Below are 451,490 nucleotides of genomic sequence, written 5' to 3'. Positions count from 1 at the left end.
ATGTCTACAGTGAGCCGCATCCCGTGATGGAGGAGCAGCGGCGCTGGCTGGCGGAGTACGAAGCGTCGTTCGGAGGTGACGTGTGAACGAGACGAAAAGCGAGCCCGAGCTGGAAGTCGAGCCCCGGGAGCCCGAGCTGGCCGACACGCAGGCCCTCGACCTCGGAGAGATCGTGGCGGGTGAGCCGGGCCCCTGGCCGAGTGGAGAGCATGTCGCCGGTCAGGAGGCCGCCGGCGTGGAGCGGGCGCCCGCGCTCGCCGAACCCGAACCGCGCGTCCAGTCGCTCCCGATGGTCAAGGCCCTGAACGCGGGCCTGCGCCAGGCTCTCGTCGCAGACCCCAAGGTCCTCATCCTGGGGGAGGACGTCGGTCCGCTGGGCGGCGTCTTCCGGGTGACGGAAGGACTGCAGAGCGAGTTCGGCGCGAGCCGCGTGGTCGACACGCCGCTGGCCGAGGCCGGTATCGTCGGCACGGCGATCGGGCTCGCGATGCGCGGCTACCGGCCGGTGGTCGAGATCCAGTTCAATGGTTTCGTGTTCCCCGGATTCGACCAGATCACGACGCAGCTGGCGAAGATGGCCAACCGGCACAGCGGCGCGGTCTCGATGCCGGTCGTCATACGCATCCCGCACGGTGGCCACATCGGCGCGGTCGAGCACCACCAGGAGGCCCCGGAGGCGTACTTCGCGCACACCGCCGGACTGCGGATCGTCGCGCCGTCGACGCCGCACGATGCGTACTGGATGATCCAGGAGGCTATCGCCTCCGACGATCCCGTGATCTTCTTCGAGCCCATGAGCCGGTATTGGCCGAAGGGCGAGGTCGACACGCTTGAGAACCCGTTGCCGCTGCACGCCAGCCGGATCGTTCGCAGCGGAACGGATGCGACGATCGTGGCGTGGGCGGGGATGGTGCCCGTCGCTCTGCGCGCGGCCGAGATCGCGGCCGAGGAGGGACGCAGCCTGGAGGTCGTGGATCTGCGCTCGCTCGCCCCGATCGACTACGCCCCGGTCCTCCGTTCGGTGCAGAAGACGGGCCGCCTGGTCGTCGCACAGGAGGCGCCGGGCATCGTGTCCGTCGGCTCTGAGGTCGCCGCGGTCGTCGGCGAAAAGGCTTTCTACTCGCTGGAGGCCCCGGTGCTCCGGGTCGCGGGGTTCGACACCCCCTTCCCGCCGGCCAAACTCGAAAGTCTCTACCTGCCGGATGCGGACCGTATTCTTGAGGTCGTCGACCGTTCGCTCGCTTATTGAGCCGAGCCCGCTGACCGAGCCCGCCAACTGAAAGAAGACGTAGATGCGCGAGTCCCAGTTCCTTCTGCCCGATGTGGGCGAAGGCCTGACCGAGGCGGAGATTGTCTCCTGGAAGGTCGCGCCCGGCGATTCGGTCGCCGTCAATCAGGTGATCGTCGAGATCGAGACGGCGAAATCGCTGGTGGAGCTGCCCTCGCCGTTCGAGGGGACGGTCGGCGAGCTGCTGGTGGTCGAGGGGCAGACCGTCGAGGTGGGGACGCCGATCTTCACCGTGAACGGAGGCGAAGCCGATCATGGTGTGACCGAGCCTGCCGGTGAGGCGGAGCAGGCCGCGGTGGACGCCGCCGCGAGCGTCACCCACGAGAGCGAGGAGCCGAAGGCGGGCGCCGTGATCGTCGGCTACGGCTCCGCGGGACATGGGACGAGCCGCCGCCGGGTCACGCATCCCGGGGCCGCCGCTCGTCCGGCCGCTTTCCCGCCGGCCGAGTCGGCTGCGGAGCCGGGGCGGGCTCCGTCCACGCCGGTCCCGCCGTCGGGTGGCGGGCCGGTCATCGCCAAGCCGCCGATCCGGAAGCTCGCCAAGGATCTTGGCGTCGATCTGAGCACGGTGACGGCGACGGGAGCCATCGGCGAGGTGACACGGGAGGATGTTCTGCGGGAGGGGACGCAGGCCAGCGTTTTCCGCAACATCCAGACCCCGGAGTGGCCGGATGACCGCGAGGAGCGCATTCTGGTCAAGGGTGTGCGCAAGGCGATCGCGAACGCGATGGTCACGAGCGCGTTCAGCGCCCCGCACGTCAGCGTTTTCGTGGATGTGGACGCGACCCGCACCATGGAGTTCGTCAAGCGCCTCAAGAGCGCGCCTGATTTCGTCGGTGTGAAGGTCTCCCCGCTGCTCATCATGGCGAAGGCGATCGTGTGGGCGGTGCGGCGCAACCCCACGGTCAACTCGACCTGGACGGACGAGGAGATCATCGTCCGCCACTATGTGAACCTCGGTATCGCTGCCGCCACTCCGCGCGGGCTCATCGTGCCCAACGTCAAGGAGGCTCAGGGAATGAGCCTGCTCGAACTGGCCGGGGCGCTCGAAGAGCTCACCCTCACGGCGCGCGAGGGCAAGACGCAGCCGGCGGATATGGCGAACGGCACGATCACGATCACGAACATCGGCGTGTTCGGGATGGACACGGGGACGCCCATCCTGAACCCGGGCGAGGTCGGCATCGTGGCGCTTGGGACGATCAAGCAGAAGCCGTGGGTGGTGGATGGCGAGGTGCGTCCCCGATTCGTCACGACGCTCGGCGGCTCGTTCGACCACCGAGTCGTGGACGGAGACGTCGCATCCCGGTTCCTCGCTGATGTCGCCTCGATCATCGAGGAGCCCGCGCTGCTCCTTGATTGATTTTGACAATCATTATCAACATGTATTACGGTCTTACCCGATAGACCGACCATCCCACCCCGCCCCGACTTAGACAGGTCCCGCTCATGAAGCGTCCCATCCTCGCGCTCGCCGCCGCCGTCCTCGCTCTCGCCGGCTGCTCCGCCGCATCCCCGGCCGAATCCACCTCCGAGGGGAAGGTGCGCATCGTCGCCAGCACGAATGTGTACGGTGACATCGCGGCCAAGATCGCCGGCAGCACCGTCGAGATCACCTCCCTCATGACCGACCCCGCGCAGGACCCGCACTCGTTCGAGGCGAGTGCGCAGAGCCAGCTCGCCGTGAGCAAAGCCGAAATCCTGATCGAAAACGGCGGTGGGTACGACGACTTCATGGAGAAACTGCGGAACGGGGCGAAGAACCATGACGTTGCGGTCCTGAACGTCGTCGACCTCTCCGGCAAGAAGCCCGTCGACGGCGAGCTCAACGAGCACGTCTGGTACGACTTCCCCACCATTGAGAAACTCTCCACCGCCCTGGTCTCGGCTCTGTCCAAGGCCGACCCGGGACAGAAGGCGACGTTCGAGAAGAACGCTGAGACGTTCCGCGGCACGGTGGCCGAGCTGGAAAACCGCACCGCCGAGCTCAAGGCGACGTATACGGGCCAAGGCGTAGCCATTACCGAGCCGGTTCCGCTCTACCTGCTTCAGGCGATGGGGCTGCAAAACAAGACACCCGAGAAGTTCAGCGAAGCGATCGAGGAGGGCAGCGATGTGTCGCCATTGGTGCTGCAGCAGACGCTCGACCTCTTCAGCGGGCGAAGCGTGAAACTCCTCGCCTACAATGAGCAGACCAGCGGACCCGAGACCGAGAGTGTGCTCGCCGCCGCGAAACAGGTCGGCATTCCCGTCGTTCCGGTGACCGAGACCCTCCCGAGCGGCAAGGACTACATCGGCTGGATGAAGGCGAACATCGACGCCATGGCGGCGGCACTCGCGAAGTGAGCGAACCGATCGAACGGATGCCCGCGCCTGCCGAACGGGAGACCGTTCTCCGTCTCCGTGGCGCCTCCCTCGGTTTCGGTGCGCGCACGCTCTGGAGCGGCCTCGACCTCGACATCCACGCGGGTGAGTTCGTCGCTGTGCTCGGCCCCAACGGCTCCGGGAAGACCAGCCTGCTGAAGACGATCCTGGGACAGCAGCGGCTGGACTCCGGGACAGTCGAGCTGGGTGGGCGCCCTGTGCGCAGCGGCGATCGGAGCATCGGCTACATTCACCAGCAGAAGCTCCTCCCCGCGGGCACGCCCATGCGTGCCCGCGACCTCGTCACGCTCGGCGTGAACGGGCACCGCTGGGGCCTCCCGATCCTCCGCCGCGCGGACCGTCGGCAAGGTGAGCGGCTCGTGGACGCCGTGGGAGCTCGCCGCTACGCGGACACGCCCGTGGGGTCGCTCTCGGGGGGCGAGCAGCAGCGGCTCCGCGTCGCGCAGGCGCTCGCCGCAGACCCGGCCTTGCTCCTCTGCGACGAACCGCTCCTCTCCCTCGACCTTCAGCACCAGCGCGGTGTCAGCGAGCTGATCGACCGACGGCGTCGCGAGCACGCCAGCGCTGTGGTGTTCGTCACGCACGACATCAACCCGGTGCTCGGGATGGTCGATCGCGTCCTCTACCTGGCCGACGGCCGGTTCCGCACGGGCACGCCCGACGAGGTGCTGCGCAGCGACGTGCTGACAGACCTCTACGAAACACCGGTGGACGTCGTCCGGAGCCGCGGGCGCATCGTGGTCGTCGGCATCCCGGACTCCCAGATCCACAGCCACCACGACCACGGCCGGACGCCGCATCCGGAGCCGGCCGCATGAACGATCTCTGGTCGCAGCTGTTCACTTTCACGAACTACGGCGAACTCCTGACGCTCGTGCAGAACTCGCTCATCGCCGGAGCCGTGCTGGGGATCGTCGGCGGGGTCATCGGCGTCTTCGTGATGCAGCGCGACATGGCGTTCGCGGTCCACGGCATCAGCGAGCTGTCGTTCGCCGGGGCGTCGGCGGCGCTGCTGTTCGGAGCGAACGTGGTCGTCGGGTCGCTCGGAGGCTCACTCATCGCCGCCGTGCTGATCGGGCTGCTGGGTGCGAAAGCGCGCGATCGGAACTCGATCATCGCGGTGCTGATGCCGTTCGGGCTGGGCCTTGGCATCCTCTTCCTGGCCTTGTACCCCGGCAGGAGCGCCAACAAATTCGGCCTGCTCACCGGGCAGATCGTGACCGTCGACGACCCGCAGCTCGGTTGGCTGCTCGGCATCGGTGCGGTCGTGCTGATCGGGCTGCTGCTGATGTGGCGCCCTCTGATGTTCGACAGCCTGGATCCGGACGTCGCCGCCGCCCGCGGCGTCCCGACCCGCTTCGTCGCCCTCGCGTTCATGGTTCTGCTCGGCCTCGCCGTGGCGGTCTCGGTGCAGATCGTGGGCGCTCTGCTCGTTCTGTCCCTCCTGGTCACACCGGCCGCAGCTGCGATGCGTGTCACCTCGTCGCCGCTCCTGGTGACGTTGCTCAGCGTGGGCTTCGCCCTCGTCGCCGTGGTCGGGGGCATCCTGCTCGCGCTCGGGAAGCCGCTTCCGATCAGTCCCTACATCACCACCATCTCGTTCGTCATCTATGCGGTTTGCCGGCTCATCGGCCTCCGCGGCTCACGGCGATTCGTGATCCGCGCCAGCTAGCCTGGACGCATGGTGAAGCGCAACACCTGGCAGCGGGAAGCCGTTCGCGAGGCCCTGTCCTCGACCGAGGGCTTCATCAGCGCGCAAGGACTCCATCTCCGCCTCCACGAGGCGGGCTCCCCCATCGGCCTCGCGACGGTCTATCGCGCGCTCGCGGATCTCGCCGCGGAGGGGGACGCCGACTCGCTGCAATCGCCGGAGGGTGAGAGCCTCTACCGGGCGTGTACGAGCGGCCACCACCACCACTTGATCTGTCGCAACTGCGGCCTGACCGTGGAGATCGAGGCGGACGAGGTCGAAGCGTGGGCCCGGTCCGCCGCGGCGGACCACGGATTCAGCCAGGTGCAGCACGTGGTGGATGTGTTCGGGCTGTGCGCGGGGTGCTCGGCGAAGGCGGATTTGGCCGCATCGTCCGCTGTGCCGTAACATAGACGTTTGGCTGAGCGGGCTCCTCCTGCTCAGACCGCTCACGAAACCCCACCACCTCGCGGATGTGGGAAGTCGTGTGCCGACAAGTGACCTTGGGTGGGGCCGTCCGGCCTCACGGTATTGGAGAAGAAAGCAATGGCAGCAGTGTGCCAGGTGACAGGAGCCACTCCTGGCTTCGGTCACAGCATCTCGCACTCGCACCGTCGCACCAAGCGCCGGTTCGACCCGAACATTCAGAAGAAGACGTACTACGTTCCGTCGCTTCGCCGTAACGTGACCCTGACCCTGAGCGCCAAGGGCATCAAGGTCATCGACGCCCGTGGCATCGAGGCCGTCGTCAAGGACCTTCTGGCCCGTGGGGAGAAGATCTAATGGCAAAGCAGCAGGACGTCCGTCCGATCATCAAGCTCCGTTCGACGGCGGGCACCGGGTACACCTACGTGACCCGTAAGAACCGTCGCAACAACCCTGACCGTCTCGTGCTCAAGAAGTACGACCCCGTCGTGCGCAAGCACGTCGACTTCCGAGAGGAGCGCTAAGAATGGCTAAGAAGTCCAAGATCGCCAAGAACGAGCAGCGCAAGGTTGTCGTCGAGCGCTACGCCGCCAAGCGTGCCGAGCTCAAGAAAGCTCTGGTCGACCCGAATGGGACCGACGAGTCCCGCGAGGCCGCCCGTCTCGGCCTGCAGAAGCTCCCGCGCGACGCTTCGCCGATTCGCGTCCGCAACCGCGACGCTGTGGATGGCCGTCCCCGCGGAAACCTCAGCAAGTTCGGCATCTCGCGTGTCCGCTTCCGCGACATGGCGCACCGCGGCGAGCTGCCAGGCATCACCAAGTCCAGCTGGTAAGCGAAAGCGACACCGGTTGAGGGGGCGTCTGGCTGCGGCCGGGCGCCCCCTTGGCCTCCCCGGAAGGCGAGCGTCCGGGGAACCCGTCGAAATCCGCGTGTTTCCGGGGGTGTCTGATACATTCGAGGCGGTCGACCGACCAAACGTTACTGGCCCGCGTGGCCGTTCCACAGAGAAGCTGTAAATCCAGCAATAAGGTCCGAGGAGGACACCCAATGGCTGACAACCTGAACAAGACCGAACTCGTCTCCGCCGTCGCTGCGGCATCTGGTCAGAGCCAGGCCACCGTCGCCGCCGTCGTCGACGCGTTCTTCGCGACGGTCGCGGACACCGTCAAGGGTGGCGGCAAGGTCACCATCCCGGGCTGGCTCGCCGCCGAGCGCACGCAGACCGCCGCGCGCACCGGCCGCAACCCGCAGACCGGCGAGGAGATCTCGATCCCGGCCGGCCACCGCGTCAAGCTGACGGCGGGCTCGAAGCTCAAGGCTGCCGTTAAGTAGCCTTCGCACGCTTGCCTCGGGGGCGGCGTCGCAGCTGCGGCGCCGCCCCCGAGGTGTCTGCGCGGGTCTCTGCGCAGGCCGGCGGCGCACCGTAGGGTGGCCATCCAGCCCGCTCGCCGTAGGGTGAGAGGGTGTCTTGTCTGCTCCGCCTGATCGGCCCCGCCGCGCTCCTCCTCGCCGCCCTCGCGGCTGTGGTGGCCGCTCTCGCGTTCGGCGGCGGCGCTGCCGCCCCGCTGCTGCTCGACCCGGGCGCCGTGGTCCGCTGGGGTCTGCCCCTCTCGACCCTCATAGTCAACCTCAGCCTGGCCGGGACGGTCGGCGCGCTCGTCCTCTGCTGCTTCGCGTTCAGCTCGGACAGAGACGAGTACGGGAAGGCGCTCGATGTCGCGGCGGGATGCGCCGCTGTCCTCACGGTCGCTGCGGCGGTGACCGGCCTGTTCACCTTCGTCAGCGTCTCCACCGTGCCGCGGTCGCTCAATCGGAGTTTCACCAACGGCCTCAGCTTGTTCATCACCAGCGTCTCCCTCGGCCAGGCCTGGCTCGGCATTACTCTCATCGCCGCCGCCACGGTCCTCTGTTTCGCGGTGCGCAACCAGACCGCGGTCGTCTTCGTCACCCTCCTGGCGATGGCTGCGGTGGTGCCGATGGCGCAGCAGGGCCACAGCGCCGAAGCGGCCGGCCACGACGCTGCGGTCACCTCCTTCGGCCTGCACGTTCTCTTCGCCACTGTCTGGCTCGGCGGGCTCGCGACGCTCATCGCGATCAAACAGACGCTCGATGGCGAACGGCTCCTCGCCGTGCTCGAGCGCTACTCCACGATCGCGCTCATCGCCTTCATCGTCGTGGCGGTCTCCGGTTATGTGAACGCCGAGCTGCGTGTCGGGACGCTCGCTGAGCTGACGACACCGTACGGCATCCTGGTGCTTGTCAAGGTCGCCGTTCTGGTCGCGCTCGGTCTGTTCGGCGTGACGCAGCGCCGCCTCCTCATCGACCGGTTGCGGCGCACCGGCAAGCGCGGAGCCTTCTGGTGGATCGTGAGCGCCGAACTCGCGTTCATGGGCGTCGCCTCCGGTGTCGCCGCGGCCCTCGCCCGTACGGTGACGCCGGTCCCTCAGACGCGGGCGTCGGCTCCGACGCCCGCCGAGATTCTGACCGGTGAGAGGCTTCCGTCCGAGCTGACCTTCGGCCGGCTCTTCACGAGCTGGAACGTCGATCTGCTCTGGGCGCTCGCCTGCGCCTTCGCCCTCTTCTTCTACCTCGCCGGGGTGTGGCGGCTGCGCAAGCGCGGCGATCGGTGGCCGGTCCACCGCACCATCCTGTGGACGTTCGGCATCGTGCTCCTCTTCTTCGTCACCAGCGGCGGCGTGAATGTCTACGAGAAATATATCTTCTTGGTGCATATGTCTGCCCACATGGTGCTGACGATGGCTGTGCCGCTCCTGCTCGTCCCCGGAGCCCCGGTGACCCTGGCCGTACGTGCCATCAAGAAGCGCACCGATGGTTCACGCGGTGGCCGCGAGTGGACACTGCTCGCTGTCCACTCCCGTTTCGCCGGCGTCATCGCCAACCCCCTTGTCGCGGCCGTTCTCTTCGCCGGGTCGCTCTGGGCGTTCTATTACACGCCGATCTTCCGCTGGGCGACCACCGACCACATCGGCCACGAGTGGATGATCGTCCACTTCCTCATCACCGGTTACCTCTTCGTGCAGTCTTTGATCGGCATCGACCCGGTCAAGTACCGGCTGCCGTATCCCTTCCGGTTGCTGCTGCTGCTCGCGACGATGGCCTTCCACGCCTTCTTCGGACTGTCGATCATGCAGATGAACGGGCTGCTGCTGGCCGACTGGTTCGGCGCGATGGGCCGCACCTGGGGCGCCGCCCCCCTGGCCGACCAGCAGACCGGTGGCGGGATCGCCTGGAGCATCGGTGAGATCCCGACGGTCATCCTCGCCATCGTCGTCGCCATCCAGTGGAGCCGTAGCGATGACCGCGAAACCAAGCGGCGCGATCGCAATGCCGATCGAACCGGCGAAGCAGAGCTGAAGGCGTACAACGAACGACTGGCTCGGCTGCACGGGGCGGCGCTAGAGGAGCCCCCTATCTCGCGACCACGATCCTCAGCGACCCGTCCGGCCGGATCGTGACGCTGGTCAGCGACACCGTCATCCGCTCGTCCGACTCGCGCTGCTGGACCGTTCCATCGAAGAGGGACTGCACGGTCACGGAGAGATGCACGACCCCGCCGCTCTGGTCTATCGTCCAGGCTGTAGCGCCGGGATGGAGACGGACTTCGGGATAGGCGACCATCCTCCAGGCTGGAGCGCCCTGGACCCGGTCGTCGATGTCGACACCGAACGGGCAGCCAGCCGGTTGCAGCACCCGTTGCCTCGCGCACTGATCCAGGAAGCTGTTCAGCTGTTTCTGCACGGCTGCCGCGAATCGGGGAGTGGGCTGCGCGTTGATGGTCGTCTCGACAACGCGACCGGGCACGCCGGTCACGACAGCGGGTGCGGCAGACGAGTACGCCGAGGTGTGACCGAAATCGTAGCGGGCCGGGGCCAGAACGAGATAGTCCGCCGAGAGGGTGAAGGCGTCGGGTGGCTGGCCGGGTGCGGCGGCGCGCGGGGAGAGCGTATGGCCGGCGATCGTGAAGCTGTCCGCGTGGGCGACGGCGATGCGGGCGACGGACAGCGGAGTGGTGGCGAACGACCAAGTGGGCAGGATGCCGAGCACCGATCCGGACGGCCGGACAGCGAAGGTCGCCGTCACCGGTCTGCCGTCCACCCGGGCCCGGGCGGCGACGTGGTGCTCGCCGGAGGCCAGCTTCCGATCGGAGACGATCGCGATGTCGGTCAGCTGTGGGAGGACATCGCTGCGGAGCAGTTCACGGGAGGCGTTCTCCGGGAGGCCGGCCTGTTTCAGCGCGTCCGGTGTCGGAGCCGCTCCCGGCATGGAGACGGCAGCGCGGACATCGTGGTCGGCGATCGCCTCCAGGTAGCTCGTCACGAAGCCGCTGGGTGAGTAGAACGTGCGCTGGACGGCGCCGAGTGCGTCGGCGAAAGCCAGCAGCAGGAGGAGACTGACGCCCGACCAGAGGAGCGCGGGGCGCATCCTGACGCTTGTGCCCTCCCCACCCATGAAGCCATCCTAGGGGTCTGTGGATAACGCGGCGCGGGCGCGGCGGGGGTTAGAGTGGTTCGGCAGGCGCGAGCGGAAGGGACTCGGATGGGCCGACTCTCGCTCTCCCCCGAACAGCAGGCCGTCTTCGAGCTCATTGAGCACACCCGCGAACACGTCTTCGTCACGGGCCGCGCTGGAACGGGCAAGTCCACGCTGCTCAACCACCTCTCCTGGAACACCGAGAAATCGATCGTCATCTCGGCGCCCACCGGGGTCGCCGCGCTGAACGTGGGTGGCCAGACCATCCACTCGCTGTTCCGGCTGCCGATCGGCGTCGTCGCCGATCACGACATCGAGCAGAGTGCCGATCTCCGGAAACTGCTCAACACGATCGACACCCTGATCGTCGACGAGGTCTCGATGGTCAACGCCGACCTGATGGACGCGGTGGATCGCAGCCTCCGCCAGGCCCGCCAGCGCACCGCCGAGCCGTTCGGCGGTGTTCAGGTGGTGCTGTTCGGCGATCCCTATCAGCTGGCCCCGGTGCCGGGAGACCGGGAGGAACGCGTGTACTTCCGTGACACCTACCGGTCGATGTGGTTCTTCGACGCGACGGTGTGGCGTGAGGCGGACTTGAAGATCGTGGAGCTGCTTCAGGTCCACCGCCAGCACGAGTCGGATTTCCGTTTCATGCTGAACGCTGTCCGTCACGGCCAGGTCACCAAGGAGATCGCCGACCGTCTCAACGAGACCGGCGCCCGCCCGGCTCCGAGCGAGGGTACCATCACCCTCGCGACGCGCAACGACACCGTCAACCGCATCAACGCACAGGCGCTTGAACGCCTGCCGGGGCGCGCGCTCACCGCTCAAGCGGACGTCAGCGGCGACTTCGGCGGACGCGCCTTCCCAGCCGATGACGTTCTTGAGCTGAAAGTCGGCGCTCAGGTCATGTTCCTGCGCAACGACGTCGGGCAGGGCGATGGCCCTCGCTGGGTCAACGGCACCATTGGAACGGTCACACGGATCGACTCGACTGTCTACGTGGACGTGGACGGCGACATCCACGAGGTGGAGCCTGCCCTCTGGGAAAAATACAAGTACACCTACTCCCCCGAGACGAAGACGTTGACGAAAGACGTCGTGGCGGAGTTCACGCAGTTCCCGCTGCGGCTGGCGTGGGCGGTCACCATCCACAAATCGCAGGGCAAGACCTACGATTCGGCGATTGTGGATCTGGGGACACGCGCTTTCACCCCCGGGCAGACCTACGTCGCGCTGAGCCGCATCACGACGCTCGAGGGGCTCTACCTGACCCGCTCGCTTCGTCCGAGCGACATCGCAGTGGACCCCGATGTCGAGCGCTTCATGCGGGACGCCCGCCCGGCTCGGGTCTCGGCGGCCGGCTGAGGCCTCGCTACCGGAGCCAGATGACGACGGTCAGGAGCGCGGCGAACAGAGCGGCGCTTCCGGAGGCGAGCAGGAGTGTCCGGCGTGTGATCGGATGCGCCGTCTTCGGGCGTTCGGTCGCCCGCTGAGGGGCGGGCGCGGCCCGGCCGCGGGAGATGGCTCCACCGGGCCCTGCCCGTGCGCTGTGGCCGATCCCCACCCGTCGGGCGCGCTGCTCGCGGGGTCGGCGAACCACGACACCGGCCTTGAGGGCTTCGTCAGGCGATCCCAGACCGACGGGGCGGCCGGGGGGCGGTCAGCCCCCGGCATCGCGAGGGGGAGGGAGCGCCTGAGGGGAGGAAGCGGCTGCTCGGCGAAGGTGGGGAAGCCGTCGGCTGTCGTGGTCGGCAGGTCGGCGAGACCCGCACGGGTCAGGCGGGCGGAGAGTTCGAACGCCTCCAGGCGATCGAGGTGGAGGGGCTCGGGGAGAATCGGGTTGCGGACGCCGGGTGCCTCTGGTTCGGGAAGGGCCTCTGGTTGGGGAAGGATCGGCGGGAAGGAGACGAGGTCGGCGGCGGGTTTGGCCGAGAACTCTGGAGTGACGCCGGGGAGGGGGGGCGAGGTCGAGTCGAACCAGGGGTTCAGGTCCGGAGAAGTCCGCTGCCGGTGCTGGGGCCGCGGGGCCGGGGCCGGCGAGGAGAGGCGCGCCGGTGTGAGGCTCGGGGGACCGATCGGACTGCGCCACCGGATCCGGGGCTGTGTCGAGCTGCGGGGAGGGGCCGGGATCGGCGATCGGGTGCAGCGTGGGTTCGGGTTCGCGGCTGGCAACGGGCTTGGGCGCGTCATCGGCTGCGGCCTCGGAGCGGGACCAGGGGGCGAAGCCGGCGCCGGGATCGTACGCCGGGGCGGGACCGGTGGGTGGGTCGATGTCCGCCGCGGGCTCGGTGGGCGGGGGCGGAGGGGCGTGGCTGGGCTCGGGATCGGGGATTGCGTGGGGTGGCGGGGCAGACGGGCCCGTCGCCGTCGGGCCGGGGCTGGTCTCCCTTTCGGCGACATCCATTGCGTCACCTCTGTTTGTGTCCTCCGCTGTGTGCGCAGCCTCGGTTTTCACGAATGTCGCCGCAGTGGTCGCCGTCTCGTCGAGCGCGACGGGGCGTTTCGCTCTGGTCGGCTTGCGCGTCGACGCATCCGGGACGGCGCGGGTGGCTCGGACGGGTGGGCGTCCTGGAGTCGAGGGGATCGGGCGTTCGGCGGACATGCGGCTCCTCGGAAGGCGGTGTCTCTCCCATAGTAGCCAGTGTGGAATCCGGTATCACTGATTTGATATCCTTTCCAAAATCAAAGGACGGTCGGCGGTGGCGTCCTTGAATCAGAACACCCGAAGGTATGATGTCTGAGCTCTGGGGCCTGGAGTTGCGCGCTCCGTGCATGGTCGCGATCGCGCGCGACCGATCCGCCGACGCAGCATTCCAGTTGCAGGATAGCGGATCGGGGATCATCCAGCTCGTCATCGGCGGGCAGGTCGCCGTGCGACTGGGGCTGGTGTCCGGTGCCGAGATCGATGTCCTGGACGCGTCGCTCGGGGAGACCGTATACGATGAGGTCGTTCGGCTCGCGCGCCTGCCGCAGCTGCCCGCGGAGAACGCGTTCGAGGCGGAGGGCTCCGGGGAGGATGCCGGCGAGCCCGTCGGCAAGGACCTTTTGGCGGTCGGCCCCACGGGTGACGGCTCTGCGGGCGATGGCCTCGCAGAGAAGGACGCCCACCCGGCCACCGCCGAGGATCTCGGCAGCGTCCGCCTCGCGGATCACGACGTCACGACCGGCGAGACCCGGATCGAGGGCGAGCCGAGCGGCGACGACAGCCAGGAGACCGGCAGCGCCGATCGGACCATCCCCGTCGGCATGCCTGCTCCCCTCGTCCCCGCGCCCCTCCCCCGCCCGATTTCGCAGCCACCGTCGTGAGTGCGCCGCTTCCCGTGCCCGGTGACCTCGACGCGACCATTGTGGGTGGCTGGTTCGCTGCGGCGCCCGCGTATCAGCCCCGCCGAACCGCCGTTCGCCCCGGCCTGCGCGGATCCGTGTCACCGACGCGACCGGTGCGGTCGAACACGAGCTCGCCGGTGTGACGTACGTCGGCCGGAACCCCTCGCTCCCGGCCGAAGCCGACGAGCGGCGGTCGTCGCTGGTCGCGGTCGGTTCCGGGACCGGGACGGTGGAGGAGACCCACGCGCAACTCACCGCGGGTGACGGGCTGGTGCTGGTCCGCGATCTCTGGTCCGCGGGCGGCACGATGGTCGAGCAGCCGAACGGGGCGGTGTTCCGGCTGAGTCCGGGTGAGCAGATCCCGGTGGCGCGCGGGGCTCGGATCCTGCTGGGCGACGGCGTCGTCCTCGAGACGGTGGGGTTGAGCCGTGGCATCCCGGCTGCCTCAGCCCGTGCCGGTGCTGGCGGGCTACACCGCTGTGCGGCCGATCGGGTCGGGGGGGTTTCGCGGATGTCTACCTCTACGAACAGGGGATGCCGCGGAGGGAGGTCGCGGTGAAGGTGCTGCTGACCGAAGTGTCGAGTGTCGACGTGCGGGAGATGTTCCTGTCGGAGGCGACGCTCATGGCACGGCTGTCGGCGCATCCATCGGCGCTCACGATCTACGAGGCGAGTGTCAGAGCGGCCGGCCGGCCGTACCTGGTGATGGAATACTGCCCCGGGTCTTACGGCCAGCGATTCCGGACGGAGCGGCTGCCCGTGCATGAGGTGCTGCAGGTCGCGGTGGCCGTGGGGAGTGTGCTCGAGACGACGCACCGCGGCGGGGTGTTGCACCGGGATGTGAAACCGGCGAACATTCTGATCACCGCCTACGGGAAGCCCGTGCTGGCCGGGGAGACGAGCGGGACAGTCGCCTCCGAGGTGTGGGCGTTCTGCGCTACGGTCTACAGCCTGCTGGCCGGCCGTTCGCCGTTCGAGCTTACCGGGCAGGCCAACACACGTGACGACGTGCAGCGCCGGGTCCTGGGCCGCCGGCCCGCGCCGCCGATCGGGCGGGAGGATGTGACTCCGGCGCTGGAGGAGCTGCTGGCGAGCGGGCTCAGCAAAGACCCGGCGCACCGGCCCGAGACGGTGCTGGATGTGCTGCGCGGCATCCAGCTGGCTGAGGCGGAGCTGGGCATGCGGCCCTCTGTGCTCGACATGCCGGCCGTCCGGGTGCTGGCGGCGGAGGACACGTCGGGCCTGCGGACGCGGCCCGACGGCTCGGCGGTGATGTTCGTGGCGACATCGGGGCGCACGGGGCGGCGCATCCGGCCGGTTCCCGGGGAGTCCACGGCGGCGGCGGGCGGCATCGGGCAGACGCCCCACGCGAATCCCGGCGCTCCCGGTGGCGCCCGGCGGCGATGGCTCGTTCCGGTCGTCGCGGCTATGTCGCTGGTCGTCATCGGCGCGCTCGTTGCGGTCGGGCTCAGCGTCGCCGCTCCGGCGGGCGGCGGCGTCATCCCGCAGGTTGGCTCGATTCGCGCGGACTCCGGAGAGGGAACCGTCACCTTTCGCTGGGACGACCCCGGACTGCTGGAGGGCGACAGCTATCTCGTCCGGGTGATCGGCCCGGGCGGTGCAGCGGAGGACATGCCGCAGAACGTCACAAGCTACACGGTCTCGACGGCGTCGGGGCGGGTCTGCGTGACGGTCACGGTGCTGCGGCGTCCTGGGCGGACAGCCGAGCGGATCGGCGTGCTCGGGATGAGGGGGGCGTGGACACGGGCCGTCAGCACCTGGTCGAACCGCCGCGGTGCGATGCGCGGTGCGATGCGCGGCGATGCGATGCGACGGCTCTCGCGGGCGATGCTCGGCGTGCTCGGCGGAATGCTCGTCGCCGGGCTCGTCGCCGGGCTCGTCGCCGGGCTCGTCGCCGTCACGGTGGTCTCGGAGGGCTACGCGCGCCAGCGACCGGAGCTGGACGACGGATCGGTGTGGGTGGCGAACGGTTCGCTCGGGATGGTCGGCCACGCCAACACGGAGATCGGCTCGCTGAGCGCGGCGGTCGTAGCGGGCGGGACGGGGGCCGACCTCATCCAGGACCCGGCGCGGCTGCTCGTCCACGACCGCGTGAACAACACCCTGCAAGTCGTGGACACGGCTCGCGCGGAGGTCACCGACACGGTTCCGCTGCCGAGCGGACTGCCGGAAGTGGTGGACGCGGGGAAACGGATCGCTGTGTACCTGCCCGCGAGTGGGGATGTGTGGAGCGTCGCCGAGTCCGCGGTGGCGTCGTTCCGGGCGAAGTCGACGCCCGCTTACGCCCTGGGGGCCGACGCCACGCTCGCCGCCGACGCGGACGGGAACTTCGCCGGGTATTCGGCGAAGAGCGGGCGTCTCACGACCGGTGCGTTCACCGCAGCGGCCAAGCCGGAGACGCGCGCCGTGCGATTCGGCGGCGGGACGGGTAAGACGGGGGCTGTCCAGGTCTCGCTCGTGGGCGGCCGGGCCGCGGTGTACGACGCCGCTTCGGGCGAACTGTGGCTGGACGGGCGCACGGTGCGGCTCGGGTCCCACATCCCGGAGCCGGCTTCCGCGCGGCTCGCCGCGCCCGTCATCGACAGCGGCCGGCTGCTGATCGCCCACTCGCAGGGGGTTCTCGCCGTCCACGCCGAGACCGGCGAGGTCACCGTCATCGGGCACGACCCGCGGGCGACGGGCACCGCTGCGCGGCCGTTGCAGGTGGACGGCTGCGATTACGCGGCCTGGTCGGGCGGTGTCGGGTACGAACTCTGCGGGTCGTCCCCTCGGGTCGTCGTGCTCGACGGGATGGCCGGCGCGGCTCCCGCGCTCCTCGCGAACGGACGCCGGGCGGTCGTCGGCGACGCCACGACCGGGCGGGCGTGGGCGATCCAGCGCGACGGGGCCCTCATCGACAACTGGGCGGACTTCACCACGGAGGACAGCGAGCGGCACCCGCGGCAGGACGCACTGGACACGCCTCCGGAGATCGACAGCGTCGCCGCTGCGCCCATCGCTCAGGATGACGAGTTCGGCGCGCGGGGGGCGCGTGACGCCGCTGCCGGTGCTGCTGAACGACACGGACCCGAATGGGGACCCGCTCGCGATCACGGCGGTGACGCCGCTGCCGGAGCTGTTCGGGCGCCTCGACATCGTGGAGAACGCGCAGAAACTGCAGCTGACGGCGACGCCGGAGGCGGCGGGGGCGCAGACCGTGCGCTACACGATCGACGACGGGAACGGAGCGACGGCCGAGGCGACCCTGACCATCACGATCGCGCCGCCTGGGCAGAACAGTCCGCCGGTCCAGGTGCGCACGAACCGGACGTCTGTCGCGAGCGGAGCCCTGGCCCGGATCGCCGTGCTCGACGACTGGGTGGACCCCGACGGCGACCCGATCTTCCTGGCCGACGCGCAGGCGTCTGCCCCCGGCCGCGTGTCCTTCACCCCGGCGGGCGAGGTCCAGTACACCGATGACGGGACACGGCCGGGACTCAGCACGGTGCCGCTGGCCGTGTCTGACGACACAGCGATGGGCAACGGCTCCCTCGCGGTCACGGCCGGCGCTCCGGGTACGGTGCCGATCATCGCCGGCTCGTTCACACTGACCGGGTTCGCCGGGCAGCCGGTCGCGGTCGCACCTCTGCAGAACGTGCGCGGTGGCACCGGGGAGCTCATGCTCGAGGGGGTGACCGAGTCAGGCGGCGGCTCGGTCACGATCACCCCGGACTATGCGGCGGGGACCTTCGTCGCGCGCGCCCCGGCAGCGGGCGACTACGAGCTGACCTACACCGCTGGCGACGGCGACCAGAACGCGAGCGGCCGGGTGCGGCTGCGGCTGCGGCTGAGCGAACCGCCGGGGACGACCCTGCCGCCGGTGACGCCGCCGGTGACCGTCTACGCTTCGCTGCGGCAGACGCAGCAGGTGGAAGCGCTGGCTGGGGACGTCGATCCGGCCGTCGGAGTTCTGGGGATCACCGGTGTGGACGGCGTCCCGGACGAGCTCGCGGTTGCCGTGCTGGACCAGAGCCGGCTCACCCTCACCCTCACCCGCCCGTTGACCGCCGGACCCGTGAGCTTCCTGTACACCGCGAGCAATGGGCGCTCGATCGCCCCCGGGACGATCACGGTCGTCCAGGTACCGGACCCGCTGCAGTTGCAGCCCCCGGTCGCGATGCCAGACGAAGCGACGGTGCGGGTGGGCGAGGTGGCGGACATCCCGGTGCTCGCGAACGACTCGCAACCGGACGGCAAACCGCTGATTCTCGGCTCGGAGCTGGTCGACAAGCTGCCGCCGGGAGCCGGCGTCCTTTTCCCTGCCGGTGACCGGCTGTGCTTTCTCGTCCCGCTCAAGCCGGGCACTTTCAAGGCCGCCTACTCGGTGACCACGACCGATGGGCAGACCGCGATCGGCCAGGTGACCATCACGGTCCGGGACGCAGCGGCGTCGGACAACCGGCCCCCCTTCCGCTGACCGTGACCGCCCACGCGAAGGCCGGAGAGCTGGTCCGCATCCCGATCCCGCTGACCGGCATCGACCCAGACGGCGACACGGTGACGCTCAGCGGCCAGACGGGCGCACCCCGACTCGGTGCGGTCTCCGGGGTCGGCGCCGACTCCATCGACTCCACGCCGGGGCCTTTCGCGGCGGGCACAGACGAGTTCCAGTACACGGTGGTGGATGCGCAGGCGACGGGGCTCGTGCGCGTCGGTGTCCTGCCGCCGACCGAAGCGGTGCAGCCGCCCGTTCCGGTGGACGACGCGGTCGCGGTCCGGCCGGGGTCGCCCCTGAAGGTCGATGTGACGCAGAACGTCAGCGACCCGCAGGGCGGCGCGCTGACGGTCATCGCCGCCGAGGGTGCGGACGGACTGGTGGCGGCGCACGGGAAGAAGACCATCGAGCTGACGGCCCCGGCGACGCCGGGCGCGGTGGCGGTGCTGTACACGGTCCGCAACCCGCGCGGCGGCACGGCCAGCGCGTGGCTGTATCTCGACGTGCGGGCGGACGCCCCGCTGGCGGCCCCGGTCGCCTCCGATGTCCGTGTGCCTCTCACGGCCGTGGACGGCAAGGAGACCGTCGCCGTGGACGCTCTCGGCTCGGTGACCTTCAGCGAGGGCGGGACCTCCGCGCTGACGCTGAGGGTGCCCGGCGGCTTCCCGACCGCGAGCGTGTCCGGGGACCGGCTGCGGGTGAAGGCGCGGCCGCTCAGCCAGGTCATCCCGTACACGGTCGCGCGCAAGGATGACCCGTCCGTCAGCGCGACGGCGTTCGTCTGGGTCCCGGGCTACGAAGACGCCGCCCCGGAGCGCCGGGCGGACGCGCCGCAGCTGACGACGACGAGCGGTGAGCCGCTGACGATCCGCATCGGTGACTATGTGGTCGCCACAGCCGGACGCAAAGCGCGGATCGTGGACGCGGCGAGCGTCACGGCGACGTATTCGGACGGACAGCCGCTGGTGGTGGATGAGACAACCCTCCGGTACACGCCGGCGAAGGAGTACTTCGGCCCGGCGTCCTGTTCGCCGCGGTGGCGCTGCTCTGGGCGACGCGCGGCATCGGCGCGCCGCGCGGTGGGCGGGCGCGGCCGAGACGGTTCCTGGCGGCGACCGCGGTCATCGCGGCGACGGCCGGGGCGGGCTCCGGGATCGCCGCAGTGCTGCCGGCCGCTGCGTCCCGGACTGTCATCCGGGACGCGGTGACACCGCCGTTCGACCCGCGAGCGGAGCTGAGCCCGCTCGTCGCTTACCGCAACAGTGTGCTGCCGCCCGGCGCTGAGACCGTGCTGCTGCGCGTCGGCGGGCTGCCGGAGGGTTCGCGGCTGCGGCTCGCCGTGCTGGACGACTACGACGGCCGGGTGTTCGCCGTGGGGACCCATCCGGCCTCCGGCGCGTACGAGCGCATCCCCCTCCGCGTGGTTCGTCTGGTTGCGTCCAAGGGCCGGCAGGCGCGCGTCGCGGTCACCGTCGAGGACTACCGCGGACCGTGGCTTCCCACGGCGGGCGCTGTCGAGTCGATCACGCTGGACGGGTTCTTATACAACAGCGCCGCGGGTGCGGGTGCGGTCGCCGGTGAGGTCGGGAAGGGGACGCGCTACACGATGCGGACCGTGATCGAGGGGATGTCCGAGGATGCGAGCATCGCCGCGGCCGTGCCTCCCGGGGCCGGGCCGGGCGTCTCCAGCGTCCCGCCCTTCCTGGCTGATGCGGTCAGCCGCCACGCCGGTGACGGCTCCCCGGGCGCGCGGCTTCTTGCGCTCACGACCTGGCTGCGCGCCGGTTACACGAGCCACGGCGGCGAGGTGGAGCCGCCGAGCCGCTCCGGTCACAGCCTCGCCCGGTTGTCCGAACTGGTCGGCACCGAGCCAATGGTCGGCGACGCCGAGCAGTACGCGCCCGCTCTCGCGCTGATGGCACGGCAGCTCGGATTCCCGTCGCGGGTGGTCGTCGGATACGAGCCGGCGAGCGACCGAGTGACCGGCGCGTATCTCACCGCGTGGGTCGAGGTGCGGACCGCGGACGGCCGCTGGCTGGCGATCGATCCCAACCCGCCCGAACGGGAGGCGCCGGATGAGGATCGCGAGAGCACCGAGGTGATCGCGCTGCCGGAGACGGTGCTGCCGCCGCCCCCGCCGCCGCGACCCGATGCCGTCTCCTCCACCGGCTCGGCTGGCGACGACAAGAAGCCGGAGCCCGAGCTTCCCGAGTGGCGGCGCGCCCTGAACGCTGTGCTAGGGGTCGCCGCTGTCGCCGGCCCCGCGTTGGCTGCGCTGCTCGCACCGCTCTGGCTGCCTGCGCTGCTGCGCGGAGTCCTCCGCGGGCGGCGGTGGCGGAAGGACCGGCGGGAACGCGTGCTCACCGGCGGCTGGTCTCAGGTGCGTGACCGGATCGCCGAACTCGGGGAATCCGTTCCACGCGCGGCGACGCGGCAGGAGCTCGCCGCGATTGCGCGGAGCGCCGAGGTCATGGCGCTCGCCGCGCAGGCCGACCGGGTGGCGTTCGACGCCTACGAGCCCACGCAAGCCGAGGTGGACGCCTATTGGGCCGGTGTGTACCGGGCGCGGTCTGGTCTGTTGCGTGCGCACGGGGTGCGAACTCGGGTTAGAGTCATGGTGTCTTGGCGTGGCATCCTGAGCGGTGTGAAGGGAAGACGGAGATGTCAGTGACATTCGTGATGGAGTTCAGCGACGGGCAGCGCGTGGAGTCCAGCGGGAGCGGAGTCGTGGGGCGCAACCCCGTGGTTCACACGCCCGGAACCGAGTTCGACGACCCCGCCTCCGTCGAACTCATCACGGTGGCCGACGATGCGAAGTCCGTCTCCCGTACGCACTTGGCGTTCGGCCGGTACGATGATGTCTTCTGGGTGATGGATCTCGGGTCGGCGAACGGGACGACTATCACCTACCCCGGCGAGGGGACGTTCGCGTGCGACCCGAACACCCGGCACGAGGTCGACCCAGGATCAATCGTGCGGTTCGGGAACTCGTCTTTCGTGCTCAGCCGGCGCTGACCGGCCCCGGGCCGGTCAGGCGGCCGCGGCCTTGGCGGCTGCCAGGTCGTCGAACAGCTCTGTGTTGAACCGGAAAGCGAGGCCGACCTCGGCGATCACGCGGTCGCGCTCCTCTTCGGTCCAGTCCACGGCGTCGAGCTGGGCCCGGTAGATGTCCTTGAACACTTTCGGCTTGGCGATCTCGGCGAAGAGGTAGAAACCGACCCCGTTGGTCTCGAAGCCGTACTGACGTTGCAGAAGCGTGCGGATGATCTGGCCGCCGGAGAGGTCGCCGAGGTAGCGCGTATAGTGGTGGGCGACGAAGCCGCCCGGCCAGCTGCTGCCGACGTCGCGGATGCGCGCGGTGTAGTGCAGTGTGCTCGGGAGCGGGTGGACGCGGTCCCTCCAGTCCTCACCGAGAAGGAACTCCAGGTCGGCTTCGATGGCCGGCAGGCGCGTGAGCTTCGGGGTGATGAACAGGGCGGCGATCGGGTCGCCCGCCATCCATCCGGCGGCCGTTTCCAGCGCGTCGTAGATGAACCAGTGCTGTGCGAGCAGGTGGATGTAGTCTTCCCGGCTGCCCTTACCGCTCATGAGGTCCTGCATGAAGCTCGCGCCTTCGCTCTCCTCGTGGACAGTCCGGGTGCGCTCGCGGAGTGCTTGGGAGAAAGGGATGGGTTCGGCCACGATGAGGTCTCCAGATCAACTGAGGTTAACCTTAGTTTGTCCCCTGGTCTTCGGTTCCGTCAACCATCAGTGATGGTGGACCATCACCGCTGCGATGCCGGCATTAGTGGCTCCAAGTGCCGGAATAGTGACGCCGCAGACAGCGCAGGCGCTGAGCAGGAGAGCGGCGAGGAAGCGGGGGGCTCCGCTGTGGGGTGCGGCAGGGCGCCGGCGGCGGAGCACGATGGCTGCCGTGGCGGCGACGGCGAGGCCCAGCAGCGAGGCAACGCCCATCGGCAGGAGCGGGAGCGTCAGCACTGTGCCGGAGGACGCCGTTGCGCCGATCGTGGCGAGTGTCGCCCACATCCCGATCGGCGCGAGGGCCAGCGCCGGGATGGCGCGCAGCAGCGGCGGCCGATCGGGCGCCAGCGTCGCCACCGCCCAGCCGAGTTCCGCCAGTGCGAAGGCCAGCAGCAGGGCGAGCATCGGAAGGGGTGCGCCGGGGGCCAGGGCCGCGTGCAGCAGCCCGGCCCCCAGCGCGGCCGCGGCGAGGAATGCCCGGGTCGCCGGAGCGTCGGGAAGGGATTCCGTCATCCTGCTCATGGGAGCGCCGTGGCCCGATCGGTCAGACGGTGGCCGAAGAGGAGCGCACGGTCCGCTCGGCGCCGAGACCGACACCGAGGAGCACGATCGCGCTCACGAGGTGCAGGAAGTGGTCGGGCGTGTTCAGGGCGAGGATGTTCGCCGCGGTGCCGACCAGGAAGAAGCCCACGATGCCCAGAAGCAGGTAGACGGCTCCGATGGTGACGTTGATGCCCCTGGCGGCGGTCGCATTCGCCAGGCCGGCGGTGAGCAGCGCAGCGCCGATCAGCAGGTGCGCGATGTTGTGAAGCGGGTTCACCTCGAAGATGCCGAGGATCAGCCCGCCCTGGGTCGCCACGAATCCGACGCCGCCCGTGAAGGCGAAGCCGAGCAGGCCGACCAGCAGGTAGACGGCGCCGAAGACGGTGGCGACGAGGCGATTCGGTGATGTGCGCATTGTTCGTTCCTCCTTGACGACGGCGGGCGGGCCACCCACCTCGATCAGGGATTCGACGCGGACCCGCCGATCGGATTGGCGCTTTCCGCAGCCGCCGCTTCCCTGCTGCGCAGCTGTGGATAACTCTGGGGACAACACGTGGAAGAATGCGGAAAAACTGTGGAGGATACGCGCGACCTGTGTATGACCGCAGAATTCTCAGCTTAGAGAAAAGTGCTTTGATCAGGTTATTTGCTCCACAGATGCGATTTTCGAAGCTGTGTGCGAAAACACAATCGTGTCATTCACACCGTTATCCGAGCTGTGGATGACGCCGCGCCCCGCCGCGCTCGCGAGGCGAGTCGCTGTGCTCAGAAGTGCGAACGGCGGCCTGAGGGCGCATCATTGCGTGCCGGGTCGATGTGGGGAGGATGCCTCGGACGCCGTGCTTGCCGCCCTCGAGCGATCTGCCTGTGGATAACCGTGTGGAAAAGATGGTCATGACCGGGGAAATCTCGTGGATAAACGCAAGACTTTCTGGGGATAACCGTCATTTTCGGAGCGAGAAAAAGCTTTTGACCAGCATTTTTGTTCTCCACACGCTGTGGAGAACAAAATGCATGGATGTGGAGAGAGTGCGCCCGATCATGCTGTGGATGAAACCCCGGTCGCTCGAGATGGTTCATGCGCGTTCATCATCTTGGCCCCGCCGCATCGCACCGGCATCCCAAGCGTCCGCGACGGTGGATGAGCAGGTGGAACCGGCCGTCCCTTCCTCGCTCCCGGCGTCAGGGCTGATTCAGACCCTGTTCACGCACATGTCATCCGGGAGAGCTGCCGCTGTTTCCCGGCGACCTCTACCCTTCAGCGTGTTCGGGCGAGCTGAAGCCCGTCACTCACAATCGAAAGGAAACACCATGCGATTATCGCGCAAATTCTCCCGCCTGCTCCTCGCGGGCATCACAACGATCACGCTCGTCGCCGGCACTGCCGGAGCTGCGCATGCCGACGAGTCTTACACGACATCCGGAGACTTCTCCTGGCAGTCGACATCCGTTAAACGACTTGCGAACTGCGCGGCCAGCGAGTGGTTCAACTCAGGCAAATCGGGTGGGCAGATCGCGGACTGCAACAATGCCGATTCGACTTCCTACTGGGACGGTGTCCATCTCGCCGGCGCTGACCATTTGGACATGCGCGGCGAACGCGTCGACTACCGTTCGGACCAGAGCTGCCCGGCCAAGCACGGCTTCCAGTATGTCAAATGTTATTACGTCGGGGGGAAGAGCCGGGGGAACATCGTCATGACCGTCAGCATCGTATCCTACGGGTACGGAGGACTCACGGCGAGGTTCAGCTGGTATTACCTCTGATCGTTACGCGGTCCCCTCGGCCGGAGAGCGCATTGTCCCCGGGGTGCTTCCGGGCTCGTCCGCGATCGCGAGGGCTCCCACGTCTTCGTCTCGTGGCGCGTGAGCGCGCCACGAGACGAAGGGCCGGCCCGGCCGAGGGTCGCTGGTGTGCGAGGCCTTCATCCGCACGATGATCGGGCGAGTGCGAACCGATCGGCGGCGGCCGAGGCCGCGTGGACGCTCTGGGCGGCCCGCTTGTGCGACGCTCGCGACGTTCCAAGCGAAGAAGCGCGCGCTCAGCTCGCCGGAGGCGGACGCCGTCTCCGGCCTTCCCAGACGGCCCGCCAGGGTTTATCGTCGCGCCATGCGACCTCAGACTCTTCTCGTCCTCGTTCTCCTCGCCGCCGCTTACATCCTCGGCGCTCGCGCGGGACGCGAGCGCTACGATCAGATCGCCAGCTCCGTCAGATCGTTCTGGAACGATCCGACTGTGAAGAAGGCTCGCAAAAAGGCGAAGCGTGAGGAGGAGAAGGCCCGCAAGCGCTTCGCCTGACTCCCGGGGCTCAGGGCTCCCGGGGGTCGCCCTCCGTGTAGTCGCCGCTGGGCGCGTCGGCGGGCTCTTCCCCGTCCGTGTACGACCCCTCGACATCCGAGCCGGGGGTGATGCCCTCCGTCTCGGTGTACTGGCCGTGGACGGTCCGCTTGTGCGGTCCTTCGCCGTTCGCCTCGGTGTAGCCGCCCTCGAGGTTCTTGCGGGCGGCGCCGGGCTGGTCATCGGGGGTGCTCATAGCAGGGAGCGTACGCCGGAGCGGGTCATGGGGCCAGGGGCACCATCGTGCTGCCCTCGGGCGAGAAGGTCCGCCGGGTGATACGCCCGAAGTTCCGCACCATGCTCCAACTGCTGGCGAACGACGGCGGGGACGTGCTGATCGCCTACGACCTCGACCGTGCGGTGCGTGACCCGCGCGACCTGGAGGATTTGATCGACTCCAAGGTGCTGCACGGGTAGGGGGTGAAGTCCGCCACGGGAAGCCTGCGCCTGGACACGGACAGCGATGTGGCGATGGCCCGGGTGTTGGTGGCGATGGCGAACAAGTCGTCTGCGGACACCGCCAGGCGGGTGGCGCGGGCGTCGAAGCAGCAGGCCATCGACGGGCGTTGGCATGGGGGCCGCGCCTCGTACGGGTACCGGACGGGCGACTCCACGCTGTATGTGGTGCCGGAGCGGGCGGCGTTGGTGCGTGAGGCGTCGGAGCGGGTGCGGGCTGGGGAGAGCGTGTACAGAATCGTCAACCGGTGGAACCAGGCGGGGTGGGTGACGATGCACGGGGTGCGGTGGAGCGAGAAGGCGTTGAAGCAGATTCTGCGGAACCCGGTCTTGAAGGGCGTACGAACGTACCGGCCGGTGTTGCCGGGTGGGTCGTGGGCGACGGCCCCCGAGGTGGTGGTGGAGGGGAACTGGACCCCGATCTTGGATGCCGATGCCTGGGACGAGACGGTCGCGGTGCTGGATGCACGGCGGGCGAGGAAGAATGGAGGGCGCACGTACTCGTCAAAGTGGGTGATGCCGTTCTCTGGACTGATCCGGTGCGGCAAGTGCGGGCACAAGATGCGCAAGCAGGGACCGAACTACATTTGTGGGCACCACACTCGGGGCGGGTGCGCCCGCTCGATCAACGCCGTCGCGATTCAGGCATTTATCGAGGATGCCGTGCTCGCCGCCTTCTCCGGGCCGACCTCACAGGCTCCCCCACCCGCACGCCCGGGCAAGAGGAGGTGACCGGGATGCGGGAGAGACTGGCGGCGGACCGGGCGGCACTGGAGCGGCTGGACGACGACCACTATGACGGGCTGATCGACCGGGCAACCTGGTCGAGGCAGCGGAACCGGATCATGGACCGACTGGTGGTGCTGCAACGCGAGTACGAGGACGCCATGCCGGTGCTGCCCATCGCATCCACAACGCCCTCGGCACTCTCCTCGCCCAGGTGCTCGTCCCGTCCGAACCCTAACCGAATCGTGCAGCAGCACCCCACCGCACGCACCATCTGACGCAACACCTGCCACGAGCACAGCGCCTGCACCGCCACCCCCGGCGGAGCGGGCGCTCGTGCTTTATCCGGGTCGGTGCGAAGCGCACTGCACGGAACGTGCATCATCTCCGCGCGCTTGCCCTGCCGTCGTGCGCTGAGCGGACGTTCGTGCCCCGGGGACGGCGAGGCATGTGGAATACGGAATAGTGCTCGCCGGTGCGTGTCATCTAGCGTTAGACCGATCAGTCCACTCGGTCAACGGGCACCGGCTCCCGAAACCACTGAGTGTGACGTGAATGCCGCGATGAAAGGTGACGAGTATGGGCATCGTCCAAGCGCAAGCCGCCACCCGGATGGTGAACGCATGACCCTCACCGGCGCCTCCACCGTCGAGGAACTCATCCCCGGTAACCCCGCCGCGATCGAGAACGTGGTCCAGAACATCGGCTCCGGTGTCGGACCAGCCCGGCAGATAGCCGGGGCGTGGAAGATGATGACCCTCCCCGGATGGGAAGGCCGCGGCGGCAACGCCTGGCGGGCCTTCACCCCGAAGAAGCCGGCCACACGGGCATGCTGCCGCCCGCGCTCAACCGTGTCGCCGCAACGATGCTCCGCTACCAGTCCGCGTTCCAGGCTGCACGGGCTGAGGCGCGGGCCGCGATCACCGACGCGAAGACCGCGTAGCAGGCCACCCAGGCGGCGAAGCAGGAACACCGGGACGCCACTCGGAAAGCCGCCACCGCCGACCCCGGCACGCCCGAAGCGACCGTCACCCCCTTCACCGACCCCGGTGGCACCGGGCTGGCAGACGCGCAAACCCGCCTCGACACCGCCCGGGCGACCCTTGCCCGGGTGGGAGACGAGGTCGCCGCAGAGATCCGTGCCGCGGCAGGCACCACCAGTGGTGTCACCCCGTCACTGAAGGGTAGCGGCGGCCCGAGCATTGTTCCCGTGGTCGGTATCCCACCCGGTGGGTTGCCGAAGCCGACCCCGGAGGTCTGGGAAGGTATCGGGGAGTTCCTGACCGGGTTCTTCGGCGAGGCCTGGGACACCGTCATCGGGTTGGGGCAGCTTCTTCCTATCGTGTGGGTCCCCCAGGTCGTCGAGGAACTGTTCACACCCGAAGGGTGGGAACGGCAAGCCCAGAAATGGGACGCGTTCATCAACAACCCCGGCGGGGTACTTGGTGACCAATGGGACCAGATCTGGAAGTCCCTCACCTACGCCGACCTCTGGAAAGACCACCCCGGACAAGCCTCCGGCAGAGCCACCTTCGCAGCCCTCACCCTCGCCCTCCCGTTCCTGAAACTCGGCAAAGTGGGGAAACTCGGCACCGTCGGCAAGCTCGGGAAAGCCGACGACATCCCGAAACTACGACCACTGCAACCCGGCGAGAAACTCCGCCTCGGAGAGACAGCACGAGTCACCAGCGACGGCGGACCAGGGCTATGGGAGAAATCCCCCACCCGCACCAAGGGCCAAGACTACCAAGAGTTCATCACCGGCATGGAACGCGGCACCGAATACAAAGTCAACGGGGTCGACTTCGACGGCTACGACAAAACCCGCAACGTCCTCCTCGACGCCAAAGACTGGCAGAAATACCCACCCCTCAACCAAACCTTCTGGCAGGAAGGAACCCTGGAGCAGATCGGGAATCAGATCAGGGCGGCGAATGGCATGCGGATCGAGTGGCACCTCTCCACACAGGCGGCGAAAGACGCCGTGGACAAGATGCTTGAGAAGCAGGGGTGGACGGGTGACATTACGACCGTGTACACCCCGTTTGGGTAGGATTGGATCACAATGAGCAACGTTCAGCCGTACTTCGGGGCGTTCTGGGGTGTGCGCGAGCAGACGTTCGGGCAGTTCATCGAACAAACCCGCGAGTTCCTGCAAGGGCTCCGGGCATTACACCCCGTTTTCGACACCCTCTATGTACTCGGGGACAAGGCGAACGCGGAGAAGCCTCTCGGCTCGAACCTGGAGCACCTTGAAGAACTCGCGTTTGAACGGGGCTGGGGCAAGAAGACTCCGAAAGACTGGTTCAGCAACCTCGATGAGCACGGCCGCCCGACAGCAGACTCGCTAGTCGATGTTGGGTGGGGGTTCGGTCTTGTGAACGAACCCGAAAGAGACCGGACAAACGACCACCTGCATCTGTCACTGCGCACGGGGAAAACCAGTCAGCGGCTGAACAACAGTGTCTTGCTGACATTGCATGATCCCGAGTCGCCGATTATCGCTCCCGACCTCTCGGAACGACTTTTCCACTATTTGATCGACTTCTGCCAGGCAGACCGGGGATTGCTCACCGACGAGAGCTACCGTGATGCGACACGGGACGAGGTTACCCGGGAGCAACTGGGCTGGTTGAACTTCCGGCGCGATCCCGGATTCGCCCGGTTCCTCCCCGCCAACGTCACCAGGCAGGCGTACGCTGGTGGTATTGAGTTCCGCATCGGCGAAGGCCGCGTACTCAACGCCAACGACAAAGCCGAGGTAGATGCGGGCCTCGCCATCCAAGCCGCGGTCCGCGCCGCGCATTAGACCACCACGACGCCACCCCGTGCCCGTCTCCTAGCGTCGCGGCTGGCGACGAGTTCGTTTGTGCGTAGTAGGATCATCCGCAACCAAGCAAACAGACGCAGGTACTTTTCCGGAACTACGGGACTTCGGTGGGCTTGTGCCATCGTCCTGCCCCTGGTGGCGACGGTCGTCTCCGTAGGCGCCTACCCGCGTCCGCTCCGTATCCACGCTGCCCCCGAGCGCTCCCGCGGCCAGCGTCCCGATTCCGGCGCCCAGCGCCGGGGAAGCGTCTGTCCGCGGTACGAGGAGGCCCGCGGCGAACAGAAGCATGCCCAGGTTGACGAGTACGGCGGCGATCCAGCCGAGGGCGGTGCGCAGCGCCGTCTTCATCGAGGCCCCGAGGCGGGGTTGGCCCCACGCTCTGCTGTCATCGTCGGTCACGTCCCGAACCTGCGTTCCGCCCGTTCCCGGGCAGCCTTCGCTCAGTTGAAGATCGCCCACTCCGAGCGGCTCAGTTGGGCTCTCTGCCCGCCGACCACGAGATACCAGCTGCTCTCGTCGCGATGCAGGTACTGGGCGAGGAGGGTGGAGTACTTCCACTTTCCGGACACCTGTGTCCATCTGATCAGGGAGATCATCTGGCCCTGCCGAAGGTAAGGAACGGCGACGAAGTCGTCGTTTTTCACGTGCTCTGGTCTGCGCAGTCGGCGCCCCGTCCGTGGAGTGCTCATGCTGAATACTAACCCAATTACACGCATTAGGTATGTATTGAAATTAAAGAGATTGCGTGCCAGGGGTCTTTGTTCGGTGCCAGCCTTGGAAACCGCACTGTTCGGCCGCCGCCGGACCGGCTCAGCGGGCTGCCGTCAGCGACGGTATCGGGGCGACCGTTCTCGTCCGCGCCGATTCGTACGCCGCGAGGATGATCCCGAGAACATCGATACCCTCCTTCTGCGTGTGCAGCGGGCGGGTGCCGTCGAGGACGCTGCGGGCGAAGTGGCCGAGCTCTTCGGCGAACGGGTTGACCGTTCCCAGTTCGAGGACGGTCGGCTCCGCATCGCCGTGCCGGCGGTAGCGGAGAGTGGTGCCGTCGCTCGTGAGGCTGCCGAGTTCGCCGACGGCCGAGAACTTCTCGGTGCCGTCGGCCGGCTGATACGCCCAGCTGGTGACCGCGGTGCCGATGACGCCGTTGTCGAACCGTACGAGAACGGTGGCCGAGTCCTCGCCTTCCATGAACGACAGCCGGTGGGTCGCGAGCATCGCGGTCGCCTCCACCGGCACCCCGCCCGCCAGGTGCAGCAGCAGATAGGTGGGGTGGTATCCGGTGTCGATCAGCTCGCCGCCGCCCGAGGTGGAGGCGTGGGCTCGCCAGTCCATGTTCGCCGGGTCGAAGTCGTTGTGGAAGGAGTCGGTGGTGCGCACCTCATACACCCGGCCGATCGTCCCGTCGTCGATCAGCTCTTTGGCCTTCGCAACGGCCGGCAGGAACAGCTGGTTGTGGGCGCACATGAGGGTGACACCGGCCTCCTCGACAGCGGCGGCGACCTCGACGGCCTCCTCCCGCGTCAGGCAGAGCGGCTTTTCGCACAGGATGTGCTTGCCGGCGCGGGCGGCGGCGACGATCGCATCCTTGTGCAGATGATGCGGCAGGCAGATGTCGACGGCGTCGATGTCTGCCTCCGCCAGCATCGTGGTGTAGTCGGCGTAGATCGCTGCTCCGGTGTCGCCCGCTCGGCTCTCGGCGCTCTCTCGCACCGGATCGGCGACCGCGGCGAAGGTGATGGAGCCGGGATTCGCGAGGTACCCTTCGAGGCGCGCTCTGGCGATGCCGCCGGCCCCGATCAGGCCGCTGCGAACAGTGGATGTGGTCATAGTGCTCTCCGAAGGAAGGGGTGAGGAACAGGGGATAAGAGACAGCGGGGGCGTTTATCAGGCGGTCGCCGGAACGAGCGCGACCGTGCGCCCGGTGCGGGCGGCCTCGTTCGCGGCGACGACGATGCGCGTGAGCGCGAGCGCGTGGTCCAGGTTGTCGTCGGCGCGTGTCCCGTCGTGGATGTGCTGCACCCACTGGCTGAACGCCCCGGGCGCGTTGCCGGCGGCGGGAGCTCCCGCCAGCCGTCGCCGGTGTTCAGCCGTAGGCTGCGGCCGTCTCCGTACGTCAGCGCTCCTCGCGTGCCGCGCAGCTCGATCGAGAAGTCGCCGGGGCCCTGCACGACGCTCGCCTCGAACACGCCCAGACGTCCGCCGGGGAACTCCGCGGTCACGACCGCGTTGTCCTCCACCTGCCGCACGGTGATGCTGCCGTACACGGCGGAGATCGCGGACGGCTCGGCCCGGTGGAACAACCGGGTCAGGTAGGCGGGGTGGCAGCCGAGATCGGTGAAGGCGCCGCCGATGGCCGCTTCCGGGTCGCCGAAGCGCTCTGGAAGCCAGCCCGCCACCCAGCCATCGTGCGCGAGGCGCACCCGGCTGTAGGTCGGCTCCCCGAGCGTCCCCTCGTCGAGTGTCCGTTCGATCGCGACGGTGTACGGATCGTAGAGCCGCGGCAGCGAGACCGCGAGAGCGAGGTGCGCGTCGTCGGCGGCGGCGATCCGCTCCGCTTCCTCCGATGTGGGAGCGAGGACTTTCTCGGTGAAGATGTGCTTGCCGGCGCGGATCGCGCGCAGCATCACCTCCCGGTGCTGGCCGGTCGCGGTGGTGACGGTGACGGCGTCGAGCCCGTCGCGGGCGAGCAGCTCGCCCAGGTCGGCGACGAACTCGACTCCGAACTGCGCGGCGGCGGCCAGGCCGCGTTGGTTGTCGTCGTCCCAGACGGCGACCAGAGTGGTGCCGGGATGCTCCTGCACGGCGCGCGCGTAGTCGCCCGCGTGGACATGCCAGAAACCGATCGCCGCGACAGCGAGTGGACGGTTCATGTTGATCGAGGCCTCCTTGCCTGGTGTTCGACGCGCGCGAACACGGACAGCCTAGCCACTTCGCGCCGCCGGGTACACGACTTCTGCCAAAATTCCCGCAGAAGTCGCCGCCGCGTTCTCGTCCGGGGTGCGCCATCGCGGCGCGGGGGAGGATTTTCTCACCCCCTTCGGCTAATATGTCATATTCGCCTCGTGACTGTTATGAAAGGGGATTCGATGAGAGCGTTCCTCCGCCTCGTCGCCGCACTGAGCGCCGACGACCTGGCCCGCATTGTCGAGCTCCAGCTCGCCGCCCAGCGCGGCGGTCGCCGTCAGCTTGAGAAAGCGGCCCGCGTCAAGGTCTCCCGGCTCGACGCCGAACACGACCGCGTCGCCACCATCGACGCGACCTTCCTCGACGCCGCCCGTGCGGTCGGCTACGTCGGGATGCGCCAGGTCGCGCAATCCGCCGTCCGCTGGGCGGGTCTCGCCGAGGTCTACCGCGAACAGCTCACGACCGAGGAGGCCGAGGCGCTCCAATCGGTGTTCGTCGCCGCCACGACCGCCCCGCGCGTCCCCGCCTGAGGCTACCCGCCGTGGCATCCACAACGCCCCCAAAGCCTCGTGCTTTCGGGGGCGTTTAGGGTGAAACCTTTCGCGTGTCAATCCCCCCGAGAGCGGAGGGGCAGCCGTGCTCTGCCTGAGGCACTATGGACAGTATGGGAAAACTCGTCTACGGCACGGGTCAGGAGTATGACCTGGATGACCGAGTGCTGAGCCACATCAAGCTCGCGGTCGTCGCCAAGCTTCGCCGCCACGAGAGCTTCCTGCTTAACTGGGATGTGCCGGTCGAGCAGGGCTCCGGGCGCGTGTCGCTCTGGATCAGCCGTGAAGTCCCGCTCTCTTTCCAGTTCACGGGCAGCCGTCCGCCGTCGATCAACCCGCAGTGGCTGGAAGCGCTCATGCACACCTCGCAGCACACGGGCGGCATGGTCGTGATGGCGGAAGACGACCTCAGCGTGTACCTGCCCGCCTGAGCGGGTGGTGACACCGTCTGACACGCAGGCGTTTGCAGGGCGGGCGCCGGCAACCTGCGCCCGCCCTGCACCGGTGGGTTATGCGCGTGGAGCTCTCGACGCCTTGATCGCGGCGAACCACTGGTTCGACGACGGTAGCCACATCAGGATGGCCGCCACGACCGCTGCGGCGACGAGGAGGAGTCCGAGGCCGAACGCCGAGCCGGCGTTGAGCAGCGAGAGAACGGTGAGGATCGTCAGGACGATGCGGGCGCCGTTGCCTCCGCGACGCATGAGGAACGCGAACAGCGTGAACAGGACAGTCGCGACGATCGTCGTGACGGCGAGTGTTGCGATGCCGATCGTCACGGCGGTGTCCGCGAGTTGATCGAGGTTCTGGCCCTGGAGGGAGGTGCCGCCCTGGCGCTGCAATTGGTCGAGGACCACCGCTCGGCTGCCCGCGGTGGCGATGATGCCGATGATGCCGACGACGATGCTCAGGGCGGCGGTCGCGATGTACAGCCAGAAAGACGCAGTGACGGTCGTCGGGGTGGCGGCCGGTCGCTCGGCCGGAGCGGCGGGTGTGCCGCCGTACGCGGGGAACGCGGCCGGTGCGGCCGGGAACGCGCCGCCGGGGGCGGCCGGCGGGACGGTGACATCGGATGCTGCGGGCGGTGCCGGAACGGTGGATTCGGTGGGCGCAGCCGGAACGGCGGGCTCCGCCGCCTGGAGGCGGTTCGGCTGGTCGTTGGCGGGCTGCTGCGGTGTGCGCTCGTCTTCTGGTGTGCTCATCTTTGGCAATTTACCGGGCATCCGGAGTGCCCGCCAGTCGGCCGGGGACGGCGAGACCCCGTATGTCAGCCGCGTTCTCGGGGCGGTGCCGGTTCAGGGGAGGGAGTCGAAGTCGAACCAGAAAGCGTCGTCGTCCCTGTCGCTGGCGTCGGGAGCGGCGTGCTGGGGGACGGCCGCCGTCTCGATCCGGACACGCGTATGGCCGGTCACGAAGACCTCGCTCGGCGGGCGGCTCGACTGCGTGATCGCCACGAACCCACCGGCGGCGCGGCTGGCCTCCACGATCCGGTTTTTGAGCCCCTCGACCGGCTCGGTATCGACGAAGGTGAACCTCAGATCGTCGATGTAAACATGGAACACCTGCATGTCCTCTCCCGGCCCCTCTCCTATTCCCCGTCGATAGTACGCGGCCACGAGGAGGCCGCCAGTGTGCTTCCGCCTCGCTCGTCTCACCACTCAGCCCTACGGTCATGTCCGCGCTTCGTCAAGGTCTCCGGGAGGGGGTTGCATTGGAGCCCGCGGAGTGTTCAGCTGGGATCTGAGCGACGCACCCCGAACTCTCAGCGCGCTGGCGCTGGTCTGCACTCTCAAACCGTCCCCGGCGGAGTCGAGCAGCCAGCTGTTCGCTAAACAGCTGCTCGATGCGCTGTCGGATCACGGGGTGACCGGCACCGCTGTGTGGATGGTGGACTACGACATCCGGCCCGGCGCCGAACTCGATCAGGGCGGCGGCGAGCGGCCGCACCGTCGCGAGCAGATCATTGCGTCCGACATCGTCGTGCTCGTCAGTCCGACGTGGATGGGGCGCCTCACATCCGTCGCGCAGCGGGTTCTCGAGCGGCTGGACGCCGAACGCTCCCAGACCGGCGGCGACGGTCGTTGTCGCCGCCGTGGGCCTCATCGTTCTGGTCACTCTCGTCGTACGTGCCGTGTGCGGCTGAAGCGGGCGCAGCCGGGACACGGCCGGGAACCTGAGCGGCGGCCGTGCGTGTCGCGACGACGAGCCAAGCGGCGATCAGGAACACGAGGAAGCCGGCTGCGAGAGCGGTGAGCGCGGGCGAACCGGTGACGATCGCGAGCCCGGCGGCGCCGGTAGCACAGGTGCCCACCGGGAAGGTGAACGACTACCAGGTCAGCGCGAACGGCATCCCCCGGCGAGCGGCGCTGAGGGTGATCGCCGCCGCGATCGCGAGCCACAGCAGCGCGAAGCCGAGGATCGGCGTGCCCACGAGCACCGCGGCCGAGCGCAGCGAGGGACGTCCGCTCTCGCGGGCCAGCAGGGTGAGCGCGGTCACCGACTGGCCGAGCGGTCCGAGCACGATCCACAGCGTGGGGACCATCGCCACCGCCCCGATTTTGTGGCGGGTGAGCCGCGTCCAGAGCTGGGCGACGATGAAGAACGATGCGAGGAGGCTCATGCCGAACATCCCCAGGCACGCGAGCAGCATCGTCTGCTGCCCGGCGCCATCGAGGTGGGGGAGCAGGAGGGCGCCGGTGGCGGCGGAGACCATCGGCGGGACGACGGGCATGAGCCAGCCTCCGAAAGCCGCATCGTCCGCCACCTCGATCCGGGTGAAGACGAGGTACGGAATGGCGGCGGCGGCGAACAGCCCGAGAGCGGTGCCTGCCGTCCAGAGCACCGCATCCACCGTGAGCGCAGCCCGGTCCCCGATGAGGTCGTGGCCGACCAGCAGCGCGCCGGCGCCCACGGTCAGCAGGGCCATCGGCGGCGCGCCGTAGAAGTGCGCCATGATCGGGTGACGGTGGTGACCGCGTGCCGTCTCGGGATGCCGCAGCCAGTGCAGGGCGGTCGCCGCGAGCAGGATGGCGGCGAGCAGCCAGAACGCGAGGGCTGCCGTGCGCATCCCGGGCAGCTGCTCCGGGAAGCCCGCCAGTGCGTTCGCGACGATCCCGGTGCCCATCACAGCGGCGAACCAGTTGGGGGTGACGGCCTCGAGGCGGAAACGGTTCATGCTCCCCAGACTGCGCCGGGGGAGAGGACCGGCGGTAGTCTCGGTTCGTGACAGGGACACAACCACAGCTTGGAACCGGCGTGGACATCGCGGCGCTCGGGATGCTGTGCGCTGTCGCCGAACGCGGCTCGCTGTCGGCCGCCGGGGCGGTGCTCGGGGTGACGCAGCAGGCGGTCTCCGCCCGCATGCGCCGTTTGGAGGACGCCCTCGGACTCGCGCTGCTGGAACGCTCGCCGGCCGGGACGCGGCTGACCGCGGCCGGTCAGGTCGTGGCCGGCTGGGCGGCGGAGGTGATGGCCGCCGCCGGCCGCCTCGTGGAAGGCGCAGCGGCGCTGCGCGGCGACGAGGCGGGTGCGGTGTCCGTCGCGGCGAGCCTCACCATCGCGGAGTACCTGCTTCCGCGCTGGCTGACGTGGCTGCGTTCCGCCGCGCCCGAGGCCCGGGTGGCGGTCGCCGCAGTCAACAGCGCGGCGGTGCTGGTCAGGGTCGCACGCGGTGAGTGTCCCCTCGGCTTCGTGGAGACGCCGGACTCCGCCCCCGGACTCCGCACCAGCCGCATCGCCCGCGACGAGCTGATCGTGGTCGTTGCACCGGGCCACCCCTGGGCGCGCGGAGCCGGGGCCGCCGCCGCAGCCCTCGCCGCCGTGCCGCTGGTCGCCCGGGAGCGGGGGTCCGGCACGCGCCTCGCCGCCGAGCGGGCACTCGCCGCTGCCGGGCTGCGCATGGCCGACCCCGTGGCCGAGCTGCCGACCACCGCCGGCATCCGCACCGCGGTCGCGTCCGGTCTCGCGCCGACGGTGCTCAGCATCCTGACCGTGCGCGACGACCTCGCCGCCGGACGGCTGGTGCGCGTGCCGCTGACGGATCTGCGCATCGTCCGCGAACTGCGCGCGGTGTGGCGGCCGGACACGGATCTCCCTGCGGCGCTCAGAACGCTTTTGCGGGTGGCCCGGGTGGACCGCTAGGCCGAAATCGGTTAGAGACCCGACGCCCGGCTGGGCCGTCGGCTCCCGCGTGTGCCTTCCCCGATCCGCTGCGCCCGGACGGCCGTCAGATCCTGATCCACCCGGCGGCCACCGCCACCACCGCCGTCACCGCCAGGAGCACGGCGGCCATGCACAGCACGGCTTCGAGCGGACGGAACACCCGCAGCCCACGCTCGCGGCGGGCGAGAGTGAAGAGCAGCGTCCCCGGCGCATAGATCACGAAAGTCGTGAGCAGATACTGCGGCCCGGCGGCCACGACGAGGAAGAGGGTGTAGACGGTCGCGATCGCGGCGACCGCCAGGTCGCGCCGGCTGCGCCCACCGGGATCGTCGCCGGCCGGTGTCTCAAGTTTCAGCGCGTATGCGGCGGTGAGCACGTAGGGGATGAGCGCGAGCGAACTGCACAGGCTCAGGGCGAACGTGAACGCATTCTCCGCGAACAGCGTCACCACCAGCAGCGTCTGCACCAGTAGACTCGTCAGCAGCATGGACGCGACCGGGACGTCTCGGGCGGAGGTGCGGGCGAGGAACCGGGGCGCATCCTCGTTGCGCGCCGCACTGAACAGCACCTCGGAGGCCATCAGCGTCCAGGAGAGGTACGCGCCGAGCACCGACACGATCAGACCGGCGCTGATGAAGGCGTACCCCCACGGCCCGACGACCGCGGCCAGCACGCTCGAGACCGACGGCTGCCTCATATCGCCGATCTCCGCGCGCGGGGCGACGCCGAACGAGAGGATGGTGATCATCGCGAACAGGCAGAGCACCCCGAGGAAGCCGATCAGCGTGGCCCGGCCGACATCCTTTCGCGAGCGGGCGTAGCGCGAGTAGACCGAGGCTCCCTCGACCCCGAGGAACACGAAGACCGTCAGCAGCAGCGTCTGCTGGATCTGGCCGCCGAGCGCGCCGAGGCCGGGTGCTTCGCCGCCCCAGAGGTTCTGCGCGAACGTCTGCCAGGAGAAGCCGACGGTCGCGACCAGGAAGAGGAAGACCACGAGCGGCAGGACTTTCGCGACGGCGACGATCGTGTTGATCCAGGCCGCTTGCGGGACGCCGCGGCGGATCAGGAAGGAGAACAGCCAGACGAGGCCGCTGGAGACGAGCACCGCGACCACGGTGTTCCCACCGCCGAACGCGGGGAAGAGCGCCCCGAGCGTGGACCCGATGAGGACGAGGTAGGTCACGTTGCCCGCGCATCCGCTCGCCCAGTAGCCGAACGCGGAGAAGAAGCCGACGTAGTCGCCGAACCCGGCCTTGGCGTAGGCGTAGATTCCGGAGTCGAGTTCGGGACGGCGGACGGCGAGGCGCTGAAACACCAAGACGAGCGTCAGCATCCCGGCGCCCGCCAGCGTCCACGCGACGGCCGCTCCGATCACACCCGTAGCGCCGGCGAAGGTGCCGGGCAGCGAGAAGACGCCCGCGCCGACCATCGAGCCGACGACCATCCCGGCCAGCACGAGCACGGGCAGTTTCCTGGTCTGTTGCACCGATCGATATTACATTTCTCCCAGGGCGTGACGAGCCGGGCTGCCTATGCTGTCCCGGTGCCCCTGTCTCGCCGAGCGCGTTCCTCCGCTGTCGTCGCCCTCGCTCTCTACGCGCTCTTCGTGGCGCTGGTCGCGTTCTGGCCGATCCCGGTGGACCGCCCGTTCCAGCGAACGCTGTTCCGGTTCCTCGGAACGCTCTCCCAGATCGGCATCCGCCCGATCGACGGGTACAACGCCCTTGAGAGTGTGAGCAACGTCCTCCTCTTCGCTCCGGCTGGGCTGCTCTGCGTCCTCATCTTCGGGCGGCGGCGCTGGTGGCTGGCCCCGCTCGCCGGTTTCGCCGCGAGCGCGCTCATCGAGGCCGGGCAGTTCGCTTTCCTGCCGGCTCGGTTCGCCTCGCCGATGGATGTGGCCGCGAACACCGCCGGGGCCCTGCTGGGGGCCGCGCTGGGGGTCGCCGTCTGTGTGCGGCGGGAGAAGCGGGGAGGGCTGGCCGTTGCTGGTTCGGCGGCTCGCCCCGGCCCGCTACCGTGATCTCATGACCGTCGACCCATTGTGATCGGGGCCGGTGTCGTCGGCGCGGCGACCGCGCGAGCGCTCGCCGAGGCCGGCTCTCGCGTTCTGCTGCTGGAGGCATTCGGCCGGGGACACGACCGCGGCTCCTCGCACGGCGCCACGCGGATCTTCCGCCACGGTTACGCCGAAGCCGACTACGTCGCGATGACCGTGGCCGCGCGAGACGGATGGCGGAAGCTGGAACGCGCGAGCGGACGCACCCTGCTCGACGCGACCGGCTCGACGGGGCGGAAGCGCACCGCCGGTGGCCAGGGCTGCGCTTCGAAGAGGACGTGCTCTTTCACGCTGACGGCGGCCGGCTGCGTGCCGACGCGGCGATCGAGGCACTGCTGGATGCGGCGGCTGCCGCGGGGGCCGAGCTGAGGTTCGGTGCGCCGGTCGCGGAGGTGCGGGCGTCGGGTGTCGGCGCGGTCTCCGTGCGCGTCGGCCACGACGTGCTGCGGGCGTCCCGTCTGGTTGTCGCGGCCGGTTCGTGGACGCCCAAGCTCGTCGGCGGCTGGCTCGCCGAGCGTGGTCGCCCGCTGCCGGAGGTGCGCGTGACGGAGGAGCAGACGGCGCATTTAGTACTGATCATGGTCTCGTCCTCGCTTCGTGCATCATTCCGGCCCGGCCGGCCGGGACGTCTACGGTCTGTTGACGCCTGGAGAGGGTGTGAAGGTCGGCGTCCACGGCAACGGTCCGGCCGTCGACCCGGACGCGCGCGACCGGCGGCCCGATCCGCTTCGGCTGGCCGCTCTGCGCGAGTACGTCGCGGAATGGGTGCCCGGTGCGGACCCGGACCGTCCCGCGGTCGTCAGCTGCCTCTACGACAACGCGCCGGACGATGCGTTCGTGCTCGACCGGGTCGGTCCGGTCACCGTCGCGACCGGATTCTCCGGGCACGGTTTCAAATTCGCGCCGGAGCTGGGCGGGACGCTCGCGCGGCTCGCCCTCGACGGCGCTCCGCCGCCCGAGCGGTTCCGGCTCCCGGCGGGCCGTTAGCCGTGGTCCTGCAAAGTGGGTCTGCTTCAGGGGCAGGTCAAACTGGAACCTATTCCGTGGGGCAGGTCATCTGATCTGGCTTGCCTGTGGGTGGCCTGGAAGGATGGCGTCATGCCGAAGTCGTATCCGAGCGAGTTACCCACGCCAAACGCGCCGACTACCCGCCCGGCCGCGGCTTCCTCGTCGAAAACGGACGCCTAACCGGCATCCACATCGGCACACCCGCGGCGGCAGAAAGGGGCAGGGGTCAGGCGCCTGCGGGTGGGTCCGCCGCCAGGGTGACCCGCTCGGCCAGGTAGGTGTGCGCGTCCACCGGCTCGCCCGCTGCGCTCCAGCGGACCGCAGCCGTCCGTCGCGGAGGTGTCCGCGTCCGGCCGCCGCGCGGAAGGCGCGCCGGGTCTCTGCGGAGACGGAGACGTACTGCGTGCGCCCCGGAGGCGTCGCGCGGATGAGCTGGCCCGTCGCGTGCAGTCCGGCGCCGGCGTCCAGCAGCAGCGCCCCGAGCCGCCACACCCGTCCGACCGGACGCAGCACCGCTTCGAGGGGGACGCCGAGCTTGCGCCGCCGTGGGACGTACACCGCGAGCGCTTCCTCCCGGGCGCCCGCCGCTGTCAGCGTGTGGACAGCGGTCACCAGCTCTGTGCGCAGAGCGGTCACCGCCTCCTCGCCGAGAGTGTCGTCCATGCTGCGAGCCTAGCTGTGCCGTGCCCGCGGGCGTCCCGCGGGTGCGAACCCCCGAAAGGGGTGTTACATGGGGGCATGAAGACCTTCACGCTGCCGAACACCGCGATCGACGCCTCGAACGTCATCCTCGGCCTCATGCGGATCAGCCCGCTCTCCGCCCAGGAGATCCGCGCGCTCGTCGGAGCCGACCGCGATGCCGGGATCACCGTCTTCGACCACGCCGACATCTACGGCGACGAGCGTCACGGTGCGCAGCGGCGCTTCGGCGACGCGGGGTCGATCCCCGCTGCCGAACGCGACCGGGTCGTCATCCAGTCCAAGGCGGGCATCCGGGACGGTTTCTTCGATTTCTCGCGCGAGCACATTCTGACGACTGTCGACGAGTCGCTCGCGGCCCTGAACACCGACTACCTCGACATCCTGCTGCTGCACCGGCCCGACACGCTCGTCGAGCCGGAGGAGGTCGAGGCGGCGTTCGACCGGCTTGAGGAGTCGGGCAAGGTGCGGGCGTTCGGCGTCTCCAACCACACGCCCGGCCAGGTGGAACTGCTGAAGCGCTGGGTGCGGCAGCCGCTGTTGGTGAACCAGGTGCAGCTGAGCCTCACGCACGCGCCGATCATCGCGCAGGGCGTCGCCGCCAACATGGCCGGCCTCGACCAGTCCGCCGACCGCGACAACGGCATCCTCGACTACGCCCGGCTGAACGACATCACGCTGCAAGCGTGGTCGCCGTTCCAGAAGGGCTTCTTCGACGGTGTCTTCCTGGGCGACCGTGAGCACTACGCCGAGCTGAACGACGCACTGGACGACCTGGCCGCCCGGTACGGCGTCACCCCGATCGGTGTCGCCGTCGCGTCGCCTGGATCACCCGTAACCCCGCCCGGATGCAGGTCGTGCTCGGCACCACCGACGCCGGACGTGTCGCCGAGTCGGCGGCCGGCTCCGACCTGCCGCTGACCCGGGAAGAGTGGTATCGCCTGTTCCGGGCCGCCGGTCACACCCTCTTCTAGGTGTGATGTCCAGGGGGGTTGTTTCGGCGATACGGTCGTGAGGAGTTGAGGGGCGAGGGCCTCCGGTTGTGAAGTGGAGCTGTTCAGTTCAACCGCTTCACGATCCAGGAGGCCTTCGTGTCCCACGTTAACGCTGCTCTCACACCGCGCGCTCGTCTGCGCCTTGCCAGGCTCATCGTCGAGGACCATTGGCTGGTCTCCGTCGCAGCGAAGATGTTTATGGTCTCGCCCGTTACCGCGCGGAAATGGGCGGCGAGGTTCCGCGCCGAAGGCACGGGAGGGATGACCGACCGGTCTAGCCGCCCACGATCGATGCCAACGCGGACGCCGTTGCCCGTGCTCAAGCGGATCGTGCGGGCGAGGTGGCGACGACGCCTGGGGCCGGTGCAGATCGCCGGCGAGCTTGGCCTTCCCGCCTCGACCGTCCACGCCGTCCTGGTGTGCTGCCGCATCAACCGGCTCTGCACCATTGATCGGGTCACGGGCGAGCCGATCCGTCGCTACGAGCACGACCACCCTGGATCGCTGATCCATGTCGACGTGACGAAGTTCGGCAACATCCCCGACGGCGGCGGCTGACGATTCGTCGGCCGCGTCCAGGGCGAACGCAACCGGGAAGCGACCGCCACCCGCACGAAGAGCAGGAACCACCGCTACGAGCCACGGTTGGGCACCGTGTTCGTCTACACGATCATCGACGACCACTCCCGCGTCGCCTACGCCGAGATCTGCTCCGACGAGAAGGCGGACACCGCGATCGGTGTCCTGCGGCGTGCTGTCGCCTGGTTCGCCGACCGGGATGTCAGCGTCGAACTCGTCCTCTCGGACAACGGCTCCGCCTACAAGTCCTACGCCTGGCGAGACGCCTGCACAGAGCTCGGGATCAGGGCGAAGAAGACCCGACCATACCGACCACAGACCAACGGGAAGATCGAACGCTTCCACCGCACACTCGCCGACGGCTGGGCCTACGCCCGGTTCTATGGTTCAGAGGCCGAACGACGAGAAGCACTCCCCGGCTGGCCCCACTTCTACAATCATCACCAGCACCACTCCGCCATCAGAGCCCCACCCATTAGCAGAATCGACAACAACCTCCCTGGACATCACACCTAGGGAGGGGCCGCTGGCGGAGCGGGCGTCAGCACCGGTCCGCAGCGCTCTGCATCGCCCCCGTCGCCGCCAGCACCCGTTCCAGCGACCCCCCGAGCCCCCACGTCTCACCGAATTCGGCCACCCGCGCCAGCCGCTCCCCTTCCGGCACCCGGATCTGCGCGCCGGTTTCGGGCAGCGCCAGGTCTCGCACGGCCTCCACCACGCGCGGCGGCCGTTTTCTCGCTGACGCTCGCGACCCCGGGAAGCCCGTCCGAAGCGTCGCCGCGCATGACCGCGAAGTCCGCGTACTGGCGGGGGAGGATGCCGTATTTCGCCTCGATCGCCGCCTCGGTCAGGACGTCGAGAGCGCTCATGCCGCGCGCGGTGTAGACGACGCGCACATCTGCCGCGTCGTCGATGAGCTGGAAGAGATAGCGGTCGCCGGTCACGACATCCACCGGACCGGTCGCGCGGGTCGCGAGGGTTCCGATCACATCGTCGGCATCGTCCTGTTCGGCGCCCGCGATGACGATGCCGAGAGTCGAGCACGTCGCGGATGATGGGGATCTGGACGGCCAGCGCCTCGGGTATCTCCTCCACATCCACCCCGCCCGAGACGGAGCGCGCGACCCGGTGCGCCTTGTAGCTCGGGATGAGCCCGACACGCCAGCTCGGCCGCCAGTCGTCGTCCCAGCAGGCGACCAGGAACTCGGGCCCGTACCCGGTGAGGAGCCGCGCGACGATGTCGAGGAACCCCCGGGCCGCGTTCACAGGAGTGCCGTTCGGTGCTCGCACGGTGCCGGGTACGCCGTAGAACGCGCGGAAATACAGGGAGGCGGAGTCCAGGAGCATCGTTCGACCGGTCACGTTCCGATAATGACAGGCCCGGCATGGCGGCTCTACGAGCGTGATCTGGCGGGTGGAGAGCCCGAAGACGATGCTTTCGCGGTTCCTCAGCCCGGATAAACCGATCGGCGGCTATGTCGGGCGCAGGTTCCGGCAGCTCACGGCTGGTGGAGGCGGGTTAGCGTGGGGGGGGGGGGGAGGAGGGGGAGATGACACTCCCGCCGCTGCTGGTCTCTGCCATCGCCCTCGTTCGCGATCGTCGCGTCCTCATGGTGACCGCCCGGAACCGGGATGTTTACTACCTGCCCGGCGGCAAGATCGAACCGGGCGAGACCGCGCCGGAGGCGGCTGCGCGCGAGGCGTCGGAAGAGGTGGCGCTGCGTCTGGACCCGGCAGCGCTGGCCGGGCTCTTCGAGGTGCGGACGCTCGTGCACGGCGAGCCGGAGGGTCGAGAGGTCCATATGACGGTGTTCCGGGCAGAGACGGAGGCGGAACCGGCTCCGGCGGGTGAGGCCGATTCGCTGCACTGGGTCACGAGCCGGGACGCGGACCGCTGCCCGCCGGCCGGCCGTGAGGTGCTCCGGCTGCTGGGCGAGGCCGGGGTCATCGACTAGGGTCGCGGACCCAGCACCATCGACCAGGCGGGCGGGAAGCCCCTCCTAGTCCTCCGACCGGGCCAGCATCCGGAACATCATGGTTCCGATCACGGTCTCCGCGACTTCCTCGATCGGCAGATCCGCCCGGAAGTCGCCGGCCTCCTGGGCCTCCCGCAGCCGGGTGTTGAAGAGCCGCGGGTCGGCCAGCGTTTCCCGCAGTCGCCGCCCGACCTCCTCGTTTTCGGTGGCGGCGGTGATGAGCGAGCGGAAGAGTCCCTGGCCTTCGGGGCTCTGCACCACGGCGAGCATGGTGCTGAGCCAGGTCTCTAGGTCGGTGCGCAGGTCGCCGCTGTTGGGCATGGCGAAGCGGTCCGGGAGTATCATACCTTTGAGGAGACAGTCTGCGATGAGTGCTGACTTGCCGGTCCACCAGCGGTAGACGGTCTGCTTGCCGACATCCCCCGGCCCGGGCGGCGATGCCCTCGATGCTGAGGTGGTCGTAGCCGCGTTCGGCGAAGAGGGCCGCTGTGGCGGCGAGGATGGCCACGCGGGCCGCCTCGCTGCGCGGCGTCCCACGTCGGGGCTCGGACACGTTCCCAGCCTATCGACAACTAACGAGACGGACCGTTGCGTATTATCGATCCGACCGCTCACGAAAGGACCCCCCGTGGCCGAACTGCTTTACCGCATCGGAACATTCGCGGCACAGCGCGCGTGGCGTGTAATCGTCGCCTGGATCCTGGTGCTCGGGATCGCGGCCGGTGGGTTCCTCATCGGCTTCAAGGGGCTCTCCACCGCCTTCGATGTGCCGGGGACGGCTTCGGGAGCGGTCGTCGACGAACTCACGAAGAAGCTTCCGGATTACGCGGGCGCGGCTGGCACGGTCGTCTTCCAGACTGAGGACGGCGAGGCGCTGGATGCCGGCCAGCGCGCCGCGATCAGCGGCCTCGTGGCGAGCGCCACTGGGCTCCGGGATGTGGCCAAGGTGGTCGACCCGTTCGCGGCCGAGGCCCAGCGCGCTGGCCAGCGGAAACAGCTGAGTGACGGCTCAGCGCAGCTGGACGCCGCTCAGCGGCAGCTCGACGCCGGGCGGACCCAGCTCGGTTCGGGCAAGGCGCAGGCGGCGGCGGCGCAGGCTCAGCTCGACGTCGCGCGCAAGCAGCTGGAGGCCGCCGGGAGGCCGACCGCCTCCCTCGACGCGCAGCAGGCTCAGCTCGACGCGGGCGCGGCCGAGCTCGCGGCCCAGCAGAAGAAGCTGGACGACGGCGCGGCCGAGCTCGCATCCCAGCGGACCGAACTGCATCGTGGTGCGGAGCTGATGACGCTCGCCGACGGCATCCGCGTCGTGTCGGCGGACGGCTCCACCGCGCTCGTCAACGTCGCTTTCACCGAGCCAATGCTCGAACTTCCCGAAGCGGCGAAGCAGGGCATCATGGACCACTTCGAGTCGAAGCGCATCGATGGAGTCACGGTCTCCTTCTCGACGGACATCGCGCAGGGCGTGCCGCAGATCGTCGGCGTCGGGGAGGCCGTCGGTGTCGTCTTCGCGTCGATCGTGCTCGTCGTCGTGCTCGGCTCGCTCGTCGCAGCCGCGCTTCCCCTGCTGACCGCGCTGTTCGGGGTCGGCGTCGCCGCGCTCGGATCGCTCGCGTTCTCGGGCGTCGTGGATATGGCATCCGTGACCCCTGTGCTCGCGATCATGCTCGGCCTCGCCGTCGGCATCGACTACTCCCTCTTCATCGTGAAACGGCACCGGCGCCAACTGCTTGAGGGAGCCGACCCAGTCGAGTCGGTGGGACTCACCAACGGCACCTCTGGCAACGCGGTCGTCTTCGCCGGGACCACGGTCGTGGTCGCGTTGTTCGCGCTCAATGTGACCGGCGTCCCGTTCCTCGGACTGATGGGAACGGTCGGGGCGGTCGCGGTCGTGCTCGCGGTTCTCATCGCGGTCACTCTGACGCCGGCGCTGCTCGGCCTGCTCGGGATGCGCATCCTCACCAAACGCGCCCGAGCCAAGGTCGGCACCGTCCACGTCGACGACACCAAGCCGATGTCCACGTGGCGAGCGGTCATCACCGTGGTGGCGAGCGTCGCCGGGCTGCTGATCATCGCCATCCCGGCCTTGTCGATGCGCGTCGGGCTGCTGGACGGGTCATCGGAGCCCGTCGGCTCGACCGCCTACAACGCGTTCCAGCAGACCGCGGCGTCCTTCGGAGATGGTGCGACCGGGCCGCTGCTGGTCACCGCTGATGTCCCGGCCGGTCTCGCCGACGAGAAGGTGGCGGCAACGCAGCTCACCATCGCGCGCACGCTGGCCGACCAGAGGGATGTGATGGCCGTCGCCCCGATCGCCGTCTCGGACGACCACCGGCTGATGGCGTTCCAGGTCGTCCCGGTCGAGGGGCCGAACAGTGTGTCCACCGAGAAGCTGGTGGGTGCGCTGCGCGAGCTGCCCCCGGTGGAGGGCGAAATTCAGCTCGGCGTCTCCGGCCAGACGGCGATCAACCTCGACATCTCCGCCAACCTCGCGGACGTTCTGCCGCTCTACCTGCTCGTCGTGGTGGGGCTGTCCCTGCTGATCATGGTGCTGGTGTTCCGGTCGCTGCTGGTGCCGCTCATCGCGACCGGCGGGTTCATCCTGTCGCTGTTCGCGACTTATGGGGCGGTCACGGCGCTGTTCCAGTGGGGCTGGGGCGCGGACGCGCTCGGCATCCACACCGGGCCCATCCTGAGCTTCCTGCCCGTCATCCTGGTCGGCATCCTGTTCGGGCTCGCGATGGACTACCAGCTCTTCCTCGGCTCGGGGATGCGCGAGGCGTATGCGCACGGAGCCCCCGCCCGACTGGCCGTAGCGAAGGGCTTCCGCGCCGGGCGGACCGTCGTGGCGGCCGCAGCGCTCATCATGATCTTGGTTTTCGGCGGTTTCATCTTCAGTGACTCGACCATGATCCGGCCCATCGGATTCGGGCTCGCTTTCGGTGTCCTGGTCGATGCCTTCGCGGTGCGGATGCTGCTCATGCCCGCATTGATGCACCTCCTCGGCCGCTCGGCCTGGTGGCTGCCGGGCTGGCTCGACCGTCTCCTCCCGAACGTCGATGTCGAGGGCGCTGCCCTCGAAAGCCACCACCACCGCTGATCCCGCTCGGTCCCCCGTGCTGTCCCGAGCGGGGCCCGCCGCGGCTTTCTCGGCTTCGGCGACCGGGCAGAGCGGCCAGGCCGCGGGCGCCGGGACAGCCTCTCCAAAATCACGTCCGTGATTTGATTAGCTCCCTCTAAGGAGCGGCTCGACAAGGAATGAGGTCGTCGGCCAGGCGATCGCGGAGCACAAGAAGGTGAGGGGCTTTGGTCTCTTTTGGAGCGCCCGCGATCATGCCATCATCGCCTCATGAAGGATTCTCATAGCAATGAGATCGCTGAGCCCGCATCCGCATACGGTCCTGGTCGCGCCCCCGCAGGCATCCCTTTGACCCTTCGACTCGGCGAACGCGAGTTCGCCTCACTGGTGCGAATCGCCCGCGCGCGAGAGACCACGGCGGCTGCCCTGGTCGAACAGCTCGTGCTGCACGCTCTGAGCCGTGCGGATGTTCCGCCCGCGGTGGACTCGCGCCCCGCGCGCAGACACACCACCTACGATCAGGCTGTGGCCGCTTTCCGCTCCGACACGAGCCCAGCCGCTGGCGCCTAGCGGACTTCCCCGCTCGTCCCCTGCCGGACCGGTGCGCGCCCCCGAGCACGCGCCGGGACCCGAATGACCCTCCGACGCACAGATCCCCGCCCAGGACACTCGCCCCCGCTCGCTTGCCGGGATCCTGTAGTGCGTGGTCTCCGCCCGCCCGCTAGTCTCGGGCCAAAGCGAACGTCGCGATGACAAGGGGACGACATGGGCAGTGGCAAATGGCTTTGGGCGGGAGCGATCGGGCTTGCCGCAGTCTCGCTCCTCGCCGGGTGCGCGGGGAGCCCGGGCAGCGCCGCACTGGCGGGGAGCTGGGGGTCGACTGCCGCGGGCAAGCCCCATCTCACCATCCAGGGCGACGGTTCGTTCTCCGGCTCCGATGGCTGCAACCGGCTGACGGGCAAGGGCTCGATCGACGGCGACTCGATCTCCTTCGGCCCGATCGTGAGCACACGGATGGCGTGCGAAGGGGTCGATGAGTGGTTCGACAAGGCCGCCAGAGGCACGGTCGCCGGGAACACCCTGACGGTCTACGACGACAAGGGCGTCACGATCGGGACCCTCGGCAGATCGGACTGACCGCAGTGTACGCCCGGCCCGGCTCAGGTCACCGGCAGTTTGCGCACCTTCGTCCGCCGTTTGCGCCGGTCCGGGATCATCGACCGCATCTCCTCCAGCTTCCCGAAGCAGAGCAGGCGATCGCTCGCTTCCAGCCTCACGCCGCTGCGAGGATTCGGGATCACCGTGCTGCCGCGGTGTAGCGTCAGCACGGTGATGTCCCGGTCCCAGAGGCCGGACTCTTTGATGGTCTTGCCCACCAGGTCTGCGTTCGTGTGAACGAGCAGCTCGGCCACGCCATAGCCGGTCGAGACGCTGAGGCGCTGCCGCACGTCGATCTCCGGGAAGGCGACTTGGTTGTCGATGAAGTCGATGATGGCGCCGGCCACATCCAGCCCGGTCGCGCGTTCGATGCCCTCCAGGCCCGGGGAGGAATTGGCCTACATGACGAGCGGGCCGTCGTTGCCCTCGAGCATGTCGACACCGGCGACGCGCAGGCCCATGATCTGCGCGGCCCGGACGGCCGTCTCCTCATACTCCGGCGTCAGCGTGACCTTCTCGACGGTGCCGCCGCGGTGGATGTTCGAGCGGAATTCGTCGCCGCACGCGACGCGGCACATGGCGGCCACCACTCGGTCGCCCACGACGAGCGCGCGGATGTCGCGGCCGCGGCTCTCCGAGATGAAGCTCTGGATGAGGACGTTCTGCTTCGTCGAGTGCAGTGTCTCGATGATCGACTCCGCGATCTTCGCTTCGGGCGCGAGGATGACGCCGATGCCCTGGGTCCCCTCCAGCAGCTTGATGACGACGGGCGCTCCGCCGACCCGCTCGATGGCCATGCGCACATCGGCGCGGCCGTTCACGAACGCGGTGGGCGGCATGCCGATGTTGTGGCGGGAGAGGATCTGGTTGGCGCGCAGTTTGTCGCGCGAGTTGGTGATGCCGTTCGCCGTGTTGGGCGTGTACACATCCATCTGCTCGAACTGGCGCACGACGGCGGTGCCGTAGTAGGTGATCGAGTTGCCGATGCGGGGCAGCACGGCGTCGTAGTCGGACAGCAGCCGGCCGCGGTAGTGCAGGTCGGGCTCGTCCTCGGAGAGATCGATCGCGAAACGCAGCGTTTTCAGCACCTTCGCCGTGTGCCCGCGAGCGCGTGCGGCCGCCCGCAGGCGCTGTGTCGAGTACGCCCGGGGGGGGGGCGCGCGAGAGGATGGCGAGTTTCATCAAGGTTCCTGCGGAGAGGGGTATCGGCGGCGACCCCCATCTAAACATCCCGGCGGCGTGGCCCGCTATCGCCGTTGATGGGCTCTTTCCTGTGCGCCGGGGCGACACCCCGGGGGGAGTGGACGAGGGGCGGATGATCCCACCCCGCACGCGCGCCTGCGACGCGACGCGATGGCTGGCGGAATCGTCCGGTCACCTTCTGGAGACCGATCGCCTGTCAAGATAGGGGCATGCCCGCTGAATCCCCCGGCAGCCCCGTTCCCGGCGTCACCGTCGCCGGCTGGCGCGAGTGGGCCGGCCTGGCTGGGCTCGGCATCCCGTGGATCAAGGTCAAGCTCGACACGGGGGCTCGCAGCTCCGCGCTGCACGCCTTCGACCTCGAAGAGCTACCCGGCGATCGGGTGCGCTTCACTGTGCATCCCTGGCAGGACTCGGAGGCGGACGCAGTGGGCGTCGAATGCGCCGTCCATGATCGCCGCATCGTGCGCAGTTCGTCCGGGCACGCCGAGGAGCGCGTCGTCGTGCTGCTCGAGCTGACGCTCGCGGGTCGCACGGTCGTCGCCGAGACGACGCTCAGCAATCGCGACCAGATGGGGTTCCGCATGCTGGTGGGCCGCGAGGCGCTCCGGCAGGGGTTCGTGGTCGATCCCGACCGGTCCTTCCTCGCCGGGCGCGCACCGCGGGAGGTCCGCCGGCGCAATCGCGGTCGGCCGTAGCGGCCGATCAGGCCCACCGGAGCCCAGAACGCGCCAGCCGCTGCCTCCCGCCCCCGCTGGATAGTCTCTTCCCTTGGTCGTGTCCGTCCCGGCCCGCGCACGACGCCCGTAGCAGGGCACCGATCGTATCCGCCTCGCCTGCCTGCTTGTCGTCCCGATATCGCTTCACGCCGGTCGGCGGCCACCCGCTCCAGTTCCCGCAGCCGCGTCGAGAGCGGCTCGTCGAGCAGGTCGCGGCCGTCGAGGTGGAGGATGTCGAAGAACCAGGGATGCAGCATCGCTTGCCCCGCTGTCTCGCTGCCGAACCGCGACATCGTCTCCTGAAACGGCCTCGGGGCTCCGTCCTCGTCCAGCGAGAGCGTTTCGCCGTCCAGGATGAGGTCGCGCGCGGGCATGCGCCGCACCGCCTCGACGACCTCGGGCACGCGGTGCGCGATGTCCGCGAGGCTGCGTGTGTACGCCCGGATATCGTCTCCGCGGCGGTGCGCCTGGATGCGCGCACCGCCGAGCTTGTGCTCGACCGAGTGCCGGGCCGGTCGTCGCGAGCGCCTCTGCGACGATCCGGTCCAGCAGCACGGAACCAGTGAACCCCTAAGGGGCGGTCGTGGCGACCCCACGGCCGAACGAGAAGGCCCGGGCGATCTGCGCGATCCCGAGCACGATCAGGCTGATCCCAGCGAGCAGGAACAGCACCACGATCCCCCAGAGCGGGCTGAACAGCAGCACGATCCCGGCGGCGATACTCAGGAGGCCGAAGAAGACGCCCCAGGCTCGCGAGCCCGGCGCGCCGATCTGGGCCAGGGCGACGGCGCCCTCCACGATCCACGCGATGCCAACCAGGATGCCCAGGAAAACTCCCAGGAACTCGGCCGTGGCCGCGATGTTCGCGAACGCGAGGATCGCGCCGATGATCAGCAGTGCGCCGAAGACGACGTCCAAGGCCCGCGCGCCGCTGCCGATGCTCTTGGCGAAGACGCCGACACCGAGGTAGGCGATGCCGGAGACCAGCAGCGAGATGGCCAGCACGATGGCCAGCCCTGCCGCCGCGGAGCGCGGCCAGAAGACGATGACGATGCCAGCGATCAGCGCAACGACGCCGCTGACGCCCAGCGAGATCCGGACGCTGTTGACGGCTGTCTTCGCCATTTCGTCGCTGTTGAGAGAGAACGAGGAGAAACCGGACGGTTGAGTGTTCGACATCGGTGGCCCTTCCCTGGGTGGATGATCGACGCTACCGCCGACGCCGCGGTACTGTCCAGGGTCCCGTTCCTCGGCGTGTCGCTGCTGAGAGCCCGGCCGCGGCTCCGGCCGCCGCTATTCGTGCCCGCGCTGTTCGTGCTGGCTGTGCTGCGGCGGCTCGAATTGGAATGTCGAGTGCTCGACGCTGATCTCGAAGTGCGTGGCGACGCACTCCTGCAGCTTGTGGAGCAGCGCCGGCAGCCGACCGTTCTCGAACGACTCCGGCTCCACGATGACATGCGCCGTGAGCACCGGCAGCCCTGTCGCGATCTGCATGGCGTGCAGATCGTGTACTTCCCGCACGTCCGGCACGTTCAGGATGTGGTCGCGCACCGAATCCAGGTCGAGCCCCGGCGGGGTCGATTCGAGGAGCACGTTCGTCGTCTCGCGCAGCAGCCTGAACGCGCGCGGCAGGATGAGCGCCCCGATCAGGAGCGCCGCCAGCGAGTCGGCGCCGCCCCACCCCGTGACCGCGATCAGCACGGCCGCCACGATCACCGCGACCGACCCGATCGCGTCGTTGAGCACTTCGAGGAAGGCGGCGCGCAGGTTGAAGTTCTCCCGGCGGCTGGAGGCGAGCACCAGCAGGGAGGCGGCATTCCCTACGAGTCCGATGACACCGAACACCAGCAGCTCTCCCGAGGGGACCTCTGGCGGCTCGAACAGCCGACGGATGCCCTCGACGATCACGAACGCCCCGACCGCGAGCAGCACCGCCGCCTGGGCGGTCGCCGCCAGCACCTCTGCGCGCCGGTAGCCCCAGGTGCGCTGGCTGGTCGCCGGGCGCGTGCTGAGGAAGGATGCGACGAGAGCCATCGTGAGTCCGCCGACGTCGGTCAGCATGTGGCCGGAGTCGACGAGCAGCGCGAGCGAGCCGGTGAGGAGCGTCCCCGCGATCTCCGCGATCAGGATGACCGCGGAGATGCTCAGAGCGATGCTGAGGAGGATGCGATGCCGCCGGGCTGCCTCGCCGAAAGCGGGTGCGGGGCCGCCGTGGTCGTGATCGTGCGCCATCCTGTCCCCTCTCTCCGGGCGATTTCACCGGTCCGACACGCCAGTCTACGAAACATCTCCGACCGCATTCTGGCCGCCCGATCGATCCCAGTGGTTCATCTGGGCGCATCTGGGACTACGGTTAATGTTGGTTAAGAGCGGCCGAGGTGGCGAAACACGCCGACCCGGACCCAAACCTGAGATGAGAGAAGAGACGATGGCTATCGGCACCGTGAAGTGGTTCAACGCAGAGAAGGGGTACGGCTTCATCGCTCCCGACGACGGCTCGGTCGACGTCTTCGCCCACTTCCGCGAAATTCAAACCCAGGGCTTCCGCACCCTTGAGGAGAACCAGAAGGTCGAGTACGAACTCACCCAGGGCCCCAAAGGGATGCAGGCTTCCAACATCCGGGCCGTCTGACAAGACGGTCTGGACTCCGCGAGGGTCGTTCAGCCGTTCAGCGGCTGAACGACCCTCGCGGCATGAGTGCGTCCGCCCGAGCGCCGTCTCTGGGCGTTCGAACGCGGCGAAATCATCGCCCGCGCGCTACGGGGAATCCTCGTGTCGGGGGAGGCCTCGGCTCCTCCTTGTCCTTGGCTGTAATTGGTAGGCATCATGCGGAAAGCGCTTGTCCCTATCGTCGTAGTCGTCGCTCTCGGCTTGGGCGGTTGCCAGTATCTGAGCGCTGAGGAATTCGACAAGTACGTTCGCAGCCATCTAGATCTTCTGACACAGAACGACCGCGAGAAGAATCCTGACCGGCCGTATCTCGAGTCGTCGACGTGACGGATGAGGTCTGTGGTCCGGTCACCGATTGAGTCCAAGCCGTGCGTAGCGAGTACATCACTTGGACGAAATTCGGTTCGGTCGAAGACGCTGCCCGCTACGCCAGAAAGCTCGGCAAGCAGGGTGTGCAGATCGGGTGGATCATCCCGTTTCGGCATCGTCGTCAGTGGTGGGCTTCGGGTTGCGCGGGAGGCTGTCGCTGTTCATGCCCCACCATCTCGTGCCCTCGTGGTCGTCTACCAGTGACTCGGTTGTCCGCCCGAGTGGTTCAGCTATTGCCTCGTAGAGTCCACGGCCGTTAGTGGCAGGGCTGTCGTTCGTGTAGTGCGGGGGCCAGGAGTATCCCACTCCCAGGCGACCGTTCGGCCAGAAGGGCGACTCGTACACGACGGCAATGGTGTCGTCTCCGTCAGCCCAAGCTGCGAGAACGTGATGGGGGTACCGTCGCTCGATCCTCGTCGCACGGCCTCCCAGAAGTCGGAAAGAATTCTTGACGTAGAATATTCGATTTCATCATTCTTCCCGCTAGCTGATGAGGTTTCTTCATGAGGGCTCATGGCTCCAGTATCTGATTCGAGGAGGAATCATGGCAAGGAAACCATCCAAGGCCCAGGAGTCCCTGTTCGCGCAGATGGAGGGCGAGGTCTTGCCGGGCTCGCGCTGTTTGCCTTCCCTCATCCCGGAGGAACTGGCTGCCGTCACCGCGCTCGACACAGGTGCGCGCGGCGGTCCCGTCCCGATTTGTGCGGCCGAGGTGGCCGAACCGTCGGCATCAATCTTTGGCCGGCAGGAGAGCGGCCGGTGGGGTGTCAGGCGCATGAGCGAGGGTGTAGACGGTGGGGAGCCGCGAACGTCGTCCCCGCCGTCAACCAGGTCGAACTGCATCCCTGCTTCCAGCGCGGAAGGCGCAGGTCGCGGACGCAGAGCACGGCATCGTGACCAGGCGTGGTCGCCCTGTGGCGGGGCCGGTAATGAGCCAGGTGTCGATGTTCGATGGGGAGTACGCTTCCGTCCTCATCCCAAGCAACCGCATCGAGGAGAGCACCCGTGACCCGTGCCGCTACGGCGCACCCGGCCGCTCTTGCGGCCACAGCATCGGCATGTGAGCACGAAATGAAAGGCGGGTCGCAGCTTTGCTGCGACCCGCCTTTCATTCGGTTAGAACCTAGTGGACGAAGGCTCTCTCACGACTCTGTGACCTCAGATATCTAACAACCAGAACTGTTGTCAGAATCGAGGTGGCGAGGAGGACGAAGAACTGCGTGTTCACCGCGACCCAGATGAGATTTTGGGCAGGCAGCAACTCGGCGCCATCCCATCCCGCCTGGTCAGTGCGATCGATCGTCGCGCCGTCAACCGTGTTCCACCACCAGGTGATGACAGCCGATGCGGTTGTGGCGATTACGGAAAGAATCCACACCGCGACTACTGACCTTTGACCAATCATGGGTTACATTGTGCCGCAACGGTAGCCGCGTATCCCACGTTGGGGCGGTTCTTGTCGAGATTCCAGCTGACTTTGTTTGGTGCCCGATAACGAACAATGTCCCAGTGACAGATGAATTGATAGTACATGCTGCCCGTGTTGGCCGACGGCGCTCACTTGACGACTTCCTCCCACATTGCCAGTCCCGCCATTGTCGGAGCACCCCATGCGCGGGCATACCAGGACGGTTAGACCTGGAGTGTATTCCCGCTCCAGGTGGTCTTGTCCACAAGGTTGATTCCAAGCCAAGGATCAGCGACGACAGGGAAGGCAGCGTTCTTGGTGAAGTCCACAAACTGAGTGAGCGTCGTGCCTGTGACCTCGTAGTGAGTGGGAATAGGAGGATCCGTTGGCGTCTTTCGCCCAAGGCGCTGCGATGTACAGAGTTGGCTTTCCGTCCGTCGTGGCGAGGTAGTCGGAGCCGTTTTCGGTCAGGTGGAGCGTCTGTTCGCTCTCTGCCGTCAGCTGATAATCGTAGCGTTTGGGTGCGTTCTCATTCGCGATAAGCGTGTTGATCTGGACACTCCCGTCCTTCTGGACAACAGGGACGGTGGAGGAGCCGTTGTTGTTGTCGTATGAAACGACGCCCGGTTTCTCCGCGACGGCATCATCAGCCTTTTCCGCGAAGGGCAACTCGATGGTGACGGCATCCGAATCTCCACTGATGGAGATACCGTCTGTTGCATCCACCGGAACGGTGAGATCCACTCCGGCAAGAGTCGCGTCGATGGCATTATTGTCTCCGGTGGCATCAACGGCCACAGAAGCCGCAGCCGCGACGGTTTCAGAAGTGGCCGCAGTAACAGCGCTCAGCGTGTCATCTGTGCTCGTGCTCGCCAGGGCAGGAATTGCTCCGGTGCAGGCGACGGTGAGCGCGAGGCTCATCCCGGCACCGACTATCCAGCGCGGTCGTGTCAACGATTCCCGAATACGTAAGGCACTAGACCCTACGTTATAAATTATAATGCTTGAAATAGGGGAAAATGTATAGAATTTGTGATGTGACACTTTAGCCGCAGGCGTAACGTCCGACTCTCGTGCCATGTGATGTCCGGCGAAAGCGAGGGCGGAGGCGGTCGGGTTCGATTCCATGAGGAAGAGCGTCTGGAGGGCGAGCCGTTCGATGGAGGTGAGGATGCCGATCGCGAACCCGGCCATGAGGATTGCTATCCCGGCCAGGCGGAGCCGGGTTTGGGTGGCGTTATCGAGCAGGTAGCGGCTCTGGCGTACGATATCGCCGCGGCCCGGCACGGTCTCCGCTCCGCCGTCGTCACCGCCACCGGCGACGATCCGTTCGGACGATACGCGCACCGGGAGCTGCGCCGGCTCGGCGTCGACGACCGGTTCGTCGCCACCGTCCCGTCGCTGAAGACGCCGGTCACGTTCTGTGAGATCTTCCCGCCGGACGACTTCCCGCTGTACTTCTACCGCGACCCCCTCGCCCCCGACCTGGCGATCACCGGCAAGCAGCTCGACCTCGACGCCATCGGCCGCGCGCATCTTCTGGACCACGATGACCGGCCTCTCCCGCGACCCGAGCCGCACCGCGCACCACGTCGCGTGGGCGGCGCGCGGCCGGCGGCCCCTCACCATCCTGGACCTCGACTACCGCCCGATGTTCTGGGCCTCGGGCGAGAACGCCTCCGCCGAGGTCGGCCGGGCGCTCGAACACGTCACGGTCGCGGTGGGCAACCGCGAGGAGTGCGAGATCGCCGTCGGGGAGAGCGACCCCCAGCGCGCGGCGGACGCTCTTCTCGACCGTGGCGTCGAGCTGGCGATCGTGAAGCAGGGACCGCGCGGCGTCCTCGCGAAGACCCGGGAGGAGACGGTCGAAGTGCCCCCTATCCGGTGGCTGTCGTCAACGGCCTCGGCGCCGGCGACGGTTTCGGCGGCGCGCTCTGCTCCGGCCTGCTTCAGGAGTGGCCGCTGGAGCGCGTGCTCCGTTTCGCCAACGTCGCGGGCGCGATCGTGGCCACCCGGCGCGAGTGTTCGACTGCGATGCCCACCACGGCCGAAGTCGACGGCATTCTCGAGGAGCTCGCGAATGTCCACAGCTGACCCGGTCGGCCGCCCGGAGCCGTTCATCGTCGCCGATGCGTTCGCCCGCCTCCGCGAGGTCCGCCAGAGCCGGCCGGACGGTGTCGCGGCGGCCCTCGCCGCGCGCACCCGCCGCCCGCTGGTGCGCGGAGATGGGTGCCTCTTCATCGTCGCGGCCGACCACCCCGCCCGCGGCGCTCTCGGCGTCCGCGGCGATCAGCTCGCGATGGCCGGCCGCTACGACCTGTTGCAGCGGCTCGCCCTCGTCTTGTCCCGTCCCGGTGTGGACGGCGTGCTCGGCACCCCCGACATCGTCGAAGACCTCGCCCTCCTCGGCGTCCTCGACGACAGAGTCGCCGTCGGCTCCATGAACCGCGGCGGTCTGCGCGGCTCGGTCTTCGAAATGGACGACCGTTTCACCGGCTACGACGTCGGCGGGATGGTGCGCGACGGTCTCAACGCTGCCAAACTCCTCGTGCGTGTGAACCTGGAGGACGCCGCCACCGTCCGCACCCTGGAGAAGACCGCCGACGCGGTGACCGCCGCCGCCCGCTCCGGCCTGCCGATCCTCCTCGAGCCCTTCCTGAGCTCTTGGCGGGAGGGCCGCGTCGTCAACGACCTCACTCCGGACGCCGTAATCGCCTCGGTCGCGATCGCCGCCGGCCTGGGCGCCTCCTCCGCCTACACCTGGCTCAAACTGCCCGTTGTTCCGGAGATGGAGCGCGTCATGGCGGCGACCACTCTGCCGACTCTGCTGCTCGGCGGCGACAGCGACGCTTCCCCCGGCGAGACGTTCGCCTCCTGGGAGGCGGCGCTCGCCCTCCCCGGGGTGCATGGCCTCGTCGTCGGCCGCACCCTGCTGTACCCCCAGGACGGGGATGTCGTCCAGGCGGTCGACGCCGCCGCCGCTCTCGTACACGGACGCTGAACCGAACCCCACGCCACGAAGGAAGACCATGACCACCATCACGCCCAGCGCCACGGCCACATCCCACGTGGCCGGTCTCCCGATCGTCCCGCACTGGATCGACGGGGCCGTCTCCCCCTCGCGCAGCGGCCGGACGGCGCCGGTGTTCGATCCGGCGCTCGGCGTCGAGACCAAGCGCGTCGCCCTGGCCGGCAGCGCCGATATCGAGGCCGCCATCGCATCGGCGAAGGCGGCGTTCCCGGCCTGGGCCGGTCTCTCCCTTGCCAAGCGCCAGGCTATCCTGTTCCGGTTCCGCGAAATCCTGGACGCCCGCAAGGGCGAGCTGGCGGAGATCATCACCTCCGAGCACGGCAAAGTGCTCTTCGACGCGCTCGGCGAGATCAGCCGCGGCCAGGAGGTCGTCGAGTTCGCCACCGGGCTGGCCCACCACCTGAAGGGCGAGTACTCCGAGCAGGTCTCCTCGGGCATCGACGTGTACTCGACCCGTCAGCCGCTCGGTGTGGTCGGCATAGTCTCGCCCTTCAACTTCCCGGCGATGGTTCCGGCGTGGTTCTTCCCGATCGCGATCGCGGCTGGCAACACCGTCATCCTGAAGCCGTCCGAGAAGAACCCGTCCGCGGCGATCTGGCTGGCCGGGCTGTGGAAGGAGGCCGGCCTGCCGGACGGCGTCTTCACCGTGCTCAACGGCGACAAGGAGGCGGTGGACGGCCTTCTCGTGCATCCCGACGTCGCGGCGGTCTCCTTCGTCGGCTCCACCCCCATCGCCCGGTATGTCTACGAGACGGGCACCGCGCACGGCAAGCGGGTTTAGGCGCTCGGCGGCGCGAAGAACCACATGCTGGTGCTGCCGGACGCCGACCTCGATCTCACCGCCGACGCGGCCGTCAACGCTGGTTTCGGTTCGGCGGGCGGGCGCTGCATGGCGATCTCGGTCGTCGTCGCGGTCGAGCCCGTCGCCGACGACCTCGTCGCCAAGATCCGGGAGCGCATCGCGGGCCTGCGCATCGGCGACGGCCGCCGCGGCTGCGATATGGGCCCGCTCGTCACCGGGCAGCACCGCGACCGGGTCGCCTCCTACATCGATATCGCCGCGCAGGACGGTGCGACCGTCGTGGTGGACGGCCGCGAGGTCGAGCCGGACGGCGATGCGAATGGCTTCTGGCTCGGCCCGACCCTGCTCGACCGGGTGCCCACCACCTCCCGCGCCTACACCGAGGAGATCTTCGGGCCGGTGCTCTCGGTCGTCCGCGTGCCCAGCTACGAGGCCGGTGTCGACCTCATCAACTCGGGCGCGTTCGGCAACGGGACCGCGATCTTCACGAACGACGGCGGGGCGGCCCGGCGCTTCCAGAGGGACGTCCAGGCTGGGATGATCGGCATCAATGTGCCCATCCCGGTCCCGGTCGCGACGTTCTCGTTCGGCGGCTGGAAGGACTCGCTGTTCGGCGACACCAAGGCGCACGGCGCCGAGGGCGTCAAGTTCTTCACCCAGCTGAAGGCGGTGACGAGCCGCTGGCTCGATCCCTCGCACGGCGGCATCAACCTGGGCTTCCCGGAGAACCGATGAGCGCGGCACACAACGAATGGTTCTTCCCGCGCGGCTCGCTGAGCGACAGCCGGTGGGAGTCGGCGGTGGACGACGGGATCGAGGGCTGGCAGCACACCGGTCTGCATGTCGCCGAGCTGGCCGGCGCTGCCGTCGAGCTGCCGGCCGGGGACATCGAGCGCATCGTCGTGCCGCTCGCCGGCTCCTTCACGGTGGACCATGAGGGACGCTCCACGCCGCTCGCCGGACGGTCGAGCGTTTTCGAGGGCCCGACCGACACGCTGTATGTCGGCGCGGGCGCGGCCATCGGCATTCGCGGCTCCGGCCGGGTCGCCGTGGCCTCCGCACCGACGAGCGTCCGCAAGCCCTCCGCCTATCTCGCCCGCGAGGAGGTGCTGGTCGAACTGCGCGGCGCGGGCCGGGACAGCCGTCAGGTACACAACTTCGGCACGCCAGCGGCACTGGACGCGGCCTCCCTGATCGTCTGCGAGGTCGTCACCCCGGCCGGCAACTGGTCGTCGCATCCCGCCCACAAACACGACGAATCCGTGCCCGGATAGGAGTCCCGGCTGGAGGAGATCTACTACTTCGAGGCCGCCCCGGCCCGCGGTCTGGCCGCCCCGCCCACCGCCGACGCCTTCGGCAGCTTCGCCACCTCCCCCTCGGCCGCGGGCGACATCGAGACCAATGCGCTCGTCCGCACTGGCGATATCGCGCTCGTGCCGTTCGGCTACCACGGTCCCGCCGCCGCCGCGCCCGAGTACGACCTCTACTATCTGAATGTCATGGCCGGGCCCGACGAGGAACGCGTATGGCTCATCACCGACAATCACCGCCAGGCCTGGCTGCGCGACACCTGGACCGGGCGGGACACCGACGCCCGCCTCCCCTATCTGCCGACCGCGCGAGGAGCCGCCCGATGACCACTCGCAGGATGACCGTCGGCCAGGCCGTCGTCGCATTCCTGGCCGCCCAGTGGACGGTGGACGGCGATCGCCGCGAGCGCACCGTCCCCGGAATGTTCGGGATCTTCGGCCACGGCAATGTCGCCGGCCTCGGTCAGGCGCTGGCGCAGTCGAACGCCCTGCGGCCCGAGCTGATGCCCTACTATCAGGCGCGCAACGAGCAGGCGATGGTTCACCAGGCGGTCGGCTTTGCCCGCATCCACCGCCGCCGTGCGACGCTGGCCGCCACCGCCTCCGTCGGGCCGGGCGCTGCGAATCTGATCACGGGCGCGGCCCTCGCGACGGCGAACCGCCTCCCCGCCCTGCTGCTGCCCTCCGACACCTTCGCCACCCGTGTCGCCGACCCGGTGCTGCAACAGCTGGAACAACACCACGACCCCGGCATGCAGGTCACCGACGCCTTCCGGCCCGTCTCCCGGTTCTTCGACCGCGTGCAGCGGCCCGAGCAGCTGTTCTCCATCCTGCTCGCGGCGATGCGCGTGCTCACCGACCCGGCGGAGACCGGCGCGGTCACCGTCGCTCTGCCGGAGGATGTGCAGGCCGAGGCGCTCGAGGTGCCGGAGGAGTTTCTGCAGCCGCGCGAGTGGCGCATCCGCCGGCCGGTTCCCGAGCGCTGGGCACTGGACGCTGCGGTCGCCGCCATCCGCTCCGCCGAGCGTCCCTTCATCGTCGCGGGGGGGGGGTGGTGTGCTCTACTCGGGCGCGGAGGACTCCCTGCGCGCGTTCGTCGAGCAGCCCGGCATCCCGGCCGGAACCACCCAGGCCGGAGGCGGTTCGCTCCACGGTGGTCACCCCTACTACCTTGGTGGCGTCGGAGCGACCGGCGCCACCGAGGCCAACCGCCTTGCTGCCACCGCCGATGTCGTGATCGGCGTCGGCACCCGCTACAGCGACTTCACGACCGCGAGCCGCACAGCGTTCCAGAATGCGGCCGTCATCTTCGTGAACATCAACATCGCCGCCGTCGACGCCTACAAGCACGGCACACAGCTTCCGGTCGTCGCGGATGCGCGGGAGACGCTCGACGCGCTCCGCGACGCGCTCACCGGCGTAACTGTCTCAGCCAGTTATGGTGAGCGCATCGCCGCTGAGAAGCGCGCGTGGGATGAGACTGTCGACGCGGCCCTCGCCCCGCCCGCCGCCGGCAGCGCCGCTCAGCCACGCCTCCTCGGCCAGCCGCAGATCATCGGCGCCGTGCAGCGGGCGAGCGCGCCCCGGGACGTCGTGGTCCAGGCCGCTGGCTCCCTCACCGGCGATCTGCACAAGCTCTGGCGCGTGCGGGACCCGCTCGGCTACCACGTCGAATACGCCTTCTCCTGCATGGGCTACGAGATCGCCGGTGGGATCGGCGTCAAACGCGGACTCGAAGCGCTCGGCGACGACCGCGACGTTATCGTCCTGGTCGGCGACGGCTCCTACCTGATGCTGCACACCGAACTCGTCACCGCCGTCGCGGAGGGCATCAAGATCGTCGTGGTGCTCATCCAGAACCACGGCTACGCCTCCATCGGCCACCTCTCCGAGACGGTCGGCTCCGAGCGCTACGGCACCCGCTACCGCTACCGCGACGCCGCCGAGCCCACCGTCGAGAGCGGCGGCCTCCTCCCGGTGGACCTCGCCGCCAACGACGGCATCGACGTCATCGAGGTCGCCCCCGGGGACGCCGCCGCCGAGCGGCTCCAGGAAGCGGTCGCCGCCGCGAAGGCCTCCGACCGCTCCACGCTCATCCACATCGACTCCGACCCGCTGGTCTACGCACCGGACGGCGAGGGCTGGTGGGATGTGCCGGTGGCCGAGGTCTCCGAGCTCGACAGCACCCGCCGCGCCCGCGACGAGTATGCCCAGCAGCGGAAGAGGCAGCGTCCGCTGCTGGGCTGAGGCCAGCCCCGCACCGCCCACCGATCCACCCCGCCCCCGCATCGCAGCACGAAGGACGACGATGACCGACACCGCCCCCGCCGGACTCCGCATCGGCACCGCCCCCGACTCCTGGGGCGTCTGGTTCCCCGACGACCCGAGTCAGACCCCGTGGCACCGCTTTCTCGACGAGGCGCAGCGCGCCGGCTACCACTGGATCGAACTCGGCCCCTACGGCTACCTGCCGCCCGACCCCCACCAGCTGGAAGACGAACTCGGCAAGCGCGACCTGCGGCTGAGCGGCGGCACCGTCTTCACCGGCTTCCACAGGGGGCCGGAGCAGTGGCAGCGCGCCTGGGACCAGGCCGTCAAGGTCGCCGTTCTCACCCACGCCCTCGGAGGCGAGCACATCGTCGTCATCCCCGACCTCTGGCGCTCCGGCGCCACCGGCGAAACCCTGGAGGCGCGCACCCTCACCGACGGGCAGTGGGAGGCGCTCGCCGCCGGGCACGACCGCCTCGGCCGGGCGCTGCTCGAGGAGTATGGCGTCCGTCAGCAGTTCCACTCGCACGCCGACTCGCATGTGGGTACCCGCCGCGAGGTGCTGCGCCTCCTCGACCAGACCGACCCGCGCTACCTCGCCCTGTGCCTCGACATCGGCCACTACGCCTACTACGGCGGCGACAGCGTCGCACTCATCCGGGAGCGGCCGGAGCGGATCGGCTACCTCCACCTCAAGCAGATCGACCCCGAACGGCGTTTCGAGGCGCTCAAGAACGATGTGCCCTTCGGCGATGCCGCGGGCGACGTCATGGTGGAGCCGCCCGCGGGCATCCCGGACTTCGCCCCAATCATCGAGGCCGTCGCCGCCCTCGACTCGGAGATCTTCGCCATCGTCGAACAGGACATGCCCGGCGTCGACATCGAGCTCCCCGAAGGGATCGCCACCCGCACCCACCAGCACATCCTCGGCTGCTCGCCGCTCACCCGCACCCGCTGACCGCCCTCACCCACCTCCCCCAACCGAAACGAGTCCACGACCATGACCACCACTCCGGATCTGCGCGTCGGCGTCGGCGGCGCCGGCCAGATGGGCGCCGATCACATCCAGCGCATCACCCGCGTCATCAGCGGTGCGACCGTCTCGGCGATCGTGGAGCCGGACGCCGGTCGAGCTGCGGCGGCGGCGGCCGCTCCCGGCTCCCGGGCTTTCGCCAGCCTCGACGACGCTCTCGACGCCTCCGCTCTCGAAGCCGTGGTCATCGCGACTCCCGGGCAATTCCACGAACTGGTGCTTGTGCCCGCGCTCGCCGCTGGGCTGCCCGTTCTGTGCGAGAAACCGCTGACGCCGGACAGCGCGGAGGCGCTGCGCGTCCTGGAGCTGGAGCAGACGCTCGACCGCCCGCACATCCAGCTCGGCTTCATGCGCCGCTTCGACGACGAGTACCGAGCCCTGCGCGAGCTGGTCGTCTCCGGCGACGCTGGCGAGCTGCTCTTCTTGCGCGGTGTTCACCGCAACCCTTCGGTGCCCGAGAGCTACACCCAGAGCATGCTGATCACCGACTCGGTGGTACACGAGTTCGACGTCATGCCGTGGCTGGCCGGTTCTCCGGTCGCCAGCGTCGAGGTGAAGTACCCGCGCCGGAACGACCGGGCGCCGGAGCGGCTGCGGGAACCCATCCTGGTGCTCATCGAACTGCGGAACGGTGTGCTGGTGGATGTCGAGATGAACGTCAGCGTCCGGTTCGGCTACCAGGTCGCCACCGAGGCCGTCTTCCAGACCGGCACCGCGCGCATCGGTCAGCCTGCGGGGCTTCAGCGCTGGTCGGACGCGAGGTTCTCCATCGCCGAGCACACCAGCTTCACGACCCGGTTTGCCCGCGCCTACGACGCGCAGGTGCAGGCGTGGGTGGATGCCGTGCGCGACGGCTCCCTCGTCGCCGGCCCGAACGCCTGGGACGGCTACCTCGTCGCCCTCGCCTGCGAGGCCGGCGTCCGCGCCCTCTCCGAGCCCGGCCCGATCGCCTTCGCGCCGGCGGAGCGCCCCGCTTTCTACGCCTAGGGTGTGCTCCCTGGGACACGGCCTGGTGGCGCGCCGAGGGTCACGATTCCTCTCAGAACGTCGGGGCCAACGAGTACGTGCTGCCCGTTTCGTTGAAGATCTGTTGTGCTCTGACGTAGAACATAGTGGTCGTCGTTCAGCCTGAGGATGAGACTCGCTGTGCAGGTGCTGCCATCGGAAATGTGCGCTATTTGAAATCGCGGAACTCCTCCAGTTGCACATCCGATCACTCAAAGATCGGACCCAAAAGGCTGCGATGGGTGGGCCGGCGAGGTTGTCGCGGCTACGGGATGTGTCCACACAAGGCCTGGACGAGTGCTTCTACGCTACATTTCTGTTGCAACATTTCACACTAAATTCTCACAAAGGGGAACCTATGAAACTCAGAACGAAAAGTACGGCCGAGATAGGTGGCTGTGCTGTCCTCGTAGCCGGGGGTGCGCTGCTGATCTCGTCGCTGCCGGCCGGGGCGGCGACGTTGGGTCGGGACAAGGTTGTGTCAGCGTGCACGTTCCTTGCCACCTCGACCAGTCCGATCACCGGGGCAGAATCATTCGCTGGATTCCAAGCGGACGAAACCGCGGCCGCGGCTGCGAGTTCTGACTGGAACGCTTTCGCCGCCCACGCCAATGACTACGTGAACCAGTACGTCGCTGTGCTCAAGAGCGACTGGACGATCGACGTCACACCGATGGGGAATGCGCAGCACGCTCTCGCCGAGGACTGCTCCAGCGTGGGGGTGACCCTCGATACGGACTAAGAACAACAGCCGCCGCAACTTCCGAAGCCGAGCCTTAGGAATCATTCTCTCCTTTGGGGTGCTGCTGGGGTTGGGGATGCCTCTCGTCGCATCCGAAGCCTCCTACGGCGATGCAGGCTGTGGTGCGGCCTGCACGAATGTGTCCTCCACGCCCTCCGTGCTCGCATCAGAGCTCATGTCAGCCTGCAGCGCAGGCAAGCTCACCGAAGCCACAATCATCACTGGAAGCATCTTCGGAAACGAGATCGGAAGAATCGCCGATGGGTCGATCACTGGGCATCCTGAATGCAACATCGATACCCGGGTTTTGCAAACTCTCGTGGTGGTCACGCGCACCTACTCCAAAGTCCAGCTCACCGACCTGAACCGTTGGTGCGCCAACGACGGTAGGTACATCTGCACCAATGCAACCCCAGCCCGTGGCATTGCCAGAAGCCCGTGATTGCGATCGACTTCGGTGCGATAAACGACGTGGCTCTCGACGGTGCGAACTCCGCATCGATAGGTCTGCTGCGCACACTTAACAGCTTCCTGCCGAGCAACATGCATGTCGGACAGAGCCAATGCCGATCCGGTACACTCCCGGGCACATACGGCCTATCCAACCTCAGCAGCGAATTCAGCGACGGCTGCCACCACGTTCACATCGACTTCAGCAGCGCACGCGGCACATTGAACATCTCATCGGCTGGTGCAGTTCCAACCACGCCTCCGGCGAAAACTTCCGTGAATGGCGTGACAACGGTCGCTCTACCAAACGATCGCACCGGCCTGTACACAATTCGAGCTGATGGCAATCTCTGGGGAACGGTACAGCCCTATGCGGGGGCAGCGTTCCCAGCATGGTCTGTCGTCGCGAACCAGATTGGCACTCTGGTGGGTAGGCCGGCTGTGGTTTGGGTGCCAGAAACGGGACTGCTCGCCGCGTATGCGCGGACGGACAGCAACACGATTGTGGGTTCCAGTCAGTCGGTGACGGGCGGCGCATTCAGCGCTTGGGGTCCGATCGCTACGGGCGGCGGGGACATCAACAGCGATCCTAAAGCGATCGTGAAGAACGGTGCCATAGCCCTCTATGCCACCACCGGTGCCGGGACCGTTGCGGGAACGAACCAAACCCACGTCACCGGCGGGTTCATCCCCTGGCAACCAATCGGTACAACACCCGTCAAGCTCCGTGGCCGACCTGACGTGGTCGTTACGTCCGACGGTCGTATCGCGGTCTACGCGCTTTCAAGCGACTACCGGATCTTCGGCGCAGCCCAGTCAGTGCCAACATCAGGTTTCTCGGATTGGGCACCGATGGGAACTGGCGGCAACGGTGTCGTTACCGAGCCTACGGTGACCATCACAAACGATCGCGTAAGCATATTCGCGGGCGTCACCAACGGTACGCTCGCCGGTGTCAGTCAGGCCGTCGCCGGCCAAGTCTTCGGGGCATGGGGCGCGACGATCGCTCTCGGCCAGACCGCGCCTGCAAGCTGGCAGCAGATCGGCGTGGGGATGAATAGCCTTGCCAGCGCCCTCACTGGGCGGATGACTACAACAGGGAAAGTCATCGTCCTATACGGCAACAACACCGTAGGCCAGGTCGCTGGCGTCGGACAAATAGCTGCAGGCTCCTCATTTGGGGGCTGGGGTATCTACGGATAACCTCTCCAGCGAACTGCGGTACCGGGAGGAAGAATCGCTCCCGGCACCGCAACACTCAAAAGCGGCGACTGCGGAGACCGTTTGGCGTGGGCCTCAGAAGCCATTGACAGCCCTCGGGGGCGGGGGCGACCACACAAAAATGCTTCCACTGCATCACAGCCGTACCTTCCTCCCCACCATCTCGTCGGCCGTGAGATCACTCCAAGAACCCCGTGAGACGCCGCAGGCGGCTCACGGGCTTGACTGCCCTGACACCGCTCACCCAACTCGGTCAGAGGCACAACAGTCAGGATCGAGTCGAAAGCTGTTCCCCGCCTCAGGAGTCTCCTGGCGCGCGCGGTGCCGGCGAACCGCCCGGTACGCCCCGGCCCGTGATGTGTTGAACAATGCCGCTATCTTGTTCGCCGTCATCTCACGCTGATCCACATCGCCGCATCCTGCTTAGACGTGAGCGACGCTCAGCGTCATCGTTCTGATGGGGGCGATGGTGTCTGCGCCAGTCGCGTTGTCGGCAGCGTGGTGAGCAGTGCTTCGCGTCAGCACGGAGCCGGGGACCACCGGGAATGATCGGCCCGGTCGAGTCGCTTCTTACAGCGCGCGGGAAGTCCGGGTCGCGGACGTACCGGATCTCGTCGAAGGCGAGTGGGTGACCGTGGCGGTGTTCTTCCGAGCCCGGTAGGCGCGAGCGAGGCAGACGTTCGAGCAGTATCGGGCGCGCGGCGACCGGCTGGCCGTCAGCGGTGTGCCGCACGAAGCACAGCACCGTTCCCAACGAGTACCCACTCCTCCAATATGAGCCTCGGAGAGAGTTGCGCACGTGGGTCATCGCTTGGTGGCCATCGTGTTTGTCGCGATGAGGCGGTGCCAATCTGCTGCGGTGCTGACGGCGACCCCGAGGAGGCGCGCCGCGACGATCGGCGGCACCTGGCTTATGATGTTGGCCGTGGATTCCTGGTGGGTTCTCGCGGGCGAGAGGCCGTGTTGGCGGAGGGTCGCGGCCAGGCTCGATGGGCTGAGCGGGCGCCCATGACGGTAGCCGGGGAACAACCACCCGCCCGTGCTGCGGTGAGCGAGGCCGGGGTTGGCGTGGAGCGCTCGAATCCACGGCCCTGCAGCTTGCGGAAGCTCAAGCCAGTCGCGGTCGAGGCGGACCCGAGGGACGCCTTCTGCGCTGAAGTTACGGAGCCGCAGGTTCGTCAGCCGGTGGGTGTGGATTCCGTAGACCGTGAGCAGGAGGATCGCGAGTTTGAGTCGGGGATCCAGGCTGTGATCGGTGAGCGCCCGGCGGAGAGCCGCTTCGTTCTCGGCGCCGAGGCTGCCTCCGATCCGGAACGCGAAACGCTCCTTGCTCGGCGGGGCAAGCCTCCGGTTGGTGCCCGATGCGGCGCACCATCGGACGAGACCACGGGTGCGGAATGCGTCAGCGGACGCAGTCGTCATCCACGCGTCGAGGTCGGACTGGGTGGCAGTCGCGACCGTCCGTGATTGCTGGTTGAGGAACGTGATGAAGTCCAGAACGATGCGGAGCTCGCGTTTGTCGTTGGCCGTCTGGGTGGCCGTCGTGTGCGAGCCGCGACGGCGGCGTTCTTGACTCCAGCGGATGAATACCGTGACGGCGAGCTGGTCGGCGCGGTGCGGCAGTTTGCGGAGCTGCCCGTGCGCCCATTGCTGTAGCTTCGCGGCGTTCTCGTCGCGGACCGGGAGAACACCGACGGCGACGAGGAGCGAACGGTTATGCGCGGTCGCCGCCGGTGTCCCAAGAGCGTCGAGGGCGTCGTGGGTGAGCGGCGGGAGCGTGATCGCCCGTTCGATCTTGGCCCAGGCGTCGCGGGACTTGATCGCCCGCAGGATTTATGACGGCGAGGCGGCCTGAAGGTGTGTGAGCAGTGGGAGCAGATCGGGGCGGCTCAGCTCCAGGTCGGAGCCGAACAGGCGCTCGATCGCGTCGGTTGCTCGGCACGGTTTGCAGAGCCCGTCTCTATTCGCATGGTCGAGGTGCCCGCATCGCACGCAGGGGCGTCGGGTCTGTGGGGTGCGGCGCCAGCAGTACTCGCAGTAGCGGACGTCGTGAACGATTCCGGCGACGATCCGGTCGGGGTGGGCGCATGTCGGCCGCGCTCGCGCCGGATGCGTGGTGGCGACACGATCGGTCACGGCCGGTAGACCCAGCGCAGCGAGTTCCTGATCGAGAGCGTCCAGTCGCTGCCGCGGCCCACGGTAGCGGTGGCCGACGGTGAGCTCGGCGAGGAGTTCCAGGCGGACGAGCATCGTTGGGGCGGCGACGACGATCGCCCGGCTCACACCGATGAGCGCCCTCGGGACCAAGTAGCCGAGCAGCGTCGAGAGCGTGGAGAGGATCTGGGGTCCGTGAACGCGAGGGCACTCGCTGCACAGGCTGAGGCGCCGGCGCCGCGAGCGGCCTGGCGTGCAGAGCACGCACGAGTCGTCCTAGTTCAGGCTCACGACTGGTCGGTCAAGTGTGCCCGCTGTGGTCGGAGGCCACGGGCGCGGATCGCGGTCGTGGCGGTGTCGGTCCCCGTCGCCGCCTCAGTCGCGCGGCGGGCGGCCCCGAGATTGACGGGAACAATGAGGTCGTCCGCAGTGCAGCAGAGGATGTCGGTGAGCGCGACTAGGACGTGCAGGTTCAGTCGTTCCGGTCGTTCGGACACCAGTCGATGCACTTGGCTCGGCGAGAGGTGGATGCCGCGGGCCTCCAACTCGGGCATCAGCTTGGTGGCGTGGAACAGGCCGGCGGCGGCCATCTGCTCGCGCAGCCGCCAGTCGTAGCCGATCGACTCGGTCATGGGGTCACCTCCAGGGTGTTCAGCTCAGGGATGTTCGTCAGCGCCGCCTGCAGCAGCCGGTTAGCGAAGTCCTCCGAGACGTGGGTGTAGATCGAGGTAGTGGACTGGTAGACGTGCCCGAGCTGCCGCTGGACGAACACTGGGTCGTGGCCGTCCTCGATCAGGTGGGTCGCGTACGAGTGCCGCAAGCAATGCGGCGTCAATCGGGAGTCGAGACCGAGCTCATCGCGGTAGCGGGCGAAGCGGTCGCCGATTGCGCGGACGCCGAGACGGCGGGACCGTTCGGAGAACCACATCGCGCTGCTCGTCCCGGTGCGCATGAGCGGCAGCATGTTCTCCAGGTAGTCCTGCAGCGCGGTCACCGCCCACGGCACCACCGACGCCACAGTGCGCAACTTCGGTGGCCCGCCGCGCGAGGACTTCCCGAACCGGACCCGCAGCATCCCGAGTTCCCCGAAGGCCGACACCTTCGGGTTCCGGAACAGGTCCACGGTATCGAGCATGATCGCCTCGTGAGAACGCAAGCCCCAGCCGTAGACGACCTTCAGCAGCGTCGCGTCCCGGTACGCGGCCGCCGCCCCTTTGCGCCCGGCCGCCAGCCGCGCTTCGACCTCCTCGTCGGCACGGTCGAATAGCCGCTGCAGCTCACCCCGGGTCAGCGGCCGTCGCCGCGGGTCGCCCTCGTTCTCCTGGACATGCGGACGGGTGTTCCAGTCGTGGCAGATCTGGATCGGGTGCGTGCCGAAACGGTCCTCGCACTCGCGCACCCAGCCGTAGTGCGGAGAGCAAATGAAGTCACAGAATCACCCGATCGCCAGCTGGTAATGCCGCATCGTCGATGCCGCGAGCCTATGCACCGAGACGAGATCCAGCATCCACTCGTCCAGCATCGCGGCCGACCACTCCCCCCGGCCACGACTGCGCGTGCTGCTGGAACCGGCGCACGACCCGGAGCCGATCAGCTGCCGTCTCCGGCTGCAATCGGCGACCACCGACCTGCTGCGCCGTCCAACCCTCAAGCATCGCCTCGAACACCGCGGCATCCTCTCGGAGGAACGCGACGACGTCGACCAAGTGCAGCGCGGACGCGCCATCCGGTATAGGTTCGCGCATCAAAGACTCCCATCTAACGCGACTAAATCGCATTAAACGCGACGGACCGGTTCAGGCGCAAGCCAAGAGAGGAGATCACTCCGTTACGGCGAACCTCTCGGCAGCCTTACTCGCTCAGGAGACTCGCATCTGGTGCTATTCCGCGGGTTTCATCGGGGAACTGCAGTTCGGTCCCGCCCACGATGGGGATGCTCTGACGCGCTTTCTCCACCGCCGACGCGGAGATCGGTCCACTCTCAGGGGCCGGATCGGCCGGGAACGGCGCTTTCGCGGCATCGTCCGAAACCGGAGGGGACGCGGGCTGGCCACCGAGCCGTCCGGGTTCGGGAGAACCGGTGGCTGCCGCCGGTCCCGCGATTGAGGCCGTCAAGATCGCTGTCAGAGCCACGGCACCGAAGGCTGACCAAGGATCCCGAATCGTTGAGGTGGCGGCTCTCTCTCGGTTGCGGCGTCGGATCCCGGTCGTCGCACTCGAGCAGCGCGGAGCGCCCCGCTCTCTACGCCTTGCCTGCATGGCCGGGGCCGGGCCCGCACTGTCCGTCGATCTATGACCGGGCTTCCCTGGGCAATCCAGGTACCTGAAGAGCCTTCCCCTGCGCGCTCGTGGGAGCGGCGCCGGGGAAGGCTCTTGTGGAACAGGCTGTCCGGATTAGACCGTGCGGCGGCGGCGGATCCGGAGGAACGCGATGCCACCGATCGCGGCAGCGGATGCGGCGCCAACTCCGATCGAGATGATCGGGAGCGGTGCCTCGTTGTAGGTCACTCCGTCGGAGGTGACGCCGTCAACCGTCTGAGTGATGGTGAGCGGCATCTTCGTGCCCGCGGGGATCGTGACCGACCAGGAGCCGCCGGCGTCCGGGGTCGCGGTTCCGACGATGTTGCCGTCGGCGTCGGTCACGGTGACCTCACCGGCAGGGTCGCCGGTGCCGGAGAGGACGTATGCGCCGTCCTCGTCGGGGCCGACCACCTGGAGGTCGCCGACGGACTCCGGCTTGACCGGCTCCGGCACGACGTCCGCGGTGAACGTGAACGACTGCGGGAGACGGAAGACGCCGCCCGTGTTGGTGGTCACGCTCACATCGACCGCACCCGCAGCGTGTGCGGGAGTGACGGCCGTCACGTTGGTGCCAGCGCGCGTGAACGACGCAGCCGGAGCGCCACCGAACGAGACACCCGTCACAGTCGGGGCCGTCGTGCGGACCTTCGAAAGGGTCGCGAAGTTATACGACGTGTAGGCGGCGCCGTCGGCGGCAATGCCGCCGATGACCCAAGCGCTGTTGTTCTCGACGAAAGAGGATCCGCTCTTGAACGTCACACCGGCGGCGGCGGCGACGACGCGCTGCCCGTTTCGCCCATACAGGTTTCCGTCCGAGCCGAGGAATCCGACTCCGCCGGCCGCGGTCGCGGGCGCCGGGACGTTGACCCGGGCGAAAGTGCCCTTGTCCCAGGAGGAGTACGCGGTTCCGTCCGCGGTGACTGCGCCGATGGCGTAGGCACCGTTGTTATTGATCGATGAATCGATGCTCCGGAACGTGACGCCGGCGGGGGCGGCGATACGGTTGCCGTTTCGCTCGTACACATTTCCGTCGGAGCCGAGGTAGACGACGCCACCCTCAGTCGTGGCGGGTGCGGGAACGTTCAGCCTGGTGAGGGTGCCCATGTCCCAAGAGGTGTAGGCGGATCCGTCCGTAGCGATCGCTCCGATAGCCCAGGTGCCCTGAGGGCTGATCGATGCGGAGATGCTCGTGAACTGCACACCTGCCGGTGCGTTGAGACGTGTTCCCTGGCGGCCGTAGACGTTGCCGTCTGACCCGAGGAATGCGATGCCGTCAGCGGTCTTCGCCGGGGTCGGCACGTCCACCCGGGTAAACGCGCCGCTGTTGACGGATGCGTAGGCGGATCCGTCTGTCGAGATGGCCCCGATCGTCCAGACTCCGTCGCGCTTGTCGGAGACGGCAGACACGTCGGTGAAGGTAACGCCGGCGGGGGCGGCGATGCGAGAACCGGCGCGGTTGTAGATGTTTCCATCGTCGCCCAGGAATACACCGCCGATCGCGTCCTTCGTGGAATGGACGTCACCGTTGAGCATGGGGATGTCGATGGTGGTGCTGGTGCAGCCGCTCACCGAACCCGAGTCCGGGGTGATGGTGCCGGTGGCAGCGTTGGCTGCGGTCCCACCGATGAGGGTGACGCTGAGGGCGATAATCGAGGCGGCGATCCCGAACCCTGCGCTGCGGCGCAGCTTCTGTTGCCTCCCGTCGTGAATTGTGATGTCTGTCCCGTCGTGAACCATTCCTGTTCTATGCCACGATCGGGGTATCGCGGACATATTCAGCGTGGCTTGAGCGTGTTTTCTCTTCACGACGAGCGTTGATTCTTCACCCGGGTTTTCCCCCAGAGAGCTCCGGATGATCGCCTCGCACCGCTAGTTGTGCATCAGAGGGAGGTTTATGACAGGGGTCTTGCGTCTTCTGTTTGAGTCGCTCGTCGACTTGGACCGGCAGCGTGGAGAGCGCATGATCGATGAACGGGATCGCGGTCTTCTGATCATGATGCGAGTGAGCGCGTACCATCCGCAGTCAGGTGCAGTCAGCGATCGCAGTGTATTGGCGGGCAGTAGCGTTTCTTTCGCCCGGTTTGGTCCAACGGCTGGATGAACGTCACATCGACCTCCAGCGTGTGCCCGGGGCGTTTCTTCTTGTAGCCTTTCACCCCGGGTCTCCTTGTGTTTGTGACGCTGCGAGGCTGGCAGCCGGAGAAGCTTCTCGATGACCGCGGCATCGGTCTTGTTCGGCTGGTGACGCGGAACGCTGGAGCGGTCCTTGAGACCTTCGACGCCTCCGTGTGCCGAAGCCCCGCTAACGTGTGTTTCGCCCGCCGCTCGAGCAACCGATTTGACAGCGAATCGGCCAGGTTGGCCTCGCTATCGATCGACCAGGGTGATCTCGAACGAGTAGAGATCCGGGCGGTAGCAGTGCTGTCCATATTCCACCGCCCGCCCGCCCGTGTCGAACGCCGTCCGCTCCATCGTCAGCACGGCCGCCGCCTTCTTCAGCTCCAGCAGCTCGCTCTCGCGTCCGGTCGCCTCTCGCGCCCCGATCCGCTGATTGGCGATCCGCATCGTGACGCCCCGCTCCCGAAGCACCTGGTAGAGCCCTCTCGTCTCCAGGTCCTCCCGTGCGATGTCGGCGAACTCCGTCGGCAGTGTGTTGTCGAGGATCGCGAGCGGCACCCCGTCCGCGAACCGCAGCCGCACCAGGTGCAACACCGGATCTCCCGCCCCGATCGTCAAGCGTTCGGCCTCATCGCCCGTCGCTCCCCGTACCTCTGTGGCGATCACCCGCGTCTCCGGCGTCTGCCCCGACCGCGACAAGTCCTCGTACAGGCTGGTCAGATCGACGCTGCGTGTGACTTTGCCATGCACGACCTGCGTCCCGATCCCCCGCCGCCGAACCAGCAATCCCTTGTCGACCAGCTCCTGAATCGCCCGCCGGACAGTCGGACGCGACAACCCCAGCCGATGGCCCAGCGCGATCTCGTTCTCCAGCCTCGCGCCCGGCGGCAGCACGTCCTCCCGAATCGCCTGCTCGAGCCGTGTGGTGAGCTGGTAGTACAGCGGGATGGGACTCGTCTTGTCCAGGTCGGCGAAGAGATCCCGCGGTAGCGGGTGCTCGGCCTGCATATGCATGAAGCCTCCGCGTGCGAGTTTGTCAGAACAACCATACACGGGGGAGGGCGTGGCTTGCGGAGGATGGGCTCGATAAGCAGCCGGCAAATGCTCCGACCGAACTTGCTCGCGAGATGCGAGCCGCTCCTGCCCCCTGGATTCGCCGGTCGGGGGCGGGAACGAGCCGGTCTTTTATGTGGAGCGAGTGACGGGAATCGAACCCGCTTTCGCCCTTTGATCGCCGCCAGTAATTGCGCGGAATTTCGCGGAACAAGCCCGCTTTGACTCCCGCTCAGAGTAGCTCGAAACCTACGCAGCATGTAGGCTGGACTACATCTAGGGCCGTCTGAGCTCGCCCGCCTGCACGCTGTACGACGATCCCCCTGAGCCGGAGCATGGGGGACTCTGTAAACGGGTGGGTGTTTTGTTGTTGTTACTTCCGCGGGTTTGCGGGCCTGTTTACCTCGTTTGGGGCTGGCTGAAACCGGTTGGTCTCGGGGTGTTTGTGGGCAGAGTGTGGGCAGGGTGGACCGGGGTACACGCGAGTGGGGGTACCCAGTAGTTCTTGTGTGTGCGATGCTGTGCAGTACACAAACCCGCTGCTCAGGAAAGGGCAATAGGCTTGCATCATGACGAACCTAGCGATGACCACACTTCGGGGGGTCGCGCATGGAGCGATCATCGGAGTGACGGGGAACACGAGCCGAGCGACAGCAATGCGGGAGAGCTTGCAGGCATTCCAGGCGCAGAAGTCGAACAGCCAGATGCAGGCGGCGAAGCGGAAGGGTCGCAAGGGCTCCAAATAGCCCTCTCTCACAAGGGTCCCCTTCCTTCACCGGCAACTCTCGCCGGTTACGACCAGCTTGTTCCGGGCACTGCTCAGCGGATGATCGAGCAGCAGCTATACAACGAGTCCGTGACGAGTGAGGCTATTCGACGTCTCACGAAGGCAGAGGCTTTCGGAGTTGTCACCGGTGCTGTTGGGGCGCAGCTCCTGACGATTGGTGGTCTGGTTGCGGCCGTGACGTTGATCGTTCTGGGCTATCCGGCCGCATCGATCGCTGGCATCATCCTTGCGATCCTGGGTGCCAGCACGCAGGTTGTTACCGCTTGGCGGAGTAATCGCCCGCCCGACGAGGACTAGCGCTCGCTGAGGAAGCCGTCCGCACGGGTGTAGCACAGCTGATCATCGAGCGAGATGAATCCCTCGAAAGCGCCGATGAGCGGAATAGGTTATTAGAGGTTCGGTTCCCTTTATTGGCAAGGAATTCATGGGTTTGGTCCCCACATTACTACCCACATAGCATCAGTGAAGCTCTCCCCGAGGTGGCAGCCTTGTCGGGTGTGGGCAGGAATGTGTGGGGTGTGTGGGTATGCCCGGTGGTGGTGTCCTCGTGTGAATGTGTTTTTCGCTGTTATAATATAATGGATATGAGCACACGGCTGGAGGTCTGGCCTGTCGCGTAGTTCCACGAACGCCGAGCAGAGCGGCAGCGGAACGACCTGCCAGCGAGCTCGTGATTTTTCGGCGCGACATTCGGGATGCAAAAGGCGTGCAGCAGTTCTTGTTCTGACCCCGACCCGCCGCCGTGTCACCCTGCCCGCGCGCCGGGCCTCGACACGGCGGATCTCCTCGACGCTGCCGAGGATGGCGCGGCAACCGCCAATGTCTTGCATCCCTGAGAGCGCAAGCGTCTGCTCCCGAGCGGTGAGTTTGTCGATGATCGTCGTGAATCGCTTGAGACGCTGCGAGACTTCAATCTGACAGCCTTCGGTCTTGATCATCGACCGCAGACCCATGTTGGCCTTGGCGAGTGGGACCTGATGAGCGGCCCGGAACGCCTCAACCACACGGAATGCGTGCTTCACCTGTGCTTCATCACCGAGTTCGCCGCGGAAGTACTTACGAATCACCGAGCCGGCCTTGTCAACCTGCGATTTCGAGATCACGATCTCATCCACAAGCCTCCTCTTGTCGATCCGAGATTACAACCTCGTCCGCACTGCACGCCGAAACGGCCCCGGCCTACCGCCGTGTGGGGTGGGTCGGGGTGGGGTGGCATCCAGCGCTATCCGGTAAATGTTGCGGAGTGTGAGTTGGGGTTGCCTGGGGTAGGTGGTTGTTTTGTCGGTGGTCGAATCGTTGTGGGTGGTAAGCGCCCGGGTTTCGGTGAAACACCGCAGATAGTACGCAACAGTCCCGATAATGCGTGCATTATATGCTGTAAGTAAGCATTAGTGGTGAAAAGAGCGGAGCGCCGACATGACAGAAATCAGCCCCACTGGCCGCGCAAAAGGCGGGGCCGCAAGAGCAGCCAAGATGACTCCCGAGGAGCGCAGCGAGGCGGCGTCCAGAGCTGCTTCCGCACGTTGGTCGGAACCGGAACCCAAGAAGGTTATCTCGGGCTCCTCTGATCGCCCGCTCATGATCGGTGACGTCGCCATCGAGTGCTACGTGCTTGAGGACGGGACACGGGTCCTCACCCAGAGCGCCGTTCTTACCGCGCTCGGACGCAGTCAGCGCGTGAACGTCAAACCCGGTGATGACGTGACGCTTCCACCTATCCTTCGAGCTGCCGCGCTTCGTCCGTACATTTCGGATTCTCTCACCCACGATGCACAACCTATTCGTTTCATCACCTCCGGTGGTCTCCGCGCGAACGGATACCGCGCCGAAGTACTTCCCCAGCTCTGTGAAGCGTGGCTGGCGGCCCGCGCAGACGGCGCCCTCGCTCCCAACCAAGCCGCAATCGCTCGTGCGGCCGAGATCATCGTCCGCGGATTGGCTCGCATCGGCATCATTGCCCTGGTCGATGAGGCGACCGGCTACCAGGACGTGCGTTCCCGGGACGCCCTCGCGAAAATACTTGAGGCCTATGTCGCTGACGAACTTCAGCCGTGGGTAAAGACCTTCGACGTTGACTTCTATAAAGAGATGTTCCGTCTCCGGGGGCTTCCGTTTGATCCCGACTCTGTCAGCAAACCCGGATACTTTGGCCATCTCACTAACAATGTCGTGTACAAGCGAGTAGCACCATGGGTGTTCGAGGAAATCAAGACTCAGCGCGCGAAGGATGAGAAAAAACGCAAGGCGAAGTTCCACCAACAGTTGACCCAGGAAGTTGGACATCCGAAGTTGCGGGAGCATATCGCTTCCGTCACGACGGTCATGAAGCTCAGCGACGACTGGGCGGACTTCGAGCAGAAACTCGATCGCGTGCATCCGATTGTAGATCCGAACCTTCCCGATCCGCTCTTCGACAACAACGGCAGCGGAATCTGACTGCCTACTTTCAGAGGAAGGGCAAATGACGAGAAAGCCCCGACCCACCCGTAAGGGGGTGGGTCGGGGCGGGTTTGTGGAGGGATCGGTGGTTAATCTGTTAGCAATATGTGGATAAGTTGTCGTTTATTGTGCAGACTTTCCACGTTTCCTTCGGTAGTTTTCCACGTTTCATTGTTTCATTCGGTAGTCTTACTTCCGCGACGGGCCGGTTACCGGAACGTTGCGATCCTAAGGCCCCGCGGCGAGCGGGGGTCTTAGTGTTTTAGGGCCACACCCACACGCGGTGCCATAATGGCATGACGATTTCCAGATGAACGCATTGACGCGATAATGCGTGCTTACGCTACGTGGGTACGCATACCGAGTAGTAAAGCGTAGCGCTGGTATGACCGAAGATCGTCTCATCGGACAAGGAAGGGCGGATCAGCCGGCGCGTCAAGAATGAGAGCCCGTCGAGCGAAGGTTGCTGCACGGAAAGTGCGCCGTAGCTTGTTGTCCGACCCCGAGCCAAACCTGTGACATGGTCCGTTCGGAGTGTTACGACAACTGGGTGTTGTCGCAACACTCCGAAGCTCATGTGTCATGAGGACGCAATTCTGCAGGCTCCGAACACTACCTAGAGAGCTGGCTATGCTGGAGCCACAGCATAAGCTTGTCCCCACTCCCACTGAGTGAAGAAAACCCCAGCAGGGAGATAATACATGGCATTTTCCGGGGCTGGGGGAGCGAAACGGCCCAATACTATGCCGTAGAAAGCGACGCCGTTCGGATTAGCGTTACCCGCGTTGGGATCGCTGAACACCGGACCTCCCGAATCTCCTGGAGGTGCAGTAGAACTCAGACTGCGCGCAGCCTTCCGATAGGGGCCGATATCAACCCCGGGAGGGAGCTGCTGGTATTTTTCCCAGAGACAGGTGAAATCCGTGGATATACCGCTCGTGCAGAACCAGTTCACATTATCCGGGACGTCATCCTGCCAAGTTTCGACAGGAACAGCCCCGAATTGACGTAGCCGTGGTTGGTAGGTTATGACCCGGCCGACAGCGCGGGGGGCGCTGTGATAAATCGGTAAGCAATGGAACCCGGAACGCTCATTATGGCAATGAAAAGTAGTATTAACAGTCGGCTTAACCTGAACCATCATCATGTCAGGGTAAGGAATCACAGGGTGAGGTGGCCTGCCAGGGCCAGGTGGCCTGCCAGGGCCAGGTGGCCTGCTAGGGTCAGGTGGCCCTGGTTTCCAGCTAACCCATCCAATATCTACGTTGTTGACCTTCACGCGGTCACCTACATTTCCGCAGTGACCCGCGGTCAACACATAGCGAGTATTCCGCTGGTACGCCGTGATGTTATTCCACAAACGGGTATTGACCATCACTAAACCTGCCGTACATTCTGTATTCCCGGGGAATTGTAGTTCGGTTCCCCCGACGATCATCGGGCCCGAACGGATGGGTTGGACCGCGGATGCGGGCCCTGTGGTGGCTACCCCCAGGCCGGCGACCAAAGCTAGTACGAGACCCGCGATCGATGCTCGGCGACGTAAAACACGCCAACGAAAACTAAACAAACTAAAAACCCTACCTTTCAACACGGAAACAAGTCCTCTAAAAAACACCGGAAAAAACTGTTTACCGGAAATAGTTCTCACGAAAACTTTCGGTCTACTCACCTTCTGGCATAACCTGCTCAAGGCTTGCCGTAACAGGGAAGGCCGTTGCACGTCGCACATTGATGGTTTCTATAAGGTCGCCTCCTTCGAGACGGAAAGAAGCCCCCACCTTTTCGCCGTGCGCGTCCACAGCCCAGGGAACAGCGAACCCTCCGACCGGATCATTCTGCCCGTCACTAACAACAGCTACGGAACCGTCCCGGCGGACAACAGGGCGAAGACCTTTCATCATCTCCAACGGGAACCGGTACTCCTTTACCGCACCTGGTGACGGTACCCGCATCAGAACCTGCAAAGCATTCTCGGTCGGAAAAACACTCAAAACCGTCCCCCCTACCTTTGTAGAACCCAAAGCATCCCCGGTGCCATGAAACAGTCGCCGGGAAACACCACCCGCATCGACAACCTCATTCGTCTGCTCGCCTGGCACGGTGAACGAAAAACCGCCATCATCTTCCAACGGCCCCTCCTCCGCAACCCGGGGAACCGGGCGGGTGCGAGAATCAACCACCGTCTTGGTATCACGCATCGGTGACCCCACGGCCGAGTCCACACGCGAAACCAGCACAACAGAAGACCCGGCAACCACCCCCGCCACAACCAAACCAGCCACCCCCGCCACAACCCGAACCCTCCGAGACTGTGAGAAAACACCCAAAATTTAAAACCTCCTCAATATTTACCCCTCGCACCATACGAGCGAGCATCCCCCCCACGCAGGCCCCCTCATGAGGGGGCCTGCATGTGTGGGGGCGGGGAAGAGGCTAACCCCATGAGCGGGCCTGCGGGGAGGCCTACCCCAAAAAATGGTGGAAACGGACGATGACCCTAAGTCTCAGTCAAAACCAGGGAGTCGGCCACGGCCGGCGAAGGTGATCGCGAACACGTTCCGTGTCGGCCTCCACCCCCAACCACCACCGAAAAGCACGACAAAAACCCGCCCCGCCCAACCTCTGTGAAGAGATGGGCGGGGCAGGGTGGCGATGTTGGGTGTTAGCCGGTTGTGGGTGGGACCGTTGTGGGGTTCTGTGTCGGGTTGGCGGGTGTGGTGGCGGGGGTTTGGGTGTTGGTTTTTTCATGGTGCCGAGGCCGATGGTTGTCAGCCACCGGTTGATGGTGGGGATGGCCATGATGCGGGTGAGAGCGGCGGCAATCCCGGTGATGGCGGCGGCGAGGCCGACCAGCCACAGGTAGACCTTCGAGGTGACGGGGAGGCCGAGGGCGTCGATGACCTGCGGGAGGATCACCGCGAAGGTCAGGAAGGCGGGGATCCCTGCCTGGATGATCGTGCGGAGGACCCGTTGGCCGGTGTGAATAATGTCCGGGATCTCGGCGGTGAGGTGCTTGCTCATGATTCTCCTTCGGGAAGGCGGGGGTGTTCGAGGCTGGTGAGGCGTTCGCTGAGGCGGTGCCCGGTGCGGGTTTGTTCTTGGTCGGCGGTGGTGCCCAACCGTGGCTCGTAGCGGTGGTTCCTGCTCTTCGTGCGGGTGGCGGTCGCTTCCCGGTTGCGTTCGCCCTGGACGCGGCCGACGAATCGTCAGCCGCCGCCGTCGGGGATGTTGCCGAACTTCGTCACGTCGACATGGATCAGCGATCCAGGGTGGTCGTGCTCGTAGCGACGGAGTGGCTGTTCGTCACTTGGTCTTTGACCTCGCGGGCGTCGGATGCGATGTGTCTCACGTCGCGGCGGGTGCGGGCGCCCAGCACGATCGAGATGACGATCGCGGCCATACCACCGGCCGCGGTCACGGCCGCGGCGATCAACGTGGCCCACCCGATGGGAATATCAGCCATAGCGTCCCCTCTCATGGGGTTCGGGACAGGGTTCTAGGCGGATGCGTGGGCGAATACGTCTTTGATCGCGGTCTCGCACGCGGCCTGGACTTGTTCAGGGGTGAGGGAGAGGCCACTGTTGGCCTGGATGCCGGCCAGTACGGCGGGGACGAGAAGGGCGGACACGGACTTCGCGAGGGCCACGGGGTCGCCGCCCTGTTGTGCGCGGAGGCGTGCGGTGCGGGATGCGAGGATGCCCCACACCGTCCCGTCGCCTTCCGCATGGACGGGCTCGACCAGGCCCGTGCGGGTCAGGGCCTGGAACTCGTCCGCGGTCAGCCAGTCGAGGGTCCCGTCCGGGTTCAACGTGCCGATCGCGCCGGAGGCATCACCCGTCTTGATCATCTGGATCCTCATGTCATCCTCCAAAAGGGTTGGGGTTGTGAAAGCCGTGATCAGCGACGTTTGGGCTTTGTTACGGTCGATGGGGGTAGAGGTGTACTGCCATACCGTCCAGGTGGGCCACCACCGGATGGGTGGTGGGGGCGGGTTGTAGGACGCGATCCACAAGGGCGCGCCGACGGCGACGACGGCGGACCAGTCCATGCCGTCCATGAGCGACTTGTTCAGATACACGCCCGGGACCACCCCGAGACGGGTCTTCACCTGGTTCAGGAAGGCGAGCGCCTGCGCCGGATCCCAGGCTGCCGTGTTCGTTGACGGTTCCGCCTCGACATCCAGCCACAGCGAATCCCCCACCTCATAGGCCAGGTTCGCAATAAAGAAGTCCGCACACACCACTGGGTCGAGGTTCCCGTTGAAGAAGTAATGCCCAACATGCTTCCCAGCTTCACGGGCGCCTGCGACCTGTGCCCGGTAGCAGGACCCCACGGTGAGTCCGATGTTGGCGCGGGAAGCGTTGATGATCACGAAATCCTCACCCGCAGGGGTGTAGTCACCCTGCATATAGGAGATATCAACACCCTCAAGCAGGGTCATGGTCGTATTTCCATGACTGTTATCAGCGCCCCCTGGTGGCGGGGGTGATCAATGATCAACATGGGGACCTTCCAATCCGGGTGTTCTTATTCATTCAGGATGATCGGGAGTACCTTTTGTGGTATGAGGAAGCAAGAGCTGGTTCTTGGTGGTGTCGCGATCGCTGTGGCGGCTGCGTTGTTCGGCACCGCGTCGTGGGCTGCTATCACCCGCACGGGCACCGTTCCGGCCCCCGTGACGGCTCTTGCTCCTGTCGCGGATGCGGGGAGGCCGAAGGCGCAATCCGCTCCCCCGGTCGCGGTCGCCCCGCAGGCTGCCGCCCCGCTGCCCGCCCCCAAAACGCCGGTCTCGAAAACGCCGGCCGGGCATGTTCATGCTCAGGCGGATGCTGACCCGGCCCCGGTGTCGTCATCCACACCCGAGCCGGTGCTTGATCCGGGGTATGAAGGGAGCCTCAGCCCGACTTCGTGGTTCCATTACGTGCCGGCGAACCCTGTCCCGATCATTCCCTCGTCGGTGACGCCGCCGAGGGAGCCGGGGTTCCAGATCTCGCTCGCGAATCCGAATGTGCCGTATGACCCGGTGACGAACCCGCACCCGGTCTATGTGTTCTACAAGGGCTGCGAGACCCGGACTGCGGTCTGCGATGTCTCTGAATTTTGGGGTGCAGCTGGGTATTGAGTTCGTCCAGGTGACGGGTTGATCGCGATCAGTATTGGAAGATGGCGAGGGCGTCGATGCTGAGGTAGTTGTCGGCGTTGGTGCCGGTGTTGTAGGCGTCGCCGCGCGCGGTGACGGTGAAGGTGTCCCCTGCGGTGACCGGTAGTTCGGCCCAGGTGCCGGCGCGGGCGCGTTGGGTTTGCTGGTCGGAGGGGACGAACACGTTAGGGCCGTCGGTTTGGGTGATCCCGAGTTCTGGGATGGTGATGGTGAGGTAGGAGAACGCGGAGACGTTCGCGGCTTTGTTGGAGCACACCACTGAGGGTGCTAGGGCGTGGATCCACACTTTCGTCGCGAACGGCGGCACCGTGATCGGCGCGCCGGCCGTGATCCAGGAGCGGGGGCCGGCCGTGGCTGTGCCGGTCCAGGAGAACCCCGAATAGTAATTCGCGGCCGTGCGGGTTTTGAGTTTTCCGAGGGGGACGCCGGAGAGTTGGTCGAGTCGGGCGTTGATGCGTTTGATCTCGCCGAGGATAGAGGCGTTGAACCCGGTCGGGTCGTCCACAGCCATCGGTCACACTCCTTGCATTGCCAGTTTCACTGTTGTTCATGCGTCATCGCCATCAGCGGCGACGCATCATGTCATGATGTAGCGTCCCGTTGATGAGTCGGGGACCCACATGTGGTTTCGAATGTTGACCGGGCGGCCATGGGTTGTAGATCCTTGCATGCTGAGTTTCACTGTTGTTGATGCGTCGCCGCTGATGGCGATGACGCGCATGGTGTAGCCGCCGGGTGGGGAGTCGGGGACCCAGATGTGTTCTCGAACGTTGACCGTGCAGAGCTGCCCTAGCGTGTAGGTGCCGGCCAGGGGCGGCCACGACCCGTCGACCTCGAGGCCGAACTGGATTATCGGGTTTTGGGCGAGCGCGAGATCCCCGGCGACAGCGTCGTCCAGTGTGCTCTGGACAGTTACGTCTTTGTAGTCTTTCTGCTGCTCCAGGTCGGGCCAGTCGGCGTTGACAAGGGTGTCGTCGCTTGCCGTGGACATGAGCGTGTCCATGTCGGAGCCGGCCCCGTTGCCCCACTGCCGGGTGGCCATTTGGGAGGCGTCTTCCAGGTGGGTGAGTTTCTTCACCGGTGATCCTGGCTGGGTGGCATCGAAGGCTACCGGGGACGGTGTGATCAGCAAGGGCTGTTCGGTGGTGCCGATGCGCATCAGCCAGTTGATCTGTGACCGGTTGCCGTCTGACCAGACCGGGGTGAAGTCGTGCTCGGGGCCGTTGATCAGACCGGAGAAGTCGATGAGCGCCGACCCGACTGTTTTCAGGTTGAACCCGTTGTACGTTTTCACATGGGTGGGGTCGGTGTCGGTTTCGATCGTCGGGTAGATGATCGGCAGTGTGTTTCCGACGACGAAGGTGAGCATGCTGACGCAAATTGACCCGAGCGACATGCCCGTCCACCGCTGCGATTGCGTCGCATACGGGGGGACCCAGTTGATGATTTTCCGCCGGTCGAGGATGCTGCGGAACCCGGCCGCGTTCAGCGTCACCGTTTGCCCGTCGAATGCGCGCGTGGTGATCGGGCCGGCGAACACTGGAACACCGATCGCATCGTGCGGGTTCTGCCATTCGATCACGAGGGTGGTCCGCCACGGGGTGGTGTTCAAGCGCGTCAAGTCCCGGCTCGCGGAGGTGAGCGCCCCAGGGGCGAGCTCGACCGTGGCCGTGTCATTACCGAGCAGTTCCCGCTTCCATGACGTGATGTTGCCGTCCAGCGGGGCCAGCATGTCCCCGGTGACGGTCTCACACAGGAAAATGGCGTACGACATCGAATCACCCCTTGCCGAGCCCGTAGACCCACAGCTGCCCGGTCATGTTCCCGCTTGGGTTCTGCGTCAGAACGAAGCCATCCTGCGACGCGGCGGTGAGGTACTTTCCCGAGATTTGAGCCGAGTACGGGTAGGAGGCGGCGGAAGCGGCGATGGTCACGTTCGCGGCCAGAGCGGGACCATAGAGAGTAACCTCGATGTCGGTCAACGCCTGCGTTCCCGCCTCGAGCTCGAAGGCTCCAAGGGTGCCATTGAAGGTGGTGACTGCGCGGCCTGTTCCGATGTCGTAGCCGCGCACCGCCTGATAGTTCGCGGCGGTAAAATCTGGTTTGCCTCCTGCGGCCATTGTGAGTGCCGTGTTCGACGCCGCCGACTTGCCCGTGTTCGCGATAATCACCTTGTAGTTAGTGAACTCTGACGTGAACACCCCGCTGATGACGAGCTTGGTGACACCCGAGTACGTGACGGCTCCGCGCGCGCTCACGCTCGCCGTTCCGCCCGTGGCGGCCACCGATGTCGGCGTAATGAGGGTGAGGCCCTGCTGCTGCGCCACGGCGGCCGACACCCAGCCGCCGCCGCTCCACACATAGTCGCCGTTGTTCGCGTTGTCGTTGTAGACGGTGGCGTGCTGACCAGCGGTCCCGGTCACCGTGCTCAGCAGGGCGTAGGTCGCAGCGATGATGTCAACGGGCGCGAATGTCGTTGGCGAGCGAAGGGTGAGTGTGCAGGCGGCGGCGCTGGCGGCGTTCGTCGGCACGGTGATGTCGGCGTAACGGAAATACCCGGCCGGGACCGCCGGGGCCCCACCGGGCGCCCCGGCGGTCCCGGTGATGAGGGAGAACGACGCGCGCGCGTCGGCGTCACCGTTCTCCGGGTTGTTCTGCTTCGCGACGATCAGGTCAATCCGGGAACCGGTCGCGGGTCCGGCGGCAAGGGTGAGCACGGTCTGGTCGATGGCGGAGACGAACGACGCCGCCGCGTTCGTCGGATCCGGCAATTGCAGCACAGCGGGCGCGATCGTGAACGCCATCGTCGACGCTGACTGGCTGACCGTCCCGCCCTGGACCAGTTGGGGGGTTGCACCGATGATGCCGGAGAGCGCCAGGCGGGCATCGATCGGTGCCGTGCCGGTGCCGCTGCTGGTGGGGGCGACGAACAGTCCACTGCGTGCGGTCACGAGGTTACCTCCAGAGGTCGGCGATGGTGATCGCCGCGACACCAGCCGCGGCGGAGAAGAAGACAGAACTGGTGGACGTGACCGCGGAGAACTGGCGCGAGCTCAGCCTGGTGGTCCGGTCGACACCACCGGTGAGGGTCGCGTAACCGGTTCTGTAGTCGATGGTCAACGTTTGGCCGGCGGCCACCGTGTCCGTGTAGGTGACCGTGTTCCCATCGATGACGATCGAGAACCCCGATACCGGACCAGTCACCACCACATACGGGAACGCGGGGGTGTTCCCCGCGTTCGTGAGCGTGCCCGCCGCCGATGAGAGGCCCGTCACACCGAAGTCGAGGACGGTGGACACCGCCTGGAAAAGCGGAAAAGACAGCCCGGACGAGGCCGCACCCGACGCCGCGAGTTGCAGGATGCGCGGCACCGACTGCCAGGCGGGGTCCGGGCACCGGAACTGCACCGCACCGCTGGCCGATCCGGCATACCATTCCAGGCCGAGAGGGAATGAGCGCTTGGCGACTTTCGCGGGGATGCCCTGCGCGACCATGCCGGGCAGTTTCACCCACAACGGCCCCGCCGTCGCCTGCGGCGAGAGCACGCCCCGCAGCGCCGACAATGCGTCCGTGAGGGTCACAGCCTGGGTGGCATGCGCGTTCATCGGCAGGGTCGGCGTCAGAACACCCGCGAAGTCCGGACCAGACCATGAACCATCCGCCCAGACACGCTGCTGGTCCATGGTCTTGATCGCGGCCATATCGAAGAAGTCACACCCCGGCGGAAGGTCATAAGCGGTGCCCGGCCCCATCAGGAAACCGTTGAACTCGACCTGATAATCGGCGAGGGTGTTCACCGGCCCAGTCAGGTAGCCCATCGCCACATCCACCCCAACTCGTTCGCGATCTCCGCCGGCGACTGATTCGCCTGCGCGATGAACGTGCCAATATGCATGCCGCCGGCGGACGGTTGGGTGCCATTCGGGAACACCTGCGCAGCAGTCGGGACGTACATAAGCTCGGGACCCTGCTCACCCACGACGGCGAGACCACCCTGCTGCACATATCCGCCGGTCGCGAGGTGCGGAAGGTGAACATCGGGGATCTTCCCGATATGGATACCGACCACCCCGGTGGCCGAGTTCACCGCACCGGTGATCCCGTTAATCAGGTGAATGACGTTGTTGATACCGCCGGCGATCCAATCGGCGATGCCATTCCACACATTCTTCACAATCCCGAGCGCACCGTTCCAAATACCCGACCAGACATCCCCGATCCACTTGCCGAAACCGGAGATGCTGCCGGTGATCCAGCCGATGAAGCCATTCCACACCGTCGAGATGAAACCGGTGACCTGGCTCCAATGGGTGGCAAGCAGAACAACAACCGCGATCAGGGCGACGATGCCGGCGATGATCCAGGTGACAGGGGATGCCCAGATGGCGGTGTTCGCGGCGACCTGCGCGATCGTATAGACGACGACGGCCGCGGTGATCAAACCGATGGCGATCAGGACCGCGTTCATGGCGCCGGGGGTCTTGTTCAACCAGTTGACGACTTTCACGCCGGCGTCGGTCACGTGTTCGAGCGCGGGCATAAGCCCCTGCCCGACCTTCTCCTGAATGTCTTTAAACCCGGCGGCGAGGATCTTCGCCTTCCCGGCGGCGGTGCCGCCCATCGTCTCGGCGGCGCCCTCGACCTTGCCTTTGAGCCCCTCAACGACCTCAGCATAGTTGCCCGCTTTGGTCCCTGTGTCCTTGAAGGCGATGCCGACCTGTGCGAGCGCCCGTCCTTTGCCCAGCAGCGCCTTGCCCAGCGATTCCGCGGCGGACACCGTGTCGGTTCCGGTCTTGGAGGCATAGTCCGCGACCAGCGGCGTCAACTCTTCAAGCTGTTTCCCCGTCACCCCATACATGGCCAATTTCGCCTGCGCCGTCGCGAGTTCGTTGTGATCGTATCCGGTCTTCTCCTGGATCGTGTCGTTGAGTTCCTGCAGCTTGTCGATCGACACGTCCGCGATCGCGGGGAACTTCTTGTACGCCTCCTGCAGCTCAGTCTGGCTCTTCTGCGCCTCCTCATACGCCTCCACCGACTTCGACGCGAAATCCGTCGCCGGCGGCCGCGCCAGCGAGGGCGAGGCCGCCGGCGACCTTCAACTTGTCGAGTTTGCCGTGGACACCCTCCAGCTTCGACTCGACCTTCTCCATCGCCTCGGAAACCTGCTCCTTACCGACGATGAGGAACTCAAGAACATTCGTCGACACGGTGTTCCCCTTATATGGTTTTCATGGCTTCTTCGCGGCGGTCGAGGTAGTCGCAGAGCGCGGTGAACTCGCCCATGCTGAGGAGATCGATCTCCCACGGTCGGATGTGCAGCACCTCAGCGAACCCGCCGAGATAGTGGGCGCGCTCGCGCTCTAACCCTCCGCCGCGGGCACCGTAGGGTTTTCCGGTGGCGTCCCGTCATCCTTTTCGAGGTCGATCTCAATGTCCGTGATGGCGCGGTCGTCGAAGTCGGAGAAAGCGACGCCCGGGTGGTGGCGTTTCCACGTCACCCAGATGATCGCCTGGACGGAGGTCAACGATTGTGACGTGATCGCCTCGCGGAACTCCTTGCCGGTGACTTTCTCGATCGCGCGCCCCTCAGCGAACGTGAGCTTGTCGAGGTCTACTTCGGTCTTCTCGCCATCAATGGTGACTTTCAGGATGTTGGCCATTTACTTTTCCCCAATCGTCTCGAGGTAGGCGGAAAGCCCACCCCACACCAGGGCTCTGATCCGGGGTGTCTCGGCTTGAACCGTTTCGGTGAAGAACCCGGGTGCGATCTGCTGCTCGTACCAGTAGTTCCGATTCCCGTACAGCGGGTGCCGCAGTCGGCCCCGGTCGATCGCTTCGAGGTCGTGGCCGCGTTTGCTGTCGCGGATGATGACCTGCTGCCGGTCGGTGCGGAAGTCGGTGATCAGGGCGGGCATGACGCCCGCCCATTTCGCCAGACCACCCTTCTGTGGGAGGCGTTCTCGGGCGGCGTCGCGGATCTTCCGCCGTGTCGGTTTGGTCGCGTTCGTCAACGCCTTCCGCAGCTCTTTCCGGACACCCCCCGGTGCGGGCTGTGCGCAGCTTGTCGACCTCCTTGCCGAAGTCACCGCGGAGCATGGCCACATCGAACACCCGGGGCATGAGCGCCTCCTACAGGGTGGTGTCGGCGGACTGGGTGAAGATCGTCGGCAGGTTGGCGCCGTCGAACAGGGCGGTGAATGGGAACGACCCGGACACCACATCTGGTCCTTGCAGCGTCGGCGTGTCCCCATCGAGGAAGCACTGCGGCAGTGTGATGCGGAACGTGTCGAAGTTGCCCGAGGCGCTGATCTGCAGCCCGTCTGCCTCAAGTACCAAGGAGAACGGCGCGTCGGACGCGAACCGGTCCGCCCAGATTGTCTTGTCGATGAAGTCCGCTTCGATGGTGCCGGTGATCTTTGTCATCGCGTTCAGCAGCGGTTGCGCCTTCAATCCCTGGCCGCCGAGGTAGTAGCGGGCGGCGTTCTGGGGGCGCTCGATCTTGATCGTGACCTTCTTCACACCGGACACGGCCGCCTCGGACCCGAACATACCGACCTTGACGCTGGTGTCGGTGCCGACGAACGGGCGCATCGCGGCGACGTACGACGCCGCGGCGAGGGTCTGGCTCTCGATGACATCTTGTGTGTCGAGAGTGAAGGTGGAGGTGACTTCTTTGCCGGGCTCGAACGTGAACGTGGCGTCGGTGACTTTCGCGCCGAGGAAGGTGTACGGGCGCACTATCCCGGTCGCATCGGGGATGCCCGCCTGCACGGTCAGGGATTTGTCCACCGTGTCCGCGAGGGCATGCGTCTGCGTGTACGCCGCAGTCGAGCCGACCTGAATCGGGGTGACGGTGGTTCCCATCAGTGCCTGCAGCAGCAATCCCATGCCCCGGTTGGTGACATCGAGGTCGAAGGTGCCCTTACCGCCGCGGGTGGTGACGACACGGCCCGCGCCGAGGTCCATCAACCGGCCAGCGCCCAGCCAGGACTGCCCGATCGTGTTCTTCACCTTCGTCATCTGCGCCTTCGAGATGGGAAGGAACCTCGTCGGCGGCGCAGCGGTGCCATAGCTGGTCTCCGTGGCGATACCTACTTGCCCAGCGAGTCCGGTTCCGGTGCTCATCATTTACCGCCCTTCTTCGCCACGGAGTCAGTCTCCCCGGCGGTCTCGCCACGGTCGACGATCTCCCACACCTCGTACTGCCCGTCGTATCCGTCGACCCGCTCATCGGGCACGTCGGCAACCTCGTCCACATCGATGACCCGGTTCAGCTCCGGCACATACCGAGGCTCGCCGGACACATTCCTCACCTGCCCCATGCTGGGCCTCCTTAGCTGATTCGGGACCTGACGGTCACATCGAACGGGAGGAACGCGATCGCGCCGTTCTCGTCCTGTAGTTGATGCAGGGACATACTGGTGACCCCTTGCACATAGAGCACCCCGCTCACGCCGTAGCTGGGATTGTCCTGGATCGCTGTGGTAACCGTGCCGAGCATGTTGAACACGCTGTCTCGTGCGGTCTTGGCAACGCCGTCACCGTTCCAGGACACGGCCACGCAATGCACGACGACCGTCTCGTCGCGGACCGCATGCCCCAGCCACGGCCACGACTGCTGCGATGTCGCCGATTCGGTGATCGAGTCGCCCTCCGGGTCAGCGACGCCGACGAGGACATAATCGGTGAGGGTGTTATCGGTGACCCCGGTCCCGTCGAACACATTCGAGTCCCCGAGCGCCGTCCCGAACGATGCGATCAACGCGTCGATGACGACGGGGATCGTTGAGGCAGTCATGCGATCCCCGGGGTCCGATAGGACGCGGCGATCTCCTCGACACGATGCGGCCACGCATACCCGAGCTGTGGGGACCACTGATCGTCGCCGCCCTGCCCAGGGCGCCGTCCCGCGCCACGGGTCGTCTCCCACAGGTGCTGCACCAGCAAAGTGACGGCCAGGGCAATGTCCTCCGGAATAGCCGTGTATCCGGCGGTGTAGGCAACATGCACGTTATTGATGCCAGGAGTGAACGGCATCGCTATGCCCGCGGCGCGGCGGGTGAGCTGTCCGATGGTGTTCTCGACCGAGTAACCCCACGCGGAGAGGTCACCGCCCGGCTGAAGAGTCTGCAGGTTTAGTGTGTACGTGACAGCGCCGATCACTTCCTCCACCCTCGTGATGGTCACGATGGGAGAGTTGCGGACGATGATGCGCGGGTTGCCGCCGTCATACCACTCGTCGAACGTTTGCGTATTGACCGGCCCGCACCGGTTCACCCACATCCGTGACGCCGCGGAGATCATGCTCTGCAGCATCTTGTCGTGGGTGTTGGTGACGATGTTCAGCTGCGCCTTCGCGTCGTCGAGCTGGATGATGTCAATCGCTGCCATGTCCACGCCTCCCTTATTCGTCTGCGTGCGGAGAAGTCAACGCTTCTCGACGCGGGTCTTGTCGGTTGCGCGTTCGGTCTTACGACCCTGAATGCGGCCGATCTCCTGGTCGACAAGCTTCACCTGTTCGGTGCGGCCCGCCCGATCCTCGTTGGCACGCTCATTGCGCAGCCCCTCCAGATAGGTTTCACGGTCGATATCTGCGCCCATGACTGTCTCCTTCGTATGTGAGCAGTGACTGGCCCCGGACGAGATGTACAGCCCGGGGCCAGGTGCTGCGGGGGTGATCAGAAGGTCGGGGTCACCAGGCCAGTGCCGGTGATCACGGCGATGGACTTCGGGTAGCGGTTCGGGATGAACGCGCTGTAGCCGAGCACACGGAACAGGATCGACGCCTGGTTCGCGTACGTGGCGTCGAACGACGCCGACTGCAGAGCGGACTCGAACAGCCACAGGTCATCGGAGCGCTGCACGATCACAGCATCCTGGTTGGTCCCGGAGCCCAGGTTGGTGGGGATGTTCGGGTCGACCTTCACCGGCAGGCCGGCGAGGGTGCCCGCATAGCCCTGGGCGGTGACGCCGCCCTGAACGGCGGGCTGGTTGAACGCCGGACCGTCCGGGACAACCAGGGGACGGTTCTGCGCGTCGAGCGCGTTCAGCACCCACGCCCACCGGCGCGGATGCATGTAGATCTCCGTGGCGGGGAGGAAACGGTTGGTATTGACCGCGTTGATCGCCTGAATGATCTGCGAGTAGAACTGGCCCGCACCCGCGAACGCCGGCGACGCCTGCGTATAGGTGATCACGTTCACACCAGGCAGACCGATGACGCCCTGCAGTTGACCGGACGCGCCGGAACCAGTGAGGGTCTGCACATCCAAACCGGAAGCGTATGCACGAGCCAGGTCACCGAGAACCACCCGGTCGAAGGGAATGCCGGACTGCTGCAGCAGCTGCAGGGACACGACCTGCTGACCGGCGATCGTGGTAATGCCGGACGAGACAGAACTCGTGGTGAGGTCGGTGGAAGCGACCGCGGTGTTCTGCGTCGCCTGCACCGCGACGGCGGCACCGGTGTTGACGGTCGGCAGGTTGATCGAGGATACGCCCGAGGGAAGCTCGTCGTGCTGCACACCATCCGCATACACACGGCCCGGACGCGCGAAAGCGACGAAATCCTCGATAAGCCATTCCGGCGGCGCGAACTGGCCGCCGGCGCCCGCCGAGGTCGACAGCGCCCGGGACTCCTGCGAGGCCGCGAGACGCTCACGCGCCTGCACGTCGCCGCGGGTCTGCGCGTTGAAGATGTCACGGAAGAACGACACACCAGTGTCGTCCCGGCGGTACACCGGGTTCGGCTCGCCGCCGACCACGACCGGCGCGAGGTGACGGGCACGGTCCTCACGCTCGGCCTGAGCACGCAGCTCGCCGACACGCTCCTCCAGGGTGTTGATCTCGGTGTTGTGCTCGCCGACGCGAGCCTCGACCTCGGGGGTGAACGTCTCCGCTGTGGCGGAGTCGAGGATGCCGTCGCGCTCCTGGATGAGAGACGCACGACGCTCCTCGAGCTGAGCGATGAGAGCACTCATCGTCAACTCCTCTCTGCCCACTAGGTGGGCTGTAAGGGGTGGTGTGTGCGCTGTCTGGTTCAGGTGGTGGCCCGGGTGGTGGCCCATGATCGGTGGGCTCCGGCGCGGACTCCGGCGTGACCGGCATGGCGCAAAACCCCCACGGTTTGCGGGGGTTGTCTTGGGGTGGTGAGTTAGTGGCGGGACGCGGCGCGAGCTCGCGCAAGCGCGAGACTGCGCTCCTGCGCCTCTGTGGCCTCCGGGTATACCTGCCCGGCTGATTCCTCACCGGCTCGCTCTTCGTCCGTGAGAACCGTGTCAGCGGCCTGGTCCGTGGCGTCTCCGTCGCGGAGACTCGCCGATGTTGCCGGGTTCGCCGGGTAGGTGACCACCGAAACGTCGAACAGGTGGCACTCGTTCACCTCGCGCTCGGTGTAGTCGGCGTTCCATGTCTGCCGGAGGGCAGAGAACGCGAACGACATCTCTGACAGGTCACCGCGACGCATCGCCGACGCCACCGTCTGCACCAGCGGCGACGCTGGGTCGAGGTTCGGCGCCTCCGACCACAGACCCGTCTGGCCACGCCCCTGAGGGTCGGCGAGCGGGTCGGTGATCTCGTGGAGGTTCAGCGTGCCGGAACGGGTGCGGGCGAGCGGGATGCCGTCGTGGTTCACGAGCAGGCGCACGTCTTCCGACTCCTGCAGGCTCTTGGCGAACGCGCCCCGCGCGATCGTCTCCATATATGAGCCCCACATGTCGTTCACCTCGTACGGCGAGTCCGTCACCGACGCATAGCCGACGAGGTTGATCGACCCGTCACCGTTGTCCCGGATCTCTGGATTCGTCAGCCGGAGGCGCATCTCGCGTGGCTTCGCGCCATAGTGGGCGCTGCGCTGCTCAATGAGACCCATGGGGTTCTCCATTCGTCGGAGGCTTCGTTTCCTCAGGCTTGTCGTCAGTGGCGGAGATCGTCGCTTTACCCGAACCGGGCTGGTCACCAACCTGAAGGGCGATACCCGCCGCCGTGGTCTTCACCGCCGGCAAGTACGGCTTGTCCCCCCACTCAACCGGGGGCGCGTCGTCGTCCGCGCGTACCTCGTTGATCGACGCGGATGCAGTGTTCAGCTTCTCCGCGTTGACCCGCCACTTCGCCTCAGGGTCCAGGCGCACCAGCTCGGAGGTGTCGAACCGGACGTGCTGCCGTTTCGGCATCAGCGGGAACATCGCCGACTCGATCCGGGTCAGCCACGGTTGCACCGAATACGTCAGGTAGTCCATCGCCCGCTGCGTCACGTTGGCGTACGTGATTGACGACCCAGGCGCACCGCCGCCGATGAGTTCGGCCGGCACACCGAAGATGCGGGCGATCTGCGAGATCCCGAACTGCTGCGTCGCAAGGAACTGCGACTCCTCCGGGGTGACCTGCACCGCCTGCCACTTCACCCCCGCACCGAGCACGGCCGGTTCGCGACCGTTCACCGCCGCCACCAGACGCGCCTTGATCTTCTGCGCGTTCTCCTCCGAAACGGGCTGATCCGTGGTGAGAATCGACGACGGGTGCGCGCCGTCCGTGAAGAATCCCTGCCCGAACGACTCCGCCGCCGTCACCGTGCCCAGTGTGCGGGCAGCGTATGCGATCGGTGACAGCCCCTTCGGGTTACCGGGCATCCGGAACGCGGGAATATGGAAAATGGTCGACGAATCGACGGTGACCCCATTCACCGTGTACGTCCACACACCGGTCGTGTCCTGTGACATCGACACCCGTTCAAGGTCGAGGATCTCGATCTGCACCGGATACCCGTACCGGTCGTGGGCGACGATCTGCCCATACCCGTTGCCGCGCAGCAGCATCGACACCATCAACTGGTACAGCCAGTCCTGCATGGTGTCACGTGCAGCCGGCCGCTGGATCAAAGGGGGGTCCGTGATCGGAACATGCACACCATTACGGACCGTGAAAGCATGCAACGGCATCATCGACACGGTCTCCGCGAGCAGACGCACACACGCCCACACCCCGGCGATCCGCATCGACTGGTCGGAGGTGGTGCCGCCGAACAGCGACACCCCCAGGAACGGTGAGACGGGCGGGACAGGGAACGGCGAATCACCGTTGGAACGCTTCTGGAACAGACTCATCCGCGCCTCCCCACAAGCCAGCCGATACCGATCAGGGTGATACCGCCGATGAAGACGCCGAGCACCGGGTCCACCAGCACCGCAGCGGTCACGACAAGCCCGGCACCGACCAGCTCAAGACACGTCGTGGCACGGTCACGCATGCGGGCTCCTCACCAGACGTTCAGCACAGGGTCACGGGACGTATCGGCGGCCCACACGGCGAGAGTCGCCGCATAGAGCGGGGTGATGTCACCGACCGAGCCAGAACGCACCCACATGAACGCCCGCTCGCCGAGGTTCTTCTTCCGGGCGCCGATCACCGCATTGGTGAGGTCATCCTGCACCAAGTGCGACAGTTGCTCATCAATCGCCAGATCGTAGAAGCGTCCGCACGCGGACACCACATCGCGGGCTGCGATCCGCTCCACCCGGACACCGGTAGCCTCCAGATCCGGCGCCAACGATTTTGCAGCGGACCCGGCGGCGATGTTCACCGCCAACCCGCCACGGTCCGCAGAGATCTGCGCCAACCGATCCTTGACCCAGCCCGTGCCCGTGCGGTGGTCGAGCACCCCGTCCCTCGAGGTGATCTCGATGTGGATGCGCCCATACTGGTTCACGCCGGCGACCACGATCGACGCCCAATCCCGCTCCGGCGAAACATCCAGGGCGAACGCGGCCCGGTCGATGGTCGAATCCTCCACAAGGAGGCTCCTCCACAGACCCTCACCGATGATCGAGTCACCGAGCGGCTCATCCCACCAGCCCAGACACTCCCGCATGAACTCATCCGGAGGCAACGCCATCCGCAGGTTCGCGATCGCCTGCATCTGCTCGGGGTCCTTCCGGGCCGAAATCGGGCACGCCTTCCGCCACAGCACCTTGTCATCCAGCGCGCACCCCGGCGTGCCCACCGCGTGGTTGCACACCTTTGACGCGCACTCCCGTTTCTGCGCCAGCCACTCGGCGTAACCCATCCTGTCAACCCCGCCACAGCCACGATCGCGCACACCGCGGAGAATGCCCGACTTCGCCAACCCCGCCGACGACGCATACACAACCTGAGGATCCGGGACCGAGATCAGAGTCGGCAACAGAGCGCCCATCATCGCCGCATCCAACGCGAACGCCTCATCGAGAATGACCTTCGAACCCGTCAGACCACGCCCACCACCCGACGTGCGCGCCTTAAACCGCAGCCTCGAGCCGTCCTTCATCTCGATCGACTCCGAACCCGCGGCCGTGCGGATCTTCCGCACACGCCGATCCAGATCCGGCGACGACGCGATCAACGCCTGCATGTCCCGGAACGCTTCCTGCGCCGTCCCGAACTCGTGAGCAGACCAGATCACCAACGGTTGCGGCATCACATACAGCCACCCCAACGCCGCCTGCTTCAGGAACCCCGTCTTCAGCTGCTGACGGGCCGCGATCACCGCCTGCTCGAACACCGCGGACCGATTCGGCTCCGCCACGTCGAGAGCGAACAGATCATCCAGGATCAACTGTTGCTCTGGGTACGGCGGGATACCCGCCAGCGCAGCAACCTCCCCGACCTCCGGGCCGAACGTCACCGACCAGTCAGGACGAGTATGGAAGTCAGGCTCCGCGAGCGGCACGTAACTTCTCATCCCGCCGCCGCCTCACCTCATCCATCCGATCCGCACGCTTCACACTGTTCAACGCAGCCTCATGCGCCAGCTGCCACTGCTTTGCCAGGGACGCGATCGCCGAGCCAGTCTCGAACTCATTGGTCAGCCGCTGCGCAAGCAGCATCGCCGCCTGGCCGAGGGGCGTGTGCAGCACTCCGGCGGCAGCGAGCTCGTCGCGCGCGGCCACGATGATGCCCGGCTCGGCGGGCGGAGCTTCGGGATTGTCAGCCTTCGGCGCCGGCACGGTGACCAGCGCCACGGGCGCGGGCGGTGCGTTGCCGGCCTTGCGAGCTCGGGTGGCCGCTGTACGACACCGCGTCGAACAATACCTCGCCGTCGAGCGCTTCCCCACGAACGGACGCCTGCACTGAGCGCACCTCAGCTCCATAGCGTGTCCTCCCGTAGCGCTACCCAGCACGTTGGGGATAAAAAAAGCACAGGTGCGTGGGTGGACAGACGCGACCTCTAAAAACGGCAAATCCTAGACTTCTGGCTGCCATACGGCATTGTTCCCGATTTTCCGTTTTATGAGATCGCGGCGGCGCGATTCTCGTTCTTGCTACCAGTTACGGCTCGCCTGGTTGGTGTGCCGCTGTGGCGTGCGGGCTCGGAGCTTCTGGACCTTCTTACCCGCCGCGCTGAGGTTGCAGTGTTCGTGGCTAGGCCCGAGATAGGCGAGCCCGTCATCGGTGTGATCGAGGTGCCACTCGTCCGTTGGCAGTATCGACCACCCACACCTAGCGCACGGGGGTTTGGTTCCGTTGCGGATTCTTTGGTCCCAGACACGGCGCGCTCTCTTATGGGCCGACCCATAATCATTCGCCATCGTCTCAACTCAAATCCGGAAGGATCCGTGAAATAGGAAGAATGTGAGAAAGCCCCCGTTTCCGGTGAGGGCTTTCCGGGGCTTGTGGCTTCCTGTCCGGTTTTGGGCGCACTTCTGGAAGGTATTCACATATTAACACAGGCGCGGTGGTCTCGTGTTGTCATCCGGCGTGTCGTTCCTCGATTTCGGTGATGAGTTCATAGACCGCGGCCGGCGTTTCCCATGTTGTGACGGGTTCGCAGGATCGGCAGATGGCGTTCTCGATGATGGGCCGGTTGTTCTCATCGACCCGGTATCGGAGTTCGAGAGGCCACATGCCGCCTTCATCGTCGTTGCGCCAGGAGCTTTGCCCACAGACGGGGCACGGGTAGGTGATGTTGCGCCGCCGCGGCGGATCCAGATGTGCGCGGATGAGGCGCGCCCATGCCCGGAGCTGGTTGACGTACCAGGACTCTGCTTGAGCAGCTGCGTTGAGGTATCGGAATCTCGGATACCAGCGCAGCAGGTTCAGTCTTGCGTCGCGAACGGTCTGGGTGTTGACGATGCGGCACCAGTCGGCGGTCTGGGCTGCGATCTTGCTGTACTCGTACGAGGCGGTCGAGTCGATCACGTTCCTGGTTGAATCGAGCGATGACGAACCGGCTGCGGTGTTCGAGGAGGGGAGAACGGCGTCACGGAACTGGTCGAGCAGCGGGGCATGCTCAACGGTGACAGTCTTGCGATCGATCACCTTCGCATGCTCATGCTCGACCCCCTCAGCGTCCTTCGTGGTCCACCGTTCGATGACATCCTGCAGATACTTCGTCCGCGTTGGCTTGGTGAGTGCTTCGACCGCTGCCAAGAGCGGGTCGGTGTCGGTCATGCGGGGGTTTCCTCGTCGGCTGTTCCGCGGAGCAGGTTGGACAGGTTCGGGCACTCCGCCGGGCCGCCGAACGGGATGTGCTTGACGAGGAGTCCGCAGGAACAGTGGTAGCTGTACTCGTTCGGGCGTTCTTGGGTGACGTATTGGATCCGGTGGGCGCGGACCTCTTCGAGAGCGTCGTGGCGGGCCTCGCGCACAGCCTCCTCGGCGTCGTGGCGGGCCTCCCAGGCGGCGGCGACTATCGAGTTCGCGAAATCCTCAGCCCCGGAGGTCAGGCACGCCGCCGGTGTCGGGTCACCGTCACGGCCCGCGCCGAGGATGCCGTACACGTCCCACAGCGCCTGCACGAGCGTGTCCCGCTGGGCGGTCAGAGCCTCAACGGCGGTCGGGGTGGTGGGGTTGGTCATGGGGTGTTCTCCTAGAAGGGGGTGTCGTCGGCCGGTGGAACGTTGTCCCAGGGATCGGGTGTGGGTGTGGCGGCCCAGCCGGGGTTTCCTGTGGCCTCGGGGGTGTGTTTGGGGCGTTGGATGATGGTGGCGAGGGTCGGGTTGGTCACGGTGAGGTTGATCCTGGACTTCCCGTTCGCTTCCCACGCCTTCAGTTCCACACTTGTGCCGGTGAGGGTGACGAGGCTGCCCTTGCGGACGGGGAGCCGATCACCGCGTCGGCGTACTCGTCCCAGAACGCCGCCGCCGCCCACACGGTGGGGCCGGCATCAACCCATTGCCCGGTCTCGTCGTCTCGCTTCCGCGGGGTGTGCGGGACGGTCACGTTCACCACCCGGTGACGTTCGGGATCACGCTCATCGTGAGCTCGTTGGCGATGAAACCCTCCACCGCGATAACCATCTTGCTCACGCCGCGTCTCCTTTCGTCTCGGCGGGCTTCTTCTGCGCCCGTCGTTTGTTCAGTTCCATCTCCAGTTCGCCGAGCCGCCCCGGGTCGGCGCCGAGCACCGCCATGACACCGTCGGCGATCAGGTCCCCCACGGTCACGCCGCGGTGCTCGGCGATGGTCGCCAACCTCCCCCACACCCAGGTTGGGATCGTGACTGGTACGGTCTTCTCGTTCACGCTGCGGCCTCCTCGGTGTCGATGAATTTCTGCCATTCGGCCCAGCCGGTTTGGATGCAGGTCAGGACGAGGCCGGTTGGGGATTTCACTGGTGGGGTGGCGCGTTCCAGGATTGTGGCGATGATCCGCATGACCACGGACGGTGAGGGGATGCGGCCGGTGGCTTTCCCGACCGCCAAACGCGCTTTGCTGAAATCGACGCCGAGAGCCGCGGCCTGCCGCACGCACAGGGCTTCGAGATCGGCCTCGTCCGTCCCCCGCGCACGGTTACTTTCCGGACTGGACGTCTGAAAGTCTTGGTAAAAGCTCTGACTCTGACTCTGACTCTGCTTTTTATTCGGTTTCGGTTCGCCACCCGACTCGCTATCCGACTTAGGTAGCGACTGGGGTGGCGGCTGGGGTGGCGAGTCAGTAACCGACTGGGTTTTGGGTGGGTTTTTCCGAGGACGACCCCCGAGCCTCCCGTTAGCAGCATTCCGCTCCTGACGTGCCTCCCGCTCCGCCCGTGTCTGCTGATGCTTTTCATAGTCGCGGATCACGTAATCCTCACCGATGATCATCAATGTCGGCCGCTCCGGATGATTCGACTCCAACTCCTTCAGCGCCCGCTGTTTCCACTTCGCCCGAGCGACCCGAACCGGTATACGTCCATCAAGGTCTTGCATCCGTGAATAACCGTTCATCTCAACGAACGCCCGAAACGCTGCGTCGGACAGCAGCATGATCTTCGGATGCTCCGCAAAATCGTTCGGGAACGTCATATAGAGGCGTGTATCTTTCGGCATCAAGTCCCTCCCTTCGTCGTGTATCCGCCGACCAGCCCGTGCCGGGTGGTCAGCTCTTCGGCCTGGTCTGCCCGCAGCAGGCACCTGGTGGTGCTGGTGAGGGTCCACCAGGTGCCGTCGGGGTATTGCACGGGGATGTTGGCGGCGTTCTCCAGGTCTTGGGTGGTGGTGTGGGATCGGCGGATTCTCAAACCCCGGCGTGCGCACTCGCGGGCGAATGGCGTGTCGGATTCTTTGAGCCCGTTGCAGACACCACACGCGGCCACGAGGTTGACCGGCACATCCAACCCGCGGCCACCGCCGATCCCACGCCCCACCCGGTGATCACACACCGTCCCCACCCACACGCACCCGAACGAGGCCAGCACACACCGGTGGTTGTCACGGTCGAGGACCGCCTTCCCCACCTTCGCGGGGATCATGCGGCGCCGTCCCAATCACCGAAGATGGTCTGTTGCAACGGTTTGGTGAGGCGTTGGGTGATCAATGGCAGGTAGTCGGCTTCGTGTTCGATCGCGACGCACCGGAATCCTTCCAGCAGTGCCGCCTCCACGGTGGTGCCGGACCCGGCGAACGGGTCCAGCACGATCCCGTCCGGCGGGGTGACCAGGCGCACCAGCCACCGCATCAAATCCAGGGGTTTCACCGTGGGATGCCGCACCCCGCCCGCGTTCGGGCGTTGCGAGGTGGGCGCTTTGGCCTGGTAGCGGAAGGTTGGGAAGAACCGGGACGCGCCACCCGTATCCCCGTAGGTGTCACCTGCGCTGATGTTTCTCTTGTCGGCCCCGTAGATGACGCCTCCTGGGCGCGGCGCCCGATTGGTGCGGGCCTTCATCAGTCCGGAGGTGAGGATGCCCGTCTGCTCGTCGAGCGCTTCGGCCTGTGATTCCTCCAGGATCACGTTCGTCGGCCACCGGCCCGCTTTCGCCTCCCTCCCGGCGGTGTGGACACGGGTGGCGTCGATGTTCAACGCCCCGGTGCCATGCGCGAGCACAGTGGCCGCGACCGTCCCGGACAGCGGTTTGCGGGCCACGACGACCGGCTCGAACGCCGGTTTCAAAGCCGTCCCCCAGCCCTCCCACTCACCGTGGAGGTTGCGCGATTTCGGGAACCCGGACCCGTACAGCCACGCGATCGAGTCCCGCATCTCAAACCCGGCATCCTCCACCCCGGACGCGAGCCGGTTCCAGGTGCGGGAACCACCGAACGCGAGCAGGTGACCGCCCGGCCTGAGGACGCGGAGGAACTCGGTCGCCCACGCGGCGCACCACTGCTGGAAAGTGTGTGGCGGGCGATACTCCGGCGAGGTGCGTGACACGCGCCCGAAAACGTTGTCCCGCCCCGCGTCCGAAGCGTTCAGTGAACGCCGGAACCCATCGGCGCCGTCCCACTGATTCCCCATGAACGACAGGTTGTAGGGCGGATCTGTCACCACCGCATCCACCGATGCCTTCGGGAGCACGCGGAGCACGTCGAGACAGTCCCCGTGCCAGAGCGTCACCAGGTCGTCTTGGTAGTACGGGGTTCTCATGCGGCACCGTCCCATCCGGTGAGGAGGTCGGGGATCGTGTCGGTCAGGGTCGCCTGGGTGTAGTCGGCGTCGGTGAGCATCGCGGCGATAGCGGCGGCTTTCGTCTTCGCTTCACCCGAGTAGCCTTCGGACTCCCACCACCAGCCGTTGATCAGCGACCCCTCACGCGCCCCGGCGATCTGCGCCTCACGGACGGTGCCAAGCAGCGAGAAGACGCCGCGGTCGTTCAAGGCGAGGCCCTCTGTAGTCTCGATGAGTTCCTGGATGTGGATCTCGTTGCCCGTGATGTCGACGAGGACGGGAACCGTCCCGGCCGGGTTGGTGTTGATGTTCATGCGGGTACCTGCTCGATGGTGAGGGTCATCCACGCACTCGGGTGGAGTCGGCGGTCCTCGACGAGGATGCGGCAGTGTTTGTCCATGAGGTGCGGGGTGTCATCGAGGGTCACTCCGGCGTCGACGAGGCCGTCGCAGAGTGCTTTGCAGAGCCGGAAAAGGTTGTCGGCATCCCGGCGTCGCCGGTCGAGGACGTGCCAGGTCAGGGTGACGGTGCAACAGCCGAGGTGGGGGAAGCGGGCAGCCTGCGTGGCCGCGAACTCCCGCCAGATCTTCGTGTGCTTCGCCACGGTACGCCAGTGCAGACGCAGGTTGAGGCTGAGCGGGTCCCGCGCGAGCGGGATGAGGATACTCGCCGTGAACACGGCATCGGTCCGCACCTGGTCGGGTGAGGCACCGTCCGGGGTGCCGAGGTAGTCGGGGCTCATGTTTCGTCTCCCGGCTGTGGGACGGACACGGGCTGTTCGGGGACGGCGACGGTTTCGGTGTCGCGGTCGTGCTGGATGTCGAGGTCGGGAACACCGTCGACTTTGCGGACGATTGCCTGGTCGGCGGACGCAGCGAGGGCGACGTTCAGCGACTCAACCGACTTGGGCAGGTACTTCTGGAGGACGCGGATGCCGGTCTTCTTGAACATCTCGCCCGCGTCGTCAGCCCACGGGGTGGACTCCCAGTATTTGGGGCGGTGTTTGGCGCGCATGGTCTCGGCGTCGATGTACACCCAGGAGGACTCGTTGTGCCCCTTGACCTTCGCGTAGGCGATGACGCCCTTGACCTCGCCGCGGTCGCTGTCAGCTCTGCGGAAGTCGTAGAACTCGCCCCGTTCGCTGTTGGCTCCGGTGACGAAGTAGTCGCCGGCGTGGATCAGGAACGCGGACACGCGGGAGTAGAGGCCGGTGTTCATGATGAGCTGCACGTAGCCGCCGTAGCCGACGATCGGGACGACGGTCAGGTTCCCCTTGACCGTGCGGGTGGTGAGGTGGAACTGGGCGAGCGGCCCACCCACCGGGAGCTTCAACTGCGCAGCCAGGAACAGGGCACCGAACAGGGAACGGGGGTCGGAGTGGCCGATCTTCGGGTTCTGCTTGATCGCGGTCAGGGCGTCCTGAGCGAACTTAGCCGCGTCCATCGACGCCCCCAACGCCCGCTGGAACTCCGGCTCATACTTGATCAGGTAGTCCTCAATCGTCGGGTTCTTCTTCACCGCCACGGCGGCGTGTGACAGGTCTGTTATTGCGTCTTCTCCTTCAGTCGGCGCAGGACCTTGAACGGTGCGCCCTGGGTTGTGTAGGCGGCAACAAGGTCCGGATGGTCATCCTCGAACGCGCGCTTGTTGAACGACGCACGCCCCTTCTGGGTCTTCCACGTCGCGACCGGGCGACCGTCATAGGTGAGGGTCTCCGCGCCGCCGACGAACTCGGCCAGCGCCACCTTCAGGGCGTCGCGTTCGGCCTCCTGCGCCTGAATGTCGCCGCCCAGGACCGTGATGCGCTCCAGCACCTCGAACGCAGCCTCAGGGAGTTCGAGGACGGTGCCCGGGTCGGTGGGGAACACCTCCGCGACTTCGGCGAGCGTCGTCGGCAGCGGCGACTGCCCGGTCTGCACGTGCTCCCAGAACTCGGTGACGGCCGGGAGCATGTGCTCGCGGATAAACCCGTCATCGCGCCTCTCCCAGAACAGGCGGAACTCCCGCCCACCAATCCACACCACCACCCCGGCGCGCTGCGTTCCAGCAACGAACATCTCCGCCTGCACCTGCACCCGAATGTCGGTCGGCACCCCCTCATCCCAGTGATGCCCCGCGTACTGATGCGCAGTCTTGAACTGCCATGTGAGGAATGGGTTCCGGCTGATGCGGTCGAAGGAAGCGTGCAGAATCGGGCACTGGGTCGAGCGGGCCATGAAACCCGGCTCGAGGCTCACCTGGGCCCGCGAGAACTCCTCGACCCACGCATGCATGATGGGTTCCGACCGGTGCCCGATGAACGCGAGCACCGGGTCGAAGGGAGCGTCCACACCGAGCTTGCTCTTGTAGACATCCAAGGCTGTGCTGAACCGCGACAGACCTATCACCGCGGCCACCTCGGAGGCTCCGATGCTGCGCCGTCGCTCTTCCAACCACTCGGGCGTGTCCGAGACGACATCGACACGCTCATACGCCGTCACGAGCCACCCTCCGGCATCCCATCCCCGCCGTCCCCGCGGACGAGGTTGTCGACATACCACCGGTCACCAAGACCACCACCACCAGCAGCAGCCACACTGTCGTCATGGCCGCCGGGTCGTGGCGGAAGGTCACGGCCGGTCAACCGTGGCCCATAGACAATGCCCACAACCGTCCGCATCACATCGTTCATCAGCCCACCCCGCGACCCCTGAACCAGTCCCACACCACGGCGGCACCCCACACCACAGCGATACCCCACACGATCGCATACGCGAACACGCTCATTCCGGTCCCCCTCCAACCTGCCCGCCGGCCGCGGTGACCTCGGACTCCTTCAACGGCGCGTCCCGGTAGAGGGCATCGCGGAGTCGGTACAGGTGATCGAGAAGGAGTGGGAGGGTGCCACAGGTGTCTGCCGCGAGATCAATGCTGATATCGGCATAACGGCGGGTTCGGGCGGCGTCATCGTCATACCCGCTGATCCTCTCAATCACATCCGCTAAGGAACGCAGATCAACAGCCACATCAGAGAACCAGCGCTGTACCGCGTCCCCGCCCGTGAAAAAGCTGTATCTGCCGTCATAGTCATTGGGGCTACTCATCGTCTTCCTTCCTCTCGTGTTCCCGTGTGGGTGTCATGCGCCCAGCAGGCGGCAGCGAACACGCCGATCGCGGTCACGGTGCCCAGTAGGTGCAGCAGGGTCAGGCCGGTCACCGCGGCGGTGAAAGCCAGGACCACGGCGGTGAGGAAAACACCGGTCAAGAACACGGTCCGCCGGTTCACAACCCACCCCCGCCGTCGCCGCGGATCTCGTTGACACACCCGTTCGGGCAGGTGAACCCATAGGTGACCGTGCAAGCCGACCACCCCCGTTCCACGCCCAGAACGGTCGCGGTGACCTCCCCATCGAAACCGCACCACCGACACGAGGCCACCATCACCACCGGGTCACACTCCGGCACCGCTACAGGGGCTCGCAGATCGATCACGGTTGGCCTCCCGAGAGGGCATCCCACGACCTCGTGCAAACACACTTATGGCACTCCTGGTGGCCTGCCGTGAGCCGGCAGTCGTGCGTCCGGCCCGGACCCTCCACGTCATGGGACGGGCACCGCAACTGCGGGTACCGCTCAATATCGGTCGCGCCAGCCATCAGCAGACCACCCCCAGCTCGTCTTCGTCGCCATTGACCGGTGTCGCACGATGGGCAGGCCGGGGACGAGGGGGTGCCCCCGGCCTGCTGGTTCCCCCACACGGGCGTCACCATCGACACCCGGCGGGAGCCTGTGCCCGTTCATGCGGTTACCGCCGTGAGCGCCCCAACATGGAGACGCTGCCGTAACCGGTCCACGCCTTTCACGGTGCCCCGCACCTGCGGGGCGTCGAGCACGAGGTCCCCGGTTGCGGGGTGGTGGTGGAACTGGGCCTTCTCCGCCAGGTAGCCTTTCTCCACCCGCTCCGCGTAGGCGCGCCACTTCCCATCCCCACCGCGATACACCCACCGGATTCCCTCCAACTGGGCGAACAAGCGTTGCGGGCCGGTGGGAATCCCCGCCCGGGACAGGATCTTCGCCGCATCCCCAACCGAGTAGTCACCCACCGCTGAGGCGATCGCATCCCACGCACCCGCACGCGGAACCAAACCCGCGTTCTCAACAATGAGCTGCTGGTTCGCCTTCTCCCGCACCAACAACGCCTCCAACGCCTCCACATAGTTCTGCGGGAGAGCGACATCGTCGGCCGGAACGACCGAGTAGGAACCCGTCCGACGGATCTGCGGGAGCACCTCATGCGTCACCCAGCGTTTGAACGCGCGAGCTTCGGTCTTCCGGCTTCGAAGAATCAGCGAGTACAGCCCTGGCTCGTTGACGAGGTAGTAGTTGCGGCGTTGTCCGTCGAGGCTGAGTTCAGTAGTACTGAACTCGTCTTCATCGAGCGAGCGGACAGCCTCGGTCGGGTTCGACAGGCCGAGGACGCTCAACACATCCCGGAGGATGAACCAGGGCTCACCGTCAACGAGGACGGTACGGACGTTCACCTCCTCGAAGGTGAACGGTATAATCTCCGTGGAACTCATTGTGATTCCTTCCTGAGACGCCCCGGGTGCCACCGGGGCGTCTCTTCGTTCAGTGCTGGTTGTTCCAGTCACAGCTGATGCCGTTACCATTGCTGGCGCAGTACACGTGGCGACCGTTCGGGAGTAGGACATCGTTGACGGAGATCCATCCACCGTCGGCTGCTGTTCGCGTGGTGTTCTTGCTGTTCACGATCGGACCGTTCGCACAGGCCGTGAGCGTGATGGCGCATGTGGCGATGACAAGCAGGTGCGCAATCTTGCGGGCCTTTCGTGGGGTGTTGCTCACGGGTCTCTCCTCTTGTTGATGAGATGGGTGGTGGCCTACCCTCGGGGCATGATGGATTGGCCTACGCTCGTTGTCAGCGGCATCGCGCTCGGGGTCTCGATCTGCGCGTTCTGGTACACGCGGAGGCAGGCCATAGCGCAAGAGCGTCCATTGCGGGCGGACTTTTGTCTCGACCTGCGCCCACCGCTCGCATACGGGGCTGACGGGCAGCATTCCGGATACGAATGGGTGGTGGAGAACTGTGGGAAGGGGGAGGCAACGAAGGTCATCGTGACCGGCTTTCCCGAACCCAAGGAAGAATTCTCCGTGCCGCCCGGCGGATGCGTCGTCCTATGTGGGCTCTCAGATAAGCCAGGGCTACGTACCCTGCCGGGCATAGGGGTAGCGTGGAGAGATAGGGGAAGCCGTTTTCGTCGGGTTCGCCGTATCCGCCCCGCGCGACTGAAAGATCCCTGGCTTGAGCTACAGGTATCCAACGCTCAATGAGTCGCCCCTTGTACTGCACATAAGCCGAATACAGTAAGCTCCCGACGCTGGACGCTACCGAAAGACACACAAACAGCCAAACAAGCATTTCAAACATAGGGCTTCGTTCCTTCCTGAACCGCCCCGGTGCCACCGGGGGGTGTTTCTTCTTTTTGGTAGGGGGTGTAGGTGGCTGACACGGCCCAGTGGGTCACTAACGTTGTCGCCGTGCTAACCGGTGTCAGCGGGGTCGTGATCGGCTCGATGGGCAATGTCAGCGCGAAGAATGCCCGCCACCTGGCCGAGAGAGCGAACAAGATTGCCGAGCACGCGAACAAACTCAGTGAGAATGCGCACACGCTCCACCAGCGGGAGCGTGCGCAGAAGAGCGAACAGGTTTCCATCAAGTGGGCCGTCGAGTGGGATTGCGAGTCGGCCCCTGCTTATCATCACCAATCACGGCGCAGACGCGCCGAACAATGTGACCGTCGTTGTCACGGGTGAGCACATCAGCAAGCGTGAATGGTGGGATGACGGACCCGTTGGCGGACAGCACCGGTCTGTCGCGCTCGATCAGGTGATCGAGAACCGCGCTAACGAGAGCCTTCAACCCATCCTCGTTTTCGGTATGGGCGGAGGTGATGCTGTTCGGGGTGACTATCACGCCAGCATTGACGTGTTCCTGCAGTGGCTCACCCCGCTCGGAAACCCAGGAGCCAAAACCTTCCAGCTCGAAGTCCGCTAAAGCGAACACGAAGGAGTCCCACCCGGGAGAAGCCGGGCCGTAGCTCGATACAGAGACCTGGGATGCCCGAGGGGTTCGGTTGACCATCACTTGGTCCCCCCCGAACGGTGACCAGTGGTTAACGAAGCCCTTCAAAGCAAGAAACACGATGCTCGCAACAGCAGCAGTAACAGCAAACGGCACCCAAAACGGGATCACGCGGCCGTCTCCGTCCGCGCGAAAACAGAGGGGGTGAACACAGACGGTGACACTCCGAGTACGTTCGCTATGTTCGCAAGATCGGTGAAAGTGAAGTCCTTTTGACCTTTCAGTCTCCGGTCGAGGGTTGAGTATGGGATGCCCGTCTTCTCTGACAGCCACCGCTTCGATCGATCAGCTCGACCAAGCTCAAATGTGACCGCAGAAGCCACCATTTGCCTCACCGTCTGTGTATTCATACGTAGACAATACCTCTCCATTTGAGGACATACAAGGGGAAAAATTACCTGTTTGACTACGTATCAGCCTCGATTAGCTGATACTCTTTCTCGCATGGAGACGCGATCAGCCCGTTTCAATGCGGCCGTGGGCAAGCAGCTTCGTGCCGAGATCGCAGCAGGTGGAAGCAACATCACCGACATGGCGCGCATGATCGGCATCGCCCGCAGTGCGCTCGACAACTACGTCACCGGCAAGCGCGCTATCCCCATCCCCATCGCCTACAAGGTCTGCGAGAGCCTCGGAATCGACCCTCACGTTGTGGTGGCGCGAGCCGAGGAGAGATTCGCGACCGAAACAAGACACACCGCCGCCCGCTGACACACCAAATGGGATGTAATTCATAACGCGCTCCTTCTGAACAACTCCCGGGTCTGCTTCAGAATCAAATGCTGAACCAAAACGATCGACCACAACCCGGCCGCGGCAACCACCACGAACACCGACAACACCCACCCAGTCACGCGGCCGTCTCCGTCCGCGCGTGCTCTCCCGTCGCACGCTCCGCGATCCGGAGTCCGTACTGGGCGGAATCGAGCAGATCATTCATCGTTATTCCCATGAAAACCGTGATCTTCGAAAGCTCAGCCATGTCGAAAGCTCGCTCGTGTCGGAGCCTCGAGTACACGGCGTTCCTCCCCATCCCGAGCACTGGGACAAGATCCACACCATCGAGGTCACGACGGGCTAACTCGGCTTTGACTGCCCGCGTAATCTGCTCTGTAATGTCCGGTTCCATGCGATGAGAGTACCTAGTTGGGGCCAATAATGCAACCTAGTTGGATACAAATTTTGTAATCTTCCCTCAGATGGGTACTATGTACCCGTGGTCAAGAGGGCAGTCGGCGAAGCTAACGATTTCAGCAGGAGAGTCGCAGAGGAGATCGATCGTGCTATCGGGATGGATTCGCGGACCGCATCCGCTATCTACGGTGCAGCAGGCATGTCTCGGAACTATTACTACAAACGTCTTCGCGGAGAGATGCCGTTCAATACAAACGACATCGGACAACTTGCGGACGTTCTCCACATGAACCCGTTCGAACTGATGCGTCGAGCTGCCTCAGCCCCTAGAGGCGACTTGGCACCACCGCCCACTGACACACCGAATGGGATGTAATCCATAACGCGCTTCTTTTCTTAGCCGGCCCAACAGGCCGGGGCGACTGATGTGAGGGGGGATGGAAAAGGACGGGGGTAGGTTAGGTAGAACGCCGACGAGAACGGGACTGATTCGACTGTGCCCACGGGTCCGGATCACGGAGAAAGGTTACGTCTACTTGTTCAGGGAAGAATCGCCATAGGCGACCGATCCTGAATGATGGAATCTCCTTTGTCTTCGCCATCCGAAGCACCTTGTCGACGGAGCAGTTGAGGTGCCGGGCTAGCTGCACGGGGGTGACGGCCTCTTCGGTATCCATCAAGCCACCGCTCGTGGTTCCAGCTCGGCGGATGCGATGAGCGTGAGCAGATCAATCCCGAAGTGTCGGCCGATCATGTCAAGCTCTGCAATGTCGAGCGGTTCCTCGCCGTTGATGCGGCGATAGACAGATGGTTTGCTGCGGCCGAGGACTGTGGTGAGCGAGGAGACCGAGATGCCGCGACGGGCGGCTTCGGCCTTCACTGCGGACCCCATCTTCTTCGCGGAGACGTTCTCAATTACGACCATAAGGCGAGTATGAACGTAATTACGAACTAACGCAACTCCTTTGCGTGATTTGTTCTTATTTGAGTACCATGGACACATGGGACGTACACCTATGGGGTCCGCGGGTGGCTCGGCTCGCCAAGTTGCCGACTATGTGCTTGCGCTGGTTCGAGAGCATGGGGGCGCGGCGGACGGACGTTGGCTCGCCTTTAATACATCAATGTCAAAGACATATGCCTACGAGCGGCTAAATGGTATTAAGCCGTTCAATATGAACGATCTAGATCAGGTGGCCTCTGCACTCGGAACTGAAACGTTAAGCCTGATGCGCCAAGCTTTGGTATCGGTTCCGTCTAAGGTAAAGCCCATCCGGAAGCGCAACGACGAGCTCACCCTCGATGACATCGAGGGTGAAGAGCGGCAGGCGGCGTTGAGCGACCCCGAAATGAATCATGACGAAGACTACTAGAGGGAGTAGGTGGGTGGCTCTTATGACCCGTTCAAACACGCGGAAGAGATGGGTATCGAGATCATCCACCGCCCCCTCAGAACGAAGAACGCCCTCTGGCTCCCCGACCGGAATCTGATAGTCGTCAAAGAGCGCATGAGGTCTGTGCATACACGATGTTCCATCGCCCACGAGCTGGGTCATGTGCATTATGGGCACGTGGATGATCGGCCGAAACATGAGGTACAGGCGGATCGCTTCGCAGCCGAGAACTTGATCGATTTCGCCGAGATACGAGACCATCTCGGTTGGATCGGGCATCCACAGCTACTCGCCGCCGAACTCGGGGTGACGCACCGACTGTTGCGCACTTACATAAACGTCCACCGTCTGGCCTCCTGAGTGCGAAAGAGCCACGCCTACGGCGGAGGCTCAGGCGCTCACGCGAGGAGCTCTAAGGATGCTGGTTCAATTCGTGGGAGAACACCAGACATAACGTCCGCCATGATGTTCGCCATTTGGTGGTGCGCGTCGGGTAGGAGATGCCCGTAGAGGTTCACGGTGGTTTGGATGTCCTCGTGCCCCAGCCGGGCTTGGACGTACGGCAGCGGGGCTCCGGCCGCAATCAGCCAGGAGGCATGGGTGTGCCGTAGATCATGGATGTTGGGGCGTTTCCCGATCGGTGTCAGACCAAGCGGCCCGCACTTCTCGGGATCGTTGGCGGCATTTATCGCCGCTACCCATATGCGTGACCGGAATGGACCATACCAGAGATGTGTGCCCGTCCGTTCAGACTGGAACACCAGCTGGTCGCCTGCTTGCGGTGAACCCAGCGCTTGAACGATTTCGGGCCACAGCGAGACGGTGCGCTTCGACTTCTGCGACTTCGGATGCTTGAGAACAGGCGCCCCACTCTCGGACTTCTTCCATGCTTTCTCGATACGCACAGTCGGCGGGTTCGAGGAGAAGGCGATATCACCCCACGTGATCGCTGTTGCTTCCCCCCCCATCGGGTTCCGGTGCCAGCGAGGAACAGGACGAGCGGTCTATATCGCGCCGGGATGGAGTGCTCAAGTACTGCGAACTCTTCACGCGAGAGGAATACACCCTCCCGCTTGAGTCCTTTGGACAGGCGGGTCTTGAACGCCGGGTTGTCACCGCGAAGCTTGTGCTCGACCGCAGCGGCTAACACCGCCGAGAGTAGCCCGTGATAGTTGCGGACGGTCTTCGCAGCGACCGTCTGTGTCCGGGAGCGTGTGGAGGGTTGGGACTCTTGCCATGCCACCCATCGGCCGACATCGGTTTTCTCGATCGCGTCGAGCGGGTAGTCGCCCAGGACTTGCAGGAAGGATCGCTCTGCGATGGATCGGTAGCCGGCTCGTGTCCCGGGCTCGATGCCGGTGAGAATTTCCGACTGTGGGTCGAGGTAACGTTCGGTCCATTCCCGCAGGGTCGGCATGTCGTGCGCTTTGGATGCTCGGGCGCGCAGAACCTGGCGTGCGGCTTGCCCTCCCACACGATCGACCAACTGCCCGAAGGAGCGGGCACCGTCTTCGTCGGGGAAGCTCTCTTGGCTCATTCGGCCGTTGATGCGGAACTGGACGCGCCAGACAATCGCACCGGACGGGTTGCGTTTGGGAAGGACGCTAGCCACGTTTCACCTCGAACATGTGTTCGATTTTATCGCGATCTAGGGACCATGAACGTGCGGGGAGAACGATGCCCATCGTGTGCCTCCAGAAGGCAGCTCAGGCGCAGTCTCCGGTGGCGATGTAGGCCTGATTGTAGGTATCTCTCGTTCTACAGCCCGTTTGGCCTTGTATTCATTGGAGCGAGTGACGGGAATCGAACCCGCGCTATCAGCTTGGGAAGCTGAAGTTCTACCATTGAACTACACTCGCGTGGCTAAATCACTGGGCTTCCAGCAGTTCTAGGTAACCAAAACCTACCAGATTCGCAGTTTATTGGCTGTGTACCCGCTGCCGCTGCGGTGTCGTGACGTCAGCTGCTCTAGCCTAGCAGTGAGGTTCGGAGGCACTGCGCGGATCGAGCATCGTCCCGGTCTTGCAGCACCGTTGCGGGGCTCGGGCTCTTTCGTTGCTGCTCGCGGGAGAGTCGCGATGTGGCATCAAGAAGCGTCGGCCACTCGGGCAAGGGTGCCCGCAAGGGTTCCCGTTAAAGCAGTTCTGGCCGGATCACGCTGACGACGAGAACGGAACGAATGTCTCCGAGATCGGGGTTGAAGCCCGAGCTGCGGCGGATTTCTTTGCGTGTTGCGTCAATGACCGAATCGGAGAGGAGCACCGCGGCAAGGGCGTTGGGAGACGTGGCCGTTTGGCGTTTCCAGAGGGCGTCGATCGTGTCTCGCTTCATCGCCGACCGATGCAAATGAAAGAGTTTCTCAACCTTCTTGGACGAAGGCTCTTCGCCGGGGAGATCGACCTCAAGCGCCAGGACCGTCGCCACCTGTTGTCCTGTTGCCGCGGTGATGTGGTAAACCTGCCAGATCTGCCCGTTGGTGAGGATCACCCACTGAAGACCTTCTTTGACCGCGTAAGTCTCTACCTGGCGCAGATGCCGCGCGCTGAGGCGCTGTGCGGCGCGTTTGACCTCGATGAAGGCGACGAGTTGTTTGTCGACGCGGACCCCGTAGTCTGCGAACTCGCCGCGGACGGCGAACTCTGTGGTCAAGTCCTCATACTTGTCATAGCCGAGTCCGTCACAGAGAAAGTTGGTGACCAACAGGCGCGTGTCTCCCTCATTCGCATCACGCGCGACGAGATCGCTGAGGGGGCGTTGAAGCGGCGTATCGCTGTGCGAATCGCTTCCTTCGCTTCGGACTCCCTTTTCGGAGTCGTTGCTTTGGGGCGGTCACTGAGACTTCGGACACGAAGGCTCCTTCTCTGATCAAATAAAGCCTTTGAAGCGATAGCAATCCTCATTACGATGAGCCGCGCGGTCTGGGTGATATCCATTGGGGGTGTGCCCACGTGCGCACGTCAGAGAGCCTCGTGCTTCAGCATCCGGTCGCGAGAGTCATCGGATTCCCTCTTGAGGGAGCTTGTCGTTTGGGCGCAGGGGGCTCGGCGGTGGTCAAGCGCGGAGGGAGCGCTCCGTTTCGCCCGGCTGAAATTTGTTTATTGCCGTCAAACCGTCACCCGGTAGGCTGTTTCCGTGCTTCTCTCCGACCGCGACATCAAGGCCGAACTGACCGCTGGGCGGCTCGGGCTGGAGCCGTTCGAGCAAGGGATGATTCAGCCGTCGAGCGTGGATGTACGCCTTGACCGCTTCTTCCGGTTGTTCGACAACCACAAGTATCCCTTCATCGACCCGGCGGAGGATCAGCCGGATTTGACGCGGTTCGTCGAGGTGGTGGCGGACCAGCCGTTCATCCTGCACCCGGGGGAGTTCGTGCTGGGGTCGACGTTCGAGCTGGTGAGCCTGCCGGACGATGTGGCGGCGCGGCTGGAGGGGAAGAGCTCGCTTGGGCGGCTCGGGCTGCTCACGCACTCGACCGCGGGCTTCATCGACCCCGGGTTCTCGGGTCATGTGACGCTGGAGCTGAGCAATGTCGCGACGCTGCCCATCAAACTGTGGCCGGGGATGAAGATCGGCCAGATGTGCTTCTTCCGGTTGTCGTCGGCGGCGGAGAAGCCGTACGGGTCGGCCGAGTACAGCTCGCGGTATCAGGGTCAGCGCGGGCCCACGGCGTCGCGGTCGTTCCTGAACTTCCACCGGACCGATGTGTCTGGCACGGAGGCCGGGCGATCGTCCAGCTGAACCGACTGAGAGGGGCTCCACTGCATGAGCGACGTCACTGGATCTGTTTTCGCACGAGCCCTCGTCGCAGCGGGTCCCACGGCCGATCGGCCGCAGCGCATCCACTTGTTCGGGCAGCTGGTGGGCACCTGGCGGGCCGAATTGCGCTCCTTCGACGCGAGCGCGGAGGAGTGGCGCGAGTCGGTCGCCGAGTGGGCGTTCGCTTACACACTCGGTGGTCGTGCCGTCCAGGACGTGCTGATCGCGCGCGACCCGGAGGACCCGGAACGGCTGGAGGGGCGCGGCTCCACGATGCGCGTCTACGACTCGACGCTCGGTGCGTGGCGGGTGAGCTGGTTCGGAGCGGCGGAGGGCGCCTTCTGCACGCTCGTGGCGACGCCCCATCGGCGTGACGGCATCCGGCAGGATGGCACGCAGACCGACGGGCGTCCCATCCGCTGGAACTTCTCGAACATCACCTCCGTTCTCGAACATCACCTCCGACTCGTTCGAGTGGGAGAGCTGGGTGTCTGATGACAGGGGCCGCACCTGGTGGCTCGAGCAGCACCTCGACGCGACGCGCACGGGATGATGCGGCCGTCGCGCAGAAAAGTGAGTGCGCGAGCGGATTGGCTTCACGGCAGACGATCCGCACAGTTATCCACAGTTCATTGCACAGGTGGAGAAATATGAGCAGCGCTCACAGCTGGCCCGAAGGTTGGTCGCCCGAGGCGGCGTAGAGAGCGGGCAGTTGTAGGGTGAGCCACGGGCTGAACGCCCACGGTGTCGCTGCGACCGAGCTGAGAAGCGCCCGCGGGTCTGCCCACTCCCACTCGGCGACCTCGTCGGCAGACGGTCGCAGCTCCCATGCGATGGTGGCGGTGTAGACCGGGCACATCTCGTGCTCGACCACGCCGGTGGCGTCCACGGCCCGGTAGCGGAAGTCTGGCAGGGCGAGGGCGAGAGCGAGAGCGTCGACGCTTGTCCCGAGTTCCTCGTGTGCCCGGCGGGCGATGGCCTCCTCGAGGGACTCGCCAAGGGCCGGGTGGCCGCAGAACGAGTTGGTCCAGACGCCCGGCCAGGTGGCCTTGCCGAGGGCGCGGCGGGTGACCAGGATGCGGCCGTCGCCGTCGAAGAGGTGGCAGGAGAACGCGAGGTGCAGCGGGGTGCTCTCGCTGTGGACCGTGGCTTTGTCCGCCGTGCCGATCGGGGCGCCGTCCTCGGCGAGCAGCACGACCTCTTCCCGGGGTGGCGTCATGGGTCCATCCTAGGTCGCCGTTCCGGCCGCGTCGGCTGGACGGCCGCACCCCGCTTCGCGCCCGTGCCCCGCCTCGTCGAACGGAGTGAGCGTCCAGGCCGCCGCGATGAGCGCGATGATGCGGAATGAGCACAGCGGAGGGTTTGCCGGCGCGGTGAGTGCGCGCCCGGCCGGGGAGAGGGCCGGGACTCACACCTCGATCGGCAGTGCGAACGTGCCGCCGCCGTCGCCGCGGATCTGGCGGTGGATGTCCTCCATCGTCACGTCCAGCTGGCTCGCCGTCCCGGCCGCTGCGGTGAGATCGTGGAGCAGACGCTCAGGCACATCCCCTTCGTACTTGTAGTAGATCTTGTGCTCGAGGCTCGCCCAGAAGTCCATCGCGACCGTCCGCAGCTGGATTTCGACGGGAACGAGCACGGGTCCGTCGCTGAGGAAGACCGGCACTTCGGCGATCACGTGCAGGCTCTTGTACCCGTTGGGCTTGGGGTTCGCGATATAGTCCTTCACCTGTAGCGCGCGCACATCCTCCTGTGCGGTCAGGAGCTGGAAGACCCGGTACACGTCCGAGACGAACGAGCAGACAATCCGGATGCCCGCGATGTCGGTGATGGCGTCCCGGATGGCCTCGAACGACGGCCCGCAGTTCTTCCGCACGACCTTCTGTTCGATGCTCTCCGCCGATTTCAGTCGGCTGGAGATGTGCTCGATCGGGTTGTAGTCGTGCAGTTCCGCGAATTCCTCGCGCAGGATTGACACTTTCGTGGAGATCTCGTCGATGCCGAACTTGTACGGCATGATGAACCGCGCGAAGTCATCCCGGAAAGCCTGCATCTCGATGAGTGTGGCCGGGTCGATGCTCTGCAGAGCCTCGATCGCGCGTGAGGACAGCAGCGGTGCGGGGTCGGTGTCCATGTGCTCACGGTATCGGCGGGTGTTGTGCGCCGGGTGTGAGTCGTCAGCCGCTGGAGAGGAGAGCCGCCCAGATGGTGTCGGCGGCGGCGTAGGCCGTCACGGGCTGTCCGAGCTCGGAGGCGACCTCTCGCACCACCGAGCGCCACTCGCCGAGCGGAACGGGCGTCTCCTTCGCGTGGACCTGCACCGGTCCCTCAGCGAGGCGGCGGGCGATCTCTTCTTTGAGAGCTCGGCGGTCCGCGGGATTCTCCATGTGATATATCTCACACGGTTGCGATGCGGCCGTCCAGTCCCCCTTCGGGCTGGGGCGACATCTCAGCACGCCGGTGCGAGGTGGATGCTCCCTCCGCCGAACGATGGAAGAGACGCCGCTCGCACAAAGTTGAGTCGATTGTGCTCAAGTTTAGGGCAGTCGCCTTGACATGCCCCGGCCGCGATGCGAAGCTTGAGTCGCTGAGGCTCAAGTCTTGGCCCCTGGCCTTCGGAACGAAACAGACAGACTCGCAACAATATCAAGGAGAGAAAAGCGCCTATGTCCCGTGCAGTAGGAATCGACCTCGGAACCACCAACTCCGTCGTATCGGTGCTCGAGGGCGGCGAGCCCACGGTCATCGCCAATGCGGAGGGCTTCCGCACGACCCCCTCGGTCGTCGCGTTCACCAAGGACGGCGAGGTGCTCGTCGGCGAGACTGCCAAGCGCCAGGCTGTCACCAATGTCGACCGCACCCTCTCATCCGTCAAGCGCCATATGGGGACCGACTGGAAGACTCAGGAGATCGACGGCAAGAAGTACACCGCGCAGGAGATCTCCGCGCGCATCCTGCAGAAGCTCAAGCGGGACGCCGAGCAGTACCTGGGCGACACCGTCACCGATGCCGTCATCACCGTTCCGGCGTACTTCAATGACGCCGAGCGCCAGGCCACCAAGGAGGCCGGAGAGATCGCGGGCCTCAACGTGCTGCGCATCATCAACGAGCCGACCGCAGCGGCCCTCGCCTACGGGCTCGACAAGGGCAAGGAGGACGAGCTCATCCTCGTCTTCGACCTCGGCGGTGGCACGTTCGACGTCTCCCTGCTCGAAGTGGGCAAAGACGACGACTTCTCCACCATCCAGGTCCGCGCGACCGCCGGCGACAACCGCCTCGGCGGCGACGACTGGGACCAGCGGATCGTGGAGTGGCTGATCAAGCGCTTCAAGGAGTCAACCGGTGTCGACGCCTCCACCGACAAGATCGCCAAGCAGCGCCTCAAGGAGGCGGCGGAGCAGGCCAAGAAGGAGCTGTCGTCGAGCATGTCGACCAGCATCCAGCTGCCCTATCTGTCGCTCACCGAGAACGGCCCGGCCAACCTCGACGAGACGCTCACCCGCGCGCAGTTCGAGCAGATGACCAGCGACCTTCTGGACCGCACCAAGAAGCCGTTCAAGGACGTCATCAAAGAAGCCGGTATCGAGGTCTCCGACATCGCCCACGTCGTCCTCGTCGGAGGCTCCACCCGCATGCCGGCCGTCTCCGAGCTGGTGAAGCAGGAGACCGGCGGCCAAGAGCCCAACAAGGGCGTTAACCCGGACGAGGTCGTCGCTGTCGGCGCCGCGTTGCAGGCCGGTGTGCTGAAAGGCGAGCGCAAAGACGTCCTCCTCATCGATGTCACCCCGCTGTCCCTCGGCATCGAGACCAAGGGCGGGATCATGACCAAGCTCATCGAGCGCAACACGGCCATCCCGACCAAGCGCAGTGAGACTTTCACCACGGCCGACGACAACCAGCCGTCGGTGGCGATCCAGGTCTTCCAGGGCGAGCGCGAGTTCACCCGCGACAACAAGCCGCTCGGCACCTTCGAGCTGACCGGCATCGCCCCGGCGCCCCGTGGCATCCCGCAGGTCGAGGTCACCTTCGACATCGACGCGAACGGCATCGTCCACGTGTCCGCCAAGGACAAAGGCACCGGCAAGGAGCAGTCGATGACGATCACCGGTGGGTCCAGCCTGCCCAAGGACGACATCGAGCGCATGGTGCGCGAGGCCGAGGAGCACGCCGCGGAGGACAAGAAGCGCCGCGAGTCCGCCGAGACTCGCAACCAGGCCGAGCAACTCGTGTACTCGATCGAGAAGCTGATCAAGGACAATGAGGAGAAGCTTCCCGAGGACATCAAGAACGAGGTCCAGGGTGACGTGGACGCGCTCAAGGCCGCTCTGGCGGGCGAGGACGACGAGGCCGTGAAGACCGCGTACGACAAGCTGAACGAGAGCCAGCAGAAGCTCGGTCAGGCCATCTACTCGGCGGCCCAGGCCGCTGAGGCCCCGGCCGCCGCCGCGGGCGAGGAGGCTTCCGCTCCGTCGTCCAGCACCGGCGAGGAGGACGTCATCGACGCCGAGGTCGTCGAAGACGAGGAGAAGAAGCAGCAATGAGCGACCAGAACCTCGGCCAGGGCTCCGACGAGCCCGAGCGCGAGGAGCCGATCGTCCGAGACAAGCGGCGGATCGACCCCGAGACTGGCAAGGTCCGGGAGCCGCAGGACCTCTCGCACGAGGAACTGGTGGACGTCGGCCCGGCCGGAGAGAGCCAGGGCGAGGAGATCCTCTCGGATGACGACCTCGACCTCCTCTCCGGTCAGACCACGGCCGACCAGCTCGCGGCCGACCAGCTCGCGGCCGACCAGCTCGCGGCCGAGCGGCTGGCGGACCTCCAGCGGGTCACCGCGGAGTACGCCAACTATCGCAAGCGGACGGAGTCGAACCGCGAGATCGAGCGCGAGCGTGCGATCGGGGATGCCGTCAAGGGCCTCATCCCCGTGCTCGACGACCTCGAGCGCGCCGACACCCACGGCGACCTCATCGAGGGCAGCGCGTTCGCGACCATCGCGGCCAAGCTGCGTGCGAGCGTCGAGCGGCTCGGCCTCCTCCCGTACGGTGAGAAGGGCGAGCCTTTCGATCCGCAGATCCACGAGGCGATCTTCCAGCAGCCCACCCCCGGCGTGACGGCCGACACCGTCGCCGATGTGGTGGAGACCGGCTACCGGCTGGGCTCCACCACCGTGCGGGTGGCCAAGGTGGTCGTCGCGGTTCCGGCCTGAGCGGCCGGGGACGAAACAGCGCGAGGAGCGGCGGGAGAGGCGTCCCGCCGCTCCTCGCGCGAAGCGACAGTCAGACTTCGACAGAGGAAACCACCGACGGAGAGGAGGCGCCGTGGCAAGCCAGGACTGGTTCGACAAGGACTTCTACAAGGTCCTTGGCGTCTCCAAGGACGTCAGCGACGCGGAGCTCAAGAAGACCTACCGCAAGCTCGCGCGCAAATACCACCCCGACTCGAATCCCGGCGACAGTGCCGCGGAGGCGAAGTTCAAGGAGATCAGCGAAGCGTACTCGGTGCTGAGTGACGCCGAGGAGCGCAAAGAGTACGACCAGGTCCGCGCGATGGGTTCGGGCGCGCGGTTCACCGCCCCGGGCAGCGGCGCCCCCGGCGGCGGCTTCGACGATGTGTTCGGTGGGATGTTCGGCGGCGGCCAGCAGCGCGGCCAGTACTACGCGGGCGGGGGCAACTTCGACGATGTGCTCGGCGGGCTCTTCGGCAACGGCCGTTTCGGCACTACGACCGGCGGCTATCGCGGCTACGGCGGTCCGGCCCGCGGCCGCGACATCACCGCCCACACCGCCATCGACTTCCTCACGGCCACCAAGGGCGAGACCATCAGCTTGCAGGCCGCCGATGGCAAACCCTTCAAAGTGAAGATCCCCGCCGGTGTCGCCGACGGGCAGAAGATCAAGCTGCGCGGCAAAGGCGAGCCCAGTCCGGACGGCGGCGAGGCCGGCGACATCGTCCTGACGGTGTCGGTGCGCAAGCACCCCGTCTTCGAGCGCGACGGCCTCAACCTTCGCGTGACCGTTCCGGTGACGTTCGCCGAAGCCGCGCTCGGCGCGACCATCGAGGTCCCGACCCTTGGCGGCGACCCGGTCAAGTTGCGTGTTGCCCCCGGCACACCGAGCGGCCGTGTCCTGCGCGTGAGAGGCCGCGGTGTGCAGACCGCGAAGGGGACCGGCGACCTGCTCGCCGTCGTCCAGATCGCGGTGCCCTCGCATCTGTCCGGAGAGGCCAAGGAGGCCCTTGAGGCGTTCGCCGAGAAACTCCTCGACGAGAATCCGCGAGAGGACCTCCTGGCCAAGGCGCGGAGCTGAGGAAGCGGCGGTGGACGAGAACACGCAGGTCTTCGTCATTTCGATCGCGGCCGAACTGGCCGGGATGCATCCGCAGACCCTCCGCCAGTACGACCGGCTCGGCCTTGTCAGCCCGAGCCGCACGGCCGGCAAGTCCCGGCGCTATTCCATGCGCGATGTCGAAAAGCTTCAGGAGATCGCCCGCCTAGGCTCCGAGGGTGTGAGCCTGGAAGGCATCCGGCGCATCCTCGGACTCGAAGACAGCGTCAATGCGCTCCGGGGCAGGGTGCGCGAGCTGGAGTCGGCGCTGGCCGATGAGCTTTTGAACCGGCCCGGCCGGCGGGTTTTCGCCGCCGGGTCGGAAGGAGAGGTCGTCTCGCTGCGCGCGGGGACACGGATGCGGCGCAGAACACAGCTGGTCGTCTGGCGGCCGCTGGAGCCGTAGCGGCTCGCTGGGACGATGACCACGGCCGGGTTCGAGCTGCTGCCGGGGGAGCGTCCCCTCGTCCCGGCGATGTTTCGGGGAGGCGGCGCTCACCGCGCGGATCGCGGACGAGACGCAGCACCGCGGTGTGCGCAGCGCGGCGTTCTGCCTTTCCTGCGGAGTCTGGCCTGTGCGGTGAGGCGGCGCCGGGTCCGGGTTCTTGACGACCGGGCCGCGAAGAAGATCAGCAGCTGTGCGCTTAGGAACACCGCCAGTGCGCTCAGGGAGGCGATCGTCGCCGTCCCGGTGACCGTGGCCGCCTGAGCCAGCCCGCACCCGGCGGGCGTTTCGATCGCCGTGCAGAGCATCCGATGCCCGGGCTGGACGGCTCCGGTCGTGAGCCAGTGCGGGATCAGCTGGTTGTAGGCGGTCTTGAGGCCGGGGCCGAGGGCAGCGGTGTGGGTTGACCCGGGTACGGCCCAGTAGGTGACCTTCCAGCTTGCGTGCTCGGTGGCGGTGGCGGTGGCCTCGACCTGGGGGCGGAAGTGGGTGTCGAGCTCTCCCGCGATGAAGATGCCGCGCATCGGCAGGGCGGAATAGTCGTACGCCGCGAGGATGTTCTTCGGCCAGGTCGCTTCGAAGGCGCTCTGGCTGCCGCCGAAGTACAGGTTCCGTGTGCGGTTGGGGGTGTGCTCGCTGTCGGGTCCGGAGATGGCGACGACGTTCGCCCAGGTCCCGGGGTGTTTCGCGCCGAGGGCGGCCGCGCACTCCCCGCCGTGCGAGTAGCCGGCGATCGTCCAGCCGTCCCGGTCCGGGTCGACCGGCAGATTCGCGCGGATCCAGGCGGGGACATCCTTCGCCAGGTAGGTGTCGACCTTGCCCGCGCTGGTGTCTGCGCACGGCGGGTTCTTGTCGATCGCGTCGAGCTGGTCGACCACGAGGACGAACGGTGCGTCGGAGAAGTGGTCGTCGCCGAGGCTGTGCAGTGCGTCCAGGGTGGCCCCGAGGACCGGCTTTCCCGGTTGTCCCATCATCATCTGGACCACGGGGCGGGTCGAGGAGGGGTCGCGGAGCCAGCCGGGCGGGACGAAGAGGTGGGCGTCCCGCGCCGGGAACCCGGAGGCGGCCGGGGGGGGGGATCCGGACGGTCAGCTGTGCGCCCTGGGTGAGCGTCGATTCCGTGATCGGGACAGCGCGGCCCCCGATCGTCGCCGTTTTCAGGGTTGGCAGGACGGTGACCACCGCAGCGATGACGGTCACCGCTGCGGTCGCGGCGGCGAGCACCGCGGCCAGGACACGCATGCCGCCGAGGGACTGCCAGGCATCGCCGAGCGCGAGGGAGAGCGCCAGAGCGCCGAGGGCGACCGCGAACCAGCCGGCCCCGCCGAGGTCCGACCGGGGGGCCAGCAGACACCAGGCGACGATCAGCAGGAGTCCGGCGATCTGCCCGATGAGCACGAAGCGCACGGTCGTTGCCGCGCGGAAGCGCCACGCTCGGCGGGCGAATCGGACGGCCGGGACGAGGGCGAGCAGCACGAGCGCGACGGCCAGCCAGGTGAGGGTTCCCACGAGGCTCACCCTAGACGCCGCGGTCCGCTTGACGGGCTAACGCTTTGTCGGCGAGTTCGGCTTCTCTGCCCTTCTTCGTCCCTCTGCGCGCGGCCCACGATCGCTGTGGCCGTGTTCGTGCGGGGCTTGCACCGCAACCGCCGGTCAGGGATTTCTCCCGGAACGACCGGCTCCCGGACGAAGCCACCAAGGTGGCGTTTTGATATGTAAGGTAGGATCCCGCTGTGACATTCGAGGCCTTCGACATAGATGCGCACCGGCGGGACCGATGGAAGCTGGTGCGCGACATCGCGCTCGTCGTCGTGATCGGGGTGCTCGCCGCCACCCTGGTCAAGTCGTATCTGGTGCGCAGCTTCTCGATTCCGTCGGCGTCGATGGAGGCGACGCTCCAGAAGGGGGAACGGGTGCTCGTGAACGAGCTGATTCCCGGAGCCGTCCCGCTTCAGCGCGGCGACATCGTGGTCTTCCAGGACCCGGGGGGCTGGTTGCAGCAGTCCGGACCGGACACCCGCCCGTGGCCTGTGCAGGACGCCCGCTGGGTCGGCGAACAGCTCGGCGTCGTGCCGGCCCGGCGACACCGTCTCGTGCTGCTCCGCGGACGGTCGCCTGCTTGTCAACGGTAAGCCGCTCGACGAGCCCTATCTGAAGCTGCCGCCGGGTGTGGCGGCGGCCTCTGGTGTCGTCTTCCAGGTGAGAGTGCCCCCGGACTCGCTCTGGGTCATGGGGGACAATCGCTACAATTCGCTCGATAGCCGTGCGCACCAGGAATCGGCGTCGCGAGGCTTCGTCTCGTACTCGGATGTCGCTGGGCGGGCGTTCGCGATCATCGGGCCGGTCTCGCGCCTGAGCTGGCTGGGCCGGTCCGGTTGACGGGGGCTGTGTTCCCGTACGAGCGTCTGCGGCGGTTCCCCGATGTGGAGGCGCCCACTCTGCTCGCGGCGGACGCCGCCGACCGGCTGCTCGCCGACACCGCCGGCGAAGCCGTGCTTCGGCCGGGTCTGGTTGTCATCGGCGACGCCTATGGAGCGCTCACCCTGGCGGCGGCCTCCCTCGGCGCCCGCGGCATCCGCGTCCAACAGGACCCGCTGACCGCTGAACGCGCTCTGGACCGGAACCCCGCGGAGCTGGGCCTCGCGGGGAGCTACGCGCACCACGCCCTCGACGCCTCCCGCGTCGCTGGCGCGCGGGTGGCGCTGCTGCGCTTGCCGCGGAGTCTGGACGCCCTCGACGAGATCGCCGCCCTGATAGCCGAGTACGCGCACCCCGCTGTCGCCGTCTACGCGGGCGGCATGCTCAAGAACATGACGCCCGCTATGAACACCGTCTTCGCGGAGGCGTTCGGCGAGGTCCGCGCTTCGCTCGCGCGGCAGAAGGCGCGCGTCCTCACTGTAGCGGAGCCGCATCCCGCCGCCGCGACCGCACTGGACCGCTGGCCGGAGCGCACCGTCGACCGGGAAACCGGTCTGTGGGTGTGCGCCCACGGCGCCGCTTTCGCGGGCGCGGGTGTGGACATCGGCACGCGCTTCCTGCTCTCGGTGCTGGATGCCGCCGTCCCCGCAGCTCGGACAGCGATCGACCTCGGCTGCGGGACCGGCGTGCTCGCCTCCTGGCTCGCCGTGCGACGGCCGGAACTGATCGTCGTGGCCTCCGACCAGTCCGCCGCCGCTGTCGCCTCCGCGCGGGCGCCCGCCGCGGCCAACGGCGTCGACGGGCGCGTCTCTGCGATCCGCGACGACGGCCTCGCCACTCGCGCGGAGGCGTCGGCCGACCTCATCGTGCTCAACCCGCCCTTCCACATCGGCGCTGCGGTCCACACGGGCATCGCGCATCGGCTGTTCGCGGACGCGGGGCGTGTGCTCGCCCCGGGAGGCGAGCTGTGGACGGTGTGGAACTCGCACCTGGGCTACCGGCCGGCGCTCGAGCGGGCGGTGGGGCGGACGCGGCAGGTTGCGCGGAACGCGAAGTTCACGGTGACCGCCTCGCGGAAGCGGGAGCCCGGCCCCGGGCTCCCGCACCAGCCGCCGACGCGAGCCGCTCAGGGCCCCGAGTAGACTGGGAGCCATGAGTTCGCGCGGAGCCCGGGTCGTCCGCGGCTTCGCCGCCGCCGGGGTCGCGACCCTCGTCGCCGCGCTGTTCCATATGGCTGGCGGCGGGCAGGCGCCGCGCGCGGTCGCCCTGACGCTCAGCCTCACGTTCTCCTCCTTCGCGTGCATCGCGCTCGCCGGCAAGCGGTTCGCGCTGTGGCGGCTCGGTCTTTCCGTGCCGCTCAGCCAGTTCCTCTTCCACGCGCTGTTCTCGCTCAGCCCGTCGGCGTCGTTCAGCGGAATGCCGGCGGGCGGCCACCTCCACGCCGGGACGCACCTGACGCTGCTCCCCGGAGCCGCGACCGGCCCCGCTCTCGTCGTGGAGGGCTGGGCGATGTGCCTTGCACACCTCGCAGCGGCTGCGCTGACGATCGCCGTCCTCCGGCACGGCGAGCACACCTTCTGGGCCGTCTGCGGGTTCGCCTCGTACCGGCTGCGCTGCTTCTTCGATCGCGTCGTGGGTCCGTGCCGCACCGCGGCGGGGACGAGCCGCGGGCTTGTGGACTCCGTGCCCCTCACGCTCCCGTCTCCCGGGACCGTGCTGGGAGGGATGCGCCGTCGCGGTCCGCCGCGGCGGGCTGTCCCGGTCGGCTGAGCCGCGCGTCCGTCCGGGAGACGTCATCCCTCTCTCCCGTGTCCCGGGCGCCTCAGCGTGCCCGCGGGAGGGCGTCAGCCATCCCAGATAAGGATAACAATTGCTGTGAAATCTACCCGTCTTCTCGTCTCCGCCGCCGGAGCCTCGGTCGCCGCGATCGGTCTCGCCCTCGCGGCGCCGCTCGCGGCCAGCGCCCACGTACACGTCGATCCCGATCGGGCCAGTGTCGGTAGCTACGCCACCCTCACCTTTAAAGTCCCCACCGAGTCGGCCACGGCTGGAACGGTCAAGCTGGAAGTGGATCTTCCGACGGCTACGCCATTCGGGTCCGTCTCATACCAGCCTGTCCCCGGCTGGACAGCCTCGGTCACCACGGAGAAGCTCGCCAAACCGGTCAAGACCGGCAAGAGCGTCATCACCGAAGCTCCGGTCAAAATCACCTGGACAGCCGATCCGGGTGTGCGGATCGAGCCGGGACAGTTCCAGGAGTTCACGATCTCCGCCGGTGCGATGCCGGACATCGGCAGTGTGGAGCTGCCGGCTCACCAGTACTACTCCGATGGCACCGTCGTGGACTGGGACCAGAAGACGCCCGCCTCGGGCCACGAGCCTGAGCGCCCGGCTCCGACCGTGTACATCTCCGAGGCTCCGCCCGCAGCCGACGACGACGCTGTCCCGAGTGTCGTGGCCGTCCCGGCCGCGTCCTCGGCGGGAGCCGGTTCGGTGGGCGGCAACGTTGTCGCGATCGGCCTCGCCCTCGGCGCGATCGCCCTCGTCGTCGCCGTGTTCGCCGCGGCTCGGCGCTCGATGGGTCCGCGGTCGTGACCGCGCGACGGGTCTGCGCGGCCGCGGGCGTCGTGGCGGCCGTCGCGATAGCGCTCGCGCCCGCTGCCACTGCAAGCGCCCACGACTATCTCGTGGAGAGCTCTCCTGCGGCGGGATCGGTTCAGGCCCAGGCGCTCCCGGATGTGAGCCTCACGTTCAACGACCGCGTGCTGGACCTCACCGGGGACGGCTCCTCTGCCCTCGTCCAGGTGACCGACGCGGCGGGGCGGCACTTCGAGACGGGATGCTCGAGCATCCTGGACCGCACCGTGACCGTCCCGGTCGCCCTCGGCGGCGCCGGGACGTACACGGTGGAGTGGCAGATCGTCTCGGCAGACGGCCACACGGTGTCGAGTTCCATCCAGTTCCGGTTCCAGGCGCCTGCCGGCTTCGCCGCGGCGGCGGGGTCGGCCGAGCGGCCGGCCTGCGGTGTGGGTGCGATTGCCGCGTCGTCCAGCCCGGCCCCGTTGGCGGGGCAGCAGGGGCCGGGTCGGCCGGGTTCGGAACGTCGCGAGGCGGAGCCGCCGGGCGACTCCACTGCGGTCGTCGTCGGTGTCGCGGTGGGGACGCTGGCGCTCGCCGCGGCCGGTGTCGCGATCGTGCTGCTCACCGCGCGTCGCCGCCAGACGGTTGCGCCCGACGACGACGCGGGGGACTCGGCGTGAGCTCGCCGGCCTCCGGATCCTCGCCGGAGCCGATTTCTTCGCCGCCGTTCCCGTCGCCCGGGGGCGGCGCGATCGCTGCGCTCCTCATCCTGTGTGTGCCTCTGGCGGTGGCGGCCGCTCTGCTGGCGATGGTGTTCTCGGGGGCCTTCCTCACCGGCACCGCCCTTCAGGACCCGGGCGCTGTGGTCGTCTATGGCATCCCCATCGCCCGCACGGTTCACGATCTCGCGGCGACGATCGCGATCGGCTTCTTGGTGGTCGCTGCGTTCTTCGCCCCCGGGCAGCTGAAACGGCCGGGAGCGCTCGGCTGGGCGCAGTCGCGTGCCGCACGGTGGGCAGGGTGGGCGGCTTCGGTGTGGTTCGCCGCCGCCGTGACGGCGCTGGTGCTGACCGGTGCGAGCGTATCGGGCGTTCAGCCGCACGATCCGCTGTTCTGGCCGACGCTCGGCACGTTCCTGTTCGGTGTCGAACTGGGGCAGTCGCTCGTGGTCTCGGCTGTCTGCGTCCTCGTGGCCGCGGCGCTCGCTCTGCTCGCCCGGCGGCTCACGACGGTTGGTTTCGCCGCTGGTTTCGCCCTCTTCGCGCTGCTGCCTCTCGCGCTCTCCGGCCACGCGGCCGGGTCGTTCGAGCACGCGAACGCGGTGAACAGCCTGGCCGTGCATCTTCTCGGCGTGACGGTCTGGGCCGGCGGCCTGTTCGCGTTGCTCGCGATGCGTTCGACCATGAAGAAGGGCTTCGCCGCAGCGGTCGGCCGCTACTCGACGATGGCGGGCTGGGCTTTCGGCGCCGTCGCCTTCTCGGGTGTCGTGAACGCCTCCCTGCGCATGGGGTCGCCCGCCGATCTGCTTCAGCCCTATGGGCTCCTCATCGTGCTCAAGGCGACGATTCTGGTGCTGCTCGGTTGCGCGGGCGCAGCGCAGCGCAGGCGTGTCATCCCGCGGCTGCGCCGCGACCCCGGCGATCGGCGCGCGTTCGCACGCTTCGCCGCCGCCGAAGTGCTGTTCATGGCCGTGGCGATCGGCGTCTCCGTCGGTCTCTCGCGCAGTGCTCCGCCCGTCTCGCAGCAGCCGCTGACGGGTGCCGAGGCACAGGAGGGGCTGCTGGGCTTCCCCTATCCGCCCCCGGTGACCACGGCCAGGATGTTCACCGTCTTCCACCTCGATTGGGTCTGGCTCGCGCTCGTCGCGTCGCTCGCCGGGCTGTACGTCTGGGCGTTCGTCCGGCTGCGCCGGCGCGGCGACCGCTGGCCGGTGCGCCGCCTGATCGCCTGGCTCGCGGGGTGCCTTGCCCTCGTCTGGCTGACCAGTGGCGGAGTGGCAGTGTATGGGCTCGTGCATTTCAGCACGCATATGGTGCAGCACATGGGGCTCATGATGATCGCGCCTCCGCTGTTCGTGCTCGGCGGACCCGTACTGCTCGCGTTGCGTGTGTTGCCCGCCCGGCAGGACGGGAGCCGCGGCGTCCGGGAGTGGCTGCTGCTGTTCGCGCACTCGGGCTACCTGCGTTTCCTGAGCCGCCCCGCCGTCGCGGGTGCGGTCTTCGCCGGCAGCCTGGTCGTGTTCTACTTCACTCCGGCCTTCCAAGCGGCGATGTTCAGCCACGAGTGGCATGTGCTGATGTGCGTCCATTTCCTGCTGAGCGGGTACCTGTTTTTCTGGGTGTTCGTCGGCATCGACCCCGGGCCACCGCGGCCAGCCTATCCGATCCTGTTCATCGTCATGCTGGCGACGCTGGCCTTCCATGCGTTCTTCGGGGTCGCGATCATGCAGGGCCGGACGGTGCTCGCCGCCGACTGGTGGCACGCGCTCGGGCAGACCGGCACGGCCGCTCTGCTCGCCGACCAGCACGTCGGCGGCGGTGTGGCATGGGGCGCCTCCGAACTGCCGATGGTGCTGGTGGCTCTGCTCGTCAGCGTCCAGTGGATGCGCTCGGACGAAAGGACCGCCCGCCGTCTCGATCGGCAGGCGGAGCGCGACGGCGATGCGGAGCTCAGCGCCTACAATGAGCGGTTGGAGCGGTTGAGCCGGAGGCCCTGACGCCTCGGGCACACCCGCCGCCTGCGGGGCTTGTGTGTCGAAGACGCCGGGGCGTCCGATGTCACCATCGCCCCGCCGGAGCGGGACCGGACCGGCGACGGGCTGTGACGTCTCGGATGCCAGACGGATAAAAATACAAACCGGTGAATATGTTTGTGGTGAGCCGGTTGAGTGACGGGATGCGGCGATGTGTCCGCAGGAGATGGAGCAGCGATGGAGCAGCACACCCCCCTGACCGGGAACGAGACGGAGAGGCCGGAGCCTGACGCCGCAACCGGCGTGCGCACGGCGGGGAGGGCGCTGCCCGCGCCCGCCGCTCCGCCCTCTCCCGCGGCCTCAGCGCCCGCCACATCCGCTTCATGGCGCTCGGCTCCGCCATCGGCACCGGGCTCTTCTACGGATTGTCCTCGGCGATCCAGAAGGCGGGTCCCGCCGTGCTCATCGCCTACATCGTGGGCGGTGCGGCCGTCTTCATGGTGATGCGAGCGCTCGGGGAGATGGCGGTGCGGCACCCCGTCTCCGGCTCGTTCGGGCAGTACGCGTCGAAGTATCTCGGTCCCCGGGCGGGGTTCGTCACCGGGTGGACGTATGCGTTCGAGATGATCGTGGTCGCGCTGGCCGACGTCACGGCCTTCGGGATCTACATGTCGTTCTGGTTCCCGGACGTCCCGCGGTGGATCTGGGTGCTGGCGATCGTTTTCTTCATCGGTGCGCTCAACCTGCTGAGCGTGAAGGTGTTCGGGGAGCTGGAGTTCTGGTTCTCGGTCATCAAAGTGGGTGCGATCGTGGCGATGATCGTCGGCGGCGTCGTGATTATCGCGTTCGGCTTTGCCGGTGCGAACGCCGCGGGGCCGGGCAACCTCGCCGACCCGGCGACCGGCGGCTTTGCGCCGAACGGGATCGGCGGTGTGATCGCGTCGTTCGCCGTGGTGATGTTCGCCTTCGGTGGCATCGAGGTGATCGGCATCACCGCGGGCGAGGCTGCGGAGCCGAAGAAGGTGCTGCCGCGTGCAATCAATTCGGTCCCGGCCCGCATCCTGCTCTTCTACGTGCTGACGCTCGCGGTGATCATGATGCTGGTTCCCTGGAACGCGATCGACGGGTCGCAGAGCCCGTTCGTGATGATCTTCGAGGGGGCTCGGCCTCCCGGCTGCCCCGTCCATCCTGAACGCCGTCGTCATCACCGCAGCGCTCTCGGCGATCAACTCGGACATCTTCGGTGCGGGCCTGATGACGTTCGGCCTCGCCACGCAGGGCCACGCTCCGCGCGCGTTCGGCCGTGTCACCCGCAACGGCGTCCCGTGGCTGACGGTCGCGGTGATGGCCTGCGCGCTGCTCCTGGGCGTGGTGCTGAACGCGGTCATCCCCGGAACGTCTTCCTCGTGATCGCTTCCGTGGCGACGTTCGCGACGGTGTGGGTGTGGCTGATGATCCTCCTCGCCCACCTGCGCATGAAGCAGCGCATCCGGCGCGAGGGGATGCTGCCCTCGGAGTTCCCCGTCCCGCTCTGGCCCGGGGCGAGCGTCGCGACCCTCGTCTTCCTCGTCTTCGTGATCGGTGTTCTCGGCTGGTTCGAGGACACCCGCATCGCGCTCGTCGTCGGGGTGGTGTGGATCGCGCTGCTCCTCGCCGCCTACCAGCTGTGCGTTCGCGGGCCGGGGCGCCTCCCCGCCGACCTCGTGGATGAGACCGGTCCGATCCGCGTGGTGCGCCGGTAGCGGGCGGTCAGAGCAGGTCGCTCCACGCGAACGGGATGAGTTCGCCGTCGATCGAAAAGACGACACCGTCTCGAAGGTCCCGAACACGCAAAGAGAACGCCGAGCGAGGTTCTCGGCGTTCTCGCGGCGATCGACTGTGGTGACTACGCCGGGTGAATCCAAGCACGCACCGCCACCTGTTCGGCAGGGAAGAGTTCAGTGAGCCTCGTGAAGTGGTCGTTGCGCCGAAGGAGCACGATCTCATGTATAGGCTCGCCGTGAGAAGAGATTCCACCGGAAATCATCACGTTTTCATCGTCCGGAAGCCCAGAAAGCACTTCGTCTGCTTGTTCAACTGCGTCCGCGGACCAGCGTGCTTCGAGGACGAGGACGTGATCTGTGAGGCCGTGGTCATTGATCTCGGCCTCGGCGCTTGAGGGGTCGGGGGACGCCACGATGAACAGTCTTCCTCGGGGAGTGTCCACCGCGACGACATTGGTCACCGATTCATGACGCAAGAGCGCGAAAGCGAACTCATGCGCTCTGACAGTGTCAGCTTCCGGAGCGAAGGTCATTGCGTGCTTTTCGAGATGCGCTGTTGCTTTGTCACGCAGCCGTTCCCACTCCGCAATCACGAACGGCTGGGGCTCGCTCACGGGCTGCCATGACTTAAGCAGCAAGACGTTTCCGTGCAGGGCGCCGGTGACTCGAACATAGTTCTTCGTCAAAAGTTGATCTGTGCTGATGTGGATTGGCCCAGCGGGAACCGTCCTGCGTTTCGGGGGCTTGACGGGGGAGAGCGACTGAGTCCCGGGGCTCGCTGAGAGTATCCAGCCATCGATTGTGACTGCGGTTTCGTCTTGGGGCTGCATCTTTCTGCTTCCTTCCTCGGTGAGCGGAAACCGGTGTCAAGAGTGTGGTCGGCGGCCTCTCACGTGAAGAGGAACTCTGCGGGCCGGTTTTTCTCTTTTAGCAACCCAAAGGCTGAATGGCTTCAAACTCCTCTTGTTTGACCGGTAGGACGCGGCAGCCCACTCCGTTGTCGTAATAAAGGTGCATGGACTATTTGGGGTCTCCTTGGTCTTTCAAGCACAAGAAGCCAAACCAAAAACTTCCCGGTTTAGTGAGGGCTTTCCCCCGGGCCTTGCAGGTTTCCGCTGACCTGAAGTAGTTCTCGTAGTAGTAATAGTCCACTCCGACGGCTTGTGCGGGGCTGGCTGGCACGATCATTTCCGGAGACTCAGGCCTCTCCAATAGATTACACACAAGCATTAAATTCAGTTATTAATATACAAAAAATACTTTATATCTTACCGAATGGATGAGCGTGTCGCTGGCTTTCGCCTGACCTTGTCGAAGAAGCGCGGGCCGCCAGGGTGTCGGCCCGTCCGCCACCGGGTCCGCCTCTGGGTACGCTGAGGGGCGTGGCTGAGATCGACGGCCGGCGGCTGCGACGGCTCTGGGTGGCGGCGGCGCTCGCTGTGCCCGCCGGGGCCGGCCTGCTGGCCGGTGCGGTGCTCGCCCTGCTGGCCCGGCCGGAGTGGCAGTCCTGGCAGACGCCGTTCACGATCGTGCGCTTTCTCGCGCCGCCCGCTGCGATCGGCGGGCTGGTGGCCGCGATCGCGGCCGTAGGCGCCGTCGTCGCTGTGACGCTCACGCGCAGAACGGCCCCGCCGCCGCCGTCCGCGGCGGCGGGGGGCAGCGCGATCGCGATCGCCGTGATGGCGGTCATCATGCTCAGCGAGAGCACTGTCGGCGCGGTGTTCGTGCTCCCGTTCGCCGCTTTCGCCGCGCTCGTGGCGGCCCCGCTCGCTCTGGTCGCGGCCCGTCTCGCGCTGCGTGAGAAATCGGCCACATCCCCAGAACACCCCTCCCCGATCCAAAGTTGAGCATAGTAGACTCAACTTTGTCGTCGGACGGAAAGGATTTGGGGAGTATGGCGAACCTGCAAGGCGCCCCCTCCACCCAGGAGGAGGGCAAAAGCGCTCTCGAACAGTACGGCGTGAACCTCACCGAGATCGCCAAGAGCGGCAAGCTCGACCCGGTGATCGGACGAGACGCCGAGATCCGTCGCGTGAGCCAGGTGCTCACGCGACGCACCAAGAACAACCCGGTGCTCATCGGTGAGCCCGGTGTCGGCAAGACCGCCGTGGTGGAAGGCCTGGCCCAGCGCATCGTCGCGGGGGACGTGGCCGACTCGCTGAAGGACAAACAACTGGTCTCGCTCGACCTCTCGGCGCTGGTGGCCGGGGCTATGTACCGCGGCCAGTTCGAGGAGCGGCTGAAGGCCGTGCTCAAGGAGATCGACGCCGCCGAGGGCCGGATCATCACCTTCGTGGACGAACTGCACATCCTCATGGGCGCGGGTGGCGGTGAGGGGTCCGTCGCGGCGTCGAACATGCTGAAGCCGATGCTGGCGCGCGGCGAGCTGCGGCTCATCGGGGCCACAACGCTGGACGAGTACCGCGAGTTCATCGAGAAGGATGCCGCCCTCGAACGCCGCTTCCAGCAGGTGTACGTGGGCGAGCCGAGCGTGGAGGACACGGTCGCCATCCTGCGCGGGCTCAAGGGCCGCTACGAGGCGCACCACGGCGTGACCATCGAGGACTCGGCGCTGGTGGCCGCAGCTTCCCTCTCCAATCGCTACATCACCGCTCGCCAGCTGCCGGACAAGGCGATCGATCTGATCGACGAAGCCGCCAGCCGGCTGAAGATGGAGATCGACTCCGCGCCGGTCGAGATCGACACGCTTCAGCGGCAGGTCGAGCGGATCAAGCTGGAGGAGTTCGCGCTCAAGAAAGAGAAGGACGCCGCCAGCAAGGAGCGCCTCGAGCAGCTGCGGCAGCGGCTCGGCGAGCAGCAGCGCGAGCTGACGGAGCTCCAGGAGCGCTGGTGGTCCGAGAAGGCGGCGCTCACCCGCGTCGGCGAGCTGCGCAGCCAGCTGGACGAAGCCAAGACGGCCCGCGACCTCGCGCTGCGCGACGGCCGCTACCAGGAGGCGTCCCGCATCGAGTATGAGACCATCCCGAACATCGAGCGGGAGCTGGCGGAGGCCGAGCGGGCCGAGCACGGCCACCCGCGGATGGTGAACGAGCAGGTCACGGCCGAGGACATCGCAGCTGTGGTGGCCGCCTGGACCGGCATCCCCGTCTCCCGGCTGACGCAGGGCGAGACTGAGAAGCTGCTGCACCTGGAGAGCGAGCTCGGCCGGAGGGTCGTCGGACAGAGACCGGCGGCGCAGGCGGTGGCCGACGCCGTGCGCCGCACGCGCGCTGGCATCTCGGACCCGGACCGGCCCACGGGGTCGTTCCTCTTTCTCGGCCCGACGGGCGTTGGCAAGACGGAGCTGGCCAAAGCGCTCGCCGCCTTCCTGTTCGACGACGAGAAGGCGATGATCCGCATCGACATGAGTGAGTACGGGGAGAAGCTCTCGGTTTCGCGGCTGGTCGGCGCTCCTCCCGGATACGTCGGCTACGAGCAGGGCGGCCAGCTGACCGAGGCTGTGCGGCGGCGCCCGTACTCCGTGATCCTCCTGGACGAGGTGGAGAAGGCGCACCCGGAGGTGTTCGACGTCCTCCTGCAGGTGCTGGACGACGGCCGCCTCACCGACGGGCAGGGGCGCACGGTGGACTTCCGCAACACCATCCTGATCCTGACCTCTAATCTCGGCAGTCAGTTCCTGGTCGACCCGGTCCTGAACGTGACCGAGCGCGAGGAAGCGGTGTTGCAGGCCGTCCGTCAGGCGTTCAAGCCGGAGTTCGTGAACCGTCTCGACGACATGGTCGTGTTCTCCGCCCTCACGCAGGAGGATCTCGGCGAGATCGTGGAGCTCGGCATCGACCGGCTCGTCGCCCGGCTGGCCGAGCGGCGGCTGGAGCTGGCGGTCACGCCGGACGCGCGCCGCTGGCTCGCCGAGCGCGGCTACGACCCGATCTACGGGGCTCGTCCGCTGCGCCGGCTGATGCAGCGGGAGATCGACGACCGGCTCGCGACCGCGTTGCTAGCCGGTGAGGTGCGCGACGGAGACGTGGTCCGGGTGGATCTCGAACCGGGTGGCGGCCACCTCACGGTCATCCCGGTGCGGGAGTAGCGCCCGTCAGCCCTCGGCCTCCGTGGCCATCAGCAGATAGCCGAACTGCTCGGCGACCACGGAGAAACCGTGCTGCTCGCAGAGCCGTCGGGCCGCCGTGTTGAGGCTCCACACCGAGAGGGTCATCCGGTCGCCCGCAGCGAGAAGGTCGGCGAGCACCCGTGAGGCGATCCCGCGCCCGCGGCGATCGGTGAGCACGGTGATGTCGACGAGGTGGATGCGGGGTCCGTTGCGGTCGACCGTCACCGAGCCTGCAGGCTCGCCGCCGTCCGTGATGATCGAGGTCATCGCGCCCGGATGGCGGTCGTGGCGCTCGCCGGTGTGGGAGCTGTAGCGTAGAGTCAGGACCGGATCGCGGTGGCCGGAGTGCGTGCCGGCCGCTCCGCTGAGCGCGTCCAGGAACACCCGGCGCAGGAACGCCTCATCGTCGGCGGTCGCCGGGCGGAGCTCGACGGCACGAGACACCGAAGGCACAGGCTCCCCTTTCCTCAAGACGGCTCAGCAGCGGGTAGGGACGCGCGAAAGCCTGGATGCGAGCATAGGGCATACCGGGCGGTCTCCTCTGGCCCGCGCTGAGGGGACACCGGACCGGGTGCGGCGGGAGAATCCCCCGGCCGTAACCGGGCTACGGGGAATACCATTGTCCGGAAGGAGCGGACTTCGACTCCTCGGCCACTATCGTGTGAGGAGATACATGCCCATCCCCAATGACCAGCCCGAACAGCATCACCGGGTTCTGCTGCGCGACATGGTGCGCGAACGCATCCGCGACGCGATCATGGACGGCACGCTCCGCCCGGGCGAAGACCTCCGCGACGAGGAGCTGCAAGCTTGGCTCGGCGTCTCCCGCACGCCCATCCGGGACGCGGTCAACGAGCTCACCCGGGCCGGTCTCATCGAAATGGCCCCCAACCGCTACACGCGCGTGGCAACCCCCAGCGAGGAGGAGGCGCTCACTTCTTACAACACGCTCGGCGTCGTGCTCGCCGGCGTCGTCCGCCTCGCCGTCCCGAAACTCCCGGACTCTGCCCGCAAGAGCATCCTCTCCGAGCTGCGGAAGCTGGCCGAGGCCGCGCGCGGCGGCGACTTCGACAGCGTCCGCGACCTGTTCATCCCGGTCTTCTCCCGCTACATCGAACACTGCGAGAACCCGCAGCTCGTCCAGCTGTGCCACGACACGCTCGACGGCCTCTCCTACAAGATGCGGACCGAGCGGATGCGCACCCTCGTCGACCAGCAGGAGCTCGCCGCCTCGATCGAGAGACTGCGGGAGGCCACGGCGTCCGGTTCCGCGGTGGAGGCAGAACTCGCCACGGGGCTGGTGTTCCTGCTTCCGGCGTAGGCTCGGGAGCGTGCTTGCGACGATCATCCACGGGGAGCGCGACGTCCGCCTCGAAGAGGTCCCCGACCCTGTCCTCTCCACCGGCGGCGACGCGATCGTGCGCGTTGTCGCCACCTGTGTCTGCGGGTCCGACCTGTGGCCCTATCGCGGCGTCACGCCGACCAGCCAGCCCCGCCGGATCGGCCACGAGTTCGTCGGTGTCGTTGAGGCGGTCGGCCCGGAGGTCGCGACCATCGAACCGGGCGACTTCGTCATCGCACCGTTCTACGACTGCGATATGACTTGTGTGAACTGCGAGAACGGCGTGAGCGCCTCCTGCCTGCACGGCGGGTGGTGGGGAGCCGACGACCGCTCCGGCGCCTTCGCGGACGGCGGCCAGGGGCAGAAAGTCCGCGTTCCGCACGCCGACGGGTCGCTCGTCGCGACACCGGAGTATCCGCGCGAGGAGCTCATCCCGAGCCTTCTCGCCTTGTCGGATGTGATGGGCACCGGCCACCACGCCGCGGTCTCTGCCGGCGTGCGCCCAGGCAGCACCGTCGTGGTCGTCGGGGACGGCGCGGTCGGCCTGTGCGCGGTGCTCGCCTCTGCGCGGCTCGGCGCCTCCCGCATCGTCGCGATGTCGCGGCACGAGTCGCGCCAGGCGCTCGCCCGCGAGTTCGGCGCGACGGACATCGTCGCCGAGCGCGGGGACGCGGGCGTCGCTGCGGTCAAGGGACTGCTGGACGGTATCGGCGCAGATTGCGTCCTTGAGGCTGTCGGCACCAAGGAGTCGATGGACCAGGCCATCCGGTCGTGCCGTCCGGGTGGCATGGTCGGGTATGTGGGCGTGCCGAACGGCGGTCCTGAACTCCCGGTCCGTCCCCTGTTCGCCAGCAACGTCGGCGTGAACGGCGGTTTCGCCCCGGTTCGCAATTATGTGGAGGAGTTGTTGCGGGATGTCTGGTCGGGTGCGATTGAGCCCGGTCGTGTCTTCGATCTCCAGGTGCCGCTGAGCGATATCGCTGAGGCTTACGCGGCGATGGACGAGCGCCGCGCGATCAAGGCGCTAGTCCGGCCGTAGCCCCGCTCAGTCGTTTGCGAGCAGGATGCTGTCGAGGGTGTTACGTGTGCGCGGGGCGAGTTCGCGCTCGCGAAGCGCCTCCGGCAGTGTTCCGGCGTCGCCCAGCGTGCCGATCGCGGTGACCGACACGGGCAGGAAACGCTTCTCGAGGTTGAACGCTGCACTCAGCCCCGCCGCATCGAAGCCGCCCATCTGGTGAGTGTGCAGACCGTCGTGGTGCGCCTGGACGCTGAGATGCGCGACGGCCTGGCCCACGTCGTAGCTGGCCCAGGGGCGCTCTTTGCCCTCCGCGTCCGCCGTCTCGGCCACAGCGGCCACCAACACGCTCGCGGCACCCGCACAGAGCCGGTTGAAGCCGGTCAGCTGCGCGACGATCGTCTCGAAAGCGGCGCTGCCGCGGCGCGCGACGATGAAGCGCCAGGGCTGTGAGTTGCTGGAGGTCGGCGCCCAGCGGGCCGCCTCCAGGGCGGTGGTGAGTTTGGTCTCGTCGATGACGGCGTCGCCGTCGAACGCCCGCGGGCTCCATCGCTCAGCGAGGGCGGGCGTCGGCGGGGCGGAGGCGTCGGCGGTGCGGTGTTAGGCGACGTCGGTGATGGACAAAGCGGACTCCTTGTGGCTGCGGAAAGGGGGCCGGCGCCATTGCCTAGCTGCATCTCCATCGAACACCGGGCGCGCGGGGAGAATTCCCGGAGGCATGGATCACCGCACTGTTCGAGGCGTTCGCCCAGCCGGAGAACGCCGACATCATCGGGTTCGCCTGGTTCACCCTCGTGGTCACGGGTCTCGTCGGGGGAGAGTGTGTCACCAACGACGGGCGCGTCGGCTCCCAGCCGGATTCGCTCTCGGCGTTCATCGCCGGGCTGACGAGACCCGAAGGCCGCTTCGTGCCCGCACCGCCGCGCTGCCGCGTTCGGGGCCGGCATTTCGGGTCGGCGTTTCGCCTCAGTATTTCGCTTCAGCGGTCCGGAAAATATCTAGCGCTGTAAGCAGGCGCGCTCTCCCGCGCGACGAGAGAGAACTCCGCCAGTTCGTGCCGGCCGGCGGCATCGAAGCCGTCGATGCGCTCCAGCAGCATGGCGACGGCGCGGTCGGCGAGGCCCCGCAGATCCGGCGCGACGGTCGTGAGCGAGGGGTAGGTCACGGCGGTGACGGCCACATTGTCCCACCCGGTCACGACGATATCGTCCGGGATCCTCAAGCCCCGCTCCTGCACCGCTCGCAGCGTCCCGATCGCCGCGAGGTCGTCGCGGCACACGAGACCGTCCAGCTCGAGGCCCGCGTCGAGCGCCGCCCCCACCGCGGCGGCGGCGCTGACCGCGGAGACCGAGTCGCTCGCGATGAGGCGGCGTGTGTCCGGTGCGATGCCCGCCGCTTCCAGCGCCTCCTGGTAGCCGGCGATGCGCAGGCGCGAGGTCCGGGTGAGGCCGTGCGCTTCGTGGCCCACGAAGCCGACGTTCCGGCGTCCGAGCGCGAGGATGTGCTCGGTGACGGAGCGGGCGGCGGCGACATTGTCGATCATGATGCTGTCGAGCCCCAGCGGGGCGGCGTTCTCACCGAGGATCACGAGGGGCACGCCAGGCCGGCTCTGGGCGAGCTCGGTGGAGCCCATGACGGTCGGCTGGAACATCATCCCGTCGACCAGGCCCGCCTCGCTCGCCGACACCACGGCCCGCTCGCCCTCGATGGTCCCGTCGGTCTGCTCGAGCAGCACGCGGTAGCCGCGGCGCGCGGCGGCGGCGTCCACCGCGCGGGCCAGTTCGGCGAAATACGGGAGGGTCACGTCGGCGAAGGCCAGCGCGAGGAGCCCGGTGCGTCCGGTCGCGAGCCGGCGGCCCATCATATTCGGGCGGTAGCCGAGCTCGTCGATCGCGCGCTGCACCCGCTCGCGCATCTTCGCGCTGACGTGGGGATAGTCGCGGACGACATTGGAGACCGTCTTGATGGAAACGCCTGCGTAGTCGGCGACATCCTGCAGCCTGACTGCCATTCCGCCCTCCCCGTTCCGATGCGCCCACTTTAGCGGATCCCACCTTGACACCAAATATCTAGCGCTGTAAATTCTCCCCACACGCCGAGACGGCTCTATCGACAGCACACCCGTGCAGCACTCAAGGGATAGAACACATGAAGATGCGAACTGCCGGCCGCGCCATCGCGGTCGTCGCCTGCCTTGGCCTGGCCCTAAGCGGATGCGGAGCCTCCCCGGGCGGCGGCAGCGCCGAGGTCTCCTCGGGCGACTACGACGGCCCCAAGGTCACCATCAGCTTCTGGAACGGCTGGACGGGCGGCGCAGCCCCGGTCCTCGTGCCGAAGCTGATCGAGAAGTTCAACGCCGAGCACAAGAGCATTGTCGTCAAGGACGTCCCGATGGAGTGGGCGGACATCGCCAAGAAGATGCCGCTCGCGGTCAAAGCGGGCAAGGGCCCGGATGTCTCGGTCGGCCACGGCGACGACATCGCCACCTACGCCGCCCAGGGCCTCGTGCTCAAGGCCGACTCCATCGTGACCTCCCTCGGCTACAAGGAGAGCGACTTCCCGGCCGGTCTGATGAAGGCCGGCTCCTACAACGGAGCGCAGTACGCGGTGCCGTGGAGCGTCACCCCGCTCGGCCTCTACGCCAACAAAGACGTCCTGACATCCGCGGGTGTGGACACCGAGAATCTGCCCACGGACAAAGCCTCCTACCTCGCCGCGCTCGACAAGCTGAAGGCAGTGGGCGTCCAGGGGGAGTGGGTGGACGGCTACGTCTTCACCGGCACGTTCGAGTTCCAGTCGCTGCTCTGGCAGTTCGGCGGCGACCTCTTCGACAAGGACATCACCAAGGCGACGTTCAACTCCGGCGCCGGCGTCCAGGCGCTCACCTGGATGACCGATCTCGTGGGGAACTGCTACAGCCCGAAGGATGTCGCGCAGGACGGCAACATCAACGCCCTCATCGCCGGCAAGACCGCCTTCAACTGGAACGGCGTCTGGCAGACCACCAACACCGCGTTCGACAAGCTGAGCTGGGCGGCTGTCCCGGTTCCGCAGATCGGCACGGAGAAAGCCGTTTGGTCGAGCTCCACCCACTGGATGTTCATGAACAACAAGGGACAGGACAAGAACAAGACCGCCGCCGCCGCGACCTTCGTCAAGTGGATGAACGACAACTCCGCCGACTGGCCGCAGACGGGTGAGCTCCCCGCCATGAACTCGGTGCGCGACGACCCCAAGCTCGTGCAGGACTACCCCACCCTGAAGTCGTTCCTCGGCGAACTCGAGTACGCCCGCTTCGAGACCGCCGCCCCGGGCATCACCACCGTGACGGCGACCGTGACCACTGCGGTCAACGAGGCCGTCACCGGCAAGAAGACGCCGAAGGAGGCACTGGACGACGCGGTCGCGAAAGCGAACACCCTCCTGAAGCAGAACGCTGAGAAATACGGTGACTGACACCGCCCAGCTCGCGGCGCCCCCGGAGACCGGGGCGCCGCGCTCGCGCCTCGCCGCGCACGACGACCGTCCCCGCCGCCCGCCGCCGCACCGGGGTTGCCTATCTGTTCCTCGCACCCTTCCTCGTCCTGTTCGCGCTGTTCGTCCTCGCTCCGGCCGTCTTCGGCCTCTGGGTCAGCCTGACGAACTGGAGCCCGTTCCGCGAGAGCCAGTCGTTCGTCGGACTGCGCAACTACCTCGACCTGTTCACCCCGGGTTCGGCGACCTCGGGCGACTTCTGGCAGTCGATGATCGCGACCGGGACCTTCGCGGTGGCCAGTGTCCCGTTCCTGCTGGCCGTCCCGCTGCTCGTCGCCGTCCTGCTGAACCGCCGCCTCCGTGTGGGGGCCTTCTTCCGCGGCGTCTTCTTCGCCCCCTACGTGCTCGGCGTCGCCGTCATCGGCGTCATCTGGAAGTACCTGCTCGATACGCAGTCCGGCATCGTGAACCACCTGCTCGGGATGGCCGGGCTTCCCAGCGACATCCCGTGGACCGTGAATGTGCCGTGGGTGTGGGTCTCGCTCGTCGGTGTGACCGTGTGGTGGACGATGGGCTTCAACACTGTCATCCTCCTCGCCGGGCTGAAGGGCATCGGCGCGGACCTCTATGAGGCGGCGGCCCTGGACGGCGCGGGCGCCGTGCGCCAGTTCTTCAGTGTGAAGCTGCCGGGCCTCCGCCCGGTGATGACCTTCGTGACGACCATCACTATCCTCGCCAGCGCCAACATGTTCGGCCAGTCGTACCTCCTCACCAAGGGCGGCCCTGGCACTCAGACCCGCACGGCGATCATGTACATCTCCGACCAGGGACTCTCCCAGAACAACATGGCCGCGGCGGCGGCGATGAGCTACGTGCTCTTCGTCTTCCTGGCCGTTATCAGCATCGTCAATTTTCGCGTGCAGCGGGAGCGGACGGAGAAGGCGACTCGATGGCCACCGTGCCCACCCGCCGCAAGCCCGCGCCGCGCGCCGTGGTGCAGCGGTCCGCGCTCTACGCCGCGCTCATCGTGCTCGCGCTCGTCGTGATCCTTCCACTCGCCTGGATCGTGCTCACCTCGTTCAAGACCGATGGCGACGCCATCCGCAACCCGTACGCGGTCATCCCCGCCCCCCTTCTCGGTGGATGCCTACACCACCCTCGCCAGTGGCCAGCAGCCGATCTTCCGCTGGTTCCTGAACAGTTTGGGCGGCCACGCTGCAATCCGCCCTCATCCTGATCACCGCCTCTCTGGGCGCGTACACGCTGGCTCGCCTGGAGTTCCGGGGCAAGAGAATCGTGTTCGGGCTGATCGTGGCGATGCTGCTCGTCCCGCCTGTGATCTTCCTCATCCCGAACTACCTCATCGTGCAGAGCCTGGGCTGGCTCGACACGATCTGGGCGATCACCGTTCCGGGCGCTGCCAGCGCCTTCGGCGTCTTCTTCCTCCGGCAGTTCTTCATCGGCCTGCCGATGGAGATCGAGGAGGCTGCGCGCATCGATGGCGCGGGCGACCTCCGCATCTTCCTGCGGATCGTCCTCCCCCTGGCCCGCCCGGTCCTGGCGACGCTCGCGGTGCTGAGCTTCCTGTCGAACTGGAACGATTTCCTGTGGCCGGTCTACGTCCTGCTCAGCCCGGAGAATCTGACGTTGCACCCCGGTCTCTCGCAGTTGCAGGGCGCTTACTCGACGCACTTCGCGATCGTGCTGGCGGGCGCGGTGATCGCCTCGGCTCCGGTGCTCATCCTGTTCTTCTTCGCGCAGAGGCAGATCGTGGAGAGCGTGGCGACGAGCGGCATCAAAGGATGAGGGATGCGCGTTCTCGGGGCGGCCGTCGCAGTGCTGCGGCCGGGCGCCGCGGACAGCGCCTGACCGCCCGGATAGTGCAGGTGCGCACCGCGATGGCTTTCGTGTCTTGAGGACCATGTGGCAGCGCCGACGCCGCTGACGGCCAAGAGGTCTACGATGAGGGGGCATTCTTGGTCATCGTGAGCGGCTAGCTCAGAGCGAGGCCGATCAGTAGCACTGCTGCACCCGCCAGAAGCAGACCGAGAATGAGTGCGAAACCATTGGCTGAACCATTGTGCTCTGATTCGAGCGCGACGCCACTGGACGGCGCCCCTCCGCCCTCGGAGATCACCCGCACGGCACCGACGCGATGGCCGGACGCACCTACGATGAGAGATCGCCTTGGAAGGGGATCCCATGACCGGAACGCCGCAGAAGAAGCTGTCGATCGTGAAACGGGTGGCGCTGTTCACCATGATCGGCACGTACTCGATCTCCGCGGGAGGGGCGATCCTCGCGATCTTCGCTGGCGCCGATTGGTGGCTTATCGGCACCGCCTCCATCCTGGGGACCTTCAGCCTTGTCGTCCTCGGCTCGCTCACGGTCGCGTCGATGCGGTACGGGCGGTTCCTCGGTTTCGCGGCGATCGCATCCGCACTGGCAGCGACGCTGACGACACTAGGCCTGATCTGGGGCATCGGCCAGGCGCCTTCCCCCTTCGGCGGCGAGAGCCTGACACTCAGAGTCTTCGTGAACGTGACGATATGCACGTGGGTGTACGCGAGCTGCCTCATGTTCTCGTGCCTGGCCGTCGCCGCGGCCGCGAGCGCGGGTCGCGTCTCCCGTGCCCTTGCGATGAGCGCGACCGGTCTCAACGTGCTCGTCAGCGTGCTGTTCACGATCAGCTATTTCGTTGCGGTCGGGGGTGGCTACCACAGCGTCACTCTGCTCGAGGGACTGTGGAAGAGCACACTGGCCCTTTCCATCCTGGGCAGCCTGGCGGTCGTGGTCTGCCTCACCGTCTCACTCATCCAGAAAACGACGAAACGACTCACGGTGAGCCTCCCTCCGCTCAGCCCGTAGACCGTCATGAGGCTCACGTCATCGGCTGCGCGGTACGGCCTCGACAGCGAAGCCTATCTGCGCTGGCTGCTCACGCTGGACCCGGCTTCGGCGAAGACGGCGGTTCCGCCGCCGGTCACAGCGCCGGCGGAAACCGCAAGCGTCCCCTGACCCCATTTCCGGTTTCCTGCGCGCACGCCAGCGTTCAAGAACGAACACCCCGAAAGGGGCATCAATCTCCTGCCTCGCACGGATAGGCTCGTTGGGAGCGCACGCCACTGCTTGCGATGGGCCCGTGTCTGAGCGGTCGCGCCCCAACGATGGGAGGTTCGTCATGTCCCGGTTCATCCACCCGGCGGCTCCGAACGCGATTGCCGGAGAACCCCAGGTCGTCGAGGACGGCCGTCCCGTGCGGGAGCTGGCCGCGCATCCCGCGTGGCTCCGGCTGAAGGACGCCGCGGTCGCAGTGCAGGGGACGCAGGCGAAGGACGGCTCGATCGAGCGGGAGTCCGAACGCCCGGCCGCCGCCGTGTACACCGCTGCGATCGTGGGCGCGATCGGCGAACTCGCCCCGCACTTCCCGCACGACGCCTCCTACCTCGCCGCGTTGCAGCGGGACTTCGCGCGCTGGGCCGACGCCGGCTTCGGCGTCCCGGACTTCCTCGACTCGCTGAACGCGTTCCAGCCGCAGCAGCACCGCCTGGATGGGCTGGGCCACCTGGTGGTCTTCCCGATGCACACGCAGAATGGAAGCCCGAGCCGTTTCGTCGAGGCTGTGCTGGTCGAGGTCATCTGGCCCGAGTTCATTGGGGCGCTGGAAGCCGGCGACTACGGCAACAAGCTGTTCGTGCCGCTTCGATTCGTGGATCTCACTCCCGGCTACGACACCAACTCCGCGGTGCTGTTCCCGGAGACGGTGGCTATGCGCGAGATCCCGGCCTTCACCTGGGGAGCGATCTTCCAGGACCGCGAGGCCGCGCGCTACCGCTGCTTCGTGCGCGCCGCGGCCGGGATCGTCGAACTGGAGCTGCCGGAGGACGCCGCCCGGATGCTGGACGACCCGGCTCACGGAGGATACCTTCGCGATGTGGGACCTCATCCACGACCGCAGCCACATGCGCGGCGACCTGCCGTTCGACCCGTTCATGATCAAACAGCGGATGCCGTTCTTTCTCTACTCGCTGGAGGAGCTGCGCTGCGACCTGACCGCTTTCCGCGAGTCGGTGCGGCTCGCGAGGGCGGAGGACACGGACGAGACGATCCGCGAGCACGCGCGACTCGTGCAGTACGCGGTCATCTTCGACCGGATCTTCCGGTTCGCGATCACCGGCAGCCGTGTCCGCAACTACGACGGGCTCGGCGGCCAGCTGCTGTTCGCCTGGCTGCACCAGCACGAGGCGCTGCACTGGACCGACACCCGGCTCACGATCGACTGGGACGCGGTGCCGGGTGTCGTGGTCGCCCTCAGCGACCGGATCAACGAGCTGTACTGGCGCTCGATCGACCGGCCCAAGGTCGCGCACTGTCTGGCCGCATACGACATGCTCGCCCGGACGCTGACGCCGCATCCCGCGTCGCAGTGCGCGCGCGGGCTCCCGGACGAGATCCTGGCGGGCCCGCCGAAGGGCTACACCGACGCGGTGCTGGACGATGAGTTCCCGCTCTCGATGTTCTACGAGGCGCTGAGCAAGAAGATGGCGGGCGTCATCGAGTCGACGGCTGGTATCACCGGCACGACGGACGCGATATGACCGGCCCGGCGGCCCACGGGGCCGACGGCCGGCTCGTGCTGGTCGCGGGCGCGACCGTGGTCGCGGTGGGGACCCGGTAGGAGGCGCTGGAGGCGCTGGCCGTGGCGGTCCCCGGCGTCACCACCCGGAGCGGCGACCTCGCCGACCGGAGTGCGGTCGCCGAACTGTCGGTGCGCATCCACCGCGAGTTCGGCGCGCTCGACGGGCTGATCCACCTCGTCGGCGGCTGGCGCGGCGGCGGCGGCATCGCGGGCCAGAGCGACGAGGACTGGGACTTCCTGGAGCGCGGGTTCCGCACCCTGCGCAACACGACCCGGGTGTTCTCCGGCGATCTGGCGGCCTCCCCGGCCGGCCGGCTCGCGATCGTCTCCTCGACCGCGGTCGAGTCGCCGTCCCCGGTCGGCGCGAACTACGTCGCGGCCAAAGCGGCCGCTGACGCCTGGACCCGCGCCATCGCCCAGGGCTTCGCCAAGCAGGCGCCTCAGTCTGCGGCGACGGTGTTCGTGGTGAAGACGCTGGCCGGGCTCGAAGAGCGCCTCGGCGAGGAGGTCGTGGGGCTGTGGGCGGCGGAGGCCGGGGCGATCAACGGGAAGCTGGTGGCGCTCGGCGGATGAGGCCGGCCGACGCGCGGTGCGACCGGAACCGGGTGGCGCAAGCGGATCAAGGCGGCGTCTTCCGGACGGCGCTCGGCCTCCACTAAGCTCTGCCGGATGACTCAGAGCAGTATCACAGGAACTGACCGCGTCCCCGACATCGCCGCCGCCCTCCGCGAGGTCGCCGAGAGTCCCATCATGACAGCGGTGGACGACGCCTTCCCCGGCTCCGAGGTGCCGCGCCTGGTGCGGGAGGACCTCGACCGCACGCTCGCCGACACGACCACGGTGCTCGGCGACGGGAGCGTGTTCGTGGTGACCGGGGACATCCCGGCGATGTGGCTGCGCGACTCCGCCACTCAGTTCTGGCCGTATCTGCCGTTCGCAGCGGAACGCCCGGACGGCGCGGTCGCGGACCTGATCGCCGGTGTGCTGCGCCGCCAGTTCGCCCTCATCGCGCACGACCCATACGCCAATGCGTTCAACCGGGAGCCGAACTCGCGCGCCCACGACCCCGGCGACGCGGACCGCGACCCTCTGGTGTGGGAGCGCAAGTACGAGGTCGACTCGCTGTGCTTCCCGGTCCAGCTGGCGCACCGGCTGTACCGGCTGACCGGACGGCACGACATCCTGGCCGGGAGCTTCCGGGAGGCTGCCGCCGCGATTGTGGAGACACTGGAGCGCGAGCGCGACCACGAGACGTCCACGTACCGGTTCGTCCGCCCGGGCGGCAACCGGCTGGACACCCTTCAGCGCGACGGCCGCGGGACGCCCGTGGGCCGGACCGGGATGACGTGGTCGGGATTCCGGCCGAGCGACGACGCCTGCGAATACGGCTACAACATCCCGGCGAACCTGTTCGCGGCGCAGGCGCTGCGGCAGCTGGCGGAACTGCTCGGCGAGGGGGTGGCAGCGGACAGGGCGGCAGCGCTCGGAGCGGAGCTGTGGGCGGCGACGCTGCGGTGGGGTGTGGTGGAGGCGGACGAGCACGGCGGCCCGGTGCTCGCCTACGAGGTGGACGGTCTCGGCGGAGCGCTCACGATGGACGACGCCAACCTCCCCAGCCTGCTCAGCCTGCCGCTGACCTCGGACCTCGCCGACGATGACCCCCTGTACCTGCGGACCAGGGCACACATCCTTTCGCCGGCCAACCCCCACTACTGGAGCGGGACGGCGGCGGCCGGCATCGGCAGCCCGCACACCTGGCCCCGTCACGTCTGGCCGATCGCGATGGCGGTGGACGCGCTGACCTCGCCGAATCTGGCGCGGAAACGCGAGCTGTGTGAACTGCTGGCACGGACGACGGAGGGCACGGGGCGGATGCACGAGAGCTTCGACGTGGATGAGCCGGCGCGGTTCACGCGGGGGTGGTTCTCCTGGGCGGATTCGATGTTCTGCCTGGTGGCGATGGAGGTCGCCGGGGTGAGCGAGAGACACGGTTGTCTTTCAATACGTGCAAAATAAATATTCCCTGATCCTCCCTCTGCCCCCTAAAGTGGGTGCCTAGCCCCACAGGCTCTGAGAGAGGATATTCCCCCTGTTCCGCTTCACGCGTGCGCTCTCCGTCAACGAGTGCCTGCGCTTTCCCGCGGACGGTCGGAACATCTTCCTCCCCTGAGCGCCCACCCGACCGCCGCACCGCGGTGGAGCCGAGCGGCCCGACCGAAAGGCACCAGACAATGACGTTAAGCCAACAACAACCGAAGCGCCGCAGGCGAGCCCTCCGCAGCAGCGCTCTGCTCGCCCTCCCCCTGATCCTCGCCCTCAGCGCCTGCGGCGTCGGCGGGGGCGGAGGCTCGACGAACCGCGCCGGGGCCTGCGACATCAGCGCCGAAGCCGCGAGCGGGAAGGCGCTGAGCGGTGAGCCGAGCGGGAAGATCGTCTTCCAGACGACCAACCTGAAGCAGGACTTCAGCGGCTACTTTACCAAGCTCATCGGCGACTTCGAGAAGAAGTACCCGAAGGTCGACGTCGCCTGGCAGGACGACCCCGGCGACGCGACCTTCACCCAGCGGCTCGTGACCGATGCGCAAGGCTGCAAGCTCCCCGACGTGCTCAACCTCAACCAGACCACGGTATTCGCACTGCACAAAGAGGGCTTCCTGCTGAACCTCACGAAGGCGAAGCCGGGGATCGAGAAGCCGTTCATCCCGTCGGTCTGGGACAGCCTGAGCTTCCTCGGGGAGAAGGACAGCTATGTCATGCCCTGGTACTGGGGCCTCACCGGGCTGCAGACCTACAACACCGAACTGATGAAGCAGGCCGGACTCGACCCCAACGCGCCGCCGACGACGGTCGCCGACCAGTTCGCCGCAGCGAAGAAGATCGGGGCGAACAGCGGGGGGCAGCTCTCCGCGTTCGCGGCCAACCCGCGCTGGCGTGTCCCGAACGACTGGCAGCTGATGGACGCGGCGGTCATGGACAAGAAGCAGACCAGATTCACTTTCGCCGACGACCCACGGATCGTGGAGTGGCTGACGCAGTACCGGGACGTGTACGCGGCCGACGGTCTGCCCAAGGACACACTCTCCTCCGACACCGATATGCCCAAGTTGTACTCGGCCGGAAACCTGGTGTGGGGATCGACGAACGCGTCCTTCCTGCGCTACGTCAAGCAGACCAACGAGAGCGTCTACGAGAAGACCGGCGTCGCGCCTCTGCTCGACAAAGGCGGCCGGGCGTTCATGGACGGCCAGCTCGTCGCGGTGCCGTCCACCAGCAAGAACCGGTGGCGGCCGTCGCGTTCGCGCAGTTCTTGCTGAGCCCGGAGAAGCAGACCGAGTTCGTCTCCGATCCGCGCATCTCCAACTTTCCGTCCACGAGCGCGTCGATGGACATCCCGAAGTTCACGGAGATCACCGGGAACAGCCCGCTCGACCAGGCCAACCGGATCTCGGTGGAGCTTGCGAAGAAGGCGGAGAACGTCTTCATCTACAACTGGTCGGACGCCGTCAACACCGCGGTCGCCGGCCAGCTGCAACTCGCGATCAGCGGGAAGAAGGACTCGGCGCAGGCCCTCAAGGATGAGCAGGACAAGGCCAACTCCTTCCTGAAGAACCAGGGCTGAGACGGTGACCGCGACGCTGCGGATCGCCGAGGCTCCCAGCGGGACCGAGGCTCCCCATGAGCGTCGCTCCCCCCGGCAGCGGGTCGGCGCTGTACCGGACGTGGTGGACGCCGCTGCTGTGGACGGCGCCGACCCTCCTGGTCACAGCCGTGTTCGGAGTCTTCCCCTTCCTCAACACGATCGTGCTCTCGTTCACCGACGCGCAGCCGCTCGGCGGCGGCGGGAGCTGGGTGGGACTCGCGAACTACGAGCGGCTGCTGACCGACGGCGACTTCTGGACGGCGGCGGGCAACAGCGTGCTGTACGCGATCGTCGCTGTCCCGCTGCTGGTGGTCCTGTCGCTGATCCTCGCGCAGCTGGTGGTCAAGCGGCTCCCGGGCATCGGCTTCTTCCGCACGGCGTACTACACGCCGGTGATCGCCTCGATGGTCGCGCTCGCGCTGGTGTGGCAGAGCCTGCTCAGCGAGCGCGGGCCGATCAACACCTTCCTCGGTCAGATCGGGCTGATCGCCAGCCCCATCCCGTTCCTCTCCGACAGCACTCTGCTGCTGTTCAGCGCGATCGCGTTGACCGTGTGGAAGGGGCTCGGCTGGTACATGATCTTCTATCTCGCGGCGCTCGCGAACGTGCCGCGCGAGCTGTACGAGGCGGCCGAGCTGGACGGCGCCGGGGCGGTCCGGCGCTTTGTGAGCATCACGGTGCCGAGTGTGCGGCTGACCGTCCTGCTCGTGGCGATCATGTCCGGGACGGGTTCGCTGCGCATCTTCACCGAGATCTATGTGCTCGGCGGCTCCACCGGCGGCCCGGGCGGGGGCGCCCGCACCCTCCCCTTCTACATCCGCGATGTCGCGCTCGACCCGGTCACCGGAAACACCGGGTACGGCTCGGCCGTGTCCATCGCCCTGTTCGTGATGACGATCGGGCTCGCGGTCGCGGCGCACAAGCTCTCCAGCGCGAAGGGAGACGAGGAATGATCTCGACCGCCACCCCGCGGGCCGCGACGACGTTCCGCTTCGCCCGCCGCCGCACCTCACGGCTGGCCGGCCGCTATCTTCTGCTGATCGCGGTGCTCTTCGTCACGGTCGGGCCGCTGCTCTGGCAGGTGTCCGCCTTGCTGAAGGGCGCGGCCGAGCCAGCCCTCGCTCGCCGCCTACGCGACCGTGTTCGAGCAGGTGCCGATGGCACTCTACCTTCGCAACAGCCTCATCATGTGCGGGCTGACCGTCGCCTCGCAGATCGTCTTCCCGACCCTGGCCGGCTACATGCTCTCGCGGACGGGAGCGAGGTCGGGCGGGCCGAGAACATGCACCGTCGGCACCGGTTCGAGGTGATGGAGGCGTTGCGCGCGGGCGAGGCCGAACTGGTCGTGTGTTTCGCCTCGGCCGCGCGGATCATGCGCGAACGGGCCGCCGCGGGCGAGGACCTCCCCTACGACTGGGCGTATCCGTACAACCGGCTGCGGGTGATGGCCTCCCCAGCCGGCTGGGACTGGGGTCCGACGCTCGTCAGCGCCGGGATCTGGCGGCCGGCACGGCTGGTGGAGGTGCCGGGCGACCGGCTGGAGGTCGCCCTGACCACCACGCTCGACGATGGGCTCGCGGCCGGGACGCTGGTGCTCGATGCGACTGTCGACCCGGCGGACACCGCGGACACCGCGCCGCGGACGCTCGACGTCCGGCTCGGCGACGAGCGCTGGGCGGTCGAGGTCGCGCCCGGCCAGACGCGCATCGAGCTGCCGGTCGTGCGTCCCGCGCTCTGGTGGCCGCGCGGCCACGGCGAGCCGGTGCTGCACGACGTCGAGGTCGCGCTGCGCGGGAGCGCCGAGCGGAGCCGGGGCCGGGTGGGCTTCCTCGTCAACGACACCGACCGGGTGTGGTCGGGGGAGACCGTGGCGCGGCGGGTGCGGTTCGGCTCCGGGGAGCGGTCACGGGTGGAGACGCCGTTCCTGGTGCCGCCGCGCAGCGTCGCGACGATGCCGCTCGGGCCGGAGCTGACGCTGCCGGGCGAGCGCCGCGACGAACTGCTCGTGGTGGACACCGGCCCCGCCCGCCCGGACGGCTCCCACCGCGCGGTCCGTGCCTTCGTCGCCGACGACGGCATCCGCTGGCCGCAGCCGGAGCTGGACGTCGCCGTGTCCCGCGACCCCGCCGATCCGCTCCTCGCCGCGGTCGCCGTGACCGCCCGGACCGCTGTCGGCGACCTCTGCCTGCTGGCCGACCGGCTCGCCCCGGCGGCGACGGTCGACAGCGCCCTGGTCACCCTCCTGCCCGGCGAGAGGCACACCTTTCTGCGCCGCACGGCCGCGGCCGTCGAACCCGACCGGCTCCGGTGGCCGGTCCTGATCGGGAGGAACCACTTCTTCTATGACCGCAGCCGATGACCTGCTGGCCGCGCTGAGCACGCGCGAGAAGATCGGGCAGCTGAACCAGCGCCTCTACGGCTGGGAGTGCGTGCGCCGCACGCCCGGCGGCTACGAACTCACCGACACTTTGCACGCGGAGCTGGAGCGTTGGTCGGGGCTCGGTGCGCTGTACGGACTCTTCCGCGCGGATCCTGGTCGGGACGCGGCTGGGAGAACGGTGTCCCGCCCGAGGACAGGGCACACGTAGCCGGGCTGGTCCAGGATGCCGTGCGCGCGGTCTCCCCGCACGGCACGGGCGCGTTGCTGGTCGAGGAGGCGCCGCACGGCCACCAGGCGCTCGGTGCGCCGCTGCTGCCGGTGAACCTGGCGAGCGCCGCAGCCTGGCGGCCGGATCTGGTGCGCGCGGCGGCCTCCACGGTCTCCGGCCTCCTGCGCGCGGACGGTGTACACCTGGCGTTGGTGTCCACGCTGGACCTGCTGCGCGACCCGCGCTGGGGCCGCAGCGAGGAGTGCTTCGGCGAGAGCCCCGCGCTGGCGGCGGCGCTGACCGAGGCGGTGGTGCTCGGGATGCAGGGCAACGCTCGCACCCGGCTCGCCGACGGCAGCGGGGTCGGCGTGGTGCTCAAACACTTCGCGGCCCAGGGCGACGGCATGGGCGGCCGGAACGGCCAGTCCGCGCCGATCGGCCGCCGGGAGCTGCGCGAACTGCACCTGCCAGCGGCGCGCGCGGGGGTGGAGGCCGGTGCGCTCGGGCTGATGGCGGCGTACAAGGACATCGACGGTGTGCCGTGTTGCGCGGATGCGGGTCTGCTCACCGGCACACTGCGCGGAGAGTGGGGCTTCGACGGGGTCGTGATGGCAGACGGCAAGGCGGTGGACCGGCTGATCGCGCAGCTGGGGTCGCCGGCTGCGGCGGCCGCGGCGGCGCTGACGGCGGGCGTCGATCTGAGCTTCGGGGGGACCAAGAACGGGATGCTCTACGGTGAGGCCGTCGTCGTGCTGAACCCGGACGCCTCCGAAGGGCTGCTCTACCTGCGCAAGCTGAACATGCAGCTGGCGTCGAAGATGCGGTTCATCTCGGCCCAGCTGATCGCCCTCCTGACGGACGATCTGCACCTGCGCTCCGCTTCCCACGCGAACGCGATGGCGGCCCGGCTGCGCGGCGCGCTGGAGGCGGGCATCGCGGACGGGAGCGTTCAGGGCATCGGCTTCAGCCAGAAAACCCAGGCGAATGGCGTGTTCGCGACGCTTCCGGACGGGGTCGCCGACCGCCTGCGCGAGCGCTTCCGGTTCTACGACTGGGATGCGGCACGGAACGAGGTGCGCTGGATGTGCTCCTTCGACACCACCGAGCAGGACATCGACGACTTCGTGGCCGCGCTTGTCCGCGAACTCGGGCGGTGACACGACCAGAGGCTGATGAACATTTCGTATGTACCCCGAATTGGGGGTAGGCCGGGGTACAAAAATGTCCTCCATTTGACCGACAAATCCGGTAGTCTTCAAGAGTCGTCAGGGGGAACCCGAAAAGCCCGCCGACGATAGCCCTGAGCGTACGACGGGCAGTGTGGAAACCTAGCGTCCATGCCGCCCGGCATCGTGGTTTAACCCGCGCCCAGAGTTGTGTCACCACCGGCGCGGGCTGCCGACGAGGTCTCCGAGCAGAACCATGACGATGGCCAGCCAGCCGTCTGCTCGACGGCATGAGCGAACAGAGCGTTCTCCCGCCCGTCCTCTCCCGGGTGGCCGCCGGGGGCCGGGAACGCTCCTCTCTCAGCGGAACATCGGCCGGTCGTCCGCGTCTTCCGGGCGGCCGTCCGCGAGCTCGACCAGCACGGGGACGTGATCGCTCGGCGCGTCGCCCTTGCGCTCAGCGCGGTGGATGCTGGCGTCCACGACCCGGTCGGCGAACGCCCGCGATCCGAGGACGAAGTCGATCCGCATGCCTTCGTTGCGCGGGAAACGCAATTGCTTGTAGTCCCAGTAGGTGTACCCCTCGGGAACGATCGGGCGCACCACATCGATCAGTCCGGCCTGCTCGAACGCGGCGAACGCGGCGCGCTCCGGTGGGGAGATGTGCGTCGAGACGCCCGGGATCAGGCTCGGGTCGCCGACATCGGAGTCCAGGGGGGCGACGTTCCAGTCGCCCATGAGCGCGAGCGGTAGCTCGGGGTCCTCCGCCAGCCAGCTGCGCGCGTTCGTGAGGAGCGCCGCCAGCCAGTCGAGCTTGTAGGTGTAGTGCGGGTCGTCGAGCGCCCGGCCGTTCGGGACGTACAGGCTCCACAGCCGCACGCCCTCCACCGTCGCCCCGATCGCGCGCGCCTCCGTGGGCAGGCCGGGACCGTCGTGGCCCTTCAGAAAGCCGGGCATGTCCGGGAACCCGATCTCGGCCTCGTCGATCGGCAGCCGGGACGCGATCGCCACCCCGTTCCACTGGTTCAGCCCGTGCAGCACGACCTCGTATCCGGCCTTCTCGAACGCCTCGTACGGGAACTGCTCGGGTTTGCACTTGATCTCCTGCATGGCCAGCGCATCCACGTCCTCCCGGACCATCCAGTCCACCACCCGGGCGACTCGGGTGCGGATGGAATTCACGTTCCAGGTGGCGACACGCATGCCTTGATCGTAGCGGGGAGCGCTGACGTCCTCCTCACTCCCGGGCGCATCCTGCGCCGGATGCGTTCGAACCCCCTGCATGCGGCTGCGTTCGCCCCATAGAATCGCAGGTGTGACCGACCCACGACAGCAGCTCATCGACTACATCTCAGCCGAAGCCGTCTTCCGCGGCGACTTCGCGCTGACCAGCGGCAAAAAGGCCAGCTACTACGTCGATCTGCGCAAGGTCAGCCTCGATCACCGCGTCGCACCGCTGATCGGCCAGGTTATGCTCGAGGTGATCGCCGGCGTCCCGGATGTCGTCGCGGTGGGCGGGATGACGATGGGGGCCGATCCCGTCGCCGCCGCCATCCTGCACCAGGGCGCTGCGCGCGGGCTGTCCTACGACGCCTTCGTCGTGCGCAAGGAGCCCAAAGACCACGGCCGCGGCAAGCAGGTCGAGGGCCCGGATCTCGCCGGCAAACGTGTCATCGTGCTCGAAGACACCTCCACCACCGGAGGTTCCCCTCTCACAGCGATCGAAGCCCTGAAGAGAGCCGGTGCTGAGATCGCCGCCGTCGGCGTCGTGGTCGACCGCGACACCGGCGCCCGCGAGGCCATCGAAGCCGCGGGCTACCCCTACTACGCTGCCATCGGCCTGAAAGAGCTGGGGCTCGAGTGACCGACCATCGCGACCCCGAGCGTCCGCACACCGGAGAGGAGCCGGAGAGCGAGGCGGGTGTGCCCGCCGCGCCCGAGTTCGGGAGTTCGGAGTGGTTGCTCGCGCAGCTGACCGGTGGACGCCGGGCGGATACGCCGAGTCCGCCGCGAGCCGGGGCAGCTGGACGCGACACGGGCGAGGAGGCCGCGCCGGGTGCTGCCGTGTTGCGGGGTGCCAGTGCGCAGCGTGATATCGCTGAGCTCCGGGGTGTCGCCCAGCGGCGGCGTGCCGCCACGCCGCCGCTGGGGGAGTCGACGGTGGACGCTCCGGGTGCGGTCGAGGAAATGCCGGGTGCGCCGGTTGAGCCCACCGTGCCGGTCGGACCCACCGCGCCGGTCGGACCGGATGCCGCTGAGGAGCCGATTGCGTCGCCCGCGCTCGTCGCCCCCGGCTTCGAAGACCTTCTTAAGGAACCCGAGGCGGAACCGGCGGAGGAGCCGGCTGAGGCCGGGTTCGCGTGGAATCTGCGGCTTTCCGAGGACGCGGCGGAGAGTGAGGAGGCTGCCGGCCAGGTCTCCGCGGAGACGCAGCCTCGCGCGGTTCCGGAGGCGGCTCCCGCGGTGTCATCGGCTGCTGGTTTCGAGCCGTCGGACCTCTTCGTGTCCCTGACCAGGCCTCGCCCATCGGCGGGGCGCGAACCAGAACCCGCGGCCGGGTCGCGCGAAGAGCCGGAGGCGCCGCTCGCGGAGAAGGTGGATGCGACGCTCGGGGGGCTGCTGTCGCCGGCGACGAGCCCGTTCGACGGGTTCCGTCCCACGGACGCAGCGGTTGCGGTTCCCGGCGACGAGAGCCTTTCTGGGCCGCCGGAGCCGGACCAGACCGAGCGCGACAACGCGGATGACGGCCTCGCGCTGCTCTTTGGCCCTCCCGTCGAGGAAGAACCCGGCGCCCTCGCGGCGCAGCCGTGGACGGAAGCCGATCCGGCCATCGCCCCTCGGCGCGCGTCCACAGGCGGTAGCCTCCTTTTCCCGACGCTGGAGGCCGCAGCTCTGGAAGGACCGCAGCTCACTGCGCCGACGGAGACGGTTCCGTTCGAGGCGCTCACCACCCCTTTGGAGCCGTGGGACGATCTCGCTGAGACGGCCAGACTGAACGCTGCCTGCGCACCGGAGGCCGCAGCGTCTTCCGCGGCCCCGCCGATCGGGACCCCCTCGCCTGTCCCGGCCGCTCCGTCCGAGGGCTCCGATGTCGCGCCAGCCGCCCCCACCTCTCCTTCGCCCCCGCGTTCGCCCGCGAGCAGGCAGACCCGCTCGCTCCTCCGGGCAGCCGGGGCGCTGGCGGTCGGCCTCCTGCTCGTCGGTCTGTTCGCGCTCGGGATGGCCATCCCGTCGCTGCTCGGCGCTCCGTCTGCGAAGCAACCGCCCACCGGAGACGTGCCGGCGGTGACGCCAGCACCGACCGTCACCCCGAAGGTGGCTGCCGCTGCCGGAGCCGGGGTGCATCCGTGGCATTCTCTCGGCGGCGGCGAGTGCATCGAACCGTACACCGGTCCCTGGGCCGACACCTTCACTGTGGTGGATTGTGCGGCGCCGCACGCCGCACAGCTGCTGTACACCAACCTCCTTTCAACCGACCCCGCCGCGCACTACCCGGGAGCCGACACGATCGCGGGGCAGATCAATGCGCTTTGCACGGCGCCGGGTGTGATCGACCTCGCGGCGGCGGGTTCCTATCCGGACCTGCAGGTTCAGGGCGCCTTCCCGGCCGCCGAGGCCCAGTGGGCGTCCGGGCAGCGCTCCTACTACTGCTTCGCCAGCCGGTCCAGCGGGCAGCCGCTGACCTCGTCGGTCGCAGGCCCCGGACCGACGGGCTGACCCCGGCCGGTCAGCGCCCGCCGAGGTCGTGTTCGTAGCGGGCCAGTGCGCTCGCGGGGTTGAGCGATCGGGCCTGGGCGATCAGCTCGCCGGGAGTGTCCGCGCCGGGGAAGCTAAGGTTGACCACCACGGCGTTCCGCTGCTTACCGCTGCCGAAGCACCCCTCGGCGTCCAGGTCGGAGAGCGCTCCGCGGAGGCAGCCGAGGAGGGCCTCGCCGGTCGCGGGCGGACGGTCGAACGGCGAGCCGAACTCCTCGAACAGTGCGGCCACCGTATGGAAGCGCTCATCGCCGTACATACGGGGAGTCGTTGACCGACCAGCGCAGCTCGTCGTGCCGGCGCTCCACCCCGTCCGCGCGCAGTTCTGCCACCGCGCGGTCGAGGCCCTCGATCGAGGCGGCCGTCGGGGCGGGCCGGTGCGCCAGCGGGGTCGTCCAAAGGCCGAAGTAGTAGAAGCTGTCGTCTGGATGCGCGGTGCGGAGAGCGTTCCACGCGTCCCGTGCGGCTTCGCGCACGGCCATCCGGACGAGGGTGAGCGACTCGGGTGTCACATCCCGCATGGCGGTGCTGCTTTCTTGTGGTGCGTCAGAACTCGGACTCGACCGGTTCGCGTGCGACGAGGGCGTCCACACCCGGGAGAATCTCGTCCGGGCGGAACGGATAGAGGTCGATCTCCGCTTGGTCGCTGATGCCGGTGAGCACCAGGATGGTGTGGAGTCCGGCCTCAATGCCCGCGACGACGTCGGTGTCCATCCGGTCGCCGATCATCGCGGTGTTCTCCGAGTGCGCGCCGATCCGGTTGAGTGCGGAGCGGAACATCATCGGGTTGGGCTTGCCGATGACGTAGGGTTTCATCCCGGTCGCTTTGGTGATCATCGCGGTGACCGCGCCGGTGGCGGGCAGTGGGCCCTCGGCGCTCGGCCCGGTCGCGTCCGGGTTGGTCGCGATGAACCGTGCGCCTTTGCCGATGAGGCGGATGGCTTTGGTAATGGCGTCGAACGAGTAACTGCGCGTCTCGCCGACGACCACGTAGTCCGGATTCGTCTCCGTCATGATGAATCCGGCCTCGTGCAGCGCCGTGGTCAGACCGGCCTCGCCGATGACGTAGACGCTCCCGCCGGGATTCTGCTGGCGGAGGAAGTCGGCGGTCGCCAGAGCGGAGGTCCAGATGGATTCCTCGGGGACGTCCAGGCCGGACGCGCGGAGCCGGGCGGCGAGATCGCGCGGGGTGTAGATCGAGTTGTTGGTGAGCACCAGGAACGGTGTGCCCTGATCCCGCCACTGCTGAATCAGCGCCGGGGCGCCGGGCAGCGCCTTGTTCTCGTGGACAAGCACGCCGTCCATGTCAGTGAGCCAGCATTCGATCTCGTCGCGCCGCGTCACGGGCACCCCTTTCGATGGAGATCCGATGGACCCAGCATATTGCCCCGCGCAGTGCCGCGGGGTTTTCCGCAGGTCCGGGCTTTCCGGGAACGCCGCCGGGGTGAGCGGCCGTCCAGCGCGGATACCCTTGACCGGTGGACAACTCGGAGCACGCAGCGCCGGGGCAGGCGACCCCCAGCCCCGAACTCACCGCGCACGGTGTCGGCCCCTGGCCCGGCCCCTGGCCCGCGGACCCCGTCTTCGACCCCGAACTCCTCCGGACCGGAGACACCCGCAATGTGATCGACCGCTACCGCTACTGGCGGATGGAGGCGATCGTGGCGGATCTTGACCAGCGCCGCCACCCGTTCCATGTCGCCATCGAGAACTGGCAGCACGACATGAACATCGGCTCGATCGTCCGCAGCGCCAACGCGTTCGCCGCAGACACGGTGCATATCGTCGGCCGGCGTCGCTGGAACAAGCGGGGCGCCATGGTCACAGACCGTTATCAGCACCTCCGGCACCACGACAATGTCGATTCCTTCGTCGCCTGGGCGCGCGCGGATGGCCTCCCGATCGTGGCGGTGGACAATGTTCCCGGTTCGGTCCGGATCGAGACGACGGGGCTGCCGCGGGAGTGCGTGCTGCTGTTCGGGCAGGAGGGCCCGGGGCTCTCCGAGCCGGCGATCGCGGCTGCGGACACGGTGGTGGAGATCAGCCAGTTCGGCTCCACCCGGTCGATCAATGCGTCAGCGGCGGCCGCTGTCGCGATGCACGCGTGGGTCGTGCAGCACGTCCCATTCGCGTAAGCGGTCAGGTCAGGTCAGCGGTCGCTCTGTCACACCGTCGGCTTCGGCCGCCCAGCCGGTCGCCACAAGACGCCACAAGACCTCACAAGGGGAGTGAACCGCATCAGCCTTCGCCCCGCCAGCCCGCGGCGGCGGCGATCCCGGCCACCGCTTGCGCGTCGAGGGCGTAGACGGTCTCACCGTCGCCCTCGGCCGGGACAGCGACGACATGCGCCCGGCGTGTCCGTTCGCGGGGAGGTCGACCAGCGCGAAGGCGGACCTCCGCACCGCCCGCTCCCCGGGCGGCGGCCACAGGATGTCCGTCGTGTTCGCGACGGCCGGCGCCACGACGATCGGGATGCCGCGCGCCGCCCGCGGTCACGAGCGCGTGGTGGTAGTGGCCGGCGAGGATCAGCCGGACGTCTCCGGCTGAGCACACCTCGAGCAGCGGCTCGGGGTCGACCAGGCGGAGCGTGTCGAAGAGCCTGGTCGTCGGCGGCGCGGGCGGGTGGTGCAGGACGATTGCCGTCCCGTGCTCGGACGGCTCCGCGAGGGCTTCGCTGAGACGGTCCAGCTGGGCGGTGTCCACGCGCCCGTAGCCGGCGCAGGGCACGGTGGTGTCGACGGTGAGGATGCGGAAGCCGTTCGCGTCGAGTGCGCGCTCGCGCGGCCCGAGCACGGACTCGAAGGCGTCCGGCAGATCGTGGTTCCCCATCGCGTACGCGACCACCGCCCCGCGTTCGGCCGCCCACGGTTCGAGCCGCTCCTGCAGCAGCCGGTACGACGCGGGGCTGCCGTCGTCGGAGAGATCCCCGGAGGCGGCCACCATATCCACAGCGTCCAGCGACGAGGCGTGCGCCAGCACCCGGTCGAGGGCGGCGAGCGTGTCGACCATCCCGTAGTGCAGCCGGCCGTCGCCGCACAGGTGCGTGTCGCTGAGGTGCAGAATGCGTAAGCGTGCAGCCACGAGGCGAGTGTAGCCTGGGCCGCCGACACACAGCGCCGGCCTCGCCTCAGCCGATCAGCGAGGGCCGCAGATCGCGCAGGGTGCGGAAGTGCGTCATCCGGGTCACCCCGATCGCCGCCAGCAGCAGCGCGACGAGCAGCCACAGCGCCAGCACGCCCGCATCCGCCCACGCCGTCGCCGGGTTGCCGCCGTACATCAGCTGACGGATCCCGTCCACGGCATACGACATCGGCAGCACGTGGTGCAGTGCGGCGAGCGGACGGGGCAGCGTCTGCCAGGGGAAGGTCCCGCCCGCCGTCACCAGCTGCAGCACCATCAGCACGAGCCCGAGGAACTGCCCCACGCTTCCGAGCCACACGTTCAGCGCGAGGATGATCGCGGCGAAGGTGACGGAGGCGAGGGCCATCAGCCCGTACATCCCGAGCGGGTTCTGGATGCCGAAGCCAAGGGCCCCCGACACGATCGCGAACAGTCCGACCATCTGCACCGCCCCGAGCAGGCCCGGGGTCAGCCAGCCGGCGAGGGCTATCTTGACGGGCGAGTGCAGTGCGGTGATGGCTCGGCGGGAGACCGGCTTGATGATCAGGAACAGCGCGTAGATGCCGATCCAGCCGGCGAGGGCGACGAAGAACGGCGCGAGGCCCGCGCCGTAGGTTCCGGCGGAGGTGATCGACTCGTTCTTCAGGTTCACCGGGTCGGCGATGGTGGACGCCTGCTTCTTCTGCAGGTCCGGGGAGGCGTCCGGGATCTGGCTGACGCCGCTGGAGAGACCGTCGTGCAAGTGCGCCGCGCCGTCGTACAGGGTGGTCAGACCGTCCTGGAGCTGGGCGGCGCCCGAGGCTGCGGCGTTCGCGCCGAGAGCGAGCTGCGCCGCGCCGGACTGCGCCTGAGCCGATCCAGCGGCGACCTCGGCCGCCCCGGACGCGACGTGGCTGGCGCCGTCGGCGAGCTGGCCCACCGGGCCGACAGCCTCCTGGATCTGGGCGTTGCCCGACTGCACCTTGCCGTCGATGTCGCTGAGGGCGGCCTGAACCTGGGCGATGACCGCGGGGTCGGCTCCGTCGTCCTGCAGCTTCTGGATGAGCTGCTGTCCGGCGGCGGGGGCGTCCGCCGCCAGCTGCGCGGCGGCCCGGCTGGCCTGCGCCGCCTTCGCGGCGAGCTGGTTGCTCCCCGCGGCGACCTGGGCGGCGCCGGTGGAGACCTGTTGCGCTCCCGAGGTGAGTTCGCCCAGTCTTTCTGCCAGTGTGTGCGAGCCCGTCGCGACCTGCGCCGTCCCGTCGGCGAGTTCGCCCGCTCCCGATCGCGCGGCGGCGCTGCCCTCGGCCAGCTGCTGCGCGCCGTCCGCGGCTGTGACCAGGCTCGACCGGATATCGGCGAGGCCCAGAAGGAATAGCTGCGCTGCCTCCTCGTTCACCCGCTTGACGATGGAGGTGCGGATCTTCTCTCCGGCCTGGGCGCCGATGGTCGAGGCGAGATAGCTGTTCGCGTCGTTTGTCGTGAGGGTGACCACCGCGCGGTGCGGGCCCGAACCGGAGGCCGAAGCGAGGGCTTCGGAGAAGCCCGCCGGGAAGGTGACGCTGAAGTCGTATTTCGAGTTGTCCACGCCCGCGGCCGCGGAACCGGAGGCGACGCGGTGCCACTGGAACGCGCCGTCCTCGATGAGCTGGTCGGCCACCTGGTCGCCGTAGTTGACGCTCTTGCCGTCGGTGGTCGTGCCGGTGTCGTCCACGACAATGGCCGCCGGTATCCGGTTGAGATGGGCGTACGGGTCCTGGTTGGCCCACAAGTACAGGCCCCCGTACAACACGGGGACGCACATCAGTGCGATGAGCGCGACGATGGCCATCGGGCTGGCGGTCAGCCGGCGGAACTCCGCCGCGATCATCTGCGGGATCTTCACGCGCGCTCCTCGGCCTGTTCGGGTTCGGTCATGACCACATCGGGGAGAGCGTCGGTGTCGTCGCGGCCGGGGTCTTCGTCGAAGGTTCGGGGGCCTCCGATCTCGTCCAGGCGGGAGACCAGGGACTCCGCCGCGATGGCGGCGGCGGAGGCGTCGCCCGCGACGATGAGCACCGCGATGCTGCGTCCGGCGAGCTCGCGGGCGAACCGCCACCACTCGACCGGGTCGCCGCCGTGCCGGTCGGGGGATACAATGACGAGCCCCTCCACGCTCTTCCGCATCAGCGCCAGCTCGGCGAGCAGCCGGATGCGGGCGGTCGGCGGCACGGTCCCGATGGCGTAGCGCGCGAACTCCGAGGCGCCCAGCTCGGCCAGTCGCCGGTTGACGGCGAGGGGGGAGGACGGTCGCCCGGCGAACATGAGCTCCTCCGCCGCGATCCCGGCGACGGTGACATCCGGGGCCGGCTCGCACACGTCGGTCGCGTCGATGAGGGCGACCCTGCGGCGCAGAGCGGCGGCGTCGGTCGCCCCGTCGATCGTGACCGTTCCGGCGTCGGGCCGCATCCGCCCGGAGGCGATCAGGCCGAGGACGGCCGGCCGCTGCTCGGTCTCGGCCCGGGCGAGCGTGGCCTGGCCGGTCTGGAAGGTGAGGGAGGTGGGCGGGAGGGCCGCGTTGCGCGCGCCCTTGGAGACGCTGTCGAGCACGACCCTCATCGGTTGTTCGCCCCCTCGGCGGCCAAAGCCCCGAAGGCCAGCTCGGGGGTCTCGTCGATCAGCGTTCCGGCCGCCTGCCATCCCACTCCGGCCGCGGACAGTCCGGCCAGCATGACCAGCCGGTGCCCGTCGGCATCGGAGAGCCCGGTGCGCGTGGCCTCGTCCAGCACGGAGACGGCGGCGTTCTCGATCAGCCGGGTGATGGTCTCGCGATCGAGGTCGGCGCGGATTGCGCCCGTGGCCATCCCGCGCCGCACCGTCGTGCGCAGCCGCTCGCGCGCCGGGTCGAGCGCTGCGACCACCGTGGCCCGGTGCGGACCGCGGACGGCCAGCGCCGCGCTGACCCGGATGTGCTCGACCCCGGCCCAGAGCGTCGCGCCGTACAGGGCGATCTCGACCCGGGGATCCGGATGCGACACCGGGACGAGCAGGGCGGCGAGGCTGGCGGCGCCCCGGGTGAACACCGCGGTCAGCAGCTCGTCGCGGGTGGCGAAGTGCCCGTAGATAGCGCGACGGCTGAGCCCGGCGTGCGCGGCCACCGTCTCGAGGGAAGCGTCGATGTCCTCGTTGAACGCCGCCGCTGCGGCCACGAGGATCGCCTCCCGGTTCGCAGTGGCGTCGCGCCGAGGGGTGCGGGTGGGGGGCGGCATGGCGCTATCGTAAGCATATTGCACAATGCTGTGCAGATTCTCCCCGGGCTGTCCTCTCCGGGGACTCCCGGCCGGCGAACGCCGCCCAGCCCGCTTCCCGCCGCCGGTTTCCCCGCACCGGCGCGCCGCCCGCCTCCACCGGGCCCGGCGCGGGACGGCCCAGCGGCCGCCCGCGATAGGATCGGGTGTGACGACCGCGCGCCCCGGCGGCGGCGCGCCCGTCCACCGAGAGGATACGAACAGTGCCCGCGATCGTGATCATCGGCGCCCAGTGGGGCGACGAAGGCAAAGGGAAAGCCACCGACCTCCTCGGCAGCCGCATCGACTACGTGGTCAAGTTCAACGGCGGCAACAACGCCGGGCACACGGTGGTCGTCGGCGACGAGAAGTACGCGCTGCACCTGCTGCCGTCGGGCATTCTCACTGGGGGCGTCACCCCGGTCATCGCGAACGGCGTCGTGGTCGACCTCGACGTGCTCTTCCAGGAGCTGGACGGCCTCATCGCCCGCGGCGTGGACGTCTCCCGCCTCAAGATCAGCTCCAACGCGCACGTCATCACGCACTATCACCGCACGATCGACAAGGTGACCGAACGCTTCCTCGGCAAGCGCCAGATCGGCACGACGGGCCGCGGCATCGGACCGACCTACGCGGACAAGATCAACCGCGTCGGCATCCGCATCCAGGACCTCTTCGACGAGAACATTCTGCGCCAGAAGGTCGAGGGGGCGCTCGACCAGAAGAACCACCTGCTCGTGAAGGTCTACAACCGCCGCGCCATCGGCTTGGACGAGATCGTTGACGATCTGCTGAGCTACGCCGAGCGCCTGCGCCCGATGGTGGTCGACTCCTCGCTGCTGCTGCACCAGGCCTTGGAGGACGGCAAGTACGTGCTGTTCGAGGGCGGCCAGGCCACCATGCTGGATGTCGACCACGGCACGTACCCGTTTGTCACCTCCTCCAGCTCCACGTCTGGCGGCGCTGCGACCGGCTCCGGAATCGGCCCGAACCGCATCGACCGCGTGATCGGCATCGTCAAGGCCTACACCACGCGCGTTGGGTCGGGCCCGTTCCCGACCGAGCTGTTCGACGAGTGGGGCGAGTTCCTGCGCGAGCGCGGCTTCGAGTTCGGCACCACCACCGGCCGGCCGCGCCGCACCGGCTGGTACGACGCCCCGATCGCCCGGTACACCGCGCGCGTCAACGGCGTCACCGATTTCGTGCTGACCAAGCTGGACACCCTCACCGGCATCGAGCGCATCCCGGTCTGCGTCGCCTACGACGTGGACGGCGTGCGACACGACGAGGTGCCCGCCTCCCAGAGCGACTTCCACCACGCGAAGCCGATCTACGAGGAGTTCCCCGGCTGGACCGAGGACATCAGCGGCGCGCGCCGCTTCGAGGATCTCCCGAAGAACGCGCAGGACTACACACACGCCCTGGAGCGCATGTCCGGCGCCCGCATCTCGGCGATTGGCGTGGGCCCGGCTCGCGACGAGATCGTCGTGCGTCACGACCTCGTGGGCGAGGCCCCTTCGCCTGCTGACGCCTCCCGCTGATCCCCGCCGCCGGACTCTCCCCCGCCCCGTCTGCGGCGGAGGGCATTCGCGCGTCTCTCGCGTATGACTCCTCCGCGTCACGCGAGGCGGGCGGCGGACCTCAGAACCACATGCTCAACCGCGTCGGCACCGACGTGCGGAACAGCCTGTCGAGTGCGGCGACATCCCCGCGGATACGCCCGGCCACGCCCAGCGCCCGCGCGCTGTCGTGCCCGAGGTACACGCTCCCGAGCGCGGCGACTGGCAGGGTCGCCTCCGCGGCATCGTCCGTCCGCTCCACCCGTCCAGCGCCGCCGGCGACGGTCAGGCGATAGCGCCCGGCGGCCATCCCGAGGTCGTCGGTCACCTCCAGCACGAGCGAGCCGTCGCGCTCGTAGCTGCGGGCTTCGAGGCTGGCGGGGACGTCCAGGATGCGCATCCACAGGTGGTCCTCGGCGCCGGTCAGCTGCGCTCCGCGGACATCGGAGACGAGAGCTTGCAGCGGTTCGTCCACGTCGCGGATCGACGCCTTCACAACGGCGACCAGGTCGAGTTCCAGCAGGAAGCGCCACAGGGCGGCGAGGGCGGCGTCGGTCGCTGCGGCGAGGTGGCGAACCTCGACGGTGTGGCGGACGACGTCGTCGGTCGCCGTCACGGTGAAGCTCACGAAGCCCTCCGGCTCGCCGGCGGGGGAGTCGTAGCGGACCAGGCGGTGCTTCTCCCGATCGGGGGTGTCGCTGAGCGGCCCGATGAGCTGGTCGGCGAGGAAGGGCGTCATCCCGATCTCCCCTGCCCGTGCGGCCATCGCGCGATCGAGGACCCGGTGGCCGGTCTCGCGGTACTCGTCGGGCGAGGTGAAGGCCAGGCGGCCAGGGGTGTCGCCACCGGCCCAGCGGACCCGCTTGGTGTCGACGGCCCAGGATGCCGCGTATGTCGCCGGTCCGAAGCCCCAGCGACCGTAGATGACCGACTCGGAGACGGTGAGGACGGCCACCGGGACGCCCAGCCGGTGCGCGGTCCGCAACTCGGCTCCGAGCAGAGCGGTCGCCATCCCGCGCCGTCGGTGCGTGGGTGAGACGGTCACCGAACTGATCGCCCAGGTGTCGAGTGTGCCCCCGCCGGGGACCGTCAGCGGCGCGACCCACGAGTTGACGGTGCCGACCGGCCAGGCGTTTGGCAGATCGTCTTCGTAGACCGCCGTCGTGCGCCGGTCGGCCAGATAGCCCCGGGCTTCCGCGAGCGTCTTGTCGCTCGGCTGGCGGTCGTGGAACCCTCGGAAGCCCGACCGGATCCACTCCGTGAACGTGGCCTCGTCCGCCGTGTCCACCAGCGCCAGCCGCAAGCCGTTCGCGGCGAGGGCCCGGGCCGAGTGCTCGTCGAGGGATGCTGTGCGGTACGTCTCTGCCATCCCTCCACCGTAACGACGTTCGGGGCTCAGCTCGGTGCGCGGTGTCCGGGACTGTGCGTCCCCGCGGTGGCGTATTCTTCCGTCGTACCCCGGCACGACATCGCGCGAATGATCCCGGCGGCCCAGGATGACGCCCGCGGAGGATGCGCCGGACCGCTTTCGGCGGAAGGCTGGGGCCATGACCGAGAACACGTGCCCGCCCGCGCCGCCAGCCCTCCAAGCCTTCGGCCTCTCCAAGTCCTACGGACCCGCCGCGGAGCCTGCGCTGGCCGGTGTCGACTTCCGTCTCGAGCCCGGCGAGTCCGTCGCGATCATGGGCGCCTCCGGGTCGGGTAAGACCACCCTGCTGCACTGTCTCGCCGGCATCGTCGCCCCCGACTCCGGCACGGTTGTCCTCGACACCGTGCGGGGCCCGCTGGAGATCACCGGCCTCGGCGAATCCGAGCGCTCTCGCCTGCGCCGCGAGGCGTTCGGCTTCGTGTTCCAGCAGGGCCTCCTGCTGCCCGAGCTGACGGCGATCGAGAACGTCGCCCTGCCGCTGCTGCTCTCCGGGGCGAGCCGCACCGCGGCCGAGCGCAACGCTGCGGCCTGGCTCGCCGCGTTCGGTCTCGGTGGCTTCGAGCAGCGCCGTATCGGCCAGCTCTCCGGCGGCCAGGCCCAGCGCGTCGCCATCGCCCGCGCCCAGGTGACGGGCGCTTCGGTCGTCTTCGCCGACGAGCCGACCGGAGCCCTGGACTCGCGGACTTCTGGCGAGGTGATGGAGGCGCTTCTCGCCGCCACCACCGGCCGCGGCCGGTCCCTCGTCGTCGTCACACACGACCAGGGCGTCGCCGCACGCTGCTCCCGTCTCCTCCGCCTGGCCGACGGCCGCATCGTGGCAGACGCGCGCACCAGCACGGAGCGGACGCGATGACCACCCTCCGCCTCGCCTGGCTCTTCGCCCGCTGCGGCGCGACCGACCGTGCCACCATCGTCCTCCCCGTCGTCGCCTTCGCTGTCGCGACCGCCCTGCTTCTCCTCGTCGCCGGCGGGGCCCAGATCTTCTTCTCCTGGAGCGATGAGCTAGCCTTCTTCTATCAGGTCCTGGCCGTGCTTGCCCTCGCGCTGCTCGTCGTCCCCCTCGCCGCGCTCGGCGGCTCCGCCGCTCGTCTGTCGGCCCGCCGTCGCGACGAACGCCTTGCCGGCCTGCGCTTGCTCGGCGCTTCGCCCGCGCTGGTCGCTTCGCTCACCATCATCGAGTCGACCGCCCTCGCGCTGCTCGGCGCGCTCGCCGGTGTCGCGCTGTATCTGCTCGCCGTGCCGTTCGTCGGTCTCCTCCCGTTCCGCGGTTCCCCGCTTGGCTCGGCTGTGCTGCTCGCCCCCGGCTGGATCGCGGCCGCTGCGCTGGGCGTCGGCGTCCTCGCCGCAGTGAGCGCTGCGCTGGGACTGCGACGGGTCATCCTGTCGCCCCTCGGGGTGCGGACCCGGCAGCGGCCGCAGCGCGCCCACTGGCTCCGTGTCGTCATCGGCGCGGGCGCGATCGCGGGCGCTTCTGTCCTCATGAGCGCGCTCGGGCTCGTGCAGAGCGCGATCGGCCTGCTCAGCTTCTTCGCGGTCGGCTTCGGGGGCACGCTCGTCGTTCTGAACCTGATCGGGCCGTGGGCGCTGCGGCTGGACGCTGCGCGCCAGGCGAAGCGGGCGGCGACCGCGCGCAGGCTGATCGCGGCGCGCAGCGTCTTGGAGTCGCCGAAGGCCGCGTGGCGGCAGGTCTCCGGCGTGGCGATGACGAGTTTCACCGCCGTTTTCGCCGGGGTGGGTATGGCGCTGCTGGACTCTGTCGGCGAGCAGTCAGACCGGGATTCGCGCCTGCTCGTCGCCGACATCCGCACCGGCCTCGTCATCACCATCGTCGCCTCCTTCCTCATGGTCGCGTGCTCGGCGGGCGTGAACCAGGCAGCGGCGGTGCTCGACCGCCGCGATCTCTACGTGAGCCTCGACCGGCTGGGGATGCCGGTGACCGAGATGGACGCGGCCCGCGGCCGGGCGGTGCTCTCCCCGCTGCGCTTCACGACGATCGGCTCGGCGCTCGCCGCCGCGGTCGTCGTCCTGCCGCTGACCGGGATCAGCCTCATCCTGTCGCCGCTCAGCCTGGCTGTCGTCGTCGGCTGCCTCGCACTCGGCATCCTGCTCGTCTGGGTCGCGCTGTTCGCGACGCGGCCGGTGCTGCGGAGCGTTCTCGCCTATCCAGAGCCGGCTCTGTGACCCTATAGTGTCGTTTCATGGCTGAGAACGACTCGACGGCGGAGGCTCTCGCGCGGCTGCGCGGCATCCGCCAGAGCATCGACAACATCGACGCGGCGGTCGTCCACATGCTCGCGGAACGGTTCAAGTTCACGCAGCAGGTTGGAGCGCTGAAAGCCGAGTACGGCCTGCCACCCGCTGACCCGGAGCGCGAGCGCGAGCAGATCGACCGGTTGCGAATGCTCGCCGAGGAGAGCCACCTCGACCCCGGCTTCGCAGAGAAGTTCCTGAACTTCATCATCGCGGAGGTCATTCGCGAGCATGAGCGGATCGCCACCGGAAACGGCTCCTGACGTGGCGTGGAACCCGGCCGAGCTTCCGCGCGCAGGGCCGGACCGCCGTCATCCCCGGCGGCAACGCCGGGGTCGGGTACTTCACCGGGGAGCAGCTCGCTCGGGCGGGCGCCCACGTCGTACTGGTCTCCCGCGACCCTGAGCGCGCTGAGGCGTCCGTGGCGGCGATCCGCCGGCACGGACACCCCTGGCGCGCCTGCTCCAGCTCCAAGATCGCCGCTGAGGCGTTCGGCTTCGAACTCGCCGGTGGTGACTACCTCGGTCCTGTGGCCCGCACCAAGGGCGTCCGTGTACACGCGCGAGTCGCGCTCGCTCCGGACCGGAGACCCGGCTCTGGGCGCTTCTGGAATCCGCCGCAGCCCAGCCGTTCTCTCTCCTCCGAGCGGCTGTCATTCCCTCACTCGTGGACGATGACGGTGGACAGGAGGCGTTGGCCGGCCGGGATGAGCGCGTGCAGAGCATCCCGGGCGCGGGCGTAGTCCGCGCCGTCCGCGGTGAGTTCGGTGACGGCGGCCGCTCGGATCACGGCGGTCGCGATCACACGGCCGCCGCGGGGCATAGCGCTGTGGATCTGCAGCAGCTCGTAGCCCTCGGGCAGCTGCTCTTCGACCAGTGACCGCGCGCTCTCGGCGTCGTCCGCCTCGGCTGTGAGTTCGCTCGTCTCGCTGCTCTGAATCAGACCACGCACCTTCATACTTCCAACCCAGCCATCGCTTCCTCAGTTCTCCCGCTCGACACGCCGACAGGGGGCTGAAGAGCTGAGGAAGCGATGGCTGCGTCAGGTGGTGGCGACGCGGCCTACTTTTTCGGTTTTGTCCCAGCGGGATTCGGCGCCGGCCAGCTCTTTCAGGTAGCTGTCGAAGGTGATGGCGCAGAGGAGCGATCCGTACCCCGCGAGGTAGATGAGGGCGGTCGCGAGCCAGCGGCCGGCGCGGAGGCGTTCGGAGCGGCGGGCGAGCCAGGCGACGAGCATCGAGAACGGTATCCAGATGTAGATCGCGAGCGTCAGGGTGAACAGGGCCGAGCCCCCGAGCCGGATGCCGAACAGCCCCGGAAGCCAGTCAGCATCATCGTCGGGAAGAGAGCGGTGAGCATCACGAGCATGTTGACGATGCCGGGGAAGAGCATGACATGGCCGACCTCTTTCCGTGTCGTCCCCACGTCCGTCTGCGAGCCGAGGATGAGCACGAACAGATAGGCGAGCGCCGCCGAGATCCACAGGATGCGGAAGACCGTCGTCGCGAAGCCGTTGTGCAGGAACAGCAGCCCGGCGAGCCCGATCGACGAGATCACCATGATGAGGGGGAGCAGCCACAGGCTGAACCACACGATCCCGAACGTCCAGGCGCCGAGATGGTGCTTGCGGGAGGGCCGGAACCACACCTTCGAGTACCGCGCCGTCACCGACACATTGCCGCGCGCCCAGCGCAGCCGCTGCTTCCACAGCGCGTCGATCGTGCGCGGCTCTTCGGCGAGCACATGCGCGTGCGGCTCGAACACGACCCTTTTGCCCCGCAGCTGCGTCTCGAACGTGGTGATGGTGTCCTCGGCCAGCGTGCTGGTGTCCACCTGGCCGCCGATGGCGATGAGGTTCTCGCGGGAGTGCAGCTGCGCGCCGCCGGCGAGGCAGGCCTGAGCGCCGAGCACGTTCTGGGCGCGGCGGGCGGTCGGCTGCGAGAGGACGTACTCGGTGCTCACGAACTTGGTCAGGTAGTTGCGGTCGGCGCTGCCTTCGTGGATGTAGGCGGAGACGGCGCCCACCTTTGGGTCGGCCAGGTGCCGGGTCATCTTGCGCAGCGAGTCCGGCTGGTAGATGACATCGGCGTCCATGATCAGGAGCGCCTCCATCCAGTCGTCGGCGAAGATGCGCTCGATGCCGTGGTTGAGCGTGTGGGCCTTGCCCTGGCCGCCCTTCTCGCGACGGAACAGGAAGACGTTGCCCGGGTAGCGCATCGCCCGCTCTCGCACCACAACGGAGGTGTCGTCTGTGCTCGCGTCGTCCACCACGTAGATGCGCAGCGCCTCCTTCGGGTAGTCGAGCGTCACGAGGCGGTCGATGGAGGCGCCGATCACCGCCCCCTCGTTCCACGCCGGGACCACGATCGCCACGCGGGGAAGGTAGGGCGCCGCTTTGTGGTAATGGTTGATCCAGGCGTGCAGGGGGATCACGAAGAACGTCGCCGCGGCGGCCACGACCGGGATCAGGCCGGTGAGCGCGAGGATAAGGCAGACCACCAGGCCGATCCACTGCAGCGCGCCGAGCACGTCCACGTTGGCTCCCTCCCTGTTTCGACGCCCACACTATCGCTTCAGCTTGGCGGCGGCAGGGTCCCTCCCGCGGCGAGGCGCATCAGTTCGGACGACACATCGATTCCCAGCTCGGAGCCGCCGGCGGAGCCGAACTCGTGCCGATAGCGGTCCCACGAGGTTTCTTTGATGCGGGCTTCGACGCCGGACTCCATCAGCACGACCAGCTAGCGCGCCGCGCGGTCAATGCGCTGGCCAAGGGTGCTGTCCTGCCAGTCCTCGGTCGAAGCGAAGACGGAGGTGGGGGCGGTCATGGTGCGCAGGTAGGCGAACATCGAGCGCAGCTGCCCGTCCACCGCGAGCGCGTGCCGGGCGGTCCCGGCCGTCGCGCCGAGGAGGAGCGGCTTGGCGATCAGGAGGTCGTTGTCGAGCACCTGGAAGAACGAGCTGAACAGCCCGCTCATCCCGGCCTTGTAGATCTGCGTCGCCGCCACGATGCCGTCCGCCGAGGCGAGCGCTTCGACGGCCTTCCCGAACATCGGTCCGAGGTGGCCGGAGGCGAGCGCGCCGGAGAGCTCCGGCAGCAGTTCGCGCAGGTCCAGGCGCAGCGCCTCGACTGTGCGGCCGTCGCGCTGCGCATTCGCCTCCACGCTCTGGGTCAGCCGCTCGGCCAGCAGCTTCGTGGCGGAGGGGTCGTTCACGCCCGCGTTCACAGCCACGAGCCGGAACGGGCGCTGCGGGGCGTTCGTCATGGGGTCCTCATTCCTCTGCCCCGGGCGTCACAGCGCCGGGCTCTCGCTCGCCGCTGTCTTGGTAGGGAGCGCCGCCGGTCAGGTTGTCGCCGCGGTTCGCGTTCGGGCGCAGCTGGCGCGGCTTCTCCTCGCCGTACTTCGCGCGCACGAGGGAGGCGTGGGTCGGCGCGTCGGGGGTTTGCGGGTCTTTGCGGGCCGCGGTCTCCTTGCGCAGCACGGGGACGACCTCTCCGCCCAGCAGGTCGAGCTGTTCGAGCACGGTCTTCAGCGGGAGGCCGGCGTGGTCCATCAGGAACAGCTGGCGCTGGTAGTCGCCTGCCCACTCGCGGAAGGTCAGCGTCTTGTCGATGACTTCCTGCGGGCTGCCGACGGTCAGCGGGGTCGCCTCGGCGAAATCCTCCATCGACGGGCCGTTGCCGTAGACTGGCGCTTCGTCGAAGTAGGGGCGGAACGCGGTCTTCGCATCCTGCGAGTTCTTGGCGAGGTAGGCTTGCCCGCCGAGGCCGACGATCGCCTGCTTGGCGGTGCCGTGCCCGTAGTGCTCGAAGCGCTCGCGGTAGAACGCGATCAGGCGCTGGTAGTGATTCTTCGGCCAGAAGATGTTGTTCGCGAAGAAGCCGTTGCCATAGTAGGCGGCCTGCTCCGCAATCTCCGGGGTGCGGATGCTGCCGTGCCAGACGAACGGGGGTACGCCGTCGAGCGGTCGCGGGGTGGAGGTGAAGCCCTGGAGCGGGGTGCGGAAGCGGCCCTCCCAGTCCACGACATCCTCGTTCCACAGCCGGTGCAGGAGGTTGTAGTTCTCCAGCGCGAGCGGCAGGCTCTGGCGGAGGTCCTGGCCGAACCACGGGTAGACCGGGCCGGTGTTGCCCCGGCCGAGCATCAGATCCATGCGGCCCTTCGAGAGATGCTGGAGCATCGCGTACTCTTCGGCGAGCCGCACCGGGTCGTTCGTGGTGATCAGTGTCGTGGAGGTCGTGACGATCAGGCGCTCGGTGAGGGCTGCGATGTGGGCGAGCAGGGTGGTGGGGGAGGAGGAGAAGAACGGCGGGTTGTGGTGCTCTCCGATCGCGAACACATCCAGCCCGACCTCCTCCGCGTGGGTCGCGATCGTCACGATCGCGTCGATGCGCTCCGCCTCGCTTGGCGTCTCGCCCGAGGTTGGGTCTCGGGTGATATCGCTCACGGAGAAGATTCCGTACTGCATGCGCTGGCTCCTCAGGGTGTCCTCGGCAATTCTATGCAAATGCATACAACGGGATCGGTGCCCAGGTATTCCCGGTGGTGGGATCCAGCAAAACATGTCATATTCCTCTTACTCCCAGGTTGCTTGGTCCACAATGCCCTGACAGGGTTCGCAGAGGGAGGGTCTTGCGGATCGCGGTCGTTGTCGTTCCCCTCGCTCATTGGAGGTCCGCCGAGATGACCCACCTCTCGCGTCGTCGCCGCACCGCGGCCGGCTTTCTCGCACTCAGCGCTGTGGCCGGTGTCATGGTCGTCGCGATGGTCGCGCCGGCCGTCGCCGTGAGCGGCATGGCCGCCGACAGCGGCATCCGGCTTTTCGAGGGGCTGCCCGAGTACATCAAGCCGGACAAACTCGCGCAGACGACGGATATCTACGCGAAGGACGGGACGGGCGCCCCCGTCCTGATCGCCGCGGTCTACGAGCAGAACCGCGAGATCGTCGGCTGGGACCAGATCTCCCCGCAGGTGAAGGACGCTCTGATCGCGACCGAGGACCCGCGGTTCTACAGTCGCGGCGGCGTCGATGTGAGAGCGGCTCTGCGCGCCGCTGCCGGGAACGCGCTGAGCGAGAACGTCGGATCGGGCGCGTCCACCATCTCCATGCAGTATGTCAAGAACATCCTCGTGCAGCGGGCGGAGGCCATTCCGGACAAGGCCAAGCGCGAAGCCGCCTACGACGACGCGACGAAGACGAGCATGGACCGCAAGCTGAAGGAGATCCGGCTCGCGATCGGTTTGGAGAAGGCGTACACCAAGGATCAGATTCTGCTCGGCTATCTGAACATCGCGCCGTTCGGCGGCACGACGTACGATATCCAGTCCGCGGCGAAGTACTACTATGGCGTCACGGCGGCCGAGCTGACACTGCCGCAGGCGGCCAGCCTGATCGCGTCGGTGAACGAGCCCAATGGGCTGCGCCTCGACCGCGAGGAGAACCTCGCGGACAACAAGAAGCGCCGGGACGGCGATGTGCTCGCCGCGATGCTCAAAGAGGGCAAGATCACGCAGGCGCAGCACGACGAGGCCGTCGCCGCTCCCATCGAGCCGAAGATCACCCCGCTCGCCACCGGCTGTCATGCGGCGAACCCGCTGGGCGCTGGCTTCTTCTGCGACTACGTCGAGCGCGTCATCCGGAACCAGAAGATGCTCCAGGACGCTGTCGATCCGGAGCGGAGCACTCTCACCACCGGCGGCTATGACATCTACACGACGCTCGATCTCGACCTCCAGCGCGCAGCGCTCGAGTCGATGAGGGCGTACGTCCCGATGTCCGCCCCGGCCCTCGACCTCGGCGGTTCGCTCGTGACCATCGAGCCCGGCACGGGACGTGTCCTCGCGATGGCGCAGAACAAGGACTTCGACGCCCACCCGGAGGACACCTAGCCGGAGAGCACGGCCGTCAACTTCGCCAGCGACTACGAAGACGGCGCTTCCAGCGGGTTCCCCGCCGGCTCGACGTACAAGGTGTTCACGCTCGCCGAGTGGCTCAAGACCGGGCACTCGATCGACGACACGGTCAACGGGAACGCGCGGGCCCTCAGCCCCCCACCTTCCGCGACAGCTGCCAGGGCACGCAGGGCGGCGCCTACTCTCCCAAGAACGACAGCGGACAGACGCCGGGGGACATGAGCGTGCGCACGGCGACCGCCGGTTCGGTGAACGGGGCGTTCTTCTCGATGGCGCAGAAGCTCGACCAGTGCGAGATCCGCAAGACGGCGGAGGCGTTCGGCGTTCGGCGCGCGGACGGGAAGTCGCTCACCTCCTACGTCTCGGACGTTCTCGGAATCAACGAAGTGGCGCCCATCCGGATGGCCGCGGCCTTCGCGGCTATCGCCAACAAAGGCGTGATCTGCTCGCCCATCGCGATCGACCGCATCGTGGACTCCGAGGGCAAGGACGTGCCGGTTCCGGGGCCGGAGTGCTCGGCGGCCGTCAGCTCCGAGGTCGCGGCCACGATGGCCTCGGAGCTGAGCGGTGTGATGAGAGGAACCGGCTCCGCGTCCAACCCGCGGGACGGTGTCCCGGTGTTCGGCAAGACCGGCACCTCCGACGGAGAGTAGCACACCTGGTTCGTCGGCTCCACCACGGAACTCGCGACGGCGGTGTGGATCGGCAATGTCCAGGGAGAGGTCTCGCTCCGCCGGTCCACCATCGGCGGCGTCCAGGGCGATCAGCTGAGAAACCGGGTGTGGAAGACCTACATGACGGCCGCCAACGCGAAGTACGGTGGAGAGGCGTTCCCGGCCTCGGTGGCCCAGCCGGTCCGCGTGACGGCCCCGGCCCCGACGACGTCTCCGGGCACACGACCCGAAGGGTGAAATCGCGGCATCGTGGCCCCAAAGCGCCGGATGACGCGAGGCGGTTAGGGTAACGTCGCGCGCGTGAAAGTCACTCTTCAGTTCATCGGCATGGGGGTTATCTGGGGCGCCAGCTTCCTGTTCATGAAGATCGGACTCGAAGGGGTCAGCTTCGGGCAGGTCGCCTGGGCCCGGCTGGTCTTCGGCGCGGTGACACTCGGCGTCATCCTCCTCGTCACGCGCAGCAGGCTCCCGCGCGAGCCGATCGTCTGGCTGCACTTCGTCGTCGTGGCGATCATGGGCTGCGCGCTTCCGTTCCTGCTCTTCGCCTGGGCAGAGCAGTACGTCTCCTCCAGCCTGGCGAGCATCTACAACGCGGTGACGCCCATCACGACCGCCATCATGGCGACGGCGGCCTTCCGGGTCGAACGGCTTAACCGCGACCAGATCCTCGGGGTGATGGTCGGTGTGCTCGGCGTCCTCGTGGTCGTGGGGCCGTGGCAGCTGGCGGCGCTCTCCGGCTCGCTCGGGGGGCAGCTCGCCTGTCTCGGCGCGGTGACCTGCTACGGTGTCAGCTTTAGTTACTTGCGCCGCTTCATCTGCCACCGCGACATCCCGGCCACCGCGACGGCGTTCCTCAGTGTCGGCCTCGCCGCGGCGATCATGATCGCGCTGACCCCGGTGATCGCCTGGCACCCTGTCCGGTTCAGCTGGCCGGTCGTGCTGAGCCTGCTCGCCCTGGGCGCTCTGGGATCGGGCGTCGTCTACATCTGGAACATGAACGTGCTGCGCGCGTGGGGGCCGACAGCGACCTCCGGCGTGACCTATGTGACGCCGGTCGTGGGTGTGGCGCTCGGCGTCCTGGTGCTCGGGGAGCGCCTCAGCTGGAACGAACCGGCGGGCGCGCTGGTCGTGCTCTGCGGCATCCTGCTGACCCAGCAGCGGGTGCGGCTGTTGACGCGGCGGCCGGTGGAGCTGGCCGCCCGCGGCTGACCACCGTATCGGCGGCCGGCCGTTCAGCCCACCACCGGTCCGAAGCGTTCCGCAAGCGTGGAACGGTGGACGCTGCGCAGCTCCGCCACCTCGATCGCGAAGAGGTCCTGGATCTCCAGCACCGGCTCTGTTCCGGCCCCGGCGTCGGTGACGCCGATGCGGAGCGCGGGGACGCCGCGCCCATCGCAGAGACCGCGGAACTTCACGTCGTCCTCGCGGGGAACGGAGACGATCGCGCGGGCGGTCGACTCGCTGAAAAGCGCGCTCGCCGCGTCCACACCGTCCCGCTCGGCGATGTCGCCCAGCCAGACGCGAGCGCCGACGCCGAAGCGCAGGACGCTCTCGGTGAGGGCCTGGGCGAGGCCGCCGTCGGCGAGGTCGTGGGCGGATGAGATGAGGCCCTGCTGCGACGCGGCGTGCAGGGTCTCGGCGAGCCTGCGCTCGGCGGCGAGGTCCACCGCGGGGGGGCGTCCGCCAAGGTGACCGTGGACCGTCGCCGCCCACGCGGAGCCGTCGAGCTCTTCGCGGGTGATGCCGAGGAGGTAGATGTTCTCGCCCTCGTCCTGCCAGCCGGCCGGGATGCGGCGCGCCACATCGTCGATCACGCCCAGCACGCCGACCACCGGGGTTGGGAAGATGGGGACATCGCCGGTCTGGTTGTAGAAGGAGACGTTGCCGCCGGTGACGGGGATACCCAGTTCCAGGCAGGCGTCGGAGAGTCCCTCGACGGCCTGCGAGAACTGCCACATGACCTCGGGGTTCTCCGGGCTGCCGAAGTTGAGGCAGTCGGTGACCGCGGCGGGCACCGCGCCGGAGGCGGCGACGTTGCGGTACGCCTCGGCGAGGGCGAGCTTGGCGCCCTCTTTCGGGTCGAGCTGGCAGTAGCGGCCGTTCGCGTCGGTCGCGATGGCGAAGCCGAGCCCGCTCTCCTCGTCCACGCGGATCATGCCCGCGTCGTCCGGGAAGGCGAGCGCGGTGTTGCCGCCGACGAAGTAGTCGTACTGGTCCGTGATCCAGGACTTGTCGGCCAGGTTCGCGCTGCCCAGCAGGGCGAGGGCCTGCTCGCGCAGCGCGTCGCCCGAGACCGGCAGGGCGAGCGCTGAGGCCGAGTCGGCCCGCAGGGCGTCGATCCACGACGGGTAGGCGACGGGACGCTCGTAGACCGGTCCGTCGATCGCGACCGTGCGCGGGTCGACGTTGGCGATCTCCTCGCCGTGCCAGTTGATGACCAGGCGGCCGGTGCCGGTCACCTCGCCGAGGACGCTGGTCTCGACATCCCACTTCGCCGTCACCGCGAGGAACTGGTCGAGAAGCTCCGGCTTGACGACCGCCATCATCCGCTCCTGGCTCTCCGACATGAGGATCTCCTCGGCGGTGAGACTCGGGTCGCGCAGCAGCACGCTGTCCAGCTCGATGAACATCCCGCCGTCGCCGTTCGAGGCCAGCTCGCTGGTGGCGCAGGAGATACCGGCGGCCCCGAGGTCCTGGATGCCCTCGACCAGTTTGTCGCGGTACAGCTCCAGGCAGCACTCGATGAGCACCTTCTCGGCGAACGGGTCGCCCACCTGCACGGCCGGGCGCTTGGTCGGCCCGCCCTCGGAGAACGTGTCGGACGCCAGGATGCTCGCGCCGCCGATCCCGTCGCCGCCGGTCCGCGCGCCGAACAGCACGACCTTGTTGCCCACGCCGGAGGCGTTCGCGAGGTGCAGATCCTCGTGGCGCAGCACGCCCACCGAGAGCGCGTTGACCAGCGGGTTGCCCTGGTACACCGGGTCGAAGTACGTCTCGCCGCCGATGTTCGGCAGGCCGAGGCAGTTGCCGTAGAACGAGATCCCGGAGACGACGCCATGCACCACGTGCGCGGTGTCCGGCTCGTCGATCGCACCGAAGCGCAGCTGGTCCATCACCGCGACCGGGCGTGCGCCCATCGAGATGATGTCGCGGACGATCCCGCCCACGCCGGTCGCCGCGCCCTGGAACGGCTCGATGTAGGAGGGGTGGTTGTGCGACTCCACCTTGAAGGTGACGGCCCAGCCCTCGCCGATGTCCACGACGCCCGCGTTCTCGCCCATCCCGACCATGAGGTTCTTCTTCATCGCCGGTGTGACCTTCTGCCCGAACTGCCGCAGGTAGATCTTCGAGGATTTGTAGGAGCAGTGTTCGGACCACATCACCGAGTACATCGCCAGCTCGCCGTTCGTGGGCCGGCGGCCGAGGATCTCGCGGATACTCGCGTACTCGTCCGGTTTGAGGCCGAGCGCTGCGAACGGCTGCTCTCTCTCCGGCGTTGCGGCTGCGTTCGCGACCGTGTCGACGACGTGCTGGGCGGTGGTGTCGGTCACTTCGGCGGCACTCCAGGATGCTTGTGACGGCGGGGGATGCGGTTCAGTCTACCGGGGTCAAGCGGGGCAGCGTTCGCTGGGCATCGTGCGCACCGAGCCGTTCTCCGCGGGGACATTCGACTCGTTGGCGACCTGGACGCTCACGACGCGACTCTCGAAGACGGCGAACACGATCCACCCGCCCGCACCGTTATGGAGGCCGTAGTACGTTGTCGAATCGGTATAGCTGCCTGTTCTCTGGATCTCGGGGTAGGCGCTGAGAAGGCGCTCGGCGGACGAGCCCACCCCGATCCCCGCTTCGGCGGCCGGACCGCCGGGGGTCACGTCGCCGGCACTCCAGGATGCTTGTGACGGCGGGGACGCCTCCCGGCTGCCGGCGCCCCCGCACTCTCCGCGAGCGTCAGCACGGCGCTGCGGATCGCCGAGACCAGCGCCTCCCCCTCCTGCCCGCACATGCCGGTGAGATTCGGCAGCGTGGCCCAGGCGTTCGCCAGGGTCAGGATCGTGAGGAGCAGATGTTGCGCCTGTGCCGTCGTCATCCCGGGGAGCGCCCCTGCGATCGCTGCGGCTTTTTCTGCGGCCTGGCTCGCGCGCCGCTCCGCAGCCACGGCTTTCCCGCGCTCCAGCCCTTCCCAGAGCAGCAGCCGGGCGAGGCTCGGATCGGAGCGATGCCGGGCGAGGAGGCCTGCCGCGTAGTCGGCCACACCTCCCGGTCCGGTGTCGGCGGCGGGGGGAGGCACATCGTCGCCCGCGCGGGACAGCTGGTGCTCGAGCACCGTGTCGAAGAGGGTTTCCTTGCCGCCGAAGTAGCTGTAGAGGCGCTCCTTGTTGATCCCCGCCGCTAAGGCGATGCGGTCGATCCTGCCCCCGGCGATGCCGTGCGTGGCGAATTCCGCGGTCGCCGCTTCGAGCAGCAGGGTGCGGGTGCGCTCGGTGTCCCAGGCCATGCTCTGAATCCTAACCCGATTCCAACTCTTTAGTTGCAGATCGTGCGGGAGGTGCCTATGGTTGACCCAACCATATAGTTGGAAATGAGGTTCCCATGATGATGTCGCCGCTCTGGCTTCGCATCCTCGTCATCTGGTTCGTGATCTTCCCCGCCGTCGCCCTCGGCCAGGCCGTGCTCGGCTGGCTCGCCGACGACTGGCCCCTCCTCCTGCGCGCGGCCGTGCTCACCGCCGTCGTCGTGCCGTTCGCGGTGGCTGTGGGCGTGCCCACGCTGCTGCGAGTGGTGGCGAGACTGCGCACGGGACAGGCGCCGGCGTGACCGGCGCCGAGGGAACCGGGAGCGGTTCCGCCCTCGCCGGGCCGCGATTCCTCCCGAGCGCAGCCGTTCCGGGCATCTCCGACGCTGTCCTCGTCCCGTCGGGAAGCGGCCTGGCGTTCGTCTCCGGGCAGATCGCGCCCGCGGCCCGCTCGGCGTCTTTCGCCGAAGAGCTGGACGAATGCTTCCGTGGGCTGGACGCTGTGCTCGCCCGCGCAAGCCTCACCCCGGCCGCCCTCGCGCGGCTGACCCTCTTCGTCGTCGATCTTCCGTCACGGGACCTCGAAACCATCCGTGCCGGGCGCGACCGGTGGGTCGATACGGCCACCCCTCCGGCCAGCGCGCTGATCGGTGTCTCGGCGCTCGCGCTCCCCGGACTGCGTTCGGAGGTCGAGGCCGTCGCCATTCTTCCGCCGGCGCCCGCCGCCTGAGGGGCTCGGAAGCGGCGGCGGCTTCACCCCGCCCGGGCGAAGGGGTCCGGGATGGCGGCCAGGAGCTCGCGGGTGTAGGGGTGCGTCGCGTTGTCGATCACCTGCGCGGCCGTCCCCTGTTCGCGCACCTGCCCGCCTTCGAGCACCGTGACGTCGTCCGCGAGCGCCCGCGCCGACAAAAGATCGTGCGTTATGTAGAGCATGGCGATGCCGCGGCCGGCGACCAGGTGGTGGAGGAGGTCGAGGATTTCGGCGCGGATGGAGACATCCAGCATCGAAACCGGCTCGTCCGCGATGAGGACGGCCGGGTTCGCCGCGAGGGCGCGGGCGATCACGACCCGCTGGCGCTGGCCGCCCGAGAGCTGGTGGGGCAGCTTGTCGATGAAGCGTGCCGCGGGCGTGAGGCCGACCTGCTCGAGGAGGTCAGCAGCGCGCACCGCCACCTCCGATCGCGGGATTCCGCCGAAGTTCTGCAGCGGCCGCGACAGGATGTACTGCACGGTGTTCGCGGGGTTCAGCGAGGCGAACGGGTCCTGGAAGACCAGCTGCGTCGTCGCGCGGTACTCGCGCAGGCGGCGTCCGCGCAGCGTCCCGACCGGGACGGGGGAGGAGCCGGGACGGGTGAGGGTGACCGTTCCGCCGTCGGGCCGCTCCATCCCGAGCAGGAGGCGCGCGATCGTGGACTTGCCCGAGCCGGACTGGCCGACCAGGGCGGAGACGGTGCCTTCGCGGAGGGTGAGCGAGATCTCGGCCAGCGCGGTAGGCCTTGCCGACCCCGCTCATGGTCAGCAGCGGCTCGGCGGCGCTTGCGGTGGCGGCCTTCGCCACCGCGCCGGAGGTCACTCGGTAGGCGTCGAGGAGCTTCGCTGCGTAGGGATGCCTGGCGCCGCCCAGCAGTGCGGCGGGCGTCGACTGCTCCACGAGCTCGCCGTCCAGCATGACGAGCACGCGGTCGCTCAGCTCCAGGACGGTGCCGATGTCGTGGCTGACGAACAGCACCGCGAAGCCCAGCTGCGCCTGAAGCTCGCGCAGCCGGTCCAGGATGCGGCGCTGCACGAGCACATCGAGCCCGGTGGTCGGTTCGTCCAGCACGACCAGATCGGGGCTGAGGGCCAGCGCGAGGGCGAGGGCGACGCGCTGCTTCATCCCGCCGGAGAGCTCGTGCGGGTAGGAGTCGAGCATGCTCTCCTCCAGGTCAACCATCCTGAGCAGCTCGGCGGCGCGGACGCGGGAGGCCGGGGCGCGATGGGCGCGGAAGGTGTCCCGGAACTGCGCCGCGATCGTCATGACCGGGTTGAGCGAGTTCATCGAGGACTGGAACACGGTCGAGAGCGAGACCCAGCGGCTGCCGCGGAGCTCGTCGTCGCTGAGTCCGTCGATGCGCCGGCCGTCGAAGACGACGCTCCCGCTCTCGATGGCGGCCGGTTTGCTGAGCAAGTGCAGGACGGCGTTGCCGAGCGTCGACTTGCCGCATCCCGACTCGCCGACCAGGCCGACGAACTCGCCCTTCTCGATGGCGAACGAGACCGAGCGGACCGCGTGGTGCGGTGCGTGGTCGCGCGGACGGTAGACGACGGACAGATCGGTGACCTCGAGGAGTGCCACGGTCATCCCTCCCTCAGCTGGGGGTTGCTCAGCGTGTCGATGCCGAAATTGATGAGTGTGAAGCTCGTGATGAGCAGAGCGAGGGTGAGCCCCGGGGCGATCAGCCAGGCGAGCTGCCCGGTGAGCAGCGCGCCGCCGATGTTGGCCTGGTAGAGCATCGCGCCCCAGCTGACCGTCTGCGGATCGCCCAGTCCCAGGAACGCGAGTCCGCCCTCGCCGCCGATCGCGCCGAGGGCGGCGCCCATGAAGCTGACGACGATGAGTGAGGTCATATTGGGCATGATCTCCCGCAGGATGATGCGCGGTGTGCGGTCTCCGGCCAGTTTCTCCGCAGCGACGTAGTCGCGGGTGCGCAGGGAGATGACCTGCGAGCGTTTGATCCGAGCGCCGTAGGCCCAGCCGGTGACGCTGATGACGAAGATGATCATCCAGATGCCGCGCACCGGGGAGTACGAGGCGAGCGTCACGATCAGCGGCAGGACCGGGACGACGAGCGCGAGGTTCGTGAGGAACGACAGGATCTCGTCGACGACGCCCTGGCTGTACCCGGCGGTGAGCCCGATGACGAGCCCGATCGCGGTGGAGATGAGCCCGGCGATCAGGCCGACGATGAGCGAGGTCTGCGCGCCCCAGATGAGCTGGCTGAGCACATCCTCGCCATTGTCCGTGGTGCCCAGCCAGTGGGCGGCGCTCGGACCCTCGCTCGCGCCGCCGACCGCTTCGCGGGGGTCGAAGGGCGCGATGAGCGGGGCGAGCGCCGCGGCGAGGAGGAACGCGGCGAGCAGGAACATCCCGACGCGGCACTTGGGATCGCGCCAGAGCAGCACGTACCAGCGCGGTCCGCGCCCGGCGCCGCTCGAGCGCGCCGCCGGGACGGCCGAGGTCTCCACACCGAGGGGTTCGTTCGGGACCGATGTCGTCGCGCTCATACCGTCGCCGCCTTTCTGACGCGGGGGTCGAGGATGCCGTAGGCACGTCTGCGGCGAGGTTCGCGACCAGCACGCCGATGGTCGTGAGGAGGAAGATCGCCTGAAGTAGGGGGAAGTCGCTGTTCCCCACCGCCTCGAAGAGCAGGCGGCCGAGCCCCGGATAGTTGAAGATCGTCTCCACCAGGATGGTGCCGCCCAGCAGCCCGCCGAGCGCCAGCGCGAAGCCGGTGACCGAGGGCAGGATGGCGATGCGCGCCCCGTAGTTCAGCGCGATCATCGGCTTCGCCGCGTGCGCGATCACATCGCCCACGAACGGCCAGTTCCAGCCCGGCTCGGTGGAGCCGTAGCCGCCCGACTCGGGGAAGAGCTGCCAGGTGAAGCAGAACACGAAGATCAGCATCAGCGCGATCCAGAAGAACGGCAGGGTGCCGAGGAAGGTGGAGGCGAGCGTCAGCACCGAGTCGACCCGTGAGCCGCGACGGTACGCAGCCCACGCCCGAGCAGCGTGCCGGCGACGAACGAGACGATCGTCGTGATTCCGACCAGCGTGATCGTCCAGGGCATCGCCTGCGCGATGATGTCCGTCACCCGGTAGGGGAAATAGGTGTAAGAGACCCCGAAGTCGCCGCGGACGATCGCGCCGAGGTAGTCGAGGTACTGCTGGAAGAGGTTTTTGTCGCTCACGCCGAGCATGAGGCGCACCGATTCCAGCTGGGCCGGGTCGATCGAGGCGTTCCGGCCGACGAGCTTGCGCACGATGGCCTCCGCCTGATCCCCCGGCTGCAGACGGGGGATCAGGAAGTTGAGCGTGATCGCGGCCCACAGCGTGGCGACGAAGAATCCCGCTCTCCGGAGGAAGTACCGCATCGGACCGGTCCTACTGCGCCGGACGCAGGTGCGTCAGGATGATCGGCATGTTGCTCGGCTTGGCGTACGGGTCCTCCGCGCTCGGCCAGCCGACGGCGCGTTTGGTGGAGTACTCGAACCAGCTGGCGCCGTACCAGAGCGGGATGTAGGGCTTCTTCTCGTACATGATGGTCGCCAGCTCGCCGACGGTCTTCTTCTGCTCCGCGGGGTCGGACTCCTGGCGCAGCCGGTCGATCAGCCGGTCGGTCTCGCCGTCGCGCCAGCGCACCTCGTTGGTCTTGGCCGTCTCGCCGGTCGGCGCGGTCTCGCTGCTCGCGAGTGGTTCGAGGAAGTTGCGGTACATGTCGCAGGAGCCGCCGCGGACGCCGAACGTCAGGTCGTACTGTCCGGTCAGCCGGTTCTGCCCCTGGACCTCCGGGGTCGGGTTCTGCATGTCCACCGAGATCCCGAGGGCCTGGAAGTTCTTCTGCACGATCTTCCCCGCCTGTATCCAGTCGTTCCAGCCGCCGGGGATCTGGATGGAGAAGCTCAGCGGCTTCCCATCGGCCCCGAGGCGCTTGCCGGAGCCGTCCAGCTTGTAACCGGCCTTGTCCAGGCCGGCCTTGGCCGCTTCCACGTCGTAGGAGATGTAGCCCTCGTCGGGAATGCCGGTCGGCAGCCAGTCCTTCGCGTTGGGCAGCACCAGGGAGGTCTGGCTCGCCGCGCTGACATAGCCCTGCTGGGCATCTTCCACGATCTTCTTCTTGTCCATCGCCTGCGTGATGGCGTTGCGGAACTCGCTGTCGTCGAACGGTGCTTTGTCGAGGTTCATGTACAGGCTGATCGGCGAGCCCGACGGGAACCAGTATTTGTTGTGCTCCCGGTCCTTCGAGACGTACGACTTCTCGATGTCGGGAATGTACATCGCGTTCATGTCGTAGTCGCCGCGCGCGAGTTTCAGCTGGTCGACCTGCCCCTGGTCCGAGTTGTTGAACTGGATTTTGTCGACCCGGATCTTGCTGGCCTGCCAGTAGTCGGGGTTGCGGTCGAGGACGAGTTTGGTCGGGCTGAAGCTGCCGACGAGCATCGGCCCGGTGCCGACCGGCTTCGTGTTGGTGAACGTGGTCGGGTCCTCGACCGTGGACCAGAGGTTCTTCGGCACGATCATCACCGCGTTGACGGCGACCAGGCTGCTGGCGCCCGAGCCGTCGAAGGAGAAGGTCACCTGGCCGTCCCCGGTCTTGGCGACGGAGGTCAAGGACTGCCACGCGCCGCGGGTGTCGAGGGCGGGGTACTTCTTCAGCATCTCGAAGGTGAACACCACGTCGTCGGCGGTGAACGGCTTCCCGTCGCTGAACGTCACGCCGTCCCGCAGCGTGTAGACGAGCGTCGAGGGGGTGGTCCACTCCATTTTCGTCGCGAGCCACGGCTCATAATCGCACGAGTACTCGTTGAGCATCATCAGCGGCTCGTACAGGTAGTTGCCGACGCTCAGGGCAGTGGCGAGGTAGGGATTGTAGTTGGCCTTGGGGTTCGAGCCGCCGCCGAAGCCGCCGAAGTTGAGCAGCGGGATGCGGCCGTCGGCGCTTGCTGCGCCGGAGTCCGCGTCGCTGGCGCAGCCGCTCAGTGCGAGTGCGATGACCGCGGTTCCGGCCAGGGCGGCGGTGAGGCGCTTGCGCGCGCGGGCTGTTGGGTGGTGTTTGTCCATGGTGGATACCTCCTTGTGTCGGGGGATTCGGTGCGGGGAGAGAAGAGTGCGGGTCAGCCATCCTCGGGCGCGCAGCCGCAGCTCGCGCGGCGGACCAGCTTGGACGGCAGGACGAGGGATTCGGCGGGGCGGCCTGCGATCCGCTCCAGAAGCACAGCGGCCGCGCGGCCGGAGAGTTCGCGCAGCGGCCGGGCGAGCGTGGTCAGGCCCGGGGTGACGAGCGAGGAGAGCGGCACGTCGTCGACGCCGGTGATCGAGACATCCTCTCCGATCGCCATGCCCTCGGCGAGCGCCCCGAACATAAGCCCGAGCGCCAGCTCGTCGTTCGCGCACACCGCCGCGTCGATCTCGCCGGAGCGGACGCGCTCCAGGATGGCCGGAGCCGCGAGCACGCCGTCGGACTGGGTGAGCCAGACGTGGATGGCCTCTTGCGGCCGGAGTCCGGCCTCGAGCAGCGCGGACTCGTAGCGGTCGTAGCGCGACTGGATATCGGGGGAGTCGCCCGGCCGGCCGAGGAACGCGATCCGGCGCCGGCCGTGGTCCCGGACGAGGTGCGCCACCAGGTCATGCATCCGGTCGTGGTCGGTGCGCACCTGCAATGCGCCCGCGGGCACCCCGCTCCCGTCGGAGTCGCCGCCGATGACGACGACCGGGACGAGGTCTGCGAGGCGGGCGAGGGTCTCATCGTCCACCACCCCCGCATGCACAGCCAGTCCGTCGACGCGCTCGACCATGCCGGCGAGGTCTGCCGTCGTGCCGCTCAGCGTGTGGGTGCTGAAGATCGTGACGCTCCCCTCGGCTTCGATGGCTGCGCGCTCGAAGCCTTCGATCAGCTCGCCGAAGTACGGTCCGCTGAGCCCGGGGAAGACGATGCCGAGCGTTCCGTTGCGCCGGTTCGCGAGCGCGGCGCCGAAGTGGCTCGGTCGGTAGCCGTGTTCCGCGATCGCCCGGGAGACGCGCTCGCGCATCGCGGGCGAGACTTGCCCGACGCCGCGGTAGACGCGGGAGACGGTGGCGGTGGAGACGCCGGCGAGTTCGGCGATCTGGCGCACATTGAGTCGTTCGCCGCCGCGCTTCGTCTCCGTCACGTCAACTCCTTCGTCGTCTGCGGCGCATCCGGCCGGTGCTCTCGTGCTCGCATCGGCACTGGTACTCTCAACCGGTAACCGATTTCAGTAACCGGTTACAGTGACCATAGACCCACCGGCCGGAAGACTACAACCCCGGGCGGGAACACTTCACAAGCGGCAAGGAAAGACCAACGATGTCCGTTCCCACGCGCCTGCACGGCGCTGACATCCTGATCGACGGGCAGCCGCGTGCGGTGCTGGCCGGCGAGATCCACTACTTCCGGACGGCGCGCGCCGACTGGCCCGACCGGCTGCGCGCGGCGGCCGAAGCGGGCCTGAACGCGGTCGCCAGCTACATCCCCTGGATCTGGCACGAGCTGCCGGACGGCCGCATAGACCTCACCGGTGAGACCCGGCCCGAGCGCGACCTCGGCGCCTTCATAGACCTGTGCGCCGAGCACGGGATGTGGTCCATCGCCTGGCCGGGCCCCTTCCAGATGGCCGATCTCAAGAACGAGGGGCTGCCGTACCGTCTGCGGCGCGAGCATCCCGAGATCCACCCGGTGGGCTGGGACGGCGAGCCTGCGCCGACCCGCCGGTGGACTATCTGGCCCCGGCTTTCCTGGCGGAGGCCCGGCGCTGGTACGACGCCGTGCTGCCCCCGATCGCCGCGCGACAGCGCGAGAACGCCGGGCCGGTGATCGCTGTGCAGCTGGACAACGAGGTCGGGATGCTCGACTGGGTCTCGAACACCCCCACACTCACCGACGGCGCGCTCCGCGACTTCGCGGAGTGGTCGGGCGGGCGCTTCGGCGGTGCGGTGCGCGCGGGTGCGGCCGGGACGCCGCAGGAGCTCGCGCTGCACCACGAACTCGCGCGCTTCACCCGCGACCGGTTCGCGCGCTATTTGCAGACGCTGGAAAGCTGGGCGCGCGGAGGCGGCATCACCGCGCCGCTGCTCGTCAACATCCACGGCACCGGCGGCGGGCGCGGGCTCACCTACCCGATCGGCGTGAGCCAGCTCGCGCCGGCCTACCGGGGCCGCGAGGGCGTCACCGGCGGCACGGACATGTACCTCGGCGAGCTGACGGTCGCGAACGCCGTCGACCTGTACCTCGGCAACGCGTTCACGGCGGCGGTCCACGGCGAGGGGCAGCCGCTCGCGGAGCTCGAGTTCGACGCGGGCGGCGGCTACGGCGAAGACTTCGCGAGCCTGACCTCCCCGGAGGTGACCGTGCTGAAGACCCTGCTGGACGTGGCTCAGGGCACGCGCATCCTCAACTACTACCTGTTCGCGTGCGGGATCAACCCGCCGCTGGACGAACCCGCGGGCGACGGCGACGACCGCATCGCGTTCACCGGGGAGCGGCACGGCTTCGCCGCGCCGATCGGGCCGGAGGGCGAGCGGACGCCGTCACTCGCTGCCGTGGCCTCCGCGACCGCGGCGGTGCGCGAGAACGCGGAGCTGTTCGCCACCGGTGCGCAGCTGACGGACGACCTTGTGCTCGGCTTCGTGGCCGATCACTACCTGACCGAGTATTCCCACCCCGCCGCTCAGAATCGCGCCGAGCAGGTGCGCGCCCGGGAACGCCACCGCGGCTTCGGTGCGCGCGAGACCCTCGGGCGGGCGCTCGTGCTGGGCGGCTGGAGCTTCCGGGCGCTCGATCTGCAGGCGGCGGCCGGCAGCGACACGGCCTGGAGCGCGGGGACGCCCGCCGACGCCCGCGAGGGGCGCTCGCGCGAAGCGATCGTCCTCGTGAGCGGGCGGGAGCTCGGCCGTGGGGTCCAGGAGTTCCTCACCTGCCACGTGACGACCGGGGGCCGGCTGGTGCTGGTCGGCGAGCTGCCCGGGGTCGATGCCGATGGCGTCCCCTGCACGGTGCTCGCCGACGCGCTCGGCGTGACCGATGCCGGACAGGTGCGCGACTGGTCGGACGCGGACCGCGAGTACCGCCCGAGTGTGCGGGCCGCCGGGCCGCTGGCCGAGCACGGCCGACCAGTTCGGCGGAGAGGAGTGCGTGGACCTGCTCCTCGCCCTCGTCCGCGACGGCCGCGTAGGCGAGGCGCGGATCGACGAGTCCGCGCGCCGTCTGCTGCTCGTGAAGTTCCAGCTCGGGCTCTTTGACGACTCGTTCGTGGACGAAGAAGCCGCCTTCGCCCTGGTCGGGAATGAGGCGTTCCGCGCCGCGGGTCACCGGGCGCAGGCCGAGTCGGTGACGCTGCTGCAGGTGGCGGAGGGGGCTCTGCCGCTGGCCCCCGCCACACGGCTCTACGCGGACGGCTGTTCCCTACCGGACGCGGTCGCCTCGCCGGAGGAGGCCGATATCGCCGTCGTGCGCGTGAACGCTCCCTGGGAGCCCCGCGACGACCTGTTCCTCGAGGCGTGGTTCCACCAGGGGTCGCTCGATTTCCCGCCGGCCGAGGTGGAGCGCATCCGGGCGCTCGCTGCGCGCGTCACGGTCGTCCTGGTCGTCAACCTGGACCGCGCGGCCATTCTGACGCCGTTTGTGGACATGCCCGGCGTGGTTGCACTGGTCGGCGTCTTCGGGACCAGCGACGAGGCTCTCCGGGACGCGCTCTCCGGCCGCATCCCGCCGCGCGGCAGGCTGCCGCTCGAATCTGCCGTCCTCAATGGCGGCGGTGGAGGAGCACGCACCGGACGCCGTGGGCGGATCACGGAACGCGCTTTTCCCGATCGGGCACGGGCTGACGCTGTAGCAGGGCCGCGAGCGGGGCGGGCCGCCGGGGCCGTCGTCTGACGATCCCGGCGCCCGTTCGCGTGTCTCGGGCGGCTCAGCGTCCGAACTGCGTCGCCGCTATACCGGCGGCCGCGATCGCCGCTACGATGACGAAAGCGACGATCATCACCCAGACGAGGAGGATTAGGCTGCTGAGGATCACGCCGGTCAGCGCCATTTCCCGGCCTGCCGGTTCCTTCCGGAGTCCGACGATGCCGAGGATCAGCGAGATCAGCGGCAGGATGCCGGGGAATCCGAACACGATCGAGACCAGACTGAGCACCATCGAGGTGATGCTCAAGCCGCGGGGCGGCGAGGGGGGCGTGACCGCGATCAGGGGCGGGGCTTGCAGGTGCGGAGCCGGGCCCCATTCGCGCATCGGATCGTGCGGGGGGTACGCGACGGAGCTGGCCGCGGCCGCGGGCTGCCCGGCGAGGGGAACGCCGGCGAGGTCCGCACGCTGCGCCGGCGCAGCGTCGCCCGGGAGCGCCCCGGCGGCTGCGCTCTGGCCGGACCCGGTGACGGGGGCGACCGAGCCGTTCTCGTCCGGGAGACTCTTGCGCACCTCTTCCGGCCCGGGCGGCGGTGCTTCCAACGGCATGACGTTCTCTTTTCGCTTGCGTGAGCATCAACCCTTGCATAAAGAATGCGACCCACTCAAGTTGCAGACTCGGCCGGCGCTCAGGACAGCTTCGGCGGCCCGATCAGCAGCAGCGCCGCCATGATCGCTACGGCCAGCGCCACCAGGATTCCGGCCAGCACAGGGACGTGCGTCAGCATCCACCGGAACAGCCGGCCGAACCTCGTGTGGTCGCGCGGGTCTTCGGTGGCAACCGTCCGCCACCCGCCCGCCACCCGCCCGGAGCGGTCGGCCCAGAGGTCGAACGGCACGGTCGCGTACGGGACGAACGCGGTGACGACGGCGAGGACAATGAGCGGCAGACGCCAGCGCTGGTTGACGCCCACGAGGGTGGCCACGATGGCGTACGAGAGGAACACGAAACCGTGGAGGGAACCGGTCGCGATGACCGGCCAGTCTCCCACCTTGACGGCGTACTTCAGCAGCATCCCCGCGAGGAGAAGCGTCCAGGTGACGGTTTCCGCGATGGCGAGCGTTCGATAGAGGAGGCGGGGCGGCATGCTTCCACCCTCGCCGGAGCCGCGGCGGCGCGCATCATCCGAAAGTTGGAAGGCGCTGCGCCCGCGTCGGCGCTGCCGGCGGCTCTGCGAGCCGCACCCAGGTGACGGTTTCGTGCGCGTACACGGTCAGCGGACGGCCGAGCCGCTGGGCGGCCTCTCGTGCGGCCGAGCGCCACTCGAGGGGCGAGATGTCGATGTCCTCCGCGCGCACCGTGACCGGGCCGTCTGCAACTGCTCCATTAGGGTGTGGATGAGGGCCGTGCGTCGCGCCGTGTCGTCCATGTCCTCAGTCAACGCCGCCCGGGAGAGCGGCGCTAGCCCCTTCAGCCCGGAGGAAGGCCGTGGCTCCCGGCTACGCCTCCACCAGCGTCGAGCGGACGACCGAGGTGAAGAAGGCGAGTCCGTCCGTGCCGGAGCGCATCGCCTGGTCGGTGTCCGGGCCGAAGCCCGGCTCGACCGCGTGCTCGGGGTGGGGCATGAGCCCGACGACGTTTCCGCGTTCGTTGCGGACTCCGGCGATGTCGTTGAGGGAGCCGTTGGGGTTGACGCCCCGGTAACGGAAGACGACCATCCCCTCGCCCTCGAGCCGTTTCAGCTCCTCGGCGGAGGCGATGAAGCTGCCCTCGCCGTTCTTGAGCGGGATGACGATCTTCTGGCCGCGCTCGAAGCCGCCCGTCCACGGGGTTTCCGCGTTCTCGACGGTGAGGCGCTGGGCGTGGCAGATGAAGTTCCCGTGGTCGTTGCGGATGAGACCGCCGGGCACGAGAATGGCCTCGGCGAGCATCTGGAAGCCATTGCAGATGCCGAGCACCGGCATCCCTTTGCCCGCGGCCTCCACAACCTCGCTCATGATCGGCGACAGGCTCGCGATGGCTCCGCAGCGCAGGTAGTCGCCGTAGCTGAACCCGCCCGGCAGCACCAGGGCGTCGACCCCCTGCAGATCGTGGTCGCCGTGCCAGAGGGCGACCGGCTCGGCGCCGGCGAGACGGATGGCGCGCAGCGCGTCGCGGTCGTCGAGTGAGCCGGGGAAGGTGATGACGCCGATGCGCATCAGGCGTCCTCGTCCGGATAGTGGATGCCCACCACGTCCTCGATCACGGAGTTGGAGAGGATGTCGTTCGCGATCTCCTCGACAGCGGCGCGCGTGGTGCCGTCGATCGGGCCGTCCACGGTCAGCTCGAAGCGTTTGCCGACGCGGACCGAGGAAAACGCACCCTTCCCGGTGCGGCTGAGCGCCCCGGCGACGGCTTTCCCCTGCGGGTCGAGCAGTTCGGCCTTGGGCATGACTTCAACAACGATCGTCGACAAAGGGTGATCTCCGCTCACTCGCGCATGGGGACGCACCGATTCTACCGTGGGGCCGGGGATGGTCGGTCCCGTGCCGGCTCCAGGCCGCTCCGCCCGCCCCGTCCCCCACTGCCGCGCCGGTCGTCCGCCGTTCACCCTGCGGTTACCCGGGCTTCCCGCCGCTGTCGTCCCCGCCCCCTACCGTGGTGCGCATGGCTGAGAAGGCGCGCGCTGTCGAGGGGTGGGGCTTGGCGAATCCGCGCGCCGACGGCCCGCGGGGCCGTCGGCAGTGGCGGGACCGGCTTCTCCCCGGACAGTGCGGCGCGCGGCGCGGCGTGGAACGAGGCGTTCGCGTTCGTCCTCGCTATCAGGCGATGGTCTTCCCCGTGGAGGCCGTCGCCGTCTGGATGCGGAAGGCGCTGCGCTGAGGTGTGGAAGGAGTCAGCGTGGGAAGGCACTACGATCTGGTGGTGGTGGTCGGCGGGGGCGTCGTCGGCCTGGGGCACGCCGTGGCGGCGCTCCGGCGCGGGCTGACGGTCGCCGTCATCGAGCGGGCGCAGGGTGTGAATGGCGCTTCGATCCGCAACTTCGGGCACCTGTGCGTCACCCCGCAGGAGGGTGAGGCACGCACCTACGCCGAGCTCGCCCGCGAGCTGTGGCTGACGCTCGCCCCGGAGGCCGGGTTCTGGCTGCGCGAGTCCGGGACTGTCGTCGTCGCGCAGGCGGCGGACGAACTCGCCGTGCTCGAGGAGTTCCGCGACCGCCGCGGAGCTCAGGATGTGCGGCTGCTGACGTCCGCGGAGGTGCGCGAGCGCGTCCCGGCCGGCGGCGGTGTCGTCGGCGGTGTGCTGCTGCCCGCCGATCTGCAGGTGGACCCGCGCGAGGCCGCGCCGGCGATCGCCCGCTGGCTGGACGCGCACGGCGTCGCCTTCTTCTGGCAGACCACCGTGACCGGCGTGGAGACCGGCCGCGTGTACACTTCGCGCGGGCGGGTCTCCGCCGATGCGGTCGTGGTCGCCGTGAACCACGATAGTCGATCAGCTGTTCCCCGGCATCGCGGACGCCCACGGCATCCTGCGCTGCGGTCTCGACATGATGCTCGTGGACGCCGACCTCGACCGGCCGCTCTCCGCGCCGGTGCTGACGGGCTGGTCGCTGCTGCGGTACGGTGGGTTTGCGGCGACCCCGAGCGCGCAGGTGGTGCGCGAGCGGCTGGCTGAGACGAATCCCGAGCTGGCGGCGCTGGATGTGAATAGATGTACACACAGCGTCCGGACGGTTCGCTGATCGTCGGCGACACGCACTACCGCGACGCGGAGGTGCCGCCCTTTCAGTCCGAATCGGCGTTCGAACTGCTGCTGGAACAGACCCGTGCGCTGTTCGGCGTCGAGCGTCTGCGGGTGCGCGAGCGCTGGCAGGGCGTCTACGTCTCCGCGCCGGACGATTTCCTGGTCGCCTCGCCCGCTCCGTCCGTCCGGGTGGTCTCGGTGACCACGGGCATCGGGATGACGACCGGGCTCGGCCTCGCCGACCGGGTCGTGGACGACCTCTTCTCTTCCGCTCCACGGGTCCCGGCCGCGGCGGTCCTGCTCCGCTAGCCGGCATTCTCCACACAGAAAGGCCACACCATGACCCCTGACGGTCTCATCACCAGTGAGTTCGACGACGCTGCGTCCATCGACGACGAAACAGACGAGGTCGACGACCTCCGCCTCGTCGTGCTCGACCTGGTCGGGACGACGGTCGTCGACGACGGGCTGGTGGAGCGGGCCTTCGAGCGCGCCGTCGAAGCCGCGGGCATCGCCGGGTCCGCTGCGGGCATCGCCCGCGCCTTCGTCCGCGAGACCACGGGACAGCCGACGATCTCCGTCTTCCATGCGCTCACCGCCGACGAGGACCAGGCGCAGCACGCGAACGCCGTGTTCGAGTCCGCCTACGCCGAGTTTGCCGCTGAGGAGGGCCTCCGTGCCGTCCCGGTCGCGGAGGAGCTCATCCGCCGTCTCCGCGCGATCGGCGTCAAGGTCGCCCTCATCACGGGCTTCTCGCGCACGACCAAGGACGCTGTGCTCGACGCGCTGGGCTGGCGCGACCTCGCCGACCTCACCCTCAGCTCCGCCGAGGCGGGCTGGGGCTCTCCCTCCCCCGACCTGCCGCTGACGGCCCTGCTCCGCACGGGCACGACGACGGTTCGCGGGATGGTCGTGGTCGGCGACACCGCGAGCGAAACCGCCGCCGGCCTCGCCGTCGGCGCGGGCCTTGTCGTCGGTGTGCTCACCGGCGCGCACGATGAGCCGGCTCTCCTCGACGCGGGGGCGGACGCCGTGATCGACTCCGTCGCCGACCTCGCCGAACTGCTGAGCCTGGCCGACCTCGAGGGCCAGAGCGCCCGGTGACGATCAAGGCGGTGACCCCGCGCGTCTTAGAGCAGCCGGAGAGCCTAGGGCTGGGAGTCAGTGTCTACCCGTCGGCCACGGCGATGGTGTGGCCGGGTGAGGGCCACGCCCACGAGGCGGACGCCCGCACCGTCCGCGACCAGCGATCGGCGTCCGCCCCGCTGGTGATCGGCCATGAGCAGGTGGGCCGTGTCGTCGCGCTCGGCCGCGGCGGTGCGAAGACGACAGACGGGCGCCGGGTCTCGCTCGGTGAGCGGGTGGTCTGGTCGGTGGCGATGCCGTGCGGTCGCTGCCGGCGTTGCCGGCGCGGCATTCCACAGAAGTGCGTCAGTCTCCAGAAGTACGGCCACGCGCGGATGCGCCGCGGCTGGGAGCTGTCGGGCGGGTTCGCGACGCACACTCACATCCTGGAGGGAACCGCGCTGGTCGCCGTGCCCGACGATCTGCCCGCGGCGGTGCTGGCCCCGGCCTCCTGCTCGACCGCGACCGTCGCCGCCGCTCTGGACGCTGCCGCGGCCGACGTCGCCCTGGACGGCGCTCTCGTCCTGATTGCGGGCGCCGGCACGCTCGGTCTCGCCGAGGCCGCGATGGCGACCGCGGCGGGCGCTCGTGTGTTCGTCAGCGACCCCGACCCGAAGCGCCGTGAGGCGGCTCTCGCGTTCGGCGCTGCTGCCGTGGCCGATCCCGGCGTCTCCGCCGAGGGCCGGGGAGGTTCGCTGGCGGCTTTCGCGAAGGCCGGCCGTCGCGGTGCGGCGCCGACGGTCGCACTCGAGTTCACGGGGGCGCCCTCCGCCCTGCGTTCTCTCTTCGGGGTGCTCGATGTCGGTGGCATCCTGGTGCTCGTCGGCTCCGTCGGCCCTGCCGGACCGTCTGCCGAACGGCTGGCTCTGCCGGAACAGCTCGCGCGCCGGCTGCTCACTGTTCGCGGTGTACATGATTACGCGCCGCATCACCTGGAGCAGGCCGTGCGTTTCCTCGCGGGCGAGGGGCGATCGTATCCGTTCGAGCAACTGGTGGGCGCGGTTTTCCCGCTGGCCGAGGTGGACGCCGTCCTCGCCTGCTCAGAGCATCCGCGGGTGGCCGTCCGGCCCTGACGCGGCCCGGGGGAGCGCTCTTATCGTCGTCACATCTGTTCACAGAGGAATTAATAACGAGATTTTTGATAGCGGCCGTCCCATGATGGCTTCATGGTGCGTCGGCGAATGTCGGAGACTCCCTCCCTGATCGTGCGATTCGCTTCCTCGCTGTGGTCGCGGGCACGCCGAACCGTGCCGCTGTGCTGCGCCACCTGCTGACGCATCCCGAGGGCGCATCCAGCGTCGACGTGGGCGCCGCTCTGCGGATGTCGACCACCGTGGCCCTCTCTCACCTGACCGACCTCGAGGATCTCGGCGTGGTCGGCTGCCGGGCGAGCCGGCTCGCGAGCGGACGGCGTCAGCGCAGCGGTGTCTACCGGTTGAAGGTGCGGGGATTCTCGGTCGAAGAGCTGACCGCTCTCCAGGTCCTCACGGGGATCAGCGTCGGCACGATCCCCGTGAGAGCGGACCTCGGCGATTTCACTCCGCTGGAGCTCATCGCCGAAGCGCACCGGCGGCTGTTCGAGGAGCGGGGCGGGGAGCCCGGCGACGCTCCCTGAGCGTTGCTGCGCCGCCGTCTCCCTGTTCCGGGGTTTCCTGTAGGACTGGAAACGTACCTGCGTCTGTTTGCTTGGTCGCTGGCCATTCTACTGCGCGTGAGCAAGCGGTTCGGCAGCGGGACTCTAGGAGACAAGCACAGGGTGGCCTGGTGGTGGCCTACTGTGCAGCGCCGTACGCATCGCGCACATGCTGCGCAGCGGCGACACGGTTGAGCGCGGGCGGCAGCATGCCCGTGTGGCCGGCTTCTTCGGGGTGAAGGCCCGCCAGGCGTTGCCGCCGCGGCCTTCCCATCCGGGGAGGGTCATCATCTTCCACGCCCCGGCTATCTGCCGGGCTGGTCCGACACCGGAGCCGATGTTCTGGACCACGTTCTCGATCGCGGCGGGGTTACCGGGGATGAGTTCCTCGACGGTGGAGGCGCCGGTGAGGGTCATGCGTTCACCATCCGGGTGGCGGCTTGCGCCAGGAGTGTGTCCACTCGCTCCGTATCGGAGGCAGCGGCGGTGAGGATCTGTTCGCCCTGTATTGTCCCTTGCTGGCGGAGCCGGAGTTCGGCTGTGGATGCTTCCCGGAACTGGTTCAATGCCGCCGCGACCCCGGCGTGGCCGATGTCCCCGACGGTGAGTTGGTGGACGGGGTGGGTGGTGATGGCGTGCTCGATGATCCCGGTGTTACTCGCGCCGGCACGCAGTTGCCCAGGCGACACCCGCAGCGTGCTCACTGTGTATCTCCTTCACCCAGGTCGGTGGTCTCACCGAACGGGATATGAACCTTCCCGTCCGGGGACATGTCGAGGTTGACCAGAAGCGGCCGCCCGTCCGCGGCGTATGCGGGCGCGTCTGTCCGTTCGGCTAGGTCCACCGTCACCTCGCGCTCGGAGCCGGGGTCGATCGCCAGATAGCGAGCACGCACCGGCAACTGGAAGAACTGCTCTCCGGTCAGGCACACCCAGTCGTACCCGTCCGCACCGCTTGCGGGCCCGAGGACGGCGGAGTTCATCATGAACTCCGCCAACCCCACCTCGGTCGAGAACACTGGCGTCACGAACCGACCGGAGACGCCGAACACGGGAACGCCGTAGCAGTCCGGCCGGAACAAGTACATCTCGCACCGGTCGAACAACTGCCACAATTTCCCCGGGTCGGCCAGGCCGCGCGTCCAGAGTTGCCCGAACTCGATCAGGAGTTCGGTGGCCGGGTCGCTGCTGGTGGTGTCGGCCGGTGACGCTTCGAGAAGCGACATCCTGGAGTGGGTCAGTTGATCTTGGAGGCGATCTGCGAGTCGAGGTCGCGCATCGCGTTTGCCGTGCCGGTGAGGAACTGCTGGATTTCGTTGAGCTGGGCGATGAGGGTGTTCGCGCTGGTGGTGTACTTCGTGTACGCGTCGTTGAACTTGCCCGACGCCTGGTCGGTGACGAAGCCGGAGGTCACGAGGTTCTGGATCTGGGACTGCATTCTCTGCAGCTTGGTGGTGATCTCCTCACGGCCGGAACTGAGCTGGGAGGCGGAGGTTTCGATTTCTGCGTAGCTGACCTTGATGTTCGACATGGTGACGCCTTTCATGCGTGCGATATGCGCACGTTCCCCTGCGCGCGGCCAGCCTCGGGATTCCCGCTGACGGGGTGGATCGACAGGTCTTGTTCTAGATGATGAATTTTTGCGGGCAAAATTCTATGTTTCACATTCACGGCGGGACGGTCGGTTAGGAGGGCCAGTGAAACTCCCGGTTTCGGTGATGAAGTACACCGATGACGTGCATAAGCGCCTCCGGGATGTGACGGTGACCTTCGACGCCACAACGACGGTTGGCGATGTGGCGCGGGTGTTGGTGCGGGGCGGTGCAGGGCATCCTCAGCTGATGCAGTTCGCTGTGCAACGGCACGCTCCCTTGACTCTGCGGGTGGCTTATCCGGACGGGAAGACGTTGATCCTCGACACGGGCGATGCCGCCGCCTCGGCCGGGCTGATGGCCGGTGTGGAGATCGAGCCGGTGCTGGAGACGTCTCCCGGTGTCGGCGAACGGGCAAGGACACCGATCGCCACCGTCACGGTACTCGACGGGCCGCAGCAGGGAGTCCAGTTCCTCGCCGTCAACACCGAGACCACGGTGGGGCGGGATCGGGGAACCGGATCGAACTCCACAACTCGGGGGTGTCGCGTCGCCATGCGGTGCTGCGCCGGGTCGGGAACGCGGTCGAGATCGAGGATCTCGGCTCCGCGAACGGCACCGCTCTCCTCGCTGCGGACGGGACCGAGCACACGCACCACACGATCCGCGCCACCAGCGGGACGGTGGTCGCTTTCAGGCCGGTGAAGGCACGAATCGATGTCGGTCCACCGCCACAGCCCGAACCCGTGCTTGCCGGTGCCGTGCAGTATCTGCAGTCTCCCCGCGTCGACCCGGTGTTCGCACCCGACCCGGTGGAGTTGCCTGCCCCGCCAGATCCGGCCGAGCCCACCCGGTTCTCCCTGATCGCGATGGTGGCCCCGTTGTTGATGGGGGCGGTTTTGTACTTGACCACGAAGTCAGTTCTGAGCCTGATCTTCGTTGGCCCATCGCCGCTGATCATGATCGGGTCGTGGCTCGACAACCGGCTCACCAAGCGGAAGTCCACCCAGGTGAAACTCCGTGAGTTCGAGGAGGGTTTGGCCGCCGCTGAGCGGGAGCTGGAAACGAATCTCACCGAGGAGCAGGCGGCACGGGAGGAGGAAACCCCCTCTGCCGCCGCGCTGACCACGCTTCCCACTTCACGGGATCTGCGGCTCTGGTCGCGTCGGCCGGAACACCGGGCGTTCCTGGAACTCCGGCTGGGGACAGCCACGTTTCAGAGCCGCAAAGCCGTGCAGTTGCCGCCACGTGGGAAAGTCCCCGCGGAGCAGTGGGAACGGCTGACCGGGCTTCATGAGCGCTTCGCCCGCATCCCCGGTGTCCCGTTATTGGAGCGTTTGGACCGAAGCGGTTCGCTCGGCATCGCCGGGGAGCGGTTCTCGGCGGCTTCGGCAACCCGCGCTGTTCTGGTCCAGCTTCTGGCACTGCACTCCCCAGCCGATCTTGTCTTCACCGCGTTCGCCCGGCCGGCGCAGGCGGAGGAGGACTGGGCATGGCTGAAGTGGTTGCCGCACGTCGACTCGGCTTACAGCCCGATCGACGCGCCGCATCTCGCGGATGACGAACGCAGTGCCAGCATCCTGCTCACTGCGCTGGAAGGGCTCATCGCTCAGCGCGGAGCCGGATCGAACGCTGGTTCGGTGCGGTCGCGGATGGACGGCGACGCTGCGCAAGCGGAAGAGCGTCTCGCGCCCGCGGACGCCCGCCCACACGTTCCCGCTGTAATCGTCCTCGTCGTGACCGACACGATTGCCGACCGCACCCGGATCGTGGGTCTGGTCGAGGACGGTGCGGATGTCGGCGTTCACGTGATTTGGGTCGCCCCTGCACTCGGTGGCATCCCGGCGGCCTGCCGAACAGTGATCGAAGCGCACCCCGATAGTTGGCGGGTCCACCTCGTCCGGCAGGGGGTGCTCGTTCCGCTCACGTCGATGAACGATCTCGGCTTGCCCGCGGCGGCCACCTTTGCCCGGGAACTCGCGCCGATCGTGGATGCGGGTGCTCGTGTGCTGGATGAGAGCGACCTGCCCCGCAGTGTCGGTCTTGCCCAGTTGGTGCCTGGTGACATCCTGGGCTCCAGCGACACCATCCTGAAAAGCTGGCGTGACACCGGTAGCCTCGTCTCCGAATGGGCGACCGGGGCAGAACGGGAAGCGGTTCGGCTGGCCGCGGTCGTTGGCCAGGGCTCCGCTGGCCCGGTTCGGATCGACCTCGGCACGCATGGGCCGCACGCTCTCGTGGGTGGGACCACCGGGTCGGGGAAGTCCGAGTTCTTGCAGACGTGGATTCTCTCGCTCGCGGCGAATATCTCCCCGGACCGGCTCACCTTCTTGCTGGTCGACTACAAGGGTGGTGCCGCGTTCGCGGACTGCGTGAACCTGCCGCACACGGTCGGGCTGGTCACCGACCTGAACACCCACCTGGTGCGCCGGGCGCTGACCTCGCTCCGGGCGGAGCTGCGCTATCGGGAGGAGCTGCTGGCGGAGAAGGGTGCGAAGGATCTGGTCGCGCTGGAACGCCGTAGCGACCCGGACACGCCTCCGGCGTTGGTGATCGTGATCGACGAGTTCGCGGCTTTGGTGAACGAGATCCCCGAGTTCGTGGACGGGGTAATCGATGTGGCCCAGCGTGGCCGTTCTCTCGGGCTGCACCTGGTGATGGCGACCCAGCGTCCTGCCGGGGTGATCAAGGACAATCTGCGCGCGAACACGAATCTGCGGATCGCGCTCAGGATGGCGGATGCCGTCGACAGCAGCGACGTGATCGGGGTTCCTGATGCTGCCCACTTCCCCCCGGAGGTTCCTGGGCGCGCCGCGATCAAGGTCGGTGCCGGGCAGCTGACCCACCTGCAGACCGGGTACCTCGGCGGACGTTCTGACAGCGAGCACCGGGAGTCCGTGGAAGTCCGCGATCTCGGCTTCGGCGAGAACGCCCCGTGGGCTATCCAGCCCGAACTCCAGCGTGCCCCACACGGCGGAAGGGTCCGCGGGACATCGAGGTCCTCGCCGGAAACATCCGCCGTGCTGTCGCCGACGCAGGCACGGCGGCCCCGCGGAAACCGTGGGTGGACCAGTTGCCCGAGGTCCTCCCGCTCGGCTCCGCCCTGCTCGCCAAGCCTGGTTCGCCCGCGAGCGGGATCGTGGTGGGCCTGGTCGATGAGCCGCACCTGCAGCGGCAGTCCCTTTACGCGATCCCGCTCTCCGAGGTCGGGAATGTCGTGATCTACGGCGCAGCTGGCACCGGCAAGACCACGACGCTGATCACCTTCGCGACCTCGGTTATCGCTGCCGACCCGCACACGCAGGTGTACGGCATCGACAGCGCCGGCGGACGCCTCGGCACACTGGCAGCCCTCCCGAACACTGGCGACATCGTCCCCGGCGACGAACGAGACCGCATCGTGCGCCTCCTCGGGCTGGTGAAGGGACTCATCGCCGAACGGTCGGCGGCGCGCGTCACGACGCCGCCCGTCCTCCTCCTCGTGGACGGTCTTGCCGCGTTCCGCGACGCCTACGAACACCGCGGCGGCGGCAGCGACCCATTCGCTGATCTCGTGGAGATCGCCGGCAACGGACGCAATGTCGGCATGCACCTTCTCCTGAGCGCGGAACGCACGGGCGCCCTGCCCGCCGCCCTCGCCTCCAGCATCCCCGAACGCCTCACCCTACGGCTAACCGCCGAAGCCGACTACCAGAACCTCGGCATCCCCGCCGACGCCCTCAAAAGACGCCGGCCCCGGCCGGGCACTGCGCATTAGCGGCGACGAGGAACTCCAACTCGCCCTACCCGGCAGCGGTGCCGAACCCGCCGACACCGACACAGCACTCCAACAACTCGCCACCGCCCAGCGCGCGCGGGCCATCCCCACACCTGCCGCCGTCCCGGCCATCCCCGAAGCTCTCGCCAGGACTGCCCTCGCCCGAACCCCAGCCGTGCCCGCACCGTTCGGAATCGACACCATCCATCTCGCGCCGGTGACCGCGCCGGAACACGGGTTCCTCCTCGTGACCGGCCCCGCAGGGTCCGGTCGCAGCACCGCGATCCTCTCCCTCCTCGAAGCCCTCCAAGAGCAGGGAGCAGGCGCACCGATTGACGCCGTCCTGATCGCACCCCGTCGCTCCACCCTGCGCGACCTCCCGCTCTGGAGCGAGGTCGCCGACACCGCCGACACCCGAGAAGCCACCATCAACCGGCTCACCCGGGCACTCGGCGGAACCACCCCCACGCAGGCGATGGCGCTCCCACTGCTGCCCCTCATCGGCACCACCCCGACACCCGAACCAGACACCGCCGCCACCCCCGCCCCGGAACCGGCCAGCTTCCCCGCCTTAGGGAAACGCGGCATCGTCGTGGTCGAAGACATCGGCGGGTTCGATGGCTCCGGCAACGAACAAGCTCTCGCCGCCCTCCTCAAACTCCTCCGCCGCAGCGACCACACCAGCATCATCGAAGGTGAGAGCGCCACCCTCGGCACAGTCTGGGAACTTGCCAGCCCGCTGCGCGGAGCACGCTGGGCACTCGCCCTACAACCGGACGCGAACGACACCCCCAGCCTCTTCACCACCCCGTTCACCCACACCAAACGCGCCGACTACCCGCCCGGCCGCGGCTTCCTCATCGAGAACGGACGCCTTACCGGCATCCACATCGCCCAACCCGAGAACAACTGACCCCCGCACCTAACGGCTCAGGCCAACATCGCGCCGATGCGGTGCAGGACGCCCCACATCGGCGTTATCGGTCGTTGACGCGATGGCCCCAAGCGCATGCGCGTACGCGGCGCGCGCCCTGGTGTACTCCTGCACCTGCTCAGACCCCTCCTCCGGGGCCGACCCCAGCGGGTCATCGGCTGTGATACCGTGCTTGGCCCGGTAGACCGCGACAACCTGGAGTGCCGCCAGCATCGTCCGGGCAGCATCCGGTTCGGCGGGGAGGCGGCCGCCTGCGGGCAGCCAGGCTGCCCGCTCGGCGTGCGCGTTGCGGAGGTCAGCGTGCGCGGCCTCCTGAATGAGTCGGGCGCGCTCAGCCAACGCCTCCCCGTACTCGGCGTCGGCGGTGGGGGCAGCCGGGGTGATCCCGGCGACCAGACGCGCCCGGCCACGTCCGAACCGTCCGCTCTTGACCGCGCGGATCATGCCCCGCTGCAGCGTCCGGGCAGGCTGCTCCGTCCCGGCGGACAGCCCCCGGGCAAGCGCAACCACGAGGCCATCCGTGTCGTAGCCGGCCCCGTGCAGGATCCGCAGGGTGCGGGTCAGGTCTTCCAAGTCCCGGGGGTCGCGCACGGCGCGGTCGAGATCGTAGGCGATCAGCACGTCTCCACCGTCGTTGGCCAACAATTGGAGCATCGCCCTAAACTTCGGGCGGATCACCCGGCGGACTTTCTCACCCGAGGGCAACACGATGGTGCGTTGCTTGAAGGCGGAGGTGTCGTTCTCGCGGAACACCGCCACCACCTCCAGGTCCTCCGTGGCGGCTACCGCCCGGCAGTCCTCTTCCTGCCGGTCCACACCCCGCTCCAAGCCGTGCGGGTCATCGCTGATCCGTACGTAGAGCACCGCCCGGCGCCGGGCCCGCTTCGCTTCGGTCATCGTTCGCACCTTCCGTCTCAAAGACGTAGGTACGTTTGCCGTCCAGCGACCTGCCGGCTGCGGGGACCCCGCGAGGGGGCTGTGCGATCGGGGTCCGCAGCGGGCGCGGCGCACCCGCTTGACACCACGATCACTCCGTATGTACTATTCCATTCGGAATAATCATCCATGCAATACTCGTCCCCGTACGCCGCCGACCCCCCAGGACCCATGCCCCGCATCCCTGCGCTCACCCCCCTCGCCGTCGCCGCGCTCGCGTTGCTCGCCGAGGGGCCGACGCACTCCTACGAGATGTACCAGACGCTCGTGCAGCGCTCGGAGGACAGGCTCGTCAAGGTGCGGCCGGGGTCGCTCTATCACACGGTCGACCGCCTTTCCCGGCAGGGGATGGTGCGGGCCACCGGCACCGAGCGCGAGGGCAACCGGCCCGAGCGCACCACCTACGAGATCACCGAGCAGGGCGCCCTCGCTCTCGGAGAACGGGTCGCCGAGATCATCGGCACACCCGTCAACGAGTTCCCCGAGTTCCCGCTCGGCCTCGGGCAGGCGCACAATCTGCCTCTTGACACCGTCATCGCCCTGTTGCGGAAGCGCGTCGGCCTGCTCCGCGCCGACATCGCCGTGCTGGACAAGGCGATCGACACTGTCCGGGCGAAGGGGCTGCCTGTCAAGTACTGGATGGATGTGCGCTATCTGCGCACGATGGCGGAAGCCGATGTGGCTGCCCTCGATGCCCTGATCGACGACCTCGTCTCGGGAGAGCTTCCCTGGGACGAAGAGAAGCACCACCCCTGAACCTCCCGAACACAACAGAAAGACTTCTCATGGAACGCGAACGGAAGCCCTGGCCCGCCCTCTGGGCGCTGGTCATCGGGTTCTTCATGATCCTCATCGACACCACCATCGTCTCCGTGGCGAACCCGTCGATCATGAAGGGGCTGAACCTCGGCGCCAACTACAATGCGGTCATCTGGGTGACGAGCGCCTACCTGCTCGCCTACGCCGTGCCGCTCCTCATCACCGGCCGTCTCGGCGACCGTTTCGGCCCGAAGAACATCTACCTGATCGGCCTCGTGGTCTTCACGCTCGCCTCCGCCTGGTGCGGGTTCTCCGGAGACATGCCCGGCGGCGGCATCGGGATGCTGATCACCGCCCGCGTCGTCCAGGGGCTCGGCGCGGCGCTGATGACGCCGCAGACGATGGCCGTCATCACCCGCATCTTCCTGCCCGACCGCCGTGGGGCGGCGATGGGCCTGTGGGGCGCGGTCGCCGGCGTGGCGACGCTCGTCGGCCCGCTGCTCGGCGGCGTCCTGGTCGACTCCCTCGGCTGGGAGTGGATCTTCTTCATCAACGTCCCGGTCGGCTTCGTCGCGTTCGTCCTCGCGGTGCGGCTAGTCCCGGAGCTGCCGACGCACTCGCACCGGTTCGACATCCTGGGCGTGGTCCTCTCCGCGGTCGGCATGTTCCTGCTGGTCTTCGGCATACAGGAGGGCGGCACCTACGATTGGGGCGTCATCGGGGGCCCGGTCAGCGTGTGGGGCCTGATCGTCGCCGGCATCGTCGTCCTGATCGGATTCGTCATCTGGCAAGCCCTGAACAAAAAGGAGCCGCTGCTACCGCTCACCCTGTTCAAGGACCGCAACTTCTCGCTCTCCAACGGCGCGATCACGGCCGTCGGCTTCGCCGTGACCTGCATGGCGCTGCCGCTGGTGTTCTACTTCCAGACCGTCCGCGGCCTCACCCCGACCCAGTCTGCCCTGATGCTGGCGCCGACCGCCGTGTTCTCCGGTGTACTCGCGCCCGTGGTGGGACGCCTGATCGACAAAGTGAACCCCGTGTTCATCGCGGCCCCCGGCCTGGTGCTGTTCGGGCTCGCGCTGTTCCTCTATTCGCAGATGCTGAGCCCGGATGCGAACATCGGGCTGCTCCTCATCCCGGGCGCCCTCCTCGGGATCGCGATGTCCGGCGTGTGGGGACCGATCTCGGCGACCACCACCCGGAATCTCCCGCTGAGCCAGGCCGGAGCCGGTTCCGGCGTCTTCAACACCACCCGCCAGGTCGGCGCGGTGCTCGGCAGCGCCTCCATCGCCGCCCTCATCTCCGGCCGCCTCTCGGTCGACCTGCCGAAGCTGCCCGGCGGCGCGAGCGGGAACGGGGCGACGACCGGGACGGAACTGCCGGCCTTCCTGCACGCCGGGTTCACGCAGGCGATGTCGGAGTCGCTGCTGCTGCCCGCGGCTGTCGCCGTCCTCGGCGCGCTGTTCGTGATCTGGTGGGAGAAGCCGCGCCAGACGGCCGCTGAGCGTCCCGCTTCGGGGGAGGCCCCCTCGCGAGGGTGGACTGACTCCCGTGGCCTGGACTGAGAGATCGGTTTCGATCCTCGGGGGTCAGCCGGATCAGGCGACCACGCGCACCGCGTTCGCCCACGGATCGCTGGCCTCGGGCAGGTCCGTCAGGCCCCGGTCAACCGCTCCACGAGCGCGCGGTAGCGCCCGGCCGTCCGCTCCACGATCTCCGCGGGCAGCGCCGGGGGCGTTCCCGTCCTGTCCCAGTTCGCCGCCAGCCAGTCGCGGACGATCTGCTTGTCGAAGCTCGCCATCCGCTCCTTCGGCGTGTACACGTCGCTGGTCGCCGCCGCATCCCAGTACCGGCTGGAGTCGCTTGTCAGCACCTCGTCGGCGAGCGTGATCTCGCCCGTCTCGCGTTCGGCCCCGAACTCGAACTTCGTGTCGGCGATGATCACGCCCCGCTTCTCTGCGATCGCCGCGCCGCGCCCGTAGACGGCAAGCGACAGCTCCCGCAGCGTCCCAGCCGTCTCAGCGCCCACCAATTCGATGGTGCGCTCGTAGCTGATGTTCTCGTCGTGCTCGCCCAGCGGCGCCTTCCAGGCCGGGGTGTAGATCGGCTCCGGCAGCCGGTCGCCGTCGCTGAGCCCGGCCGGCAGCGGGAGGCCGCACACGCTCTGGCTCTCCTGGTACTCCTGCCATCCGCTTCCCGTCAAGTAGCCGCGGACCACGCACTCGATCGGGAACATGTCGAGCGGCTTCACCAGCATCGACCGCCCGGAGACCGCGGCGGGGATGCGTTCTCTGGCGCGTTCGCCCTCCAGGGTGTGATCCGGGATCAGGTGGTTGGGTGCGTCCAGCCGATCAAACCACCACAGGCTCAGCGCGGTCAGGAGCTCGCCCTTGCCGGGAATGCCCGGCTCGAGGACGTGGTCGAAGGCGCTGACGCGGTCGCTCGCGACCACGAGCACGGTGTCGGTTTCGGTCAGACCTTCGGCGGTCTCCGGTACGAAAAGGTCCCGCACCTTCCCCGAATACACATGCTTCCACCCCGGCATTTCCGTCACCCCCTCATCCTAGGCTCCCGCTTCAGCCGGCGTTTCCTCGGCTTCTTCCGCCGAACCGCCGGAGAATCCGGAAGAAGCGAGGAATGGGTGGCTGGTCAGGCGCGGGCGGCGATGTCAGTGCGGTACTGGGAGCCGTCGAGGCGGATGCGGGAGAGGGCGTCGTAGGCGCGCGTGCGGGCGTCGGCGAACGTCGCGCCGCGCGCGACGACCGAGAGGACGCGGCCACCGGTCGCCAGGAGGGCGCCGGTCGTCTCGTCGCGGGCGGTGGAGGCGTGGGCGATGGTCACCTCCGGGACGGAGGCGGCTTCGTCCAGTCCGGCGATCGGCCGGCCGGTGCGCGGGGACTCCGGGTAGTCCTCGCTCGCCAGCACGACGGTCACGGTGGTGCCGGGCGCGAACTCGGGACGCGGCATCCCGGACAGCGTGCCGGTCGCGGCGGCGAAGAGCAGGGTCGAGAGCGGGGTCACCAGCCGGGGGAGGACGACCTGCGTCTCGGGGTCGCCGAAGCGCGCGTTGAACTCGATGACCCGGATGCCCTTCGCGGTGACGATGAGACCGCAGTAGAGCAGTCCGATGAACGGTGTCTGTTCGGCCGCGAGCTGGCGCACGGTGGGCATGGCGACGGTGTCGATCACCTCGTCCACGAAGGTCTCCGGGAGCCAGGTCAGCGGTGAGTAGGCGCCCATCCCGCCGGTGTTGGGGCCAGCGTCGCCGTCGAGGAGGCGTTTGTAGTCCTGCGCCGGGCTGAGCGGGAGCACGGTGTGGCCGTCGCTCACGAGGAAGAGGGAGACCTCTTCCCCGTCGAGGAACTCCTCGACGAGGACGCTGCCGTGCGTGAGGTAGCGGGCCGCGTGGGCGAGCGCCGCCGCCCGATCCTCCGTGACGATGACGCCCTTGCCGGCCGCTAGCCCGTCGGCTTTGACGACGTAGGGCGCGCCGAACTCGTCCAGGGCGCTTCCGGCCTCGGCCAGGGTGGCCGCGCGCACGGCCCGGCCGGTGGGGACGCCCGCCTCGTCCATGATCCGCTTTGCGAACGTCTTGGAGCCCTCGAGCTGAGCGGCAGCCCGCCCCGGGCCGAAGACCGGGATGCCGCGCCTGCGCAGCGGGTCGGCCACGCCCGCGACCAGCGGAGCCTCGGGGCCGATGACCACGAGCTCGAAGCCGTTCTCGATCGCGAACGCGGTGACGGCCGCGCCGTTCAGTGTGTCCAGACCCGGCTCGACCGCTACGTCGGCGGCGATGCCCGCGTTGCCGGGGGCGGCCACGATGTCGTGACCGGCCCGCTCCGCGAGGAGAGCGGTGATGATGGCGTGCTCGCGGGCACCGGAACCGAGGACCAGAATCTTCACGCCCCCATGCTAGAGGTCACCGGCTCGGCGCTGCGCGGGCGATGCGAGGATGGGCGTATGGCCAGAGCGAAGATCCCCGAGGAACAGGGCAGCCCGGCGGTGCGCGCGGCGCTCGCCGGTGGCGCCGACCGGAACACCACCGCGACGGCGGTCCGCTACCTCCTTCAGCTGCTCGCCGAGCGGGCGCCGGGCGCGACCGTGGAAGTGCGCGTGCCACCGTTCGGAGCCGTGCAGTGCGTCCCGGGGCCGCGCCACACGCGCGGCATTCCGCCGAACGTGATCGAGACGGACGCGGCGACCTGGCTGGCGCTCGCCTCCGGCGGTCTCGGCTGGGAGGCCGCTCTCGCCTCCGGCGCGGTCCACGCCTCCGGCCAGCGCGCCGCCCTCGATGGGCTGCTGCCGCTGCGCTTCTGACCCGGGCGATCGCACAGCCGCGGTGCGAGAGAATGGAGGCATGAGTGTGAACCCGGAGGAGTCCGCCGTGTCTGGAGCCCAGCCTGAACCGGACGCGCAGGCCGTCGCCGCAGCTGCCCCGGAGGAGTCGCCCGGGTCGCCGGAACCGTCCCCCGAGGAACGCGTCACGGTCACCGAGGACGCGGTTCGTGTTCAGCGCTCGCCGCGGTATTTCCGCTTCATGCTGACCGGGGCCGTCGTGTTCGCCATCGTCGCCCTCATCCTGACGTTCTCCTTCCCGGAGAATCCGGTCTACGACCGCGGCGCTGTCTTCGGCTTCCTGCTGACCGTCGGCGTCGCGCTCGGCGTCGCGCTCGGCGCGCTCGCCGCACTGGCCGCCGCCCGCGCGGCCGCCCGCAGGGCCCGCACCGTGCGGGCGGATAGAATCGACGTGTACGTCGGTGACGACGGCTGAAACGACGGAAAGGGGTCCGCTGTGGCCGGAGGAGACGGTCGTCTCAGCCATGATCTGCTGCCCGGCGAGAAGGGGCCGCAGGATGCTTGCGGTGTCTTCGGTGTGTGGGCCCCCGGCGAGGAGGTCGCTAAGCTCAGCTACTTCGGCCTCTATGCCCTGCAGCACCGCGGCCAGGAGTCGGCGGGCATCGCGACGAGCGACGACGAGAAGATCCTCATCTACAAGGACATGGGCCTGGTCTCCCAGGTCTTCAACGAGAACGCGCTCAACTCGCTGACCGGCCACATCGCCGTCGGCCACACACGATATTCGACCACCGGCGCCTCCAGCTGGCAGAACGCGCAGCCGACCCTCGGCTCCACCTCCGGCGGCACGGTCGCGCTCGGGCACAACGGCAACCTGACGAACACCGCCGAGCTGATGGAGCTGGTGCAGGAGCGCTACCCAGCGCACGACGGCGAGCTCTCCCGCGGCAACACGACCGACACGGCCGTCGTCACCGCCCTGCTCACCGGCGATCTCGACCACACGCTCGAAGAGACCGCGCTGGAAGTCCTGCCGCGTCTGCGCGGAGCGTTCTGTCTCGTCTTCATGGACGAGCACACGCTCTACGCCGCCCGCGATCCGCAGGGCGTCCGCCCGCTGGTGCTCGGCCGCCTGGAGCGCGGCTGGGTCGTCGCGTCGGAGACCGCGGCGCTCGACATCGTCGGCGCGAGCTTCGTGCGCGAGGTCGAGCCGGGCGAGTTCATCGCCATCGACGAGAACGGCCTGCGCAGCAGCCGCTTCGCCGCCGAGAAGCGCGCGGGATGCGTCTTCGAATACGTCTACCTCGCCCGCCCCGACACCACCATCGCCGGCCGCGGAGTCTACGAGGCGCGGGTCGAGATGGGCCGCCAGCTCGCGCGTGAGCACGAGGTGGCGGCCGATCTCGTCATCCCGACGCCCGAGTCCGGCACGCCCGCCGCGATCGGCTATGCGCAGGCCGCTGGCGTCCCGTTCGGTCAGGGTCTCGTGAAGAACTCGTACGTCGGCCGCACCTTCATCCAGCCGTCGCAGACCATCCGCCAGCGCGGCATCAAGCTGAAGCTGAACCCCCTGAAGGACGTCATCAAGGGCAAGCGTCTCGTCGTGGTGGACGATTCGATCGTCCGCGGCAACACGCAGCGTGCGCTGGTCTCGATGCTGCGCGAGGCCGGAGCGGCGGAGGTGCATGTGCGTATCTCCAGCCCGCCCATCACCTGGCCGTGCTTCTACGGAATCGACTTCGCCTCCCGCGCGGAGCTCATCGCCACCGGCCTCGGCGTCGAGGAAGTGCGCCAGTCTATCGGCGCCGACTCCCTCGGCTATCTCTCCGAGGACGGGATGATCGCCTCCACCGAGCAGCCCCGCGAGTGCCTCTGCACCGCGTGCTTTACCGGCGTCTACCCGATCGCGCTGCCCGCCGCCCAGCACCTCGGCAAGAACCTGCTGGAACGCCCGGCGGCGGAGGGCGCTGCCGCCACCGGCGACGGCTGCGAGCCCGGCCCGGATTCGGAGCATGAGCGCCTGCTGGCGTTCGGGGACCCGGGACGGCAGGAGTAAGGGGCTCAGGCTCCGATCCGGTCGCGCAGCCAGGCGAGCGCCGCCGCTGACGCCGCGGCCTGGAAGGGCAGCAGGGCGGAAATTCCCGGTGGTGCGGGGAGCAGCGACAAGCTTTCAAGGTTCGCTCTGAGCATTCTGCGTTGTGGTGGCACCGTCAGCTCGTTGCGTGGAGCTTTCGCCGATTCGTGTGCTCGACCGCTGCCGTCACAATTTTCACCGCAATAGCCCTGGTTCTCGGGGGAGCGCTGCCGCCTGGGCTCTGCTTCGGTGCCTTCCCGCTCGCCGACGATCCAAGACCCGGCCTTGCGCTTCTCGCAGCTCGACCCGGTCGACGTGATGAACGACCGCGGCGGCAACCGGTTCGACATTCCCGGCGCCGGCGTCCTTACGGGGCGACCACTCGGAGGGCCCATCCGGCCCCGATAGCATGGACCGGTGATCGAACCCTCCGCTTCCCCGTCCTTCTCCTACGCCGCCGGTGTCGACACCGCCGCCGGCGATCGTGCCGTCGAGCTGATGAAGGCCGCTGTCTCGCGCACGTACGGGGCCGAGGTGTTCGGCGGGTTCGGCGGGTTCGCCGGGCTGTTCGACGTGTCCGCGCTGAAGGGGTTCCGGCGCCCGCTGCTGGCGACTTCCACCGACGGCGTCGGCACGAAGGTCGCCATCGCCCAGGCCATCGGCAAGCACGACACCATCGGCCAGGACCTGGTCGGGATGGTCGTGGACGATATCGTCGTCGTCGGCGCCCGGCCGCTGTTCATGACCGACTACATCGCCTGCGGCCGGGTGGTCCCCGAGCGCATCGCCGCGATCGTCGAGGGCATCGCACGCGCCTGCGCCGCGACCGGCACGGCGCTCGTCGGCGGCGAGACCGCTGAGCACCCCGGCCTGCTCGGACCCGACGACTACGATGTGGCGGGCGCGGCGACCGGTGTGGTCGAGGCCGACGCGCTGCTCGGTGCGGAGCGGGTTCGCGACGGCGACACCGTGCTCGCGATGGCGTCCTCCGGTCTGCACTCGAACGGCTTCTCCCTCGTCCGTCACATCCTCGCGGGACGTGGCATCGCTTTCACCGACGACCTGCCCGAGTTCGGCGGCCTCGTCGGCCAGGCCCTCCTCGAACCGACGCGCCTCTACACGGCGTCGCTGCTCCGTGTCCTCCAGGACCCGGCGCTCGGCGCGGGCGTCCACTCGCTCAGCCATGTCACCGGCGGCGGCATCGCGGCCAACTTGGCGCGCGTCCTCCCCGTTGGATCGTGGGTCGAGGTCGACCGGTCCAGCTGGTCGCCGTCGCCTGTCTTCCGCGTGCTGGCCGATCTTTCGGGCAGCACACTCGAATCCACCGAGGGAACCTGGAACCTGGGTGTCGGGATGTTCGCGGTGGTGTCGCCGGAGAGCGCCGGTGCGGTTGCCGCAGCGCTGACCGCGGACGGCATCCCCACCTGGGCGGCGGGGACCGTCTCGACCGCCGTGCGCGACCTCGCCGGTTTCGAGCAGGGCGCGAAGGGTGTGCAGGGCGGGGCCGTGCGGCTCGTGGGGGCATACTCCGGCTGAGTCTTTTTATTCCCCCCCGGGGAGACCCGATCTCTTTTTCCCCGGGGGAGACGCCGGGTGGCTCCGTGGCCCCGTCGGGAGGACCACCTCTGCGCCGCCGCGCCCGGCCGCTGTCTTCCGCGGGCGGTCCGGTGGCTGTCGTCGGCCAGGGCGTTCTGCTCCTGTGCGAGACCGGGCCCGCCTTTCCCCGACAGGGAAGGACAGCCGCCGCACCGCGCAGAGGGTCTTGGCCCCGTGGGGTCAGGCGCGGTTCGGGGTCTCCGTCGGGGAGGTGTCCTCCGTACCGTAGTCGCCGTACTCGTCGCCCGGCTCGTAGTCGGCCCACTTGGCGTACTGGTCGGCGTCGTCGTGGGAGTGCCCGGTCAGCTCACGTTCCAGCGCGTCGTAGTTCACGTCCGGACTGAACGATTTCAGCTGGCGAGCGATCTTCGTGTGCTTCGCCTTTTGACGGCCGCGCCCCATGCGTGACCCCCTTTTGGTCCCGGCCCGGGGATGGCGCCCGGGGATCGAATCAGAAACAGTGAAAACTAGCGTCGAGTTTAGCATGCGACCCCTCGGGGGCCCGGAGTTCGCCCACAGCGAGAGATGATGAAATAGTTGTGTGACAGCAACGATGACCGACGCTTCCGTAGTGATCGTCGGCGCGGGTCAGGCGGGCCTCGCCGTCGCCTACTACCTGCGTCGGTTCGATCTGACGCCGGGGCGGGAGTTCGTCCTCGTCGATCGCGGCCCCGGCGCGGGCGGAGCCTGGCAGCACCGCTGGGACGCGCTCCGGCTCGGCAGCGCCCATCATGTCAACGACCTCCCGGGGATGTCCGAGGTCGGTCTCAGCTTCGAGACCGCCGATCGTTCTCTCCCCGCCAAGGACATCGTCTCCGGCTACTATCGCCGCTACGAGGAGCACTTCGGTCTGGAGGTGCAGCGTCCCGTCTCGGTGGACAGCGTCTTCGACCGCGTCGCCGACCGCGTCGTGCGGCACAGCGCGGGCGAGATCACCACGAGGATCGTCGTCAATGAGACCGGGACCTGGGGTGCGCCGTTCATCCCGTGGTATCCCGGGATGAACGACTTCGCGGGACGTCAGCTGCACACCTCGACCTATCTCAGCTCCGAAGAGTTCGCCGGTCAGTCGGTCGTCGTCGGCGGAGGGACGAGCGCGATCGGCTTCCTCCTGGAGCTTGAGGGAGTCGCAGCGTCCCTTACCTGGGCGACCCGTCGCCCGGTCGACTTCCGCGATGAGCCCGAGCTGACGATCGAGGGCGGTGTCGCCGCGGTGGCGCAGCAGGATGCCGCGGCCCGTGCCGGTCAAGCCCTGCCGGGCATCGTTAGCGGCACCGGCGTCGCCCGCACGCGGCGCATCGCTGCGGGCATCGAGCGCGGCCTGCTGGTGGAACGGCCCATGTTCTCCCGGGTCGAGGCCGGTGGCGTGCGCTGGGAGGATGCGACGTTCACCGAAGCGCAGGCGATCATCTGGGCCACCGGCTTCCGGCCGGAGCTGCGCCACCTGGCCCCGCTCAAGCTCCGGTAGAAGGCCGGCGGTCTCCCCGTCGCGTCGGGGATGTCCTGGCAGGACCCGCGGATATTCCTTGCCGGGTATTGGCCGCAGGCGAGCACCATCGGCGCGAACCGTGCCGGGCGCGTGATCGCCCGGCAGATCATGGCGCAGCTCTAGGTGTGATGTCCAGGGAGGTTGTTGTCGATTCTGCTAATGGGTGGGGCTCTGATGGCGGAGTGGTGCTGGTGATGATTGTAGAAGTGGGGCCAGCCGGGGAGTGCTTCTCGTCGTTCGGCCTCTGAACCATAGAACCGGGCGTAGGCCCAGCCGTCGGCGAGTGTGCGGTGGAAGCGTTCGATCTTCCCGTTGGTCTGTGGTCGGTATGGTCGGGTCTTCTTCGCCCTGATCCCGAGCTCTGTGCAGGCGTCTCGCCAGGCGTAGGACTTGTAGGCGGAGCCGTTGTCCGAGAGGACGAGTTCGACGCTGACATCCCGGTCGGCGAACCAGGCGACAGCACGCCGCAGGACACCGATCGCGGTGTCCGCCTTCTCGTCGGAGCAGATCTCGGCGTAGGCGACGCGGGAGTGGTCGTCGATGATCGTGTAGACGAACACGGTGCCCAACCGTGGCTCGTAGCGGTGGTTCCTGCTCTTCGTGCGGGTGGCGGTCGCTTCCCGGTTGCGTTCGCCCTGGACGCGGCCGACGAATCGTCAGCCGCCGCCGTCGGGGATGTTGCCGAACTTCGTCACGTCGACATGGATCAGCGATCCAGGGTGGTCGTGCTCGTAGCGACGGATCGGCTCGCCCGTGACCCGATCAATGGTGCAGAGCCGGTTGATGCGGCAGCACACCAGGACGGCGTGGACGGTCGAGGCGGGAAGGCCAAGCTCGCCGGCGATCTGCACCGGCCCCAGGCGTCGTCGCCACCTCGCCCGCACGATCCGCTTGAGCACGGGCAACGGCGTCCGCGTTGGCATCGATCGTGGGCGGCTAGACCGGTCGGTCATCCCTCCCGTGCCTTCGGCGCGGAACCTCGCCGCCCATTTCCGCGCGGTAACGGGCGAGACCATAAACATCTTCGCTGCGACGGAGACCAGCCAATGGTCCTCGACGATGAGCCTGGCAAGGCGCAGACGAGCGCGCGGTGTGAGAGCAGCGTTAACGTGGGACACGAAGGCCTCCTGGATCGTGAAGCGGTTGAACTGAACAGCTCCACTTCACAACCGGAGGCCCTCGCCCCTCAACTCCTCACGACCGTATCGCCGAAACAACCCCCCTGGACATCACACCTAGCCAGGCCAGCCTTGCGAACCCATTGCGCGCACGTCGCGGGGTTGAACCCTAGCTCCCTCGCCGCGATCGTCGTACTCCTGGACTCCTTGAAAATGACGAAGAAGGCTTCACGCTCCGCCTGGGTGTACTTCCTCTTCCCCGCACTGCGCCTTAAACGGGACACGGTCCTTGCAACTCCTAGAAACTCCAGATGTTGCAACAACCGCTAGAACCCAAGAATCGGCGCAAAAGGGTCCATTCCAACTCGGCATCAACAGCGCTAAGGACGTCGGCAAAATCGCGCCACTCGGATTGAACTCTATGAGCAATGCTGCTCACGAACTCTGCCAAAGCATCCATGACACGCGCACTAAGGATAGCCTCATCAATCAGCCAAGCGGACGAATTCTGAGACATGAGGTCGATCAATTCATCGAACGAAGCCCCTCGTCCCGAGCAAACCGGAGCGCATACGGATCAGTTCCGGACAAGGTAGCCAAGAACCCGCGGCCTGTCGCTCCTTGTGCGATCGATTCCAAACTGAACTCCTTACTTTCGCTCCTCCCGGAGATAACGGGAGTCGAGCGCGCCGAAGACGACGACCGCGCCGAGGCCCAGGAGCGCGATCAAGTAGGATTGCTTTGTCGCGGCAAAACCGAACGCCGCAACAGCAACCGTTAACGCCCACCCCTTGGCGTCCGCTGCAGCGGACGCCATCCGTGTGATCACCGCCTGGATGAAGTCCAGGTGCTTCCGACGATCCTCGGCACTCGGGATGGCCGACTGCGGCTCGAGCTGAGTCCTACGGCGCACGCGTCAGCTCGCGCGCTTGTGCTGTGCGAGCAGCAAATGCACGCCTTCGCGAACAAGGTCCGCTTCTGTCCGACCGGTCTCTTCGCGCAGCTGCGCGAGCTCGGCGAAGTCCTGCTCGGAGATTCGCGCACGCACCGTCGGAGACGGCCCGCGTCGACCGCTGCCCAGCTTTGGCCGACCCGGGGCAATCAGCGCTGCCGCGAGAGCCTCCTCACTGCCATACTCGCTCAGCAGCATGGCTCGCCCGTATGCGGCGGCCTCCTCGCCGCGCAGCACCTTCTTGGTACGGATCGCCACGTTCGGATCGGTCAGACGCTCCGCCAGCGCGTCGAAGTTAATCTCATCTCCAGCCATCAGGGTTCTCCTCTCGATATCGGCGCCACTTTGGTCCCAACGACATTGCATGGAAGATCAAAGCCTCACGACCCGACTCCGCGAACTCAAGCACCAGAATCTCCAACTCGCGATCCGTCTGTGCATGTTCAGGACCGATATAGACCACGATCTGCCCACCCGCCGGAGCCGGTTCGTCCGTGATGTTCACATAAGAGGCGTGAATGATCGCGTACGCCTGATCCTGGCGGGACACGCCGTGCTTGTCACTAGAGGGCTCCCAACGCGGCGGCATGTTTCAAGCATAGCATGATTTGTATCCGCGTTTTGAAGCGTGATTTTGTAGCTGATAATAATCTCCCTTATGTCAGTTTGATGATCGGGTGTGTGCGTAGAGACTGTGAATCGCCTTAATTCCTGTAGATCCCGGACACGCACCGCAAAGTTAATTTCCGCACTCTTCGGCGGCGAAGAAGAAACCACCAACTTGCCTTACCCCAGCATTGACACTCGACATGCTCCGGTGGCATCGTCGTAGCTCTCCGTAGGTACACTGATTTTCTTTGAAAACGAGGTCATTTTTAATGAACGTTCAAAAGATGATGCGAGGACGTCGAGCTCATTCGGTGCGTGTCGGTATGGTCTCGGCCGTGATAGCTGCGATCCTGGCGGTGGGGCTCGGTGGTTCCTTGTCCGCCTCGGCGACGGAGCCGGACAGAGGCGCTGGCGATCCCACCCAAGACCACGCTGGTAGCACGCTCGCTCATGACGACAGCATGCTCGCTCGCGATGGAAGCTCCCAAGAGTGCGGCAACGACCGCGACCAATTCCGCCTTTGGATTATGTGCCTGGCGATGATGTGAGTGGTTGGCAGACCGACGTCAACTGGAGCGATGCGGCGTCGAAGGGCGCCCGTTTCGTTTACATCAAAGCGACCGAGGACGACGACTACGTGAGCCCCCAGTACGAGACGCAGTGGAAGGGAGCCCAAGATACCGGGTTTTATCGCGGGTCGTACCACTTCGGACGACCGTTCTGGTCGGATGGCACTTCGCAGGCGAAGCACTTTATGAACACCATCCACAACTGGAAGCCCACTCAGCGTATCCTGCCGCCCATGCTTGACCTGGAGCACCGTTGCAGCGACCTGAAGAAGCCGTGGGCAATCAAGAAATGTAAGGCGATGACCCCGAAGGACGTCGTCAAGTGGATCTACGAGTTCGTCTCCGTCGTAGAGAAGAGGACGGGTGGTGTGAAGCCTGTCATCTACACCAACCCGTCCTGGTGGAAGAAGTACACCGGAAACACCACGAAATTCTCCTCCTACCCGTTGTTCATCGCCAAATGGGTCTCGGACGTATCGGACGGCCCCGGAGCATTGCCCGGTGGGTGGAAACACTGGACGCTGTGGCAGCACTGGAACGATGTGAGCCCCTACGCGGGCCCAGGCGACCTCATGCCGGGGGACCAAGACTTCTTCCGCGGCACCAGGCTGGCGCTCAAGCGATTCTCCAATAACGTTCATTGGTGACCTTGACCTGTGGCGGAGGAGCTCGTGGAACCGGCATGGTAATGGCCTGCACCCCGGAAGGGTGCAGGCCATTACCATGATGCGTCTCCTGTGGAACTTTTTTACACCGCTTGTGCGGGTGGGCCTCCGTGGCGATTGAAAGGCCATCCGGAGAAGGACGGATGAGTGGGTTCCCTGGGCCCGAATCGGAGCGGGATTCGCGGCAGCCGTATCCTCGAGTGATCCGGCACCCGGCTGGTCTTGCGGTGAGGATCCGGGCTGATGATCGTGGTCATGCGCCGACCTCCTTCCGCCCTCGCGCCGAGCCGATCTGAATCTTCCGCGGCTTGGCACGCTCAGCCATCGGAACGATGACCGAGAGAACACCGTGCTCATAATTAGCCGTGATCTTCTCCACATCCACACCGTCACCGAGAGTGAACTGGCGCATATACGAACCATACGGTCGCTCATGCACAAGCCACTTGACGTTCTCACTCGACGGTGCGAGACGCTCCGCCCGAATCGTGAGCAACTGACCATCAACATCAAGGTCAACGGAATCAGGATCAATACCCGGAAGATCAGCACTGAGAACGTACTGATCACCTTCGCGGAAAAGGTCGACCGGCATCACCCGGGGCGACCGGGCCGTGTCGAACACGCTAGACGCGAAGCGGTCGAGCTGGCTCAAAACATCGAACGAATTTGACATGATCTATCTCCTTTCGCGATGCGAACGAAGGGTCACGCGGGGGCCGCCTGACCCGAACCCCATATTAGCACTCACCCATGGAGAGTGCTAATAGGGAATAACTTCTTATCCGGTCACCACGAACTGGAAGCAGACCCTCGTCGACTGACCCCGAGCAGGACAATTCAGAGGCTGAGGGTCTGTCCGATGAACGGTGTTTCTGGGCCGGCGGTCATTAGTTGATTCGGCCTTCGAAGGCGATCGCGAACGCGTTCAGCGCGGGCTTCCATCTCGTCGCCCAGCGTGCTCTGCCTTGCCCGGTCGGGTCAAGCGAGCGTGTCACGAGGTAGAGGCACTTCAGCGGCGCAGCGTCGTTTGGAAAGTGTCCGCGGGACCGCACCGCGCGGCGGTAGCGGGCGTTGACGGTGTTGATGCCGAGTTGGAATGGACCCTTTTGCGCCGATTTGGGGTGGACCCCTTCTTCGTTGGTTGAGCTTAGTTCTTGTCGGTCTGTTTGATGAGGTCGCGGCGTCCGTGGGTGCGGTAGGAGTCTCCGTTGAGGGTGAGGACTTCGGAGTGGTGGACGAGGCGGTCGATCATCGCTGAAGCGACGACGTCGTCTCCGAAGATCTCGCCCCAGCGGCTGAACGGCAGGTTGCTGGTGACCATGATCGAGCCCTGTTCGTAACGGGACGCGACGAGTTGGAAGAACAGGTTCGCGGAGTCGGTGTCGAAGGGGATGTAGCCGATCTCGTCGATGATGATGAGCTTGTAACGGCGGATCTTCTTCAGTTCGGCTTCGAGCTGTCCCTGGTGGTGAGCGGCCGCGAGGCGGGCGATCCAGTTGTTCGCGGTGTCGAACAAGACACTGTGCCCGGAGTGAGTGGCCTTGACGCCAAGACCGATCGCGAGGTGGGTCTTCCCGATCCCGGGAGGGCCGAGGAGGATCACGTTCTCCGCTTTCACGACGAACGTCGATGTCGCCAGGTGTGCGAGAAGATCCTTGCGCAGCGACGGGAGGTGGTCGAGGTTGAAGTCCTCCAAGGTTTTGATCGCGGGGAAGTGCGCGGTCCGGATTCGCATCGTGGTGCCCGCTGATTCCCGGTCCGCGAGCTGGCGTTCCAGGACCGCGGCGAGGTATTCCTCATGCGCCCAGTTCTCGTCTCTGGCTCGGCCGGCGAGGTCTTCCCAAACCCTCCCGATCGTTGGCGTCTTCAACGCCCGGGCGAGATAGGCAAGCTTCGAGGAGACCTGCTTGCTGGTCTTCGGGATCGGAACGTCGCTCGTGCTGTTCTTGATGGTCATCGTGCTTCTTTCTCGTATTCGGTCGTGGTCGTGGTCGTGAAGTCGATGCCGAACAGGGCGTCGTAGTCCGACAGCGCCCGAATCTGGACGCGGTGCCCATCTGGATGTTCTCTGACCCCGGAAGGTTTCGGGCGTTGGTAGTGAGCGCGGAGCTTCGCGGCCTGTGTGACATGCTCGGGAGCCGTGATCGTTTGCCCTGTCCGCAACGACCGGAGATGCCTGCCGGCGGGTTGCCCGTTGCTGGTGATCTCGACCTCGTCCAGCGACGCCCGAATATCGACGAACCGGCCAATGAACCGGGGACGGAGTAGTCGTTCCCATCGAGGAGGACGTAATAGTCGCGGGCGAGGCGGACCCGGTGGGTGAGCCCAACGGCGGATGGCTTCGCCGGCAGCGCCAGCATCCCCGCCGTGTCAACGTTCGCGAGCTCTGTCGGGCGGGCCGCGATCGAGCGGACCTTCCGCTGATTCGCGCGGGTATCCAACCATCCGGTCAGCTGCTCGTTGAAGTCATCGACGCTCTGAAAGATCCGTCCCGGCAGGAACGAGGTCTCCAAGTCATCTGTTCGCGCGCTCGACAACACCTTTGGTCTCCGGATCTCGTGCGGGCGCGAGCTTGATCCTCGTCGCGAGCGTTCCCGCGAACGTCGCCGCGAGGATGGTGGGCTTCCCGAGACCACCGATCGCGGCTTCCCTGTCCCAGAGCAACGAGCGCGGAACCCCACCGAATCGCTGCAACAGCGACCACATGCCCGAGGTCAGGTCGTCGCCCTGCTTGGACGGGAGCATGACCGCCTCGATCCGACGGGAGAACCCGGACACATCACGAGCACAGGCAAGATCCGGTCCTGCCCGTCGCCGACCGCCACCCGCGTCTCGGGGAACCAGAGATCGCACTGGATCACCTCGCCCGCCGCATAAGAGAGCCGATCCGCCGGGTCCAGACCCAGATAGTCCAGCCGCAGTTCCGCGACACGGTCACGGAACAACGACGACGAGAACGACCATCCCACCCGCTCCGCGATCACCGACGCCGGCATCCGCGGATACTCCACCAGCAGCGCTCTGATCTGCGGCACGAATGGATCAAATTTCGAGCCCCGTGGACCCCGCGACCGGTCCGGAGGATCCTCGCCCCGCAACGCCCGCCGAACCGTGTTCCGCCCGACACCAAGATCACGCGCGATCTGCTTGATCGGGATCTTCTCCGCCCGATGCAACCGCCGGATCTCTGCCCACGTATCCACTGAAATCACCCTCCTAGCCTGGAGCCAGGGGGTCCATTCCAAGTCGGCGCTACGGGGTCCATTCTACTTTGGCGTTAACAGCTAGCGTAGGCAATAGGGACCGGTGGTGAGTTCCGGCGACGTGGGCACGCTCCGAGGGGTGAGCTGGAAGCGGAGGCCAAGAGTGCGCATCGCAACTGCGCGCAGTACGACGCCACCGAGCGTCAGGACGACTCCCACTATTTGAAGCGCAGGGCTGGGTGCCGCTTGCTGGATGAGTGTGAGCAACACTGGGCCCATAATCGCGACCACCGTGAGCGTCTGCATGATGCGGTCGGCCAGGTGAACTTGAGGCGAAGGCTAACCTCGCTCTCGGGGGTGACTCTTCTGCTCTGGCCGCGGCCTGTGTGATCACGCACCCCACTACCACCGCCAGAAATCGGCCCTAAGTCCACGCTCATGTAGCCGGTCGGGGGCGTAACCGCGAGGCCGGAATCGCAGTTTCTGCGAGTCCACCCGGTTATCAAACTGACATAAGAAACATTGTCGGCTATTTATTCTTCTGTATTCAGGCCTATAATTAGGCTAGAATGAAGCGATGAAGACTGTGTCGCTGAGTGAGGCGAAGGACAAGCTCTCAAGGTTCATCGATGAGGTGGAGTCTGAGCACGAGATCATTCAGATCACTCGTCACGGTCACGGCGCTGCCGTTCTGATCAGCCAGGACGATTTGGATTCGCTCCATGAGACTCTGTTCTGGCTCTCACAGTCCGGGATTCGCGAGGATCTCGCCGAGGGTCGCCGAGTCGTTGAGAGCGGTACGACTGTCGGTGCTGATGATGTCCGTGCGCGGTTCGGGTTGCCGAAGCGGTGAGCTGGGATGTTCAGTTCGCTCCGGCAGCGATCCGTGGGCTGGATCGGTTGCCGCCTCGTGTGGTCGCTGCGGTCGTCGAGTTCGTGACGGTCACGCTGCCGGGTAACCCGTATCGGATGAGCAAGCCGCTGCAGGGCGACCTCGAAGGTTACTACTCTGCACGCCGCGGCGACTACCGGGTGTTGTTCTCCCTCGATGAAGATCGCCGTGTGCTGTTGGTGGGACGGATTGCTCATCGGGCCGATGTATATCGACCGCGTTAGCAGTTGCGTCGTGTCGCCAGCGAAAGATATGGCAGCCGTAGTAGTCGGCCTCGACACCCCCGTGGAAACAACCGCTTCACCAACCGCCCTATAGGAACGAAACTCAGGGCGAATCAGGGTTGACGTCCAATGCATTTGGAGCGAAGCTAATAAGATGGCTCCACCGTTATGGCAATTGGAAGTTATTAAAACTTCGGAGCTGATTCATATCTAAACATTCGATGTTTTAATCATTACTGGATCAAAGCCGTAAGTGGAAACTGAGAATTTACCATGAGAAACCATATTCTTGCTTGTGAGGTTGTTGCAACCGTGGTTCTTGCGAATCTCGGCGTAGGTGGAAACGCTGTGGCCTATGCCGACGACTCTCTTACACCGGGCGGCGTGTCTGTGGAACCATCGTCTGGGGTCTCTCCTGACAAGGAGGTCGCCGCCCGCGCTGACGTAGCGATTCCTTACCACGTGTCCGTCGATGGTGTGACTCTCACCGATGGCAGTACGTTCCCGGCAAATGGTGATGTCAACTACCGTACGACCAGCCGCAGCAGCGGTATGCACTTCGATCCGAACAATAATCAACGGGGTGCCGCTTTCATTGGCAAGACATTCCTGCCCATCAAGCTCGCCCCCGGCGAGTGCATCGTGTGGGTACAGTACAGCAATACGAACTATCATTACGGCGAGGGCGGCAATGCCCCGGTGTGCAAACCAGGTTCCCCTTCCGCAAGTACCATAGCCACCCCAAAGGTAGCCACTGTCACCGCGCATAAGGTACTCTACCCGATTGGGTCCCACAGAGGTCTGGGAAGAATGCTTCCCAGTACAGGTCTCGGAAGCATGTTTCCCATGGCAGGGTTTGCGTTTTTACTGGTGATTCTCGGGGTTCTGTTGCTGCTTCTCGGGTTTTTGCGCGCCCGACCTCAGTTCAGGAGTCGCACTCAGATCTCGTAGCAAAAAGTTCCATAAAAACATTATTAAGAAAATCCCGGTTTTAGAGAAATATTGAGAATTTTTTAGATAAATTGAGAATAGGGTAAAAGAATACAAAATGAATTTTTTGAGAAGATTCGCCGCGAGTGCGGCTTTCCCAATTGCCTTGCTGAGCATTATTCTCGCAGTCAGCCCTGCAACTGGTGCTGACGCACGTCCCTTTGCATCGTCGGAAAAGCATTCTGAATATGGATGGCTTCATACCTCTGGCTCACGAATCCTTACCGAATCCGGCGCACCCTATGTAATTAGGGGTATTGCATGGTTTGGTATGGAAACTTCAGCCTGCGCTCCGCATGGTTTGTGGACTATCTCACTGGATGAGGGAATGAGAAAAATAGCCCAGCTTGGGTTTAATACCGTACGAATTCCTTACTCAAATGAATGTTTATCTGGATACAATACTAATACTATTAATGGGAATATAAATCCTGACCTTGTCAATTTAACTCCGCTGCAGCTTTTGGATCGCGTTGTCGATGCTGCTCACAAGGCTCGACTCAGTGTCTTTCTTGACCGTCATCGGCCAGAATCTGCCGCCCAGTCACCACTCTGGTACACATCCAAAATTTCTGAGGGAAGATGGATTGCGGACTGGGGGGCACTTGCCGCCCGTTACCGAGAAAACCGCACTGTTATTGGTGTTGACTTGCATAACGAACCACATCAGCCTGCTTGTTGGGGGTGCGGAGACCCAGCTGTGGACTGGCGTTTGGCCGCAACCCGGGCCGGAAATGCGGTACTTGCGGTAAACCCAAATCTGTTGGTGATTGTTGAGGGTATGGAGTGGGGAGGAGACTTAACAGGCGTCGCATCCGCACAAGTTGTTCTTAACGTGTCAAACCGTGTGGTTTATTCGCCGCATGATTATCCTCAGGAAGTTGCCAACCACTCATGGTTTCACGACCCAACGTACCCTGGAAACCTTAAGAAAGTATGGAGTTCCCGGTGGGGATATATAGCCGCTCAAGGAATTGCCCCGGTTCTCCTTGGGGAATTCGGAACAGATCTTCAAACGCAGAGTGATCGCCTTTGGTTTAAGGAAATTGTTGACTATTTAAAAGAGACAGGTATGAGTTTCTCATTCTGGTGCTTTAATCCTAACAGTCTCGACACTGGCGGTATTGTCAAGTCCGATTGGCGAACCCCCGAACAGGAGAAGGTTGATATTTTGGGCCCAATTTTAACACCTCAGCCTGAGCCCGGTGGAAGCACGCCCGGTGGAAGCACGCCCGGTGGAAGCACGCCCGGTGGAAGCACGCCCGGTGGAAGCACGCCCGGTGGAAGCACGCCCGGTGGAAGCACGCCCGGTGGAAGCACGCCCGGTGGAAGCACGCCCGGTGGAAGTCCCACTGTGAAGTGGTCATTGCAGGGCGCATGGAACACCGGGTATGTCGCTGAGTTGCAGCTCACTGCAGATCGGCCCGTGTCTGGGTGGTCTGTTTCATGGGAATCCCCGACAGCTGTTGCGGTTAGCAATAGTTGGGGAATGAGATGCGGGATTTCAGAAAATCGGATTACCTGTTCCGGGAAAGACTGGGCGACGAATTTGCAACCAGGGCAGACAGTACGAGTCGGTCTTCAGGTAGCGGCAGAATACGCTCCTGCTCTTCCCCTCATTTCCGTTAACACGGATGTTCATAGAATTTTCAAAAAAGTCTTTTTTGGGTGCTTGCCATCATAAAATTATGTGAGGGTTAGTACGAAACAGGTGAGGCGATTTCTGGTTCGGAAACTTGCTAAACTTTCTGTCTCGCGTTCCTCTTTTCATTCTCCTGTTTTGCGCAATTTCAAGCGGAGTCCCTAGAAATTCCAGTCTCGCCAGATCGAGCCTGGTCGCCCCGCCGGCGGGGCCGATCCGCGGCACTGCGCAGAGCGTGCGCCGGAGCCGGTGCGCGCGACCAGCTCGACGAGCGACAAGACGAAGTGCCGAGTTGTCCGATGCTTTTTTATGGCTGAGCTGCGTGCAGCGAAACGCCGCAATGCGTACCCCGATCGAAGCCGAGGACGCGTACTACGCTGACCTAGAATCAGCCCAGCCGGCACCTGCCGGACAAAGCCCCCAAGCGGTGAACTCGTGCCGGAGGCGCCCGTTCTCGTCAGTGACAATGTAGAAGTCGTCATGGACCGCAGGACCCGGCTTCTTGCCGTTCCGGCCCCGTTTCTTCCCGAACACACTCCACCAGCCGTTGGCCGAGGTGATCCGCCACGCCGTCCGGTTCGCCATCGCCTCCCCAGCATCACGAGCCTCGTCAGCCAGGAGCCGGTGCCCGAACTCCGGGTCGTTCTGGTGCGCGTGGAACAACGCGTTAGCCCGATACGCCTCCACCACCTCGCTCGGCGTGACAGGGCAGACGAGCCAACGGTAGTAGGGCTGGCGGGAGAGCTTCAACACCCGACACGTCACCGTCACGGGAACCCCGTCAGCGGCGAGCTCACTCACGAGCTGGTACATCATTTTTCCGGCAGGTTCGCCTGAGACAAATACGCAGCCGCCCGCCGCAGCACCTCGTTCTCCTGCTCAAGAAGCCGGATTCGCTTCCGCAACTCACGGTTCTCCGACGCTTCGCCGCGAGTCACGCCCGGCTTGGATCCGTCATCGACCGCTGCGCGGCTGAGCCACTTCTGCAGCGTCATCGGGTGAACACCGAAGTCTTCCGCGATCTGCTCGATCGTCACTCCAGGTTAACGGTTCCGCGCGACACGCACCACATCATCACGGAACTCACTCGGGTAGGGCTTAGGCACAGCAACATCCTTCCAGGCCACCCTCCCGGGCAAGCCAGATCAGATGTCACCTACTCGTGCAGCAGACCCCTCGGAAGCGCGCCGTCTATTCCCGCTGTGGTTGATGCGATGTTTCCCGCTGCTTATCCCGGATCCGGTGGGTACGAGGCTTGACTCTCATCAGCCGACGATCCGTGGGGTTGCTTTTTGCAACCTCACGTGATGGCAAAAGGGCCATGAACGCCGTTTTTTCTACTGTTTCATCTCGGTCCCAAAGTAAGTCTTTGGCTGTGCATCGGGCAAGATGGGGGATGGTTTTTGTCGCGATGCTCGTCGCTGTGCCGGTCAGCACGACACCTGCGGCTTTCGCGGAAACGACTCCTTCTACGATCTCGGTCGGCAAGAGTCCGGTCGCGGTCGCGGTCGCGGTCGCGGTTGGGCCACATTCAAAGAATGTGTACGCTGCCAACCAGGATGGCAATACGGTATCGGTGATTGATGCCGCCTCGCATCAAGTCACCTCCACAGTCCAGGTCGGCCAGAAGCCGACGGGAGTCGCAGTTGGTTCGCATTGGAAGACCGTGTACGTCACCAACGGGCTCGACAGCACGGTTTCGGTGATTGATGTGCCGTCGTATCGGGTGACTTCCACGATCCCGGTCGGCACTTTCCCGGACGCGGTCGCGGTTGCTCCGGATGGAAAGACCGCATACGTCACTAACTTTGTGGATAGCACGGTGTCCGTAATTGATGCGGCGTCGCTGAAGGTCACTTCCACATTCCCGGTCGGTAACTCCCCGAGGGGGGTAGCCGTTGCTCCGGATGGAAAGACCGTATACGTGACTAACGATAAAGACAATACGGTATCGGTTCTTTCGCTGCCCGCTACACCTCCGACGCCCTCGGTGACTCCGGCAGCTGCCGAGAGGCCGATCTCGGCCTTGCCGGTCGTCGCAGGCTAACCCCCAACCCCCAACGCGGGCCGGACAGGGTTTTTGTCCGGTCCGCACGGCTGCAAGGAGTCACTTCATGACTACCACAGAGAATGGGCTGTGCCCCTGCCGCCGGAGGAGCAAGAAGGCCCGCATCTTGATCCTGAGCGCTGCCGCCGTAGTGGTGGTGGCCGGAGCGACGGTTGCCGGAGTCGCGATGTTCGCGCCCGCGGCACCCGCCCGCAAAATCACCGTGGCGAAGGAAGCGTTCGTACCGGAGGTCGCACCTGCTCACCTCAGTGCCTCCCAGGTTGCCGCGCTCCCCGCTGCGGTATTCAATGCTGTGATCCCTGGCCTGCTTGCCTATCAGGACACCTCCACGAGCGGCGTGACCTATGCTTACACGGCGACTTCGGACGTTCCTGTATTCGGGGCCGACCGCATTACAGCGGTCGCGAAGCTGCCCGTGAAGAACTTTCTCGGTGGGCCGACCGTCATCGTGCCGGTCAAGGTCACCAAGGAGTGGGCGTTGGTGTTAACCCCGTCCAGGCAGGCCACCCCGTCCAGTCAAGGGGGCCACGCGGCCGCTCAGACCGCAAGGTGGGTGCCGTGGGCCTCGATCACCCAGGGGGCACGGCTGGATGCGATTGTGCGGATCTCGGTGTCGAAGCAATCGCTCACGATCGCGCGCGGCGGCAAGACCGTGACCTATCCGGCAGGTGTCGGCACCGATAAGACCCCGACACCAACCGGTACGACCGGCTATATCCAGGCACGCTACGCCGATGCCAAGCAGGCTGAGTACCCGATCCAGCTCACCTCCTTACACTCGGCTACGGTCGATGAGCCGTTTGGCGGAAAGGACGGTGGCCTCATTGGCATCCACTACAATGCCACGAACTCGGGTGAGGTCTCCCACGGGTGCATCCGCTTGACCTATGCGGCCCTCGCCGCGGTAAACCAGCTCCCGATCGGAACACTTGTGATCATGATGGCATAACAACACTCGCACGACTGAGGCCCAAGCTGACCGATGGCGAGACTTCTCCTTGTCGGGGAAGGACAGCACCTGGAATTCAGTGTTGAGTCAGCGCATTGGCTATGTCGCGATCTCGGCAGATTTCTCAATCATGGGTTTACGCCCCTTGCCGGCCCACCAATGCCGCAGGGCGGCGGACAGCGCCGGGGGAGTATGGGTTGCGCACTGGGTCCATCAGAAGGGCCTCCAAAATATTGAAGCCGACCGCGACGCGCAGTCTCTGGTCTTGTACGGGCTCCGCGGCGTTGACAAGACGGTCTTGCTCGCCGAAATTGCGCGTCAGGTAGTTGATCGCGAGTGGATCGTCGCCCGCGTTGAGGGGAACCCTGCGGTATCGCTGCGCGAAGCGCTCGGGGAAGCTCTCCACGGGCGCCTGGTCGATCTTGCGCGGCCGACCGCCGGCAGGCGGATACTCAAGGCCCTCAAGACCGCGATGAGTTTCAAGGCCTCTTACGATACGACCGGGGTCTGGCACTTCGGTCTCGACCTCACCGACGTTGCCGGCGGAGGTGCCAACACTGGGGCGCTGGAGGCCGATCTCCGCAAGCTCATCACCGACCTTGCGGGCGCCGCGTAAGAAGAAGGTGTGGGACTGGCCGTTCTCATCGACGAGGCGCAAGACCTCCAGCTGGAAGAACTCGAAGCCATCTGCTCGATCATCCATGCAGCAGGCAAGAACGGCCTCCGAGTCCTTGTCGCGCTCGCGGGACTGCCCAGCCTCCCTCGCATCCTCGCCGAGGCGCGGTCATACTCTGAGCGGTTGTTCCACTTCACCCGTATCGAGGAGCTGTCCCGCCCTCTCGCGGCATCGGCGCTGCTCCTCTCCGTCGAAAGAGAAGGCGTCGAGTGGGAGAGTGCAGCCGTGGCGCGGATCTGCGAGATCTCGGCCGGCTATCCGTACTTCTTGCAGCAGTTTGGGCAAGAGACGTGGAACGCCGCGGAGTCGTCACCGATCACCGTCGCGGATGCGCGCGTAGGCGCGGCGAACGGCCAATCCGCCCTCGATACCGGATTCTTCCGCGCACGATGGGATCGCGCAACCCGCGGCGAACAAGGATACCTCCGTGCAATGGCCGAGGACGGTGACCGCGGAAGCCAGGCCGGCGAGGTTGCCGCCCGCCTGGGCCGAACCGTAAACAGTCTCGGCCCGATCCGGGCGAACTTTATCGCAAAGGGCCTCGTCTACGCCCCCGAGCATGGACAAGTCGCGTTCACTGTCCCGCTGATGGCTGATTTCATCGTTCGCCAGCCGACGGATTGACAAGCACTGGCGGAGCGGCCCCGACATCGACAGTCACGACCGCCCCCGCTCCGGCCGCGCTCGTCCACGTCGCTGCGTCATCGACGCGGTCCCTACGAGGTGGCGTCGTCGGTCAGGCGTGCGACCTCGATCTCGCTCGATATGCGACGGCCGGAGATCTGATCGACCGCGATCTCGACATAGGAATAGACGCTGACAGGGATCCACCGCGGCCACGCGATGTCATCGAGACGGCGCACATCGCGCGCGTCCGTCACGACGCGGGGGCGACCGCGGGCGAGAACGCTCCACGACTCACGGTCATCGTGGTGATCGATCTCGAACGCCACGAGCCCCCCGGCGCGAAAGGCCTCGAGCTTGCGTCCGTCCGCCGTTCGCAGGGCGATGGACGGACCGTCCACCACATAGTCGACCGGAATGATATGCACATCGTTGTCGATCACGATCCCCAGACGCCCCGGTCCCGCCGCAAGCCGAAGGTAGGCCCAACAGCTCTCGGGCGAGAGGATGGTGGCTGGCCCCTGTGCGGAGTAGAACTCGTCCTCCCCCGGACGACGAGGATGCGCCGGCACGATACGCACGTCAGTGGCTCCCTACGTGCGCCAGATCGAACACCAGACGTGCCGGCACGGTGCCGTCGAGCACTTCCTGCATCGCTTCGGGGGCTTGCTCCAGTTCTCGGGGCTGCGCGATGACCCGTGTCCGGCCGAGCGCTTGAAGGCGGAAGACTTCGGCGAGGTCCTCCCGCGTCCCGACGATCGAACCGGCCACGGTAATGCCGTTAAGCACGGTCTCGAAGACGGGGATCCCCATCACTCCGTTCGCGGGAAGCGACACCAAGATGAGGCGCCCTCCCCGGCTGAGGGAGCGGAACGCCTGGTCGAACACGGCGGGGGCGACTGCGAGAACGATGACGGCATCGGCACCGCCGAGGGCGTGGATCTCCTGCACGGGGTCCGAGGTGCGGGCGTTGACGACGTGGTCGGCTCCGAGCTCGGTGGCGAGTGCGAGCTTCTCGTCGGTCACGTCTACGGCGATGACCTCCGCTCCCACCAATCGCGCGTACTGCACCGCGAGATGCCCGAGCCCTCCCACCCCGAAGACGACCACCCGTTCCGCCGGCCGCACACGTGCCGTCTTGACGGCGACGTATGCGGTGACCCCGGCGCACGTGAGGGGCGCGGCATCCATCGACGACACCGAATCGGGTACGGGCACGGCGAATCTCGCGTCCGCGACTGCATATTCCGCGTACGCCCCGTCGATGGAGTAGCCGGTGTTCTGCTGAGAGACACAGAGGTTCTCGCGACCGGTCTCGCAGTAGCGGCACGACCCGCACGCGCTTCCCAGCCACGCGAGTGCCACTCGGGTTCCGACGGCGGGCGCGGTGACACCCTCGCCGAGGGCAGTGACGCGGCCGACGCCTTCGTGTCCGGGAATGAACGGAAGCGAGGGGCGCACCGGCCAGTCCCCGTGGGCGGCATGGATGTCGGTATGGCAGAGACCGCAGGTCTCGATACGCACGAGCACCTGGCCGGGTCCCGGCGTGGGGAGGGGGACGTCCTCCACGACGATCGGCTCGGTGAAGGACGTGACGACGGCTGCACGCATGGGAGTTTTCCTTTCGATGAGCACCGGGCGAAGTGACGTCAGACGAAGAGGCCGAGCGGCTGGTGATTGACGAGAACGTTCTTCACCTGCTGGTAGTTGCGCAGGGTTTGCTGGTCGGTTTCGCGGCTGTAGCCCGACTGCTTGTACCCACCGAAGGCGGCCCCAGCCGGATACTGGTGGTACGTGTTCACCCATACCCGTCCCGCGTGGATGTCGCGGCTCGCGGCGAAGGTGAGGTCGGCGTCACGACTCCAGACACCGGATCCGAGCCCGTAAATGGTCGCGTTCGCGAGATGAATCGCTTCGTCGTACTCGTCGAAAGCGGCCACAGCGAGGACAGGGCCGAAGATCTCCTCCTGGAAGACCCTCATCTCGTTGCGCCCCCGAAACACCGTGGGCTCGACGAAATAGCCCCCCGAGAGGTCCCCGCCGAGGTCGGCGAGTCCGCCGCCGGCGAGCACCTCGCATCCCTCCATGGGGCCGAGTGCGAGATATCCGGCGATCTTGTCCACCTGCTCGGCGCTGTTCTGCGGACCCATCTCCGTTCGTGTGTCGAGAGGGTCACCGACGCGGATCCGGGAGATTCGCTCGACCGCGGCATCCAGGAATCCGTCCCGGATGAGGCCCCTCTGCAGGAACGCACGTGACGGGCAGGAACAGACCTCGCCCTTGTTGAACGCGAACAGCGACATTCCCTCGAGGGCTTTGCGGTAGAAGGCGTCGTGTTCGCGACTGACGTCATCGAAGTAGATGTTCGGCGACTTACCGCCGAGTTCCATCGTCGAGGGGATGATGTTCTTGACGGCGTACTGCATGATCTGACGGCCCGTCTCCGTTGAACCGGTGAACGCCACCTTCGCCACTCCCGGGTGCTCCACCAAGGCCTGGCCGAGCGTCGACCCCGCACCGTTGACCACGTTGACCACGCCGGCCGGCAGCAGGTCCTCGATCAGCTGCAGGACGTAGAGCACGGAGACAGGCGTCGCGCTCGCGGGCTTGAGGACCACGGTGTTGCCGGCGGCGATCGCGGGGGCGAGCTTCCACGCGGCCATCAAGAGAGGAAAGTTCCACGGAATGATCTGCGCTACCACACCGATCGGCTCGAAGAAGTGGTATGATACGAGATCCCGGCTGAGGGGTGCGATCGTTCCCTCCTGCGCGCGTATCGCTGAGGCGAAGTATCGGAAGTGGTCGAGCGCCAGGGGAATGTCCGCGTGGAGCGTTTCACGCACCGGTTTGCCGTTCTCCCGCGATTCCATCACGGCGATGCTCTCGAGATTCTGTTCGAGTCGATCGGCGATGGCGTTCAGCACGGCGGCGCGCTCGGCGACCGCTGCGTCGACGTCGTCCGGCCCTGACCGGGCGTACTCGGCGAACGGCTGGCCGGTGGCGGGAGCGATGTCCTCGCCGTAGCGCCCGGTCGAGGGTGCGCGCCATTGGCCGCCGATGAAGTTGTCGTATCGCGTTCGCAGCGGCACGATGCTACCGCTGTCACCGGGCCGGTGGTAGATGACGCCGCCGTCGACGATCGTGCGCGAAGCGTCGATTGCGAGAGCCTGGGTGCTCATGGGGTGTCCTTACTTTGTTGTTGTGTGGATTGGGAGCAGTTGTAGGCTTCCGACCGCTCCAGAGATGCCGGGTATGGCTTTGGTTTGTCTGCTGTTTGGATGGCTTGAAAGGATTGGCCGCCCGGTGTCCCGCAACGACTCGACCTCTGATTGAGAAGTGCGACTGGATCGCTGTGTAAGGACACGCAGGCGTGGTCGTTGACTGGAGCCCGCATCAACGAAACGGAGGGCTGAATGCCGCAACTGTGGGCCGGAATCGACGCCGGTAAGAGCAACCATCACTGCGTGGTAATTGACGAGACCGGGACCCGGTTGCTGTCCCGGAAGGTCGCTAATGAGGAGGACGACGTTCTGGCGTTGCTCGCTGATGTGACAGAGCTCGCCGACAGCGCTCCTATCAGCTGGGCGACGGATTCGAACCAAGGCGGTGCGGCACTGCTGATCGCGGTGCTGGCAGCGCACGGGCAGGAGATGCTCTACGTCCCCGGTCGAACGGTCCATCACGCCGCCCGCACCTATCGAGGCGACAGCAAGACGGACGCGAAAGACGCCGCGATCATCGCCGACCAAACCAGGATGCGTCGTGACATTTTCCCGATCCGCGACGGCGACGAGATAGCTGCCGAGCTGCGAATGCTTGCCGCGCACCGCACCGATCTCGTCGCGGACAAGACCCGCGCGATCAACCGGCTCCGCGCCACCCTGTTGGGATACTTCCCCGGGCTGGAGGCGGCGTTCGACTATGCCACCCGTAAAGCGGCGCTGGTGCTGCTGACGAAGTATCAAACCCCCGCCCAGTTGCGCCGCAGCGGTGTCACCAGAGTCACGGCCTGGTTGCGAAACGCCGGATGTCACAACCCCGCTGCGGTCGCTGAAGCAGCCGTTGATGCGGCGAACCGGCAACACAGTGTGGTCCCCGGTCAGGACGCCGCCGCGCTCATCGTTGCCCGCCTCGCTCGTGAGGTGCTCCGGTTGAAGGAGGAGGTCGAAGAGGTCGAGTCTCAGCTCGAGACCCGGTTTCGCCGCCACGAATGGGCAGACACCCTCCTGAGCATCCCCGGCTTCGGTCCGCTTCTGGCAGCCGAGTTCATCGGAGCCACCGGCGGCACCATGCGCCATTTCGCCAACGCCGACCGTCTCGCCGGAACCGCCGGCGCTGCACCCGTCCCATGCGACTCCGGCCGCATCAGCGGCAACCTGCACCGCCCGAAGCGATACGACAGACGCCTGCTGCGCGCCTGCTACATGTCCGCTGAGGTCGCCACCCGACACCATCCGGAGTCCCGAACGTACTACGACCGCAAACGCGCCGAAGGCAAACGCCACAAACAAGCCATGCTCGCCCTCGCACACCGCCGCATCAACGTCATCTGGGCACTCCTGCGCGACGGAACCACCTACCAGCAAAGGTCACTCACCACCCTCGCCGCGGCTTGACAAGTCAATTGAGATTCCTTTCAGTGGATGCCGCGCGAGCGGCGGTGTGTCACGCGGTGGTGTAGGTCTTGACGGCGGCGGTGAGGTCGGCTATCCCCTTCTTGGCGTCCGCGAAATACATGCCGGTCTTGGGATCGTGGAAGAGGTCGTTGTCGATGCCGGCGTATCCCGCATTCATCGACCTCTTCAGCACGACGATCGACGCGGCTCGATCGACGTCGAGGATGGGCATCCCCGACACGACCGTCCCGGGTCGCCGAGCGGCGGGGTTGACGACGTCGTTCGCTCCGATCACGAGCGCGACATCGCACGTGGAGAACGCCGCGTTGGCCTCGTCGAGTTGTAGGAATTGGGTGTACGGGATGTTCGCCTCGGCCAGCAGCACGTTCATGTGTCCGGGCATGCGGCCGGCGACCGGATGGATCGCGAACTTCACGTCGATGTCGTGGGTGCGCAGCACCTCAGCGAGCTCGTTGAGTTCGCGCTGGGCTTGAGAGGCCGCCAACCCATAACCCGGCACGACGATGACGTGCCGCGCGTAAGCCAGCTGCACGGCGACGTCGTCGGCATCCAGGATGCGAAGGCTCGCACCGACGCCCGCTGCCGGGGTGCCGGGGTGCTCGTCGCCTGTTCCGAAGCCGCCCACGATGATCTTGATCACCGATCGGTTCATCGCTGCCGCCATCTGAAGGGTGAGGATCGTTCCCGCCGCTCCGACGAGAGCACCGGCGATGATCATGATCTGCGCGCCGACGACGAAGCCCGCCATCGCGACGGCGAGACCGGTGAACGCGTTCAGCAACGACACCACCACGGGAGCATCGGCTCCGCCGACGGGAAGAACCATGAGGATGCCAAAGACCAGAGAGCTGGTGAGGAGGCCGAGGACCGGCCACGGCGGCATCGCTCCCACGACCAGGAGAACCGCACAGACCACGGCGAGGGCGGCCACGCTGGCGCTCACCACGCGTGCGCCGCGCCAGAGCAGAGGGCGGCCGGGAATGATGCCCTGGAGCTTGCCCGCCGCGATGAGCGAGCCCGAGAACGTGATCGATCCGATGAGGATGTCGAGTGCGAGGGGAACGGACACGTCGAGGCCGAACGCACTCGCCGATGGCCGCCCCGCGACGTCGGCCAGCGCGATGGCGCACGCCGCTCCGCCGCCGACCGCGTTGAACACACTGACGAGCTGGGGCATATCGGTCATGGGCACGGTTCGCGCTCGCCATATGCCGAAACCCGCGCCGAGGAAGGAACCCGCGCCGAGAACCGCCCAGCCCAGCCACGTCGTGGTCCCCGCGATCGCGGTGGTGAGAAGGACCACCGCGACGACGACAACCATTCCGTCCGCCGAGATGAGATTGCCGCGTCGCGCCGCGACAGGTGTGCGCATCAGGTGAAGGCCGACCACGAAACACACCGATGCGGCGAGAACCGCGGCGGTCGAGACCAGAATCGACGTCGACATCACGCGCCGCTCTCTTCACGCGACCGGCGGACCGGACGAAACATGACCAGCATGCGGTCGGTGACGACATATCCGCCGACGACGTTGGCGGCGGCGAAGGCGGCAGCCAACGCCGCGAGCACGTACTGCTCGGGCGAGCGCGCCGCCGACGCAGCGATGACCGCCCCGACTGCTACGACGCCGTGGATGGCGTTCGCACCGGACATCATCGGCGTGTGCAGAGTGGTCGGGATCTTGCTGATGACCTCGAACCCGACGAGCAAGCTCAGGACGAAGACGGTGACATCCGCCAGAAGCGCCTCGCTCATATCCGTGCCCCCACGACGGGCTGTTCTTGGGTCACGAGATCGGCGCAGTGCCCGTCCCGAACGCGGCCGTCTCGAACTGCGATCATCGGGCCGATTACGTCGTCGTCACGCACGACGAGCTCGCCTTCGCTTGTGAGCATCTGCAGCACCGCGAGAACGTTGCGGGCATACATCGCCGACGCGGCAACGCTGAGCTCGGTCGCGAGGTCGTGATGGCCGATGACGGTCACACCGTTCGCCGTGCGATACCGATCACCGTCGCGAGCACCCTCGATGTTGCCGCCGCGCGGACCGACCGCGAGATCGATGCACACCGATCCGGACGCCATCGTGGCGAGCATTCCCGCGTTCACGAGAAGCGGCGGTCTCCCGCCCGGAACCTTCGCGGTGGTGATGACGACGTCGGCATGGCGAACAATGTCCGCCAGCTCGTCGGCTTGCCGGTGATGTTCGTCGACCGTCAGCGCGCGCGCATACCCGCCGACACCACGCGCGTCGGCCACCGCGGACGTGACGAACGTCGCTCCGACGGATTCGACCTCTGCGCGAGAGGTCGGGCGCACGTCGTAACCGAAGGTGATGGCTCCGAGACGCCGCGCTGTGGCCAGCGCTTGCAACCCCGCGACACCTGCTCCGATGACAAGAACGCGCGCTGGCCGGAACGTCCCGGCCGCCGTCGACATCATCGGCAGGAATTGCGCGTACGCTTCCGCAGCCACGATGGCGGCGCGGTACCCCGCCGCCGAAGACTGTGACGACAACGCGTCCGCTGGCTGCGCCCGGCTGAGCGTACGCGGGAGAAGCTCGAAAGCGAGCGCCGTCACCCCGGCAGCGGCGAGAGCGGCCACGCGTTCCGGCTGACCGAGGGGATCGAGAAGGCCCAGAACTACCTGACCTTCATGAAGTTCGACGGTGTCCATGTCAGGTGCACCGATCCCGACGACGACGTCCGCGCTCGCAATCGCGTCGGCAGAGCCGATGCGCGCGCCGGCGGCGCGAAACGTGGCATCGTCGAATCCGCAGCACTCCCCCGCGCCGGATTGCACCACGACATCAAAACCTTGGGCGCACAGGCGAGGAACGACCTCGGGAACGAGCGCGACCCGCCGCTCGCCGGGTTCCGCCTCGCGGAGAACTCCAACCGTGTGTGTCATGTTCCCCAGACTGCGCGCGATCGACGGCGCGCAACGGGACCAAAGTCCGTCGGACTCGCGCTTGTCAGTCCTGGTTGAGAGGGACGGACCAGTGCATGGCCAGCCCGCCGACGCGCGCGAGTGAACTCGCACGTCCCTCCCCGCGCATGAGCACGCTTCTGCATGTTCGCCATGCCACTGCGTCTGTCGTTCTCGGCCGTCAGACCGGAACCGTCGTCCTCGACCACGACGCTCACTCGCTGGTCGTCCGCGGTCACCGCCACCGTGCATGTCAACGCCGCGGCATGACGCGCGACGTTCGTCAGCGCTTTGCGAGCGACGGCGACGACATCGTCAAGCAGGTCATCGGTGATGAGGGTGTCGACGGGGCCGCCGAACGACACACGCGGCCGTGACGGCATTCCGGGTGAGATGTCGTCGACCAGCCGGAGCACACGGTCGCGCAAAGTCTCGGTCTCCGAGGGTCGCGACAGCGCGAAGACGGCTGTGCGAATGTCGGCGATGGCGCGATCGATCTGCTCCACCTGGCGCTGCAGAGCATCGCGCTGTGACGGTTCGACGCTGGCGACAGCTTCGAGGCCGAGCCCGGCCGCGAACAAGCGCTGGATGACGTGATCATGCAGATCGCGCGCGATGCGGCCTCTCTCCTCCATCAACTCGAGACGACCGCGGTCCACACGCGCCCGCGCGAGCGAGATCGCGATCCCGGCGCGCGGCGAACTCACTCACGGCGGCGATCTCGTCGGGTGTGAACGAAACCGCGCCGGCGGGGCGCGACACACATAGTGGCGGATTCCAGTGGTTGTTGCAACACGACGATTAGCTGGCGAGTAGTTTAGCGAGGCGTTCGGCTGGGGTTTCCCAGCCGAGCGTTTTGCGTGGGCGGGTGTTGAGCTCGTGGGCGACGTTCGTCAGGTCGGTTGCGGTGAATCGGGCGAGGTCTGTTCCCTTTCCCTTGGGGAAGTATTGGCGAAGGAGTCCGTTGGTGTTCTCGTTGCTGCCGCGTTGCCAGGGACTCGCGGGGTCGCAGAAGTAGACCGGGATGTCGGTGGCTATCGTGAACGACTTGTGAGCTGCCATTTCCGAGCCCTGGTCCCAGGTGATCGAGCGACGGAGTTCGCGTGGGAGTGTCTTGACGGCGCTGATCAGTCCGTCCCGGACGGATTCTGCGGTGCGATCGATGGGGAGATGGATCAGCATCACGAACCGGGTGGAGCGTTCCACGAGGGTGCCGATGGCGCTGTTGCGGTGTCCGCCGATGATGAGGTCGCCTTCCCAATGTCCGGGAACGGCGCGGTCCTCGATTTCGGCGGGACGGTCGGAGATCATTACCATCGGATCCGCGAAACGATGTCTGCGAGCGGCGCCAGAACGATGCGGTTTCCGCTTGGCCCGGCCGGTCCGCAGCACCATCGTGAGCTCGCGGCGGAGTTGTCCACGGCCCTGCACGTAGAAGGCTTGATAGATCGTCTCGTGCGCCACGCGCATCTCCGCATCGCCGGGGAACTCGCGGATCAGCGACCGGCTGATCTGCTCCGGCGACCAACGTAGCGTCAGCTTCCGTTGAACGTAACTGCGCAGCTGCGGATTGCGGACCAGCCTCGTGGCTTTCGGTCGCGGTCGGCGGCTGGCCGCTTTCCGATGCGCCACGTATGGATGGTAGCCGCCCTCTCCAGGAAGCTGATTCCGGCGAATCTCTCGACTGATCGTCGACACCGAGCGACCAAGCTTGGCCGCGACCCGACACAACGAAAGGCCGGCCCTGGTCAGGTCCCGGATCAGCTCACGCTCCTGCAGGGAGAGGAATCGTGGGTGGAGTGCGGCTTCGAGCGAACGCATCGACGCCCGCTGAACAGGATCAACAACGACAGGCACCCTGTCTTTGTAATCGACCACGCGACCATCTGGATAAATGCGTCGCCCGTTCGACTGTCCCAGAGGTATCCCGTGTTCGGGCTGATTCCGACTCGTCCCACCGCTTCGCGGCGCGAGAGCCCGCTGCTCCGCAGCTCCAGGTACTCGTCCTTGCATGGGTGCGCGCTCATGCCGCCGCCGGTGTAGCCGTGACTAGCCAGGCCCGCCTTGCGAACCCATTGCGCGCACGTCGCGGGGTTGAACCCTAGCTCCCTCGCCGCGATCGTCGTACTCCTGGACTCCTTGAAAATGACGAAGAAGGCTTCACGCTCCGCCTGGGTGTACTTCCTCTTCCCCGCACTGCGCCTTAAACGGGACACGGTCCTTGCAACTCCTAGAAACTCCAGATGTTGCAACAACCGCTAGAACCCAAGTAGTTCCCCGGTGCGCCCTCCTTCCGCCGGCAGTGCCACGGCGGCGGTCGCACCGACGACGAGGTCGGGGCCGTACAGCGTGATCTCTGTTCCCTGGTCCACGACGACGTCACCTGAAGAGATCGCGCGTGCGGCAAGAGAGTCGCCTCCCGGCAGTCGCCGCCCCAGGAGGTCGGCGGAGTGCGCACCGGATGCCGCTCGGACGCAGAGCGACGGCAATCCTTGTTCGGGGACGACCACCGAGGCGACGACTCCCCCACCACCCCCGCACAGTTGTCGGCGCCGACCGCCAGCGGATCGGTCTGCGTCGGGTCAAGCAGCATCGCCGTGACCTCGGAGAGCGCGGTGCTGAGCTGTGTCTGCCGATGCGCTCGCTCGTACAATCGGGCATTCTCGATCGCCGTGCCCGCGATAGCGGCCAGTGCTTCAGATGATCGCCTCGTCCTCCGCGGTGAAAACACCGGGCCCGGGCTCGGTCAGGTAGAGGTTTCCGTACACGTCGTTGCGTGTGCGCACCGGTACTCTGAGGAATGCCCCCATGTGGGGGTGGCCCGCCGGAAAGCCCGTCGAACGGTCGTCCTTCGAGAGATCGGGGAGGCGAATCGTCGCGGCGGTGTGCATGACCGCCCCCAAGAGTCCGCGTCCTCAAGGGTGGCCGATGGCGCGGACCTGCACCTCGCTCATTCCGACGTGCAGGAAGTCGCGCAGGGCACCGTCGGGTCCGATGACGCCAAGCGCTCCGTACCGAGCACCGACCAGCCGGACCGCCGTCTCGACCACCTGATGCAGGACGTCTGCGAGGTCCAGCGAAGCGGTGAGCACCTGCGATGCCACGAGGAGGTCCTTCAGTTTCTCTTCCACCGTGCGCGCTCCCGTGGCATCCTGACGCATCGCCGAGATCATGCGCGCGAGGGCCGTCGTGTCGGCTCTCTGCGGATCGGAAGAGTTCGTCACGGTGCTCCTGTCGTCGGCGGTGATCGTACCCCGACGAAACGCGAGTCGGGACACGACGACGTAGTGGGACCTTGGTCCCGAATCGTCCGCGCCCGTCGGACGTGAGATCGGGGCACTCGACCATTGTGGCCCGCGCGCAGCGGGGCCACAATGGTGTCCGCACAGGGAGGGGTGCTGGCGACGATGATTGCCGTGTTCTTGGTGGACGACCACGAAATCGTTCGGCGTGGGCTCGCTGACCTGATCGCCACGCGACACGACATGGAAGTCGTTGGCGAGGCGGGCACGGTGCGCAGCGCGATCGAACGCATCCGTGCCTGTCGTCCCGACGTCGCCGTGCTGGATCTGCGTCTGCCCGACGGGAGCGGGATCGACCTCTGCCGACAGGTGCGTTCCGAGTTGGGCACCGCGTGTCTGATTCTGACGGCGTTCGACGACGACGACGCCGTGCTCGCTGCGGTCCTCGCTGGCGCCGCCGGGTACCTGCTCAAGTCGACGACGGGAAGCGGTCTGCTGGAGAGCATCATCGCAGTGGGCCAAGGAAAGGTGCTCTTGAGCCCGGAGGCGGCGCGCCGGACGAGCGCCCGGCTGGGCGATCCGGCGGACGACCCGCGATGGACGTCTCTGGGCCTTCGGGAACGACAAGTGCTGGCCTGCATCGCAGACGGTCTGACCAACCGCCAGATCGGGGAACGTCTGGGGCTCGCGGAGAAGACCATCAAGAACTACGTCTCCTCGCTTCTGCTCAAGCTGGGATTGTCGTCCCGGACACAGGCCGCCCTCTTCCGGCGAGACCACGGCGAGTAGAATCGGCGCGACTCGGGACCATCGACCCTTCCTGGTCGAATCGAGCGCGGTGCGCGTATCGCCCGACGCTGTGCCCAGTCGACCGCCGCCAAACAGTCGACCGACTCGATCTGAAACATGACGATCTTCGGCATCCCGGTCCTCCTGTTCTCGCGGCAGAAAGCACCCGCTCCGCCCCGGAGGACCAAGGTCCCGGCCCGCTCGCCGCCCCTTCCCTACCGTCGAGAGCGCCGCGGCAACCCCGGTGTTGCCGCGGCGCCTCTGCACCTTTCGCACGCCAAGGAGCGACCATGAACGAACGTCTCGAGACCCGCATCCTGGTGGGCATGGATGGCTCCCCCGCCTCCATCGCAGCCTTGCGCTGGGCGGGCCGGCTCTCTACAGTTTTGGACATCCCCGTCCACGCTGTCCCCCTGTGGTCCTATGCGCCGTGGGGTGAATACGTCACCGTCGCCATTGACACCCCCGAGACGGATGCCGAGACCGCACGGCGTGAGGCGATCGCCGCCGTGTTCGGCGATGATCCTCCTGCCCGTTTCAGATCCGAGGTCATCCCGGGAGCCGTCGCGGCGACGCTCGTGAAGCTGAGCCGAACCAGCGATCTCTTCGTGCTCGGTAGCCGCGGACACGGTGGGTTCGTCGGATTGCTCTTGGGGTCGGTCAGTGCGGTGTGCGCCGCGCATTCGGCGTGCCCGGTTATGATCATGCACGAGGGCGATGAGGCGCCTTGAGCACGGCGCCGAACGGTGGGCACGCATTCGCGGAGTCATCCGTCGTCGCCCGGGTGCCCGGCATGCCTGCCGTCGCGACGCGCCTCGACGCTAGCTGCGACGACGTGCGACAGCGCCTCATCAAGGAGGGCGTTCAACTGCGCCTGCGTGGCGATACTTACACGTTCGGGCGGTATGAGCCTTGACCTGCGGCACAGAAAGGTCCTCGTCGAGTTCGACCCATCTGCGGTTTGGAGACGAGGTTTCGAACCTTCTCGACGGGCGGGTTCTTCCGAGCCCGTCATGGCGCTGTGATCCGGCGGGAAACCGATAGCTCTCGCGCCGCCGCAACCCCTACTTTCCGCGGTTGCGGGCGCGCACGGCCAGAAGTGCGCAGCCGATGACCGCGATGCCGCCGATGATGGTTTGCCAGCCGATGTACTCACCCAGCAGCAGGCCCGTCCAGAGGATGCTCATCACCGGCTGGGTGAGTTGCACCTGGCTTACGTGTGCCATCAGGCCGATCGCGAGGCCGCGATACCAAGCGAAGAATCCGAGGAACATGCTCACCGCGGCGAGGTAGGCGAACGCGCCCCACTGCACGAGTGCGCCGGTCGGTGGGTGCTGCACGACGGCGATGCCGGTCAACACAATCATCAGCGGCGAGGCGACCCCGAGCGCCCAGGAGATAGTCTGCCAGGATCCGAGCGCGCGGGAGATTAGCCCGCCTTCTGCGTACCCGATTGCGCAGACGATGACCGCGGCGAACAGCAGCAGGTCTGAGACGTGCAGGCCGGCGAAGCCACCACCCTGGATGACGGCGAAGGTCATGGCTGCGACCGCGCCGAGCGTGGCCGCGATCCAGAACGAGTGGGCCGGGCGTTCGCCGGTGCGCAGCACCGCGATCACCGCCGTTGCCGCCGGCAGCAGTGCAATCACCACGGCCCCGTGGCTTGCGGGTGCGGTGGTGAGCGCGAAAGAGGTGAGGAGGGGGAACCCGACGACTGCCCCACCCGCGACCACCGCCGATTGAATCCACTGCTTGCCGCGCGGGAGTTTCTGCCGCGTCAGCCCCAGCGCGAGCGCGGCGAGCACTGCCGCGATCACCGCACGACCGGAGCCGACGAACAGAGCCGACATGCTCCCGTTCTCGACCGCGACGCGTGTGAAGGGCACCGTGAACGAGAAGGCGGTGACGCCGAGAAGCCCCCACCACAGGCCGGCGCGCGACGCTGGTAGCGACCGAGAACAGGACTGTCTTCCAAGCTGTAGCACGCAAACGAGGGGCGGTCTCCCTCCTAGAGAGTGAGGCGGGGCGGCCTGCGAGCAGCGTCCTGGTGGACGTCGCTCGAGCCGGCCGCCCGTTGAGGTGGACCTGTCAGCTCCCCTGGGGCTTCGGCGGCGTTCGCGGGGTCTTTGACGGCGGAGCAGCGTCGAAGATCGCCGCGATCGCGTCCCGCTTGCCTGCAGCCTCCCGCTCGATCTCGTTGCGTAGATCCTGTGCGCGGCGCGGGATCGTCGGGTTCGACTTGGCCTTGTCGATCCAGGCTTCGATGGCGAGGCGGACTTCGTCGGTGACGTTGCGATCACGCAGCTGGGCGATGATGTCCAGCTGCGTGCGGGTGGACTCGTTGAGTCTGACCGCGAGGGGTTTGATCGGGCCGTAACCGAGCCCGTTGACGGACGGGGCCTGGGCGCGCATGGTGTTGACGTTGGACTCGCTCATGTGGGCGGGTCACCTCCTTGACGGGTGCGGCCCGAGAACCCACTTGATTCTCTACGAGACCACAGACCGACAACGAGGACGTGGAGCGGGTGCCAGAACTGACTGCGGCACCCCCTGCCTCTAGGTTTACCCGGTTACCCGGCCATCACGTTGGTGCCAGGCGGCTGACGGGTGGGTGGCCTCCGAGGGCTGAGTGGCGTCGCCCAGTGTTGTAGTGCTCGAGCCAGGGTGCAAGCGTTGCTGTGCGGTCGGCGTTGGTGAGGAAGGCCTGCCGGTAGGCCCATTCGGTCTGTAGGGTGCGGTTGAAGCGCTCGGCCTTGCCGTTCTGCCAGGGGAAGTGCGGCTTGATGAACTTCTGCCGGATGCCGTGCGCGGCGCAGACCTCGCGCAGCGACCAGCGATAGGACCAGGCGTTGTCGGTGATCAGCCGTTCGATGCGAGTGATGCCGTGGGCGGCGAGGTAGGCGATCGTGCGTTCCAGGAACGCCGCGCAGGTGGGGCCCTTCTCGTCGGGCAGGACCTCCGAGTATGCGAGCCGGGAGTGATCGTCGACGAGCGAGTGGACGTAGTCAAATCCGACCTTCGTGTTCCGGTCTCGCAGGATCGATCCGCTCGCGCGGCCGTGTGCCTTCCAACCACCGCCGTCGGGTATCTTGCCGAGCTTCTTCACATCCATGTGGACCAGCTCGCCGGGCCGGTCCCACTCGTAACGGACCGCAGTGGTCTTCGACGCGCGGATCACCTCCCCGGTGATCGGGTCCAGCGTCCGCAGCGGCGGGATCCCGTGACGGGCGAGGATGCGCGAGACGGTCCGGGGCGAGAGCCCGAGCCGCGCGGCGATCTCGTCCCGTCCGATGCGCTCCCTCTGGCGCAGCTCGAGCGCTGCCTCCTCGACGTCGGCCCCCGCGCGTGTCGGGCTGCTGTGGGGTCGCGAGGACCGGTCGAGCAGCCCAGCCTCGCCCTCGGTGCGGTAGCGGTCGATCCAGCGTTTCACGCAGCGACGGGAGACTCCCATCGCCGCCGCGATATGTGCCTGTTTCCAGCCGGCACGGGCGCGCTCGACGATCAACCGCCTGCCGTGAACGGTCAGACGAGCGTTAGCGTGGGGCATGGGACCTCCGTGTGCTTCGTGAAGACGTCAGATATCTCCACTAAGCCCGGGGGTCCTCTTCGTTCACAAGCCACGCAACGGAACCAACCTCATGGCCGAGTACACCTAGCGCTACTCCTGGCCACGGGAGCCCGATGCGATCACTCTTCCCGCCGTCGGTAGTCGGCACTGGTACTTGGAAGACTTCAATGAACATGCGTCGAGTGCAGTGGCCCAGGATCACGTAGCGGTCAGCCTTGATGTTGCGAATTGGGCTCGTAGAAGTAACGACCACGGCCCGTCCGGCGCGCACGTCGTCGGTGACCATTTGCGGTGTTTGAAAGCGTCAGTATCATCATGCAATCCTGCACGCACCGGCAACATCCATGCGTAGAAACGAGGTCCGCTGCGCAGCTTGCTGCCCACACTGCGGCATCCAAATCTCAAGGAAATAGAGTCCTGGCCTCACCTACAGCTGAGCTGTTAACACGCTCCAAACACCAGGCCAACAAATATATGACATAGCAAATCATTACCAGGCTCCGCGCTCCGGCTCCGGCCCAAAACTGTCAGCATCGCGCCTTGCGTGATCACTCGGGTGCCATGGTATAACTGTGCTGGGTCTTCCGCCAAAGCATCCATCCAGCGACGAGAAAAACCCCTGGGGTAGGAAGAGCCAGCACAGCTAACAGGTCGCCAACTCGGCTATCTTTTATTAGATTTATTTTTTTAGCGTTTTTAACGCCGCCGCGGTCGGAGAGCACTCGCCGCCGCTTTCGCAGCCCCAAGGACAGCGGCGAACGGGAGCGTTGATCAGGAATTTGGGAGGACGATAAAAATTCACAACATGGCTAAAGACGTCCGGGACGATCTGTCTCGTTCCACCGAGCCAAGACAATTCGGTGAGAGACGGTCGATACTCTTGACGTCCTTGTCGGTGACGTTGTTCGTCGCGACCTTCTTCGGGTTGCTCCTGATCGGGCTCGTCATTTCACCGTCAGCGTCCTGGACGGCCGATGAGATGCGTTTCGTCATCGCGGCGAACAACGCCCATACGGCTGTCAGCGACATGATCGCAGGCACGATCGAGGTCGTCTTCGGACCGACCGGCGCGGTGCTCATCGGTCTCGCGACCGTGGGGCTGATCGGGGCCGCCAAGCGTTCCTGGTTCGTGGCGTTGCAAGTCGCGCTCTTGATCGGGATACCGAGCGCGGCGATGGGACTGATGAAGCTCTTGGTATGTCGTTTAGGACCTGACCCTTCGATGCTGACCTATCCGCCTTCCGGGGCAAACGGCGCTCCCATGTTCAGCTATCCCAGTGGTCATACCGCTTTCGCCGCCGCGTGGGCGCTCGCTCTTCTCGTCGTGCTCGACAGACGACGCTTGCGCGGCGCACTCTTCTTCGTCGCGCTGGGCCTCGTCGTCGTCACAGGCTGGTCTCGGCTCTATCTCGGTGTGCATTATGGGACGGACGTGCTTGCATCTATGGTGCTGGTTCCTGTCACCACTCTCGCCGTGGCATCCGTCACGGCTCGTCTGCGGATGTCTCACAGGGTTCCCTCGACACGATCCGCGTAGCGCTTGCACGCACACGAGGCCGCACAGACGGGCAGAAAACCCAACTCGGCGGGTAGCCAGGTAGCGACCCCGCGACGTACAGCGCACGGTGCAGACTCGTCGCGGCCGATGACCGCTTTTGCTAGCTGTGGTGTCCAGAGAGGTTGTTTCGGTGACATGGTTGTGACGGGAGCTGAGAGGGGTGGTCCTCTGGTTGTGAAGTGGAGCTGTTGAGTTCAACCGCTTCACGAACCGGGAGGCCCTCGTTTCCCACGCTAACGCTGCCTGACCCCGTGCAATCGAGGAAGGCTGGCCGGCGCCGGTCGCGTCGAAGATGTTCATGATCTCGCCCGTTACCGCCCGAAAGGGGCGACCCGGTTGCGTTCGGAAGGCCCTGCCAGGATGACGGATCGGTCTCCAGCCGTCCACGATCGATGCTGACGAAGACACCGCTGCCGCAGGTCAAACAGATCGTGAGGTGGTGGAACAACCAGCGCCTCCACGGAGAGCTCGACATGCGCACTCCCACCGAGGTCGAAACCGACTACTACGCTGGCCTCGACACACCCTTGGGAACACCCGCCTCCCAAGCCGCCCGATAGGAACAAAACCCAGGGCTAATCAAACTGCGACTCCCGTCGCCTTCTGGCCGACCTGGACTGTGGAGGTGACTTGATGCGAGGCGGCATCAATCACCGATACCGTATTGCCATCCTGGTTGGCAGCGTACACATTCTTTGAATGTGGCCCAACCGCGACCGCGACCGGACTCTTGCCGACCGAGATCGTAGAAGGAGTCGTTTCCGCGAAAGCCGCAGGTGTCGTGCTGACCTGATCGCTGAATCGGGAATCATCTCCTCGGACACCTTGTCCGTGATCCGGCTGATCGTGTCCTTCGATACGGAGGCGCCATAGATCTCGGCGAAGAGGGCGGAAATCTCTCCCGTGGTCAGCCCGCGGGCAGTCAACGACAGGATAATCTCGTCCACCTGCCCCAGCCGGCGTTGATGCTTACGGACAATCTTGGGTTCAAAGGAACCCTCCCGGCCCCTCGGGACCTCGATCACAACCGGGCCGACCGCGTCTGTGATCACGGTCTTTGACCTCGTGCCGTTACGGGAGTTGCCGGTGTGATACCCGGCCACGTCATGCTTGCCGTATCCGAGGTGCTCGGCGAACTCCTCATCCAGCACGGTCTCCAGCACGCTCTTTGTCAGCGCGCGCATCAACCCGGGCGCCGACATCGACGCGCCCTGCTCCCGCGCCGGGCGCACCAAGTCCCACGCCAGCTCAAACTCCGCAACCGTCGGCCGGTCATCATCCTCAATTGCCGCATCCACGGCATCCATCGTCTCGGTCATCACGACCCTTCCCACCACCCCCTACAAGGCCGGCATGTCAGACCATTCACACCAAACCATGCAGCAGACCCTTGTGAGGGGGCTCGTCAGCGTGGATGGGTGACTCAGTGTGGATGTTCACGCGCGTCTGAACCGGTGGGCTGCGGGGCAGTCGAAGGGGTCGCGGGCGGCGAGGCCGACCCGGTTGAGGTAACGGATGATGATCCGGTAGGAGTTCACGAGGCTGGTCTCGGTGTAGGGGATGCCATGGGTGGCGCAGTGGTCGCGGACGAGTTCTCGGGCGCGGCGCAAGTGGGGTCGGGGCATGCTGGGGAAGAGATGATGTTCGATCTGGTGGTTGAGGCCGCCCATGAGCATCCTCATCGTCCAGCCGCCGCGGATGTTGCGGGAAGTCAGCACCTTTTTGTTCAGGAAATCGACTCGGGATCCGGTCGGCAGTAACGGCATGCCCTTGTGGTTGGGGGCGAACGAGGCCCCCATGTAGACGCCGAACACGGCGAACTGCACGCCGAGGAACGCGAACGCCATTCCCAGCGGCAGCATCAGGAACACGATCGTGATGTAGGTCGAGAGCCGCAGCCCGATGGCGACGAGCTCGGCCGTGCGGCGTTCGACAGGTCCCCGGGATAGGAGCGACCGGATGGAGGTGACGTGGAGGTTGACGCCCTCCAGCAGGAGCAGCGGGAAGAACAGGTAGCCCTGCCGGCGAGTGATCGCGGCGAGCAGGCCGCGTTGGCGGGCTGCATCTTCTTCGGTGAAGGAGATGGTGTCGAAGGCGATGTCGGGGTCTTTGCCCTTGGCGTTCTGGTTGGCGTGGTGCCGGGCGTGCTTGATCATCCACCACTGGTAGCTCATGCCGACGAGCCAGGTCGCGATGAGCCGGCCGGCGCGGGCGTTGGTGGGGCCGGAGGCGAACACCTGCCTGTGGGAGGCCTCGTGGCCTTGGAGAAAAGGAAGGCGAACTGGGTGAAGATCAGGTTGAGGGCCGCGCCGATGAGGAGCTGGAACCAGGAGTCGCCCAGCAGCACGAACCCGGCGATGGCACCGAGCAAGGCGGCCGAGAGGACGGCGAAAATGGCGATGTAGAAGCCGCGGCGCCGTTCGAGAAGGCCCTCGCCGCGGACGCGTCCGAGCAGTTCGTTGTAGGTGCTGGTGATCGGCGTGCGGGTCTCCGTGCGAGGACGGGTCCGCAAAATGGGCCCGAGCGTGGATGCGATCATGCGTTCCTCCGCTGTGTCGTGACGATTTCCCAGCCGAGGATGTGGGCGGATCGCCCGAGATGCGGCAAGTGTAGGCGCGGTTGCTGGGTGTTCGTCGGTGCGGTTTAACGGAACGGTGCCCGGCCTTTCGACCGGGCACCGGATTCATCAGGCCGGTCGGATGTTCGCTGCCTGGGGACCCTTGGGTCCCTGCGCGAGGTCGTATTCGACCTTCTGGTTCTCGTCGAGATTGCGGTAACCGCCGGTGGCGGCGATCTCGCTGTAGTGGACGAAGACGTCGGTGCTGCCGTCATCCGGGGCGATGAAGCCGAACCCCTTCTTCGAGTTGAACCATTTGACGGTGCTAGTGGGCGTCTTTTCTTCCTTCATTCTTCGGGAGCCGAGAGGTCGACTCCGGTCGCCCCGCGCGAGTTGGCGCAGACGGTTGTGGGCATCGCGAGGAACACGGTGAGGTGGTGTGCGCTGGAGGAGGGCTTCCGCCGCGGCCAGAGTGGGCGCGATTCCGGCGACGCGCGAGCGGCTGTCAAGTACTCCATCGATTCCCGAATGAAGTCCCGCCTGGTCGTCGCGGCACTCAACAACGCTGTCGCGATGCGCGGGAACGTCGTCGGCTGCGTGGTCCACAGCGATAGTGAGACTGTTCGTGCTGGTGTTCTCGGGGGTCCTGACCCTCACAGCGATGGACGCGCAAGGATGCTGGTGCCGCGTGTTCTCAGGGGTTCCTGACTCTCACGCCGATCGACATCTGCTGTCTTTCCACGGATCTGTCGGTCCCCTGAGAACATCCGGTGAGGCGTCACGCCTCACCGCCGGAGTGACTTAAGGAGAGCCTGCGCCAACAGGTGCTCATCACTGTCTTGTCCGCCGGTCTGGTGGTGCGCGGTGCCGTTCCCCGCCCATGCGAACAGATCGGAGCACGACATGACCATCATCCCCGACACCGGCAAGCAACCTCAATCACGAACGTCGGTGTTCGCCGGCGTCGACACCCATAAGGAGATCCACGTCGCCGCGGTCGTCGACGAGACCGGGACAATCCTCGGAACCCACAGCTTCTCCACGACTCGCGCGGGTTATCGGGCCCTGCTGGCATGGGTGCGCAGTCAAGGCGCGTTGGTGCGGATCGGAATCGAAGGGACGGGCTCCTACGGCGCTGGCCTCGCCCGGCATCTCGCGAAGAACGAGGTGACGATCCTCGAGGTCGACCGGCCGGATCGGTCAGACCGACGCCGGAAAGGGAAAGACGATGACCTGGACGCGATCAATGCCGCCCGCGCCGCACTGCACGAGCGCCGTACAACGATCCCGAAGTCCAAGGACGGCGCGGTCGAGGCCCTGAGAATCCTGCGGGTTGCGCGAGCCCAGGCGGTCCGTGAACGCCGCAACACATTGCAGCTGCTGCGGATGTCGATCGTCGCCGCACCCGACGAGGTTCGTGACCAGGTACGCAACCTCACCCGTATGCAGCTGATCCGCCATCTCGCTGCCTGGCGTCCTGACACCTCGAACGCGACCGATCCCGTTGTCGCCTACCGGGTCGCGTTGAAGTCGTTCGGCCGCCGCTATATCGAGCTCACCGACGAGATCGTCGACCTTGACGACCTGATCAACCCCATCGTCGAGTCCCTCGCCCCCCAGCTACTCGAACGCGTCGGAATCGGCATCGAAGTCGCCGGGCAGATGCTCGTCACCGCAGGCGACAACCCCGAGAGCATGAAGTCCGAAGCCGCGTTCGCGATGCTCTGCGGCGTCTCCCCGCTACCCGCGTCCTCCGGAATGACCCAGCGACACCGACTCAACCGTGGTGGCGACCGGCAAGCCAACCGTGCCCTCCACCTCGCCGTGATCAGCAGGCTCCGGATCGACCCGAGAACGAAGGCCTACGCAGCGAAGAAGACCGCGGAAGGCCACTCGAAGATGGAGATCATCCGTTGCCTCAAGCGATACCTCGCCCGCGAGGTCTACTTCCTCCTCAACCCCGGCATCAAACACATCGCCCCGAATACCAAACCGAGGAAAATCGCCGCTTGACTCTTAGGAGAGCATCCGCGGCAGCCAATTCCGAAGCCGGAAAGCCCTCCGGACGCTGGCCCACCATGGCCTGGTCGGCTCGATGGGACGTGTCGGCGCCGCTGGCGACAACGCCGCCATGGAAAGCTTCTTCGCACTACTGCAGAAGAACGTTCTCGACCGTCGAACCTGGGCCACTCGCGACCAGCTTCGCATCGCGATCGTCACCTGGATCGAACGCACCTACCACCGACGCCGACGCCAAACCCGCCTGGGCCGTTTGACCCCCATCGAATTCGACACCATCATGAACACCACCGCCGCACTCGCGGCCTGACTACAACCTGTCACCTAACCGTGCAGCAGACCCGAACTCGACCGACGCGGCGCCGGACTTCTCTTCCAAGTCCTCACCGAACGCGAAGAGAAAGCCTCCGTCGCGATCGCTTCCAACGAGTCGTTCTCTGGCTGGACCAAGACATTCACCGACCCCAGGCTCTGCGCCGCGATCGTTGACCGGCTCACCTTCAACGGCCACATCATCGAAACCGGAACCGAGTCCTACCGCCTCGCCCACACCCGAACCAACAGGGCATGAAACGATCGCTTGCCGGCGGCTTAGAACCAGAGCTCCAGACGGAACTGATACCGATCCCCTAGGGTTTCCTGAAGCAGGTTGAGCAGCGCGACGCCTTCCAGGTCAAACCATTTCCTGGCAGCCTCACCACCAAAGCTCGCGGAGTCGAGATCCGCGTGCTCGTTAAAATAGCGAGCCCACGCTCGCAAGCGCTCGATCAACTCAGTGCTCAGCAAGCTCGCCCAGTCGGGCTGGTCGGCCTCGTCCCACATAATGTCCGAAAGTGGCCAAGTCTGACCCCAGTCCACCGCCAAAATGATCTCGCGCATGATGTCCTTCCAAAGTGCGGTGGCTGGGCGCGCAGTCCTCGCACGCCCAGCCACCGTGATGCTGTCCCTAGTCGCCGTTGCAGTTCGGCATCTCACCACGACCCAACGTAGACAACACTATCTGCTGTCGTCAATAACCAACGGCCACGACCCGAATGGGCCAAATCAGGTTGACAAAGCCACGGCATCCTCACGAGCCGACAGCTCGCCGTCGACGTGACAGACCGCAGCGGGCGCACCCGCCGACAACTCGTCAGCGTCGATGAGCGCGGGATGCTCGCACCCGGCGACCGGAAGCGATCCGCGCACGTCCGCCAGCTGCTCACCGGATGACAACCCGAAGACAGAACCCCGCCCTCTCCCCAACGTTCTCAACCCAGCCCAGCCCACCTCCGTACCACCTCGTCGACGTGAGCTTGCCTCGCACACCCGGCCATCACCGCTCGCACCTCGACACCGCGACCTGTTCCTGCTCCTCAATCCGGGGTGCGCTTGCGCACTGCGGCCCGAGGGGGTTCGGGGGAACGTTCCCCCGAGAGACGCCGCAGGCGGCTCAGAGCTTGCGGTCGAGATCTGGACGGAACCGCCCAGTCGTCAGCGGATCGCCATGCCGAACAGGTCGAGAACCGCACGAAGAGCTCGGTCCGTGGTCTGGAGGTCGTGGGTGGCGCGGAGTTCGATAGGCGTGCCGTCGAAGATGGCCCAGCACTCGAAGTCTCCGAGCCGGGAGACGTAGCGGATGCCGGCGTAGAGCGGCTGGCCGTGCTCGTCGGTGCGCGAATAGAGCCAGCTGGCGATCGCGCGCGTCAGGAGCCGGTTGGGGCCGCGGACGTCAGCGACGTCGAGGTTCTCGAGCTCCTGATGGCGCAGCACCGACGCAGCCTCGCGTGTGAGGTAAGTGTGGGTGGCGGTCGTCTCGAGGTCCACGAACGGCAGCGACCCGGTGACCTCGAACTCCCGCAGCCGGCGGGTAGTCAGCCAGGAGGCGGGAACCTCGCCGGGCCCGACTCGGCCGGGGTCGGTCTCGATCTGCGAGAACGCGCCGATCATCGACGCCTTCGGCCGGAAGCCGGCGAGCGTCTCCGCGAAACCACCCTCCGGGGTGGTCGCCCCCGTAGAGCACGCCGGCGCCGGGGATGTCGAACCGGTTCCCGGCGCCCTCGTTCATGACGTCGACCGGGTTGAGCTGAGAGAAGCGGAGGGCCGGGTCGATTCGTTCCACGCGCCAAAGCGGCGACGGTGCGGTCAGGAGGGCGAGCTCAGCCAGCATTGACGAACGCGCGCGCGGCGGCCATGACGTCGCGGACACGCCCCTCGGCGATGACCTCAGCCGGCGCAGCGTCCTCCAACTGCGGGTTCATCCCGATGAACCACGCCCGCACGACCTCATCAGGATCGACTTCAGCCAGAAGCTCGACCACCTGGAAGGTGTCGCGCAGCAGGCGCTGCTCGCCCAGCGGCGGCGTGGCGTCGCCGGAGATCCACCGAGACACCTGCCGCGGCGTCTTGCCAGTGATGATCGCCACAACGTCGCGGCCGAGCACCTCCTGCAGGCGCGCGACGATCGCCGGCGACGCCGACTCCACCGATGCCTTGTGCGCTGCCCGCCCCAGCGGGCGCATTGCCAGATCCGTCATGGCACCAGCGTATCAAAAAGACGCCCATCTAGACAGCTATGCGTCACTAAATAAGTCACCCGAAAAGACCGATAATCTCCCTTATGTCAGTTTGACAATACCATAACGTGCCTTATCTTTTTTAGGCGAGAGGGATGCCCGCGGTGCTTAGTGGTTGACACAGTTGAAACGGGAGGCATCCATGAGCACTGCAGCACCAGTACGTTCCTCACGCCCCTCACCCCGTCCTAGTCTTCGATCAAGCTGCCACAGTCAAGTGTGCGCGGTCCAGGAGCTCGCTTCCGCCGCGGTGGTCGTAGGCCGGACTACTGCTCTGTGGGGTTGATGTCTGTTTCGGCGAGAGCGGCTGTCAGCGTGTCGGCGGAGGGGAGTGCCTGCTGCTCGGCGGTGGGGAGGGCATCGTAGGTGTATGTGCTGACCGCGACGGGTTGATCGGTGCCGCCGAGCGAGTAGCGGACAACTGCCTCGTTGCGGTCGGTGCAGAGCAGAATGCCGCCGGTTGGGGCGTGGGCAGGCAACCGCAGTCGGTCGTCGATGAGAGCGACGTAGAAGCCGAGTTGGCCAGCGTGAGCGGGCTCGAATCGCCCGATCTTCAGCTCGATCACGACGTAGCGCAGCTGGACGGTGTGGAAGAACAACAGGTCGACGTAGAAGTCGTCGCCGTCGATCTCTAAGTGTTTCTGTCTGCCAATGAAGGCGAACCCTTCGCCGAGCTCAAGAAGTGTGCGCTCGATTCGGTTTATGAGCGCCTGCTCGCGATCGCGTTCGTGCGCTTGGTCTCCGAGCTGCAGGAAGTCGAACACGTACGGGTCACGAGTCAGCTGCTGAGAGCGGGTGGACTCCTCCGGCTTGAGGTGGGTGTCGTAGTTCGATGGCGCCGCGCCAATCCTGTGCCGGGTGTTAGCGGCGATGCGGTCGAGCAGTACCGCGCGGGACCACCCGAGTCGGATTGCCTCCGCTGCGTACCAGTCGCGATCATCTCGGGTGTCGAGCTTGTCGAGAAGGATGGTGACGTGGCCCCAGGGGATTTCGTGCAACAGGCTGTTGCACAACCTCATGCATGTTCGCCTCGGGCCAGGCAGCGGCGAACGCCCGCATGTAGAGCAGGTTGCGGCGAGAGAGTCCACGCATGTCCGGGAAGGTGGCCCGCAGGTCCATGGCGAGCTGCTCGACCACGCCAGCACCCCAGCCTGCTGTGTTCTGCTGAGTCAGGATCGTGGTACCGATCGACCAGTACAGTCCGACTAATTCAGCATTCACTTGCCGTTGGGTTCGTGCTCGTGCTTGACGGACCCGCTTTCGCAAGTCTGCCAGGACTGCGGGGTAGTTGGCCGGTACCGCGAGCTCGTTCATGCGCCGAGCTTATCGATCCGACCGTCGCGCCCCAGCAGGGCGAGCTCAGCCGACATTGAGGACTGCGCGCGACTGCCATCCATAACGGACGACTATTCGGGGCGTCGGCGTGTGCGTCGACGTGGCACCGCGTGGACGGTTGACACGGGAACCCTGTCCTCGGCCACGCCGGCCCGAGCCGGCGACGCCACCGTGCAGCGCGCGACCTCGATGCCCTCACGCTTCAGGGCGGCGTGGACCTTCCGGGCGCCGTAAGACACCGAGGTTCGCCTTGTGGACGACGCGGATATCCTTGGTCAGTCCTGCGTCCCTGACCGCCCGTGCGGACGGCGGACGGCCCTTCGCGGCGTAGTAGGTGCTCAGGGCGATCTGCGTCCCCGCTTCCGTCAGCACGACGACGTTCCGCGAGGGGGCGGAGACTGACCGGCCCGCCGACCTGGTCAAGCGCGCGTTCACCGCGTCCGCGCCGAACCAACTCTGGGTCGCGGATCTGACCTATATCCCCACCCACGCCGGCTGGGTCTACGCCGCGTTCGTCCTAGACGTATTCTCCCGCCGTGTCGTGGGCTGGCAGGTGAGCACGAACTTGCGCACCGACCTCGCCCTCGACGCCCTCGACATGGGGCTTTGGCAGCATCAGCGGGCAGATCACGACGTCACTGGCCTGATTCATCACAGCGATGCCGGAGTCCAGTATCGAGCGATCCGCTACACCGAACGCCTCGCCGAGACCGACGCAATCGCCTCCGTCGGATCCAGGGGCGACAGCTACGACAACGCGATGGCCGAGGCCTTCAACTCGCTATTCAAAGCCGAGTACATCCCCAACCCCGTCATCCGACCGAAGGGTGAGTGGGCGTCGATCCGCGACGTCGAAATCGCCGTCACCAAATACATCGACCATTTCAACCACCGACGCCTCCACGGCGAGATCGGCACGATCCCACCCGCCGAAGCCGCGCTCTAAGGGATGGTTTCAGTAGTTGGTTTTGGTGAGTTTGCGGGCGCTGGTGATCGCGACTGCTAGAGCGACGAGCGTTGTGATCGTTGGGGCGGTGCGGTCGTAGCTAGTGGCGAGTTTCCGGAAGTCGAGGACCCAGGCCATGGTGTGTTCGACTACCCAGCGGTGTTTGCCGAGTCGCTGTTTGGAGTTGACTCCGATTCTTGCGATGCGCGTCTTGATGCCACGACGTCGCAGGTAGCGGCGGACGCGTCGGTTGTCGTAGGCCTTGTCGGCGTGGAAGATGACCGGGCGGCGTCTCGGCCGACCGCGGCCGACACCCTTGATCGCGGTGATGTTGTCCAACACGGGTTGCACGAGCATGGAGTCATGTCGGTTCGCGCCGGAGATCTCGACATGCAGCGGGATCCCGTTGCGGTCGGTCAGGACATGGTACTTCGTGCCGAGTTTCCCGCGATCCGTGGGGTTAGGTCCAGGGCGGATTCCAGTGGTTGTTGCAACACGACGATTAGCTGGCGAGTAGTTTAGCGAGGCGTTCGGCTGGGGTTTCCCAGCCGAGCGTTTTGCGTGGCCGAGCTCATCGAGCAGGATCCTCCGCAGTGCGTCCCACACCCCCGCTTCGGACCATTCACGCAGACGCCGCCAGCAGGTGATCCCAGACCCGTACCCAAGCTCGGATGGAAGCTTCCTCCACGGGATCCCTGTCAACAGCACGAACACGATCCCAGCGAACACCTTCCGGTCCGGAACCCGAGGCTGCCCCGTCCGCCCATTGACCGCCGGCGGCCGCGACGGGATCAACGACTCCAACCGCTCCCACAACGTATCCTTAATGAACCGATCCTCGGCAAGCGCCGACACTCCACCAGCATCCCCACCAACCAGCCACAACAACCACCACCACGCCAACTACTGAAACCATCCCTTAGTTCTGGGCAGTTACTTGATACGGGGACCAGATGGTGCGGTGGAGGAGGGGTCAACCCGGACGCCGAAGCGGACCGGAAATTCTTCGGCGAAAGTAAGGGAGCATCAGCGACCGCGTCGAAGAATTTCCGTGGAGCGACAGGGGCCGGGTTTACCCCGGGGGGGGGCAGGAGCCGCACCATATGATTCACCGTCAAGTGACTGCCAGCGTGGGGGAGTGTGAGGGGGGCCGAAGGGGCACCCTCACGGTTCGGACCCAGCGGGGACGACCCACCGGCGCCGTTCAGGTGAGCCGCTGCCGGTTACGATGCATGGCGATCGCGGCGGCGTATTCGTCTCCGAGACCCACCGCCCGGATGCAGCGGACGCACACGGCTTCCAGCGCAAACGGTCGGGTGAGCGTTGCCGCGGTGAGACGGACAGTCACCTCAGCGTCGAACACCTGAATGGCCGCTCACCGGTTGGGTTGCGGGGTGCGGCCGCACAACGTCGTCGCCGCGTCGTAGCTGAGGTGCGGGTGACCGTCGCCCTTCCGCAGCACAACGATCTCGACACTCACGCGGCCTCCTCACCCGCGTGAGTGTCCGCCGGCGCGATGGCTTCGTCGATCGTGTGTGCGGCAGTCGAGGTCGCGGGCGGCGGTCTGGCGTACGAGGTCGGGGTTTCCGTCGGCCCATCCTGCGATGTAGCCGACGCTGTAGCTGCTGGTGTCGAAGCCGAGCATTCCGGCGACGACGTACGCGACGGATTCGGCTTCTGTCTCCATCCGGCCGCGATGCTGGGTGTACTCGGCCAGGTCGTCGACGTGGCCGAGGGCGAAGTGCGCGGCTTCATGAATGAGGTTCTTCGCCGCCTGTTCCGGGGTGAGCTGGTCATGAAACACCACGGTGCGGCGTTCCGGGTCCGCGTACCCGTTCGGGCCGTGCAGGTGGGCGGTGAGCGGCCCGGTCACTCCGTGATCGTCCGCACCGGTCAGTTGCGCGACCGGGGGTCGAGGATCTCGGCCCCGTCGATTGGGTCGGTCTGGGAGATGTCGAACACGGACAGCATCGGGAACCGCGCCGCCCGCTTCTCGACTTCCTCCCCGGTGTCGGGATCCTCCTGCGTGATCTTCTTGGTGGAGTAGCCGAAGATCTTGATGCTCTTCTCGCCCTTGCGGACCTGGCGGCCCTTGGCCTGCCACTGACGGAATCCAGCGACCGCGGACGCGTCCGGGCACTGAGACAGGATGAGGAGGAGGTTGTTCAGGCTGTAGGTGTGGAACGAGCGGGTGAAGTCCAGTAACCGCCGCCACTGGTCGGAGTCGGTCAGCTGCTGCACCTGGTCGGTCAAGGTGGCGTGCAGCGCCTCGGCCTGCGCTTTGCGCTCCTCAGGCGTGCGCTTGGTGATCGTCTTAGCCATCTGGGTTTCCCTCTCCACTTCGTTCTTTTGCCGTGAAGGCACGAAGTGCCGTTCAGGGAGAGCGGCCGAAGTGCAACCCGAAAGGCGGTGGGGGAGAGAGTTTCCGCGCGAGATAAGGGAGCGCAGCGACCGCGTGCGGAAACTCTCGGAGGAGCCGGCCGCCGTAGGCGACTTGCGCGCAGGCTGGTCGACCGCAGAATGTCGAAGGCTTCACGGGCAAAAGAACAGCAGCGCGAGCGCAGCGAGCTCCATTGCCGGCGCTCCGTCGACGGCGCCGCACGCAGGGTCGCCCGGGAGGGTTGCAGGGAGGCCGGGGCCTCCTTGCGGCCGGCCGGTAGCCGGCCCCCGCCACCCGCGGGAGCCGGCCTTCACCCGATCAAAGACGGGCCGGTGTGGGTTGTAGGTGTCGGGGTCGGCATCCCCGGGGTGCTGCCCCCCGGTCGCGGCCACGAGGTTGGCGATGTCTTCCAGGTAGTCGGCGGGGCTGGACCATTCCGGGTTGGTGCCGAGCAGGTTCGCAAGCCGATCCATTGCGGCGCTGTCGCTGAGAGCCATCCAACATTCGAAGAGCCCGCTCACGCATCTCCGCCGAGTACTTCCTGTTCATCGTGTTCCATCCTTACTTCAAGAACGGAACGAAACCCAGGCCGATTCATATGCAGAACGGCACGTTCTACTACCCCGGCTCCCGGGTCTGTGTCACCCAGAGCTACTCCGGCTACTGTTGTAAGGGACATACCCGTGCATTTAGTGTTGCCTCCCATGGTTGATGGATTAGGTGCTTCATTGAAACGAACTTCTCTCTACTTGAGGCTGGGTATCGCGGCTTCGGTTTTTGGCATGCTGGTCGCCGTTGGTGTGATGTATTTCCGCTTTGGGGTGATCGAACCCGTGGGTGTGTTGTACTACTCCGCCCTGCATGATTCCTTTGTTGTGGTAGTCTCGCTGACTGGATTCTCCCTACTCGCCCTCTTGGGGCAGGGAATTGAACGGGTTGCCCTCGATTTTTCAGCTTTTTTTGTGACACTCGCCGCTGTTGTGCCATTGTCGGTTTCTGAGAAGACGCTTAAAGTAATCGGGACGGCCGATGTCTCGTGTCCCGGTGGTTCTCCGTGTTTCCCCGAGAGCATACGACCTGTCGTCGACATGAGTGTCACGGTCTTTCTTGCGGCGTGGGCACTGAAACTTGCGGTCTCATTGATGATCGGCTTTATACAGCGGACGCTGCGAGAAAACATGCCGTCGCTGGTGCTGACCGCGCTGCTCCTTGTAGCCGTCGGACTGTCTTGGGGCTTCGCTCGCCCGTTGTTCCTAGCTTCCGCAAACAGTATCGCTCTGGCTTTTTCCTATATAGTCCTCGCTGGCAGCGCGTTTGTCCGGATGCTGAAGACGACAAGGCGACTTCGGCGAGTCGCTTACGGTGCGGTTTCTTTTGTTGAAGCGGTGGTTGTTATTTTCACTTTGGGGTCCCGGATTTTTGGCGGACTTGATAGTGCTTTACTTGCCGTGTTCGAGTTGTTCGCGTTCGCGTTCTGCGGAGTTTTCTGGATACTGGAAGCCGCACTGAACTGGCCGAAACAACAAAACCAGTTTTTGGGGGTGACCGTCGCGCAAACTCAAATTCAACGCGGCCAAGCCGCTATCAAAAATCTCTCTGAATCATCCCCGGGCTAATTCACGGATTTGGACGGGTAGTGGATGACTCCCAGAACCCTGAGCACCAGCCTCGGCTCTCAGGATTTAATTTTGGGCTGGTTCTACCGCATAGGGCAAACTCAGGCAAGCCTTGCCTTACTTTATCTGGCTGTCTGGTTCGGTGAGACTGCTGAGGGTCGGTGACTCTTCTGCTCCAGACGCGGCTTGTGTGGCCATACACCCCGCCACCGCCAGCGACCGGCCCTAAGCGGTGGTTTCATTAGTCGGAGTGGTGGTGGTTGGTGGGAAGGGTCGTGATGACCGAGACGATGGATGCCGTGGATGCGGCAATTGAGGATGATGACCGGCCGACGGTTGCGGAGTTTGAGCTGGCGTGGGACTTGGTGCGCCCGGCGCGGGAGCAGGGCGCGTCGATGTCGGCGCCCGGGTTGATGCGCGCGCTGACAAAGAGCGTGCTGGAGACCGTGCTGGATGAGGAGTTCGCCGAGCACCTCGGATACGGCAAGCATGACGTGGCCGGGTATCACACCGGCAACTCCCGTAACGGCACGAGGTCAAAGACCGTGATCACAGACGCGGTCGGCCCGGTTGTGATCGAGGTCCCGAGGGGCCGGGAGGGTTCCTTTGAACCCAAGATTGTCCGTAAGCATCAACGCCGGCTGGGGCAGGTGGACGAGATTATCCTGTCGTTGACTGCCCGCGGGCTGACCACGGGAGAGATTTCCGCCCTCTTCGCCGAGATCTATGGCGCCTCCGTATCGAAGGACACGATCAGCCGGATCACGGACAAGGTGTCCGAGGAGATGACGTCCTGGCTGACTCGTCCGCTGGGATCGGTATACGCGGCGGTGTTCATTTCCTTGATGCTCTGATGGTGAAGGGGCGGCCCCGGGCAGGCCGCGAACCGGCCGTTCTATGCCGCGATCGGTGTGGACCTTGCTGGCCGTAAAGACGTCCTCGGGATCTGGGCCGGCGACGGGGGTGGTGAGTCATCGAAGTTCTGGCTCGCCGTGCTGACGGACCTGCGTAACCGGGGTGTGAACGATGTGTTCTTCCTCGTCTGCGACGGCCTGAAAGGGATACCGGCGTCGGTGGGGAACGTGTGGCCGGAAACGATCGTGCAGACCTGCATCATCCACCTGCTGCGCGGCAGCTTCAACGACGTTGCCCGGCAGGACGGGGACGCCTCAAACGCGATCTGCGGCCGATCTATCAGGCGGTGAACGCTGTCGCGGCCGCCGAGGCCCTGGACCGGCTCGAGGAGACGTGGGGCACGCGGTCTCCGGCAATGATCCGGCTCTGGCGCAACGTGTGGAACGAGTTCGTGCCCTTCCTGGATTACCCGGCCGAGGTTCGTACCGTGCTGTGCTCCACGAACGCAATCGAGAGCTTGAACGCCCGATACCGGCGAGCGGTCAAAGCCCGCTGCCACTTCCCCACAGAAGCCGCCGCGCTGAAGTGCCTGTATCAGGTGACTCGTAGTCTGGATCCAACCGGGCGCGGCCAGCAACGCTGGATCGTGCGCTGGAAACCCGCGCTCAACGCCTTCGCGATCGTGTTCGCGGACCGAACCCCTGGCCCCAACCGAGACTAGGAACACCGCCATTTACACCAAAAACAGACAGACCGGCTGGCGGCCCTCGTCAACGTCAAGGCGCTTCTTCCACAGCCGAAGCGTCTCAGCGTTCACACCGAGCTTCCCAGCGACGTGCTTGATCACGGCGTGATCGGTCTTGTGATCAGAGCGAGCCTCACTCAGCATTGTGTAACACGAAAGATGGACTTTCGTGTTACAATAAGGAAATGGCGATTTGATGGGCGGACAGCGCGGACAAGCATGGCATCGCGCATGAGGATGCGTTGAACGCGATCGCCAAGTTCGTGTACCGGGTGGAGAAGTTTGACGAGCCGCGCGTGCCGGGTGGCGACCGGCCTGATCTGTTCATCGGTCCGACCCGGGATCGACGGCTGCTGTTGGAAGTGATGGCCGAGATCCGGCCGCCGGCGGACATCTTCATCTTTCATGTGATGGAAGCCCGTCGGAAAATGATCGAGACTGCGGAGAGGAGATCGAAATGAGCGAGAAGCTAAGCAAGGAAGAGCAGGACCGTTACGCGCGTTTGGCGAACTGGGCTGAGTCCGATGCTGTGTCTGAGGGCATGGGGGATGCCGTCATTACCGCGGGCGAGGGTAATGAGCCGGGGCGTTCGCTGCTGGTCGCGGCGCTTGGATCGGATGCCGAGGTGGACGCGGTTCTGGGGCGGCCGTCCATCGATCAGGGGCGGCCTGCGGGCGTGTCGCCGGTGCGGCATGTGCGGCTCTCGCCTGAGATGGACACCGCGTTGAAGGCGCGCGCCACGGCCGAGCATCGTAAGCCGTCCGAGGTCGTTCGCGAGGCGCTGGCCGCCTACCTTAAGGTGTCATAGCCAAATGGGCCTGCCAGTGTCGGCGAAGATCCCGCTTACCGATGGGTAGCTGTGTCCTTTGGGTGAGCTTGCCTATCACTCCGCGCAGTTGGAGAGCTTGCTTCCAGCAGCGGCACACACCGCCACAGATCAGGAGTCACCCAAACCCTCAGCATTCCCGACCCTTGCATGAGGGCAGCCCACGTTCAACGCATACTTGTGTTGTTTGGGGTGTTCTCGTCCTTTTTTGGGGGTGGGAAGCGAATGAAATAAGGAGTTGTTATGAAATCAGTTGTTGGTGCTGGGCTTGTGGTGCTGCTCGGTACGGGGGTGGTTCTTGGAGCCTCGCCGCCGAGTATGGCGGCCACGACTAGTCCCGTTGATCCTGTCGTGACTGGTCTTTCGAAGGCGGTCGGGGATGTGATGGGTGGTGAGCAGATCACGATCAGCGGTGAGAACCTGCAGAACGCCACTCAGGTTTGCTTTGGGCTGGGATGCGTTCCGGTCACCTCGGCCACGTCCACCACCGTAGAGGTGACAACACCTGCGCATTATGGGTATCAAGGCGGTCAAGCACAGGCGGTTGTCCCCGACTATCAGGAAGACACCGTCACTGTCACCGTGAAACTGAGTGATGGGGAAAAAGCCAGCGCGCCACAGCCGTACCGATATGAAGCGCTCACTCGCACTGGACGGGAAATGTCCTACGTGCTGGAGCACTGGGACAAGTATGACAACGCCCGCTACGCTGATTTCAACCCGGTCGGTGGGGACTGCGCAAATTTCGCCTCCGCGGGACTGGCTGAGTGGTTCGGGCGGGACCGAACCCGCACGGATTGGTACAACCAGTACGGCAGCTGGCAAGCGTCACGCCCGAATATCAACCTCTGGACAGACCCCTACGGCTACACAAACTCTGACGACAAGTGGGTCACCCCGTCCTGGGCATACGTGCCGTCCTTCTCTAAATGGCTGAACGAACAGAAGGAGCAGTTCGGAATCACCCGCACCGACCTGAGCAATGACCCCACCACCTGGTCGGACGTCAAAGTCGGTGACATTATCACCATGACCTGGAATGACAGCAGCCTGAAGGCTACCGCCGTGGGTGGTGCTGGGCTCAAACCCAGGAACGCTCCTTCCCTCACACAGGCAGTCAAAAACCTGGGTGGGGATCACTCCATGATTGTCAGCCGCATCACCACGGTCAACGGTCAGCTTGATGTCCAGCTCGCCGGGCACAACAACGACCGCAACTACCTTTCCCTCACCGCTATTTACAATAACGACCCGAAGATGACGGGCAGCATCTGGCATCTTCTTAAGAACAAACTCACGAATCAGCCGCGAATTGTTTCGGCGACCCCAGGGTCTGACGGGACGATCACGATCACAGGCTGGGCTCTGCCCGGCGCTCGCATGAAGACGACGAACGATCCGGACTACGGATGGTTCGACCCGGAAGACGGGATCACATACGCCGCCGCGGACGGCTCCTTCACCGTTGTCACAAAACGGACCGTCAACGGTGCGGCTGTAGTCAAGTCTTTTGACCCGAAAACAGGGCAAGCGATCAGCGAATCCGACCTTCCCATCATCCCTCAGACGCATGTGGACTCCGACGTGCGGGGAACCGACGGGACGATCACGATCACAGGCTGGGCTCTGCCCGGAGCCCGCATGAAGACGACGAACGATCCGCACCAGGGATGGTTCGACCCAGAAGGCGGGAAGACATACGCCAACGCGGACGGCTCCTTCACTCTTGTCACAAAACGGACCATCAACGGGCAGGCTGCGGTCAAGTCCTACGACCCGAACACGGGCCAAGCGATCAGCGATTCCAACTACATTCCCGTAACCTCCTAAATGGCTGAAGAAGTGAAGGGGGCGCGAAGAAGGAACTGGTGACCTCCGCTTTAACGACGAATGCTCCCCTCACCCGACTCGAAAGCCGAGATGAGGGGAGCATTCACGCGGAGTTGTGGTCAGCCACTCCTCGACGTCGACACGTCCACACCGATGGGGGAGACTATCGTCGGCATCATGGTCGTTCTCGCCCAGTTGCGGGTCGCAACGATCCGTGACAAAACGATGCGTGGTCTCGCCCACGCGCGGGCACAGGGTAGCGTGGGCGGGCGCCCCTCCGTGATGACCCCTGAACGTGTAGAGGAAGCCGCGCGGATGCGCGCTGCCGGAGAGAGCATCGCGAAGATCGCGCGCACTTTCGGCGTGGGCGCATCCAGCGTCTCCCGTGCGCTCGCGAAGCACGACGAGGTAACCGAGGCGACTGCAGGAGTGACGGCGTGAGCGCGTGGGTCTCGACTGACACGATCGTGGCTGCGGTCGCCGGCTTGTTCGGTGGGGCCGCGGGGGCTTGCTCACTGTCTTTCCTTATTTCTTGCCGGAGGTGCCGGGCTGCGGAGCCGCCCGGCGGAGGTCAGAGCCGTTGAGTTCGGGAGAGCACGGTTTGGAGGATGACGACGATCGCCAGGAACACGCCGGAGACCACCGACTGCACTGAGGAGCTGAGAGAGCCGACCTGGTTGATGAGGTTCTGGATGACGCCCAGCAGCACGCCGGCCAGGGTCCCGACGAGTGTCCCCCGTCCGCCCGAGAGCAGGGTCCCGCCGATGACGACCGCGGAGATGGCGCTGAGTTCGAGGCCGACGCCGACCGTCGGGACGCCGGACGAGGAGTAGGCCGCGGTGAGCGCTCCGGCGAGTCCCGCGCAGGGCCCGCTGACGACGTACACCGAGAACTGCACCCGTGCCACCGGGAGGCCCATCAGCGTTGCCGCGTTCTCCGAGCCGCCGACGGCGAGTACGGACTGCCCGCCGCGCGTGCGGGTCAGTGCGGTCGACCCGGCGATCACGATGACGATGGCGATCAGCACCGGCCAGCGGAGGCCGAACACGGCGCCCTGGCCGAGCGCCGCGGTCGCCGCGTCCGCGATGAGCGGGGTGTTCGAGCCGCCCGACGTGAGCGCCAGCACCAACCCGCGCACGCCGAGGAGGCCCGCGAGGGTGACGATGAATGGGGCCAGCTTGCCGTAGGCGACCAGGAGCCCCTGAAGGGCGCCGATCGTGCCGCAGACCGCGATCGGCAGCGCGAGCGCCCCGAGGACGCCCGCGCCCGAGCCGTAGGCCGCGAGCACACCTCCGAGGGAGAACACCGACCCGACTGAGAGGTCGATGCCCCCGGTGAGGATCACAAATGTCATTCCCGTGGCCACGATCAGCAGGAACGAGGACTGTGTGGCGATGTTGGCGAGGTTGCCGACGGTGGGGAAAGCGGGGAACAGCACCGCGCCCGCCACCAGCAGGATCGCCAGGACGATCGCCGCGCCGTAGCTCTGCAGTACGGCGGCCACACGCTCGCGGCGCAGGGGGGCCGCTGCCGCGGGTTCGAGCTCGGGGGAGACCGCCGCGCTCATCGGGCCGACCTCCGTCCGCGCTGCACGTACACGGCGAGCAGGATGATCAGGGCCTGCGCTATCTGGGAGTACGCGTCCGGGACGTTGTGCTTCACTAGGATCGCGGCGATGAACTGGAGCAGCAGCGCCCCCGCGACCGTTCCGAGAACCTTGACCTGACCACCGGTCAGCGGGGTCCCGCCGATGACCACCGCGGTGATCGCCGAGAGCTCGATCAGGTTGCCGAGGGTGGAGGGGACCGACGCGCCGAGCCGGGCCGTGCCGATCACCCCGGCGACCGCGGCCAGACCCGCGCAGAGCGCATATGTCTGCACCAGCACGCGCTTCACTGGAAGCCCGGCCAGCTCCGCGGCCCGCCGGTTGCCGCCGATCGCCACCAACTGCTTGCCGAAGCTCGTCTGGGAGACGAGGACGGCGACGCCGATGGCCAGCGCGATCGCGATGATGACGCTGTAGGGCATCCCCGCGATCGAGTCGCGGCCGAGGGCGAGCACGCCCGGATCGACGACCGATTTCAGCTGTTCGTTCGCGATGAGCAGGGCGATGCCGCGGCCCGCGACCATCAGCGCCAGTGTCGCTACGATGGGCTGCACTCCGATGAACGCGACCATCGTCCCGTTGATCAGGCCGACGACCGCGCCGACCCCGATCGCGATCAGCACCGCTGGCACGAACCTGTAGCCGATGTAGAGGGGGATGGCCGCCGCCGCGAGCGCCATCACCGCGCCCACCGAGAGGTCGATGCCCTAGGTGCCGATCGCCAAGGCCATGCCCAGGGCGACGATGAGCCCCGGGACGACCTGTACCAACTGGGTGCGGAAGTTGTCGGCCGTGAAGAAGTTCGGGGTGAAGGCGACGTTGAAGACGAGCAGGAGCAGAAGCGCGAAGTACACGCCGTACCTCTGGATGAAGACCGGAGCGCTCCGCGTGCGGGGCGCCCCCTCGGCCACGGCCTGTGTCACTTACGACTCCTTCCCGGCGTCGCCGGCGAGAGCGGCGAGCAGCTGTTCTTCGTTGACGTGGACGCCGGTGAGCTCGGTCGCGACGCTGCCGTCTTGCAGCACGATCACCCGGTCGGACCCGTCGATGACCTCCTCGATCTCGGAGGAGACCAGCACGATCGCGAGTCCTTCGCCGGCCAGCTCGTCGATGAGCCTCTGGACTTCGGCCTTCGCGCCGACGTCGATGCCGCGCGTCGGCTCGTCCAGCAGCAGCACACGCGGGCTCATCGCCAGCCAGCGGGCGATCATCACCTTCTGCTGGTTGCCGCCGGAGAGCTCCGAGACCGCCTGATCGGCGCTGGAGGCTTTGATGCGCAGACGTCTCATGAAGACATCGACCACGGCATCCTGCCTGCGCTTGGAGACGAAGCCGAAGCGGGAGAGCCGCGGGAGCGCGGCCAGTGCGATGTTGTCCCGGATCGAGAGGTTCGGTACGATTCCCTCGGCCTTGCGGTCCTTGGGCAGCATCACGATCCCGGCGCGGATGGCTGCGGCGATCGAGCCGCTGCGCACGGTTTTGCCGTCCACCGCCACGCGACCGCGATCCAGGCGCATGACCCCGGCCATCGCCTTCAGTGTCTCCGAGCGTCCGGAGCCGAGCAGGCCCCCGAGGCCCACGATCTCGCCGGGCTGGATCGACAGCCCGACTCCGTCGATCTGGTGCTGCCGGCTCAGATCGGTCGCGACCAGCACCGGAGCGGAGCCGCTCTCCGCCCGCGCAGCAGTGTCCGCCACGGCGCTCGTCCGCTTCTCGACCGAGCGGCCGAGCATGAGCGAGACGAGTTCGATGCGGGAGAGCGCGTCGAGCCGGCCGTTGTGGACGGCTCTGCCGTCCCGCAGCACGGCGACCGTGTCGCACACCCGGTAGATCTCGTCCATCCGGTGGCTGACGTAGACGATCGCGATGCCCTGTGCGCGCAGCATCCCGATAACCCGGAAGAGTGTCTCGACCTCGCGGGCCTCCAGCGACGAGGTGGGCTCGTCCATGATGACCACCCGGACGTCGATGCTCACCGCGCGCGCCAGGGCCACCATCTGCTGGATGCCGAGGGGGAGCGAGCGCAGCGGCCGCTGGCCGTCGACCTGGATGCCGTACCCCGCCAGCAGCTCGGCGGCCTCCGCGTTCATCCGGCGGAAGTCGATGAGACCCAGACGGTTCCGGGGCTCGCGCCCGAGGAAGATGTTCTGCGCCACCGACATCAGCGGCACCAGAGTGACCTCCTGGTAGATGGTGCTGACGACCGAGCGCTGGGCGTCGAGGGGCCGGGCGAACGCCGTGGGCTCGCCGTTCAGCAGGAGCTCGCCGTCATCGGGCTGATAGACCCCGGTGAGCACCTTGATGAGCGTCGACTTGCCGGCGCCGTTCTCGCCCATGAGCGCGAGGCTCTCGCCGTGGGCGAGGCGGAAGTTCACCGCGTTCAGCGCTGTCGCGCCGGCGAACCGTTTGGTCACTCCGCGGGCTTCGAGGACGGGTGTCATCGTGCGGAGAGCGGACTCCATCGTCACGCGGTGGCCTTTCTTGTGGGAGTGGGCGTCGCAGGGTGCGCCGGAGGCGGGGCACGGTCGCATCGTGGGTTCTCGCGTTCGTGCCCCGCCGTGCGCTCAGCGGGTGGTTCCGCTCAGTAGGCTGCGCCGACCTTGTTCGCGGCGTTGGACGGGTCGTACGCGCCGTCCTCGATCACGATGCCTTGCCCGACCGTGTCGCCCGCGAGGAAAGACCTCAGCGTGGCGAAGGCGAGCGGGCCGAAGCGCGGGTTGGACTCGATGACGCCGTTGTAGGCTCCGCCGGCGATCTGCTCCACGGCGTTCCTCGTGCCGTCGATCGAGTAGATCTGGATGTCCTTGCCCGGGGTCTTCCCGGCCGCGATGATCGCCGCCTGCGCTCCGAGGCCCATCTCGTTGTTCTCCGCGTAGATCGCGGTGATGCCGGGATGCGCCTGCAAGAGCTGCTCGGTCACCGACTGGCCTTTGTCGCGGGCGAAGTCGCCGGTCTGCTGCGCGACGATCGTGAGGCCGGGGCCTTTGGCCTTGATCTGGTCTACGAAGCCTTTGGTGCGGTCGATGGTGACGCCGTTGCCGCAAGCGCCGAGCAGGATGGCGATGTCGCCCTTGCCGCCGGTGCCCGCGATCAGCTGGTCGGCGGCGCGTCTGCCCTGCTCCACGAAGTCGGAGCAGAGGAACGAAACGTAGTCCGAGCAGGCTTTGGCGTTGAGCTTGCGGTCGACCGTGATGACCGGGATGTTCTTCGTGCGGGCGGCCTGGAGCGCGGGCTCCAGGCCGTCGGAGTTGAGCGGTGTGACGATGAGCACGTCCGCGCTCTGGGCGATGAGGTCTTGGATGTCGGAGATCTGCTTGGCGAGCGTGGATTGCGCGTTGGTCTTGATGAATTTCTTGACCCCGGCCTTGGCCGCGGCCTCCTCGATCGAGGCCGTCTCCGTGATGCGGAACGGGTTGTCCTCTTTCTCGGACTGCGAGAAGCCGACCACCGCGTCGGCGAGGTCGATCCTCTCCCCGCCGTATTCCGAGAGGCTGCAAGTGGGGCCGTCGGAGGTCTTCACAACTTGCTCTTGGGCGGAGGAGGTGGACTGCACCGTCCCGCCGGGATTCGTGCATCCGCTTAGGGAGAGACCGATGGCTGCCGCGACGGCGACCGCCCCCACAGGTTTCTCACCGTCTTGTTGTCGTTCATCGATGAACCAACTTCCTTGCTGTGTTTCATGGCCGCCCGTTGATGCTGGGAACCGATCAGACCGTATCAAAAACGCTTTGTGGCAAAACAAGGATTTGTGCGAATTGTTTCTAAAACATGTCCGAAACGGTCATGCGAGGTGCGTCCGGTGGACCAGCGGCACGCCCGGCCGGTAGGCCAGGTGGACGTGGCTGGGCGCGTCCAGCACGACGTAATCCGCGCGCGCCGACCCGCAGATGGCCCACATCATCGCGGCGCAGGGCTTCGGCGCCGCCCAGGGTCGCCGCTCGCACCGCCTCCGCGACGGTCATGCCCATGTCCCGCACCGCGACCGCGATGCAGAACAGCACGGAGGAGGTGAACGACGAGCCCGGATTGCAGTCGCTCTCCAGGGCCACCCGTACACCCGCGTCGATCAGGCGGCGCGCGTCCGGGTAGGGCTGGCGGGTCGAGAACTCCACGCCGGGGAGCAGGGTCGCCACCGTGTCCGAAGTGGCCAGGGACTCCACATCCGCATCGGTCAGGTAGGTGACGTGATCGACGCTCGCGGCGTCCAGCTCCACGGCGAGGGCGACGCCCTCCCCGGGCCCGAGCTGACTGGAGTGGACCCGGACGCCGAGCCCGCGCGCCGCGCCGGCGGCGAGCACGCGCCGCGACTGCTCCACGGTGAAAGCGCCGGTCTCGCAGAAGACGTCGATCCAGCGACTGTGCGGCGCGCAGGCGTCCAGCATCGGCCCGGTCACGAGGTCTACGTACCCGTCGGGGTCGGCGGCGTACTCCGCCGGAACCACATGCGCGCCGAGGAATGTGGTCTCGCCGGTGACCTCACGGGCGAGGCGCAAGAGGCGTTCCTCGTCCGCGACGCTCAGGCCGTAGCCGCTCTTGATCTCGAACGTGGTGGTGCCCTGGGAACGGAGCTCAGCCACCAAATGGGCCAGCCGGGACCCGCAATTCGTCCTCTGTGGCGGTGCGCGTGGCCGCGACCGTGCTGTATATGCACCCAGCGGAATGCGCCCGGCCGGCCATCCGGGCCTCGAACTCGGCCGAGCGGTCGCCGCCGAAGACGAGGTGGGTGTGGCTGTCGACGAAGCCGGGGAGGACGGCGGCCCCCTCCGCGTCCACGACGTCGTCGGCGTCCGCTCGCGGCGCCGACGACGCGGGCCCGGTCCACTCCACCCGCCCCCCACCGTGAGCAGTGCCGCGTCGGTCAGGACGCCGAGCGGCCCCGGGTGGGAAGGGTCCAGGGTGACGAGCTCGCCGATCCCGGTCAGCAGCGTCGCGCGGGGCATCAGACCGTCGCCCCCCACTGCATCGGGAGGCGCAGGCCGCGCTCGCGGGCCACCTCGGCCGCGCGCTCGTAGCCGGCATCGGCATGCCGCATGACTCCGGTGCCCGGGTCGTTGACGAGCACCCGCTCGATCTTCTCCGCGGCCAGCGGTATGCCGTCTGCCACGACGACCTGGCCCGCGTGGATGCTGCGGCCGATGCCCACCCCGCCGCCGTGGTGCAGCGAGACCCAGGTGGCCCCGGAGGCGGTGTTCAGGAGGGCGTTCAGCAGCGGCCAGTCGGCGATCGCGTCCGATCCGTCCGCCATCGCCTCCGTCTCGCGGTAGGGCGAGGCGACCGAGCCGGAGTCGAGGTGGTCGCGGCCGATGGCGATCGGGGCGGAGAGCTCGCCGGAGGCGACCATCTCGTTGAACCTGAGGCCCGCGAGGTGGCGCTCCTTATAGCCGAGCCAGCAGATGCGGGCGGGAAGGCCCTCGAACGGGACTTTCTCTCCGGCCTGCGCGATCCAGCGGCGAAGGTGCTCATCTTCCGGGAAGAGCTCCAGCACGGCGCGGTCGGTCGCGGCGATGTCGGCCGGGTCGCCGGAGAGAGCGACCCAGCGGAACGAGCCCTTGCCCTCGGCGAACAGCGGCCGGATTTAGGCGGGCACGAAGCCGGGGAAGTCGAACGCCCGCTCGTAGCCGCCGAGCTGTGCCTCGGTGCGGATCGAGTTGCCGTAGTCGAACACCTCGGCTCCGGCATCCTGGAACTCCACCATCGCCTGCACCTGCTTGGCCATCGAGGCGTGCGCGGCGAGCGTGAACGCCTCGGGGTCGGCGGCGGCTCTCTCCTGCCACTCCGCCACGGCGTCGCCCTCGGGCAGGTAGCTCAGGGGGTCGTGGGTGCTGGTCTGGTCGGTCACGATATCGATCGGCACACCGCGGCGCAGCAACTCCGGGAAGATGGCGGCCGCGTTGCCGACGAGGCCGACCGAGAGGGCGCGGCGCTCGTCCTTCGCGGCGGTGACCCGCCCGATCGCATCGTCGATGTCGTCGGTCAGCTCGTCGAGGTAGCCGCGGTCGGCGCGCCGCTGCAACCGGGCGCGGTCGACATCCACGATCAGCACAGCGCCGCCGTTGAGGGTGACGGCGAGCGGCTGCGCGCCGCCCATCCCGCCGCCGCCGGTGAGGGTGAGGGTCCCGGCGAGCGTGCCGTCACCACGCTCAGCCGCCCCGCCCCGGCGGTCGGCCAGCTTGCGAGCGACCGCGCCGAAGGTTTCGTAGGTGCCCTGCAAGATGCCTGGGAGCCGATGTAGATCCAGGAGCCGGCCGTCATCTGGCCGTACATGGTCAGCCCGAGCTGCTCCAGGCGGCGGAACTCGGGCCAGGTCGCCCAGTCGCCGACGAGATTCGAGTTCGCGATCAGCACGCGCGGAGCCCACTCGTGTGTGCGGAACACGCCGACGGGTTTGCCGGACTGGACCAGCAGCGTCTCGTCCGGTTCCAGGTCGCGGAGGGTCTCGACGATCGCGTCGTAGGTCTCCCAGCTGCGGGCCGCCCGGCCGGTGCCGCCGTAGACGACAAGGTCGTCGGGGCGCTCCGCGACCTCCGGGTCGAGGTTGTTCATCAGCATTCGCAGCGGCGCCTCAGTCTGCCAGCTCTTGGCGCTCAGCTCGCTGCCGCGCGCCGCGTACGCGTCTCTCGCTCCCTGTATTTCGTTCTCTCTTTCTTTCGTCACTCCCCGATCGCTTCCTCGCTTCTTCCGGCTTCAATCCCGGAACGAGTGAGCAAGCGATGGCGGGGGAGGGGGTGGGGGTCAGGGGAGGCGACGAGCGCGACGGCGGCCTCGATCTCGTGGGACAGGGAGCGGTCGGGACCGGGACCGGCCACCGACTCCCGCAGGGTGGCGGTCACCGCAGCGGTCGCGGGGCCCTGCCGCAACGGGGCACGGAGGTCCGCACCGCGGGCTGCGGTGAGCGCCTCGATCGCGAGCACCCGGGTCAGGCCGTCGACGGCACGGCGGAGCTTACGGCCCGCGGCCCAGCCCATCGACACGTGATCCTCCTGCATGGCGGAGGAGGGGATGCTGTCCGCCGAAGCGGGATTCGCGAGCCGCTTGAGCTCCGAGACGATGCCCGCCGCGGTGTACTGGGCGATCATCAGTCCGGAGTCGACCCCCACCTCGTGGGCGAGGAACGGCGGCAGCCCCTGGTTGCGGGCCGGGTCGAGGAAGCGGTCGGTGCGGCGCTCGGACATGCTCGCCACATCCGCCGCCACGATCGCCAGGAAGTCGAGCGCATACGCCACCGGCGCTCCGTGGAAGTTCCCGTTCGACTCGACGCGCCCGTCGGGCGTCAGGACCGGGTTGTCGATCGCGGAGGCGAGTTCGCGACCGGCCACGAGGGTGGCGTGCGCGACGGTGTCGCGCGTTCCACCGTGTACTTGCGGGGCGCAGCGCAGCGTGTACGCGTCCTGCACGCGCGTACACTCCGGCCCCTTGTGGCTGGCGACCAGGGGGGAGCCCGCGAGCAAGGCGCGCAGGTTCTCGGCGGAGAGCGCCTGGCCGGTCTGCGGGCGCAGCCGCTGCAAGTCGTCGGCGAACACGGCGTCGGTGCCGAGCAGCGCCTCGACGCTCATCGCGGCGGCGATGTCGGCGGTGGTGAGGAGCATGCCGAGGTCGTGGAGGGCCAGGCACAGCATCCCCAGCATCCCGTCGGTGCCGTTGATGAGGGCCAGCCCCTCCTTCTCAGCGAGGACGAGGGGCTGGATGCCGGCGGCGTGCGAGCGGACGAGGCTCGCTTGCAGCGGCGCGCGGCGCTCGCCGGGGATGAACGTGGTCGCGAGCGCACCGACGCCGGTGGAGATGCCGTAGTGCGGTTCGATGTCGTCGGCGAGGGCCTCGACGATGGCGCGGGACGCGCCGACCGCGTCCAGGGCGCCGGGATCGAGCGTGACGGGCGCGTCGTGGCGGGCGACGGCCACGACTTCCGCGATCGTGAGCGGATGCGCGCCGAGAGCGACGGCTGTGGCGGCGGGTGCGGTGGTGAGCATGCTCCGATCATGCGCCGGCCGGCCGGGTCGGCACCGTGGCTGTAGGGTGTTCGGTGTCCGGTATCCCAGAGTCGGAGGGCGGAGGCGTGTCCTGTGAGTAAAGTCCCCGCTGCGGAGAACACCCTCCGCATCCTGAACCATCTCGCCGGTCAGCGCGGACCCGTGCCGGCCGCGAGCATCGCCGCGGCGCTGACGCTCCCGCGTTCCACGGTCTACCACTTGCTGACCGCGCTGGGCGAGCACGGCTTCGTCCTGCACTTCCCGGAGGCGCGCCGTTACGGTCTGGGGGTCGCTGCCTACGAGCTTTCGAGCGCTTTCTCCCGGCAGCAGCCGCTCAGCCGTCTCGGCCGGACCATCGTCGCCGGGGTCGTGGACGCGCTGGGCGAGTCCGGCCACGTCGCCGTGCTCCACGGCCGCGATGTCGTCTACATCGTGGAGGAGCGCGCTCCCCGGCGTCCGCGTCTGGTCACCGAGGTCGGTGTGCGCCTGCCCGCGCACCTCACGGCGAGCGGCCGCGCCCTGCTCGCCTCGTTCCCGGCCGGTCAGCTGAGAGCGCTCTATCCCGACCGCGACGCCTTCGCGGACCGCACCGGCGCGGGGCCGCGCAGCTACGGTGAGCTGAAGCGCCTCGTCGCGGAGGCCCGTGAGCGCGGCTACGCCACCGAGGACGGCGAGGTCACGCCCGGCTTCGCCTCCGTCGCCGTCTCGGTGCGCGACCACGCCGGCTGGCCCGCGGCCGGCATCGCGGTCACCTTCCTGCGTGAGAGTGTCCCGCCCGGGGAATGGGATGCGCTGGCCGAGCGGTTCCGTGCCGCCGCCGAACTCTCCCGGCGCATTCGCGGAAGCTGACGCCCGTCCGCGGCTCCGGGGATGAGTCACCAGCTGGGGGAGGAGGATGCTTTTGGGGTTGTTGGGCGGTTGGTGGGTGAGGTTCCGCGGGCGACGTTCCGGTTGGGGTGAGGCGAACGGGTACTCCAGGCTTCTGTATCCTGTGTTTCATGTTCCGGGTGTCTGTTGGTGAGGATGTTCGGGAGCTTGTCTTCGATCCGCGGGTGGCGGATGAGGTGTATCAGGTTCTGCGGTCGGCGGCGGTCGAGGTTGGGGAGCGTACGCGTCAGTCGGTGGGGCGTGTGGCGGGGGTGGAGTTCCGGGGCGTGTTCGGGGAGCTGTTCGAGCGGAGTCTGGCTGAGACGGGTCGTGAGGCGGCGCGGTTGTGCGAGGGGCTGCGTGCTCTGGGTTACGCGGTGGATGATCTTGTCGCGGCGGCGGGAGTGGAGAACCGGCGGCGTTGCGAGGTGCGGGAGTGGCAGGTGCGCCAGCGGGTGCGTGAGGAGCTTTCCGCGGGGGTGGGGCAGCCGGTGTCCGCGGTGGTGGGGTTGCTCACCGATCCGTGTCCGGGGCCGGGTGTTCCGGCGCCGGTGCGCACGGCTCCGGCTGTGCTTGTGGGGCGGAGGGAGTTGCCGCGGCCGGGGGTGGCGCAGGGCCGGGGTGGGAAGGGTCTGGTCTCGGCCCGTCCGGGGGAGTTGCGGGCTTTCGTGGCGGCGGCGCGTTGTGTGGACGGTGAGCTGGCGGGCTCTTTGAGCAGGGTTCGTGGTGCGTTGGAGGATTTCGAGGCCGGTTGCCGGTGGGGCCGGTTGCAGGGTTCCGGCCTGGTGTCCTCTTTCCGGCGGTGGCTGGATCGGAACGCTTCGGACACTGTCTGGTTGCAGACGGTCGTGGCGGGTTTCGAGGAGGCCGGGAGCGGGGCCGTGCCGGGTGGGACGGTCTGGGCGGTCTTCGGGACGGGAAGGCTCGCCGCGCCGGTGGCGGCGGATCTGCTGGACCTGCTCGGGGGAATCTCTGCGGCTGAGTTGCAGGGGCTGCTGACGACCAGTCCGGAACTTCTGGAGGCGTTCTGGGCCACCCCGCCGGACCCGGTCGAGGTCGCCGCCTGGTGGGCGGGCCTCGCCCCGGCCGAGCGGACCGCTTTCGTCGCTCTGGCCCCCGCGGTCATCGGGAACCTCCCCGGCATCCCCTACCGGGTGCGGGACACCGCCAACCGGGCCCTCTACGCGGAATGGGCCACGCGGAAGGACCTCACCCCGGTCCAGGCAGCGACACTCGAAAAGCTGGGGATAGCGCTTCAGCAGACCGCCGACTTTGATGGTGCGCCGGTCTTGCTGGTCGCGTTCCATCTGACGGCTGCGGTGCTGATGGTCGCGGTCGGCTACGGCGATCCCGACACCGCGGACACCACCACCTGGTGCGTGCCCGGGATGGGGTTCGACGCCTCGGAAGCGACCGATAGCTGGTCCCAGGCCGCACGGAACCTCCTCGTCGCTCAGCGGAAGCTGGACCCGGTCCGTTCGCACTCGGTGGTCTCCTGGCTCTGTTACGACACCCCGGTCGCGGACCTCGCGAACCTGGGCCAGGTCCTCGGCCCGGCTCACGCCCGGGCGGGGGCGAGACGGCTGGCCGCGGAACTGGACGGGAACCACGCCGTGCGCACCGCCACCGCTCCCGCCACGCCGACGATCGGCGTGGTCGCCCACTCCTACGGCACCCCCCACCGCGGTGAACGCGCTCACCCGGGTGAACACCCCGGTCTCCTCGATCACCCTGATCGGCGCGGCGGGAATCGACACCGGCACCGCCCCCGACCTGACCCGGCTGAAAGTCGCCACCATCGGCGGTAAGCCCGCCATCTACACCACCAACGCCAGCGCGGACCTCCTGGCCCCCACCGGCGCCACCGGCTCCTTGCGCCCCAACCCGAACCCCGCCAACGCCCCCATCCTCGGCCGTATCATCACCGGCGCCCAATCGTTCTCCTCCGACGGCGACCTCAAACCCGTCCGCGGCCACAACCCCTCGGCGAGGACATTCCCCCGCTCGCTCCGCCGCCGTCCGCACCACTGGCCCCCGGGAAACCCGGCACACCCACCCATCCAATCGCATGAACCACCCCACCCACCGACCACACCGCCCCACCGTCCTGGTGGGTGCGCTGCTGTCCGTACTGTTCCTCGGAGGCTGTATGTCCGTCCCTGTCCTCTCCGAACCCCCACCCCAGCGGGGACCCCAGAAAACCCTCACCGAACTCCGAGAACAAGCCCTCGACCTCGTCAACACCACCCGCGATGCCACCGGCCTTGCGGACGGTTGGTACCTCGGCTCAAAAGCCGATGGCGGAGGCACACTCTGGACGCCGGACATCATCACCCAATATCCCCCGAGCTCTGCGGCATGGGCCGCCGCACCCCCGCCCCCTCCGCCTGCAAATGAACATCAGCCACGACCCCGGTGTGGACCCCAAAGTCCTCGCCGACCGGGTCACCCCCGTCTGGCAGGAACACGGATTCACCGTCAGCACCGTTACCCCCTACCAAACATTCCGTGACGGAACCCGCACCACCAGCATCCGCGGCGACCGCGGCGACGGCGCAATGGTCGGGCTCTTCGCCAGCGACGGAATCGTCAGCATCGACATCCACACCACGTGCTCCACCCACGACACCGTCCTCGACGAAGACCGCCGCACCGCCGAAGCCACCATCCCCACACTCCCGCCAACCCCCACACCCTGACATGCCCACCAACCGCACCACGCCGGCTGGCTCGCCGCCGGCTTCGCGGTCGCCTTCCCGCGCGAGAGCGCTCCGCCTCCGGCGCTTCCCAGAACGAAGCGCCGGTTATCTCGTAGGCCCACAAGGCTGTGGTTTGCCTCTGGAGCGCTTCTTCTCCACTCAATCGAAGACCCGAAAACGCGGCGCTCTGATAAATCCGGTCGAATCCCGCTTGTCGATGAGAGTCGCTTTCATCGCTGGATCGTCGTTGTGACCCACCCCGACGCGACGCACTAGCACGCCCTCCCGCAGGACATTCACGGGTCTGTGACGCTGAGCGCTCCGTCGCACGGAGGTGTCTCGGGCTCTCGATGAAAGATGTGGAGAACATGCGAATAGTCAAAGCGCTTGTGATTATTCTGGCTGCGCTGGGTCTGTTTACAGGATGCCAGCGCACGGGAGCCGCCCCTTCTGCTCCTGATTCGGAAAGCTCTGACTCCGATCCCACCGTAAAAACAGCGGATCTGTGGGAGGACCCCCATGACTGGACCGATGACAGAATGCGCAGTGCGACTCCGGCCCCTATGCCACCACCATGACATGCGCTGCCGTGAGAACCGCGAGGAAGACAACCCCACGGGAAGGAGCTAATAACATTAATTCTTCCGCTTTCGTTTGCGGCCACCGCCCGGCAGCGTCCGCATCGCTTCGATCATCTCTTCGAACCCTCTGCCTCCAAGACGCAGGTACGGTGAGGGACCACAGCGTGAGAATGACCCCGGAGGGTCGGGGCGGACGTCTCCAAAGATCCGATCGGCGGGATCGGGGAGGCTCGCCATCCAATGCGCTGAGTCGGCCTCGCGCCCGTTGGAACCCTGGGTGCGGGGGCTCTCCCCACCGATGCCGCCGTGATCAGCTACGCCCCGGGGCCAGCGATGGCATCCGCCGTATCCCGAACTCGTGGCGGAGGGCGCTGCGGGCCGCGTAGTAACCGGGCAGGCCGTGGACCGCGGGGCCCGGAGCGGCGGAGGCGGAGGCCAGGTAGAGCCCGCGGCCGGGCATGCGCCAGGGATCGGCGGCCACGACCGGCCGGGCGATCAGCTGGCGGAAGTCCGTTGCTCCGGCCGAGATGTCGCCCCCGATGTCGTTGGGGTTGTACTGCTGCAACTCGTGCGCGGTTTTAGCCGCGGTCGCCAGGATGAGGTCGCGGAAGCCCGGTGCGAACCGTTCGATCTGTGCGAAGATCGCCTCACTGCGGTCGGAGGTCGAGCCGCGCGGCACGTGCGTGTAGGCCCACAGCACGTGTTTCCCCGCTGGGGCGCGGGTGCTGTCGAACAGGGACGGCTGCGAGACGAGCACGTACGGGTCGTCGCTCTCGCGTCCGCGGGCGACGGTGCGCTCGGAGCGGGCGATCGCTGCGCGGTCGCCGCCGAGGTGGACAGTCGCGGTCTCGGCGAGCTCGGGGTTCGCCCACGGGACCGGGCCGGAGAGCGCGAAGTCGAGTTTGAAGACGCCGTTGCCGCCGCGGAAGCGCGAGACACGGCGCAGGTAGCCCCGTGCGAGCCGGTCCTCGCCGAGCTTCGCGGCGACGGCGACGTGCGTGCCGAACAGGATCGCGCGGGCGTCCGGGAGGTCGGCCAGGGAGGTGATTTCGGCGCCGGTGACCACGTCGCCGCCGTGGGCGACGAGGTCGGCGGTCAGCGCGTCCGCGATCGACTGCGAACCGCCGACGGGGAGGGGCCAGCCGCGCGTGTGGGCCTGGGTCGCGAGTGCGAGGCCCGCCGCTGCGGCGGCGACGGCCGGCAGGGGGAGCGTCGCGTGCGCGAACGCCCCCGCCAGCAGCGCCGGGGCGGCTTCCTCGCGGAACGGCAGGTTCCACCACGGGCCGCCCTGCGCGAGGGCGGTCAGCCCGAAGCGGGCGGCGACGAGAGGGTGCCGGGGCGGCTGGAGCACAGCCGAGCCTGTGAACTGCGCCACAGCGTCCGCGTTCCGCACCAGCGGGCCGAGCAGCGCGCGCCAGGCGGCTCCGTCGCGGCCGAGCGTCTCCGCCGTCCGGTCGAGGTCCCGGTAGGCCAGCGCTGCCGCGCCGCCGTCGAGAGGATGCCCGTAGGAGGCGGACGGCGTCAGGAACCGCACCCGCTCGGTCAGACCGAAGCGGCGGAAGAACCCGGACGAGACCGCCATCGCATGCACGGCCGCGCACACATCGTGCCGGAAGCCGGGAAGGGTGAGCTCTTCGGTGCGCAGGCCGCCGCCCACGGTGGCGTTGCGCTCGTAGACCCGCACGGCGAGACCCGCGCGGGCCAGGGTGACGGCGGCGGCGAGCCCGTTCGGTCCCGAGCCGACGATGATCGCATCCACGGAAGCCATGACTACTGTATACCCTGCTGCGCTCTGCTCGTTCCCAGCCACCATCCGGTATCATCGGAAGGTCGGCTCTTGACACCGCGCCGCTCGATGCGTGGATGAGTTTGTCAGTCAAGTGGGCCGGTTCCGCCCCGATCGGTGTGCGGATCATCACTCAGTGAACGGCCCCGGGCGACGACAGACGGGGAATGTCCGGCGCGCTTCTCTGCGTGCCGCCGCGCACGCGAACACCCCAGGAAGAGACACGAAAATGCCCCCGCACAAGAAGAACGGGAGCCGCAGCGGTCAGCCCGCCGGCAGCCGCAGCCCCAAGCACCGCGGCTATCGCGCCGAGGAGGCCGCAGCCCCCAAGAAGTCCCGCTGGAGCGCGGAGGACCGCGCCGCTCGTGGCCGCTCCACCTACGGCCGTCGCGATGGCGGCCCTGAGGCCGGCAAGCAGCGTCCGAACTGGGAGCCGCGCGGAAAGGACGCGCGCCGCACCGAGCGCGAGTGGGAGAGCCGCGCGAACGCCGGCCGGCCGGAGCGGGTTGAGCGTCCGCGTCGTTCGTTCCATGACCGCGCCGAGCGTCCGCGCCACGGTGACGACCGTCCCCGTCGCCCGTTCGACGACCGTCCCGACCGTCCCCGCCGCGACTCCTTCTCCCCGTCGTGCCAGGAGAAGGGCTTCGCCCCGCAAGACGATGTCGTGCTCGATCGTTTGAAGGCCGAGGCGACCCGTGCCGAGGATGTGGACGGCGTGACCTTCGCCGACCTGGGCCTCGGCGGCAACATCGTCCGGGCCCTGGCCGAGCTCGGCGCCGAGACGCCCTTCCCGATCCAGGCCGCGACCGCACCGGAGATCGTCGCCGGCCGGGATGTGCTCGGCCGCGGGCGCACCGGTTCCGGCAAGACGATCGCCTTCGGTGCGCCGATGGTGGAGCGGCTCATGCGGTTGTGGGCCGAGAGCGGCAAATCCGGCGGCAAACGTCAGACCGGCCGGGCTCCGCGGGCGCTCATCCTGGCGCCGACCCGCGAGCTGGCCCTCCAGATCGACCGCACCGTTCAGCCGATCGCCCGCTCGGTTGGTCTCTTCACTACGCAGATCTACGGCGGTGTGCCCCAGGGGCGGCAGGTCGGCGCTCTTCAGCGCGGAGTCGACATCGTGATCGGCACGCCCGGCCGTATCGAGGACCTCGTGGAACAGGGCCGGCTCGATCTCAGCCAGGTCGTCATCAGCGTTCTGGACGAGGCCGACCACATGTGTGATATTGGCTTCCTGGAACCGGTGCAGCGCATCCTGCGTGAGACCGTCGACGGCGGCCAGAAGCTGCTCTTCTCGGCCACGCTCGACTCCGGCGTCGCACAACTGGTGGACGAGTTCCTGGTCGATCCGTCGGTGCATGAGGTGGCGGGCGAGGACCAGGACTCCTCGGCTATCGACCACCGCGTGCTGGTGGTCGAGCACCGCGAGAAGGGTGCGATCATCGAACAGCTGGCCGACCGCGACGGCAAGACGCTGATCTTCGCCCGTACCCGCGCGTTCGCCGAGATGCTCGCCGACAACCTGGAGGACGCTGGCATCCCGGCCGTCTCCCTGCACGGCGACCTCAACCAGTCCCGTCGCACGCGCAACCTCGCACAGCTCACCAGCGGCCGTGTGAGCGTGCTGGTGGCGACGGATGTGGCGGCCCGCGGCATCCACGTCGACGATATCGACCTGGTCATCCAGGCCGATGCGCCGGACGAGTACAAGACCTATCTGCACCGCTCCGGCCGCACCGGCCGGGCGGGCAAGCGCGGCACGGTCGTCACCCTCATCCCGCGCCAGCGCCAGCGCCGAATGGGCGAGCTGCTGCAGCGCGCCGAGATCGAGGCCGACTTCGTGCCGGCCGCTCCCGGCGACGGCATCCTGTCCGCCATCGCGCAGGGCGAGCCTGGCGCGCGGTAGCCGCCAGGGGGAACCTGATCGCCAGCGTCCGTTGTCGTGTGCCGGGGCTGGCGATCAGGTGGGTTGGGTGGGGCCAGAGGTTCCAGTTTTGAAGGTGAGTCTCCAGATGATGGGACCGCACCCGCGAAACGGCCTGCTCGAGCAGTTTCACGCGTTTGCGCAGCTCACGGTTCTCGGCCGTTTCACTCGTAGTGGCGCCGACGCGCCGGTCGCCATCGACCTCGGCGATCTCGACCCACCGCCCACCGCTGCACGCACGACTCGGAGATCCCGAAACCCTTCGCGATCTGCGCGAACGACGACTCTCGCTTCAACGCGATCGCCACAGATCAGGAGTCGCCCAAACCCTACAGTCCCGGTCGGTGCCCTCACTGTCAGGCACTGGATCGCTGGTGACGCTGACGATGCCGCTGGATGGCCCGTGTCAGGTTTGCGTGTGCCCGGTCGACGCCGGCGAGCATTCCCGGGAGCGGGAACGGCTCCTCGCCGGGGTGCCGGGTGGCGATGTAGCTGGTGCCGATGACCATCCAGATGCCGTCCAGAGTGGCGTCAGGCAACGGAGCGTTCTCGCAGGAGGCCTCGATCAGGAGGTCGCCTAACTGGTCGATCGCTGCGATGAGCGGCGCTGTCGTCTCCGACTCCGCTTTCCGGCCCCGCTGTCCTCGGGGTGTGAGCACCTCGGCGAGGGTCTTGTGGATCTCGTCGAGCGTCTGGGTCAGCAGCCGGAAGTGGCTCGGGTCTACGTCATCGGTGTGACGGAAGAAGACGTACCCTTTCCCGATGACTTTCCAGAACTCCGTGAGGGAGTCTGTTCCCGGTGCGCCAGAGTAGCGGCTCTCGAAGAGCAAATCTCCGAACCGGTCCACCGCTGCGAGGAGAGCGCGACGCTCGCTGTCTGTCACGCTCACGGGCTCAGCGCATTCCAGGCCGGGAAGGGGAGGTACACGCCCGGCAGGAAACGAGACTTATTGCTCTCGTCATGGTCGATGCTTGTTCCCGGCGCGCCGGCTTCGCGTTCGGCTTCGCGACGGGCAGCGATCGCCGTGAGCAGAGAGTCGTACGCTCCCCAATACACGGGAGACAGCGCAGTGAGCGAGAGGTCGCTGCCGGGCGCCATCGCTTCGAACCAGTACCCGTCGGGATCGGTCGTGGTCACCCGTCGGGCGGTGAGGACTCGCTCGGACGACACCTCCCACCCTTTCGCTTCCCAGGAACGGGCGATCTCCCGCAGCAGCGATTCGATATCCCCATCCACCGCATGGTGGCGAGACACGGAGTAGTCGTAGCTGTTATCCCGGTTGTCCCCGATGAGGTCGTTCCCCCGCGAGAAGCCGCTTCCGGGAGCCACCTCGGAACTCACGCCGCCGTCTTCCCACTCATCGGCGAAGAGCTCCCGCTGCAGATCGGCCAGCCGCTCGTTCACGGCGACATACCGTTCGCCCGCGAGGATGTACTGCCTCTCCAGGGGGAGTTCGAGTGCTTCGTCTTCGGTCATTCCTCCACCGTCCTTCGCCCCTTGCACAGTGCAGCCGGCCAGAAGCGCCCCGGCAGCGGTCGCTGCGGCCAGCGCTCGTGTGAGTTTGGTCATCTTCATTGTGCTGGCGTTTTCCCTCGCATGATGGTGTGAAGACCGAGCACTGTGCTGGATTTTTCGTTCAGGTACCCGATTTCCTGGTCGGCGGGGATACCGTCGAGATTCTGCATCCATTCGGGCGTGTCGATCGGATTCAGAAGATTGTGCATTGTCACGGCTTTCCCGCCGCCGTCCTTTTCGGAGGAGAACTCATACGCTCCGTCCAGGTCCCGGGGGTCCACCCGTGCTTGGTAGTCGTATCCTCCGCCGTCTTCCGATGCTTTCCGGAAGTGAACGTGCTGCCCGACCCCGGCGGCGATGCCATCGCCGTCTGCGTGGGTCGCGTAGATTTCTTTGGCACCAAGATCCTGGGCCGTGGTCCCGTATTGCAGCCCGGCTGATCCGAGCGTTACGTAGGCGTCCACCGGGGCCTTCGCGATCTTCAGCGCCTCCGCTAGCATGTTCGTGCCGTAGGAGTGGCCGATCGTGACGAAACGGTCGATCGGGTTCCCGGCGCGCTGCGCCGCGATCCCGTCCAGGAACGAGGCCAGACGAGGGGCGCCTTTGTTGGCGCGGTCTTGGAAGGCCTCCTCCGCCAGATTCGGGGAGCGGTACCCCACCCACGTCACCATCGCGATCCCCGGATAGCCGTCGCGGATCTTCTTGAACGCGTCGAAACTGTCGCCGAGTCCGTGTACATCGGACATCATGCCGGACACGAACACACCGATCTTCGACGCGGTATCGAGATCGCCCATCGAGATGCCCGCGGTCACGACGCCGTCGTGCCTCCCGAACGACACCAACTGGAAGACATCGCCTTCTTTCGTCGTGCTCTGAGCACGAGTGAAAGCGGTCTGTATGGCTTCGAGGTCGGCTTTGAAGTCTTTCATCGAGCGTTCGCCAGGCAGGAACCCCATCCGTGCGAATGCTTTTTCCAGGTTCTCTGGGTGCTCCGGGTCCAGCGCATAGTTCAGCTCGTGCTTCCCGGCCTGGCTCATCACCGAGAACGGGAGACCATCGAGACTCGCTAGCTCGAATGAATGCTTCTCGATGAACTTCTCGGCGTAGAAGTCCGTGCTCTTCGTCAGGGCCGCCCAGGTCGCCGCGATCTGAGCCTGTGTCAACGTGCCGCCCAGGAGCAGCTTACTGAGTTCCTCGGGATGCCTGGCGTTCACCACCAGCATCACATCAAAGTCGCCCAGCGTGCCCTTCCCGGCGGCTTCGAACGCAGAAGCCACATCTTCGATCCAGATTTCGTCAGCCCGGTTCTCCTCGATCAGCCGGGAGAACCCGGTGAGCAGCGCCGACACGGACAGCGGCGCCCACGAACAGCTCCTGTGTACGCGGCCACCGCACCGCGCACATCGGACCGGCCAGCGCTCATCCGCGAAGTCATCGCTCGTGACCGCGACACAAAGCCCCGCCGGATCGCCGGCGCCGCCGAAGTCGTCCCGCCTGCATCGCCGCCGCCTGCGTACCGGTTTCTGATTCCAGGCCCGAACGAGGCTGAGATCTCCGGCGGCCGAAGAGGTCTCGTGCTGGGTTCGACGCCCGGAAAAACGGCCAGCGACGGGATTCCCCCGGAGAAAGAGAACGTCTCCGCTCGCTTACATTCGGCTACGCGTTCCTGCCACGCCGCGTGCTCGGCGATCCGCTCCCGCTCAAGCCGTGCCTGGGCTTTCGCCCCCTCGACGTCGTCGGCGAGCGCGTCGAGAGCTCTCGCAAGAGCACCACGATCTGTGGATTCGGTCGCACAGGCCGCCTCGAAGCGTTTCGCGTACCCGCCAGAGAAATCGCTCATCGCCTGAGACACCGCGTTCCACCGGTCCCACCCCATGCTTCGCAGCTGCTGAGCCACGTCCTGCAAGGCTCGAATCAGCTGGTCCGCAGTCGCGTCATCGAACGGGATAGTCTTCATTCGCCGGGTCTTCCTCATTCTTCAACAAGCACCAAGCGCAGAACCCGGCGAACAACACCCAGCGAACGATACCATGTCGTCTTCTGGTATATTTCCATCAGAAATCACGTGGAGCGAATTTCTTCCTCGCCCTCATCGGGCTTGGCCTCTCTCCTCATCTGCCGTATGACCAGGTGCGAGGTTCAGCGCGCCGTCCACACTCGGGTCGTCTGCGTGATCGGCCCGTTCCCGGGGCGATTCCCGATTCTCGCCGAAGGCCTGTGCGAGGATTCGGTGCGGAGGTTCTCATGTCCCACACCGCAGACGCCCGCACAGACGCCGCTCGGATGCATGCTGTCACCCCAGAGACGCGCGCGCTGGTGGATCTGGTGCTCGACTACTCGCGTCGTCGCATCCTGAGCACCGACACACCGCTGGACAAACCGCTGCCGGAGCCGGAGCTGCTGCGCCTGGCCGGGCGCACCCTCTCCGAGGAGGGGATGGGGGCCGAGCGGGCGCTCGCGCTGTTCGAGGATGTGCTGGCGCCGGCGTGCATCACGACCGACCACCCCCGGCACCTCTCGTTCATCCCGACAGCGCCGACCAAAGCGGCCACGGCGTTCGATCTGGTGGTGTCCGCCACCGCGGTCTACGGCGGGTCGTGGCTGGAGGGCTCGGGCGCGGTCTACGCGGAGAACCAGGTGCTCGCCTGGCTCGCTGCTGAGTTCGGGCTGCCGGAGGGCGCGGGCGGGGCATTCGTGCAGGGCGGCACCCTCGGCAATCTCTCCGCACTGGTCGCCGCCCGCGACCACGCCCGGAGCGAGCGGGGCGACCCGCCCGGCCGGTGGGCGATCCTGTGCAGCGCGGAGGCGCACTCCTCGATCGCCTCGGCGGCGCGGGTGATGGATGTCGAGGTGGTTGCGGTCTCGCCCGGCGAGTCCGGCGCGCTCAGCGGCGAGGCCGTGCGCCGGGCGCTCGAGGAGTACGGCGACGCCGTGTTCGCGGTCGTCGCGACGGCCGGCTCCACGAACTTCGGCATCGTCGACGACCTCGCCTCGATCGCCGCGCTGAAAGACAGGTTCCGCTTCTGGCTGCACGTCGACGGCGCGTACGGGCTGGCCGGGATGCTGTCGCCGCTCGGCCGGCCGCACTTCGCCGGCGTCGAGCGCGCGGACTCGGTGATCGTGGATCCGCACAAGTGGCTGTTCGCGCCGCTCGACGCCTGCGCGCTGATCTACCGTGACCCGGAGGCCGGCCGTCGCGCGCACACGCAGCACGCCGAGTACCTGGACACACTGACCGAGGACTCCTCCTGGAGCCCGTCCGACTACGCGGCGCACCTCACCCGGCGGGCGCGCGGCCTGCCGCTCTGGTTCTCGCTCGCCAGCCACGGGGCGGCCGCGTACCGGGAGGCTGTGACCGCGTCCCTTCGGCTGGCGCAGCGGATCGCGGCGGAGATCGAGCGGCGCGACGGCTTCCGCCTCGTGCGCCGCCCGCAGCTGTCGGTCGTCGTTTTCGAGCGCGAGGGCTGGACCAAGCAGGACTACGCTCTGTGGTCGAGGCGGCTGCTGGACAGCCAGCGGGCGTTCGTCATGCCGAGCTCGCACGCCGGCCGGCCGAACACGCGCTTCGCGGTGCTCAACCCGCTGACGACGTACGAAGATCTGGTGGACATCCTCGACAGCATGTGACCGGTGTACTGGAGAACACGGGAGAGGACCCCGGCCGGGGCCCTCTCCCGCCGGTGTCAGGCGCTGAGCGCAGCGGTCGGCGGCGTGCGCGCCGCCCGGATCGCCGGGTACAGGCCGGCGAGGCCGCCGATCGCCAGCGTCGCTCCGATCGCCATGCCAACGGCCTCCGCGGGAAGGACGAACGGTGTGCCGTTCACCGCCGACATCACGGCGATGATCGCGCCGCCGAGCACGGCGCCCGCCACGCCGCCCAGTAGCGACAGCAGCAGGGCTTCGGCCAGGAACTGCGAGTGGATGTGGCTGTGCGTCGCCCCGAGCGCCCGCCGCAGCCCGATCTCGCGCCGGCGCTCCAGCACCGAGATGACCATGGTGTTGGCCACGCCGATGCCGCCGACCAGCAGCGCGATCCCACCGAGCCCCACCAGCAGCCCCGTGAACGCCGCGTCCACGGCGCTCTTGGCCTGGAGGGCATCGGAGGGGCGGGAGACCGTGACCTCGTTGGGCGCCTGCGGGTTCACCGTGCGGCCGAGAACGGAGCGCACGGACGAGACGGACGCCTCAGCCGAGCGTTCGTAGACGGTCGTCGGGTTGCCGCGGTGCCCGAAGAACTCCGCGGCCGCTCGCTTGCCGATCAGCGCGGCGCTATTCAGCTCGGGGGCGAGCGGCAGCGGGTCCAGGACGCCGATGACCGTAAACGCCCGCCCGCCCATCCAGATCTGGGCGCCGGGCGTCACGACACCGAGCCGTTCGGCCGCGGCGGAGCCGAGCACCACGGCCGGGAACGCTCCGGTGGCTTCGTTCAGCCAGGCGCCGGAGCGCACGGTGCCGCGGATGACCTTCAGCAGGCCGACGTCTGCGGCCGTGGGCGCGACCCCGACCGTCTCGTTCTGCGGGATGAGCCGGCTCCGGTAGGCGTCCCCGTCCAGCTTGGCCACCTCGCCCACCGCCTCCACACCGGGGATCATCCCGACTTTCCCCGCCGACTCCCGTGCCAGCTCGCTCTTGTCGCCGAAGAACGATTCGCCGGGCTGGACGGTCAGCAGGCCGGTGCCGAGCGCGGCGAGCTGCTGGCCGACCTTCGCCTGCGCTGAGGCCGAGAGGCCGACGACGGCGACCATCGCGGCGATTCCGATGGCGATTCCAAGAGCGGAGAGCACCGCACGCACGGGCCGTGTCCGCAGACCGGTCGTTCCCAGCCGCAGCACGTCGCCCGGCAGCAGCCGGGAGGCGGGCAGGGACGGCGGACAGTTCGTCTCCACGGCGCTCATGCGACCGCCCCGGCGCTGCGCTCCGAGCCGGAGTCGGCGACCACGCGGCCGTCGCGGATGGCGATCCGCCGGGGCAGCCGCTGCGCGAGTTCGGCGTCGTGGGTAATGACCAGGATGGTCGTGCCCTGCGCGTTCAGCTCCCGCAGCAGCTCGACGATCCGCTCGCCCGCGACGCTGTCGAGGTTGCCCGTCGGCTCGTCCGCCAGCAGCAGCGGCGGATCGGCGACGACGGCGCGTGCGATCGCGACGCGCTGGCGCTCGCCGCCGGAGAGCTGGCTGGGCAGGTGGCCGAGGCGGTGGCCGAGCCCGACCCGGCGCAGCGCTCTCTCGGCGAGGCCGCGGCGCTTCCGCACCGGAACCCCGAGGTAGAGCAGACCTGCCGCCACGTTCTCCAGCGCTGTGACGCCCTCGGTGAGGTGGAACTGCTGGAACACGAACCCGATGCGGTGGGCGCGGAGGGCCGAGAGCTCGCGGTCGGAGAGGTCTGCGACATCCCGGCCGTCGATGCGGGCGCTGCCGGCGGTCGGCCGGTCGAGGGTGCCGATCAGGTTGAGCAGTGTCGACTTGCCCGAGCCGCTCGGCCCGACGATCGCGACCAGCTCGCCGCGCTGGATGGAGAGGCTGACCCCGGCGCAAGCCCGCACGGGCGGCTCGCCGTAGCTGCGCTCGACGCCGTTCAGGGAGACAATCTCGCTCATAGCGACGGCACCACGACTCTCTCGCCGTCCGCGATGTCGTCGCCGGAGATCTCGACCCGGCCGTCGATGAAGGCGCCGGTCTTGACCGGGACGCGCTTCGTCGGCCCGTTCTTGACGACGACCTCCACGCCGAACCTGTCGCCTTGCAGCGCCAGCAGCGCCGACACCGGCACAGAGAGGACACCCTCGCGCTTCTCGGAGGGGAACGAGACGGTCACAGAGGCCCGCTGCAGCGCGCCCGTCGCCCCGGGGTCGTCCAGCGCGACGACGACGGGCACGACCGTCTTCTTGTCGTCGCGCTCGACGGGAACGCCGACAGAGGAGACAACGCCGCTCGTGGTCTGGTCGTTCGGCAGCTCGATCCCGACCCGCACGCCGGCCGCCGCGACGCCCTGATCGCTGAGCTTCACATCGACATCCACGCGCTTGACGGTGTCCGTCACCGCGAGCAGCGGGCCCCCCGCGCCGATCTGATCGCCGAGGTGCGCTTTGGCCTCCCCGACCCGCACCGGCCCGGGGGCGAACACGACCGTGCCGAACGGGATGGCGCCGGTCGCCTCCTGTCCCGTCGCCTTCTGCCAGTGCTTGATTGCCGCGGCTGTCGACCCGGTGAACCGGTTGCCCGGCTCCCGCGTGAGGAAGCCCAGCTTTTTGAGGCTGGTCTCAAGCGCCGCGATGTCGGGGCCGTTCGCCATCCCGGACTCGAAGCTCCGGAAGGCCGGCATCTCGCCGGTCAGCAGGAAGGCCGGCTTGTTGTCGACGGCGAAGAGTTTGCCGCCGGTGTCGACGGTCGCACCGGGAGCGGGCAGCTCGGTCACGGTCCCGCCGGTCGCGGAGCCAATCGTCCGGCCGTCGCCGAACGACAGCGTCCCGGTCGCCTTCACCGAGCCTTGGAGCGTCCCGCGTTTGATCGTCGCCGTGTGAGCGGGCGCCGCCTTCGCCGCGGGGGTGCCGTCTCCGCCGGTGACGGCGAACGCGGCCACGCCGCCCGCGCAGAGGACGGCCGTCAGGACGCCCGCCCCGCCGATCAGCAGACCGCGCCGGCGCCGGCGGGGATTCGTGGCCGGGTCGCCGGCTTTGGTTCCGGTCTCCGCCGGGGTCATTTGCCGACTCCCAGGCACGTCTTGGCGACCGCCTCCGGCAGCTCGCTGCCCTTGAGGTCGAGGGCGCCATCGCTCACGGTGGAGTCCACCCCGTTCTCGCGCAGGCACTTGGCCGCCTTGAGCAGCTGATCCTTGGCCTGCTGGGGGTCCGTCGCCTTCTCTGCCTCCGGTGGCGTGCCCAGCTTCTTCTGGCAGGCGTTCATGGCGGCCACCATCTTCCCCTGCGTCGTGGAGCCGTCGAAGCTGACCGCGCTGCTGACCGCGCTCCCGTCCGAGTTCCACTTCAGATCGACGCCCTCCGCGCTCATGCACTTCCGCAGGGCGATCATGTACTCCTCGGAGGAGAGCTTCGTGTCTTTCGTCGGCGCCGCCTTCGGCGCGGCCGCCGAGCAGCCGGAGAGCAGCCCCACGGCCGAGACGATGGCCGCGGCGGTGAGGAGGATCGAGCTCTTCGTTCCCTGTCGTGTGATCATGGTGTCTCCTTACGGTCGGATGTGAGGGGACCAGTCCACAGGGAGGCGCGTTACCGTTGCGTTCACGGAAGCATTGACATTTTCTTTATGGCCGCCGTGCTGAAATGGGCGTCTGAGACGAGAGGACGACGAATGCGTGTGCTGGTGGTCGAAGACGAGCCGTATCTCGCCGACGCCATCAAGGCCGGTCTGAGGCTGGAGACCATCGCGGCGGACGTGGTCCACGACGGCGGTTCGGCGCTCGAGCAGCTCACCGTCAACGACTACGACGTCGCCGTGCTGGACCGCGACCTCCCGGTGGTCCACGGCGACGAGGTGTGCGCGCGGATCGTGGCCGACCATCCCACCGTCCGCGTCATCATGCTGACCGCCGCGCGGACGCTCGGAGACAAGGCGAGCGGCTTCGAGCGGGGCGCCGACGACTACCTGCTCAAACCGTTCGAGTTCCCCGAACTGGTGATGCGGCTGCGCGCGCTCGAGCGGCGCAACCCGTCGGCCCGGCCGCCGGTGCTCGAATCCGGCGGCGTGCGGCTGGACCCGTTCCGTCGCGAGGTCTACCGCGAAGGCCGGTTTGTGAGGCTCAGCCGCAAAGAGTTCGCCGTGCTGGACGTGCTCATGAACGCCGCGGCCGGTGTCGTGAGCGCAGAGACCCTGCTCGAGAAAGCCTGGGACGAGAACGCCGACCCGTTCACCAACACCATCCGGGTGACGATGTCCAACCTGCGCAAGCGGCTCGGCGCTCCCCCGATCATCCACACCGTGACCGGTGTCGGCTACCGTTTCGGGGAGCCGGGGTGACCGCCCGGCCGCGCTTATCGGGATCGTCTGGGCTTTCATGCGGTTCGTGCCGAGATACGCCTTCGGCACCTCCCCCGGCGTTGTCGGCTACAACGTCGACAGCGGCATGGAGGTGCAGTTCGACAGCCTGTACGTCATCACCGACACCGCCGATCTGCTGACGCTGCTGCTCGCTGTCTCCCTCGGCGCCCTCGTCGTGCTCGCGCTCGCGGGAGGGGCGCTCGGCTGGGTGCTGGCGGGGCGGATGCTGCGCCCCCTCGCCGCGATCAACGCGGCGGCCAGCAAAGCGGCGACGGGCGCGCTCGACCATCGCGTCGCCCTTGCTGGGCCACGAGACGAGATCCGCGATCTCTCCGACACCTTCGACACCATGCTCGCCGCGCTGGAACGCTCCTTCGAGGTGCATTGGCGATTCGCTGCGAACGCCTCCCACGAGCTGCGCACGCCGCTCACGACCACCCAGACGATGATCGATGTGACGATGGCCGACCCGGAGGCGGATGCGGAGTCGCTGCGCGCGCTGGCGGGGCGGGTGCGCGAGGTCAACAGCGCCAACATCGCCACGGTGGGGGCTTTGCTCGATCTCTCGGACATCGACCGGAGCCGCCTCACCCGCACGCCGTTCGATGTGGCCGCCGTGGTCGCGGAGGGCGCGGCTCAGGCGGCGGAGGCCGACCGTAACGGGGTCTCGCTGAACGTGGAGACTCCGGACCGGGAATCCGGCCCCGTCGAGGTTGTCGGGGACCCCGTGCTGGTGCGGCAGGCCGTGGGGAACCTGATCCAGAACGCGATCCGCCACAACGAGCCCGGAGGCACAGCGGCCGTGCGCGTGACACGTCTCGCCGACCGGGCGGTGGTCACGGTGACGAACACCGGGCCACCGGTCGATCCGGGCATCGTGGAGTCCCTGGTCGAGCCGTTCGTGCGCGGGTCCGGTCGCACCACCGGTCGCGGCTACGGTCTCGGGCTGGCGCTCGCCGCGAGCATCGCCGACGCGCACGACGGCTCGCTGCGGCTGGCGGCGAATCCGTCCGGCGGCCTGATCGCGGAGCTGACGCTGCCCACCTCGCCCTGAACGGCGAGCACCGCCGGACGCCGCCCGTCAGACCCGCCGGCTGCCGGTCAGTAGCCGCACGAGCCACACGGCGGCCGCGAGCACGAGCACGATGACCCCCACCCAGAGCAGGAAGTTCAGGGACTGCACGAAACCGCCGGTGAGCAGCAGGATGATGGCGATGATGATGATGAGCAGGATGTTCATGAAGGGTGTCTTTTCCGAGACTCTGGCCACGAGACAACGGTTTCGGCTCTCCGGCAATCCCTTTGACGAAGGGCCCGGCGCGGCCTACTGAACCGAACCCAAGCAGCTGGACTGGTTCTCGTCGTGCTCTACTACACAGCGGTCCGCTACGGACGGATGGGCGAAGGCCGTCAGGGGGCGGCAGTCAGGCTGGAGAGCGGACGTGGTTTCCCTCGGAGGCGGTCAGCCGAGGGGCAGGAGTCCGGGGACACTCACAGCGGCCAGACCGGCGAGCGATGCGATGTTCGCTGTGCGGTGGCGTGAGAGCCAGGGAAGCAGAGTCACTGCGACGGTCGGCGGTGGCGTGGTGATCGCATTCCTCGAACGGACAACACTCATGCTATGAGAAGCTGCCGCGAGAACTGCCCTAGGACAGTGGCTTGCGGCCGAACCAGCGTCGGCGTGGTTGTGCGGCGCGTGTGGCGCGTGCTTTTTGGCGGGCGCGGAAGGCGGCGGGGGTGCAGCATCGGTCATGACCCGACCGTAGAGCGAACACCCTCACCGAACAGGTACGGCACACCCCATAGGGAGTGCCGGCGGAGCCGCCGCGACGCCCCGCGCAGCGTCCGCCGGTCACGGATGCGGGCGGGATCGCCGAGGACCGGCAGGTGTCTCCGCCAGGAACGTCCGGAATCGCGTACTGTCGCAGGCATGAGCCGGGCCGCGATCGTCGTCAACCCCGTCAAAGTCGATCTCGACGCGCTGCGCGCCGCGCTGGCGGCGGCCGAGCGGCGGCACGGCTGGGAGGAGACGCTGTGGCTGGAGACCACCGTCGCCGATCCGGGCGCCGGCCAGACCCGGGAGGCCCTCACCGCCGGGGTGGAGGTCGTGATCGCGGCTGGCGGCGACGGCACGGTGCGGACGGTCGCGGAGGAACTGCGCAACACCGGCGTCCCGATCGCTCTGCTGCCCTCCGGCACGGGCAACCTCCTCGCCCGCAACCTCGATCTCACGCTGGCCGATGTCGCGCACTCGCTGACGACGGCGTTCACCGGTGCCGACCGGGCCATCGACGTCGGGATGGCCGAGCTTCGCGATGAGGGCGACGGCACCCGCCACCGCGCCTTCCTCGTGATGGCCGGCGCCGGCATCGACGCGCAGATGATCGTCCACACCGATGACGGTCTGAAGGCGAGGGCCGGGTGGCTCGCCTATGTGAAGGCCATCGGGATGGTGCTGAGCGACAAGAACGAACTGCACCTCCGCTACCAGCTCGATGGCGGACGCATCCACTCGCTGCGCGCCCACACCGTCCTGATCGGCAACTGCGGGTCGCTGCCGGCGAATATCCTGCTGCTGCCGGACGCCGCCGTGGACGATGGCGAGCTCGACATCGTCCTCCTGCGCCCGGAGGGGGTTCTCGGCTGGCTGCAGATCGTCGTCACGGTGTTCTGGGAGAACGGGGTGCTGCGCCGTACGACCGCTGGCCGGCGCCTGCTCGGCGCCGGCCAGCCGGCGCCGGCGCTCACCTACCTCAAGGGACGCGAGTTCGTGCTGAGCCTGAGCGAGCCGCACGACGTCGAACTCGACGGCGACCTGTTCGGCCGGGCCTCCTCAATGCGGGTGTGGGTGGACCCGGGGGCGCTGACGATTCGGGTGCCGCAGGGCTGAGGGGCAGCCCGGTCAGTCGGTCCCGGCGTCGAAGGCGGCTCCCTCGGAGGAAGCGTCGATCTCGCGCGAGAGGGCGTCATCTTCGGGGGAGACGTCCAGCTCCAGGATGCTGCGGGCGCTGCCCTCCTGTAGCTCGCCCACCAGCTCGGCGGTCGGGCCGCCGATGAGGCCGGTGGCCGCGTACTGTTCGAGACGCGAGCGCGAGTCCGCGATGTCGAGATTGCGCATCGTCAGCTGGCCGATGCGGTCGGCCGGGCCGAAGGCGGCGTTGCCCACCCGCTCCATCGAGAGCTTGTCCGGGTGGTAGCTGAGCGCCGGGCCGGTGGTGTCGAGGATCGTGTAGTCGTCGCCGCGGCGCAGGCGCAGGGTGACTTCGCCGGTGATGGCGGAGCCGACCCAGCGTTGCAGGGACTCGCGGAGCATGAGCGACTGCGGATCGAGCCAGCGGCCCTCGTACATCAGGCGGCCGAGGCGCCGGCCTTCGGTGTGGTAGTTGGCGACGGTATCCTCGTTGTGGATGGCGTTGAGGAGTCGCTCGTAGGCGATGTGCAGCAGAGCCATGCCCGGCGCTTCGTAGATGCCGCGGCTCTTCGCCTCGATGATGCGGTTCTCGATCTGGTCGGACGCGCCGAGGCCGTGGCGTCCGCCGATAGCGTTCGCTTCCGGCACCAGGGCGACCGGGTCGGCGAACTCGATCCCGTTGAGGGCGACCGGGCGACCGTACTCGAAGGACACGCTCACCGTCTCGGGGGCGACCTCGATATCCTCGCGCCAGGCGGCGACGCCCATGATCGGCTCCACGATGTCCAGGCCCGCGTCCAGCTCCTCCAGACGCTTCGCCTCGTGCGTCGCGCCCCAGATGTTCGCGTCGGTCGAGTATGCCTTCTCGGTCGCGTCGCGGTAGGGGAAGCCGCGCGCGACGAGCCATTCGCTTATCTCCGTGCGGCCGCCGAGCTCCTCCACGAACGCGGTGTCGAGCCACGGCTTGTAGATGCGCAGGCGCGGGTTGGCGATGAGGCCGTAGCGGTAGAAGCGCTCGATGTCGTTGCCCTTGTAGGTGGAGCCGTCGCCCCAGATCTCGACATCGTCGTCCCTCATCGCGCGCACCAGCATGACGCCGGTGACCGCCCGGCCGAGCGGGGTGGTGTTGAAGTAGGTCTTCCCGCCGGAACGGATGTGGAAGGCGCCGCACTGCAACGCGATCAGGCCCTCCTCCACGAGTGCGCGCTTGGCGTCCACGAGCCGGGCGATCTCCGCGCCGTACTCGGTGGCGCGACCGGGGACCTCCTCGATGTTCGGCTCGTCGTACTGGCCGATGTCTGCCGTGTAGGCGCAGGGCACGGCGCCCTTCTCGCGCATCCAGGCGACCGCGCAGGAGGTGTCGAGACCTCCCGAGAACGCGATGCCGACTCGCTCACCGACCGGAAGACTGCTCAAGACTTTGGACACGGTCTCCAGCTTAGAGGTTCCGCTGAGAGGGGCGGAAAAGGAAGGGAGCCTGGTGTTCCTCTGCCGGATTCCCCGCCGTCTCCAACCGCTTATCGGTGGGACCTACCGGTCGGAGAACAACCCGGCGGCGACGTCACGGGGCGGACAAGCCGCGGCGTCCGCCGCGGTTCCGTCCGGCGTGCCCCGGTCGCCGTAGAGGCCGCCGCCAGTGTTAGCAGAGCTGTGTCGTCGTAGGCCTGCCCCGCGAAGGTCAGCCCCACCGGCATGCCCGTATCTGTCATCGTGCCCATCGGCACGGTCACGGTCGGGATGCCGAGGTGGCGCGGAACGAGGTTCCCGTTCGCGACCCAGACGCCGTTGCGTCAGCCGAGGTCGGCGGAGGCAGGGTCGATGTCCATGTCGGCCGGGCCGACATCCGCGACGGCGGGTAACGCGACGGCGTTGAGACGGAGGGCGCGCATCCACTCTTCGAGGTCGATGCGGCGGGTCTCTTCGAGCGCACGCACGCCGTCGGCCAGCTGCGGGATATCGGTCAGCGAGGTTCCCGGGTGCGCGCGCACCCAGGCCGGGTATTCCGCGATGTCGTCCTCGAAGCCGTCGTAGCGGTCCGGGAGCGCGCCGCCGGGCAGCGGGAAGACGCGCGCGCCGTCGACGTCTGCGAGCGTGTTCAGGGCGGGGTCGCCGTTGGCGGCCAGGAAATCGTCCCAGGCCCAGGCGGCGAGGTCCACGATCTCGCGGCGCAGATACTCCGTGCCGACGAGGCCGCGGGTGGCGATGGTCGGCGCGCCTGGGCGGTCGCCCTCGTAGTTCGACACGACCGGGAAGTCCGTCTCGACCACGGTTGTGCCCGCGGCCTCCAGGTCGCGCCGGGCGGCCTCCCAGAGCGCCAGCACTGAGGCGCGGGTGTGGATGCGCCGTCCGGTCGGGCCGCCGATGCCCGGGTTCGGGGCGGTGCCGGCCAGGGGGTCGGCGTCGATGTACATGCGCGGCACGCCGACGCGCTTCCCTTCCAGGATCGCGCCCACCCCGAGCGCCGGATACGACGGCGGGCGCAGCTCCGACGCGCGCGGGATCGCGACCCAGGGCTGCGCGCGCCAGAAGTCGCCGCGCTGCTCGGCGTCGTCGGCGACGATCACGTCGAGGACTTCGAAGAGGTCCGCCATCGTGCGGGTGTGCGGGACCACCACATCCATCGTCGGCACCAGCGGCCAGACGCCGCGCACCGAGATGACGCCCCGCGACGGCGTGTAGGCGCAGAGAGCGTTGCTGGAGGCGGGCGCGCGGCCCGACGACCAGGTCTCCTCGGCCAGGCCGAAGGCCGCGAAGCTGGCCGCTGTCGCGGTGCCGGAGCCGTTGGACGACCCCGAGCCGAAGGCGGCAGTCAGATAGTCGCCGTTGTAGGGGCTCTCGGCGCGGCCGTAGAGGCCGCGCCGCATGCCGCCGTTCGCCATCGGCGGCATATTCGTGAGGCCGAGTAGGATCGCGCCGCCCGCGCGCAGGCGCTCGATCGCGAACGCGTCCCGCTGGGCCACCAAGCGCTCGAACGCCGGCGATCCGGCGGCGGCGGTCAGACCGCGGGCGAGGTAGCTGTCCTTGGCGGTGTAGGGGATGCCGTCGAGCGGGCCGAGCGTCGCGCCGCGGGCCTCCGGGTTGCGGACGACGACCGCTTTGAGCCGTGGCCCGGCGCTGTCGTAGGCGTCGATGCGGGCGAGGTAGGCGTCCACCAGCTCCACGGCCGTCGTCTCTCCGGTGTGCAGCATCCTCCGCAACTCGGCGATCGAGGTCTCGGCGACCTCGGCCATCAGGCCGCCACCGCTGGCTGCTGCTGGGTGATGCAGTGGATGCCGCCGCCCCGCGCGAAGATCGGCCGCGAGTCGACCATCGTCACCCGCCGGCCCGGATACGCGGCCTCGAGGATCGCGGCCGCCTCCGCGTTGGCGCGCCCCTCGCCGAAACCGCAGGCCACGATGCCGTCGCCGACCATGAGGTGGTTGACATAGCTCCAGTCTACGAAGCCCTCCTCGTCGCGGAGGGTCTCGGGGGCCGGCAGCTCCACGATCTCCCAGGGCCGGCCGGCCGCGTCGGTCGTGCCCGCGAGGAAAGCGCGCAGCTCGCGCGAAACCGCGAAATCGGGGTGCCCGGGGTTCCGCTGTGTGTGCAGCAGCAGGCGACCAGGCGAGGGGATGGCCGTCACGATGTCCACATGCCCGTTCGTGCCGAACTCGCCGTAGTCGCGGGTCAGGCCGCGCGGCAGCCAGACCGCGTGCGTCGCGCCGATGGTCCGGGCGAGTTCGGCCTCCACGCGGGCCTTGCCGGCGTACGGGTTGCGGCGCGGGTCGAGCTGCACCGTCTCGGTCAGCAGCACTGTGCCCTCGCCGTCGACGTGGATGCCGCCGCCCTCGTTCACCAGCGCGGAGCTGATGAGCTCGGCCCCGATCCGCTCCGCGACGAACCGGGCGATCTCCGCGGACGCCCGCCACTGCGACCAGGCGGGGCCGCCCCAGCCGTTGAAGGTCCAATCGACCGCGCCGAGCACGCCAGGGCGTTCGTCGTCCACGACGAAGGTGGGGCCGACATCGCGCATCCAGAACTCGTCCAGCGGCGCCTCGACCTGGTCGATGTGCGAGCCGAGCATTCGGGCCGCGCGCTCGCTCTCGGAGGGGTCGACCACCATCGCGACCGGCTCGAACTCGGCCACCGCGTGGGCGGCGGCCGTCCAGGCGGCGTACGCCTCCTCGGCGGAAGCGGCGTTCTCGCCGAGCGTGATCCCGGCGCGCGGAAAAGCTATCCAGGTGCGCTCGTGCGGTGCGGTCTCGGCGGGCATGCGCCAGCTCATCGGAACCTCCGGGCATTATTGATCGGATGATCAACAGAGTCCTATGCTGGCCGGACGATGTCAAGAGCAGCCCGCAAGCCTCCGGCCGAGCGCCGCGCCGACCTGTCCGCCGCTGCCGGTGTACTCGCCGTCGAGGACGGGCTCGCCGCGGTCACCCTGCGGGCCGTGGCAGCGCGGGCCGGCGTCGCCCCGGCCCTGGTGGCGCACTACTGGCCATCGATGGAGGCGCTGGTCACCGCGACCTTCTCCGAGGTGGTGTCGGCCGAGGTCGCGGAGGTCCGTGCGATCCTGGCCCGGCATCCCGAACCCGCGGCACGGCTGTCGGCGCTCGTCGCGACCCTGCTCGACGGCACGCGCGACGCCGTGACCGCGGTGTGGGTGGAGGCGTGGATGCTGGGACGCCGCAACGACGCGCTCGCCGCCGCCGTGCGCGGGCAGATGGACGCGTGGCAGGACCTGATCGAAGAGGTCATCGCGGCGGGCGTGGCGCGCGGGGTCTTCCGCACCGGCGACCCGGGCGCCGTCGCGTGGCACCTGCTCGGCACGATCGACGGGCTCAACGCCCAGGCCTTCCTGCGCTGGGGCGCGACCACCGACCGGACCGCCCTGCTCGCCCGGGCGCTGGAAGGGATGCTGGGCCTCCCGCCCGGCGCGCTCGCCACCCCGGGGTCCTGACACTCACGCGCTCGGCCTGCCTGCTCGGCCCCCTGTCCGCCCGGTCTGTCCGTCGGCGCGGTCTGCCCGTTTGCGCGGTGCGGTGGAAGGGGTGGTGAGGACGGGGCGAGGCGGGTGAGGCGGGCGGGGAGAGCGGGAACCCTGGCTGACGGGGCGCTCCGGCTCAGGCGCAGGTCCACAGCAGGACGGCTCCGCCCGTGCCGAGCGCGGTGGTGATCGTGCGGGTCTGCGACGAGGGCGCGGAGGTCCATCCCGAGAAGTTCGCGGTGACGGTGACGGTCGCGATGCCGAGCAGTGTCAGTGTCGCGCCATTCGCCGTTCCGTCGGTGCCGGGCACGGTGACGGAACCGCTGCCCGCGGCGCCCGACCAGGTGAGCGTGTAGCTCTGCGGGGCCAGGGCGCTGCCGCCGGAGGCGGGCGCTGTCCAGGTGAACGGGACGCCCCCGGACAGGGGCCCGCTCGCGGCGCTGCAGCTCAGGGCCGGGACGGGGTTGATGGTGGCGGAGGAGACGGCGACCGTCGTGAAGCTGCTTCGCGACCAGCTCGCGCCGGCCGGGGCCGCGGGGACGCCGGAGACAGCCACCACGAGCGCGGCCGCGAGGACGAGGGCGAAAGGCTTCACGATGGCCTCTTCCTCACCCGTGCCGCTCCGGCGAGCGCAGCCCCGCCGGCGACCGCGCCGCATGCGAGGAGCAGGGGCAGCGCCGGGACGCGGGAGCCGGTCTCCGGCAGCGCGCTCGGACGGGTCGTGGTGGAGGCGGAGTCGCCCGCTCCCCACGCCCACACCGTGAGCTGTGTGGAGCCCTCCGCAGCCACGCCGGACGCGAGTGTCACCTGCACCGCGAGCCAGCGTCGTGCGGCCGAGGGCATCCCGCCGATCGCCCCCGGAGCGTCCAAGGGGAGGGCGGAGACGGTGACGCCGCTCAGGAGAGTCTGGCTCGTGCCGGGGCAGACTGCGCCTGTCCAGCGTGCGTCGCACGCGATCACCGAGACGGCCAGTGTGGGAGCGAGGGCGCCGGTCGCGGTCAGCCCGAGGCGGATGGTCGCGGGCGTCGGAGGGTGCGCGGAGACGCCGACGGTCCACCGGACGGGCGCCCCAGGCCGGAGAGCGGCCAGCCGGGCGGGGTCGGCGGCGGAGGTGAGGGTGAGATAGCGGCCGGAGATCGTGGTCGTCGGTGCGGGCTCCGCGGCCCGGGCGCCCGGCGCGGGGGCGTCGAGGGCGGCAGCGAGGCTCGCTCCCGCGAGGACGAGGACGAGGGCGGCCGTCGCCGCGCCTGACCGGTGGGAACCGCGTCGTCGCCCCCGCGCTGGGCGTCCCGCCGCCGTCTGCTCCCGCGGCCAGAACGCCCACGCAACGAGTCCCGCCGCCCCCACGGTCGCGATCCCCAGGAAGACCGGGCTCGACGCGAACGCGATCGCCTGCGCCCCGCCCGGCATGCTCGCGACCACCAGCCGCACGCGCGTCACGCGGTACGGCGCGGGATCGTTCTGCGCGTTCGCATCCCCGCGCAGCACAAGCTCGGTGACCCCTCCCGGGAGCGGTTCCGTTCGCACGACACGGTGGGTGATCGGCAGCTGCCCGGCCCGGTCGACGGTCACGATATCCCCGCGCCGGACCTCCGCGGCGGGGACCTCCCGCACCAGTGCGACAGCGCCTGCCGGAATGGCCGGGCTCATCGACCCGGTGCTGAACAGGATGAGCCCGACCGGGAAAACGAGCGCGGTCACTGCGCCGACGATGCACAGCGAACCCGCGACGGCCGCCAGCGTCAGCAGCGCGTTCCCGGCGCGGGGCAGCGTCCCGCGCATCAGCTCGACACCGCCGTGATCAGCCAGGTCGCGGTCGCGGTCTTGCCCTGGAGGCTGTTCGCCGCGGCGGTCGGCAGGGTGATCTCGAAGCAGAGGCCGGTCGCCGTTCCCGGTGTGCTCGCCGTGGCGGCGATCAGTGGGTTGCTCACGCCGGCCTCCTGTCCAGCGGTGAGTGGGCGAGCGACGCCGGACGCGCCGACGAAGGCCGGGCTCCCGGCGAACGCCGACGCGGCGCAGGTCCCCGTCGTGCGCACGACGCGGTAGACGAGCGCGGCCCCGAGCGTGGAAACGTCCGTTCCGCCGAGCGTCGCGCCGTTCAGCGTCGCCGTTCCGGCCACCGATGCGGCCTTGGTGCGGATGAGGACCGGGACGTACACCGAGACCCCGGGAGCGAACGCGCCCGACATGGTCAGGCTCGCTCCCGGGGCGGTGGTGTTGTCGGCGTAGGCGCCGCCGTTGGCGCTCGACTCTGTGGCGAAGACCGAGCCGGTGAAGGATGCGCCGCCGAACTCGGCGTCTGTCCAGCTGGCGAGCGTCGTCCCCGCGCCCGAGCCGAGGAGGACGCCCGCTGCCTGGAACTGCCAGGTCGCGGTGCCGGTCTGCCCCTGGACGAGTCCGCTGCCCGCTGTCACCTTGAAGCACAGGTACACCGGGGAGCCCGCCGCACCGCTTGTCCCCTTGGCGAGGGAGAACGTGGTGGAGCTGGGCACGGAGCCGACAGCCGTTCCGGCCGTGACCAGGGTGGTTCCGGTCGTCGTCGCCGTGCAGCCGAAGGAGGTCGTTTGCAGCAACTGGTAGGTCAGATTGGCGATGGACCCGGTCGTGGTGGAGCTGCTGATGGTGACGGTGGCGTTGTTGGTGGTGTTCGCCGCGAGCTGCACGGCGAACGGGGAGGCCGTCACATCGGTCGGCGACAGCGTGGCCGTGTTCACTGTGAACAGGAGGGCCGCCGCCGCACCGGAGGTGGCGTGGTCGGTGAAGGTGGTGCCGTCGGTGCTGCCCACCAGGTTGAACGTTCCGGCGCTGAACGTCCCGGTCGCGTACTCCGAGTCGCTCCAGGCGGCGAGAGTGACGGTGGCCCCGGCGCCGAGCATGAGCCCGGTGGCCAGCACGGCCTGCAGCTTGCGGCGGCGTCCGGAGACACGGTCCTCGTCAGTGTCGGTCATGGGTTCTTTCCCCTCTACTTATGCGCGTCGTGTCCGGCGCAGGATGATGAGTCCGCCGCAGGCGAGCATCAGCAGGCCGATGCCGGCCGGCAGGGCGAAGCCGTCGGTGGTCGAACCGGTTCCGGCCAGGCGGCCGGCACCGTGGCCCGCGGCGACACCCGTCGAGGTGGCGTCGCCCGCCGGGATGATGATGGGCGCGTCCGGGTCGAGGTAGCGGAACGCGCCGGTCAGCGTGCCGGTGCCGCAGGCAGCGGCCCCCACGACGGCGATTTCCGCCGTCCCGTTTCCGGCGGGGCTCACAGCGGCGATGGTCGCGTCGGTCATCACCCGGAACGAGGTGGCGGGCGTCGTCCCGAACAGCACGCCGGTCGCGTCGGTGAAGCAGCCGCCGGTGATGGTGACGGCCGTCCCGCCGGTCTCCGGGCCGCTGCTGGGTGTCATGCCGTCGACGGTGGTCCCCATATCGTAGGTGAAGACCACGGACGGCGTGGGCCCGATCGGGGTCGTCACGACGATCGGCACGTTGCCGGCCGCGTGCGGCGGAGCGGTGATGGCGATGGCGCTGTCGTCGATCACGGTGAACGGAACGGAGACGTCGTCCACGGTGACGGCCGTCGTCCCGGTGAACTCGCTCCCGGAGAGGGTCACAGCCGTGCCGCCGATGGCGGGACCGTGACCCGGCGCTAGGTCGGAGATCACCGGTGCGCCGGGCACCGCGTCGAAGGTGAAGCCGTCGGGGCTGGAGTCGCCGTTCGGGTGCTCCACAGCGATGCTCACCGTGGCCGGAAGGTGCGCCGGGGTGGTGGCGATGATGGTGGTGTCGTCCATGACGGTCATCTTTGCGGCCGGTGCGCCGCCGAAGGTGACGCTGGTGGCTCCGGTGAAGCCGGTGCCGGTGAGGGTGACATCGGTGCCGCCGGCCGCCGGCCCTTGGGCGGGTGCGATCCCGGTCGCGGTGGGAGGTCCGGCGAGCGCATTCGGCCCGACGCTGGCGTTCGCGACGTTCAGGACGAGAGCGGGTCCCCTGGGGAGGACGGTGGCGCGCAGTGCCGTCTCGGTGAACACACCGCCGGCGGTGGACTGGCTGTTGGCGGTGAGCGAGACAACCTGGCTCAGCACCGGCTCGAGCGCGGGTATCAGTGTGTCGGTGACGGGTGCGATGACCGTGGGGCCGATGGCTGTGACGAGGGAGCCGATGCTGTTCAGTGGCCCGTTCAGTGTACTGAGCACGGTGTCCGGCGACAGGGCGAGGCCGGCGCCGGCGAGGGCGATGCCCGACGTGCTCCCGGAGCGGAGGGCTCCGATCGTGGAGTTCACGGTGACGACCTGGACGTCGAGCCTGCTGACGCTCGCGGTGACGCTGAGCCCGCCGATGGCCGTGGTGAGGGTATTCTCCACGTGGGTGAACAGGGAACCGGCCACGCCCGAGATGCGGTCGCCGAGTTCGTCGATCACCTTTCCGGTCAGCAGCTCGGTGTTGGGCGCGAGGCCCTCCAGCGTGGTGAGCGAGTCCAGATCGACCGTGACCGTGCCCGTTCCGAGATCGATGCTCACACCGGGGTAGGCGGGGTCGGCGATCGTGCCGCTGAGCAGCGGCGAAACGGCGGACAGCAGGGTGGAAGCGCTCACGCTCGCCGTCGTGGTGAGGGTGCCGGAGAGTAGGAGCGTCTTCAGCGCGGCTGCCAGCGTGCCGCTCGGGCCCGAGAGGTTGTCGACGGCCGTCTGGACGGCGCCGACCTGCGTCCTGATCGCACCGGCCAGCGCCGCGAGGGTCGGGCTCTGGAAGCGGAGCTGGGTGTCCGCGATCGAAGAGGAGCCGGCCGGTGAGCCCGGGGCGGCCTGCGCGGCGCGATCGGCGGTGACGCCGATACGGAGGTCGAGCTGGGCGAGTTCGTTCAGCGTCGCGGCCGGCAGCCCCAGCGAGGAGACCGCCTGCGCGAGGCCGAGGTGCAGGGGACCGGGCGCGAGGCCTGGGGCCGGGGTGATGCCGGCGCCGATGGCGCCGGTGGCGGAGGTGAGTCCCGACGCGCCCATCGATGAGGCGTTCCGCAGGGCTGAGGCGTATTGTTCGACCACCCCGACGTCGTCGAGGGAGAGTGGGAGCCGCAGGCCGCCCGGTGTCGTGAGGTTCACTGTGCCCAGCGCGCCGACCTTGAGGCCGCTCGCGTTCGTCTGGTCGGCCGTTCCGTTGCTTTCGGCGCTTTGGCCATCGAGGGAGGCGGCAAGGCTGGTGTCGAGGCCGATGAGCGAGCCACTCAGGTAGCGTCCGGTGGCCGCCGAGCGATCCCCCGGCGCGTCCTGCGCGGGCAGAGCCCACAGACCTGCGCCCGTCAGCAACAGGGCGAGCGCTGTGTCGGCAGCGGCGGGCCGTAGCGCACGGCTGTGTCCTCTTCTCTCCGCTCTCGCCTTGTGCGTGCGATGACGGATGACACCTGATCTCACTATGGAACCCCCAACGGCAACGGACGAGAGACGTTGAGTGGATCGTGTACAGCGTCCGGCGTTTTCTGTATCGCCCGAAGCGGATGATTCTTTTTGTTGCGCAGAGGCTCTTGGTTTAGAGCAGACCGAGTTCGCGTGCCCGCTGGACCGCCTCGGCGCGTCCGCTGGCGCCGACCTTCGTGTAGATCGAGCGCAGGTGGGTTTTCACCGTGTTGACGCTCACACTGTGCTTGGCCGCGATCTGCGGCACGGTCTGGTGCAGCGGGAGTTCGCGCAGGAGGTCGCGCTCACGAGCGGTCAGCCGGGACTCTGGACCGCCGTCGGCCTCGCTCCTGACTCCGGCTGCCCCGGCCGCTTCGACGATGGATGCGGCGAAACCGTCCGCCGCGCCGAATGAGCCGAGACGGTCCGAGACCAGCCGGACGAATGAGGGGCGCGCCAGGAAGGGGCGCCGGGCCCGCATCCGCTCGGCCAGGGTCACGGCCTGCGTCAGCCGGGCCTGCGCCGCGGCGTCGTCCCCGGCGTTGTGCGACCACTGGGCGAGCAGGAGCCAGCCGAGGACGAGGTTCGTCCCTTCGTGGGCCCGGGTGCCGTCGGTCAGGGCCGTCTCCAGGGCGGCGGCTCCGGCCTCCTGGGCCGGTGTGCCCTCCCGCAGCATCGCACAGCCGAGGAAGGCGCACAGGTGATCGGAGCCGACGGCCGCGGTGAGGGTGTCGACGTGGTTGCGGGCGGCGCTGCGCCCGCGGTAGAGGAAGGCGAGGTCGAGGAAGCGGAACGCGCTGAGCGCCAGGGTCTCCGGGCGTCGCCGCAGGCTGGTGGCGAACAGCTGCTCCATCTGCTCGAAGACGGCGCGCGGGTCTGGCGCGGTGTCCAGACGGAACAGCAGACGGAGGGCTCGCGGCGCGAGGACGCCCACGGAGTCGAGGGCTCGCCACTGCGCTGCGATGATGTCGTCGATCTGCGAGACGCGATACGGCTCGCATGACCGGTACGCGGCGCGCAGCCGGATACCGGCGTCGACCAGGCTGTCCGGTTCGACGGCGGTCTGGTTGAGCCCGGCGATGCGGTGCTCCAGGACGCCGACCAGCGCCCAGTTGGCGAGGCTGGTGGCGATGTTCGCGGCGGTGTCCAGGGCCAGCATCGCGAGCCAGGGACGGTGGGATTCCTCTGCGCCGTCGGCCGCGAGGACAGCGCGGTGGAGGGCGATGTCGGGGTGGCCTGTCGCCATATACACGCGCGCCGTCACGACTTCGGCGAACAGGCGCGCGTCGAGCACGGCCACCGGGCCGCCCTCGCCGAACGGCTGGCTGGTCGTGCGGGCGACCGCAGCCTCCAGGGTGCTGAGCGCGGCATCGGCCCCGGGACCGTCGAGGGAGCGCAGTGCGTGAAGCGCGGCGGCGGCGACGTCGCGCTCGGGTGAGCGCGGGGCGACCTCGTCCTCCGCGAGCGCGAGGAAATGATCCACGCGCACAGATTCGGTCAGCTGCGGTGAGCAGACCAGCGCTCCGAGCAGCCCGGTCGTGGGGGAGAGGACGCCACGATCCTTCAGGGCCGCGAGGGCGTTGCGGACGGGGAGGACAGAGCCGCTGAAGACGAGTCCGAGGCCGAAGCGCCGCAGCAGGTCTTCGATGAGGTCGGCCGAACCCGAGTGCAGCGCCTGTTCCAGGGCGAGCCCGATGTCTCCGTTGGCGATGTGCCATTCGGTCGCGACGCTGTGCAACTCGGCGAAGCGAGTGGCATCGCGGTTCAGGAACTCGGCCATCAGGCCGTCGCGGAAGGATGGCTCGAAGCTGTAGCGACCGTGGGGGTCTGGGTCCGCGCCGCTGTCCGGCCGGTTCAGCAGTCCCGGGCCGAAGCCGATCTCTTCGAGGGCGGCGATGGCGTATGGGCAGCCCGCGAGCGCGGCGGCGAGCTCCGCGTCGAAAGAGGGGACCGTCGACAGCGCCAGCAGCAATCGCGCGCGCTCCCCGTTGAGGGAGTCGAGCAGGCGGCGCACGAGCAGGGTGGCGAGGCTGCCCGGTGAGTGGCGGATGGTGGCCATCGCGGCTCCGGGGCTCTCTGCTCTGGCCGCCGTCTCCGCTGCCAGCGTCGGCGTCGCCGCCCGTCCGTCGGCGCGGTCCACGAGGGTGAGGAGTTCGGAGGTGTCGAGCGTGACGCCGTGGGCGCGCAGCAGCTTGTACGCCTCCTCGAAGCGGAGGGCCAGTTCGCCGGGTCCGATCGAGAGGTGCGGCCGTTCCTCGCGCGGTGCAGCGATCGTGATCGGCAGGTCGCGTCCGCTGAGGACCACGGCGCTCGTCGCGTTCGTCACGAGTTCGAGGAGCTGTTCGCGCTCCGCGTTGCCCTCCACTCGCTCCACCGCGTCGACCACGACCGTCACGGCGTTCTCCTGGCCGAGTGTCCAGGCGAGCCGATCCAGCCAGTGAGAATCCGAAGCAACGTCAAAATACTTGCGTTTATTGGAAGCGTTTCCACACCACCGGCGCAGCAGTTCGGTCTTGCCGGTCCCGGTCGAGGCGATGATCGCGATCGTCGCGGAGTCCCGCTCGCCTTCGTCGAGTTGCCGGACGAGGGTGCGGCGCAGCACCAGAGGCTCTGCACCGGGTTCCGGCGTTTCGCCGGCGACGTCGACCACAGGACCTCCGACAAGTCAGCACGCAGTGAATCCGATTCGCAAAGGGCCCGCGCTTGCGAACAGTAGGCGCGTTTCGGCGAGGAGGCGATCACCCTGTCCGGGTGATTTCAGCACTGCTGGCTCCGTCTGGTGACGCGCGGGCGACGGCAGGAAATTGCTTGACGTTCATTAAGTGATTCGCGGTGGGGTGTCTCCCCCGATTGCCTGGGACTCCGAAAGCGGGACGCGTTCTCTTGCCGCGCTTCGCGACACCGCGGCGCCCAGGAACTGCGGGGCTCAGGGGCCCAGGGGCGGCTGTGCGGTGGGTCCACGCGACAGTGGCAGCCGGTGTCAACGATGTCATTTTTATAACAATTAGTATCTCACACAATCGCAGGCCCGCTCGGAGCCGCACGCCCCGGTCCGGCGGGCTCACGGTTCCGTGGTTCACGGCTCAGGCGGGGAGTGCGCCGCCAGCCGCAGCGGGGAACTCCCCTCGCTCGATGCCGGGACTGTTCGAGGGCGGTCTTGCTGCGGCCTTCCTCCCAGCCGTAATAATAAGCGTCGTTGGTGTAATAGCCTCTTTCGCAGGTTGAGTCGAAATATGGTCAGGAGGACCACCGCGGATAGCGGATGGTCAGTGAGGAAGGTGAGGAAGTCGATGCAGAGAGAGCATGACGATTCTGGACGGCCGACGATCGGCGGCGACGATCTTCCCGGTCGCCTGACCCTTGCTGTCGGCCGGCTGAGCAGGCGCATCCGGTCGGCCACCGGCGACCTCAGCCACGGTCAGCTCTCCGCCCTGTCGACGATCGTCCGCAGCGGTCCCCTTCGCCCGAGTGAGATCGCCACCATCGAGGTCGTCGCCGCCCCCACCATCACCCGTGTCGTCACCGACTTGGAAGCGCGCGGTCTCGTTCAGCGCACCCCCGACCCCGACGACGGGCGCTCCTTCCTCGTCTCCGCCACGGATGTCGGCATGGACCTGCTCCTCGCCGCCCGCTCCGACCGCGCCCAGGCCGTCGTCGCCATCCTCCAGGGTCTTTCGCCGGAACAGGTGGACGGGCTTCGCCGCGCCCTCCCGGCGCTCGAACAAGCCGCTCGCATCGCCCGCCCCGCCCTCTGAACAGTCGGGCGGCGGCGGTCAGGTCCGCGTCGCGAGCGCGCTGCCGAAAAACAGCGCGGCGGTGAGCAGCCAGAGGACGAGCGTGAAGACCGTGTCGCGGGCGCGCCAGCGCGAGGGGTGGCGTTCGGTGCGCGTGGGATGCGCGCCGAAGGCCCGCGACTCCATCGCGAGCGCCATCCGGTCGGCGCGGCGGATGCTTGAGGCGAGCAGCGGGATGACGGACGCGAACGGCCTGGAGAGCCACCCGACGCCGCGCACCCGCTGCGCCTGCCGGATGATCGCCAGCTCTGTCCGGAACCGTGGCAGGAACCGGTACGCCGCGACCGCCGTGTAGCCGATCCGGTAGTGTACGCGCAGCTGCGCGACCAGCGCCCGCGACAGGTCCGGCCCCGTCGTCGTCAGCCCGCCCACCAGCGCGAGCGACACGAGCGCGGTCAACCGCAGGGAGGTCGCCGCTCCGACCGCGAACGCACCCGCAGTGTAGGGCGCCGATCCGATCGCGAACAGCACGGTCCGGTCGGCCACGCGGGCCGGATCTGTCCAGAAGCCGAAGCTCAGCGCCATTGCCAGAACCACGACCGGCGCCCCGATCAGGAGCGTCACGAGCACCGTGGGCCGCAGCCGCGCACCGGCCAGCAGGAGCAGCATCGCCGCGACGAGCACGATCAGCGGGGTCAGTGCGTCCCGCGTGAAGAACAGCCCGATCCACGCCGGCAGGATGCCCGCGACCTTCGCGAGCGGGTTCAGGTGGTGCAGGAACCGCCGCGACGGCCGCTCGCCCGTGCCGTACGGGTCACCGGAGAGGAAGGTCACAGCGCACCGCCCGGCAGGTCGCGCAGCCGCGTGATCCCGAGAAGGGCCGGGGGGACGCCGGGGCCGGCGAGCGCCTGCCCGAGCGGCGGCTCCCGCAGCCCGGTGCGCCGCAGCAGGCCGGCATCGCCCAGGATGCCCTTCGCGGCGCTGTGGGCCGCGAGCCGCCCGTCTGCGATCACCGCGACGTGGCTCGCGTGCTCGGCGGCGAGGCCGAGGTCGTGGGTCACGATGATCACGGTGGTGCCGTCGGCATTGAGCCGGGACAGCGTCTCGAGCAGCTCTGACGCCCGGGCTCGGTCCTGGCCGAAGGTGGGCTCGTCGAGGACCAGCAGCGGCGCACCCGCGATCAGCGCCGTGCCGACGGAGAGCCGGCGCTTCTGGCCACCGGAGAGGAGGAACGGGTGCGCCTTTCGCTGCGCGGTCAGGCCGAGCGTCGCCAGCATCGTCTCGACCCGCTCCGCGACCTCCTCGGCCGGTCGTCCCCGCAGGCTGAACGCGAGCTCGTCGGCGACGCTGTGCCGGACGAACTGGTGCTCGGGGTTCTGGAAGACGAAGCCGGCCCGGTCGGCGGCGACTGCGCCGCGCGGTGTCGGCAACAGCCCCGCGATCGCCTGCGCCAGCGTGGTTTTCCCGGCCCCATTCGGCCCGACGACCGCGACGAAGTCGCCTCGGCCCACGGTCAGCGAGACGCTGTGCAGCACCTCGATCCGCCCGCGGCGGAGGGTGAGGTCGCGCACGACGACGGCGGCTGCGGTGGCCGCGGCGTCCGGGGGCGGCGGGGGCGGCGCGGGCCTCGTCGTCGCAGTCCCCACCGCACCCGGCAGAGCGGCCAGCCCCGTCGCCAGCTCCTCCGGCGTCATCGGCAGGGGGTCCAGCGCCACTCCCGACCGCCGCAACCGCAGCGCCGCCAGTGTCGCGGTCGGCAGCCAGACACCGAGTTCCAGCAGCTCTTCTGCCCGCTCCCGCAGCACCTCTGCCGCCGGTCCGCGGGCGACGACGCGGCCCCCGCCGTCCAGCACCAGGACCGAGTCTACGATCGACATGGCCGCATCCAGATTGTGCTCGACCAGCACCACCGCCCGGTCGAGTCCGGCCAGGAGGCGGTACAGGTCCTCCGTCCCGGCCGGGTCGAGGTTCGCGGTCGGCTCGTCGAGGACGAGCAGCGGGGCGTCCAGGGCGAGCGCGCAGGCGATCGCGAGGCGCTGCTTGCCGCCGCCGGAGAGCGTCTCCGGGTCGTCGGCGCGGCGCTCCCACAGACCGACCGCCCGCAGCGCGCGCTCGGCGCGCTCGAGCACCTCGTCCCGGGGCAGCAGCCGGTTCTCGGGCCCGAAGCACACTTCGTCCAGGACGGTCCCGGTGACGATCTGTGCGTCCGGGTCTTGGAACACCATCCCGACCCGCTCGCTCAGGTCCGCGACCCGGGAGCGGGCCGTGTCCACACCGCCGACATGCACCGTCCCCTCGAGCCGGGCGGGGACGGCGTGCGGGATGAGACCGTTCAGGGCCAGGGCGAAGCTCGATTTGCCGCAGCCGCTCGGCCCCAGGACGAGCAGCGTCTCGCCGGGCGCGACCACGGCGTCCACCCGGTCGGGCGTCCAGGCGTCCGCACCGTCGTGCCGAATGCGCACCCCGCTCGCCCGGAGCGGCGCGGGAGACCCGTCCACGTCTCAGGCGGCCGTCATCGGCAGCGTGCCTGTGCCGGTCCCGGTGCCGCGTTCGCGCCGTGGGCGCGCGACCGGTCCTTGCAGGCCGCGGCCGGCGCCAGTGCGGTCGAGCGCCTTCGCAACGGCGCGGCCGATCCCGGTGAACACGGCGGGGGACACCGCGAACAGCCCGGTGTGCAGCGCCTGCGCCCACGGCCGTGCGGTCTCCGCCCCTTGCGCGAAGAAGACCCCGAGCCCGAACGCCACGCCTGCGATCGTCGCAGTGACATAGAACAGCCAGGCTCTCCAGTGCCGGTAGAGCGCGATCAAGAACGGGACCTCCTGCAACGCTCCGATCGACCCGGCCGCCATCACCGCCATGAATCCGATCGGCTGGAACGGCACCGAAACGAGTCCCGCGATCACCGAGGCGATCAGCGCCACACCGCCCCGCCGCAGCAGCGCCTGCGCAACGACCCCGGGCAGGAAGTAGACGCCGATCACAGCGCCGTAGAACAGCGGAGCGATCGCCGCGACCGTGCCGGAGATGTAGCCGGAGACGGAGAATACGATGCCGCCTGCGACGCCGATGGCGGCGCAGGTCAGCAGGAGACGGGTGCTGGTGGTGGACATGTCGGCTCCAGTTTAGAGAGGTTAGCCTTACCTGACAAAGAGCAGGTTAGCTTTACCCGACACAGAGGGGGAGGCTGTGCCGTCCGGTCATTCCCGCTCTCGCCGCAGTGGGCGCGCCGCGATCACCGGGTACGCTCCCGTGTGGCCTTCGCGCCTGGCGGCGATCGCGAGGATGCGCCCCCGCTGTGCGAACCAGCCGATCACCAGGAGCGGCGCGATCACCACGAGCGAGGCGACGGTCCAGGTGCCGGTGGGGTAGTCGAACGTCATGAGCACCAGCACCGCCAGCAGGAAGGCCAGCGTGAGGTACGCCGTGAACGGCGCGCCGATCAGGCTGAACGCCGGCCGCTTCATCGTGCCCCGCAGCGACCAGCGGCGTAGCCGCATCTGGCACAGGACGATCATCGCCCAGCTGGTGACGATGCCGAGCGCCGCGACGTTGAGCACGATGTTGAAAGCCTGCGCCGGCACCACGAGGTTCAGGAAGACACCGAAGACGCCGATGGCCGCCGTGAGCAGGATGCCGCCGTACGGGACGCCCTGTTTGCTCATCCGCGAGGTGAAGCGCGGCGCCGCCCCGGTCTGGGCCATCGAGTGCAGGATGCGGCCCGTGGAGTACATCCCGGCGTTCAGGCTGGACAGGGCCGCGGTCAGCACGACGAAGTTCATGATGGAGCCGACCACGGCGCTGAGCTGGGGCCCGCCGAAGTGGCTGAAGAAGGTGACGAACGGGCTCTCGCTTCCGCTGTACGCGCTCGCGGGCAGCAGCAGTGCGAGCAGCAGGACCGAGCCGCAGTAGAAGACCGCGATGCGGAAGACCACGCTGTTGATGGCCCGCGGCATGATCTTCTCGGGGTGCTCCGTCTCGCCCGCCGCGATGCCGACGAGTTCGACGGCCGCGTAGGCGAACACCACGCCCTGCACCAGCACGATAGCCATCGCGATCGTGGCAATGCCGTTCGGCAGCAGCCAGCCGTTCTCCGCGAGCATCGGGATGCCGGTCGGGCCGAGGTCGGTCGGCCATCCCGCCGCCAGCACCACGATGCCGACGACGAGGAAGGTCGCGAGCGCGCCGACCTTGATCAGCGCGAACCAGAACTCCATCTCGCCGAACACTTTCACCGAGATGAGGTTCAGGCTGACCACGATGACCAGGGCGATGAGGGCGAGCAGCCACTGGGGGACGCTCGAGAACAGGCTCCAGTACTTCACGTAGAGGGCCACGGCGGTGGAGTCGACGATTGCGGTCATCGCCCAGTTGAGGAAGTACATCCAGCCCGCGACGTACGCCATCTTCTCCCCGAAGAACTCGCGTGCGTAGGAGACGAACGATCCGGAGGACGGCCGGTGCAGCACCAGCTCGCCCAGAGCGCGCAGCACGAGGAAGGCGAAGAACCCGCACACCGCGTACACGAAAACCAGGAGGGGGCCGCTCTGCTGCAACCGGCCGCCAGCGCCGAGGAACAGGCCGGTGCCGATCGCGCCGCCGATCGCGATCATCTGCACCTGCCGGGCGGAGAGGGATTTGCGGTAGCCTTCCTGCTCGCTGGCGAAGTCCTGGACGGCCTGGCTCACGTCGCCGAGGTGTTCGAGCCGGTTCTCCAGCTCGTCGGCCGGATCGTGCGATGTCGTCATGGGTCCTCATCCTCTCCCGGGGGAACGCCGTCCCGCCACACTCAAATGGCACTCAGTGCCCCCGCTGTCGCCACTGCGGTCACGGGCCTCACCCGCTTCACCGGCTCCGCACGATCCCGGACCCAGCGCCGCCGACGTCACCGGTTTCCGGCCGAGCGGTGGGCGGACGGGGCGCCCTCGCGGGTTCTGGCCACGATGCGCCGGCGCAGGGACGACGGTGTGGCGCTGTGGATGCGGTGGAGCCGTCCACAGCCGCCGGCGTCCGGCTCGCGCAGTCTGCGCACGTCGCTACGATCGGGGGATGAGCTGGAACACCTGGGTCCCGGACGACCGGGACGCGCCCCCGCTGGACGAGGAGCCGCCGCCCCTCGCCGCCCAGGACCCATACCCCGGTGAGGACCCATACCCCGGCGAGGACCCGTACGCCGGGATTCCCTTCGTGTGTGCAGGACCCGGCGCTCCCGCCGCCCGGACCGCTGCCGCCGCCCGCCCGCCCGCCGGGTCGCCCGTCCCCGCGCCCGCCCGCTTCGCGACCCCGGCCGAGGCGCTGCGGCGTGTGTTCGGCTACGACTCCTTCCGCGGCGACCAGGCGGCGATCATCGACCGCGTGGCGGCGGGCGGCGACGCCCTCGTGCTCATGCCGACCGGCGGCGGGAAGTCGCTCTGCTACCAGATCCCGTCTCTTGTGCGGGAGGGCACCGGCGTCGTCGTCTCCCCGCTCATCGCGCTGATGCAGGATCAGGTGGACGCGCTGACCGCGGTCGGCGTCAGGGCCGCGTTCCTCAACTCGACGCAGGACTCCGCCCAGCGCTCGGCGGTCGAGCGCGCGTACCTCGCGGGCGAACTCGACATCCTGTACGTCGCTCCCGAACGGCTCTCCTCGGAGCCGACGAAGCGGTTCCTCGAACGCGGTCGCGTCGCTCTGTTCGCGATCGACGAGGCGCACTGCGTCTCCCAGTGGGGGCACGATTTCCGTACCGACTACCTCGCTCTCTCCGAACTGGCCGAGCGCTGGCCGGGAGTCCCGCGCATCGCCCTCACCGCCACGGCGACGGAGGCGACGCACCGGGAGATCGCGCAGCGGCTCGGGCTGGAGGGGGCCGGGCACTTCGTCTCCGACTTCGACCGGCCCAACATCCAGTACCGCATCGTCCCGAAGGCCGAGGTGCGCAAGCAGCTGCTCGACTTCATCTCGGGGGAGCACCCGGGCGAGGCGGGCATCGTCTACGCGCTCTCGCGGAACTCCGTCGAGCGCACCGCCGAGTTCCTCGCCGGACGCGGGCTGACGGCGCTGCCCTATCACGCGGGGCTCGACGCGCAGACGCGCGCGCGGACCCAGGCGCGCTTCCTCCGCGAGGACGGCGTGATCGTCGTGGCGACCATCGCGTTCGGCATGGGCATCGACAAGCCCGATGTCCGCTTCGTCGCGCACATCGACCTCCCCAAATCCGTCGAGGGCTACTACCAGGAGACCGGCCGCGCCGGGAGGGACGGCCAGCCCTCGACCGCGTGGCTCGCCTACGGCCTGCAGGATGTCGTGCAGCAGCGCCGCATGATCGACGATTCCCCGGGCGACCTCGCCCACCGTCGCCGCCTCACGCAGCACCTGGACGCCATGCTCGCGCTCTGCGAGACCGTGCAGTGCCGCCGCGTGAACCTGCTCGGCTACTTCGGCCAGCGCTCCGGTCCCTGCGGCAACTGCGATACCTGCCTCATGCCTCCGGAGACCTGGGACGGCACGGTTCCCGCCCAGAAGCTGCTCTCCACGGTCGTCCGGCTGCATCGGGAGCGCAATCAGCGCTTCGGCGCCGGGCACCTGATCGACATCCTGCGCAGCAAGCGGACGCCGCGTGTCGACCAGTACGGGCACGACCGGCTGACGACCTGGGGCATCGGCGCGGATCTTTCCGAGAGCCAGTGGCGCGGCGTGGCGCGGCAGCTGATCGCGCTCGAACTGCTGAAACCCGAAGGCGAGTACGGCGTGCTGACGATCACCCCGGAGAGCGCCGCCGTGCTGGCGGGCGGCCGCGAGGTGGTGCTGCGCCGTGAGCCGGACCGGCCGGAGCGCGCGGCGCGCGGGCCGCGGGCCGCCGCGCCGAGCGAGCTGCCGCCCGCGGATCAGCCGCTGTTCGAGTCCCTTCGGGCGTGGCGGGCGGGGGAGGCGAAGGCGCAGGGGGTCCCGGCCTACATCGTCTTCGGCGACGCGACCCTCCGCGCTGTCGCCGCGGCCCGGCCCGCGAGCCTCGGCGAGCTGGACGGCATCACCGGAATCGGCGCGAAGAAGCGGGAAGCCTATGGGCAGGCACTGCTGGATGTGGTGGCCGGGCGCGAGTAGCGAGTGAGGGCCGTGCTCAGCCGAACCCCTGTTCACAGGCACGGGTAATCGGCATCCATCGGGTGCGGATGTCCCGTTTTGGAGCTTCCCGCAACGGTCGCCCGACCGCTGCGGGTGGGGTTTGTGGCGGAGCACCGATGGTTTCCACTCCCCGGCCCGGCCGACGTACTGTGACTCTGACCCCAAGACAGTGAAGAGGAGACTCATGGGCGATACTGCCGAGCGTGCCGCCACGAAGCTCTCTGGCTCCGTCCCGGCCCCAGAGCCCCGCGTCGATGTTGAGGCGCTGGGCCGTCAGCTGCTGGGCGAGTGGGCCGAGATCCGGCTCGCCTCGCGCGAGCTGGCGAAGCGTCCTGAGGTGCAGAAGGTCGAGGGGCTGTCTGTCGCGGAGCACCGCAAGCGGGTGTCCGGCCAGCTGAAGCTGCTCGTCGAGAACGGCCAGGTGCATCGTGCGTTCCCGACGTCCGTCGGCGGCGCCGACGACCACGGCGGCAACATCGCCGCTTTCGAGGAGCTGGTCGCGGCCGACCCGTCGCTGCAAATCAAGTCGGGTGTCCAGTGGGGCCTGTTCGGCGCTGCCGTGCTGCACCTCGGCACCGAGGAGCACCACAAGAAGTACCTGCCGGGCATCATGTCGCTCGAGGTGCCCGGCGCTTTCGCCATGACTGAGACCGGGCACGGCTCGGATGTCGCCAGCGTCGCGACCACCGCGACCTACGACCCGGAGACGCAGGAGTTCGTCATCGACACTCCGTTCCGTGGGGCGTGGAAGGACTACCTCGGGAACGCCGCCGTGGATGCGACGGCCGCCGTCGTGTTCGCTCAACTCGTCACCCGGAACGTCAACCACGGTGTCCACGCGTTCTACGTGCCGATCCGGGACGCCGCCGGCGCTTTCCTGCCCGGTGTCGGTGGCGAGGACGACGGCCAGAAAGGCGGGCTCAACGGCATCGACAATGGCCGGCTGCACTTCACCGGCGTCCGCATCCCGCGCACCGATCTGCTGAACCGCTACGGCGATGTCGCAGCGGACGGCGCCTACACTTCGCCCATCCAGAGCCTCGGCCGCCGCTTCTTCACCATGCTCGGGACGCTCGTCCAGGGCCGCGTCTCGCTCGACGGCTCCGCGACCATCGCCGCGAAGATCGCCCTCAAGATCGCCCTCACTTACGCGAACGAGCGCCGCCAGTTCAGCGCGGGGAGCGACACCGACGAGGAGGTCATCCTCGACTACCAGCGCCACCAGCGCCGGCTGCTCCCGCTGCTCGCGACCACCTACGCCGCGAGTTTCGCGCACGAGATGTTCCTCCGCACGTTCGACGACGTGTTCAGCGGGCGGGTGGCGACCGACGCCGACCGTCAGGACCTCGAGACCATCGCCGCGGCGCTGAAACCGCTGAGCACCTGGCATGCGCTCGACACGCTGCAGGAGGCCCGCGAGGCCTGCGGCGGCGCGGGCTTCCTCACCGCCAACCGGATCACCTCGCTGCGTCAGGACCTGGACATCTGGGTCACCTTCGAGGGCGACAACAACGTCCTCCTCCAGCTCGTCGCGAAGCGGCTGCTCACCGATGTCAGCCGCAAGTTCGCCCAGGCGGACGCGGGAGCGCTGGCCCGCTACGTCGTCACCCACGCGGCCGACCGGGTCTACCACGGCAGCGGTCTCCGGAGCGTGGCCCAGACGGTCCGCGACGTCGGCTCCACTGCGCGCTCGGTCACCTGGCTGCAAGACCCGGCGACCCAGCGCGAGCTGCTGACGGACCGGGTGGAGACGATGATCTCCCAGATCGCCGGGCACCTGCGCCCCGCGTCCAAGCTGGACAGGAAGGCAGCAGCCGAGCTGTTCAACTCGCAGCAGAACGAGCTCATCGAGGCGGCGCAGGCCCACGGCGAGCTGCTCCAGTGGGAGTCCTTCACGGACGCCCTGGAGCAGACGCGGGACGCCGGCACCAAGCAGGTCCTCACCTGGCTCCGCGACCTGTTCGGCTTCGGCCTTATCGAGAAGCGCCTCGCCTGGTATCTCGTCAACGGCCGGCTCTCTCCGCAGCGCGGCCAGGCCGTCACCGCCTACATCGGCCGGCTGCTGACGCGCATCCGCCCGCACGCTATCGACCTGGTGGACGCCTTCGGATACGGCCCCGAGCTGGTCCGCGCGGAGATCGCGACCGGTGCGGAGGCGGAACGTCAGGCTGAGGCGCGCGCATACTACGCTTCGCGCCGCGAAGACGGGACGCTGTCGGTGGAGGAGAAGGCGGCGAACGAGAGCCGCTGAGGCCCGGACCGGCCCTCGCGGAAGAGGAGAGGTCGCCATCGTGGCTTCTTTCGCTGCGAGCGCCTCAGGAGTCGCCTTCGTCGTCCGGCCCGGCCTCCCAGCCGGCCGTGACGCGAACGTTTCTCGCGAGTTCGCTTGGCGAAGCCTCAGAGGGATCGAGCACGAGGTCGTCTCCGGCAGAGCGATCGAGGATGGCTTCCAGATCACCGGCACGCGCAAGGTGCCAGTCCAGCCCGGCGCTGTCGTCGCGGTGCCGGAACTGGAGACGTGCCTCCAGCACCTCCGCCCTGGCCGTCAGCCGGCAGCGGAACATGCCGCTGGAGCCCAGAGCCTCGACAAAGCGATGGATCTCAGCAGGGTCTTCGATCACTCCGGCAACGATGAACCGTTCGGCTCCGGCTGCCCGGTAGTTCGCAGCGAGGCTCCGCAGGTTCCGAAGCTCGAGCTCATGGTTGAACCGGTCATTCGCCGGCGCCGGACTCAGCCGCCGGATCTCATCGAGATCGAAAACGGCGTGAACGAGGGGTTCGAGGGAACTGAGTGCGTGGGCGAGCGTCGACTTGCCCGAACCGACCGTGCCGTTGAGGAAGATGCTGTCCATCCCTCAAGTCTCACGGTTCAGACGCTCCGATCCGGTACGGTCGGTGCATGCGCAGCTTCTACCCCGAGATCGAGCCGTACGACAGCGGGATGCTGTATGTCGGCGATGGACAGCAGGTGTACTGGGAGACGAGCGGCTCCCCGGAGGGGAAGCCCGTGGTGTTCCTCCACGGCGGACCGGGCGGCGGGACGACCCCGGCGCACCGGCGGCTGTTCGATCCGGCGAAGTACCGCATCGTCCTGTTCGACCAGCGGAACTGCGGGAAGAGCCTCCCGCACGCGAGCGAGCCGGAGGCCGATCTCGCGGCGAACACCACGTGGCACCTCGTCGCCGATATGGAGCGGCTGCGGGAGCGCCTGGGGGTGGAGCGCTGGCAGGTGTTCGGCGGCTCGTGGGGGAGTGCCCTGGCGCTGGCGTACGCGCAGGCGCATCCCGAACGGGTGACGGAGCTGGTGCTGCGCGGGGTCTTCACCCTGCGGCCGGAGGAGCTGGACTGGTTCTACGAGGGCGGCGCGTCGGCCCTGTTCCCCGATCTGTGGGAGGGATTCCTGGAGCCCGTTCCCGTGGAGGAGCGTGGCACCCTGATTCAGGCGTACAGCCGGCTGCTCTCCGACCCGGACCCGGCGGTGCATGGGCCGGCCGCCGTCGCGTGGTCCCGGTGGGAGTCGTCCACGATCACCCTGCTGCCCCGGCCGGAGCTGGTCGCCAGCTTCACGGAGGAGAAGCACGCGATCGCCTTCGCGCGGATCGAGAACCACTACTTCACCCATGCCGGCTGGTTCGGGGAGGATCAGCTGCTGCGGGAGGCCCACCGGCTGGCGGGCATCCCGGGTGTCATCGTTCAGGGCCGGTACGATGCGTGTACGCCGCCGATGACGGCGTGGGCGCTGCACCGGGCCTGGCCGCAGGCCGAGTTCCGGATGATCCCGGACGCGGGGCACGCCTTCGACGAGCCGGGCGTCCTGGACGCGCTGATCGAGGCGACCGACCGGTTCGCGGCGTCGTAACGCTGCCCGCGGTCAGCCGGCCAGCGCGCTGGCTTTCGCGCCGGGGGCGATGCCCGCTACAGAGCGCCGGCCGCCGCCGCGGACTCCTGGAAATCCCCTCCGCTTCCGCGTCGAGCGCGAATCGTCCGTGCGGGCTTCTCCTGCCGCTGCCCGGCGTGAAAGCGAGCGTCAGGCGGGTCGCGCGGTCGCGGCGGGCTCGTACCAGACCGTCGTGCCCTGCTCTCGGATTCCGCGGAACGTCCCGTCCCAGCGGCCCGCGGCTTTCGCTGTCGGCACATGGATGAGCAGTGTGGCCTCGTCTGCGGCCTTGACCGGATGCGCGAAAGCGTAGCTCTCAGCGTCCCGGTCCACACCGCTCAGCGACAGGGGGCGGTTCGGGAAGCGCTCGCCGAGCATCGCATCGCCCAGAGCGCGCCAGGGCGTCGGATCGCGCAGCAGCGACTGCGCTGTCTGGCCTTCCGCCGTCTCGATGCGGGGGACGACGATGCCTGCGCCGCTCGCGCGCATGCGGCGGTTCAGGGCGGCCACGGCCTCGCCGTCCAGCCGGAGGTCGTGACGGATCACCAGCAACCGCTCGGCGTCGCCGGCGGAGGCGACGGCGTGCTCCACAGCCGCGGCGAACCCGTGCGTCCCGTCGATCACGCGCACCCGCTCGGGCGCGATGCCCTCCCGGTCGCGCAGATCGTCCGTCAGCGCAGCGGCATCGCTCCGTCCGTCGGTCACGATCGCGACGGCGAGCCGCCCGGTGCTGTAGGAGGGGGAGAGCGCGGTCGTTGCGGCGGTCTCCTCGTCCACCCAGCTGCGCACCTCCCGGTAGGCGGCCGGTCCTTGTCCGAGATAGCGGCGGGCGAGGCGGCGCGGTTCGAGCATCAGCCGCCACGCCCACTCCATGCCGATCTTCGCGACCCAGCCCGGAGCGCGCTGGACGCGTCCCGCGAGGAAGTCCACCACGCGCCGAACGCGAGCAGTGCCCGCGCGCCGGTCAGGGTGCCGTATTCGGCGATCCAGAGCTCCTGCCGGGGCTTTCCGATGCCGACCACCAGGATGTCGGCGCCGGCCGAACGGATCTCCGCGGCGATGGCGCGCGAGGCCGGAGGATCGGCCAGTTCGGCTCGCTGCGGCGCCCAGAAGCCGGTGACGCGCAGGCCGGGGCGTTCGGCGCGGAATCGCGCGGCGAGCTGGGCGTGCGTCTCCTGGCTGCCGCCGATGAAGGCCACAGAGAGGCCGTCGCGCCTGGTCAGCCGCCGGGCGATCGGGGCCCCGTCGATGAGGGTGACCCACTCGACGGCGTCCTCGCCGCCGAGGTCGTCGGAGCCGCCGATCGTGCCGGCCCAGCGGTCCTTGCGCCCGAAGTGGTGGACATGGTCGAGGTTCGCCGAGACGACCGCGAGCGGCGCGCGGTCGCTGTCCTGGGCGCGGTCGTGAATGAGGGCGAGCGCGTCGTGACGGTCGAGCAGATCGATCGTCATCGCGGGGGTGCGGATGATCGGCCAGGTTTCGGGTGTGCTGGTTTTCACCCCACAAGAATACTAAACTAAGTATTTGTGTACCTATTCTCAGCAGAACATATACAGACTACCGGGAGAGTTCGATCAGCAGGGTCCGGTGGGTCGGGATGCGCAGGCCGGTCTCCTCGAAGCCCAGCGCCTCCAGGTCGGCCAGCCCGTAGTCGCTCAGGTTCCCATCCTGGTCGTCCTCGATCAGCCACACCCGGTGCACTCCGTCGAAGCGGCCGAGCGCTGCGGCCTCCGGCACCGAGTAGGCCTTGTCCTCCCAGCCGATGTTCTCCGCGAACGGGGTCCGCAACGTCACGTCCTTCACCGCAGCGAAGCCAGCCGGGTAGGTGCGGGCCGCGAGCCGCGGGCGGCGCGACGGCCGCGTGGACTCGTCGAACACGAACGCATCGCCTGGGCGAGTGTGCTCGCCGATGGCCGCGCTCACCTCCGACCAATCCGAGTTGGCCTTCGAGTACGGTCCGCGCTGCGAGAGGTAGGCCTGCAGGCAGATCGCGGCGAACGCCAGCAGTCCCGTCCCCGCCACAACGGCCATCGGAACGTGCGAGCGCGACGCCAGCGCACGCGCGGCGAGCAGAACGCCCTCGGCCACCAGCAGCGCCGCCGCGGGCGCCGTGAACGTGGAGTAGCGCGGCGTGTACAGCGGGAAGGCGAGGTTGGCCAGGAGCAGGACCGCGGTCGGCAGCACGAGCCAGCATCCGGCCACGACCGTCGTCGAGAGCGTGGCCGTCTGCGGTGGCTCGGTCTCCGCCTTCGCCGGCGGTGTCATCCACCCGGGCCGGAACTGCCCGCCCGCCCGCCGCCAGAGGACCAGACCGCTGCCCAGCGCCAGCAGAATGGCCGCCCACGCCGCCATCGTGTCCCACACGGTTCCGAACCAGGGCTCGGCGAGGAACTGCTGCGGATTCAGCGTCTCTCCACCGAGGTAGGCGATCTGCCGCCGCTCGAAGAACGCCAGCAGCGCCAGCGGGGAGAGCATGAGCAGCACCGCCCCGGCACTGATCGCCCACGCCCGCAGCACCGGCCGGGAGGCCCGCGCCAAGACCAGGATGCCGAGGTGCGCCACGAGCATCGATGCGAAGTAGAGGAAGAGGTACGACGCCACGGTCATCCCGGCCGCGTACAGCGCCCAGCGCCAGCGCTGTGTCCGCGCCGGAGCGTCCCGGCCCCGGACGTCGATCAGCCAGACCAGCAGCAGCGTCAGCCAGCCCGCGGCGGCGGCCGTGAACGCGAACGATCGCGCCTCCTACCCGGCGTAGGTGAGCCGGGGGAGCACCGTCCCGGCGACGCCCGCCGCGATCGCCGCCATCGGACCGGCGTGACGGCTGGCGAGCACGGTGATGGCGGCCACGGTCAGCCCGATCGCGATCGCGCTGGGGAACCGGATCGCGAACGGGCTCTCGCCCACCAGGCGAATCCAGCCGTGCAGACCGAGATAGTAGAGGCCGTGAACCGCGTCGACGTGCGTCAGCATCCGGAGCAGACTCGGCAGCGGGCGCTGGGCGGAGAGGAGGGAGGCGGCCTCGTCGCCCCAGAGTGAAGAGACCCCGCTTCCGGCGGCGCTGACGGCGGTCGCAATCAGGCCGAAAGTGACCGCGATCGTCCGGGTCCGGGTCCGGGTCCGGGTCCGGGTCCGGATCGCGGTCGCCGGTCCGGGAATGACGCGTTTCCTGCGATCGGCGACAGTGCTCATAACCATCATTTCTCACCGGTCCGAGACAACGACCCCAGGCAACCAAGTCCTCGGGGTGGCCCCGGGGGGAGCGCTTCGGAGGCTCGCACGTCCGGGACGGAGCCGGACCTGTACAGCGGCCGGACTGACCCGGCAAGCCCAGGCTACTCCTTTTGTTCCGCCCCCTTGTCCGGGGAGACCGGCGTCCGCGGGAACAGCGGCTGTTGCCAGCGCTGCCCCCGCACAGGAGGGGCCGAACCGCCGTCGAGAGCCATCGCCGCTACTGCTGCCGCTCCCCGCGCCGCGCACGGGCCCACAGGTCGACGCCCGCGTCAACCGCGTGCCGGTCGATCGCGGCCAGCTCCTCGTGCGTGAACGACCGGTTTCCGAGGGCGGCGATGTTCTCCTCCAGCTGGCTGACACTGCTCGCGCCGATCACGAGCGAGGTGACGCGGTCGTCCCGCAGCGCCCAGGCGAGAGCGAGCTGCGCGAGCGACTGACCGCGCGCCGCGGCGATCCCCGCCAGCGCGCGCAGGCGCTCGACCACCTCGCCGGTCAGCCAGCTCGCGTCGAACGAGCCACCGGCCGCCGCGCGGGAGCCCGCAGGGACGCCGCCCAGGTACTTGTCTGTCAGCATCCCCTGCGCCAGCGCCGTGAAGCCGATCATACCGACCCCCAGCTCCCCGAGGGTGTCCAGCAGCCCCTCCGTCTCGATCCACCGGTTGAGCAGCGAGTACGACGGCTGATGGATGAGCAGCGGCGTCCCGAGGTCGCTCAGGATCTCCGCCGCCCGCCGGGTCTCCTCCGGGCCGTAGGACGAGATGCCCACGTACAGCGCCTTGCCGCTGCGCACCGCAGTGTCGAGCGCGCCCATCGTCTCCTCCAGCGGCGTGCTCGGGTCGGGCCGGTGCGAGTAGAAGATGTCCACAGTGTCAACCCCGAGCCGCCTCAGCGACTGGTCGAGGCTGGCGAGCAGGTGCTTCCGGCCGCCGCCCTGCCCGTACGGCCCCGGCCACATGTCCCAGCCGGCCTTCGAGGAGAGGACGATCTCGTCGCGGTACGGCCGGAGGTCCTCTTTCAGGATGCGGCCGAAGGCGGTCTCCGCCGCACCGTACGGTGGTCCGTAGTTGTTCGCCAGGTCGAAATGGGTGATGCCGAGGTCGAACGCCCGGCGCACGATGGCGCGCTGCGTCTCGAGGGGCCGGTCGTCGCCGAAGTTCTGCCACAGGCCGAGGGAGAGCACGGGCAGGTCGAGGCCGCTGCGCCCGGTGCGGCGGTACAGCATCCGGTCGTAGCGGGTGGGGGAGGGGTCGTAGCTCATACCACTAGGTTCGCGGGTCTGCGCGAGGAAGTCCACCAGCGCGCCGTGAACCGACCGGCGGGGCCCGTGCCGGACTCCGCCGGACCTGTGCCGCTCAGGAGCCGCTTGCGCTGCGGCGCAGCCAGCCGACGATCGCGGTGATCACGAAGAAGACGAGCCCGAGGATGGCGAGCCAGAGCAGCCCCTTGACGGCGAAGCCGAGGATGGCGAGCGCGGCCCACACGACGAGGAGAATCACGATGAGAGCGACCATGGTCACAGCCAACCTCGTTGCGGGGCGTGAGTCAACGCCGGTTCTTGCGGGCAGCGCGGTTGCGCGCGAACACCCAGCCGGCGATCGCTCCGATCGCGAACACGATCAGCACCAGCGCCCAGGTCGGCATCGCCAGCTGCGCCCAGAGCAGGAACAGGGTGGCTTGGTCGTTCCCGATGGCGTTCTGAAGGGCCACCACGATGAGGAGCAAGACCAGCGCGATCGCCAGCCATTTGCGCTTCAGGAATCGGACGAAGGCGTTCTCATCGCTCTGCGGTGCTGACCTGCTCATACTCGAAAGTATGCGGCACCGGTGGCTCGCGCGCACTGCCCGATCCGCTTCGAGCTGTTCGGCCTGCGCTCGAGCGGTTCTGCCCGGACTCGTAGAGTGGTCGTAGCTCGCACGGACAGGGAGACATCATGGCTGCGGCGTTCAGCAAAGAGGAGAGGGCGGCGCTCAAGGCTGCCGTTGCGGAGAAGAAGGCCGCCGAACAGGGCGCAGACGCCGCCGCAGCGTGCGATGCCGCCATCGCCGCGATGACCGCCGCCGACAGAGAGCTTGCCGGGGCCTTCCATCAACTGGTCCAGGAGAACACCTCTCTGACTCCGAAGACCTGGTACGGGATGCCCGCCTACGACGGCGCCGACGGCAAGACCGTCGTGGCCTTCAAACCGAGCGCAAAGTTCAAGACCCGGTACGCCACCATCGAGTTCCAGCAGGCGGCCAAGCTCGACGACGGCGCTGTCTGGCCGGTCGGCTTCGCGGTGGTCGCAATGGACGCCGTGGACAGGGAGCGCATCGCCGCGATGCTGCGCAGCGCGGTCGGACGCTGACGTGCTCGTTCACATCCGGAGTTCGGGCTGGTAGATCTCCAGCCAGGTGCTGAGGTCGAGCGCTGTTTCCATGCCGTTGCGCACATCCAAGGTCATCGTCGCCGGGTCTTGTCGCGTAATCTCCTCGAGCCGCCCCCGGTCGACGAGGCCGAAGACCCGATCGTCGGCGCTGAGGAGATCCCGGGACTGCTGAATCAGGGTGCGGGCATAGCCGGGATCGGAAGTGGTGGGGTAGGGAGCTTTCGTGCGCTGCAGCACCGACTCCGGCAGCAGATCGGCGGTGGCGGCGCGCAGCAGGCTCTTCTCCCGGCCGTCGAAGGTTTTCATCGCCCAGGGAACGTTGTAGACGTACTCCACCAGCCGGTGGTCGCAGAAGGGGACGCGGACTTCGAGCCCGACGGCCATGCTGATCCGATCTTTGCGGTCCAGCAGCATCCGGACGAGCCTGGTCAAGTGCAGGTAGCAGATTTCCCGCATTCGCCTCTCGTGGGCGGATTCGTTCTCGAGCGGCTGGACCTCGGCGATCGCGCTGGTGTACCGCTCGCGAAGGTAAGCGGGGAGGTCGAGGGCGGCGGTGATCTTGGCGGTGAAACGGTCTCGGACTCGCGTCGGCGAACCGCTGACGGGGAGAGCCATCCACGGAAAAGTCGGTGCGGCCTGAACCTCGGGCTGATGGAACCACCGATATCCGCCGAACACTTCGTCGGCGGACTCTCCGGAGAGGGCGACCGTCGAGTGTGCGCGGATAGCCTGGAACAGCAGGTAGAGCGAAGCGTCCAGGTCGCCCAGGCTCAGAGGGTTGTCGCGCGCAGCGATCACCGCCCGCCGCACGGCGGGATCGGCGATCGCATCGTTGTCGAGCACGATCGTCTCGTGCTGCGATCCGACGTGCGAAGCGACTTCCCGTGCGTAGGGTGCGTCCGGTGTGGAGCGCAAGTCGTCCGCGACGAAATCGTCTTCCCTCCCGACGAAGTCGACTGCGAAACTCCGCACCTTCTCTCCGTGGCCGGCAAGCTGGGCTGCGGAAAACGCGGTGATCGCGCTCGAGTCCAATCCCCCGGAAAGCAAGGTGCAGCGAGGCACGTCTGAGACCAGCTGGCGGCCGACGGTGTCCTCCAGCAGCGAGCGCACCCTCGCGATGGTCGTCGGCAGGTCATCGGTGTGCGGCCGGGTGGTCAGCGTCCAGTAGCGATACTCCCGGAGGCCGGCGCGACAGACAGTGACCACCCCACCGGGGACGATCTCACGCATTCCGCACCACACCGCGCTTCCCGGTGTCTGCGCGAAGCTGACCACCTCACGCAAACCGTCGAGGTCGACGGCGCGGTCCGCCAGCGGGTGGGCCAAAATCGCTTTTGGCTCAGAGCCGAACAGCACCCCGTCATCGGTTGTGAAGAAGTAGAGCGGCTTGACGCCCATTCGGTCCCGGATCATGACGAGCTTCTCCGCTCGCGCATCCCAGATCGCGAAGGCGTACATTCCGTTCAGACGCTCGGCGACAGCCTCATCCCACTCCAAGTAGCCGTGCAGCACCACTTCGGTGTCGCTGCGCGTCTCGAACCGGTGCCCGCGACGCATCAGCTCCCCCCGGAGCTCGGAGAAGTTGTAGACCTCGCCGCTGTAGGTGAGGGTGACCGCGCCATCGTCCGTGTGGGCCGACATGGGCTGGCTTCCCCCCTCGACATCGATGATGGCCAGGCGACGGTGGCCGAGCGCGCCGTGCCTGTCGAGCCACACCCCCTCGGCGTCGGGTCCACGGCAAGCCATGGTCGCTGTCATCGCGTCCACGCTTTCGCGGTGCTCTGTCAGGTCCCGATCGAAGGAGACCCAGCCGACGATTCCACACATGGAATTCGTCCTTTCTTTTCGGCGAATCGGCCGGGGGTCTCGTCCCTCTCGGTTGCTCGTCCGGCAGGCGCCGGCCCGGTGGATTCGAGGTCAGAATAATATGTGTTTTTCTGGCGTCCTGGGGCGTCTGCCCCGGAGCGCGCCGAGGCGGGGCTGAGCGCTTAACGGATCTCGCCCCGCCGTGTCCGGAGGCAGAACCCCTTGGCAGGGTCTGTCTCACGAAAAGCCGGGGCGAGTCAGTGAGGAGTGGCCTTCCGTTAGGGGGCGGTCACGGGAATGTCGTTGGAGTCGCTGATCGCTTCGCCCGTGTTCGGGTCGTAGGACTTGACCGCAGCCTGTCCGTTGACGGTCCGCTTCGTGACAAGGGTGAAGGAGCCGTCCGCACGGGCGTACGTGATCCCGCCTTCCGGGTCGAACCATCCGTAATCCGGATCGTTCGTCGTCTTCAGCCGAGCGCCGGGCGGCGCCCAGCCCGCGATCGTGATTCCGTCCGGCCCGCGCACTGCCGAAATGATCTGGGTCGGAGTCGGGGTGCTGTCGTTGCCGAGCGGGCCGTTTCCGTTGTCACCGCGGGCGGTGTCCTGGGACGCCAGTACACTGCTGTGGCCGCCGCCGGCCACCGTGTGGGCGGCGGCGGACGCGCTGCTCGCCGATCCCACGACCGCGACCAGCGCGACGGCGCAGGCGGCGGGGACGAGCCAGGCGAGGCTCTTCTTCCGGGGGAAGAGAGCCATTCGGGAGAGATCGATCGTTTTCATGGTGTTGTTCCTTCATCATCAATGAATCATGGAGGTTCCCCTTATCCAAAACGGGATTTTGACCATGATTATGACAGGCGATAGCCCTCTCTAAGTACACCGAATAAGTACACGGAAAAGGGGATCGGATTCCGGCGGAGCGCTTGGCCGCGCAGACTTCTTGGCCGCTCTGTGACGTGAGGGTGGAATGCGCGGCCGGCTAGGTGGAAGCGCGCTGTGCCGCTCACGCCGGGCCCGGTCATCGCGTGTCGGTCGCCGCTGCTGCGGACGGACGCGTTTCCCGGCCGGGAAGAGCGCCTCGGCGCCGCTCGGCGGTCGCGGCGAGAGCGGGAGGCGCGCCACCTCCCGCCGGGGTGTCTTGTCACTCTGTCCGGCGGCGCGACTCGTTGGCGATGAGGTGCTTCCGGGACTCGTAGCCGAGTTTGACGAGCGTGTTCTGCACATGCCCCTCGACGGTGCGGACCGAAAGCGTCAGGCGGAGGGCGATCTCGCGATTGCTGAGCCCTTCCCGCACCAGTCGGCGGATCTCCCGCTCGCGCCGGGTCAGACCGTCCTCGGCTTCGCGGGGCTCCGATCCCTCCGCCCCGAGCAGCCTCCGTAAAGACTCGGCGAGGGGGGCCGCCCGCGCGGCGGAGGTCTCGGCGGCGTAAACCTCGTCCCCGAGGGCGTCTCGGACGGCGGCCTCGATCGGTGCGCGGTCGGCGGGTCGCTGGAGGAAGTTCACGGAGTGCCGGCCGATCGTGTCCCAGACTGCGTCCGCGATCCCGAGCGCCCGGGCGGCGCCGACGGGGTCGCTGAGTTCCACGAGGCCGCCGGCGACCGTCTCCAGACTGGCGCCGGTGTCGTGGGTCAGCGTCGTCTGGGTGAGGCGGACGCACTCCTCGGCGAAGTCGATGGCCGTCTGCGCCTCCCCGCGGGTGAGGGCGTTCACACCGCGTCCGAACATCAGATAGGAGCGGTCGAGAACCTCTCCGGTGAACGTCGAGCGCTCGACGAACGTCTTCGTCAGCTCCTCTGCGCGCTCGCGGTGCCCCAGCCGGTCGTGCATCAGCGTCAGCAGCGGCTGGATTCTGGTCCCCAGGAGAATGCGGGGATTCTTCATCGCTGCGGGCAGAGACCGTTCGTAGAGCCTGATGGCCTCGTCCCCGTCGGGCAGGAGACTGGCCATCCCGATGTCGTAGAGGAGGTGCGCGTCCGCGTACCCGATCTCGTCCGCCCGCTGGAGCGCTGCGGCGAAACGCGGCGCGGCGGCCGGAATGCCCTGGGCGATGCCGGCGAAGTAGGCGCGCATGAGGAGGGCCTCGACCACGGTCTCGTCTGTCTCCGCCATTCCAGAGAGAACCGTGTCCAGCCAGCCGATGAGCTCTCCCAGCCGGTCGCGGGTGACCCAGAGCTGCCGCCACAGCGGCACGAGCAGATCGAGGCCGCTCCGGTGGAGCGAGGGGTCCGCGCAGGCGAAGTCGATCGCCGAACGGACGTCGGGGATCGCGTGGGAGATCTGCGCTTGCAGGGAGCGCTGCCGCGCACTCGCCCACTTGGCTTCCGCCTCGGTCACGAGAGCGATGCAGCGGTCCAGATGGATGCGGCGGGCGAGGGCGTCTTCGCCGGCGGACTCCAGGGCCTCACGCCCGTACTCGCGAAGGGGCACCAGGAGGGAGAACCACACGCCGTTCTCATCCCGGTTCGTGCTGAGCACGGATTTGTCCACGAGCGACTGGGCGAGATCGAGCGTGTTCTCGACGTCCGGGGCGACCCGCCGGGCCACATACTCGATGGTCGAGAGGGGGATGTGCCCGGTGAAGACCGAGAGGAACCGCCAGACCCGTTTCTCGTCCGGAGCGCACAGATCGTAGCTCCACCCGATCGACCGGCGGATCGATGCGTTGCGGTCCGAGCGCCCGCGGTCCGCCGCGAGCAGCCTCAGAGGCGATTCCAGCCGTTCCAGCAGTTCCGCTGGGGAGAACAGCGCCGATCGCGCGGCAGCGAGTTCGATCGCGAGCGGAAGCCCGTCCAGGCGCGAGCAGATCTGCTCGACGGTGCCGAGGTCGGACTCCAGCTCCACTCCCGGGTTCCGGGCGGCGACCCGCATCAGGAAGAGGCGGGCCGAGTCGGAGGTCTCGTCTCCGGCGACGGCCGCGGATTTCAGGCCGAGGACCGGGAGCGCGAAGATGGCTTCGCCGTCGATGCCCAGATGCTCGCGAGAGGTCGCAATCACCCGGACAGACGGGCAGTGCTTGCGGATATGACCGATGAGCTCGCGGCACTCCGGGAGGAGATGTTCGCAGTTGTCCACGACCAGGACGGCCTCCCGGCTCGCCAGGTAGTCGATCAGCGAGGCGGAGTCTTGGCCGATCTGCCGCAGCGTGGCGCTGATCCCGTCGTCGAGGTCGACCGATCGGGCGAGAGGGAGCACCCAGGCCGGGAGGGCGAAGCGCTGCGAGAACCGGCCGACCAGCTCGAGGGCGAAGCGGGTCTTGCCCACCCCGCCGGGGCCGGTGACGGTCACGAGGCGCGACGCTTCGGACAGGGCGAGGGCGCTGAGGAGCTCGGAGCGTCTTCCGACGAGCGGGCTCGTGCTGAGAAAATCTGAGATGTTACCTAGCTGTTTCATCTGTCATCCCTGTGAAGGTGAGACCATTCTTGCTCCCGGGAAGCCGAACTGCGAAGGAACTCACCCGGTTCAGCCCCCGCTCTGGGGGCGGCGCGCCCTGAGCCGCCGTCGGCGCGGGAGCGGTGAGGCGTGGCGCATACTCGCGTAGCCGATCAGGTAGTACTACGCGGGATTTCTCACACCCCCGTTGGCATTTTTGGTGAACTACCCGAACAGTGCGGCCTCGGGCCGCACTCGAATGGAGTGTCGAGGGATCCGAAATGCCTCAGCTTGATTTGGTGGGCCGCTCGGCCTCCGCCCCCATCGTCCATTCCTCTCTGGCGGGCGCCTGCGAGCAGGAGCGTCGCCTGCTGGAGCGGGTCCGCGCCGGCGACACCAGCGCTTATGGCGAGCTCTGGTCGCGGCACCGCAATCGCGCTTACACCATCGCGATGCGCACCACGCGCTCCATCGAAGCCGACGACCTCGTCGCCGAAGCCTTCACGCGCATCTTCGACCTGCTGCGCCGGGGGAAAGGCCCGAAGCGGAACTTCGGCGGCTACCTGGCGTCCACGATCAAGAACATCGCCGTCAACGCGGCCCGGCGGGCGCGCGAGATCCCCTACGACGACATCGAGGGCTCCGGTCTGGACGCCGGGGGATCGTCCGCCGACCCCGCCGTCTCGCCCCGCCTCGAGAACTCCGGAGTGTGGGACGCGATGCGCGAGCTCCCCGAGCGGTGGCAGTCCGTCCTCTGGCACAGCGAGGTCGAAGGGATGTCCGCGGCCGAACTGGCCGCGACGTTCGGCGTCTCCCCGAGCGTCGTGGCACAGCTCGCCTATCGCGCCCGCCGGGGCCTTCTCCGCGAACTCGCCCGGCGCGACCACGTCGGCATCGACCCCGATCTCATCCCTGTCGGGTTCGCCGCCTGAGCCGGTGCGTTATCGGCGTCGCCGTGGTCTGTCTCCTGTATTGAGCGCGAAGCGGCTGTGCCGCTCGTTCCCCCCAGCCGGCCGGCCCTCGGCGAAACAGGCAGCCGAGGGCCGGTCCTCAAGCCCGTGAATGTCATGCTCCGGTGTCGGTTCCCGGGGAGACCGAAGAGCGGGGGTGCGGCCGGCTGCGGGTTTCTGGCAGCCGGGTGACTCTCTGCGCCGCCGTCGAGGTGCCGAACTGCGGAGACGGCTGCTGCGGCCCGTTGACCCTCGTCGGCCTGGTGACAGGCACGTGACTGGTTGATACTTGTGATTTTTGTTGGGTAGTGTGTTTGCCGTTCGGGGGTGTTGAGGGGGGTTCGGCTGGTGGTTTGGTTTGATGAGGCCGTGGCGTTGGTGTTGGTTCGTGTGTGTCGTGGGCTGGATGAGGAGCTTCGTGGTGAGGGGTTCTTCGTCGGGGGGCTGTGGAGACGGCCGCGCATGATTTCTCGGGTCGTTACGCGGGTCTGTTTGCTGCGGCTGCCGTGCTCCTTCATCGAGGCGGCGGATCGGGGCAGGCTTGCTGGTGTGTTGTATGGCCTGGCTGAGCAGGTCGAGGTTGCGGTGCTTAGGGCGCGGGAGGAGGAGAAGCGGCGGAGAGATCTGGCGGGGTGGCGTGAGCGGGAGGCGGTGCGTGAGCGTCGTCGTGTGACTGCGGACGTGGTGGGTGTGGTCGGTGCTGGTATTGATGGGTTCTTCGATCCCCGGCCGTCGGAGGTGGTGGTGCGACCGCCGGTGGTCTCGGCTGCCTTCTCACCGCGGGAGCGGGAGCGCACTTCGGGTGGGGGGTCCTTGGGGAGGAGTTCGGCGGTTCCGGACCGGTTGCGGGTGTTTGTGTCGCAGACTCGTGCGAGCACTCTTGTTATGGAGCGGCGGTTGGCGGTGTTGCGGGATGCGTGGTCGGCGTTTGTGGCGTCGTGTTCGTGGGTTCCGGTGGAGTCGGCGACGTTTTTGTATGGGTTTGAGCGGCTTTTGGCGGAGAGCCGTGCTGATGCGGTGTGGGTTGAGCGGGTTGCTGCGGCGTTCGATGCTGCCGTTGGTGGCACGGTTTCGGATCGTGCTCTGGATCTTGTTGCGACGGTGGTGCGTCCGCTCAGCGATGACGGTTTGCTGGGTGCGTTCGCGTCGTTGACCGTGGTGGAGTTGCGGGTGTTGTTGGCGGCGTCTCCGGGTCTGCAGGCCCGGTTGCTGTCTATGGACCCGGTGGCGGTCAACACCTGGTGGCACGGTCTGGGGTTGGGTGCGGTGGGTGCTGGTGGTTTCTCGGCGCGTCAGGAGTTGTTGCTGGCCGCATTCCCTGTCCTGTTCGGGAACCTCGAGGGGATCCCGTATGGGGCGAGGGATGAGGCGAATCGGCGTGCGTTGGTTGCTGCGATCGCGGGGTTGGAGAAGCAGATCGCCGGGTTGAAGGCCCGTGTTGGGGATAGCTCGGTCGTGAACGGGCCGCTGTTGCCTGGGGTGCTGGCGATGAAACAAACCCTCCGAGACAGCGAGGAGCAGTTGAAAGCGCTGAAGAACATCCGCACCGCCCTGCAAAGGACAGCGACATGGGCGTCTCGTTCTCTGATTGTGTTGACGGGTGATCGTCCGCCGTTGGCGGCGGTCGCGGTCGGGGATCTGGATACGGCCACGACGGTGAGTTACGCCGTTCCGGGGATGGGGACCACGACCCGGGGGATGACGGGGTGGGCGAAAGCGGCACAGAACCTGCGCGCGCTTCTTCCCGAGGGCAGTGCGGTGGTCGCCTGGATCGGCTACGAGACCCCGCCGTCGCCGAGTGTCGGGGATCCGGACTTCGGGGTGCTGAACGTCAACCGGGCGGTCGGGGGGGTAACAAGCTGGTGTCGGCGCTGGGGGGTCTGTCCGCCGTGCGCGCCGCCTCCCTGCCACGGTTGTCGGTGGTCGCTCACTCTTACGGTACGACCACTGCCACTGTCGCGCTCTCCCAGCCCGGGGTGCGGGTGGACACGTTTGTGACGTTGGGGTCGGCGGGGTTGCCGGACAGTGTTCGGTCGGTGGGGGATCTGAACGCGGGGGCGGTGTATTCGGGTCATGCGCGGGATAAGTTTCCCGGGGAGCGGGAGAGCGGGGATCAGTGGGCGTGGGTGGGTCGAGACAGCAGTCGTGACCACCGGGTGAACCCGATGGCCCCCGAATTCGGTGCGAAGACCTTCGGTGTCGAGACCGGCGGCGATGCCGGGCGGATCGTGACCGAAATTCACAGTCCGTTGATGAGCGATGACGGTGCTGAGGAGGGGTATCTCGACCGGCAGACGGAGTCGTTGGCGAACACGGCCCGGGCGGTTTCCGGGGAGACCGGGTCGATGACACCGTATGCGCCTTTGGGGCCGACGAATGTTCAGAAGGGTTTGCAAGAGGGAATGAGAAGGGGTGCTTTTGTTGGCTAGGGCTGGTGTTCGGGTCTGTGCGGTCGTGTTCGCGGTGGTCGCTCTCGGCGCGGGAGTGGTCGGCTGTTCGGGGAGCGGGCCGGCAGGGAAAGGAACGAGGACGAGTATGACGTCGAAAGCAGCGGAGAAGGCGTTGACGCCGCGGGAGGGTCGGGACGCGGTGGTGGAGTTCGTCATCGGGACCACGAAACAACTTGAGGTCACCGGGTGGTGGCCACGCAACGGTGTGGCGGCAGCGGATGAGTGTGGGCTTGGTGGGGGTGTGCTGGGGGCAAGCTACAGTTACGACCACTGGGCCCCGCGGGGGACGGATCATGCCGGGGACGCTGAGCGGGTTGCGGCGTATTGGGAGTCGTTGGGGATGCAGGTGCGGATTTCGGATCAAGGGGGTCCGGTTGTGTATGGGTCGGGCGGTCCGGTGCTCCGTGCTGATTTCGATACGAACGCTTCCGACAACGTTGGCGCGTTGGCGCGGTGCTCTCCCGGGGACTTCTGGGAGTTGAACGAGGAGGATCAGGCGGAGCGGGACCGGGGGAAGGTCCTCCCGGGGATGAGGGTGTGATTCCGTGGGAGCAGTGGAACACCCTTGCTCCCTCATCCCCCTCCACATCCGCGCCGTTGGACGGTGTCGACCCGTGACATGTCCCGGGCGTGGGAGACGGTGAGCGGAGCGGTGCAGCGACCGGAATCGGCATCGGTACGGTGCTCATGTCGCTAGCGGGTCCCTCGTCGGCGGCGCAGTGAGCGCCTCGCTCAGCTGGCGCAGCGCGGTTCGTGAGGGTTTTCGGTGTGGAGCGAGGAGCAAGTGTTCGCTAGCCGTTCAGCAGAGCGGGAGAGGCGAACTTGTGAGAGGGGGACTCTCTTCCGTGTGAGCGGATCGACTCGCGCCGAGGTCGAAATAGGCGAGGGCCGGATCGCGGATGACGTGAGTGATGTTCACACCGAGACCGTCCGCAACGTGGACGGTCGGGGCCCGCTCGCTGCGCTTGCTCACGGTTGATTTCTGGACGCGCCATAGTCATGGACACCCCACCACTGGTGCGCTCTGACACGAACGGTTATTATACTCAAAAAACGAGCATTATTTACTCTATGTCCGGCTAGTCAGTGTGTCGATGTTGTCACGGTTTCGCAGGGCGACCACGGTTCAGGTGTTCCGGCCGCGGTGGCATGGAGTCGTGATTCATTCTGGGCGACCGGAGTGCTCATGTCTGGAACTTGGCTCAACCTCTCATACTGCACTTCCCGATGCACCTCCTCACCTCCCCTGGAAGATCATGCAAAAATTTTTCATCCCCCCGCGTCGACGGCGGTGGGGTAGAGCCTTCACGTGGCTGCTCGCCAGCCTCTGCGCTCTCGCCGCCGTCGCTGTCGCCGGGTCGCCCGTAGCGGTCTCCTGGGCCATGTGGGCCGCGACCAGCAGCAACACCGGTGACAGCTGGAACATCGCTTCCTTCTGCACCGCTCCCGCTGCCCTCCCTGCCACGGGCGCCGCCCAAGGTGGAACCCGCGTCGCACTCAACCTCACCGCTGCCCCCACCACTCTCACCTTCACCGCTGTCGACGGCGGCAACGGCCACAGTTTCGCCCTGGCCCCGGAGGGCACCGTCTGGGCGTGGGGATACGACGGCTACGGTCAGCTGGGCGATGGCGGTACCTCACGCAGCTCCACCCCGGTGCCGGTGAAGGGGCTCGATGGGAAGGCCGCCGCCATCGGCGACGGTAGCGACCACTCCCTCGCCCTCACCTCCCGCGGCGCCGTCTGGGCCTGGGGACGCAACTTCTTCGGTCAGCTCGGCAACAACACCACCATAAGCAGCATCGCCCCCGTGCAGGTGAAAGCAGCCGACAGGACCGTGAGCAAAGCCACCGGGGTCGTCGTGGGAGGCAACGCCGCCGCCGATGTCGTCATGGTCGACTGCCCCAAACCCACTGTGATCTTCACCGTGCCCGCCCATGCCGCCGGTGCGACCGATATCACCGTGACCACACAGACCAAGTCCGGCACTCCCGGGCCCACTCTCACCTATCTCGGAGGATTCACATACACCACCTGAACGAAACGCAAGTCCTGACCCATCGAAGTGAAAAAACCCACCCATCGAACTGATAAGGAACTCAAAAATGACAGCTTTCAAAACCCGCCGCGACGGCCGTGTCTTGCGGAAGAAGGTCCGCCTGTCGCGGCGCGCACGGATGCTTCGCGCCGCTGCCGTCGTGGCCGCGCTCGCGGTGAGCGGCTTCTCGGTTTCCCAGGCGTCGTACTCGGCGTTCAGCTCTTCGGTCTCGAACACAGGAAACTCGTGGAAGACGGCGACTTTGAGCCTCACATCCAATGTGACCAGCGCACTGTTCACGCCGGCCAACATCTTTCCCGGCCAATCCGCCAGCAACACGATCTCGATCACCAACGCCGGCGGTGTCATCGGAGGGGTCAAAGCTTACGCGACGAATGCGTCGGATCCCTCGTCGATCGCTCAGTACTTCACGGTCACCATCGTGGAAGGGTCGATGTCGGGAAGCACGTTCACTCCCGACCAGAACGGGACCATCTACAACGACAGCCTGGCGAAGTTCCTGACGCAGGACACCTCTTACTCGACCGGCGTCGGAAATTGGAAGCCGACCAACGCGACGACGAAGACCTACCAGATCACCTGGACGTTCAGTGCGAGCGCGCCCAACGCCGTTCAGGGTAAGACGGTCTCTGCGGATCTCACCTGGGAGATCCAGCCCTCGGCGGCGAGTTGACATGATCCACCAGGTACCGCTCGAGCGCTCTCCAGGACAGCCACACTCAACGATCCCCGGCGAGAGAAGCGTCTCTCGGGGCGAGGTGGTCGCCCGTGTGATCACAGCGAACGTCTGCAGAGTAACCGTGTGGTACCTGGTCGGTCTGCTGGTGTGGGTGATCGCGCCGCTCGCGATCGGCTGGCACACCACCACGGTCATGTCGGGCTCCATGACACCGGCGATCGCCGCGGGAGACCTCGTCGTCGTCCGCCCGGTGCCGGCCGATCAGCTCCGAGCGGGGCAGGTGATCCAGTTCGACGATCCCGACCACCCCGGGCAGCTGCGGCTGCACCGGCTGGTGAAGATCAAGGGCGACACGCTGACCACGAGAGGCGACGCGAACGCCCAGTCCGACTCATCTCCGGTGGCCGCCAACACAGTCCACGGCATCGGAGTGCTCCGTGTCTCCTGGATCGGCATACCGGTGAAAGCCTTCGCCGAACACAATTACCTCTTCTTCGTGGTCCTCGCGGTCGGCGCGGTCCTCCTCGTCGTGGGAACCCGCCTCGATCACGCCTACGACTGGATTCCCGTCGAGGACGAACCCGGGGAAGAAACCACTCACGAAACCGGGGCACACCGAACGGACGACGGCCGTTTCGACGGCTTCCTCGATCTGGTCGGCTCCGGCCACAGCGGACGTAGCGCCTCTCCCTCGCCACTCATTTCGGCGTTTTCGTCCTCTAGTGTTTCGACCACCTGTATCCCGTTCCTCCCAAACCGTTTTTCGGATTTTCGGTGTTCCGCTGGCCCTGTTCAGCTGCGCTAAAGCCGCCTCGAATCGCGCTCGACCCCGCGATACGGATCTGCGTGCTGTGATCCCGGAGCTTTCGCTATGAAAAAGACCCTGACCTCTCTGTTCGCCCCCGCCGGCGTTTGCCTTGCTCTTTCCCTCGGCGCCAGCCCCGCCGCGGCCGTGACAATCACCCCCGATGCCGGCCCGACCGCCGGAGGCACCCGTCTTCAGATCGGCCCCGTGGGGGTGACGTTCACCGCTGTCTCTGCGGGAAGCTTGTCCGCCTATGCCCTGGGCGACGACGGCAATGTGTACGCCTGGGGCGACAACGAATACGGTCAGCTCGGCACGGGTGACACCGTCAACGCTCACACTCCGGTCAAAGTCATGCTTCCCGCTGGGGTGAAATTCACCGCCCTCTCTGCGGGAAGCTTGTCCGCCTATGCGCTGGGCGACGACGGCCATGCGTATGCCTGGGGCGACAACGAATACGGTCAGCTCGGCACGGGTGACACCGTCAACGCTCACACTCCGGTCAAAGTCATGCTTCCCGCTGGGGTGAAATTCACCGCCCTCTCCTCCGGCGGCCCGTCGGCCTACGCCGTGGGGAACGACGGTAAGACGTATGCCTGGGGATTCAACGGCTATGGTCAGCTCGGCACGGACACGACTGCCGACGCGCACGTTCCGGTCGCCGTCGCGGTCCCGGCCGGGGTGAGCTTTACCACCCTATCGGGAGGAAGCCTCTCTGCCTATGCGCTGGGGAATGACGGTAAGACGTATGCCTGGGGATTCAACGGCTATGGTCAGCTCGGCACGGACACGACTGCCGACGCGCACGTTCCGGTCGCCGTCGCGGTCCCGGCCGGGGTGAGCTTTACCGCTGTCTCCGCAGGAGTCTCTTCCGCCTACGCGCTGGGCGACGATCGCAAGACGTATGCCTGGGGCGACAACGAATACGGTCAGCTCGGCAGGGGTGACACCGCCAACGCTCACGCTCCGGTCGCCGTCACAGTCTCTGCCGGGGAGACGTTCGTCTCGGTCTCGGGAGGAGCGGGGTCGGTCTACGCGCGTGGCCAGAATGGCGACACCTATGCTTGGGGCGACAACGACTATGGTCAGCTCGGCAGGGGTGACACCGCCAACGCTCACACTCCCATCGAGGTCGCTGCCGGTGTGGAGGTGACCGGCGTCCTTTTCGGTTCGCTTCCCGGCACTGCTGTGAGCAGTCAGGGTGGGAAGACCTGGACGGTCACGTCTCCCGCGCATCGGAGCGGCACGGTCTCGCTTTCCGTCTCCTACACGCAGTTCGGGGAGCGGAAGAGCCTCCCCGCTGGGAGTTTCACCTTCGGCAAGGCCCCGGTCATCACAGAGAACCCGGCTTCCCAGACCGTGAGTTCCGGGGACTCGCTCACACTGACAGCAGCCGCCGACGGCGACGAAACCCCCACCGTTCGCTGGCAGAGCCAAACATCCGACGGAAACTGGGCGGACATCCCGGACGCGACAGCGACCCAGTACAAGACCGACCCGATCCGTGCGAGCCAGAGCTATCGAGCAGTGTTCGCCAACGCCCTCGGCAGCGCGACAACGACACCGGCCATCATCACCATCGCAACTCCGACCCCGACCCCAACTCCGATCTCGCCCCCGGTCCCGCTGGCCGTCACCACGACCGGAGACCTCGCAGCGACAGGCTCGGAAATCGGACTCCTCGCCCCTCTCACAGCGCTCCTGCTCCTCGCAGGAATCGCTGTTTGTCACGCCGCTCGGCCCACCGAAACTTTCGATGAGTCCGCTCCGTGCAGATCGGCGGGCTTCCCCGGGGATCAGCCGACTGGTTTATCGGCCAGGCGTTCACGGGCCGCTGGGGTGGCGTCGAGATCGTGACCGGCGAAACGAGCCTCGTCGAAGGGCAGGCGAACCGCGAGCACCTCAGCGACACGCTGACGGTCCACCTGTCGTGTCCAGGTGCCGATCAGCAGGGTGGCCACCGCATTGCCGTGAAGTTCGTCACGGCGCGGGCCTCTGACATGAAGCGGTCGATGCCGACGATGATGCCAACGCCGTTCACCAAATCGGGCCGGTAGGTCTGCAGGCCCGCGGCGAGCGTGGCGAGGCCTGCGCCGGTGACTCCGGCTGCCCCCTTCGAGGCGATGATCATGAACTCGAGGAGCCCCAACTGCTCAGGGATCGACATCGGCGTTCCCAGCCCGTTGGCGATGAAGAGCGACCCCAGCGTCAGGTAAATCGCCGTGCCGTCGAGGTTGAACGAGTAGCCGGCCGGCACCGTGATGCCCACAACGGGTTTGGAGACTCCGACGTTCTCCATCTTGGCCATGAGGCGGGGCAGGGCGGCCTCCGACGAAGACGTGCCGACGATCAGGAGGTACTCGCGGCCCAGGTAGCCCATGAGTCTGAAGATGCTCACTCCCGTGACGAGCTTGAGGAGCAGCCCGAGGACGACCACGATGAACACCGCGCAGGTTGCGTAGAAGGCGACCATGAGGGTCGCGAGGCTGACAATGGCCGCCCATCCGGTCGATCCCACTACGCCCGCGATGGCGCCGAATGCGCCGAACGGGGCCAGCCAGAGGATCATCGACAGGATGCGGAACACGAGCGCCTGCAGGTTCTTGAGCCCGTCGAGGAGGGGCGCGCCCTTCTCGCCGAGCGATTGAAGTGCGAAGCTGGTCAGGAGCGCGACAAGCAGAACCTGGAGCACGGTGCCGGATGCGAGCGGTGAGAACAGACTGGCCGGCACGATTCCGAGCACGAAATCCTGAGTGCTGATGGGCTTTGCGGTCGCCGTGTACGTCGCACCCGCGATGTTGAGTCCCTCACCGGGATGGACGATATTGTCGACCAGCACGCCGATGCCGAGCGCCAGCGCCGACATCGGCAGGAAGTATCCGAGCGCGAGCCCTCCGATTCTTCCGACGGTGGCGGCCTTCGCAATGGACCCGACCCCGATGACGATCGTGCAGAAGATCACCGGGGCGATCATCATGCGGATGAGGGCGATGAACCCTGTGCCGATAGGGGCGAGCCCCTTGGAGAAATCGGGGACGGTGAGGTCGACGATAGCGCCAGCGACAACCGCCACGATGACGGCGAGGTAGAGGTAGTGGTTCCGGTCCATTCTGCGTGAAGCTTTGAGCGCCATTGCCATGAGGTCTTTCCGATCTGGTCGTGACGTCCGCGTCGCGACCCTCCGCGTGTGATCCCTCCAGCCTGTTGACCTCCGGGTGGAAAGCCCGCGTTGTGTTCATACTGTTCGCGACCCTTCCTCTCTTCGGCAGCCCATACTTGGAGCCGGAGGTTCGAGGATGCGTAGGCGTTCGTGGAGCCTGGCCGGGCGGGTTTTCGGTGTGCAGGTCATCGCCCTGCTCGTCACCGGCTCGGTCCTGATGGTCATCGTCGTGCTCGACGCCCTGAACGCCGTCACTGAAGACGCGGCCCAGAAGAGCCTTGTCGTCAGCCGGACCATCGCCTCCGATCCGTTTGTCAAAGACGCTGTTCTCGCTCACGATCCCACTGCGGTTTTGCAGCCGTATGCGCTGGCTGTGATCGGCTCTGCGAGTGTGGACTTCGTCACGATCATGAGCCCGAAAGGAATCCGTTTCACCCATCCCCATCCCAGCCAGATCGGCCGGCGCTTCCTCGGCACGATCAGCGAAGCTCAAGCCGGCAGGACCATCACCGAGACTTACACAGGCACGCTCGGCCCGTCGGTGCGAGCTGTCGTGCCCATCCTTCGAGGCGGGCAACTCGTTGGCATCGTCTCCGTGGGCGTGAGAACGGCGAGCCTCGGCAGCGAAGTGCTGCCCCGGGTCCCGTTCCTCATCGGTGTCTTGGCTGTCGTGGCGTTGCCGGGAGCCGCCGCTGCTGTCATCCGGCGCTCCCTGAGCCGGATGACCGTCCGGATGCTGCCCGAGCGGATGGCTCGGATGGTCCAGTTCTACGAGTCTGTGCTTCACTCTGTTCGCGAGGGAGTCGTCCTCACCGATGAGCGGCGCAGAGTCGTCCTCTACAACGACTAAGCGGCGGACCTCCTGGGCCTTCCTCCCGCATCGGAGAACGCCCCTGCCCGTGCCGCGGCGGAGCTGGGCATCGATGAGGATGTCGCCACCCTGCTGGACTCCGGCCGTCGCGTGGTCGAAGAGACCCACATCGCCCAGGGGCGCATGCTGCTCGTCAACCAGGAGTCCGCGGTGCCCGTGGGCCGGATAGCGAAGGCCGGACAGGGGGCCGTGATGACGATCCGCGACCAGAGCGCCCTTCAGGTCCTCTTGGGCGAGGTTGAGTCGGTGCGCACCCTGGCTGACACCCTCCGATCGCACTCTCACGAGCACGCCAATGTCCTCCACACCATCGTCTCCCTGCTCGAACTCAATCGGGTGGACGAAGCGAAGGCGCTGATCGCCGGGACGTCGCACACGAGTCAGGATCTAACGGATTCGCTCCGCAACCGGGTCGGCGATCCGGTGCTCACTGCGTTGCTCCTGGGGAAATCCGCCACGGCCAGCGAGCGCGGGATCATTTTTCGCGTAGAACTCGAAGACCAGGCGCGGCTTCCTCTCTCCGGCAAGGAACTGGTCACCGTTCTGGGCAACCTCCTCGACAACGCTTTCGACGCCATCATGGCGAACGAGCACCCGCGAGCGGTCGGTCTCACACTCTCCCGATCCACCGGAGCCACGCTGCTCGAGATCACGGACACCGGCGCGGGAGTTCCGGACCAGTTCGACGTCTTCGAGATGGGCTCCACCACGAAGACCGACACGACGACGGCCCACGGCATCGGATTGGCCCTCGTGCGACAGACCGTTGAGAAGCACGGCGGTACCATTCACTTTCGCCGTCAGCCTACCACCGTGGTCGTCACTCTGCCGGCCGGGGCATCGTGATCCGCGTTCTCGTGGTCGACGACGAGCCGATCGCCGCCGAAGCCCACGCCGACTACCTCACGCGCCTCGACGGTTTCGAACTGGCCGGGATCGCGCATTCCGCTCGGCAATCCCAGGCTCAGATCGCTCGTGCCCAAGCGCGATCGGAACCCGTCGATCTGATCCTGCTCGACATCACTCTGCCGGACGCTAGCGGGCTTGAACTGGCCCGTGCCCTCCGCGCAGCCCGAGTGCCGATCGATTTCATCGCCATCACCGCGATACGCCAGATGGACACTGCGCAGGCAGCTCTTGGCGTTGGCGCTGTGCGATCCGGGGCCAACCCGCACGGGCTCCTGTTCGCTGGCGCGGATGGGCTGCCAATCGATCCCGACACAGAGTCGAAACGGTGGCCGCGAGCCCTAGCCGACCTGAATGTGACGGACAAACACGTCCGCCTCCACGATCTCCGGCACACGACTATCGATCTTCTCTACGAGGCGGGTGTTCCGGAGGACGTCATCATGGAGATCGCAGGCCAGTCCACGCGCTCAGTCACCCGTGGGTACAAGTCCCGCGGCAACCAGAAGCGGCTCACCGAGGGGATGCTTCAACTTTCCGCACTCATCCAAGAGAGTGGTTGAGGTGCCGTCCTTGACAAGATCTCTACACCAGAGGAATTCAAAGCGGCTAACGAGGCTTCGCAAATGTCGCTCTCTGCTGTCGTGACGGCGAACATCAGAGCGGAGATGTCAGTCCAAAGGAAGACTCCGAGCGATCTCGCTGCCGCCCTTCATCTTGGATACCGTGCAGCCCTTCGGCGTTGGAATGGCGATCAGGACTTCGGACTTGGGGAGATCGAGATCGTTGCAGTGTGGCTGGGTTGCCGTGCCGCCGAACTGATGAAACCCCGGCGCGCCCTCTCGGACGCGTCCTGAAACTCTCGCACGAAAGTGGATCGCTACCTATTTTTGCATTCAAAAGCCATCGATCACAATCATTTTTCAGTACATCCGGGTAGGGAATGGAGACACGCATGGCGCAAGCACTGCAATCAGACACAAAGTGGCTCAATCGTGCCGAAAGTGCAGCGCGACGCCGCGTGAGTGTCGCAACGTTCGACAAGCTGCGGCGCGACGGGAGCATCCCGGAGCCAGACTCGCAGATGGGGAAGCATCTGCTCTGGAAAGAGCAGACGATCGAGCAACTGCTGGAGTCGGGCGGCACTGCGAAGGAAGCTGAATAATGGCAGGGCGTCCCCGTAGGGATGCGGCAGCGCGGATCGATCCGAAGACCGGTGGGGTTCTACCGGAAGGCATTCGGTATCGTTCATCCCGGAACGACTACCAGATCAGGGTGTACGTGAGTACACCCGAGGGGTCTCGCATGCGGGAGGTGTCATACAGAACCTTCGCCGAGGCGTAGAAGGCGAAGGCGAAAGCGGATGCTGCGTCGTTTGTCGGCAGTTCGATGACGCTCACAGCCTGGCATGACGAGTTTTGGCCGGTCATCGAGGGTTCGGTGCGACCTGCTACGGCGCGTGGCTATTCCGTGGCATGGAGGTTGCGAGTGCAGCCGAGTCTAGGATCGGCGAAGCTCTCGGCGATCACGCCGACAATGATCGAAGCGGCGATGGCGCGATGGTCGGGAAGTGCCTCCACCAAGATCGACGCGCTCTCCTTGCTCAGTCGATTGCTTGATGCAGCGCGGCGGGGGCGTCTCGTGGATGTGAATGCCGCTCTGGATGTAGCTCGTCCTCGGGATGAGATCACTGAGGACATCACCTCACGCGCGTTGTCGATGGAGGAGGTTTTAGTGTTTCTGGATCTCATTCCTGCTGGACACTATCGGCGGTTCGCCGCGGTCCTGGCATTTACAGGAATGCGCGCTGGCGAACTCACGGCAGTACGTGTGCGAGATGTCGACTTTACGAACCGCGTCATCATTGTCGGGCGTAGCTACTCGCCCGGCAGAAATGGGGAACTGATCCTCCAGGGCACCAAGGGGCGGAAGCTGCGGCACGTTCCGCTTATCGATGCGTTGCAACCGTACGCGAAAGAAGCTGCGGTGGCGAAAGCACCCGATGCGTTGCTCTTCGACGGCATTCTCGGAGGAAGGCTTACTGGTGGCACATTCAAACGTGCTGTCGGCTGGGAAATGATTCGCTCTGTTCTGGGGCGGCCGGACTTCAAAGTGAAGGATCTCCGGCACACGTTCGCGACGATGATGCTCGACGCTGGAGTGTCCGCGAACGACACCAAGGATGTCCTCGGCCACTCGTCGCTCCAGGTCACGGACATCTACACGCGAGCGCGTGCAGCATCACGTGCAGCCGCGGTACTCGATAACCACATAAATGGTCCGGAGATGGTCCAGAAACACGAGATGAAAGGAGAGGCGAAGGACTGATAGACCTTCTTGACCAGTGATTCACTCGGGAAAAACAAGGTGGCTCCGACCGGCATCGATCCGGTGACCTTTCGATTTTCAGTCGAACGCTCTACCAACTGAGCTACAGAGCCGTGGCCATCGGAATGGCCCGGTAGGCGGTATCCTTTCCGGGGGAAGGGCTTGTCGCCGTGGCGACCCTGACGGGACTTGAACCCGCGACCTCCGCCGTGACAGGGCGGCACGCTAACCAACTGCGCTACAGGGCCTTACTTGTGGTGCTTTTCGATTGTAGTGGATGTCATCGTCGGTCGAGTCCGTGACCCCAACGGGATTCGAACCCGTGCTGCCGCCGTGAAAGGGCGGTGTCCTAGGCCACTAAACGATGGGGCCGGATTGTCCCGAATCGCTTTCGCTTTCCGATGACCACCGACACATAAGCATACGGAACTCCAGGGCGGATTGCGAATCGGGTTTGCGGCCCGGGCGGGTCGGTGGGTGGCGGGTTCGCGCCACACACCGGCCTCATGCCCGGGCGGTGTGGCGGATCGGCGCTAGATTGCCCAGTGACACCATCCTGCCCCGGGCTGGGGTTGCGCCGAACTCGTGTTGCTAAAGTTGCGAATGACGCGAGACTGGTGTGACAGAAGATACTGACGTGAATGGTATGAAGTGACGATACGACGCGAGACGATCGAGAGCCGACAGGCGAGCACGGGCAGATCGGGAGCCCGGCGGGGGGTGGCGAGGATACGGGCGACTCTGGCCGCCGCTGCCGTCGCCGCGGTCGCTGTCGTGGGGTCCGTCGCAGCCCCCGCGTACGCGGACCAGTACCCCAGCTGGCAGGACGTCCAGAACGCCAAAGCCAACGAGTCCGCCGCTAGCGCCCAGGTTGATCGGATCAACGGGCTCATCGCCGAGCTCGAGAGCCAGGTCGCTGCGCAGCAGGTGGCGGCCGAGCAGCGGGGCAGAGAGCTCCAGGCGGCCGGGGCGGAGTTCGACACCGCCGACACGAAGGCCAGGGACCTCGAGGCTCAGGCCGCCGCGAGCAAGGAGAAGGCGGACGCCGCGGGCGAGCAGGCGGGCAAGCTGGCCGCGCAGCTCTACCGCACCGGCGGCCGAAATCTGACCGCGAACCTCTTCCTCCGCGGAAACGGCGCCACCACGGCGTCGCCGGAGCAGCTTCTCTCCGGTCTCGGCAGCATGTCCAAGCTGGTCGAGCAGTCCGACAGGGTCTACTCCGACGCCAAGACGGCCCAGAACACCGCGAAGTCGCTCTCCGACCAGGCCGAGGTCGCCAAGGCCGAGCGCGAGCGCCTGCGGGTCGCGGCCGATGCCGCGCTGAAAGCGGCGGTGGAGGCCGCCAAGGCGGCTGCCGGCAAGCTCGCGGAGCAGCAGACGCAGATCGTCGTCATGCAGGCCCAGCTGGCTGCCCTCCGCGACGCCACTTCCCAGACGGTCGCGGGCTACGAGGCCGGTGTTGCGGCGGCTGCCGCTGCCGCGGCCGCGCGAGGTTCGGCCGGGCTCCCCGGTGGCTATGTCGGCCCCCAGGGCTGGGCCGTTCCTGCGGCCGGCCCGATCACCGACGGGTTCGGTCCCCGCCCCTCGCCGGGTGGTGTCGGCAGCACCTACCACAGGGGCATCGACATCGGGGCGTCGTGCGGCGCGCCGATCTACGCCGCGCACGGCGGAACAGTGATCTACGCGGGTCCCAACGGCACGTACGGCAACTTCGTCCTCCTGGACCACGGCGGCGGCGTCCAGAGCGGGTACGCCCACATCCAGAACGGCGGCATCCTGGTCGGCATTGGGCAGTCGGTGAGCGCTGGCCAGCCGCTCGCCCGGGTCGGTACGACGGGAGCTTCGACCGGATGCCACTTGCATTTCGAGGTGAGCGTCAACGGTGAGAAGATCGATGGCATCCCGTTCATGAGACAAAGGCAGGCACCTCTTGGCTAGTGATGTCCCCAAGACCCCCCGTATCCCGACCGGACTGGCGATCGGCGCCGGTGTCATGGGCGCTGTGACGGCCTCCATCGGCATCGTCGCGCCCGCGCACGCTGTGGATTACCCCTCCTGGAACGATGTGCAGCAGGCCAAAGCCAACGTCGCCAACCAGCAGGCGATGATCGGCGAGATCACGACGCTCATCGGCAATCTGCAGTCCACTGTGGACGCGGCCCGCATCGAATCCGAGAAAGCCGCTGAGGCGTACTTCCAGGCCAAGGACGCGCTCGACCAGGCGGCGGCGAAAGAGGCGGATCTCGAAGCGCAGGCGAGCGCTGCGGCGGAGAAGGCCAAGACGTCGCAGATGCGTGCCGGACTGCTCGCCTCGCACCTCGCGAAGGCGGGCGGTGGCGATGTCAGCACCGAACTGCTGCTGAAGGGGGGCGGGTCGGAGTCCGCTGCCGACAAGCTTCTGTTCCAGCTCGGCACGATGAGCAAGCTCACCGAGCAGTCGAAGGCTGTCTACGACCAGGCAACCAACGACAAGAACACAGCGACGTCCCTGACGGCCCAGGCCCAGGTCGCGAAGACCGAGCGCGCAGCCCTCGCCGACAAGGCGACCGCCGCCCTGGAGGCGTCGCAGGACGCCCAGGCCAAAGCGCAAGCCGCGCTCGCCGAGCAGCAGACCAAGTCGACCGAGCTCATCGCCCAGCTGGCGACGCTGAAGAACACGTCTTCGCAGGTCGAGGCGGCATATCTCCAGGGCGAACAGGTGAAGGCGCAGCAGGCGGCGGCCGCTGCGGCGGCCAAGGCGGCCGAGGAGGAGCGCATCCGTCGCGAGCGGCAACAGCAGGGCGGTGGTGGCGGCGGTGGTGGCGGCGACCCGGTCGCCCCGCCGCAGGGCAACGTCGTGCAGGCCGCGATCTTTTACGCGCGGGCGCAGCTGGGCAAGCCCTATATCTTCGGAGGCGAGGGTCCAGTCGGGTACGACTGCTCGGGCCTCACGATGAAGGCCTATGCCTACGCTGGCGTCTACATCGGCTCGCACTCGGTGAACAACCAGTGGTACACCGCAGCGAACCGCGGACAGATCGTGTCCTACAGCCAGCGCCAGCCGGGCGACCTCATCTTCTGGGGGAGCGGACCGGGCTCGTTTTACCACATCGGCATCTACCTCGGCGGCGGGATGATGATCGCCGCGCCCACCGAGGGCGATGTCGTCAAGATCCAGTCGGTATGGGGCTCCCCCTGGGGCCAGGTGGCCCGTCCCTCCGCCTGATCCCCTTCGGGAACGGAGAAACCGCCGAGCGCACGATGCGCGCCCGGCGGTTCTCTGTCTGACTCAGTGGCCCTGGGCCTCGAGGTTCGCGAAGCCGGCCTGGACGATCTTCTCGGCCTCGGCCGCGTCGCCCCAGCCCTCGATGGTCACGAACTTGCCCGGTTCGAGGTCCTTGTAGCGGGCGAAGAAGTGCTCGATCTCTTTGCGGGTGTACTCCGGGATATCGTTCACATCCTGGATGTGCTGCCAGCGCGGGTCCTTGTGCTGGACGGCGATGATCTTCGCGTCGCCGCCGGCCTCGTCCGACATCTTCAGCACGCCGACCGGGCGCACCTTGATGCCGACACCGGGGAAGACCGGGTATTCGAGAAGAACGAGGACGTCCAGCGGGTCCCCGTCGTCGCCCAGTGTGTTCTCGAAGAAGCCGTAGTCCGCCGGGTAGACGAAGGCCGTGAACAGCACGCGGTCGAGGTAGACGCGGCCGGTCTCGTGATCCACTTCGTATTTGTTGCGGCTCCCTTTGGGGATTTCGATGACGACGTCGTATGCGGTCATGTCCGTTCGCTCCTTAAACGTTCAGCGGGAAAAACCTGCACTAACGTTACTGGATGCATTCAGACGGTTCTCCGGGAGAAGCCCCCCGCCGTCCGCGCCTGACGCCGCCCATCGCCGACGCCCGGCGCGCTGTGCGCGCAGCGCTCGCCGCGGCCGCCGCCCTCCCCGTGCCGGATGCGGAGGGCGATCACGGTCCCGCCCGGCCGCACCCGCTCGCCCCCGGCGCCCTCGTCCTCATCGGACTGAGCGGGGGAGCGGACTCGCTCGCCCTGGCCGCGGCCGCCGCGTTCGAGGCCCCCCGCGCGGGCTTCCGTTCGGGCGCCATCGTCGTGGACCACGGTCTCCAGCCCGGTTCGGCCGAGGTCGCCGCCGGGGCCGCCTGCCAGGCGCGAGCGCTCGGTCTCGGCCCTGTGCTCGTGGAACGGGTGAGGGTGGAGGCAGCGGGTGGCCCCGAGGGCGCTGCCCGCGCTGCCCGTCACACTGCCTTCGACTCCGCCGCTCGCGCGACCGCCGCCGCCCGCATCCTGCTCGCCCACACCCTGGACGATCAGGCCGAGACCGTCCTGCTCGGCCTCGCCCGCGGCTCCGGACCGTCCAGCCTGCAGGGCATGCTGCCCGACACCGGCCGGCTGCTACGCCCCTTCCTCGGCTTGCGCCGCGCCACGACGCGCGCGTTCTGCGCCGACAGTGGCCTGGAGCCGTGGGACGACCCGCACAACGACGACCCCGCCTACACCCGTGTGCGCGTGCGCTCGGCGGTGCTTCCGGTCCTCGAGCAGGAGCTCGGCCCGGGCGTCGCGGAGGCGCTCGCCCGCACGGCCGAGCAGTTGCGCGAAGACGACCAAGCCCTCGACAGCCTCGCGCTCGAAGGGGCGCAGGAGCTGGTCTCCCAGGCGGATGACGGCTCGGTCGCTCTGGAGGTCCGCGGGCTGGCCGCCGGCCCGCCGGCCCTCCGCCAGCGCATCATCCGGCTGGTCGTCTCGGCGGAGTTCGGCGTCTCTCTCTCCCGCAGCCACACGCTCGCGGTCGCCGCGCTCATCGCCGACTGGCACGGGCAAGGTCCGCTCAGCCTTCCAGGCGTTAGAGTTGTCAGGCAGAACGGCCTGCTCACGTTTCACCCCCACACCTAAGGACAGCGCCTCCCTCATGGAACTCACGGACGTTCACGACGACCTAACCGAGATTCTGATCACCGAGGAGCAGATCCGCTCCCGCATCGCCGAGCTCTCCCGCGAGATCGAACGCGATTACGCCGGCAAGGATGTCCTGCTCATCGGCGTCCTCAAGGGCGCTGTCATGGTGATGGCCGACCTCTCCCGTGAGCTGAGTGTCCCGGTCACGATGGATTGGATGGCCGTCAGCTCGTACGGCAGCGGCACCGTGTCGAGCGGTGTGGTGCGCATCCTGAAGGACCTCGACACCGACCTCAGCGGTAAGACCGTGTTGATCGTCGAGGACATCATCGACTCGGGCCTCACCCTCTCCTGGCTGCTCGCCAATCTGCACAGCCGCGGTCCCGAGTCGATCGAAATCTTCGCCCTGTTGCGCAAGCCGGAGGCGGCCCGCGTCGAGATCGACGTGAGGTACGTCGGCTTCGACATCCCGAACAAGTTCGTGGTCGGCTACGGTCTGGACTACGCCGAGCGTTACCGCACCCTCCGCGGAGTCGGCATCCTGGCTCCGGCCGTCTACAGCTGACACCGCGGGGAGCGGCCGAATACCAGGTCGCCCAGAGCGAACATGCAGCGCCCCCCAGCGGGCAGGCGGTACTGTGGGGGCACCATGAACGTCAAGAAGATCTTCCGCGGCCCGATCCTGTACGTCGTGCTGGCGATCATCACCGTGTGGGTCGGCTCGAGCCTGCTTACGATGTCGGGATTCAAGGGTGTGTCGACGCAGAAGGGCTTCGAGCTCCTCTCCCAGGGCAAGGTGTCCAGCGCGAAGATCGTGGATGGCGAGAACCGCGTCGACCTCACGCTCAAAGCGGCGGACGCCTCGCTCGGCACGCAGGTGCAGTTCTACTACGTCACGCCGCGCGGCGCGGATGTCGTCAAGGCGATCGACGACGCCAAACTCCCGAAGGGCTACGACGACGAGGTGCCGCAGCCGAACTGGCTGGTCAACATCCTCGGCTTCCTGATCCCGGCGCTGCTGATCGGGGTGTTCTTCTGGATCATGATCTCCGGCATGCAGGGCGGCGGCAACAAGGTCATGCAGTTCGGCAAGTCCCGGGCGAAGATGGTCACCAAGGAGACGCCGAAGGTCACGTTCGAAGATGTCGCCGGCTCGGACGAGGCCATCGAAGAGCTGGAGGAGATCAAAGACTTCCTCAAGGAGCCGGCCAAGTTCCAGGCGGTCGGAGCGCGCATCCCCAAGGGCGTGCTGCTCTACGGCCCTCCCGGAACCGGTAAGACCCTGCTGGCCCGCGCCGTCGCGGGAGAGGCGGGCGTGCCGTTCTACTCCATCTCCGGTTCGGACTTCGTGGAGATGTTCGTCGGTGTCGGCGCCAGCCGCGTGCGCGACCTGTTCCAGCAGGCGAAGGAGAACTCTCCGGCCATCATCTTCATCGACGAGATCGACGCGGTCGGCCGTCACCGCGGCGCGGGTCTCGGCGGCGGGCACGACGAGCGCGAGCAGACGCTCAACCAGCTGCTCGTGGAGATGGACGGCTTCGACCCGAAGGCCAACGTCATCCTGATCGCGGCGACCAACCGCCCCGACATCCTCGACCCCGCGCTGCTGCGTCCGGGCCGCTTCGACCGGCAGATCGGCGTGGACGCGCCCGATTTGCTTGGCCGCAAGAAGATCCTCGAGGTCCACGGCCGCGGCAAACCGATCGCCGCGTCCGTTGACCTGGAGGTGCTGGCCCGCAAGACGCCCGGTTTCACCGGGGCCGACCTCGCCAACGTGCTCAACGAGGCCGCCCTGCTCACCGCCCGCTCCAACGCGCAGCTCATCGACAACCGCGCCCTGGACGAGGCCGTCGACCGCGTGATCGCGGGACCGCAGAAGCGCACCCGGGTCATGAAGGACCAGGAGAAGCTCATCACCGCCTACCACGAGGGCGGTCACGCGCTCGCGGCGGCGGCGATGCGGCACACCGACCCGGTGACCAAGATCACCATCTTGCCGCGCGGCCGCGCCCTCGGCTACACGATGGTGATGCCGCTGGAGGACAAATACTCGGTCACCCGCAACGAGCTGCTCGACCAGCTCGCCTACGCCATGGGCGGCCGGGTGGCCGAAGAGATCGTGTTCCACGACCCCACTACTGGCGCGTCCAACGACATCGAGAAGGCGACCTCCATCGCCCGCAAGATGGTCACCGAGTATGGCATGAGCGCCGACATCGGCTCGGTCAAGCTCGGCCAGGCCAACGGCGAGATGTTCCTCGGCCGCGACATGGGCCACCAGCGCGACTACTCCGAGCGGATCGCCGAGCGCGTTGACGCCGAGGTGCGCGCGCTCATCGAGAAGGCGCATGACGAGGCCTGGCAGGTACTGAACGACAACCGCGCCATCCTGGACCGGCTCGCCGCAGCCCTGCTGGAGCAGGAGACGCTCGACCACAACCAGATCGCTGAGATCTTCGCGGACGTGAACAAGCTGCCGGAACGCCCGCAGTGGCTCTCCAGCGACAAGCGGCCGATCTCCGATCTGCCTCCGATCGAGTTCCCGAAGGCGCCGATCGGCGCCGGTGCGGTGGACGGCGGCGTGGACAGCGCGCCGCCGTCGCCGAAGCCGAAGCGCTCGCCCGCCATCAAGCCGCGGCCGGCGACTTCCTAGCCACGCGCCGCATGACCGGTTTCGATCGCGCTCGCATCGAGGCGGCCGTCGCTGAGATCCTCGCCGCTGTCGGCGAGGATCCGTCGCGGCCGGGTCTGAGCGCTACGCCGTCCCGAGTGGCGGACGCCTACGCGGAGTTCTTCGCGGGCCTCGGCCGGGACGCCGAAGCGGAGCTCGGCGAGCCGGTTCCACTGGAGCAGGGGCAGGCTGAGACGGTCATCCTGCGCGAGATCTCGTTCCGTTCGGTGTGTGAGCACCACCTGCTGCCGTTCATCGGCGTCGCGCATGTCGCCTACCTGCCCGGAGAGGCCGTGATCGGCCTCGGCCGGATCCCCCGCGTCATCGACACGCTCGCCGCGCGTCCCCAGGTCCAGGAGCGGCTGACCGAGCAGATCGCCGACACATTCGAGGCCGGTGCGGGCGCGCGGGGTGTGCTTGTCGTGCTGAGCGCGGAGCACGGCTGCGTCACCGCCCGCGGTCCGCGGCAGGTCGCGGCGACGACGGTGACCCTCGCCGCGCGCGGCGAGTTCGCGGAGCCGGCCGCGCGCGCGGAGCTCATCGCGCTGATCGGGTGCGGTGCGGCGTGACCCTCATCATGGGTGTCCTCAATGTGACGCCGGACTCGTTCAGCGACGGCGGGCTCTGGCTGGAGCCCGAGCCCGCCGTCGCACACGCGCTCGATCTGGTCGCCCAGGGCGCGGACATCATCGATGTCGGGGGTGAGTCCACCCGTCCCGGCGCCCGCCGGGTCGATCCGGAGGAGGAGCGTGTGCGGGTCGTCCCCGTCATCCGCCGGCTTGCGGAACGCGGTGTGACCGTCAGCGTCGACACCATGAACGCCTCCACCGCGCGCGCCGCGTCCGATGCGGGCGCCGCGATCATCAACGATGTCTCCGGCGGTCTCGCCGACGCGGGGATGGCCGACGCTGTGCTCGCCACCGGACTGCGATACGTGGTCATGCACTGGCGCGGAGAGCTCGACGCCGGAGACTCGCGCGCCGTCTACTCCGACACTGTGGCCGAGGTGCGGACGGAGCTGTCCGCCCGCGTCACCGACCTCCTGCGCCGCGGTGTGGACCCGGCCTGCCTCATCGTCGACCCCGGCCTCGGCTTCTCGAAGAACGCCAGGCACAACTGGCAGGTGCTCGCCGGGCTCGGCGACATCGAGGCCCTCGGCTATCCGGTGCTCATCGGCGCCTCCCGCAAGCGCTTCCTCGGTGCTCTGCTTCCGGACGGCTCCGCCGTCGCCGACCGGGACTCACCCACGGCTGTCGTGTCGGCGCTCGCCGCGCGGGCCGGGGTGTGGGCGGTGCGCGTCCACGATGTCGCGTCGACGCAGATCGCCCTCAATGTCCTGCGGGCGTGGCAAGGTGGAAGCGATGACCAGAACCGATAGACCGGCCGACTCTCTCCTCCTCACGGGGCTCCGCGTTCGCGCGAACCACGGAGTGTACGGCTTCGAGCGCGAGAACGGCCAGGATTTCGTGGTCGATGTGACCGCCTGGCTCGACCTCGCGAGCCCGGCCGCGAGCGATGACCTCCGGCAGACGGTCCACTACGGAGAGCTCGCGGTGGAGATCGCGGAAGCTGTGAAACGGAATCCGGTGGACCTCATCGAGACCGTCGCTGAGCGCGTCGCCGGTGTGGTGCTCGCGCATTCGCCGGTGTGCTCGGTGGAGGTGACGGTCCACAAACCGGACGCGCCGATCGACGTGCCGTTCGGGGATGTGGCGGTGCGGATCGTGCGGGAACGCCGGTGAGGCCCGCCCCCCGCCGCCAGCGCCTCCGTGTCGGAGCGCCCGCCGTGCTCGCCCTGGGCGGGAATGTCGGCGACCGCGTCGCGACCCTCCGCGCCGCCCTCGACGCGCTGGCCGCTCATCCCGGCATCCGCGTCGAACGGATCTCGCCGCTGTACGAGACGCCCGCGCTCAAACCCGACGGCATTTCGGGGGAGGCCCCTGCGTACCTGAACGCGGTTGTCCTCATCCACACTGTCCTGGACCCGCTCGCCCTGCTCGCCGCGGTCAACCGCATCGAAGACGGCCTCGGCCGCGTGCGCGAGGAGCGCTGGGGCGACCGCACCGTCGACATCGATATCGTGGACTACTCGGGCATCGTCTCCGACGACCCGCGGGTCACGCTCCCGCATCCCCGTGCCCACGAACGCGCGTTCGTCCTCGTGCCCTGGCGGGACATCGCCCCGGACGCCGTGCTCCCCAGCCACGGCCGCGTCGCAGACCTCGCCGCCCTCGCCACCGACCCCGTGACCCCGTTCGAGGAGACCGCACCGTGAGACGCACCCGGCCCTCCTCGCTGATCAGCTTCGGCGTCCTCGGACTGGTCTTCGGGTTCCTCGTCGAGGTCGCCGCCGCCAGCGGCGGGATCGCGGTGTTCATCTCACCGCTGACCCTGCCGATCACTCTCGTCGCCGTCGCGATCGTCATCGTCGCCTTCGCCTTCCCGATCCGCCGCTCGGTGCGCGGCTCCCGCCCGCGGCGGGTCGACCCGTTCCAGGCGACGCGGATCGTCCTGCTTGCCAAGGCGTGCGGACTGAGCGGCGCGGTTCTGACCGGCGCTGGCGCGGGCATCCTGGTCTTCCTGTTCACGCGGGAGGTGTTGCCCGTCGGCGGTGCCGTCCTGCTCACCGTCCTGGCCACGGCCGGCGCCGTCATCCTCCTCGTCGCCGGACTCCTCGCCGAGTATTTCTGCACCCTCCCGCCCGGTGAGAGCGAGAAGGAGCCGGACGATGCCCCCACCCGTTGAGCTGGCCGCCGGCGACTGGAGACGGGTCTCGCCCAAGTACGTGGTCGTCGTCGTCGCCGGCGTGCTCACCACCGGGATCGTGCTCGCCGCGGCAACGGTCTTCTTGTGGCTCGCTGCCGGCTGGACAGGGGGCTGGCTGCTCCTGGCGGGGGTCATCGCGGTCACGCTGGTCTCGCTGTTCGTCGCCCGCCGCCGCACCCGATCGATCGGCTTCGTGCTCCGGGACGACGATCTGCTCTTCTGTCGCGGCGTTCTGTTCCAGCGCTTCGTGTCCGTGCCGTACGGCCGCATGCAGCTGATCGACATCACCCGCGGACCGGTGGAACGGGTGCTCGGGCTCGCGGACCTCAAGTTCGTGACTGCGGCGGCCTCGACCGGTGTGCTCATCCCGGGGCTGCCAGAGGCGGAGGCCGGAGAGCTGCGCGACCGCCTCGTGGAGCTGGCAGAGAGCCGCCGGGCGGGACTGTGACCGAGCCGGAGCGGGAAGCCGGGCCGGGCGGCGAGGCGCCCGGTGAGGCGACGCCGGCCGCGACACGCGGCACCGAGCCGCGCGGTGTCGCGGCGGTCGGCGGTGGCCCTCCCCCCGTCCGCCTCTCCGTCGCCTCCCCGTCGGCCGGACGGTTCACCGACGGCGAGTGGCACCGCCTGCATCCGGCGACCCCGTTGCTGCGCGGGGGCATCGTCTTCATCGCGGTGCTCGGTTTCGTGCTGTCGAACCTGCGCGAGCGCATCGTCGCGTTCTTCGTCGGCGCGCCCGACTTCGGCGGGGACCCGCTCGACGAGATCTACGACCGCGGGTGGCAGGGCTGGGCGCTCCTCGCTGTGGTCGCCGTCCTGATCGGCTGCCTCGCGCTGTTCTCCCTGTCCTGGCAGATGCACACTTTCCGGATCACCGGTGACGCGGTCGAAGTGCGCAGCGGCATCCTTTTCCGCACCCAGCGGAAGGCGCGTCTCGACCGCATCCAGGGGATCAACGTCGTCCGGCCGCTGCTTGCGCGTCTGTTCGGTGCGGCGAAGCTCGACATCACCGTGGCGGGCCACGACGCGAACGTGCAGCTGGCGTACCTGGGTTCGGCGCTCGCGGACGGGCTTCGCGGGGATGTGCTGCGGTTGGCGTCGGGTGCGCGAACGGTGGAGGCGGGTCCCGCTCCGGCTGCGTGTACGGCGTCCACTTCTCCTTCTGGCGCGGTCGGAGAGGCCGTGAACCGCCGAGTCAGCGAGTTTCTGGCTCCCGAGCTCGATCCCGGTGCCGCTTCGCCGGAGTCGGTCGTGAAGATCCCACCGCTGCGCCTGCTCGGGTCGCTCCTCGTCAGCGGCTTCTCCCTGTTCGTCATCGCCGTGTTCGCTGTGTTCCTCTATGGTGCGTCGAGCGGCGCTCCGTGGCTACTCATCGTGGCGCTGCCGGGTTTGATCGGTTCCGCGAGCCTTGTCATCAACCGGTTCACGAAGTCGCTGCGCTACTCGATAGCGGGGACGCCCGACGGCGTCCGCGTCGGCTTCGGCTTCCTCAGCACGAGCAACGAGACGCTTCCGCCCGGCCGGGTCCACGCGGTCGAGGCGATCCAGCCGCTGCTCTGGCGGCCCTTCGGCTGGTGGCAGATCCGCATCGACACAGCCGGGCGGTCCCGCGAGAAGGGGGCCGCCGGCCAAGCGAACACGACCATCCTCCCCGTCGGGGACCTGGCCGACATCGCCCGGGTGCTCTCCCTTGTCCTCCCCGGGTTCGCCACTGACGAAAACCGTGCGACGATCCTGGCCGGTATGACCTCCCGCGGACGCGACGACTTCACGGGCAGTCCGGTGCGTGCCGCCTGGGTGCGCCCGCTCAGCTGGCGTCGGACAGGCTATCGAAACATCGACGGCGCACTCCTCCTCCGTCGCGGCTTCGTCTGGCGCAGCCTCGCGATCGTTCCGCTTGCACGCCTCCAGAGCCTCGAACTCCTCCAGGGGCCCGTCGATCGTGCCCTCGGTTTGACCGCAGCCCGCTTCCACACCGTGAGCGGACCTGTCCGCCCCCGCCTCGCCGCCATCGACGCCGAAACCGGCGTCGCCCTCTTCGAGACCGTCAGCACTGACGCGATCGCGGCGGCCCGGTCGGATCAGAGCCACCGCTGGGGAGCGCCGATCGTCTCGGAGGCGTCGGACGAACCAGACCCGCTGGTCCCGTCTGACCTGCTTGGTTTGTCTGGTCTGTCTGGTCTGTCTGGCTCGTCTGGTCCGTCTGGTACGGCTGTCCCGCTGGTCCCGCCTGGCCCAGCCCTGCCGACAGTCTCGCCCGCTCCAGCTGTCCCACGGATCCCGCCCGCCCCGTCCGCTCGCGATCACGAGGAGAACGTGTGACCCCCACTTCCACCCGTTCGGGACGTCTCGGCGTCGGTATCGTCGGCGGCGGGCATGTCGGCCCCGTGTTGGGCGCCGCTCTCGCCGGAGCCGGGCACGCGATCGTCGGGGTGTCTGCGGTGTCCGAGCCCAGCCGCGAACGCGTCGAGGCGATGCTCCCCGGGGTTCCCCTCCTGGATGTGCCGACGCTGATCGAGCGCAGCGAACTCGTCGTGCTCGCGGTGCCGGACCAGGAACTGCCCGCGCTCGTCGCCGGACTCGCCGCGACCGGGACATGGCAGCCCGGGCAGATCGTGCTGCACACCGCACCCGGCCACGGGGTCTGCGTACTCCGCCCGGCTGCGGTGGTGGGGGTCATCCCGCTCGCCGTCCACCCGGCCCTGGCGTTCACCGGAACCAGTCTGGATCTCGCGCGCCTCACCGAGAGCTATTTCGCCGTGACTGCTCCGGCCCCGGTGCTGCCGATCGGGCAGGCGCTCGTGGTCGAGATGGGCGGTGAGCCCGTGGTCGTCGCGGAGGAGGATCGCGCGGCTTACGCGGAGGCGATTGCGACCGCGACCTCGTTCTCTTTGTCCATCGTCGGGCAGTCGACGGTGATTCTGCGGGGCATCGGCGTCGAGAGTCCGGGATCGTTCCTCAGCTCCCTCGTGCGGTCGGCGGTGGACAATGCGTTGACGCGAGCGGGGACGGCGTCCGCGCTGGAGGTGAGCGACATGCTGGGCGAACTCGCCGGTGACCCGGAGGACGAGGGCGGTCTGCCCGAATCGCACGGGGGCTGAGCGGAGCGCGGCGGGCGAAAGGAGACCGCGAACGAGGGAGAATGAGGGAGCCGCATCCCCGGCCCTCGACGCCCGGCCCTCCCTCCGCTCCGAAAGTCTCTGCCCTCGAAAGGAAAGGACACCATGACCACTGTCGTGACCGTCATCGCCTGCCTCCGCGAGATTCTCAGCACTGCCCGGCGGACTGCGGTCGCTGAGGGGGCGTCCGATGCGCCGGCCAGTCGTGTGGTGCTCGTGCCGACGATGGGTGCGCTGCACGAGGGACACGTGCGGTTGGTGAACCACGCTCGCGATCTTGGGGGGATCGTGGTGGTCTCGATCTTCGTGAACCCCCTGCAATTCGGGCCGGGGGAGGATCTCGACCGCTACCCGCGCACACTGGATGCGGATGTCGCCCTGCTGGACGGGCTGGCAGACGTCGTGTTCGCCCCGGCCGCAGCGGAGATGTACCCACAGGGCGAATCTTCGACGCGCGTGACCGCCGGAGCGGTCGGCGGCCTGTTCGAGGGCGCCTCGCGGCCGGGGCATTTCGACGGAATGCTGACTGTCGTCGCCAAACTCTTCGGGATCGCGCAGCCGGATGTCGCTGTGTTCGGCCAGAAGGACGCGCAGCAGGTGCATCTCGTCGGCCGGATGGTCGACGATCTGAACCTCCCGGTGACCATTGCCGTGGTCGATACGGTGCGGGAGCCGGACGGCCTCGCGCTGTCCAGCCGGAACCGGTATCTGGACGCCGACGCCCGCGCTGCGGCGGCGACACTGTCGCGTGCGCTGGCCGACGGCGTCGCGGCCTGCGCGGGCGGAGCGGCGGCGGTGCTCACCGCGGCCCGTGTACGCGTGGAAGCCGAACCAGTCGTTAGGCTGGACTATCTCGTGATCGTCGACCAGGGCACCTTCCGCGAGGTCGCGCCGAATTACCACGGGCCGGCATTTCTCCTGATCGCCGCGCGTGTCGGATCGACCCGGTTGATCGACAACGAGCGGATTACGCTGCCCTGATCGAACGACCATCTCCTCCCCCGCATCCGAACGGAAGAAACAATGACCGATACGCCGACGGAAACCCCTGAGCTCACCGACGAGGAGATCAGCGAGCAGAAGGCCGTCCGGCTCGGCAAGCGCGAGCGGCTCATCGCCGGTGCCGGCGACCTCGGTGGCGGTGCGTACCCGGTACGGCTCCCGGTGACGACGACGATTCCGGAGGTACGCGAGAAGTGGGGGCACCTCGCCGCGGACGAGGTCTCTGCGGAGACCGTGGGTGTCGCGGGTCGCGTCGTCTTCCTCCGGAACACCGGCAAGCTGTGCTTCGCTGTGCTTCAGTCGGGAGACGGTTCGCGCATTCAGGCGATGGTGTCGCTGGCCGAGGTCGGCGAGGAGTCGCTGGCGCGCTGGAAGGAGTTCGTGGACCTGGGCGATCATGTCTTCGTCTCGGGCGAGGTCATCTCCAGCCGTCGTGGCGAGCTGTCGATCATGGCCGTGGGCTGGCAGATCGCCTCGAAGGCGATCCTCCCGCTCCCGAACCTCCACAATGAGCTGAGCGAAGAGACGCGCGTTCGCTCCCGTTACCTCGACCTGATCGCGCGCGATCGAGCCCGCCGGAACGTCCTCGATCGCGCCGCCGCCGTGGCGAGCCTCCGCACGACCTTCGCCGACAGCGGTTTTATCGAGGTCGAGACCCCGATGCTGCAGGTCATGCACGGCGGTGCCTCGGCCCGTCCGTTCGTGACCCACTCGAACGCCTTCGACACGGAGCTCTTTCTCCGCATCGCGCCGGAGCTCTACCTCAAGCGCGCCGTCGTCGGCGGCATCGACCGGGTGTTCGAGATCAACCGTAACTTCCGCAACGAGGGAGCGGATTCCACGCACTTGCCGGAGTTCGCCATGCTTGAGGCGTACCAGGCGTACGGCGACTACAACACCATCGCCGACCTGACGCAGGCGCTCATCCAGAACGCGGCGGTCGCCGTCTCCGGTTCGCATGTCGTCACCTGGGCAGACGGGACCGAGTACGACCTCAGCGGCGACTGGGACCGCATCCGGATGTACGACAGCCTCTCGGAGGCGCTCGGCGAGGAGATCACCCCGGAGACCCCGCTGCAGCGGCTGCGCGAGCTTGCGGCCGAGGCCGGTGTCGAGATCGAGCACCCACTGCCCGGCAAGTACGTGGAGGAACTCTGGGAGCATCATGTCAAGAGCGGGCTCGTCCGCCCGACGTTTGTCATGGACTTCCCTGTGGACACCAGCCCGCTCGTGCGTGTACACCGTTCGCTCCCGGGCGTTGTCGAGAAGTGGGACCTCTACATGCGCGGCTTCGAGCTGGCTACCGGCTACTCGGAACTGGTGGATCCGGTCGTCCAGCGCGAACGCTTTGTCGAGCAGGCGCGATTGGCCGCTGCGGGCGACGACGAGGCGATGCGCCTGGACGAGGAGTTCCTTCGCGCGCTCGAGTTCGGGATGCCGCCCACCGGCGGGATGGGAATGGGCATCGACCGCTTGCTGATGGCCCTGACCGGCCTCGGCATTCGTGAGACCATCCTGTTCCCGCTCGTCAAGTAGAGGGTGGTGGGGAGGGGCGCACAGCCGTGTCAGCAGCGATTCTCGAGGTGTACCCGGGTCAGCTCCGCCATCTCCTCGTCGGTCAGTTCGTCGAGCCGACGGCCTTCGCGGCGGTCGAGGCGCATCCACCGCACGAAAAGCAGCACCAGGATCGGGACATCCGCGATCTCCGCGATGAACCACAGGAAGTCCCCGGACAGGTGCTGATCGTGCAGCGGAGTGGGGAACCAGAACGGCATCCGTCCGGCGATCGCCGGGGCGTGGTCGAGAACGCTGTCGTTCAGCCGCAGGAGGAGTCCGGGGATCGCATCGAGCAGTAGCTCCACGAACGCCAGCAGGAACTCGACTGTCACGAAGAATCCCGTGCGGACCAGCGAGTGCGCGGCGATCGGCAGGACGAGCAGCAGACCGGCGAGCGGCGTCAGAACAGCGATGGTCCACTCGGACCAGGGAGAACTGCGCAGAATCGCGGCGACCGGGGTCAGGAACACCAGGAACACGGCGCACGCGAAGGCGGGCGCGAAGATCGCGTTGCCGAACAGCCGGACCGGCCGGGAGCGCATCGCCCGGGCCGTGCGCTCCCGGCCGCGGCCGCCGAGCGCAGCGCGCGCCAGTGCGACCGGCCGGCCGATCGCGAGCAGCCCCGGGACGACGAAGAGCAGCAGAGCGATCCGCGTGCTGAAAGCCCAGCGGAGGTTGGTGCTCTCGGAGCCGAGGAAGCCGAACGAGACGACCGCATAGGACCCGAGCCCCAGGAAGAGGAACGCGCTTGTGAGCCGGAACGGCCAGCGATGTCCGTTCCGCCGGAGCCGCACCACCCCCGAGAGGTAGAGCGTCGCAGCCGCCGCGATCATGACGGCGGCGGCCGGATCGAACGACCAGGTCGAGAGGAAGACGGCGAGAGGTGGCGTGAGGGACTCCGTTCCCAGGTGGGCGGGATACCATTATCCCGCTATGAGTGAAATAGTCGGCGGAATCGTCTGGTCGCTCGCACCGACCGTGCTCGTCGGCCTGCTCTTCTGGATGATCATGCGCAAGATCGTCCACGCCGACCGCACCGAGCGGAAGGTGTACGCGCGCATGGAGGCCGAGGAGCGCACGAAGCGCGGACTCGCCCCCAAGCCGTAGCCGTCCCCTAGGTGTGATGTCCAGGGGGGTTGTTTCGGCGATACGGTCGTGAGGAGTTGAGGGGCGAGGGCCTCCGGTTGTGAAGTGGAGCTGTTCAGTTCAACCGCTTCACGATCCAGGAGGCCTTCGTGTCCCACGTTAACGCTGCTCTCACACCGCGCGCTCGTCTGCGCCTTGCCAGGCTCATCGTCGAGGACCATTGGCTGGTCTCCGTCGCAGCGAAGATGTTTATGGTCTCGCCCGTTACCGCGCGGAAATGGGCGGCGAGGTTCCGCGCCGAAGGCACGGGAGGGATGACCGACCGGTCTAGCCGCCCACGATCGATGCCAACGCGGACGCCGTTGCCCGTGCTCAAGCGGATCGTGCGGGCGAGGTGGCGACGACGCCTGGGGCCGGTGCAGATCGCCGGCGAGCTTGGCCTTCCCGCCTCGACCGTCCACGCCGTCCTGGTGTGCTGCCGCATCAACCGGCTCTGCACCATTGATCGGGTCACGGGCGAGCCGATCCGTCGCTACGAGCACGACCACCCTGGATCGCTGATCCATGTCGACGTGACGAAGTTCGGCAACATCCCCAACGGCGGCGGCTGACGATTCGTCGGCCGCGTCCAGGGCGAACGCAACCGGGAAGCGACCGCCACCCGCACGAAGAGCAGGAACCACCGCTACGAGCCACGGTTGGGCACCGTGTTCGTCTACACGATCATCGACGACCACTCCCGCGTCGCCTACGCCGAGATCTGCTCCGACGAGAAGGCGGACACCGCGATCGGTGTCCTGCGGCGTGCTGTCGCCTGGTTCGCCGACCGGGATGTCAGCGTCGAACTCGTCCTCTCGGACAACGGCTCCGCCTACAAGTCCTACGCCTGGCGAGACGCCTGCACAGAGCTCGGGATCAGGGCGAAGAAGACCCGACCATACCGACCACAGACCAACGGGAAGATCGAACGCTTCCACCGCACACTCGCCGACGGCTGGGCCTACGCCCGGTTCTATGGTTCAGAGGCCGAACGACGAGAAGCACTCCCCGGCTGGCCCCACTTCTACAATCATCACCAGCACCACTCCGCCATCAGAGCCCCACCCATTAGCAGAATCGACAACAACCTCCCTGGACATCACACCTAGGTCGGGAGCGTTGCCGGAACCCTCCCCGCCGAGCGGGTCGTAGCAGCGTCGCGTCGCACTTCGCTACGGTATTCCTGAGGATGCCGATCGGGACTCTCGGCGGACGTGACCGGAGGGACGGCGGATGGGCGACGGGGTCTTGGCCACGGTCATCGTGGTCTTCCTGCTCCTGTTCGACTTTGTGATCCGTGTTGTCGCGATCATCGTGGTCCCCCGGAATCGCAAGCCCACCTCGGCGACCGCCTGGCTGCTGGCCATTTTCCTCATCCCGTACATCGGAGTGCTGTTCTTCCTGCTGATCGGCAGCTACAAGCTCCCGAAGGCGCGCCGGGAGAAGCAGAAGGAGATCAACTCCTTCATCATCGACAGCACCGAGGGCATGGAGCGTGTGCGGCGTGACCACCCCTGGCCGCCGTGGCTCCAGTCGGTCGTCGAACTGAACCGCAATCTCGGGGCGATGCCCCTGGTGGGCGGCAACCGGGCCTCGCTCAATGGCGACTATGTGGGCTCGCTCGCGGCGATGACGGAGGAGATCGCGGCCGCGCGCCGCTACGTCCACGTCGAATTCTACATCCTGACCCTCGACAAGACGACAGCGCCGTTCTTCGACGCGCTGGAACGTGCGGTGCAGCGGGGGGTGACCGTGCGGGTGCTGCTCGACCACATCGCGTCGCTCCGGACGCCCGGCTACACCGCCACGATCCGCCGGCTCACCGAGATGGGCGTGAAGTGGCATCTCATGCTTCCGGTGCAGCCGTTCCGGGGAAAGTATCAGCGGCCCGACCTCCGCAACCACCGGAAGCTGCTCGTGGTCGACGGGCGGGTCGCCTTCGTGGGCTCGCAGAACGTCATCGACCGCAGTTACAACAAGCGCTCCAACATCAAGCGCGGTCTCAAGTGGAAAGAGCTGATCGTCCGGCTCGAGGGTCCGATCGTCGCCGGTCTGAACGCGATCTTCATCACGGACTGGTACAGCGAGACCGACGAACTCCTGCGGCGGGAGACGGAGCCGATCGCGGTCGAACTCGACGCGGACGAACTCGACGCGCAGGTCGTGCCTTCGGGTCCCGGATTCGCCGGCGAGAACAATCTCCGACTGTTCCTGGCGCTGCTCTACTACGCGCAGGAGCGCATCGTCATCACATCGCCGTACTTCGTCCCCGACGAGTCCATGCTCACCGCGATCACCACTGCGACGCAGCGGGGTATCGCGGTCGATCTGTTCGTCTCGGAGATCGGGGACCAGGCGCTCGTCTACCACGCCCAGCGGTCTTACTACGAAGCCTTGCTGCGCGCCGGAGTGAGGATCTGGATGTACAAGGCGCCGTACATCCTGCATGCCAAGCACTTCACGATCGACGATGAGGTCGCGGTGATCGGGTCGAGCAACATGGACATGCGCTCCTTCCAGCTGAACATGGAGGTCTCTCTGATGGTCAGGGGCCGTCCGTTCGTGCAGCAGATGCGGGCTATCGAGGACGGCTACCGGCGGGACAGCCGCGAGCTGACGCTGGATGAGTGGATGCGGCAGCCGCTGCGTTCGACCGTGCTGGACAACCTCGCGCGATTGACTTCCGCGCTGCAATAAGGGAGACATGGGTACAGGCTGCCGGGGCGGCCGGCTCCCCGGACCGGCCGGCGGAAAGTTTGTGGACAACCCATCGTGAGCCGTCACTTGTGGAGGAAAGCCTTCAGCCCCGCGATTTCCTGTCCCCCCGGCGCCGCCGACCGCCGGGGCTCTCTCCCTTCCTCGCCGGAGCGGCATTCCCGGTTCCGGCAGGCGAATCGGAAGCAGGCTCCTTAGAATGGTCCGGTGATCCGCACCAGCCGCACTGCTGTCGCCCTCCTCCTCGCCGTCAGCGGGGCAGCTCTGCTCGGGGGATGCTCCACGGACAGCTCGAAGCCGGTCACCGACTATGCCGGCGAGCCCAAGGGCGTCGATGCGCCGGCGAGCAGCGCGGGCGGCGCATCTTGGGCGGCCTGGCTCGAACAGGGCCGGCAGTTCGGGATCGTGCTCTACGGCAGTTCGAACTGCCCGCCGACGGTGCAGTCGATCCAGGTCACCGCCGGCAACCAACTCCAAGCGACGCTCGCGCCGGTCTCCGGCGGTGTCTGCACGCAGGACTACGTGCCACACACGACCGTCTTCGCCACACCCGCCCGGCTGTCGAAGACCTCCGGCGTGACGATCGGACTGTCCGACGCGACAGTCACCCTCGCCGGCCTGCGCGGTTGAGCCAGCCCACAACCCGTGTCGCGTCTGCCACGGCTGTCACGCCCGAAGCGAACAGAGCACGTCCGACCGGGATGCGATGGTTACTCTCTTTGTATCGACGCCGACCTGCAATGGTGTTCGCCAAGGAGTAGACATGTTCGAGAGATTCACCGATCGCGCCCGCCGCGTCGTCGTCTTGGCCCAGGAAGAGGCCAAGATGCTCAACCACAACTACATCGGCACGGAGCACATCCTGCTCGGTCTGATCCACGAGGGTGAGGGCGTCGCCGCGAAGGCGCTCGAGTCGCTGGGGATCTCGCTGGATGCCGTGCGCGAGCAGGTCCAGGACATCATCGGCCAGGGCCAGCAGCAGCCGACCGGGCACATCCCGTTCACTCCGCGCGCGAAGAAGGTGCTGGAGCTCAGCCTGCGCGAGGCGCTCCAGCTCGGCCACAACTACATCGGCACCGAGCACATCCTGCTCGGTCTCATCCGCGAGGGCGAGGGCGTCGCCGCCCAGGTGCTCGTCAAGCTCGGCGCGGACCTCAACCGCGTGCGCCAGCAGGTCATCCAGCTGCTCTCCGGCTACCAGGGCAAAGAGCAGGTCCAGGTGGGCGGCAACGATCAGGCGACCGCGCAGGCCGGCAGCCAGATCCTCGACCAGTTCGGCCGCAACCTCACGCAGGCCGCGCGCGACAACAAGCTCGACCCGGTGATCGGGCGCGAGAAGGAGATCGAGCGCGTCATGCAGATCCTGTCGCGCCGCTCCAAGAACAACCCGGTGCTGATCGGTGAGCCCGGCGTCGGCAAGACCGCCGTCGTCGAGGGCCTCGCCCAGGCGATCGTGCGCGGGGACGTGCCGGAGACGCTGAAGGACAAGCAGCTCTACACGCTCGACCTCGGCTCGCTCATCGCCGGCTCCCGCTACCGCGGCGACTTCGAGGAGCGCCTGAAGAAGGTCACCAAGGAGATCCGCACCCGCGGCGACATCATAACGTTCATCGACGAGATCCACACGCTCGTCGGCGCGGGCGCTGCGGAGGGCGCGATCGACGCGGCCAGCATCTTGAAGCCGCTGCTGGCCCGCGGCGAGCTGCAGACCATCGGCGCGACCACGCTCGACGAGTACCGCAAGCACTTCGAGAAGGATGCCGCGCTGGAGCGCCGGTTCCAGCCCATCCAGGTGAACGAGCCGTCGCTGCCGCACACGATCAACATCCTGAAGGGGCTGCGCGACCGCTACGAGGCGCACCACAAGGTGTCGATCACGGACGGGGCGATCGTCTCCGCTGCGAACCTCGCGGACCGCTACATCCAGGACCGCTTCCTGCCGGACAAGGCCATCGACCTGATCGACGAGGCCGGCGCGCGCCTGCGCTTGTCGATCCTGTCGGCGCCGCCGGAGCTGCGCAAGTTCGACGACAAGATCGCCGTGGTGCGCTCCCAGAAGGAAGCAGCCATCGAGGACCAGGACTTCGAGAAGGCCGCCAGCCTGCGCGACGAGGAGAAGAACCTCCTCGGCGAGCGGCTGCGACTGGAGAAGCAGTGGCGCTCCGGCGACGTGAAGACCACGGCCGAGGTGGATGAGGGACTCATCGCCGAGGTGCTGGCCCAGGCCACGGGCATCCCGGTGTTCAAACTCACCGAGGAGGAGTCCGCTCGCCTCGTCTTCATGGAGAAGGCGCTGCACCAGCGGGTCATCGGTCAGGAGGAGGCCATCGCGGCGCTCTCCAAGACGATCCGCCGCACCCGTGCCGGTCTCAAGGACCCGAAGCGTCCCTCCGGCTCGTTCATCTTCGCCGGGCCGACCGGCGTCGGCAAGACGGAGCTGGCCAAGGCGCTCGCCGAGTTCCTGTTCGACGACGAGACGGCCATGATCTCCCTCGACATGTCTGAGTACGGCGAGAAGCACACCGTCTCCCGCCTGTTCGGCGCGCCTCCCGGGTTTGTCGGCTTCGAGGACGGCGGCCAGCTCACCGAGAAGGTCCGCCGCAAGCCGTTCAGTGTCGTGCTGTTCGATGAGATCGAGAAGGCGCACCCGGACATCTTCAACTCGCTGCTCCAGATTCTGGAGGAGGGACGTCTGACGGACGGCCAGGGTCGCGTCGTCGACTTCAAGAACACCGTGATCATCATGACCACGAACCTCGGCACGAAGGACATCTCCGGGGCCCCTGTCGGCTTCCAGATCGAGGGCGACCCGACCACCGGCTACGACCGGATGCGCGGCAAGGTGTACGAGGAGCTGAAGAAGAACTTCAAGCCCGAGTTCCTGAACCGCGTGGACGAGATCATCGTCTTCCCTCAGCTGAGCAAGCCGGAGCTGCTGCAGATCGTGGATCTGTTCATCAAGCGGCTGTCCGACCGCCTGCTCGACCGGGACATGACGATCGAGCTCGAGATTGCGGCGAAGGAGCGGCTGATCGAGGTTGGGTTCGATCCGACCCTCGGCGCCCGTCCGCTGCGCCGCGCGGTGCAGCACGAGATCGAGGACCGGCTGAGCGAGAAGATCCTGCACGGCGAGCTGAGCGCGGGCGACCACGTGCATGTGGACTTCGTCGACGGAGAGTTCGTGTTCACGACGACCGCGCGCACGGAGCCGATCGGCGCGGGGATCAACGCCGCCGCCATTGGCACCGGTCCTGCCACCCCCGATATCGCCGCCAGCCACTGACCCGCGAACGCTGACCCTCCCCTGAAACGGGCCGGACTCCGCGGAGTCCGGCCCGTTTCGCATGTCCGCGCTGGGCCTGTGCGGGCCGATAGGGTTGTGGGGTGTTTACAGTGAGGCGTGCGCGGACAGGCGATGTCCCGGGCATCCAGGAGCTCGTGGAACCGCTCGTGCAGCGACGTATCCTGCTCGGCAAAGAGGCCGTGACGTTCTACGAGTCGGTGCAGGAGTTCCGGATCGCGGAGGACGAGGACGGCGCTCTGATCGGCTGTGGCGCTCTTCATGTGATGTGGAGCGATATCGCCGAGGTGCGCACGCTCGCCGTCGCGGACTCGTGGCTCGGGACGGGCGTCGGGCGGGCGCTGCTCGGACGGCTGGAGGACGATGCTCGTGAGCTCGGGCTCTCCCGGCTGTTCTGCCTGACCTTCGAGGTGCCGTTCTTCGAGCGCAATGGTTTCGTGGACATGGGCTCGGAGACCGTGGATCCGGCGCTCTACGCCGAGCTGGTCCGTTCCCGGGACGAAGGCGTCGCCGAGTTCCTGGACCTGGCGCGCGTCAAGCCGAACACGCTCGGCAACACCCGGATGTTGAAGTCTCTCTGAGCGCGCCTGACTGTGAGCGTCATGCGTCACGGTTATGCTGCGGCCATGTCGACGTTCAAGCATCCTGTCGGCCCGAAGTCTCCGGCGGTCTACTGGCGGCGGCGGCTCGTTCTCTTCCTGGCGCTGGTCGCGGTGGTCGTCGCCATCGTCCTGATCGTTGTGCGGCTCGGCTCGCTGGGCGGTGAGCCGGCGGCCCCGAAGGCGAAGACGGGGCCCGCTGCGACGGCGACCGCCGGTGCGACCAGCATCCCGACGCCGAGCGCCAGCGCGGGCGGGCGGGGGTGCAATCCGGCCGAGGTGAAAGTGGACGCCGTCACCGACCAGTCGAGCTACGCTGCCGGTCAGCTGCCACAGCTCTCGATCGCGATCACCAACACCGGCGGTTCTCCCTGCACGGTCGACGCGGGCACGGCGCAGCAGGTGTTCACGATCACGAGCGAGTCCGAGGTCTACTGGAAGTCGACCGACTGCCAGACCGAGAAAGTGAATGCCGACGTGCTGCTGCAACCGGGCGAGACGATCTCCTCGCAGGCCCCGATCACCTGGGACCGCACCCGCAGTGACCCGGCGACCTGCCAGGCGCAGCGCGCTCAGGTTCCGGCGGGTGGGTCGTCTTACCACCTGGAGACGTCGGTCGCGGGCATCGTCGCGCAGACGAGCAAGCAGTTCGTCCTCCAGTAGTCTCCTCCACATCGTTCCAGGTCAGCCGGCTTCTCCACAGATCCGAGCGATCCTCCCGGCGATGACGGTGGCTCCCCATAGTGTGAGACCGGATCGAGGAGGTGTCGTGGCGAAAGCGAGTGTCAACTACCGCTGCATCGAGTGCGGCTGGACGACCGCCAAGTGGGCGGGGCGGTGCGGCGAGTGCCAGGAGTGGGGAACGGTCGCCGAGGCGGCGGCGCCGACCGGGGTCTTGCGAGCGCTCAAGCCCGTGGTGGTGGGCTCGGAGCGGCTGGCGCGGGCGATCACGGAGATCGGGGCGGAGTCCGTCCGGCGGCGGCCGAGCGGCATCGGCGAGTTCGACCGGGTGCTGGGCGGGGGGATCGTGCCGGGGGCCGCGATCCTGTTGAGCGGCGAGCCGGGGGTCGGCAAATCGACACTGCTGCTCGAAGTGGCTTCGCGAGCCGCCCGCGAGCAGGCACGCGTGCTGTACGTGAGCGCAGAGGAGTCAGTGAGCCAGGTGTGCATGCGCGCCGAGCGCACGGGCGCGATGCACGATCAGCTCTTCCTCGCTTCCGAGACCGATCTCGCCACCATCGTGGGCCAGATCGATGCGGTGCGTCCCTCGCTCGTGATCGTGGACTCGGTGCAGACGGTGTCCAGCGGTGCGGCCGAGGGGATCGCGGGCGGACCCTCGCAGGTCCGCGAGGTGGCGAGCACGCTCATCCGGGTGGCGAAGGACAGGGAACTGCCCATCCTCATCGTCGGGCATGTCACGAAGGACGGCTCGATCGCGGGTCCGCGGTTGCTCGAGCACCTGGTGGATGTTGTGTGCCAGTTCGAGGGGGACAGGCAGATTGCGCTGCGCTTCGTCCGGGCGCTGAAGAACCGGTTCGGACCGACGGATGAGGTGGGCTGTTTCGAGATGGCGGGTGACGGCATCCGCGAGGTCGCCGACCCCAGCGGACTCTTCCTCAGCCGCAACGCCACACCGGTCTCCGGAACGTGCGTCACGGTCGCGATGGAGGGGCGGCGGACGTTGCCGGTGGAGGTGCAGGCGCTGGTCGTCGGCACCGCCGCGCCGAATCCGCGCCGGGTGACGAACGGGGTGGACTCCTCGCGGGTGGCGATGCTCCTGGCGGTGCTCGAACGGCGGGCAGGGATCAGGCTCGGTGACAAGGACGTGTATGTCTCCACGGTCGGCGGGGTGCGGCTGACCGAGCCGGGAGCCGATCTGGCGATTGCGCTGGCGCTCGCGTCCGCGGCGACGGATCGGGCCATCCCCCACACGCTCGCGGCCTTCGGGGAGATCAGCCTCGCCGGGGAGATCCGCCCGGTGAGCAGCGGGAAGCAGCGCGCGGCGGAGGCAGCGCGGCTCGGCTTCGCGACCCGAGTGGACGAGCGGAGCCAGTCGGTGCGGGAAGCGCTGCGGGTGGCGTTCACGGCGGCGAGTCCGGCACGGGAGAAGGAGGTGGAAGCGGCGTTCTGAGCGCGGAGTTCCGTCTCCGCCGTGGGTCGCCTCATCATCGGGGTGAATTCACGTCCTCGTGAACAAACGAAGAAAAGGCCGGTGCCGGCCGAGGGCTAGCGTCGCTCTGTAACTCACGACCCTGCTCTCGAATGGAACATATGTATGCGTATGCATCCGATTCGGGCCGCTTCTGCCGTCCTCGCCGTCCTCGCACTGTGCTTGTCCGGGGTGTCCCCCGCCCAGGCCGCACCGTCCTCCCCTCGCGGGGTGTCGCGGAGATGTTCTCCGGTCACGGACCGCTGATCGTCGTCCGGTCGCTCAGCGTCCCGACAGGGTCCCACGAGTCGAAGACCGATCTCTACGGATCGCTCACGCTCACGAACGGGTGGGAGCAGTCCTCCGGTACGGCGTTCCAGCAGGGCGAATACGACTCGACTCCCGTGACCGGGCTTGCGCCGCTGCGTCCGCACGGTGTGACGGGGAGCGCCGTGCGCATCACAGTGAACCTCTGGGACCACTGGGAGCCGCTCTTTATCTCAGACACGCACATCGCGAACGGCGTGATCGACACCAGCCTCGATCCGTTCGGCGTCAACACCAAGACGATCAGCGGCGACGATGACCGGTCGGTCACGGTCATCTACACCAAGAGCTCGACCTGGATGGAGTTCGCCGTCTTGGGTGTGAATCTCACCTCGACGCACGACAGCGACCCCGCGGCTGTCTACGGCCGGATGTCGGTCTGCGCCTACAACGCGGCCTTCCGCGTCAGTTGCGATAAGAACCAGCCCCACCTTCTCTTCCGCAAAGATCCTGTCGACGCCGTCAATGTGAGCGTCGGCTCAAGCATCTGGTCGCAGACACCGCCGGTTTACGTCTATTCGGACGACTCGACGCGGAAAGGGGGCATTATGTTCGATGCGTACCTGTATCAATACCGATTCATGCACACGGACGGAGTGCTCGCTGAGGGGACCCCGACGCTCATGCAGTTCGGATCGGTCCCCGATCAAGACAAGTGGCCCCACTTCGAACTCGACGGTCCGGACGGCTCGGTCACGCTCTACCTCCACACGGTGCGGCGAACGGCGTGACGCCCGCGATGGAGGACCCCGGCAGAGCCGCCTGATTGCGTCGCCCGGCAGCCACCGGACAGAGACCGCGGAGGCGAATCGGCGCCGAACGCGTCGATTCGCCGGTGTCCCTCTGCGCGGTCTTTCGTGTCCTCCTCTGCGTCCCAGCCGGCCCGGTGCGAGTGAGAGGGGGCGACATCCTGAGCTACACCGCGCAGCCGTGGGGTTTCGAGCCGGGCGATGTGTGCGCGAAGACGCCCCTGATCGGCGGTCAGGCCGATCCGCTCGCCGGGAATGCCCACGCGACCTGGCACAGGAAAGCGATCCCGGGCTCCCGGATGGAGATGGTTCCCCGTGCGGGACACCTTGTGATCGTGCCGGCGAGGGGGCGCGTGCTGTCGCACCTCGCACCGAGGACGGCGAGACGCTGAGCGGTGTGGTCACGCGCTCAGCGTCGCTGAGCCTTCCGCTGTCCGCACGCTGTGTGTCTCCGGCGTCGATCCCGTTTCGACCGGTCGTTGCCGTGGGAACTTCCTCGCCGCCAGCGCCGTGACCGCGGGGAGGAACGCCGACGCCCACACACGGTAGCCGTGGTCGTTCGGGTGGAAGAGGTCATCGGCGAACTGGGTGAAGACCCCGCGCAGCCCCTGCCGGCGCATCGTCTCGTGGAGGGGCACGACCGTCAGGCCGCGCGTCGCGGCCTCCTCCCTCAGGATGGCGTTCGCGACAGCGACCTTCCGTTCGTTCTTAGGCAAGAAGAAGTAGGGAAGATCGGCGATGAGCGCGTCGCTGGGAAGAGCCCCGAACACCCGCTGGATGCCGGCGCGGAACACGGCCGGGTCGAAGCCGGCGATGTCGTTGGCTCCGATGGAGACGGTGGCGATGCCGGGCTCGTAGCCGGTGAGGCGAGGCAGCTGATCCGCGACGGCGAGCGCTACGGTCGCCCCGGAGACGGACAGGTTGACGACCCGGACGCTCCGGCCGGTGACGGAGCGGAGGTGACCGGCGATGATGCCGACGTAACTGTTCTCCGGGGTGGACGCTCCGATGCCCTGGGCGGCGCGGCCCCCGATCGCGACATAGAGGATGTCGCCCTCGTGCTTCGCGGCGTCCCGCCACCACTGGGAGTGAATCGGCAGCGTCTCAGTGAGCCGCACGCGCCCTGCCGCGACGGCGGCGTGCTTCCGAACGGCGAAAGACCAGACGGCGGCGCAGACAGCGGCCGCGATGATCGCACTGGCCGCGAAGAACGGCTTCCGATTCCCCACTCCGGCAGCCTACTCCGCCCGTCCTTCACCAGCCGTCCATTCGATTGGCGACCCTCGCACGCACCCAGTAAACTGGTCCGCGGTACCGTGTCCGAGCGGCCGAAGGTGCAACTCTCGAAAAGTTGTGTGGGTGAGAGCCCACCGTGGGTTCAAATCCCACCGGTACCGCCAGTGTGAAACCCCCGTGATCCCAGTTTTTACAAGGGATTCGGGGGTTTTTGCTTTACCGAGAATCCTCGATCGCCCGCGAATCGCCCCCAACCGAACGAACCCTAGCGTCGTTTCGCTTGTGCGGTCCTGGTGCTCGGTATCGCTTCCTCTGCCGCATGGCCGCTCCTGGCGGTGTATCTGATCCCGACCTGGGTATAACGCCACCACTGTGGCCTGGTTCTTCGCCACGTCCGCGCTCGCCCCGGCGATCGGGATTATCACGGGGGTCGGATCGGACAGGACGGCGAACTCCGCTGGTAGTCATCGCGCTCACCCTCACGGCGGGGGCGTGTTAGTGACAGCGAACGATTTCCGGATGGTCCTGGTCGCGGGAATGACGCTGTTGTCGTGGAGATCAGCGGTCACCTCCCAACTCTTTGCTGTATTGGCCGAGATCGTCAGCGAATCAGATTCCATCATGGTGATCGTCACACCGACCGTGCGTGGCGGCTACGCACTCGGCTACGCCATCGGTCCGTTGATCGGTGCTGCTCTCGCAGGCGCGTTCGGAGCACGGACCGCTCTGGTCGCGGCCGCCGTGGGAAACCTACTCGTCCTCATCCCATTCCTGCTCGTTCGAAGGGTGCGTCGCGGAGGAGGTCCGTCCACGACCAGTTTGCGTGACACTCGCGCTCGCCTTGGTGGACGGCTATGGGTTCTGGTTGTCGTTGTGCTGTTCGTGTGCGCAGGAGACACACCCAAACTGGTGTTTCTGCCCGTACATGTGGAGCAATCACTCGGCGGCAACGCGTGGACCGTAGCATCGTTGTTCTCGGTTTCAGCAATCGCCGAGATCGTGCTCTTTCCACTTTCGGGAATCGTCGCCGCGCGATGGGGAACAACGCCAACAATCGTCATGCTAGGACTTGCGAGAACCCGCACTCACGATTAACGATCTCAGCTTGAGATGGTGCTCCGGTCGGGAATCGGGCACCTCCTCACAGGGAAGAACAGCTAGCGGTCTCAATCCTGCCCCTCCCGAACCCCCTCAGTGTTTCAGCCTTGCGGGTTGGGAGAGCTGGCTCGCCCGGCGCGCCGTGCGGGGGAGCGGCTCACGTCGGCAGTCGCCTCTGAGGTGAAAGCCTTGCCGGTGGGTCGGGGGGGGGGTGATGCGGGCGGTGGTCTCGATCCGGCCACCGGGAGGCGCTTCGGTCATCCGGGGAAAGCGGCGGGAAAGCTCCGCGGCCGCAGGCGCTGCCGGGGTCGCTGCGACCGGGCGGATCGCGGTGGGCATCGTCGTCTCTCGGACCGTGTGACGGTGACGCCCGGACAGAACCAGTCGGGAGGGCGGTGATGCGGGCGCTCGCCTCGACGGCGGCGCCCACATCACCGGGCGACCGAACCATCGCCCCCTGCGGTGTCGCCTGTGTCAGCGTTCCACACCGCTGGCGGGGCGTCGGGCCGAGGGGAGGGGATCGAGGGAGGTTTCACCCGTGGGGTGATAGCCCCGGCCGCTCTGGGATCGCCGGATGGAGTACTGAGGTAGCACTGAGTTTTCTGCTCACAGCGCTTATCCGTTGCGGTCCGGTGCTCGGGGACACCACTGAGCGCCGTGCGGCCTTCCTACGCTGGCGGAGCACCCACCCCTGGGGGCAGCTATAGATCAGACAAGAAAGAACGAAACGATATGAAGAAAACAGGCACAGACCCAATGCCGAACCAGAAGCACAGCCTGAAGTCGCTGTTCGAGGGCCGCAAGCGGATGGTCGCTCTCACCACCGCCGCCGTCGCCGCCGTCGCGCTCACCGGCGTGGGGGCCATCGCCACCTCGCAGACCTCCATCGACAACAACCACTTCATCAAGGACGCTGTGACAGCGGGCTTCACCTTCACCGGTACGGCCTTCGACGCGCACTTCAACACCACCACGAATACGGCGAAAGAGACCTGGATCGCCGCCAACTCCTCCACGACCGAGACGGCCACCTTCGACGGCATCTTCGCGATGACGAACGCCAAGAAGAAGCTGCCGAAGGCGCTGGCACAGCACCTGAAGGTCAACTATGCGCTCTTCTCGTCCGGCACGATCGCCATCGGCGACGGAGGCACGATCGCCGATCCGATCAGCCTGGCCAAAGCGCTGAAGGAAGAGTCGGGCATCGTGCTCGGTTCGGGCGGATCCGACACTGTCACGGTGACGGTCACCTGGGACGGCACCGACCCGGCGCCCACTCAGGCGATCGATGCGATCGCCAACTTCAACGTCAACTACTCGATGAACCCTAACAAGTAACAAGTAACAAGTAAGGCCCGGCCGTGGTGCGGCGCCGATCCGTCAACGGCGGCGCCGCGTCAGGGCCGTCCCCCGAACCCGTGCCCCTCCCCAAGGAAACCCGGCCTAAGGAAACCCGTGAGAATCGCCCTCAACATTGTCGGCGGTGCGATCATCGCACTGCTCGCCCTCCCCTTTCTCGCCACTCTCAGCACCAACGGTTACTACGTGACGGTCAACGGGACCTCAATGGTTCCCACCTATCAGCGCGGAGACATCCTGCTGGTCAGCCGCGCCATCGACGCCTCCGCTTTGCGTGCGGGAGACATCGTCGTGGTCGACCCGGCGCGCACCGTGGCGCACTACAACGGCTCGTCGCTGCGACTCGGCCCCTACGTTCACCGGATCCTTCAGGCGAAGTCGGGCGAACGGTTCATCACCAAGGGCGATGGCAATGCCCTGCCCGACCCGGGCACGGTGATGCCGTCGCTCCTCAGCGGACGTCCGACCGGGATCCGGCTGACGGGGACCGCGGCGCACCTGTTCTCCTTGAGCCAGAACGTGTTCGTGCGGGGCGGCATGCTTCTCGCGGGCCTCGCCGCTTTCGTGCTGGCCTCCGGTGCTAGCCGCAAGCGCCAGGAACGGGTGCGCGCGGCAGCGAACGAGCGACCGGCGGTGGCGCACAGTGCTTAGCCCGATCCGCTCCCTCGTCGCTCTCGCCGTGAGCGCTGCGGCCCTCGTCGCCGGACCGCAGGCCGTGGCGGACCCGGTGGCGACCATCGTCTCCGGGGTTCACTGGAAGACCGCATCCCAACCGCGGACACTGGCCAGCGCTTCAGACGGCCTCGTCGTCCAGGCGCACACGTCGAGCGTGCTCCGGGCGAACGGCCGATACTACCTCTTCGGCACCGATGAGCGCGGGAACGGCGGTTTCCGGGGCGTGCTCTGCTATTCGAGCAAAACGCTCTCGGACTGGCAGGAGGAGGGGGTCGCGCTGGCGGCGTCGCCGGCGATTCCGGATCTGAAGGCCGGTGGGAAGGTCCAGCGCGCCCGTGTGCTCTACGACGCGCACACCCACGAGTACGTGATGTGGATGCACATCGACGACTCGAACTACACCGAGGCGCGTGCCGGCGTCGCCGTCAGCTCCACTCCCTGCGGTCCCTACCGCTACCTCGGATCGAGCCGGCCGCTCGGGCATCCCTCGCGCGATATCGGTGTGTTCCAGGACGACGACGGCACGGCCTACCTGCTCAGCGAAGACCGCAGCGTCCACAGCCTGCGGATCGACCGGATGAGCGCCGACGACCGCAGCGTCGCCCCCTCGTCGGGGCAGGGTGGGTCGGTGGCGACGTTGCAGAACTCGGACCACCGTTCGATCGAGGCACCGGCGATGGTCAAGGTCGGCGGCCACTACTACCTGTTCGGCTCCCGCCTCACCGGGTACCGGATGAACGACAACATCGTGGAGTCGGCCGCCGCCCTCGATGGCTTCTGGTCGGCGCCGTCGCTGTTCGCCCCTCTGGGGTCGAACACCTACCGTTCGCAGACGGACGGCATCCTCACCGTGCAGGGGACCGAACAGACCACCTACGTGTACCTCGGCGATCGCTGGACGCGAGGCGATCTCAACGACTCGACGGAGGTCTGGTACCCGATGAGCTTCGACAACGGCCTCCCGAGACTGCTCAAGCGGCACGTCTGGAGCATCGACACGCGCACCGGAGTGTGGCGGGATGGACGCTGAGCCCCTGGCGTCCCGGCCCCTGCCACGGCGACCGGCACACTTCCTGCCGCGTCCCCGTCTGACGGAGCGGCTGGACACCGCCGCCCCGCTGGTCGTCGTGCGGGCGCCGGCTGGCGCGGGTAAGACCGTGCTGCTCGCCGACTGGTGTACCCGCCGCCGCAGCGCGGGCGACACGGTGCTGTGGGTGACGCTGACGGCGGGCTCCGCACACGCGGACCGTGCCGCCGATCAGCTGTGGGCGGCGGTGGCGGCGCAGGTCGGCGCGCACTCGGCATCGCCCGCCGACGCGTTCGACGCGGTGCGGCTCGCCCTCGCCGGCACGGTGGGTCCGCCGGTGCGGCTGACGCTGGACGGGTACTGTCCGGTGCGCGCGCCGGCGGACCCGGACATCGCGAGACTGCTCGAGACCTGCCCGCGGGTGCAGGTCGCGATCGGGACGCGGGCGCTGACCTCGTTCGAGGACGTGGCGGTCGCGGCGTCTCTCGATGTCGAGTGTCTCGGTCCGGACGATCTGCTGTTCACAGCGGAGGAGTCCGCCCGGCTGGTGGACGCCATTGCGGGCGAGGACCGGCCGCCGCGTCCGTCCGTTCCCGGCTGGGAGGAAGGCGAGCGCGTCCTTCCGCTCACCGCCCGGCTGACCGGGGTCGGCATCCGGCGCGGATTCGACCCGCACGCGGTCGCGGAAGCGCTGCTGCGGCGTCAGCTCGGCGAGCGGCCCTGTCCCGAACTCACGCGCTTCCTGCGGGTGATCTCGTCGGTGTCTCCCTGCGATTCGGAGCTTGCGCGCCGGCTGACAGGGCTGGATTCGCCGGACCCGCTTTTCCGTGCCGCCGAGGAGCAGGGGCTCGGAACCTGGCGCGGAGAGTGGCCGCGCCGCCAATTCGTTCTGGACCCCGCGGCGGCGGTGGCGCTCGCGCGTCAGCGCTCGGCCGCCGAACCGCGAGAGGCGATGCGATCCCTTCGGGTGGTGTGCTCGTGGGCGCTGGAGACCGGGGACCACGTTCGCGCGCTGAACGCGGCTGTGGCCGCTCGCGAGCCGCTCCTCGTCTCCCGTGTCGCGCGGGAGGCCTGGGAGCCGCTCTCCACGGTCTCCGCCACGGCGACGGTGGACCTTCTGGAGCGGCTGGGCGGCGAGGAGCTGGAACGTTTCCCTGTCATCGCCGTCCTCTACGCCCTCGCTCTCAGCACTCGGGAGCAGCATGAGCGCGCCGTCCACTGGTTCGCTCTCGCCGCGCGCACGCTCAGCAAACGGGGACGCGACGACGATCCGGGGGAGCGGCTGCTCGTGCTGTGCGCCGAGAGCGCCTCGTTCCGGCTCGGGGGTGACACGGCGGCGAGCCTGCGGGTGACGGAGGAGGGGATGCTGACGGTCGCCGGTCTCGCCCGCTCCCGCGACACCGGAGTGCCCCGGATCGCCGAACTCTGCGCGCAGCTGGCGATCACCTTCCACTGGGGATCGTGGAGCGAGCGTGCGCTCGAGGCCTGCGCTCTCGGCGCGGCCCTCGGCAGCACGGAGCATCCCCAGGATCGGCGGCACTGCGTCGCCGTTCGCGCCTTCGTTCTCGCGTTCCGGGGCGACATCGTGACAGCGCGGTCCGCGCTCTCTGCTCTGGGACCGCGCACGGAGGACCTCACCTCGAGCGCATCGCTGTTCGACGCCCTCGCCCGTTCGCTGGTCCTGATCGAGGACGGCGACCCGGAGGCCGCCGAGCGGATGGCGGTGCTCGCGGCCTCGATGCCTCGCGCCCCCGAGCACTGGGCAGCGGTGCTGCACTGCCGGGCGATGGCGCTCCTCTTCCAAGGGCGGCCCGAGCGGTGCGCGGCCGCCATCGATGTCGCCCTTGCCGCGTGCGGTTCCCGTCCGGCCTCGCAGGAGGTTCTGGATCGGCTCGCGATCACTCGCGTGCTGGCTCTGCTGGCCGTGGGCGACCGCACGGCGGCGGACACGGCGTTGCGCGACCTGTTCCGGGCCGGCTGCGCGCCGATCGGGGTCCGTGCGCTGCGCTCCCTGCTCGCCGGCAACGGCGTCGCGGCGATCTCGGAGCCGGGCGCCGCTGCGCGGAAGGCCGGTGAGACATCGTCCCCCGACGACGTCCTCCACGCGCTCGTGGTCGCCGCAGCTCTGCTCGCGTGCGGCGGAAACGCGGACGCGGCTGGGGCTGCGCGACGGGCGATGGCGGTCGCGACCGAGCGGGGCCTTCGCACTCCGCTCGCCCTGCTGCCGGTCGTCGCCCGTCTCGCCCTGCTGACGGCGGGAGGGGGCGATCCGGAGGCCGAATGGCCGTTCGCGCTGTGCATGCCCGCCGTCGAACACCCGGCCGTCCGGCTCACGCAGAAGGAGATCCTGGTGCTGCACCGCCTCGGGTCCGCGGCGACCCTCGCGGACATCGCGCAGGAGTTCTCGGTCTCCGTGAACACCGTCAAGACGCAGACCCGCTCCATCTACCGCAAGCTCCGCGTCCGCTCGCGGGACGCAGCGCTGATCCGCGCCGCGGAACTCGGGCTGACGGAACACCTGACCGAGTGATCACCATCGAAGAGAGGATGAACGTATGCGAACAGTTGGACCGATAAGGACAGGACGGCTCTGGGCCTGGCAGGCCGCGGCGATCGCCGCAGTCGTCGTGGCGTGCGCTGTGGGCGGGATGGCGATGTATGTGAACGCCTCGTCGCCTGCCCCCGCGGCTGGTTCATCGGCGTTGACGGAGGGCGGCTTCCGGTTGCCGGTGGCAGGCACTCCGGCGCCGCACACGACCAGCTCGGCGGCGCCGACCGTCACTGTGTACGCGGACTACCAGTGCCCGATCTGCGCCCAGTTCGAGGCGGCGGACGGGCCGCTGCTGCGATCGCTGGCGGACAGCGGCCGGGTGAATGTGGACATCCACCCGGTGGCGATCCTGGACTCGGCGGCGAACCACCGGTACGCCACGCGGGCGGCGGCTGCCGCCGTGTGCGTGGCCGAGCACCAGCCGGCCAAGTTCTTCGACGCCAACCGGTCTCTGTTCGCCCGCCAACCCGATGAAGTCACGGGAGGAGGGCTCAGCGACCGGACGATCCTCGATGCGTTCGCGAGTGCGGGGGTGGATGCCTCTGCCGTGTCGCGCTGTGTGACAGACCAGAAGTGGGCCCGATTCGTCACCGCTCAGACGGAGCGCGATCTGAACGGCCCGCTGCCGCACTCGGATGTCGCGCGGCTCGAGGGGACGCCGACCATTCTGATCAACGGTCACCAGTACCGCGGCAGCGTCCTCGATCCCGCCCAGCTCGCCCTCGCCATCGAGGCCGCGCGATGATCCGGCGCATGTGAATGCGGCTCATGCGCGCTGTCTGCTTCGTCTCAGGAAGAGGGCGGCCTCAGCACAGGAGCTTGCCGACCAGCTCGGCGAGCTCCTGTCGCGAGGTCGTTCCTGTTTTCTTGAAGGCGTTGTGGATGTGGCTCTCCACGGTCCGCACGCTGAGGTCGAGGGTTGCGGCGATGGCCGCGTTCGAGTTGCTGCGTGCGAGCTGGGCGACCTCCCGCTCGCGCTTCGACAGCACGTGCGGATCGATGGCCGGGCCCTGTTTCTTTCCGCTGTCGAGTTCGTCCGGGTAGTACACGCCGAGCCGCGCCCGCAGGGCATCGTTCGCCGCCGCGATGGCGCTCGCTCGCTGGCTCTGGCCCTCCTGGTTCGACCGGGCGCTCAGCACCAGTGCCGCCAGTGCCGCGTCCTGGTGCTCGATGGGCAGCTCGTCCACGAGGACGCGGAGCCTCTCGGGGCGCTCGAACGAGGCGGAGACGATGTCTAGGAAAGGGTGCGGCTGGCCTTCCCTCCGGGTGATGGAGGCGTACAGCTCCAGGGTTTCCGGTTCCGGGTGCAGCACCAGCACCAGCAGGAGGGAGAAAGAGGCGGCGAAGACGTCCTCGCGCGCGATCAGCCGGGAGACGAGCGTCCGGACCTGCGCAGTGGCCCCTGCCGGGTCGTCGTGCAGCAAGCGTTCTATGACGTCTCCGAATCCTTCCTGCATCACCGGGAGCCGACGCTCGGGGCTGGGCACACCCGCGGCCTGCTCGGCGAAGAGCCGCGCGGTCTTCGCTCTCCCCAGCCAGAGCTGCACCAGCGCGGCGAGGCGGAGCAGCGCCCGGTAGGGGGGGCTGTGGATCGGCCCGGACGGCCCGAACGTCAGTCCCCGCTCGACGACCTCGAGGGCGGCCCGCCAGCGGCCCGCGCGGAGGAGGATGAGGGCGCCGGAGTAGGAGTGCCGCATCACCGATCCGATGGCGCCGGCCTCGATCGCGGTTCCGATCTCCTCCGCGGTCGTGGCGAGCGCGTGTTCCATCTCTCCTGTCTCCGCATCGCTGAGGGTGGTGGTGAACTCCCGGAAGTGGTTCACCGTCAGCAGATCGGTCGCCGGGATGAGCCCGTTCCACTCGCGGGCCTCCTCGAACCGGCCGAGCGCGAGGCAATTGTAGGCGTGCGAGGCGGCGATCACCGGGCCGCTCGGGGTCGTCAGTGCGTTCTGCGCGGGTGCGGGCGGGCGTTCGTCGCTGTCGTCGCCGGTGAGCGCCGCCGTCAGTGTCTGCATGGCTTCGGCCCAGTCGGGATAGCGGTCGAGCAGGGCGTCGAAACGTCCCGGCGACGACAAGCTGTAGCTGTTCTGGCACGCTCGCCACTGCTCGCGGAGGAAGACGAGGTCGAACAGCTCCTCGGGCGAGGCTGCCGTGGCGGGGTCGACGCTCTCGAAAACCGATGCCACGGTGCGGTCCGTCCGGGGAGCCTGGAGGAGGCTGATCAGATAGGGGAGAGCCGAGCCCACGGTGCCCGACTGCTCCCACGCCGCTTTCTGGCGCAGCAGGCGTTCGTCCAGCCGATCCCGGGCGTAGGTCACTGAGGCGGCGATGTCTGTGCAGTCGTCCGGGACCTCAGCGCCGGAGGGCTCGGGACTCGGGGTGAGGTCCAGCCGCCGGGCGCCACTGGCCGCGCGTCGCAGATCGATGCCGAGCGCGGGCGGGAAGATCGAATAGCGCGCGCCCTGCCGGTGGCGGGTGATCGTCAGTAATCCCCTGCTCTCGAGCGCGGTGAGCTGTGTCTCCCCGAGCCGCGAGCAGAGGCCCTGGTCGGGTGTCGCGTGCGTCAGCGCCAGGTGGCGGAGCGCCTCGCAGTCCTCGGGTCGCAGCGCTGAGAGCTTGGCGTCGAGCCAGGCCCCCACGGTCGGCGTCCAGAGCGTCGACCCGCGCATCGACCATGTGGCCCCCTCCCGGTTCAGGATGCCGGCGTCGCGCGCGCCATCGACGATGGCGAGGGCAAGTCCGGTGACACCGCCGGAGCGGCCGTAGACCCGTGAGACGATCTCCACATCCGCGGGTGCGCCGAGCCGCGATTCCAGCAGGGTGCTCACGCTGACGAAGTCGAGCGGGTTCAGCGCGACCTGCACGGGGGAGTAGTGTGTCAGCCGGACACCGTCGTGGATGAGCACGTCGATGCCCGCGTGCCGTCCGTGGACGACCGGCGTGCCCGTGCGCGCGGCGGCGACCTGGATGACGCCGAGCGAGGTGGCGTCCATGGACTCCACATCGTCCAGCAGAATCGCTCGCAGGCTGCTCGACATCAGCTCCTGGGAGAGCCGGTCGATCAGCACGGAGACAGTGCGGGAGCCGCCGTTCGGGAAGTCGATGCCCGCCTGCTGGAGGGCCAGCAGCTCCGTCCGTGGCAGCATCGGTGTGCCGCGGAAGGCGATCACGAGGAAGCCCTCTTGTTCCAGCAGGATCGTGAGACGATCGAGGAGAGAGCTCACTCCGATGCCCGCCGCTCCCGACACGCCGACCGAGCGGCCGGCCCGGACGGCCTGTGCGACCGTGCTCACCTCCTGGGGGAAAAGGAAGATCATTCGTTCTCTTCACTCTCGCGACGGCCTCGGACTGTCGTAGCGTAGGCGGTGTCGAATCGGACGGAAGGACGCTGTATGAGAGCACTAAGGACGATGATCGCCGTGCTGGCGGCCGGTGCGGTGGTCTCGGCGCTCGCCGGGTGTTCCGGTTCGCCGGAGGCTCCGGCGATGACCACCCCTGTCGCAGCGCCGGTGACCGTCGTCGTCGGCGAGCTTGAGGGCCGTGTCGTCGAGCTGCCGCGCTCGACGGTGCTGAACATCGCGACCGGTGACGGCCCGGCCTCGGGGTGGTCGGCGACGCTCACTCCGCCGGGGGTGGTGCGCTTCCAGGACGGTGCGGTCCGCAGCACGTTCTCCACCAATCCCGGGATCGTCCCGCTGCGGCTCGGCACAGCGGAGGTCGTGCTGCTGCACGGCGGGGACCAGCCTATCCGCTTCAGCGTCCGGGTGACCTCCGGGGTCGCGTCGAACTCCCCGGGATCGGCCGGGTCTCCGCCGGCCGTTTCGTGATCGGTGCGGAGAACAGCGAGTCCGCCCGCGCCGCGCCGATGCCGGAGGAGCCTGTTCCCGTCGTCTTCGCAGCCGTTCCCGGCCCCCGCGCCGCCGGGGTCCTCGCCGGCCCCGATCGAGCGCGGCTTCACCCGGCCGGGGGAGGCGTCATCGGCCGCGATGTCCGGGAGGGTGAGAGCTGAGCCGGTGTGACGGTGGGATAGCGTGGCGACTCCTGGGGGATGGGGCGTTTCGGGGAGGGGGCGTTCGGCGGGGATCGCCGGTATCGATACCTCCTCCATTCGAGTGCCGGGCTATGCGCGCGAGTGGCGTTTCCGGCGCATTGAGTGGCGCGGGGGAGGGTGCTGGGCGGCGATTGAGCGGCGGCGGGGAGGCGCGCAGGAAAGGAATCACGGTTGTTTGTTCGAAAACGCTCAGAATGCGCTTCTCCGCGGAGAAGGCGTGTTAGCGTGATCGAGCAGAGCACTTCGTTAGGTGAGGCTCCTGCGTGAACACAGGCCACTGATCTGACGACGTCGAGAGATGCCCAAGATCAGGACAGGTCTCCCCGGCCTAAGGGGTGACCCCAGGTGGCTTCCCGCCCGGCGGGACACGTCGCGCAGTGCCGAAACTCTTACGTGGAAGTGCCGATCCATGATGCATGCGATGTCAGGCTCCCGCCTGCGAGATGCGTCCGGCCGAAAAGGAGGTGACCCGATGAGCGACGACGACAGTCGATCTCCCCGTGCTCGCGGTGCCGCTCTGGCACGGTCTCCCCGACCTTCGTCCTGAGCGTCGTCTCCGCGGGCTCCCCCCACCCATCCCACCCCCAGCGCTGATGCGCGAACCTGCCCGGCCGTTCCCTGGCGACCGGTGTTTCGTCGCGTCCGAAATCCGAGGAGACACCTCTCATGCGCCCCTTCTTCCGCACTGATCTCGACATCCTGAACCCCGCCGTGCCCGACGGTCGCGACACTCCGAAAACCGTTCGCCAGCAGACCCGCCGCGGCTCGCTGCCCGCCGGGCAGCAGCGCGTTCTGGTGGAGTCCGCACGGCTCCCTGCAGAGGCCACGATCCGGTCGTTCGACACCGGTCTGAACGGCCTCACCCCGGAGGCGGTGCGCAGCCGCCGCTCCCGGTTCGGCGACAACGCCGTGGACCACGGCAAGCCCGCACCGGCGATCGTGCAGTTCCTCGCCACGTTCGCGAATCCGTTCATCCTCATTCTGCTGTTCCTGGCGGTCGTGATGGTGTTCACCGATGTGGTGCTCGCCGACCCCGCCGACGGGCCCGACTACACCGGCGTCGTCACGCTGAGCATCATGGTGCTCGTCAGCGTGACGCTGCGGTTCTGGCAGGAGTACCGCTCCACGCGCGCCGCGGAGAAGCTGCGGGCGCTGGTCCGCACGACCACCGCCGTCACCCGGATCTCCCACGGCACGCCGGTGACAGGCGAAATCCCGGTGGAGGACGTGGTGCGCGGTGACATCGTGCATCTGGCCGCCGGCGATATGGTCCCGGCCGATCTGCGCATCGTGCGAGCGAAGGACCTCCAGGTGAACCAGTCCATGCTCACCGGCGAGTCCCTGCCCGCGGAGAAGTCCGCGGACCCGGTGGACGGCGTCACCGAGGCGAACCTGCTGGACGCCCCGAACCTGGGGTTCATGGGAACCTCCGTGATCTCCGGATCGGGGACGGGCGTCGTGATCGGCACGGGCCGGTCCACATCGTTCGGCAGCCTCTCCTCTGCGGTCGTCGGCGCCCGCCCCGAGACCGCCTTCGACACCGGCATCCGCCGGGTCACGGTCACGCTCATCCGGTTCATGCTGGTCATGGTGCCGACGGTGTTCGTCATCAATGGACTCACCAAGGACTGGACCAGCGCTTTCCTGTTCGGGGTGACCACGGCCGTCGGCCTCACGCCGGAGATGCTTCCCCTGATCGTCACGGCGAACCTGGCCAAAGGCGCGCAGTTCATGGCCAAGCGCAAGGTGATCGTCAAGCGGCTCAACTCCATCCAGAACCTCGGAGCCATCGACATCCTGGCGACGGACAAGACAGGCACGCTCACCGAGGACCGGATCGTGCTCGAACAGCACCTCAACACGGCGGGCCGCACCAGCGAGACGACGCTGGGCTACGCCGCCGCGAACTCTCTGTTCCAGACCGGTCTGCGCAACCTCCTGGACGATGCGGTCGTGGCCGCAGCCGGTCCGGACGAGCTCGACCGCATCCGGCGTGAGTGGACCTTCGTCGACGAGGTGCCGTTCGACTTCGACCGGAGGCGCATGTCGGTTGTGGTGGATCGCGGAGACGCACACGTTCTAATCGCGAAGGGCGCCACCGAGGAAATGCTGGCAGCGTGCGTCTCCGAGCGGGTCAGCGGAATGGACGTGGAGCTCTCCCCGGGCCGGCTGGCCGAGATCGACCAGCTCGTCGCCGAGCGCAATGAGCAAGGGTTGCGGGTGCTCGCGGTCGCTGTGCGCGAGTTCGACGGCGGCGACCGTGGCGAGTACTCCCGCGACGACGAGGCGGAGCTGACCCTCCTCGGTTTCCTGGCCTTCCTCGACCCGCCGAAGGCCAGTGCGGGAGCTGCGATCGCCAGCCTGCGGAAGCACGGCACGGAGGTGAAAGTGATCACCGGCGACAACCTGCTGGTCGCAGCCGCTGTCTGCGCCAAAGTCGGCATCGACCCCCGCACGATCGTGCTCGGCCCGGAGACGGATGAGCTGACGATCGAGGAGCTCGGCCAGCTGGCCGAGGAGACCAGTGTCTTCGCGAAGGTCGCACCCGCTCAGAAGGCCAGGATCGTGGAGGCGATGCGCGCACACGGCCACACCGTCGGCTACCTCGGCGACGGTATCAACGACACCGCCGCAATGCGTGCCGCGGATGTGGGGATCTCGGTCGACACGGCGGTGGACATCGCCAAGGAGTCGGCGGACATCATCCTGCTCGAGAAGGACCTCACGGTGCTTGAAGGCGGTGTGATCGAGGGCCGGCGCACCTTCGTGAACGCGATGAAGTACATCAAGATGACCGCGTCCTCGAACTTCGGCAACATGTTCTCGGTGCTCGTCGCGAGCGCGCTGCTCCCGTTCATCCCGATGATCCCCGTCGTCGTCCTTGTGCAGAACCTCACCTACGACCTCTCGATGCTCACCCTGCCGTGGGACAACGTCGACAAAGACGAGCTGAAGAAGCCGCGCGCGTGGGAGTCGAAGAGCCTGTCCGCCTTCATGATCCGCATCGGGCCGATCTCCTCGATCTTCGACATCACGACCTATGCGCTCATGTGGTTCGTCTTCCAGGCGAACAGCCCGGCCCACGCGGCCCTGTTCCAGTCGGGCTGGTTCATCGAGTCGATCATCTCGCAGACTCTCATCGTCCACATGCTGCGGACGAAGCACCTGCCCTTCGTCCGCTCCCGGGCGAGCCTGCCGGTCGCGCTGGCGACGGGAGCCGTGTGCGTATTCGGCTTGGTGCTCCCGTTCAGCGGCTGGGGCCACCAGCTGGGCCTGGTGTCGTTGCCGTGGATGTACTTTCCCTGGCTGATCGCGACGCTGGTGGCATATTGTGCGCTCACGGAGGTGCTGAAGAGGGTGTTCATCCGCCGGTACGGCACCTGGATCTAGGAGGAGAGGATGTCGACGCTCACCGCTGACATCGCCCTGAGAGTGCTTCTCGCGGTCGGCTGCGGCGCTCTCATCGGCTTCGAACGCCAGTGGCGCGCCCGCACAGCCGGCGTGCGCACCAACGCGCTCGTGAGCTTGGGCGCCGCTCTGTTCGTCGTGATGGGGGCCTACAGCTTCCACGGTCCGGACGCCGACCCGACCCGGGTGGCGGCCCAGGTCGTCTCGGGCATCGGCTTCCTCGGAGCGGGCGTCATCATGAAGCAGGGCGCATCTGTCTCCGGCCTCAACACGGCGGCGACTCTGTGGACGTCCGCCGCGATCGGCGCTCTCGCTGGCGGCGGCCTCCTCGCGGTCGCGGCCGGTGGGACGCTGATTGTGATGCTCGCGAACACGCTGCTGCGCCCGCTCGGACGGCTCCTCGACCGGCGGGCCGGGAGCAGTGGCAAGGAGACCTTGGAGACGGACTATGTGTTCGAGGTCCGCTGCCGGGTGGACGCGGAAGTGGAGGTGCGGGCGCTGGTCTTCGAGGCGGTGCATCGGCCGGGGTTCGTCGTGCGCTCGATCACGGCGACGGACGAGCCCGATGGGGCTGTGCTGATCACGGCCGCGGTCCACAGCGACGAGCGCGACGATCACGAGATCGAGGACGCGCTCGCCGCCGTGGTCGTCTCCGAGGCGGTCACCGCTGTGCGCTGGACTGCCTCGGAGGCGGTGGTGGCCGATTAGTAGGCGCTGCCCGTTTTGGTGTATAGGAAGACGGTGACTCCCCCATTCGGGCCGCTGGAGGGAACAGTGTATTGAGACTCTCCCTTCCCTGCGCTGGCGACGGCCTCCGGCAGGGACAGGATTGTGCCGTCCCGTCGCCAGAACCGCGAGTCGTAGAGGTATCCGGTCGTCCGCATCGAACTCCGGCTGCCCTCGATCCACGAGTAGACATAGACGGGATCCGAGCTTTCGTAGATGTTCGAGCCTTTGTAGACCTCTTTGTAGTTGCTCCGGCTCCGGTCGAAGATCGTGTACGGCAACCTTTCTCTTCTCACGCAGTCGAGCAGGCCGGGCATATCGGTGCAGACGGCAAAGTGACCGTAGACGTCAGCGGGTTCGCTGTAGTCGGTGTTGTCCAGTCTGATCGCGGTGACCGCCCAGGCTTGCCACTCGTTCTGGACGCTGTAGGTGATGATCACCTTGCGATCGCCTGCGCCGTAGATCGTCTTCGTGTACACCCCGGCCAGATCGTTGGTCGTGTCGATGATCCCCCTCGCCTGAGGCGCGTCGGGCATGGGGACGACGGGAAGAGGGATGAGCGGAAAATGGTCCCAGAGGTCGATCGATATCTTCACGCGGCTGCCGGTCAGCGCGTTCGGGGCAAGGGCTGTGCGCGCCTGGTCGTCGACGGCGACGGGGTCGTAACGGCTCCTGCTGAAAGCGGTGGAGGTCTGCCGTGGCCCTTTGCCGTTGCTGAGGGTGACAGTGCCGTAGAGATCGGTCTGCGATTCGCGCCAGGCGACCGGGACCCGAAGTTCGCGCACGACGACCAGCTGGCCGTTCCCCGACGGCAGCGGTCCGGTGGACGGTGCTGACGCGCCGGTGGAGGTGCGGCTGAGCGGGGCCGCCGGGGAGGCGGCCGGTGTTGTGACGACCAGGGTCCCTGCCAGGAGGAGCGCTGCGATCGTGGTGAGGATTTTCATTCGGAGAACCTTTCTGAAGGATTCAGTCGGCGGTCCCGATCCGGGTGAAGAGGGCGAACGTCACTGGCGGATTCCAGTGGTTGTTGCAACACGACGATTAGCTGGCGAGTAGTTTAGCGAGGCGTTCGGCTGGGGTTTCCCAGCCGAGCGTTTTGCGTGGGCGGGTGTTGAGCTCGTGGGCGACGTTCGTCAGGTCGGTTGCGGTGAATCGGGCGAGGTCTGTTCCCTTTCCCTTGGGGAAGTATTGGCGAAGGAGTCCGTTGGTGTTCTCGTTGCTGCCGCGTTGCCAGGGACTCGCGGGGTCGCAGAAGTAGACCGGGATGTCGGTGGCTATCGTGAACGACTTGTGAGCTGCCATTTCCGAGCCCTGGTCCCAGGTGATCGAGCGACGGAGTTCGCGTGGGAGTGTCTTGACGGCGCTGATCAGTCCGTCCCGGACGGATTCTGCGGTGCGATCGATGGGGAGATGGATCAGCATCACGAACCGGGTGGAGCGTTCCACGAGGGTGCCGATGGCGCTGTTGCGGTGTCCGCCGATGATGAGGTCGCCTTCCCAATGTCCGGGAACGGCGCGGTCCTCGATTTCGGCGGGACGGTCGGAGATCATTACCATCGGATCCGCGAAACGATGTCTGCGAGCGGCGCCAGAACGATGCGGTTTCCGCTTGGCCCGGCCGGTCCGCAGCACCATCGTGAGCTCGCGGCGGAGTTGTCCACGGCCCTGCACGTAGAAGGCTTGATAGATCGTCTCGTGCGCCACGCGCATCTCCGCATCGCCGGGGAACTCGCGGATCAGCGACCGGCTGATCTGCTCCGGCGACCAACGTAGCGTCAGCTTCCGTTGAACGTAACTGCGCAGCTGCGGATTGCGGACCAGCCTCGTGGCTTTCGGTCGCGGTCGGCGGCTGGCCGCTTTCCGATGCGCCACGTATGGATGGTAGCCGCCCTCTCCAGGAAGCTGATTCCGGCGAATCTCTCGACTGATCGTCGACACCGAGCGACCAAGCTTGGCCGCGACCCGACACAACGAAAGGCCGGCCCTGGTCAGGTCCCGGATCAGCTCACGCTCCTGCAGGGAGAGGAATCGTGGGTGGAGTGCGGCTTCGAGCGAACGCATCGACGCCCGCTGAACAGGATCAACAACGACAGGCACCCTGTCTTTGTAATCGACCACGCGACCATCTGGATAAATGCGTCGCCCGTTCGACTGTCCCAGAGGTATCCCGTGTTCGGGCTGATTCCGACTCGTCCCACCGCTTCGCGGCGCGAGAGCCCGCTGCTCCGCAGCTCCAGGTACTCGTCCTTGCATGGGTGCGCGCTCATGCCGCCGCCGGTGTAGCCGTGACTAGCCAGGCCCGCCTTGCGAACCCATTGCGCGCACGTCGCGGGGTTGAACCCTAGCTCCCTCGCCGCGATCGTCGTACTCCTGGACTCCTTGAAAATGACGAAGAAGGCTTCACGCTCCGCCTGGGTGTACTTCCTCTTCCCCGCACTGCGCCTTAAACGGGACACGGTCCTTGCAACTCCTAGAAACTCCAGATGTTGCAACAACCGCTAGAACCCAAGACTGTGCCGTTGCGCCCCATCACTCTCCGAGCGACCGTCGCCGGAGTGGCGATGTGGCGACAGACGGCCCCTTCCGTCATCGAGCTTGCGCTTCCCGCCCCCATCTTCCCGAGAGGGCGAGCGGGTTCCGGCTTCTGCCGGGGCGCCTGTGTGTACGGCTGAGTGCCGGGACCGCCGGACGGCGGCGATGACGAGTGGGCGACAAGTGGATGACGAGTGCTGGAATCTCCCGCCGCAGCGCCGAGATCGGTTCCCACCGCGGTGGCGAGGGGCGCTTGATCGCGAATTCAGATCGGAGCTATTATATACCATCCTTATTTTATCCAGAATGTTTGTCATGTTCGACGGGTCGGTTTTGCGATCCTTGGCGAGGGGTGCTGTGATGATCTGCAGGGACTCTGCGGTTTCGCGAGGGAGAAGAAGTCTGTTCGCGGTGGAGCGGCGGCACGGCGAACAGCGGCTGTCATCGCCGCTGCTCTGCTGGTGGGGGCTCATATCGGTATCGCTGCGGAACCGGGTGAGGCCGTTGCGGCCTCGTCCGCTCCCCTCGTGGTTCGGGCGGTGACCGGAGGAGCGCAGGTGGACGCCCGGCTCTCCGGTGGCCGTGTGCCTGCGGTCGTGACCACACTGGTGTTCACCTCGGGCGCTCCGGTGGGCGGGACGGCCGGGGTGGAGTACGCGTTCACGGTGACGGCGAAGGGGCTCGGAACGATCGTCTTCGCCGTCACGTTTGGCGCTCTGACTGCGGGGTTGTCGCTGGATGCCTCCAGCGGGAAGATCTCTGGCATCCCGACGACGCCGGGGACGGCGACGTTCACGGTCATCGCGTCGAACCCCTATGAGAGCGCCATCGAAAAAGACACGATCACGATCGCGGGCGCCAGCCGCTCCGGCGGCCGTCGCGGCGCCCGCCGCGAAACCTCCTGGGACGGCTGGCGATTTGGCTCGCACGGGCTCGGATGAGGCGACCTCGCTGACGCTGGGTGGCTGTGGCGCTCTCTCGCTGCTCGTCGTCGGAGCGATGATGACTCGACGTCACTCGCTCGGCGGGCGCTGACAGGCGCACCCACCGAACCACACGGACTGAGCCGCAGCAGGCTGCCGAAACCGGGGCTCCGCGCTGGAGAGCGCAGGGCGCTACCGTCGCAGCGCCGAGAACAGCTCCTGCCGGTTCGTGGTGCCGGTCTTCTTGAGCGCGCTGTGGATGTGGTTCTCCACGGTGCGGACGCTCAGGCCCAGGCGGGAGGCGATCGCCGCGTTGGAGTGGGTCGGGGCGAGGAGGGCGATCTCGGTCTCGCGCACGGTCAGCAAGTCCACGCGCTGGGAGCGGTCCTGAAGGGCCGGCTGGGTAGCGACGACAGGGATGTCGGCATCCGCTTCGAGGGTGGTCAGCGCGAGCTGAATGGCCTCGGTGAGGTCGGAGGGGGTCTCGTGCTCTTGGCGGCCGCGAGCGGCGAGGATGAGGATGGCGAGCGGGGTGTTGGCGTTCTGGCCGAAATCCTGGGCGAGCGCGGTGAGCTTTCCGGCGTCGGTGAATGAGGCGCTGGCCAGGGCGAGCAGGCGGCGGGGCTCGGTGCCGTACGCGCGCATCATGAGGTCGCCGAACAGCTCGAAGCTGGAGGGTTCCGGCCAGATCGCCAGGCCGATCCGGACGGTTATGAGGGCGGCGAAGAGATTGCGCTGCTGGCTGAGCCTTTCCGCCAGGTTGCGCATGGTCTCCATCGCCGAGGTCGGGTCGCCCGCGATGAGCTGGCGGATGACCGTGCCGATGCCTTTCTGCATCCCCGGGAGAGCGTCGTCGGGGGCGTTCAGGTTCTCCGCCTCCGCTTCGAAGAACGACGCGAGCCTGTCCTCGCCGAGCCAGAGATTGATGAAGGAGCCGATCCAGAGCAGTGCGCGGTAGAGGCCGTTGTTCGAGGCGCCGGACGGCCCGAAGGCGAGGGCGCTGTCCACGACTTCGAGGGCTTCCTTCCAGCGGGCCAGACCGAGCAGCGAGAGGGCGGCGACATAGGCGTGCAGCAGGATGCCGCCGTGATCGCGGTCGCTCTGGGCCTGGTGGAGCGCACGGAGGCTGCGATGGAGGGCGACGTTCTCGTCGCCGGCGACGAGCGCCGTGAGCGCCTCCACGAACCCCCGGAAGCGGCCCACGATCAGCAGATCGGAAGGGGGCATGCGTGCCGCCCATTCGGCCGCCGTCGCGAACGCGCCCTCGATCAGATTGACGTAGGCGAACGTCGTCATGCAGAGGGCTTCTCCCGGCGTCCCGACGACGCCGGTCTGCGCGAACACCGCGACCGGGTCGTCGCCGACGCTCGCGGCCCCCTCGGTCAGCAACCGGGTGAAGATGCCGATGGCGGGGGCCCACACGGGGAAGAGGCGAGCCAGCTCTGCGAAGTGCTCGGAGAAGCCGGGACTCCGGTGGCTGGCCTGGCTGGACCAGATCGCCCGCAGGAAGGCGAAATCGAATGCTTCCTCGGGTGTCGTCGCGGAGGAGAGCGGCGTGCTGCCGAACACGGCGCGCAGCGTGCGGTCGCTGCGCGGCACATCCATGAGCGTCTGCGCATACGGCAGCGCTGCTCCGACCGTTGGCGCAGCCTCCCAGGCCGCCGCGTGTGCGAGGAGGCTCTCGTTGACGTGCTCGCGGAACCCGTTCACGGAGAGGGCGACATCCGTGTCCTGCGGAGAGCGTGCTGAGCTTTCCGCGTCGCCGGCGTCGGGATGCAGCCGTGCGACGCCGTAGCCGGAGGCTTCGCGGAAGTAGTCGCTGAGCGCCGGCGGCATGAGTGCGATGCTGCGGCCCGCCGAGGTCGTGAGGATCGAGACCAGGCCGTGGCCTTCCAGCTCTTTCATCGTGTCGTCGGCGACGCGGGTGCAGGCTTTGGGCTGCGGCGACGAGTGGGCGAGGGCGAGGTGCTCGAGCCCGTCGAAAGCGATCGCGTCGAGGGTGGCGAAGCGGGTCTCCAGCCACGCGTCGATGCTGCTGCTCCACAGGCTCTGGCCCGTCATCGTCCAGCGGCTGCCGCGCAGTTCGATCAAGTCGCTGTCGACGGCGCCGTCCACGATGGCCAGGGAGAGTCCGGTGATCCCGCCGGATTTGGCGAAGACGCGGGAGACGATCTCGGTGTCCGGCTGGTTCGCGAGCTGGGCTTGGACCAGCGCCGCCGTCCCGACGAAATCGAGTGGACGTAGGTCGATCCGGCGTCCGGGGTAGCGGGTGTAATGGATGTCGGCCCGCACGAGGGCGCCGATGGTCACGCTTCTGGAGAAGACGACCGGCGCGCTGGTGCGGTCGGCGGCTGCCTGCACGACGTTGAGCGTTCCCGAGTCGATGTTTTCGATGCCATCGAGGATGACGGCGCGCAGCGGCGTGGCCGCGAGATCCGCCGAGACGGCGTCGATGAGGCCCGAGAAGGAGCGCAGGCTGGGCTGGGAGGGAAGAGTGAGGAGGGCCTGCTGGAGGGGGAAGAAATCGATGGACCGGGTGTAGGGGGCGCCCGTGATGGCCAGGACGGCGTATCCTTCGGCCTCGAGCTGCGAGGCCAGGGCGCGGAGCAGGGTCGATGCCCCGACGCCTCCCGGCCCGACGACGTGGGCTGAGCGCCCGGACCGTACGGAGGCTACGAGGGTGCGGAGTTCATAGTTGAACATAAACACAGGAATATCCCTTCCTCCCTCTCGACTGTACCGGTGCGGTGGCCGAGTCCGCCGGCCTGCGCGAGGGAGAATTCGCGGTGAGGGGTGGGCGCGGCCGGCTGCCGATCGCTGCGGGCACGAGAAGACGGCATGGCTCGTGCCGGAGGGTTCGGGCCATCCTCGCGGTTTCTGTGCGCCGGGTTAGGCTTTTCGGCGTCCGCTGAAACCGAGGACGAGGACGACGCCCGCGAGGGCCACGATCGTGGCGATGCCCAACGGGGTCTTCACGACCGCGGCCACAGAGCCGACGACCGGGAGGGTCGCGACGACTTTGCCGGCGCTGCTCACCGGATAAGGCTCCGGGTCGGGCGTGGTGTTGGTATCGCCCTTGAGTATGAGGCTGGTCCGGCCGTCGACGAACTCCGTCGAGACGACGCGGTGTGTGACGAGGCCTTGGCTGCCCGGGCGCTCCACCGTCACGATATCGCCGGGGCGGAGCTCTGCTCCCGGCGTGTCGGTGGCGAGCACGAGCGAGCCGATCGGGAGGGCCGGTTCCATCGAGCCGGAGACGACGATTTCGGGGCGCAACTGGAAGAGCGCGCAGCACGCGACGATCACGACGCTCGCGGCGCAGACGGCCGCGGCAAGCCAGAGGACGATCGAACGGAGGATGAGCAGGGGGTGGACCCGGTGCGACACCGACCGGCGCCGGTCTTGTGTCGAGAAGGGGTCCTCGGTGAGGGTGACGCTGGTCATACGAGCCTTTCGGGACGTCGTTCTGTGCCGAGGCGGCGGATTCGGGTTGTCCCTGATCAGTTAACGGTGCGAAGCAGAGGCCAGAGGCGGGGAGTGGGCGAAATGAGTGATCGTGATCCCCGGCTGTGCGCTCTCTCTGAGTGGTGGGCTACGGGGTGGCGGTCTCCGCTGTCGTCACTCGAGCGCTCCACATCCTGTGCGAACCCAGCGGTGCTCATGCGCTCCTTAATGAGTGCCCCTCTCCTCTCGCCAAGAGGGGGATGAGTGGCCGGGGCCCTCAGAGAGCGAGGCGTTCGGGAGCGCTCCGGGCGCCGGACTCGCCAGGTCTGGCGGCGAACGGCACTCAACTGTCTGCGGCAGACACCCGATGCACCGCTCAGGCGGGGGCTTGGGAGTTTCGCTGGAGAGGTAAGCCTCACCTCCTCGCAAACGGAGTTCTCTCGATGACAGTTCAGAAGACGAAGCCACGAAGCCGGCATCGTTCGGTTCGCTCAGCCTTCCTCTCGGCTCTCACAGCCGCAACCCTGGCGCTGGCGCTGGGGCTCGGCGGTTCCCTCTCCGCCGCAGCCGCCGTGCCGGACAGGGACGGCGATCCCACCCGCGACCACTCCGGCAGCACGCTGACCAACGATCGGGTCTTCCGGGTGACGCCGCGATCGCTGCGGGCGACCCCCGCCTTCGACTTTCTGCGAGGCAACGACGTGAGCGCTTGGCAGCCGGATGTCGACTGGAGCGATGCCGTGTCGAAGGGCGCCCGTTTCGTCTACATCAAAGCGACCGAGGACGATGACTACGTGAGCTCCCAATAAGAGGCGCAGTGGAAGGGCGCTGGAGACGCCGGGCTCTATCGCGGAGCGTATCACTTCGCGCGGCCATTCTGGTCGGACGGCGCATCGCAGGCGAAGCATTTCATGGCCTCCATCCACGGCTGGAAGACCGGCGCACGCCTCCTGCCGCCGATGGTCGACCTGGAGCATCGCTGCTCCAGTCTGACCCAGCCCTGGGCGATCAAGAAATGCCAAGCAATGACCCCGGCGGACATCGTCAAGTGGATACACGACTTCGTCTCCGTGGTGGAGCAGGAGGCGGGTGTCAAACCGGTCATCTACACCAACCCCCTCCTGGTGGAAGGAGTACACCGGCGACACCACGGACTTCGCCTCCTACCCGTTGTTCATCGCCCACTGGATGTCGGACGTGTCGGGCGGCCCCGGCGCACTCCCTGGCGGGTGGACCCACTGGACGATGTGGCAGCACTGGGACGATGCGAGCGGCTACGCGGGGCCGGGCGACCTCCTGCCGGGACCAAGACCTGTTCCAGCGCACGGAGACGGCGCTGCAGCGCTTCTCCGACGACGTTCACGCTGCGGTGACGGTCTCGCCCAGCACGGTCGAGCCCGGCGGCAGCGTCACCGTCAGCGGCAAGGGCTTCGTCTCGAAGGAGAGCGTCTCGGTCGTGTTCGGGACAGCGCCCGGGACGACGGCGACGGCCGATGACGCCGGCGACTTCACCGCGCAGGTCCCGGTTCCCGGCGATCAGCCGGCCGGCCCGCTGACCGTGACCGCAGTCGGCGCGGATTCCGGCGCGAGCGCGAGCGGTGCGGTCACGGTCCAAGCGTTGTCGCCGGCTCCGGTGATCGCCCCGGCCGTTTCGCTCTCGCAGCCGGCTCCGCGGCCGGGAACGCTGTTCACCGCCACCGGCTCCGGTTTCGCCGCTTCGGACCCGGTCACGATCACTCTGCACTCGTCTCCGCGTGTGCTCGGCGAGATGCCGGCGGACGCCTCGGGCGCTTTCGCTGTCACGCTGCGTCTGCCGGCCGATGTGACACCGGGCGCTCACACGCTGGAGTTCTCCGGTGCGTCCGGCCAGACAGTGCAGCTGCCCCTTGCTGTCGAGGTCTCCCCGGCCGTCTACAGCACAGCCGGGCCGAGCTCCGCACGGGTGATCCTCGCCGACACCGGAGACCGCGTCGACGACATCCTCGATCTCACCGTCGCCATGCTCGGCGTCGGCGTCGGCGTGATGGTGCTCAGACTGACCCGCCTGCGGAAGCGTTCGCCCCGGCAGGCACGGTGACGCGCGGCGGGAAGGACGCACGCCAGCTCCCGGTGCCGCCGCGGTGTCACACAACGCATGCCACTCACACAAGGCATCTCACTCACGCCGCGCAACGCGGGCCGGGCCCGTGGCTGAGTGGGGCCGGTCTCCGGCACTCAGACAGGAACGGGAGCGCACTCATAAGGGTGGCCCATTGATTCTATGAGCGGGAATCCCCCTGCCATCCTCACGCGGGCTGGCGTGAGCGTCGGCCCGCGTGACCGACCTCCGATCGCGGACCATTCCCAGCGCGCCCCGCGTGCCGGGACTCGGCGGCGTGGAGAAGGAGTGTGTTGTGGACACCGTCATCACCGTCCGAACGAGGAAAGCGCGTCCCGCCGCGGTCGCGTGGGTGGGGGCGCTCGCCCTCGCCTGCCTCGCCGTCATCGTCTTCAACGGCCCGCTGCGCGGAGAGGAGGCGAGCGCTGCGGCTTGGTGGCTGACCCGCTTGCTGGGGCTCCATCCCACGGTGAGCGGCAGTGCGGTGCTCGTCGCGATGGACGGCCGGACACTCCCGCTGCCCGTCACCGTCGAGTGCGCCGCCTCGACCCTGGTGATCCCGGTGCTCATTCTGGGCGCTGTCCTGGCGCTGGGCGAATCGGCTCCGCTGCGCTCCATCGCCGTGGCGACCGGGATCTCGGTGCTCGTCGTGCTGGTCGCCTGTCAGCTCCGGATCGCCGCCGTCCTCGCCACGACAATGGAGTGGGGATTCGATCCGGGCTATTCCCTCGGACGGCTCCTGACCGGGTCTCTCGTCACCCTCGCGGGCTATGTCGTGGCTCTGGCTTTCCTGCTCGGACGGAGCCGGCGGTGACGGCCGTCGCGCCCGCCTCGGCCCCGTTCGACGCCCGGCCGCGGAAAGACATCTGCCTGGTCATCGGCACCCGGCCGGAGATCATCAAGCTGGCTCCGGTGATCCACGCGCTCGGACCGCGCGCCTACGTGATCGACAGCGGACAGCACTACGACCGCGAGCTCTCCGCGGCGATCTACGAGCGTTTCCGGCTGCCGGAGCCGGACCTGAGGCTCTCGTGCGGGCGCATCCCGTCACGAGGGCATCAGATCGCCGCCATCCTGGAGCACCTGCTCGATACCTGGCAGCGGACACGGCCGTCGGTCGTCGCCGCCCAGGGCGACACCAACACCGTCTGCGCTGCTGCCCAGGCGGCCCACTACGCGGGCATCCCGTTCGTGCATGTGGAAGCCGGGCTCCGCTCGCACGACCGGGACATGCCTGAGGAGATCAACCGGCGGGTGATCGGGGTGCTGGCCGATGTCCACTGCGCTCCGACTACCGGGAACGCGGCCCACCTGCTCCGGGAGGGCATCCATCCCGCCCAGGTCTTCGTCACCGGCAACACGATCGTGGAGGCCTGCGCGCTCAGCCTGGCCCAGCGGGCGACCGCTCCCGCGGTGCCCGCACGGACGTCCGCCTACATCGTGGCGACTCTGCACCGCCCCGAAAACACGGACGATCCGGAGGCGCTGGAGAACGTCCTCCGCGCCCTCGGCGAACTGCCTCTGCCCGTCCTGTTCGTGCCGCACCCTCGGACGAGGGGAGCGATCGAGCGGTTCCGGCTGGGGCATCTCCTCGAGGGTGTGACCGTGCTCGACCCGCCCGACCACACCGACTTCCTCGGACTCGTCCGGGATGCGGCCGTCGTCGTCTCCGACTCCGGAGGCCTGCAGGAGGAGTGTACGGTGCTCAAGACACCGCTTGTGGTGGTCCGGCGCAACACGGAGCGGCCGGAGGCCTTCCGCGCGGGCTTCGCGCGGCTCGCTGCCCCGGGCCCTCAGATCGTGGAGGCGGTGACGGAACTGCTGTCCGACACAGACCTGGTCGAGTCGCTCCGGCTCGAAGACAGTCCGTTCGGCGACGGCCGTGCCACCGAGCGGATCACGGCCATCCTCCGCCAGATCGCTGCGGGGACTCCGATGTTCGCCGGGCTCGTGTCGTGATCGGCTTCCTCAAAGCGCTCACGTTCCTGCTCGGGGCGTCGTTCTTCGCCTACGTTCTGTTCATCCTGATCCCGCACCTCACCCACCGGAAGACGGCGCCGGGCGACCCGGATGACTTCGAGTGGCACTTCTTCGTGCCGTGCCGGGACGAAGCGGCTGTGATCGAGCGGACCGTCGCGGCAGCCCGCCGGGACTTCCCCGCGGTGCATGTGTGGGTCGTCGACGACCACAGCGACGATGACACCGGGCGCATCGTCGAGGCGATCGCGCGCCGGGACTCGCGGGTCCACCTCGTCACCCGCCGCCGTCCCGAGGCGAGGACGGGCAAAGGCGATGCGCTCAACGCGGCCTACGACGCGCTGAACGCCTTTCTGCCCGCCGACGCGGACCGCGAGCGGATCATCGTGATGGTGCTCGACGCCGACGGTGAGCTCTCGGCCCGGGCGCTCGCCATGATGGCCTCCGCCGAGGTGTTCCTCGACCCGGGTGTCGGCGGGGCTCAGGTGGTGGTGTGGATGAAGAACCGCCACGAGCGCAGGCCGAAACCCGGCCACGGGTGGCTCGGGAATCTATTCGGCCGCTTCCTGGTGAAGCTGCAAGACATCGAGTTCCGCACGATCATCGCCGCCATGCAGTCGCTGCGCGCGAGGACCGGCACCGTCGGGCTCGGCGGGAACGGCCAGTTCGCGCGCCTGTCGGTGCTCGACCTCATCCGGGCGAGTCACGACCGGCCCTGGCACGGCGCGCTGCTGGAGGACTACGAACTCGGGCTGCACATCCACCTGCACGGTTACCGCATCGCCCACGTCGGCAACGCCCACGTCTCGCAGGAAGCGTTGCCCAGCTTCCGCCGGTTCCTCACACAGCGCACGCGCTGGGCGCAGGGCAACATCCAGTGCGTCAAGTACGTGCGCGACGCATTCTGCTCGGCGCATGTGACGAACCTGGGGCTGCTTGAGATCGGCTACTACCTCGTGCTGCCGTTCCTGCAACTGTGCGGGCTGGCAGCGTTCGCCGTGATGATCGTCATCGCTCTGCTCGACCTGACGACGCTCAGGACGGGCCTGCCGGGCGGGGGCCGCCTGATCTGGATCGCGGTGTTCTGGATCGTCTTCTCGGTGGTGCCGTTCGCGGTGTGGGGGTTCGTGTACCGGCAGCGCTGCGAGCGGGTCTCGTTCCTCGGCGCCCTCGGCTGGGGACTCGGAGTGTCCGTCTACGTGCTGTATATGTACGTGGTCATCCCCCGTGCGTTCTGGCGCATCGTGACGCGGCGCAGTGGGTGGCTGAAGACCCGGCGCAACGTGGAGAAGTCCACGGGGCCGACCGCCCTCGACCACTGAGCGGGCGCTCCTAGCGGGTGGCCGCGGGTGCGGCGGAACCACTCAGTCGGGCCGGAGGAGAAGAACGACAGCACCAACAGGCCACTCAATACCCGGCGGAGAGAGCACGCATGCCACCGGGACTGGGATCGGCTTAGGAACGAAAGAAGAAGAGCCGCGCCGAAATCCGGTGCGGCCCCGTAGCCCCCCACGGAAAGGACCCAAGTCATGAGACTTCGCCCTGTCGGTATCGCGGCGATCACCCTCGCCACTGCGATCACCGCCTCCCTGTTCGTCGCCGCCCCCGCGAGCGCCGAAAGCACCACGACGACGCAGACGCTCGTCTCGGCGTCGTGCGTCGCGCAGCTGAAAAACCAGCTCGCCAGCTCCAACAAGTCCCTGAGTGTGGACCAGCTGAACTCCGCCTGCAGCGGTGAAGCGACCACAACCGTGTCCGCGAACCACCGGGTGAGCGCGGACGAAGCCCGAAAAATCGCTCGAGAGCGCGGCATGAACCCGGAAGAGACTACGCAGCTGGTCGGGCGGGCGGCCAATGGATGGGTCGGCTACAAAGACTGGAGATCCGAGTACAAGGCCACTTTTCTCAAGGAGTACCACGAGGGCCGTACGTACTACGAGTACGGGAAGGCTGCGTGGGTGACCCCGAACGAGGGATACACCGGCAGGCACATCTGCCGCTCAGGCGGATCGACGCACTGGTCGTTCGTGCAGGTCAAGACCACTGAATGCTTCCAGCCGGGTCCTTCTTTTGAGGCGGACAACTCCTACCAGTTCGAAGTACACGAGAAAATCCTCGGCTTCTCCGTTGACTACGTCGTGGGAATGCACACCTATTTCGATGCGTACGGCAATGAGCGCGTCGTGAACTACGACAGCTAAATTCTCCTGAATCCTCCCCGGGTGCGCGGTCGCTGGCCGTCGTCCGGGGAGGATTCCGGCGCGAAGCGGACACGCAGAGGGGCCTGAAGATGTTCTTGTTCTCCCGGGAACTCGCCGCGCTCTCCTCCGCCGTCCGCGAGAAGCGCCCGGCCCATGTGATCGGCCCGGCGGCCATGGGCGCGACCACACTGCTCGGCCGCCTCCGGAGCCGGCTCGAAGGAGAGGGCTACACCGTTGTGGCGATCGACGGCGCGCCCTACCGTCCGGAGGCGGAGCACTTCCCACTGCCGAAGCCGTCCGGTCCCGGGCAGCGCCGGGCAGCACCCCCTCACTGCTCTCCCAGGTCGACTCCCTCGCCCAGGAACTGCTCGCCAACGACCTGCGTGCCCTCATCGTCGACGGCATGGAGAATGTGGATGGCGCCACCCTCCGGATCGTCCAGGCTGTGGCGACGCGAACCGAGACCCCGTTGGTCTTCTCCCGCGCGCTTGCGGTGAGCGCGCTGATGCGCTCCGATGTCCGCTACTGTCGTTTCCCCGGCGTCCGTCTCCGCCTGCGGCCCCTCGACTTCGCGAGGACCGCGGCGCTCGTCGCCGACCGGCTGGCCGGATGTCGAGGTCGTCTCGAACGTCTTCTCACTCTCCAGCGGCATCACCGGGCTCATCCTCGCGGTCGTGGACGGCGTCCGCGACGATGGCCTGGTGCGGTTGCACGACGGACGCTGGCTGATGACCGGCCGCGACCTGTGGAGCAGCGGGGTGGAAGCGTGGGTCGAGCGCAGTCTCGCGCGCCTCGATCTGACGACTTTCGAGGCGATCCGGCATCTCGCGCTCGCGCACGATTCGCGACCCTGGGCGCCCTGCCCGCTCGTTGCGCACACGATGCTGAAGGAATTGGAGGCGCGCGGCTTCCTTTCGGTCGCCGACGGTCCGGACGGGCTGGGCATCCGGCTGCTCCCGTCGGCGATGGCGGACTACTTCCGTTTCACGGACGGTAGAGACAGCGCGCTGGAGTCCTGTCCCTGCGGCGGCAGCGCCCCGACCGGCCTCCACACAGACGATCACACGGCCAGGCTGGTGCGCAGCACGCGCGGTCGCAGCACACGCACCAGAGACGAACGGGCAGCCGAGTGGCCGGCCGCTCCGTCGGCCGCCACCGCGCTGCCGTACCTGGAAGCGCTCCTGGAGACGCCGCGAGGAGCCGGAGACGTCGAGCGGGTGTTCGCCGGCACGTCGATCGCGTCGGCGGCGACACCGGAGGACGCCCTCGACCTCGTCCTTCTCCGCGCCTGCGCCGAGGGGAGCCTCACACGTCCGGTCCCGGAGCGCTTCGATGAGCTCACCCGGCTCTTCCCGGCGCTGCGTCCGGCCCTGGATCTTTTCGCCCGGGTGCTGGCCGATGGCTCGTCCGCAGTCGACGCCTCGCCCGCGACGATGGCGATGCTGCGCTCTGTGGGGGTATCGGCCGAGTCGCTGTGCGTCGCTGCCCTCGCCTACGTGGCGCTGCTGGAGGGCGATGTGAGGGAGGCCGCCTACTGGGAGAGACGTGTTCCCGCGTGTCCTCTGCTCGCGGTCGGGCGCCTGGTCGGCGCGGTGCGTGCCCTCGTCCCGCTCGCGCGGGGAGACTTCGGGCTGGCCTTGGCCGGAAGCATGCGCTCCCTGGAGATCGCTCGCGCCGAGGAGGAGCTCACCGGCATCCTGCTCCACTCTTATTACGCAGCGCTGGCGCTCCTCGCCCTCGGACGCTGGACCGAAGCGCTCGATGTGGCGGACACGGCGCTGGCGTACGGCCCGCCGGGCCCGGCCCACACCGGCTTCTACCGCGCGCTGCTGTGGCTGGCGTCCCTCGTCAACCACTGGCTCGGGGAGAACCGGCTCGCCACTTTGCTGGAGGCCCAGGCCTCGACGCTGGTGGTGACCGACGAGGCGCTCCCCGCGATGCAGGGCGATGTCGGTCCCATCCTGCGCTCCCTCATCGGGGGCCAGAAGGCGGTGGCCATGTCCGAACTGCGCCGCCTCGCTGACGGCCTGGCCGCCGAGCGCAACCTGCTGACAGCCATGTTCACCCTGGTCGTGGGCTTGTGCGTCTGGCCCGAGCCGCCCACGTTCGCTCAACTCGGTGAACTCGCCTCGAACGCGCTGGGTGTGCCCCGCTGGCCGCTCGTCGATCTGGTGAGAGCCTCGTTCGAGGAACCCGATCGGCTGACCTCTCTCGCGGAGACGATCGGCCGCACGCCGCACAGCGCACTGGCCGCGCTCGTCCTCGCGGCGCGGGTGCGGCAAGAGTGCGGTCAGCGCTCGGAGCTGGCGAAGGCGATCGGCGCCGCTCTGCTCGTGCTCGTGCTCGTGCGCGAGGAACCCCTCCCCGGCCTGCGAGACCCCGAGGACGCTGCGGGGGAGCGGCAGCGGACCGAGTCGCTGACCCCGAGGGAGACCCAGGTTGCGCTCCTCGCCGCGACCCTCCCGAACACTGCTGTGGCTTCGATGCTCGGGATCGGTGTGCGCACGATCGAGAACCATATTCACAGTGCGCTCAAGAAGACTGGTGCGAGGAACCGTCAGGAGTTGTTCGCGCGGCTGCGCGGAACGTCCTGATCGGGTTCTCCGCGTCCGGGCGTGGGGCAGCCCATCCGTACAGCAGGCCTTTCTCAACAGCCTTCGCGTTGTCTCCGTTCTTGAATCCAAAGTTGTCTGTCGTCCTCACTTCACGTGGGTCTCGCATGGCGGGCGAGTGGGTCGATCGGCGTGCTGTGTCGGAGGGTGGGGAGGATCAGAGTCCTGTCCGTCATGCCTGCGGTTTGCCGGGTCGGCGGCGTCGGGCGACGGTGAGGAGGATGCCTGTGGCGAGCAGCAGCACCGCGATGCCGCTGAGCGTGAAGATCGCGATGCCGGAACCGGTGCTGGCGAGAGCGTTGCTGTTGCCGTTGGCGGTATCGGGGGTGGTGGTGTTTTCGTTGTTTGCCGTGGTCTGGATTTCCCAGGTGAGGTTTGTGGAGACTGTATGGCCGCTGGTGGACCGAACGATGAACGTTCGTCGCTACGAACGTCGCTACGATCGAAGCGCATTAGCAGCCCACCTATGGGCGTCCAGGTTGAGTCCGAAAATACGCGTAGTTTCAAGCTTTTTCTATGGATTCCAGTTCTTAGCTGTTGCGGTAGAACGTCTCGAACTTCGCGGTCTCCTGGCTGCTGCCGGGGAACACCTTTCCGTTCACCATCACGGTTGGCACGTGGGAGACCCCTTGCTGGAGCGCGTTCTGGGTCGCGCTGGCGACCTCTGCCTCCATCGGGGCGGTACCGCTCGTGAGGGTCACAGGGGTCCCCGCGTCGGTCGCGAGCGCCTGGAGCTGCTCGTCGGTGAGCCCTGCGCTGTTCTCCTCGGGCTGGTTCTCGAACAGCTTGGCGAGGAAGGCCGGCCACGAGTGCGGGTGGCTCGCCGCGACGGTGAGGACCGCGGCCGCGGCCCTGGTCGAGTACCGCGTCCCGTTCGAGAGCCGGTCGAGGATCGCCATCGGATGCACGCGCAAGGTCAGCCGGCCCGCTTTCGCCTCGCTCAGGAGCATCGGCCCCGACAGCTGCTCGAAGTGGCGGCAGTAGGGGCACAGGGGATCGACGTACAGGTCGACGGTTTTGGCGCCCGACCCGTATTCCACGACCCCCGCCGTCCGGGCCGAGGTCGCTGAGCTGGTGGCGGCCGGCTGCTGCGTCTGCGCCGCGCACCCGCTCAGCGCGAGCGCCAGGAGGGCGATCGCCGCCGCGGCGGCGATCCGGCGGCGGCGATTCTCTCTCGCGGCGCGCATCAGTTGTCTCCGGGGAAGCGGAAGGAGCAGGTGACTTCGTCGGAATCGTGGCTTTCGATCTGCGCCAGCCGCTTCCCGCTCGCTGTAGCGACCTCGCAGCTCAGGCTCTGGGCGACCGCGGGCTCCGGATACCGTGCGATCGAGAGAGTGTAGTGGTAGGTCGCACCCTCCCGCAGGTGGAGCGAACTGGACAGCTGCAAGGCGCCGTCGCGATCGAAGACCGGGTCCGTGATCCCGCCGTCGACGACCTGCCCGCCGCTGGTCACACGCTCGAAGACGACCACACTGTCGGGGTCGGGTACGGTGCCCTTCCCCACCAGGGTGATGTGCTGGGTGGCCTCGCGGGTGGACGGCGGCGCGGCGGCGTCAGAGCACGCAGCCGGGGCCAGTGCCGCCGGTCCGGGTGGGGTCGCGGTTCTTTGCCCGCTGGAGCCACGGTTCTGCATCAGTCGTTCCTCTCGTGACGTCGTTCCTTGCCGCCCAGTGTCCGACGGCGGAAGCGGCCACGAGTGGCCAGCGGCGCGGGATGAGTGGTGTTCGGGGGATCGGCGTCGGGTCGGGTTTCCACTCAGCGGCCGCCGGCGCCCACCTATTCGGCCGGGTTGCGCCCCCGGTCGTCACTCGGTCCCGCCGCGCGCGGATTGAATCGGTGGGCACACGACCCCCTGAGCTGAAGAGGACGTACGAATGACGAAAACCACCAGGCTGCTTCGCGCCACGACCGTGGCAGCGATCCTGCTCGGCCTCACCGGCTGCGCCGTCCACCTGCCCGCCTCGGCGCAGACCCCGGGAAAACAGGCGGATGGCGTGCAGGTGAGCAAAGCGTGGGTCAAGGCGGCCGGCTCCGGGATGACCGCAGCGTTCGGCGATGTGAAGAACACGGGCTCCGGGACGGCGATCGTGGTGGGAGCCACCAGCTCGGCGGCCTCGAGCCTCCAGCTCCATGAGACGGTCACGAAGAATGGTGCGGAGACGATGCAGGAGGCGAAAAGCGGGTTCCGCATCCCGGCCGGCTCGACCCTGCATCTGGCGCCCGGTGGCAGCCACATCATGCTGATGGGCCTCAAAGCGCCGCTCGAGGCCGGGCAGAAGATCTCGGTGACGCTGCGATTCTCAGACGGTTCGACCTCCCCCGTCGCCGTCCCGGTGAAGGACTTCTCCGGGGCGAACGAGAACTACAAGGGATGACCGGCTCCGGGCCCGGCGGGCGTGTCCGGCGGCGGCAGTTCCTCCTCGGGGGAGCGGCGGTCGCCGGGATCGGCGCGACCTCGTCCCTCGTCGCCGGGATCGCGGCCGCCCGCCCCGCCGCAGCGCCGGCGGAGACCGTCGACGGGCGCCGGTCGGTGGCCTTCCACGGGCGGCGTCAGTCCGGGATCGAGACCCCTCCCGCGGCGCACTCGGCGTTCATCGCGCTCGATCTCCATCCGGAGACGGACCGGAGCGCGATCCAGCGGATGCTGCTCGTCCTCTCCGCCGACGCCGCCGATCTGACCCGCGGCGAGGCGGCGCTCGCCGACACCGAACCAGAGCTGGCCACCCGGCCGGCCGGGCTCACCGTGACCTTCGGCTTCGGCCCCGGTCTGGTGCAGCGCGCCGGCGCCGAGCCGCCCGCCTGGCTGCGCCCGCTCCCGGCCTTCGGCGTCGATCGCCTCCGCGACGAGTGGAGTCACGGCGACCTGCTGCTGCACCTCGCGTCCGACGACCCCCTCACGCTGGCTCACGCTCGCCGCATGCTGCTCAAGGACGCCCGCGGGTTCGCCGCAGTGCGGTGGGTTCAGACGGGCTTCCGCACTGCCCGCGGCACACAGCCCGCCAGTGCGACCGGCCGCAATCTCTTCGGTCAGGTGGATGGCACCGCGAATCCCGTGCCGGGCAGCGCCGACTTCGCCGAGCTCGTCTGGCGCCGGGCGGGGAACCCCGACTGGCTACACGACGGCACCGGGATGGTGCTGCGCCGGATCGCGATGGATGTCGACCGCTGGGACCTCCTGGACCGCCCGGGACGCGAGGAGGCGGTCGGCCGCACTCTCAGCACCGGCGCGCCGATCACCGGGGGGACCGAGCACAGCGAGCCCGACTTCGGCGCGATGAACGAGTTCGGGTTCCCGGTGATCCCGGCCTACGCGCACATCCGCCGCGCGCGCTCCTCGGACACCGCGCAGCGGATCTACCGGCGCGGGTACAACTACGACGAGCGGCCCGGGAGCGGTGTGAGCGACTCGGGGCTGCTGTTCGTCTCGTACCAGGCCGACATCGACGCGCAGTTCGTGCCGCTCCAGCGGCGGCTGGATCAGCTCGACCTGATGAACCAGTGGACGGCACCGGTAGGCTCGGCGGTCTTCGCCCTCCCGCCCGGCTGCGAACCGGGCGGGTACGTCGGCGAGACGCTGTTCCGCGGCAGCTGACGCGCGCTCAGGTCGCGCGGCGCGGCCACAGCACCGGCGCATCCAGCACGCAGCGCACCTCGGGATGACTCTCCCGCAGCTGCGCCGTGATCCGGGTGGCGACGGTCTGGCCGGCCGCCGGGCAGGCGCCGCAGGTTCCGCCCAGGCGCAGCGTCACGACGCCATCGTGGACGGAGACGATCGTGGGCCGGCCTCCGTGCGAGCGGATGAAGTCTCCCGCGGCTCCATCGAGCAGCTGCACGAGCGCGGCCCGCAGCGATTCGTCGTCAGCGGGCGGTGGGACGCTCGCCGGGCCCGAGAGCGTCCACGTTCCGGGGGCGCTCAGCGCGTCGCCCAGCGCCTGCCGGATCGCGTCGCCGTTCCGCCGCCAGCCAAGCACATCGTTCAGCTCGACGAGCACCTTCCCGCCGGTCAGGCGCAGCTCGGCCAGCTCGCCGCCGGACAGCAGTGCGCCGAGCTCCCCCGGAGCGGCGATCACCTTGCCGCTCCGGGGGAACAGACCGTCCGGGACCGTCCACAGGAGGGCCGCCGGGTGTCCGGGTACCGCCTCGGGATGCATCGGCACGGCGCTCATGCCGTGCCTGTCAGCCAGCCGAACGCGATGTTCGCGATCCAGGCGCCTGTCCACGCGAGCGCGAACATCGACCCGAAGGCAATCAGGGGCCAGCGCCAGCCGCCGGACTCCCGCCGCATCACCGCGATGGTCGACATGCACTGCAACGCGAACATGAAGAACACGATCAGAGCCGCGATCGTGCCGGGTGAGAACAGCGGAACCGCGCGTCCCGCTTCGTTCACCCGCTCCATGTCGCGCAGCGCGGCCGCGGGATGGTCGGCGTCGTCGTCGGCGGCGATCTGCCCGAGCGTCGAGACGAAGGTCTCCCGCGCGGTCAGCGACGCGAGCACCGCTACGTTGATGTGCCAGTCGAAGCCGAGCGGCTCGAACACCGGCTCCACGAAGCGCCCGATCTCCGCGGCGACGCTCCGGTCGATCGCGGGCGCGGAAGCCGGGGCCGATCGCGCCACGGCCGCGCCCGGAGCGGCGATGTTGAGCAGGAGCCACATGACCACGCTCGCGGCGAGGATGATGGTGCCGCATTTGCGCAGGAACATGGCGATGGCCGCCCAGGTGGACAGAGCCAGCGAGCGCAGCGTGGGCCGCCGGTAGGGCGGCATCTCCATCGAGAAGAACACCCCCTCCGCGCCCCGGCCGCCCTGGAGGCGCGCGACCACCCAGGAAGCCGCCATCGCGACGACCGCGCCGAAAAGGTAGAGGGCGAACATCACCAGCCCCTGCGCCTGGAAGGGCCCGAAGCGGGCGTGCGGGCTGACCAGCATCCCGACGAGGAGGACGTACACCGGGAGACGTGCGGAGCAGGTGACCAGGGGGGCGGCGACCATGGTCGCGATCCGGTGGCGTGCGGAGGGCAGGGTGCGCGTCGCCATGATCCCGGGGATGGCGCAGGCGAACGACGAGAGCAGTGCCACGAACGCCCGGCCCTCCAGTCCGGCGTGCGACATCACCCGGTCCATCAGGAAGGCCGCGCGGGAGAGGTATCCTGAATCCTGCAGGAAGGCGAGCATGAGGAGCATCAGGGCGATCTGCGGCAGGAAGGCGACGACGGTTCCCACTCCGCCGATCACCCCGTCCGCCAGCAGGCTCGCCAGCCACGGCCACGGCACCGCGGCGTCGACCAGTGTGGCGAGCTGGCCGCAGAGGTCGGTGATGGCGTCCTGGGCCGGTGTGGCGACGGTGAAGATGAGCTGGAAGAAGACGAACATCACGCAGGCGAAGACACCGACGCCCACGACGGGATGCAGCAGCAGGGCGTCCGCCCGGTCCGTCGTGTGGTCGACGCCCGGCGGACGGTGCCCGGCGGCGGCCGCGACCGAGCGCGTCCACGCGACCAGTTCCTCCCGATCCGCTGGGGGCGGCAGGAGCGGCGCGGACCAGGTCGTCGACGTGGAGCAGAACTCGCGCAGCAGCGCGCCCGAGGAGCGCCGAGTGGCGACGGCGGAGATCACCGGAGCGCCGATGGCCCGCTCCAGGCTGTCGATGTCGATGTGCCCGCCTCGGCGCGCCAGCTCGTCGGTCATCGTCAGGACGACGGCTGTGCGGATGCCGTTCCGCAGGATCTGCCCGAGTAGTACGAGCGATTGTTCGAGCCGCGTGGAGTCGATGACGACGAGAAGCGCGTCGGGGAGCTTTTCGGTCCCGTCCTCCCCGCTCAGCCGGGCGGTGACGATCGCCTCGTCCGGGCTGAGCGGCGTCAGGCTGTACGTCCCGGGCAGGTCCTCCACGACGAATGGCCGTCCGTCCGCTTGGAAGGTCCCCTGCTTCCGGTCGACGGTGATGCCCGGGTAGTTGCCGGTGCGGGCGGTGAGTCCGGTCAGCAGGTTGAAGACGCTGCTCTTTCCCGTGTTCGGCTGGCCGACGAGAGCGAGTGTCGTCGGCGTCTCGACCGCACTCATCCCTCGGCCACTTCGACCAGGGACGCCTGGGCGCGGCGCAGGCAGATCTCGACGGACCCGACGCGGTAGTGCGCTGGGTCGCCGAGCGGGGCCCTCCGCAGCACGCGGACGGTCGCTCCGGGCGCGAAGCCCAGGTCTTGCAGTCTCTGGACCACCTCTGGGCGTTCCCCGGCGACGCGGCGCACAATGGCCACGCCTCCTGGGAGGACGCTGGACAGGCGAGGACTCGAGCCGGTCGAGTCAGGTAAGGCTATCCTTATTCGCTTTGGCATGTCCTCATCGTGTGGCACCCACTTGCGTCCGAGTGGAGCGGCAGACGGGTTTAGGTGACGTCTAGATGCGCATACCCGACAGGGTGTTGGCGGCGCCGAGCAGCTCGCCCACCCGGGTGCGATCCGTCTTCGGCCGCTCGCAGGAGTCGAAGGAGAACAGCAGCGGCTGACCCGGACCGACGAGCACGCTCTGCTCCGACGCGCCCCGCTGCGTCTGCTCCGTCCAGCTCACGGCGAACATCTCCCGGCACCGGAGCTTGACCCCCATCGCGATCCGCAACTGCTCCAGCTCCGTGTCGTCCAGCTCGATCCGTGCCGTGCTGCCGATCTGCAACGTCCCCATCCGAACCCTCCCGTCGGTGTGCGTGCTATGAAACTATCCACACAGTGAGCCGTCTGAGTGGGGGAGTGAGTGGCTCAGTTCACACAGGGGATACCGCCCGCCTGGAGCGGAGCGTTCGGGTCGGTGGTCGCCGCGGTGTGGTTCGGAGCGGGCGGCGACGGGGTCGTGGACACCGTGGCCGGGGGCGCTGTCGCCGGCGACGGCGAAGCGCTTCCCGTGCCGAGCAGACCGGCGACGATGCCCTGGACCGTCGCCGAGTCCACGATGTTCACGGCTTTCCCGTCAATGGTCGCGAACCGCGCGATCGGCAGCGTCTGGAACGACAGCCCGCCGCCGGAGAGCCGCTGCGCGTCGCTGGCGAAGCTCAGCAGGTCGAACCCGTCGTCCACGGCGATGTACTGCTTCGCGGTGTCCAGCAGCCGCTGCATCGTGCCCAGGTCGGTGAAGGTCTCGGCGCGCCGCAGCTTGTGCGCGAGCGAGAGGATGAACGCCTGCTGCCGTCGCGTCCGGTCGAGATCGGTCAGCTCGAGGTCGGATGGCCCGGTGTCGCGCCGCTGCCGGACGAAGCTCATCGCCTGCGCCGCGTTGATCTCCTGCACACCCGCGGGGAAGTCGGCGCCTGAGTACTTGTCCTTCGTCGCGTGGTTGAGGCACACCGTGATGGGCTGTACCGCCTGCGCCACGCGCTCGAAGGCGGCCATCGTGATTTCGACGAAGTGGTCGATCCGCACGCCGCCGAGGAAGTCCGAGACCGTCCGGATCTGGGTCTGCCGTGCGGCTGCGCGCGCCTTCTGGTAGGCGTCGGCCCGGGCGACGCCCTGTTTGCGCAGCGTGCGCAGGTTCTCGTCGAGGGAGAGGCCGTAGGCCTCCTTGATCTTGGACATCCTCACGCCGTCCGGCGCACCCGAAAGCGGGGCGTAGTCATCGCGGGGGATCGAGATCCCGACCGCTTTCCCCCCGTTGGCGGGCAGGTGGATGAGCATGAGGACATTCGCGTTGTATCCGCCGTCGCTCTGGTCGCCCGCGTGGATCGCTTGGTACAGCTCACGTGGGAGCGGGTCGCCGTTCTGGTCCACCCGGCTGTCGAGCCCCATCACCAGGATGTTCGCCTCGCCGTGCGGGGTCGGTGTGGGCGAGCCGGACGGTCCGGCCAGGGTGAAGCCGGAGCGGTGGAGGGAGCTGGTGAGGTCGAAGTAGGCGTACGCTGCCACTCCGCAGGCCGCGACCAGCACAGCGGTGAGCGAGCCGGCGATCAGCATCCTGAGCCGGCGGCGTCGCGCGGCCCCTCGGTGGCGGATCGGGCGGCGGCTGTCTGTCATGGGGCGGTCGTCCGGTGTCATCGGCAGTTCTCTCGCTTTCATCGGGTCGGCTTTCAGAACGTAGGTGGCGTCCTCTGCCTCCGAGTGGTGCGGGTGGCGGGTTGAGTGGCGTGAGTGATCAAGAACAATAGTGTTAGTCTCACCTAACATTATGGACAGGGGTCAATGCCGTCGGCCCGGAGAGGAGAAAGAGGATGAGCACAGGAGGCGACGTCGCCATCACCGCGGGCGAGCGCGCGACGGAGTCAGGGGCGGGCCGGCTGGGTGCCGGACGGCTCCTGCTGCTGGGCCCCGCGTTCGTCGCGGCGATCGCCTATGTCGATCCGGGGAACGTCGCGGCCAACCTCACGGCGGGAGCGAGCTACGGGTACCTGCTCGTGTGGGTGCTCGTCGCCGCCAACGCGATCGCGGTGTTCGTGCAGTACCAGTCGGCGAAGCTCGGCATCTTGACCGGCCGGAGCCTCCCGGAGCTTCTCGGTGAACGGCTGGGCGCGGGCGCCCGGCGCGGCTACTGGGCCCAGGCGGAGGTGGTGGCCGCCGCGACCGACATCGCCGAAGTCATCGGCGGCGCGATCGCCCTGAGCCTGCTGTTCGGGCTGCCGCTGTCGCTCGGCGGGCTCATCGTGGGCGTGGTCTCCATCGGCATCCTCGCCCTTCAAACGTGCCACGGCCAGCGGACGTTCGAGCTGGTCATCGTCGGGTTCCTCGCCGTCATCTCCGTCGGGTTCCTCGCCGGGCTGGTCGTGAGCCCGGTGGAGTGGGGCGCGGCCGCGGGCGGGCTGCTCCCGCGTTTCGACGGGACGCCCACGGTGCTGCTCGCCGCGAGCATGCTCGGAGCGACCGTGATGCCGCACGCGATCTACCTGCACTCCGCCCTCGCGCGCGACCGGCACGGCGTGACCGGCGACCCCGGCCGCATCCGCACGCTGCTGAGCGCCACCCGGCTGGATGTCGTTCTCGCGCTCATCGTCGCCGGCGCCGTCAACATCGCTATGCTCCTGCTCGCGGCCGCGTCCCTCCCGGGCGTTCCCGGGACCGACACGATCGAGGGCGCTCACGCAGCGATCACCGCGGCGCTCGGTCCGGCCATCGGAGTGATCTTCGGGATCGGCCTGCTGGCCTCCGGTCTCGCCTCCACCTCGGTGGGCAGCTACGCCGGGGCCGCCATCATGAGCGGGCTCCTCACGGTGCGGGTGCCTCTGCTTGCGCGCCGAGTCGTCACGCTTGTCCCGGCCGTCGTCATCCTGTCGCTCGGCGTGGACCCGACCTGGGCGCTCGTGCTGTCGCAGGTCGTCCTCAGTCTTGGCATCCCGTTCGCGATGATCCCGCTGCTGCGCCTCACCGGCTCCCGGGCCCTGATGGGCGACCGGGCCGACGCGCTCTGGGTGCGTGCCGCAGGCGGCGCTGTCGCGGCGCTGGTGGTGCTGCTCAACCTTGCCCTGGTCGTCCTGACGCTGCTGGGGTGACGGCGCCGGCCGGATGGCGCTGGCTTGAGTGGAGCGCCTAATTCGGTTCGTTCGTCACCCAGGGGCCGCCGGGCGGGACAGGATGGACATGTCCCGAGGAGGACGGGTTCGTGTCCTGTTGCCGCCCCGGGCCGGCGGGCCTTCCCATTCGAGCAGGTGGTGGGCCCCGGGGAGGGATCGGTTGCTTACCCGCATTGGTCCCGATCCCTCCCCCTTCTCCGGTGCTTGCCCGGGGTGTTGGCGAGGGCACAGCGGAGCCCGCGATCGCCCTGGGCTTTCGGGAGGGAGAGGGCTTTCGGTAGCGCTGGGCTCTCGGCGGGACCGGCCGTTGTCCGAGAGGACGCGCGGGGGCGCACCAGAGACGCCGGCGTTCGGCGCAGCTCTCCGCGAGACGCATCGAAGCGCCGTCCGTTCGGGGGATGGAGCCCCAATCACCTCTCCCCGAGCGTTGTCCGTCACGACTCAGTGACGGCTCTCCACGAGGGTAGGCACGGGCCATTCCCGCGTCGCCGCAATCCTCCGCCGATGGCCGGGATATCACCCTTGAGGTGACGGCAGCCGACCCGGCCCTCGAAAAACGGAGGAAATCAGGGGGTCATCCTCCGCGGCGGCGGAAGGGGCGGAGGGTTAGCCGCGGGGCCGGTCGAACCGGGCGCCCGCCGGGGCCGACGGAAGCAGTGCGAACACCAGGAGCACGATGCTGCCGAACGGGACGAATGTGATGAAGAACCACGGCCCCGCGAGGTTCGCGTCGTGGAGGCGACGCCAGATCAGGGCCAGACGCGGCACGATCGTCGCGACGAACCAGAGGAACCCCAGGGCGCCGACCAGCCAGGGGCCAGGACCGGGGATCCCGGTGCCGTTCTGGGCGATGACGCTGTCGGCGAGGCCGGAGACGAGTGCGAGCCCCCAGAGCACGGCGTTGACGATGATCTCGAACAGGAACCACCACCAGTACTCGCTGCGGCTCGCATGCCCGGTGAAGTCCGCGTACTTCTTGAAGAAGCGCCGCACGCTCCCGCTGAGGCTCGCGCCGGGGAGTGGAGCCCAGAGCGGAACGGTCTCACCGGGTAGCGATGCGCCCGGGGCGGGCGGGGGCGGTGTCTGGTACGTCATGGTCGGTCGATCCTCTCGTTCTGCGGTGCGGTCGAGCCTTGGTGCGGAAAGGCTGGAGCGTCAGTCAACCGCATCCGAGCCGCAGACAGGGTTTGTCCCGCGGCGTGTCTGGTCTCAGAAGGCGGCTGCCGTCGGGCTGCCTCCGCACACCTCGACACCGAAACCGGACGCTGGTCCGGTTATGAGCGTGCGGTGGCGCCATCAGACTCCGTTCGGACGTCGAAGTACAGTCCTGCATGAGCTTTGCAGCCCGGGTTGAACGGCGTCGCGCACACCGGGCAGCTCTCCGTCTCGAGGTAGCCGGCGATGGTGAGCGTCTCCCCGCAGACCCCGCACAGGATGGCGTGTACACCTCGCTCGGCGGCCGGCCAGGGTCGCGCAGGGTGCCCGGCGGTCTCGCCGTGGCAGAGGTGGCACGGGTAGTACTCGCCGCAGCACGCGAACCGGATGGCGATCACGTCCAGCGGGGTGCGGTAGTGGACGCAGCGGGTCTCCTCGTCCACGACCGGGCCGAGCACCCGCGGCCGGCTCACCGGACGCCCCTCGCCGCCAGAGCATCGCCCAGCTCGTCGGCGTGCTTCAGTACGACGATCGTGTAGGGGACGAGGAAAGCGCCGGGGCCGCCACGCACGCCGCGGGCGCGCTGCGCGTCCCGGACGTCCCCGGCCAGGCGGGCGAGCATGGGGATCGTCCCGAACGTGACCGTCAGGAGCAGCGCCGCCCGCTCCGGGTCGAGCCGCACCCGTGCGAGCGGGCGGAGGCCGCGCTCGACGGCGTCGAGCAGGTCGGTTGCCCGTGTGGTCAGCACGAGGAGCCCCGCGAGAGCGATCGCCGCCGTCACGCGGGCCGTGTTGGCGACGGCCGGCTCCGGTCCGAGGAAGACGAGCTGACCGGCGAGAGTGATCGCGATCAGCCACCGCACGGCCAGGATTTGCCGCGCCAGCTCGCGCATCCCGAGCGTCCCATCGCCGAGTTCCGCCGCTGCGTAGCTCAGGACGCTCGCACCAGCGGCGACCGCTCCCGCGGCCCACAGGCTCGGCAGTACCGACACGGCCAGGACCAGCGTGAGGATCAGGAGGGTCTTGGGACCGGCCGGCATCCGGTGCAGCCAGCCGTTCCCGGGCCGGTAGAGCGTCAGCACGCGAGCCTCCTCTGGTACTCGGAGAGCACCGTCTCCGGAGCGCCGGTCGCCGCGAGACGGCCCTCCGCGAACAGCACCGCCGTCTCGCAGCGCGCCGCCAGGTCGAGGTCGTGCGTCACGAGGACGAGCCGGTGCCCGGCGTCCTCCAACAGGTGGCCGGCCACGCGGCGGGCATTGCGCGCGTCCAGGTACGCCGTCGGCTCATCGGCGACGACCAGCTCCGGCCTCCGGACGAACGCGCCGCACAGGGCGAGCAACTGCTTCTGGCCCCCGGAGAGATCGTGCGAGGGCCGATCGGCCAGGGCCGCAAGCCCGAAGCGCTGGAGCGCCTGAGCGACCCTCGCCGCCGACTCCGCGCGCGGCAGTCGCTCCCGGCGGAGGGAGAAGGCGACATCCTCCGCGACGGTCGGCATCACGATCTGCGCGTCCGGGTTGCTGAACACGAGAGCGGTGCGGCGGCGCAGCTCGGCGGCGTCCCGGCGCGGATCGAGGCCCAGGATGCGGACCTCCCCCGCGGTGGCCTCGGCCAGCCCGCCGAGCAGCCGTGCGAACGTTGACTTGCCCGACCCGTTCTCCCCGATCACCGCGATCGTGCGGGCATCGAGCGTGAGCGAGACCTCGCGCAGCGCGGCGGCGCCGCCCAGGCTGACCGTGACGGCGTCGAGGTGGAGCACACTCACCGCACCACCTCCACCACGGCGGCCACACCCATCCCGCCACCGATGGAAGCGGCCGCTACACCGAGGGTCCCGGCCGGGGTCCCCGAGCGGACCAGCCGGCTGAACAGCCGAACCAGTGCCACCGCCCCGCTCGCCCCCCAGGGGTGCCCCAGCGCCAGCGCACCGCCGTCCGCGCAGACGCCCGGGTCGTCGTCCGCGACGCCGATGCGGCCGAGTACGGCCAGACTCTGCGCGGCGAACGCTTCCACCAGCTCGATCGCGGCGATGTCGCCGACCGATACCGCTGCCGCCTCGAGCGCAGCGAGGATGGCCGGCGCCGCTCCGGCTCCGGGCCGGGCCGGGCCGCAGCCGACGATCGCCCCGGAGCGCACGGCGAGCCCCGCTGCCGTTCCCGGCGGGGCGACCAGCACGGCGGCCGCGCCGTCGCCGATGCGCGTCGAGGTCCCCGCCGTCAGCGTTCCGCCAGGGAAGAGCGCGGGAAGCCGCCCGAGCAGCAGGGCGGCCCCGCCGATCGCGTCGTCGCTGTCGCACCCGCCGAGGGGAACCAGCTCGCCGGCGAACCGGCCGGCCTCCCGCGCAGCGCGGGCGCGCGCGTGGCTGCGGGCCGCGTAGGCGTCCTGCCGCTCCCGCGAGATCCCGTCCGCCTGGGCGAGGTCCTCCGCTGCGCGCGGCATGTCCGGGTCCGGGAACCCGGCCGGTGCGAACGGAGCGCGGTCGTAGGGGACACCGCCGGAGGCGCGGACGGGCGCTGTGGAGGCGCTTTCCGCGCCACCCGCCAGTCGCACCCGGCCATCGCCCGCGCGGATCGCCGAGACCGCGTCGAGCACGGCCGCGAGACCGCTCCCGCACTGCCGGTCGACGGTTCCGCCGGGCACCGCCGCACCGAACCCCGCCGCGAGAGCGGCCACGCGCGCCGGGTTGCCGCCCGGCCCCATACAGTTGCCGAGAAGCACATCCGCGAGCGGGAGGGAAGCGTTCGCGGCGGCCTCCCCGTCCGCGAACACGGCCCGCAGCACCGGAGCGGCCAGCTCTTCCACCCGGAAACCGGCGAGCGCGCGCCCGCGGGTGGCGATGGGTGTGCGGCGTGCGGCGATGATGACGGGGTCAGCCAAGCAGCCGCACCTCCCCGTCGCGCGCGGCGGGCCGCTTCGGCGCGCGCAGGTTTCCCCGACGCGGTCCTGGGGAGCGCTCCCGCGAACCACCGGCGCGGAGCGCCGGCAGCTCGATGTCCTGCCCGGGCTCCGGCTCGATCAGCGCTGCCACCAGCGCCCCGATCGGACCACTCGGGAGGCCGAACACCACGGCATCGCGAACACCGGGCGCCGTCCGCAGCACGGCTTCGACCTCCTCCGGGACGATCGTGGCCGATGCGCTCAGGATGGCGTCGTCGGCCCGGCCGAGCAGCCGCAGCCGCCCGCCCGACGACTCGGCGCGGTCCCCGACGGTCGCCCAAGCGCCGTCGCGGCGCAGCGGCACGGGTGTGCCGGCGTAGCCGGAGGCCAGGAAGGGGGAACGGACCCAGAGCGTCCCGTCGCGGAGGTCGAGTTCGACACCGGGAAAGGCCCGCAGGCCGTCGCTGGAGTCGATGGCGATGAAGGAGAGTTCGGCTGCGCCGTAGTACGCGGTCAGGCGGACGCCCGCGGCGGCGGCGCGGGAACGGAGCGCAGGGTCGAGGTGGGAGCCGCCGACGAGGGCGGAGCGCAGCGGGACGGAGGGCGCGGGAGTCTCGAGCGCGGCGTGGAGCGCCTGCGGCGTCGCGTGCAGCGCGGCGGCGGAGCCGACGGCGGCGGGGCCGATGGCCGGGCGGAGGCCGGCGGCGAGCGCGTGCGCGAGCGAGAAGAGCGTGAGCGACGACGATGCCGGAACGGGAACCGCCACAGCGTCCCCCCGCCCGACCCCCAGATACCCCGCGACCGCTGCGTAGGAGGCCGCCCACGACTCCTCGCTCCGCAACACGATGCGCGGTGCGCCGCTGCTGCCCGAGGTCAGCGTCGCCCACGCCGTCCCGGCCGGAGGCCGTGCCGCCGCGGCGGCCGCCCACACAGCCGTCCACTGCGCACGCCCCCAGCGGTCGTCGCCGACGAGAGGGATGTCGCCGGCTGATCGGACGGCGCTCAGCCGTTCGAGGAGGGCGGGGTCGCCCGAGCGGAGGAGGATGATCACAGGACACGCGCCGTCTCCGGCGCCGGTCGCGGCGGCTGGTCTGGCCAGGTGCGGCGGAACGCGCGCGGGTAGGCGCGCACCAGTGTCATCGTGATGGCCGTCGCGAGCGTCGCTTTCGCGATGTCGCCGGGGACGAACACAAGACTGGTCAGTGCTGTCTCGGCGAGCGGCAGCCGGGTCACGAAGCTTTGCACGGGGATGCCGGCCGCGTACACGACGAGGATGCCGCCGGTCGCGATCCCCAGCGCCGTGCGCCAGAGCACCGGCTTCCGCCCGCCCGCGTGGACGAGGAGGCCGATCGTCAAGGCCCCGAAGACCCAGCCGAGCGCGTAGCCGGCGGAGGGCCCCGCGAAGACCGCCGCGCCGCCGCGCCCGCCGGCGAGGAGCGGCAGCCCCACGGCGACGAGTGCGAGAAGAATGGTCATCGAGAGGGCGCCGAGCCACGGGCCGAGGATCGCGCCCGCCAGCATCACGCCGAGGGTCTGCGCGGTGATCGGCACAGCGCCGAACAGTGTGATCCCGCCGGGCAGTCCGAGGACGGCGACGAGCGCGGCGAAGGCGGCGACGCGCGCGATGTCCCGCGCGTCGAGGCGGCGCGAGTGTGCGCGGTGCGGGGCCGGTGCGGGGGCGGAGGTCATGGCGGATCCTAAACTGAACGGTGTTCACCTGAACAGCGTTCACTATAGTGGTGCCGTGACAGGCACCGAAAGCACACGTCGGCGCACTCGCGACGATGTGGCGGAGGCGGCGTTGCGCATTCTCGACGATGTCGGGCTTCCCGATCTCACGATGCGCCGCCTGGCGGCGGCGCTCGACGTGCAGCCGAGCGCGCTCTACTGGCATTTCCCCAACAAACAGACCCTGCTGGCCGAACTCGCGGACCGCATCGTCGCGCGCTCGGCGACGCCCGTCCGCCCGGAGCCTCCCGGGTCATGGACGAACGCTGTCCGCGCCGAGGCCGACCGGCTCCGGGAAGCGTTGCTCGCCTGCCGCGACGGTGCCGAGGTGGTCGCCAGCACGTTCGCGCTCGGACTCGGCTCGCCCGTCGCGCGCGACCGTCTCGCGAGCGCCGTCGCGGGCGGCGGCTTCGACGCGGCGACCTCCCGCCGTGCCGCCGACGCACTGCTGCACTTCATCCTCGGGCACGTCTCGCACGAGCAGCAGCGGATGCAGTACGACAGCCTCGGTGTCCTGGCCGGGACCGGTCGGGGGGCGGCGACCGGTCCGGAAGATCCGGCCTTCGGTTTCGGCTTCGGCGTCGGCCTCCTGGTGAGCGGACTGGAACTCACTCGTTCCCGAAAATGAGCTTCCAGCCTCCGGCGACGTTGGTGGCGAGGTTGTAGAGCGCGGCGGCGATTGCCCCGAGTGCGGAGACGACGATGACTTCCAGCAGGGCGACGACCAGGGTGAAGGTCATCACGTTCGGGAACGTCAGGTCGGAGACGAGCTCGGCGCCTTTCTTTCCGGCGATGCTGGTCAGGAAGTCGCTTGCTGCCCCGATGGCTCCGAAGCGTTCGAGGGCCGTCCAGAGAAGAAGCGCCAGCACGACAGTGAATGCGGCCACGACCAGGCTGACCAGGAAGGACATTTTCAGCGCCGACCAGAAATCGACGTAGACCAGGCGCATGATCACTTGCTTGGCCTGCTTCTTCTGTGCCGGCATCGTGCCTCCCCGTGCTGGTGCTGCCACCGGATGACGGCGTTTCCCGGGTGTTCATTCTAGCGAACGCCGCGAGGCAGGGTGGATAGGGAAGCGAACCGATCGGCCGATTATGCATTTATTAGGGTGTATGCATTTATTAGGGTGGCGAGGGAGGACGCTCGACCGGCGTAGCACGCTTCCCGCCGCCTCGGCCGGGTGGCAGATGGGGGGATGGCGGTCGAGCGCCCCGCCCGTGGCGTCAGTTGATGCACACCTTGTCCGAGTAGCTGGTCGCCGGACCGGAGGGCGTGGGCGCCGGCGTGGCGTGGGCCGGCGAGCCCGGGGCCGCCGTGGACGGCGCGGCGGGCATGATGCCGTCGTCGCCGAGGACGACCGTCACCGTGCTGACGCTGGCTGTCTCCTGTGCTGTGGCCCCGGGGAGGTAGGCGGCGACGGCCTTAGCCTGCGACTCCTGGCCCTTCGGGTACTGGATGACCGTGGTCGCGCGGGTGCTCGCGTCGCCGGCCGTCCCGGTCTTGAACCCCGCGGCGGCGAAGGTCTGGGTCGCGCTGGCGGCGGCGCCGTTCTCGCTGCCGCCGTTGAGGACGGTGACGGTGGTCTCCGCTGGTTTCGCGGCCTTGGCGTCGTCGTAGGCGCTCGGCGTGCCCATCAGGCGCTGGATGAACGCCGGCATCGCGGCCGTGTCCACCTCGACGATCGAGAGGTCCTGGCCGTCGACGGTGATGGTCGGAGTGCCGGTGATCGGGATCGTCGCCGACTGGATCTTGCCGCCAGTCAGTCCTTGCAGCTGAGCGGCGAGCTGCAAGAAGTCGAGACCGGGGTCGGTCTCGATCGAGCCGCTCACGGCGTCCAGCACCTTTGTCAGCTTGCCCGGGTTCAGCAGCGTCCCCGCGGAGAGGAACTTGCGCGCCTCGACGGAGAGGAAGTACTGCTGGCGGACGACGCGGTCCAGGTCGCCGCGCGGCAGTCCGTGCCGCTGGCGCACGAACGACAGCGCCTGCTTCGCGTCCAGCGTCGAGACCCCGGCAGGGAACTTCGCTCCCGAGTAGGGGTCGTTGACCGCCTCGTTCAGGCACACCTCGATCGGCCCGAGAGCCTTAGCAATGGTGTAAAAGCCGAGCAGCGAGACGCGGACGTAGTGGTCGATGCCCAGCCCTGTGAGGTTCTGCACGGTCTGGATGAGCAGCTTCGCGCCCGCGGCCGAGTCGCTCGCGCCGCCGCCGAGCGAGAACGCGGCGTTGAGTTTGTTCATCCCGTGGCCGGGCACCGCCACCCAGGAGTCGCGCGGCAGTGAGATCAGCGTGGCGGACTTCCCATCGGCCGGGACGTGCAGGATCATCATCGTGTCCGTGTTGGTGCCGCCCCCGTCGCCGGTGGTGCTCAGCTGGTCGAGTTCGGCCTTCGTCGCGCCATCGGGCCGGTGGTCGTCGCCGACCAGCAGGATGTTCTGGTCCCGGCCGTCCGCGTCGTGCGCCGGCTTGTCGATCACATCGACGTGGGAGACGCCCCCGATGAACCGGAAGTAGCTGTAGGCCGCGTACCCGCCCACGACGATCAGGAGCACAGCGAGGCAGGCCGCCGTCCAGGCGAGGATCCGCTTCGCGCGGCGGCGCTTGCGGGGAGGACGGTCGCCCCCGGAGCCTCCGCCGCCGTTTTCCGGGAGGGCCGGGCCACCCCGGCCGCCGTCTCCGCTGTGACCCCCTCCGCCCAGCCCGAACGGATCGAACTCCGCCGTTCTCGCACCGGCCCGTGTGCGCCCCGAAGCCGTCTCGGCTGCCGGCCGGGTCGCCCGAACCGGCCGGCGCGGGTCGCGCTGCTGGTCCGCGGGGACGCGGCCGACGATCTCGGTCGTCGGTTCATTGCCGTCGGCACCGGGATCGTTCACAGAGAAATTCGGGCGTCGCACACCGGAACATTAGAGCGCCTACCCTGCGAAGGGCCTGTTTTCACGAAAATTTCCCGAGAAATCGTTAGCAAGTCCGGGCCGCTCTCCCCGTCGTCGCACGGAGAAGAGCCGTTGCGAGAACTCTTACGGTTCCGCTGTGCCCGCTCGCGCATCTGGGCCGCTCGCCCCAGCCGGGGTCGGACGGCCCGGATCAGCTCTGGCAGACCGGGCAGAAGGAGGTGACCCGCTCCGTCAGCTCCGTGTACCCGAGCCGGCCCCGCCGGATCGGTGTCCCGCAGCGACGGCACGGCTGCCCCTGCCGTCCGTACACCCAGGTGGTGCGCCCGCGGCGGGTGTCGCCGGTCGTCACCCGCACGCTCCGGTCGCGGTTCGCGGCCAGCAACCGGTGGGCGAGATCGACCGCGGCGGGGATGTCCGCCTCGCGCACCGGCCGGGTCGGCAGCATCCCGCGCAGGAAGCACAGCTCGTTCGCGTAGACGTTCCCGATCCCCGCGAGGGCGCGCTGATCGAGCAGGGCGACCGCGACCGGCGCCCCGGGACGCTCCCGGAGGCGTCGCACCGCCTCGGCGGCCGAAGCCGCATCCCAGCCCGGGTCCAGCAGATTCGGCCCGAGATCGTCGACCGCCTCGTCCTCCCGTTCCCGGGGAAGCAGGTCCAGCGTCCCGAGCAGAAACCCGACCGCCTCGCCTTCCGCGGTCCGGAGCACGACGCGCGCCTGGTGCGCGGGATGCCGCCAGCGGCCGCCCGGCGGGTACACCTCCCACGAGCCGTCCATCTTCAGGTGGCTGTGGACGCTGTGCCCGCCCACCCGGATCAGCAGGTGCTTCCCGCGGCTGACCACCTCGTCGACGCGCTGCCCGCTGAGGTCCACGGTCGCATACGCGGGTACGCGGAAGTCGGTGGCCGTGAGCACCCGCCCCGCGAGCGCCCGGCGCAGCCGGTCAGCGGCCTGGTAGACGGTGTCTCCCTCAGGCATGCGCGGGCCTCATCCGCGCAGCCGCAGCCCGCGCGGGGTGGGCAGGAAGCCCGCCTCTGTGAGCGCTTCGCCGAGCGGCGTCCCGAGTACGAAGCCGCCGTTTGCGGTCTCGATCGCCAGTATGTCCACGCGCCGGCCGGTCACCAGCGCCGCGAGGGCTCGCGCCGTCGCCGCCAGCGCCGGGCGGCCCGCATCGTCTGTCTCCGCCGCCACGAAGCTCAGGAGGCTCTTGCCGCCGCGTTCGACGTACAGTGTCAGATCGCCGTCGACCAGGACGACGAGCGCTCCGGCCTTCCGCCCGGGGCGGTGCCCGGTCCCCGAGCCGGTCGCGCCCCCGTCCGCTCGCGGGACGGCCGGCCACGGCAGCGCGGCGCCATACGGATTCGCCGGATCGGTCTCGGCCAGCGCGACCGCCCCGAACGGCCGTTCCTGCGTGTGGTCACGCGCGAACGAACGCAGCCGGTTCACGGTCGGCCCGCTCGCGAACTGCGCACCGCCCAGCGTCTCCACGAAGTAGCCGCGGCGCGCCCGCCCGGTCCCCTCGAACCCGCTCAGCACTTTGTACGCGAGGGCGAATCCACCGGGCGTCCCCTCGTTCATCGCCGAGCCCCGGGTGACGAAGCCGTACCGCTCGAGCAGCGTCTCGGCCTGCCCGTGGGCGCGGACCGTGGAGGCGAGGTCACGCTCCGGGAGCAGAGCCCAGCGCCCGGCTGCGGTCGGCGGCCCCATCCGGGCGGTCACCGCCGAGCGCCCGCTTGCCCGCCCGCGGTACATCCGGGAGCGTGTCGGCTGGCGGGGCCGCTTGTGTGCGGTGCCGCCGCCCGTGTGCGTGCGCAGCGGCGCGAGCGTGTCGTTGGTGACCAGTCCCGCCCAGACGAGGTCCCAGAGAGCGGTGACGAGTGTGGAGTCGTCCACCGGCGCGCCGCTCTCCGCCCCGAGAGCGTCCGAGAGCTGGCGGAAGAAGTACCCGCCGCCGCGAGCGAGGGCCGCCAGCACTCCCCGCTGCACCTGGTCGGGCCCGGACTCGACCGGGGGGGGGGGGCGAGCGCGCCCATGTCGATGCCGAGCTTCAGGCTCGACGTCGCGACCACGCAGCGCAGGCGGCCGGATTTGAGGTCGTCCTCGATCAGGGCGCGCTGCTCCTTGCTGACGGAGCCGTGGTGAGCCTGCGCGAGCACGGGGGCCTCGGCATCGTCCGTCACGGCCTGCGAGCCGCGGGTCTGGCCGGCGGCGCCCATCAGCTCGGCCGGGGGGGGGGGGGGCTTTCTCTGCGCCCGCGGCTTCCCCGGCCTCCTCGCTCTCCGTCCCGCCGAGCGTCCGCTCTTCGTAGATCTCGTTCAGGCGGGCGGTCAGCCGTTCCGCGAGCCGTCGCGAGTTCGAGAACACGATGGACGATCGGTGGGCGAGCACCCGATCGACGATCGCCTCTTCGACGTGCGGCCAGATGGACCCCGCTTGCGGTGCCGAACCGTCGTTGCCGCCGCTCGCGAAGGTGGAGGCGCCGAGCTCGCTCATGTCCTCGACCGGCACGACCATGCGCAGGTCGAACCGCTTGCCCGTGGGCGGCGCGACGATCTCCACCGGGGCCTGCCCGGCCAGGAAGCGGGCGACCTCGTCCGGCGGCCGGCACCGTCGCCGACAGCCCGATCCGCTGCGCGGGGCTCGGCAGCAGGGCGTCCAGCCGTTCCAGGGAGAGCGCCAGGTGTACACCGCGTTTGGTCGAGGCGACCGCGTGAACCTCGTCGACGATCACCGTCTCGACCGTTCTCAGCGTCTCCCGGGTCTGCGAGGTCAGCATCAGGAAGAGCGACTCCGGTGTGGTGATCAGGATGTCGGGCGGATTCGATATGAGCGCCCGCTGGCCGGCCGAGGGGGTGTCGCCCGAGCGCACGCCCACGCTGACGTGCGGCGGCTCCGCCCCGAGCCGTTTCGCTGTCTGCGTCACGCCGACGAGCGGCGCGCGGAGGTTCCGCTCCACATCCACGCCGAGCGCCTTCAGCGGCGAGATGTAGAGCACGCGCGTCCCAGGCTTCGCATCGGCCGGCCGCGGCTCGCTCGCCAGGCGGTCGATCGCCCAGAGGAAGGAAGCGAGCGTCTTCTCGGAACCGGTCGGCGCGATCACCAGTGCGTGCCGACCCCGCGAGATCGCCTCCCACGCGCCCGTCTGCGCCTCGGTCGGTGCGGCGAAGGCCCCGCGGAACCAATCTCGGGTGGCGGGGGAGAACCGGTCGAGCACGTCGCTCATCCACCCATCATGCCCCCGGCCGCCGACATCGCGGCCTGGCGAGCTCGGCTCAGCGCGGCAGAAGCTCGCGGATGAACGCCGAGATGTCGCCCAGCTCCAGCTGGGAGATGGCGTGGCCCATCCCCTCGTAGACGCGCTGGTCGAGCGCCGAGTGCGCGGGCAGCCAGTCCGCTGCGCGGTCGATCGACACGCCCGGGATGACCTCGTCGAGCGTGCCGCGCCCCCAGAACACCGGAGGGCGGCGTTCGGCGAGCCGGGCATCCCCGTCCTGCCTGCCCTGCACCACGAAGCCGGAGAGCGTGACCGCGTAGTCGAAGCGCTCCGGAGCCAGCCGCAGCACCTGGAGGGCGAGGGCTCCGCCCTGCGAGAAGCCGAGCAGCCCGGTCGGAGCCTCCGGCTGTTCGGCCAGCCAGTCCAGCACCGCGCGGGCGGCCGCGTCGGCGTTCCCTGCGAGCGGGTCGGCCGGGACGTTGGTGAACCGTGAGAACCACGCGAAGCCGGGGCCTTCCGGGATGGGTGCCCGCAGCGAGGCGATCACCGGCTCCAGCGGCAGGTACGCGGAGATGCCGAACAGATCGGCCTCGTCGGAGCCGTAGCCGTGCAGGAGGACGAGGATCGGTCGGCCGACGCGATCGCGCTCACCCGCGGACCAGAGCACCGCTTCACGATCGATGCGGAGGTCTGGAGCGGGGAACGCCACCCTCCATTGTGCGTCGTGGCCGGTGTCTCTCCACAGCCCCCGATCGAGTGCCGCCTTTCCACAGCACCCGGTCGCTGCGGTCCGGCCCGGACGCCGTTCCGTAGGATCGGTCCATGAGCGTGCGAACCCCCGACCCGGAGCCCACCCCCGACCCGACCCCGGGCGACGGCCGGCAGGCCGGTCCGGCCTGGCTGAGCGACATCGAGCTGGAGCAGGTGCGCCGCCGCCTGCCTCTGCTCTACGTCGAGGCAGTTCCGGTCCGCGTCGACGGCCTCGGGCAGGTCGCCGAGGTCGGCGTTCTCCTGCGGGCGAACGCTGTGGGGGAGATCACGCGCACCCTCATCTCCGGCCGCGTGATGTACGGAGAGACGCTGCGCGAGGCGCTCTTCCGCCACCTGGAGAAGGACCTCGGCCCGATGGCGTTCCCGCTGCTGCCGGTGAGCCCGCTCCCGTTCCAGGTGGCGGAGTACTTTCCGCTGCCGGGCGTCTCGCCCTACACTGACGAGCGGCAGCATGCGGTGTCTCTCGCGTACGTCGTCCCGGTCACCGGCACCTGCGAGCCGCGGCAGGACGCGCTCGAGATCACCTGGATGACACCGGAGGAAGCGGTGTCATCGACCGTCTGCGACGAGCTCGAAGGCGGCCGAGGGGCGCTGATCAAAGCGGCGATGGGCGCGGCCGGAAGGCTCTTTTAGTCTCCGCCCCGCGCGATTCACGGCCGGGCTTCGTGCGTACACACCTCCGCTCCCAAGGCTTCCGGCTTGGGAGCGCGGGCGGCAGTGCCGCGCTTCGTTGTGCTGCTTTCTGGATCAAGGGTCGTTGCGATTGCTCGCGGCCTGCGGATGAGGTACGCGAGGAGTGCGATCCCCGCAACGACCACCACGGTGACACCGCCCCAGACAAGAAGCACGACCATCAGATGCATGCTTTTATCCTTTCATCAGAGGTCGGCGTCCTCTAGTAGCTGGCCCAGATGGTGTAGCCGACGTTGCCTCGGATGGCGTAGTTGAAGCTCGCCACTGCGCTGTAGGTGACCGACAGCGCTCCGATGGCGTAGGCGGGGCTGCTGTTGGTCGAGCCGGAGCTGCGCCCGATGTAGGTGCTTGGGTTGTTCGAGGTTCCGCCAACCACGTTGGCGTACACTGGGCTAACGGATGTGATCTGGGCGGGATACCCGGCGGCGCTGCCGAGGGTGCGCACATTCATCGTGAACCAGAACGTCAGCAGTGGTTCGCTGTGCCGCACCTTGCAGCCGTTGAAGTTCCACCCGTAGGGGTACGGGCCGAGCGGGGTGGAGCGCACAGAGGCAGCCCTGCCTGTCCGGCCGTCGGACGCTTCCACGCGCGGGATCTGGCTGGTGAGCTCCGATCGCGACCCGTCGGCGAAGATGCTCCGCGTGTGCGCGTTCTCCCCGTCCGTCCACGTCTCCGTCTCCGTCGGTTCAGCGCCGGTCATCGAGTCCCACGCCTGCGGGAGAGGGCGGGCGGGCACCGCGGCGCTCGCCGCCCGCACCACGCCGGAGGGGACGGCTGCCGCACGCTGAGACGGTTCGCAATCGTCCGGAGGCTGCGGGTCAGCCGGCGGTGGGGGCTGCGCTGTTCGCGCCCCGGCCCCTGCCGCCTCGGCGACGGCGACGACCCGAGGGCGTACCCTCGTCTCCGGCCCCGCCCGCCCGCCCGGCGGACTGCCGCTCCGCGGTCGCGCTCCGCTCGCTGTGGGGGTCTCGCGTCGAGGTGCTGTGGACGACGCGCACCTCCCCGCTGCGCCCGTCGCTGCTCGCCCGGCGCGCTCCGGGCCGGCCGTTCGCGGGCAGCGTGGCCTGGCCGGTCTGCGTCCGTGAGCGGGCGGGGGCGTTTCCGCCGGTCTGCGCCCGCGGGCGCTGATCGCGGCCGTTGCGATCGCGGCCGGTGTCCCGTCCGCTGCCGGTGCCTGCCGAGCGGCCTGCGCCCTGTCCGCGCCCGCCGCCCTGCCCCGGTGCGGCCGGGGCGATGCGCTCAGCCGGCTCGCCCACGAGTGCGCGCACCGGCTCTGACCGCGATGTCACCTTCTGCGGCGTCGTCGTGATCGCGGCTGCCCGCAGCAGGCTGCGCATGTCGCCCGCCTGTTCCGGCAGCATCACCGTGACGACATCTCCCGCGCTCCCCGCGCGCGCGGTGCGTCCGGAGCGGTGCAGGTAGGCCTTGTGCTCGGCGGGCGGGTCGACGTGGACGACGAGTTCCACATCGTCCACATGCACGCCGCGCGCGGCGACATCCGTGGCGACGAGCACGCGCACATCGCCGGAGCCGAAGGCCGCGAGGTTGCGGTCTCGGGCGCCCTGGCTGAGGTTTCCGTGCAGATCGACGGCGGGGACGCCGGCGGAGGTGAGCTGCTTGGCCAGGCGCTTGGCCTGGTGCTTCGTCCGGGTGAACAGGATGCGCCGCCCCTGGCCGGAGGCAAGCGCGTTGACCAGCTCTTTCTTCGCTTCCGCTTCGGCGACCTCGAAGACGTGGTGCGTCATGGCCTCGACGTGGCTGGTCGCTTCGTCCACCGAGTGCAGCACCTCATCGCGGAGGAAGCGTTTCACGAGTTTGTCCACGCCGTTGTCCAGTGTCGCCGAGAACAGCAGGCGCTGGCCGCCGGCCGGTGTCTTGTCCAGGATGCGGGTCACGGTCGGCAGGAAGCCGAGGTCGGCCATGTGGTCGGCCTCGTCGAGCACGGTGATCTCGATCGCGTCGAGCGACAGTATCCCCTGCTTCATGAGGTCGTCCAGCCGCCCAGGGCAGGCCACGACGATGTCGACGCCGGCCCGGAGGGCGGTGACCTGGCGGTTCTGCGAGACGCCGCCGAAGATGGTCGTCGTCCGCAAGTCCAGCGCCGCCGCGAGCGGTGCGAGGGTCGCGTCGATCTGGGTTGCGAGCTCGCGCGTCGGGGCCAGGACGAGGCCGCGCGGGCGGCGCCCCCGGGAAGCGGCGCCCGCGCGGTCAGCGCCGAGCCGCGCCGCGAGCGGCAGCGAGAACGCGATGGTTTTGCCGGAGCCGGTCTTGCCCCGTCCCAGCACATCCCGTCCCGCGAGGGTGTCGGGGAGGGTGCCGGCCTGGATGGGGAACGGTTCGGCTTTGCCGTCGGCGGCGAGGACGGAGACGAGGGCGGCGGGCACGCCGAGTTCGGCGAAGGTCTGGTGGGTCACGGGGCGCCTTTCGGGCAGCGGGCGAGGCGGCGTCGGAAGGCGCGGCGCTCGCCGTGGAGGGGAGGATCGAAGGTCTGAGTGCGCGACGGGGCGGGTCCCGGCGATCGCGCTATATCACGAGTCTACCGGCTCCGGCTGGGAGTTGCTTCGCGGCCGGAGGCCGTAGACTATCGGCCCTGGAAAACAGGAAGGCGGTCGGCGTGCAGGAATCCGAGCTGGAACGCGAACGGGCCGTCGTCTCCGGCCTGTACGAGCGCCTGGACGCGCTTCGGGCCGAGACGGCCGAGCGGCTGACTCGGGTGCGCCGTGAGAGCGTCGGCGGCAACCATCAGGCCCACAGCGAGCGCGACTCGTTCGCGCGCCTGTACGAGGACCAGCTCATACAGCTGCGGGAGGTGGAGGCGCGGCTCGTGTTCGGCCGCCTGCTCCTGGAGGAACCCTCCGACGGCTCCGACCACCGGTACATCGGCCGCCTTGGCCTGCGCGACGACGACCAGCGTTCGCTCCTCGTCGACTGGCGCGCCCAGCAGGCGACGGCTTTCTACCAGGCGACGGCGGCCGAGCGGATGGGCGTCCGCGCCCGCCGCCATCTCACGATGACCGGCCGCCAGGTCGTTCGGGTGGACGACGAGGTGTTCGACGAGTCCCTGCTCACCGACGGCCACGACCCGGGGGCGCGGGTGCAGGGCGAGGGGGCGCTCCTCGCCGCGATGACGGCCCAGCGCACCGGACGGATGCACGACATCGTGGCGACCATCCAGGCCGAGCAGGACCGCATCATCCGCTCCGACATCCGCGGTGCGCTCGTGGTCCAGGGCGGGTCAGGGACCGGCAAGACCGCCGTCGCGCTCCACCGCGCCGCCTTCCTGCTCTACGCGAACCGGCAGCGGCTCAGCTCCTCCGGCGTGCTCGTCGTCGGACCGTCGCCAGCCTTCCTCCGCTACATCGACGCGGTGCTGCCCTCGCTCGGGGAGACCGGCGTCGTCATGCAGACCCTCGGGGAGCTCTTCCCCGGCGTCGAGGCGACGGCCGAGGACAGCCCGGAAGCCGCTCTGCTGAAAGGCGCTGCGACGATGGCCCGGCTGCTCTCCCACGCCGTGCGGGCCCGCCAGAAGGCGCCGGAGACCGAGCAGACCGTCGTGGTCGGCAACGAGCGTCTCGTCGTCGCTCCCGACCTCATCCGGCGCGCCATCGCAAAGGCCCAGCGCACCGGGAAACCGCACAATGCCGCCCGAGTCGCTTTTGTCAAGATTGCCCTCGCCGCGCTCACCGAGCAACTCGCCGCACAGCTCCGCCGGGGCGGTTCGACCATCGACGACGCCGATCTGAGAATGCTGCGTGAGGATCTCCGCATGTCCTGCGACGTGCGGGTCCTCCTCAATACGGCGTGGCTGCCCCTGTCCCCGCAGAAGCTCCTCCAGGATCTGTATGCCCGGCCTGCCTGGCTCGCCGAGCTGACACCGCGCTGGACCGAGGCTCAGCGCGCCGCCCTGCACCGTGACCGCAGCGAGCCGTTCACCATCGCGGATGTCCCGCTGCTGGACGAGGCGGCCGAGCTGCTGGGCGATTTCCCCGGCCGTCCCGATCCCGCCGCCCGCGAGCGGGACAGCCAGCGCAGGCTCGACCTCGAGAACGCCCGGGCCACCATCCGCACTCTGGGCGTCGAGGGACTCGTCAGCGCCGAGCGGCTCGCGGACGGGTTTTCGGAGCGGCCGGATCGCGGGACGACCGCCGAACGCGCCGCCGCCGACCGCTCGTGGGCCTACGGGCACGTCGTCGTGGACGAGGCTCAGGAGCTCTCGCCGATGCAGTGGCGTGTGCTCGTCCGCCGCTGCCCCATGAAGTCGTTCACCATCGTCGGCGACATCGCCCAAGCCGTCTCCGCCGCGGGGGCTGTCAGCTGGGACGATGCCCTCCGCCCCGTTTTCAAAGATACGTGGCGGCTCGAAGAGCTGACCGTGAACTACCGGACGCCCGCGCAGATCGCGCGCGAAGCCGAGCGCATCGCGAGCGCCGCCGGTCTGCCGGTCACCCCGGCCCGCGCCGTGCGCGAGGGAGACTGGCCGGTGCGCCGCGTGTACGCGCAGCCGTCTCTCGCGGAGGCGGTCGTCGCCGCCATCGACCACGATCGGCAGGTGGACGCCGCGGGCACGGTGGCGGTCATCGTCCCGCACGCGCACCTCGAGACGGTGGCCCGGGCCGTCCTCGAGCGGTTCGCGGAGGAGGTGGCCCGCGGCGCCGCGGGTTTGACGCTCCCGATCGCCGTCCTCACCGGCTACGAAGCCAAGGGCCTCGAATTCGACGCGGTCGTGCTGGCGGACCCGGACGCGCTCGCCGCGGAGTCGTCGCGCGGGGCGGCGGCGCTCTATGTGGCGATGACCCGGCCGACCCAGCGGCTGACGCTGGTGGAGCGCTGACCCGGACCGCCTCGCGCTGCGCGTTGTCGCGTTCGCGCTGGCCGCCGGGCGCGGTTCTCACGTCCCCGGGTACCGCTCGCCGACTGGCACCTCGACTGGAAGCGTGTTGCCTGCCTGCGCCAGCGGGCACGCCCAGGCCGGATCGTACGCGCAGGACGGGTTGTAGGCGAAATTGAAGTCCAGCACCAGTCTCGTCTCGGAGCCGGCCGTGAGGCTGTCCCCCGCCGAGCCGAGGCCGAGGTCCGCCCCTTTGATGGTGTCGATCAGGTATCGGCCGCCGCCGTACGTCCCGCCGCCGTGTCCGGCGAGCGCGTCCTTCACCGGAACGAACAGCCCGCCCCCGTAGGACGCGAGCCGCCACACCTCCAGCGTCCCCGCCAGCGGCACGCGGACCGTCCCGAGCAGCTCGAACGGGATGACGCCGTCGGTGCCGGTCTCGACCGCCATTCGCCGCGGCTCGTCTGCGGCCAGCACCGGCAGCTCGAAGCGCCAGCCGGGGTCGTACGCCGCGACCGGCAGCCCGGTGAACCCTTTCCGGTCCGCCTCGAGCAGCGGCGACGCGGGATGTGAGGCGAGCAGCTCGTTCCGGCACGAGACCCAGTGTGCGTGCGCGGCGGCGGGGTCGGTCGCGGCCCGTTGCCGCACCGACGCGTACAGCCCGAAAACGCGCCGCCGACAGTCGGCTATGTGCGCCGCCGTTGCCGCGGGACTCGCGCTGCCCGCCGCCCTCTTCTCGGCTCCCCTCACGATCGCCTCTCCTCCGCTTCGCCGGTGACCCGGGCCGGGTCCGTCCCCGGATCGTATGCCCAGTTTGGCGCGAGCCGGCGCAGGCGCCCCCCGCGCCACTGCCAGAACGCCCACAGCCCGTACCAGACCACAGGTGTCAGCGCTCCCGCCCGCACGATCAGGCGGTCGCGGTAGAGCGTGCGCTGCCGGCCGTCAGCGGAGGGAACCGCTGGGTCGGGAGCGATCGCCATCCGGTGATCGAGGCGGGGGAGCGCGGCGAGGATGCCGCCGCTCCCCCGCCGCTGTCGCGCAGGATGCGCGTCTCAGACTCGCGAGGGTCTGCGGAGCGGAGCGTGTCGAGCCGGACGACCTGTGTGCCCACGGTGACGGCTCCGAGCGCCCGGACGCTCACCCGGGGACCACACCGCGGGGAAACCGGCTGGCTCGGCGGATCGCAGGTCCAGCCACGGGAGCGCCACTTCGCGAAAGGCGGTCGGGCTCTGCAACGCCCGCCAGGCGGTGTCGGGGTCGCAGTCGAGGATGAGCTTGAGGAAGACTCTCACCCGTCCAGTGTCCTCGCCCGGTGGGGGGAGCGCCTGCATGCACCGCTGTGGGGCGCATCGCCGACGCCGAGGTGTGCCAGGTCGCCTCCGGCGATGTCCGGCCCGCCTCCGGCGGCAGATGCGGCCGGAGGCGGGGTGAGCGAGATCGGGCCGGGCGTGTGCCACCCGGTTACGATGACCCGGTGACCGAGATCCCCGCCGCGCACCGTCAGAGCAAATACCACGTCCGTTTCGACTGGGGGGAGGACGGCCTGGCTGCCGTCGACGCCGACGCCGACGTCGTGGTGTGGGTGGACGCGCTGGAGACACCGGCCGCCGCCTCCGCGGCGCAGGCCCCCGTCGCGCGCCCTCTTGCGGGCCATCCTCTCACTGTCGCCGCCTCCCTCGCCGACGCTCCCGCTGTCGCCCGGTCGGTCCTCGATGAGCAGGTCCGGCTCGGTCGCCGCTGCCTGGTCGCCGTCTTCGCCGCGGGTGCTGGCACACCCTCAGGCGCGCCGCGGTTCGCGGTCGAGGATCTCCTCGCCGCCGGAGCTGTCGTAGACGCCCTCGCCGCCCTCGGCATCGACGATTCCTCTCCCGAGGCCGCGGCCGCCTGAGCGGCCTTCGCCGGACTCCGCGGCGCCGTCGCGCACCTGCTCACCGCATCTGTCTCCGGTCAGGAGCTCATCGCCGCCGGGCGGGCGCCGGGCGAGATCGCCGCCCTCGGCCGCGTTGGTTCCGTCGCCGAGGCGCGGGCGCCGCACGCCCGCGATGACCGTCCCGCGCAGGAATGACCGGCGGACGCGCAGCGTTGGGCGGCGGCACGGGGCCGAACCCATGAAAAGCAGTTCTGAACGACACTGTGATCGCCGACGCTCCCGTCGAGGACCTGGTCCGCATCGAGGGCAACGGGTCTTTCCCGCCGCAGAGCGCGAACGCGGAGTATCTGGTCGAGAGCGACACACAAGTACACTTGTTCGTGGACGGGCATCCGGGTCATCCACCGATCCCCAGAAGTGGTGGATATTTCAGCATTTGATGAAAAGTTTCACATAGATATACAGGTATAGCGCAGGTGTTCCCGGTCGGGTCGGGAAGCGGTGCCCGAGGATGTGCTCCACATGCCTCTGTGATCGTAGCCAGCCTCCGTCGAGCCGAAAACAGAGCCTCTTGCTTCGTCGTTTCCGTCAGCATGTCCGCAACACGTTCCGCCGCTCCACTCGCCGTCGAGGAGGTGTGCGCCGATGGGCTGCCGTCGCCGCGGCGACGGCAGCGGCGCTCTTCGGAGCCGGTCTCGTCGTGGCCCCGGCGGCTGTCGCTGCCGGGTCCTCGCTCACGATCGAGAAGATTGTGGGCGCGGGGAAGGCGCTGACGGTCGCGAACGGGAGCGAGTTCACCTACTCGATCGCCATCGGGTGCGATGACCACGATTGCGTGGACGCTGCGGTCACCGACACCCTGCCCGCTGAGTTCGCGGGCTTCACCATCCGGGGGGTCGCCGTGGTCCCGTCCGCAGGCTCCTATCGGCAGTCCCTCTCCGGCTGCACGACTCAGGTCACCGCCGCTTGCGCGGTCTCGGTCCGTTTCACTCAGCCGGTGGCCGGTGGCGTCGGATTGGCCGCGGGCAAGAGCTTCACCGTCACGGTGACGCTGAAGGCGCCGCAGGAGCTCACGCCCGGGTGGCCGTCGAACGGCCGCGCCGTGACCAACACCGCGATCGGCACGTCCTCCAGCATCGCGGCGTCCGTCTCCAGCTCGGCCGAGGTCACGGTCGATATCCCGGCCTCCGTTGCCATCGCCGTCGGCAAGACCTGGACGCCCGCGGAGCAGCAGCACCGACCGGGTGAGGTCTCGGCGATCGCGCTCTCCGCGCAGAACACATCGAACGTTCCCGCCGGGACGCTCGTGCTCCAAGAGCCGCAGGCGGCGGCGGACGGTGCGGGCGCTCTGGAGGCGGCCAACCCATTCGCCCTCGTCGACTTCGCCGGTTTCGGAGACATCACTCTGCCGCAGGGCGCCACGACCGTCCGGGTGGATGCCTATGTGCGCGCCGCCGGGACCGGCGAATGGTCGTGGCAGACCGGTGTGCAGACGGCGGCCGGCAGCGTCCAGCTCCCCCCGGGCGTCGCGGAGGCGGAGGTCGCGGGTCTGCGCATCGCCTTCGCCGGTGAGGACGGCGCGGCGCTCGCCCCCGGCGGATCGGCCGGGTCCGTCGCCCAGCGGGCGACCGACCGCGTCTCGGGGGCCGGCCTCGTCGGCGGCGCGCGTGTGACGAACCGGATCGAGGGAACCGTCTCCGTCGCCGGGCAGGCACCCGAGACCGCGACCGCCACGGCCCCGTTCGCCATCGGGGCTCTGAACATCGCCGTCACGCCGGGCAAGACCATCGTTCCGGCGCGCATTCCCGCCGGCGGAATGGCGCTCGTGACGGTCTCTGGCAAGAACGCGTCCAACGGTCCGCTCGACACGCTCCGGCTGAGCGACCTCGGCTACTTCGGCGACAAGCTGGCGTTCGACGGCTTCGCGGCGGGTGTCCCCTATCCGCAGGGAGCGACCTCCGGCAGCATCGTGTGGCACTTCTCCGACGGATCGACCGAGAGCGCACCGTTCCCGGATGGTGCGGTCCCGGGCCTCCCCACTGTGCCAGAGGGGCAGCGCATCACCGGGCTGGAGGCGGTCTTCGCGGGCGAGATCGTGGCCGGGGCCGTCGCCTCCGCTTCGTTCCGCATCGCACCGTCGGCCGACTTCGCACCGCAGGGCGCTCCAGCCTCCGCGGCCAATACGCTCACCGTCACGGGGACCAATGCTGCGGGCTCCGCCACCCGCACGGCCAGCGCGCCGCTCACCGTTTTCTTTCCGGACATCAAGCTGACCCTGGGCAAGTCGATCGCGCCTTCGGTTCCGGTGGGTCCGGGCGGCACGGTGAGCGTTCAGCTCCCGGCGACCACGTCGAGCGACTCCGCGTTCGTCGATCCGACCCGCATCGTCATCGAGGATGTCTGGCGTCCCGGCGTGCCCGGCGACTTCTTCAACGCGTTCGACCCTCTCGCGATCGCCCCCACGCAGGTGCTCTTCGGCTCGACGCTGCTCGTCGAGCACACGGCAGACGGCAGCACGTGGACGACCCTGGACGAGGTGGACGCCACGGCCGAGGCTGCGCTCTACCGTGCCGAGCGGCTCCCGGACGGTGTGGTCGGGCTCCGCTTCACGTTCGAGGACGCGGCCGGGTTCCCGCAGGGCACGACCGTGCGGCCCGCGATCACCGCACAGGCCCGTCCGGCGCTCCGCGACGGCAGCGGCAGCACCTCCACGGCGGACGCCGGTGCGGAGACGTACACGAATCGTGCGGTCGCCAGCACCATCGGCGCGGTCGCGGGGAAGACCGTGACCGGCGCCCGTGTGAGCGCCGAGGCGGAGGCGAAGATCCGGTCGGCGGCGGCACCGGCGACGGGGCCGGGCGCCGGGGGTCTCGGCATCGGCAAGACCTGGACGAAGCCCGATTTGAGCGGGGATGTCAGCTCTCTTCCGTCGCAGTCCGGCGAACAGGCTGGCACCCGGCTCGGGTGGGGCGTGACCGAGACCGGCTTCGGCTCGGTGACGGTCGCGGACCCGGCGACGGAGCCCGGCCATCCCGAGTCCACTGTGTTCCAGGCGTTCGACCTGGTGAAGGTCTCGCCGCTGCCGTTCTCGTCCGACCCGCTGCTGAGGTGGGACACCATCGCGTCGGTTGAGCTGTTCCGGGGCGGAGCCTGGGTGGCCGTTCCGCCGCCACCCGGCGGCTGGAAGGACGCAGCGGGCTTCCCCGGGTACATGCTGAGCGCGGCCGAGTCGTCCGACACCACGGGTTTGCGGCTCCGGTTCGAACCGGATGACGCCGCCCGCCGCGTCGCCGACGACCCCGCCGCTCCTCCGGCCGGCTCCGGGATCGCGACGGTCGCCGGCCGACCCCCTCCGTCCGTGGGTCTCCGAGCAGTCGGCCGGCTCGATCGAGAACCGGGCGATGGCGATCGGCGTCCAGAGCGGCGGCGATCGGGGGCCTGTGACCGCCACGGACAGCATCGGGGTGGTCGACCAGCCGCCCGCGGTGAGCCTGACGAAGACGAGTGAGCGCTCCGCCATCGTCGTGCCGAACGACGGAGATGTGCCGCCCGGGGACTATCCGGCCAATCGCTTCACCCTCACCGCGCAGAACACCGCGACCTCGCGGGCCTCGCCCCTCCGCGTCACGGACCCGGCCCGCGGCGCCGCCGGCGCCGAGACCTCGTGCCTCTCCGCCGCAGACGGCTGGGACGCCGATCCGTTCGTCGGCGCCGTCCACAGCGAGTCCAGCCCGTTCGAGCGGCTGGATCTGACGAAGATCGGATTCGTCTCTCCCCCGGAATCGGTGGATGCGGAATCCTCCCGGGTGACGCTCTGGAAGCGGGCCGCAGACGGGTCGACGAGCACATCCGCCGTCTCGCTGCGGGCGGCCGCGGAACTCTCCGAGGAGGAGCTGGCCGATGTCATCGGCGTGAGCGTGGTCTATCGGGGAACGGAGCCGGACATCACCGGTGGGACCATTGCGCCGGGACAGCCGCTCACGATGACGCTGGACACGCGGGTGCGGGTGACCGCGCGCAGCTCGGCGACGCCCGTCACAGCCGTACTCATTGAGAACGCAGCGTTCGCTCAGAGCTACGACCCCGTGCTGTTCCCGAAGGGGCAGGGCTCCCTGCCTTACGCCGCGAAGGACGCGACGGTCGAGCTGACCCGGGCCCGGCTCGACGTCACTGCGGAGAAGAGCATCGCCCCCGGTCTGCTCCTGGAACGCGACCGGCGCACCCCCGTCGCCGTTACCCTGACGGCCACTGCGGGCTCGGCGACCGCCGCGGCCCACCAGGTGACCATCACCGACGACGATCCGGCGTTCTGGAACAGCTTCGCCCTCACCGGCTTGTCCGCCGCCGACGTGACCCTCCCGGCCGGGGCGGACCGGGTGCGCGTGGATGCGCAGACAGACGGCTCTCCGGCCTGGATCCTTGGCGTTCCGGTGCCGACGGCCGCACTGCCGGCGGCGGTGGCGGTGGACAGCGTCACCGGCATCCGTTTCGTGTTCCTGCGCGCAGACGGCGGACTGCTGAGCCGCAGCGCCGTCCCCGCGGGCTTCGCCGCGAGGGCGGTGCTGTCGGTCCGGCTGCTCGACACCGCGCGGGACGGGGCGGCCATTCCGTTCCCCGGCTCGGTCGAGAACACCGTCACCGCTCTCGCCCACCGCACGGACGACCTCGTCGTCTACCCGGACGGGGCCGCGAGCGCGAGCGCGGTCATCCGCCTAGACCCGGGCACCCACGCCCTCGATGTGGCGAAGACCCCCGAGAACAACCTGAACGTCGTCGCGGTCGGGGACTCCGTGCCGTGGACGCTCACCTTCGCGAACACGGGCACGGGATTCCTCGACATCGTGGCGGCGGACGGCTCGCTCCCGCCCTCCCTCGCCTGGGACGGCGAGGCCCCGGTCTTCTCGGCCAGCCTCGGCGGAAGCCTCTCCGCCGACCCCGCGGTGTCGTTCGATGCGGAAACCGGGAAGCTGGTGCTCACCTGGCCGGAGGGCGGCGTCCGGATGTCGCCGGGTGAGCGGTTCACAGCCGTCCTCGGCCTCATCCTGACACCGGTCGCGGGCGGCGCAGCCACGAGCACGAACCGGTTCGTCGTCGCGACGGCTCAGAGCCTGGACTCGTGCGCCAATTCCTCGGGCAACGGGCAGGGGGTCCTCACGGGTCTCGACGCCGGTCAGTGCGGCTCCTCCAATCTATGTGCAGCCGGTAGCGGGTCCCTCGCTGTACACGACCAAGGGTGTCCGGGGCGATGTGGTCGGCCGGCCGGTCTCCGGCGCCGTCAATGTCTCCGATCCGGCGCTGCCCTGCGTGGCAGACGACCACGGCTATTACGCCCAGCCGTGTGTGGCCAACACTGTCGTCGGCGGCACCGACGAGTGGCGTCTGGCCGCGACCAACAGCGGAACCGTCGGCTACGACTCGCTCGTGTTCGTCGACCCGCTGCCGGGCCCAGGCGACAGGATGCTCGCGACCGGGAGCACACGCGGTTCGGATTTCCGTCCGGTGTTCGATGGCGCGTCGGGTGTCGTCGTGGCCGGCGCTCCCGCCGGAACAGCGATGACCGGGGCGGTGACCACCGCCCCGGGGTTCTGTCAGACCTCCCTGGGCACGACCGCCTGGCCGATTGACCCGACCTGCGCACAGCACCCCCTCGGCTGGACTCCCGCCGCCGCTTTCGCGGGGGACTGGTCAGCGGTCACCGGTCTGCAGGTGACGCTCGACTTCCGCGGCACGGCGGCGGGTACGCTGCGCAGCGGCGAGAGCGCAGCGGTGCGATTCCACACGGTCGACCGTCCGGCCGACGCAGGCCATCCGGACGGCGCGCCCGTGACGCTCACCGCGGCCCGTCCGATTGCCTGGAACCAGTTCGGCGCGAGCGTCTCTCTGTCCGGAGGCGGCAGCATCCGCCGCGCGCCGATCAGGGCCGGTGTCGCCCTCGCGACCGGACCGCTGCGAGTGGACAAGGCCCTGACGGGCGCCGCGGCTGCCGAAGCGCCGGACGAATTCGCCGCGGAGGTCGTCTGCACGGTCGCCGGGACGCCGGTCGAGCTGGGTGGCGCGGCCCGGCTGGCGCTCGCCCGTGCCACCGGGTTCACCGCTCGTCTCGACGGCATCCCGGTCGGCGCGGACTGTACGGTCGCGGAGGCTGGGGCTCCCGGCTCGTACGGAGAGGCCGCCCGCTCGGTGAGCGCGGCGGAGATCCGCATCGCTGGCGGCGCTGTCGGCGGCGCTGTTCCTCCCGCCCAGAGCGTCACCGTGACGAACACCTACGAATACGGCCGGCTCGCACTCGCGAAGACGGCCTCGACGAGCGTCGCCGGGATGAACGAAGACGTGACGTACACGATCACCGTCGGCAATGTCGGTGTCCTCGACGCCACCGATTTCGAGGTGGCCGACACGCTGCCCCCGGAGTGGTCCTCGTCTCGGCAGACGGCGACGGTGTGCTCGGGGACGGCGTCGTCACCTGGACGGTGGCGCATCTCGCCCCGGGCGACCGGATCGATCTGCGGGTGGTGCTCCGTCATCCGCAGGAGGGCTCCCCCGTGAACGCGGTGACGGTGACCGTGCCGCCCGTTGGACCGTGGCAGCCGCCGCTGGCGGACACGCCCTGACGACGATCCGGATGCCGCGTGCTCCCTCGTCTTCGTCGTTCCGCCGGGGGCCCAGCTCCTGCCGGACCCGGACCCGGACCCGGATCTGGGCCTGGACCCGGCCGCCGCTGCGGGGCCGGCCGTCAGCGGCCTGGCCAGCACCGGTTCCACCCAGGGTGGGCTGCTGCTCGCGGTGCTGCCGGTGCTGCTGGTGCTCGTGGGGTCGTCGCTTGTCCTCCGCTACCGCCGCCGTCGCCCGTGACCCGTGCGTGGCTCGGCGATCGCGCGGGGCGGAGGCTTTCCCGGCCGTCGCCGAGCCTGTCCGGACCGTCGTCGCCTCACGGGAGTGAGGTTTCCCGGCCGCTCCCTCGGATAGTCTGGGGGAGTCCACGACCCGGGAGCCGACCCTGAACATCATCCTCGGATACGATCCGTACACTCTGCGCGAGCGCGTCGATCTACGCGCTGCCGGCGAGCGTCTGGACGAGCTCGGGAGCCTGCGCAGTCTGAGCGCTCTCAACGAGAAAACGGTGCTCCTTCGCCTGCTCGACCGCCTGGACGAAGCGCTCGAAACCGGCAACGAGGCTGTCCGTCAGGCCCGTTTCACCGGCGACCGCGAGCAACTGCTCGCCGCGCGCGTGCGCCGGGCGCAGGTCCACCAGTGTCAGGGCAAGCGCGATGAGGCGGTCGCCGAGCTGACCGGGTGCGTGGAGGAGGCTCGCGGCCGGGAGTGGACAGCCTTGGAGGCGTTCGCCATCCAGACCCGGGGCAAGGCCTTCTTCGCTCTGGAGGAGTACGAGAACGCTCTCGCCGACCTGAAGGCGGCTGTCTTCCTTCGGGAGAAACTCGGCGCGTCCCCCTCCGAGATCGAGGGCGCCCTTACTGCGGTGGCCGTCGTGCAGCGCTTCTCCGAGTCGAAGCGCGAGTGGGGCGAGGACGCCGCTGGCGCGAGCGAGTGAGGTTCAGGGGCTCTGGAACGCTGTGCCACTGCCGCGTAGTATGCCTGGCATGACCTGCTCGTCTGTCACGATCCGAGCCTTCGGAGCGAGCTGATGGCCGACCTCAATCGTGTCCGGCGCTGGGCGAACGCCCTCATTGCCCTGTACCTCGACCCGGCCGTCTGGACATTCGATTTCGATAACGCCAAGACCCGTGCCGGCCTCTGTAACTACAGCGCTGAACGCATCACGGTCTCCCGCTATCTCGCTGCCCGGTACGAGGACGACGAGATCCACCAGATCCTCCTCCACGAGGTCGCTCACGCGCTCGCCGGCTCCCGCGTCGGTCACGGTCCCCGCTGGCGGGCGATCGCGCTCGAACTCGGCTACGAGGGCGACCGCCTCCACGGCGGGGCCATTGCGGACGACCTGGCTCCGTGGGTCGGCACCTGCCCGAACGGCCACACGCACTACCGGTATCGCAAGCCGGCACGCGCTCTGGCCTGCGGGGCGTGCAGTCGGCGGTTCGACGCGGCGAACCTGATCTCGTGGGCCCACCGGGAGGTCTCGACCGCGCAGCGGCGGGTGGCGGCTGCCGCGGCTAGCGAAGGGCGGACGGTGGGGCCGCTGACGCCCAGCCCGGCGACAGCGGTGAGAGGGCGGTCCCTGGTAACCCAATACAGTGGTTAGATGCCCACCGACGCTATTCTGCCCCGCGCCACCGGACAGTGGATCGAGCCGGGCGACGGGCAGCGCTGGTGGTTCGACTCCGGATCGCTCGCCCTCGATTTCGCCTGCACCGCCGGGCTGGGCCAGCCGGAGGGGGAGCGGCCGACGGTGGCCGACGCCGCGAGCCTGAACGGCTGGCTGACCGAGCGCTTCCCTGAGGTCGCCCCCACCGCGGGCGAGCGTGAGTTCCGGGACGCCGACACCCTTCGCGAGGCGATTGGCCGGCTCGCACGGCGGGCGAGCGGGGGCGGCTCCCCCGACCCCGACGACGTGGACACCGTGAACCTCTTCGCCGCCACTCCCGACATCCCTCCTGTGCTGGCCGGCGGCGCGCGCCAGGCCGGCCGCGCGAAGGCACGTCCGCATCAGGCCCTCGGGACGATCGCACGCGACGCCGTCCGGCTGTTCGGCTCGCAGGCCGAGGGCCGCATCCGGGAGTGCTCGGCCGAGGGCTGCACGCTCCTCTACCTCGACACCTCGCGCAGCGCGAACCGGCGCTGGTGCTCCATGCAGCGCTGCGGCAACCGGGCGAAGGTGCGCGCCCACCGCGCCCGCGCCGACGCTCGCGCGGCGGATTGATCCGATCCGAGCGCCGGGGCCTCCACGGTGCCGGGGCCTCAGTCGCGCCGGTCGCCCGACAGGAACACGCTCCGCGCGGGCGGAGGAGAGCGTACGCTCGTCGCATCGGTCACGATCGGCGCGCCCGCCGTGAACGTCCGCAGTTCCGCCCCGGCGACGGCCTTCGCGGGATGCGGCCCGCTCGCGAGCAGCCGCGGCAGCCACTCCAGTGGCAGCGGCGAGTCCGACCCCATCAGCACCACGTTTCCGAACCGCCGCCCTTTGAGCACCTGCGTCTCCGCCAGCGCCGCCACGTTCCCGACGACGGAGCCGAGCGTCGCCACCTGTGATCGCGCGAAAGCCAGCGGCGGACCGTCTGCTACGTTCACCAGCACGATCCCGCCCGGGTTCAGCAGCGAGACGGCCGATCGGTAGAACTCCACGCTCGTGACATGCGCCGGGGTCCGCGAGCCGTTGAAGATGTCGATCACCAGCAGGTCCACCTGTCCGCGCAGCCCCGCCGGAAGCTTCCCGACGACGTCGCGCGCGTCCCCGTGCCGGATGCGGATCTGGGCGTGCCGCGGTAGCGGCAGCTCCTGCCGCACCAGGTCCACCAGCCGGCTCTCCAGCTCCACCACCTGCTGCCGTGAGCCCGGGCGGGTGGCGGCGACATACCGCGGCAAGGTCAGTGCCCCCGCCCCCAGATGCACGGCCGTGATCGGCTCGCCGGGCTCCCCGATCAGGTCGATCGCGTTTCCCATCCGCTGCACGTATTCGAAGAACAGCTGCGTCGGATCGTCCAGGTTCACCTGCGACTGCGGTGTGCCGTCCACCACCAGCTGGTAGGAGCCGGGGACGAACCGGTCGGGTTCGATGGTCGCGACGAATCCGCTCTCGGACAGGACGACGGAGGGAAACAGCGGCACGGGTCCAGCGTAGCCCCGTCGTCGCCGGCCAGCCGGTACGTTTCGGGTCCGATCGGGGCCGGAGACGCGGGAATGGCGCGGCCCCGATCGCGGTTTATACCCCATCGCTGGCTTCGGGTCAAGAAGAGACTGGACAAGGCACGTCCGGTTGACATATAGTAGTTCTTTGCGCTCCCAGTCCACACACTCGCCTTCATATTGCGGTCGGCTTCAGATTTCCCCGTGCGCGCCTGGACCCGGAACACCGGGTCAGATACGGTGCCGCGATGCGCTGGGAGCGGTTCCTCACCCTAACTACACAACACGACCGACAGTAACTGGCCCGACGGGGCCCCACGGAGGTTATTTACTTGGCTGCTGCGCGCAACGCAACCAACAACGACAAGACACTCAAGAACGGCCGGGACGTCTCCCGTCTCTCGTTCGCCAAGATCACGGACACCCTCACCGTCCCCGATCTGCTCGCACTGCAGACGGAGAGTTTCGACTGGCTGGTCGGAAACGACGCCTGGCAGGCGCGCGTCGCCGCGGCCGAGGCGCAGGGGCGTCAGGATCTGCCCGCCGCCACCGGCCTGGAGGAGATCTTCGAGGAGATCTCCCCGATCGAGGACCTCGGCGAGACCATGCAGCTCTCGTTCACGAACCCGTTCCTTGAGGAGAAGAAGTACTCGATCGACGAGTGCAAGGAGAAGGGCAGGACCTACGCTGCCCCGCTCTACGTCGAGGCCGAGTTCATGAACCACCTCACCGGTGAGATCAAGACCCAGACGGTCTTCATGGGTGACTTCCCGCTGATGACCGAGCGGGGGACCTTCATCATCAACGGCACCGAGCGTGTCGTGGTGTCGCAGCTCGTTCGCTCGCCCGGCGTCTACTTCGAGGCCGCCGCCGACAAGACCTCCGACAAGGACATCTACTCGGCGCGCGTCATCCCGAGCCGCGGTTCCTGGCTCGAGTTCGAGATCGACAAGCGCGACCAGGTCGGCGTCCGCATCGACCGCAAGCGCAAGCAGTCGGTCACCGTCTTCCTCAAGGCCCTCGGTCTGACCAGCGAGGAGATCCTCGCCGAGTTCGCCGGCTTCCAGTCGATCGAGCTGACGCTGGAGAAGGACGCCATCCTCACCAAGGAGGAAGCGCTCAAGGACATCTACCGGAAGCTCCGTCCGGGCGAGCAGGTGGCCGCCGAGGCCGCCCGCGCGCTCCTCGACAACTTCTACTTCAACCCGAAGCGCTACGATCTCGCCAAGGTCGGCCGCTACAAGATCAACCGCAAGCTGGGCCTGGAAGCTCCGCTGACGGACTCGGTGCTGACCGTTCAGGACATCATCGCGACGATCAAGTACCTGGTCTCCCTGCACGACGGCCAGACCTCGTTCACGGGTCTCCGCAGCGGCGTCGAAACGGACATCCGCCTCGACATCGACGACATTGACCACTTCGGCAACCGTCGCATCCGCGCCGTCGGCGAGCTCATCCAGAACCAGGTCCGCACCGGTCTCTCCCGAATGGAGCGCGTGGTGCGCGAGCGCATGACCACGCAGGACATCGAGGCGATCACCCCGCAGACCCTGATCAATGTGCGGCCGGTCGTCGCCGCGATCAAGGAGTTCTTCGGAACGAGCCAGCTGTCGCAGTTCATGGACCAGAACAACCCGCTCGCGGGCCTGACCCACAAGCGCCGCCTCTCGGCTCTCGGCCCTGGCGGCCTGAGCCGTGAGCGCGCCGGCGTCGAGGTCCGCGACGTCCACCCGTCGCACTACGGCCGCATGTGCCCGATCGAGACCCCGGAAGGCCCGAACATCGGTCTGATCGGCTCGCTCGCGTCGTTCGCGCGGATCAACTCGTTCGGCTTCATCGAGACCCCGTACCGCAAGGTCGTGGACGGCCTGGTCACCGACCAGATCGACTACCTGACCGCCTCCGAGGAGGACGACTTCGTCGTCGCGCAGGCCAACGCGCCTCTCGACGCCAGAGGCCACTTCGTCGAGGAGCGCGTCCTCGCCCGTCAGAAGGGTGGCGAGGTCGACCTGGTCCCCGCCGAGGAGATCGGCTACATGGACGTCTCCCCGCGCCAGATGGTGTCGGTGGGCACCTCCCTCATCCCCTTCCTCGAGCATGACGACGCCAACCGCGCTCTCATGGGCGCGAACATGCAGCGCCAGGCGGTGCCGCTGCTGCGCTCGGAGAGCCCGGTCGTCGGAACCGGTATGGAGGGCTACGCGGCCATCGACGCCGGTGACGTGGTCATCGCCGAGAAGTCGGGAATCGTCTCCGAGGTCTCGGCCGACGCGGTCACCGTCCAGGCGGACGACGGCACGGTCAAGACCTACTACCTGCGCAAGTTCGACCGCTCGAACCAGGGCACCTCCTACAACCACCGCGTGGTCGTGGACGAGGGCGACCGGATCGAGGCGGGCGAGGTCGTCGCCGACGGCCCCGCCACCGAGAACGGCGAGCTCGCGCTCGGCAAGAACCTGCTCGTCGCGTTCATGCCGTGGGAGGGCCACAACTTCGAGGATGCGATCATCCTCAGCCAGAACCTGGTGAAGGACGACACCCTCTCCTCGATTCACATCGAGGAGTACGAGGTCGACGCCCGCGACACCAAGCTCGGTAAGGAAGAGATCACCCGCGACCTGCCGAACGTCAGCCCGGACCTCCTGGCCGACCTCGACGAGCGCGGCATCATCCGCATCGGCGCCGAGGTCCGCCCCGGCGACATCCTCGTCGGCAAGGTCACCCCGAAGGGCGAGACCGAGCTGTCGGCCGAGGAGCGCCTTCTCCGCGCGATCTTCAACGAGAAGAGCCGCGAGGTGCGCGACACCTCCCTCAAGGTCCCGCACGGTGAGGAGGGCACCATCATCGGTGTCAAGGTCTTCGACGCGCAGGACGGCGACGACGAGCTCGGCTCCGGCGTGAACCAGCGCGTGGTGGTCTACATCGCCCAGAAGCGCAAGATCACTGCGGGCGACAAGCTCGCCGGCCGTCACGGCAACAAGGGCGTCATCTCGAAGATCCTCCCCGTCGAGGACATGCCGTTCCTCGCGGACGGCACGCCGGTCGACGTCATCCTGAACCCGCTCGGCGTCCCCGGCCGCATGAACTTCGGCCAGGTGCTGGAGATCCACCTCGGCTGGATCGCCAAGAACGGCTGGGAGATCAAGGGCAAGCCGAAGTGGGCCGCCGAGCTCCCGGAGACCGCGTTCAGCGCGGCCCCGAACACGAAGGTCGCGACCCCGGTGTTCGATGGCGCGAAAGAGGAGGAGATCGCCGGTCTCCTCGACGTCACTCTCCCGACCCGGGACGGCGACCGCCTGATCGGCTCTTCCGGCAAGACGCAGCTCTTCGACGGCCGCTCCGGCGAGCCGTACCCGGACCCGGTTTCGGTCGGCTACATGTACATCCTGAAACTGCACCACCTCGTGGACGACAAGATCCACGCCCGCTCCACGGGTCCGTACTCCATGATCACCCAGCAGCCGCTCGGCGGTAAAGCGCAGTTCGGTGGACAGCGTTTCGGCGAGATGGAGGTGTGGGCCCTGGAAGCCTATGGAGCCGCCTATGCGCTCCAGGAGCTTCTGACCATCAAATCGGACGACATCCTCGGCCGTGTGAAGGTCTACGAGGCCATCGTCAAGGGTGAGAACATCCAGGAGCCGGGCATCCCGGAGTCCTTCAAGGTGCTCATCAAGGAGATGCAGTCGCTCTGCCTGAACGTGGAGGTCCTCTCGGCAGACGGGCAGGCGGTCAGCCTGCGCGACGCCGACGACGAGGCCTTCCGCGCGGCGGAAGAGCTCGGCATCAACATCTCCTCCCGGTTCGAGTCCTCGTCCATCGACGAGATCTGACCGTAGCCAGACCCACCTGACGAATCTTCAAGAGGAGAGAGTGAACATTGCTCGACGCAACAACTTTCGATGAGCTGCGTATCGGACTGGCCACCGCTGACGACATCCGTCGCTGGAGCTACGGCGAGGTCAAGAAGCCGGAGACCATCAACTACCGCACCTTGAAGCCGGAGAAGGACGGTCTCTTCGGCGAGCAGATCTTCGGACCCTCCCGCGACTGGGAGTGCTCGTGCGGCAAGTACAAGCGCGTGCGCTTCAAGGGCATCGTGTGCGAGCGCTGTGGCGTGGAGGTCACCAAGTCCTCCGTGCGCCGCGAGCGCATGGGCCACATCGAGCTGGCCGCGCCGGTCACGCACATCTGGTACTTCAAGGGTGTGCCCAGCCGTCTCGGCTACCTGCTCGACATGGCACCGAAGGACCTCGAGAAGGTCATCTACTTCGCCGCCTACATGGTGATCGACGTGGACGAGGAAGGCCGTCACGCCGACATGCCCGGCCTCGAGAACGAGCTGCGCCTGGAGAGCAAGACGCTGTCCGACCAGCGCGACGCCCGCGTCGCCGAGCGTCTGCAGCGCCTGGAGACTGACCTCGCCGCCCTGGAGGAGGAGGGCGCCAAGGCCGACCAGAAGCGCCGCGTCAAGGACACGGCCGAGAAGGAGATGGGCCAGCTCCGCAAGTCCTTCGACGAGGACATCGCCCGCCTGGAGCGCGTGTGGGAGTCGTTCCGCACCCTCAAGGTCGGCGACCTCAAGCCGGAGGACGCGGACTTCAACGAGCTCCTCGACCGCTTCGGCCTGTACTTCGAGGCGTTCATGGGCGCGGAGGCCATCAAGCGCCGCCTGCAGGCCTTCGACCTGAACCAGGAGGCCGAGCTGCTCCGCGAGCAGATCGCCACCGGCAAGGGCCAGAAGAAGATCCGTGCGATCAAGCGCCTGCGCGTGGTGTCGTCGTTCCTCGCGACCGGAAACTCGCCGGCCGCGATGGTCCTCGACGTCGTCCCGGTCATACCGCCGGAGCTGCGCCCGATGGTCCAGCTCGACGGTGGCCGCTTCGCCACCAGCGACCTGAACGACCTGTACCGCCGCGTGATCAACCGCAACAACCGTCTCCGGCGTCTGCTCGACCTCGGCGCGCCCGAGATCATCGTGAACAACGAGAAGCGGATGCTGCAGGAGGCCGTGGACGCTCTGTTCGACAACGGCCGCCGCGGCCGTCCTGTCACCGGCACCGGCAACCGGGCGCTGAAGTCCCTGAGCGACATGCTCAAGGGCAAGCAGGGCCGCTTCCGCCAGAACCTGCTCGGCAAGCGCGTGGACTACTCGGGCCGTTCGGTCATCATCGTGGGTCCGCAGCTGAAGCTGCACCAGTGCGGTCTGCCCAAGCAGATGGCGCTGGAGCTGTTCAAGCCGTTCGTCATCAAGCGCCTGATCGACCTGAGCCACGCTCAGAACATCAAGGCCGCCAAGCGAATGGTCGAGCGTTCGCGCCCGCAGGTGTGGGATGTGCTCGAGGAGATCATCCGCGAGCGCCCTGTGCTGCTGAACCGCGCGCCCACCTTGCACCGTCTCGGCATCCAGGCGTTCGAGCCCCAGCTGGTCGAGGGTAAGGCCATCCAGCTGCACCCGCTCGTCTGCGCCGCGTTCAACGCGGACTTCGACGGCGACCAGATGGCCGTCCACCTGCCGCTGTCGGTGGAGGCTCAGGCCGAGGCCCGCATCCTGATGCTCGCCTCGAACAACATCCTGAAGCCGTCGGACGGCCGTCCGGTCACGCTGCCCTCGCAGGACATGATCATCGGTCTGCACCACCTCACCACCGTGCGCGAGGGCGCCGAGGGCGAGGGCCGTGCGTTCGCGTCGGTCTCCGAGGCGATCATGGCGAAGGACCAGGGCAGCCTGCACCTGAATGCCACGATCAAGATCCGTCTCGACAACTACGTTCCGTCCGACGCGGCGGACACGGGGACTGAGCCGGTCACCGCCGTGGTGGAGACCACCCTCGGCCGCGCCCTCTTCAATGAGGCGCTGCCGGTGGACTACCCCTACGTGGAAGCCGTCGCCGACAAGGGCCAGATCTCCGCGATCGTCAACGCGCTCGCGGAGCGCTACCCGAAGGTGGAGGTCGCCGCGGCGCTCGACCGGATCAAGGACGCCGGCTTCTACTGGGGCACTCGCTCCGGTGTGACGGTGTCGCTGAGCGACATCCTGACGCCGCCGAACAAGCCGCAGATCGTGGCGGGCTACGAGAAGAAGGCCGCCAAGATCAACTCCGAGTTCGAGAAGGGTCTCACGACCGACCTCGAGCGCCGCCAGGAGCTGGTGAAGATCTGGACCGAGGCCACCAACGAGGTCGCCGAGGCCATGAGCGCCAACTTCCCGGCCGATAACACCATCAACCGGATGGTCACGTCGGGCGCCCGTGGTAACTGGCTGCAGGTGCGCAACATCGCCGGTATGCGCGGGCTCGTGAACAACCCGAAGGGTGAGATCATCCCCCGCCCGATCATCTCCTCGTACCGCGAGGGGCTGTCGGTGGCGGAGTACTTTATCGCGACGCACGGCGCCCGCAAGGGTCTGGCCGACACGGCCCTCCGCACGGCCGACTCGGGCTACCTCACCCGTCGTCTGGTGGACGTCTCGCAGGATGTCATCATCCGCGAGGACGACTGCGGCACGACCAAGGGCCTCGACCTGCCGATCGCGACCGTCGACGCCGAAGGCGTGCTCACGCGCGACCCGAACGTCGAGAACTCGGTGTTCGCCCGGACGCTCGCGGCCGACGCCGTGGGCACGGACGGCACCGTGGTCGCGAAGGCCGGCGAAGATGTGGGCGACGTGCTCATCGACAAGCTGGTCGCCGCCGGTGTCGTGGACATCAAGGTGCGCTCCGTGCTCACCTGCGAGTCCGCGGTCGGCGTCTGCGCCGCCTGCTATGGCCGCTCGCTCGCGACCGGCAAGCTGGTGGACATCGGCGAGGCTGTCGGCATCATCGCCGCGCAGTCGATCGGTGAGCCGGGCACGCAGCTGACGATGCGGACCTTCCACACCGGTGGTTCGGCCTCCGCCGACGACATCACCCAGGGTCTGCCGCGCGTCCAGGAGCTGTTCGAGGCCCGCACCCCCAAGGGTGCGTCCCCGATCGCCGAGGCCGCGGGCCGCATCGTCATCGAGGAGACGGACAAGTCCCGCAAGGTCATTCTGACCCCGGACAACGGCGACGAGCCGCACGTCTACCCGGTGCTGAAGCGCTCCACCCTCCTGGTGGAGGACCGCCAGCAGGTCGAGCTCGGTCAGCAGCTGATCGTCGGCACGGTCGACCCGAAGGAAGTCCTCCGGGTCAAGGGCGTCCGCGAGGTGCAGAAGCACCTGGTGGGCGGCGTGCAGGGTGTCTACCGCTCGCAGGGTGTGCCGATCCACGACAAGCACATCGAGGTCATCGTCCGCCAGATGCTCCGCAAGGTCACCGTCGTCGACCACGGCGACACCGACCTGCTGCCGGGTGAGCTCGTCGACCGCTCGCGGTACAACGAGATCAACCGCGGTGCGCTGCAGGAGGGCAAGAAGACGGCATCCGCCCGTCAGGAGGTCATGGGTATCACCAAGGCCTCGCTGGCGACCGAGTCGTGGTTGTCGGCCGCGTCCTTCCAGGAGACCACCCGCGTCCTGACGCAGGCGGCCATGGAGGGCAAGTCCGACCCGCTGATCGGTCTCAAGGAGAACGTCATCATCGGTAAGCTCATCCCGGCCGGCACCGGCCTGTCGCGCTACCGCAACGTCTCCGTCGAGGCCACCGAGGAAGCGAAGGCGGAGCGGTACCCCAACCGCATCTTCGCCGACGACTCCGCGTTCAGCGAGAACGACCTGAGCTTCGTCGACTTCGACAGCTTCAGCTCGGACGACTACACCCCCGGTACCTACAACTGATAGGCGCTCCCACGAAGGCCCCCGAGCGTTCGTGAACTGACCCCCGTGGGTTGAACTGAGAAATCAGGTTCGATTCTCGGGGGTCAGTTATTTGGGTGTGAGAAGTTCGCTGTCGGAGGTGTGGCGTGCTTGCGTTGTAGCGTGGTTCGAGAGGGAACTCGTCGAGCAGCGGGGTGTCGACCCTGCTGGAGGTGTCGCGTCGGCTGGTTAGCGCTTTAGGGTCGTTGGGGGTTGCGCGGCTGGGAAGCGTTGGTGTGGAAACCTGTGAACGGCGGGGCGGAGGCAGCGTCGGGGATGCGGGAGAATGGGACCATGTGGCGCGATCTTTTAGAGTACACGGACACTGCTGGGCGCGCGCTGGTCGGCTTCGCCGCCCATTGTCGCGCTGCTGGTGGCTGTGGTGAGCTTCGTGGCGGGTGTCGCGCAGGCTGTCGCGGAAACGCTCCGGGGACGCTGCCGTTCTGGCTCACGACGATGGGCTGCGCGGTGCTCGCCGGTGTCCTGGTCTACCTCGCCTCCCGCCGCGCTGACATTCGCCGCCACTGATCGCTTCCCCCTCTCAACGATGGCTAGGTGTGATGTCCAGGGGGGTTGTTTCGGCGATACGGTCGTGAGGAGTTGAGGGGCGAGGGCCTCCGGTTGTGAAGTGGAGCTGTTCAGTTCAACCGCTTCACGATCCAGGAGGCCTTCGTGTCCCACGTTAACGCTGCTCTCACACCGCGCGCTCGTCTGCGCCTTGCCAGGCTCATCGTCGAGGACCATTGGCTGGTCTCCGTCGCAGCGAAGATGTTTATGGTCTCGCCCGTTACCGCGCGGAAATGGGCGGCGAGGTTCCGCGCCGAAGGCACGGGAGGGATGACCGACCGGTCTAGCCGCCCACGATCGATGCCAACGCGGACGCCGTTGCCCGTGCTCAAGCGGATCGTGCGGGCGAGGTGGCGACGACGCCTGGGGCCGGTGCAGATCGCCGGCGAGCTTGGCCTTCCCGCCTCGACCGTCCACGCCGTCCTGGTGTGCTGCCGCATCAACCGGCTCTGCACCATTGATCGGGTCACGGGCGAGCCGATCCGTCGCTACGAGCACGACCACCCTGGATCGCTGATCCATGTCGACGTGACGAAGTTCGGCAACATCCCCAACGGCGGCGGCTGACGATTCGTCGGCCGCGTCCAGGGCGAACGCAACCGGGAAGCGACCGCCACCCGCACGAAGAGCAGGAACCACCGCTACGAGCCACGGTTGGGCACCGTGTTCGTCTACACGATCATCGACGACCACTCCCGCGTCGCCTACGCCGAGATCTGCTCCGACGAGAAGGCGGACACCGCGATCGGTGTCCTGCGGCGTGCTGTCGCCTGGTTCGCCGACCGGGATGTCAGCGTCGAACTCGTCCTCTCGGACAACGGCTCCGCCTACAAGTCCTACGCCTGGCGAGACGCCTGCACAGAGCTCGGGATCAGGGCGAAGAAGACCCGACCATACCGACCACAGACCAACGGGAAGATCGAACGCTTCCACCGCACACTCGCCGACGGCTGGGCCTACGCCCGGTTCTATGGTTCAGAGGCCGAACGACGAGAAGCACTCCCCGGCTGGCCCCACTTCTACAATCATCACCAGCACCACTCCGCCATCAGAGCCCCACCCATTAGCAGAATCGACAACAACCTCCCTGGACATCACACCTAGGGGGAAACACCCTTCATTTCCGCAGCCAGCGGTGGGTATTGCGCTCCCCCGCCGCTTGTTTCTGGCGAAGTGTGAAGCGGCATCGGTTTCTGTCTCTGCCGCCGTGGTGCTGATCTCCGTAGACGGTGGCTACTCCTGGGCGCGCTACGACGGACGAAAGGGCGCCACCTGCTACAACCTCGGCACTCAGCGTAACCGCAACACGAACTGGATGGTCAGAGCCGCCTAGGTGTACCGGGCCAGTACGTTGGTGATCGGCCGATAGGGAGAAGGCCTCCATTCTGAGTGGTGTGTACGTCACTCTCGAGGGAGGCCTTCTCTTGGCTCACCGCAATGAACGGCTCATCACCCGCCCAACGCGTTCACAACCTCACGAGGAAGAACAGCCAAGCGATGGTTAGAGAGGGAAGGGGTCGGTGAGTTTCTTGGGTTCTAGCGGTTGTTGCAACATCTGGAGTTTCTAGGAGTTGCAAGGACCGTGTCCCGTTTAAGGCGCAGTGCGGGGAAGAGGAAGTACACCCAGGCGGAGCGTGAAGCCTTCTTCGTCATTTTCAAGGAGTCCAGGAGTACGACGATCGCGGCGAGGGAGCTAGGGTTCAACCCCGCGACGTGCGCGCAATGGGTTCGCAAGGCGGGCCTGGCTAGTCACGGCTACACCGGCGGCGGCATGAGCGCGCACCCATGCAAGGACGAGTACCTGGAGCTGCGGAGCAGCGGGCTCTCGCGCCGCGAAGCGGTGGGACGAGTCGGAATCAGCCCGAACACGGGATACCTCTGGGACAGTCGAACGGGCGACGCATTTATCCAGATGGTCGCGTGGTCGATTACAAAGACAGGGTGCCTGTCGTTGTTGATCCTGTTCAGCGGGCGTCGATGCGTTCGCTCGAAGCCGCACTCCACCCACGATTCCTCTCCCTGCAGGAGCGTGAGCTGATCCGGGACCTGACCAGGGCCGGCCTTTCGTTGTGTCGGGTCGCGGCCAAGCTTGGTCGCTCGGTGTCGACGATCAGTCGAGAGATTCGCCGGAATCAGCTTCCTGGAGAGGGCGGCTACCATCCATACGTGGCGCATCGGAAAGCGGCCAGCCGCCGACCGCGACCGAAAGCCACGAGGCTGGTCCGCAATCCGCAGCTGCGCAGTTACGTTCAACGGAAGCTGACGCTACGTTGGTCGCCGGAGCAGATCAGCCGGTCGCTGATCCGCGAGTTCCCCGGCGATGCGGAGATGCGCGTGGCGCACGAGACGATCTATCAAGCCTTCTACGTGCAGGGCCGTGGACAACTCCGCCGCGAGCTCACGATGGTGCTGCGGACCGGCCGGGCCAAGCGGAAACCGCATCGTTCTGGCGCCGCTCGCAGACATCGTTTCGCGGATCCGATGGTAATGATCTCCGACCGTCCCGCCGAAATCGAGGACCGCGCCGTTCCCGGACATTGGGAAGGCGACCTCATCATCGGCGGACACCGCAACAGCGCCATCGGCACCCTCGTGGAACGCTCCACCCGGTTCGTGATGCTGATCCATCTCCCCATCGATCGCACCGCAGAATCCGTCCGGGACGGACTGATCAGCGCCGTCAAGACACTCCCACGCGAACTCCGTCGCTCGATCACCTGGGACCAGGGCTCGGAAATGGCAGCTCACAAGTCGTTCACGATAGCCACCGACATCCCGGTCTACTTCTGCGACCCCGCGAGTCCCTGGCAACGCGGCAGCAACGAGAACACCAACGGACTCCTTCGCCAATACTTCCCCAAGGGAAAGGGAACAGACCTCGCCCGATTCACCGCAACCGACCTGACGAACGTCGCCCACGAGCTCAACACCCGCCCACGCAAAACGCTCGGCTGGGAAACCCCAGCCGAACGCCTCGCTAAACTACTCGCCAGCTAATCGTCGTGTTGCAACAACCACTGGAATCCGCCGTTTTGTCCAGAGGGTGGGGCCCGCAGTGAGTTCGCCATCGGTGAGCGCGGTGTCGTCGAGCGCAGCGGTCAGGCCGCCGGTGTCGAGGCCGATGATCGCGAGTTCCTGACCGAGGGCGAGGAACTCTTGGTCGTCCTCCAGGGTGTCGTCGTGGCTGAGCGGGTCGAAGCTGATCGTCCGGCCCACCTGGTCCCAGTGCGCTACGACGTGGGGCCGGGAGGCGAAGCGGCAGAACCCGGCGGAGCGGATGACGGTGCCGAAGGCGTCTGTCTCGAGTCGGTTCAGCAGGCGGCGGAGCCGCACCGGATGCAGTGGCCGCACGTTCTCGTACCGGAAGGCGGTGACGCGCGGGTCGGTCAGGTGTGGCTCGTAGTCGTCGTTGAGCAGCCCGATCCAGCCGGGCCGTTCCTGTCCTGCGGTGAACGGCTCGCCCGGGACCCATGGCTCGATAGCGTCCTGATGCACCCGCAGGCGCGCCTGCGGGCTGAGGTGGCTGATGAGCGCGATCACGGTCGACAGTTCCGCCCTCGAGAGGGCCGCCGAGTTCACCACCACGATTGTCGAGGCGTACTCCAGTTGCGTGACGGTTAGTATCGCGTGCGGGATGCGCTGTGCGAACGAGGGATGCTGCCAGGCGAGGGGGTGCCGAATGGCAGAGCCGACCCGCTCTATTGCAGGTCCTCCAGCAGGTGTGCCGCATCGGCCACGCACACGATTCCGGTCAGCTGCGTCTCTGTGTCCGGGTCGGTGAGCGCCCCGATGAGCTTGATGACCGGCGCGCTGTGTGGGAACTCGAAAACGGCGCCGGCGGGCGTCTTGATCCCCGGGGAGATCGTCGCGGCTTCGTCCACCGGGTCCGCCGAGATCGCCAGCTGGGTCGCGGGGACGAACTCGCGCCCGGTGATCGCCGCCAGTCGTTTGGCGTACCGGAGCCGCTCCGGCGCGTACACCCCGACCACCGCGACGATGTCTAC

The 451,490-nt window shown here is 67.8% G+C and carries 452 protein-coding genes, 5 tRNA genes, 42 pseudogenes and 1 riboswitch (2 of these 500 cut by a window edge); of the genes and pseudogenes, 246 read left to right on the top strand and 253 right to left on the bottom strand.

Features of this window, described 5'->3' with window-relative positions:
• The 12 genes from pdhA to LXX_RS12235 all read left to right on the top strand — a co-directional run.
• Positions 1-86, top strand: partial view of a pyruvate dehydrogenase (acetyl-transferring) E1 component subunit alpha gene (gene pdhA, locus LXX_RS12290; RefSeq protein WP_011187094.1) — the 3' portion only. Its footprint begins 1,054 nt before the window's first position; 86 of the gene's 1,140 nt are visible here — the last part of the coding sequence; its start codon lies off the left edge, out of view; the stop codon is at positions 84-86.
• A gap of 203 nt (positions 87-289) precedes the next feature.
• Positions 290-1,249, top strand: coding sequence for an alpha-ketoacid dehydrogenase subunit beta (locus LXX_RS12285; protein WP_041768622.1), 960 nt, complete (start codon positions 290-292; stop codon positions 1,247-1,249).
• Positions 1,250-1,292: 43 nt separating this feature from the next.
• Positions 1,293-2,651, top strand: coding sequence for a dihydrolipoamide acetyltransferase family protein (locus tag LXX_RS12280; protein ID WP_011187092.1), 1,359 nt, complete (start codon positions 1,293-1,295; stop codon positions 2,649-2,651).
• 86 nt (positions 2,652-2,737) lie between these two features.
• Positions 2,738-3,634: a metal ABC transporter solute-binding protein, Zn/Mn family gene (locus tag LXX_RS12275; RefSeq protein WP_011187091.1), complete on the top strand. Its 897-nt coding sequence runs from the start codon at positions 2,738-2,740 to the stop codon at positions 3,632-3,634.
• Between the two features lie 17 nt (positions 3,635-3,651).
• Positions 3,652-4,491, top strand: coding sequence for a metal ABC transporter ATP-binding protein (locus tag LXX_RS12270; RefSeq protein WP_011187090.1), 840 nt, complete (start codon positions 3,652-3,654; stop codon positions 4,489-4,491).
• Positions 4,488-5,345, top strand: a complete 858-nt coding sequence (locus LXX_RS12265) for a metal ABC transporter permease (RefSeq protein WP_011187089.1) — start codon at positions 4,488-4,490, stop codon at positions 5,343-5,345. Before LXX_RS12270 ends, LXX_RS12265 begins: the two co-directional genes overlap by 4 nt.
• A gap of 9 nt (positions 5,346-5,354) precedes the next feature.
• Positions 5,355-5,771 carry a Fur family transcriptional regulator gene (locus LXX_RS12260; protein WP_011187088.1) on the top strand — a complete coding sequence of 139 codons (417 nt, stop codon included), beginning with the start codon at positions 5,355-5,357 and terminating at the stop codon, positions 5,769-5,771.
• Positions 5,772-5,909: 138 nt separating this feature from the next.
• Entirely contained in the window at positions 5,910-6,146 is a 237-nt protein-coding gene (gene rpmB, locus LXX_RS12255) for a 50S ribosomal protein L28 (RefSeq protein WP_011187087.1), read from the top strand.
• Positions 6,146-6,313, top strand: a complete 168-nt coding sequence (rpmG, locus tag LXX_RS12250) for a 50S ribosomal protein L33 (protein ID WP_011187086.1) — start codon at positions 6,146-6,148, stop codon at positions 6,311-6,313. The genes rpmB and rpmG overlap by 1 nt, the downstream gene beginning before the upstream one ends.
• 2 nt (positions 6,314-6,315) lie before the next feature.
• Positions 6,316-6,621, top strand: coding sequence for a 30S ribosomal protein S14 (gene rpsN, locus LXX_RS12245; protein WP_011187085.1), 306 nt, complete (start codon positions 6,316-6,318; stop codon positions 6,619-6,621).
• 215 nt (positions 6,622-6,836) lie between these two features.
• Positions 6,837-7,121, top strand: a complete 285-nt coding sequence (locus tag LXX_RS12240; RefSeq protein ID WP_011187084.1) for an HU family DNA-binding protein — start codon at positions 6,837-6,839, stop codon at positions 7,119-7,121.
• Positions 7,122-7,252: 131 nt separating this feature from the next.
• Entirely contained in the window at positions 7,253-9,265 is a 2,013-nt protein-coding gene (locus LXX_RS12235; protein ID WP_011187083.1) for a cytochrome c oxidase assembly protein, read from the top strand.
• On the opposite strand, the gene LXX_RS12230 is transcribed toward LXX_RS12235, so the two are convergent.
• Positions 9,219-10,259 (bottom strand): hypothetical protein, encoded by a 1,041-nt coding sequence (locus LXX_RS12230; RefSeq protein WP_011187082.1) that lies wholly within the window; start codon positions 10,257-10,259, stop codon positions 9,219-9,221. The genes LXX_RS12235 and LXX_RS12230 overlap by 47 nt on opposite strands.
• 87 nt (positions 10,260-10,346) lie before the next feature.
• On the opposite strand from LXX_RS12230, the gene LXX_RS12225 reads away from it, so the two are divergent.
• Positions 10,347-11,648: an ATP-dependent DNA helicase gene (locus LXX_RS12225; RefSeq protein WP_041767968.1), complete on the top strand. Its 1,302-nt coding sequence runs from the start codon at positions 10,347-10,349 to the stop codon at positions 11,646-11,648.
• Between the two features lie 7 nt (positions 11,649-11,655).
• Here the strand turns inward: LXX_RS12225 and LXX_RS12220 are convergent, their stop codons facing one another.
• Positions 11,656-11,883 carry a hypothetical protein gene (locus tag LXX_RS12220; protein WP_141692939.1) on the bottom strand — a complete coding sequence of 76 codons (228 nt, stop codon included), beginning with the start codon at positions 11,881-11,883 and terminating at the stop codon, positions 11,656-11,658.
• 1,130 nt (positions 11,884-13,013) lie between these two features.
• On the opposite strand from LXX_RS12220, the gene LXX_RS12215 reads away from it, so the two are divergent.
• The 7 genes and pseudogenes from LXX_RS12215 to LXX_RS12190 all read left to right on the top strand — a co-directional run bounded on the left by LXX_RS12215 (position 13,014) and on the right by LXX_RS12190 (position 21,120).
• Positions 13,014-13,589 carry a hypothetical protein gene (locus LXX_RS12215; protein WP_141692938.1) on the top strand — a complete coding sequence of 192 codons (576 nt, stop codon included), beginning with the start codon at positions 13,014-13,016 and terminating at the stop codon, positions 13,587-13,589.
• Between the two features lie 160 nt (positions 13,590-13,749).
• Positions 13,750-14,169 carry an FHA domain-containing protein gene (locus LXX_RS13025; protein WP_011187081.1) on the top strand — a complete coding sequence of 140 codons (420 nt, stop codon included), beginning with the start codon at positions 13,750-13,752 and terminating at the stop codon, positions 14,167-14,169.
• Positions 14,145-14,420, top strand: a pseudogene (locus LXX_RS16990) (protein kinase); the annotation flags it as partial. The gene LXX_RS13025 and the pseudogene LXX_RS16990, both read left to right, overlap by 25 nt.
• 2,215 nt (positions 14,421-16,635) lie before the next feature.
• Positions 16,636-18,087 (top strand): Ig-like domain-containing protein, encoded by a 1,452-nt coding sequence (locus LXX_RS14980; protein ID WP_223227667.1) that lies wholly within the window; start codon positions 16,636-16,638, stop codon positions 18,085-18,087.
• Positions 18,088-18,089: 2 nt separating this feature from the next.
• The gene (locus LXX_RS16985; RefSeq protein ID WP_141692937.1) at positions 18,090-19,313 is read left to right on the top strand and encodes an Ig-like domain-containing protein; all 1,224 of its coding nucleotides are present in this window, start codon (positions 18,090-18,092) and stop codon (positions 19,311-19,313) included.
• 398 nt (positions 19,314-19,711) lie between these two features.
• Positions 19,712-20,776: a transglutaminase-like domain-containing protein gene (locus LXX_RS12195; RefSeq protein WP_370558483.1), complete on the top strand. Its 1,065-nt coding sequence runs from the start codon at positions 19,712-19,714 to the stop codon at positions 20,774-20,776.
• Positions 20,767-21,120 (top strand): FHA domain-containing protein, encoded by a 354-nt coding sequence (locus LXX_RS12190; RefSeq protein ID WP_011187079.1) that lies wholly within the window; start codon positions 20,767-20,769, stop codon positions 21,118-21,120. Before LXX_RS12195 ends, LXX_RS12190 begins: the two co-directional genes overlap by 10 nt.
• A gap of 15 nt (positions 21,121-21,135) precedes the next feature.
• On the opposite strand, the gene LXX_RS12185 is transcribed toward LXX_RS12190, so the two are convergent.
• The 3 genes from LXX_RS12185 to LXX_RS12175 form a co-directional block, all read right to left on the bottom strand.
• On the bottom strand, positions 21,136-21,786 hold the full coding sequence (locus LXX_RS12185) for a heme oxygenase (biliverdin-producing) (protein ID WP_011187078.1): 651 nt from the start codon (positions 21,784-21,786) through the stop codon (positions 21,136-21,138).
• Between the two features lie 66 nt (positions 21,787-21,852).
• Positions 21,853-22,359 (bottom strand): hypothetical protein, encoded by a 507-nt coding sequence (locus tag LXX_RS12180; RefSeq protein ID WP_223227666.1) that lies wholly within the window; start codon positions 22,357-22,359, stop codon positions 21,853-21,855.
• Positions 22,360-22,390: 31 nt separating this feature from the next.
• The gene (locus LXX_RS12175; protein ID WP_041767959.1) at positions 22,391-22,804 is read right to left on the bottom strand and encodes a DUF4383 domain-containing protein; all 414 of its coding nucleotides are present in this window, start codon (positions 22,802-22,804) and stop codon (positions 22,391-22,393) included.
• An 896-nt stretch (positions 22,805-23,700) separates the two neighbouring features.
• Here LXX_RS12175 and LXX_RS12170 point away from each other — a divergent pair.
• Both LXX_RS12170 and LXX_RS12165 read left to right on the top strand, forming a co-directional pair.
• Positions 23,701-24,156: a hypothetical protein gene (locus LXX_RS12170; RefSeq protein WP_011187076.1), complete on the top strand. Its 456-nt coding sequence runs from the start codon at positions 23,701-23,703 to the stop codon at positions 24,154-24,156.
• A gap of 343 nt (positions 24,157-24,499) precedes the next feature.
• Positions 24,500-24,688, top strand: a complete 189-nt coding sequence (locus LXX_RS12165) for a hypothetical protein (RefSeq protein WP_041768616.1) — start codon at positions 24,500-24,502, stop codon at positions 24,686-24,688.
• A gap of 10 nt (positions 24,689-24,698) precedes the next feature.
• Here the strand turns inward: LXX_RS12165 and LXX_RS12160 are convergent, their stop codons facing one another.
• Positions 24,699-24,923: a hypothetical protein gene (locus LXX_RS12160; RefSeq protein ID WP_011187075.1), complete on the bottom strand. Its 225-nt coding sequence runs from the start codon at positions 24,921-24,923 to the stop codon at positions 24,699-24,701.
• 47 nt (positions 24,924-24,970) lie between these two features.
• Here LXX_RS12160 and LXX_RS13885 point away from each other — a divergent pair, with 47 nt between their 5' ends.
• The 6 genes from LXX_RS13885 to LXX_RS12140 all read left to right on the top strand — a co-directional run bounded on the left by LXX_RS13885 (position 24,971) and on the right by LXX_RS12140 (position 28,718).
• On the top strand, positions 24,971-25,144 hold the full coding sequence (locus LXX_RS13885; protein WP_081423178.1) for a recombinase family protein: 174 nt from the start codon (positions 24,971-24,973) through the stop codon (positions 25,142-25,144).
• 3 nt (positions 25,145-25,147) lie between these two features.
• On the top strand, positions 25,148-25,915 hold the full coding sequence (locus LXX_RS13015) for a recombinase family protein (protein WP_011187073.1): 768 nt from the start codon (positions 25,148-25,150) through the stop codon (positions 25,913-25,915).
• 5 nt (positions 25,916-25,920) lie between these two features.
• Positions 25,921-26,187 (top strand): hypothetical protein, encoded by a 267-nt coding sequence (locus LXX_RS12150; protein WP_041767957.1) that lies wholly within the window; start codon positions 25,921-25,923, stop codon positions 26,185-26,187.
• Between the two features lie 488 nt (positions 26,188-26,675).
• Positions 26,676-26,852 (top strand): hypothetical protein, encoded by a 177-nt coding sequence (locus LXX_RS16010; protein WP_011187071.1) that lies wholly within the window; start codon positions 26,676-26,678, stop codon positions 26,850-26,852.
• Between the two features lie 267 nt (positions 26,853-27,119).
• The gene (locus LXX_RS12145) at positions 27,120-27,962 is read left to right on the top strand and encodes a Tox-REase-5 domain-containing protein (protein WP_011187070.1); all 843 of its coding nucleotides are present in this window, start codon (positions 27,120-27,122) and stop codon (positions 27,960-27,962) included.
• Positions 27,963-27,974: 12 nt separating this feature from the next.
• Positions 27,975-28,718 (top strand): hypothetical protein, encoded by a 744-nt coding sequence (locus tag LXX_RS12140; protein WP_011187069.1) that lies wholly within the window; start codon positions 27,975-27,977, stop codon positions 28,716-28,718.
• A 461-nt stretch (positions 28,719-29,179) separates the two neighbouring features.
• Here LXX_RS12140 and LXX_RS12135 read toward each other — a convergent pair whose 3' ends face one another.
• From LXX_RS12135 to LXX_RS12125, 3 genes are all read right to left on the bottom strand, one after another.
• Positions 29,180-29,383 (bottom strand): hypothetical protein, encoded by a 204-nt coding sequence (locus LXX_RS12135; RefSeq protein ID WP_223227665.1) that lies wholly within the window; start codon positions 29,381-29,383, stop codon positions 29,180-29,182.
• A 166-nt stretch (positions 29,384-29,549) separates the two neighbouring features.
• A complete protein-coding gene (locus LXX_RS12130) occupies positions 29,550-30,569 on the bottom strand; it encodes a Gfo/Idh/MocA family protein (RefSeq protein ID WP_011187067.1) in 1,020 nt (339 codons plus the stop codon).
• On the bottom strand, positions 30,566-31,612 hold the full coding sequence (locus LXX_RS12125) for a Gfo/Idh/MocA family protein (protein WP_223227664.1): 1,047 nt from the start codon (positions 31,610-31,612) through the stop codon (positions 30,566-30,568). Before LXX_RS12125 ends, LXX_RS12130 begins: the two co-directional genes overlap by 4 nt.
• A gap of 216 nt (positions 31,613-31,828) precedes the next feature.
• Here LXX_RS12125 and LXX_RS12120 point away from each other — a divergent pair, with 216 nt between their 5' ends.
• Both LXX_RS12120 and LXX_RS12115 read left to right on the top strand, forming a co-directional pair.
• Positions 31,829-32,176, top strand: a complete 348-nt coding sequence (locus LXX_RS12120) for a hypothetical protein (RefSeq protein ID WP_041767954.1) — start codon at positions 31,829-31,831, stop codon at positions 32,174-32,176.
• Positions 32,177-32,310: 134 nt separating this feature from the next.
• Positions 32,311-32,628, top strand: coding sequence for a hypothetical protein (locus LXX_RS12115; RefSeq protein ID WP_011187064.1), 318 nt, complete (start codon positions 32,311-32,313; stop codon positions 32,626-32,628).
• Positions 32,629-32,706: 78 nt separating this feature from the next.
• Here the strand turns inward: LXX_RS12115 and LXX_RS16005 are convergent, their stop codons facing one another.
• Both LXX_RS16005 and LXX_RS12105 read right to left on the bottom strand, forming a co-directional pair.
• Positions 32,707-33,399, bottom strand: coding sequence for a hypothetical protein (locus tag LXX_RS16005; protein ID WP_223227663.1), 693 nt, complete (start codon positions 33,397-33,399; stop codon positions 32,707-32,709).
• Between the two features lie 93 nt (positions 33,400-33,492).
• Entirely contained in the window at positions 33,493-33,765 is a 273-nt protein-coding gene (locus LXX_RS12105; RefSeq protein ID WP_041767952.1) for a hypothetical protein, read from the bottom strand.
• Positions 33,766-33,826: 61 nt separating this feature from the next.
• On the opposite strand from LXX_RS12105, the pseudogene LXX_RS13875 reads away from it, so the two are divergent.
• A pseudogene (locus LXX_RS13875) lies at positions 33,827-34,195 on the top strand (hypothetical protein); the annotation flags it as partial.
• A 13-nt stretch (positions 34,196-34,208) separates the two neighbouring features.
• Here LXX_RS13875 and LXX_RS14975 read toward each other — a convergent pair.
• Positions 34,209-34,508, bottom strand: a complete 300-nt coding sequence (locus LXX_RS14975; RefSeq protein ID WP_068981888.1) for a hypothetical protein — start codon at positions 34,506-34,508, stop codon at positions 34,209-34,211.
• Positions 34,509-34,523: 15 nt separating this feature from the next.
• Positions 34,524-35,372, bottom strand: a complete 849-nt coding sequence (locus tag LXX_RS12100) for a hypothetical protein (protein ID WP_068981887.1) — start codon at positions 35,370-35,372, stop codon at positions 34,524-34,526.
• Positions 35,373-35,419: 47 nt separating this feature from the next.
• On the opposite strand from LXX_RS12100, the gene LXX_RS12095 reads away from it, so the two are divergent.
• Positions 35,420-36,337 (top strand): LysR family transcriptional regulator, encoded by a 918-nt coding sequence (locus LXX_RS12095; RefSeq protein ID WP_011187061.1) that lies wholly within the window; start codon positions 35,420-35,422, stop codon positions 36,335-36,337.
• Positions 36,338-36,422: 85 nt separating this feature from the next.
• On the opposite strand, the gene LXX_RS12090 is transcribed toward LXX_RS12095, so the two are convergent.
• The gene (locus LXX_RS12090; RefSeq protein ID WP_011187060.1) at positions 36,423-37,844 is read right to left on the bottom strand and encodes a basic amino acid/polyamine antiporter; all 1,422 of its coding nucleotides are present in this window, start codon (positions 37,842-37,844) and stop codon (positions 36,423-36,425) included.
• A 57-nt stretch (positions 37,845-37,901) separates the two neighbouring features.
• Here LXX_RS12090 and LXX_RS13010 point away from each other — a divergent pair, with 57 nt between their 5' ends.
• The 3 genes and pseudogenes from LXX_RS13010 (at position 37,902) to LXX_RS16360 (ending at position 39,401) form a co-directional block, all read left to right on the top strand.
• Entirely contained in the window at positions 37,902-38,378 is a 477-nt protein-coding gene (locus LXX_RS13010; RefSeq protein WP_011187059.1) for a VanZ family protein, read from the top strand.
• 21 nt (positions 38,379-38,399) lie between these two features.
• Positions 38,400-38,875 (top strand): annotated as a pseudogene (locus LXX_RS16365) (FAD-dependent oxidoreductase); the annotation flags it as partial.
• Positions 38,876-39,011: 136 nt separating this feature from the next.
• Complete coding sequence (locus LXX_RS16360; protein WP_256031087.1) at positions 39,012-39,401, top strand: FAD-dependent oxidoreductase; 390 nt, start codon at positions 39,012-39,014, stop codon at positions 39,399-39,401.
• A gap of 135 nt (positions 39,402-39,536) precedes the next feature.
• Here the strand turns inward: LXX_RS16360 and LXX_RS13870 are convergent, their stop codons facing one another.
• Positions 39,537-40,085: a hypothetical protein gene (locus LXX_RS13870; RefSeq protein WP_223227662.1), complete on the bottom strand. Its 549-nt coding sequence runs from the start codon at positions 40,083-40,085 to the stop codon at positions 39,537-39,539.
• A 75-nt stretch (positions 40,086-40,160) separates the two neighbouring features.
• On the opposite strand from LXX_RS13870, the pseudogene LXX_RS12075 reads away from it, so the two are divergent.
• A pseudogene (locus LXX_RS12075) lies at positions 40,161-41,095 on the top strand (aldo/keto reductase family oxidoreductase).
• Between the two features lie 117 nt (positions 41,096-41,212).
• Positions 41,213-42,211, top strand: a pseudogene (locus LXX_RS12070) (IS481-like element ISLxx4 family transposase).
• A gap of 25 nt (positions 42,212-42,236) precedes the next feature.
• Here LXX_RS12070 and LXX_RS12065 read toward each other — a convergent pair.
• Positions 42,237-43,042: pseudogene (locus LXX_RS12065) on the bottom strand (flap endonuclease).
• 203 nt (positions 43,043-43,245) lie between these two features.
• Between LXX_RS12065 and LXX_RS12060 the strand changes: the two are divergent.
• Positions 43,246-43,650 carry an NUDIX domain-containing protein gene (locus tag LXX_RS12060; protein ID WP_011187058.1) on the top strand — a complete coding sequence of 135 codons (405 nt, stop codon included), beginning with the start codon at positions 43,246-43,248 and terminating at the stop codon, positions 43,648-43,650.
• Positions 43,651-43,695: 45 nt separating this feature from the next.
• Here LXX_RS12060 and LXX_RS14970 read toward each other — a convergent pair whose 3' ends face one another.
• Positions 43,696-44,016: a TetR-like C-terminal domain-containing protein gene (locus LXX_RS14970; protein WP_083219762.1), complete on the bottom strand. Its 321-nt coding sequence runs from the start codon at positions 44,014-44,016 to the stop codon at positions 43,696-43,698.
• 88 nt (positions 44,017-44,104) lie between these two features.
• A pseudogene (locus tag LXX_RS16980) lies at positions 44,105-44,179 on the bottom strand (TetR family transcriptional regulator); the annotation flags it as partial.
• Between the two features lie 120 nt (positions 44,180-44,299).
• Between LXX_RS16980 and LXX_RS12050 the strand changes: the two are divergent.
• The 3 genes from LXX_RS12050 to LXX_RS12040 all read left to right on the top strand — a co-directional run bounded on the left by LXX_RS12050 (position 44,300) and on the right by LXX_RS12040 (position 47,884).
• Entirely contained in the window at positions 44,300-46,768 is a 2,469-nt protein-coding gene (locus tag LXX_RS12050; protein WP_041767948.1) for an MMPL family transporter, read from the top strand.
• Positions 46,769-47,095: 327 nt separating this feature from the next.
• On the top strand, positions 47,096-47,317 hold the full coding sequence (locus LXX_RS12045; RefSeq protein ID WP_223227661.1) for a hypothetical protein: 222 nt from the start codon (positions 47,096-47,098) through the stop codon (positions 47,315-47,317).
• A 195-nt stretch (positions 47,318-47,512) separates the two neighbouring features.
• A complete protein-coding gene (locus LXX_RS12040; RefSeq protein WP_011187055.1) occupies positions 47,513-47,884 on the top strand; it encodes an META domain-containing protein in 372 nt (123 codons plus the stop codon).
• A 23-nt stretch (positions 47,885-47,907) separates the two neighbouring features.
• Here LXX_RS12040 and LXX_RS12035 read toward each other — a convergent pair.
• Positions 47,908-49,087 (bottom strand): annotated as a pseudogene (locus LXX_RS12035) (RimK family alpha-L-glutamate ligase).
• A 230-nt stretch (positions 49,088-49,317) separates the two neighbouring features.
• Here LXX_RS12035 and LXX_RS12030 point away from each other — a divergent pair.
• Complete coding sequence (locus tag LXX_RS12030; protein WP_011187053.1) at positions 49,318-49,803, top strand: ATP-dependent zinc protease family protein; 486 nt, start codon at positions 49,318-49,320, stop codon at positions 49,801-49,803.
• 167 nt (positions 49,804-49,970) lie between these two features.
• Here LXX_RS12030 and LXX_RS13865 read toward each other — a convergent pair.
• The 3 genes and pseudogenes from LXX_RS13865 to LXX_RS12015 form a co-directional block, all read right to left on the bottom strand.
• Positions 49,971-50,358, bottom strand: a pseudogene (locus LXX_RS13865) (ATP-dependent DNA ligase); the annotation flags it as partial.
• 36 nt (positions 50,359-50,394) lie between these two features.
• On the bottom strand, positions 50,395-51,003 hold the full coding sequence (locus LXX_RS12020) for an HdeD family acid-resistance protein (protein ID WP_041767943.1): 609 nt from the start codon (positions 51,001-51,003) through the stop codon (positions 50,395-50,397).
• A gap of 114 nt (positions 51,004-51,117) precedes the next feature.
• Positions 51,118-52,056 (bottom strand): cation diffusion facilitator family transporter, encoded by a 939-nt coding sequence (locus tag LXX_RS12015; protein WP_011187051.1) that lies wholly within the window; start codon positions 52,054-52,056, stop codon positions 51,118-51,120.
• A gap of 196 nt (positions 52,057-52,252) precedes the next feature.
• Between LXX_RS12015 and LXX_RS12010 the strand changes: the two genes are divergently transcribed.
• Positions 52,253-52,456, top strand: coding sequence for a cold-shock protein (locus LXX_RS12010; RefSeq protein ID WP_011187050.1), 204 nt, complete (start codon positions 52,253-52,255; stop codon positions 52,454-52,456).
• Positions 52,457-53,757: 1,301 nt separating this feature from the next.
• A complete protein-coding gene (locus LXX_RS14660; RefSeq protein WP_011187049.1) occupies positions 53,758-53,928 on the top strand; it encodes a hypothetical protein in 171 nt (56 codons plus the stop codon).
• 337 nt (positions 53,929-54,265) lie between these two features.
• Here the strand turns inward: LXX_RS14660 and LXX_RS16975 are convergent.
• Both LXX_RS16975 and LXX_RS12000 read right to left on the bottom strand, forming a co-directional pair.
• Positions 54,266-54,406 (bottom strand): annotated as a pseudogene (locus LXX_RS16975) (DUF2599 domain-containing protein); the annotation flags it as partial.
• A gap of 154 nt (positions 54,407-54,560) precedes the next feature.
• Positions 54,561-55,466 carry a hypothetical protein gene (locus LXX_RS12000; protein WP_223227660.1) on the bottom strand — a complete coding sequence of 302 codons (906 nt, stop codon included), beginning with the start codon at positions 55,464-55,466 and terminating at the stop codon, positions 54,561-54,563.
• 33 nt (positions 55,467-55,499) lie between these two features.
• Here LXX_RS12000 and iolC point away from each other — a divergent pair.
• The 10 genes and pseudogenes from iolC (at position 55,500) to LXX_RS14650 (ending at position 66,116) form a co-directional block, all read left to right on the top strand.
• A pseudogene (gene iolC, locus LXX_RS11995) lies at positions 55,500-56,366 on the top strand (5-dehydro-2-deoxygluconokinase).
• The gene (locus LXX_RS11990; protein ID WP_050737965.1) at positions 56,353-57,273 is read left to right on the top strand and encodes a Cgl0159 family (beta/alpha)8-fold protein; all 921 of its coding nucleotides are present in this window, start codon (positions 56,353-56,355) and stop codon (positions 57,271-57,273) included. Before iolC ends, LXX_RS11990 begins: the two are co-directional and overlap by 14 nt.
• 28 nt (positions 57,274-57,301) lie before the next feature.
• Positions 57,302-58,840, top strand: a pseudogene (locus tag LXX_RS11985) (CoA-acylating methylmalonate-semialdehyde dehydrogenase).
• Positions 58,837-59,742, top strand: a pseudogene (iolB, locus tag LXX_RS11980) (5-deoxy-glucuronate isomerase). The pseudogenes LXX_RS11985 and iolB overlap by 4 nt, the downstream one beginning before the upstream one ends.
• An 11-nt stretch (positions 59,743-59,753) precedes the next feature.
• A pseudogene (gene iolD / locus LXX_RS11975) lies at positions 59,754-61,662 on the top strand (3D-(3,5/4)-trihydroxycyclohexane-1,2-dione acylhydrolase (decyclizing)).
• 61 nt (positions 61,663-61,723) lie between these two features.
• On the top strand, positions 61,724-62,641 hold the full coding sequence (locus LXX_RS11970; protein ID WP_011187045.1) for a sugar phosphate isomerase/epimerase family protein: 918 nt from the start codon (positions 61,724-61,726) through the stop codon (positions 62,639-62,641).
• A 42-nt stretch (positions 62,642-62,683) separates the two neighbouring features.
• A complete protein-coding gene (locus tag LXX_RS11965) occupies positions 62,684-63,703 on the top strand; it encodes a Gfo/Idh/MocA family protein (RefSeq protein WP_011187044.1) in 1,020 nt (339 codons plus the stop codon).
• Between the two features lie 496 nt (positions 63,704-64,199).
• Positions 64,200-64,463 carry a hypothetical protein gene (locus LXX_RS11960; RefSeq protein WP_011187043.1) on the top strand — a complete coding sequence of 88 codons (264 nt, stop codon included), beginning with the start codon at positions 64,200-64,202 and terminating at the stop codon, positions 64,461-64,463.
• A 76-nt stretch (positions 64,464-64,539) separates the two neighbouring features.
• Complete coding sequence (locus tag LXX_RS14655) at positions 64,540-64,905, top strand: hypothetical protein (RefSeq protein ID WP_141692852.1); 366 nt, start codon at positions 64,540-64,542, stop codon at positions 64,903-64,905.
• Positions 64,902-66,116, top strand: a complete 1,215-nt coding sequence (locus LXX_RS14650) for a hypothetical protein (RefSeq protein WP_141692853.1) — start codon at positions 64,902-64,904, stop codon at positions 66,114-66,116. The genes LXX_RS14655 and LXX_RS14650 overlap by 4 nt, the downstream gene beginning before the upstream one ends.
• A gap of 822 nt (positions 66,117-66,938) precedes the next feature.
• Here the strand turns inward: LXX_RS14650 and LXX_RS11950 are convergent.
• Positions 66,939-67,556, bottom strand: coding sequence for a hypothetical protein (locus tag LXX_RS11950; protein ID WP_041767935.1), 618 nt, complete (start codon positions 67,554-67,556; stop codon positions 66,939-66,941).
• Between the two features lie 45 nt (positions 67,557-67,601).
• Between LXX_RS11950 and LXX_RS14645 the strand changes: the two genes are divergently transcribed.
• Positions 67,602-67,790 (top strand): hypothetical protein, encoded by a 189-nt coding sequence (locus tag LXX_RS14645; protein WP_155806835.1) that lies wholly within the window; start codon positions 67,602-67,604, stop codon positions 67,788-67,790.
• 177 nt (positions 67,791-67,967) lie between these two features.
• On the opposite strand, the gene LXX_RS11945 is transcribed toward LXX_RS14645, so the two are convergent.
• From LXX_RS11945 to LXX_RS11920, 6 genes are all read right to left on the bottom strand, one after another.
• On the bottom strand, positions 67,968-68,552 hold the full coding sequence (locus tag LXX_RS11945) for a hypothetical protein (RefSeq protein WP_011187042.1): 585 nt from the start codon (positions 68,550-68,552) through the stop codon (positions 67,968-67,970).
• A gap of 23 nt (positions 68,553-68,575) precedes the next feature.
• A complete protein-coding gene (locus LXX_RS11940) occupies positions 68,576-68,920 on the bottom strand; it encodes a helix-turn-helix domain-containing protein (protein WP_011187041.1) in 345 nt (114 codons plus the stop codon).
• Positions 68,917-69,687, bottom strand: a complete 771-nt coding sequence (locus tag LXX_RS11935; protein WP_011187040.1) for a tyrosine-type recombinase/integrase — start codon at positions 69,685-69,687, stop codon at positions 68,917-68,919. The genes LXX_RS11940 and LXX_RS11935 overlap by 4 nt, the downstream gene beginning before the upstream one ends.
• Before the next feature lie 36 nt (positions 69,688-69,723).
• A complete protein-coding gene (locus LXX_RS14640) occupies positions 69,724-69,912 on the bottom strand; it encodes a hypothetical protein (protein WP_141692855.1) in 189 nt (62 codons plus the stop codon).
• Positions 69,913-70,682: 770 nt separating this feature from the next.
• The gene (locus LXX_RS11925; RefSeq protein ID WP_041767931.1) at positions 70,683-72,326 is read right to left on the bottom strand and encodes an Ig-like domain-containing protein; all 1,644 of its coding nucleotides are present in this window, start codon (positions 72,324-72,326) and stop codon (positions 70,683-70,685) included.
• A 630-nt stretch (positions 72,327-72,956) separates the two neighbouring features.
• Positions 72,957-73,715 (bottom strand): GntR family transcriptional regulator, encoded by a 759-nt coding sequence (locus tag LXX_RS11920; RefSeq protein ID WP_011187039.1) that lies wholly within the window; start codon positions 73,713-73,715, stop codon positions 72,957-72,959.
• Positions 73,716-74,329: 614 nt separating this feature from the next.
• On the opposite strand from LXX_RS11920, the gene LXX_RS14635 reads away from it, so the two are divergent.
• Both LXX_RS14635 and LXX_RS11915 read left to right on the top strand, forming a co-directional pair.
• The gene (locus LXX_RS14635) at positions 74,330-74,506 is read left to right on the top strand and encodes a hypothetical protein (protein WP_176714794.1); all 177 of its coding nucleotides are present in this window, start codon (positions 74,330-74,332) and stop codon (positions 74,504-74,506) included.
• Positions 74,507-74,586: 80 nt separating this feature from the next.
• Entirely contained in the window at positions 74,587-74,844 is a 258-nt protein-coding gene (locus LXX_RS11915) for a hypothetical protein (RefSeq protein ID WP_041767930.1), read from the top strand.
• A 125-nt stretch (positions 74,845-74,969) separates the two neighbouring features.
• On the opposite strand, the gene LXX_RS14630 is transcribed toward LXX_RS11915, so the two are convergent.
• Positions 74,970-75,662: a hypothetical protein gene (locus tag LXX_RS14630; RefSeq protein ID WP_141692856.1), complete on the bottom strand. Its 693-nt coding sequence runs from the start codon at positions 75,660-75,662 to the stop codon at positions 74,970-74,972.
• A 301-nt stretch (positions 75,663-75,963) separates the two neighbouring features.
• Between LXX_RS14630 and LXX_RS11910 the strand changes: the two genes are divergently transcribed.
• Entirely contained in the window at positions 75,964-76,983 is a 1,020-nt protein-coding gene (locus LXX_RS11910) for a P63C domain-containing protein (protein WP_011187037.1), read from the top strand.
• A gap of 1,667 nt (positions 76,984-78,650) precedes the next feature.
• On the opposite strand, the gene LXX_RS14625 is transcribed toward LXX_RS11910, so the two are convergent.
• The 5 genes and pseudogenes from LXX_RS14625 to LXX_RS11895 all read right to left on the bottom strand — a co-directional run bounded on the left by LXX_RS14625 (position 78,651) and on the right by LXX_RS11895 (position 81,430).
• Positions 78,651-79,187 carry a hypothetical protein gene (locus LXX_RS14625; protein WP_141692857.1) on the bottom strand — a complete coding sequence of 179 codons (537 nt, stop codon included), beginning with the start codon at positions 79,185-79,187 and terminating at the stop codon, positions 78,651-78,653.
• A 310-nt stretch (positions 79,188-79,497) separates the two neighbouring features.
• Positions 79,498-80,010, bottom strand: a complete 513-nt coding sequence (locus LXX_RS11905; protein ID WP_041767925.1) for a hypothetical protein — start codon at positions 80,008-80,010, stop codon at positions 79,498-79,500.
• A gap of 92 nt (positions 80,011-80,102) precedes the next feature.
• Positions 80,103-80,288: pseudogene (locus LXX_RS16970) on the bottom strand (IS481 family transposase); the annotation flags it as partial.
• Positions 80,246-80,452 carry a hypothetical protein gene (locus LXX_RS14620; protein WP_041767010.1) on the bottom strand — a complete coding sequence of 69 codons (207 nt, stop codon included), beginning with the start codon at positions 80,450-80,452 and terminating at the stop codon, positions 80,246-80,248. The gene LXX_RS14620 and the pseudogene LXX_RS16970, both read right to left, overlap by 43 nt.
• A gap of 33 nt (positions 80,453-80,485) precedes the next feature.
• Positions 80,486-81,430, bottom strand: a complete 945-nt coding sequence (locus tag LXX_RS11895) for a glycoside hydrolase family 25 protein (protein WP_011187034.1) — start codon at positions 81,428-81,430, stop codon at positions 80,486-80,488.
• Between the two features lie 123 nt (positions 81,431-81,553).
• On the opposite strand from LXX_RS11895, the gene LXX_RS11890 reads away from it, so the two are divergent.
• Complete coding sequence (locus LXX_RS11890; protein WP_041766800.1) at positions 81,554-82,111, top strand: hypothetical protein; 558 nt, start codon at positions 81,554-81,556, stop codon at positions 82,109-82,111.
• A gap of 28 nt (positions 82,112-82,139) precedes the next feature.
• Here the strand turns inward: LXX_RS11890 and LXX_RS14615 are convergent, their stop codons facing one another.
• From LXX_RS14615 to LXX_RS11725, 35 genes are all read right to left on the bottom strand, one after another.
• Positions 82,140-82,661: a hypothetical protein gene (locus LXX_RS14615; RefSeq protein ID WP_011187033.1), complete on the bottom strand. Its 522-nt coding sequence runs from the start codon at positions 82,659-82,661 to the stop codon at positions 82,140-82,142.
• 66 nt (positions 82,662-82,727) lie between these two features.
• Positions 82,728-83,732 (bottom strand): hypothetical protein, encoded by a 1,005-nt coding sequence (locus LXX_RS11880; protein ID WP_155806833.1) that lies wholly within the window; start codon positions 83,730-83,732, stop codon positions 82,728-82,730.
• A 196-nt stretch (positions 83,733-83,928) separates the two neighbouring features.
• On the bottom strand, positions 83,929-85,101 hold the full coding sequence (locus LXX_RS11875) for a hypothetical protein (protein WP_011187031.1): 1,173 nt from the start codon (positions 85,099-85,101) through the stop codon (positions 83,929-83,931).
• Between the two features lie 4 nt (positions 85,102-85,105).
• Positions 85,106-85,969, bottom strand: coding sequence for a phage tail domain-containing protein (locus tag LXX_RS11870; RefSeq protein ID WP_141692859.1), 864 nt, complete (start codon positions 85,967-85,969; stop codon positions 85,106-85,108).
• Positions 85,957-87,183, bottom strand: a complete 1,227-nt coding sequence (locus tag LXX_RS11865; protein WP_011187029.1) for a hypothetical protein — start codon at positions 87,181-87,183, stop codon at positions 85,957-85,959. The genes LXX_RS11870 and LXX_RS11865 overlap by 13 nt, the downstream gene beginning before the upstream one ends.
• The gene (locus LXX_RS11860) at positions 87,170-87,358 is read right to left on the bottom strand and encodes a hypothetical protein (RefSeq protein WP_011187028.1); all 189 of its coding nucleotides are present in this window, start codon (positions 87,356-87,358) and stop codon (positions 87,170-87,172) included. The genes LXX_RS11865 and LXX_RS11860 overlap by 14 nt, the downstream gene beginning before the upstream one ends.
• Positions 87,359-87,511: 153 nt before the next feature.
• Positions 87,512-87,811, bottom strand: coding sequence for a hypothetical protein (locus tag LXX_RS11855; protein ID WP_011187026.1), 300 nt, complete (start codon positions 87,809-87,811; stop codon positions 87,512-87,514).
• Positions 87,812-88,162 (bottom strand): hypothetical protein, encoded by a 351-nt coding sequence (locus tag LXX_RS11850; protein ID WP_041767919.1) that lies wholly within the window; start codon positions 88,160-88,162, stop codon positions 87,812-87,814.
• A gap of 118 nt (positions 88,163-88,280) precedes the next feature.
• Positions 88,281-89,279, bottom strand: a complete 999-nt coding sequence (locus LXX_RS11845; RefSeq protein WP_011187024.1) for a phage tail tube protein — start codon at positions 89,277-89,279, stop codon at positions 88,281-88,283.
• On the bottom strand, positions 89,276-89,473 hold the full coding sequence (locus tag LXX_RS11840; RefSeq protein WP_011187023.1) for a hypothetical protein: 198 nt from the start codon (positions 89,471-89,473) through the stop codon (positions 89,276-89,278). Before LXX_RS11840 ends, LXX_RS11845 begins: the two co-directional genes overlap by 4 nt.
• A gap of 11 nt (positions 89,474-89,484) precedes the next feature.
• The gene (locus tag LXX_RS11835; RefSeq protein WP_041767917.1) at positions 89,485-89,949 is read right to left on the bottom strand and encodes a hypothetical protein; all 465 of its coding nucleotides are present in this window, start codon (positions 89,947-89,949) and stop codon (positions 89,485-89,487) included.
• Entirely contained in the window at positions 89,946-90,542 is a 597-nt protein-coding gene (locus LXX_RS11830; RefSeq protein ID WP_141692860.1) for a head-tail connector protein, read from the bottom strand. Before LXX_RS11830 ends, LXX_RS11835 begins: the two co-directional genes overlap by 4 nt.
• A gap of 36 nt (positions 90,543-90,578) precedes the next feature.
• A complete protein-coding gene (locus tag LXX_RS14610; protein WP_011187021.1) occupies positions 90,579-90,752 on the bottom strand; it encodes a hypothetical protein in 174 nt (57 codons plus the stop codon).
• A 77-nt stretch (positions 90,753-90,829) separates the two neighbouring features.
• Positions 90,830-92,131, bottom strand: a complete 1,302-nt coding sequence (locus LXX_RS11825; protein ID WP_041767915.1) for a phage major capsid protein — start codon at positions 92,129-92,131, stop codon at positions 90,830-90,832.
• Between the two features lie 173 nt (positions 92,132-92,304).
• Positions 92,305-93,021 (bottom strand): HK97 family phage prohead protease, encoded by a 717-nt coding sequence (locus LXX_RS11820; RefSeq protein ID WP_050737964.1) that lies wholly within the window; start codon positions 93,019-93,021, stop codon positions 92,305-92,307.
• Positions 93,008-94,252: a phage portal protein gene (locus tag LXX_RS11815; protein ID WP_011187018.1), complete on the bottom strand. Its 1,245-nt coding sequence runs from the start codon at positions 94,250-94,252 to the stop codon at positions 93,008-93,010. The genes LXX_RS11820 and LXX_RS11815 overlap by 14 nt, the downstream gene beginning before the upstream one ends.
• Positions 94,249-94,395 (bottom strand): hypothetical protein, encoded by a 147-nt coding sequence (locus tag LXX_RS14605; RefSeq protein ID WP_155806832.1) that lies wholly within the window; start codon positions 94,393-94,395, stop codon positions 94,249-94,251. The genes LXX_RS11815 and LXX_RS14605 overlap by 4 nt, the downstream gene beginning before the upstream one ends.
• Positions 94,396-94,404: 9 nt before the next feature.
• A complete protein-coding gene (locus LXX_RS11810) occupies positions 94,405-95,865 on the bottom strand; it encodes a hypothetical protein (protein ID WP_141692861.1) in 1,461 nt (486 codons plus the stop codon).
• The gene (locus tag LXX_RS11805) at positions 95,834-96,145 is read right to left on the bottom strand and encodes a hypothetical protein (RefSeq protein ID WP_050737963.1); all 312 of its coding nucleotides are present in this window, start codon (positions 96,143-96,145) and stop codon (positions 95,834-95,836) included. The genes LXX_RS11810 and LXX_RS11805 overlap by 32 nt, the downstream gene beginning before the upstream one ends.
• Before the next feature lie 727 nt (positions 96,146-96,872).
• Positions 96,873-97,574, bottom strand: coding sequence for a hypothetical protein (locus LXX_RS11795; RefSeq protein ID WP_011187014.1), 702 nt, complete (start codon positions 97,572-97,574; stop codon positions 96,873-96,875).
• Complete coding sequence (locus LXX_RS11790; protein ID WP_041767911.1) at positions 97,571-97,981, bottom strand: hypothetical protein; 411 nt, start codon at positions 97,979-97,981, stop codon at positions 97,571-97,573. Before LXX_RS11790 ends, LXX_RS11795 begins: the two co-directional genes overlap by 4 nt.
• An 11-nt stretch (positions 97,982-97,992) precedes the next feature.
• A complete protein-coding gene (locus tag LXX_RS14600) occupies positions 97,993-98,130 on the bottom strand; it encodes a hypothetical protein (protein ID WP_176714795.1) in 138 nt (45 codons plus the stop codon).
• 41 nt (positions 98,131-98,171) lie between these two features.
• The gene (locus tag LXX_RS14595) at positions 98,172-98,354 is read right to left on the bottom strand and encodes a hypothetical protein (protein WP_155806831.1); all 183 of its coding nucleotides are present in this window, start codon (positions 98,352-98,354) and stop codon (positions 98,172-98,174) included.
• Positions 98,355-98,427: 73 nt separating this feature from the next.
• On the bottom strand, positions 98,428-98,646 hold the full coding sequence (locus LXX_RS11780; protein ID WP_011187012.1) for a hypothetical protein: 219 nt from the start codon (positions 98,644-98,646) through the stop codon (positions 98,428-98,430).
• Positions 98,643-99,434, bottom strand: coding sequence for a hypothetical protein (locus LXX_RS14590; protein ID WP_192807304.1), 792 nt, complete (start codon positions 99,432-99,434; stop codon positions 98,643-98,645). Before LXX_RS14590 ends, LXX_RS11780 begins: the two co-directional genes overlap by 4 nt.
• Positions 99,431-99,853 (bottom strand): hypothetical protein, encoded by a 423-nt coding sequence (locus tag LXX_RS11770; protein WP_041767907.1) that lies wholly within the window; start codon positions 99,851-99,853, stop codon positions 99,431-99,433. Before LXX_RS11770 ends, LXX_RS14590 begins: the two co-directional genes overlap by 4 nt.
• Complete coding sequence (locus LXX_RS11765; RefSeq protein WP_041767906.1) at positions 99,850-100,962, bottom strand: DNA-methyltransferase; 1,113 nt, start codon at positions 100,960-100,962, stop codon at positions 99,850-99,852. The genes LXX_RS11770 and LXX_RS11765 overlap by 4 nt, the downstream gene beginning before the upstream one ends.
• The gene (locus LXX_RS11760) at positions 100,959-101,297 is read right to left on the bottom strand and encodes a hypothetical protein (protein WP_011187009.1); all 339 of its coding nucleotides are present in this window, start codon (positions 101,295-101,297) and stop codon (positions 100,959-100,961) included. Before LXX_RS11760 ends, LXX_RS11765 begins: the two co-directional genes overlap by 4 nt.
• The gene (locus tag LXX_RS11755) at positions 101,294-101,725 is read right to left on the bottom strand and encodes a hypothetical protein (RefSeq protein WP_050737962.1); all 432 of its coding nucleotides are present in this window, start codon (positions 101,723-101,725) and stop codon (positions 101,294-101,296) included. Before LXX_RS11755 ends, LXX_RS11760 begins: the two co-directional genes overlap by 4 nt.
• The gene (locus tag LXX_RS11750; protein WP_192807303.1) at positions 101,722-102,501 is read right to left on the bottom strand and encodes a recombinase RecT; all 780 of its coding nucleotides are present in this window, start codon (positions 102,499-102,501) and stop codon (positions 101,722-101,724) included. Before LXX_RS11750 ends, LXX_RS11755 begins: the two co-directional genes overlap by 4 nt.
• 26 nt (positions 102,502-102,527) lie before the next feature.
• Positions 102,528-103,463, bottom strand: a complete 936-nt coding sequence (locus LXX_RS11745) for a YqaJ viral recombinase family protein (protein WP_141692863.1) — start codon at positions 103,461-103,463, stop codon at positions 102,528-102,530.
• Positions 103,464-103,745: 282 nt separating this feature from the next.
• Positions 103,746-104,066, bottom strand: coding sequence for a hypothetical protein (locus LXX_RS11740; protein ID WP_041767903.1), 321 nt, complete (start codon positions 104,064-104,066; stop codon positions 103,746-103,748).
• Positions 104,063-104,227, bottom strand: a complete 165-nt coding sequence (locus tag LXX_RS11735) for a hypothetical protein (RefSeq protein ID WP_155806829.1) — start codon at positions 104,225-104,227, stop codon at positions 104,063-104,065. Before LXX_RS11735 ends, LXX_RS11740 begins: the two co-directional genes overlap by 4 nt.
• Positions 104,228-104,759: 532 nt before the next feature.
• Positions 104,760-105,542 carry a BRO family protein gene (locus LXX_RS11730; RefSeq protein WP_011187004.1) on the bottom strand — a complete coding sequence of 261 codons (783 nt, stop codon included), beginning with the start codon at positions 105,540-105,542 and terminating at the stop codon, positions 104,760-104,762.
• A 49-nt stretch (positions 105,543-105,591) separates the two neighbouring features.
• Complete coding sequence (locus LXX_RS11725) at positions 105,592-105,828, bottom strand: hypothetical protein (RefSeq protein ID WP_041767901.1); 237 nt, start codon at positions 105,826-105,828, stop codon at positions 105,592-105,594.
• A 654-nt stretch (positions 105,829-106,482) separates the two neighbouring features.
• On the opposite strand from LXX_RS11725, the gene LXX_RS14585 reads away from it, so the two are divergent.
• Both LXX_RS14585 and LXX_RS11720 read left to right on the top strand, forming a co-directional pair.
• The gene (locus LXX_RS14585) at positions 106,483-106,797 is read left to right on the top strand and encodes a hypothetical protein (RefSeq protein ID WP_141692864.1); all 315 of its coding nucleotides are present in this window, start codon (positions 106,483-106,485) and stop codon (positions 106,795-106,797) included.
• Complete coding sequence (locus LXX_RS11720; RefSeq protein ID WP_041767331.1) at positions 106,775-107,038, top strand: hypothetical protein; 264 nt, start codon at positions 106,775-106,777, stop codon at positions 107,036-107,038. Before LXX_RS14585 ends, LXX_RS11720 begins: the two co-directional genes overlap by 23 nt.
• 194 nt (positions 107,039-107,232) lie before the next feature.
• Here the strand turns inward: LXX_RS11720 and LXX_RS14580 are convergent, their stop codons facing one another.
• Entirely contained in the window at positions 107,233-107,451 is a 219-nt protein-coding gene (locus LXX_RS14580) for a helix-turn-helix domain-containing protein (protein WP_141692873.1), read from the bottom strand.
• Positions 107,452-107,602: 151 nt separating this feature from the next.
• On the opposite strand from LXX_RS14580, the gene LXX_RS11715 reads away from it, so the two are divergent.
• Positions 107,603-107,836 carry a helix-turn-helix domain-containing protein gene (locus LXX_RS11715; RefSeq protein ID WP_068981861.1) on the top strand — a complete coding sequence of 78 codons (234 nt, stop codon included), beginning with the start codon at positions 107,603-107,605 and terminating at the stop codon, positions 107,834-107,836.
• Positions 107,837-107,975: 139 nt separating this feature from the next.
• Here LXX_RS11715 and LXX_RS11710 read toward each other — a convergent pair whose 3' ends face one another.
• From LXX_RS11710 to LXX_RS11705, 3 genes are all read right to left on the bottom strand, one after another.
• On the bottom strand, positions 107,976-108,254 hold the full coding sequence (locus tag LXX_RS11710; protein ID WP_141692865.1) for a hypothetical protein: 279 nt from the start codon (positions 108,252-108,254) through the stop codon (positions 107,976-107,978).
• Positions 108,255-108,717: 463 nt separating this feature from the next.
• Positions 108,718-108,936 (bottom strand): helix-turn-helix domain-containing protein, encoded by a 219-nt coding sequence (locus LXX_RS16965; protein ID WP_081423172.1) that lies wholly within the window; start codon positions 108,934-108,936, stop codon positions 108,718-108,720.
• Complete coding sequence (locus LXX_RS11705) at positions 108,936-109,139, bottom strand: hypothetical protein (RefSeq protein ID WP_068981862.1); 204 nt, start codon at positions 109,137-109,139, stop codon at positions 108,936-108,938. Before LXX_RS11705 ends, LXX_RS16965 begins: the two co-directional genes overlap by 1 nt.
• 121 nt (positions 109,140-109,260) lie before the next feature.
• On the opposite strand from LXX_RS11705, the gene LXX_RS14575 reads away from it, so the two are divergent.
• The gene (locus LXX_RS14575) at positions 109,261-109,632 is read left to right on the top strand and encodes a hypothetical protein (protein WP_141692866.1); all 372 of its coding nucleotides are present in this window, start codon (positions 109,261-109,263) and stop codon (positions 109,630-109,632) included.
• Positions 109,633-109,641: 9 nt separating this feature from the next.
• A complete protein-coding gene (locus LXX_RS13840; protein WP_081423171.1) occupies positions 109,642-110,013 on the top strand; it encodes an ImmA/IrrE family metallo-endopeptidase in 372 nt (123 codons plus the stop codon).
• A gap of 38 nt (positions 110,014-110,051) precedes the next feature.
• Here the strand turns inward: LXX_RS13840 and LXX_RS13835 are convergent, their stop codons facing one another.
• The 3 genes from LXX_RS13835 to LXX_RS11690 all read right to left on the bottom strand — a co-directional run bounded on the left by LXX_RS13835 (position 110,052) and on the right by LXX_RS11690 (position 112,353).
• Complete coding sequence (locus tag LXX_RS13835) at positions 110,052-110,621, bottom strand: site-specific integrase (RefSeq protein WP_081423170.1); 570 nt, start codon at positions 110,619-110,621, stop codon at positions 110,052-110,054.
• Between the two features lie 817 nt (positions 110,622-111,438).
• A tRNA-Gly gene (locus LXX_RS11695) sits at positions 111,439-111,512 on the bottom strand.
• 274 nt (positions 111,513-111,786) lie between these two features.
• Positions 111,787-112,353 carry a type I restriction enzyme HsdR N-terminal domain-containing protein gene (locus LXX_RS11690; protein ID WP_050737960.1) on the bottom strand — a complete coding sequence of 189 codons (567 nt, stop codon included), beginning with the start codon at positions 112,351-112,353 and terminating at the stop codon, positions 111,787-111,789.
• 432 nt (positions 112,354-112,785) lie between these two features.
• On the opposite strand from LXX_RS11690, the gene dcd reads away from it, so the two are divergent.
• Both dcd and LXX_RS11680 read left to right on the top strand, forming a co-directional pair.
• Positions 112,786-113,391 carry a dCTP deaminase gene (gene dcd, locus LXX_RS11685; RefSeq protein WP_011187000.1) on the top strand — a complete coding sequence of 202 codons (606 nt, stop codon included), beginning with the start codon at positions 112,786-112,788 and terminating at the stop codon, positions 113,389-113,391.
• Between the two features lie 24 nt (positions 113,392-113,415).
• Positions 113,416-113,904: a hypothetical protein gene (locus LXX_RS11680; protein WP_011186999.1), complete on the top strand. Its 489-nt coding sequence runs from the start codon at positions 113,416-113,418 to the stop codon at positions 113,902-113,904.
• Positions 113,905-114,070: 166 nt separating this feature from the next.
• Here LXX_RS11680 and idi read toward each other — a convergent pair whose 3' ends face one another.
• The 3 genes from idi to LXX_RS11665 all read right to left on the bottom strand — a co-directional run bounded on the left by idi (position 114,071) and on the right by LXX_RS11665 (position 115,793).
• Entirely contained in the window at positions 114,071-114,628 is a 558-nt protein-coding gene (idi, locus tag LXX_RS11675) for an isopentenyl-diphosphate Delta-isomerase (RefSeq protein WP_011186998.1), read from the bottom strand.
• A gap of 189 nt (positions 114,629-114,817) precedes the next feature.
• On the bottom strand, positions 114,818-115,540 hold the full coding sequence (locus LXX_RS11670) for a GTP pyrophosphokinase (RefSeq protein WP_011186997.1): 723 nt from the start codon (positions 115,538-115,540) through the stop codon (positions 114,818-114,820).
• Positions 115,541-115,583: 43 nt separating this feature from the next.
• A complete protein-coding gene (locus tag LXX_RS11665) occupies positions 115,584-115,793 on the bottom strand; it encodes a hypothetical protein (RefSeq protein WP_011186996.1) in 210 nt (69 codons plus the stop codon).
• Between the two features lie 279 nt (positions 115,794-116,072).
• Here LXX_RS11665 and dnaK point away from each other — a divergent pair, with 279 nt between their 5' ends.
• The 4 genes from dnaK to LXX_RS11645 all read left to right on the top strand — a co-directional run bounded on the left by dnaK (position 116,073) and on the right by LXX_RS11645 (position 120,135).
• The gene (gene dnaK / locus LXX_RS11660) at positions 116,073-117,947 is read left to right on the top strand and encodes a molecular chaperone DnaK (protein WP_011186995.1); all 1,875 of its coding nucleotides are present in this window, start codon (positions 116,073-116,075) and stop codon (positions 117,945-117,947) included.
• The gene (locus LXX_RS11655) at positions 117,944-118,612 is read left to right on the top strand and encodes a nucleotide exchange factor GrpE (RefSeq protein ID WP_011186994.1); all 669 of its coding nucleotides are present in this window, start codon (positions 117,944-117,946) and stop codon (positions 118,610-118,612) included. Before dnaK ends, LXX_RS11655 begins: the two co-directional genes overlap by 4 nt.
• Before the next feature lie 112 nt (positions 118,613-118,724).
• The gene (locus LXX_RS11650; protein WP_011186993.1) at positions 118,725-119,711 is read left to right on the top strand and encodes a DnaJ C-terminal domain-containing protein; all 987 of its coding nucleotides are present in this window, start codon (positions 118,725-118,727) and stop codon (positions 119,709-119,711) included.
• A gap of 10 nt (positions 119,712-119,721) precedes the next feature.
• A complete protein-coding gene (locus LXX_RS11645) occupies positions 119,722-120,135 on the top strand; it encodes a heat shock protein transcriptional repressor HspR (protein ID WP_011186992.1) in 414 nt (137 codons plus the stop codon).
• 89 nt (positions 120,136-120,224) lie between these two features.
• Here the strand turns inward: LXX_RS11645 and LXX_RS15995 are convergent, their stop codons facing one another.
• Positions 120,225-121,151, bottom strand: a complete 927-nt coding sequence (locus tag LXX_RS15995; protein ID WP_256030815.1) for an alpha/beta hydrolase-fold protein — start codon at positions 121,149-121,151, stop codon at positions 120,225-120,227.
• 756 nt (positions 121,152-121,907) lie between these two features.
• Between LXX_RS15995 and LXX_RS16355 the strand changes: the two genes are divergently transcribed.
• The 9 genes and pseudogenes from LXX_RS16355 to LXX_RS16960 all read left to right on the top strand — a co-directional run bounded on the left by LXX_RS16355 (position 121,908) and on the right by LXX_RS16960 (position 129,606).
• Positions 121,908-122,306 carry a S26 family signal peptidase gene (locus tag LXX_RS16355; RefSeq protein ID WP_011186991.1) on the top strand — a complete coding sequence of 133 codons (399 nt, stop codon included), beginning with the start codon at positions 121,908-121,910 and terminating at the stop codon, positions 122,304-122,306.
• Entirely contained in the window at positions 122,203-122,553 is a 351-nt protein-coding gene (gene lepB, locus LXX_RS16350) for a signal peptidase I (RefSeq protein ID WP_370558482.1), read from the top strand. Before LXX_RS16355 ends, lepB begins: the two co-directional genes overlap by 104 nt.
• Positions 122,550-123,734 carry a class I SAM-dependent methyltransferase gene (locus tag LXX_RS11630; RefSeq protein WP_011186990.1) on the top strand — a complete coding sequence of 395 codons (1,185 nt, stop codon included), beginning with the start codon at positions 122,550-122,552 and terminating at the stop codon, positions 123,732-123,734. The genes lepB and LXX_RS11630 overlap by 4 nt, the downstream gene beginning before the upstream one ends.
• 10 nt (positions 123,735-123,744) lie before the next feature.
• Positions 123,745-124,362: a hypothetical protein gene (locus LXX_RS11625; protein ID WP_011186989.1), complete on the top strand. Its 618-nt coding sequence runs from the start codon at positions 123,745-123,747 to the stop codon at positions 124,360-124,362.
• A gap of 105 nt (positions 124,363-124,467) precedes the next feature.
• Positions 124,468-125,187: a YcnI family copper-binding membrane protein gene (locus tag LXX_RS11620; protein WP_011186988.1), complete on the top strand. Its 720-nt coding sequence runs from the start codon at positions 124,468-124,470 to the stop codon at positions 125,185-125,187.
• Positions 125,184-125,852: a copper resistance CopC family protein gene (locus LXX_RS11615; RefSeq protein WP_011186987.1), complete on the top strand. Its 669-nt coding sequence runs from the start codon at positions 125,184-125,186 to the stop codon at positions 125,850-125,852. The genes LXX_RS11620 and LXX_RS11615 overlap by 4 nt, the downstream gene beginning before the upstream one ends.
• Positions 125,849-127,888: a cytochrome c oxidase assembly protein gene (locus LXX_RS11610; protein WP_011186986.1), complete on the top strand. Its 2,040-nt coding sequence runs from the start codon at positions 125,849-125,851 to the stop codon at positions 127,886-127,888. Before LXX_RS11615 ends, LXX_RS11610 begins: the two co-directional genes overlap by 4 nt.
• Positions 127,889-128,235: 347 nt before the next feature.
• Positions 128,236-129,027 (top strand): annotated as a pseudogene (locus tag LXX_RS16345) (amino acid permease); the annotation flags it as partial.
• A 22-nt stretch (positions 129,028-129,049) separates the two neighbouring features.
• A pseudogene (locus tag LXX_RS16960) lies at positions 129,050-129,606 on the top strand (hypothetical protein).
• 143 nt (positions 129,607-129,749) lie between these two features.
• Here LXX_RS16960 and LXX_RS11600 read toward each other — a convergent pair.
• On the bottom strand, positions 129,750-130,313 hold the full coding sequence (locus tag LXX_RS11600) for a hypothetical protein (protein WP_141692867.1): 564 nt from the start codon (positions 130,311-130,313) through the stop codon (positions 129,750-129,752).
• Between the two features lie 696 nt (positions 130,314-131,009).
• Between LXX_RS11600 and LXX_RS11595 the strand changes: the two genes are divergently transcribed.
• Positions 131,010-131,474 carry a hypothetical protein gene (locus LXX_RS11595; protein ID WP_041767892.1) on the top strand — a complete coding sequence of 155 codons (465 nt, stop codon included), beginning with the start codon at positions 131,010-131,012 and terminating at the stop codon, positions 131,472-131,474.
• 47 nt (positions 131,475-131,521) lie between these two features.
• Positions 131,522-133,675: an ATP-dependent Clp protease ATP-binding subunit gene (locus LXX_RS11590; RefSeq protein WP_081423168.1), complete on the top strand. Its 2,154-nt coding sequence runs from the start codon at positions 131,522-131,524 to the stop codon at positions 133,673-133,675.
• Between the two features lie 6 nt (positions 133,676-133,681).
• Here LXX_RS11590 and LXX_RS11585 read toward each other — a convergent pair whose 3' ends face one another.
• Positions 133,682-134,149, bottom strand: coding sequence for a GNAT family N-acetyltransferase (locus tag LXX_RS11585; RefSeq protein WP_141692868.1), 468 nt, complete (start codon positions 134,147-134,149; stop codon positions 133,682-133,684).
• A 220-nt stretch (positions 134,150-134,369) separates the two neighbouring features.
• Between LXX_RS11585 and LXX_RS12995 the strand changes: the two genes are divergently transcribed.
• Both LXX_RS12995 and LXX_RS11575 read left to right on the top strand, forming a co-directional pair.
• Positions 134,370-135,017, top strand: a complete 648-nt coding sequence (locus tag LXX_RS12995; RefSeq protein WP_050737957.1) for a GntR family transcriptional regulator — start codon at positions 134,370-134,372, stop codon at positions 135,015-135,017.
• A 10-nt stretch (positions 135,018-135,027) separates the two neighbouring features.
• Entirely contained in the window at positions 135,028-136,077 is a 1,050-nt protein-coding gene (locus LXX_RS11575) for a zinc-dependent alcohol dehydrogenase family protein (protein WP_011186981.1), read from the top strand.
• Positions 136,078-136,083: 6 nt separating this feature from the next.
• Here LXX_RS11575 and LXX_RS11570 read toward each other — a convergent pair.
• Positions 136,084-136,599, bottom strand: a pseudogene (locus LXX_RS11570) (nitroreductase family protein); the annotation flags it as partial.
• Positions 136,600-137,032: 433 nt separating this feature from the next.
• Complete coding sequence (locus LXX_RS11565; protein ID WP_011186979.1) at positions 137,033-138,064, bottom strand: LacI family DNA-binding transcriptional regulator; 1,032 nt, start codon at positions 138,062-138,064, stop codon at positions 137,033-137,035.
• A 137-nt stretch (positions 138,065-138,201) separates the two neighbouring features.
• Between LXX_RS11565 and LXX_RS11560 the strand changes: the two genes are divergently transcribed.
• The 15 genes and pseudogenes from LXX_RS11560 (at position 138,202) to LXX_RS13825 (ending at position 151,551) form a co-directional block, all read left to right on the top strand.
• Positions 138,202-139,509, top strand: coding sequence for an ABC transporter substrate-binding protein (locus tag LXX_RS11560; RefSeq protein WP_041767890.1), 1,308 nt, complete (start codon positions 138,202-138,204; stop codon positions 139,507-139,509).
• Between the two features lie 287 nt (positions 139,510-139,796).
• Entirely contained in the window at positions 139,797-140,573 is a 777-nt protein-coding gene (locus LXX_RS11555; protein ID WP_223227659.1) for a carbohydrate ABC transporter permease, read from the top strand.
• Entirely contained in the window at positions 140,477-140,764 is a 288-nt protein-coding gene (locus tag LXX_RS15990; protein ID WP_223227789.1) for a hypothetical protein, read from the top strand. The genes LXX_RS11555 and LXX_RS15990 overlap by 97 nt, the downstream gene beginning before the upstream one ends.
• 59 nt (positions 140,765-140,823) lie before the next feature.
• A complete protein-coding gene (locus tag LXX_RS11550) occupies positions 140,824-141,333 on the top strand; it encodes a carbohydrate ABC transporter permease (protein ID WP_256030821.1) in 510 nt (169 codons plus the stop codon).
• 396 nt (positions 141,334-141,729) lie between these two features.
• Positions 141,730-142,395, top strand: a complete 666-nt coding sequence (locus LXX_RS11545) for a hypothetical protein (RefSeq protein ID WP_041767888.1) — start codon at positions 141,730-141,732, stop codon at positions 142,393-142,395.
• A 6-nt stretch (positions 142,396-142,401) separates the two neighbouring features.
• Positions 142,402-142,545 (top strand): hypothetical protein, encoded by a 144-nt coding sequence (locus LXX_RS14570; RefSeq protein WP_155806827.1) that lies wholly within the window; start codon positions 142,402-142,404, stop codon positions 142,543-142,545.
• A 163-nt stretch (positions 142,546-142,708) separates the two neighbouring features.
• Positions 142,709-144,125, top strand: a pseudogene (locus LXX_RS11540) (DUF6421 family protein).
• Positions 144,122-144,739: pseudogene (locus tag LXX_RS11535) on the top strand (SDR family NAD(P)-dependent oxidoreductase). Before LXX_RS11540 ends, LXX_RS11535 begins: the two co-directional pseudogenes overlap by 4 nt.
• Positions 144,740-144,835: 96 nt before the next feature.
• Positions 144,836-146,182, top strand: a complete 1,347-nt coding sequence (locus LXX_RS11530) for a glycoside hydrolase family 125 protein (protein ID WP_218060913.1) — start codon at positions 144,836-144,838, stop codon at positions 146,180-146,182.
• 215 nt (positions 146,183-146,397) lie between these two features.
• Entirely contained in the window at positions 146,398-147,480 is a 1,083-nt protein-coding gene (locus tag LXX_RS11525) for an extracellular solute-binding protein (RefSeq protein ID WP_011186974.1), read from the top strand.
• Entirely contained in the window at positions 147,447-147,785 is a 339-nt protein-coding gene (locus LXX_RS12990; RefSeq protein WP_050737956.1) for a hypothetical protein, read from the top strand. Before LXX_RS11525 ends, LXX_RS12990 begins: the two co-directional genes overlap by 34 nt.
• A gap of 56 nt (positions 147,786-147,841) precedes the next feature.
• Complete coding sequence (locus LXX_RS11520) at positions 147,842-148,759, top strand: carbohydrate ABC transporter permease (protein ID WP_011186972.1); 918 nt, start codon at positions 147,842-147,844, stop codon at positions 148,757-148,759.
• Positions 148,756-150,165 (top strand): glycosyl hydrolase 2 galactose-binding domain-containing protein, encoded by a 1,410-nt coding sequence (locus LXX_RS11515; protein WP_041767887.1) that lies wholly within the window; start codon positions 148,756-148,758, stop codon positions 150,163-150,165. The genes LXX_RS11520 and LXX_RS11515 overlap by 4 nt, the downstream gene beginning before the upstream one ends.
• The gene (locus LXX_RS12985) at positions 150,149-150,394 is read left to right on the top strand and encodes a hypothetical protein (RefSeq protein ID WP_050737955.1); all 246 of its coding nucleotides are present in this window, start codon (positions 150,149-150,151) and stop codon (positions 150,392-150,394) included. The genes LXX_RS11515 and LXX_RS12985 overlap by 17 nt, the downstream gene beginning before the upstream one ends.
• Before the next feature lie 20 nt (positions 150,395-150,414).
• Entirely contained in the window at positions 150,415-151,551 is a 1,137-nt protein-coding gene (locus tag LXX_RS13825) for a glycoside hydrolase family 3 N-terminal domain-containing protein (protein ID WP_081423166.1), read from the top strand.
• Positions 151,552-151,920: 369 nt separating this feature from the next.
• Here the strand turns inward: LXX_RS13825 and LXX_RS11500 are convergent, their stop codons facing one another.
• Complete coding sequence (locus LXX_RS11500) at positions 151,921-152,763, bottom strand: exodeoxyribonuclease III (RefSeq protein ID WP_011186970.1); 843 nt, start codon at positions 152,761-152,763, stop codon at positions 151,921-151,923.
• Between the two features lie 112 nt (positions 152,764-152,875).
• On the opposite strand from LXX_RS11500, the gene pyrE reads away from it, so the two are divergent.
• Together pyrE and LXX_RS12980 are read left to right on the top strand one after the other, a co-directional pair.
• Complete coding sequence (gene pyrE / locus LXX_RS11495) at positions 152,876-153,424, top strand: orotate phosphoribosyltransferase (RefSeq protein ID WP_011186969.1); 549 nt, start codon at positions 152,876-152,878, stop codon at positions 153,422-153,424.
• A complete protein-coding gene (locus tag LXX_RS12980; RefSeq protein ID WP_050737953.1) occupies positions 153,421-155,277 on the top strand; it encodes a hypothetical protein in 1,857 nt (618 codons plus the stop codon). The genes pyrE and LXX_RS12980 overlap by 4 nt, the downstream gene beginning before the upstream one ends.
• A gap of 10 nt (positions 155,278-155,287) precedes the next feature.
• On the opposite strand, the gene LXX_RS16330 is transcribed toward LXX_RS12980, so the two are convergent.
• From LXX_RS16330 to LXX_RS11475, 3 genes are read right to left on the bottom strand one after another with little or no spacing between them, the layout of a single operon-like run.
• Entirely contained in the window at positions 155,288-155,548 is a 261-nt protein-coding gene (locus tag LXX_RS16330) for a DUF4303 domain-containing protein (RefSeq protein WP_262967456.1), read from the bottom strand.
• A 13-nt stretch (positions 155,549-155,561) separates the two neighbouring features.
• A complete protein-coding gene (locus LXX_RS16325; protein WP_256030823.1) occupies positions 155,562-155,837 on the bottom strand; it encodes a DUF4303 domain-containing protein in 276 nt (91 codons plus the stop codon).
• Between the two features lie 25 nt (positions 155,838-155,862).
• Positions 155,863-156,660 carry an HAD-IIA family hydrolase gene (locus tag LXX_RS11475; protein WP_041767883.1) on the bottom strand — a complete coding sequence of 266 codons (798 nt, stop codon included), beginning with the start codon at positions 156,658-156,660 and terminating at the stop codon, positions 155,863-155,865.
• A 134-nt stretch (positions 156,661-156,794) separates the two neighbouring features.
• Here LXX_RS11475 and LXX_RS11470 point away from each other — a divergent pair, with 134 nt between their 5' ends.
• Complete coding sequence (locus LXX_RS11470; RefSeq protein ID WP_011186966.1) at positions 156,795-157,451, top strand: TrmH family RNA methyltransferase; 657 nt, start codon at positions 156,795-156,797, stop codon at positions 157,449-157,451.
• Between the two features lie 103 nt (positions 157,452-157,554).
• On the opposite strand, the gene LXX_RS11465 is transcribed toward LXX_RS11470, so the two are convergent.
• From LXX_RS11465 to LXX_RS11450, 4 genes are read right to left on the bottom strand one after another with little or no spacing between them, the layout of a single operon-like run.
• Positions 157,555-158,397, bottom strand: a complete 843-nt coding sequence (locus LXX_RS11465) for a metallophosphoesterase (RefSeq protein WP_011186965.1) — start codon at positions 158,395-158,397, stop codon at positions 157,555-157,557.
• A gap of 46 nt (positions 158,398-158,443) precedes the next feature.
• Positions 158,444-160,297, bottom strand: a complete 1,854-nt coding sequence (locus tag LXX_RS11460) for a YhgE/Pip family protein (RefSeq protein ID WP_011186964.1) — start codon at positions 160,295-160,297, stop codon at positions 158,444-158,446.
• Positions 160,294-161,010, bottom strand: a complete 717-nt coding sequence (locus LXX_RS11455; RefSeq protein WP_041767881.1) for a hypothetical protein — start codon at positions 161,008-161,010, stop codon at positions 160,294-160,296. The genes LXX_RS11460 and LXX_RS11455 overlap by 4 nt, the downstream gene beginning before the upstream one ends.
• A complete protein-coding gene (locus LXX_RS11450) occupies positions 161,007-161,660 on the bottom strand; it encodes a TetR/AcrR family transcriptional regulator (RefSeq protein WP_041767880.1) in 654 nt (217 codons plus the stop codon). Before LXX_RS11450 ends, LXX_RS11455 begins: the two co-directional genes overlap by 4 nt.
• A 242-nt stretch (positions 161,661-161,902) precedes the next feature.
• Between LXX_RS11450 and LXX_RS11445 the strand changes: the two genes are divergently transcribed.
• On the top strand, positions 161,903-163,219 hold the full coding sequence (locus LXX_RS11445) for an adenylosuccinate synthase (protein WP_011186962.1): 1,317 nt from the start codon (positions 161,903-161,905) through the stop codon (positions 163,217-163,219).
• Between the two features lie 100 nt (positions 163,220-163,319).
• On the opposite strand, the gene LXX_RS11440 is transcribed toward LXX_RS11445, so the two are convergent.
• A complete protein-coding gene (locus LXX_RS11440; RefSeq protein ID WP_011186961.1) occupies positions 163,320-164,702 on the bottom strand; it encodes a GNAT family N-acetyltransferase in 1,383 nt (460 codons plus the stop codon).
• A gap of 82 nt (positions 164,703-164,784) precedes the next feature.
• Here LXX_RS11440 and LXX_RS11435 point away from each other — a divergent pair, with 82 nt between their 5' ends.
• Genes LXX_RS11435 through LXX_RS11425 form a run of 3 tightly spaced genes read left to right on the top strand, consistent with a single transcriptional unit; the run spans position 164,785 to position 167,179 of the window.
• Positions 164,785-165,519, top strand: coding sequence for an ABC transporter ATP-binding protein (locus LXX_RS11435; protein WP_011186960.1), 735 nt, complete (start codon positions 164,785-164,787; stop codon positions 165,517-165,519).
• Positions 165,516-166,847, top strand: a complete 1,332-nt coding sequence (locus LXX_RS11430) for a hypothetical protein (RefSeq protein ID WP_011186959.1) — start codon at positions 165,516-165,518, stop codon at positions 166,845-166,847. The genes LXX_RS11435 and LXX_RS11430 overlap by 4 nt, the downstream gene beginning before the upstream one ends.
• 17 nt (positions 166,848-166,864) lie before the next feature.
• On the top strand, positions 166,865-167,179 hold the full coding sequence (locus tag LXX_RS11425; protein ID WP_011186958.1) for a chorismate mutase: 315 nt from the start codon (positions 166,865-166,867) through the stop codon (positions 167,177-167,179).
• 397 nt (positions 167,180-167,576) lie between these two features.
• Here LXX_RS11425 and LXX_RS11420 read toward each other — a convergent pair whose 3' ends face one another.
• The 6 genes from LXX_RS11420 to LXX_RS11400 form a co-directional block, all read right to left on the bottom strand.
• Positions 167,577-167,873 (bottom strand): hypothetical protein, encoded by a 297-nt coding sequence (locus LXX_RS11420; protein WP_011186957.1) that lies wholly within the window; start codon positions 167,871-167,873, stop codon positions 167,577-167,579.
• Between the two features lie 84 nt (positions 167,874-167,957).
• The gene (locus tag LXX_RS15985; protein ID WP_041767877.1) at positions 167,958-168,152 is read right to left on the bottom strand and encodes a hypothetical protein; all 195 of its coding nucleotides are present in this window, start codon (positions 168,150-168,152) and stop codon (positions 167,958-167,960) included.
• A 32-nt stretch (positions 168,153-168,184) separates the two neighbouring features.
• Positions 168,185-169,450, bottom strand: a complete 1,266-nt coding sequence (locus tag LXX_RS11410) for a glycosyltransferase (protein ID WP_011186956.1) — start codon at positions 169,448-169,450, stop codon at positions 168,185-168,187.
• A 38-nt stretch (positions 169,451-169,488) separates the two neighbouring features.
• Complete coding sequence (locus tag LXX_RS15980) at positions 169,489-169,641, bottom strand: hypothetical protein (RefSeq protein WP_223227658.1); 153 nt, start codon at positions 169,639-169,641, stop codon at positions 169,489-169,491.
• Between the two features lie 12 nt (positions 169,642-169,653).
• Complete coding sequence (locus LXX_RS11405) at positions 169,654-170,178, bottom strand: NAD(P)H-dependent oxidoreductase (RefSeq protein WP_011186954.1); 525 nt, start codon at positions 170,176-170,178, stop codon at positions 169,654-169,656.
• A 7-nt stretch (positions 170,179-170,185) separates the two neighbouring features.
• Complete coding sequence (locus LXX_RS11400) at positions 170,186-171,382, bottom strand: LLM class flavin-dependent oxidoreductase (protein WP_011186953.1); 1,197 nt, start codon at positions 171,380-171,382, stop codon at positions 170,186-170,188.
• Between the two features lie 215 nt (positions 171,383-171,597).
• Here LXX_RS11400 and LXX_RS12975 point away from each other — a divergent pair, with 215 nt between their 5' ends.
• The 4 genes from LXX_RS12975 to LXX_RS11390 all read left to right on the top strand — a co-directional run bounded on the left by LXX_RS12975 (position 171,598) and on the right by LXX_RS11390 (position 174,710).
• Positions 171,598-172,803, top strand: coding sequence for a transglycosylase domain-containing protein (locus LXX_RS12975; RefSeq protein WP_011186952.1), 1,206 nt, complete (start codon positions 171,598-171,600; stop codon positions 172,801-172,803).
• Positions 172,804-172,901: 98 nt separating this feature from the next.
• A complete protein-coding gene (locus LXX_RS12970) occupies positions 172,902-173,480 on the top strand; it encodes a penicillin-binding transpeptidase domain-containing protein (protein WP_223227657.1) in 579 nt (192 codons plus the stop codon).
• Between the two features lie 42 nt (positions 173,481-173,522).
• Entirely contained in the window at positions 173,523-173,738 is a 216-nt protein-coding gene (locus LXX_RS12965; RefSeq protein ID WP_011186951.1) for a hypothetical protein, read from the top strand.
• Between the two features lie 63 nt (positions 173,739-173,801).
• Positions 173,802-174,710 carry a DMT family transporter gene (locus LXX_RS11390; RefSeq protein WP_011186950.1) on the top strand — a complete coding sequence of 303 codons (909 nt, stop codon included), beginning with the start codon at positions 173,802-173,804 and terminating at the stop codon, positions 174,708-174,710.
• 23 nt (positions 174,711-174,733) lie between these two features.
• Here the strand turns inward: LXX_RS11390 and purL are convergent, their stop codons facing one another.
• Genes purL through LXX_RS11375 form a run of 3 tightly spaced genes read right to left on the bottom strand, consistent with a single transcriptional unit; the run spans position 174,734 to position 177,999 of the window.
• On the bottom strand, positions 174,734-177,052 hold the full coding sequence (gene purL, locus LXX_RS11385) for a phosphoribosylformylglycinamidine synthase subunit PurL (protein WP_011186949.1): 2,319 nt from the start codon (positions 177,050-177,052) through the stop codon (positions 174,734-174,736).
• A gap of 57 nt (positions 177,053-177,109) precedes the next feature.
• Entirely contained in the window at positions 177,110-177,376 is a 267-nt protein-coding gene (locus LXX_RS11380) for a hypothetical protein (protein ID WP_011186948.1), read from the bottom strand.
• Entirely contained in the window at positions 177,373-177,999 is a 627-nt protein-coding gene (locus LXX_RS11375; RefSeq protein WP_011186947.1) for a TetR/AcrR family transcriptional regulator, read from the bottom strand. Before LXX_RS11375 ends, LXX_RS11380 begins: the two co-directional genes overlap by 4 nt.
• A gap of 95 nt (positions 178,000-178,094) precedes the next feature.
• On the opposite strand from LXX_RS11375, the gene LXX_RS14965 reads away from it, so the two are divergent.
• Complete coding sequence (locus LXX_RS14965; protein WP_050737951.1) at positions 178,095-178,319, top strand: hypothetical protein; 225 nt, start codon at positions 178,095-178,097, stop codon at positions 178,317-178,319.
• On the top strand, positions 178,316-178,747 hold the full coding sequence (locus tag LXX_RS11365; protein ID WP_011186945.1) for a RidA family protein: 432 nt from the start codon (positions 178,316-178,318) through the stop codon (positions 178,745-178,747). Before LXX_RS14965 ends, LXX_RS11365 begins: the two co-directional genes overlap by 4 nt.
• Before the next feature lie 23 nt (positions 178,748-178,770).
• On the opposite strand, the gene LXX_RS15975 is transcribed toward LXX_RS11365, so the two are convergent.
• The 7 genes and pseudogenes from LXX_RS15975 to LXX_RS11340 all read right to left on the bottom strand — a co-directional run bounded on the left by LXX_RS15975 (position 178,771) and on the right by LXX_RS11340 (position 184,923).
• On the bottom strand, positions 178,771-179,457 hold the full coding sequence (locus tag LXX_RS15975; RefSeq protein ID WP_256030843.1) for an ABC transporter ATP-binding protein: 687 nt from the start codon (positions 179,455-179,457) through the stop codon (positions 178,771-178,773).
• Positions 179,458-179,782: 325 nt separating this feature from the next.
• Positions 179,783-180,220: pseudogene (locus LXX_RS15970) on the bottom strand (ATP-binding cassette domain-containing protein); the annotation flags it as partial.
• 134 nt (positions 180,221-180,354) lie between these two features.
• Positions 180,355-181,281, bottom strand: coding sequence for an ABC transporter permease (locus tag LXX_RS11355; RefSeq protein ID WP_011186944.1), 927 nt, complete (start codon positions 181,279-181,281; stop codon positions 180,355-180,357).
• 103 nt (positions 181,282-181,384) lie between these two features.
• Positions 181,385-181,558, bottom strand: a pseudogene (locus tag LXX_RS15965) (ABC transporter permease subunit); the annotation flags it as partial.
• A gap of 173 nt (positions 181,559-181,731) precedes the next feature.
• Complete coding sequence (locus LXX_RS15960; RefSeq protein ID WP_223227656.1) at positions 181,732-182,148, bottom strand: ABC transporter permease; 417 nt, start codon at positions 182,146-182,148, stop codon at positions 181,732-181,734.
• Positions 182,149-182,158: 10 nt separating this feature from the next.
• A complete protein-coding gene (locus LXX_RS11345; RefSeq protein WP_011186943.1) occupies positions 182,159-183,835 on the bottom strand; it encodes an ABC transporter substrate-binding protein in 1,677 nt (558 codons plus the stop codon).
• Between the two features lie 53 nt (positions 183,836-183,888).
• Entirely contained in the window at positions 183,889-184,923 is a 1,035-nt protein-coding gene (locus tag LXX_RS11340) for a LacI family DNA-binding transcriptional regulator (protein ID WP_011186942.1), read from the bottom strand.
• A gap of 176 nt (positions 184,924-185,099) precedes the next feature.
• Here LXX_RS11340 and LXX_RS16320 point away from each other — a divergent pair, with 176 nt between their 5' ends.
• From LXX_RS16320 to LXX_RS11330, 3 genes are read left to right on the top strand one after another with little or no spacing between them, the layout of a single operon-like run.
• Positions 185,100-185,606 carry a beta-galactosidase gene (locus tag LXX_RS16320; RefSeq protein ID WP_256030830.1) on the top strand — a complete coding sequence of 169 codons (507 nt, stop codon included), beginning with the start codon at positions 185,100-185,102 and terminating at the stop codon, positions 185,604-185,606.
• Entirely contained in the window at positions 185,504-187,030 is a 1,527-nt protein-coding gene (locus LXX_RS11335) for a beta-galactosidase (RefSeq protein WP_256030832.1), read from the top strand. The genes LXX_RS16320 and LXX_RS11335 overlap by 103 nt, the downstream gene beginning before the upstream one ends.
• The gene (locus tag LXX_RS11330; protein WP_081423164.1) at positions 186,924-187,664 is read left to right on the top strand and encodes a hypothetical protein; all 741 of its coding nucleotides are present in this window, start codon (positions 186,924-186,926) and stop codon (positions 187,662-187,664) included. Before LXX_RS11335 ends, LXX_RS11330 begins: the two co-directional genes overlap by 107 nt.
• 34 nt (positions 187,665-187,698) lie before the next feature.
• Here the strand turns inward: LXX_RS11330 and LXX_RS12960 are convergent, their stop codons facing one another.
• The 5 genes from LXX_RS12960 to LXX_RS11310 all read right to left on the bottom strand — a co-directional run bounded on the left by LXX_RS12960 (position 187,699) and on the right by LXX_RS11310 (position 190,091).
• Complete coding sequence (locus tag LXX_RS12960) at positions 187,699-188,244, bottom strand: DUF4190 domain-containing protein (RefSeq protein ID WP_011186941.1); 546 nt, start codon at positions 188,242-188,244, stop codon at positions 187,699-187,701.
• An 80-nt stretch (positions 188,245-188,324) separates the two neighbouring features.
• Positions 188,325-188,783: a DUF3817 domain-containing protein gene (locus LXX_RS11320; protein ID WP_011186940.1), complete on the bottom strand. Its 459-nt coding sequence runs from the start codon at positions 188,781-188,783 to the stop codon at positions 188,325-188,327.
• Between the two features lie 34 nt (positions 188,784-188,817).
• Positions 188,818-188,994 (bottom strand): hypothetical protein, encoded by a 177-nt coding sequence (locus LXX_RS14565; RefSeq protein WP_011186939.1) that lies wholly within the window; start codon positions 188,992-188,994, stop codon positions 188,818-188,820.
• A gap of 141 nt (positions 188,995-189,135) precedes the next feature.
• Positions 189,136-189,834, bottom strand: a complete 699-nt coding sequence (purQ, locus tag LXX_RS11315) for a phosphoribosylformylglycinamidine synthase subunit PurQ (RefSeq protein ID WP_011186938.1) — start codon at positions 189,832-189,834, stop codon at positions 189,136-189,138.
• A complete protein-coding gene (locus LXX_RS11310) occupies positions 189,834-190,091 on the bottom strand; it encodes a phosphoribosylformylglycinamidine synthase subunit PurS (protein WP_011186937.1) in 258 nt (85 codons plus the stop codon). Before LXX_RS11310 ends, purQ begins: the two co-directional genes overlap by 1 nt.
• 191 nt (positions 190,092-190,282) lie before the next feature.
• Here LXX_RS11310 and LXX_RS14560 point away from each other — a divergent pair, with 191 nt between their 5' ends.
• The 6 genes from LXX_RS14560 to LXX_RS11290 all read left to right on the top strand — a co-directional run bounded on the left by LXX_RS14560 (position 190,283) and on the right by LXX_RS11290 (position 194,099).
• On the top strand, positions 190,283-190,498 hold the full coding sequence (locus tag LXX_RS14560; protein ID WP_141692870.1) for a hypothetical protein: 216 nt from the start codon (positions 190,283-190,285) through the stop codon (positions 190,496-190,498).
• Between the two features lie 18 nt (positions 190,499-190,516).
• Entirely contained in the window at positions 190,517-191,290 is a 774-nt protein-coding gene (locus tag LXX_RS11305; RefSeq protein ID WP_223227655.1) for an FAD-dependent oxidoreductase, read from the top strand.
• Positions 191,291-191,326: 36 nt separating this feature from the next.
• The gene (locus tag LXX_RS15955) at positions 191,327-191,668 is read left to right on the top strand and encodes an FAD-dependent oxidoreductase (RefSeq protein WP_223227654.1); all 342 of its coding nucleotides are present in this window, start codon (positions 191,327-191,329) and stop codon (positions 191,666-191,668) included.
• Between the two features lie 30 nt (positions 191,669-191,698).
• Positions 191,699-192,463, top strand: a complete 765-nt coding sequence (locus LXX_RS11300) for an HAD family hydrolase (RefSeq protein WP_081423163.1) — start codon at positions 191,699-191,701, stop codon at positions 192,461-192,463.
• Positions 192,464-192,474: 11 nt separating this feature from the next.
• Positions 192,475-193,557: a zinc-binding dehydrogenase gene (locus LXX_RS11295; RefSeq protein WP_223227653.1), complete on the top strand. Its 1,083-nt coding sequence runs from the start codon at positions 192,475-192,477 to the stop codon at positions 193,555-193,557.
• Between the two features lie 152 nt (positions 193,558-193,709).
• Complete coding sequence (locus LXX_RS11290; RefSeq protein WP_041767873.1) at positions 193,710-194,099, top strand: hypothetical protein; 390 nt, start codon at positions 193,710-193,712, stop codon at positions 194,097-194,099.
• 123 nt (positions 194,100-194,222) lie between these two features.
• Here LXX_RS11290 and LXX_RS11285 read toward each other — a convergent pair whose 3' ends face one another.
• The 5 genes from LXX_RS11285 to LXX_RS14555 form a co-directional block, all read right to left on the bottom strand.
• Positions 194,223-194,534 carry a hypothetical protein gene (locus LXX_RS11285; RefSeq protein WP_041767871.1) on the bottom strand — a complete coding sequence of 104 codons (312 nt, stop codon included), beginning with the start codon at positions 194,532-194,534 and terminating at the stop codon, positions 194,223-194,225.
• Positions 194,531-194,821: a hypothetical protein gene (locus LXX_RS11280; protein WP_041767870.1), complete on the bottom strand. Its 291-nt coding sequence runs from the start codon at positions 194,819-194,821 to the stop codon at positions 194,531-194,533. The genes LXX_RS11285 and LXX_RS11280 overlap by 4 nt, the downstream gene beginning before the upstream one ends.
• Complete coding sequence (locus LXX_RS11275) at positions 194,818-195,342, bottom strand: hypothetical protein (protein ID WP_011186933.1); 525 nt, start codon at positions 195,340-195,342, stop codon at positions 194,818-194,820. Before LXX_RS11275 ends, LXX_RS11280 begins: the two co-directional genes overlap by 4 nt.
• Before the next feature lie 11 nt (positions 195,343-195,353).
• Positions 195,354-195,647, bottom strand: a complete 294-nt coding sequence (locus LXX_RS11270; RefSeq protein ID WP_041768570.1) for a WXG100 family type VII secretion target — start codon at positions 195,645-195,647, stop codon at positions 195,354-195,356.
• A 357-nt stretch (positions 195,648-196,004) separates the two neighbouring features.
• Positions 196,005-196,148 carry a hypothetical protein gene (locus tag LXX_RS14555; protein ID WP_155806826.1) on the bottom strand — a complete coding sequence of 48 codons (144 nt, stop codon included), beginning with the start codon at positions 196,146-196,148 and terminating at the stop codon, positions 196,005-196,007.
• A gap of 78 nt (positions 196,149-196,226) precedes the next feature.
• On the opposite strand from LXX_RS14555, the pseudogene LXX_RS16955 reads away from it, so the two are divergent.
• The 4 genes and pseudogenes from LXX_RS16955 to LXX_RS12945 form a co-directional block, all read left to right on the top strand.
• A pseudogene (locus LXX_RS16955) lies at positions 196,227-196,391 on the top strand (FHA domain-containing protein); the annotation flags it as partial.
• Between the two features lie 186 nt (positions 196,392-196,577).
• Entirely contained in the window at positions 196,578-198,929 is a 2,352-nt protein-coding gene (locus tag LXX_RS12955) for an FtsK/SpoIIIE domain-containing protein (protein WP_370558481.1), read from the top strand.
• Entirely contained in the window at positions 198,926-199,465 is a 540-nt protein-coding gene (locus LXX_RS12950; protein ID WP_068981867.1) for an FtsK/SpoIIIE domain-containing protein, read from the top strand. Before LXX_RS12955 ends, LXX_RS12950 begins: the two co-directional genes overlap by 4 nt.
• Before the next feature lie 175 nt (positions 199,466-199,640).
• Positions 199,641-200,378 carry a hypothetical protein gene (locus LXX_RS12945; protein WP_011186931.1) on the top strand — a complete coding sequence of 246 codons (738 nt, stop codon included), beginning with the start codon at positions 199,641-199,643 and terminating at the stop codon, positions 200,376-200,378.
• A 9-nt stretch (positions 200,379-200,387) separates the two neighbouring features.
• Here LXX_RS12945 and LXX_RS11260 read toward each other — a convergent pair whose 3' ends face one another.
• On the bottom strand, positions 200,388-201,296 hold the full coding sequence (locus LXX_RS11260) for a recombinase family protein (RefSeq protein ID WP_011186930.1): 909 nt from the start codon (positions 201,294-201,296) through the stop codon (positions 200,388-200,390).
• Positions 201,297-201,506: 210 nt separating this feature from the next.
• On the opposite strand from LXX_RS11260, the gene LXX_RS11255 reads away from it, so the two are divergent.
• Together LXX_RS11255 and LXX_RS11250 are read left to right on the top strand one after the other, a co-directional pair.
• Positions 201,507-202,091 (top strand): PadR family transcriptional regulator, encoded by a 585-nt coding sequence (locus tag LXX_RS11255; protein ID WP_011186929.1) that lies wholly within the window; start codon positions 201,507-201,509, stop codon positions 202,089-202,091.
• Between the two features lie 29 nt (positions 202,092-202,120).
• Positions 202,121-203,659 (top strand): DHA2 family efflux MFS transporter permease subunit, encoded by a 1,539-nt coding sequence (locus LXX_RS11250; RefSeq protein WP_011186928.1) that lies wholly within the window; start codon positions 202,121-202,123, stop codon positions 203,657-203,659.
• Positions 203,660-203,748: 89 nt separating this feature from the next.
• Here the strand turns inward: LXX_RS11250 and LXX_RS11245 are convergent, their stop codons facing one another.
• Positions 203,749-204,639, bottom strand: coding sequence for a phosphoribosylaminoimidazolesuccinocarboxamide synthase (locus LXX_RS11245; RefSeq protein ID WP_050738009.1), 891 nt, complete (start codon positions 204,637-204,639; stop codon positions 203,749-203,751).
• Between the two features lie 104 nt (positions 204,640-204,743).
• The gene (gene purD / locus LXX_RS11240) at positions 204,744-205,997 is read right to left on the bottom strand and encodes a phosphoribosylamine--glycine ligase (RefSeq protein WP_011186926.1); all 1,254 of its coding nucleotides are present in this window, start codon (positions 205,995-205,997) and stop codon (positions 204,744-204,746) included.
• 57 nt (positions 205,998-206,054) lie between these two features.
• Here purD and LXX_RS11235 point away from each other — a divergent pair, with 57 nt between their 5' ends.
• From LXX_RS11235 to purF, 3 genes are read left to right on the top strand one after another with little or no spacing between them, the layout of a single operon-like run.
• Positions 206,055-206,411 carry a sterol carrier family protein gene (locus tag LXX_RS11235; protein WP_011186925.1) on the top strand — a complete coding sequence of 119 codons (357 nt, stop codon included), beginning with the start codon at positions 206,055-206,057 and terminating at the stop codon, positions 206,409-206,411.
• Between the two features lie 40 nt (positions 206,412-206,451).
• Complete coding sequence (locus LXX_RS11230; RefSeq protein ID WP_223227652.1) at positions 206,452-206,865, top strand: hypothetical protein; 414 nt, start codon at positions 206,452-206,454, stop codon at positions 206,863-206,865.
• A 21-nt stretch (positions 206,866-206,886) separates the two neighbouring features.
• Positions 206,887-208,446: an amidophosphoribosyltransferase gene (gene purF, locus LXX_RS11225; protein ID WP_011186923.1), complete on the top strand. Its 1,560-nt coding sequence runs from the start codon at positions 206,887-206,889 to the stop codon at positions 208,444-208,446.
• Between the two features lie 5 nt (positions 208,447-208,451).
• On the opposite strand, the gene LXX_RS14960 is transcribed toward purF, so the two are convergent.
• A complete protein-coding gene (locus tag LXX_RS14960; RefSeq protein WP_141692871.1) occupies positions 208,452-208,814 on the bottom strand; it encodes a hypothetical protein in 363 nt (120 codons plus the stop codon).
• A 70-nt stretch (positions 208,815-208,884) separates the two neighbouring features.
• Between LXX_RS14960 and purM the strand changes: the two genes are divergently transcribed.
• Positions 208,885-210,000 (top strand): phosphoribosylformylglycinamidine cyclo-ligase, encoded by a 1,116-nt coding sequence (gene purM, locus LXX_RS11220; protein WP_370558480.1) that lies wholly within the window; start codon positions 208,885-208,887, stop codon positions 209,998-210,000.
• Between the two features lie 240 nt (positions 210,001-210,240).
• On the opposite strand, the gene LXX_RS11215 is transcribed toward purM, so the two are convergent.
• The gene (locus LXX_RS11215) at positions 210,241-210,462 is read right to left on the bottom strand and encodes a DUF3073 domain-containing protein (protein ID WP_011186921.1); all 222 of its coding nucleotides are present in this window, start codon (positions 210,460-210,462) and stop codon (positions 210,241-210,243) included.
• A gap of 151 nt (positions 210,463-210,613) precedes the next feature.
• On the opposite strand from LXX_RS11215, the gene LXX_RS11210 reads away from it, so the two are divergent.
• Positions 210,614-211,528: an NAD(P)-binding domain-containing protein gene (locus LXX_RS11210; RefSeq protein ID WP_011186920.1), complete on the top strand. Its 915-nt coding sequence runs from the start codon at positions 210,614-210,616 to the stop codon at positions 211,526-211,528.
• Between the two features lie 140 nt (positions 211,529-211,668).
• Here LXX_RS11210 and LXX_RS11205 read toward each other — a convergent pair.
• The 5 genes and pseudogenes from LXX_RS11205 to LXX_RS11185 all read right to left on the bottom strand — a co-directional run bounded on the left by LXX_RS11205 (position 211,669) and on the right by LXX_RS11185 (position 214,169).
• Positions 211,669-212,667 (bottom strand): annotated as a pseudogene (locus LXX_RS11205) (IS481-like element ISLxx4 family transposase).
• A gap of 68 nt (positions 212,668-212,735) precedes the next feature.
• The gene (locus LXX_RS16950; protein WP_041767867.1) at positions 212,736-212,951 is read right to left on the bottom strand and encodes a transposase; all 216 of its coding nucleotides are present in this window, start codon (positions 212,949-212,951) and stop codon (positions 212,736-212,738) included.
• Between the two features lie 365 nt (positions 212,952-213,316).
• A complete protein-coding gene (locus LXX_RS11195) occupies positions 213,317-213,580 on the bottom strand; it encodes a hypothetical protein (RefSeq protein ID WP_050737947.1) in 264 nt (87 codons plus the stop codon).
• 3 nt (positions 213,581-213,583) lie between these two features.
• On the bottom strand, positions 213,584-213,934 hold the full coding sequence (locus LXX_RS11190) for a hypothetical protein (RefSeq protein WP_041767865.1): 351 nt from the start codon (positions 213,932-213,934) through the stop codon (positions 213,584-213,586).
• The gene (locus tag LXX_RS11185; RefSeq protein WP_176714791.1) at positions 213,921-214,169 is read right to left on the bottom strand and encodes a hypothetical protein; all 249 of its coding nucleotides are present in this window, start codon (positions 214,167-214,169) and stop codon (positions 213,921-213,923) included. The genes LXX_RS11190 and LXX_RS11185 overlap by 14 nt, the downstream gene beginning before the upstream one ends.
• A gap of 603 nt (positions 214,170-214,772) precedes the next feature.
• Between LXX_RS11185 and LXX_RS11175 the strand changes: the two genes are divergently transcribed.
• A complete protein-coding gene (locus LXX_RS11175) occupies positions 214,773-215,444 on the top strand; it encodes a GH25 family lysozyme (protein WP_050737946.1) in 672 nt (223 codons plus the stop codon).
• A 271-nt stretch (positions 215,445-215,715) separates the two neighbouring features.
• Here the strand turns inward: LXX_RS11175 and LXX_RS11170 are convergent, their stop codons facing one another.
• The 4 genes and pseudogenes from LXX_RS11170 to istA form a co-directional block, all read right to left on the bottom strand.
• Entirely contained in the window at positions 215,716-216,138 is a 423-nt protein-coding gene (locus tag LXX_RS11170) for an Hsp20/alpha crystallin family protein (RefSeq protein WP_011185689.1), read from the bottom strand.
• 214 nt (positions 216,139-216,352) lie between these two features.
• Positions 216,353-216,550: pseudogene (locus tag LXX_RS13815) on the bottom strand (transposase); the annotation flags it as partial.
• A 62-nt stretch (positions 216,551-216,612) separates the two neighbouring features.
• On the bottom strand, positions 216,613-217,422 hold the full coding sequence (gene istB / locus LXX_RS11165; protein ID WP_011185523.1) for an IS21-like element ISLxx1 family helper ATPase IstB: 810 nt from the start codon (positions 217,420-217,422) through the stop codon (positions 216,613-216,615).
• Positions 217,419-218,677 (bottom strand): annotated as a pseudogene (gene istA / locus LXX_RS16945) (IS21 family transposase). The gene istB and the pseudogene istA overlap by 4 nt, the downstream one beginning before the upstream one ends.
• A gap of 568 nt (positions 218,678-219,245) precedes the next feature.
• Here istA and LXX_RS11155 point away from each other — a divergent pair.
• From LXX_RS11155 to LXX_RS16940, 4 genes and pseudogenes are all read left to right on the top strand, one after another.
• On the top strand, positions 219,246-219,521 hold the full coding sequence (locus LXX_RS11155) for a type II toxin-antitoxin system Phd/YefM family antitoxin (protein WP_011186918.1): 276 nt from the start codon (positions 219,246-219,248) through the stop codon (positions 219,519-219,521).
• A complete protein-coding gene (locus LXX_RS11150; RefSeq protein WP_011186917.1) occupies positions 219,518-219,784 on the top strand; it encodes a type II toxin-antitoxin system RelE family toxin in 267 nt (88 codons plus the stop codon). Before LXX_RS11155 ends, LXX_RS11150 begins: the two co-directional genes overlap by 4 nt.
• Before the next feature lie 273 nt (positions 219,785-220,057).
• Positions 220,058-220,735 carry a hypothetical protein gene (locus LXX_RS14550; protein ID WP_141692851.1) on the top strand — a complete coding sequence of 226 codons (678 nt, stop codon included), beginning with the start codon at positions 220,058-220,060 and terminating at the stop codon, positions 220,733-220,735.
• A gap of 97 nt (positions 220,736-220,832) precedes the next feature.
• Positions 220,833-221,870: pseudogene (locus LXX_RS16940) on the top strand (glycoside hydrolase family 5 protein); the annotation flags it as partial.
• 31 nt (positions 221,871-221,901) lie between these two features.
• Here LXX_RS16940 and LXX_RS16935 read toward each other — a convergent pair.
• Positions 221,902-222,141 (bottom strand): pentapeptide repeat-containing protein, encoded by a 240-nt coding sequence (locus LXX_RS16935; RefSeq protein ID WP_223227778.1) that lies wholly within the window; start codon positions 222,139-222,141, stop codon positions 221,902-221,904.
• On the opposite strand from LXX_RS16935, the gene LXX_RS16930 reads away from it, so the two are divergent.
• Positions 222,129-222,458, top strand: a complete 330-nt coding sequence (locus tag LXX_RS16930) for a cellulose binding domain-containing protein (RefSeq protein ID WP_223227777.1) — start codon at positions 222,129-222,131, stop codon at positions 222,456-222,458. The genes LXX_RS16935 and LXX_RS16930 overlap by 13 nt on opposite strands.
• Before the next feature lie 330 nt (positions 222,459-222,788).
• Here LXX_RS16930 and LXX_RS13790 read toward each other — a convergent pair whose 3' ends face one another.
• The gene (locus LXX_RS13790; protein ID WP_041768562.1) at positions 222,789-223,217 is read right to left on the bottom strand and encodes a hypothetical protein; all 429 of its coding nucleotides are present in this window, start codon (positions 223,215-223,217) and stop codon (positions 222,789-222,791) included.
• An 11-nt stretch (positions 223,218-223,228) separates the two neighbouring features.
• The gene (locus LXX_RS11140) at positions 223,229-223,453 is read right to left on the bottom strand and encodes a transposase (protein ID WP_011186914.1); all 225 of its coding nucleotides are present in this window, start codon (positions 223,451-223,453) and stop codon (positions 223,229-223,231) included.
• 359 nt (positions 223,454-223,812) lie between these two features.
• Between LXX_RS11140 and LXX_RS13785 the strand changes: the two genes are divergently transcribed.
• The 4 genes from LXX_RS13785 to LXX_RS11130 all read left to right on the top strand — a co-directional run bounded on the left by LXX_RS13785 (position 223,813) and on the right by LXX_RS11130 (position 226,733).
• Positions 223,813-224,463 (top strand): YncE family protein, encoded by a 651-nt coding sequence (locus tag LXX_RS13785; protein WP_176714793.1) that lies wholly within the window; start codon positions 223,813-223,815, stop codon positions 224,461-224,463.
• 67 nt (positions 224,464-224,530) lie between these two features.
• Positions 224,531-225,433 carry a L,D-transpeptidase gene (locus tag LXX_RS11135; RefSeq protein WP_041767860.1) on the top strand — a complete coding sequence of 301 codons (903 nt, stop codon included), beginning with the start codon at positions 224,531-224,533 and terminating at the stop codon, positions 225,431-225,433.
• An 82-nt stretch (positions 225,434-225,515) separates the two neighbouring features.
• Complete coding sequence (locus LXX_RS15925) at positions 225,516-226,049, top strand: hypothetical protein (protein ID WP_223227650.1); 534 nt, start codon at positions 225,516-225,518, stop codon at positions 226,047-226,049.
• A gap of 9 nt (positions 226,050-226,058) precedes the next feature.
• Positions 226,059-226,733, top strand: coding sequence for an ATP-binding protein (locus tag LXX_RS11130; RefSeq protein WP_223227649.1), 675 nt, complete (start codon positions 226,059-226,061; stop codon positions 226,731-226,733).
• 92 nt (positions 226,734-226,825) lie between these two features.
• Here the strand turns inward: LXX_RS11130 and LXX_RS11125 are convergent, their stop codons facing one another.
• Genes LXX_RS11125 through LXX_RS11115 form a run of 3 tightly spaced genes read right to left on the bottom strand, consistent with a single transcriptional unit; the run spans position 226,826 to position 229,912 of the window.
• The gene (locus LXX_RS11125) at positions 226,826-227,314 is read right to left on the bottom strand and encodes a pyridoxamine 5'-phosphate oxidase family protein (RefSeq protein WP_050737945.1); all 489 of its coding nucleotides are present in this window, start codon (positions 227,312-227,314) and stop codon (positions 226,826-226,828) included.
• Between the two features lies 1 nt (position 227,315).
• On the bottom strand, positions 227,316-228,344 hold the full coding sequence (adhP, locus tag LXX_RS11120; RefSeq protein ID WP_041767858.1) for an alcohol dehydrogenase AdhP: 1,029 nt from the start codon (positions 228,342-228,344) through the stop codon (positions 227,316-227,318).
• Between the two features lie 38 nt (positions 228,345-228,382).
• A complete protein-coding gene (locus LXX_RS11115; RefSeq protein ID WP_011186908.1) occupies positions 228,383-229,912 on the bottom strand; it encodes an aldehyde dehydrogenase family protein in 1,530 nt (509 codons plus the stop codon).
• A 234-nt stretch (positions 229,913-230,146) separates the two neighbouring features.
• On the opposite strand from LXX_RS11115, the gene LXX_RS11110 reads away from it, so the two are divergent.
• Positions 230,147-231,349, top strand: coding sequence for an IS110 family transposase (locus LXX_RS11110; RefSeq protein ID WP_011186907.1), 1,203 nt, complete (start codon positions 230,147-230,149; stop codon positions 231,347-231,349).
• 49 nt (positions 231,350-231,398) lie between these two features.
• Here the strand turns inward: LXX_RS11110 and LXX_RS11105 are convergent, their stop codons facing one another.
• The 9 genes from LXX_RS11105 to LXX_RS12930 form a co-directional block, all read right to left on the bottom strand.
• Positions 231,399-232,817 carry an NAD(P)(+) transhydrogenase (Re/Si-specific) subunit beta gene (locus LXX_RS11105; RefSeq protein ID WP_041767856.1) on the bottom strand — a complete coding sequence of 473 codons (1,419 nt, stop codon included), beginning with the start codon at positions 232,815-232,817 and terminating at the stop codon, positions 231,399-231,401.
• Positions 232,817-233,125, bottom strand: a complete 309-nt coding sequence (locus LXX_RS11100) for an NAD(P) transhydrogenase subunit alpha (protein ID WP_011186905.1) — start codon at positions 233,123-233,125, stop codon at positions 232,817-232,819. The genes LXX_RS11105 and LXX_RS11100 overlap by 1 nt, the downstream gene beginning before the upstream one ends.
• Entirely contained in the window at positions 233,122-234,279 is a 1,158-nt protein-coding gene (locus tag LXX_RS11095; RefSeq protein ID WP_011186904.1) for an NAD(P) transhydrogenase subunit alpha, read from the bottom strand. Before LXX_RS11095 ends, LXX_RS11100 begins: the two co-directional genes overlap by 4 nt.
• Positions 234,276-235,004, bottom strand: coding sequence for a sensor histidine kinase (locus LXX_RS11090; protein WP_050737944.1), 729 nt, complete (start codon positions 235,002-235,004; stop codon positions 234,276-234,278). Before LXX_RS11090 ends, LXX_RS11095 begins: the two co-directional genes overlap by 4 nt.
• Positions 235,005-235,098: 94 nt before the next feature.
• The gene (locus LXX_RS11085; protein WP_223227743.1) at positions 235,099-236,118 is read right to left on the bottom strand and encodes an IS30 family transposase; all 1,020 of its coding nucleotides are present in this window, start codon (positions 236,116-236,118) and stop codon (positions 235,099-235,101) included.
• The gene (locus LXX_RS16925) at positions 236,058-236,513 is read right to left on the bottom strand and encodes a transposase (RefSeq protein ID WP_223227607.1); all 456 of its coding nucleotides are present in this window, start codon (positions 236,511-236,513) and stop codon (positions 236,058-236,060) included. Before LXX_RS16925 ends, LXX_RS11085 begins: the two co-directional genes overlap by 61 nt.
• A 42-nt stretch (positions 236,514-236,555) precedes the next feature.
• On the bottom strand, positions 236,556-236,807 hold the full coding sequence (locus tag LXX_RS12940) for a hypothetical protein (RefSeq protein ID WP_141692886.1): 252 nt from the start codon (positions 236,805-236,807) through the stop codon (positions 236,556-236,558).
• A gap of 186 nt (positions 236,808-236,993) precedes the next feature.
• Positions 236,994-237,200, bottom strand: a complete 207-nt coding sequence (locus tag LXX_RS12935; RefSeq protein WP_223227648.1) for a GAF domain-containing protein — start codon at positions 237,198-237,200, stop codon at positions 236,994-236,996.
• Positions 237,201-237,212: 12 nt separating this feature from the next.
• On the bottom strand, positions 237,213-237,521 hold the full coding sequence (locus LXX_RS12930; RefSeq protein ID WP_068981872.1) for a hypothetical protein: 309 nt from the start codon (positions 237,519-237,521) through the stop codon (positions 237,213-237,215).
• Between the two features lie 183 nt (positions 237,522-237,704).
• Here LXX_RS12930 and LXX_RS11075 point away from each other — a divergent pair, with 183 nt between their 5' ends.
• Positions 237,705-238,328 (top strand): response regulator, encoded by a 624-nt coding sequence (locus tag LXX_RS11075; protein WP_141692887.1) that lies wholly within the window; start codon positions 237,705-237,707, stop codon positions 238,326-238,328.
• 290 nt (positions 238,329-238,618) lie between these two features.
• On the top strand, positions 238,619-239,059 hold the full coding sequence (locus tag LXX_RS11070; RefSeq protein WP_011186901.1) for a universal stress protein: 441 nt from the start codon (positions 238,619-238,621) through the stop codon (positions 239,057-239,059).
• A 333-nt stretch (positions 239,060-239,392) separates the two neighbouring features.
• Here LXX_RS11070 and LXX_RS11060 read toward each other — a convergent pair whose 3' ends face one another.
• The 3 genes from LXX_RS11060 to LXX_RS11050 all read right to left on the bottom strand — a co-directional run bounded on the left by LXX_RS11060 (position 239,393) and on the right by LXX_RS11050 (position 241,875).
• Positions 239,393-240,313 carry a DMT family transporter gene (locus tag LXX_RS11060; protein ID WP_011186900.1) on the bottom strand — a complete coding sequence of 307 codons (921 nt, stop codon included), beginning with the start codon at positions 240,311-240,313 and terminating at the stop codon, positions 239,393-239,395.
• A gap of 103 nt (positions 240,314-240,416) precedes the next feature.
• Positions 240,417-240,764: a hypothetical protein gene (locus tag LXX_RS11055; RefSeq protein WP_011186899.1), complete on the bottom strand. Its 348-nt coding sequence runs from the start codon at positions 240,762-240,764 to the stop codon at positions 240,417-240,419.
• Between the two features lie 145 nt (positions 240,765-240,909).
• On the bottom strand, positions 240,910-241,875 hold the full coding sequence (locus tag LXX_RS11050) for an IS481 family transposase (RefSeq protein WP_011186898.1): 966 nt from the start codon (positions 241,873-241,875) through the stop codon (positions 240,910-240,912).
• A gap of 916 nt (positions 241,876-242,791) precedes the next feature.
• On the opposite strand from LXX_RS11050, the gene LXX_RS12925 reads away from it, so the two are divergent.
• A complete protein-coding gene (locus LXX_RS12925; protein ID WP_050737940.1) occupies positions 242,792-243,433 on the top strand; it encodes a phosphatase PAP2 family protein in 642 nt (213 codons plus the stop codon).
• Between the two features lie 413 nt (positions 243,434-243,846).
• Positions 243,847-244,014 (top strand): hypothetical protein, encoded by a 168-nt coding sequence (locus tag LXX_RS16920; protein ID WP_155806824.1) that lies wholly within the window; start codon positions 243,847-243,849, stop codon positions 244,012-244,014.
• Between the two features lie 19 nt (positions 244,015-244,033).
• On the opposite strand, the gene LXX_RS16915 is transcribed toward LXX_RS16920, so the two are convergent.
• The 4 genes and pseudogenes from LXX_RS16915 to LXX_RS11030 all read right to left on the bottom strand — a co-directional run bounded on the left by LXX_RS16915 (position 244,034) and on the right by LXX_RS11030 (position 246,362).
• Entirely contained in the window at positions 244,034-244,108 is a 75-nt protein-coding gene (locus LXX_RS16915; RefSeq protein ID WP_223227776.1) for a hypothetical protein, read from the bottom strand.
• A 155-nt stretch (positions 244,109-244,263) separates the two neighbouring features.
• Positions 244,264-244,773, bottom strand: a pseudogene (locus tag LXX_RS11040) (IS256 family transposase); the annotation flags it as partial.
• A 117-nt stretch (positions 244,774-244,890) separates the two neighbouring features.
• Positions 244,891-245,993: pseudogene (locus LXX_RS11035) on the bottom strand (fatty acid desaturase).
• A gap of 147 nt (positions 245,994-246,140) precedes the next feature.
• Positions 246,141-246,362, bottom strand: coding sequence for a cold-shock protein (locus tag LXX_RS11030; protein ID WP_011186894.1), 222 nt, complete (start codon positions 246,360-246,362; stop codon positions 246,141-246,143).
• A gap of 552 nt (positions 246,363-246,914) precedes the next feature.
• Here LXX_RS11030 and LXX_RS11025 point away from each other — a divergent pair.
• The 3 genes and pseudogenes from LXX_RS11025 to LXX_RS13775 form a co-directional block, all read left to right on the top strand.
• On the top strand, positions 246,915-248,024 hold the full coding sequence (locus LXX_RS11025) for an IS110-like element ISLxx2 family transposase (RefSeq protein ID WP_011185382.1): 1,110 nt from the start codon (positions 246,915-246,917) through the stop codon (positions 248,022-248,024).
• A 10-nt stretch (positions 248,025-248,034) separates the two neighbouring features.
• Positions 248,035-248,340, top strand: a pseudogene (locus LXX_RS11020) (integrase core domain-containing protein); the annotation flags it as partial.
• A 33-nt stretch (positions 248,341-248,373) separates the two neighbouring features.
• A pseudogene (locus LXX_RS13775) lies at positions 248,374-248,601 on the top strand (ATP-binding protein); the annotation flags it as partial.
• A 20-nt stretch (positions 248,602-248,621) separates the two neighbouring features.
• Here LXX_RS13775 and LXX_RS11015 read toward each other — a convergent pair.
• The 6 genes and pseudogenes from LXX_RS11015 to LXX_RS15910 form a co-directional block, all read right to left on the bottom strand.
• Positions 248,622-248,909 carry a hypothetical protein gene (locus LXX_RS11015; protein WP_041767850.1) on the bottom strand — a complete coding sequence of 96 codons (288 nt, stop codon included), beginning with the start codon at positions 248,907-248,909 and terminating at the stop codon, positions 248,622-248,624.
• 594 nt (positions 248,910-249,503) lie between these two features.
• Complete coding sequence (locus LXX_RS12920; protein ID WP_011186892.1) at positions 249,504-249,959, bottom strand: RES domain-containing protein; 456 nt, start codon at positions 249,957-249,959, stop codon at positions 249,504-249,506.
• A 209-nt stretch (positions 249,960-250,168) separates the two neighbouring features.
• Positions 250,169-250,546 carry a hypothetical protein gene (locus tag LXX_RS11005; RefSeq protein WP_011186891.1) on the bottom strand — a complete coding sequence of 126 codons (378 nt, stop codon included), beginning with the start codon at positions 250,544-250,546 and terminating at the stop codon, positions 250,169-250,171.
• A 305-nt stretch (positions 250,547-250,851) separates the two neighbouring features.
• Positions 250,852-251,604, bottom strand: coding sequence for a PDDEXK nuclease domain-containing protein (locus tag LXX_RS11000; RefSeq protein WP_370558454.1), 753 nt, complete (start codon positions 251,602-251,604; stop codon positions 250,852-250,854).
• Positions 251,522-251,899 (bottom strand): DUF1016 N-terminal domain-containing protein, encoded by a 378-nt coding sequence (locus tag LXX_RS16910; RefSeq protein WP_370558453.1) that lies wholly within the window; start codon positions 251,897-251,899, stop codon positions 251,522-251,524. The genes LXX_RS11000 and LXX_RS16910 overlap by 83 nt, the downstream gene beginning before the upstream one ends.
• 188 nt (positions 251,900-252,087) lie before the next feature.
• A pseudogene (locus tag LXX_RS15910) lies at positions 252,088-252,289 on the bottom strand (IS3 family transposase); the annotation flags it as partial.
• On the opposite strand from LXX_RS15910, the gene LXX_RS10995 reads away from it, so the two are divergent.
• Positions 252,255-252,866 carry an IS3 family transposase gene (locus LXX_RS10995; RefSeq protein ID WP_050737938.1) on the top strand — a complete coding sequence of 204 codons (612 nt, stop codon included), beginning with the start codon at positions 252,255-252,257 and terminating at the stop codon, positions 252,864-252,866. The pseudogene LXX_RS15910 and the gene LXX_RS10995 overlap by 35 nt on opposite strands.
• Positions 252,867-252,875: 9 nt before the next feature.
• Here LXX_RS10995 and LXX_RS10990 read toward each other — a convergent pair whose 3' ends face one another.
• The 5 genes from LXX_RS10990 to LXX_RS10975 form a co-directional block, all read right to left on the bottom strand.
• The gene (locus LXX_RS10990) at positions 252,876-253,754 is read right to left on the bottom strand and encodes an IS5-like element ISLxx6 family transposase (protein WP_076611640.1); all 879 of its coding nucleotides are present in this window, start codon (positions 253,752-253,754) and stop codon (positions 252,876-252,878) included.
• A 316-nt stretch (positions 253,755-254,070) separates the two neighbouring features.
• Entirely contained in the window at positions 254,071-254,214 is a 144-nt protein-coding gene (locus tag LXX_RS14530; RefSeq protein ID WP_176714816.1) for a hypothetical protein, read from the bottom strand.
• 141 nt (positions 254,215-254,355) lie between these two features.
• Positions 254,356-254,739 carry an ImmA/IrrE family metallo-endopeptidase gene (locus LXX_RS15905; protein ID WP_041767848.1) on the bottom strand — a complete coding sequence of 128 codons (384 nt, stop codon included), beginning with the start codon at positions 254,737-254,739 and terminating at the stop codon, positions 254,356-254,358.
• Between the two features lie 20 nt (positions 254,740-254,759).
• Entirely contained in the window at positions 254,760-255,188 is a 429-nt protein-coding gene (locus LXX_RS15900; RefSeq protein ID WP_223227647.1) for an ArdC-like ssDNA-binding domain-containing protein, read from the bottom strand.
• Positions 255,189-255,398: 210 nt separating this feature from the next.
• Positions 255,399-255,743: a hypothetical protein gene (locus LXX_RS10975; RefSeq protein ID WP_141692912.1), complete on the bottom strand. Its 345-nt coding sequence runs from the start codon at positions 255,741-255,743 to the stop codon at positions 255,399-255,401.
• 186 nt (positions 255,744-255,929) lie between these two features.
• Here LXX_RS10975 and LXX_RS10970 point away from each other — a divergent pair, with 186 nt between their 5' ends.
• From LXX_RS10970 to LXX_RS10940, 6 genes and pseudogenes are all read left to right on the top strand, one after another.
• The gene (locus LXX_RS10970) at positions 255,930-256,862 is read left to right on the top strand and encodes a hypothetical protein (protein ID WP_141692911.1); all 933 of its coding nucleotides are present in this window, start codon (positions 255,930-255,932) and stop codon (positions 256,860-256,862) included.
• Between the two features lie 278 nt (positions 256,863-257,140).
• Positions 257,141-258,438, top strand: a pseudogene (locus LXX_RS10965) (IS256 family transposase).
• Between the two features lie 266 nt (positions 258,439-258,704).
• On the top strand, positions 258,705-258,923 hold the full coding sequence (locus LXX_RS10955) for a hypothetical protein (protein ID WP_218060926.1): 219 nt from the start codon (positions 258,705-258,707) through the stop codon (positions 258,921-258,923).
• Complete coding sequence (locus tag LXX_RS10950; protein ID WP_041767844.1) at positions 258,920-259,270, top strand: hypothetical protein; 351 nt, start codon at positions 258,920-258,922, stop codon at positions 259,268-259,270. The genes LXX_RS10955 and LXX_RS10950 overlap by 4 nt, the downstream gene beginning before the upstream one ends.
• Before the next feature lie 261 nt (positions 259,271-259,531).
• On the top strand, positions 259,532-261,118 hold the full coding sequence (locus LXX_RS10945; protein ID WP_081423158.1) for an amidase domain-containing protein: 1,587 nt from the start codon (positions 259,532-259,534) through the stop codon (positions 261,116-261,118).
• A gap of 60 nt (positions 261,119-261,178) precedes the next feature.
• Entirely contained in the window at positions 261,179-261,559 is a 381-nt protein-coding gene (locus tag LXX_RS10940) for a helix-turn-helix domain-containing protein (RefSeq protein ID WP_011186885.1), read from the top strand.
• Positions 261,560-261,689: 130 nt separating this feature from the next.
• Here LXX_RS10940 and LXX_RS10935 read toward each other — a convergent pair whose 3' ends face one another.
• The 8 genes and pseudogenes from LXX_RS10935 to LXX_RS10905 all read right to left on the bottom strand — a co-directional run bounded on the left by LXX_RS10935 (position 261,690) and on the right by LXX_RS10905 (position 270,691).
• Complete coding sequence (locus tag LXX_RS10935; RefSeq protein WP_041767839.1) at positions 261,690-262,685, bottom strand: ABC transporter permease; 996 nt, start codon at positions 262,683-262,685, stop codon at positions 261,690-261,692.
• Positions 262,682-263,416 carry an ABC transporter permease gene (locus LXX_RS10930; RefSeq protein ID WP_218060925.1) on the bottom strand — a complete coding sequence of 245 codons (735 nt, stop codon included), beginning with the start codon at positions 263,414-263,416 and terminating at the stop codon, positions 262,682-262,684. The genes LXX_RS10935 and LXX_RS10930 overlap by 4 nt, the downstream gene beginning before the upstream one ends.
• 15 nt (positions 263,417-263,431) lie before the next feature.
• Complete coding sequence (locus LXX_RS15895) at positions 263,432-263,647, bottom strand: hypothetical protein (protein WP_218060924.1); 216 nt, start codon at positions 263,645-263,647, stop codon at positions 263,432-263,434.
• Positions 263,648-265,255, bottom strand: a complete 1,608-nt coding sequence (locus LXX_RS10925) for a sugar ABC transporter ATP-binding protein (protein WP_218060923.1) — start codon at positions 265,253-265,255, stop codon at positions 263,648-263,650. It lies immediately after the preceding gene.
• Between the two features lie 50 nt (positions 265,256-265,305).
• Positions 265,306-266,346, bottom strand: a complete 1,041-nt coding sequence (locus LXX_RS10920) for an ABC transporter substrate-binding protein (protein ID WP_041767836.1) — start codon at positions 266,344-266,346, stop codon at positions 265,306-265,308.
• Between the two features lie 159 nt (positions 266,347-266,505).
• Positions 266,506-267,664: pseudogene (gene hutI, locus LXX_RS10915) on the bottom strand (imidazolonepropionase).
• Positions 267,664-269,354, bottom strand: a pseudogene (gene hutU / locus LXX_RS10910) (urocanate hydratase). The pseudogenes hutI and hutU overlap by 1 nt, the downstream one beginning before the upstream one ends.
• A 20-nt stretch (positions 269,355-269,374) precedes the next feature.
• Positions 269,375-270,691, bottom strand: a complete 1,317-nt coding sequence (locus LXX_RS10905) for an aromatic amino acid lyase (protein ID WP_011186881.1) — start codon at positions 270,689-270,691, stop codon at positions 269,375-269,377.
• A 93-nt stretch (positions 270,692-270,784) separates the two neighbouring features.
• Here LXX_RS10905 and LXX_RS10900 point away from each other — a divergent pair, with 93 nt between their 5' ends.
• The 3 genes from LXX_RS10900 to LXX_RS10890 all read left to right on the top strand — a co-directional run bounded on the left by LXX_RS10900 (position 270,785) and on the right by LXX_RS10890 (position 274,257).
• Positions 270,785-271,540: an IclR family transcriptional regulator gene (locus LXX_RS10900; protein WP_011186880.1), complete on the top strand. Its 756-nt coding sequence runs from the start codon at positions 270,785-270,787 to the stop codon at positions 271,538-271,540.
• Between the two features lie 203 nt (positions 271,541-271,743).
• Entirely contained in the window at positions 271,744-273,366 is a 1,623-nt protein-coding gene (locus LXX_RS10895) for an alpha/beta hydrolase (protein WP_192807302.1), read from the top strand.
• Positions 273,367-273,951: 585 nt separating this feature from the next.
• Positions 273,952-274,257, top strand: coding sequence for a hypothetical protein (locus tag LXX_RS10890; protein WP_141692765.1), 306 nt, complete (start codon positions 273,952-273,954; stop codon positions 274,255-274,257).
• An 891-nt stretch (positions 274,258-275,148) separates the two neighbouring features.
• On the opposite strand, the gene LXX_RS10885 is transcribed toward LXX_RS10890, so the two are convergent.
• Positions 275,149-276,606, bottom strand: a complete 1,458-nt coding sequence (locus LXX_RS10885) for a phytoene desaturase family protein (protein ID WP_011186878.1) — start codon at positions 276,604-276,606, stop codon at positions 275,149-275,151.
• Between the two features lie 247 nt (positions 276,607-276,853).
• On the opposite strand from LXX_RS10885, the gene LXX_RS10880 reads away from it, so the two are divergent.
• Positions 276,854-278,530, top strand: a complete 1,677-nt coding sequence (locus LXX_RS10880; protein ID WP_068981879.1) for a DEAD/DEAH box helicase — start codon at positions 276,854-276,856, stop codon at positions 278,528-278,530.
• 374 nt (positions 278,531-278,904) lie between these two features.
• Here LXX_RS10880 and LXX_RS10875 read toward each other — a convergent pair whose 3' ends face one another.
• The 3 genes from LXX_RS10875 to LXX_RS10865 are packed head-to-tail and all read right to left on the bottom strand — an operon-like array spanning position 278,905 to position 281,344.
• Positions 278,905-279,438, bottom strand: coding sequence for a hypothetical protein (locus LXX_RS10875; protein WP_011186876.1), 534 nt, complete (start codon positions 279,436-279,438; stop codon positions 278,905-278,907).
• Positions 279,435-280,124 (bottom strand): hypothetical protein, encoded by a 690-nt coding sequence (locus LXX_RS10870; RefSeq protein WP_041767828.1) that lies wholly within the window; start codon positions 280,122-280,124, stop codon positions 279,435-279,437. Before LXX_RS10870 ends, LXX_RS10875 begins: the two co-directional genes overlap by 4 nt.
• A complete protein-coding gene (locus LXX_RS10865; RefSeq protein WP_192807301.1) occupies positions 280,121-281,344 on the bottom strand; it encodes an alpha/beta hydrolase in 1,224 nt (407 codons plus the stop codon). Before LXX_RS10865 ends, LXX_RS10870 begins: the two co-directional genes overlap by 4 nt.
• Positions 281,345-282,311: 967 nt before the next feature.
• Here LXX_RS10865 and LXX_RS10860 point away from each other — a divergent pair.
• On the top strand, positions 282,312-283,694 hold the full coding sequence (locus LXX_RS10860; RefSeq protein WP_041767826.1) for a pyridoxal phosphate-dependent decarboxylase family protein: 1,383 nt from the start codon (positions 282,312-282,314) through the stop codon (positions 283,692-283,694).
• 56 nt (positions 283,695-283,750) lie between these two features.
• On the opposite strand, the gene LXX_RS10855 is transcribed toward LXX_RS10860, so the two are convergent.
• Genes LXX_RS10855 through LXX_RS10840 form a run of 4 tightly spaced genes read right to left on the bottom strand, consistent with a single transcriptional unit; the run spans position 283,751 to position 287,236 of the window.
• Positions 283,751-284,962 (bottom strand): ABC transporter permease, encoded by a 1,212-nt coding sequence (locus tag LXX_RS10855; protein ID WP_041767824.1) that lies wholly within the window; start codon positions 284,960-284,962, stop codon positions 283,751-283,753.
• Positions 284,959-285,660 carry an ABC transporter ATP-binding protein gene (locus LXX_RS10850; protein ID WP_011186872.1) on the bottom strand — a complete coding sequence of 234 codons (702 nt, stop codon included), beginning with the start codon at positions 285,658-285,660 and terminating at the stop codon, positions 284,959-284,961. Before LXX_RS10850 ends, LXX_RS10855 begins: the two co-directional genes overlap by 4 nt.
• The gene (locus LXX_RS10845) at positions 285,657-286,763 is read right to left on the bottom strand and encodes an efflux RND transporter periplasmic adaptor subunit (protein ID WP_041767823.1); all 1,107 of its coding nucleotides are present in this window, start codon (positions 286,761-286,763) and stop codon (positions 285,657-285,659) included. The genes LXX_RS10850 and LXX_RS10845 overlap by 4 nt, the downstream gene beginning before the upstream one ends.
• Positions 286,760-287,236 (bottom strand): hypothetical protein, encoded by a 477-nt coding sequence (locus LXX_RS10840; protein WP_011186871.1) that lies wholly within the window; start codon positions 287,234-287,236, stop codon positions 286,760-286,762. Before LXX_RS10840 ends, LXX_RS10845 begins: the two co-directional genes overlap by 4 nt.
• A 132-nt stretch (positions 287,237-287,368) precedes the next feature.
• On the opposite strand from LXX_RS10840, the gene LXX_RS10835 reads away from it, so the two are divergent.
• Positions 287,369-288,034: a response regulator transcription factor gene (locus LXX_RS10835; protein ID WP_011186870.1), complete on the top strand. Its 666-nt coding sequence runs from the start codon at positions 287,369-287,371 to the stop codon at positions 288,032-288,034.
• Positions 288,035-288,080: 46 nt separating this feature from the next.
• Positions 288,081-289,109: a sensor histidine kinase gene (locus LXX_RS10830; RefSeq protein WP_176714814.1), complete on the top strand. Its 1,029-nt coding sequence runs from the start codon at positions 288,081-288,083 to the stop codon at positions 289,107-289,109.
• 27 nt (positions 289,110-289,136) lie between these two features.
• On the opposite strand, the gene LXX_RS14525 is transcribed toward LXX_RS10830, so the two are convergent.
• Complete coding sequence (locus tag LXX_RS14525) at positions 289,137-289,295, bottom strand: hypothetical protein (RefSeq protein ID WP_176714813.1); 159 nt, start codon at positions 289,293-289,295, stop codon at positions 289,137-289,139.
• Positions 289,296-289,985: 690 nt separating this feature from the next.
• On the opposite strand from LXX_RS14525, the gene LXX_RS10825 reads away from it, so the two are divergent.
• On the top strand, positions 289,986-290,945 hold the full coding sequence (locus LXX_RS10825) for a diacylglycerol/lipid kinase family protein (RefSeq protein WP_011186867.1): 960 nt from the start codon (positions 289,986-289,988) through the stop codon (positions 290,943-290,945).
• A 12-nt stretch (positions 290,946-290,957) separates the two neighbouring features.
• Here the strand turns inward: LXX_RS10825 and argG are convergent, their stop codons facing one another.
• The 3 genes and pseudogenes from argG to LXX_RS10810 form a co-directional block, all read right to left on the bottom strand.
• Positions 290,958-292,394: an argininosuccinate synthase gene (argG, locus tag LXX_RS10820; protein ID WP_011186866.1), complete on the bottom strand. Its 1,437-nt coding sequence runs from the start codon at positions 292,392-292,394 to the stop codon at positions 290,958-290,960.
• Positions 292,395-292,483: 89 nt separating this feature from the next.
• Positions 292,484-294,196: pseudogene (locus LXX_RS10815) on the bottom strand (amidase).
• Positions 294,196-295,230 carry an agmatine deiminase family protein gene (locus LXX_RS10810; RefSeq protein ID WP_011186864.1) on the bottom strand — a complete coding sequence of 345 codons (1,035 nt, stop codon included), beginning with the start codon at positions 295,228-295,230 and terminating at the stop codon, positions 294,196-294,198. Before LXX_RS10810 ends, LXX_RS10815 begins: the two are co-directional and overlap by 1 nt.
• Before the next feature lie 57 nt (positions 295,231-295,287).
• Here LXX_RS10810 and LXX_RS10805 point away from each other — a divergent pair, with 57 nt between their 5' ends.
• Positions 295,288-295,905 (top strand): TetR/AcrR family transcriptional regulator, encoded by a 618-nt coding sequence (locus tag LXX_RS10805; protein WP_011186863.1) that lies wholly within the window; start codon positions 295,288-295,290, stop codon positions 295,903-295,905.
• Between the two features lie 163 nt (positions 295,906-296,068).
• Here the strand turns inward: LXX_RS10805 and LXX_RS10800 are convergent, their stop codons facing one another.
• The 5 genes from LXX_RS10800 to LXX_RS10780 all read right to left on the bottom strand — a co-directional run bounded on the left by LXX_RS10800 (position 296,069) and on the right by LXX_RS10780 (position 303,954).
• The gene (locus LXX_RS10800) at positions 296,069-296,527 is read right to left on the bottom strand and encodes a hypothetical protein (protein ID WP_011186862.1); all 459 of its coding nucleotides are present in this window, start codon (positions 296,525-296,527) and stop codon (positions 296,069-296,071) included.
• Positions 296,524-297,714 carry a hypothetical protein gene (locus tag LXX_RS14945; RefSeq protein ID WP_011186861.1) on the bottom strand — a complete coding sequence of 397 codons (1,191 nt, stop codon included), beginning with the start codon at positions 297,712-297,714 and terminating at the stop codon, positions 296,524-296,526. The genes LXX_RS10800 and LXX_RS14945 overlap by 4 nt, the downstream gene beginning before the upstream one ends.
• Positions 297,714-298,880 (bottom strand): SipW-dependent-type signal peptide-containing protein, encoded by a 1,167-nt coding sequence (locus LXX_RS12910; protein WP_050737936.1) that lies wholly within the window; start codon positions 298,878-298,880, stop codon positions 297,714-297,716. Before LXX_RS12910 ends, LXX_RS14945 begins: the two co-directional genes overlap by 1 nt.
• 18 nt (positions 298,881-298,898) lie before the next feature.
• Positions 298,899-301,217, bottom strand: a complete 2,319-nt coding sequence (locus LXX_RS12905; RefSeq protein ID WP_050737935.1) for a choice-of-anchor G family protein — start codon at positions 301,215-301,217, stop codon at positions 298,899-298,901.
• 220 nt (positions 301,218-301,437) lie between these two features.
• Positions 301,438-303,954: a LuxR C-terminal-related transcriptional regulator gene (locus tag LXX_RS10780; protein ID WP_011186860.1), complete on the bottom strand. Its 2,517-nt coding sequence runs from the start codon at positions 303,952-303,954 to the stop codon at positions 301,438-301,440.
• Between the two features lie 640 nt (positions 303,955-304,594).
• On the opposite strand from LXX_RS10780, the gene LXX_RS10775 reads away from it, so the two are divergent.
• A complete protein-coding gene (locus LXX_RS10775; RefSeq protein WP_011186859.1) occupies positions 304,595-305,059 on the top strand; it encodes a MarR family winged helix-turn-helix transcriptional regulator in 465 nt (154 codons plus the stop codon).
• Positions 305,060-305,077: 18 nt separating this feature from the next.
• Here the strand turns inward: LXX_RS10775 and LXX_RS10770 are convergent, their stop codons facing one another.
• The 5 genes from LXX_RS10770 to LXX_RS14520 all read right to left on the bottom strand — a co-directional run bounded on the left by LXX_RS10770 (position 305,078) and on the right by LXX_RS14520 (position 310,067).
• A complete protein-coding gene (locus LXX_RS10770) occupies positions 305,078-305,872 on the bottom strand; it encodes an energy-coupling factor transporter transmembrane component T family protein (protein WP_011186858.1) in 795 nt (264 codons plus the stop codon).
• Positions 305,869-307,536, bottom strand: a complete 1,668-nt coding sequence (locus LXX_RS10765; protein WP_011186857.1) for an ABC transporter ATP-binding protein — start codon at positions 307,534-307,536, stop codon at positions 305,869-305,871. Before LXX_RS10765 ends, LXX_RS10770 begins: the two co-directional genes overlap by 4 nt.
• A 3-nt stretch (positions 307,537-307,539) precedes the next feature.
• Complete coding sequence (locus LXX_RS10760; RefSeq protein ID WP_011186856.1) at positions 307,540-308,148, bottom strand: ECF transporter S component; 609 nt, start codon at positions 308,146-308,148, stop codon at positions 307,540-307,542.
• An 87-nt stretch (positions 308,149-308,235) separates the two neighbouring features.
• Positions 308,236-309,783 carry an amino acid permease gene (locus LXX_RS10755; protein WP_011186855.1) on the bottom strand — a complete coding sequence of 516 codons (1,548 nt, stop codon included), beginning with the start codon at positions 309,781-309,783 and terminating at the stop codon, positions 308,236-308,238.
• Positions 309,784-309,920: 137 nt separating this feature from the next.
• Positions 309,921-310,067: a hypothetical protein gene (locus LXX_RS14520; RefSeq protein ID WP_155806821.1), complete on the bottom strand. Its 147-nt coding sequence runs from the start codon at positions 310,065-310,067 to the stop codon at positions 309,921-309,923.
• Positions 310,068-310,084: 17 nt separating this feature from the next.
• Here LXX_RS14520 and recQ point away from each other — a divergent pair, with 17 nt between their 5' ends.
• Together recQ and LXX_RS10745 are read left to right on the top strand one after the other, a co-directional pair.
• Positions 310,085-312,118 carry a DNA helicase RecQ gene (gene recQ, locus LXX_RS10750; protein WP_041767820.1) on the top strand — a complete coding sequence of 678 codons (2,034 nt, stop codon included), beginning with the start codon at positions 310,085-310,087 and terminating at the stop codon, positions 312,116-312,118.
• 205 nt (positions 312,119-312,323) lie between these two features.
• Positions 312,324-314,390 carry an acyl-CoA dehydrogenase gene (locus tag LXX_RS10745; RefSeq protein ID WP_011186853.1) on the top strand — a complete coding sequence of 689 codons (2,067 nt, stop codon included), beginning with the start codon at positions 312,324-312,326 and terminating at the stop codon, positions 314,388-314,390.
• Positions 314,391-314,454: 64 nt separating this feature from the next.
• Here LXX_RS10745 and LXX_RS10740 read toward each other — a convergent pair whose 3' ends face one another.
• A complete protein-coding gene (locus LXX_RS10740) occupies positions 314,455-314,991 on the bottom strand; it encodes an AAA family ATPase (RefSeq protein WP_011186852.1) in 537 nt (178 codons plus the stop codon).
• A 47-nt stretch (positions 314,992-315,038) separates the two neighbouring features.
• On the opposite strand from LXX_RS10740, the gene pip reads away from it, so the two are divergent.
• A complete protein-coding gene (gene pip, locus LXX_RS10735; protein ID WP_011186851.1) occupies positions 315,039-315,998 on the top strand; it encodes a prolyl aminopeptidase in 960 nt (319 codons plus the stop codon).
• A gap of 168 nt (positions 315,999-316,166) precedes the next feature.
• Here the strand turns inward: pip and LXX_RS15890 are convergent.
• From LXX_RS15890 to LXX_RS10710, 6 genes and pseudogenes are all read right to left on the bottom strand, one after another.
• Positions 316,167-317,467, bottom strand: a pseudogene (locus LXX_RS15890) (WecB/TagA/CpsF family glycosyltransferase).
• A 106-nt stretch (positions 317,468-317,573) separates the two neighbouring features.
• Positions 317,574-318,623 (bottom strand): hypothetical protein, encoded by a 1,050-nt coding sequence (locus tag LXX_RS10725; protein WP_050737932.1) that lies wholly within the window; start codon positions 318,621-318,623, stop codon positions 317,574-317,576.
• Between the two features lie 135 nt (positions 318,624-318,758).
• Complete coding sequence (locus tag LXX_RS12895) at positions 318,759-319,205, bottom strand: hypothetical protein (RefSeq protein ID WP_050737931.1); 447 nt, start codon at positions 319,203-319,205, stop codon at positions 318,759-318,761.
• Between the two features lie 259 nt (positions 319,206-319,464).
• Entirely contained in the window at positions 319,465-320,505 is a 1,041-nt protein-coding gene (mgrA, locus tag LXX_RS10720) for an L-glyceraldehyde 3-phosphate reductase (protein WP_011186848.1), read from the bottom strand.
• A 94-nt stretch (positions 320,506-320,599) separates the two neighbouring features.
• Positions 320,600-320,764 (bottom strand): hypothetical protein, encoded by a 165-nt coding sequence (locus LXX_RS14515; protein ID WP_011186847.1) that lies wholly within the window; start codon positions 320,762-320,764, stop codon positions 320,600-320,602.
• Between the two features lie 25 nt (positions 320,765-320,789).
• Positions 320,790-321,050: a LapA family protein gene (locus LXX_RS10710; protein WP_041767817.1), complete on the bottom strand. Its 261-nt coding sequence runs from the start codon at positions 321,048-321,050 to the stop codon at positions 320,790-320,792.
• A gap of 128 nt (positions 321,051-321,178) precedes the next feature.
• Between LXX_RS10710 and LXX_RS10705 the strand changes: the two genes are divergently transcribed.
• On the top strand, positions 321,179-321,592 hold the full coding sequence (locus LXX_RS10705; RefSeq protein ID WP_041767814.1) for a hypothetical protein: 414 nt from the start codon (positions 321,179-321,181) through the stop codon (positions 321,590-321,592).
• A 9-nt stretch (positions 321,593-321,601) separates the two neighbouring features.
• On the opposite strand, the gene asnB is transcribed toward LXX_RS10705, so the two are convergent.
• The 3 genes from asnB to LXX_RS10690 form a co-directional block, all read right to left on the bottom strand.
• Positions 321,602-323,440: an asparagine synthase (glutamine-hydrolyzing) gene (gene asnB / locus LXX_RS10700; protein WP_011186844.1), complete on the bottom strand. Its 1,839-nt coding sequence runs from the start codon at positions 323,438-323,440 to the stop codon at positions 321,602-321,604.
• A 257-nt stretch (positions 323,441-323,697) separates the two neighbouring features.
• Positions 323,698-324,198 (bottom strand): hypothetical protein, encoded by a 501-nt coding sequence (locus LXX_RS10695; protein ID WP_011186843.1) that lies wholly within the window; start codon positions 324,196-324,198, stop codon positions 323,698-323,700.
• Between the two features lie 361 nt (positions 324,199-324,559).
• Positions 324,560-326,704 (bottom strand): ATP-binding protein, encoded by a 2,145-nt coding sequence (locus LXX_RS10690; protein WP_176714812.1) that lies wholly within the window; start codon positions 326,702-326,704, stop codon positions 324,560-324,562.
• Between the two features lie 365 nt (positions 326,705-327,069).
• Between LXX_RS10690 and LXX_RS10685 the strand changes: the two genes are divergently transcribed.
• From LXX_RS10685 to LXX_RS10675, 4 genes are all read left to right on the top strand, one after another.
• Positions 327,070-327,720: an RNA polymerase sigma factor gene (locus tag LXX_RS10685; RefSeq protein WP_011186841.1), complete on the top strand. Its 651-nt coding sequence runs from the start codon at positions 327,070-327,072 to the stop codon at positions 327,718-327,720.
• A 480-nt stretch (positions 327,721-328,200) separates the two neighbouring features.
• Positions 328,201-329,736, top strand: a complete 1,536-nt coding sequence (locus tag LXX_RS16310) for an alpha/beta hydrolase (RefSeq protein WP_141692839.1) — start codon at positions 328,201-328,203, stop codon at positions 329,734-329,736.
• A complete protein-coding gene (locus tag LXX_RS16905; RefSeq protein ID WP_370558452.1) occupies positions 329,628-330,167 on the top strand; it encodes an alpha/beta hydrolase in 540 nt (179 codons plus the stop codon). Before LXX_RS16310 ends, LXX_RS16905 begins: the two co-directional genes overlap by 109 nt.
• Before the next feature lie 106 nt (positions 330,168-330,273).
• A complete protein-coding gene (locus LXX_RS10675) occupies positions 330,274-330,729 on the top strand; it encodes a hypothetical protein (RefSeq protein ID WP_041767147.1) in 456 nt (151 codons plus the stop codon).
• A 258-nt stretch (positions 330,730-330,987) separates the two neighbouring features.
• Here the strand turns inward: LXX_RS10675 and LXX_RS14505 are convergent, their stop codons facing one another.
• Positions 330,988-331,161, bottom strand: a complete 174-nt coding sequence (locus LXX_RS14505; RefSeq protein ID WP_155806820.1) for a hypothetical protein — start codon at positions 331,159-331,161, stop codon at positions 330,988-330,990.
• Between the two features lie 283 nt (positions 331,162-331,444).
• Between LXX_RS14505 and LXX_RS12880 the strand changes: the two genes are divergently transcribed.
• The 4 genes from LXX_RS12880 to LXX_RS12875 all read left to right on the top strand — a co-directional run bounded on the left by LXX_RS12880 (position 331,445) and on the right by LXX_RS12875 (position 335,586).
• Complete coding sequence (locus LXX_RS12880) at positions 331,445-332,224, top strand: RCC1 domain-containing protein (RefSeq protein ID WP_050737928.1); 780 nt, start codon at positions 331,445-331,447, stop codon at positions 332,222-332,224.
• 67 nt (positions 332,225-332,291) lie between these two features.
• Positions 332,292-332,918, top strand: coding sequence for a hypothetical protein (locus tag LXX_RS10665; protein ID WP_041767811.1), 627 nt, complete (start codon positions 332,292-332,294; stop codon positions 332,916-332,918).
• 1 nt (position 332,919) lies between these two features.
• Positions 332,920-333,729, top strand: a complete 810-nt coding sequence (locus LXX_RS10660) for a signal peptidase I (RefSeq protein WP_081423156.1) — start codon at positions 332,920-332,922, stop codon at positions 333,727-333,729.
• A gap of 66 nt (positions 333,730-333,795) precedes the next feature.
• Positions 333,796-335,586, top strand: coding sequence for a hypothetical protein (locus LXX_RS12875; protein WP_011186837.1), 1,791 nt, complete (start codon positions 333,796-333,798; stop codon positions 335,584-335,586).
• Here the strand turns inward: LXX_RS12875 and LXX_RS10650 are convergent.
• Positions 335,526-336,868 (bottom strand): annotated as a pseudogene (locus LXX_RS10650) (cation:dicarboxylate symporter family transporter). The gene LXX_RS12875 and the pseudogene LXX_RS10650 overlap by 61 nt on opposite strands.
• Positions 336,869-337,025: 157 nt before the next feature.
• Between LXX_RS10650 and LXX_RS12870 the strand changes: the two are divergent.
• From LXX_RS12870 to LXX_RS13770, 5 genes are all read left to right on the top strand, one after another.
• Positions 337,026-337,739 carry a hypothetical protein gene (locus tag LXX_RS12870; protein WP_081423155.1) on the top strand — a complete coding sequence of 238 codons (714 nt, stop codon included), beginning with the start codon at positions 337,026-337,028 and terminating at the stop codon, positions 337,737-337,739.
• A gap of 111 nt (positions 337,740-337,850) precedes the next feature.
• A complete protein-coding gene (locus LXX_RS12865; protein WP_050737926.1) occupies positions 337,851-338,606 on the top strand; it encodes a sensor histidine kinase in 756 nt (251 codons plus the stop codon).
• A complete protein-coding gene (locus tag LXX_RS12860) occupies positions 338,603-339,229 on the top strand; it encodes a response regulator (RefSeq protein WP_050737925.1) in 627 nt (208 codons plus the stop codon). The genes LXX_RS12865 and LXX_RS12860 overlap by 4 nt, the downstream gene beginning before the upstream one ends.
• A gap of 392 nt (positions 339,230-339,621) precedes the next feature.
• Positions 339,622-339,831: a hypothetical protein gene (locus tag LXX_RS14500; RefSeq protein ID WP_141692908.1), complete on the top strand. Its 210-nt coding sequence runs from the start codon at positions 339,622-339,624 to the stop codon at positions 339,829-339,831.
• A 224-nt stretch (positions 339,832-340,055) separates the two neighbouring features.
• Positions 340,056-340,994 carry a tyrosine-type recombinase/integrase gene (locus tag LXX_RS13770; RefSeq protein WP_011186833.1) on the top strand — a complete coding sequence of 313 codons (939 nt, stop codon included), beginning with the start codon at positions 340,056-340,058 and terminating at the stop codon, positions 340,992-340,994.
• A 40-nt stretch (positions 340,995-341,034) separates the two neighbouring features.
• On the opposite strand, the gene LXX_RS10625 is transcribed toward LXX_RS13770, so the two are convergent.
• The 3 genes from LXX_RS10625 to LXX_RS10615 all read right to left on the bottom strand — a co-directional run bounded on the left by LXX_RS10625 (position 341,035) and on the right by LXX_RS10615 (position 341,366).
• Positions 341,035-341,107: transfer RNA gene (locus tag LXX_RS10625), tRNA-Phe, on the bottom strand.
• Between the two features lie 58 nt (positions 341,108-341,165).
• Positions 341,166-341,242, bottom strand: a tRNA-Asp gene (locus tag LXX_RS10620).
• A gap of 51 nt (positions 341,243-341,293) precedes the next feature.
• Positions 341,294-341,366: transfer RNA gene (locus LXX_RS10615), tRNA-Glu, on the bottom strand.
• A gap of 279 nt (positions 341,367-341,645) precedes the next feature.
• Between LXX_RS10615 and LXX_RS10610 the strand changes: the two genes are divergently transcribed.
• Both LXX_RS10610 and LXX_RS10605 read left to right on the top strand, forming a co-directional pair.
• The gene (locus tag LXX_RS10610) at positions 341,646-342,932 is read left to right on the top strand and encodes a M23 family metallopeptidase (protein ID WP_223227644.1); all 1,287 of its coding nucleotides are present in this window, start codon (positions 341,646-341,648) and stop codon (positions 342,930-342,932) included.
• Positions 342,925-344,199, top strand: coding sequence for an NlpC/P60 family protein (locus tag LXX_RS10605; protein ID WP_041767805.1), 1,275 nt, complete (start codon positions 342,925-342,927; stop codon positions 344,197-344,199). Before LXX_RS10610 ends, LXX_RS10605 begins: the two co-directional genes overlap by 8 nt.
• Positions 344,200-344,262: 63 nt before the next feature.
• On the opposite strand, the gene ppa is transcribed toward LXX_RS10605, so the two are convergent.
• A complete protein-coding gene (gene ppa / locus LXX_RS10600; protein ID WP_011186830.1) occupies positions 344,263-344,754 on the bottom strand; it encodes an inorganic diphosphatase in 492 nt (163 codons plus the stop codon).
• Between the two features lie 53 nt (positions 344,755-344,807).
• On the opposite strand from ppa, the gene tilS reads away from it, so the two are divergent.
• From tilS to lysS, 13 genes are all read left to right on the top strand, one after another.
• A complete protein-coding gene (tilS, locus tag LXX_RS10595; protein ID WP_041767803.1) occupies positions 344,808-345,884 on the top strand; it encodes a tRNA lysidine(34) synthetase TilS in 1,077 nt (358 codons plus the stop codon).
• A 16-nt stretch (positions 345,885-345,900) separates the two neighbouring features.
• Positions 345,901-346,452 carry a hypoxanthine phosphoribosyltransferase gene (gene hpt / locus LXX_RS10590; protein ID WP_011186828.1) on the top strand — a complete coding sequence of 184 codons (552 nt, stop codon included), beginning with the start codon at positions 345,901-345,903 and terminating at the stop codon, positions 346,450-346,452.
• An 84-nt stretch (positions 346,453-346,536) separates the two neighbouring features.
• Complete coding sequence (ftsH, locus tag LXX_RS10585) at positions 346,537-348,540, top strand: ATP-dependent zinc metalloprotease FtsH (RefSeq protein WP_011186827.1); 2,004 nt, start codon at positions 346,537-346,539, stop codon at positions 348,538-348,540.
• An 11-nt stretch (positions 348,541-348,551) separates the two neighbouring features.
• Positions 348,552-349,127, top strand: a complete 576-nt coding sequence (folE, locus tag LXX_RS10580) for a GTP cyclohydrolase I FolE (RefSeq protein ID WP_011186826.1) — start codon at positions 348,552-348,554, stop codon at positions 349,125-349,127.
• Entirely contained in the window at positions 349,124-349,936 is an 813-nt protein-coding gene (gene folP, locus LXX_RS10575) for a dihydropteroate synthase (protein ID WP_041768504.1), read from the top strand. The genes folE and folP overlap by 4 nt, the downstream gene beginning before the upstream one ends.
• Positions 349,920-350,300, top strand: coding sequence for a dihydroneopterin aldolase (gene folB / locus LXX_RS10570; protein WP_011186824.1), 381 nt, complete (start codon positions 349,920-349,922; stop codon positions 350,298-350,300). The genes folP and folB overlap by 17 nt, the downstream gene beginning before the upstream one ends.
• Complete coding sequence (gene folK / locus LXX_RS10565; protein ID WP_011186823.1) at positions 350,297-350,833, top strand: 2-amino-4-hydroxy-6-hydroxymethyldihydropteridine diphosphokinase; 537 nt, start codon at positions 350,297-350,299, stop codon at positions 350,831-350,833. Before folB ends, folK begins: the two co-directional genes overlap by 4 nt.
• Positions 350,830-351,303 carry a DUF3180 domain-containing protein gene (locus LXX_RS10560; protein WP_041767799.1) on the top strand — a complete coding sequence of 158 codons (474 nt, stop codon included), beginning with the start codon at positions 350,830-350,832 and terminating at the stop codon, positions 351,301-351,303. Before folK ends, LXX_RS10560 begins: the two co-directional genes overlap by 4 nt.
• Positions 351,287-351,772 (top strand): PH domain-containing protein, encoded by a 486-nt coding sequence (locus LXX_RS10555; protein ID WP_041767797.1) that lies wholly within the window; start codon positions 351,287-351,289, stop codon positions 351,770-351,772. Before LXX_RS10560 ends, LXX_RS10555 begins: the two co-directional genes overlap by 17 nt.
• Entirely contained in the window at positions 351,769-353,643 is a 1,875-nt protein-coding gene (locus LXX_RS10550; protein ID WP_011186821.1) for a PH domain-containing protein, read from the top strand. The genes LXX_RS10555 and LXX_RS10550 overlap by 4 nt, the downstream gene beginning before the upstream one ends.
• Complete coding sequence (locus LXX_RS10545) at positions 353,640-354,422, top strand: DUF2520 domain-containing protein (RefSeq protein WP_011186820.1); 783 nt, start codon at positions 353,640-353,642, stop codon at positions 354,420-354,422. Before LXX_RS10550 ends, LXX_RS10545 begins: the two co-directional genes overlap by 4 nt.
• A gap of 123 nt (positions 354,423-354,545) precedes the next feature.
• Positions 354,546-355,421, top strand: coding sequence for a pantoate--beta-alanine ligase (panC, locus tag LXX_RS10540; RefSeq protein WP_041767794.1), 876 nt, complete (start codon positions 354,546-354,548; stop codon positions 355,419-355,421).
• 42 nt (positions 355,422-355,463) lie between these two features.
• Positions 355,464-356,978, top strand: a complete 1,515-nt coding sequence (gene lysS, locus LXX_RS10535; RefSeq protein ID WP_011186818.1) for a lysine--tRNA ligase — start codon at positions 355,464-355,466, stop codon at positions 356,976-356,978.
• 29 nt (positions 356,979-357,007) lie between these two features.
• On the opposite strand, the gene LXX_RS10530 is transcribed toward lysS, so the two are convergent.
• Positions 357,008-357,832 carry a cytochrome c oxidase assembly protein gene (locus LXX_RS10530; RefSeq protein ID WP_011186817.1) on the bottom strand — a complete coding sequence of 275 codons (825 nt, stop codon included), beginning with the start codon at positions 357,830-357,832 and terminating at the stop codon, positions 357,008-357,010.
• Positions 357,833-357,932: 100 nt separating this feature from the next.
• Here LXX_RS10530 and LXX_RS14935 point away from each other — a divergent pair, with 100 nt between their 5' ends.
• The 9 genes and pseudogenes from LXX_RS14935 to LXX_RS10490 all read left to right on the top strand — a co-directional run bounded on the left by LXX_RS14935 (position 357,933) and on the right by LXX_RS10490 (position 367,946).
• Positions 357,933-358,106, top strand: a complete 174-nt coding sequence (locus LXX_RS14935) for a hypothetical protein (protein ID WP_011186816.1) — start codon at positions 357,933-357,935, stop codon at positions 358,104-358,106.
• 128 nt (positions 358,107-358,234) lie between these two features.
• A pseudogene (locus tag LXX_RS10525) lies at positions 358,235-359,233 on the top strand (IS481-like element ISLxx4 family transposase).
• 124 nt (positions 359,234-359,357) lie between these two features.
• A complete protein-coding gene (gene cls, locus LXX_RS10520; protein ID WP_011186815.1) occupies positions 359,358-360,821 on the top strand; it encodes a cardiolipin synthase in 1,464 nt (487 codons plus the stop codon).
• Between the two features lie 225 nt (positions 360,822-361,046).
• Positions 361,047-361,469, top strand: a complete 423-nt coding sequence (locus LXX_RS10515) for a hypothetical protein (RefSeq protein WP_011186814.1) — start codon at positions 361,047-361,049, stop codon at positions 361,467-361,469.
• A gap of 133 nt (positions 361,470-361,602) precedes the next feature.
• Entirely contained in the window at positions 361,603-364,122 is a 2,520-nt protein-coding gene (locus LXX_RS10510) for an ATP-dependent Clp protease ATP-binding subunit (protein ID WP_011186813.1), read from the top strand.
• Positions 364,123-364,223: 101 nt separating this feature from the next.
• Positions 364,224-364,721 carry an amino-acid N-acetyltransferase gene (locus LXX_RS10505; RefSeq protein WP_011186812.1) on the top strand — a complete coding sequence of 166 codons (498 nt, stop codon included), beginning with the start codon at positions 364,224-364,226 and terminating at the stop codon, positions 364,719-364,721.
• A 45-nt stretch (positions 364,722-364,766) separates the two neighbouring features.
• Complete coding sequence (locus LXX_RS10500; protein ID WP_041768502.1) at positions 364,767-365,402, top strand: hypothetical protein; 636 nt, start codon at positions 364,767-364,769, stop codon at positions 365,400-365,402.
• Positions 365,403-365,508: 106 nt separating this feature from the next.
• Positions 365,509-366,870: a DNA repair protein RadA gene (gene radA, locus LXX_RS10495; RefSeq protein ID WP_041767791.1), complete on the top strand. Its 1,362-nt coding sequence runs from the start codon at positions 365,509-365,511 to the stop codon at positions 366,868-366,870.
• A 197-nt stretch (positions 366,871-367,067) separates the two neighbouring features.
• Complete coding sequence (locus LXX_RS10490; RefSeq protein WP_141692848.1) at positions 367,068-367,946, top strand: hypothetical protein; 879 nt, start codon at positions 367,068-367,070, stop codon at positions 367,944-367,946.
• 419 nt (positions 367,947-368,365) lie between these two features.
• Here the strand turns inward: LXX_RS10490 and LXX_RS10480 are convergent, their stop codons facing one another.
• The gene (locus LXX_RS10480) at positions 368,366-369,193 is read right to left on the bottom strand and encodes an SGNH/GDSL hydrolase family protein (protein WP_011186807.1); all 828 of its coding nucleotides are present in this window, start codon (positions 369,191-369,193) and stop codon (positions 368,366-368,368) included.
• Between the two features lie 81 nt (positions 369,194-369,274).
• On the opposite strand from LXX_RS10480, the gene LXX_RS10475 reads away from it, so the two are divergent.
• The 7 genes from LXX_RS10475 to LXX_RS10450 all read left to right on the top strand — a co-directional run bounded on the left by LXX_RS10475 (position 369,275) and on the right by LXX_RS10450 (position 376,655).
• Positions 369,275-369,364 (top strand) — tRNA-Ser (locus LXX_RS10475).
• A gap of 208 nt (positions 369,365-369,572) precedes the next feature.
• A complete protein-coding gene (locus LXX_RS13765) occupies positions 369,573-370,295 on the top strand; it encodes an MFS transporter (protein ID WP_370558451.1) in 723 nt (240 codons plus the stop codon).
• A 735-nt stretch (positions 370,296-371,030) separates the two neighbouring features.
• Positions 371,031-371,636 carry a hypothetical protein gene (locus tag LXX_RS10470; RefSeq protein WP_011186806.1) on the top strand — a complete coding sequence of 202 codons (606 nt, stop codon included), beginning with the start codon at positions 371,031-371,033 and terminating at the stop codon, positions 371,634-371,636.
• 117 nt (positions 371,637-371,753) lie between these two features.
• Entirely contained in the window at positions 371,754-372,308 is a 555-nt protein-coding gene (locus LXX_RS10465; RefSeq protein WP_011186805.1) for a signal peptidase I, read from the top strand.
• Positions 372,301-373,362, top strand: a complete 1,062-nt coding sequence (locus LXX_RS10460; protein ID WP_011186804.1) for a family 43 glycosylhydrolase — start codon at positions 372,301-372,303, stop codon at positions 373,360-373,362. Before LXX_RS10465 ends, LXX_RS10460 begins: the two co-directional genes overlap by 8 nt.
• The gene (locus LXX_RS10455) at positions 373,352-375,889 is read left to right on the top strand and encodes a helix-turn-helix transcriptional regulator (RefSeq protein WP_011186803.1); all 2,538 of its coding nucleotides are present in this window, start codon (positions 373,352-373,354) and stop codon (positions 375,887-375,889) included. The genes LXX_RS10460 and LXX_RS10455 overlap by 11 nt, the downstream gene beginning before the upstream one ends.
• Before the next feature lie 25 nt (positions 375,890-375,914).
• Positions 375,915-376,655, top strand: a complete 741-nt coding sequence (locus LXX_RS10450) for a DsbA family protein (protein WP_011186802.1) — start codon at positions 375,915-375,917, stop codon at positions 376,653-376,655.
• Between the two features lie 61 nt (positions 376,656-376,716).
• Here LXX_RS10450 and LXX_RS10445 read toward each other — a convergent pair whose 3' ends face one another.
• Positions 376,717-379,227 carry a helix-turn-helix domain-containing protein gene (locus LXX_RS10445; protein WP_011186801.1) on the bottom strand — a complete coding sequence of 837 codons (2,511 nt, stop codon included), beginning with the start codon at positions 379,225-379,227 and terminating at the stop codon, positions 376,717-376,719.
• Between the two features lie 75 nt (positions 379,228-379,302).
• Here LXX_RS10445 and LXX_RS10440 point away from each other — a divergent pair, with 75 nt between their 5' ends.
• The 4 genes from LXX_RS10440 (at position 379,303) to LXX_RS10425 (ending at position 384,077) form a co-directional block, all read left to right on the top strand.
• Positions 379,303-379,737: a hypothetical protein gene (locus LXX_RS10440; RefSeq protein ID WP_141692847.1), complete on the top strand. Its 435-nt coding sequence runs from the start codon at positions 379,303-379,305 to the stop codon at positions 379,735-379,737.
• Entirely contained in the window at positions 379,734-379,919 is a 186-nt protein-coding gene (locus tag LXX_RS10435; RefSeq protein WP_041767782.1) for a hypothetical protein, read from the top strand. Before LXX_RS10440 ends, LXX_RS10435 begins: the two co-directional genes overlap by 4 nt.
• 277 nt (positions 379,920-380,196) lie before the next feature.
• Positions 380,197-380,367: riboswitch (M-box (ykoK) riboswitch) on the top strand.
• A 260-nt stretch (positions 380,368-380,627) separates the two neighbouring features.
• The gene (mgtA, locus tag LXX_RS10430) at positions 380,628-383,351 is read left to right on the top strand and encodes a magnesium-translocating P-type ATPase (RefSeq protein WP_081423152.1); all 2,724 of its coding nucleotides are present in this window, start codon (positions 380,628-380,630) and stop codon (positions 383,349-383,351) included.
• A 9-nt stretch (positions 383,352-383,360) separates the two neighbouring features.
• Complete coding sequence (locus LXX_RS10425) at positions 383,361-384,077, top strand: MgtC/SapB family protein (protein WP_011186798.1); 717 nt, start codon at positions 383,361-383,363, stop codon at positions 384,075-384,077.
• Here LXX_RS10425 and LXX_RS10420 read toward each other — a convergent pair.
• The 3 genes from LXX_RS10420 to LXX_RS16900 form a co-directional block, all read right to left on the bottom strand.
• Complete coding sequence (locus LXX_RS10420; protein ID WP_011186797.1) at positions 384,074-385,039, bottom strand: hypothetical protein; 966 nt, start codon at positions 385,037-385,039, stop codon at positions 384,074-384,076. The genes LXX_RS10425 and LXX_RS10420 overlap by 4 nt on opposite strands.
• 97 nt (positions 385,040-385,136) lie before the next feature.
• Positions 385,137-386,156 (bottom strand): IS30 family transposase, encoded by a 1,020-nt coding sequence (locus LXX_RS10415; protein WP_223227743.1) that lies wholly within the window; start codon positions 386,154-386,156, stop codon positions 385,137-385,139.
• A complete protein-coding gene (locus LXX_RS16900; protein WP_223227607.1) occupies positions 386,096-386,551 on the bottom strand; it encodes a transposase in 456 nt (151 codons plus the stop codon). Before LXX_RS16900 ends, LXX_RS10415 begins: the two co-directional genes overlap by 61 nt.
• Before the next feature lie 615 nt (positions 386,552-387,166).
• Between LXX_RS16900 and LXX_RS15875 the strand changes: the two genes are divergently transcribed.
• Complete coding sequence (locus tag LXX_RS15875; protein WP_218060891.1) at positions 387,167-387,568, top strand: putative Ig domain-containing protein; 402 nt, start codon at positions 387,167-387,169, stop codon at positions 387,566-387,568.
• A 174-nt stretch (positions 387,569-387,742) separates the two neighbouring features.
• Here LXX_RS15875 and LXX_RS10405 read toward each other — a convergent pair whose 3' ends face one another.
• Both LXX_RS10405 and LXX_RS10400 read right to left on the bottom strand, forming a co-directional pair.
• Complete coding sequence (locus tag LXX_RS10405; RefSeq protein ID WP_041767777.1) at positions 387,743-390,253, bottom strand: LuxR C-terminal-related transcriptional regulator; 2,511 nt, start codon at positions 390,251-390,253, stop codon at positions 387,743-387,745.
• Positions 390,254-390,439: 186 nt separating this feature from the next.
• On the bottom strand, positions 390,440-390,994 hold the full coding sequence (locus tag LXX_RS10400; RefSeq protein ID WP_011186795.1) for a signal peptidase I: 555 nt from the start codon (positions 390,992-390,994) through the stop codon (positions 390,440-390,442).
• Positions 390,995-391,254: 260 nt separating this feature from the next.
• Between LXX_RS10400 and LXX_RS15870 the strand changes: the two are divergent.
• The 6 genes and pseudogenes from LXX_RS15870 (at position 391,255) to LXX_RS10370 (ending at position 397,270) form a co-directional block, all read left to right on the top strand.
• Positions 391,255-392,367, top strand: a pseudogene (locus LXX_RS15870) (GH25 family lysozyme).
• On the top strand, positions 392,259-393,071 hold the full coding sequence (locus LXX_RS15865; protein WP_050737921.1) for an IPT/TIG domain-containing protein: 813 nt from the start codon (positions 392,259-392,261) through the stop codon (positions 393,069-393,071). The pseudogene LXX_RS15870 and the gene LXX_RS15865 overlap by 109 nt, the downstream one beginning before the upstream one ends.
• Before the next feature lie 316 nt (positions 393,072-393,387).
• Positions 393,388-393,906, top strand: a complete 519-nt coding sequence (locus LXX_RS15860; protein WP_041767776.1) for a hypothetical protein — start codon at positions 393,388-393,390, stop codon at positions 393,904-393,906.
• Positions 393,903-395,051 (top strand): non-hydrolyzing UDP-N-acetylglucosamine 2-epimerase, encoded by a 1,149-nt coding sequence (gene wecB / locus LXX_RS15855; protein ID WP_011186792.1) that lies wholly within the window; start codon positions 393,903-393,905, stop codon positions 395,049-395,051. Before LXX_RS15860 ends, wecB begins: the two co-directional genes overlap by 4 nt.
• Positions 395,048-396,391 (top strand): glycosyltransferase, encoded by a 1,344-nt coding sequence (locus tag LXX_RS10375; protein ID WP_011186791.1) that lies wholly within the window; start codon positions 395,048-395,050, stop codon positions 396,389-396,391. Before wecB ends, LXX_RS10375 begins: the two co-directional genes overlap by 4 nt.
• A 207-nt stretch (positions 396,392-396,598) precedes the next feature.
• Complete coding sequence (locus LXX_RS10370; RefSeq protein ID WP_011186790.1) at positions 396,599-397,270, top strand: hypothetical protein; 672 nt, start codon at positions 396,599-396,601, stop codon at positions 397,268-397,270.
• A 328-nt stretch (positions 397,271-397,598) separates the two neighbouring features.
• Here the strand turns inward: LXX_RS10370 and LXX_RS14480 are convergent, their stop codons facing one another.
• Positions 397,599-397,922, bottom strand: coding sequence for a hypothetical protein (locus LXX_RS14480; protein ID WP_041767774.1), 324 nt, complete (start codon positions 397,920-397,922; stop codon positions 397,599-397,601).
• 22 nt (positions 397,923-397,944) lie between these two features.
• On the opposite strand from LXX_RS14480, the gene LXX_RS12840 reads away from it, so the two are divergent.
• Positions 397,945-399,864 carry a helix-turn-helix transcriptional regulator gene (locus LXX_RS12840; RefSeq protein WP_011186789.1) on the top strand — a complete coding sequence of 640 codons (1,920 nt, stop codon included), beginning with the start codon at positions 397,945-397,947 and terminating at the stop codon, positions 399,862-399,864.
• A 190-nt stretch (positions 399,865-400,054) separates the two neighbouring features.
• Here the strand turns inward: LXX_RS12840 and LXX_RS16895 are convergent, their stop codons facing one another.
• The 3 genes from LXX_RS16895 to LXX_RS12835 form a co-directional block, all read right to left on the bottom strand.
• Positions 400,055-400,243 carry an LPXTG cell wall anchor domain-containing protein gene (locus LXX_RS16895; protein WP_223227774.1) on the bottom strand — a complete coding sequence of 63 codons (189 nt, stop codon included), beginning with the start codon at positions 400,241-400,243 and terminating at the stop codon, positions 400,055-400,057.
• A 169-nt stretch (positions 400,244-400,412) separates the two neighbouring features.
• Positions 400,413-401,069, bottom strand: a complete 657-nt coding sequence (locus LXX_RS10345; RefSeq protein ID WP_011186787.1) for a DsbA family protein — start codon at positions 401,067-401,069, stop codon at positions 400,413-400,415.
• Positions 401,069-401,515, bottom strand: a complete 447-nt coding sequence (locus LXX_RS12835) for a hypothetical protein (RefSeq protein WP_011186786.1) — start codon at positions 401,513-401,515, stop codon at positions 401,069-401,071. The genes LXX_RS10345 and LXX_RS12835 overlap by 1 nt, the downstream gene beginning before the upstream one ends.
• Before the next feature lie 241 nt (positions 401,516-401,756).
• Between LXX_RS12835 and LXX_RS10335 the strand changes: the two genes are divergently transcribed.
• Together LXX_RS10335 and LXX_RS10330 are read left to right on the top strand one after the other, a co-directional pair.
• Positions 401,757-402,257, top strand: coding sequence for a copper chaperone PCu(A)C (locus LXX_RS10335; RefSeq protein WP_041767763.1), 501 nt, complete (start codon positions 401,757-401,759; stop codon positions 402,255-402,257).
• The gene (locus LXX_RS10330; protein ID WP_011186784.1) at positions 402,254-403,474 is read left to right on the top strand and encodes a Dyp-type peroxidase; all 1,221 of its coding nucleotides are present in this window, start codon (positions 402,254-402,256) and stop codon (positions 403,472-403,474) included. The genes LXX_RS10335 and LXX_RS10330 overlap by 4 nt, the downstream gene beginning before the upstream one ends.
• A gap of 7 nt (positions 403,475-403,481) precedes the next feature.
• Here LXX_RS10330 and LXX_RS10325 read toward each other — a convergent pair whose 3' ends face one another.
• From LXX_RS10325 to LXX_RS10305, 5 genes are all read right to left on the bottom strand, one after another.
• On the bottom strand, positions 403,482-404,048 hold the full coding sequence (locus LXX_RS10325; RefSeq protein ID WP_041767761.1) for a NifU family protein: 567 nt from the start codon (positions 404,046-404,048) through the stop codon (positions 403,482-403,484).
• Positions 404,045-405,946, bottom strand: a complete 1,902-nt coding sequence (locus LXX_RS10320; RefSeq protein WP_011186782.1) for a ferrous iron transporter B — start codon at positions 405,944-405,946, stop codon at positions 404,045-404,047. Before LXX_RS10320 ends, LXX_RS10325 begins: the two co-directional genes overlap by 4 nt.
• On the bottom strand, positions 405,943-406,140 hold the full coding sequence (locus tag LXX_RS10315; protein ID WP_218060889.1) for a FeoA family protein: 198 nt from the start codon (positions 406,138-406,140) through the stop codon (positions 405,943-405,945). The genes LXX_RS10320 and LXX_RS10315 overlap by 4 nt, the downstream gene beginning before the upstream one ends.
• A 139-nt stretch (positions 406,141-406,279) precedes the next feature.
• The gene (locus LXX_RS10310; RefSeq protein ID WP_011186780.1) at positions 406,280-406,561 is read right to left on the bottom strand and encodes a hypothetical protein; all 282 of its coding nucleotides are present in this window, start codon (positions 406,559-406,561) and stop codon (positions 406,280-406,282) included.
• Between the two features lie 74 nt (positions 406,562-406,635).
• A complete protein-coding gene (locus LXX_RS10305; RefSeq protein ID WP_223227642.1) occupies positions 406,636-407,901 on the bottom strand; it encodes an LCP family protein in 1,266 nt (421 codons plus the stop codon).
• Positions 407,902-408,074: 173 nt separating this feature from the next.
• Here LXX_RS10305 and LXX_RS10300 point away from each other — a divergent pair, with 173 nt between their 5' ends.
• On the top strand, positions 408,075-409,346 hold the full coding sequence (locus tag LXX_RS10300; protein WP_011186778.1) for an Nramp family divalent metal transporter: 1,272 nt from the start codon (positions 408,075-408,077) through the stop codon (positions 409,344-409,346).
• 627 nt (positions 409,347-409,973) lie between these two features.
• Here the strand turns inward: LXX_RS10300 and LXX_RS10295 are convergent.
• From LXX_RS10295 to LXX_RS10265, 7 genes are all read right to left on the bottom strand, one after another.
• On the bottom strand, positions 409,974-410,462 hold the full coding sequence (locus LXX_RS10295; RefSeq protein WP_011186777.1) for a DUF805 domain-containing protein: 489 nt from the start codon (positions 410,460-410,462) through the stop codon (positions 409,974-409,976).
• Positions 410,463-410,641: 179 nt separating this feature from the next.
• Positions 410,642-410,995 (bottom strand): CHY zinc finger protein, encoded by a 354-nt coding sequence (locus tag LXX_RS10290; RefSeq protein ID WP_011186776.1) that lies wholly within the window; start codon positions 410,993-410,995, stop codon positions 410,642-410,644.
• Positions 410,992-411,603 carry an energy-coupling factor transporter transmembrane component T family protein gene (locus LXX_RS10285; protein ID WP_011186775.1) on the bottom strand — a complete coding sequence of 204 codons (612 nt, stop codon included), beginning with the start codon at positions 411,601-411,603 and terminating at the stop codon, positions 410,992-410,994. The genes LXX_RS10290 and LXX_RS10285 overlap by 4 nt, the downstream gene beginning before the upstream one ends.
• The gene (locus tag LXX_RS10280) at positions 411,597-412,283 is read right to left on the bottom strand and encodes an energy-coupling factor ABC transporter ATP-binding protein (protein ID WP_011186774.1); all 687 of its coding nucleotides are present in this window, start codon (positions 412,281-412,283) and stop codon (positions 411,597-411,599) included. Before LXX_RS10280 ends, LXX_RS10285 begins: the two co-directional genes overlap by 7 nt.
• The gene (locus tag LXX_RS10275; protein ID WP_011186773.1) at positions 412,280-413,395 is read right to left on the bottom strand and encodes a thiolase family protein; all 1,116 of its coding nucleotides are present in this window, start codon (positions 413,393-413,395) and stop codon (positions 412,280-412,282) included. The genes LXX_RS10280 and LXX_RS10275 overlap by 4 nt, the downstream gene beginning before the upstream one ends.
• Complete coding sequence (locus LXX_RS10270) at positions 413,388-414,446, bottom strand: AMP-binding protein (RefSeq protein ID WP_011186772.1); 1,059 nt, start codon at positions 414,444-414,446, stop codon at positions 413,388-413,390. Before LXX_RS10270 ends, LXX_RS10275 begins: the two co-directional genes overlap by 8 nt.
• Complete coding sequence (locus tag LXX_RS10265; protein ID WP_011186771.1) at positions 414,443-415,084, bottom strand: biotin transporter BioY; 642 nt, start codon at positions 415,082-415,084, stop codon at positions 414,443-414,445. The genes LXX_RS10270 and LXX_RS10265 overlap by 4 nt, the downstream gene beginning before the upstream one ends.
• A gap of 55 nt (positions 415,085-415,139) precedes the next feature.
• On the opposite strand from LXX_RS10265, the gene LXX_RS10260 reads away from it, so the two are divergent.
• Entirely contained in the window at positions 415,140-415,751 is a 612-nt protein-coding gene (locus LXX_RS10260) for a TetR family transcriptional regulator (RefSeq protein WP_011186770.1), read from the top strand.
• On the opposite strand, the gene LXX_RS10255 is transcribed toward LXX_RS10260, so the two are convergent.
• The 6 genes and pseudogenes from LXX_RS10255 to LXX_RS10230 form a co-directional block, all read right to left on the bottom strand.
• Complete coding sequence (locus LXX_RS10255; RefSeq protein WP_041767756.1) at positions 415,732-416,109, bottom strand: DUF3566 domain-containing protein; 378 nt, start codon at positions 416,107-416,109, stop codon at positions 415,732-415,734. The genes LXX_RS10260 and LXX_RS10255 overlap by 20 nt on opposite strands.
• Positions 416,110-416,347: 238 nt before the next feature.
• Positions 416,348-417,994 carry an LCP family protein gene (locus tag LXX_RS10250; protein ID WP_011186768.1) on the bottom strand — a complete coding sequence of 549 codons (1,647 nt, stop codon included), beginning with the start codon at positions 417,992-417,994 and terminating at the stop codon, positions 416,348-416,350.
• A gap of 211 nt (positions 417,995-418,205) precedes the next feature.
• Entirely contained in the window at positions 418,206-418,991 is a 786-nt protein-coding gene (locus LXX_RS10245) for a DNA-formamidopyrimidine glycosylase family protein (protein ID WP_011186767.1), read from the bottom strand.
• A 9-nt stretch (positions 418,992-419,000) separates the two neighbouring features.
• Complete coding sequence (locus LXX_RS15850) at positions 419,001-419,987, bottom strand: Lhr family helicase (protein ID WP_041767750.1); 987 nt, start codon at positions 419,985-419,987, stop codon at positions 419,001-419,003.
• 2 nt (positions 419,988-419,989) lie between these two features.
• Positions 419,990-421,236, bottom strand: a pseudogene (locus LXX_RS15845) (DEAD/DEAH box helicase); the annotation flags it as partial.
• 49 nt (positions 421,237-421,285) lie between these two features.
• The gene (locus LXX_RS10230) at positions 421,286-421,936 is read right to left on the bottom strand and encodes an alpha/beta hydrolase (RefSeq protein WP_011186766.1); all 651 of its coding nucleotides are present in this window, start codon (positions 421,934-421,936) and stop codon (positions 421,286-421,288) included.
• 113 nt (positions 421,937-422,049) lie between these two features.
• Between LXX_RS10230 and LXX_RS10225 the strand changes: the two genes are divergently transcribed.
• Positions 422,050-422,631 carry an NUDIX hydrolase family protein gene (locus tag LXX_RS10225; RefSeq protein ID WP_041767745.1) on the top strand — a complete coding sequence of 194 codons (582 nt, stop codon included), beginning with the start codon at positions 422,050-422,052 and terminating at the stop codon, positions 422,629-422,631.
• 17 nt (positions 422,632-422,648) lie between these two features.
• On the opposite strand, the gene LXX_RS10220 is transcribed toward LXX_RS10225, so the two are convergent.
• Complete coding sequence (locus LXX_RS10220; protein WP_041767742.1) at positions 422,649-422,861, bottom strand: hypothetical protein; 213 nt, start codon at positions 422,859-422,861, stop codon at positions 422,649-422,651.
• 32 nt (positions 422,862-422,893) lie between these two features.
• Complete coding sequence (locus LXX_RS14470; RefSeq protein WP_192807299.1) at positions 422,894-423,277, bottom strand: hypothetical protein; 384 nt, start codon at positions 423,275-423,277, stop codon at positions 422,894-422,896.
• 16 nt (positions 423,278-423,293) lie between these two features.
• On the opposite strand from LXX_RS14470, the gene LXX_RS14465 reads away from it, so the two are divergent.
• Positions 423,294-423,479, top strand: a complete 186-nt coding sequence (locus LXX_RS14465; protein WP_141692816.1) for a hypothetical protein — start codon at positions 423,294-423,296, stop codon at positions 423,477-423,479.
• Positions 423,480-423,509: 30 nt separating this feature from the next.
• Here LXX_RS14465 and LXX_RS10210 read toward each other — a convergent pair whose 3' ends face one another.
• Complete coding sequence (locus LXX_RS10210; protein ID WP_011186763.1) at positions 423,510-425,105, bottom strand: DEAD/DEAH box helicase; 1,596 nt, start codon at positions 425,103-425,105, stop codon at positions 423,510-423,512.
• Positions 425,106-425,305: 200 nt separating this feature from the next.
• Between LXX_RS10210 and LXX_RS10205 the strand changes: the two genes are divergently transcribed.
• Positions 425,306-427,522 carry a HelD family protein gene (locus LXX_RS10205; protein WP_176714770.1) on the top strand — a complete coding sequence of 739 codons (2,217 nt, stop codon included), beginning with the start codon at positions 425,306-425,308 and terminating at the stop codon, positions 427,520-427,522.
• Positions 427,523-427,579: 57 nt separating this feature from the next.
• On the opposite strand, the gene LXX_RS10200 is transcribed toward LXX_RS10205, so the two are convergent.
• Both LXX_RS10200 and LXX_RS15840 read right to left on the bottom strand, forming a co-directional pair.
• Entirely contained in the window at positions 427,580-428,269 is a 690-nt protein-coding gene (locus LXX_RS10200; RefSeq protein ID WP_050737920.1) for a DUF1684 domain-containing protein, read from the bottom strand.
• Positions 428,266-428,499: a hypothetical protein gene (locus LXX_RS15840; RefSeq protein ID WP_223227641.1), complete on the bottom strand. Its 234-nt coding sequence runs from the start codon at positions 428,497-428,499 to the stop codon at positions 428,266-428,268. Before LXX_RS15840 ends, LXX_RS10200 begins: the two co-directional genes overlap by 4 nt.
• Before the next feature lie 494 nt (positions 428,500-428,993).
• On the opposite strand from LXX_RS15840, the gene LXX_RS10190 reads away from it, so the two are divergent.
• The 8 genes from LXX_RS10190 to LXX_RS10155 all read left to right on the top strand — a co-directional run bounded on the left by LXX_RS10190 (position 428,994) and on the right by LXX_RS10155 (position 438,225).
• Positions 428,994-429,407, top strand: coding sequence for a hypothetical protein (locus LXX_RS10190; protein ID WP_223227640.1), 414 nt, complete (start codon positions 428,994-428,996; stop codon positions 429,405-429,407).
• 619 nt (positions 429,408-430,026) lie between these two features.
• A complete protein-coding gene (locus LXX_RS10185) occupies positions 430,027-432,897 on the top strand; it encodes an isopeptide-forming domain-containing fimbrial protein (protein ID WP_041767740.1) in 2,871 nt (956 codons plus the stop codon).
• Positions 432,830-435,013: a thiosulfate oxidation carrier complex protein SoxZ gene (locus tag LXX_RS14930; RefSeq protein WP_223227639.1), complete on the top strand. Its 2,184-nt coding sequence runs from the start codon at positions 432,830-432,832 to the stop codon at positions 435,011-435,013. Before LXX_RS10185 ends, LXX_RS14930 begins: the two co-directional genes overlap by 68 nt.
• Positions 434,955-435,935, top strand: a complete 981-nt coding sequence (locus tag LXX_RS10175) for a DUF5979 domain-containing protein (RefSeq protein ID WP_176714769.1) — start codon at positions 434,955-434,957, stop codon at positions 435,933-435,935. Before LXX_RS14930 ends, LXX_RS10175 begins: the two co-directional genes overlap by 59 nt.
• A 27-nt stretch (positions 435,936-435,962) precedes the next feature.
• Positions 435,963-436,241 (top strand): LPXTG cell wall anchor domain-containing protein, encoded by a 279-nt coding sequence (locus LXX_RS10170; RefSeq protein ID WP_041767734.1) that lies wholly within the window; start codon positions 435,963-435,965, stop codon positions 436,239-436,241.
• A 268-nt stretch (positions 436,242-436,509) separates the two neighbouring features.
• Positions 436,510-436,938: a hypothetical protein gene (locus tag LXX_RS10165; RefSeq protein WP_223227638.1), complete on the top strand. Its 429-nt coding sequence runs from the start codon at positions 436,510-436,512 to the stop codon at positions 436,936-436,938.
• A gap of 93 nt (positions 436,939-437,031) precedes the next feature.
• Positions 437,032-437,607 (top strand): SprT-like domain-containing protein, encoded by a 576-nt coding sequence (locus tag LXX_RS10160; protein WP_011186757.1) that lies wholly within the window; start codon positions 437,032-437,034, stop codon positions 437,605-437,607.
• On the top strand, positions 437,608-438,225 hold the full coding sequence (locus tag LXX_RS10155) for a CGNR zinc finger domain-containing protein (protein WP_011186756.1): 618 nt from the start codon (positions 437,608-437,610) through the stop codon (positions 438,223-438,225).
• A 38-nt stretch (positions 438,226-438,263) separates the two neighbouring features.
• On the opposite strand, the gene LXX_RS10150 is transcribed toward LXX_RS10155, so the two are convergent.
• Positions 438,264-439,130 (bottom strand): spermidine synthase, encoded by an 867-nt coding sequence (locus LXX_RS10150; RefSeq protein ID WP_011186755.1) that lies wholly within the window; start codon positions 439,128-439,130, stop codon positions 438,264-438,266.
• A gap of 350 nt (positions 439,131-439,480) precedes the next feature.
• Between LXX_RS10150 and rpoB the strand changes: the two genes are divergently transcribed.
• The 5 genes and pseudogenes from rpoB to LXX_RS10130 all read left to right on the top strand — a co-directional run bounded on the left by rpoB (position 439,481) and on the right by LXX_RS10130 (position 450,483).
• A complete protein-coding gene (gene rpoB / locus LXX_RS10145; RefSeq protein ID WP_011186754.1) occupies positions 439,481-442,978 on the top strand; it encodes a DNA-directed RNA polymerase subunit beta in 3,498 nt (1,165 codons plus the stop codon).
• A 47-nt stretch (positions 442,979-443,025) separates the two neighbouring features.
• Positions 443,026-446,901: a DNA-directed RNA polymerase subunit beta' gene (locus tag LXX_RS10140; protein WP_011186753.1), complete on the top strand. Its 3,876-nt coding sequence runs from the start codon at positions 443,026-443,028 to the stop codon at positions 446,899-446,901.
• A gap of 690 nt (positions 446,902-447,591) precedes the next feature.
• A pseudogene (locus tag LXX_RS10135) lies at positions 447,592-448,590 on the top strand (IS481-like element ISLxx4 family transposase).
• 478 nt (positions 448,591-449,068) lie between these two features.
• Positions 449,069-449,524, top strand: coding sequence for a transposase (locus tag LXX_RS16890; protein ID WP_223227607.1), 456 nt, complete (start codon positions 449,069-449,071; stop codon positions 449,522-449,524).
• A complete protein-coding gene (locus LXX_RS10130; RefSeq protein WP_223227743.1) occupies positions 449,464-450,483 on the top strand; it encodes an IS30 family transposase in 1,020 nt (339 codons plus the stop codon). Before LXX_RS16890 ends, LXX_RS10130 begins: the two co-directional genes overlap by 61 nt.
• Here the strand turns inward: LXX_RS10130 and LXX_RS13740 are convergent.
• Both LXX_RS13740 and LXX_RS14455 read right to left on the bottom strand, forming a co-directional pair.
• Positions 450,469-451,065, bottom strand: a complete 597-nt coding sequence (locus tag LXX_RS13740; protein ID WP_176714717.1) for a GTP-binding protein — start codon at positions 451,063-451,065, stop codon at positions 450,469-450,471. The two genes, LXX_RS10130 and LXX_RS13740, sit on opposite strands and share 15 nt — an antisense overlap.
• A gap of 119 nt (positions 451,066-451,184) precedes the next feature.
• Positions 451,185-451,490: the 3' portion of a hypothetical protein gene (locus tag LXX_RS14455; protein ID WP_050737917.1), read on the bottom strand. 9 nt of this gene lie beyond the right edge of the window; the window shows 306 of its 315 coding nt (coding positions 10-315); its start codon lies off the right edge, out of view; its stop codon occupies positions 451,185-451,187.

The organism is Leifsonia xyli subsp. xyli str. CTCB07, assembly GCF_000007665.1.
GTDB lineage: Bacteria > Actinomycetota > Actinomycetes > Actinomycetales > Microbacteriaceae > Leifsonia > Leifsonia xyli_C.
This window is presented reverse-complemented; position numbering and strand designations above follow the sequence as displayed.

Excerpts from the sequence above, each read along its gene's own strand:
- idi (WP_011186998.1), bottom strand. The coding sequence starts at position 114,628 with ATGACGCCACCCCGGGAAGAGGTCGTGCTGCTCGCCGAGGACGGCGCC.
- LXX_RS14655 (WP_141692852.1), top strand. The coding sequence starts at position 64,540 with ATGCCTCTCGTCGCATCCGAAGCCTCCTACGGCGATGCAGGCTGTGGT.
- LXX_RS10880 (WP_068981879.1), top strand. The coding sequence starts at position 276,854 with ATGCCCCCGCACAAGAAGAACGGGAGCCGCAGCGGTCAGCCCGCCGGC.
- LXX_RS12175 (WP_041767959.1), bottom strand. The coding sequence starts at position 22,804 with ATGCGCACATCACCGAATCGCCTCGTCGCCACCGTCTTCGGCGCCGTC.
- LXX_RS10845 (WP_041767823.1), bottom strand. The coding sequence starts at position 286,763 with ATGACCCCGGCGGAGACCGGAACCAAAGCCGGCGACCCGGCCACGAAT.
- LXX_RS10320 (WP_011186782.1), bottom strand. The coding sequence starts at position 405,946 with ATGAGTGCGGTCGAGACGCCGACGACACTCGCTCTCGTCGGCCAGCCG.
- LXX_RS11455 (WP_041767881.1), bottom strand. The coding sequence starts at position 161,010 with ATGAGGGTCGTGCTCGACAGCGTCTCCAAGGGCGCGCGCAACGCGGCC.
- LXX_RS11420 (WP_011186957.1), bottom strand. The coding sequence starts at position 167,873 with ATGAAGGTGCGTGGTCTGATTCAGAGCAGCGAGACGAGCGAACTCACA.
- LXX_RS11320 (WP_011186940.1), bottom strand. The coding sequence starts at position 188,783 with ATGCCGCCCCGCCTCCTCTATCGAACGCTCGCCATCGCGGAAACCGTC.
- LXX_RS10335 (WP_041767763.1), top strand. The coding sequence starts at position 401,757 with ATGACGAAAACCACCAGGCTGCTTCGCGCCACGACCGTGGCAGCGATC.
- LXX_RS14525 (WP_176714813.1), bottom strand. The coding sequence starts at position 289,295 with ATGAACATCCTGCTCATCATCATCATCGCCATCATCCTGCTGCTCACC.
- LXX_RS11625 (WP_011186989.1), top strand. The coding sequence starts at position 123,745 with ATGAGTTCGCGCGGAGCCCGGGTCGTCCGCGGCTTCGCCGCCGCCGGG.
- LXX_RS12910 (WP_050737936.1), bottom strand. The coding sequence starts at position 298,880 with ATGACCGACACTGACGAGGACCGTGTCTCCGGACGCCGCCGCAAGCTG.
- LXX_RS10440 (WP_141692847.1), top strand. The coding sequence starts at position 379,303 with ATGAGAGCACTAAGGACGATGATCGCCGTGCTGGCGGCCGGTGCGGTG.
- LXX_RS11990 (WP_050737965.1), top strand. The coding sequence starts at position 56,353 with ATGTCCACAGCTGACCCGGTCGGCCGCCCGGAGCCGTTCATCGTCGCC.
- LXX_RS11050 (WP_011186898.1), bottom strand. The coding sequence starts at position 241,875 with ATGCCCCACGCTAACGCTCGTCTGACCGTTCACGGCAGGCGGTTGATC.
- LXX_RS10255 (WP_041767756.1), bottom strand. The coding sequence starts at position 416,109 with ATGCCGGCACAGAAGAAGCAGGCCAAGCAAGTGATCATGCGCCTGGTC.
- LXX_RS11590 (WP_081423168.1), top strand. The coding sequence starts at position 131,522 with ATGGCGAACCTGCAAGGCGCCCCCTCCACCCAGGAGGAGGGCAAAAGC.
- LXX_RS14550 (WP_141692851.1), top strand. The coding sequence starts at position 220,058 with ATGAGAAACCATATTCTTGCTTGTGAGGTTGTTGCAACCGTGGTTCTT.
- LXX_RS12270 (WP_011187090.1), top strand. The coding sequence starts at position 3,652 with ATGCCCGCGCCTGCCGAACGGGAGACCGTTCTCCGTCTCCGTGGCGCC.
- LXX_RS12125 (WP_223227664.1), bottom strand. The coding sequence starts at position 31,612 with ATGAACCGTCCACTCGCTGTCGCGGCGATCGGTTTCTGGCATGTCCAC.
- LXX_RS10810 (WP_011186864.1), bottom strand. The coding sequence starts at position 295,230 with ATGAGCTGGCGCATGCCCGCCGAGACCGCACCGCACGAGCGCACCTGG.
- LXX_RS14945 (WP_011186861.1), bottom strand. The coding sequence starts at position 297,714 with ATGCGCGGGACGCTGCCCCGCGCCGGGAACGCGCTGCTGACGCTGGCG.
- LXX_RS16010 (WP_011187071.1), top strand. The coding sequence starts at position 26,676 with ATGGGAAGGCCGCGGCGGCAACGCCTGGCGGGCCTTCACCCCGAAGAA.
- LXX_RS11450 (WP_041767880.1), bottom strand. The coding sequence starts at position 161,660 with ATGCCGCCCCCCACCCGCACCCCTCGGCGCGACGCCACTGCGAACCGG.
- LXX_RS12120 (WP_041767954.1), top strand. The coding sequence starts at position 31,829 with ATGAGAGCGTTCCTCCGCCTCGTCGCCGCACTGAGCGCCGACGACCTG.
- LXX_RS11555 (WP_223227659.1), top strand. The coding sequence starts at position 139,797 with ATGATCGCGACCGGGACCTTCGCGGTGGCCAGTGTCCCGTTCCTGCTG.
- LXX_RS10860 (WP_041767826.1), top strand. The coding sequence starts at position 282,312 with ATGTCCCACACCGCAGACGCCCGCACAGACGCCGCTCGGATGCATGCT.
- LXX_RS14960 (WP_141692871.1), bottom strand. The coding sequence starts at position 208,814 with ATGTCGAACCGGTTGCCGCCGCGGTCGTTCATCACGTCGACCGGGTCG.
- LXX_RS12190 (WP_011187079.1), top strand. The coding sequence starts at position 20,767 with ATGTCAGTGACATTCGTGATGGAGTTCAGCGACGGGCAGCGCGTGGAG.
- LXX_RS12880 (WP_050737928.1), top strand. The coding sequence starts at position 331,445 with ATGCAAAAATTTTTCATCCCCCCGCGTCGACGGCGGTGGGGTAGAGCC.
- LXX_RS12140 (WP_011187069.1), top strand. The coding sequence starts at position 27,975 with ATGAGCAACGTTCAGCCGTACTTCGGGGCGTTCTGGGGTGTGCGCGAG.
- LXX_RS11260 (WP_011186930.1), bottom strand. The coding sequence starts at position 201,296 with ATGACCGAAGCGAAGCGGGCCCGGCGCCGGGCGGTGCTCTACGTACGG.
- LXX_RS12130 (WP_011187067.1), bottom strand. The coding sequence starts at position 30,569 with ATGACCACATCCACTGTTCGCAGCGGCCTGATCGGGGCCGGCGGCATC.
- LXX_RS10265 (WP_011186771.1), bottom strand. The coding sequence starts at position 415,084 with ATGACCTCCGCCCCCGCACCGGCCCCGCACCGCGCACACTCGCGCCGC.
- LXX_RS10405 (WP_041767777.1), bottom strand. The coding sequence starts at position 390,253 with ATGTTCAACTATGAACTCCGCACCCTCGTAGCCTCCGTACGGTCCGGG.
- LXX_RS11110 (WP_011186907.1), top strand. The coding sequence starts at position 230,147 with ATGCCGCAACTGTGGGCCGGAATCGACGCCGGTAAGAGCAACCATCAC.
- LXX_RS16920 (WP_155806824.1), top strand. The coding sequence starts at position 243,847 with ATGCTGACGAAGACACCGCTGCCGCAGGTCAAACAGATCGTGAGGTGG.
- LXX_RS10925 (WP_218060923.1), bottom strand. The coding sequence starts at position 265,255 with ATGCGACCGTGCCCCGCCTCCGGCGCACCCTGCGACGCCCACTCCCAC.
- LXX_RS12955 (WP_370558481.1), top strand. The coding sequence starts at position 196,578 with ATGGTGGCCCCGTTGTTGATGGGGGCGGTTTTGTACTTGACCACGAAG.
- LXX_RS15990 (WP_223227789.1), top strand. The coding sequence starts at position 140,477 with ATGGCCACCGTGCCCACCCGCCGCAAGCCCGCGCCGCGCGCCGTGGTG.
- LXX_RS10850 (WP_011186872.1), bottom strand. The coding sequence starts at position 285,660 with ATGAGCGAGATTGTCTCCCTGAACGGCGTCGAGCGCAGCTACGGCGAG.
- LXX_RS11755 (WP_050737962.1), bottom strand. The coding sequence starts at position 101,725 with ATGAGCCCCGACTACCTCGGCACCCCGGACGGTGCCTCACCCGACCAG.
- LXX_RS11560 (WP_041767890.1), top strand. The coding sequence starts at position 138,202 with ATGAAGATGCGAACTGCCGGCCGCGCCATCGCGGTCGTCGCCTGCCTT.
- LXX_RS11055 (WP_011186899.1), bottom strand. The coding sequence starts at position 240,764 with ATGAGCGAGTCCAACGTCAACACCATGCGCGCCCAGGCCCCGTCCGTC.
- LXX_RS14935 (WP_011186816.1), top strand. The coding sequence starts at position 357,933 with ATGAGTGAAATAGTCGGCGGAATCGTCTGGTCGCTCGCACCGACCGTG.
- LXX_RS10855 (WP_041767824.1), bottom strand. The coding sequence starts at position 284,962 with ATGAGCGCCGTGGAGACGAACTGTCCGCCGTCCCTGCCCGCCTCCCGG.
- LXX_RS12165 (WP_041768616.1), top strand. The coding sequence starts at position 24,500 with ATGCGACCTCAGACTCTTCTCGTCCTCGTTCTCCTCGCCGCCGCTTAC.
- LXX_RS10705 (WP_041767814.1), top strand. The coding sequence starts at position 321,179 with ATGGCTGCGGCGTTCAGCAAAGAGGAGAGGGCGGCGCTCAAGGCTGCC.
- LXX_RS11655 (WP_011186994.1), top strand. The coding sequence starts at position 117,944 with ATGAGCGACCAGAACCTCGGCCAGGGCTCCGACGAGCCCGAGCGCGAG.
- LXX_RS10445 (WP_011186801.1), bottom strand. The coding sequence starts at position 379,227 with ATGATCTTCCTTTTCCCCCAGGAGGTGAGCACGGTCGCACAGGCCGTC.
- LXX_RS11845 (WP_011187024.1), bottom strand. The coding sequence starts at position 89,279 with ATGATGAGCACCGGAACCGGACTCGCTGGGCAAGTAGGTATCGCCACG.
- LXX_RS10675 (WP_041767147.1), top strand. The coding sequence starts at position 330,274 with ATGACGTCGAAAGCAGCGGAGAAGGCGTTGACGCCGCGGGAGGGTCGG.
- LXX_RS12895 (WP_050737931.1), bottom strand. The coding sequence starts at position 319,205 with ATGAGCACTGTCGCCGATCGCAGGAAACGCGTCATTCCCGGACCGGCG.
- LXX_RS13835 (WP_081423170.1), bottom strand. The coding sequence starts at position 110,621 with ATGGGGGGGGAAGCAACAGCGATCACGTGGGGTGATATCGCCTTCTCC.
- LXX_RS10330 (WP_011186784.1), top strand. The coding sequence starts at position 402,254 with ATGACCGGCTCCGGGCCCGGCGGGCGTGTCCGGCGGCGGCAGTTCCTC.
- LXX_RS10725 (WP_050737932.1), bottom strand. The coding sequence starts at position 318,623 with ATGACCGTGGCGTCGTACCTCTTCCTCTACTTCGCATCGATGCTCGTG.
- LXX_RS12835 (WP_011186786.1), bottom strand. The coding sequence starts at position 401,515 with ATGCAGAACCGTGGCTCCAGCGGGCAAAGAACCGCGACCCCACCCGGA.
- LXX_RS10685 (WP_011186841.1), top strand. The coding sequence starts at position 327,070 with ATGCCTCAGCTTGATTTGGTGGGCCGCTCGGCCTCCGCCCCCATCGTC.
- LXX_RS11820 (WP_050737964.1), bottom strand. The coding sequence starts at position 93,021 with ATGGGTCTCATTGAGCAGCGCAGCGCCCACTATGGCGCGAAGCCACGC.
- LXX_RS16325 (WP_256030823.1), bottom strand. The coding sequence starts at position 155,837 with ATGCGGGATGTGACACCCGAGTCGCTCACCCTCGTCCGGATGGCCGTG.
- LXX_RS10805 (WP_011186863.1), top strand. The coding sequence starts at position 295,288 with ATGTCAAGAGCAGCCCGCAAGCCTCCGGCCGAGCGCCGCGCCGACCTG.
- rpmG (WP_011187086.1), top strand. The coding sequence starts at position 6,146 with ATGGCAAAGCAGCAGGACGTCCGTCCGATCATCAAGCTCCGTTCGACG.
- LXX_RS12000 (WP_223227660.1), bottom strand. The coding sequence starts at position 55,466 with ATGGCCGGGTTCGCGATCGGCATCCTCACCTCCATCGAACGGCTCGCC.
- LXX_RS11790 (WP_041767911.1), bottom strand. The coding sequence starts at position 97,981 with ATGACCAACCCCACCACCCCGACCGCCGTTGAGGCTCTGACCGCCCAG.
- LXX_RS11870 (WP_141692859.1), bottom strand. The coding sequence starts at position 85,969 with ATGGGCTACCTGACTGGGCCGGTGAACACCCTCGCCGATTATCAGGTC.
- LXX_RS11210 (WP_011186920.1), top strand. The coding sequence starts at position 210,614 with ATGACCGACGCTTCCGTAGTGATCGTCGGCGCGGGTCAGGCGGGCCTC.
- LXX_RS10945 (WP_081423158.1), top strand. The coding sequence starts at position 259,532 with ATGAAATCAGTTGTTGGTGCTGGGCTTGTGGTGCTGCTCGGTACGGGG.
- LXX_RS10455 (WP_011186803.1), top strand. The coding sequence starts at position 373,352 with ATGGACGCTGAGCCCCTGGCGTCCCGGCCCCTGCCACGGCGACCGGCA.
- LXX_RS11375 (WP_011186947.1), bottom strand. The coding sequence starts at position 177,999 with ATGGCCTGGGACACCGAGCGCACCCGCACCCTGCTGCTCGAAGCGGCG.
- LXX_RS15840 (WP_223227641.1), bottom strand. The coding sequence starts at position 428,499 with ATGGCGATCGCTCCCGACCCAGCGGTTCCCTCCGCTGACGGCCGGCAG.
- LXX_RS15865 (WP_050737921.1), top strand. The coding sequence starts at position 392,259 with ATGCGAGCGGCTACGCGGGGCCGGGCGACCTCCTGCCGGGACCAAGAC.
- LXX_RS14580 (WP_141692873.1), bottom strand. The coding sequence starts at position 107,451 with ATGGTGGCTTCTGCGGTCACATTTGAGCTTGGTCGAGCTGATCGATCG.
- LXX_RS15960 (WP_223227656.1), bottom strand. The coding sequence starts at position 182,148 with ATGCGGTACTTCCTCCGGAGAGCGGGATTCTTCGTCGCCACGCTGTGG.
- LXX_RS10665 (WP_041767811.1), top strand. The coding sequence starts at position 332,292 with ATGACAGCTTTCAAAACCCGCCGCGACGGCCGTGTCTTGCGGAAGAAG.
- LXX_RS16310 (WP_141692839.1), top strand. The coding sequence starts at position 328,201 with ATGATTTCTCGGGTCGTTACGCGGGTCTGTTTGCTGCGGCTGCCGTGC.
- LXX_RS16965 (WP_081423172.1), bottom strand. The coding sequence starts at position 108,936 with ATGGATACCGAAGAGGCCGTCACCCCCGTGCAGCTAGCCCGGCACCTC.
- LXX_RS12115 (WP_011187064.1), top strand. The coding sequence starts at position 32,311 with ATGGGAAAACTCGTCTACGGCACGGGTCAGGAGTATGACCTGGATGAC.
- LXX_RS12960 (WP_011186941.1), bottom strand. The coding sequence starts at position 188,244 with ATGCCGTTGGAAGCACCGCCGCCCGGGCCGGAAGAGGTGCGCAAGAGT.
- LXX_RS11270 (WP_041768570.1), bottom strand. The coding sequence starts at position 195,647 with ATGTCGAACATCAAGGTCAGCTACGCAGAAATCGAAACCTCCGCCTCC.
- LXX_RS11015 (WP_041767850.1), bottom strand. The coding sequence starts at position 248,909 with ATGCGCGAGATCATTTTGGCGGTGGACTGGGGTCAGACTTGGCCACTT.
- LXX_RS10225 (WP_041767745.1), top strand. The coding sequence starts at position 422,050 with ATGAGCGTGCGAACCCCCGACCCGGAGCCCACCCCCGACCCGACCCCG.
- LXX_RS10160 (WP_011186757.1), top strand. The coding sequence starts at position 437,032 with ATGGCCGACCTCAATCGTGTCCGGCGCTGGGCGAACGCCCTCATTGCC.
- LXX_RS10710 (WP_041767817.1), bottom strand. The coding sequence starts at position 321,050 with ATGAGCAGGTCAGCACCGCAGAGCGATGAGAACGCCTTCGTCCGATTC.
- LXX_RS11665 (WP_011186996.1), bottom strand. The coding sequence starts at position 115,793 with ATGGAGAATCCCGCGGACCGCCGAGCTCTCAAAGAAGAGATCGCCCGC.
- LXX_RS11105 (WP_041767856.1), bottom strand. The coding sequence starts at position 232,817 with ATGTCGACGTCGATTCTGGTCTCGACCGCCGCGGTTCTCGCCGCATCG.
- LXX_RS14965 (WP_050737951.1), top strand. The coding sequence starts at position 178,095 with ATGATGATGTCGCCGCTCTGGCTTCGCATCCTCGTCATCTGGTTCGTG.
- LXX_RS15955 (WP_223227654.1), top strand. The coding sequence starts at position 191,327 with ATGTACACACAGCGTCCGGACGGTTCGCTGATCGTCGGCGACACGCAC.
- LXX_RS14570 (WP_155806827.1), top strand. The coding sequence starts at position 142,402 with ATGAGGCTCACGTCATCGGCTGCGCGGTACGGCCTCGACAGCGAAGCC.
- LXX_RS12225 (WP_041767968.1), top strand. The coding sequence starts at position 10,347 with ATGGGCCGACTCTCGCTCTCCCCCGAACAGCAGGCCGTCTTCGAGCTC.
- LXX_RS14970 (WP_083219762.1), bottom strand. The coding sequence starts at position 44,016 with ATGATACTCCCGGACCGCTTCGCCATGCCCAACAGCGGCGACCTGCGC.
- LXX_RS12180 (WP_223227666.1), bottom strand. The coding sequence starts at position 22,359 with ATGACGGAATCCCTTCCCGACGCTCCGGCGACCCGGGCATTCCTCGCC.
- LXX_RS10885 (WP_011186878.1), bottom strand. The coding sequence starts at position 276,606 with ATGGCTTCCGTGGATGCGATCATCGTCGGCTCGGGACCGAACGGGCTC.
- LXX_RS10450 (WP_011186802.1), top strand. The coding sequence starts at position 375,915 with ATGCGAACAGTTGGACCGATAAGGACAGGACGGCTCTGGGCCTGGCAG.
- LXX_RS11525 (WP_011186974.1), top strand. The coding sequence starts at position 146,398 with ATGACGTTAAGCCAACAACAACCGAAGCGCCGCAGGCGAGCCCTCCGC.
- LXX_RS11095 (WP_011186904.1), bottom strand. The coding sequence starts at position 234,279 with ATGACACACACGGTTGGAGTTCTCCGCGAGGCGGAACCCGGCGAGCGG.
- LXX_RS11345 (WP_011186943.1), bottom strand. The coding sequence starts at position 183,835 with ATGGACAAACACCACCCAACAGCCCGCGCGCGCAAGCGCCTCACCGCC.
- LXX_RS12920 (WP_011186892.1), bottom strand. The coding sequence starts at position 249,959 with ATGATCGGCGCGTTCTCGCAGATCGAGACCGACCCCGGCCGAGTCGGG.
- LXX_RS11925 (WP_041767931.1), bottom strand. The coding sequence starts at position 72,326 with ATGGTTCACGACGGGACAGACATCACAATTCACGACGGGAGGCAACAG.
- LXX_RS11915 (WP_041767930.1), top strand. The coding sequence starts at position 74,587 with ATGATCGAGCAGCAGCTATACAACGAGTCCGTGACGAGTGAGGCTATT.
- LXX_RS10555 (WP_041767797.1), top strand. The coding sequence starts at position 351,287 with ATGCCCCCACCCGTTGAGCTGGCCGCCGGCGACTGGAGACGGGTCTCG.
- LXX_RS11830 (WP_141692860.1), bottom strand. The coding sequence starts at position 90,542 with ATGGCAGCGATTGACATCATCCAGCTCGACGACGCGAAGGCGCAGCTG.
- LXX_RS12275 (WP_011187091.1), top strand. The coding sequence starts at position 2,738 with ATGAAGCGTCCCATCCTCGCGCTCGCCGCCGCCGTCCTCGCTCTCGCC.
- pip (WP_011186851.1), top strand. The coding sequence starts at position 315,039 with ATGCGCAGCTTCTACCCCGAGATCGAGCCGTACGACAGCGGGATGCTG.
- LXX_RS10500 (WP_041768502.1), top strand. The coding sequence starts at position 364,767 with ATGTCGACGTTCAAGCATCCTGTCGGCCCGAAGTCTCCGGCGGTCTAC.
- tilS (WP_041767803.1), top strand. The coding sequence starts at position 344,808 with ATGCATTCAGACGGTTCTCCGGGAGAAGCCCCCCGCCGTCCGCGCCTG.
- LXX_RS11070 (WP_011186901.1), top strand. The coding sequence starts at position 238,619 with ATGAACGAACGTCTCGAGACCCGCATCCTGGTGGGCATGGATGGCTCC.
- LXX_RS10325 (WP_041767761.1), bottom strand. The coding sequence starts at position 404,048 with ATGAGCGCCGTGCCGATGCATCCCGAGGCGGTACCCGGACACCCGGCG.
- LXX_RS15900 (WP_223227647.1), bottom strand. The coding sequence starts at position 255,188 with ATGGCTAAGACGATCACCAAGCGCACGCCTGAGGAGCGCAAAGCGCAG.
- LXX_RS16935 (WP_223227778.1), bottom strand. The coding sequence starts at position 222,141 with ATGACCACTTCACAGTGGGACTTCCACCGGGCGTGCTTCCACCGGGCG.
- LXX_RS10835 (WP_011186870.1), top strand. The coding sequence starts at position 287,369 with ATGCGTGTGCTGGTGGTCGAAGACGAGCCGTATCTCGCCGACGCCATC.
- LXX_RS11285 (WP_041767871.1), bottom strand. The coding sequence starts at position 194,534 with ATGACCCTCACCGGCGCCTCCACCGTCGAGGAACTCATCCCCGGTAAC.
- LXX_RS12020 (WP_041767943.1), bottom strand. The coding sequence starts at position 51,003 with ATGTCGAACACTCAACCGTCCGGTTTCTCCTCGTTCTCTCTCAACAGC.
- LXX_RS14560 (WP_141692870.1), top strand. The coding sequence starts at position 190,283 with ATGGCTGAGAAGGCGCGCGCTGTCGAGGGGTGGGGCTTGGCGAATCCG.
- LXX_RS10400 (WP_011186795.1), bottom strand. The coding sequence starts at position 390,994 with ATGACCAGCGTCACCCTCACCGAGGACCCCTTCTCGACACAAGACCGG.
- LXX_RS11000 (WP_370558454.1), bottom strand. The coding sequence starts at position 251,604 with ATGAGGTTGTGCAACAGCCTGTTGCACGAAATCCCCTGGGGCCACGTC.
- LXX_RS11025 (WP_011185382.1), top strand. The coding sequence starts at position 246,915 with ATGACCATCATCCCCGACACCGGCAAGCAACCTCAATCACGAACGTCG.
- ftsH (WP_011186827.1), top strand. The coding sequence starts at position 346,537 with ATGAACGTCAAGAAGATCTTCCGCGGCCCGATCCTGTACGTCGTGCTG.
- LXX_RS10220 (WP_041767742.1), bottom strand. The coding sequence starts at position 422,861 with ATGCATCTGATGGTCGTGCTTCTTGTCTGGGGCGGTGTCACCGTGGTG.
- LXX_RS11795 (WP_011187014.1), bottom strand. The coding sequence starts at position 97,574 with ATGACCGACACCGACCCGCTCTTGGCAGCGGTCGAAGCACTCACCAAG.
- LXX_RS10245 (WP_011186767.1), bottom strand. The coding sequence starts at position 418,991 with ATGCCTGAGGGAGACACCGTCTACCAGGCCGCTGACCGGCTGCGCCGG.
- LXX_RS14605 (WP_155806832.1), bottom strand. The coding sequence starts at position 94,395 with ATGCGTGACCGTGCCACGACGTGTCTTGAGCTGGTCGGTGCCGGGCTT.
- LXX_RS12265 (WP_011187089.1), top strand. The coding sequence starts at position 4,488 with ATGAACGATCTCTGGTCGCAGCTGTTCACTTTCACGAACTACGGCGAA.
- LXX_RS12040 (WP_011187055.1), top strand. The coding sequence starts at position 47,513 with ATGGGCAGTGGCAAATGGCTTTGGGCGGGAGCGATCGGGCTTGCCGCA.
- LXX_RS10415 (WP_223227743.1), bottom strand. The coding sequence starts at position 386,156 with ATGCGTTCGCTCGAAGCCGCACTCCACCCACGATTCCTCTCCCTGCAG.
- LXX_RS11435 (WP_011186960.1), top strand. The coding sequence starts at position 164,785 with ATGACCGAGAACACGTGCCCGCCCGCGCCGCCAGCCCTCCAAGCCTTC.
- LXX_RS14635 (WP_176714794.1), top strand. The coding sequence starts at position 74,330 with ATGACGAACCTAGCGATGACCACACTTCGGGGGGTCGCGCATGGAGCG.
- LXX_RS11920 (WP_011187039.1), bottom strand. The coding sequence starts at position 73,715 with ATGCAGGCCGAGCACCCGCTACCGCGGGATCTCTTCGCCGACCTGGAC.
- LXX_RS16910 (WP_370558453.1), bottom strand. The coding sequence starts at position 251,899 with ATGAACGAGCTCGCGGTACCGGCCAACTACCCCGCAGTCCTGGCAGAC.
- LXX_RS10305 (WP_223227642.1), bottom strand. The coding sequence starts at position 407,901 with ATGACACCGGACGACCGCCCCATGACAGACAGCCGCCGCCCGATCCGC.
- LXX_RS10825 (WP_011186867.1), top strand. The coding sequence starts at position 289,986 with ATGAGCCGGGCCGCGATCGTCGTCAACCCCGTCAAAGTCGATCTCGAC.
- LXX_RS11965 (WP_011187044.1), top strand. The coding sequence starts at position 62,684 with ATGACCACCACTCCGGATCTGCGCGTCGGCGTCGGCGGCGCCGGCCAG.
- ppa (WP_011186830.1), bottom strand. The coding sequence starts at position 344,754 with ATGACCGCATACGACGTCGTCATCGAAATCCCCAAAGGGAGCCGCAAC.
- LXX_RS11710 (WP_141692865.1), bottom strand. The coding sequence starts at position 108,254 with ATGGAACCGGACATTACAGAGCAGATTACGCGGGCAGTCAAAGCCGAG.
- LXX_RS10300 (WP_011186778.1), top strand. The coding sequence starts at position 408,075 with ATGAGCACAGGAGGCGACGTCGCCATCACCGCGGGCGAGCGCGCGACG.
- LXX_RS12030 (WP_011187053.1), top strand. The coding sequence starts at position 49,318 with ATGCCCGCTGAATCCCCCGGCAGCCCCGTTCCCGGCGTCACCGTCGCC.
- LXX_RS11275 (WP_011186933.1), bottom strand. The coding sequence starts at position 195,342 with ATGTCGCTTCTCGAAGCGTCACCGGCCGACACCACCAGCAGCGACCCG.
- LXX_RS10510 (WP_011186813.1), top strand. The coding sequence starts at position 361,603 with ATGTTCGAGAGATTCACCGATCGCGCCCGCCGCGTCGTCGTCTTGGCC.
- LXX_RS15985 (WP_041767877.1), bottom strand. The coding sequence starts at position 168,152 with ATGCTCGTCGCCTGGCTCGCCCGCCGCTCCGAACGCCTCCGCGCCGGC.
- LXX_RS13785 (WP_176714793.1), top strand. The coding sequence starts at position 223,813 with ATGGTTTTTGTCGCGATGCTCGTCGCTGTGCCGGTCAGCACGACACCT.
- LXX_RS10740 (WP_011186852.1), bottom strand. The coding sequence starts at position 314,991 with ATGGACAGCATCTTCCTCAACGGCACGGTCGGTTCGGGCAAGTCGACG.
- LXX_RS11155 (WP_011186918.1), top strand. The coding sequence starts at position 219,246 with ATGAAGACTGTGTCGCTGAGTGAGGCGAAGGACAAGCTCTCAAGGTTC.
- LXX_RS11355 (WP_011186944.1), bottom strand. The coding sequence starts at position 181,281 with ATGAGCGCGACGACATCGGTCCCGAACGAACCCCTCGGTGTGGAGACC.
- LXX_RS11530 (WP_218060913.1), top strand. The coding sequence starts at position 144,836 with ATGACTCAGAGCAGTATCACAGGAACTGACCGCGTCCCCGACATCGCC.
- LXX_RS11835 (WP_041767917.1), bottom strand. The coding sequence starts at position 89,949 with ATGACTGCCTCAACGATCCCCGTCGTCATCGACGCGTTGATCGCATCG.
- LXX_RS10755 (WP_011186855.1), bottom strand. The coding sequence starts at position 309,783 with ATGACGACATCGCACGATCCGGCCGACGAGCTGGAGAACCGGCTCGAA.
- LXX_RS11425 (WP_011186958.1), top strand. The coding sequence starts at position 166,865 with ATGGCTGAGAACGACTCGACGGCGGAGGCTCTCGCGCGGCTGCGCGGC.
- LXX_RS10295 (WP_011186777.1), bottom strand. The coding sequence starts at position 410,462 with ATGACGTACCAGACACCGCCCCCGCCCGCCCCGGGCGCATCGCTACCC.
- LXX_RS14575 (WP_141692866.1), top strand. The coding sequence starts at position 109,261 with ATGGGACGTACACCTATGGGGTCCGCGGGTGGCTCGGCTCGCCAAGTT.
- LXX_RS11230 (WP_223227652.1), top strand. The coding sequence starts at position 206,452 with ATGAGTGTGAACCCGGAGGAGTCCGCCGTGTCTGGAGCCCAGCCTGAA.
- adhP (WP_041767858.1), bottom strand. The coding sequence starts at position 228,344 with ATGCGTGCAGCCGTCGTCACGTCCTTCACCGAGCCGATCGTCGTGGAG.
- LXX_RS11030 (WP_011186894.1), bottom strand. The coding sequence starts at position 246,362 with ATGAAGGAAGAAAAGACGCCCACTAGCACCGTCAAATGGTTCAACTCG.
- LXX_RS10130 (WP_223227743.1), top strand. The coding sequence starts at position 449,464 with ATGCGTTCGCTCGAAGCCGCACTCCACCCACGATTCCTCTCCCTGCAG.
- LXX_RS10370 (WP_011186790.1), top strand. The coding sequence starts at position 396,599 with ATGAGACTTCGCCCTGTCGGTATCGCGGCGATCACCCTCGCCACTGCG.
- LXX_RS12105 (WP_041767952.1), bottom strand. The coding sequence starts at position 33,765 with ATGCAGGTGTTCCATGTTTACATCGACGATCTGAGGTTCACCTTCGTC.
- LXX_RS11500 (WP_011186970.1), bottom strand. The coding sequence starts at position 152,763 with ATGCGTGTCGCCACCTGGAACGTGAATTCCATCCGCACCCGAGTCGCC.
- LXX_RS12875 (WP_011186837.1), top strand. The coding sequence starts at position 333,796 with ATGAAAAAGACCCTGACCTCTCTGTTCGCCCCCGCCGGCGTTTGCCTT.
- LXX_RS16005 (WP_223227663.1), bottom strand. The coding sequence starts at position 33,399 with ATGAGCACACCAGAAGACGAGCGCACACCGCAGCAGCCCGCCAACGAC.
- LXX_RS12195 (WP_370558483.1), top strand. The coding sequence starts at position 19,712 with ATGCGGACCGTGATCGAGGGGATGTCCGAGGATGCGAGCATCGCCGCG.
- LXX_RS12150 (WP_041767957.1), top strand. The coding sequence starts at position 25,921 with ATGCGGGAGAGACTGGCGGCGGACCGGGCGGCACTGGAGCGGCTGGAC.
- LXX_RS12015 (WP_011187051.1), bottom strand. The coding sequence starts at position 52,056 with ATGGCGCACGATCACGACCACGGCGGCCCCGCACCCGCTTTCGGCGAG.
- cls (WP_011186815.1), top strand. The coding sequence starts at position 359,358 with ATGGGCGACGGGGTCTTGGCCACGGTCATCGTGGTCTTCCTGCTCCTG.
- asnB (WP_011186844.1), bottom strand. The coding sequence starts at position 323,440 with ATGTGTGGAATCGTCGGCTGGGTCTCCTTCGATCGGGACCTGACAGAG.
- LXX_RS11005 (WP_011186891.1), bottom strand. The coding sequence starts at position 250,546 with ATGACGGATCTGGCAATGCGCCCGCTGGGGCGGGCAGCGCACAAGGCA.
- LXX_RS11680 (WP_011186999.1), top strand. The coding sequence starts at position 113,416 with ATGAGCGACGTCACTGGATCTGTTTTCGCACGAGCCCTCGTCGCAGCG.
- LXX_RS11545 (WP_041767888.1), top strand. The coding sequence starts at position 141,730 with ATGACCGGAACGCCGCAGAAGAAGCTGTCGATCGTGAAACGGGTGGCG.
- LXX_RS12975 (WP_011186952.1), top strand. The coding sequence starts at position 171,598 with ATGACCCACCTCTCGCGTCGTCGCCGCACCGCGGCCGGCTTTCTCGCA.
- LXX_RS12260 (WP_011187088.1), top strand. The coding sequence starts at position 5,355 with ATGGTGAAGCGCAACACCTGGCAGCGGGAAGCCGTTCGCGAGGCCCTG.
- LXX_RS11085 (WP_223227743.1), bottom strand. The coding sequence starts at position 236,118 with ATGCGTTCGCTCGAAGCCGCACTCCACCCACGATTCCTCTCCCTGCAG.
- LXX_RS11840 (WP_011187023.1), bottom strand. The coding sequence starts at position 89,473 with ATGGGGCAGGTGAGGAATGTGTCCGGCGAGCCTCGGTATGTGCCGGAG.
- LXX_RS11810 (WP_141692861.1), bottom strand. The coding sequence starts at position 95,865 with ATGAGAAGTTACGTGCCGCTCGCGGAGCCTGACTTCCATACTCGTCCT.
- LXX_RS11940 (WP_011187041.1), bottom strand. The coding sequence starts at position 68,920 with ATGACCGAGTCGATCGGCTACGACTGGCGGCTGCGCGAGCAGATGGCC.
- LXX_RS11730 (WP_011187004.1), bottom strand. The coding sequence starts at position 105,542 with ATGAGTTCCACGGAGATTATACCGTTCACCTTCGAGGAGGTGAACGTC.
- LXX_RS12230 (WP_011187082.1), bottom strand. The coding sequence starts at position 10,259 with ATGGGTGGGGAGGGCACAAGCGTCAGGATGCGCCCCGCGCTCCTCTGG.
- rpmB (WP_011187087.1), top strand. The coding sequence starts at position 5,910 with ATGGCAGCAGTGTGCCAGGTGACAGGAGCCACTCCTGGCTTCGGTCAC.
- LXX_RS11100 (WP_011186905.1), bottom strand. The coding sequence starts at position 233,125 with ATGAGCGAGGCGCTTCTGGCGGATGTCACCGTCTTCGTCCTGAGCTTG.
- LXX_RS10745 (WP_011186853.1), top strand. The coding sequence starts at position 312,324 with ATGGGCGATACTGCCGAGCGTGCCGCCACGAAGCTCTCTGGCTCCGTC.
- LXX_RS10530 (WP_011186817.1), bottom strand. The coding sequence starts at position 357,832 with ATGATCGCGGCGGCTGCGACGCTCTACCTCTCGGGGGTGGTGCGGCTC.
- LXX_RS12170 (WP_011187076.1), top strand. The coding sequence starts at position 23,701 with ATGCGATTATCGCGCAAATTCTCCCGCCTGCTCCTCGCGGGCATCACA.
- LXX_RS11910 (WP_011187037.1), top strand. The coding sequence starts at position 75,964 with ATGACAGAAATCAGCCCCACTGGCCGCGCAAAAGGCGGGGCCGCAAGA.
- LXX_RS14480 (WP_041767774.1), bottom strand. The coding sequence starts at position 397,922 with ATGCCGCTGGAGAGTGAGAAGACGTTCGAGACGACCTCGACATCCGGC.
- LXX_RS10975 (WP_141692912.1), bottom strand. The coding sequence starts at position 255,743 with ATGGCTCTCAGCGACAGCGCCGCAATGGATCGGCTTGCGAACCTGCTC.
- LXX_RS11215 (WP_011186921.1), bottom strand. The coding sequence starts at position 210,462 with ATGGGGCGCGGCCGTCAAAAGGCGAAGCACACGAAGATCGCTCGCCAG.
- LXX_RS13870 (WP_223227662.1), bottom strand. The coding sequence starts at position 40,085 with ATGGACGACACTCTCGGCGAGGAGGCGGTGACCGCTCTGCGCACAGAG.
- LXX_RS12285 (WP_041768622.1), top strand. The coding sequence starts at position 290 with ATGGTCAAGGCCCTGAACGCGGGCCTGCGCCAGGCTCTCGTCGCAGAC.
- istB (WP_011185523.1), bottom strand. The coding sequence starts at position 217,422 with ATGACCATCAAGAACAGCACGAGCGACGTTCCGATCCCGAAGACCAGC.
- LXX_RS11815 (WP_011187018.1), bottom strand. The coding sequence starts at position 94,252 with ATGAGTCTGTTCCAGAAGCGTTCCAACGGTGATTCGCCGTTCCCTGTC.
- LXX_RS11950 (WP_041767935.1), bottom strand. The coding sequence starts at position 67,556 with ATGACGACTGCGTCCGCTGACGCATTCCGCACCCGTGGTCTCGTCCGA.
- dnaK (WP_011186995.1), top strand. The coding sequence starts at position 116,073 with ATGTCCCGTGCAGTAGGAATCGACCTCGGAACCACCAACTCCGTCGTA.
- LXX_RS11515 (WP_041767887.1), top strand. The coding sequence starts at position 148,756 with ATGATCTCGACCGCCACCCCGCGGGCCGCGACGACGTTCCGCTTCGCC.
- LXX_RS10890 (WP_141692765.1), top strand. The coding sequence starts at position 273,952 with ATGAACATCAGCCACGACCCCGGTGTGGACCCCAAAGTCCTCGCCGAC.
- LXX_RS11405 (WP_011186954.1), bottom strand. The coding sequence starts at position 170,178 with ATGACGAACGCCCCGCAGCGCCCGTTCCGGCTCGTGGCTGTGAACGCG.
- LXX_RS14625 (WP_141692857.1), bottom strand. The coding sequence starts at position 79,187 with ATGCGTGATACCAAGACGGTGGTTGATTCTCGCACCCGCCCGGTTCCC.
- LXX_RS12870 (WP_081423155.1), top strand. The coding sequence starts at position 337,026 with ATGCGTAGGCGTTCGTGGAGCCTGGCCGGGCGGGTTTTCGGTGTGCAG.
- LXX_RS12010 (WP_011187050.1), top strand. The coding sequence starts at position 52,253 with ATGGCTATCGGCACCGTGAAGTGGTTCAACGCAGAGAAGGGGTACGGC.
- folE (WP_011186826.1), top strand. The coding sequence starts at position 348,552 with ATGACCGGTTTCGATCGCGCTCGCATCGAGGCGGCCGTCGCTGAGATC.
- LXX_RS11075 (WP_141692887.1), top strand. The coding sequence starts at position 237,705 with ATGATTGCCGTGTTCTTGGTGGACGACCACGAAATCGTTCGGCGTGGG.
- LXX_RS13770 (WP_011186833.1), top strand. The coding sequence starts at position 340,056 with ATGACGCTCACAGCCTGGCATGACGAGTTTTGGCCGGTCATCGAGGGT.
- LXX_RS10425 (WP_011186798.1), top strand. The coding sequence starts at position 383,361 with ATGTCGACGCTCACCGCTGACATCGCCCTGAGAGTGCTTCTCGCGGTC.
- LXX_RS10905 (WP_011186881.1), bottom strand. The coding sequence starts at position 270,691 with ATGCTCACCACCGCACCCGCCGCCACAGCCGTCGCTCTCGGCGCGCAT.
- LXX_RS11135 (WP_041767860.1), top strand. The coding sequence starts at position 224,531 with ATGACTACCACAGAGAATGGGCTGTGCCCCTGCCGCCGGAGGAGCAAG.
- LXX_RS12985 (WP_050737955.1), top strand. The coding sequence starts at position 150,149 with ATGACCGCAGCCGATGACCTGCTGGCCGCGCTGAGCACGCGCGAGAAG.
- LXX_RS11760 (WP_011187009.1), bottom strand. The coding sequence starts at position 101,297 with ATGAACATCAACACCAACCCGGCCGGGACGGTTCCCGTCCTCGTCGAC.
- LXX_RS10155 (WP_011186756.1), top strand. The coding sequence starts at position 437,608 with ATGCCCACCGACGCTATTCTGCCCCGCGCCACCGGACAGTGGATCGAG.
- LXX_RS11170 (WP_011185689.1), bottom strand. The coding sequence starts at position 216,138 with ATGTCAAATTCGTTCGATGTTTTGAGCCAGCTCGACCGCTTCGCGTCT.
- LXX_RS10935 (WP_041767839.1), bottom strand. The coding sequence starts at position 262,685 with ATGAGCGCGGCGGTCTCCCCCGAGCTCGAACCCGCGGCAGCGGCCCCC.
- LXX_RS11115 (WP_011186908.1), bottom strand. The coding sequence starts at position 229,912 with ATGAGCACCCAGGCTCTCGCAATCGACGCTTCGCGCACGATCGTCGAC.
- LXX_RS14620 (WP_041767010.1), bottom strand. The coding sequence starts at position 80,452 with ATGGCTGATATTCCCATCGGGTGGGCCACGTTGATCGCCGCGGCCGTG.
- LXX_RS11400 (WP_011186953.1), bottom strand. The coding sequence starts at position 171,382 with ATGCAGTACGGAATCTTCTCCGTGAGCGATATCACCCGAGACCCAACC.
- LXX_RS11245 (WP_050738009.1), bottom strand. The coding sequence starts at position 204,639 with ATGCCGGGGTGGAAGCATGTGTATTCGGGGAAGGTGCGGGACCTTTTC.
- LXX_RS10310 (WP_011186780.1), bottom strand. The coding sequence starts at position 406,561 with ATGGGGACGTTGCAGATCGGCAGCACGGCACGGATCGAGCTGGACGAC.
- LXX_RS11890 (WP_041766800.1), top strand. The coding sequence starts at position 81,554 with ATGAGGAAGCAAGAGCTGGTTCTTGGTGGTGTCGCGATCGCTGTGGCG.
- LXX_RS12100 (WP_068981887.1), bottom strand. The coding sequence starts at position 35,372 with ATGAACCGTTTCCGCCTCGAGGCCGTCACCCCCAACTGGTTCGCCGCT.
- hpt (WP_011186828.1), top strand. The coding sequence starts at position 345,901 with ATGGAACTCACGGACGTTCACGACGACCTAACCGAGATTCTGATCACC.
- mgtA (WP_081423152.1), top strand. The coding sequence starts at position 380,628 with ATGCGCCCCTTCTTCCGCACTGATCTCGACATCCTGAACCCCGCCGTG.
- LXX_RS11825 (WP_041767915.1), bottom strand. The coding sequence starts at position 92,131 with ATGAGTGCTCTCATCGCTCAGCTCGAGGAGCGTCGTGCGTCTCTCATC.
- LXX_RS11670 (WP_011186997.1), bottom strand. The coding sequence starts at position 115,540 with ATGGACACCGACCCCGCACCGCTGCTGTCCTCACGCGCGATCGAGGCT.
- LXX_RS10950 (WP_041767844.1), top strand. The coding sequence starts at position 258,920 with ATGAGCGAGAAGCTAAGCAAGGAAGAGCAGGACCGTTACGCGCGTTTG.
- LXX_RS11300 (WP_081423163.1), top strand. The coding sequence starts at position 191,699 with ATGACCCCTGACGGTCTCATCACCAGTGAGTTCGACGACGCTGCGTCC.
- panC (WP_041767794.1), top strand. The coding sequence starts at position 354,546 with ATGACCACTGTCGTGACCGTCATCGCCTGCCTCCGCGAGATTCTCAGC.
- LXX_RS12215 (WP_141692938.1), top strand. The coding sequence starts at position 13,014 with ATGATGTCTGAGCTCTGGGGCCTGGAGTTGCGCGCTCCGTGCATGGTC.
- LXX_RS11430 (WP_011186959.1), top strand. The coding sequence starts at position 165,516 with ATGACCACCCTCCGCCTCGCCTGGCTCTTCGCCCGCTGCGGCGCGACC.
- LXX_RS10940 (WP_011186885.1), top strand. The coding sequence starts at position 261,179 with ATGCTCCCCTCACCCGACTCGAAAGCCGAGATGAGGGGAGCATTCACG.
- LXX_RS11895 (WP_011187034.1), bottom strand. The coding sequence starts at position 81,430 with ATGACCCTGCTTGAGGGTGTTGATATCTCCTATATGCAGGGTGACTAC.
- LXX_RS11520 (WP_011186972.1), top strand. The coding sequence starts at position 147,842 with ATGAGCGTCGCTCCCCCCGGCAGCGGGTCGGCGCTGTACCGGACGTGG.
- lysS (WP_011186818.1), top strand. The coding sequence starts at position 355,464 with ATGACCGATACGCCGACGGAAACCCCTGAGCTCACCGACGAGGAGATC.
- LXX_RS14500 (WP_141692908.1), top strand. The coding sequence starts at position 339,622 with ATGGCGCAAGCACTGCAATCAGACACAAAGTGGCTCAATCGTGCCGAA.
- folB (WP_011186824.1), top strand. The coding sequence starts at position 349,920 with ATGACCAGAACCGATAGACCGGCCGACTCTCTCCTCCTCACGGGGCTC.
- LXX_RS12995 (WP_050737957.1), top strand. The coding sequence starts at position 134,370 with ATGCCCATCCCCAATGACCAGCCCGAACAGCATCACCGGGTTCTGCTG.
- mgrA (WP_011186848.1), bottom strand. The coding sequence starts at position 320,505 with ATGAGCTACGACCCCTCCCCCACCCGCTACGACCGGATGCTGTACCGC.
- LXX_RS10345 (WP_011186787.1), bottom strand. The coding sequence starts at position 401,069 with ATGCGCGCCGCGAGAGAGAATCGCCGCCGCCGGATCGCCGCCGCGGCG.
- LXX_RS10775 (WP_011186859.1), top strand. The coding sequence starts at position 304,595 with ATGCAGAGAGAGCATGACGATTCTGGACGGCCGACGATCGGCGGCGAC.
- LXX_RS11235 (WP_011186925.1), top strand. The coding sequence starts at position 206,055 with ATGGCCAGAGCGAAGATCCCCGAGGAACAGGGCAGCCCGGCGGTGCGC.
- LXX_RS10470 (WP_011186806.1), top strand. The coding sequence starts at position 371,031 with ATGAAGAAAACAGGCACAGACCCAATGCCGAACCAGAAGCACAGCCTG.
- LXX_RS11740 (WP_041767903.1), bottom strand. The coding sequence starts at position 104,066 with ATGAGTAGCCCCAATGACTATGACGGCAGATACAGCTTTTTCACGGGC.
- purQ (WP_011186938.1), bottom strand. The coding sequence starts at position 189,834 with ATGCGCATCGGCGTCATCACCTTCCCCGGCTCACTCGACGACCGCGAC.
- LXX_RS11970 (WP_011187045.1), top strand. The coding sequence starts at position 61,724 with ATGACCGACACCGCCCCCGCCGGACTCCGCATCGGCACCGCCCCCGAC.
- recQ (WP_041767820.1), top strand. The coding sequence starts at position 310,085 with ATGAGCTGGAACACCTGGGTCCCGGACGACCGGGACGCGCCCCCGCTG.
- LXX_RS10760 (WP_011186856.1), bottom strand. The coding sequence starts at position 308,148 with ATGTCCACCACCAGCACCCGTCTCCTGCTGACCTGCGCCGCCATCGGC.
- LXX_RS15995 (WP_256030815.1), bottom strand. The coding sequence starts at position 121,151 with ATGATGATGGGACAACCGGGAAAGCCGGTCCTCGGGGCCACCCTGGAC.
- rpsN (WP_011187085.1), top strand. The coding sequence starts at position 6,316 with ATGGCTAAGAAGTCCAAGATCGCCAAGAACGAGCAGCGCAAGGTTGTC.
- LXX_RS11905 (WP_041767925.1), bottom strand. The coding sequence starts at position 80,010 with ATGAGCAAGCACCTCACCGCCGAGATCCCGGACATTATTCACACCGGC.
- LXX_RS11565 (WP_011186979.1), bottom strand. The coding sequence starts at position 138,064 with ATGGCAGTCAGGCTGCAGGATGTCGCCGACTACGCAGGCGTTTCCATC.
- LXX_RS11770 (WP_041767907.1), bottom strand. The coding sequence starts at position 99,853 with ATGATCCCCGCGAAGGTGGGGAAGGCGGTCCTCGACCGTGACAACCAC.
- LXX_RS11855 (WP_011187026.1), bottom strand. The coding sequence starts at position 87,811 with ATGGCCAACATCCTGAAAGTCACCATTGATGGCGAGAAGACCGAAGTA.
- LXX_RS14610 (WP_011187021.1), bottom strand. The coding sequence starts at position 90,752 with ATGGGCGCAGATATCGACCGTGAAACCTATCTGGAGGGGCTGCGCAAT.
- LXX_RS12280 (WP_011187092.1), top strand. The coding sequence starts at position 1,293 with ATGCGCGAGTCCCAGTTCCTTCTGCCCGATGTGGGCGAAGGCCTGACC.
- LXX_RS10870 (WP_041767828.1), bottom strand. The coding sequence starts at position 280,124 with ATGAAGATGACCAAACTCACACGAGCGCTGGCCGCAGCGACCGCTGCC.
- LXX_RS10695 (WP_011186843.1), bottom strand. The coding sequence starts at position 324,198 with ATGAAAACGATCGATCTCTCCCGAATGGCTCTCTTCCCCCGGAAGAAG.
- LXX_RS11765 (WP_041767906.1), bottom strand. The coding sequence starts at position 100,962 with ATGAGAACCCCGTACTACCAAGACGACCTGGTGACGCTCTGGCACGGG.
- LXX_RS10660 (WP_081423156.1), top strand. The coding sequence starts at position 332,920 with ATGATCCACCAGGTACCGCTCGAGCGCTCTCCAGGACAGCCACACTCA.
- LXX_RS12060 (WP_011187058.1), top strand. The coding sequence starts at position 43,246 with ATGACACTCCCGCCGCTGCTGGTCTCTGCCATCGCCCTCGTTCGCGAT.
- LXX_RS12160 (WP_011187075.1), bottom strand. The coding sequence starts at position 24,923 with ATGAGCACCCCCGATGACCAGCCCGGCGCCGCCCGCAAGAACCTCGAG.
- LXX_RS11250 (WP_011186928.1), top strand. The coding sequence starts at position 202,121 with ATGGAACGCGAACGGAAGCCCTGGCCCGCCCTCTGGGCGCTGGTCATC.
- LXX_RS12240 (WP_011187084.1), top strand. The coding sequence starts at position 6,837 with ATGGCTGACAACCTGAACAAGACCGAACTCGTCTCCGCCGTCGCTGCG.
- LXX_RS10840 (WP_011186871.1), bottom strand. The coding sequence starts at position 287,236 with ATGATCACACGACAGGGAACGAAGAGCTCGATCCTCCTCACCGCCGCG.
- LXX_RS11255 (WP_011186929.1), top strand. The coding sequence starts at position 201,507 with ATGCCCCGCATCCCTGCGCTCACCCCCCTCGCCGTCGCCGCGCTCGCG.
- LXX_RS10420 (WP_011186797.1), bottom strand. The coding sequence starts at position 385,039 with ATGAAAATCCTCACCACGATCGCAGCGCTCCTCCTGGCAGGGACCCTG.
- LXX_RS15980 (WP_223227658.1), bottom strand. The coding sequence starts at position 169,641 with ATGGAGTCCGGCGTCGAAGCCCGCATCAAAGAAACCTCGTGGGACCGC.
- LXX_RS14980 (WP_223227667.1), top strand. The coding sequence starts at position 16,636 with ATGACGAGTTCGGCGCGCGGGGGGCGCGTGACGCCGCTGCCGGTGCTG.
- LXX_RS14615 (WP_011187033.1), bottom strand. The coding sequence starts at position 82,661 with ATGGCTGTGGACGACCCGACCGGGTTCAACGCCTCTATCCTCGGCGAG.
- LXX_RS16320 (WP_256030830.1), top strand. The coding sequence starts at position 185,100 with ATGTCCGTTCCCACGCGCCTGCACGGCGCTGACATCCTGATCGACGGG.
- LXX_RS11190 (WP_041767865.1), bottom strand. The coding sequence starts at position 213,934 with ATGGCTGGAGATGAGATTAACTTCGACGCGCTGGCGGAGCGTCTGACC.